General features: G+C 68.7%; 430 protein-coding genes, 2 tRNA genes, 3 rRNA genes, 2 pseudogenes and 1 riboswitch (1 of these 438 only partly in view). Of the genes and pseudogenes, 188 read left to right on the top strand and 249 right to left on the bottom strand.

What is annotated here, in order from left to right:
• The 3 genes in view from DAA40_RS16055 to DAA40_RS02160 are tightly spaced (each overlapping or abutting the next) and all read right to left on the bottom strand, a layout consistent with a single transcriptional unit that may run on beyond the window.
• Window positions 1–529 carry the 5' portion of a hypothetical protein gene (locus DAA40_RS16055; protein WP_158716179.1) on the bottom strand. It extends 65 nt beyond the left edge of the window, so only the first 529 of its 594 coding nucleotides appear in the window; it begins with the start codon at window positions 527–529; its stop codon lies beyond the left edge, outside the window.
• Window positions 526–990: a hypothetical protein gene (locus tag DAA40_RS02165; RefSeq protein ID WP_106848091.1), complete on the bottom strand. Its 465-nt coding sequence runs from the start codon at window positions 988–990 to the stop codon at window positions 526–528. The genes DAA40_RS16055 and DAA40_RS02165 overlap by 4 nt, the downstream gene beginning before the upstream one ends.
• Window positions 987–1,421, bottom strand: a complete 435-nt coding sequence (locus DAA40_RS02160) for a hypothetical protein (protein ID WP_158716178.1) — start codon at window positions 1,419–1,421, stop codon at window positions 987–989. The genes DAA40_RS02165 and DAA40_RS02160 overlap by 4 nt, the downstream gene beginning before the upstream one ends.
• Window positions 1,422–1,606: 185 nt before the next feature.
• Here DAA40_RS02160 and rpsO point away from each other — a divergent pair, with 185 nt between their 5' ends.
• From rpsO to dapB, 4 genes are all read left to right on the top strand, one after another.
• A complete protein-coding gene (gene rpsO / locus DAA40_RS02155) occupies window positions 1,607–1,876 on the top strand; it encodes a 30S ribosomal protein S15 (RefSeq protein WP_106848089.1) in 270 nt (89 codons plus the stop codon).
• Window positions 1,877–2,157: 281 nt separating this feature from the next.
• Window positions 2,158–4,392 (top strand): polyribonucleotide nucleotidyltransferase, encoded by a 2,235-nt coding sequence (locus DAA40_RS02150; protein WP_106848088.1) that lies wholly within the window; start codon window positions 2,158–2,160, stop codon window positions 4,390–4,392.
• A 10-nt stretch (window positions 4,393–4,402) separates the two neighbouring features.
• Complete coding sequence (locus DAA40_RS02145; RefSeq protein WP_106848087.1) at window positions 4,403–5,725, top strand: pitrilysin family protein; 1,323 nt, start codon at window positions 4,403–4,405, stop codon at window positions 5,723–5,725.
• A 31-nt stretch (window positions 5,726–5,756) separates the two neighbouring features.
• Window positions 5,757–6,497, top strand: a complete 741-nt coding sequence (dapB, locus tag DAA40_RS02140) for a 4-hydroxy-tetrahydrodipicolinate reductase (RefSeq protein ID WP_106848086.1) — start codon at window positions 5,757–5,759, stop codon at window positions 6,495–6,497.
• A gap of 62 nt (window positions 6,498–6,559) precedes the next feature.
• Here the strand turns inward: dapB and DAA40_RS02135 are convergent, their stop codons facing one another.
• From DAA40_RS02135 to DAA40_RS02125, 3 genes are all read right to left on the bottom strand, one after another.
• Complete coding sequence (locus DAA40_RS02135) at window positions 6,560–7,372, bottom strand: hypothetical protein (protein WP_158716177.1); 813 nt, start codon at window positions 7,370–7,372, stop codon at window positions 6,560–6,562.
• Between the two features lie 121 nt (window positions 7,373–7,493).
• Window positions 7,494–8,192, bottom strand: a complete 699-nt coding sequence (locus DAA40_RS02130; RefSeq protein ID WP_199849461.1) for a 1-acyl-sn-glycerol-3-phosphate acyltransferase — start codon at window positions 8,190–8,192, stop codon at window positions 7,494–7,496.
• A complete protein-coding gene (locus tag DAA40_RS02125; protein ID WP_106848084.1) occupies window positions 8,185–8,751 on the bottom strand; it encodes a GNAT family N-acetyltransferase in 567 nt (188 codons plus the stop codon). Before DAA40_RS02125 ends, DAA40_RS02130 begins: the two co-directional genes overlap by 8 nt.
• Before the next feature lie 72 nt (window positions 8,752–8,823).
• On the opposite strand from DAA40_RS02125, the gene DAA40_RS02120 reads away from it, so the two are divergent.
• Window positions 8,824–10,038, top strand: coding sequence for a winged helix-turn-helix domain-containing protein (locus DAA40_RS02120; protein ID WP_106848083.1), 1,215 nt, complete (start codon window positions 8,824–8,826; stop codon window positions 10,036–10,038).
• Between the two features lie 44 nt (window positions 10,039–10,082).
• On the opposite strand, the gene DAA40_RS02115 is transcribed toward DAA40_RS02120, so the two are convergent.
• Window positions 10,083–11,786: a fumarate hydratase gene (locus DAA40_RS02115; RefSeq protein WP_106848082.1), complete on the bottom strand. Its 1,704-nt coding sequence runs from the start codon at window positions 11,784–11,786 to the stop codon at window positions 10,083–10,085.
• A 116-nt stretch (window positions 11,787–11,902) separates the two neighbouring features.
• Here DAA40_RS02115 and thyX point away from each other — a divergent pair, with 116 nt between their 5' ends.
• From thyX to DAA40_RS02040, 15 genes are all read left to right on the top strand, one after another.
• Window positions 11,903–12,649: an FAD-dependent thymidylate synthase gene (gene thyX / locus DAA40_RS02110; protein ID WP_106848081.1), complete on the top strand. Its 747-nt coding sequence runs from the start codon at window positions 11,903–11,905 to the stop codon at window positions 12,647–12,649.
• A complete protein-coding gene (locus tag DAA40_RS02105; protein WP_234356202.1) occupies window positions 12,650–13,291 on the top strand; it encodes a TIGR03085 family metal-binding protein in 642 nt (213 codons plus the stop codon).
• 17 nt (window positions 13,292–13,308) lie between these two features.
• The gene (gene dapA, locus DAA40_RS02100) at window positions 13,309–14,223 is read left to right on the top strand and encodes a 4-hydroxy-tetrahydrodipicolinate synthase (RefSeq protein ID WP_106848079.1); all 915 of its coding nucleotides are present in this window, start codon (window positions 13,309–13,311) and stop codon (window positions 14,221–14,223) included.
• Window positions 14,220–15,911 carry a ribonuclease J gene (locus tag DAA40_RS02095; protein WP_106848078.1) on the top strand — a complete coding sequence of 564 codons (1,692 nt, stop codon included), beginning with the start codon at window positions 14,220–14,222 and terminating at the stop codon, window positions 15,909–15,911. The genes dapA and DAA40_RS02095 overlap by 4 nt, the downstream gene beginning before the upstream one ends.
• A 132-nt stretch (window positions 15,912–16,043) precedes the next feature.
• Window positions 16,044–17,021 (top strand): ATP-binding cassette domain-containing protein, encoded by a 978-nt coding sequence (locus tag DAA40_RS02090; RefSeq protein WP_106848077.1) that lies wholly within the window; start codon window positions 16,044–16,046, stop codon window positions 17,019–17,021.
• The gene (locus DAA40_RS02085) at window positions 17,018–17,881 is read left to right on the top strand and encodes an ABC transporter permease (RefSeq protein WP_106848076.1); all 864 of its coding nucleotides are present in this window, start codon (window positions 17,018–17,020) and stop codon (window positions 17,879–17,881) included. The genes DAA40_RS02090 and DAA40_RS02085 overlap by 4 nt, the downstream gene beginning before the upstream one ends.
• 70 nt (window positions 17,882–17,951) lie before the next feature.
• Window positions 17,952–20,687: a DNA translocase FtsK gene (locus tag DAA40_RS02080; RefSeq protein ID WP_106848075.1), complete on the top strand. Its 2,736-nt coding sequence runs from the start codon at window positions 17,952–17,954 to the stop codon at window positions 20,685–20,687.
• A 26-nt stretch (window positions 20,688–20,713) separates the two neighbouring features.
• Window positions 20,714–22,126, top strand: coding sequence for a 30S ribosomal protein S12 methylthiotransferase RimO (gene rimO, locus DAA40_RS02075; protein WP_234356201.1), 1,413 nt, complete (start codon window positions 20,714–20,716; stop codon window positions 22,124–22,126).
• The gene (gene pgsA, locus DAA40_RS02070; protein WP_106848074.1) at window positions 22,126–22,737 is read left to right on the top strand and encodes a CDP-diacylglycerol--glycerol-3-phosphate 3-phosphatidyltransferase; all 612 of its coding nucleotides are present in this window, start codon (window positions 22,126–22,128) and stop codon (window positions 22,735–22,737) included. The genes rimO and pgsA overlap by 1 nt, the downstream gene beginning before the upstream one ends.
• Complete coding sequence (locus tag DAA40_RS02065; protein WP_106848073.1) at window positions 22,730–23,227, top strand: CinA family protein; 498 nt, start codon at window positions 22,730–22,732, stop codon at window positions 23,225–23,227. Before pgsA ends, DAA40_RS02065 begins: the two co-directional genes overlap by 8 nt.
• 135 nt (window positions 23,228–23,362) lie before the next feature.
• A complete protein-coding gene (locus DAA40_RS02060; RefSeq protein ID WP_106848072.1) occupies window positions 23,363–23,680 on the top strand; it encodes a helix-turn-helix domain-containing protein in 318 nt (105 codons plus the stop codon).
• A 6-nt stretch (window positions 23,681–23,686) separates the two neighbouring features.
• Window positions 23,687–24,493: a hypothetical protein gene (locus DAA40_RS02055; protein WP_106848071.1), complete on the top strand. Its 807-nt coding sequence runs from the start codon at window positions 23,687–23,689 to the stop codon at window positions 24,491–24,493.
• A gap of 91 nt (window positions 24,494–24,584) precedes the next feature.
• Window positions 24,585–25,418 (top strand): PspA/IM30 family protein, encoded by an 834-nt coding sequence (locus DAA40_RS02050; protein WP_106848070.1) that lies wholly within the window; start codon window positions 24,585–24,587, stop codon window positions 25,416–25,418.
• 10 nt (window positions 25,419–25,428) lie between these two features.
• Window positions 25,429–26,550, top strand: coding sequence for a hypothetical protein (locus DAA40_RS02045; protein ID WP_106848069.1), 1,122 nt, complete (start codon window positions 25,429–25,431; stop codon window positions 26,548–26,550).
• 17 nt (window positions 26,551–26,567) lie between these two features.
• Window positions 26,568–28,016, top strand: coding sequence for a glycine hydroxymethyltransferase (locus tag DAA40_RS02040; protein WP_106848068.1), 1,449 nt, complete (start codon window positions 26,568–26,570; stop codon window positions 28,014–28,016).
• Here the strand turns inward: DAA40_RS02040 and DAA40_RS02035 are convergent.
• A complete protein-coding gene (locus DAA40_RS02035; protein ID WP_106848067.1) occupies window positions 28,013–32,497 on the bottom strand; it encodes an ATP-dependent helicase in 4,485 nt (1,494 codons plus the stop codon). The genes DAA40_RS02040 and DAA40_RS02035 overlap by 4 nt on opposite strands.
• An 82-nt stretch (window positions 32,498–32,579) precedes the next feature.
• Here DAA40_RS02035 and DAA40_RS02030 point away from each other — a divergent pair, with 82 nt between their 5' ends.
• The 7 genes from DAA40_RS02030 (at window position 32,580) to rny (ending at window position 40,115) form a co-directional block, all read left to right on the top strand.
• The gene (locus tag DAA40_RS02030; protein WP_106848066.1) at window positions 32,580–33,605 is read left to right on the top strand and encodes a hypothetical protein; all 1,026 of its coding nucleotides are present in this window, start codon (window positions 32,580–32,582) and stop codon (window positions 33,603–33,605) included.
• Window positions 33,602–34,747, top strand: a complete 1,146-nt coding sequence (locus DAA40_RS02025) for an acyl-CoA dehydrogenase family protein (protein WP_106848065.1) — start codon at window positions 33,602–33,604, stop codon at window positions 34,745–34,747. Before DAA40_RS02030 ends, DAA40_RS02025 begins: the two co-directional genes overlap by 4 nt.
• Window positions 34,737–35,993, top strand: a complete 1,257-nt coding sequence (locus tag DAA40_RS02020; RefSeq protein WP_106848064.1) for an MFS transporter — start codon at window positions 34,737–34,739, stop codon at window positions 35,991–35,993. The genes DAA40_RS02025 and DAA40_RS02020 overlap by 11 nt, the downstream gene beginning before the upstream one ends.
• A complete protein-coding gene (locus DAA40_RS02015) occupies window positions 35,980–36,174 on the top strand; it encodes a DUF3046 domain-containing protein (protein WP_106848063.1) in 195 nt (64 codons plus the stop codon). Before DAA40_RS02020 ends, DAA40_RS02015 begins: the two co-directional genes overlap by 14 nt.
• Before the next feature lie 225 nt (window positions 36,175–36,399).
• Window positions 36,400–37,455, top strand: coding sequence for a recombinase RecA (recA, locus tag DAA40_RS02010; protein WP_106848062.1), 1,056 nt, complete (start codon window positions 36,400–36,402; stop codon window positions 37,453–37,455).
• Window positions 37,456–37,457: 2 nt separating this feature from the next.
• Window positions 37,458–37,952 carry a regulatory protein RecX gene (locus DAA40_RS02005; RefSeq protein WP_106848061.1) on the top strand — a complete coding sequence of 165 codons (495 nt, stop codon included), beginning with the start codon at window positions 37,458–37,460 and terminating at the stop codon, window positions 37,950–37,952.
• A gap of 228 nt (window positions 37,953–38,180) precedes the next feature.
• The gene (gene rny, locus DAA40_RS02000) at window positions 38,181–40,115 is read left to right on the top strand and encodes a ribonuclease Y (RefSeq protein WP_106848060.1); all 1,935 of its coding nucleotides are present in this window, start codon (window positions 38,181–38,183) and stop codon (window positions 40,113–40,115) included.
• Between the two features lie 18 nt (window positions 40,116–40,133).
• Here rny and DAA40_RS01995 read toward each other — a convergent pair whose 3' ends face one another.
• Window positions 40,134–41,045 (bottom strand): glutamate ABC transporter substrate-binding protein, encoded by a 912-nt coding sequence (locus tag DAA40_RS01995; protein ID WP_158716176.1) that lies wholly within the window; start codon window positions 41,043–41,045, stop codon window positions 40,134–40,136.
• 69 nt (window positions 41,046–41,114) lie between these two features.
• On the opposite strand from DAA40_RS01995, the gene miaB reads away from it, so the two are divergent.
• Window positions 41,115–42,599: a tRNA (N6-isopentenyl adenosine(37)-C2)-methylthiotransferase MiaB gene (gene miaB / locus DAA40_RS01990; protein WP_106848058.1), complete on the top strand. Its 1,485-nt coding sequence runs from the start codon at window positions 41,115–41,117 to the stop codon at window positions 42,597–42,599.
• Between the two features lie 181 nt (window positions 42,600–42,780).
• On the opposite strand, the gene DAA40_RS01985 is transcribed toward miaB, so the two are convergent.
• Entirely contained in the window at window positions 42,781–44,028 is a 1,248-nt protein-coding gene (locus tag DAA40_RS01985) for a DUF349 domain-containing protein (RefSeq protein ID WP_158716175.1), read from the bottom strand.
• Window positions 44,029–44,108: 80 nt separating this feature from the next.
• On the opposite strand from DAA40_RS01985, the gene DAA40_RS16050 reads away from it, so the two are divergent.
• The 6 genes from DAA40_RS16050 to DAA40_RS01955 all read left to right on the top strand — a co-directional run bounded on the left by DAA40_RS16050 (window position 44,109) and on the right by DAA40_RS01955 (window position 49,792).
• Window positions 44,109–44,801, top strand: coding sequence for a hypothetical protein (locus tag DAA40_RS16050; RefSeq protein ID WP_158716174.1), 693 nt, complete (start codon window positions 44,109–44,111; stop codon window positions 44,799–44,801).
• Window positions 44,794–45,705, top strand: coding sequence for a tRNA (adenosine(37)-N6)-dimethylallyltransferase MiaA (gene miaA, locus DAA40_RS01975; protein WP_106848055.1), 912 nt, complete (start codon window positions 44,794–44,796; stop codon window positions 45,703–45,705). Before DAA40_RS16050 ends, miaA begins: the two co-directional genes overlap by 8 nt.
• Entirely contained in the window at window positions 45,702–46,532 is an 831-nt protein-coding gene (gene dapF / locus DAA40_RS01970) for a diaminopimelate epimerase (protein WP_199849460.1), read from the top strand. Before miaA ends, dapF begins: the two co-directional genes overlap by 4 nt.
• Window positions 46,533–46,613: 81 nt before the next feature.
• The gene (hflX, locus tag DAA40_RS01965) at window positions 46,614–48,005 is read left to right on the top strand and encodes a GTPase HflX (RefSeq protein ID WP_106848054.1); all 1,392 of its coding nucleotides are present in this window, start codon (window positions 46,614–46,616) and stop codon (window positions 48,003–48,005) included.
• A 9-nt stretch (window positions 48,006–48,014) separates the two neighbouring features.
• Window positions 48,015–48,773 (top strand): phosphatase PAP2 family protein, encoded by a 759-nt coding sequence (locus DAA40_RS01960; RefSeq protein WP_106848053.1) that lies wholly within the window; start codon window positions 48,015–48,017, stop codon window positions 48,771–48,773.
• Window positions 48,770–49,792: a hypothetical protein gene (locus tag DAA40_RS01955; RefSeq protein ID WP_106848052.1), complete on the top strand. Its 1,023-nt coding sequence runs from the start codon at window positions 48,770–48,772 to the stop codon at window positions 49,790–49,792. Before DAA40_RS01960 ends, DAA40_RS01955 begins: the two co-directional genes overlap by 4 nt.
• A 17-nt stretch (window positions 49,793–49,809) precedes the next feature.
• On the opposite strand, the gene lexA is transcribed toward DAA40_RS01955, so the two are convergent.
• A complete protein-coding gene (gene lexA, locus DAA40_RS01950) occupies window positions 49,810–50,394 on the bottom strand; it encodes a transcriptional repressor LexA (protein WP_370430639.1) in 585 nt (194 codons plus the stop codon).
• 406 nt (window positions 50,395–50,800) lie between these two features.
• Here lexA and DAA40_RS01945 point away from each other — a divergent pair, with 406 nt between their 5' ends.
• The 3 genes from DAA40_RS01945 (at window position 50,801) to DAA40_RS01935 (ending at window position 55,110) form a co-directional block, all read left to right on the top strand.
• A complete protein-coding gene (locus DAA40_RS01945; RefSeq protein ID WP_106848050.1) occupies window positions 50,801–51,439 on the top strand; it encodes a LysM peptidoglycan-binding domain-containing protein in 639 nt (212 codons plus the stop codon).
• A gap of 259 nt (window positions 51,440–51,698) precedes the next feature.
• Entirely contained in the window at window positions 51,699–52,160 is a 462-nt protein-coding gene (gene nrdR / locus DAA40_RS01940) for a transcriptional regulator NrdR (protein WP_234356200.1), read from the top strand.
• 94 nt (window positions 52,161–52,254) lie between these two features.
• Complete coding sequence (locus DAA40_RS01935) at window positions 52,255–55,110, top strand: vitamin B12-dependent ribonucleotide reductase (protein WP_106848048.1); 2,856 nt, start codon at window positions 52,255–52,257, stop codon at window positions 55,108–55,110.
• Window positions 55,111–55,274: 164 nt separating this feature from the next.
• Here the strand turns inward: DAA40_RS01935 and DAA40_RS01930 are convergent, their stop codons facing one another.
• Window positions 55,275–56,153: a spermidine synthase gene (locus DAA40_RS01930; RefSeq protein ID WP_158716173.1), complete on the bottom strand. Its 879-nt coding sequence runs from the start codon at window positions 56,151–56,153 to the stop codon at window positions 55,275–55,277.
• 158 nt (window positions 56,154–56,311) lie between these two features.
• On the opposite strand from DAA40_RS01930, the gene DAA40_RS01925 reads away from it, so the two are divergent.
• Window positions 56,312–57,409, top strand: coding sequence for a DUF4192 domain-containing protein (locus DAA40_RS01925; protein WP_106848046.1), 1,098 nt, complete (start codon window positions 56,312–56,314; stop codon window positions 57,407–57,409).
• On the opposite strand, the gene DAA40_RS01920 is transcribed toward DAA40_RS01925, so the two are convergent.
• Entirely contained in the window at window positions 57,406–58,083 is a 678-nt protein-coding gene (locus DAA40_RS01920; RefSeq protein ID WP_106849202.1) for a metal-dependent transcriptional regulator, read from the bottom strand. The genes DAA40_RS01925 and DAA40_RS01920 overlap by 4 nt on opposite strands.
• Window positions 58,084–58,150: 67 nt before the next feature.
• Between DAA40_RS01920 and DAA40_RS01915 the strand changes: the two genes are divergently transcribed.
• The 3 genes from DAA40_RS01915 to DAA40_RS01905 all read left to right on the top strand — a co-directional run bounded on the left by DAA40_RS01915 (window position 58,151) and on the right by DAA40_RS01905 (window position 62,820).
• Entirely contained in the window at window positions 58,151–59,026 is an 876-nt protein-coding gene (locus tag DAA40_RS01915; RefSeq protein WP_106848045.1) for a sulfurtransferase, read from the top strand.
• Between the two features lie 9 nt (window positions 59,027–59,035).
• Window positions 59,036–60,247, top strand: a complete 1,212-nt coding sequence (locus DAA40_RS01910; RefSeq protein WP_106848044.1) for an acetoin utilization protein AcuC — start codon at window positions 59,036–59,038, stop codon at window positions 60,245–60,247.
• A gap of 65 nt (window positions 60,248–60,312) precedes the next feature.
• Window positions 60,313–62,820, top strand: a complete 2,508-nt coding sequence (locus DAA40_RS01905) for a GNAT family N-acetyltransferase (protein WP_106848043.1) — start codon at window positions 60,313–60,315, stop codon at window positions 62,818–62,820.
• A 67-nt stretch (window positions 62,821–62,887) separates the two neighbouring features.
• Here DAA40_RS01905 and sigB read toward each other — a convergent pair whose 3' ends face one another.
• Both sigB and DAA40_RS01895 read right to left on the bottom strand, forming a co-directional pair.
• A complete protein-coding gene (gene sigB, locus DAA40_RS01900) occupies window positions 62,888–63,874 on the bottom strand; it encodes an RNA polymerase sigma factor SigB (RefSeq protein WP_199849459.1) in 987 nt (328 codons plus the stop codon).
• Between the two features lie 111 nt (window positions 63,875–63,985).
• The gene (locus DAA40_RS01895) at window positions 63,986–65,365 is read right to left on the bottom strand and encodes a methyltransferase (RefSeq protein WP_158716172.1); all 1,380 of its coding nucleotides are present in this window, start codon (window positions 65,363–65,365) and stop codon (window positions 63,986–63,988) included.
• A 39-nt stretch (window positions 65,366–65,404) separates the two neighbouring features.
• On the opposite strand from DAA40_RS01895, the gene DAA40_RS01890 reads away from it, so the two are divergent.
• The 6 genes from DAA40_RS01890 (at window position 65,405) to DAA40_RS01865 (ending at window position 69,865) form a co-directional block, all read left to right on the top strand.
• The gene (locus DAA40_RS01890) at window positions 65,405–65,785 is read left to right on the top strand and encodes a DUF3099 domain-containing protein (protein ID WP_106848040.1); all 381 of its coding nucleotides are present in this window, start codon (window positions 65,405–65,407) and stop codon (window positions 65,783–65,785) included.
• A 7-nt stretch (window positions 65,786–65,792) separates the two neighbouring features.
• On the top strand, window positions 65,793–66,032 hold the full coding sequence (locus DAA40_RS01885) for a DUF3039 domain-containing protein (protein ID WP_106848039.1): 240 nt from the start codon (window positions 65,793–65,795) through the stop codon (window positions 66,030–66,032).
• 93 nt (window positions 66,033–66,125) lie between these two features.
• On the top strand, window positions 66,126–67,973 hold the full coding sequence (locus DAA40_RS01880; RefSeq protein WP_106848038.1) for a long-chain fatty acid--CoA ligase: 1,848 nt from the start codon (window positions 66,126–66,128) through the stop codon (window positions 67,971–67,973).
• 61 nt (window positions 67,974–68,034) lie between these two features.
• Window positions 68,035–68,427 carry a VOC family protein gene (locus tag DAA40_RS01875; protein ID WP_106848037.1) on the top strand — a complete coding sequence of 131 codons (393 nt, stop codon included), beginning with the start codon at window positions 68,035–68,037 and terminating at the stop codon, window positions 68,425–68,427.
• 37 nt (window positions 68,428–68,464) lie between these two features.
• A complete protein-coding gene (locus DAA40_RS01870; RefSeq protein ID WP_106848036.1) occupies window positions 68,465–68,929 on the top strand; it encodes an SRPBCC family protein in 465 nt (154 codons plus the stop codon).
• An 84-nt stretch (window positions 68,930–69,013) separates the two neighbouring features.
• Window positions 69,014–69,865: a D-hexose-6-phosphate mutarotase gene (locus tag DAA40_RS01865; protein ID WP_158716171.1), complete on the top strand. Its 852-nt coding sequence runs from the start codon at window positions 69,014–69,016 to the stop codon at window positions 69,863–69,865.
• A gap of 20 nt (window positions 69,866–69,885) precedes the next feature.
• On the opposite strand, the gene DAA40_RS01860 is transcribed toward DAA40_RS01865, so the two are convergent.
• The 3 genes from DAA40_RS01860 to DAA40_RS01850 all read right to left on the bottom strand — a co-directional run bounded on the left by DAA40_RS01860 (window position 69,886) and on the right by DAA40_RS01850 (window position 72,246).
• Window positions 69,886–70,524, bottom strand: coding sequence for a 3-oxoacid CoA-transferase subunit B (locus tag DAA40_RS01860; RefSeq protein ID WP_106848034.1), 639 nt, complete (start codon window positions 70,522–70,524; stop codon window positions 69,886–69,888).
• Window positions 70,521–71,192 (bottom strand): 3-oxoacid CoA-transferase subunit A, encoded by a 672-nt coding sequence (locus tag DAA40_RS01855; RefSeq protein WP_106848033.1) that lies wholly within the window; start codon window positions 71,190–71,192, stop codon window positions 70,521–70,523. The genes DAA40_RS01860 and DAA40_RS01855 overlap by 4 nt, the downstream gene beginning before the upstream one ends.
• Before the next feature lie 70 nt (window positions 71,193–71,262).
• Window positions 71,263–72,246 carry a cation diffusion facilitator family transporter gene (locus tag DAA40_RS01850; protein ID WP_106848032.1) on the bottom strand — a complete coding sequence of 328 codons (984 nt, stop codon included), beginning with the start codon at window positions 72,244–72,246 and terminating at the stop codon, window positions 71,263–71,265.
• Between the two features lie 107 nt (window positions 72,247–72,353).
• On the opposite strand from DAA40_RS01850, the gene DAA40_RS01845 reads away from it, so the two are divergent.
• The 5 genes from DAA40_RS01845 (at window position 72,354) to DAA40_RS01825 (ending at window position 75,666) form a co-directional block, all read left to right on the top strand.
• Window positions 72,354–73,169: a transglutaminase family protein gene (locus DAA40_RS01845; protein WP_106848031.1), complete on the top strand. Its 816-nt coding sequence runs from the start codon at window positions 72,354–72,356 to the stop codon at window positions 73,167–73,169.
• A gap of 5 nt (window positions 73,170–73,174) precedes the next feature.
• Entirely contained in the window at window positions 73,175–73,489 is a 315-nt protein-coding gene (locus DAA40_RS01840) for a DUF1330 domain-containing protein (protein ID WP_106848030.1), read from the top strand.
• Window positions 73,490–73,524: 35 nt separating this feature from the next.
• Window positions 73,525–74,016 carry an NUDIX domain-containing protein gene (locus DAA40_RS01835; RefSeq protein ID WP_106848029.1) on the top strand — a complete coding sequence of 164 codons (492 nt, stop codon included), beginning with the start codon at window positions 73,525–73,527 and terminating at the stop codon, window positions 74,014–74,016.
• 84 nt (window positions 74,017–74,100) lie between these two features.
• Window positions 74,101–75,255, top strand: a complete 1,155-nt coding sequence (locus tag DAA40_RS01830; RefSeq protein WP_106848028.1) for a thiolase domain-containing protein — start codon at window positions 74,101–74,103, stop codon at window positions 75,253–75,255.
• Window positions 75,256–75,258: 3 nt separating this feature from the next.
• Entirely contained in the window at window positions 75,259–75,666 is a 408-nt protein-coding gene (locus tag DAA40_RS01825; RefSeq protein WP_106848027.1) for a Zn-ribbon domain-containing OB-fold protein, read from the top strand.
• A gap of 4 nt (window positions 75,667–75,670) precedes the next feature.
• On the opposite strand, the gene DAA40_RS16300 is transcribed toward DAA40_RS01825, so the two are convergent.
• Window positions 75,671–76,420 carry a VOC family protein gene (locus DAA40_RS16300; protein WP_199849458.1) on the bottom strand — a complete coding sequence of 250 codons (750 nt, stop codon included), beginning with the start codon at window positions 76,418–76,420 and terminating at the stop codon, window positions 75,671–75,673.
• Window positions 76,417–77,958, bottom strand: a complete 1,542-nt coding sequence (locus DAA40_RS01815; protein WP_106848026.1) for an Hsp70 family protein — start codon at window positions 77,956–77,958, stop codon at window positions 76,417–76,419. Before DAA40_RS01815 ends, DAA40_RS16300 begins: the two co-directional genes overlap by 4 nt.
• 104 nt (window positions 77,959–78,062) lie before the next feature.
• Between DAA40_RS01815 and DAA40_RS01810 the strand changes: the two genes are divergently transcribed.
• Window positions 78,063–79,121 (top strand): MaoC family dehydratase, encoded by a 1,059-nt coding sequence (locus DAA40_RS01810; protein WP_106848025.1) that lies wholly within the window; start codon window positions 78,063–78,065, stop codon window positions 79,119–79,121.
• Window positions 79,122–79,178: 57 nt separating this feature from the next.
• On the opposite strand, the gene DAA40_RS01805 is transcribed toward DAA40_RS01810, so the two are convergent.
• Entirely contained in the window at window positions 79,179–79,859 is a 681-nt protein-coding gene (locus DAA40_RS01805) for a VOC family protein (protein ID WP_106848024.1), read from the bottom strand.
• 40 nt (window positions 79,860–79,899) lie between these two features.
• On the opposite strand from DAA40_RS01805, the gene DAA40_RS01800 reads away from it, so the two are divergent.
• A complete protein-coding gene (locus DAA40_RS01800; protein ID WP_106848023.1) occupies window positions 79,900–80,337 on the top strand; it encodes a rhodanese-like domain-containing protein in 438 nt (145 codons plus the stop codon).
• Here the strand turns inward: DAA40_RS01800 and rlmC are convergent.
• A complete protein-coding gene (gene rlmC / locus DAA40_RS01795) occupies window positions 80,334–81,452 on the bottom strand; it encodes a 23S rRNA (uracil(747)-C(5))-methyltransferase RlmC (RefSeq protein ID WP_106848022.1) in 1,119 nt (372 codons plus the stop codon). The genes DAA40_RS01800 and rlmC overlap by 4 nt on opposite strands.
• 42 nt (window positions 81,453–81,494) lie before the next feature.
• Between rlmC and DAA40_RS01790 the strand changes: the two genes are divergently transcribed.
• Window positions 81,495–81,863, top strand: coding sequence for a pyridoxamine 5'-phosphate oxidase family protein (locus DAA40_RS01790; protein WP_106848021.1), 369 nt, complete (start codon window positions 81,495–81,497; stop codon window positions 81,861–81,863).
• Between the two features lie 704 nt (window positions 81,864–82,567).
• Here DAA40_RS01790 and DAA40_RS01785 read toward each other — a convergent pair.
• Together DAA40_RS01785 and DAA40_RS01780 are read right to left on the bottom strand one after the other, a co-directional pair.
• Entirely contained in the window at window positions 82,568–83,344 is a 777-nt protein-coding gene (locus DAA40_RS01785; RefSeq protein ID WP_106848020.1) for a DUF222 domain-containing protein, read from the bottom strand.
• Window positions 83,345–83,354: 10 nt separating this feature from the next.
• Entirely contained in the window at window positions 83,355–83,552 is a 198-nt protein-coding gene (locus DAA40_RS01780; protein ID WP_158716170.1) for a hypothetical protein, read from the bottom strand.
• Window positions 83,553–83,703: 151 nt separating this feature from the next.
• Here DAA40_RS01780 and DAA40_RS01775 point away from each other — a divergent pair, with 151 nt between their 5' ends.
• Both DAA40_RS01775 and DAA40_RS01770 read left to right on the top strand, forming a co-directional pair.
• On the top strand, window positions 83,704–84,108 hold the full coding sequence (locus tag DAA40_RS01775) for a cupin domain-containing protein (RefSeq protein ID WP_106848018.1): 405 nt from the start codon (window positions 83,704–83,706) through the stop codon (window positions 84,106–84,108).
• Between the two features lie 46 nt (window positions 84,109–84,154).
• Entirely contained in the window at window positions 84,155–84,259 is a 105-nt protein-coding gene (locus DAA40_RS01770; RefSeq protein ID WP_234356198.1) for a DUF2200 family protein, read from the top strand.
• Window positions 84,260–84,291: 32 nt separating this feature from the next.
• Here the strand turns inward: DAA40_RS01770 and DAA40_RS01765 are convergent, their stop codons facing one another.
• The gene (locus tag DAA40_RS01765; RefSeq protein WP_158716169.1) at window positions 84,292–85,809 is read right to left on the bottom strand and encodes a GMC family oxidoreductase; all 1,518 of its coding nucleotides are present in this window, start codon (window positions 85,807–85,809) and stop codon (window positions 84,292–84,294) included.
• Window positions 85,810–86,035: 226 nt separating this feature from the next.
• Here DAA40_RS01765 and DAA40_RS01760 point away from each other — a divergent pair, with 226 nt between their 5' ends.
• The 6 genes from DAA40_RS01760 (at window position 86,036) to DAA40_RS01735 (ending at window position 90,934) form a co-directional block, all read left to right on the top strand.
• Window positions 86,036–86,380 carry a 4a-hydroxytetrahydrobiopterin dehydratase gene (locus tag DAA40_RS01760; protein ID WP_106848015.1) on the top strand — a complete coding sequence of 115 codons (345 nt, stop codon included), beginning with the start codon at window positions 86,036–86,038 and terminating at the stop codon, window positions 86,378–86,380.
• On the top strand, window positions 86,373–87,161 hold the full coding sequence (locus tag DAA40_RS01755) for an alpha/beta fold hydrolase (protein ID WP_234356197.1): 789 nt from the start codon (window positions 86,373–86,375) through the stop codon (window positions 87,159–87,161). The genes DAA40_RS01760 and DAA40_RS01755 overlap by 8 nt, the downstream gene beginning before the upstream one ends.
• 81 nt (window positions 87,162–87,242) lie before the next feature.
• A riboswitch (guanidine-III (ykkC-III) riboswitch) is annotated at window positions 87,243–87,307 on the top strand.
• 14 nt (window positions 87,308–87,321) lie between these two features.
• On the top strand, window positions 87,322–87,636 hold the full coding sequence (locus DAA40_RS01750) for a multidrug efflux SMR transporter (RefSeq protein ID WP_199849457.1): 315 nt from the start codon (window positions 87,322–87,324) through the stop codon (window positions 87,634–87,636).
• Between the two features lie 54 nt (window positions 87,637–87,690).
• Window positions 87,691–88,470: a thioesterase family protein gene (locus DAA40_RS01745; RefSeq protein WP_106848013.1), complete on the top strand. Its 780-nt coding sequence runs from the start codon at window positions 87,691–87,693 to the stop codon at window positions 88,468–88,470.
• Window positions 88,471–88,476: 6 nt separating this feature from the next.
• Window positions 88,477–89,796, top strand: a complete 1,320-nt coding sequence (locus DAA40_RS01740; protein WP_106848012.1) for an acyl-CoA dehydrogenase family protein — start codon at window positions 88,477–88,479, stop codon at window positions 89,794–89,796.
• A gap of 1 nt (window position 89,797) precedes the next feature.
• Window positions 89,798–90,934: a GNAT family N-acetyltransferase gene (locus DAA40_RS01735; RefSeq protein ID WP_106848011.1), complete on the top strand. Its 1,137-nt coding sequence runs from the start codon at window positions 89,798–89,800 to the stop codon at window positions 90,932–90,934.
• Window positions 90,935–90,968: 34 nt separating this feature from the next.
• On the opposite strand, the gene DAA40_RS01730 is transcribed toward DAA40_RS01735, so the two are convergent.
• Entirely contained in the window at window positions 90,969–92,573 is a 1,605-nt protein-coding gene (locus DAA40_RS01730; protein ID WP_106848010.1) for an FMN-binding glutamate synthase family protein, read from the bottom strand.
• Between the two features lie 198 nt (window positions 92,574–92,771).
• On the opposite strand from DAA40_RS01730, the gene DAA40_RS01725 reads away from it, so the two are divergent.
• The 3 genes from DAA40_RS01725 (at window position 92,772) to DAA40_RS01715 (ending at window position 95,185) form a co-directional block, all read left to right on the top strand.
• Complete coding sequence (locus DAA40_RS01725) at window positions 92,772–93,917, top strand: alkaline phosphatase family protein (protein WP_106848009.1); 1,146 nt, start codon at window positions 92,772–92,774, stop codon at window positions 93,915–93,917.
• Window positions 93,918–94,013: 96 nt separating this feature from the next.
• On the top strand, window positions 94,014–94,817 hold the full coding sequence (locus tag DAA40_RS01720; protein WP_106848008.1) for a ParA family protein: 804 nt from the start codon (window positions 94,014–94,016) through the stop codon (window positions 94,815–94,817).
• Entirely contained in the window at window positions 94,814–95,185 is a 372-nt protein-coding gene (locus tag DAA40_RS01715) for a hypothetical protein (RefSeq protein WP_106848007.1), read from the top strand. Before DAA40_RS01720 ends, DAA40_RS01715 begins: the two co-directional genes overlap by 4 nt.
• A gap of 50 nt (window positions 95,186–95,235) precedes the next feature.
• Here the strand turns inward: DAA40_RS01715 and DAA40_RS01710 are convergent, their stop codons facing one another.
• Window positions 95,236–95,826, bottom strand: coding sequence for a S9 family peptidase (locus tag DAA40_RS01710; protein WP_158716168.1), 591 nt, complete (start codon window positions 95,824–95,826; stop codon window positions 95,236–95,238).
• 429 nt (window positions 95,827–96,255) lie between these two features.
• On the opposite strand from DAA40_RS01710, the gene DAA40_RS01705 reads away from it, so the two are divergent.
• Window positions 96,256–96,969, top strand: a complete 714-nt coding sequence (locus tag DAA40_RS01705; RefSeq protein ID WP_106848005.1) for a type 1 glutamine amidotransferase domain-containing protein — start codon at window positions 96,256–96,258, stop codon at window positions 96,967–96,969.
• A 43-nt stretch (window positions 96,970–97,012) separates the two neighbouring features.
• Here DAA40_RS01705 and DAA40_RS01700 read toward each other — a convergent pair whose 3' ends face one another.
• Window positions 97,013–97,435: a hypothetical protein gene (locus DAA40_RS01700; protein WP_106848004.1), complete on the bottom strand. Its 423-nt coding sequence runs from the start codon at window positions 97,433–97,435 to the stop codon at window positions 97,013–97,015.
• 200 nt (window positions 97,436–97,635) lie between these two features.
• Between DAA40_RS01700 and DAA40_RS01695 the strand changes: the two genes are divergently transcribed.
• Window positions 97,636–98,115, top strand: a complete 480-nt coding sequence (locus DAA40_RS01695; RefSeq protein WP_106848003.1) for a CinA family protein — start codon at window positions 97,636–97,638, stop codon at window positions 98,113–98,115.
• Between the two features lie 71 nt (window positions 98,116–98,186).
• Complete coding sequence (locus DAA40_RS01690) at window positions 98,187–98,342, top strand: hypothetical protein (protein WP_199849456.1); 156 nt, start codon at window positions 98,187–98,189, stop codon at window positions 98,340–98,342.
• A gap of 84 nt (window positions 98,343–98,426) precedes the next feature.
• Here the strand turns inward: DAA40_RS01690 and DAA40_RS01685 are convergent, their stop codons facing one another.
• Both DAA40_RS01685 and DAA40_RS01680 read right to left on the bottom strand, forming a co-directional pair.
• Entirely contained in the window at window positions 98,427–98,651 is a 225-nt protein-coding gene (locus tag DAA40_RS01685; protein ID WP_106848002.1) for a CDGSH iron-sulfur domain-containing protein, read from the bottom strand.
• A 17-nt stretch (window positions 98,652–98,668) separates the two neighbouring features.
• A complete protein-coding gene (locus DAA40_RS01680) occupies window positions 98,669–99,733 on the bottom strand; it encodes an iron-containing redox enzyme family protein (RefSeq protein WP_106848001.1) in 1,065 nt (354 codons plus the stop codon).
• A 244-nt stretch (window positions 99,734–99,977) separates the two neighbouring features.
• Here DAA40_RS01680 and DAA40_RS01675 point away from each other — a divergent pair, with 244 nt between their 5' ends.
• From DAA40_RS01675 to DAA40_RS01665, 3 genes are all read left to right on the top strand, one after another.
• Window positions 99,978–100,214: a type II toxin-antitoxin system Phd/YefM family antitoxin gene (locus DAA40_RS01675; RefSeq protein WP_199849455.1), complete on the top strand. Its 237-nt coding sequence runs from the start codon at window positions 99,978–99,980 to the stop codon at window positions 100,212–100,214.
• A complete protein-coding gene (locus DAA40_RS01670) occupies window positions 100,211–100,633 on the top strand; it encodes a type II toxin-antitoxin system VapC family toxin (RefSeq protein ID WP_234356196.1) in 423 nt (140 codons plus the stop codon). The genes DAA40_RS01675 and DAA40_RS01670 overlap by 4 nt, the downstream gene beginning before the upstream one ends.
• 236 nt (window positions 100,634–100,869) lie before the next feature.
• Entirely contained in the window at window positions 100,870–101,154 is a 285-nt protein-coding gene (locus DAA40_RS01665) for a type II toxin-antitoxin system PemK/MazF family toxin (RefSeq protein ID WP_255413441.1), read from the top strand.
• A gap of 447 nt (window positions 101,155–101,601) precedes the next feature.
• Here the strand turns inward: DAA40_RS01665 and DAA40_RS16045 are convergent, their stop codons facing one another.
• From DAA40_RS16045 to DAA40_RS01655, 3 genes are all read right to left on the bottom strand, one after another.
• Window positions 101,602–102,726, bottom strand: coding sequence for a hypothetical protein (locus DAA40_RS16045; RefSeq protein WP_158716167.1), 1,125 nt, complete (start codon window positions 102,724–102,726; stop codon window positions 101,602–101,604).
• Between the two features lie 4 nt (window positions 102,727–102,730).
• Window positions 102,731–103,210 (bottom strand): MauE/DoxX family redox-associated membrane protein, encoded by a 480-nt coding sequence (locus tag DAA40_RS16920; protein WP_370430638.1) that lies wholly within the window; start codon window positions 103,208–103,210, stop codon window positions 102,731–102,733.
• A gap of 617 nt (window positions 103,211–103,827) precedes the next feature.
• Window positions 103,828–104,097 (bottom strand): hypothetical protein, encoded by a 270-nt coding sequence (locus tag DAA40_RS01655; protein WP_106847998.1) that lies wholly within the window; start codon window positions 104,095–104,097, stop codon window positions 103,828–103,830.
• 210 nt (window positions 104,098–104,307) lie between these two features.
• Between DAA40_RS01655 and DAA40_RS01650 the strand changes: the two genes are divergently transcribed.
• Window positions 104,308–104,574: a hypothetical protein gene (locus DAA40_RS01650; RefSeq protein WP_106847997.1), complete on the top strand. Its 267-nt coding sequence runs from the start codon at window positions 104,308–104,310 to the stop codon at window positions 104,572–104,574.
• Window positions 104,575–104,588: 14 nt separating this feature from the next.
• The gene (locus tag DAA40_RS01645) at window positions 104,589–105,539 is read left to right on the top strand and encodes a zeta toxin family protein (RefSeq protein WP_106847996.1); all 951 of its coding nucleotides are present in this window, start codon (window positions 104,589–104,591) and stop codon (window positions 105,537–105,539) included.
• 867 nt (window positions 105,540–106,406) lie between these two features.
• Here the strand turns inward: DAA40_RS01645 and DAA40_RS01640 are convergent.
• Genes DAA40_RS01640 through DAA40_RS01630 form a run of 3 tightly spaced genes read right to left on the bottom strand, consistent with a single transcriptional unit; the run spans window position 106,407 to window position 109,333 of the window.
• On the bottom strand, window positions 106,407–107,909 hold the full coding sequence (locus DAA40_RS01640; protein WP_106847995.1) for a recombinase XerD: 1,503 nt from the start codon (window positions 107,907–107,909) through the stop codon (window positions 106,407–106,409).
• Window positions 107,902–108,234 carry a helix-turn-helix transcriptional regulator gene (locus DAA40_RS01635; RefSeq protein WP_106847994.1) on the bottom strand — a complete coding sequence of 111 codons (333 nt, stop codon included), beginning with the start codon at window positions 108,232–108,234 and terminating at the stop codon, window positions 107,902–107,904. The genes DAA40_RS01640 and DAA40_RS01635 overlap by 8 nt, the downstream gene beginning before the upstream one ends.
• A 1-nt stretch (window position 108,235) precedes the next feature.
• Entirely contained in the window at window positions 108,236–109,333 is a 1,098-nt protein-coding gene (locus DAA40_RS01630) for a site-specific integrase (RefSeq protein ID WP_106847993.1), read from the bottom strand.
• Between the two features lie 652 nt (window positions 109,334–109,985).
• Between DAA40_RS01630 and DAA40_RS01625 the strand changes: the two genes are divergently transcribed.
• Window positions 109,986–111,227, top strand: a complete 1,242-nt coding sequence (locus DAA40_RS01625) for a metallophosphoesterase (protein ID WP_158716166.1) — start codon at window positions 109,986–109,988, stop codon at window positions 111,225–111,227.
• Here DAA40_RS01625 and DAA40_RS01620 read toward each other — a convergent pair.
• Complete coding sequence (locus tag DAA40_RS01620; protein WP_158716165.1) at window positions 111,217–111,558, bottom strand: hypothetical protein; 342 nt, start codon at window positions 111,556–111,558, stop codon at window positions 111,217–111,219. The two genes, DAA40_RS01625 and DAA40_RS01620, sit on opposite strands and share 11 nt — an antisense overlap.
• Window positions 111,559–111,665: 107 nt before the next feature.
• On the opposite strand from DAA40_RS01620, the gene DAA40_RS01615 reads away from it, so the two are divergent.
• From DAA40_RS01615 to DAA40_RS01605, 3 genes are read left to right on the top strand one after another with little or no spacing between them, the layout of a single operon-like run.
• On the top strand, window positions 111,666–112,433 hold the full coding sequence (locus tag DAA40_RS01615) for a glycerophosphodiester phosphodiesterase (protein WP_370430629.1): 768 nt from the start codon (window positions 111,666–111,668) through the stop codon (window positions 112,431–112,433).
• The gene (locus tag DAA40_RS01610; protein WP_199849453.1) at window positions 112,430–113,266 is read left to right on the top strand and encodes a 1-acyl-sn-glycerol-3-phosphate acyltransferase; all 837 of its coding nucleotides are present in this window, start codon (window positions 112,430–112,432) and stop codon (window positions 113,264–113,266) included. The genes DAA40_RS01615 and DAA40_RS01610 overlap by 4 nt, the downstream gene beginning before the upstream one ends.
• 8 nt (window positions 113,267–113,274) lie before the next feature.
• Window positions 113,275–113,979, top strand: a complete 705-nt coding sequence (locus tag DAA40_RS01605) for a metallophosphoesterase (RefSeq protein ID WP_106847989.1) — start codon at window positions 113,275–113,277, stop codon at window positions 113,977–113,979.
• Between the two features lie 33 nt (window positions 113,980–114,012).
• Here DAA40_RS01605 and DAA40_RS01600 read toward each other — a convergent pair whose 3' ends face one another.
• Entirely contained in the window at window positions 114,013–115,311 is a 1,299-nt protein-coding gene (locus tag DAA40_RS01600; RefSeq protein WP_106847988.1) for an aspartate aminotransferase family protein, read from the bottom strand.
• Window positions 115,312–115,390: 79 nt separating this feature from the next.
• On the opposite strand from DAA40_RS01600, the gene DAA40_RS01595 reads away from it, so the two are divergent.
• Entirely contained in the window at window positions 115,391–116,092 is a 702-nt protein-coding gene (locus DAA40_RS01595; RefSeq protein ID WP_106847987.1) for a thymidine kinase, read from the top strand.
• Between the two features lie 153 nt (window positions 116,093–116,245).
• Complete coding sequence (locus tag DAA40_RS01590) at window positions 116,246–116,596, top strand: RNA polymerase-binding protein RbpA (RefSeq protein ID WP_106847986.1); 351 nt, start codon at window positions 116,246–116,248, stop codon at window positions 116,594–116,596.
• Here DAA40_RS01590 and lnt read toward each other — a convergent pair.
• Window positions 116,562–118,154, bottom strand: a complete 1,593-nt coding sequence (gene lnt, locus DAA40_RS01585) for an apolipoprotein N-acyltransferase (protein ID WP_106847985.1) — start codon at window positions 118,152–118,154, stop codon at window positions 116,562–116,564. The two genes, DAA40_RS01590 and lnt, sit on opposite strands and share 35 nt — an antisense overlap.
• Window positions 118,155–118,159: 5 nt before the next feature.
• Window positions 118,160–119,263: a Xaa-Pro peptidase family protein gene (locus DAA40_RS01580; protein ID WP_106847984.1), complete on the bottom strand. Its 1,104-nt coding sequence runs from the start codon at window positions 119,261–119,263 to the stop codon at window positions 118,160–118,162.
• 44 nt (window positions 119,264–119,307) lie between these two features.
• On the opposite strand from DAA40_RS01580, the gene DAA40_RS01575 reads away from it, so the two are divergent.
• Window positions 119,308–120,231, top strand: a complete 924-nt coding sequence (locus DAA40_RS01575) for a 5'-3' exonuclease (RefSeq protein WP_234356195.1) — start codon at window positions 119,308–119,310, stop codon at window positions 120,229–120,231.
• Between the two features lie 61 nt (window positions 120,232–120,292).
• Here DAA40_RS01575 and DAA40_RS01570 read toward each other — a convergent pair whose 3' ends face one another.
• The 7 genes from DAA40_RS01570 to DAA40_RS01540 form a co-directional block, all read right to left on the bottom strand.
• Entirely contained in the window at window positions 120,293–121,213 is a 921-nt protein-coding gene (locus DAA40_RS01570) for a DUF4333 domain-containing protein (protein ID WP_106847983.1), read from the bottom strand.
• A gap of 162 nt (window positions 121,214–121,375) precedes the next feature.
• Window positions 121,376–124,210, bottom strand: a complete 2,835-nt coding sequence (locus tag DAA40_RS01565; protein ID WP_106847982.1) for an RNA helicase — start codon at window positions 124,208–124,210, stop codon at window positions 121,376–121,378.
• A 39-nt stretch (window positions 124,211–124,249) separates the two neighbouring features.
• Window positions 124,250–125,209 (bottom strand): twin-arginine translocase subunit TatC, encoded by a 960-nt coding sequence (gene tatC, locus DAA40_RS01560; protein WP_234356194.1) that lies wholly within the window; start codon window positions 125,207–125,209, stop codon window positions 124,250–124,252.
• 24 nt (window positions 125,210–125,233) lie between these two features.
• Window positions 125,234–125,524, bottom strand: coding sequence for a Sec-independent protein translocase subunit TatA (gene tatA, locus DAA40_RS01555; protein WP_106847981.1), 291 nt, complete (start codon window positions 125,522–125,524; stop codon window positions 125,234–125,236).
• Window positions 125,525–125,591: 67 nt separating this feature from the next.
• A complete protein-coding gene (locus DAA40_RS01550; RefSeq protein WP_106847980.1) occupies window positions 125,592–125,843 on the bottom strand; it encodes a hypothetical protein in 252 nt (83 codons plus the stop codon).
• A gap of 10 nt (window positions 125,844–125,853) precedes the next feature.
• Window positions 125,854–126,783, bottom strand: coding sequence for a YafY family protein (locus DAA40_RS01545; RefSeq protein ID WP_158716164.1), 930 nt, complete (start codon window positions 126,781–126,783; stop codon window positions 125,854–125,856).
• A gap of 38 nt (window positions 126,784–126,821) precedes the next feature.
• On the bottom strand, window positions 126,822–127,799 hold the full coding sequence (locus tag DAA40_RS01540) for a YafY family protein (RefSeq protein WP_106847978.1): 978 nt from the start codon (window positions 127,797–127,799) through the stop codon (window positions 126,822–126,824).
• A 61-nt stretch (window positions 127,800–127,860) separates the two neighbouring features.
• Here DAA40_RS01540 and DAA40_RS01535 point away from each other — a divergent pair, with 61 nt between their 5' ends.
• Window positions 127,861–129,063 carry a DUF3866 family protein gene (locus DAA40_RS01535; protein ID WP_106847977.1) on the top strand — a complete coding sequence of 401 codons (1,203 nt, stop codon included), beginning with the start codon at window positions 127,861–127,863 and terminating at the stop codon, window positions 129,061–129,063.
• Here the strand turns inward: DAA40_RS01535 and pafA are convergent.
• The 6 genes from pafA to arc all read right to left on the bottom strand — a co-directional run bounded on the left by pafA (window position 128,993) and on the right by arc (window position 135,995).
• Window positions 128,993–130,384, bottom strand: coding sequence for a Pup--protein ligase (gene pafA / locus DAA40_RS01530; protein WP_234356193.1), 1,392 nt, complete (start codon window positions 130,382–130,384; stop codon window positions 128,993–128,995). The genes DAA40_RS01535 and pafA overlap by 71 nt on opposite strands.
• A 126-nt stretch (window positions 130,385–130,510) precedes the next feature.
• On the bottom strand, window positions 130,511–131,374 hold the full coding sequence (gene prcA, locus DAA40_RS01525; protein ID WP_106847976.1) for a proteasome subunit alpha: 864 nt from the start codon (window positions 131,372–131,374) through the stop codon (window positions 130,511–130,513).
• Between the two features lie 223 nt (window positions 131,375–131,597).
• The gene (prcB, locus tag DAA40_RS01520; RefSeq protein ID WP_106847975.1) at window positions 131,598–132,476 is read right to left on the bottom strand and encodes a proteasome subunit beta; all 879 of its coding nucleotides are present in this window, start codon (window positions 132,474–132,476) and stop codon (window positions 131,598–131,600) included.
• 4 nt (window positions 132,477–132,480) lie between these two features.
• Window positions 132,481–132,681 carry a ubiquitin-like protein Pup gene (locus DAA40_RS01515; RefSeq protein ID WP_106847974.1) on the bottom strand — a complete coding sequence of 67 codons (201 nt, stop codon included), beginning with the start codon at window positions 132,679–132,681 and terminating at the stop codon, window positions 132,481–132,483.
• A 30-nt stretch (window positions 132,682–132,711) separates the two neighbouring features.
• Window positions 132,712–134,217 carry a depupylase/deamidase Dop gene (gene dop / locus DAA40_RS01510; protein ID WP_106847973.1) on the bottom strand — a complete coding sequence of 502 codons (1,506 nt, stop codon included), beginning with the start codon at window positions 134,215–134,217 and terminating at the stop codon, window positions 132,712–132,714.
• A complete protein-coding gene (arc, locus tag DAA40_RS01505; protein WP_106847972.1) occupies window positions 134,217–135,995 on the bottom strand; it encodes a proteasome ATPase in 1,779 nt (592 codons plus the stop codon). The genes dop and arc overlap by 1 nt, the downstream gene beginning before the upstream one ends.
• A gap of 134 nt (window positions 135,996–136,129) precedes the next feature.
• Here arc and DAA40_RS01500 point away from each other — a divergent pair, with 134 nt between their 5' ends.
• Complete coding sequence (locus tag DAA40_RS01500; protein ID WP_106847971.1) at window positions 136,130–137,137, top strand: hypothetical protein; 1,008 nt, start codon at window positions 136,130–136,132, stop codon at window positions 137,135–137,137.
• Here DAA40_RS01500 and DAA40_RS01495 read toward each other — a convergent pair.
• Entirely contained in the window at window positions 137,117–138,088 is a 972-nt protein-coding gene (locus tag DAA40_RS01495; protein ID WP_234356192.1) for a tRNA (adenine-N1)-methyltransferase, read from the bottom strand. The genes DAA40_RS01500 and DAA40_RS01495 overlap by 21 nt on opposite strands.
• 10 nt (window positions 138,089–138,098) lie before the next feature.
• Entirely contained in the window at window positions 138,099–139,175 is a 1,077-nt protein-coding gene (locus tag DAA40_RS01490) for a site-2 protease family protein (RefSeq protein WP_234356191.1), read from the bottom strand.
• A gap of 58 nt (window positions 139,176–139,233) precedes the next feature.
• Between DAA40_RS01490 and DAA40_RS01485 the strand changes: the two genes are divergently transcribed.
• On the top strand, window positions 139,234–140,157 hold the full coding sequence (locus DAA40_RS01485; protein ID WP_234356190.1) for a RecB family exonuclease: 924 nt from the start codon (window positions 139,234–139,236) through the stop codon (window positions 140,155–140,157).
• Here DAA40_RS01485 and DAA40_RS01480 read toward each other — a convergent pair.
• Window positions 140,154–140,780 (bottom strand): HAD family phosphatase, encoded by a 627-nt coding sequence (locus tag DAA40_RS01480; RefSeq protein ID WP_158716162.1) that lies wholly within the window; start codon window positions 140,778–140,780, stop codon window positions 140,154–140,156. The two genes, DAA40_RS01485 and DAA40_RS01480, sit on opposite strands and share 4 nt — an antisense overlap.
• Window positions 140,770–144,324, bottom strand: a complete 3,555-nt coding sequence (metH, locus tag DAA40_RS01475; protein WP_106847969.1) for a methionine synthase — start codon at window positions 144,322–144,324, stop codon at window positions 140,770–140,772. Before metH ends, DAA40_RS01480 begins: the two co-directional genes overlap by 11 nt.
• Before the next feature lie 51 nt (window positions 144,325–144,375).
• Between metH and DAA40_RS01470 the strand changes: the two genes are divergently transcribed.
• On the top strand, window positions 144,376–145,230 hold the full coding sequence (locus DAA40_RS01470; protein ID WP_199849452.1) for a PAC2 family protein: 855 nt from the start codon (window positions 144,376–144,378) through the stop codon (window positions 145,228–145,230).
• 24 nt (window positions 145,231–145,254) lie between these two features.
• On the opposite strand, the gene mshC is transcribed toward DAA40_RS01470, so the two are convergent.
• The 5 genes from mshC to DAA40_RS01445 are packed head-to-tail and all read right to left on the bottom strand — an operon-like array spanning window position 145,255 to window position 149,622.
• A complete protein-coding gene (mshC, locus tag DAA40_RS01465) occupies window positions 145,255–146,487 on the bottom strand; it encodes a cysteine--1-D-myo-inosityl 2-amino-2-deoxy-alpha-D-glucopyranoside ligase (RefSeq protein ID WP_106847968.1) in 1,233 nt (410 codons plus the stop codon).
• Between the two features lie 56 nt (window positions 146,488–146,543).
• Complete coding sequence (locus DAA40_RS01460) at window positions 146,544–147,275, bottom strand: SCO1664 family protein (protein ID WP_234356189.1); 732 nt, start codon at window positions 147,273–147,275, stop codon at window positions 146,544–146,546.
• On the bottom strand, window positions 147,272–147,829 hold the full coding sequence (locus tag DAA40_RS01455) for a DUF3090 family protein (RefSeq protein WP_106847967.1): 558 nt from the start codon (window positions 147,827–147,829) through the stop codon (window positions 147,272–147,274). The genes DAA40_RS01460 and DAA40_RS01455 overlap by 4 nt, the downstream gene beginning before the upstream one ends.
• Window positions 147,830–147,877: 48 nt before the next feature.
• Window positions 147,878–148,579 carry an MSMEG_4193 family putative phosphomutase gene (locus tag DAA40_RS01450; RefSeq protein ID WP_106847966.1) on the bottom strand — a complete coding sequence of 234 codons (702 nt, stop codon included), beginning with the start codon at window positions 148,577–148,579 and terminating at the stop codon, window positions 147,878–147,880.
• Window positions 148,576–149,622: an LLM class F420-dependent oxidoreductase gene (locus tag DAA40_RS01445; protein WP_106847965.1), complete on the bottom strand. Its 1,047-nt coding sequence runs from the start codon at window positions 149,620–149,622 to the stop codon at window positions 148,576–148,578. Before DAA40_RS01445 ends, DAA40_RS01450 begins: the two co-directional genes overlap by 4 nt.
• 68 nt (window positions 149,623–149,690) lie before the next feature.
• Between DAA40_RS01445 and DAA40_RS01440 the strand changes: the two genes are divergently transcribed.
• The 3 genes from DAA40_RS01440 to DAA40_RS01430 are packed head-to-tail and all read left to right on the top strand — an operon-like array spanning window position 149,691 to window position 152,831.
• Entirely contained in the window at window positions 149,691–150,665 is a 975-nt protein-coding gene (locus DAA40_RS01440) for an aldo/keto reductase (RefSeq protein WP_106847964.1), read from the top strand.
• Window positions 150,665–152,605 carry an AAA family ATPase gene (locus tag DAA40_RS01435; protein WP_234356187.1) on the top strand — a complete coding sequence of 647 codons (1,941 nt, stop codon included), beginning with the start codon at window positions 150,665–150,667 and terminating at the stop codon, window positions 152,603–152,605. The genes DAA40_RS01440 and DAA40_RS01435 overlap by 1 nt, the downstream gene beginning before the upstream one ends.
• Window positions 152,606–152,615: 10 nt before the next feature.
• Complete coding sequence (locus tag DAA40_RS01430; protein WP_106849189.1) at window positions 152,616–152,831, top strand: DUF5703 family protein; 216 nt, start codon at window positions 152,616–152,618, stop codon at window positions 152,829–152,831.
• A 14-nt stretch (window positions 152,832–152,845) separates the two neighbouring features.
• Here the strand turns inward: DAA40_RS01430 and DAA40_RS01425 are convergent, their stop codons facing one another.
• From DAA40_RS01425 to DAA40_RS16040, 4 genes are all read right to left on the bottom strand, one after another.
• Window positions 152,846–153,841 (bottom strand): NADPH:quinone oxidoreductase family protein, encoded by a 996-nt coding sequence (locus DAA40_RS01425; RefSeq protein WP_106847963.1) that lies wholly within the window; start codon window positions 153,839–153,841, stop codon window positions 152,846–152,848.
• Between the two features lie 39 nt (window positions 153,842–153,880).
• Window positions 153,881–154,693: an SDR family oxidoreductase gene (locus tag DAA40_RS01420; protein WP_106847962.1), complete on the bottom strand. Its 813-nt coding sequence runs from the start codon at window positions 154,691–154,693 to the stop codon at window positions 153,881–153,883.
• Window positions 154,694–154,725: 32 nt separating this feature from the next.
• Window positions 154,726–156,051 (bottom strand): M20/M25/M40 family metallo-hydrolase, encoded by a 1,326-nt coding sequence (locus DAA40_RS01415; RefSeq protein WP_106847961.1) that lies wholly within the window; start codon window positions 156,049–156,051, stop codon window positions 154,726–154,728.
• A 236-nt stretch (window positions 156,052–156,287) separates the two neighbouring features.
• A complete protein-coding gene (locus tag DAA40_RS16040; RefSeq protein ID WP_158716161.1) occupies window positions 156,288–156,830 on the bottom strand; it encodes a hypothetical protein in 543 nt (180 codons plus the stop codon).
• A 198-nt stretch (window positions 156,831–157,028) separates the two neighbouring features.
• Between DAA40_RS16040 and DAA40_RS01410 the strand changes: the two genes are divergently transcribed.
• Both DAA40_RS01410 and DAA40_RS01405 read left to right on the top strand, forming a co-directional pair.
• Window positions 157,029–158,420, top strand: a complete 1,392-nt coding sequence (locus DAA40_RS01410) for a DEAD/DEAH box helicase (RefSeq protein WP_158716160.1) — start codon at window positions 157,029–157,031, stop codon at window positions 158,418–158,420.
• Between the two features lie 55 nt (window positions 158,421–158,475).
• A tRNA-Leu gene (locus DAA40_RS01405) sits at window positions 158,476–158,560 on the top strand.
• A gap of 125 nt (window positions 158,561–158,685) precedes the next feature.
• On the opposite strand, the gene DAA40_RS16035 is transcribed toward DAA40_RS01405, so the two are convergent.
• From DAA40_RS16035 to DAA40_RS01390, 3 genes are read right to left on the bottom strand one after another with little or no spacing between them, the layout of a single operon-like run.
• Window positions 158,686–159,450, bottom strand: coding sequence for a hypothetical protein (locus DAA40_RS16035; protein ID WP_158716159.1), 765 nt, complete (start codon window positions 159,448–159,450; stop codon window positions 158,686–158,688).
• Window positions 159,451–159,487: 37 nt separating this feature from the next.
• The gene (locus DAA40_RS01395) at window positions 159,488–160,147 is read right to left on the bottom strand and encodes a VOC family protein (RefSeq protein ID WP_234356289.1); all 660 of its coding nucleotides are present in this window, start codon (window positions 160,145–160,147) and stop codon (window positions 159,488–159,490) included.
• A 29-nt stretch (window positions 160,148–160,176) separates the two neighbouring features.
• A complete protein-coding gene (locus DAA40_RS01390; RefSeq protein ID WP_199849451.1) occupies window positions 160,177–161,112 on the bottom strand; it encodes an ornithine cyclodeaminase family protein in 936 nt (311 codons plus the stop codon).
• Between the two features lie 104 nt (window positions 161,113–161,216).
• On the opposite strand from DAA40_RS01390, the gene DAA40_RS01385 reads away from it, so the two are divergent.
• The 6 genes from DAA40_RS01385 to ngg all read left to right on the top strand — a co-directional run bounded on the left by DAA40_RS01385 (window position 161,217) and on the right by ngg (window position 171,265).
• Window positions 161,217–162,914 (top strand): AMP-binding protein, encoded by a 1,698-nt coding sequence (locus DAA40_RS01385; RefSeq protein WP_106847958.1) that lies wholly within the window; start codon window positions 161,217–161,219, stop codon window positions 162,912–162,914.
• A 29-nt stretch (window positions 162,915–162,943) separates the two neighbouring features.
• Window positions 162,944–163,156, top strand: coding sequence for a DUF1206 domain-containing protein (locus DAA40_RS16030; RefSeq protein WP_158716157.1), 213 nt, complete (start codon window positions 162,944–162,946; stop codon window positions 163,154–163,156).
• Window positions 163,111–163,788 carry a DUF1206 domain-containing protein gene (locus tag DAA40_RS01380; protein WP_158716156.1) on the top strand — a complete coding sequence of 226 codons (678 nt, stop codon included), beginning with the start codon at window positions 163,111–163,113 and terminating at the stop codon, window positions 163,786–163,788. Before DAA40_RS16030 ends, DAA40_RS01380 begins: the two co-directional genes overlap by 46 nt.
• Window positions 163,789–163,900: 112 nt before the next feature.
• Window positions 163,901–167,686 (top strand): ATP-dependent RNA helicase HrpA, encoded by a 3,786-nt coding sequence (hrpA, locus tag DAA40_RS01375; protein ID WP_106847956.1) that lies wholly within the window; start codon window positions 163,901–163,903, stop codon window positions 167,684–167,686.
• 91 nt (window positions 167,687–167,777) lie between these two features.
• Complete coding sequence (locus DAA40_RS01370) at window positions 167,778–169,586, top strand: N-acetylglutaminylglutamine amidotransferase (protein WP_106847955.1); 1,809 nt, start codon at window positions 167,778–167,780, stop codon at window positions 169,584–169,586.
• Window positions 169,583–171,265, top strand: a complete 1,683-nt coding sequence (ngg, locus tag DAA40_RS01365; protein ID WP_199849450.1) for an N-acetylglutaminylglutamine synthetase — start codon at window positions 169,583–169,585, stop codon at window positions 171,263–171,265. The genes DAA40_RS01370 and ngg overlap by 4 nt, the downstream gene beginning before the upstream one ends.
• On the opposite strand, the gene DAA40_RS01360 is transcribed toward ngg, so the two are convergent.
• Window positions 171,226–172,587 carry an osmoprotectant NAGGN system M42 family peptidase gene (locus tag DAA40_RS01360; RefSeq protein ID WP_199849449.1) on the bottom strand — a complete coding sequence of 454 codons (1,362 nt, stop codon included), beginning with the start codon at window positions 172,585–172,587 and terminating at the stop codon, window positions 171,226–171,228. The two genes, ngg and DAA40_RS01360, sit on opposite strands and share 40 nt — an antisense overlap.
• A 97-nt stretch (window positions 172,588–172,684) precedes the next feature.
• Window positions 172,685–173,446 (bottom strand): sulfite exporter TauE/SafE family protein, encoded by a 762-nt coding sequence (locus DAA40_RS01355; protein WP_106847953.1) that lies wholly within the window; start codon window positions 173,444–173,446, stop codon window positions 172,685–172,687.
• A gap of 113 nt (window positions 173,447–173,559) precedes the next feature.
• On the opposite strand from DAA40_RS01355, the gene DAA40_RS01350 reads away from it, so the two are divergent.
• Window positions 173,560–174,771 (top strand): MFS transporter, encoded by a 1,212-nt coding sequence (locus tag DAA40_RS01350; protein ID WP_106847952.1) that lies wholly within the window; start codon window positions 173,560–173,562, stop codon window positions 174,769–174,771.
• A 22-nt stretch (window positions 174,772–174,793) separates the two neighbouring features.
• Here DAA40_RS01350 and DAA40_RS01345 read toward each other — a convergent pair whose 3' ends face one another.
• Complete coding sequence (locus DAA40_RS01345) at window positions 174,794–176,014, bottom strand: serine hydrolase (protein WP_106847951.1); 1,221 nt, start codon at window positions 176,012–176,014, stop codon at window positions 174,794–174,796.
• 155 nt (window positions 176,015–176,169) lie between these two features.
• On the opposite strand from DAA40_RS01345, the gene gluQRS reads away from it, so the two are divergent.
• From gluQRS to tgt, 4 genes are all read left to right on the top strand, one after another.
• Window positions 176,170–177,081, top strand: coding sequence for a tRNA glutamyl-Q(34) synthetase GluQRS (gluQRS, locus tag DAA40_RS01340; RefSeq protein ID WP_106847950.1), 912 nt, complete (start codon window positions 176,170–176,172; stop codon window positions 177,079–177,081).
• A gap of 124 nt (window positions 177,082–177,205) precedes the next feature.
• Window positions 177,206–178,255, top strand: a complete 1,050-nt coding sequence (locus DAA40_RS01335; protein ID WP_106847949.1) for a hypothetical protein — start codon at window positions 177,206–177,208, stop codon at window positions 178,253–178,255.
• A 157-nt stretch (window positions 178,256–178,412) separates the two neighbouring features.
• Entirely contained in the window at window positions 178,413–179,108 is a 696-nt protein-coding gene (locus DAA40_RS01330; RefSeq protein WP_106849187.1) for a queuosine precursor transporter, read from the top strand.
• Window positions 179,105–180,340 carry a tRNA guanosine(34) transglycosylase Tgt gene (tgt, locus tag DAA40_RS01325; protein ID WP_106847948.1) on the top strand — a complete coding sequence of 412 codons (1,236 nt, stop codon included), beginning with the start codon at window positions 179,105–179,107 and terminating at the stop codon, window positions 180,338–180,340. Before DAA40_RS01330 ends, tgt begins: the two co-directional genes overlap by 4 nt.
• Here tgt and DAA40_RS01320 read toward each other — a convergent pair.
• From DAA40_RS01320 to DAA40_RS01290, 7 genes are all read right to left on the bottom strand, one after another.
• On the bottom strand, window positions 180,322–181,524 hold the full coding sequence (locus DAA40_RS01320) for an RNA polymerase sigma factor (RefSeq protein ID WP_199849448.1): 1,203 nt from the start codon (window positions 181,522–181,524) through the stop codon (window positions 180,322–180,324). The genes tgt and DAA40_RS01320 overlap by 19 nt on opposite strands.
• 7 nt (window positions 181,525–181,531) lie before the next feature.
• Complete coding sequence (locus DAA40_RS01315; protein ID WP_106847946.1) at window positions 181,532–181,903, bottom strand: YciI family protein; 372 nt, start codon at window positions 181,901–181,903, stop codon at window positions 181,532–181,534.
• A 96-nt stretch (window positions 181,904–181,999) separates the two neighbouring features.
• A complete protein-coding gene (locus DAA40_RS01310; RefSeq protein WP_106847945.1) occupies window positions 182,000–182,959 on the bottom strand; it encodes a DMT family transporter in 960 nt (319 codons plus the stop codon).
• A gap of 6 nt (window positions 182,960–182,965) precedes the next feature.
• Window positions 182,966–183,802 (bottom strand): aldo/keto reductase, encoded by an 837-nt coding sequence (locus DAA40_RS01305; RefSeq protein WP_106847944.1) that lies wholly within the window; start codon window positions 183,800–183,802, stop codon window positions 182,966–182,968.
• A 19-nt stretch (window positions 183,803–183,821) separates the two neighbouring features.
• On the bottom strand, window positions 183,822–185,066 hold the full coding sequence (locus DAA40_RS01300) for an SPFH domain-containing protein (RefSeq protein WP_106847943.1): 1,245 nt from the start codon (window positions 185,064–185,066) through the stop codon (window positions 183,822–183,824).
• 11 nt (window positions 185,067–185,077) lie between these two features.
• Complete coding sequence (locus DAA40_RS01295; protein WP_106847942.1) at window positions 185,078–185,521, bottom strand: NfeD family protein; 444 nt, start codon at window positions 185,519–185,521, stop codon at window positions 185,078–185,080.
• A gap of 51 nt (window positions 185,522–185,572) precedes the next feature.
• Complete coding sequence (locus DAA40_RS01290; RefSeq protein ID WP_106847941.1) at window positions 185,573–186,397, bottom strand: DUF3097 domain-containing protein; 825 nt, start codon at window positions 186,395–186,397, stop codon at window positions 185,573–185,575.
• Window positions 186,398–186,446: 49 nt separating this feature from the next.
• On the opposite strand from DAA40_RS01290, the gene DAA40_RS01285 reads away from it, so the two are divergent.
• Window positions 186,447–187,232: a hypothetical protein gene (locus DAA40_RS01285; RefSeq protein ID WP_158716155.1), complete on the top strand. Its 786-nt coding sequence runs from the start codon at window positions 186,447–186,449 to the stop codon at window positions 187,230–187,232.
• A 70-nt stretch (window positions 187,233–187,302) separates the two neighbouring features.
• Here the strand turns inward: DAA40_RS01285 and DAA40_RS01280 are convergent, their stop codons facing one another.
• From DAA40_RS01280 to DAA40_RS01250, 7 genes are all read right to left on the bottom strand, one after another.
• Window positions 187,303–188,349: a ferrochelatase gene (locus DAA40_RS01280; RefSeq protein ID WP_106847939.1), complete on the bottom strand. Its 1,047-nt coding sequence runs from the start codon at window positions 188,347–188,349 to the stop codon at window positions 187,303–187,305.
• Window positions 188,349–189,122 (bottom strand): enoyl-ACP reductase FabI, encoded by a 774-nt coding sequence (gene fabI, locus DAA40_RS01275; protein WP_106847938.1) that lies wholly within the window; start codon window positions 189,120–189,122, stop codon window positions 188,349–188,351. Before fabI ends, DAA40_RS01280 begins: the two co-directional genes overlap by 1 nt.
• A 45-nt stretch (window positions 189,123–189,167) precedes the next feature.
• Window positions 189,168–189,887, bottom strand: a complete 720-nt coding sequence (gene fabG / locus DAA40_RS01270; RefSeq protein ID WP_106847937.1) for a 3-oxoacyl-ACP reductase FabG — start codon at window positions 189,885–189,887, stop codon at window positions 189,168–189,170.
• A 103-nt stretch (window positions 189,888–189,990) separates the two neighbouring features.
• Window positions 189,991–190,947: a VWA domain-containing protein gene (locus tag DAA40_RS01265; protein ID WP_106847936.1), complete on the bottom strand. Its 957-nt coding sequence runs from the start codon at window positions 190,945–190,947 to the stop codon at window positions 189,991–189,993.
• A complete protein-coding gene (locus DAA40_RS01260) occupies window positions 190,944–191,876 on the bottom strand; it encodes a DUF58 domain-containing protein (protein ID WP_106847935.1) in 933 nt (310 codons plus the stop codon). The genes DAA40_RS01265 and DAA40_RS01260 overlap by 4 nt, the downstream gene beginning before the upstream one ends.
• Window positions 191,873–192,943: an AAA family ATPase gene (locus tag DAA40_RS01255; protein WP_370430637.1), complete on the bottom strand. Its 1,071-nt coding sequence runs from the start codon at window positions 192,941–192,943 to the stop codon at window positions 191,873–191,875. Before DAA40_RS01255 ends, DAA40_RS01260 begins: the two co-directional genes overlap by 4 nt.
• Window positions 192,944–193,136: 193 nt before the next feature.
• Complete coding sequence (locus DAA40_RS01250) at window positions 193,137–194,669, bottom strand: AMP-binding protein (protein ID WP_106847933.1); 1,533 nt, start codon at window positions 194,667–194,669, stop codon at window positions 193,137–193,139.
• Between the two features lie 187 nt (window positions 194,670–194,856).
• Here DAA40_RS01250 and acnA point away from each other — a divergent pair, with 187 nt between their 5' ends.
• Together acnA and DAA40_RS01240 are read left to right on the top strand one after the other, a co-directional pair.
• Complete coding sequence (acnA, locus tag DAA40_RS01245) at window positions 194,857–197,640, top strand: aconitate hydratase AcnA (RefSeq protein ID WP_106847932.1); 2,784 nt, start codon at window positions 194,857–194,859, stop codon at window positions 197,638–197,640.
• A 95-nt stretch (window positions 197,641–197,735) separates the two neighbouring features.
• On the top strand, window positions 197,736–198,455 hold the full coding sequence (locus tag DAA40_RS01240) for a sulfite exporter TauE/SafE family protein (protein WP_106847931.1): 720 nt from the start codon (window positions 197,736–197,738) through the stop codon (window positions 198,453–198,455).
• A gap of 25 nt (window positions 198,456–198,480) precedes the next feature.
• Here the strand turns inward: DAA40_RS01240 and DAA40_RS01235 are convergent, their stop codons facing one another.
• Window positions 198,481–200,358, bottom strand: a complete 1,878-nt coding sequence (locus DAA40_RS01235) for an ABC transporter ATP-binding protein (protein ID WP_234356288.1) — start codon at window positions 200,356–200,358, stop codon at window positions 198,481–198,483.
• Window positions 200,359–200,490: 132 nt separating this feature from the next.
• Here DAA40_RS01235 and DAA40_RS01230 point away from each other — a divergent pair, with 132 nt between their 5' ends.
• Window positions 200,491–201,663: a hypothetical protein gene (locus DAA40_RS01230; RefSeq protein ID WP_158716154.1), complete on the top strand. Its 1,173-nt coding sequence runs from the start codon at window positions 200,491–200,493 to the stop codon at window positions 201,661–201,663.
• 31 nt (window positions 201,664–201,694) lie between these two features.
• Here DAA40_RS01230 and DAA40_RS01225 read toward each other — a convergent pair whose 3' ends face one another.
• Entirely contained in the window at window positions 201,695–203,293 is a 1,599-nt protein-coding gene (locus DAA40_RS01225; protein WP_106847929.1) for an ABC-F family ATP-binding cassette domain-containing protein, read from the bottom strand.
• Window positions 203,294–203,431: 138 nt separating this feature from the next.
• On the opposite strand from DAA40_RS01225, the gene DAA40_RS01220 reads away from it, so the two are divergent.
• Window positions 203,432–204,388 carry a MauE/DoxX family redox-associated membrane protein gene (locus DAA40_RS01220; protein WP_106847928.1) on the top strand — a complete coding sequence of 319 codons (957 nt, stop codon included), beginning with the start codon at window positions 203,432–203,434 and terminating at the stop codon, window positions 204,386–204,388.
• A gap of 64 nt (window positions 204,389–204,452) precedes the next feature.
• Here the strand turns inward: DAA40_RS01220 and DAA40_RS01215 are convergent, their stop codons facing one another.
• From DAA40_RS01215 to DAA40_RS01175, 9 genes are all read right to left on the bottom strand, one after another.
• Window positions 204,453–205,499 carry a TrkA family potassium uptake protein gene (locus DAA40_RS01215; RefSeq protein ID WP_234356185.1) on the bottom strand — a complete coding sequence of 349 codons (1,047 nt, stop codon included), beginning with the start codon at window positions 205,497–205,499 and terminating at the stop codon, window positions 204,453–204,455.
• 7 nt (window positions 205,500–205,506) lie between these two features.
• Window positions 205,507–205,848, bottom strand: a complete 342-nt coding sequence (locus tag DAA40_RS01210; RefSeq protein ID WP_106847927.1) for a metal-sulfur cluster assembly factor — start codon at window positions 205,846–205,848, stop codon at window positions 205,507–205,509.
• A complete protein-coding gene (gene sufU, locus DAA40_RS01205) occupies window positions 205,849–206,307 on the bottom strand; it encodes a Fe-S cluster assembly sulfur transfer protein SufU (RefSeq protein ID WP_106847926.1) in 459 nt (152 codons plus the stop codon).
• A 14-nt stretch (window positions 206,308–206,321) separates the two neighbouring features.
• Complete coding sequence (locus tag DAA40_RS01200; protein WP_106847925.1) at window positions 206,322–207,587, bottom strand: aminotransferase class V-fold PLP-dependent enzyme; 1,266 nt, start codon at window positions 207,585–207,587, stop codon at window positions 206,322–206,324.
• Window positions 207,584–208,348: a Fe-S cluster assembly ATPase SufC gene (gene sufC / locus DAA40_RS01195; RefSeq protein WP_106847924.1), complete on the bottom strand. Its 765-nt coding sequence runs from the start codon at window positions 208,346–208,348 to the stop codon at window positions 207,584–207,586. The genes DAA40_RS01200 and sufC overlap by 4 nt, the downstream gene beginning before the upstream one ends.
• Window positions 208,349–208,390: 42 nt before the next feature.
• On the bottom strand, window positions 208,391–209,560 hold the full coding sequence (gene sufD / locus DAA40_RS01190) for a Fe-S cluster assembly protein SufD (RefSeq protein WP_199849447.1): 1,170 nt from the start codon (window positions 209,558–209,560) through the stop codon (window positions 208,391–208,393).
• Window positions 209,561–209,648: 88 nt separating this feature from the next.
• Complete coding sequence (gene sufB / locus DAA40_RS01185; RefSeq protein ID WP_106847923.1) at window positions 209,649–211,091, bottom strand: Fe-S cluster assembly protein SufB; 1,443 nt, start codon at window positions 211,089–211,091, stop codon at window positions 209,649–209,651.
• 68 nt (window positions 211,092–211,159) lie between these two features.
• Complete coding sequence (locus DAA40_RS01180; protein ID WP_234356184.1) at window positions 211,160–211,870, bottom strand: metalloregulator ArsR/SmtB family transcription factor; 711 nt, start codon at window positions 211,868–211,870, stop codon at window positions 211,160–211,162.
• Window positions 211,871–211,956: 86 nt separating this feature from the next.
• Entirely contained in the window at window positions 211,957–212,382 is a 426-nt protein-coding gene (locus DAA40_RS01175; protein WP_106847921.1) for a CBS domain-containing protein, read from the bottom strand.
• Window positions 212,383–212,478: 96 nt separating this feature from the next.
• On the opposite strand from DAA40_RS01175, the gene DAA40_RS01170 reads away from it, so the two are divergent.
• On the top strand, window positions 212,479–213,426 hold the full coding sequence (locus DAA40_RS01170) for a heme A synthase (protein WP_199849446.1): 948 nt from the start codon (window positions 212,479–212,481) through the stop codon (window positions 213,424–213,426).
• On the opposite strand, the gene DAA40_RS01165 is transcribed toward DAA40_RS01170, so the two are convergent.
• The 4 genes from DAA40_RS01165 to DAA40_RS01150 all read right to left on the bottom strand — a co-directional run bounded on the left by DAA40_RS01165 (window position 213,404) and on the right by DAA40_RS01150 (window position 215,728).
• A complete protein-coding gene (locus DAA40_RS01165) occupies window positions 213,404–213,946 on the bottom strand; it encodes a hypothetical protein (RefSeq protein ID WP_106847920.1) in 543 nt (180 codons plus the stop codon). The genes DAA40_RS01170 and DAA40_RS01165 overlap by 23 nt on opposite strands.
• 153 nt (window positions 213,947–214,099) lie before the next feature.
• Window positions 214,100–214,450, bottom strand: coding sequence for a hypothetical protein (locus DAA40_RS01160; RefSeq protein WP_106847919.1), 351 nt, complete (start codon window positions 214,448–214,450; stop codon window positions 214,100–214,102).
• A 45-nt stretch (window positions 214,451–214,495) separates the two neighbouring features.
• Window positions 214,496–214,699: a hypothetical protein gene (locus DAA40_RS01155; protein ID WP_106847918.1), complete on the bottom strand. Its 204-nt coding sequence runs from the start codon at window positions 214,697–214,699 to the stop codon at window positions 214,496–214,498.
• Window positions 214,700–214,810: 111 nt separating this feature from the next.
• Complete coding sequence (locus DAA40_RS01150) at window positions 214,811–215,728, bottom strand: heme o synthase (protein WP_106847917.1); 918 nt, start codon at window positions 215,726–215,728, stop codon at window positions 214,811–214,813.
• Between the two features lie 312 nt (window positions 215,729–216,040).
• On the opposite strand from DAA40_RS01150, the gene tkt reads away from it, so the two are divergent.
• From tkt to pgl, 6 genes are read left to right on the top strand one after another with little or no spacing between them, the layout of a single operon-like run.
• Entirely contained in the window at window positions 216,041–218,227 is a 2,187-nt protein-coding gene (gene tkt, locus DAA40_RS01145; RefSeq protein ID WP_234356183.1) for a transketolase, read from the top strand.
• Entirely contained in the window at window positions 218,227–219,330 is a 1,104-nt protein-coding gene (tal, locus tag DAA40_RS01140; protein WP_106847916.1) for a transaldolase, read from the top strand. Before tkt ends, tal begins: the two co-directional genes overlap by 1 nt.
• Window positions 219,331–219,385: 55 nt before the next feature.
• Window positions 219,386–220,990 carry a glucose-6-phosphate isomerase gene (locus tag DAA40_RS01135; protein WP_106847915.1) on the top strand — a complete coding sequence of 535 codons (1,605 nt, stop codon included), beginning with the start codon at window positions 219,386–219,388 and terminating at the stop codon, window positions 220,988–220,990.
• 29 nt (window positions 220,991–221,019) lie between these two features.
• Entirely contained in the window at window positions 221,020–222,756 is a 1,737-nt protein-coding gene (gene zwf / locus DAA40_RS01130; RefSeq protein WP_234356182.1) for a glucose-6-phosphate dehydrogenase, read from the top strand.
• Window positions 222,757–222,772: 16 nt separating this feature from the next.
• Window positions 222,773–223,852, top strand: a complete 1,080-nt coding sequence (locus DAA40_RS01125; RefSeq protein ID WP_106849180.1) for a glucose-6-phosphate dehydrogenase assembly protein OpcA — start codon at window positions 222,773–222,775, stop codon at window positions 223,850–223,852.
• A complete protein-coding gene (pgl, locus tag DAA40_RS01120; protein ID WP_106847914.1) occupies window positions 223,849–224,589 on the top strand; it encodes a 6-phosphogluconolactonase in 741 nt (246 codons plus the stop codon). Before DAA40_RS01125 ends, pgl begins: the two co-directional genes overlap by 4 nt.
• A gap of 5 nt (window positions 224,590–224,594) precedes the next feature.
• Here pgl and DAA40_RS01115 read toward each other — a convergent pair.
• The 12 genes and pseudogenes from DAA40_RS01115 to uvrA all read right to left on the bottom strand — a co-directional run.
• Window positions 224,595–224,949 (bottom strand): annotated as a pseudogene (locus DAA40_RS01115) (integrase core domain-containing protein); the annotation flags it as partial.
• 118 nt (window positions 224,950–225,067) lie between these two features.
• Window positions 225,068–225,697 carry a cysteine hydrolase family protein gene (locus tag DAA40_RS01110; RefSeq protein WP_199849445.1) on the bottom strand — a complete coding sequence of 210 codons (630 nt, stop codon included), beginning with the start codon at window positions 225,695–225,697 and terminating at the stop codon, window positions 225,068–225,070.
• Between the two features lie 143 nt (window positions 225,698–225,840).
• On the bottom strand, window positions 225,841–226,185 hold the full coding sequence (locus tag DAA40_RS01105; RefSeq protein WP_106847912.1) for an RNA polymerase-binding protein RbpA: 345 nt from the start codon (window positions 226,183–226,185) through the stop codon (window positions 225,841–225,843).
• A gap of 83 nt (window positions 226,186–226,268) precedes the next feature.
• Window positions 226,269–226,499 (bottom strand): preprotein translocase subunit SecG, encoded by a 231-nt coding sequence (secG, locus tag DAA40_RS01100; RefSeq protein WP_106847911.1) that lies wholly within the window; start codon window positions 226,497–226,499, stop codon window positions 226,269–226,271.
• A gap of 124 nt (window positions 226,500–226,623) precedes the next feature.
• Window positions 226,624–227,409: a triose-phosphate isomerase gene (tpiA, locus tag DAA40_RS01095; RefSeq protein WP_106847910.1), complete on the bottom strand. Its 786-nt coding sequence runs from the start codon at window positions 227,407–227,409 to the stop codon at window positions 226,624–226,626.
• Complete coding sequence (gene pgk, locus DAA40_RS01090) at window positions 227,406–228,608, bottom strand: phosphoglycerate kinase (RefSeq protein WP_106847909.1); 1,203 nt, start codon at window positions 228,606–228,608, stop codon at window positions 227,406–227,408. The genes tpiA and pgk overlap by 4 nt, the downstream gene beginning before the upstream one ends.
• Before the next feature lie 77 nt (window positions 228,609–228,685).
• Window positions 228,686–229,690, bottom strand: a complete 1,005-nt coding sequence (gene gap, locus DAA40_RS01085) for a type I glyceraldehyde-3-phosphate dehydrogenase (RefSeq protein WP_106847908.1) — start codon at window positions 229,688–229,690, stop codon at window positions 228,686–228,688.
• Between the two features lie 144 nt (window positions 229,691–229,834).
• Window positions 229,835–230,815 carry a DNA-binding protein WhiA gene (gene whiA / locus DAA40_RS01080; RefSeq protein ID WP_106847907.1) on the bottom strand — a complete coding sequence of 327 codons (981 nt, stop codon included), beginning with the start codon at window positions 230,813–230,815 and terminating at the stop codon, window positions 229,835–229,837.
• Window positions 230,816–230,921: 106 nt separating this feature from the next.
• The gene (yvcK, locus tag DAA40_RS01075) at window positions 230,922–231,902 is read right to left on the bottom strand and encodes a uridine diphosphate-N-acetylglucosamine-binding protein YvcK (protein WP_106849179.1); all 981 of its coding nucleotides are present in this window, start codon (window positions 231,900–231,902) and stop codon (window positions 230,922–230,924) included.
• Between the two features lie 5 nt (window positions 231,903–231,907).
• Window positions 231,908–232,789 carry an RNase adapter RapZ gene (rapZ, locus tag DAA40_RS01070; protein WP_234356181.1) on the bottom strand — a complete coding sequence of 294 codons (882 nt, stop codon included), beginning with the start codon at window positions 232,787–232,789 and terminating at the stop codon, window positions 231,908–231,910.
• Window positions 232,790–232,826: 37 nt separating this feature from the next.
• Complete coding sequence (gene uvrC / locus DAA40_RS01065; RefSeq protein WP_106847905.1) at window positions 232,827–234,806, bottom strand: excinuclease ABC subunit UvrC; 1,980 nt, start codon at window positions 234,804–234,806, stop codon at window positions 232,827–232,829.
• A 186-nt stretch (window positions 234,807–234,992) separates the two neighbouring features.
• Window positions 234,993–237,989, bottom strand: a complete 2,997-nt coding sequence (gene uvrA, locus DAA40_RS01060; RefSeq protein WP_106847904.1) for an excinuclease ABC subunit UvrA — start codon at window positions 237,987–237,989, stop codon at window positions 234,993–234,995.
• A 93-nt stretch (window positions 237,990–238,082) separates the two neighbouring features.
• On the opposite strand from uvrA, the gene DAA40_RS01055 reads away from it, so the two are divergent.
• Window positions 238,083–238,742, top strand: a complete 660-nt coding sequence (locus DAA40_RS01055; protein WP_199849444.1) for an MBL fold metallo-hydrolase — start codon at window positions 238,083–238,085, stop codon at window positions 238,740–238,742.
• A 314-nt stretch (window positions 238,743–239,056) separates the two neighbouring features.
• A complete protein-coding gene (locus tag DAA40_RS01050) occupies window positions 239,057–240,484 on the top strand; it encodes a trehalose-6-phosphate synthase (protein WP_106847903.1) in 1,428 nt (475 codons plus the stop codon).
• A 29-nt stretch (window positions 240,485–240,513) separates the two neighbouring features.
• Here DAA40_RS01050 and DAA40_RS01045 read toward each other — a convergent pair whose 3' ends face one another.
• The 3 genes from DAA40_RS01045 to DAA40_RS01035 all read right to left on the bottom strand — a co-directional run bounded on the left by DAA40_RS01045 (window position 240,514) and on the right by DAA40_RS01035 (window position 243,802).
• A complete protein-coding gene (locus DAA40_RS01045; RefSeq protein WP_106847902.1) occupies window positions 240,514–241,110 on the bottom strand; it encodes a DUF1707 domain-containing protein in 597 nt (198 codons plus the stop codon).
• A 116-nt stretch (window positions 241,111–241,226) separates the two neighbouring features.
• Window positions 241,227–242,291: a TerC/Alx family metal homeostasis membrane protein gene (locus DAA40_RS01040; RefSeq protein ID WP_106847901.1), complete on the bottom strand. Its 1,065-nt coding sequence runs from the start codon at window positions 242,289–242,291 to the stop codon at window positions 241,227–241,229.
• A 158-nt stretch (window positions 242,292–242,449) separates the two neighbouring features.
• The gene (locus tag DAA40_RS01035) at window positions 242,450–243,802 is read right to left on the bottom strand and encodes an amidase (RefSeq protein ID WP_106847900.1); all 1,353 of its coding nucleotides are present in this window, start codon (window positions 243,800–243,802) and stop codon (window positions 242,450–242,452) included.
• Between the two features lie 51 nt (window positions 243,803–243,853).
• On the opposite strand from DAA40_RS01035, the gene DAA40_RS01030 reads away from it, so the two are divergent.
• Window positions 243,854–244,321: a flavodoxin family protein gene (locus DAA40_RS01030; RefSeq protein WP_106847899.1), complete on the top strand. Its 468-nt coding sequence runs from the start codon at window positions 243,854–243,856 to the stop codon at window positions 244,319–244,321.
• A gap of 1 nt (window position 244,322) precedes the next feature.
• Here DAA40_RS01030 and uvrB read toward each other — a convergent pair whose 3' ends face one another.
• Window positions 244,323–246,425, bottom strand: a complete 2,103-nt coding sequence (uvrB, locus tag DAA40_RS01025) for an excinuclease ABC subunit UvrB (protein ID WP_106847898.1) — start codon at window positions 246,423–246,425, stop codon at window positions 244,323–244,325.
• A gap of 98 nt (window positions 246,426–246,523) precedes the next feature.
• On the opposite strand from uvrB, the gene glgX reads away from it, so the two are divergent.
• Window positions 246,524–248,650: a glycogen debranching protein GlgX gene (gene glgX, locus DAA40_RS01020; RefSeq protein WP_106847897.1), complete on the top strand. Its 2,127-nt coding sequence runs from the start codon at window positions 246,524–246,526 to the stop codon at window positions 248,648–248,650.
• Window positions 248,647–250,764: a 4-alpha-glucanotransferase gene (malQ, locus tag DAA40_RS01015; protein WP_106847896.1), complete on the top strand. Its 2,118-nt coding sequence runs from the start codon at window positions 248,647–248,649 to the stop codon at window positions 250,762–250,764. Before glgX ends, malQ begins: the two co-directional genes overlap by 4 nt.
• Before the next feature lie 11 nt (window positions 250,765–250,775).
• On the opposite strand, the gene DAA40_RS01010 is transcribed toward malQ, so the two are convergent.
• Entirely contained in the window at window positions 250,776–251,666 is an 891-nt protein-coding gene (locus DAA40_RS01010) for a PPK2 family polyphosphate kinase (RefSeq protein ID WP_199849443.1), read from the bottom strand.
• A gap of 62 nt (window positions 251,667–251,728) precedes the next feature.
• On the opposite strand from DAA40_RS01010, the gene DAA40_RS01005 reads away from it, so the two are divergent.
• The 9 genes from DAA40_RS01005 to DAA40_RS00965 all read left to right on the top strand — a co-directional run bounded on the left by DAA40_RS01005 (window position 251,729) and on the right by DAA40_RS00965 (window position 257,259).
• Window positions 251,729–252,400, top strand: coding sequence for an SDR family oxidoreductase (locus DAA40_RS01005; RefSeq protein WP_158716153.1), 672 nt, complete (start codon window positions 251,729–251,731; stop codon window positions 252,398–252,400).
• Between the two features lie 56 nt (window positions 252,401–252,456).
• The gene (locus tag DAA40_RS01000; protein WP_234356180.1) at window positions 252,457–252,966 is read left to right on the top strand and encodes an Asp23/Gls24 family envelope stress response protein; all 510 of its coding nucleotides are present in this window, start codon (window positions 252,457–252,459) and stop codon (window positions 252,964–252,966) included.
• Window positions 252,963–253,316, top strand: coding sequence for a hypothetical protein (locus DAA40_RS00995; protein ID WP_106847893.1), 354 nt, complete (start codon window positions 252,963–252,965; stop codon window positions 253,314–253,316). The genes DAA40_RS01000 and DAA40_RS00995 overlap by 4 nt, the downstream gene beginning before the upstream one ends.
• Entirely contained in the window at window positions 253,313–253,501 is a 189-nt protein-coding gene (locus tag DAA40_RS00990; RefSeq protein ID WP_106847892.1) for a hypothetical protein, read from the top strand. Before DAA40_RS00995 ends, DAA40_RS00990 begins: the two co-directional genes overlap by 4 nt.
• Entirely contained in the window at window positions 253,498–253,875 is a 378-nt protein-coding gene (locus tag DAA40_RS00985; protein ID WP_106847891.1) for a hypothetical protein, read from the top strand. Before DAA40_RS00990 ends, DAA40_RS00985 begins: the two co-directional genes overlap by 4 nt.
• A complete protein-coding gene (locus tag DAA40_RS00980; protein ID WP_106847890.1) occupies window positions 253,872–254,468 on the top strand; it encodes a DUF6286 domain-containing protein in 597 nt (198 codons plus the stop codon). Before DAA40_RS00985 ends, DAA40_RS00980 begins: the two co-directional genes overlap by 4 nt.
• Window positions 254,465–255,052: a hypothetical protein gene (locus tag DAA40_RS00975; protein ID WP_106847889.1), complete on the top strand. Its 588-nt coding sequence runs from the start codon at window positions 254,465–254,467 to the stop codon at window positions 255,050–255,052. The genes DAA40_RS00980 and DAA40_RS00975 overlap by 4 nt, the downstream gene beginning before the upstream one ends.
• A 1-nt stretch (window position 255,053) precedes the next feature.
• Complete coding sequence (locus tag DAA40_RS00970; RefSeq protein WP_106847888.1) at window positions 255,054–256,115, top strand: ATP-dependent DNA ligase; 1,062 nt, start codon at window positions 255,054–255,056, stop codon at window positions 256,113–256,115.
• Between the two features lie 115 nt (window positions 256,116–256,230).
• The gene (locus DAA40_RS00965; protein WP_106847887.1) at window positions 256,231–257,259 is read left to right on the top strand and encodes a phenylacetaldoxime dehydratase family protein; all 1,029 of its coding nucleotides are present in this window, start codon (window positions 256,231–256,233) and stop codon (window positions 257,257–257,259) included.
• A gap of 140 nt (window positions 257,260–257,399) precedes the next feature.
• Here DAA40_RS00965 and ligD (DAA40_RS00960) read toward each other — a convergent pair whose 3' ends face one another.
• A complete protein-coding gene (gene ligD, locus DAA40_RS00960; protein WP_106847886.1) occupies window positions 257,400–258,455 on the bottom strand; it encodes a non-homologous end-joining DNA ligase in 1,056 nt (351 codons plus the stop codon).
• A 37-nt stretch (window positions 258,456–258,492) separates the two neighbouring features.
• On the opposite strand from ligD (DAA40_RS00960), the gene msrB reads away from it, so the two are divergent.
• Window positions 258,493–258,909 (top strand): peptide-methionine (R)-S-oxide reductase MsrB, encoded by a 417-nt coding sequence (gene msrB / locus DAA40_RS00955; RefSeq protein ID WP_106847885.1) that lies wholly within the window; start codon window positions 258,493–258,495, stop codon window positions 258,907–258,909.
• Window positions 258,910–258,928: 19 nt separating this feature from the next.
• On the opposite strand, the gene hemQ is transcribed toward msrB, so the two are convergent.
• From hemQ to hemE, 3 genes are read right to left on the bottom strand one after another with little or no spacing between them, the layout of a single operon-like run.
• Window positions 258,929–259,702 carry a hydrogen peroxide-dependent heme synthase gene (gene hemQ, locus DAA40_RS00950; protein WP_106847884.1) on the bottom strand — a complete coding sequence of 258 codons (774 nt, stop codon included), beginning with the start codon at window positions 259,700–259,702 and terminating at the stop codon, window positions 258,929–258,931.
• Window positions 259,695–261,119 (bottom strand): protoporphyrinogen oxidase, encoded by a 1,425-nt coding sequence (gene hemG / locus DAA40_RS00945; protein WP_106847883.1) that lies wholly within the window; start codon window positions 261,117–261,119, stop codon window positions 259,695–259,697. The genes hemQ and hemG overlap by 8 nt, the downstream gene beginning before the upstream one ends.
• Before the next feature lie 8 nt (window positions 261,120–261,127).
• Complete coding sequence (gene hemE, locus DAA40_RS00940) at window positions 261,128–262,165, bottom strand: uroporphyrinogen decarboxylase (protein ID WP_106847882.1); 1,038 nt, start codon at window positions 262,163–262,165, stop codon at window positions 261,128–261,130.
• A gap of 104 nt (window positions 262,166–262,269) precedes the next feature.
• Between hemE and DAA40_RS00935 the strand changes: the two genes are divergently transcribed.
• The 4 genes from DAA40_RS00935 (at window position 262,270) to DAA40_RS00920 (ending at window position 267,781) form a co-directional block, all read left to right on the top strand.
• Window positions 262,270–262,866, top strand: coding sequence for a DUF3000 domain-containing protein (locus DAA40_RS00935; RefSeq protein WP_106847881.1), 597 nt, complete (start codon window positions 262,270–262,272; stop codon window positions 262,864–262,866).
• Window positions 262,863–264,116: an HRDC domain-containing protein gene (locus tag DAA40_RS00930; RefSeq protein WP_106847880.1), complete on the top strand. Its 1,254-nt coding sequence runs from the start codon at window positions 262,863–262,865 to the stop codon at window positions 264,114–264,116. Before DAA40_RS00935 ends, DAA40_RS00930 begins: the two co-directional genes overlap by 4 nt.
• Window positions 264,117–264,428: 312 nt before the next feature.
• Window positions 264,429–265,676, top strand: a complete 1,248-nt coding sequence (locus DAA40_RS00925) for a thiolase family protein (RefSeq protein WP_106847879.1) — start codon at window positions 264,429–264,431, stop codon at window positions 265,674–265,676.
• Window positions 265,673–267,781, top strand: a complete 2,109-nt coding sequence (locus DAA40_RS00920) for a 3-hydroxyacyl-CoA dehydrogenase NAD-binding domain-containing protein (protein WP_106847878.1) — start codon at window positions 265,673–265,675, stop codon at window positions 267,779–267,781. The genes DAA40_RS00925 and DAA40_RS00920 overlap by 4 nt, the downstream gene beginning before the upstream one ends.
• A gap of 76 nt (window positions 267,782–267,857) precedes the next feature.
• Here DAA40_RS00920 and DAA40_RS00915 read toward each other — a convergent pair whose 3' ends face one another.
• The 5 genes from DAA40_RS00915 to DAA40_RS00895 all read right to left on the bottom strand — a co-directional run bounded on the left by DAA40_RS00915 (window position 267,858) and on the right by DAA40_RS00895 (window position 274,989).
• Window positions 267,858–269,087 carry a HAMP domain-containing sensor histidine kinase gene (locus DAA40_RS00915; RefSeq protein ID WP_106847877.1) on the bottom strand — a complete coding sequence of 410 codons (1,230 nt, stop codon included), beginning with the start codon at window positions 269,085–269,087 and terminating at the stop codon, window positions 267,858–267,860.
• A 6-nt stretch (window positions 269,088–269,093) separates the two neighbouring features.
• The gene (locus DAA40_RS00910; protein WP_106847876.1) at window positions 269,094–269,759 is read right to left on the bottom strand and encodes a response regulator transcription factor; all 666 of its coding nucleotides are present in this window, start codon (window positions 269,757–269,759) and stop codon (window positions 269,094–269,096) included.
• A gap of 1 nt (window position 269,760) precedes the next feature.
• Window positions 269,761–271,683, bottom strand: coding sequence for a 1-deoxy-D-xylulose-5-phosphate synthase (gene dxs / locus DAA40_RS00905; protein WP_199849442.1), 1,923 nt, complete (start codon window positions 271,681–271,683; stop codon window positions 269,761–269,763).
• 95 nt (window positions 271,684–271,778) lie between these two features.
• A complete protein-coding gene (locus DAA40_RS00900) occupies window positions 271,779–272,972 on the bottom strand; it encodes a class I SAM-dependent RNA methyltransferase (protein WP_106847874.1) in 1,194 nt (397 codons plus the stop codon).
• Window positions 272,965–274,989, bottom strand: coding sequence for an APC family permease (locus DAA40_RS00895; protein WP_106849176.1), 2,025 nt, complete (start codon window positions 274,987–274,989; stop codon window positions 272,965–272,967). The genes DAA40_RS00900 and DAA40_RS00895 overlap by 8 nt, the downstream gene beginning before the upstream one ends.
• 113 nt (window positions 274,990–275,102) lie before the next feature.
• Between DAA40_RS00895 and DAA40_RS00890 the strand changes: the two genes are divergently transcribed.
• On the top strand, window positions 275,103–275,768 hold the full coding sequence (locus tag DAA40_RS00890; protein ID WP_106847873.1) for a TrkA family potassium uptake protein: 666 nt from the start codon (window positions 275,103–275,105) through the stop codon (window positions 275,766–275,768).
• Window positions 275,768–276,454, top strand: coding sequence for a TrkA family potassium uptake protein (locus tag DAA40_RS00885; protein ID WP_106847872.1), 687 nt, complete (start codon window positions 275,768–275,770; stop codon window positions 276,452–276,454). The genes DAA40_RS00890 and DAA40_RS00885 overlap by 1 nt, the downstream gene beginning before the upstream one ends.
• 9 nt (window positions 276,455–276,463) lie before the next feature.
• Here DAA40_RS00885 and DAA40_RS00880 read toward each other — a convergent pair whose 3' ends face one another.
• From DAA40_RS00880 to dut, 4 genes are read right to left on the bottom strand one after another with little or no spacing between them, the layout of a single operon-like run.
• Window positions 276,464–277,084: a DUF3159 domain-containing protein gene (locus DAA40_RS00880; RefSeq protein ID WP_158716152.1), complete on the bottom strand. Its 621-nt coding sequence runs from the start codon at window positions 277,082–277,084 to the stop codon at window positions 276,464–276,466.
• A 53-nt stretch (window positions 277,085–277,137) separates the two neighbouring features.
• Window positions 277,138–277,515, bottom strand: coding sequence for an OB-fold nucleic acid binding domain-containing protein (locus DAA40_RS00875; RefSeq protein ID WP_106847870.1), 378 nt, complete (start codon window positions 277,513–277,515; stop codon window positions 277,138–277,140).
• Window positions 277,515–278,189 (bottom strand): DUF3710 domain-containing protein, encoded by a 675-nt coding sequence (locus DAA40_RS00870; RefSeq protein ID WP_106847869.1) that lies wholly within the window; start codon window positions 278,187–278,189, stop codon window positions 277,515–277,517. Before DAA40_RS00870 ends, DAA40_RS00875 begins: the two co-directional genes overlap by 1 nt.
• 29 nt (window positions 278,190–278,218) lie before the next feature.
• Window positions 278,219–278,656 (bottom strand): dUTP diphosphatase, encoded by a 438-nt coding sequence (gene dut, locus DAA40_RS00865; RefSeq protein ID WP_234356179.1) that lies wholly within the window; start codon window positions 278,654–278,656, stop codon window positions 278,219–278,221.
• 23 nt (window positions 278,657–278,679) lie between these two features.
• Between dut and DAA40_RS00860 the strand changes: the two genes are divergently transcribed.
• Window positions 278,680–279,183, top strand: a complete 504-nt coding sequence (locus DAA40_RS00860) for a DUF3093 domain-containing protein (protein WP_106849175.1) — start codon at window positions 278,680–278,682, stop codon at window positions 279,181–279,183.
• Here the strand turns inward: DAA40_RS00860 and DAA40_RS00855 are convergent.
• Entirely contained in the window at window positions 279,180–279,479 is a 300-nt protein-coding gene (locus DAA40_RS00855; RefSeq protein ID WP_106847867.1) for a DUF4193 domain-containing protein, read from the bottom strand. The two genes, DAA40_RS00860 and DAA40_RS00855, sit on opposite strands and share 4 nt — an antisense overlap.
• A 239-nt stretch (window positions 279,480–279,718) precedes the next feature.
• Between DAA40_RS00855 and DAA40_RS00850 the strand changes: the two genes are divergently transcribed.
• Both DAA40_RS00850 and DAA40_RS00845 read left to right on the top strand, forming a co-directional pair.
• Window positions 279,719–280,291, top strand: coding sequence for a LytR C-terminal domain-containing protein (locus DAA40_RS00850; RefSeq protein ID WP_158716151.1), 573 nt, complete (start codon window positions 279,719–279,721; stop codon window positions 280,289–280,291).
• Window positions 280,292–280,300: 9 nt separating this feature from the next.
• On the top strand, window positions 280,301–280,879 hold the full coding sequence (locus DAA40_RS00845; protein ID WP_106847865.1) for a hypothetical protein: 579 nt from the start codon (window positions 280,301–280,303) through the stop codon (window positions 280,877–280,879).
• A gap of 154 nt (window positions 280,880–281,033) precedes the next feature.
• Here DAA40_RS00845 and DAA40_RS00840 read toward each other — a convergent pair whose 3' ends face one another.
• Window positions 281,034–281,855, bottom strand: coding sequence for an inositol monophosphatase family protein (locus DAA40_RS00840; protein WP_106847864.1), 822 nt, complete (start codon window positions 281,853–281,855; stop codon window positions 281,034–281,036).
• 65 nt (window positions 281,856–281,920) lie between these two features.
• On the opposite strand from DAA40_RS00840, the gene ppgK reads away from it, so the two are divergent.
• From ppgK to DAA40_RS00825, 3 genes are all read left to right on the top strand, one after another.
• Window positions 281,921–282,700, top strand: a complete 780-nt coding sequence (gene ppgK, locus DAA40_RS00835) for a polyphosphate--glucose phosphotransferase (RefSeq protein ID WP_106847863.1) — start codon at window positions 281,921–281,923, stop codon at window positions 282,698–282,700.
• Between the two features lie 139 nt (window positions 282,701–282,839).
• Entirely contained in the window at window positions 282,840–284,171 is a 1,332-nt protein-coding gene (locus DAA40_RS00830) for an RNA polymerase sigma factor (RefSeq protein WP_106847862.1), read from the top strand.
• 210 nt (window positions 284,172–284,381) lie between these two features.
• Complete coding sequence (locus tag DAA40_RS00825; RefSeq protein ID WP_106847861.1) at window positions 284,382–284,570, top strand: hypothetical protein; 189 nt, start codon at window positions 284,382–284,384, stop codon at window positions 284,568–284,570.
• An 82-nt stretch (window positions 284,571–284,652) separates the two neighbouring features.
• Here DAA40_RS00825 and DAA40_RS00820 read toward each other — a convergent pair whose 3' ends face one another.
• The 3 genes from DAA40_RS00820 to DAA40_RS00810 form a co-directional block, all read right to left on the bottom strand.
• The gene (locus tag DAA40_RS00820; RefSeq protein WP_106847860.1) at window positions 284,653–286,401 is read right to left on the bottom strand and encodes a DEAD/DEAH box helicase; all 1,749 of its coding nucleotides are present in this window, start codon (window positions 286,399–286,401) and stop codon (window positions 284,653–284,655) included.
• Window positions 286,402–286,512: 111 nt separating this feature from the next.
• A complete protein-coding gene (locus tag DAA40_RS00815) occupies window positions 286,513–287,538 on the bottom strand; it encodes an LLM class flavin-dependent oxidoreductase (RefSeq protein ID WP_199849441.1) in 1,026 nt (341 codons plus the stop codon).
• Between the two features lie 2 nt (window positions 287,539–287,540).
• On the bottom strand, window positions 287,541–288,044 hold the full coding sequence (locus DAA40_RS00810; protein ID WP_106847859.1) for an SRPBCC family protein: 504 nt from the start codon (window positions 288,042–288,044) through the stop codon (window positions 287,541–287,543).
• Between the two features lie 159 nt (window positions 288,045–288,203).
• Here DAA40_RS00810 and DAA40_RS00805 point away from each other — a divergent pair, with 159 nt between their 5' ends.
• Window positions 288,204–288,575 carry a DUF1992 domain-containing protein gene (locus DAA40_RS00805; RefSeq protein WP_106847858.1) on the top strand — a complete coding sequence of 124 codons (372 nt, stop codon included), beginning with the start codon at window positions 288,204–288,206 and terminating at the stop codon, window positions 288,573–288,575.
• On the opposite strand, the gene DAA40_RS00800 is transcribed toward DAA40_RS00805, so the two are convergent.
• A complete protein-coding gene (locus DAA40_RS00800) occupies window positions 288,572–289,309 on the bottom strand; it encodes a M50 family metallopeptidase (protein ID WP_158716150.1) in 738 nt (245 codons plus the stop codon). The genes DAA40_RS00805 and DAA40_RS00800 overlap by 4 nt on opposite strands.
• Window positions 289,310–289,517: 208 nt before the next feature.
• Here DAA40_RS00800 and cysK point away from each other — a divergent pair, with 208 nt between their 5' ends.
• Together cysK and epsC are read left to right on the top strand one after the other, a co-directional pair.
• Complete coding sequence (cysK, locus tag DAA40_RS00795; RefSeq protein WP_106847856.1) at window positions 289,518–290,447, top strand: cysteine synthase A; 930 nt, start codon at window positions 289,518–289,520, stop codon at window positions 290,445–290,447.
• Between the two features lie 4 nt (window positions 290,448–290,451).
• Window positions 290,452–291,048 (top strand): serine O-acetyltransferase EpsC, encoded by a 597-nt coding sequence (epsC, locus tag DAA40_RS00790; RefSeq protein WP_106847855.1) that lies wholly within the window; start codon window positions 290,452–290,454, stop codon window positions 291,046–291,048.
• Between the two features lie 14 nt (window positions 291,049–291,062).
• On the opposite strand, the gene DAA40_RS00785 is transcribed toward epsC, so the two are convergent.
• Window positions 291,063–292,493, bottom strand: a complete 1,431-nt coding sequence (locus tag DAA40_RS00785) for a mycothione reductase (protein ID WP_106847854.1) — start codon at window positions 292,491–292,493, stop codon at window positions 291,063–291,065.
• Between the two features lie 161 nt (window positions 292,494–292,654).
• On the opposite strand from DAA40_RS00785, the gene coaA reads away from it, so the two are divergent.
• Window positions 292,655–293,659: a type I pantothenate kinase gene (gene coaA, locus DAA40_RS00780; protein WP_106847853.1), complete on the top strand. Its 1,005-nt coding sequence runs from the start codon at window positions 292,655–292,657 to the stop codon at window positions 293,657–293,659.
• 60 nt (window positions 293,660–293,719) lie between these two features.
• Entirely contained in the window at window positions 293,720–295,018 is a 1,299-nt protein-coding gene (locus DAA40_RS00775) for an amidase family protein (protein ID WP_106847852.1), read from the top strand.
• Here DAA40_RS00775 and gcvP read toward each other — a convergent pair.
• The gene (gene gcvP, locus DAA40_RS00770) at window positions 295,015–297,885 is read right to left on the bottom strand and encodes an aminomethyl-transferring glycine dehydrogenase (RefSeq protein WP_234356177.1); all 2,871 of its coding nucleotides are present in this window, start codon (window positions 297,883–297,885) and stop codon (window positions 295,015–295,017) included. The two genes, DAA40_RS00775 and gcvP, sit on opposite strands and share 4 nt — an antisense overlap.
• 144 nt (window positions 297,886–298,029) lie before the next feature.
• Between gcvP and DAA40_RS00765 the strand changes: the two genes are divergently transcribed.
• Window positions 298,030–298,926 (top strand): IS5 family transposase, encoded by an 897-nt coding sequence (locus DAA40_RS00765; RefSeq protein WP_106847850.1) that lies wholly within the window; start codon window positions 298,030–298,032, stop codon window positions 298,924–298,926.
• Window positions 298,927–299,004: 78 nt separating this feature from the next.
• Here the strand turns inward: DAA40_RS00765 and DAA40_RS00760 are convergent, their stop codons facing one another.
• Window positions 299,005–299,736: a MerR family transcriptional regulator gene (locus tag DAA40_RS00760; RefSeq protein WP_106847849.1), complete on the bottom strand. Its 732-nt coding sequence runs from the start codon at window positions 299,734–299,736 to the stop codon at window positions 299,005–299,007.
• 105 nt (window positions 299,737–299,841) lie between these two features.
• Window positions 299,842–300,195 (bottom strand): SdpI family protein, encoded by a 354-nt coding sequence (locus DAA40_RS00755; RefSeq protein WP_106847848.1) that lies wholly within the window; start codon window positions 300,193–300,195, stop codon window positions 299,842–299,844.
• A gap of 173 nt (window positions 300,196–300,368) precedes the next feature.
• On the opposite strand from DAA40_RS00755, the gene DAA40_RS00750 reads away from it, so the two are divergent.
• Window positions 300,369–301,883 carry an NAD(P)/FAD-dependent oxidoreductase gene (locus DAA40_RS00750; RefSeq protein WP_106847847.1) on the top strand — a complete coding sequence of 505 codons (1,515 nt, stop codon included), beginning with the start codon at window positions 300,369–300,371 and terminating at the stop codon, window positions 301,881–301,883.
• Here the strand turns inward: DAA40_RS00750 and DAA40_RS00745 are convergent.
• The 10 genes from DAA40_RS00745 to DAA40_RS16290 all read right to left on the bottom strand — a co-directional run bounded on the left by DAA40_RS00745 (window position 301,880) and on the right by DAA40_RS16290 (window position 308,431).
• The gene (locus DAA40_RS00745; RefSeq protein ID WP_199849440.1) at window positions 301,880–302,440 is read right to left on the bottom strand and encodes a MerR family transcriptional regulator; all 561 of its coding nucleotides are present in this window, start codon (window positions 302,438–302,440) and stop codon (window positions 301,880–301,882) included. The two genes, DAA40_RS00750 and DAA40_RS00745, sit on opposite strands and share 4 nt — an antisense overlap.
• A gap of 199 nt (window positions 302,441–302,639) precedes the next feature.
• A complete protein-coding gene (locus tag DAA40_RS00740; RefSeq protein WP_106847845.1) occupies window positions 302,640–303,131 on the bottom strand; it encodes a bifunctional nuclease family protein in 492 nt (163 codons plus the stop codon).
• A 15-nt stretch (window positions 303,132–303,146) separates the two neighbouring features.
• On the bottom strand, window positions 303,147–303,890 hold the full coding sequence (locus tag DAA40_RS00735; protein WP_199849439.1) for a MerR family transcriptional regulator: 744 nt from the start codon (window positions 303,888–303,890) through the stop codon (window positions 303,147–303,149).
• Window positions 303,887–304,429, bottom strand: coding sequence for an FHA domain-containing protein (locus tag DAA40_RS00730; RefSeq protein WP_370430636.1), 543 nt, complete (start codon window positions 304,427–304,429; stop codon window positions 303,887–303,889). Before DAA40_RS00730 ends, DAA40_RS00735 begins: the two co-directional genes overlap by 4 nt.
• Window positions 304,430–304,555: 126 nt before the next feature.
• A complete protein-coding gene (gene gcvH / locus DAA40_RS00725; protein WP_106847843.1) occupies window positions 304,556–304,945 on the bottom strand; it encodes a glycine cleavage system protein GcvH in 390 nt (129 codons plus the stop codon).
• Window positions 304,946–305,074: 129 nt separating this feature from the next.
• Window positions 305,075–305,821 (bottom strand): DUF881 domain-containing protein, encoded by a 747-nt coding sequence (locus tag DAA40_RS00720; RefSeq protein ID WP_106847842.1) that lies wholly within the window; start codon window positions 305,819–305,821, stop codon window positions 305,075–305,077.
• Entirely contained in the window at window positions 305,818–306,150 is a 333-nt protein-coding gene (locus DAA40_RS00715) for a small basic family protein (protein ID WP_199849605.1), read from the bottom strand. Before DAA40_RS00715 ends, DAA40_RS00720 begins: the two co-directional genes overlap by 4 nt.
• A 3-nt stretch (window positions 306,151–306,153) precedes the next feature.
• Window positions 306,154–306,981, bottom strand: a complete 828-nt coding sequence (locus DAA40_RS00710; RefSeq protein ID WP_106847840.1) for a DUF881 domain-containing protein — start codon at window positions 306,979–306,981, stop codon at window positions 306,154–306,156.
• A complete protein-coding gene (locus DAA40_RS16295; protein WP_234356176.1) occupies window positions 306,978–307,568 on the bottom strand; it encodes a CDP-alcohol phosphatidyltransferase family protein in 591 nt (196 codons plus the stop codon). Before DAA40_RS16295 ends, DAA40_RS00710 begins: the two co-directional genes overlap by 4 nt.
• Window positions 307,565–308,431 (bottom strand): hypothetical protein, encoded by an 867-nt coding sequence (locus DAA40_RS16290; protein WP_199849437.1) that lies wholly within the window; start codon window positions 308,429–308,431, stop codon window positions 307,565–307,567. Before DAA40_RS16290 ends, DAA40_RS16295 begins: the two co-directional genes overlap by 4 nt.
• Window positions 308,432–308,476: 45 nt before the next feature.
• On the opposite strand from DAA40_RS16290, the gene DAA40_RS00695 reads away from it, so the two are divergent.
• Window positions 308,477–309,076, top strand: coding sequence for a mismatch-specific DNA-glycosylase (locus DAA40_RS00695; protein ID WP_106847837.1), 600 nt, complete (start codon window positions 308,477–308,479; stop codon window positions 309,074–309,076).
• 61 nt (window positions 309,077–309,137) lie between these two features.
• Here the strand turns inward: DAA40_RS00695 and DAA40_RS00690 are convergent, their stop codons facing one another.
• The 4 genes from DAA40_RS00690 to DAA40_RS00675 form a co-directional block, all read right to left on the bottom strand.
• Complete coding sequence (locus DAA40_RS00690; RefSeq protein ID WP_106847836.1) at window positions 309,138–309,359, bottom strand: hypothetical protein; 222 nt, start codon at window positions 309,357–309,359, stop codon at window positions 309,138–309,140.
• A gap of 93 nt (window positions 309,360–309,452) precedes the next feature.
• A complete protein-coding gene (locus DAA40_RS00685; protein ID WP_106847835.1) occupies window positions 309,453–310,109 on the bottom strand; it encodes a DUF4126 domain-containing protein in 657 nt (218 codons plus the stop codon).
• A gap of 137 nt (window positions 310,110–310,246) precedes the next feature.
• Window positions 310,247–311,284, bottom strand: a complete 1,038-nt coding sequence (locus DAA40_RS00680) for an LLM class F420-dependent oxidoreductase (protein ID WP_106847834.1) — start codon at window positions 311,282–311,284, stop codon at window positions 310,247–310,249.
• Entirely contained in the window at window positions 311,281–312,084 is an 804-nt protein-coding gene (locus DAA40_RS00675; RefSeq protein ID WP_106847833.1) for an acyl-CoA thioesterase II, read from the bottom strand. The genes DAA40_RS00680 and DAA40_RS00675 overlap by 4 nt, the downstream gene beginning before the upstream one ends.
• Window positions 312,085–312,197: 113 nt before the next feature.
• On the opposite strand from DAA40_RS00675, the gene DAA40_RS00670 reads away from it, so the two are divergent.
• Both DAA40_RS00670 and DAA40_RS00665 read left to right on the top strand, forming a co-directional pair.
• Window positions 312,198–312,866, top strand: a complete 669-nt coding sequence (locus tag DAA40_RS00670) for a 3-oxoacid CoA-transferase subunit A (RefSeq protein WP_106847832.1) — start codon at window positions 312,198–312,200, stop codon at window positions 312,864–312,866.
• On the top strand, window positions 312,863–313,507 hold the full coding sequence (locus tag DAA40_RS00665; RefSeq protein WP_106847831.1) for a 3-oxoacid CoA-transferase subunit B: 645 nt from the start codon (window positions 312,863–312,865) through the stop codon (window positions 313,505–313,507). The genes DAA40_RS00670 and DAA40_RS00665 overlap by 4 nt, the downstream gene beginning before the upstream one ends.
• Window positions 313,508–313,543: 36 nt before the next feature.
• Here DAA40_RS00665 and DAA40_RS00660 read toward each other — a convergent pair whose 3' ends face one another.
• Both DAA40_RS00660 and DAA40_RS00655 read right to left on the bottom strand, forming a co-directional pair.
• Window positions 313,544–314,284: a PIG-L deacetylase family protein gene (locus DAA40_RS00660; RefSeq protein WP_106847830.1), complete on the bottom strand. Its 741-nt coding sequence runs from the start codon at window positions 314,282–314,284 to the stop codon at window positions 313,544–313,546.
• Complete coding sequence (locus DAA40_RS00655) at window positions 314,281–315,468, bottom strand: glycosyltransferase (RefSeq protein WP_199849436.1); 1,188 nt, start codon at window positions 315,466–315,468, stop codon at window positions 314,281–314,283. Before DAA40_RS00655 ends, DAA40_RS00660 begins: the two co-directional genes overlap by 4 nt.
• Window positions 315,469–315,584: 116 nt before the next feature.
• Here DAA40_RS00655 and DAA40_RS00650 point away from each other — a divergent pair, with 116 nt between their 5' ends.
• Genes DAA40_RS00650 through DAA40_RS00640 form a run of 3 tightly spaced genes read left to right on the top strand, consistent with a single transcriptional unit; the run spans window position 315,585 to window position 318,254 of the window.
• Window positions 315,585–315,785 (top strand): hypothetical protein, encoded by a 201-nt coding sequence (locus DAA40_RS00650; RefSeq protein ID WP_106847829.1) that lies wholly within the window; start codon window positions 315,585–315,587, stop codon window positions 315,783–315,785.
• 2 nt (window positions 315,786–315,787) lie between these two features.
• Window positions 315,788–317,176 (top strand): amidase, encoded by a 1,389-nt coding sequence (locus tag DAA40_RS00645; RefSeq protein WP_106847828.1) that lies wholly within the window; start codon window positions 315,788–315,790, stop codon window positions 317,174–317,176.
• A 43-nt stretch (window positions 317,177–317,219) separates the two neighbouring features.
• On the top strand, window positions 317,220–318,254 hold the full coding sequence (locus tag DAA40_RS00640; RefSeq protein ID WP_106847827.1) for a phosphotransferase family protein: 1,035 nt from the start codon (window positions 317,220–317,222) through the stop codon (window positions 318,252–318,254).
• Window positions 318,255–318,258: 4 nt separating this feature from the next.
• On the opposite strand, the gene DAA40_RS00635 is transcribed toward DAA40_RS00640, so the two are convergent.
• The 9 genes from DAA40_RS00635 to DAA40_RS00595 form a co-directional block, all read right to left on the bottom strand.
• Entirely contained in the window at window positions 318,259–318,864 is a 606-nt protein-coding gene (locus DAA40_RS00635) for a response regulator transcription factor (RefSeq protein ID WP_106847826.1), read from the bottom strand.
• Between the two features lie 3 nt (window positions 318,865–318,867).
• Window positions 318,868–319,980 (bottom strand): sensor histidine kinase, encoded by a 1,113-nt coding sequence (locus DAA40_RS00630; protein WP_158716149.1) that lies wholly within the window; start codon window positions 319,978–319,980, stop codon window positions 318,868–318,870.
• A complete protein-coding gene (locus tag DAA40_RS00625; protein ID WP_106847824.1) occupies window positions 319,977–320,735 on the bottom strand; it encodes an ABC transporter permease in 759 nt (252 codons plus the stop codon). Before DAA40_RS00625 ends, DAA40_RS00630 begins: the two co-directional genes overlap by 4 nt.
• Window positions 320,732–321,667: an ABC transporter ATP-binding protein gene (locus DAA40_RS00620; RefSeq protein ID WP_106847823.1), complete on the bottom strand. Its 936-nt coding sequence runs from the start codon at window positions 321,665–321,667 to the stop codon at window positions 320,732–320,734. Before DAA40_RS00620 ends, DAA40_RS00625 begins: the two co-directional genes overlap by 4 nt.
• Before the next feature lie 410 nt (window positions 321,668–322,077).
• Window positions 322,078–323,472, bottom strand: a complete 1,395-nt coding sequence (codB, locus tag DAA40_RS00615) for a cytosine permease (protein ID WP_234356175.1) — start codon at window positions 323,470–323,472, stop codon at window positions 322,078–322,080.
• Window positions 323,427–323,900: a nucleoside deaminase gene (locus DAA40_RS00610; protein ID WP_106847822.1), complete on the bottom strand. Its 474-nt coding sequence runs from the start codon at window positions 323,898–323,900 to the stop codon at window positions 323,427–323,429. The genes codB and DAA40_RS00610 overlap by 46 nt, the downstream gene beginning before the upstream one ends.
• Before the next feature lie 19 nt (window positions 323,901–323,919).
• Entirely contained in the window at window positions 323,920–326,286 is a 2,367-nt protein-coding gene (locus DAA40_RS00605) for a xanthine dehydrogenase family protein molybdopterin-binding subunit (RefSeq protein ID WP_106847821.1), read from the bottom strand.
• Window positions 326,287–326,384: 98 nt separating this feature from the next.
• The gene (locus DAA40_RS16025) at window positions 326,385–327,173 is read right to left on the bottom strand and encodes a hypothetical protein (protein ID WP_158716148.1); all 789 of its coding nucleotides are present in this window, start codon (window positions 327,171–327,173) and stop codon (window positions 326,385–326,387) included.
• Between the two features lie 55 nt (window positions 327,174–327,228).
• Window positions 327,229–329,040: a fibronectin type III domain-containing protein gene (locus tag DAA40_RS00595; protein WP_106847820.1), complete on the bottom strand. Its 1,812-nt coding sequence runs from the start codon at window positions 329,038–329,040 to the stop codon at window positions 327,229–327,231.
• A gap of 236 nt (window positions 329,041–329,276) precedes the next feature.
• On the opposite strand from DAA40_RS00595, the gene DAA40_RS16285 reads away from it, so the two are divergent.
• On the top strand, window positions 329,277–331,520 hold the full coding sequence (locus tag DAA40_RS16285) for an alkaline phosphatase (RefSeq protein WP_199849435.1): 2,244 nt from the start codon (window positions 329,277–329,279) through the stop codon (window positions 331,518–331,520).
• 12 nt (window positions 331,521–331,532) lie between these two features.
• Here the strand turns inward: DAA40_RS16285 and DAA40_RS00585 are convergent, their stop codons facing one another.
• The gene (locus DAA40_RS00585) at window positions 331,533–332,543 is read right to left on the bottom strand and encodes a phosphotransferase family protein (RefSeq protein ID WP_106847819.1); all 1,011 of its coding nucleotides are present in this window, start codon (window positions 332,541–332,543) and stop codon (window positions 331,533–331,535) included.
• 110 nt (window positions 332,544–332,653) lie between these two features.
• Between DAA40_RS00585 and DAA40_RS00575 the strand changes: the two are divergent.
• Window positions 332,654–333,919 (top strand): annotated as a pseudogene (locus DAA40_RS00575) (ABC transporter substrate-binding protein).
• A 110-nt stretch (window positions 333,920–334,029) separates the two neighbouring features.
• Here DAA40_RS00575 and DAA40_RS00570 read toward each other — a convergent pair.
• The gene (locus DAA40_RS00570; RefSeq protein WP_106847816.1) at window positions 334,030–334,842 is read right to left on the bottom strand and encodes an SDR family NAD(P)-dependent oxidoreductase; all 813 of its coding nucleotides are present in this window, start codon (window positions 334,840–334,842) and stop codon (window positions 334,030–334,032) included.
• Between the two features lie 132 nt (window positions 334,843–334,974).
• Here DAA40_RS00570 and DAA40_RS00565 point away from each other — a divergent pair, with 132 nt between their 5' ends.
• The gene (locus DAA40_RS00565; protein WP_106847815.1) at window positions 334,975–335,730 is read left to right on the top strand and encodes an SDR family NAD(P)-dependent oxidoreductase; all 756 of its coding nucleotides are present in this window, start codon (window positions 334,975–334,977) and stop codon (window positions 335,728–335,730) included.
• A gap of 67 nt (window positions 335,731–335,797) precedes the next feature.
• Here the strand turns inward: DAA40_RS00565 and DAA40_RS00560 are convergent, their stop codons facing one another.
• Window positions 335,798–336,109 carry a putative quinol monooxygenase gene (locus tag DAA40_RS00560; RefSeq protein WP_106847814.1) on the bottom strand — a complete coding sequence of 104 codons (312 nt, stop codon included), beginning with the start codon at window positions 336,107–336,109 and terminating at the stop codon, window positions 335,798–335,800.
• A gap of 24 nt (window positions 336,110–336,133) precedes the next feature.
• Window positions 336,134–337,393, bottom strand: coding sequence for an acyl-CoA dehydrogenase family protein (locus tag DAA40_RS00555; protein WP_106847813.1), 1,260 nt, complete (start codon window positions 337,391–337,393; stop codon window positions 336,134–336,136).
• A 154-nt stretch (window positions 337,394–337,547) separates the two neighbouring features.
• Between DAA40_RS00555 and DAA40_RS00550 the strand changes: the two genes are divergently transcribed.
• From DAA40_RS00550 to DAA40_RS00535, 4 genes are read left to right on the top strand one after another with little or no spacing between them, the layout of a single operon-like run.
• Window positions 337,548–338,189, top strand: a complete 642-nt coding sequence (locus DAA40_RS00550; RefSeq protein WP_106847812.1) for a TetR/AcrR family transcriptional regulator — start codon at window positions 337,548–337,550, stop codon at window positions 338,187–338,189.
• Window positions 338,176–339,552, top strand: a complete 1,377-nt coding sequence (locus tag DAA40_RS00545) for a phosphotransferase (RefSeq protein WP_106847811.1) — start codon at window positions 338,176–338,178, stop codon at window positions 339,550–339,552. The genes DAA40_RS00550 and DAA40_RS00545 overlap by 14 nt, the downstream gene beginning before the upstream one ends.
• The gene (locus DAA40_RS00540) at window positions 339,549–340,121 is read left to right on the top strand and encodes a protein-L-isoaspartate O-methyltransferase (RefSeq protein ID WP_199849434.1); all 573 of its coding nucleotides are present in this window, start codon (window positions 339,549–339,551) and stop codon (window positions 340,119–340,121) included. Before DAA40_RS00545 ends, DAA40_RS00540 begins: the two co-directional genes overlap by 4 nt.
• Window positions 340,122–340,153: 32 nt before the next feature.
• On the top strand, window positions 340,154–341,026 hold the full coding sequence (locus tag DAA40_RS00535; protein ID WP_106847810.1) for an SDR family NAD(P)-dependent oxidoreductase: 873 nt from the start codon (window positions 340,154–340,156) through the stop codon (window positions 341,024–341,026).
• On the opposite strand, the gene DAA40_RS00530 is transcribed toward DAA40_RS00535, so the two are convergent.
• Window positions 341,023–342,558, bottom strand: coding sequence for an AMP-binding protein (locus DAA40_RS00530; protein ID WP_106847809.1), 1,536 nt, complete (start codon window positions 342,556–342,558; stop codon window positions 341,023–341,025). The two genes, DAA40_RS00535 and DAA40_RS00530, sit on opposite strands and share 4 nt — an antisense overlap.
• A 113-nt stretch (window positions 342,559–342,671) precedes the next feature.
• On the opposite strand from DAA40_RS00530, the gene DAA40_RS00525 reads away from it, so the two are divergent.
• On the top strand, window positions 342,672–342,890 hold the full coding sequence (locus tag DAA40_RS00525) for a hypothetical protein (RefSeq protein ID WP_106847808.1): 219 nt from the start codon (window positions 342,672–342,674) through the stop codon (window positions 342,888–342,890).
• Here DAA40_RS00525 and DAA40_RS00520 read toward each other — a convergent pair.
• Both DAA40_RS00520 and DAA40_RS00515 read right to left on the bottom strand, forming a co-directional pair.
• Window positions 342,887–344,005 (bottom strand): acyl-CoA dehydrogenase family protein, encoded by a 1,119-nt coding sequence (locus DAA40_RS00520; protein WP_106847807.1) that lies wholly within the window; start codon window positions 344,003–344,005, stop codon window positions 342,887–342,889. The genes DAA40_RS00525 and DAA40_RS00520 overlap by 4 nt on opposite strands.
• A 13-nt stretch (window positions 344,006–344,018) precedes the next feature.
• Window positions 344,019–345,224: an acyl-CoA dehydrogenase family protein gene (locus DAA40_RS00515; protein ID WP_106847806.1), complete on the bottom strand. Its 1,206-nt coding sequence runs from the start codon at window positions 345,222–345,224 to the stop codon at window positions 344,019–344,021.
• A gap of 54 nt (window positions 345,225–345,278) precedes the next feature.
• Between DAA40_RS00515 and DAA40_RS00510 the strand changes: the two genes are divergently transcribed.
• A complete protein-coding gene (locus DAA40_RS00510; protein ID WP_106847805.1) occupies window positions 345,279–345,500 on the top strand; it encodes an amphi-Trp domain-containing protein in 222 nt (73 codons plus the stop codon).
• 3 nt (window positions 345,501–345,503) lie between these two features.
• On the opposite strand, the gene DAA40_RS00505 is transcribed toward DAA40_RS00510, so the two are convergent.
• The 4 genes from DAA40_RS00505 to DAA40_RS00490 form a co-directional block, all read right to left on the bottom strand.
• The gene (locus tag DAA40_RS00505) at window positions 345,504–346,331 is read right to left on the bottom strand and encodes an alpha/beta hydrolase (RefSeq protein WP_106847804.1); all 828 of its coding nucleotides are present in this window, start codon (window positions 346,329–346,331) and stop codon (window positions 345,504–345,506) included.
• Window positions 346,332–346,358: 27 nt separating this feature from the next.
• The gene (locus DAA40_RS00500) at window positions 346,359–347,192 is read right to left on the bottom strand and encodes a cytochrome c biogenesis CcdA family protein (protein ID WP_106847803.1); all 834 of its coding nucleotides are present in this window, start codon (window positions 347,190–347,192) and stop codon (window positions 346,359–346,361) included.
• 3 nt (window positions 347,193–347,195) lie between these two features.
• Window positions 347,196–348,059, bottom strand: coding sequence for a thioredoxin domain-containing protein (locus DAA40_RS00495; protein ID WP_106847802.1), 864 nt, complete (start codon window positions 348,057–348,059; stop codon window positions 347,196–347,198).
• 81 nt (window positions 348,060–348,140) lie between these two features.
• The gene (locus DAA40_RS00490) at window positions 348,141–351,443 is read right to left on the bottom strand and encodes a TM0106 family RecB-like putative nuclease (protein WP_106847801.1); all 3,303 of its coding nucleotides are present in this window, start codon (window positions 351,441–351,443) and stop codon (window positions 348,141–348,143) included.
• 140 nt (window positions 351,444–351,583) lie between these two features.
• On the opposite strand from DAA40_RS00490, the gene DAA40_RS00485 reads away from it, so the two are divergent.
• Complete coding sequence (locus tag DAA40_RS00485) at window positions 351,584–352,069, top strand: SRPBCC family protein (protein WP_106847800.1); 486 nt, start codon at window positions 351,584–351,586, stop codon at window positions 352,067–352,069.
• Here the strand turns inward: DAA40_RS00485 and DAA40_RS00480 are convergent.
• The gene (locus DAA40_RS00480; protein WP_106847799.1) at window positions 352,066–352,491 is read right to left on the bottom strand and encodes a MaoC/PaaZ C-terminal domain-containing protein; all 426 of its coding nucleotides are present in this window, start codon (window positions 352,489–352,491) and stop codon (window positions 352,066–352,068) included. The genes DAA40_RS00485 and DAA40_RS00480 overlap by 4 nt on opposite strands.
• Before the next feature lie 20 nt (window positions 352,492–352,511).
• Window positions 352,512–353,006, bottom strand: a complete 495-nt coding sequence (locus DAA40_RS00475; protein ID WP_106847798.1) for a MaoC family dehydratase N-terminal domain-containing protein — start codon at window positions 353,004–353,006, stop codon at window positions 352,512–352,514.
• Window positions 353,007–353,210: 204 nt separating this feature from the next.
• On the opposite strand from DAA40_RS00475, the gene DAA40_RS00470 reads away from it, so the two are divergent.
• The gene (locus DAA40_RS00470) at window positions 353,211–355,391 is read left to right on the top strand and encodes an alpha/beta hydrolase (RefSeq protein WP_106847797.1); all 2,181 of its coding nucleotides are present in this window, start codon (window positions 353,211–353,213) and stop codon (window positions 355,389–355,391) included.
• Here the strand turns inward: DAA40_RS00470 and DAA40_RS00465 are convergent.
• The 5 genes from DAA40_RS00465 to DAA40_RS00445 all read right to left on the bottom strand — a co-directional run bounded on the left by DAA40_RS00465 (window position 355,380) and on the right by DAA40_RS00445 (window position 360,886).
• Window positions 355,380–356,015, bottom strand: a complete 636-nt coding sequence (locus tag DAA40_RS00465; RefSeq protein WP_106847796.1) for a response regulator transcription factor — start codon at window positions 356,013–356,015, stop codon at window positions 355,380–355,382. The two genes, DAA40_RS00470 and DAA40_RS00465, sit on opposite strands and share 12 nt — an antisense overlap.
• A complete protein-coding gene (locus tag DAA40_RS00460; RefSeq protein ID WP_106847795.1) occupies window positions 356,012–357,208 on the bottom strand; it encodes a sensor histidine kinase in 1,197 nt (398 codons plus the stop codon). Before DAA40_RS00460 ends, DAA40_RS00465 begins: the two co-directional genes overlap by 4 nt.
• A 6-nt stretch (window positions 357,209–357,214) precedes the next feature.
• A complete protein-coding gene (locus tag DAA40_RS00455) occupies window positions 357,215–357,853 on the bottom strand; it encodes an MBL fold metallo-hydrolase (RefSeq protein ID WP_106847794.1) in 639 nt (212 codons plus the stop codon).
• Window positions 357,854–357,972: 119 nt separating this feature from the next.
• A complete protein-coding gene (locus DAA40_RS00450) occupies window positions 357,973–359,754 on the bottom strand; it encodes a long-chain fatty acid--CoA ligase (RefSeq protein WP_106847793.1) in 1,782 nt (593 codons plus the stop codon).
• A gap of 121 nt (window positions 359,755–359,875) precedes the next feature.
• The gene (locus tag DAA40_RS00445) at window positions 359,876–360,886 is read right to left on the bottom strand and encodes an amidohydrolase (RefSeq protein WP_106849169.1); all 1,011 of its coding nucleotides are present in this window, start codon (window positions 360,884–360,886) and stop codon (window positions 359,876–359,878) included.
• Window positions 360,887–360,952: 66 nt separating this feature from the next.
• Here DAA40_RS00445 and DAA40_RS00440 point away from each other — a divergent pair, with 66 nt between their 5' ends.
• The 3 genes from DAA40_RS00440 (at window position 360,953) to DAA40_RS00430 (ending at window position 363,537) form a co-directional block, all read left to right on the top strand.
• A complete protein-coding gene (locus DAA40_RS00440; protein ID WP_106847792.1) occupies window positions 360,953–361,906 on the top strand; it encodes an arsenic resistance protein in 954 nt (317 codons plus the stop codon).
• A gap of 105 nt (window positions 361,907–362,011) precedes the next feature.
• A complete protein-coding gene (locus DAA40_RS00435; protein WP_106847791.1) occupies window positions 362,012–363,214 on the top strand; it encodes an RtcB family protein in 1,203 nt (400 codons plus the stop codon).
• Window positions 363,199–363,537 carry a hypothetical protein gene (locus DAA40_RS00430; protein WP_106847790.1) on the top strand — a complete coding sequence of 113 codons (339 nt, stop codon included), beginning with the start codon at window positions 363,199–363,201 and terminating at the stop codon, window positions 363,535–363,537. Before DAA40_RS00435 ends, DAA40_RS00430 begins: the two co-directional genes overlap by 16 nt.
• A gap of 26 nt (window positions 363,538–363,563) precedes the next feature.
• On the opposite strand, the gene DAA40_RS00425 is transcribed toward DAA40_RS00430, so the two are convergent.
• Entirely contained in the window at window positions 363,564–363,878 is a 315-nt protein-coding gene (locus DAA40_RS00425; RefSeq protein ID WP_106847789.1) for a hypothetical protein, read from the bottom strand.
• 88 nt (window positions 363,879–363,966) lie between these two features.
• Between DAA40_RS00425 and DAA40_RS00420 the strand changes: the two genes are divergently transcribed.
• Window positions 363,967–364,605 (top strand): hypothetical protein, encoded by a 639-nt coding sequence (locus DAA40_RS00420; RefSeq protein ID WP_158716145.1) that lies wholly within the window; start codon window positions 363,967–363,969, stop codon window positions 364,603–364,605.
• Here DAA40_RS00420 and DAA40_RS00415 read toward each other — a convergent pair.
• Window positions 364,602–365,552, bottom strand: coding sequence for an NADP-dependent oxidoreductase (locus tag DAA40_RS00415; RefSeq protein ID WP_106849168.1), 951 nt, complete (start codon window positions 365,550–365,552; stop codon window positions 364,602–364,604). The genes DAA40_RS00420 and DAA40_RS00415 overlap by 4 nt on opposite strands.
• A 166-nt stretch (window positions 365,553–365,718) precedes the next feature.
• Window positions 365,719–366,606, bottom strand: coding sequence for a UbiA family prenyltransferase (locus DAA40_RS00410; protein ID WP_106847787.1), 888 nt, complete (start codon window positions 366,604–366,606; stop codon window positions 365,719–365,721).
• A 158-nt stretch (window positions 366,607–366,764) separates the two neighbouring features.
• Between DAA40_RS00410 and DAA40_RS00405 the strand changes: the two genes are divergently transcribed.
• From DAA40_RS00405 to DAA40_RS00395, 3 genes are read left to right on the top strand one after another with little or no spacing between them, the layout of a single operon-like run.
• The gene (locus DAA40_RS00405) at window positions 366,765–367,886 is read left to right on the top strand and encodes a type III polyketide synthase (RefSeq protein WP_234356174.1); all 1,122 of its coding nucleotides are present in this window, start codon (window positions 366,765–366,767) and stop codon (window positions 367,884–367,886) included.
• A complete protein-coding gene (locus tag DAA40_RS00400; RefSeq protein ID WP_234356173.1) occupies window positions 367,883–368,401 on the top strand; it encodes an isoprenylcysteine carboxyl methyltransferase family protein in 519 nt (172 codons plus the stop codon). Before DAA40_RS00405 ends, DAA40_RS00400 begins: the two co-directional genes overlap by 4 nt.
• Window positions 368,398–369,441 (top strand): NAD(P)/FAD-dependent oxidoreductase, encoded by a 1,044-nt coding sequence (locus DAA40_RS00395; protein WP_106847785.1) that lies wholly within the window; start codon window positions 368,398–368,400, stop codon window positions 369,439–369,441. The genes DAA40_RS00400 and DAA40_RS00395 overlap by 4 nt, the downstream gene beginning before the upstream one ends.
• 79 nt (window positions 369,442–369,520) lie before the next feature.
• Here DAA40_RS00395 and DAA40_RS16915 read toward each other — a convergent pair whose 3' ends face one another.
• The gene (locus tag DAA40_RS16915; protein WP_370430635.1) at window positions 369,521–369,619 is read right to left on the bottom strand and encodes a hypothetical protein; all 99 of its coding nucleotides are present in this window, start codon (window positions 369,617–369,619) and stop codon (window positions 369,521–369,523) included.
• A 137-nt stretch (window positions 369,620–369,756) separates the two neighbouring features.
• Here DAA40_RS16915 and DAA40_RS00380 point away from each other — a divergent pair, with 137 nt between their 5' ends.
• Window positions 369,757–371,445: a thiamine pyrophosphate-binding protein gene (locus DAA40_RS00380; protein ID WP_106847783.1), complete on the top strand. Its 1,689-nt coding sequence runs from the start codon at window positions 369,757–369,759 to the stop codon at window positions 371,443–371,445.
• Between the two features lie 80 nt (window positions 371,446–371,525).
• Here the strand turns inward: DAA40_RS00380 and DAA40_RS00375 are convergent, their stop codons facing one another.
• On the bottom strand, window positions 371,526–372,713 hold the full coding sequence (locus DAA40_RS00375) for an NAD(P)/FAD-dependent oxidoreductase (protein ID WP_106847782.1): 1,188 nt from the start codon (window positions 372,711–372,713) through the stop codon (window positions 371,526–371,528).
• Window positions 372,714–373,082: 369 nt separating this feature from the next.
• Window positions 373,083–374,537: an NADP-dependent phosphogluconate dehydrogenase gene (gndA, locus tag DAA40_RS00370; protein ID WP_106847781.1), complete on the bottom strand. Its 1,455-nt coding sequence runs from the start codon at window positions 374,535–374,537 to the stop codon at window positions 373,083–373,085.
• A gap of 170 nt (window positions 374,538–374,707) precedes the next feature.
• Between gndA and DAA40_RS00365 the strand changes: the two genes are divergently transcribed.
• From DAA40_RS00365 to DAA40_RS00340, 5 genes are all read left to right on the top strand, one after another.
• On the top strand, window positions 374,708–375,643 hold the full coding sequence (locus tag DAA40_RS00365) for a DMT family transporter (protein ID WP_106847780.1): 936 nt from the start codon (window positions 374,708–374,710) through the stop codon (window positions 375,641–375,643).
• A gap of 248 nt (window positions 375,644–375,891) precedes the next feature.
• Window positions 375,892–376,563 (top strand): HEAT repeat domain-containing protein, encoded by a 672-nt coding sequence (locus DAA40_RS00355; RefSeq protein WP_106847779.1) that lies wholly within the window; start codon window positions 375,892–375,894, stop codon window positions 376,561–376,563.
• Between the two features lie 4 nt (window positions 376,564–376,567).
• Window positions 376,568–377,566: a HEAT repeat domain-containing protein gene (locus DAA40_RS00350; protein WP_106847778.1), complete on the top strand. Its 999-nt coding sequence runs from the start codon at window positions 376,568–376,570 to the stop codon at window positions 377,564–377,566.
• An 87-nt stretch (window positions 377,567–377,653) separates the two neighbouring features.
• Complete coding sequence (locus DAA40_RS00345; protein WP_199849433.1) at window positions 377,654–379,402, top strand: DHA2 family efflux MFS transporter permease subunit; 1,749 nt, start codon at window positions 377,654–377,656, stop codon at window positions 379,400–379,402.
• 49 nt (window positions 379,403–379,451) lie between these two features.
• Window positions 379,452–380,231 carry a hypothetical protein gene (locus DAA40_RS00340; protein ID WP_106847776.1) on the top strand — a complete coding sequence of 260 codons (780 nt, stop codon included), beginning with the start codon at window positions 379,452–379,454 and terminating at the stop codon, window positions 380,229–380,231.
• On the opposite strand, the gene DAA40_RS00335 is transcribed toward DAA40_RS00340, so the two are convergent.
• The 8 genes from DAA40_RS00335 to DAA40_RS00300 form a co-directional block, all read right to left on the bottom strand.
• Window positions 380,228–381,202 carry an IS481 family transposase gene (locus DAA40_RS00335; RefSeq protein WP_106849166.1) on the bottom strand — a complete coding sequence of 325 codons (975 nt, stop codon included), beginning with the start codon at window positions 381,200–381,202 and terminating at the stop codon, window positions 380,228–380,230. The two genes, DAA40_RS00340 and DAA40_RS00335, sit on opposite strands and share 4 nt — an antisense overlap.
• Window positions 381,203–381,341: 139 nt before the next feature.
• Window positions 381,342–382,013 carry a nitroreductase family protein gene (locus DAA40_RS00330; protein WP_106847775.1) on the bottom strand — a complete coding sequence of 224 codons (672 nt, stop codon included), beginning with the start codon at window positions 382,011–382,013 and terminating at the stop codon, window positions 381,342–381,344.
• A 153-nt stretch (window positions 382,014–382,166) separates the two neighbouring features.
• Window positions 382,167–383,252, bottom strand: coding sequence for an alpha/beta fold hydrolase (locus DAA40_RS00325; protein WP_106847774.1), 1,086 nt, complete (start codon window positions 383,250–383,252; stop codon window positions 382,167–382,169).
• A gap of 139 nt (window positions 383,253–383,391) precedes the next feature.
• Window positions 383,392–383,468 (bottom strand) — tRNA-Pro (locus tag DAA40_RS00320).
• Between the two features lie 150 nt (window positions 383,469–383,618).
• Window positions 383,619–384,218, bottom strand: coding sequence for an NAD(P)H-dependent oxidoreductase (locus tag DAA40_RS00315; RefSeq protein WP_106847773.1), 600 nt, complete (start codon window positions 384,216–384,218; stop codon window positions 383,619–383,621).
• Window positions 384,219–384,312: 94 nt separating this feature from the next.
• Window positions 384,313–385,302 carry a non-homologous end-joining DNA ligase gene (ligD, locus tag DAA40_RS00310; RefSeq protein WP_106847772.1) on the bottom strand — a complete coding sequence of 330 codons (990 nt, stop codon included), beginning with the start codon at window positions 385,300–385,302 and terminating at the stop codon, window positions 384,313–384,315.
• A 105-nt stretch (window positions 385,303–385,407) separates the two neighbouring features.
• Complete coding sequence (locus DAA40_RS00305; RefSeq protein WP_106847771.1) at window positions 385,408–386,172, bottom strand: enoyl-CoA hydratase/isomerase family protein; 765 nt, start codon at window positions 386,170–386,172, stop codon at window positions 385,408–385,410.
• Window positions 386,169–387,182, bottom strand: a complete 1,014-nt coding sequence (locus tag DAA40_RS00300) for an NADP-dependent oxidoreductase (RefSeq protein WP_106847770.1) — start codon at window positions 387,180–387,182, stop codon at window positions 386,169–386,171. Before DAA40_RS00300 ends, DAA40_RS00305 begins: the two co-directional genes overlap by 4 nt.
• 79 nt (window positions 387,183–387,261) lie before the next feature.
• Here DAA40_RS00300 and DAA40_RS00295 point away from each other — a divergent pair, with 79 nt between their 5' ends.
• On the top strand, window positions 387,262–388,248 hold the full coding sequence (locus DAA40_RS00295; protein WP_106847769.1) for an LLM class flavin-dependent oxidoreductase: 987 nt from the start codon (window positions 387,262–387,264) through the stop codon (window positions 388,246–388,248).
• On the opposite strand, the gene der is transcribed toward DAA40_RS00295, so the two are convergent.
• The 9 genes from der to ald form a co-directional block, all read right to left on the bottom strand.
• A complete protein-coding gene (der, locus tag DAA40_RS00290) occupies window positions 388,245–389,645 on the bottom strand; it encodes a ribosome biogenesis GTPase Der (RefSeq protein WP_106847768.1) in 1,401 nt (466 codons plus the stop codon). The genes DAA40_RS00295 and der overlap by 4 nt on opposite strands.
• Window positions 389,642–390,325: a (d)CMP kinase gene (gene cmk, locus DAA40_RS00285; protein WP_106847767.1), complete on the bottom strand. Its 684-nt coding sequence runs from the start codon at window positions 390,323–390,325 to the stop codon at window positions 389,642–389,644. Before cmk ends, der begins: the two co-directional genes overlap by 4 nt.
• A complete protein-coding gene (gene aroH / locus DAA40_RS00280; RefSeq protein WP_106847766.1) occupies window positions 390,322–390,684 on the bottom strand; it encodes a chorismate mutase in 363 nt (120 codons plus the stop codon). Before aroH ends, cmk begins: the two co-directional genes overlap by 4 nt.
• 84 nt (window positions 390,685–390,768) lie before the next feature.
• Window positions 390,769–391,623: a pseudouridine synthase gene (locus DAA40_RS00275; RefSeq protein ID WP_106847765.1), complete on the bottom strand. Its 855-nt coding sequence runs from the start codon at window positions 391,621–391,623 to the stop codon at window positions 390,769–390,771.
• Window positions 391,623–392,432 (bottom strand): SMC-Scp complex subunit ScpB, encoded by an 810-nt coding sequence (scpB, locus tag DAA40_RS00270; RefSeq protein ID WP_199849432.1) that lies wholly within the window; start codon window positions 392,430–392,432, stop codon window positions 391,623–391,625. Before scpB ends, DAA40_RS00275 begins: the two co-directional genes overlap by 1 nt.
• Entirely contained in the window at window positions 392,429–393,316 is an 888-nt protein-coding gene (locus DAA40_RS00265; RefSeq protein ID WP_234356172.1) for a ScpA family protein, read from the bottom strand. The genes scpB and DAA40_RS00265 overlap by 4 nt, the downstream gene beginning before the upstream one ends.
• Complete coding sequence (locus tag DAA40_RS00260; RefSeq protein WP_199849600.1) at window positions 393,313–394,296, bottom strand: ParA family protein; 984 nt, start codon at window positions 394,294–394,296, stop codon at window positions 393,313–393,315. Before DAA40_RS00260 ends, DAA40_RS00265 begins: the two co-directional genes overlap by 4 nt.
• A 235-nt stretch (window positions 394,297–394,531) precedes the next feature.
• A complete protein-coding gene (xerD, locus tag DAA40_RS00255; RefSeq protein ID WP_106847764.1) occupies window positions 394,532–395,464 on the bottom strand; it encodes a site-specific tyrosine recombinase XerD in 933 nt (310 codons plus the stop codon).
• Window positions 395,454–396,560 (bottom strand): alanine dehydrogenase, encoded by a 1,107-nt coding sequence (ald, locus tag DAA40_RS00250; protein ID WP_106847763.1) that lies wholly within the window; start codon window positions 396,558–396,560, stop codon window positions 395,454–395,456. The genes xerD and ald overlap by 11 nt, the downstream gene beginning before the upstream one ends.
• A 90-nt stretch (window positions 396,561–396,650) precedes the next feature.
• Here ald and DAA40_RS00245 point away from each other — a divergent pair, with 90 nt between their 5' ends.
• Window positions 396,651–398,504 carry a hypothetical protein gene (locus DAA40_RS00245; RefSeq protein ID WP_106847762.1) on the top strand — a complete coding sequence of 618 codons (1,854 nt, stop codon included), beginning with the start codon at window positions 396,651–396,653 and terminating at the stop codon, window positions 398,502–398,504.
• A gap of 30 nt (window positions 398,505–398,534) precedes the next feature.
• The gene (locus DAA40_RS00240) at window positions 398,535–399,374 is read left to right on the top strand and encodes a hypothetical protein (RefSeq protein ID WP_106847761.1); all 840 of its coding nucleotides are present in this window, start codon (window positions 398,535–398,537) and stop codon (window positions 399,372–399,374) included.
• On the opposite strand, the gene DAA40_RS00235 is transcribed toward DAA40_RS00240, so the two are convergent.
• The 12 genes from DAA40_RS00235 to DAA40_RS16020 form a co-directional block, all read right to left on the bottom strand.
• Window positions 399,371–399,997: an NUDIX domain-containing protein gene (locus tag DAA40_RS00235; protein WP_234356171.1), complete on the bottom strand. Its 627-nt coding sequence runs from the start codon at window positions 399,995–399,997 to the stop codon at window positions 399,371–399,373. The genes DAA40_RS00240 and DAA40_RS00235 overlap by 4 nt on opposite strands.
• Window positions 399,998–401,671 (bottom strand): CTP synthase, encoded by a 1,674-nt coding sequence (locus DAA40_RS00230; protein ID WP_106847760.1) that lies wholly within the window; start codon window positions 401,669–401,671, stop codon window positions 399,998–400,000.
• Window positions 401,672–401,780: 109 nt separating this feature from the next.
• Window positions 401,781–403,973 carry a hypothetical protein gene (locus tag DAA40_RS00225; protein WP_106847759.1) on the bottom strand — a complete coding sequence of 731 codons (2,193 nt, stop codon included), beginning with the start codon at window positions 403,971–403,973 and terminating at the stop codon, window positions 401,781–401,783.
• A 5-nt stretch (window positions 403,974–403,978) separates the two neighbouring features.
• Window positions 403,979–405,094, bottom strand: coding sequence for a glycosyltransferase family 4 protein (locus DAA40_RS00220; RefSeq protein WP_106847758.1), 1,116 nt, complete (start codon window positions 405,092–405,094; stop codon window positions 403,979–403,981).
• Window positions 405,091–406,725, bottom strand: a complete 1,635-nt coding sequence (gene murJ, locus DAA40_RS00215) for a murein biosynthesis integral membrane protein MurJ (protein ID WP_106847757.1) — start codon at window positions 406,723–406,725, stop codon at window positions 405,091–405,093. The genes DAA40_RS00220 and murJ overlap by 4 nt, the downstream gene beginning before the upstream one ends.
• Window positions 406,722–407,543 carry a hypothetical protein gene (locus DAA40_RS00210; RefSeq protein WP_106847756.1) on the bottom strand — a complete coding sequence of 274 codons (822 nt, stop codon included), beginning with the start codon at window positions 407,541–407,543 and terminating at the stop codon, window positions 406,722–406,724. The genes murJ and DAA40_RS00210 overlap by 4 nt, the downstream gene beginning before the upstream one ends.
• A 6-nt stretch (window positions 407,544–407,549) precedes the next feature.
• Window positions 407,550–408,509, bottom strand: coding sequence for a copper transporter (locus DAA40_RS00205; RefSeq protein ID WP_106847755.1), 960 nt, complete (start codon window positions 408,507–408,509; stop codon window positions 407,550–407,552).
• Complete coding sequence (steA, locus tag DAA40_RS00200; protein WP_106847754.1) at window positions 408,506–409,690, bottom strand: putative cytokinetic ring protein SteA; 1,185 nt, start codon at window positions 409,688–409,690, stop codon at window positions 408,506–408,508. The genes DAA40_RS00205 and steA overlap by 4 nt, the downstream gene beginning before the upstream one ends.
• Before the next feature lie 40 nt (window positions 409,691–409,730).
• Window positions 409,731–411,488: a DNA repair protein RecN gene (gene recN, locus DAA40_RS00195; RefSeq protein WP_106847753.1), complete on the bottom strand. Its 1,758-nt coding sequence runs from the start codon at window positions 411,486–411,488 to the stop codon at window positions 409,731–409,733.
• Between the two features lie 11 nt (window positions 411,489–411,499).
• Window positions 411,500–412,411, bottom strand: coding sequence for an NAD kinase (locus DAA40_RS00190; RefSeq protein ID WP_234356170.1), 912 nt, complete (start codon window positions 412,409–412,411; stop codon window positions 411,500–411,502).
• A 45-nt stretch (window positions 412,412–412,456) separates the two neighbouring features.
• A complete protein-coding gene (locus DAA40_RS00185; RefSeq protein ID WP_106847751.1) occupies window positions 412,457–413,269 on the bottom strand; it encodes a TlyA family RNA methyltransferase in 813 nt (270 codons plus the stop codon).
• Window positions 413,247–413,606, bottom strand: coding sequence for a hypothetical protein (locus DAA40_RS16020; RefSeq protein ID WP_158716143.1), 360 nt, complete (start codon window positions 413,604–413,606; stop codon window positions 413,247–413,249). The genes DAA40_RS00185 and DAA40_RS16020 overlap by 23 nt, the downstream gene beginning before the upstream one ends.
• Before the next feature lie 60 nt (window positions 413,607–413,666).
• On the opposite strand from DAA40_RS16020, the gene DAA40_RS16015 reads away from it, so the two are divergent.
• A complete protein-coding gene (locus DAA40_RS16015) occupies window positions 413,667–413,993 on the top strand; it encodes an SCP2 sterol-binding domain-containing protein (protein ID WP_158716142.1) in 327 nt (108 codons plus the stop codon).
• A 133-nt stretch (window positions 413,994–414,126) separates the two neighbouring features.
• Here the strand turns inward: DAA40_RS16015 and DAA40_RS00175 are convergent, their stop codons facing one another.
• From DAA40_RS00175 to DAA40_RS00080, 21 genes are all read right to left on the bottom strand, one after another.
• Complete coding sequence (locus DAA40_RS00175) at window positions 414,127–415,137, bottom strand: HAD-IIA family hydrolase (protein ID WP_106847750.1); 1,011 nt, start codon at window positions 415,135–415,137, stop codon at window positions 414,127–414,129.
• Window positions 415,106–415,474 (bottom strand): single-stranded DNA-binding protein, encoded by a 369-nt coding sequence (locus DAA40_RS00170; protein WP_106847749.1) that lies wholly within the window; start codon window positions 415,472–415,474, stop codon window positions 415,106–415,108. The genes DAA40_RS00175 and DAA40_RS00170 overlap by 32 nt, the downstream gene beginning before the upstream one ends.
• 138 nt (window positions 415,475–415,612) lie before the next feature.
• The gene (locus tag DAA40_RS00165; RefSeq protein WP_158716141.1) at window positions 415,613–416,290 is read right to left on the bottom strand and encodes a hypothetical protein; all 678 of its coding nucleotides are present in this window, start codon (window positions 416,288–416,290) and stop codon (window positions 415,613–415,615) included.
• Window positions 416,291–416,727: 437 nt separating this feature from the next.
• Window positions 416,728–416,958, bottom strand: coding sequence for a hypothetical protein (locus DAA40_RS16010; protein WP_158716140.1), 231 nt, complete (start codon window positions 416,956–416,958; stop codon window positions 416,728–416,730).
• Window positions 416,959–417,110: 152 nt separating this feature from the next.
• A 5S ribosomal RNA gene (gene rrf / locus DAA40_RS00160) occupies window positions 417,111–417,227 on the bottom strand.
• A 94-nt stretch (window positions 417,228–417,321) separates the two neighbouring features.
• Window positions 417,322–420,415 (bottom strand): 23S ribosomal RNA (locus tag DAA40_RS00155).
• Window positions 420,416–420,776: 361 nt separating this feature from the next.
• A 16S ribosomal RNA gene (locus tag DAA40_RS00150) occupies window positions 420,777–422,297 on the bottom strand.
• The 16S, 23S and 5S rRNA genes sit together here, the layout of an rRNA operon.
• A 725-nt stretch (window positions 422,298–423,022) precedes the next feature.
• Window positions 423,023–424,297 (bottom strand): tyrosine--tRNA ligase, encoded by a 1,275-nt coding sequence (gene tyrS, locus DAA40_RS00145; RefSeq protein WP_106847747.1) that lies wholly within the window; start codon window positions 424,295–424,297, stop codon window positions 423,023–423,025.
• A 63-nt stretch (window positions 424,298–424,360) separates the two neighbouring features.
• Entirely contained in the window at window positions 424,361–424,975 is a 615-nt protein-coding gene (locus DAA40_RS00140; protein WP_106847746.1) for a DNA-3-methyladenine glycosylase, read from the bottom strand.
• Window positions 424,972–426,393 (bottom strand): argininosuccinate lyase, encoded by a 1,422-nt coding sequence (argH, locus tag DAA40_RS00135; protein WP_106847745.1) that lies wholly within the window; start codon window positions 426,391–426,393, stop codon window positions 424,972–424,974. The genes DAA40_RS00140 and argH overlap by 4 nt, the downstream gene beginning before the upstream one ends.
• Window positions 426,394–426,404: 11 nt before the next feature.
• Window positions 426,405–426,884 carry an arginine repressor gene (gene argR, locus DAA40_RS00130; protein ID WP_106847744.1) on the bottom strand — a complete coding sequence of 160 codons (480 nt, stop codon included), beginning with the start codon at window positions 426,882–426,884 and terminating at the stop codon, window positions 426,405–426,407.
• Window positions 426,881–427,807 carry an ornithine carbamoyltransferase gene (argF, locus tag DAA40_RS00125; protein ID WP_106847743.1) on the bottom strand — a complete coding sequence of 309 codons (927 nt, stop codon included), beginning with the start codon at window positions 427,805–427,807 and terminating at the stop codon, window positions 426,881–426,883. Before argF ends, argR begins: the two co-directional genes overlap by 4 nt.
• A complete protein-coding gene (locus DAA40_RS00120; protein ID WP_106847742.1) occupies window positions 427,804–428,961 on the bottom strand; it encodes an acetylornithine transaminase in 1,158 nt (385 codons plus the stop codon). The genes argF and DAA40_RS00120 overlap by 4 nt, the downstream gene beginning before the upstream one ends.
• Window positions 428,958–429,881: an acetylglutamate kinase gene (argB, locus tag DAA40_RS00115; RefSeq protein ID WP_106847741.1), complete on the bottom strand. Its 924-nt coding sequence runs from the start codon at window positions 429,879–429,881 to the stop codon at window positions 428,958–428,960. Before argB ends, DAA40_RS00120 begins: the two co-directional genes overlap by 4 nt.
• The gene (argJ, locus tag DAA40_RS00110; protein ID WP_106847740.1) at window positions 429,878–431,029 is read right to left on the bottom strand and encodes a bifunctional glutamate N-acetyltransferase/amino-acid acetyltransferase ArgJ; all 1,152 of its coding nucleotides are present in this window, start codon (window positions 431,027–431,029) and stop codon (window positions 429,878–429,880) included. The genes argB and argJ overlap by 4 nt, the downstream gene beginning before the upstream one ends.
• Entirely contained in the window at window positions 431,026–432,054 is a 1,029-nt protein-coding gene (gene argC, locus DAA40_RS00105; RefSeq protein ID WP_106849160.1) for an N-acetyl-gamma-glutamyl-phosphate reductase, read from the bottom strand. The genes argJ and argC overlap by 4 nt, the downstream gene beginning before the upstream one ends.
• Window positions 432,055–432,108: 54 nt before the next feature.
• Window positions 432,109–434,610, bottom strand: coding sequence for a glycoside hydrolase family 65 protein (locus DAA40_RS00100; RefSeq protein WP_106847739.1), 2,502 nt, complete (start codon window positions 434,608–434,610; stop codon window positions 432,109–432,111).
• The gene (locus tag DAA40_RS00095; protein WP_199849431.1) at window positions 434,607–435,323 is read right to left on the bottom strand and encodes an HAD family phosphatase; all 717 of its coding nucleotides are present in this window, start codon (window positions 435,321–435,323) and stop codon (window positions 434,607–434,609) included. The genes DAA40_RS00100 and DAA40_RS00095 overlap by 4 nt, the downstream gene beginning before the upstream one ends.
• Window positions 435,324–435,408: 85 nt before the next feature.
• The gene (gene pheT, locus DAA40_RS00090) at window positions 435,409–437,886 is read right to left on the bottom strand and encodes a phenylalanine--tRNA ligase subunit beta (protein WP_106847737.1); all 2,478 of its coding nucleotides are present in this window, start codon (window positions 437,884–437,886) and stop codon (window positions 435,409–435,411) included.
• Window positions 437,887–437,888: 2 nt separating this feature from the next.
• On the bottom strand, window positions 437,889–438,956 hold the full coding sequence (gene pheS, locus DAA40_RS00085; protein WP_106847736.1) for a phenylalanine--tRNA ligase subunit alpha: 1,068 nt from the start codon (window positions 438,954–438,956) through the stop codon (window positions 437,889–437,891).
• 57 nt (window positions 438,957–439,013) lie between these two features.
• Entirely contained in the window at window positions 439,014–440,432 is a 1,419-nt protein-coding gene (locus tag DAA40_RS00080; protein ID WP_106847735.1) for a PLP-dependent aminotransferase family protein, read from the bottom strand.
• An 84-nt stretch (window positions 440,433–440,516) separates the two neighbouring features.
• On the opposite strand from DAA40_RS00080, the gene pdxS reads away from it, so the two are divergent.
• Both pdxS and pdxT read left to right on the top strand, forming a co-directional pair.
• Window positions 440,517–441,422, top strand: a complete 906-nt coding sequence (gene pdxS / locus DAA40_RS00075; protein ID WP_304529193.1) for a pyridoxal 5'-phosphate synthase lyase subunit PdxS — start codon at window positions 440,517–440,519, stop codon at window positions 441,420–441,422.
• On the top strand, window positions 441,419–441,967 hold the full coding sequence (gene pdxT / locus DAA40_RS00070) for a pyridoxal 5'-phosphate synthase glutaminase subunit PdxT (protein ID WP_199849430.1): 549 nt from the start codon (window positions 441,419–441,421) through the stop codon (window positions 441,965–441,967). Before pdxS ends, pdxT begins: the two co-directional genes overlap by 4 nt.
• 34 nt (window positions 441,968–442,001) lie before the next feature.
• On the opposite strand, the gene DAA40_RS00065 is transcribed toward pdxT, so the two are convergent.
• From DAA40_RS00065 to DAA40_RS00035, 7 genes are all read right to left on the bottom strand, one after another.
• Entirely contained in the window at window positions 442,002–443,432 is a 1,431-nt protein-coding gene (locus tag DAA40_RS00065; RefSeq protein ID WP_106847732.1) for an amidase, read from the bottom strand.
• The gene (locus tag DAA40_RS00060) at window positions 443,429–444,373 is read right to left on the bottom strand and encodes an RNA methyltransferase (RefSeq protein ID WP_106847731.1); all 945 of its coding nucleotides are present in this window, start codon (window positions 444,371–444,373) and stop codon (window positions 443,429–443,431) included. The genes DAA40_RS00065 and DAA40_RS00060 overlap by 4 nt, the downstream gene beginning before the upstream one ends.
• An 11-nt stretch (window positions 444,374–444,384) precedes the next feature.
• Window positions 444,385–444,759 (bottom strand): 50S ribosomal protein L20, encoded by a 375-nt coding sequence (gene rplT, locus DAA40_RS00055; RefSeq protein ID WP_106847730.1) that lies wholly within the window; start codon window positions 444,757–444,759, stop codon window positions 444,385–444,387.
• Between the two features lie 39 nt (window positions 444,760–444,798).
• Complete coding sequence (rpmI, locus tag DAA40_RS00050; RefSeq protein WP_106847729.1) at window positions 444,799–444,993, bottom strand: 50S ribosomal protein L35; 195 nt, start codon at window positions 444,991–444,993, stop codon at window positions 444,799–444,801.
• Window positions 444,994–445,058: 65 nt separating this feature from the next.
• Complete coding sequence (infC, locus tag DAA40_RS00045; protein WP_255413463.1) at window positions 445,059–445,631, bottom strand: translation initiation factor IF-3; 573 nt, start codon at window positions 445,629–445,631, stop codon at window positions 445,059–445,061.
• A gap of 343 nt (window positions 445,632–445,974) precedes the next feature.
• Entirely contained in the window at window positions 445,975–446,409 is a 435-nt protein-coding gene (locus DAA40_RS00040; RefSeq protein WP_158716139.1) for an SseB family protein, read from the bottom strand.
• Window positions 446,406–446,897 carry a PH domain-containing protein gene (locus tag DAA40_RS00035; RefSeq protein WP_158716138.1) on the bottom strand — a complete coding sequence of 164 codons (492 nt, stop codon included), beginning with the start codon at window positions 446,895–446,897 and terminating at the stop codon, window positions 446,406–446,408. Before DAA40_RS00035 ends, DAA40_RS00040 begins: the two co-directional genes overlap by 4 nt.
• 49 nt (window positions 446,898–446,946) lie before the next feature.
• Here DAA40_RS00035 and DAA40_RS00030 point away from each other — a divergent pair, with 49 nt between their 5' ends.
• Entirely contained in the window at window positions 446,947–447,501 is a 555-nt protein-coding gene (locus DAA40_RS00030) for a uridine kinase (protein WP_106847725.1), read from the top strand.
• Between the two features lie 19 nt (window positions 447,502–447,520).
• Here DAA40_RS00030 and DAA40_RS00025 read toward each other — a convergent pair whose 3' ends face one another.
• Entirely contained in the window at window positions 447,521–449,212 is a 1,692-nt protein-coding gene (locus DAA40_RS00025; protein WP_106847724.1) for a PucR family transcriptional regulator, read from the bottom strand.
• A 140-nt stretch (window positions 449,213–449,352) separates the two neighbouring features.
• Here DAA40_RS00025 and DAA40_RS00020 point away from each other — a divergent pair, with 140 nt between their 5' ends.
• The 4 genes from DAA40_RS00020 to DAA40_RS00005 are packed head-to-tail and all read left to right on the top strand — an operon-like array spanning window position 449,353 to window position 454,466.
• Entirely contained in the window at window positions 449,353–450,123 is a 771-nt protein-coding gene (locus tag DAA40_RS00020) for a DUF2877 domain-containing protein (RefSeq protein ID WP_158716137.1), read from the top strand.
• Entirely contained in the window at window positions 450,116–451,645 is a 1,530-nt protein-coding gene (locus DAA40_RS00015) for an FdrA family protein (RefSeq protein ID WP_106847722.1), read from the top strand. The genes DAA40_RS00020 and DAA40_RS00015 overlap by 8 nt, the downstream gene beginning before the upstream one ends.
• Complete coding sequence (locus DAA40_RS00010; RefSeq protein WP_234356169.1) at window positions 451,642–453,057, top strand: DUF1116 domain-containing protein; 1,416 nt, start codon at window positions 451,642–451,644, stop codon at window positions 453,055–453,057. Before DAA40_RS00015 ends, DAA40_RS00010 begins: the two co-directional genes overlap by 4 nt.
• Window positions 453,054–454,466 (top strand): amidase, encoded by a 1,413-nt coding sequence (locus DAA40_RS00005; RefSeq protein WP_106847721.1) that lies wholly within the window; start codon window positions 453,054–453,056, stop codon window positions 454,464–454,466. Before DAA40_RS00010 ends, DAA40_RS00005 begins: the two co-directional genes overlap by 4 nt.
• On the opposite strand, the gene DAA40_RS16005 is transcribed toward DAA40_RS00005, so the two are convergent.
• Entirely contained in the window at window positions 454,463–454,609 is a 147-nt protein-coding gene (locus DAA40_RS16005) for a hypothetical protein (protein ID WP_158716136.1), read from the bottom strand. The genes DAA40_RS00005 and DAA40_RS16005 overlap by 4 nt on opposite strands.
• Window positions 454,610–454,899: the final 290 nt, after the last annotated feature.

The following is a 454,899-nucleotide window of genomic DNA, read 5'->3' as shown; positions in this document are numbered from 1 at the left end:
TCGGGCTCAGCAGCAGCGCGCCGATCGCCGCCACCACGCCGACGGTGCCGAGAAAGCCGACGTCGCTGATTGCGATCGGGCGGAGCGCGATCAACCAAAACAGCAGGAGGCCTCCGGCCGCGACCTGGGCGAGCGGCCAGGACGCGGGAGCCGACTCGACTGCGGTCGCCCCCAGAACCACGAGCGCACAGACCACGCCGAAGATCGCCCACGCGGTGAACGCGCCCCAGCCGATGCCGACCGGACCCGGCAGCGACACGCCGAGCCCGACGCCGATCAGACCGAGGCCGGCGTACAGGACGCGGACCACCTGCTGATCGACTCGTGGCCGGGGCGCCGGGAAGGACGCCGGGACCGGGCGCGGCGCCATGCCTGTGCCCGCCGCCTGCGGGCCCATCGGGTACGCGGGACCCGGCGCGATCACCGTGTAGGTGACGCCCGAGCCAGCGGAGTGCGGTGGGCCGGGGACCGGTGGGTGTGGCCAGGGTGCCGGGGCGTGGGGAGCAGGTGGCTGCGTCGGGGTGCTCATACAGGTGTGGACCACGATGGTGGCCGCCCGGTTCCGAACGCCGGGGGTCCGGCCCGGCGTGCCCGCGTGGCCCCGATCAGGACGGCCGCCACGGCCAGCATGATCAGTGGTCCGCCGGCGAGTGAGATTCCGTCGTAGGCCGCGCCGAGGACCGCGCAGCAGGCCGCCGCGCGCAGCAGGCGGGCTGAGCCGGAGCGGAACGCCAGCAGCAGGAGCACCGCGCAGCCGACGACGAGCGCGCGGACCGGGTGCGCGTAACCGGGCACCTCGGTACCCGGGTCGAGATCGATGTAGGACATGCCCGGATCGCAGCTGAGATACGCGAAGCCGTCCGCGTCGTACTGCGTGTAGCAGTGACCCGGTTGGTAGCGCACGGTCGTGGACGCTCCGCCGAAGCCCCACGGCAGACCCAGCGCCAGCCCGAGCCCGGCCAGGGCGGCCCAGCGGGCTGCGTGTGTCATCGTCCGGTCGAGGTCGAAACGTACAGGATCGCACCGGCGGACAAGCCGCCGACCGTCAGGCAGAAGCCGGTGTTGGAGGTGACCATCGGAAGCCCGATGAAGACCCAGAACACCAGGACACCGGCCGCGCCTGCGAGCTGGAGATCGCGGGCGCGGGCCGAGCTCAGGACGGTTCCGACGAACAGCGCGAGCGCGGCCAGCACCCCGAAGGCGGCCCACGCTGGATAATCAGCCCAGCCAAGGCGGTCGTTCTCGGGAATGGACACGCCCAGCAGGGTCCCCAGGACCGCGAGCACCGCGCCAGTCAGCAGCCAGCCCGGTCGTCCGCCGGCGGGCGCAGGGGGCCCGGCGGCCCACCGCGGCACGGTGTGGGTAGGGGGCCGACCTGGTGGCGGGGGCGTTCCGAAGGCCCCGGGGTGAGGGTGGCTCATGCCTGTACTGACACCCCATGCGCTCAGGCGGTTCCTTGCGACGTGACCGAGCACTCCCTCGGGAGCAGGCCGTGGCCACCACCGGCCTGTTACGATGGACGGTGGCCTTCAACGGCCTGCGTGGTTGTCACATTTCCCCGTGAGGAAGACCGGGGAACACGCGATCTACCTGAGGAGAAAACCATATGGCGCTGTCCGGCGAGAAGAAGACCCAGATCATCAACGAGCACAAGACCAGCGAGACCGATACCGGTTCGCCCCAGGTGCAGATCGCGATGCTGACCGATCGCATCAAGACCCTGACCGAGCATCTCAAGCAGCACAAGCACGACCACCACAGCCGTCGTGGCCTGCTGTTGCTCGTCGGCCGCCGTCGTCGCCTGCTGGCCTACCTCCAGAAGACCGACCTCGACGGCTACCGCGCACTGGTCGCCAAGCTCGGCCTGCGCCGCTAGTCGCGATGGAGGGAGTGACCGCCCGGTCACTCCCTCCTTCTGCATCCGAGGCCGGACGCCGGCCTGCGGAACCACAACTGAACACCCGCCGTGCGATATCCTCACGGCGTACCCCGCGCTCGCGCCGGCGATGAGCCTGCTCGCCGACGCTGGCCCTCGGTGGTGGTCACCGGAACTGCGCATCGCAGCCGCCGGTGGCTTCGATCGAAGACCGGCTCGGCCTGATTCTTCCCAGCAGCCTCTTGATGCGCTGGCGTGCGCGCGCACACAGAAAAGAGGACATGTTGACTGTCAACAACTTCGACGAGATCGAGGCACGCGAGAGTGTCGCGACCATCGACAACGGCTCGTTCGGCACCCGCCAGATCCGATTCGAGACCGGCCGGCTGGCCCGTCAGGCCGGCGGCTCCGCCGTCGTGTACCTGGACGACGACACGATGCTGATGTCGGCCACGACCGCTCAGAAGACCCCGCGGGACTTCATCGACTTCTTCCCGCTGACCGTGGATGTCGAGGAGCGCATGTACGCGGCGGGACGCATCCCGGGCTCGTTCTTCCGCCGTGAGGGACGTCCGTCCGAGGGCGCCATCCTGACCTGCCGGCTGATCGACCGCCCGCTGCGCCCGACGTTCGTCAAGGGCCTGCGCAACGAGGTCCAGGTCGTCGTCACCGTCATGGCGCTGGATCCCAAGGACATGTACGACGTGGTCGCGATCAACGCCGCCTCGATGTCCACCCAGCTCGCCGGTCTGCCCTTCTCCGGCCCGATCGGCGGCGTCCGCGTCGCGCTGATCGACGGTCAGTGGGTGGCTTTCCCGACCGTCGAGGAGGCCGAGCGCGCGGTCTTCGACATGGTCGTCGCCGGTCGCGTAGTGCAGGGTGAGAACGGCCAGGACGTCGCGATCATGATGGTGGAGGCCGAGGCCACCGAGGCCACCGTCGAGCTGGTCGCCGGTGGCGCCACCGCGCCGACCGAGGAGGTCGTGGCTCAGGGACTAGAGGCGGCCAAGCCGCACATCGCCGAGCTGTGCCGAGCCCAGAAGGAGCTCGCCGACGTGGCCGGCAAGGAGACCGCCGAGTTCCCGGTGTTCGTGGACTTCCAGGACGACGTCTACGACGCCGTCGCCGCCAAGGCCGAAGGCGATCTGAAGCAGGCGTTGACCATCGTCGGGAAGCAGGAGCGCGAGTCGCGGCTCGACGAGATCAAGGACCAGGTCAAGGCCGATCTGGCCGAGCAGTTCGAAGGCCGCTCCAATGAGGTATCCGGCGCCGTCCGCGCGCTGACCAAGAAGCTGGTGCGCCAGCGCGTGCTCGCCGACGGTCAGCGCATCGACGGCCGCGGCCTGACCGACATCCGGTCGCTGTCCGCCGAGGTCGCCGTGGTGCCGCGGGTGCACGGCTCGGCGCTCTTCGAGCGTGGCGAGACCCAGATCCTGGGCGTGACCACCCTGGACATGCTGGCGATGGAGCAGAAGCTCGACACGCTGTCGCCGGAGACCACCAAGCGCTACATGCACAACTACAACTTCCCGCCGTACTCGACCGGTGAGACCGGCCGCGTGGGCTCGCCCAAGCGCCGCGAGATCGGCCACGGCGCGCTCGCCGAGCGTGCCCTGCTGCCGGTGCTGCCCAACCGCGAGGAGTTCCCGTACGCCATCCGCCAGGTCTCCGAGGCGCTCGGCTCCAACGGCTCGACCTCCATGGGTTCGGTCTGCGCTTCAACCATGTCGCTGCTGAACGCCGGCGTCCCGCTGAAGGCCCCGGTCGCGGGCATCGCGATGGGCCTGATCTCGGACGTCGTGGACGGTCAGGCCCGCTACGCCGCGCTCACTGACATCCTCGGTGCCGAGGACGCCTACGGCGACATGGACTTCAAGGTCGCCGGCACCCGCCAGTTCGTCACCGCGATCCAGCTGGACACCAAGCTCGACGGCATCCCGTCCGAGGTGCTCGCGGCGGCGTTGTCGCAGGCTCGTGAGGCCCGCCTGCACATTCTCGACGTGATGGGTGAGGCGATCGACGCCCCCGACGAGATGAGCAAGTACGCCCCGCGCGTCACCTCCATCAAGATCCCGGTCGACAAGATCGGCGCAGTCATCGGCCCCAAGGGTCAGATGATCAACACGATCCAGGACGAGACCGGCGCGAAGATCACCATCGAGGACGACGGGACCATCTACGTCGGTGCCGACAACGGCGAGGCCGCCCAGGAGGCGATCGACCGGATCAACGCCATCGCCAACCCGCAGCTGCCCAAGGTCGGCGAACGCTTCCTCGGCACCGTCGTCAAGACCGCGGCCTTCGGGGCGTTCGTGTCGCTGCTGCCGGGCAAGGACGGCTTGGTGCACATCTCCAAGCTGGGCGACGGCAAGCGGATCGGCAAGGTCGAGGACGTGGTGAACGTCGGCGACAAGATCCAGGTCGAGATCACCGACATCGACCAGCGCGGCAAGATCAGCCTGATCCCGGTCCGCGACGAGGACAAGGCCGAGCCGGCGCCGGCGGCCGCGGAGTAGCCACCGGACGTTGCCTCGCACCACCCGCGCCCAGACGCGCACGATCTACAGCTCGCCGGAAGGCGGTTCGGTACGCCGGACCGTCCTTCCCGGCGGGCTGCGGGTCGTCTCGGAGACCATTCCGGGGGCGCTGTCGGCGTCCGTCGGCATCTGGGTCGGCGTCGGGTCGGTCGATGAGACTCCCCGGGAGTCCGGTGCCGCCCACTACCTGGAGCACCTGCTGTTCAAGGGGACCAAGCGGCGCAGCGGCATGGAGATCTCCTCGGCCATCGACGCGGTCGGCGGCGAGCTGAATGCCTTCACCGGCAAGGAGAGCACCTGCTACTACGCCACGGTGCTGGCGACCGATCTGCCGCTGGCGGTCGATCTGCTCAGTGACGTCGTCCTCGGCGCGACCCTCAGCCACGACGACATCCAGTCCGAGCGGCTCGTGGTGCTCGAGGAGCTCGCGATGCGCGACGACGATCCCAGTGACCTGGTGCACGACGTGTTCGCGCAGAGCATGTTCGGCACCAGGCCGGTGGGCCGTCCGATCATCGGCGACGCCGCTCACCTGCGGACCATCGAGCGGGCCCAGATCGCCTCGCTGTACCGCAAGCACTACCGGCCCGAGAACATGGTCGTCGCGGTCGCCGGCAAGATCGACCACGCGCAGGTGGTGCGCCTGGTGCGCAAGGCCTTCCGAGACGTGCTGGCCGAGGCCAAGCCCCGATCGGTTCGCCGCGAGACCCGGCCCGCGGTGACGCGCCCGAGCTCAGCGGTCACGGTGATCAATCGCCGCAGCGAGCAGGCCCACCTGGTGTACGGCGTCGCGGGCATCGACCGGTTCGACTCACGACGCTTCGCGTTGAGCGTGCTGGAATCGGCGATCGGCGGCGGGATGAGCTCGCGGCTGTTCCAGGAGGTGCGGGAACGGCAGGCCCTCGCGTACGCGGTGTATTCGTTCTCGTCGATGTTCGCCGGTGATGGCATGGTCGGCGTCTACGCGGGAACCGCGCCCGCGAACGCCAAGAAGGTCGTCGGCCTCGTGCAGGAGGCGTTCGCCGCGGTCGCCGAGGATGGGCTGGCCGACGAGGAGATCGCTAGGGCGAAGGGCCAGCTGTGCGGCAGTCTGGTGCTGAGCATGCAGGACAGCAGCTCGCGGATGAGCCGGCTGGGCCGCAGCGAGCTCGGGTACGGCGATCACCGCGACCTCCCGTGGGTGCTGGAGCAGCTGCAGTCGGTGACGGCTGAGGACGTGGCGCAGCTCGCCGGCGAGCTGCTCACCCGGCCCGCCGCACTCGCCGTCGTAGGACCCTTCCGGCACGGCGCCTTTGACGACGTGATGTCCTAGAGTCCGCAGAAGATGAGCTGAGGAGTGCTGCATGCGAGTGGGAGTGGTCGGCGCGGCTGGCAAGGTGGGCGAGCAGATCTGCGTCGGTGTCGAGGACGCCGAGGATCTCGAGCTGGTCGCGAAGGTCGATCTCGGCGACGACCTGAGCGTGCTGCGTGAGACGGACGCCGAGGTCATCGTCGACTTCACCCACCCGGACGCCGTCATGACGACCCTGCAGTACTGCATCGAGAACGGCATCCACTGCGTCGTCGGAACGACTGGCTTCACCGAGGAGCGGCTCGCACAGGTGCGCCAGTGGCTCGAGCCGCGCCCCGAGGTCGGCGTGCTGATCGCACCCAACTTCGCGATCGGCGCAGTACTCATGATGCACTTCGCCAAGCTCGCGGCGAAGTACTACGAGACCGCCGAGGTCATCGAGCTGCACCACCCGACGAAGGCGGACGCGCCCTCCGGCACGGCCGGGCGGACCGCCGCGCTGATCGCCGCCGAGCGTCAGTCGGCCGGTCTGGGCCAGATGCCCGACGCGACCTCGACCGGGATCGAGGGGGCCAGGGGCGCGGACGTCGACGGCGTCCGCGTCCACTCGGTGCGGATGCGGGGGCTGATCGCTCATCAGGAGGTCATGTTCGGCACAGCCGGCGAGGTGCTGACCATCCGGCACGACTCGATGGACCGGACGTCGTTCGTACCCGGAGTCCTGCTCGGCGTCCGGGAGATAGCAGGACATCCCGGGCTGACGGTCGGCATCGAGGCGCTCATGGGGCTCTGAGCCCCGCCGCGCAGAAGGCGGACCACCCATCCCGGGTGGCCCGCCTCCGGCGCAGGTGGTTGCTAGAGAACCGGCTCGGCCTTCTCGTAGGCCTTGGTGGTGATCTCCTTCAAGGTCGCCTCGTTCGCGACCGCATCGCCGTTCAACGAGATCGACATGATGTTGTCCTCGCCGGTGACGTACGCCGACGCGGAGGTCTGCGTCAAGTTCTGGCCGCCGGCGGAGACCTCCATGGTGATGAGCGTTGCGACGCTGTCGGCATCGAGACCGAGCTCGACCGGCTGCATCGAGGCCTTGGCGCTCACACCCTGGATGGTGAGCGTCATCTCCTGGCACGCGCCAATCTGGGCCTTCATGTCGTCGGTAGAGCCGGTGACCGACTGCGGGGCGATCGACTGGCTCACCGAGGACGTGCCCTGCGTGAAGATCGCCATCGCAACCTGATCCATCTGGCCGGCCAGATCGGTCATCTGGGCCATGGTCTTCTTCATCGCCGCCTCGCACTGAACCGGCTCGACCGTCATCTGCTCGAGAGCCTCGGTCAGGCCGCCGCCCATCTGCTCCAGGGCGCTGGAGATCTGCTCCGCCGGGACCTCGGTGTAGCCGGTGCCGAGCTCGTCGGCGGTCAGCAGCAAGCCCTCCGCCTCCGCCTTGTCGAAGTCGCCCCCGCCCGAGCCACTCTCCGAGGTCTCGCTGGCGCTCTCGGAGGTCTCGCTGCCTGAGGTCTCGTCGGTGCTCTCGGAGCTCTCGCTCGCGGTCGTGGTCGCGGACGCGTCGTCCTCGTTTGAGCTACTACATCCGCTGAGCGCGAGCAGTGCGACGCTGACGCCGGCTGCCGCGCGAAGAACCGCCTGCCGCTTCGTTCCCATAGTCAAGTTCGTGGATCCTCTCCGAGTTCGTGTACGTGCGCGTCGATCTGCTGGACGACGCGTCCATCCTTCCAGGTGCCCGCCGGTGACTTGCGCTTCACACCGGCCAGAGGTTGTGATGTCGTGCTCAGCGTTCGGGTTTCACCCGCTTCGGTCCGGGGGAGAACTCGTCGACGTACTCCTGGGCGGACAGCTGCTGGATCGCCTTCATGATGTCGATCGTCAAGTTCCGACTGCGCACCGCCATCGGGCCGCCCGGGTAGCCGGAAGGGGCGAGCAACGGTCCGAAGCGGACCACGACCTTCGCCGGACGGGGCACTCGCGCGCCCGGGCGCTGGAGCCGGTCGGAGCCGATGATCCCGCACGGCAGCACCGGCGCGCCCGTCACGAGCGAGAGCCGAGCCACGCCCGTCTTGCCCCGGTAGAGCCGGCCGTCAGGCGAGCGGGTGCCCTCGGGGTGCATGGCGAACGCGCGTCCGTCCTCGAGTGCCTGCTGGGCCGCGTCGAGCGAGAGCAAGGCGGCGCGGCCCTTGCTGCGGTCGACCGGGATGGTGCCGACCCGTTCCATGAAACCGGCCGTCAACCTGCCCCTCCAGCCCGCTCCCTCGAAGTACTCCGACTTGGCCAGGAAGGTGGTGGGTCGTCCCATCGCCAGTGGCACGATGATCGCATCCATCGCCGAAAGATGGTTGGCGGCCACGATGACCGGCCCGGTCCTCGGGACGTGCTCGCGGCCCTCGACACGCAGCCGCGAGAGCGCCCGGAACGCCGGGCCGACCACCACGTGACGCAACATCCAGTCCGTGCGCAGGTGCTGGTCAGGCACTAGTGGCCCCTCTCGGGAGGTGGCTGATGTCGGTGCTCATGCGGTGCTGGGCGATCTCGCGCTCGCCGGCATCGAAGGTGCGACGCCACCCGTCGCGCTCCCAGCCCGCCGACCGCAGGAAACCCTCGGTCGCCCGGTCCCCGGCCAGCACCCAGCAGATCATCGAGCTCGCACCGTCGGCGCGAGCGCCTTCGACGGCCGCAGACAGCAGTCGTGAGCCGTGGCCGCGGCGTCCCCAGCGTGGCTCGACGAGCAGCGCGACGATCTCGACGGCATCGCTCGCCTCTTCCTCGTCCTCGGCCGGCGCGGCGATCGCCGCGAACCCGACCCGGGTGGTGTCGGTGGTGCTGGCCTCCAAGGCAACGAACACGTGGTGGGCAGCGTCCGGTGGGTGGGTGATCGCGGCGCGCCATCCTTCGGCGGCGGCCTCGGCGGTCATGGCGTCCAGCGCCTCGGCGGGGAGCTGACGCCGGTATGCCTGCTGCCAGGTGGATGACTGGATCCGGCCGATCTCGTCGGCATCGGTCGATTGCGCGTCCCGTACATGTCCCTCGGCCACGAACCAACCTTAGTTGGTCCCGGCAGCGCCGATCTCCGCGCGCGGGCATGGGTGCCATAGGTTGGAGACCCGATGAGACAGCTCACCATCGCGGCCGCCCGGCGTACGGCGCTCGCCGCCCAGGGATTCGCCGACCGGCCACCGGCCGGCGCGCCCACGGCGCGGCACCTGAAACGGGTCTACGACCGCACCGCCGTCATGCAGATCGACTCGGTGAACGTGCTGACTCGGGCGCACTATCTCCCGGCGTACTCGCGCCTGGGGCCGTACGACCGCGCCGCGTTCGACCGGCTGGAGCACCCGCGCAGGCGGGTGTTCGAGTATTGGGCCCACATGGCCTCCCTCTCGCCGGTCGAGCACCATCCACTGCTGCGGTGGCGGATGGCGGACTCACGGGAGCGGACCTGGGGGATGATCGACCGAATCGCCCACCAGAACCCGGGTTACGTCGAGGAGGTGCGTGCGCAGATCGCGGAATCCGGTCCGCTCACCGCCGCGCAGGTGGACCCGGCACGGACCGGCAAGATCCGTGGGCAGATGTGGTCCTGGCACCACGGCAAGGCGGCGGTCGAGTGGCTGTTTCGGGTCGGGGAGGTCACCTCCGTACGCCGCAACGAGCAGTTCGAGCGGGTCTACGACCTCACCGATCGAGTCATCCCGCCGCGCGTGCTCGGTACACCGACCCCCACGCCCATGCACGCGCAGCGAGAGTTGCTGGCCCTCGCCGCCCGCGCTCACGGGGTCGCGACCGCGCGGCACCTGCGCGACTATTACCGGCTCCGCGGGCGGCACACCGACCGACTGATTTGCGAGCTGGTTGAGGACGGCGTCCTCGAGGAGGTGCGCGTGCGGGGCCTCGCCGGCCGCTGGTTCCTACACCGGGACGCCCGCGTGCCCCGCCGCGTCGAGCGGTCGGCGTTGTTGTCGCCATTCGATCCGCTCGTCTGGGAACGCGACCGCACGCTGCAGCTGTGGGGTTGCCATTACCGCATCGAGATCTACACCCCGGCGCACAAACGCCTGCACGGCTACTACGTGCTGCCCTACCTGCTGGACGAGCGGATTGCGGCACGGGTCGACCTCAAGGCCGACCGGGCGGGCGGCGTCCTGCGTGTGCAGGCTGCTCATCTCGAACCCGACTCCGGCCTCGAGCCCGGATACGTCGCTGCGCGCCTCGACGGGGAGCTGCAGCGGATGGCGGGGTGGCTCGGTCTCGGCGACGTCGTGGTCATGCCGCGCGGCGACCTCGCCGGGCACCTCGGCCGCCGCACGCCGTCCATCTCATGAGCCGTACGGTCATCGACGAGCGTTGTGTGACGGCGGGCCGGTGGCTAGTTCAGGCCGGGGCGCTTCTCGATCGTGAGCGCGATCGGCTTGGTGACCGAGGCGAAGAAGTCGTTGCCTTTGTCGTCGACCACGATGAAGGCGGGGAAGTCCTCGACCTCGATCCGCCAAATCGCTTCCATGCCGAGCTCTGGGTACTCCAGCACCTCGACGGACTTGATGCAGTCCTGCGCCAGCCGGGCCGCCGGTCCGCCGATCGAGCCGAGGTAGAAGCCGCCGTGCGCGTTGCAGGCGTCGGTGACCTGCTGGCTGCGGTTGCCCTTGGCGAGCATCACCATCGAGCCGCCCGCGGCCTGGAACTGGTCGACGTAGGAGTCCATGCGTCCGGCGGTGGTGGGCCCGAACGAGCCGGACGCCATGCCCTCGGGCGTCTTCGCCGGCCCGGCGTAGTAGACGGGGTGGTCCTTCAGGTACTGCGGCATGTCCTCGCCGGCGTCCAGGCGCTGCTTGATCTTGGCGTGCGCGATGTCGCGCGCGACGACGAGCGTTCCGGTCAGCGACAGCCGGGTCTTCACCGGGTGCTTGGACAGCTCGGCGCGGATCTCGTCCATCGGCCGCGACAGGTCGATCTTCACGACCGCGCCCTTGCCGGTGCCCGATACGCCCTGGGTCTCCTCGTCGAGGTCGGCGGGGACCGTCTCGGGCAGGAACCGGGCCGGCTCGGTCTCGAGTTGCTCGATGAACACGCCCTCGGGCGTGATCTTGCCCAGGCACTGGCGGTCGGCTGAGCAGGACACCGCAATCGCGACGGGCAGCGAGGCGCCGTGCCGCGGCAGCCGGATCACCCGGACGTCGTGGCAGAAGTACTTGCCACCGAACTGCGCGCCGATTCCGGTGTTGCGGGTCAGCTCGAGCACCTTCTCCTCCAGCTCGACGTCACGGAAGCCGTGACCGGTCATCGATCCGGACGTCGGAAGGGTGTCCAGGTACTTCGCAGAGGCGTACTTAGCCGTCTTCAGCGCGAACTCTGCCGAGGTGCCGCCGATGACGATCGCCAGGTGGTACGGCGGACAGGCTGCAGTGCCCAGCGCGCGGATCTTCGCATCGAGGAAGCTCATCATCGAGTCGGGGTTCAAGATGGCCTTGGTCTCCTGGAAGAGGTACGACTTGTTCGCCGAGCCGCCGCCCTTGGCCATGAACAGGAACTTGTAGCTGTTCTCGTGCCCCGGGATAGTGTCGGCGTACAGCTCGACCTGGGCCGGGAGGTTGGATCCGGTGTTCTTCTCCTCCCACATGGTCAGGGGAGCCATCTGCGAATACCGCAGGTTGAGCTTCGTATAGGCGTCGTACACGCCCTTGCTCAACGGCCGCTCGTCGGTGCCGTCGGTGAGCACCTGCTGGCCGCGCTTGCCCATGATGATCGCCGTGCCGGTGTCCTGGCACATCGGCAGGACGCCGCCGGCCGCGATGTTGGCGTTCTTCAGCAGATCGAGCGCGACGAACTTGTCGTTGTTGCTCGCCTCGGGATCGTCGAGGATGTTGCGCAGCTGCTGCAGATGCGCCGGGCGTAGGTAGTGCGCGATGTCGTGCATCGCAGTCTCCGACAGCAGCTGCAACGCCGACGCCTCGACGGTCAGGAACGTGCGTCCGTCGGGACCCTCGACCGCGCCGACACCCTCGGTGGTCAGCAGGCGGTACGGCGTCGGGTCGTCGCCGAGCGGAAGCAGATCCTCGTAGTCGAAATCGGTCATGGTAGCTCCTGTTCACCGGTGCGGACGCCGCATTCTCGTGAGTTCGCGCCCACTGCTCATCCTCCCACCGCGAGCCGGGCCGGCTGATGGGGGTCCACGGGGTAGGTTGGCTGATCATGAGCGATCAGAACACCCTCCGTGTCGACGTCATCGCTACCACCAGATTCACCCCGCCGGACGACGTCCCATGGAGCACCGACGCCGACGGCGGGCAGGCACTGGCGGAGTTCGCCGGCCGCGCCTGCTACCGCTCGTGGGACAAGCCCAAGCCGGCCACGGCGACCAACGCCGGCTACCTGCGGCACATCCTTGAGGTCGGGCACCTGTCCGTGCTGGAGCACGCCCAGGCCACGCTCTACATCAGGGGGCTGTCCCGGTCGGTCACTCACGAGCTGATCCGTCACCGGCACCTGTCGTTCAGCCAGCTGTCGCAGCGGCACGTCATCGACGACCCGGCGTTCGTCGTCCCCGATCCGGTTGCCGACGACGCCGAGCTCAGCGAGCTGTTCGCCACGGCAGCGCGCCGGACCCGAGAGGCGTACGACGAGCTCATCGAGGGCATCCAGCGGCGACTGGCCGGCTCCGAGGGCGCCACGCGCAGCAAACGGGTGCGCCAGGCCGCGCAGGCCTTGCTGCCCGCCGCCCGCGGCACCGAGATAGTCGTGACCGGTAACCTCCGGGCCTGGCGGCAGCTGATCGCCGCGCACGGGTCGGACCACGCGGACGACGAGCTGCGCGAGCTGACCGTGACCTGCCTGGAGCGGTTGCGGGAGGTCGAGCCCAATGCCTTTGCCGACTTCGTCCTGACCGATCTACCCGACGGGCGCCGGATCGCATCCAGCGCGCTCGTCACCGAAGGATAGATGGCTATGAATATTGCGCAGATCGAGCGCCAGGCGCTCTGTGACCTGCTTCAGCGGGTCGGCCCCGAGGCCCCCACCCTCAACGAGGGGTGGGTGACCCGGGATCTCGCCGCGCACCTCGTGCTGCGCGAGACCCGGCCGGACGGCGCGCTCGGCGTCCTCATCAAGCCGCTTGCCGGCTACACCAAGAAGGTGCAGGACAGGATCGCGTCGACCCCGTGGCCCGAGCTGCTCGACCGGCTGCGGAATGGCCCTCCGAGACTCTCGCCGTTCGGCATCCCGGGCGTCGACGCCCGGGCAAACTTGGGGGAGTTCTACGTGCACCACGAGGACGTCCGCCGCGCTCAGGACGACTGGGAGCCACGCCCGGCGGACGGCGAACGCTACCGCGCGCTCGAGCGCATGCTGATGAAGATGGGTCGGCTGCTGCTGCGCAGATCACCGTTCACCGTCCGACTCGATCCCGGGACCGGCCAGCCCTTCGTCGGGCACGGCAGCGATAAGCCCGGGGGAGTGACGGTGGTCGGCAGCCCAGATGAGCTGACGCTGTGGTGCTTCGGTCGTGAGGATGTCGCGCAGGTGGAGCTGATCGGCAGCGAGACGGACGTCGCAGCGCTGCGTGCCGCGGAACGCGGCCTCTAGAACGGTAGGTTTGAGGAATGACTGAAGCCACCGACCCCCGGGCGCCGATCGGCCGGATGCTGACCGCGATAGTCACTCCGATGTCCGACGACGGGGCAGTCGACCACGCAGCGCTCGCCGCTCTGGCCACCCACCTGGTGGAGAACGGGCACGACGGGCTCGTCGTGTCGGGCACCACCGGGGAGGCTCCCACGACGAGCGACGAGGAGAAGACGCAGATCCTGCGCACCGTCGTCGACGCGGTCGGCGACCGGGCCTGCATCGTCGCGGGCGTCGGCACCTACGCGACCGAGCACACCATTCACCTTGCGAAGCAGGCCGAGCAGGCCGGCGCCGACGCGCTGCTCGTCGTCACGCCGTACTACAGCAAGCCGACCCAGGCCGGCCTGGTCGCGCATTTCACCGCCGTGGCTGATGCCACCGGACTGCCCAACGTCCTGTACGACATCCCGGGGCGCTCCGCGATCCCGATCGAGACGCCGACTCTCCAGCAGGTGGCCGAGCACGAGCGCATCGTCGCGGTCAAGGACGCCAAGGCGGACCTGTGCGCCGGCATGGAGGTCATGGCCACAACCGACCTCGCCTACTACTCCGGCGATGACGCGCTGAACTTTTCCTGGTTCAGCGCCGGCGCCGTCGGCGCGATCAGCGTCGTCGGGCACGCCTTCGGCCGCGAGTACGTCGAGATGCTGGACGCCGTGGAGCGCGGTGATCTGGTGGAGGCGCGGCAGATCCACATCGACCTGGTGCCCGCCGTCCGCGCCATCATGCGAGCCGGCTCGCAGGGCGCGATCCAGGCCAAGGCCACCAGCCAGCTGCTGGGCGTCATCCCCTCGCGGCACCTGCGACTGCCGCTGCTGCCCGCCTCGGACGACGAGGTGAGCGCGCTGCGGGAGATGCTGCTCGCCGCCGGCAAGGACGTGTCGGAGTGAACCCCGTCGAAGGAACCCTCGAGGCGCTCCCGAAGCTCCCGAAGGGCGGCCTGCGAGTCGTGCCGCTGGGCGGTCTGGGCGAGGTCGGCCGCAACATGGCGATGTTCGAGTTCGACGGGCGGCTGCTGGTCGTCGACTGCGGCGTGCTGTTTCCGGAGAACGAGCAGCCCGGCGTCGACCTGATCCTGCCCGACTGGTCGGCGTACGAGGATCGCCTCGACGACATCGAGGCGATCGTGCTCACCCACGGGCACGAGGACCACATCGGCGGCGTCCCATTCCTCCTGCGCGAGCGCAGCGACATCCCCGTGATCGGATCGCGGCTGACGAACGCGTTCGTCAGCGCCAAGCTCCGTGAGCACCGCATCAAGGCGGAGCTGCGCGAGGTCAAGGAGGGCGACCGGGTCACGGCAGGACCGTTCGAGCTGGAGTTCTTCGCGGTCAATCACTCGATCCCCGACGCGATGGCCGTCGCGATCCGCACCGACGCCGGGCTGGTGCTGCACACCGGCGACTTCAAGATGGACCAGATCCCGCTCGACGGTCGGATCACCGACCTCGCCGGGTTCGCGCGGCTGGGCTTCGAGGGCATCGACCTGCTGATGAGCGACTCGACGAATGCCGAGGTGCCCGGGTTCGTGACGCCCGAGGAGAAGCTCGGGCCGGTCATCGAGACGGTGATCCGCGAGGCCGAGCAGCGCATCATCGTGGCGTCCTTCGCCTCCCATGTGCACCGGATCCAGCAGGTCATCGACGCCGCCCACAAGAACGGCCGCAAGATCTCGTTCGTCGGCCGGTCCATGGTGCGCAACATGGGCGCGGCCAGCGACCTCGGGTATCTCGACATCCCGCCGGGGCTGACCGTCTCGATCGACCAGGCGGCTCGGATGGCGCCGTCGCAGGTCGTCATCATCTCCACCGGTTCGCAGGGCGAGCCGCTGTCGGCACTCTCGCGCATGGCCACGGGCAACCACAGGCACATCACTATCGAGGAGGGCGACACCGTTCTGCTCGCGTCGTCGCTGGTCCCCGGCAACGAGACGGCGGTCAACAAGGTGATCAACGCACTTGCGAAGCTCGGCGCGAGCGTGGTCAGCAAGGACAACGCGCTCGTCCACGTCTCCGGTCATGCGGCGGCCGGAGAGCTGCTCTATCTGCTGAACACCGCCAAGCCGAGCAACCTAATGCCTGTGCACGGCGAGTGGCGCCACCTGCGTGCTCACGCGGCGCTGGGGCGGCGCACCGGACTCGCTGACGATCGGATCGTGCTCACCACCGACGGTGACGTCGTGGATCTCGTCGACGGGCGGGTCGGCATCGTCGGGCACATCGACTGCGGGATGGTCTACGTCGACGGCGGGGCCAACAGCGCCGGCGTCGACGAGAACACCCTCAAGGATAGGTTGATCCTCGGCGAGGAGGGCTTCCTCGCCTGCACGATCGTGGTGTCGACGTCCTCGCGGATGATCGTGCGACCGGCGCACGCGCACGCGCGCGGGTTCGCCGACAACCCGGAGATCGTCGCTGCGGTGGAGCCCCTGGTCGACAAGGAGATCCAGCGCCAGCTGGAGGACGGCGTCCGCGACGCGCACAAGCTTGCCCAGGCGATGCGTCGCGTGCTCGGACGGTGGGTCAGCGACACCCACCGCCGCCGTCCGATGATCCTCCCCAGCGTCATCGACCTCTGAGCGCCTACGATCGACTCATTCGGGCGTCGTGGCGGGAGTGCGCGATGAGTGTGCTCGGGCTTCCCGGTCTGTTCATGCATGAGCGTCCTCACAACGAAAAATGTGTCGCCTAGCGCGTCTAGCCTCAATGGCATGACCCAACCCGCGATCGAAGCAGTCGATCTCGTCAAACGCTTCGGCGACTTCACGGCCGTCGACGGCGTCAGCTTCACCGTGCCCCAGGGCACCGTACTGGGCATGCTGGGGCCCAACGGCGCCGGCAAGACCACCACCGTCCGCATGATGACCACCCTCAGCGAGCCGACCTCCGGCACCGGCCGGGTGGCCGGCCACGACATCGTCCGGGAGCCGGACGCCGTCCGCGCCTCCATGGGGCTCACCGGCCAGGCCGCCTCCGTCGACGAGCTGTTGACCGGCCGGCAGAACCTCCGCTTGATCGGCGAGCTCTACGGCCTGTCGCCGAAGCAGGTGCGGGCCCGCGGCGACGAGCTGCTCGAGCAGTTCTCGCTGACGGACGCCGGCGACAAGATCGTCAAGGAGTACTCCGGCGGCATGCGCCGGCGCATCGATCTCGCTGTCAGCCTGATCGCCGCCCCGCCGGTGCTGTTCCTCGACGAGCCGACCACCGGCCTGGACCCACGCAGCCGCAACGAGCTGTGGGACGTCCTGCGCGCGCTGGTGCGCGAGGGCACCACGCTGCTGCTGACCACGCAGTACCTCGAGGAGGCCGACCAGCTGGCCGACAACATCATCGTCATCGACCACGGCAGGATCATCGCCGAGGGCAGCGCACTGCAGCTGAAGGACCAGTCCGGCCAGGCCCGACTGGTCGTGACGGTGTCGGATGCCGACCGCCTCTCCGAGGCCGCTGACATCGTCAGCGGGGTGGTGCCCGAACTACACATCAACGAGGCGACCCGCCAGATCACCGCACCGGCGAAGGGCCTGTCAGCGATCACGGCGCTCGCCAGCCGCTTCGACCAGATCGGCATGGAGCTCGACGACATCGGGCTGCAGCGCCCGAGTCTGGACGACGTCTTCCTGCACCTGACCGGCCGACCCGCCGAGGACACCGAGGCCGATCCCTCACTCACCGAGGAGCGAGCATGACCGCCGCACCGCTCACCGATCGACGACCCGTCGCCCCCACCCACCCACAACAGCCGCCGCGCGCCTCCTATCTGCGGCAGGTTCGGACCCTCGTCTGGCGCAGCCTCACCCATATCAAGCGCCAACCCGAGATGCTCTCCGACGTCACCATCCAGCCGGTGATGTTCGTGCTGCTGTTCGCCTTCGTGTTCGGCGGTTCGATCCAGACCGCCAGCCCAGCGGGCTACCGCGAGTGGCTGCTGCCGGGGATCATGGCGCAGACCATGGCGTTCGCGTCGTTCATCGTGGCGCTGGGGCTGAACAACGACCTGCAGAAGGGAATCATCGACCGGTTCCGGTCGCTGCCGATGAGCGGCAGCTCGGTCTTGCTCGCCCGCAGCCTGTCGAGCCTCGTCCACTCCTCGATCGGCATCGTCGTGATGGGCATCACCGGCCTGATCGTCGGGTGGCGAATCCGTACCGACGTCGGCCGCGCGCTGCTCGGCCTTGCCCTGCTGCTGCTGTTCGGGTTCGCGATGATCTGGATCGGCATCCTCGTCGGCTCGGCGATGCGGTCGGTGGAGGCGGTCAACGGTGTGATGTTCTCGACGATGTTCCCGATCACCTTCCTCGCCAACACCTTCGCCCCCACGGAGAACATGCCCAGCTGGCTGCGCACGATCGCCGAGTGGAACCCGATCTCCGCCCTCGTGCAGTCATTGCGTGAGCTGTGGGGCAACCTCGGGGGAGCGCCGGTACCCGACTCGGCCGCCTGGCCGCTGCAGAACTCGATCCTGGTCTCGATCGGGTGGTCGATCCTGCTCGCGGCCGTTTTCGCCCCGCTCGCGATCCGCGCCTACCGCCGCCGGACGACCGACTGACCGGGTACGCAGTGTGACGGGTGGGGTAAATGTGACAGGTTGGGCGGCTGGTGCACTAGGGTAAGGACCCATGGCAGCCCGTCAGGCCCCTGCCAGCAAGCCCACGCGCCGTTCGAACGCGCGCAGCGGATCCACCGCTGCCTCGCGGCCTCGGACCCGCAAGCCTGCTGGTGGCGGCTCTTCCCCTGACTCAGCCCGCAACGCCGACGTCGGCGGCTTCCCGAGGCTGGTGATCGGACTTTCCCGATCCCTCCTTCTTGTGTGGAGCACCGTCGCGCAGGCTGCTGCGGGTGTGTTCCGCATCGGCGAGCACCCCGCCGTCCTGCCGGACAGCTCGCTCGAGGAGTCCGCGCGCGGCAAAACCGCAGCCGAGATCGCCGACGACGCCCGCGACCGTGAGCTTTCCAAACGGCGTGCCAAGCATCGCGACTCGGTCGGCCTGCTGCTGATCGTGCTGGCAGTGCTCTCCGCGCTCGGGGTCTGGATGCAGGCCGGCGGCGCCATCGCACTGTCCATGGCGGACGCCGAGCTGTGGGCGATCGGCGGCGTCGCCGCGTTCCTGCCGATCGTGCTCGTGGTCATTGCCCTACGGCTATTCCGCTCCGCCGGTGACCCTGAGGCCTTCGGCCGACTGGCGATCGGCTGGACCTGCGTGCTGCTCGGCACGGTGGGGCTGTTCCATCTCGGGTTCGGTGCACCTACCGACCACGAGGACGTCGAGCGCGCCGGGGGCGTGCTCGGCTCGGTCGCCGGGCGGGCATTCGCGGCCACCACCAGCACCATCATTCTCGGCGTGGTCGTACTAGCAGTGGTCGTGGCATTCGGCCTGCTCGTGGTCACCGGCACGCCCCTGCGGATGGTGCCGCAGCGCTTGCGTGAGCTGCGCGCGTGGCTTCTCGGCTTGAACGCGCCCGACGCGGAGGACGAGCACCCGGCCGAAGCGGAGCCCGCTGCGCGCAAGCGGCACCCGGCCACGCCCGACGAGATGGACGACGAGGACCTGTCGTCAGTCCGGCTGCGTCGCCCGTCGCGGCGGCGGCAGTCCGCCCTGGCCGAACGCGACCAGGACGACCCGGACGACGACGGTGCCCTCCCGGTGAGTGACGACACAGCAGACGAGGTCCCGGCGCCCAAGCGCAAGTTCGGGCTGAAGAAGGCCTCCGCGGCAGACAGCGAGCAGCTGCCGATCGACGGCGTTCCCGAGCAGGAGAAGAAGGGCGCCGAGGCGGCCACCGCGGCGCAGCCGGAGTTCGTGCAGGGGCCGCCGTCCAAGGCCGCCCTCGACGCCAAGGCCGCGGCGATCGTCAAGCGCACCATCTCCGAAGACGGCCAGGAGTACGTGCTGCCCTCGCTGGGCAACCTCAACGTGGGTGGCGAGCACAAGACCCACACCAAGGCGAACGATGACGCGATCGCCGCCATCGGCGATGTCTTCGAGCAGTTCGGCGTGGACGCCGAGGTGGTTGGGTTCACCCGCGGGCCGACGGTCACCCGCTACGAGGTCGAACTCGGCCCGTCGGTGAAGGTCAGCAAGATCAAGCAGCTGCAGGACAACATCGCGTACGCCGTGGCGAACTCGGCGATCCGCATCCTGGCGCCGATCCCGGGCCGGTCCGCCGTCGGCATCGAGGTGCCGAACGCCGACCGCGAGTACGTCATTCTCGGCGACGTCCTGCGTGACCCGAAGGTCGTCGCCGACAAGCATCCGCTGCTCGTCGCGCTCGGCAAGGACGTCGAGGGCAAGTTCGTCACCGAGAACATCGCCAAGACGCCGCACCTGCTGGTCGCCGGCGCCACGGGCGGCGGAAAGTCGTCGGCCATCAACTCGATGCTCGTCTCGCTTCTGGTGCGCTCCACGCCCGAGGAGGTCCGCCTGATCCTGGTCGACCCGAAGATGGTCGAGATGACGCCGTACGAGGGCATCCCGCACCTCATCACCCCGATCATCACCGATCCCAAGAAGGCTGCGACCGCGCTCGTGTGGCTGGTCGAGGAGATGGAGCACCGCTACCAGGACATGCAGGCCTCGCGGGTCCGGCACATCGACGACTTCAACCGCAAGGTGCGCTCAGGGGAGATCACCGCGCCACCCGGCAGCGAGCGCGAGTACAAGCCCTACCCGTACATCGTGTGCGTCGTCGACGAGCTCGCCGACCTGATGATGGTGGCGCCGCGGGACGTCGAGGACGCCATCGTGCGCATCACCGCTAAGGCCCGCGCCGCCGGCATCCACCTGGTGCTGGCGACCCAGCGCCCGTCGACCGACGTCGTCACCGGCCTGATCAAGACCAACGTGCCCTCCCGCCTGGCGTTCACCACGTCGTCCGGCACCGACTCGCGGGTCATCCTCGACCAGAACGGCGCCGAGAAGCTCACCGGCAAGGGCGATGGTCTCTACCTCGGCCCGGGCGCGGGATCGACGATCCGGCTGCAGGGCGCGTACGTCGACGACTCCGAGATCGAGAAGGTCGTCGCACTGGTCAAGGAGCAGCGTGAGCCGGAGTACCGCGAGGAGGTGCTCACCGCCGGCGCTCAGGAGAAGAAGGAGCTCGACGGCGACATCGGCGGTGACCTGGACCTTGCCTGCGAGGCGGCGGAGGTGATCATCACCAGCCAGCTCGGCTCGACCCCGATGCTGCAGCGCAAGCTGCGGGTCGGCTTCGCGAAGGCCGGCCGGCTCATGGACATCCTGGAGACGCGTGGCATCGTCGGCCCGTCGGAGGGCTCCAAGGCGCGTGACGTGCTGGCCAAGCCCGAGGAGCTGCCCGAGGTGCTCGCAGCCCTGCGCAGCGAGTCCGACGACTGACCCCGGGTGCTACTAGGGTTGGTCGGGTGAGTGAGATCAGCAGCTCGCGCCGAGTGAGCGTCGTGACGATGGGTTGCGCCCGTAACGACGTCGACTCCGAGGAGCTTGCCGGTCGGCTCGCAGAGCGCGGCTGGTCCTTGACCGATGAGGACGCCGAGGTAGTCGTCGTCAACACCTGCGGCTTCATTGACGCGGCCAAGAAGGACTCCATCGACGCGCTTCTCGCCGCCGCCGACTCCGGTTCGAAGGTCGTGGCGGTCGGCTGCCTGGCGCAGCGCTACGGCAAGGAGCTCGCCGAGCAGCTGCCCGAGGCCGACGCCGTCCTCGGATTCGACGACTACACCGACATCTCCGACCGGCTCGACGACGTCCTCGCCGGCCGCCCGCTGATGCCGCACACGCCCTCGGACCGCCGTACCCTGCTGCCGATCGCCCCGGTCGAACGGCAGGGCGCGGGCGTGGTGATCCCCGGTCACGCCGACGACCACCGGGGCCGCCCGGCGTCCGGGCCACGCGTGCTGCGCAGCCGGCTGGTCGGCGGCCCGACGGCATCGCTCAAGCTGGCCAGCGGATGCGACCGGCGGTGCACCTTCTGCGCGATCCCGTCCTTCCGTGGCTCGTTCGTCTCACGGCGCCCCGAGGACGTCCTCGAGGAGGCCCAGTGGCTTGCCGACGACGGCGGCCGCGAGGGCGTGCTGGGCAGCGAGAACTCCACGTCGTACGGCAAGGACCTCGGCGACGTCCGGCTCCTGGAGGCGTTCCTGCCGCGCCTGGCGGAGGTAGAGGGGATCGAACGAGTCCGAGTGGCCTACCTGCAGCCGGCCGAGATGCGCCCCGGGCTGCTGGAGGTGCTGCTGCGCACCCCCGGCCTGACGCCCTACCTGGATCTGTCCTTCCAGCACTCGAGCGCGTCGGTGCTGCGCCGCATGAAGCGCTTCGGCTCCACCGAGGCATTCCTGGAGCTCATCGAGCAGGCGCGCGCCATCCGGGCGGACGTCGGCATCCGCACCAACGTGATCGTCGGGTTCCCCGGCGAGAGCGAGGGCGACCTCGAGGAGCTCGAGCGCTTCCTCACCGATGGCCGGCTGGATGCCGTCGGCGTCTTCGGATACTCCGACGAGGAGGGCACTGCCGCGGTCGACCTCGACGGTCACCTCGACGCCGATGAGATCGCCGATCGCGTCGAGCGGGTGAGCACGCTCGTCGACGAGCTGAGCGCCCAACGCGCCGAGGATCGCATCGGCGACCGGGTCAGCGTGCTCGTGGAGGAGGTCCACGGCGATCACGCCGAGGGACGCGCCGAGCAGCAAGGCCCCGAGGTCGACGGCACGACGCTGCTGGTGGACTTCACCGGGCTCTCCGTGGGGGACATCGTCCGCGCGCGCGTCACCGCCTCCGACGGCGTCGATCTGGTAGCCGGACCCGACACGGGTGCCTGATGCAGAACGCCGCCGCATCTGACCCGACGCGACGGGTCAGTGTCTACAACATCGCCAACGCGCTCACGGTGCTGCGCATCGCTCTGGTCCCGGTGTTCGTCTTCGCCCTGCTCAACGACGACGGCCGGTCGGCCACCTGGCGCTGGATCGCCGCCGGCGTCTTCGCGCTGGCGATCATCACCGACAAGCTCGACGGCGACTTGGCGCGCAAGCACGGGCTGGTCACCGACTTCGGCAAGATGGCCGACCCCATCGCCGACAAGGCCTTGATCGGCGCCGCGCTGATCGGCCTGTCGCTGCTGGGGCTGCTGCCTTGGTGGGTGACGGTGGTGATCCTGGCGCGCGAGCTCGGCATCACGCTGCTGCGCTTCCTGGTGATCCGCCACGGCGTCATCCCGGCCAGTCGCGGCGGCAAGGCCAAGACCTTCGTCCAGTCGCTCGCTATCTGGCTGTACGTACTCCCCGTCGCCGGCGTGCTCGGCACCGCGCGGTGGTGGCTGATGGGGCTGGCGATCCTGCTGACCGTCGCGACCGGGATCGACTACGTCGTCCGCGCTATCGCGCTGTGCCGTGGAGCGGACGCCGCACGCGCGGAGGCGGCGCATGGCTGAGCTGCTTGACGACCGGGCCCTGGAACTCGCCGCCGCGGCGGTGCGCGCGTTGCGGGACGCCGGGCAGACCGTCGGCACCGCCGAATCGCTGACCGCCGGCCTGTGCGCGGCGGCGCTGACCACGATTCCCGGTTCCAGCGCGGTCGTGCGGGGCGGGTTGATCGTGTACGCCACCGACCTCAAGGGCATCCTCGCCGGCGTCCCGCACGACGTCCTGACGCGGTGCGGACCGGTCAGCGAGCCGACCGCGGAACATCTGGCGCGGGGTGCGGCGAGCCGCACTGGCAGCGACTGGGGCATCGGGCTCACCGGCGTTGCCGGGCCGGACCCGCAGGACGGCCATCCGGTCGGGGAGGTGTGGGTCGCGGTCGGCTCCGCGGATGCTGCGGAGGCGATCCGCCTGAGCTGCGTCGGAGGTCGCGACGAGATCCGCGCGCAGGCGGTCTCGGGAGCGCTCGGGCTGCTGGTAGAGCGGCTGTCGCGCGCCTGATGGAACATCCCGCACGGTCCGTGCGTTGCACCAGGGCCGCCGCTGGTCGACATTCGCGGGGTAGGGTTCTCGGTGAGCGTCATCACCGGTCACTGAACCTCACGTGTCGACGCTTTCACTCAACAGGAGGTCCACTTGCTTCTTCGTGAAGTCCTCGGAAGCAATCTGCGTGCTCATCGCGAGCACCAGAAGCGTTCGCTGCGGGATGTCTCGGCAGCGGCGCGCGTCAGCCTGGGCTACCTGTCGGAGATCGAGCGGGGCCGCAAGGAGGCCTCATCGGAGCTGCTGGCCTGCATCTGCGATGCCCTCGACCTCGAGCTGGCCGACCTGCTCGACGATGCCTCCACGGATCTTCGTCACGCCGCATTCATCGGCGAGAGCGCCGAGCGTCCTGCCGCCGCAGACGTGCGCCTGGTCTTCGGCCAGGATGAGCGCGAGGTCGTATCGGTCTAGCCGCCGATGAGTGCCAAGAACAAGCTTCTGGACCCCCTCGCCGGCGCGCTCGGTGCCGCCGCCGGCGTCGGCTCGTTCTTCCTGATCCCCGGGCTCGCCGCGGCGATCCCCGCAGCGATCGGGATCGGTGCCATCGTGTACGGCGCGAAGGTGGCTGCGTCGTCGTTCGCCGACAAGGGCGCAACGGGCGCCCCCAAGCCGAGCGTCGGCGCCGGCTCCGAGCACAGCGCGCCTGCCCGGCTCAAGCGCGGATCACGAGCCGAGGTGTGGCACGGCCGTGGCCACAAGGCCGTACGCGGCATGCAGGACATCGTGGCCGGCACCCAGCAGGAGGTCATCAAGGGCCAGCTGGAGAACGTCGCCCTCGAGGCCCGTGACTCGCTCAGCGTTCTCGACCAGCTCGCCGGCCAGATCGCCGCCGTCGAGCGCAGTCTGGACCAGATGCCGGCTGCATCACTGCGAGATCAGCGAGACCGGCTGACGGACGCGGTCGCCACACCAGGTGCTCCCGAGACACTGACCGCGGAGCACCAGCGGGCACTGGACTCGGTGATCGAGCAGCAGCGGACCGTCTCCCGGCTGCAGGAGGTTCGCACCGGCCTGCTCGGCCGCATGGAGGCGATCGTGCTCGGCCTGGAGCGACTGCAGGCCGACATGAACGAGACCGTCGCGACCGGCATCACCTCCGGTGGCGTCGTCGACCCCGGTGGCGAGCACCAGCTGCGTGATCTCAGCGACCAGCTCGCGGGCCTGCGCGCGGGGCTCGAGGAGTCCAAGCGCTATACGGCGGAGGTCCTGGGGCCCAACGCGTGATCGACCCGCACGCTCCTGCGCACGTCCGCGATAGCATCGGCAGGAACGCACAGACCCACACCGCACCACATCGATCGGGAGGATGCGCCGCATGGCCAACCCATTCGTGAAGTTCTGGAAGTACCTCATGGCCGCATTCGGCGCGAAGGTCGATGAGGTGGCTGACCCGAAGATCCAGATCCAGCAGGCCATCGAGGACGCTCAGCGCCAGCACCAGTCGCTGTCGCAGCAGGCCGCGGCCGTCATCGGCAACCAGCGTCAGCTGGAGATGAAGCTGGACCGGCAGATGACCGACGTCGAGAAGCTCGGGGCGAACGCGCGGCAGGCACTGAGCCTGGCCGACAAGGCGCGCGCCGAGGGCGATGAGCAGAAGGCGCAGCAGTACGAGCAGACCGCGCAGTCCTTCGCCACCCAGCTGGTCGCGGCCGAGCAGCAGATGGAAGATCTCAAGCAGATGCACGACCAGTCGCTGGTCGCGGCACAAAGGGCCAAGGAAGCGGTCGAGCAGAATGCCTACCGGCTGAAGACCAAGCTCGCCGAGCGCACCAAGCTGCTCAGCCAGCTCGAGCAGGCCAAGATGCAGGAGCAGATCTCGGCGTCCCTGAACCGGATGGGCGAGCTGTCGGCACCGGGCAATGTGCCCTCCCTCGACGAGGTGCGCGACAAGATCGAGCGTCGCTACGCCAACGCGCTGGGCGCGTCCGAGCTGGCCGAGAACTCGGTCGAGGGCCGGATGATGGAGGTCGAGCGCTCGACCCTCGACATGGCCGGCCAGGCGCGCCTGGACCAGCTCCGCGCCTCCATGGGCGGCAACAAGCTGGGCGGCCAGGCGGCGCCCACCAGCCAGAGCACGCCCGCTCCGGCACAGCCCGCTCCGGCACAGCCGAACGCGCCGCGACGCGAGGCCGGCGGAGCGACCCAGTAGGCGCTGCGCCATGACCACAGGCCGCCCCGACGGAGGCAGCAAGCTGTGGCGTGACCTGGCAGCATCGGTAGTGCAGGACGTCGCCGACCGGGTTCGCGCCTCGGCCGCCGATGCCGAGGCGCATGCTCGCGCACGGATGGACCCGAGCGTTCCGCATCGCGTGTCTGCGTCGCCCCCGACTGCACCGACGGCACCGGGAAAGCCACCCGCGTTGGGTCGCGAGCTCAAGCACCTCGTTGCCCAGGGGCTACGGGCCACCAACGACTCGATCAGCGAGTACCAGTCCGAGCGCGAGCGGCGCAAGGTAGAGGCACCGATGCGGCGCGCGCAGAGCCGTGCCACCGCAGCCAAGGTCGGCGCCGCAGGCATGGGGGTTCTCGCCGTCTCACTGCTGGCCGGCGGCGCCGGAAGCATCGCCATGGAAATGCCGGAGTACGCCGTCCCGCCGCTGGTGATGACGGTGGGCGCCGGAGCCGGCACGGTGGCGCTGAGCCGACGCGGACGTCGCTATCAGGACGAGGCAGACCGGTACGCGCAGCGGCTCGGCGCCGCGTCGGCGTCCGCCATCTCCATCCACGGCGCCTCGGCGTACACCATCCCGATGCCCAGCCCGTCGTCGCTGGCCTACGACCCGACCCGCCGGCTCGTCGCCCAGAAGGCGGCCCTGGCAGAGCTGCTCACCGACGTCTCAGAGATCGCGCCCGAGCTCGGACCGCTTGCCGAGGAGTCCGAACGGACGCTGTCGGCGTACGCCGACCGGATCGTGAAGCTGGAGCGCGCCCAGCAGGCGGCGTCCGGATCGACATCCCTCGACGCGCCGCTGGCACGGGCCGTCGAGCAGTACGAGGACGGCGTCGACGCGCACAAGAAGCTCGTCGAGGCCGCCGCGACCGTGATGGCCGAGCTGAGCACGCCGCACATCCCCGACACCGCGAGCGTGTCGATCTCGGACGCCGCCGACCGGCTGCAAGGACTTGCCCAAGGGCTACGCGAGGTCCGTAGCGACATCACCATCGACGACCCGCTGCCGCCGTCGCCGAGCCGGACCACCGAACCGGTCGCCGAGCAGCCTCGCCCGGCTCGGCCGCGCCCGAGCAAGCGCGCTCACCGTGGCACGGAGCACGCCGGCTGAGGCGTTACCCTAACGGCATGACCGACTCCCAGGAACTTGCCGCATCCGCCTCACAGATCTATCGGACCGCCCTCGACATCATCGGCGGTATCGAGCCGCGGATCGCGGAGGCGACTCGCAGCGAGCTCGCCGACCAGCGGGCATCGCTGAAGTTGATCGCCAGTGAGAACTACGCCTCGCTACCGGTGCTGATGACCATGGGCACCTGGATGTCGGACAAGTACGCAGAGGGAACGGTCGGTCACCGGTTCTACGCGGGCTGCCAGAACGTCGACACCGTCGAAGCGGTCGCCGCCGAGCACGCCCGCGAGCTGTTCGGCGCGCCGTACGCCTACGTGCAGCCGCACTCCGGCATCGACGCCAACCTCGTGGCGTTCTGGGCGATCCTCGCGCACCGGGTCGAGGCGCCGGAGCTGGCGGGCCTCGGAGCCAAGAACGTCAACGAGCTCAGCGAGCAGGACTGGGAGCAGCTGCGCGGCAAGCTCGGCAACCAGCGGCTGCTGGGCATGTCGCTGGACGCCGGCGGTCATCTCACCCATGGCTTCCGCCCGAACATCTCCGGCAAGATGTTCCACCAGCGCCAGTACGGCACCGACCCGTCCACCGGCCTGCTCGACTACGACCAGGTGGCCGCCACCGCCCGCGAGTTCAAGCCGCTGATCATTGTCGCTGGCTATTCGGCCTATCCACGTCGGGTGAACTTCGCCAAGATGCGGGAGATCGCCGACGAGGTCGGCGCGACTCTCATGGTCGACATGGCGCACTTCGCCGGCCTGGTCGCCGGCAAGGTGTTCACCGGTGACGAGAACCCCGTACCGTTCGCCCAGGTCACCACCACCACCACCCACAAGTCGCTGCGCGGCCCCCGCGGCGGCATCGTCCTGGCCCAGGAGGAGTACGCGCCGGCGGTCGACCGCGGCTGCCCGATGGTGCTCGGCGGGCCGCTCTCGCACGTCATGGCCGCCAAGGCGGTCGCTCTCGCCGAGGCTCGCCAGCCGGCCTTCCAGGAGTATGCGCAGAACGTCGCCGACAATGCGCAGTCCTTCGCCGAGGGCCTGATGAAGCGGGGCGCCAAGCTCGTCACCGACGGCACCGACAACCACCTCGTGCTGCTCGACGTCTCGTCCTTCGGCCTCACCGGCCGGCAGGCCGAGTCCGCGCTGCTGGACGCCGGCGTCGTCACCAACCGCAACTCCGTCCCCGCCGACCCGAACGGCGCCTGGTACACCTCCGGGATCCGCTTCGGCACGCCCGCGCTGACCTCCCGCGGGTTCACCGGTGAGGACTTCGATCGCGTGGCCGAGCTGGTCGTCGACGTCCTCGCGCGCACCGAGCCGGGGACGACGAAGGACGGCAAGCCGTCGAAGGCGTCCTACCGGCTGGCCGACGGGGTGGCCGACCGCACGAAGGCGGCGGCCGCCGAGATGCTCGACGCGCACCCGCTCTACCCGGGCCTAGAGCTCTAGCGCAACCGGAGGCCGCGGGGGGTGAGCCGGAAGCCTGCCTCGGCGAGGGCGGTCGCGAGCGGTCCCCGCAGGTCGATTCCCTCGCCGTCCGCGCGCTGCACGTGCAGCCCGCCGACCGCCCCGCCGGCCTCGGCGAGGGAGCGCGCTGCGTCGGTCAGGACGCCGGGATCGTCGCTGAAGCTCAGCAACGACCTCCCGCCACGCTCGACGTACAGGGCGAGGACGCCGTCGCGCAGCACGACGAGCGCTCCTGCCTTGCGGGCCGGCCGGTGCTTCGAGGCCTCGCCGTCCGGCCCACGGCCCTCCGGCCAGGCCAGCGCCGCACCGTAGGGGTTGGCCGGGTCACTGGCCGCCAGGACGACGGTTGAGCCGTCTGGCTCGCTGGCCCGGAGCCGGTCGACCGCGGCTGCGGTGGCGAACTGCGCCGCGCCGAGCCCCTCGACGAAGTAGCCGCGCCGCACGCGACCGGCGTCCTCGTAGGCAGCCAGCACCGGATAGAGCGCGGCGAAACCTCCGGGGACCTCCTCCGCCTGCACCGGCCCGCGGGTCAGGACGCCGTACCGCTCGAGTAGCACGTCTGCCACCAGCTGTGCTGCCGCCGGGTCATCGTCGGCCTGGGCCACCAGCGACCAGCGCCCCGAGACGGACGGCGGGCTCGGAGCGGCACCGCGCGCCCGTACCCGGCCCGGGCGGCCCCGGCGGCTCGTCGCACGGGTGCGCGTCTGGCCGCTGAGGCGGGCTCGCAGCGGCGCGAGCGTGTCGTTGGTGAGATGCCCGGCCCAGGTCAGCCGCCACAGCGCCTCGACGATGTCGTTCTCCGGCGTGACGACGTCCTCGGTGCGGATGGCGGCGAGCAGGTCCCGGAAGAACAGCGCCGGCTGGGCCCGGGCTACATCGAGCACGCGCTGCTCGAGCGGGTCGGTGACCGGCTCGGGTTCTGGCGCCAGCCCGACCAGGTCCGCAGGCAGCAGCCGCAGGTAGCCGTCCTTGCTGGCGGAGCCGGCGCCCACCCACGTGACCTCGCCCGCAGCGGTCAGCTCATCGAGCATGGCGGGGGAGTAGTCGCGCACCCGCGACGGCAGGATCAGCGACTCCCAGGCGGCCGCGCCGGCAGCCGCGCCGGCGAGCTGCTCGATGACGCCGAGCACCCCATCGGTTCCGCGGTGAGCCCGCTTGCCGACGGACTGCCACTCAGCGAGGAAGCGGGCGTAGGCATCATGTGCCACCGGCTCGACCTCTGCTCGGGAGCGCGCCAGAGACCGGCGCCGGATGCGCCGCAGCACCTCGACGTCGCACCATTCGTCTCCCGTCGCCCCGGGAGTCATCTCGCCCCTGGTGACTCGCCCCTCGGCCACCAGCTGCTCAAGGCCGCGATGGACGACCGCCTCGCCGAGCCCCAGCCGCCGCGCGAGCCGGGCAGCGGTGAACGGCGCGTGGGTGCGGGCGTATCGGCCGAGCAGGTCGCCGAGCGGGTCGGGGGTCACCGCGGTGTAGGCCTCGGGCACGCCGACCGGCAGTGCCACGCCCAGCGCGTCCCGGTAGCGTCCGGCATCCTCGATCGCGATCAGTCGCTGCTCGCCGGCGATACGCAGATCGAGTGCGCGCCGCTGGACCAGCAGCTCGTCCGCCCACGCAGGGTCGCCGCCGCGGCCGGCGATCTCCTCGCGGGTCAGGTCGCCGAGCTCGCGCAGTACGTCGGCCAGGGTCTCGACGGACCCGATCGCGCGTTCCGGCGTCAACCGCTGCAGGGCGGCCTCGACCTCGATCAGCGCGTCGGGGTCGAGCAGCTCTCGCAGCTCGACCTGCCCGAGCAGCTCACGCAGCAACGACAGGTCGAGCGACAGCGCGCCGGAGCGCCGCTCGGCCAGCGGAACGTCCTCTTGATAGATGAAACTCGATACGTATCCGAACAGCAGGGACTGCGCGAACGGTGACGCTGACGCAGTCTCGACCTCGCTGAGCGTGACGGTGCGCCGCTCGACCTGGGTGAGCAGGTCGATCAGGCCCGGCACGTCGTAGACATCCTGCAGGCACTCGCGCAGGGTCTCCAGGACGATGGGGAAGTCGCCGTACTGCGCCGCGACCGACAGCAGCTGGGCGGATCGCTGGCGCTGCTGCCACAGCGGGGACCGGCGCGAGGGGTCGCGCCGGGGGAGCAGCAGGGCGCGAGCAGCGCACTCGCGGAACCGGGCGGCGAACAGCGCCGAGCCCATCAGCTGCTCGGTCACCAGCTGTTGCACCTCGTCCGGGTCGACCGTGATCAGGTCGACGTCCGGTGGCGCGCCGGTCGTGTCCGGCACCCGCAGCACGATGCCGTCGTCGCCGTGCATGGCCTGGGCGTCGGACCCGTACTCGCGCTCCAGGCGAGCCCCGATGATCAGCGACCAGGGCGCGTTCACCTGGTCGCCGAACGGCGAGTGGACGACGACCCGCCAGTCGCCCAGCTCGTCCCGGAACCGCTCGACGACGATCCGGCGGTCGTGCGGGACCACGCCGGTCGCGGCCCGCTGGGCGGCGACGTACTCGCGGAGGTTGCGCACCGCGCTGTCATCCAGCGCGCTGAGCGCGGCGGGAGTGCCACCGGCGTCGAGCTCGCGGAGAAAGGCACCGATGGCGCGCCCCAGCGGCAGCGGCCGGCCCTGCTGCTCGCCGGTCCAGAACGGCATCCGGCCCGGGACGCCGGGCGCGGGCACCACCAGCACCCGGTCGTGGGTGATCTCGACGATGCGCCAGGTGGAGGTGCCGAGCAGGAAGACGTCGCCGACCCGCGACTCGTAGACCATCTCCTCATCGAGCTCGCCGACTCGCCGTCCGCCGCGCTCGTCACCGGCGATGAACACGCCGAACAGTCCGCGGTCCGGGATCGTCCCGCCGGACGTGACCGCCAGCCGGGCCGCGCCGGGACGCCCGCGAACGGTATCGGTAACGCGGTCCCAGACCAGGCGCGGACGCAGCGAGGCGAACTGGTCGCTCGGGTAGCGACCGGAGAGCATATCGAGCACCGCCAGGAAGACCGGCTCGGGCAGCGACTGGTAGGGCGCCGCGCGGCGCACCAGTGCGTAGAGATCGGCGACGGAGTACTCGGCATCCGCGCAGATCGCGACGAGCTGCTGCGCCAGTACGTCGAGCGGGTTGGCCGGAATCCGCAACGGCTCCAGGTCGCCGGCGTGCATCCTCTCGACCACGACCGCGGTGCTCACCAGATCGCCGCGATGCTTGGGAAAGAACACTCCGGAGCTTCGGACGCCGACCTGATGGCCCGCCCGCCCCACTCGCTGCAGGCCCGACGCGACCGACGGCGGCGACTCGACCTGGACCACCAGGTCGACGGCGCCCATGTCGATCCCGAGCTCGAGACTGCTGGTGGCCACGACTGCGGGCAACGAGCCGCTCTTGAGGCCCTCCTCGGCGATCAGCCGCTGTTCTCGACTGACCGAGCCGTGGTGAGCCCGGGCGATGACATGCTCCTCGTCGGGGGCGTGCCCGACCCCGCTCTGCGCGAGGATCTCGGCCGGCGACGGCGCGTCACCGGCATCGACGCCCGCGTCGTGCGCGGCTCGCTCGTTGAGCCGCGCCGTGAGCCGTTCGGCCGACCGGCGCGCATTGGCGAACACGATCGTCGAGCGGTGGCTGCGAACCAGGTCGTAGACGGCGTCCTCGACGGCGGGCCAGATCGACCGCCGGGTGTTGCCGGCCGCGTCGGTCTGGTCGGACAGGTCCGCCATGTCCTCGACCGGGACGACGACCTTGAGGTCGAGCTCCTTGCTCGAGGCCGGGGCGACGACTGTGGCTGGGCGGCCGGCGCCGGTGAGGAAGCCGGCCACCGCATCGACCGGCCGCACGGTGGCCGACAGACCGATGCGCTGCGCAGGACGATCCAGCAGGTCGTCGAGGCGCTCCAGTGAGAGCGCGAGGTGCGCACCCCGCTTGGTGCCGGCCAGTGCGTGGATCTCGTCGACGATGACCGTCTCCACCCCCCGGAGGGCTTCTCGCGCTTGGCTGGTGAGCAGCAGGAACAGCGACTCCGGCGTGGTGATGAGGATGTCGCCCGGCGCGCGGGCGAACCGGCGACGTTCGGGCGCGGGCGTGTCACCGGTGCGGGTACTCACCTGCACCGGGCTGGTCTGGCAGCCCAGGCGGGCCGCGGCGTGCTCGATGCCGACGAGCGGCGCGCTGAGGGTGCGCTCGACGTCCGCGGCCAGAGCCTTCAGGGGTGAGAGATAGACCACGCGGCAGCGCCGCAGCGGCCGGTCGGGCGGCGGCGCGGTGATGACCCGGTCGATCGCGGTCAGGAAGGCCGCGAGAGTCTTGCCCGAACCGGTCGGCGCGACCACCAGCGCGTGCTCGCCGCGGGCGATTGCCTGCCAGGCCTGCTGCTGAGCGGGGGTCGGAGCCTCGAAGGCATTGGCGAACCAGGTACGGGTCGGCGGTGAGAACAGCCCGAGTGGATCGGGCGGCGCGGGATTCTCGTCGGCCGGCATCCCACCATCATGCCCGCCGGCACCGACATGATCCGGGGCCGTCCGGAGGTTAGCCTCCGATGCGGCATGGCAGGATTTCTGCATGGCCATCACTTCGTCGGGACGCCGTGCGTCACGGGTGGTGCTCGCGTTGCTGTTGGCCCTGGTTGCGGCCCTGCTCAGCGGGTGCCTGCGCTACACGCAGTCCTTGACGATCGCCGCCGACGACACCGTGTCGGGCATCATCATCATCGGCGCACGCAAGCAGGGCTCCAGCGGCGATGCGCCGATGCCGACGCCGCAGCCCGGGCAAGAGCTCCCTGCGCCGACGAGCACTACCTCGCGGATCGTGGTCGCGCCGTTCGACCACGACCAGGAGAGCGGCTACAAGATCACCTTCCGTGGAGCGACCTTCGACGAGGTGTCGCAGTTCGCCCCGCTGGGAGAGAAGGGCGGCCGGTTGGAGCTGTCCCGCGACGGCAACGACATCCTCGTCTCGATGACGATCGACCTGACGCATGCGGTGCCGGCCGACCAGATCGACTACTTCAAGCAGAACGCCAAGGCGACCGTCCAGCTGATCGTCCCGGGCACCGTCGTCTCCACCGACGGACAGGTCGACGGCCAGAAGATCTCCTGGGACCTCGAACCGCTGGAGCTGAACACGCTCCACGCGCGGGTCGAGTCGCAGCCAGGAACCCAGGCGACCGAGACCAGCAGGTCCATCGACCCGGTCCGCGCCGGGATCATCGGCGCGATCCTGCTCGGCCTGCTCCTGCTCGGCTGGTTCCTGGGCCGCGACCGGCTGCGGATGCTGCTGGCGCCGGGTGGGTCGGCCGGGCAAGCACCCAGCTGGGCAGGGCAGCGCGGCCGCATCGACGAGGGCCGCCCGGCCAAGAGCGCGGCTTCCAGTCGCCAGACCCCGCCCCTGCCGATCCCGCGGGCGGATACCGCGCCGGACCCGTTCGGCGAGACGCCGCCTGCGCCCACCACACCGGCCCCGCCGCGCACCACGCCTGCCCCGGCTGCCTCTGGAGTGCCCGAGAGAGTCGGCCGACCGCGCGCCGGTCACCCGATCCCCGGTGGCGGCTGGCCACCCCCGCGCCCCCGATGGAAGGAAGAACGATGAAGGACACGCTGTACGAGGACGAGCACGAGGCCTTCCGAGAGAGCGTCAAGGCGTTCTACGCCAAGCACGTCTACCCGCACTACGAGCAGTGGGAGAAGGACGGGCAGATCGACCGCGAGGTCTGGCGTGAGGCCGGCGAGGCGGGACTGCTGGGCACCGACGTCCCGGAGGAGTTCGGCGGGGGCGGCATGGCGGACTTCCGATTCAACGCGGTCATCGACGAAGAGAGCTGCCGCGAGTCCACGCCCGGCTTCGGCATCACCCTGCACAACGACGTCGTCGCGCCCTACCTCCTGGAGCTGACCAACGACGAGCAGAAGCAGCGGTGGCTGCCCGGGTTCACCAGTGGCGACCTCATCACCGCCATCGCGATGACCGAGCCGGGGACCGGCTCGGACCTGCAGAGCGTGCGTACGACCGCACGTGAGGACGGCGACTCGTTCGTTCTCAACGGGTCGAAGATCTTCATCACCAACGGCATCATGGCCGACCTGGTGATCGTGGTCGCGCGTACCGAGGAGGACGCGCCCGGGTCGAAGGCACTGAGCCTGCTGGTCGTCGAGCGCGGCATGGAGGGCTTCGAGCGCGGCCGCAACCTGGACAAGATCGGCATGAAGAGCCAGGACACCGCCGAGCTGTTCTTCGACAACGTGCGGGTGCCGAAGGAGAATCTCCTTGGCGAGCGCGGGCGGGGCTTCTACCATCTCATGGCGAACCTGCCCCAGGAGCGGCTGTCGATCTGCGTCGGAGCGCTCGGCGCGATCGACGGGATGCTGGCGCACACCCTCGAGTACGTGAAGGGGCGCAAGGCGTTCGGGCAGGCCATCGGCAGCTTCCAGAACTCGCGCTTCGAGCTCGCCGACATGTACACCCAGGCGCAGATCGCCCGCTCGCACCTGACGACGATGATTCACGCGCACAACGAGCGCGAGCTCAGCGCGGTGGACGCCGCAGGCGCCAAGGCGTGGTTCACCCGGCTGCAGAACCAGACCGCCGATCGCTGCCTGCAGCTGCACGGCGGCTACGGCTACATGAACGAGTACCCGATCGCGCGGTTCTTCCGCGACGGGCGCGTGCAGTCGATCTACGGCGGCACCAACGAGATCATGCGTGAGATCGTGGGTCGTTCGCTTGGTCTCTAGCTCCGTCGAGGAGGTCGCGGCGATCCAGCGGCGTACCGTCTGGACTCTCCTCGGCTCGCAGGTGCTCGGCTCGATCGCCGTGACCGCAGGCATCGCGATGGGCGGGCTGATCCTGGCAGAGGCCACCGGCTCGCCCGCCGAGGCGGGGTTCGCCCAGGCCGCATCGACCCTGGGCTCTGCGCTCATCGCCGTGCCGGCCGCGCGGCTGGCGCTCTCCCGGGGGCGCCGGGTCTCGCTCGCGAGCACCTATCTGGTCGCGGCTGTAGGCGCTGCCCTCGTGGTGCTCGGCTCCGCGCTGGCGCAGCCGTGGCTGATCGTCGTCGGCATGCTGGGTTTCGGGGCCGGGCAGGCCGCCAGCCTGCAGGCGCGCTTCGCCGGGGTCGACCTCGCGACTCCGGCGAACCGGGGCCGCACGTTGTCCACGCTGCTGTTCGCGGTGACCGTCGGGGGCATCGTGGGGCCGAACATCTCCCGGCCGGCCGGTCGCTGGGCGGAATCGCTGGGCCTGGAGCGATATGCCGGGCCGTTCCTCGTCTCGATCATCTTGCTGCTGCTGGCGACGGTCTGGGTGCAGGTGCTGCTGCGGCCCGATCCACTGCGCATCGCCATCGAGCGGGCCGGCGAGCAGCAGACCGGACTGCCCCAGCGGCTGTCCGTGCGGCAGTCGATCGCCCTGATCTGGACCAGCCCGGCCGGCCGGGTCGGCTTGCTCGCGCTGGCCGGCGCCCACGCAGCGATGGTCGCGGTCATGGTCATGACACCGGTGCACATCGACATGCACGGGCACGGACTCGAGGTGGTGGGGCTGATCATCTCCGGCCACGTGCTGGGCATGTACGCCTTCTCGCCGGTGATGGGAGTCATCTCCGACCGGTACGGCGCCCGCACCACGGTGCTGCTCGGCGCCCTGATCCTGCTGTCGGCCTGCGCAGTGAGCATTCTCGCGGGAGATCACGGAATGGTCCTGCTCGGCATCGGCCTGTTCCTGCTCGGCCTGGGCTGGTCGGCGTGCATCGTGGGCGGCTCGGTGCTGGTGACCTCGTCGACCGAGGAGACCCATCGCCCGTCCGTGCAGGGGACGGGCGATCTGGTCATGGGCCTGTCGGCGGCCGCGATCGCGATGATCTCCGGCGTGATCGTTGAAGAGCTGTCGTACGCCGCGCTGGCCATCGTCGCGGCCGCGCTCGTGGCACCGATGATCGTGGCGCTGATGACGAGTGGGAGGGATCGCGATGCGGCTCGGTGAGTTCTGGGAACGGATGACGGCGCACTTCGGGCGGGCGTACGTCGACTCAGTGGCCCGCGACCACGTCATGTCGCAGCTGGGTGGGCGCACGATCGCCGAAGCGATCGAGGACGGGATGGATCCCAAGGCCGTCTGGCGCGTCGTGTGCGAGTGCTTCGACGTGCCCGACTCGCTGACCTGAGGGACCGACCTGCCGAAGCGTTCTTCGGCGTGTCGCGATAGCACACGTGTACGTCGAACAGTTGTTCGGATAGGCTGTCGTCCACAGCCGCTCTGGTTATCCACCACCGGCGTGCCGCAGAAGAAATTGTCGGAGCCCCTCCGTAGCGTGGGCCCCGCACACCAACCAGACCACGACATCCCGGTCGCCCGAGACACTCTGGGCGAGAGAGCTGAGGCGGAGACAATGGCAGCAGGAACCAACCGCGAGCAGGCGCTCGAGAACGCCCTCGCGCAGATCGAGAAGTCATTCGGCAAGGGCTCGATCATGCGGCTCGGCGATGAGGGCCGCGCCCCGGTCGACGCGATCCCCACCGGGTCGCTGGCGCTGGACGCCGCGCTCGGCATCGGCGGCCTGCCGCGTGGGCGCGTAATCGAGATCTACGGCCCGGAGTCCTCCGGTAAGACGACCGTGGCGCTGCACGCCGTCGCGAACGCACAGAAGGCCGGCGGCATCGCGGCGTTCATCGATGCCGAGCATGCGCTGGACCCGGTGTACGCGAAGGCGCTCGGCGTCGACATCGACAACCTGCTCGTCTCGCAGCCCGACACCGGCGAGCAGGCGCTGGAAATCGCCGACGTGCTGATCCGGTCCGGCTCGATCGACGTGCTGGTCGTGGACTCGGTCGCCGCGTTGGTGCCGCGGGCCGAGATCGAGGGCGAGATGGGCGACAGCCACGTGGGCCTTCAGGCCCGGCTGATGAGCCAGGCGCTGCGCAAGATCACCGGCGCGCTCTCGCACTCGGGCACCACCGCCATCTTCATCAACCAGCTGCGCGAGAAGATCGGCGTGATGTTCGGCTCACCGGAGACCACCACCGGTGGCCGGGCCCTGAAGTTCTATGCGTCGGTGCGGATCGACGTGCGGCGCATCGAGACCCTCAAAGACGGTGGAGATGCGGTCGCCAACCGCACTCGCGCGAAGATCGTGAAGAACAAGGTCGCCGCGCCCTTCAAGCAGGCCGAGTTCGACATCGTCTACGGAGAGGGGATCAGCCGCGAGGGCTCGATCATCGACCTCGGGGTCGAGCACGGCATCATCCGCAAGGCCGGCGCCTGGTACACCTACGAAGGCGATCAGCTCGGCCAGGGCAAGGAGAACGCCCGGCGGTTCCTGCGCGACAACCCTGAGCTCACCGACGAGATCGATCTACGGCTGCGCGAGAAGCTCGGCCTGATCGCTACTGCGCAGGACGACGACGCGGCCGCCGACGCGCTCGCACCGGCGCCCATCGACTTCTAGTAGTGGCGACCGACACGGCACGCGCCGAGGAGCTCGCCTTCAGCTACTGCCTGCGGCGACTGACAGCCGCCGCGCGCAGCGAGCATGACCTGCGCACCAAGCTCCTCGAGCGCGGCTACCAGCCGGGCGTCGTCGACAGCGTGCTCGCCCGGCTGCGCCGGGCCGGCTATGTCGATGACGAGCAGTATGCCCAGACGTGGGTGCGCAGTCGCGCCCGTGCCAAGGCGCTCACCGCGCCGGTGTTGCGTCAGGAGCTCCGACAGAAAGGGATCGCTGACGAGCTGATCGAGCGCGCCCTGCAGCACACCGACCCCGCCGACGAGGACGAACGGGCCCGCACGCTGCTGCGGCGCCGACTGCCCGCGAACCTGCCGCAGGACCGGGCCGAACGCGACCGGCTCAAACGACGGCTCGGGGGAGTACTGGCCCGCAAGGGCTACCCCGGCGCGCGGGTGTGGGCGATCGTCGACGAGGTACTGGCCGAGGCCCGGTCGTGATTGTTGCTTGCGGCGGGGCGGGCGCATAGCCTCGACTGTGCACATTCTCAACCGCAAGCCACCCGGCGAGCGGGACCCTCGCACTGACTGACGCACCGGTCGAGCAGCACATAACGCACCATCCGGCCCGATGACCGTGAACGGCCGCAACAAGCCCGGGCCGTCCCGGGCGTCGTGGGCTCAGTGCCCCGTCCTGCCACCGGCCGGCCAGGCCGAAGGGACGCCCGCATGTCGACCACCATCGCCGTCATCCTGCTGGTCGCCGTGCTGGTGCTGATCGCCAGCGTCTTCTACTTCGGACAGCGGCTGCTGGCCGAGAGCGTCGGGACCCGGCGAGCCCGGCCGGAGGCGGGCGAGCCCGAGCCGGTCGAACCGGCGAACGGGCAGAGTGCCGCCCAGCAACCGGCCCCGATCAGCGACGCCGACCGCGAGGAGCTCATCGCCGAGGGACGTGCCGCCGGGCTGGCCGAGGGTCACGCGGCCGGTTACGCCCAAGGCCGGCGGGCCGGTCGCAACGAGGCGAAGGCTGCCGCGCTGGTCGAGGCCCGGATGACCGCCAAGCGGCAGCTCAGCGCCGAGTTCGACGTCGCCGCCCGCGAACGGATCAGGGAAGAGCTGCAGGACGCCGTGCGCGAGGAGGTCCGCGAGGAGCTCGAGGACGAGATCGAGGCCACCCGCCGCGCGGCGCTGGCCGACGCGAAGGCGACCCGGGTGGCCGCCCAGGGCATCCGCGCGAAGATCAACGCCGAGATCGCCGGCGCGCGGCGCGCTGCCGAGCTCGAGATCAGTGAGCTGATGCTCTCCAGCCGGCAGGACGCCGAGAAGGAGGCTGCCCGGATCGTCGAGCGCTCCCGAGAGGCGCTGGCCGACGTTCACCGCCGCGAACAGCGCCTCGTGGAGCGCGAGGATCGCCTCGACGCGGAGCTGAAGCGGATCGAGCTACGCCTCGACGAGCTGCGCGAGGCCGAGGATCGCGCGGTCGACCGCGAGAACGAGCTGGCGCTTCGCGAGGACTCCGCCCGTGGCGAGCTCGAGCGGATCGCGGGGCTCACGGCCGCCGAGGCCAAGGACGAGCTGATCGCGGCGCAGGAGTCCGCCGCCAGGCGCGAGGCCGCGGTGACCGCTCGCCGGATCGAGCAGGAGGCGAGCGAGCAGGCCACGGCGCGCGCGAAGGTGATCGTCGCCGATGCGATCGCCCGAGTCGCCAGCGAGCAAACCGCCGAGAGCGTCGTGGTGGTGATGCCGCTGCCCAACGACGACATGAAGGGCCGCATCATCGGGCGCGAGGGGCGCAACATCCGGGCCTTCGAGCAGGCGACGGGGGTCAACCTGATCATCGACGACACGCCCGAGGCGGTGCTGTTGTCCTGCTTCGATCCGGTGCGCCGCGAGATCGGACGGCTCACCCTGCACAAGCTGGTCTCCGACGGCCGCATCCATCCGCACCGCATCGAGGAGGCGTATGAACGCAGCAAGGCCGAGGTAGACGAGGTGTGCGCCAAGGCCGCCGAGGACGCGCTGCTGGAGGTCGGGATCGATGACCTGCACCCCGAGCTGAAACGGCTGCTGGGCCGGCTGCGCTTTCGCACCTCCTACGGCCAGAACGTGCTGCTGCACCTGGTCGAGAGTGCCCACATCGCCGGGGCGATCGCCGGCGAGCTCGGCGTCCCGTCCGAGCTGGTCAAGCGCGGCGCCTTCCTGCACGACATCGGCAAGGCCGTGACTCACGAGATGGAGGGCTCGCACGCCATAATCGGGGCGCGGCTCGCCGCGCGGTACGGCGAGTCGCCGGAGGTCGTGCACGCGATCGAGGCGCACCACAACGAGGTCGCTCCGCAAACGGTGGAGGCGGTGTTGACCCAGGCCGCTGACAGTTGCTCGGGCGGGCGCCCCGGGGCGAGGCGCGAGAGCGTCGAGGCGTACGTCGAGCGCCTCGAGCGGATCGAGAAGATCGCCTCGGGCCACGACGGCGTCGAGAAGGTCTTCGCGATGCAGGCCGGGCGCGAGGTACGCATCATGGTGCGCCCCTCCGAGGTGGACGACGCCGGCTCGCACCAGCTGGCCAAGGACGTCGCCGCGCAGATCGAGTCCGAGCTGACCTATCCGGGGCAGATCCGGGTCACCGTTGTACGCGAGTCGCGAGCCAGCGAGCTCGCGCGCTGACCCGCGGGCCTAGCAGGCCTAGTCCGCCGCCGGGCTCGACGGGGAGCCGGACGTCTGCGGTGTGCACGAGTCCGGCCGGGGAGCCCGGGGCGCCTCGACCACTCCCTTGCCCAGCGTGGACTCGAAGGCGGCCTTCCAGGAGCCGTCCTCGTAGGCCTTCAGCAGCGATTCGCGGAGGAAATGGCACATCTGGACATCACCGTGCCGGAAGCCGATCCCGTACCGCTGGTTGCCGAACGGGGAGCCGACGATCTGCACGTCGTCCGGGTGCTGCTCGACGAACCCGGCCAGGATCGCCCCGTCCGTCGAGACGATGTCGAGCTCGCCGTCCACCAGCGCTTCTACGCAGGCGGCGTACGACGTGTACGCCTTCGTGATCGCACCGTGCTCCACGAGCACCTCGTCCGACTCGGAGCCGGCCACCGAGCACAGGGTGCGCCCCTCCACGTCGTCCAGCCCCGTGATGTCCGAGTCGTCCTGCACCATGAGCTGCTGCCCGGTGATGTAGTACGGGCCCGCCTGACCGACGACCGCGGCGCGCTCCTCGGTCATGCTGTAGGTCGCGATGACCAGATCGACCTTCGCCGAAGTGAGGACGTACTCGCGATCGGCCGTCCCCACCGGGACCCACTGGATGCCCTCGGGGGCGACCTGCAGGTCTTCGGCGATGATCTTCGCGATCTCGATGTCGAAGCCCGTCGGTTCGGCACCGCCGGGGGAGCCGGGCGGCAGGTAGCCGATGTCGGGAATGTCGGTCTTCACACCGATGCGCACGGTTCCGGAGGTGGCAATCTGCGCCATCGTGGTTCCCTCGGGGAAGGGCGGAGCCTCGCTGGTGCTCGGGACCGCCTCGGGCGTAGTCCCGGTGCCGCACCCCGCGAGCGCCAGTGCCGCCATAGCTGCCCCCGCAGCGGCTCGTGCTCGGCGCACGTCACCTCCCCGAAGATCGTCCGGTGCCATCCTAGCGACGACCGGACTGCCGCGTACTCTGGATGCGCTATGACCATCTCACCCAACGCCGCGCGCACCTACGAGATCAAGACGTACGGCTGCCAGATGAACAACCACGACTCCGAGCGGCTTGCCGGAGTCCTCGAGAGCAATGGGTACGTCGCCGCGCCCGCGGGGGAGCAGGCCGACGTGGTCGTGTTCAACACGTGCGCGGTTCGCGAGAACGCCGACAACAAGCTCTACGGGAATCTCTCCCACCTGGCGCCCGTCAAGCGGGCCCGGCCCGACCTGCAGATCGCCGTCGGCGGATGCCTCGCGCAGAAGGACAAGCAAAGCATCGTCGACCGAGCGCCGTATGTCGACGTGGTCTTCGGCACGCACAACGTCGGGTCGTTGCCGGCGCTGCTGGAGCGCTCCCGGCACAACAAGCAGGCCGAGGTCGAGATCCTTGAGTCACTCGAGCAGTTTCCCTCATCGCTGCCGGCCAAGCGGGAGTCGGCGTACGCCGGATGGGTGTCCATCTCGGTCGGCTGCAACAACACCTGCACCTTCTGCATCGTGCCAGCGCTGCGCGGCCGTGAGCGAGACCGCCGGCCGGGAGAGATCCTCTCCGAGGTTCAAGCGCTGGTCGACGACGGCGTCCTCGAGGTGACCCTGCTGGGGCAGAACGTCAACGCGTACGGCGTGGAGTTCGGCGACCGGTCCGCGTTCGCGAACCTGCTGCGCGCCTGCGGTGAGATCGACGGGCTGGAGCGGGTCCGGTTCACCTCCCCGCATCCCCGCGACTTCACCGACGAGGTCATCGAGGCCATGGCGCAGACGCCGAATGTGTGTCACCAGCTGCACATGCCGCTGCAGTCCGGCTCGGCCGATGTGCTCAGGCGGATGCGGCGTTCCTACCGGCCCGACCGCTTCTTGGGGATCCTCGACCGCGTACGCGAGGCGATGCCGGACGCCGCCATCACCACCGACATCATCGTCGGCTTCCCGGGAGAGACCGACGAGGACTTCGAGGCGACCATGGACGTCGTCCGCCGGGCGCGCTTCGCCAGCGCGTTCACGTTCCAGTACTCGTCGCGTCCGGGCACGCCTGCGGCGACGATGGACAACCAGGTGCCCAAGCGGATAGTGCAGGAACGTTACGAGCGACTGGTCGAGCTGCAGAACCAGATCAGCTGGGACGAGAACAAACGGCTTGTCGGCCGCGAGGTCGAGTTGCTCGTCGCCGTGGGCGAGGGCCGCAAGGACGCCGACACCCACCGGATGTCCGGGCGGGCTCGCGACGGCCGGCTGGTGCACTTCACCCCGGCCGGCAGCGCGATCGACCGCAGCATCCGACCCGGCGACATCGTGACCACCACGGTCACCTACGCCGCACCACACCACCTGAACGCCGACGGCCTGGTCCGCACCCACCGGCGTACCCGCGCCGGCGACATCCACGAGGCGGCTACCTCGGGTCCCGGGACGCAGCCCAGCGTCATGCTAGGGATGCCGACGGTGCGGCGGGCGGCTTCGGCGCCGCAGCGCTAGTGCTCGCCGGACCGAGGCCACGGAAAGTGAGCCACAGCCCCAGGCCCAGCTCCCAGATGGCGATCGGCGCGGTGGCGGGGCATGACAGGCCTTTCGGTGAGCATGCGCAACCTGGCAACGCGGCTCAATGTCGTGCCGAGCGGCTGCACGTGCAGGGCTGGCGCTCGGGTCCGCCGTCGGGCTAGGAGGCCACCGACTTCTCGGCCTCGCTGAGCCACTGCTGCTTGGCCTCGAGGTTCGCCTGGGCCTCGGCGATCTTCTTCGCGTTGCCGGACGCCTGGGCCTTCTCGAGCTGCTTGCGCGCCTTCTCGACGTTCTCGCGCATGCTCAGCAGCAACGGGTTGGACCGGGCGGTCGACTTCTTCCACTCGGCGTCCTCGGCATCACGTACGCGGCGCTCCACCTGACGCATCCGCTCCTCGAGCGGGCGCATCGCCTCGCGGGGTACGTGCCCGATCTGTTCCCACTTCTCCTGCATCTCGCGCAGGCTCGCCTTGGCCGCGTCGAGGTCGGCGGCCGGGTCGATCTTGCCCGAGTATTCCTCGAGGAGCGCCTCCTTCGCCTTCTGGTTGTCGGCGTACGACGCATCGCGCTCGTTGAGCACCGCCGAGCGTGCTCCGAAGAACGTGTCCTGTGCCTCGCGGAAGGCGGCCCAGAGCTTGTCCTCGGAGTCCCGGGTCGCCCGCCCGGCGGCCTTCCACTCGCTCATCAGCGACTTCATCCGCGACGCGGTCGGGCCCCAGTCGGTCGAGTCGGCGAGCTCCTGAGCCTCGGCGACGATGCGCTCCTTGACCGCCTTGGACTCCTCGCGCTGCTTGTCCAGCGCGGCGAAGTGTGCGCCGCGAGCCTTCCCGAAGGCGTCCCGCGCCTCCTTGAAGCGCTTCCACAGGGCGTCGTCGGTCTTGCGGTCGACCCCTTTGATGGCCTTCCAGTCCTCGATGATCGAGCGCAGCCGGTCCCCGGAGGCCTTCCACTGCGTCGAGGTCGCGAGCCGCTCTGCCTCGGCGACGAGCGCTTCCTTCGCCGCGACGGCGTCCGCCCGGGCCTGTGCCTTCGCAGCCTGGGCCTGCTCGCGCTTGGCGGCGGTCTGCTCGATCACCGCATCCAGTCGCGCGCCGAGCGCGGCCAGATCGCCGATCGCGTGCGCCTCACTCAGCGAGTCCTTCAGCGTCCGTGCCGAGTTCGCGAGCGCGGTGGCGTCGGTGGACGGCGACTTCAGCCGGTTCTCGAGCAGGATGACCTCGGTCTCGAGGTCCTCGAAGCGACGCACGAAATGCGCGAGGCCCTCCTCAGGGGTACCGGCCTGCCACGAGCCGATCGGACGGTCACCGTCAGCCGAGTGCACATAGACCGCGCCGTCATCGTCGACGCGACCCCACTCGTTGCTCGCTGCCATGTCCGAGACCTCCGTGGTTGAGATGGCCTGCATACGTGATTGTGGCATTGTCACAGACTGGGCGCCTCCGGTCACCGCTCGGGTGCGGCAAAGCCAGACGATAGCCTCATGTGGTGGCAGTGCAGCAGGTGACCCGAGTGGCGATATGCCCGAGCCCGCCCGCGCTGCTCCCCGGTGCCACGGGCGCGAGCACCGTCGTCGAGATCGAAAGGCTGCGCGAGTGTGCGCTCCAGGTGGTGCGCTGGCTGAGCGAGCTGGGCGAGCCGGTGCTGGTGCTGGCATCGGGCACGCCGCGACAGGTCGATGAGGGAACGCGACTGTCCGCGCGAGCGTTTGGAATCGGCTTCGAGTCGCAGCTTGGTGCGCGCCGCGATCCCGCTCGGGCGGTCACCCCGGCCGAGCCCGGCCTGCTGGTCGCGGCCTATCTGCTCGACGGGCATCCGGCGTCCGCCCGCACCCTGCGCGATCCGGACCTGGCAACAGTGCAGCTGCCTCGCCACCCGGCCCGCGCGCTCCTTGTCATGGGTGGCGGCTCGGCCCGCAGGCGTGAGGGCGCGCCCGGTCACGTCGACGACCGGGCGATGCCCTATGACGATCAGCTCGTCGCCCGGATCGCGCGCCCGGACCTCGACGCGCTGAGCACGCCCGACCTCGCCCTCGCGGACGAGCTGCTCGCCGACCTTCCCGCGCCGCTGGCGGTCGCGGCGCGGCTGCTCGAAGGCCGCACCGTCCGATCCCGGGTCGACTCGTACGACGCGCCATACGGCGTAGCCGACATCGTGGCGCGCTGGTGGACCGATGACTGAGCTGATCGTCGTGCTTGGACCGACGGCGTCCGGCAAGACCTCCCTCGCGTTGGACCTCGCTGAACGACTCGGCGGCCCGGACCGCACCGAGATCGTCAATGCGGACTCGATGCAGGTATACCGCGGCATGGACATCGGCACGGCGAAGATCGGCCGGCACGAGCAGCGCGGCATCGCACATCATCTGTTCGACGTGTGGCCGGTCGATCACGCGGTCACCGTCGCCGAGTACCAGGCGCTGGCCCGCGAGACGATCGCGGACATAGGGCGACGCGGTAGGCGGGCGATCCTGGTCGGCGGGTCGGGGCTCTACATCACCGCGACCCTCGACGATCTGCGCTTCCCCGGCACGGACCCGGTCGTGCGCGCCCGACTGGAGGCCGAGCTGGCGGACGCCGGACCGATTCCTCTGCATCGGCGGCTGCGGGCACTCGACCCGGCGGCGGCCGAGGCGATCCTGCCCACCAACGGCCGACGGATCGTACGGGCGCTGGAGGTCATCGAGATCACCGGGGAGCCGTTCACCGCCACCCTCCCGGACCGCGCCCGCCCGGTGCTGCCCGCGGTACAGATCGGGCTCGACTGGCCCACCGAGCGGCTCTACGAGCGGATCGCGGAACGCGTCGACCTGATGTGGGCAGCGGGACTGGTCGACGAGGTGCGCAGGCTGCGACCGCAGATCGACACCGCCCGCACCGCGAGCCGGGCGCTGGGTTACGCGCAGGTCCTCGCCTTCCTGCGCGGCGAGATCACTGAACGGCAGGCTCGCGAGGACACGGTGACCGCGACCCGCCGGTTCGCGCGGCGGCAGCGCTCCTGGTTCGCGCGTGACGACCGGATCCACTGGCTCGATGCCACACGTGACGACCTCGTCGATGCCGCTGTCCGTACCATCGACCCGTGAGCAGCATCCCTTTCGCCAAAGGTCACGGCACGGAGAACGACTTCGTGCTCCTTCCCGATGTCGACGGCGTCCGCGAGCTGTCCGTCGACCAGATCGCCTTGGTGACCGACCGGCGGCGGGGGATCGGCGGTGACGGCGTCCTGCGCGTGGTGCGCTCACGGCATGTCGCGGACGCCTCGACCGATGCCGAGTGGTTCATGGACTACCGCAACGCGGACGGCTCCATCGCCGAGATGTGCGGCAACGGCGTCCGGGTGTTCGCCCGGTACCTCCGGGAGGAGGGGCTGGCCGACGGACCCGCGATCGACATCGGCACCCGCGCCGGCACGAAGCGCGCGCTGTTCGAGGACGACGGAAGCATCACCGTCGACATGGGGCCACCACAGCTGCTCGGTGAGAGCGTCACCGCCGTCAATGGGCGGAAGCTGACTGGCCTCGGGGTGTCGATGGGCAACCCGCACCTGGCGATCGACCTCGCCGGCAGCGGCCTGGAACTCGACGACCTCGACCTGAGTGACGAGCCGGCGTACGACCGCTCCTTCTACCCGGAGGGCGTAAACCAGGAGATGTACGTGGACGCCGACCCGATCGACGGCGCAGACCTGCACGTGCGGATGCGGGTGCACGAACGCGGGGTGGGGGAGACCCGTTCCTGCGGCACCGGGATCTGCGCCGTCGCCGTCGCCGCGCTCGCCCGGCAGGGCGTCGAACGCGGCTCGGTGGTGGTGGACGTCCCGGGTGGGCGCCTGTTCACCCAGGTCGGCCCTGAGCGGATCCTGCTGCGCGGCCCGGCCGTCATCGTTGCCCGCGGAGCGATCGAGCTGTGATCCGTATAGCGCTCGCGTCGGGTCGGAGGCGCGGATAACTCGCGTGCGGTGCGCGCCGCTTCGTGAAACGATGGATCGGATATGACAACAGATCTGCCGTTCGCCGACACCGGCGATTTCGATCTCGAGGACCGCCAGTCCCTGCGCCGCGTGGCGGGATTGTCCACCGAGCTTGAGGACATCACCGAGGTCGAGTACCGCCAGCTGCGCCTGGAGAAGGTGGTGCTCGTTGGCGTCCAGCTCGGCGAGCTGCGGGATGCGGAGAACTCACTGCTCGAGCTGGCCGCACTGGCCGAGACCGCTGGCTCACAGGTCATGGACGGCGTCCTGCAGCGGCGGGTCAAGCCCGACCCCGCGACCTTCATCGGGTCGGGCAAGGCACGTGAGCTGGCCTCCATCGTCGCCGCTACCGGCGCTGACACGGTGATCGCCGACAGCGAGCTGACGCCGTCCCAGCGCCGCGCGCTCGAGGACATCGTCAAGGTGAAGGTCATCGACCGGACGGCGCTGATCCTCGACATCTTCGCCCAGCACGCCAAGAGCCGCGAGGGCAAGGCGCAGGTCGAGCTGGCGCAGCTGCAGTACCTGCTCCCGCGACTGCGCGGCTGGGGGGAGTCGATGTCGCGTCAGGCCGGTGGCCGGGTCGCCGGCGGCGAGGGCATCGGCTCCCGCGGACCCGGTGAGACCAAGATCGAGCTCGACCGCCGACGCATCAACTCCCGCATCGCCCGGCTGCGCCGCGACATATCTTCGATGAAGACCGGTCGCGACACCAAGCGTTCCTCCCGGCGCCGTTCTGAGATCCCGTCGGTCGTCATCGCGGGTTACACGAATGCCGGCAAGTCCACGCTCATCAACCGGCTGACCGGCGCTGGCGTGCTGGTGGAGAACGCCCTGTTCGCCACCCTCGATCCGACCGTGCGACGCGCCGAGACCGCCGACGGCCGCGAGTACACCATCAGCGACACGGTCGGCTTCGTGCGCTCCCTGCCGCACCAGCTGGTGGAGGCATTCCGCTCCACGCTGGAGGAGGTCGAGGACGCCGACCTGGTGCTGCACGTCGTCGACGGCTCGCATCCCGACCCGGAGGGCCAGATCAGCGCCGTTCGCGAGGTGTTCGCCGACATTGGCGCCACCGAGGTCACCGAGCTTGTCGTGATCAACAAGGCGGACGCCGCCGCGCCCGAAACGCTCGACCGGTTGCTGCGGGCCATCCCGGGCGCGGTCGCCGTCTCGGCGCGGACCGGCGAAGGGATGGGCGCGCTGCGCGCGGCGATCGACACCGCACTGCCGCGTCCGGCGGTGGCCGTCGACGTCGTGATCCCCTACGACCGCGGCGACCTGGTCGCACTGCTGCACGAGAAGGCCGATGTCGAGAGCATCGACTACACGCCTGAGGGCACCGCGGTCATCGCGAAGGCCTACCCGTCCGTGGCGTCCGTGGTCGAACCGTTCGCGCGCGTGGCCCCGTAGTCTGTTTCGGTGAGCTCGTTCGCACCATCCGACCTGCCGACCTCCGCCACCACAGGCAACGTCGACGGCGCATGGGCGAGCCCATACGCGGCCTTCCGACCGCGGAGCTGGCAGGTAGCAGTCGCGGCTGCGGTGTTCGTCTGGCTGCTGGTTGACGTGCTGCTCAGCGGGCCCCTACGCGGCCTGGACCGGCAGATCGCACCAGCGCTGCTCGACCTCGGCATGCGGGAGCACTCGTCACTTCGCCACCTCGGATTCGCCCTCAGCCAGGCCGGCGGGCGTGGCACGAACCTGATCTGGATCGCGGTGCTCTGCGCCGTCGTGCTCTACCGCCATCGCACGTTCGCCCCGTTCGTCAAGGCGTTGAGCGCCACAGGCGTGATGTTCGTGGCGGTCTACCCGTTCAAGGAGTGGCTCTCGCGCAGCTACCCTGCCGACCCGCGCGGCGACTACTTCCACGCTGCCGGAGGCCTCGGGGGCGCCTTCCCCTCGGGGCATCAGGCCAATGCGACCCTGCTGGCCAGCGTGGGCGCGTGGATCGCCTTCGAGCACATCCGGGCCGTCTGGGTCCGGCGGGTCATCGGTGCCTATGCGCTGGCCGCACCGTTCGTGTCGGCGATCGCGGTTCTGCTGATGGGCTATCACTGGCTGACCGATGTCGTCGCCGGCACCTGCGCCGGCGTTGTCCTGCTGGCCTTCATCAGGTGGGTGTGGGCCACCCCGGTCGGGCTGCGGGTCGAGGCGGCGCTGAGCCTGCACCGCGGATGAGCCGGCGCCGGTGGCTGGCCGTGGCGCTGTCGGCTGCGGTGCTGGCATCGCCGCACCTGGCGTACGCCGAGGATGGGCAGGCAGCGACGGAGCAGTGCCTCGTCCTCGATCCGCGCATCGTCGAGGGCAGCGGGCTAGTCGCAACCGAGGACGGCTACCGGATCGTGAACGACGGCGGGGAGCACGTGACTGTCTTTCGGCTGGACCACTCCTGCGCCGTGACTGGGACGACGGAGGCGGCGATCGACCCGTACGACGTCGAGGACCTCGCCCTCGGACCCGACGGCTCGCTGTGGCTGGCGGACATCGGTGACAACCGGATTGCCCGGGCCAGCGTCGCGATCATCGTGGTCCCGGACGAACCCGGCGCGGTGACCGGCGCTCTGCGTCGCCTGCAGTATCCGGACGGTCCACGCGACGCCGAGTCGATGATCGTCGACGACGAGGGCAGGGCAATCGTGCTCACGAAAACCTTTAGCGGCGTCGTGGGCGTCTACCGGAGCCAGCCGATCGACCTCTCGCCGGACGGGAGCACTGCCCCGCAGCCGCTGGAGAAGCTCGGTGAGTTCCAGCTCCCCGAGACCGGAACAGCCGGCGGCCCGCTCGGACCTCCGCTGGACAACCTGATGGCCACGGGGGCGGCGCGGTGCGCCGACATGGTGGCGCTGCGCACCTACACGGACGTGCATGTCTTGCGGGGCGCGGACCCGGCCACCGCGATCTTCACCGAGCCGGTCGCGACGGCTGCACTGCCGGTGCAGCAGCAGGGCGAGTCGGTGTCGTTCACGCGACCGAGCTGTGATGCCGTGGTGGTGCACGGCGAGGGCAGCGGCGTCCCGATCCACCGGGTCGCCCTGCCGCACCACGACGACGATGACTCCGTGCTGCGCGCACCCACAGCGGCCGAGTCGCCCGCGGCGACCAGCCGGACCGAGGTGGTGATCGTCCTCGCCGGGGCGCTCGCCGCTGCTGGCCTGCTGCTGACGTGGTTGCTGCGTCGCAGGCGGCCGGGTCGGTAGCCGGGCTGCGCTGCGGACTACACCCGTCGCAGCACCGAGACCACACGCCCAAGGACGGTCGCCTCGTCGCCGTTGATCGGCTCGTATGCCGGGTTGTGGGGGATCAGCCAGACGTGGCCGTCACGCATGCGGTAGGTCTTCACGGTCGCCTCGCCGTCGATCATGGCGGCGACGATGTCGCCCTGCTCCGCGACCGGCTGCTGGCGCACGACCACCCAGTCGCCGTCGCAGATCGCAGCATCGACCATCGAGTCGCCGGTCACCTTCAGCAGGAACAGGGTGCCCTCGCCCACCAGCTCGCGCGGCAGTGGGAAGACATCCTCAACAGCCTCTTCGGCAAGGATCGGCCCGCCTGCGGCGATCCGGCCGACGATCGGTACGAAGGTCGGCTCCGGGAGGCTCTGCTGCTCGCCCTGCGGCTCTGCCGGTCGGACGTCGACCGCCCGGGGACGGTTCGGGTCGCGACGCAGAAAGCCCTTGGCCTGCAGCTGGCGCAGCTGGTGCGCCACCGATGACGGGGAGGCCAGACCGACTGCCTCACCGATCTCGCGCACGCTCGGGGGATAGCCCTGTCGCTCGATGGACGAGCGGATGACCTCCATGATGCGCCGCTGGCGGACGGTCAGGCCCGCTTCGTCCGGACGCTCCGGGAACTGATGCACCTGCTCGCGATCCGAGCGGTTCGCGGAGCCGTTCTGCTGGGCCATGCTGTGCCTCCATCACTGCGCGGGCCTGATAGGCCGCGTCCATCGAGCATTGGTGTCATTGTGCCGCCGCGGAGATCACAGTTCAAACACCTGTACGACCGACACGCCGAAAAGTGTTGACACGAGGCGTCCGTCTGCCGCGTAATAGTACGGACGTTCGATTCGAACACTCGTTCGGACCGAGAGGTCGTCTCACGATAACCCCTCGGCTTCCCCGACGTCTCGACCAGACAGGTTGGCGCCCCGGCGAGCAGATCGCCGCGACGAAAACTTGTCGGGGGCAAGGAGTAGATCTCAGGTCATGGCAACCACACCACGCAGCACGCTCGACCGGCCGGCCGCTCACGGGTCGCTGACGGTCTCGTCCTTCGATCGGGTCCGCACCCCGCGAACCGCGGCGGCGCGTCGCCTGTCCCGGCGCCCGGGCGCTTCCCCGGTGCTTGACCCGCGGCGCGACCTGCAGATGTTCGCGCTGGAGCCTGCGCCCAGAGCGGCGCAGGGAGCCAGCGTCGACGAGCTCGCACCGCTGCTGCCGCCGGTCATCTCCGAGCCGCCGCGCTCTCGTCGTCCGGTCGCCGCGCGGCCGGCTCCGGCGCACCGATCCGAGCGGGCGCAGCGCGCCCGCGAACGACATCACGCAGCCGCGTCGCGGCGCACGCGGGTCCGGCTGACGCTGCGCGGCTATTCGGTGCTGCTCGGACTCGTCGTGGCGTGCATTGCAGCGACCTCGGCCTTGACGAACGCCTCGGTCACGACGGCGGTGTCGGTGCCCGCCGCAGAGGTTGTCGTCCAGCCGGGGGAGAGCCTGCACGACGTCGCGGCGCGCGCAGCGGACGGCCGGTCGGTCGATGAGGTGCTCACCGGGATTCGCCAGGCCAACGGTCTGCCCAGCGGAGCGCAGCCCGAGGCCGGGGAGATCCTCCTCGTGCCCGGCTCCTAGCCGCCAGCTGCGACGCGCAAAAAATGTCGGCGCGTTCGACTTGCCGACCGTAGTGGCCGGGGTTAGGGTAGAACACAACATCTTGTGGTTACACGAATGTAGTTCGTCCACAGGTTGTGCACCGGGAGAGGCGTTTCATCCACCGCCTGTCCACAGTGAAAGCCCGGTTGTGCGCAGCGTCATCCACAGCCAGGACCAACGGCACGAGAGGAGTGGCGCGATGCGATGCCCGTACTGCCGCTGCTCCGACTCGCGTGTCGTGGACTCCCGCGAGGTCGACGAGGGTCAGTCGATCCGTCGCCGCCGGTCCTGCCAGGAGTGTGGCCGGCGGTTCACGACGGTCGAGGAGGCCGTCCTCGCGGTCATCAAGCGCAGCGGCGTGAGTGAGCCCTTCAGCCGCGAGAAGGTCATCCGGGGGGTACGTCGCGCGTGCCAGGGACGCCCGGTCGACGAGGACGCGCTGGCGATACTCGCCCAGCGCGTCGAGGAGACCGTGCGCGCCAGCGGCGCGGCGGAGGTTCCCAGCCACGACGTGGGGCTGGCGATCCTCGGACCACTGCGCGAGCTGGACCCGGTGGCCTACCTGCGGTTCGCGAGCGTGTACCGATCGTTCGAGTCGGTGGCCGATTTCGAGCGCGAGATCGCGTTGCTCCGCGACGGCTGCGACCCGGCGCCGCCGGGCGGGACCGGTCAGGCACCGGCGGCCGCATCCGGCCGATAGCCCTCGACAGCCCACATCCAGTCTTCCCAGCACCACCCTCTTCCCACCCCACTTCCGCACAAGGCCAACGCCACTAGCCCGAGAGGATCGGCCCATGACCGAGATCGCCCAGCAGAGGGAGCATCCAGTCCCGAGCGAGCCGCGCTACCCGACCAACGGCCTGAAGGTCGAGCGCGTGTACACCACCCACGGCGTGCACCCCTACGACGAGGTGAGCTGGCAGCGTCGGGACGTCGTGATGACGAACTGGCGCGATGGTTCGGTGAACTTCGAGCAGCGTGGCGTGGAGTTCCCGGAGTTCTGGAGCCTGAACGCCACGAACATCGTGACCACCAAGTACTTCCGCGGCGCCGTGGGCACCGACGCTCGCGAGACCAGCCTGCGACAGCTGATCGACCGGGTGGTCGACAAGTACCGCGAGGCCGGTGAGCTCTACGGCTACTTCGCCAGCCCGGAGGATGCGCGCGTGTTCGGCGAGGAGTTGACCTGGATGCTGCTGCACCAGGTGTTCTCCTTCAACTCCCCGGTGTGGTTCAACGTGGGAACGGCTGCGCCGCAGCAGGTCTCGGCCTGCTTCATCCTCTCGGTCGACGACACTATGGACTCGATCCTGAACTGGTATCGCGAAGAGGGTCTGATATTCAAGGGCGGCTCGGGCGCCGGTCTGAACCTGTCGCGGATCCGTTCGAGCAAGGAGCTGCTGTCCTCCGGCGGCGAGGCATCAGGACCGGTGTCGTTCATGCGCGGCGCCGATGCCAGTGCCGGCACCATCAAGTCCGGCGGTGCGACCCGCCGCGCGGCGAAGATGGTCGTGCTCGATGTCGATCACCCGGATATCGAGGAGTTCATCGAGACCAAGATGCGCGAGGAGGACAAGATCCGCGCGCTGCGCGACGCCGGGTTCGACATGGACCTCGGCGGCAAGGACATCGTTTCGGTCCAGTACCAGAACGCCAACAACTCGGTCCGGGTGAACGATGACTTCATGAAGGCCTACGAGAGCGGCAGCGAGTTCGGGCTGACTGCCCGGCAGACCGGCGAGGTCATCGACACCGTCGATGCGAAGTCGCTGTTCCGCAAGATGGCCGAGGCCGCCTGGTCCTGCGCCGACCCGGGGATCCAGTACGACACGACGATCAACGACTGGCACACCAACCCCGAGTCCGGTCGCATCACGGCCTCCAACCCGTGCTCGGAGTACATGTCGCTGGACAACTCCTCGTGCAACCTGGCCTCGCTGAACCTGATGAAGTTCCGTCAGGACGGCGGCGCGTTCGACGCCGAGAAGTTCGTTAAGGCCGTCGAGCTGATCATCACTGCGATGGACATCTCCATCTGCTTCGCCGACTTCCCGACCGAGCCGATCGGCACCACCACTCGCGCCTACCGCCAGCTCGGCATTGGCTACGCGAACCTCGGCGCGCTGCTGATGGCCGGTGGCCTGGGCTACGACAGCGACGGCGGCCGCGCGCTCGCCGCCGCGATCACCTCCCTGATGACCGGCACCGCCTACCGGCGTTCGGCCGAGCTGGCGGGGATCGTCGGCGCGTACGACGGCTTCGCGCGCAATGCCGATGCGCACGCCCGCGTGATGCGCAAGCACGCGGCGGCCACCGACGCGGCGCGTCCGATGCACGCCAACGACGCGGCCGTGCTTCGCGAGGCGGAGCGGCAGTGGCAGCAGTGCCTGGAGATCGGCAAGGCCAACGGCTGGCGCAATGCGCAGGCCTCGGTCATCGCGCCGACCGGCACGATCGGCTTCATGATGGACTGCGATACCACCGGGATCGAGCCGGACTTCTCGCTGCTGAAGTTCAAGAAGCTCGTCGGCGGCGGCTCGATGCAGATCGTCAACCAGACCGTGCCGATGGCGCTGCGCACCCTGGGCTACCAGGAGGAGCAGATCGAGGCGATCGTCGAGTACATCTCCGAGCACGGGCACGTCGTCGACGCCCCGGGTCTGAAGACCGAGCACTACGAGGTCTTCGACTGCGCCGTCGGCGAGCGGGCGATCTCCCCGATAGGCCATGTGCGGATGATGGCGGCTACCCAGCCGTTCATCTCCGGCGCGATCTCCAAGACGGTCAATATGCCGGAGTCGGCGTCCGTCGAGGAGATCGAGGACATCTACTACCAGGGCTGGAAGCTGGGCCTGAAGGCGCTGGCCATCTACCGCGACAACTGCAAGGTCGGCCAGCCGCTGTCGACCAAGAAGTCCGGTGAGGCGAAGGCCGAGGACGAGCCACCGGCCGTGGTCGAGCATCGCCCCGTGCGCCGCCGCATGCCGAAGCAGCGCCCGTCCACCACGACCTCGTTCAGCGTGGCCGGGGCGGAGGGTTACCTGACTGCGGGGTCCTACCCGAACGACGGACTCGGCGAGGTCTTCCTCAACCTCGGCAAGCAGGGCTCGACGCTGTCGGGCATCATGGACGCCTTCTCGGTGTCGGTGTCGATCGCGCTGCAGTACGGCGTCCCGCTGGAGACGTTCGTGCGCAAGTTCACCAACATGCGCTTCGAGCCGGCCGGCATGACCGACGACCCGGACATCCGGATCGCGTCCTCGGTGGTCGACTACGTCTTCCGCCGTCTGGCGCTGGATCACCTGCCGGCCGAGAAGCGTGAGGAGCTCGGCATCTTCTCCGCGGCCGAGCGGGCCGCGCAGGTCGAGGCGAGCTACTCCTCGCCGGTGGTGCAGACCGCGACCGACGACGAAGCCTCGCAGATCGAGTCGATGTCCAGCACGATCGCCGTCGAGGAGACACCGGCGCAGGGGACCGCCGCCATGCACCAGGCCCCGGAGGCCGTCCACTCGTCCGCCGAGCTGATGGACGTCATCCTGCAAGGCAAGGGCGCCGACGCGCCGCTGTGCATGTCCTGCGGCACGAAGATGCGTCCGGCCGGCTCCTGCTACGTGTGCGAGGGCTGCGGCAGCACCTCAGGCTGCAGCTAGCTGCAGCCTGCGCCGCCGGCGCCCACGACCGAAGAGGGTTTCGCCGCTGCGAGAGGGGATTTTTCCCCTCCCGCGGCGGTGAAGCCCTCTTGCCGGTATCCGGCCTTCGGTGGTTGCGATCGTTGGTGCCACGCGGTCATTATCGCCGCGCGGGCCCGCGGTGCTCAGAGATAGGGCCAGAGCCGCTCGCCGTGCGTGACCCGAGCAGGAAAGGCAGCCTGCCGCGAGGCCTCGAACCAGCCGTCCAGCGGCAGCGGTGCCCGGCTGAAGGCCGCGACGACGTTGCCCAGGCGTCGTCCGCGCAGCACTGACGGATCGCAGATGAAGGCCATCTGCCCGTCATGGTCTCCGTTCGCCGACAAACCGAGTGCCAGGCGGTTGTGCCGCATGAGCTCGCGGGTGAGCGCCATCCCGGGCCGGTCTCCGACATTGGCCAGATAGATGCCGGAGGGCCGCAGCACGCGCGCCACCTCAGCGGCCAGCCGCGCGTCCCGTAGGTGCTCCGGGGTGAGATCCGCGCTGAAGACATCTCGGACGATCACGTCCATGCAGGCGTCCGGCAGCTCGCGGATGGCGGCGAGCGCATCGGCCGGTCGGACGGCGAACCGCCGGGACGACCGAATGCCGAACTGCTCGCGCATCAGCTCCAGCAACGCGGCATCAAAGTCGACGATCACCTGCCGCGAACCGGGCCGGGTGCTCTCGACGTACACCGGCAGGGAGCAGGCCGCCCCACCGAGATGCAGCGCGTCGATCGGGCCGGGCGGCAACCGGTCGACGAGGTCGGCGATCCACCGGGTGTACTCGAACTCCAGATGCGTGGGATCGTCCAGCGCGACGTACGAGGCGAGGACGCCATCGAGCAGCACCATCCAGCCGTAGTCGCGGTCTGCGTCCATGGCGATCTGCACATGCGCGTGGTCGGTGATGAACTCGCCCGGCGCGGGACGGGCACGCACGAAGCGCAAGGCGCGGGCGCGGTCTGGAGCGAGCCAGGTGCGCTGCTGCTCGCCACGTCGCCCGGCGGCGATCCCGCGGCTCACGCGTGACGGCTTCACCCCGCGACTGCTCCGACCCGACACAGAAACCTCTACCGACAACACCGGCCGCGCGCCACCTCATTGTCCACAGCCGCGGCAGTTTTCCACGCCCTCGTCAAGGGCTCTGTCCTGACCAGCGTACGCGCGGCACCGTGGGCGCCATGACAGCCTCAGAACAGTTCGAATTCACCGGCTCGGAGCGACAGCTCAGTGAGCTCACGTCCGGCAGCGCGCCGATCTCCATCCGGGAGGTCGGCGAGCTTCGCGCCTCGATCCCTTATCTGCTCGGCTTCTACCCGGAGCGTTCGCTCGTGGTGATCGGCCTGGCGGCCGACAGCTCGATCTGCGTGACGATCCGGGTCGATGCTCCCGAGTCTCCGGATGCGGCTCGTGCCTGCATCGAGCAGCTGCAGCCGGTCCTGCAGCGCAGCGATCCGCATCGGCTGGTGGTCGCCTACTGCGACGACTACGAGCTCGGTGAGTGCAACGAGACCGAACGCGAGCAGATCACCCTGTCGGCGCTACGCGCGTTCGAGACGGTCAGCGATCTCGCACCGGTCATCTCTGGCGCCCTCGCGGAGCACGGCTACGAGTGCTCGTTCGTCTGGCCAGCGCGACCCGGCATGCCACGCGGGCCGCTCGGACCCGTCCCGCAGATCGCCGTGGCGCACGTGCTGGCCGGTCGCACCCTGCTGCGCAGCCGGGACGAGCTCAAGGCCATGCTCGCGCCGACCCGAGGAAGGGCGCGTCGCGAGGTGCGCGAGCAGCTGGCCGCGCTCGAAGCGGTATCACTCGCGCGGATCGATCTCATCGCGTTGGTCACCGACCTGCTGGAGCAGCACGCGGGCGCCAGCGAGCTCGGCAACCAGCCGCCGGTCCTCGATCCGCATGACATCGCGCTCTGCGTGCTGGCCCTGAGCAGCATTCCCGCCCGCGACATCCTGATCACCCTGATCGCGCAGGAGCGCGCCTGGTGGCGGGTCGAGCCGTGGTGCCGGGCCGTGCAGCTCGCGCCGACCTCCTACGTGCCCGCCGCTGCGACGATGACGGCCATCGTCGCCTACCTGGGCGGTGACGGGGCGCTGGCGCAGATTGCCCTGGACAGGGCGCTGGCGCACGATCCGAACTACTCACTGGCCCAGATGATCGATGCGGGCCTGCGCTCCGGGCTGCACCCGCGCGAGCTGCAACGGGTGCTCGCCTCGACCTTCGATGACGACCCGCGTACGACGATGGCCCACACGGACGGCGCGGGCTAGAGGGAGTCAGCGGCGACGAACAGCAGCTCCGCCAGCTTCGCGGGGAACTCGGTGCCGTTGAGCACCAATGCGTCGTCCGCCTGCTTCACGCGCGCGGTCGTCCCCGGCCGGACGCCGGCCTCGGAGAGCTGGTCGAGCAGCGGCCCGTCGGCCTGCACTCCCTCGGTGATCCGCTCGATCGGTACGGAGATCTCGTCGTCACCCAGCACCCGGCTGAGGGGAACCACGGCCGCCGTGTCAGGGGAGCTCGCGCCGGCCTCGAGCTCCTCGAGACCCGGAATCGGATTTCCATAAGGGGAGTAGCCGGGATCGCCGACCAGCTCGACGATCCGCTTCTCTACGTCGGTGGAGATCACATGCTCCCAGCGGCAGGCCTCGTCGTGGACCTTCTCCCACTCCAGACCGAGCACCTCGACCAGCAGCAGCTCCGCCAGCCGATGCTTGCGCATAACCGCCGTCGCTTGCCGTCGTCCTTCCGGAGTCAGTTCGAGCTGACGGTCGTCCAGGACGTTCACGAGCCCATCACGCTGCATGCGGGCCACGGTCTGGCTTACGGTCGGCCCGCTCTGATGAAGCCGATCGACGATGCGGGCGCGCATCGGAATGGCACCTTCCTCTTCGAGCTCGAAGATGGTGCGAAGGTACATCTCGGTGGTGTCGATCAGCTCGTTCAACGCCGGCTCCTTCTCGTTGGCGCCATGGTATCCGGTCGGCGCCGCGATTGCGTCGTACGCTGATGGCATGACGAGCCAGAGCAGTGCTGGTCGCGCCGTCCTCATCACCGTCGATGAGCTCGCCGCAGCCGCCGGGTCCGATCAGCCGCCCGCAGTTCTTGACACCCAGTGGGCCCTGCAGAACCCCGAGTTCGGCCCGACCTCCTTCCGTCGTGAGCACATCCCCGGCGCGCAGTACTGCGACCTCGACACGATGCTCGCCGGACCGGTCTGCGGTCCGGGTGGTCGCCACCCCTTGCCCGACGCCGACCAGCTGCAGGACGACCTGCGTTCCCGCGGCGTCTGCGACGATCAGCCCGTCGTCGTGTACGACGCCGGGCAGGGGTACAGCGCCGCGCGGGCCTGGTGGCTGCTGAGGTGGGCTGGGCTCAGGGACGTCCGGATCCTCGACGGAGGGCTGCCCTCCTGGGTGTCGGCCGGCCGGCGCACCGAAAGCGGCCCCGTCGCCACCCCGGCCGCGGGTGATGTCACGGTGCGGCCCGGCAGCCTCCCATCGCTTGACGCCGACGAGGTCAGCGCGCACGTCGCGGCCGGTGGACTGCTGCTGGATGCCCGGGCCCCGGAGCGCTATCGCGGTGAGGTCGAGCCAATCGATCCGGTCGCGGGGCACATCCCGGGCGCGCTGAACCTCCCGACCGCGGCGCTGGTCGACTGCGACGACCGATATCTGCCGGCTGCCGAGATCCGGGCTCGGTTCGAGGACGTCGCAGGGCCCGTGCAACTCGATCGCGACCCGGTCGTCTACTGCGGATCCGGGGTCACCGCCGCCCACGTCATCGCGGGCCTGCAGATCGCGGGGATCGAGTCGGTGCTTTACCCCGGCTCGTGGAGCGACTGGATCACCGATCCGAGCCGCCACACGACCACCGGGCCCGGGAGGTAGGTTCGAAGCATGAGCGATTCGGTGGCGGTCATCTGGACTGACGAGTACCTGAAGTACGACCACGGAGGGGATCACCCGATGCACCCCGTTCGCGTCGAACTGACCATGAAGCTCGCCGAGTCGCTCGGGGTGCTGAAGGCGCCCAACATCAGCATTCACGAGCCCACCGCCGCCACCGAGGAACAGCTGCTACGCGTGCACTCCGCGCGCTACCTCAGCGCCGTCCGCGAGGCGCCGATCCAGCCATGGGGAATCGGGCACGGCCTTGGCACCGACGACAACCCGATCTTCTGGGGAATGTACGAGTCGGCCGCCATGATCGCCGGGGGCACCACGCTCGCCGCCCAGCTCGTGTGGGAAGGCACCACGCAGCACGCGGTCAACATCGGCGGGGGGATGCATCACGCGATGCCAGGTAGCGCCGCCGGGTTCTGCATCTTCAACGACCTGTCGGTTGCGATCGCGTGGCTGCTCGACCACGGCGCCCAGCGGGTGGCGTACGTCGACGTCGACGTCCATCACGGTGACGGCGTCCAGGCCTCGTTCTACGACGACCCACGCGTCATGACCGTGAGCATCCACCAGTCCCCGCTGTCGCTATGGCCGCACACCGGCTTCGCCAGCGAGGTCGGGCGGGACGATGGCACCGGCACGTCGGTGAACCTGGCGCTGCCTCCCGGCTCGAGCAACCGCGAATGGCTGACGGCCTTCGAGGCGACGATCCCGAACATCCTGCGCCAGTTCCGTCCGGAGATCATCATCACGCAGTGCGGTTGCGACACCCACCACGAGGATCCGCTCGCCGACCTGTCGCTGACCATCGACGGGCAGGCGGCGATCTACGGGCGACTGCATGAGCTCGCGCACGAGCTGTGCGGTGGGAAGTGGGTCGCGACCGGCGGCGGTGGCTACGGCCTCGTGCGTGCCGTTCCGCGCTCGTGGACGCACCTGATCGCCGAGGCATCGGGTAACCCGATACCCACGACCACGCCGATCCCGCAGGAATGGCGCGACGAGCTCGCCGAGACGCGGCTGCCGGACTTCATGGACCCGCGCAGCGGGTTCGCCACCGCTCCGTTGCTCATGGGGGAGGGCGCGTCGGTCGACTTCGACCAGTGGGCCGGTGGCGACGACGACACCCCGCTCGACCGAGCCATCTTCGCCACCCGCCACGCCTGCTACCCACTGCTCGGCCTGGATCCCAAGGACCCGCGGGACTAGACCGGCACCCCAGCCACGCCCTATCGCCTGCCGACACCCAGCACATCCCGACCTACGAGGCGCCCATGACCACCGAGACCAGCCGGCCCGATCCTCGCGAACCGCGCGGCCTGTACGACCCCCACCTCGCCGACGAGTACGGCTACCCGCGCACCTGGGAAGCTGACGTCATCGCCTCCGACGGCGGCACCGTCCACGTCCGCCCGATCACTCCGGCGGACGCCGACGCCCTCGTCGCGATGCATGCCCGCACCTCCGAGCGCACTCGCTATCTGCGCTTCTTCGGGCCCTACCCGCGAATCCCGGACCGTGATCTCAAGCGGTTCACCACCGTCGACCACCGGGACCGGGTCGCGCTGATCGTCACCGTCGGACCCGACCTGATCGCGGTGGGCCGCTACGACCGATACCCGGACACCGACACCGCCGAGGTCGCCTTCCTCGTCGAGGACGCCCACCAGGGCCGCGGCCTCGGACCGATGCTCCTCGAGCACCTGGCGGCCGCCGCGCGGGAGAACGGCATCAAGAAGTTCGCCGCCGAGGTCCTGGCCGAGAACGGCCGCATGGTGCGCACGTTCATCGACGCCGGCTATTCGCCGTCGCGCTCCTACGAGGAGGGCGTCGTGCGGCTCGAGTTCCCGATCGAGCAGACCGAGCAGACCCAGGCGGTGTCGTACTCACGCGAGCAGCGCTCGGAGGCCCGGTCCCTGGAGCGGCTGCTCACCGCGAAGTCCGTCGCGGTCATCGGCGCCAGCAACGACCGGTCCAAGCTCGGCTACAGCGTGATGCGCAACGTCCTCGACTACGGACTCGACGGGCCCATCTACCCGGTCAATCCCGCCGCGGCGCACGTCGTCGGGGTGCCGGCGTACAAGTCGGTGCTCGATATCCCGAATGACATCGACCTCGCGCTGCTCGCCGTCCCCGCCGATCAGGTCGGGGGCGTCGTGGAAGAGTGCGGTCAGAAGAAGGTCCGCGGCCTCGTCGTCATCTCCGGCGGCTTCAGCGAGCGGGGCGAGCACGGCCGTACCAAGCAGCAGGAGCTGGTCGAGACGGCCCGCACCTACGGCATGCGCGTCGTGGGGCCGAACTGTCTCGGCGTGGTGAACACCCGTGAGGACGTCCACCTGAACGCCACCATCTCACCGCACGTCCCGCCACCGGGGCGGGTCGGGTTCTTCTGCCAGTCCGGCGCGCTCGGCGTGGCGATCCTGGCGGACGCCGCACGCCGCGGGCTGGGCATGTCGACCTTCGTGTCGGCGGGCAACCGCGCCGACGTCTCCGGCAACGACCTGCTCCAGTACTGGGCCACCGACGATCGCACCGAGGTCATCCTGCTGCACCTGGAGACCTTCGGAAATCCGCGCAAGTTCGCCCGGCTGACCCGCGAGATCGGCCGCAAGAAGCCGATCATCGCGGTGAAGTCCGGCCGGCACTCCGGCGTCAAGGCGGGCCTACCAGGCGTCGGCATCTCCGACGACGTCGTGCAGGCGCTGTTCGAGGCGTCCGGCGTCATCCGCGTCGACACGCTCGGTCAGAGCTTCGACCTGGCGATGCTGCTCGCGCACCAGCCGATCCCCAAGGGCAACCGGGTGGCCGTGGTCGGAAACTCGTCTGCGCTGGGCGTCCTGGTGAAGGACGCCTGCCTCTCGAACGGGCTGCAGGTCGCCGAGGGATACCCCGTCGACATCGGCCCCGAGGGCGCCGTCGAGGTGTTCGAGGAGCAGCTGCGGGTGGCGGCGAGCGACGACGGCGTCGACTCGGTCGTCGCGGTGTTCGTGCCCCCGGTCGTGACCGACGCCCGGCCGTACGCCGAGGCTCTCGCGCGGGTCAGCGGCGACAGCAGCAAGCCGATCGTCACCACCTTCCAGGGCATGAGCGGCATCCCCAAGGGGCTGCAGAGCGTGGGGGAGACGGGGGAGGTCGAGCGTGGCTCAGTGCCCTCGTTCGAGACGCCGGAGCGGGGGGTGCTGGCACTGGCGCGGGCGACCGCGTACCACGAGTGGCGGCAGCGTCCGACGGGTCAGTTCGTCGACCCCGAGGACGTCGACCACAATGCCGCCGCAGCCGTCATCTACCGGGTCCTCGAGAAGGAGCACGCCGGTCGGCAGCTGACCAATGAAGAGGCCGAGCAACTGCTGGCTGCCTACGGAATCACCATGGAACAGCCGGACTCCGACGTGGGCGGCGTCCCCGTCACGATCGGCCTGGCCGACGACCCGTCCTTCGGCGCGCTCGTGAGCTTCGGTCTCTCCGGCCCGGCAATCCAGCTGTTCGGAGACGTCGCCTACCGGGCGATGCCGTTGTCGGACACGGAGATCGACGAGCTGATCCGCGCACCGCGCGCCTTCCCGATGCTCAGTGGCTATCGCGGCAGCGAATCGGTCGACCTCGCGGCACTGCACGACCTGATCGGCCGGCTCGCGTCGATGTCGGAGCACAACCCCGAGATCCGCACCCTCACCCTCGAGCCGGTGCTCGCTACCCCGGCCGGCGCGATCGTCACCCGTGCCGCCATCAAGATCGGCCCACCGGTGAACCTCGGGCCCCGGCGGTTGGCGCCGGCGATCTGACCGCGGACGCCGAACGGCCCCTAGGCATCGTGCCTAGGGGCCGCTGGCAGGTGCTGCGGGACGGAGCCTAGCTGAGGTACTCCCGCAGGCCCGCGGAGCGCTCGGGCGCGCGCAGCTTGGCCATCGTCTGGCGCTCGATCTGGCGCACCCGCTCGCGGGACATACCGAACTCCTTGCCGATCTGCTCCAGGGTGTACGGCTTCTGGCCGTCGAGACCGAACCGGCGCGCGACCAAGGCCTGCTCCCGCTCGTCGAGACCGGCCACGACCTTGCGCACGTCTTGACGCATCATGTCGAAGCTCACGACGTCCTCGGCGTCGGGGGAGTCGGTGTCTTCGATGAAATCGCCAAGCGCGGCGTCCTCGTCGGTGCCGACGGTCTGGTCGAGGCTCATGACGTCGCGGCTGTGCTCCAACAGCTGGGTGACCTTCTCGGGGGTCAGGTCCAGCTCTGCGGCAAGTGCCTCGATCGTCGGCTCCTGGCCGAGCTCCTGATGCATGCGGCGGCGCGTACGGATCACCCGGTTGACCTGCTCGGCCAGGTGCACCGGCAGGCGGATCGAGCGGCCGGAGTCGGCCATCGCGCGCGAGATCGCCTGCCGGATCCACCACGTCGCGTAGGTGGAGAATTTGAAGCCCTTCGCGTAGTCGAACTTCTCGACCGCGCGAACCAGGCCCAGGTTGCCTTCCTGGATCAGGTCCAGGAACGACAGGCCGTGGCCGGTGTAGCGCTTTGCCACGGACACAACCAGCCGCAGGTTGGCCTCCAGCAGGTGGGCCTTGGCGGCCTGGCCGTCGACAGCTACCGCGCGCAGGTCGCGGCGCTTCTTCTCGCCGTACCGGCGCCGCGGGTCGGCCAGCAGGTGCTCGGCGTAGAGACCGGCCTCGATCCTGCGGGCCAGATCGACCTCCTGCTCGGCAGTGAGCAGCTTCACCTTGCCGATGGAGGTGAGGTAGACGCGCACGAGGTCGGTCGACGCAAGAGTCTCATGAGACTGGTCGAGGTCCTTCTCCTCAGCCTCGACGTTGGTGTTATCGGTCGTCGTCGCAGTCAAAATCAGTACCTTCCCGTTCCACGACTGTCCCGCGTGAGTCGTCCCCCCGCGCGACAGTGGTACCTAGTGCAACGTTCCGCTACCCGATTTGTTCCATCCTCAACCAAGGCATCACGCCAGCCTCACAAGCCCGGCGCGCAGCAGTGTGCGGAGCAGATCGGCAGCGGTCCGAGGCGACGGCCCGAGCGCCGGGACCGCAGCGAGGACGTCGCTGAGCCGCCCGGGGGAGCGCAGGGCCTCCAGCGTCGCGACGGCGGTGGAGCGCACCTGCGCCGCCGGCCCGGTGACCGACAGCGCCAGCCCGCCGGTGGCCCGTACTGACGCCTGGTCGTCGAGCTCCTCGACGACGTACGGTGCCGCGACGAGCCGATCCTCCGAGGTGAGGGCACGGGCGGCCTGCTGGGCGGCCAACCATCCGGTCACGAGCCCGGCCAACCCGTCCAGGGACAGGTCGTATGCCGTGCTCGTCGAGACGTGAGTCGCTTCATCGTCCTCGTCGTCCGGCAGCCGCCGTACCAGTACGGCACCGGTGCCGACGTGCGTGGTCCGATGAGCCAAGAGCGCCTGCTCCCACTCACCGGCCAGCGCGTCGTCGTCGGTCCAGACCCGCACGTAGTCGTGCGCGGTGACGACGGCGCGCTCCAGCACCAGCACGTCGCAGGCGGGAAGCGCCGCAAGATCCTCGGCCAGGTCGGTGAGGGGGTGGGGTAGCGCCGGTCCGTAGCGCCAGTTGGTCAGGTAGATGCCGATGCCGTCCTCGTCGAGGAGAGGGACCAGGTCGTGCGCTAGTCCCGCGTACCCCCGAGGGTCCTCGGAGTCGCGGAACATCGTTCGATCCGCAGGCCGGTCCAGGACGAACGGCGGGTTGCAGACGATCAGATCGTGCCGGCCGGTGACGGCGTCCGTCAGGTCCCCGACCTGAGCCTCCAGGGCGAGCCCGTTGAGTGCCGCCGTCAGCTCGCTCAGTGCGGCCGCTCGGGGGTTGAGGTCGGCCGCTACCAGATCGGCGCCCGTGGCGCATGCGATCGCCACGCCGAGCGCGCCCGACCCGCTTGCGAGATCGACCAGTGTCCTCGGCGAGCGGGTCGGCAGCAGGCCGCGTAGCGTCTGGGTCGCCGCGCCCGGTCCGTGGACCGCGTCGGGATCGTCTTCGAACCAGGGGAAGTCGCTGGCCACCCAGATCATCTCGCCCGCGATCGCCACCGGGACGATGCACACCGCCGCGCGCACCCAGGTGCCCGGCAGCTCCCCGTCGACGTCCACCTCGACCAGCACCCCGGTGCCGAACGCGTCGTGCACTAGTTCGGTCGACATGGCGGTCGCGAGCTCGGCGCGGCGTACCGGCTCACCGACCGAGAACGTCCGCCATAACGGCAGCATTCGTGCTGGGTCGGTCGTGGCCGCACGCAGCCGGTTTCCAAGGGCGGCCCCCAGCCGACGCCGTGCGCGGCGGTCATCTTCGGTCCGCTCGAGAAGCTGCAGGCGCTGCATGTGCCCTAGAGTAGTGAGGTGGCCCATCACAGGAGACGCATGATGAAGCGCGAGCGGCCACACCTGGTGACGGAGGCCGCCGTCAGCCCGGTGGAGGAGCACAAGCGCCGCCAGCACAGGTACCTGCTGACCATGATCGTCCGAATGGTGTTGCTGGTGGTAGCGGTGCTCGTCGCCCGCGCCAACGTGCCGCTGGGCATCGTCGTCGGTGTCCTCAGCGCAGTGCTGCCCGGTTTCGCGGTCGTGATGGCCAACGACGGCCCGCCGAAGTCGTCGAAGTACTACCGTCGGGTGGTGCCCACCGGTGCGGGGGAGCGGGCGCTGCCGGCTCCGGACGGCGGGGCGATGGGCCCGCGCGTCATCACCGCCGACGCGGTGATCATCGACGAGAATGGCGCCACACTGCGCGCGAAGGAATGAGGAGAGCATGACCAGCCCAGACCTGCTCGAGCGTCCGGACCTCAAGGACGCCGACACCTCGAAGGACGACGAGGTCTTCCACTACGTCCGCAAGAACCAGATCGCCGAGAGCGCAGTCATGGGCAACATGGTGGTCGCGTTGTGCGGCGAGACCTTCCCGGTGACCAAGTCGCCCAAGCCCGGCTCGCCGGTGTGCAAGGACTGCAAGGAGATCTACAACAGCCTTCCCAAGGGAGGCAAGGACTAGAGTCCGGGGTCCGCTCGGGGTGATCTGGTTCACCAAATCGGTTACTCGTGAGTATAGGATCGTCCAAACCTCCCCGACCCCTGAGGAGCAGCAGTGACGCTCACGACCTCCACCACCACTCCCGAGTCCGCCCCGCACCTCGACTGGACCGCGCTCGAAAACCGCGTGCCGTCTGTCGGCCACCTGTTCCGCGACCGTGTCAAGGACTCGCCGCAGCGCGAGGCCTACCGCTACGAGCGGGACGGCGAGTGGAAGAGTCTCACCTGGTCCGAGACGAAGGACCTGGCCTACTCCTGGGCCGCGGGCCTGATCGCCCTCGGCGTCGGGCCGCAGGACCGGGTCGCGATCGCGAGCTCGACCCGATTCGAGTGGGCCATCGCCGACCTGGCGGTGATGTGCGCGGGCGGGGCGACCACCACCGTCTACCCGACGACGATCGCCGGCGACGTCGCCTACATCCTGGGCGACTCCGAGAGCAAGGTGGTCATCGCCGAGGACGACGAGCAGATCGCCAAGTTGCGTGAGAAGCGCGACGAGCTGGCAGGCGTCGTCAAGGTCGTCACCTTCGACGGGACCGCCGACGGGGACTGGGTCATCACGATCGAGGATCTCGCCGCATTGGGACGCCAGCAGCTGGAGAAGGACGCCGGCGTCGTCGATTCGCGCATCGATGCGCTCCGGCCCGAGGATCTCGCGACGATCATCTACACCTCTGGAACGACCGGCCGCCCGAAAGGCGTGCGGCTGCCGCACTCGGCGTGGACCTACGCCGGCTCGGTCACTCTGGCCTCCGGCCTGGTGAACGAGGACGACCTGCAGTATCTTTGGTTGCCACTCGCGCACGTGTTCGGCAAGGTGCTGCTGACCCTGCCGCTAGCCTCCGGGACGCCGACCGCGATCGACGGACGGATCGACAAGATCATCGACAACCTCGCTGTCGTGAAGCCGACTTTCATGGGTGCGGCACCGCGCATCTTCGAGAAGGCCTACGCGCGCATCAATCAGGTGTTCGAGGCCGAGTCGGGGCTCAAGCGCAAGATCATCGACTGGGGCACCCAGGTGGCGCACGAGGCCGACGCGCAGCGACAGGCAGGCAAGCAGCCCGGCGGCCTGAAGTATTCGCTTGCCGACAAGCTGGTGCTGAGCAAGGTGCGCGAGCGGTTCGGCGGACGGCTGCGGTTCATGATCTCCGGCTCTGCCCCGTTGAACGTCGAGATCAACAAGTGGTTCGGCGCGATGGGCCTGCAGATCCTTGAGGGCTACGGGCTCACCGAGACCAGCGCGATCGCCACCCTGAACCTGCCGGGCGAACTGGTCTACGGAAGCGTCGGCAAGCCCACGGCCGGAACCGCGATCAAGATCGCCGAGGACGGCGAGATCCTGATCAAGGGCGACCAGGTGATGATGGGCTACCACAACAAGCCCGACGCCACCTCGGACGCGCTGGCCGACGATGGATGGTTCCACACCGGCGACATCGGCCACCTGAGCTCGACCGGTCACCTGTTCATCACCGACCGCAAGAAGGAGCTGTTCAAGACCTCCGGCGGGAAGTTCATCGCCCCGGCTCAGATCGAGTCGCGATTCAAGGGGATCTGCCCGCTGGTCAGCCAGTTCATGGTCGCGGGCGACGCCAAGAACTTCGCCACCGCACTGGTCACCCTCGATCCGGACGCGATCGCCGAGTGGGCCAAGCGCAACGACATGGAAGGCAAGTCGTACGCCGAGATCGCCACCAGCGAGAAGATGCGCGAGACCATCCAGAAGTACGTCGATGAGCTCAATTCCGGGCTGAACCGCTGGGAGACGATCAAGAAGTTCGTCATCCTCGACCGGGACCTGACGGTGGAGGACGGCGATCTGACCCCGAGCCTGAAGCTCAAGCGTCGGGTGGTGGCCAAGAAGTACCAGGCCGAGATCGACGCCCTATACAAGGACTAGACCCACACGCGGCCCCTCCTCCTCGGTAGGGTTGGCAGCAACCGGAACCGAGGAGGGGCGCGTGCCGAGGATCAGCTTCAGCAGCCTGTACGTCAACGACCAGGTGCGGGCCCGCAACTTCTATACCGACATCCTCGGGTTCGACCTGAAGGTCGACAAGCCCGCCGGCGCCGGCAGGTGGGTATCGGTCGTGAGCGACGACGACCCGGACGGCGTACAGCTGCTGCTTGAGCCGACCTACGCGGCGGGCCGCGAGTACTACGGCGCGCTCTACCGTCAGGGCACGCCCTCGACGTCGTTCGAGGTGGACGATGTCGACTACGAGTACGAGCGGCTCACGGCCGAGGGCGTCACCTTCCAGAGCCCTCCGACCGACTCCGGGAACACTCGCAGCTGCGTCCTCGACGACACCTGCGGAAACTGGATCCAGCTGGTCCAGCGCCTCGAGGACTAGTACCGCCCGTCCTGCACACCGATGAAAGGAAAACGGCATGACTGACGACCAGAAGCTAGTGGTGGAGCGGGTCATCGACCAGCCCGCCGGAGTCCTGTTCGAGATCCTGTCCAATCCCGAGCGGCACAAGGAACTCGACGAGACCGGCACCGTCGTGTCCGACCACAAGAGCGATCGCATCCAAGAGGTCGGGCAGGTGTTCACGATGAACATGCACGCCGACGCGATGGGCGGGGACTACCAGACCGACAACCACGTGACCGGCTACGAGGAGAACAAGCGGCTGGCCTGGCAGACCGTTCCGGCCGGCACCGAGCCCGCCGGCTGGCAGTGGATGTGGGAGCTGGAGCCGCAGGGATCGGACTCGACCCTGGTCCGCCTGACATACGACTGGTCGAAGGTCACCGACAAGAAGGTGCTGGAGCGGGTCAAGTTCCCGTTGTTCCCGGAGTCGATGCTCGAGCAGAGCCTGTCCCGGCTCGCCACAGCGGCTGGCAGCTGACCAGAGCATGACCAGCAACGAATGGGTGCGGACCACGGCCGGTCCGCGCCCATTCGTCGTGACCAGATCTCGCCAGGAGCGCTGATGAGCGACGTACGACCGCGGGAGACGACCGTCGGCCCGCATAGCTACGCGGTGGCTGACTACGGCGCGCACGTGACACGCTGGGCGCCCGGGAATTTCGGGGAGCTGCTCTACCTCTCGAGCACCGCGCGTTTCACCGAAGGTCAGGCGATCCGCGGCGGCGTGCCGATCTGCTTTCCGTGGTTTGCAGACGGCCCCGCCGCAGACCGCGCGCCCGCCCACGGGTTCGCCCGCCGCACGCGCTGGCGATGCCGTTCATACGCCGTGCAGGAGACGACGGGCCTCCTGCAGGCCGAGTACGAGCTGCGTCAGGACGATCTGGACGACGCCGGGCGAGAGAGCTTCCCGTTCGCGTTCACCGCGCTCTACGACGTCGTCCTCGCGCCGGCGCACGCCCGGTTCACCCTGCGGGTGACCAACCACGACGACCGACCCTTCGCCGTCGAGGCTGCGCTACACACCTATCTGCGGGTCGGCGACATCGCCGCGGTGCGTATCGATGGACTGGACGGTGCCGACTACGTGGACAAGACCGCGGGGCAGGTGACTCGGACCCAGAGCGGGCCGGTCCTGCTGGGGGAGGAGGTGGATCGGATCTACGAGTCGACCGCCGACGTCATCGTGCGTGATGAGGATCGGGGACATGTCGTTCGGGTGCGGGGGCTCGGTGCGCCGCACACCGTGGTGTGGAATCCCGGCCAGCAGAAGGCTGAGGCCACAGCGGACCTGGGGCCGGGTGAGTGGCGGCAGTTCGTGTGCGTCGAGAGCGCGGTGACCGGAGATGGTGCCGTCACGCTGTCGCCGGGGGCGCGGCACGAGCTGGAGCAGCAGATCTTCGTCACGGGCGCCTGAGACCCGCCAGCGCGCAGGACCTAGACGTGCAGCGTGGCCTCGGTGGCGGCCTGCACGTCCTCGACGGATATGCCTGGGGCGGTCTCTACGAGGTGCAGCCCGTCGTCCCCGACGGCGAGGACGGCGAGGTTCGTGTAGATCCGGTTCACGCATCGGGTGGCAGTGAGGGGGTAAGCGCACTCGCGCACGAGCTTCGATCGCCCGTCCTTTGTCGTGTGGGTCATCATCACGAACACGCTCTTGGCGCCGACCGCGAGGTCCATCGCGCCGCCGACGGCAGGGGCCAGCGACCGGTCTCCGGTCGACCAGTTGGCCAGGTCGCCGTGCTCGGAGACCTCGAATCCGCCGAGCACGCAGATGTCCAGGTGTCCACCGCGCATCATCATGAACGAGTCGGTGTGGTGGAAGATCGCGCCGCCGGTCAGCAGGGTGACTGGGGCCTTGCCGGCGTTGATCAGCTCGGGGTCGAACTGCTCGGGGGTCGGCGTAGGCCCCATGCCGAGGATCCCGTTCTCCGAGTGCAGCACGATCTCCTTGTCGTCCGGGAGGGCGTCGCCGACGAGAGTGGGCATGCCGATTCCGAGGTTCACGTACGACCCGTCGGGGATGTCCTGCCCGATCCGCGCGGCGATCTGCTCCTTGGTGAATCCGTTGCTCATGACGGGTTGGCCACCTCCACGACTCGGTCGACGAAGATTCCGGGGGTGATGATGTGCTCGGGATGGAGCTGGCCGAGCTCGACGATCTCGCGCACCTGCACGATGGTGGTGGTCGCCGCCGTGGCCATGGTGGGCCCGAAGTTGCGGGCGGCGAGGTGGTAGACGAGGTTGCCCCACCGGTCGGCCTGCTCTGCCTTGATCAGTGCGATGTCAGCCGGCAGCGGCTTCTCGAGCACGTGCAGCCGGCCGTCGATCATCCGGGTCTCCTTGCCGACGGCGAGCTCGGTATCCGCGCCTGTGGGGGTGAAGAAGCCGCCCAGCCCGGCACCGGCGGCCCGCATGCGCTCGCTCAGGGTGCCCTGGGGGGTCAGTTCGAGCTCGAGGGTCCCTTCATTCCAGCGCTGCTGGAACCAGTGCGAACCCGCGGAGCGGGGATAGGAGCAGATGAGGCGGGCGACTCGGTTCTCCCGGATCAACGCCGCGATGTCCGTCTCGCCGGCTCCGCCGTTATTGGTGATGATCGTGAGGTCCTTGGCGCCCATGTCGAGGACGGCGTGCACCAACTCGACGGGGATGCCGGCATCCCCGAAGCCGCTGATCATGATGCTCATTCCGTCGCGGATGCCGCTGACCGCTTCCTCGAGCGATCCCACGCGCTTGTCGATCACAGCCCGCTCCCGTCAGATAGATCGTTACCCATGCTAACGAAGGCGGTGGCGAGCGTGCACCACGGGCTGTTCATGCCTCCGGAATCGCCGGCGGCTCGGAATGCCGATAACGGGTGCGCGGACCGGCGTCCTGCAGCTGGATCTCGGCTGGGTAGTCGCCGTAGGCGCGAGGATCCTCGATCGGCTCGAGGTGGCACATGACCTCGACGTCCTCGAATCTGGCCTGGACCGTCTGCTCGATCTCTTCGATCAGGTCGTGGCCCTTCCAGACCGACCACTCACCGGGTACCAGGACGTGCATCTCCACATAGCGGTGATGTCCGGCCAAGCGGGTGCGAAGCGCGTGTATGTCGACCTCGTGGCTGCGAAACGCCCGCACGATGCCGGCCAGCTCGCGGTTATCCTCCTTCGACCACGAGCTGTCCATCAGCCCGTCGGTCGACTCGGAAACCAGTTTGTAGCCGGCGACGAGGATGTTCACGCCTACGGCGAGCGCGATGACGGGGTCCAGCCACGGCCATCCGGTGAGCGCGACGAGCAGGACGCCGACGACGACGCCCGCGGAGGTCCATACGTCGGTCATCAGGTGCTGGCCGTCGGCCTTCAGCGTCTGCGAGCGGAATCGGCGTCCGGCACGGAGCAGGACGACAGCGACGACGCCGTTGACCACCGCGGCGACGATCGAGATGACCAGGCCAATGCCGACGTTGTCGATCTCCCGCGGGTTGAGCAACCGGCCGATCGCCGTGTAGACGATGAAGCCGGCGGCGATGACGATCATCATGCCCTCGACCCACGCGGAGAAGTACTCTGCCTTGCTGTGCCCAAAGTTGTGGTTCTTGTCGGCCGGCTTGGCCGCGATGTGCAGGGCGTAGAGCGCTACGACGGCCGCGACCAGGTTCACCACCGATTCCGCGGCGTCCGACAGCAGGCCGACGGAGTCGGTGAGCAGGTACGCACTGAGCTTCAGTCCGATCGTGACCAGGGCAGCGGCGATCGACAGCCAGGCGTAGCGGGTCAGATTCCTGGGCCGGGTTTGATGTGGGTTGGTCATGGGCACGACAACCATTATCGCCCGGGCGGGCGCTTCCGTCTGTTTTCGGCTGGGAGTGCGGTAGGTGCTGCCCGGCAAGCGGTCCAGGAGGAATAGGGTCTACGACCATGCAGATCAAAGTCGGCTTTGATATTCGGCTCGGTGTGTGGGCGCCCACTCGGGTGATCCACCTGTTGCGCGTGCACCCCTCGCGTCGCCAGGACATCGTCGGTGCGGAGAGGATCACGGTGACCGGCGGCAAGGAGCCGGTGCAGTACGTCGACTCGTTCGGCAACCTCTGCGCGCACGTCGACGTGATGGAGCCGGTCGAGTCGCTGGTGTTCACCGGTGAGGCGGTAGTCGAGTGCTCGGACGAGCCCGATCCAGTGGTGCTCGATGCCGAGCAGCACGCGGTGACCGACCTGCCGACCGAGGCGCACCAGTTCCTGCTGCCCAGCCGGTACTGCGACTTCGACAGCGAGCTCATGCAGGCCGCGTGGGACACCTTCTCCAATGAGCCCGAGGGCTGGCGGCGGGTGCAGGCGATCAGTGACTTCGTTCATGAGCGCATCACCTTCGACTACATGAAGGCCCGGGCCAACCGCACCGCCCTCGATGGCTACCGGGAGCAGGTCGGGGTGTGCCGGGACTTCGCCCATCTATTCGTCGCCCTGTGCCGTGCCATGAACATCCCGGCGCGGTATGTCACCGGCTACCTCGGGGAGCACGGAGTCGAGCCGAGCGGGGAGCCGACGGACTTCTCGGCGTGGTCCGAGGTCTTCCTCGGAGGCAAGTGGCATACCTTCGACGCCCGGCACAACGCTCGCCGGATCGGCCGGGTGGTGATGGCGCGCGGCCGCGACGCCGCTGACGTGCCGATCACGATGTGCTTCGGGCCGAACCGGCTACACAAGTTCGAGGTCATCTCCGAGCAGATGGGATAGCAGTCATGGCCAAGGGTTATTGGATCGCTCGTGTCGAGGTCACCGATCCCGACCAGTACCAGCAGTACGTGGCGGCGAACGGCGCCGCGTTCGCGAAGTACGGCGCCCGGTTCCTGGTGCGCAGCGGCAAGTTCGAGACCGTCGAGGGACAGTCGCGCGCCCGGAACGTCGTGATCGAGTTCCCCTCGTACGAGGTCGCGCTGGAGTGCTGGCGCTCTGAGGAGTACCAGTACGCGAAGTCGCTGCGCGAGGGAGCGGGCCTTGCGGACATCATCGTGATCGAGGGGTACGACGGTCCGCAGCCGGAGCCGTCGGCCTAGTAGCCCAGGCGCTGCGGGCGGAGAGCGAGCTCAGGTTGCCGATTCCCGAGTTCATCGTCGAGCTGCGCAAGCACGTCGGGCAGGCACCGCTGTGGTTGACCGGCGTGACCGCCGTCGTCCTGCGGGAGACGAACGCCGGGCAGGAGGTACTGATGATCCGGCGGTCGGACACCGATGAGTGGGCGCCGGTCACCGGGATCGTCGAGCCCGGGCAGGAGGTGGCGGACGCCGCCGTCCGGGAGGTGCTCGAAGAGGCCTCGGTGCACGCAGTGGTCGAACGGTTGGTCTGGGTCTCGACCAGTGCACTCGTGACGCACGTCAACGGGGACCAGGCCCAGTACGTCGATCACACCTTCCGCATGCGGTGCCTGTCGGGCGAGCCGGCCCCGGGCGACGACGAGAGCACCGACGCCCGATGGTGGTCGGTCGCCACGCTGCCCGCGATGCGACCGGTGTTCGCCGAGCGCATCGCGGTGGTGCTGGCGGACGAGCCCGAATGCCGGCTCGGCCCGCTCGCGCAGGCCTGATCAAGACATCGCGCATCGATCGTTAGCAATGCTAACGTTGCCCGAACCTGTCAGACGAGCATTTGCCCACTCGAAAGGTCGGCCATGGTCGATAGCCACGCACGCATCGCGGGTGCCTATGAGCATCCGGGACGCCACCTTCCCGATACCTCTCACGCCCAGATCCATGCTGAGGCCGCCATCGGCGCCTGCGCGGACGCCGGCATCAGCCTGGGCGACGTCGACGGCTTCTTCTGCTCCGGCGACGCGCCCGGCTTCGGGGCACTCTCGTTGGCCGACTACATGGGCCTGCGACTGTCCTACATAGACGTCACCGAGATGGGTGGCAGCTCGCCGGTCGCGCAGGTCGGGCACGCGGCAGCTGCCATCGCCGCAGGGAAGTGCCAGATCGCGCTGATCACCCTCGGCGGCAAGCCGCGAACAGGTGGGGCGGTCGCCGGTGCGGCTCGACCGAACGCTCCCGAGCACTCGTTCGAGGCGGTCTACGGTCTGACGACCCCCGGCGGGTACGCACTGGCCGCCCGGCGCCACATGCACGAGTACGGCACCACTTCCGAGCAGCTCGCCGCGGTCAAGGTGGCGGCGTCGAAGCACGCGAAGCACAACCCCAACGCCTTCCTGCCGAAGGAGGTGACCATCGAGGAGGTGCTCGCCTCGCCGATGGTCAGCGATCCGCTGCACCGGCTCGACTGCTGCGTGGTGACCGATGGCGGCGGAGCCCTCATTGTCGTGAGCCCGGAGGTCGCCGCACGGCTCGATCGCCAGTCGGTCGCCGTCCTCGGGCACGGTGAGTCACCGAAGACTGCCGACAACGGACGCATCGACCTCACCTACACGGGGGCGCGCTGGTCAGGTCCGCGCGCCTTCGAGGAGGCGAAAGTGACCCACGCCGACATCGACTACGCCAGCATCTACGACTCGTTCACCATCACGGTGGTCGAGACCATCGAAGATCTGGGATTCTGCGAGAAGGGCCAGGGCGGGGCGTATGTCGCCGACGGGGCGTTGGAAGCGCCTGATGGTGCCCTGCCGTTCAACACCGACGGCGGCGGCCTGTGCAACAACCACCCGACCAACCGCGGCGGAATCACGAAGGTCATCGAGGCCGTTCGCCAGCTCCGCGGCGAGGCCCATCCCGCCGTCCAGGTGGCCGACTGCGAGATCGCCCTCGCACACGGCACCGGCGGCAACCTCGGCAACCGCATGGGATCGGCGACGCTGATCCTCGGAAGGGAGTAGACGATGAGCCAGCAGCTTCCCGTCCCGGAGGTCGTGATCAATCCGGACGCCGCGGCCTACTGGGAGGGCACCACCCGAGGCGTCGTCGTCCTGCAGCGCTGCGATGGGTGCCAGGCGGTGATCTGGCACCCGCGGGCGATCTGCCCGGTGTGCTGGACCCAGGAGCTCAGCACCTTCGAGGCGTCCGGGCGGGGCACCGTCTACAGCTGGACGCGCACCCAGAAGGGACTCGCCGAGTACCGCGACGCCGGGCCGTATGTGCTCGCGTACGTCGAGCTCGAGGAAGGGCCGCGGGTGATGACCAACCTGCTCGGCTTCGACGACGACCCGCAGGTCGGCGACGCAGTCACCGCGGTATTCGACCGGGTGAATGACGACGCGGCCCTGCTGCGCTTCCGCAAGTCCGGCTGAGCGCTCAGGAGTCGAGGCCCATCGATTTGCGTAGCTGGGCGAGCCGGTCCTGGCCCGCCTGCTTGAGCCTGCTGAACTGATCTGTCGCATCGCGTCCACGCTGCGACTCGTCATCGAGCACCTCGTTGCCCTCAGCGGTGGCTGCTCGCTGGTGGATGCGCTCCGCGACGGCGTCGAAGGTCGGTGTGCCGTCCTCGGTGTAGTAGCCGGCAGGGAGCGGAGACTGGGGCAGTGGCAGGTCGTCATCGGACGGCTCGGTTGCCGGGAGTCCGTCCGTCGCGGGCTCTTCCTGGCTCGCGGGTACGGCAGGTGCACTCGGTGTGGGAGCCGTCGCGGGTGCCGTCGGGGGCTTGGGTGAGGTGGCGGCGGCCGGCTGGATCAGCTGGACCGGGTTGCCGTCCGGGTCGGCCAGCCAGGCCGTGCGGAGGCCGCCATGCCAGTCACGGGGTAGCGCGAGCGAGGCGATGCCGACCTTGGTCAGGCGGTCATGGGCCGCGACGACGTCGTCGCACCACACCGTCAGGGCCGCGCCGTGACCGCTGAGATCGGCAGACAGTCCGAACTCGGAGACCGTCGAGTCCCGATCCGACAGCCGGAGCGTCAGGCCGTCGAGCGTGAGCTCGATCTGCTGCGCTGCGCCGTCGGCGGGATAGCGCAGCTGCTGAGTGAAGCCGAGGCGTGCGTAGAACTCCCGGAGGCGTTCGATGTCGGTGCTGAACAGCGTCAGCTGCGGTGAATGGAAGGGCGCGGTCATCGGGTCTCCCGTTGGTTGGTGGGCGTCGGCCAGCTCGCGCCGGTGAGCATGATCTCGATGCGGTGACCCGTGCTCAGGTCCAGGATGGTGGCCGAGACGAGACCTTGCTCATCGACGCGGTAGGTCTCGCGAATCCGCGGACCGCCTTCGCGACGAGCGACGGTCAGGCTGGCGAGCTCGGCGGTCTGCTGGAGGGCCGGATCGAAGGGAAAGATCACCTCGCCGTACGGGGTGAGCTCGCCGCGCGGCTGCCCGTCGGCGTCCATCCGCGAGTACTCCACGAACCGGTACCAGCCGACGTTGTGTGCCGCGTCGTACTCGCGCTCGACGACGGCACCTGGTCCGAGGGCGGTGGTGCGATCGAAGATCGGGTCGAAGTCGACCTGCTCGCCCTCGGCGGACTCGCGGAATACGCCGAAGCCACGGGAGAGCCGGTCGCTCAGCGAGAACCCGGAGGACTCATCGGCGGCGATCGCCAGGCCGATCGCGGTGGACGCCGCGGGGTAGGGGGATCGGTGCACGCGACGTCCGAAACGCTCCCGGAGCACCCGCGGGACCAGTGGCAGCGAGCTCGCACCGCCGACGAGATAGATCCCGGCCACCTCGGCGAGCGCATCGTCGGCGTCGTCGAGCCCGCCGACCAGAGGGGCCATCGCATCGATCGCCCGCTCGACCAACGGCGTCGCGCGGTCGTAGAAGTCGGCGACCTGGACGGTGACGGGTGTGCCTGCGACCTCGAGCGCGATTCGCTTCGACTGCGGGGTAAGCCGCTCCTTGGCATCGCGGCACTCGTCCAGCAGCGCCGCGCGATCCTGCGCCGACAGCTCGGCCAGGTCGACCTGGGCCGCATCCGCGGCGCATTCGGCCAGCGCGAGGTCGAAGTCGTCGCCGCCGAGGTCGTTCAGGCCGAGCGAGTCGAGCACCTCGTGTCGCTTGTCGTCGACCGCGACCAGCGAGGCATCGAAGGTGCCGCCACCGAGGTCGAAGACGATGACGCGGGTACGCCGAGAGCTCAGCGTGCGGGCCTGGCGGTGCGTGTATTCGAAGCCTGCGGCTGACGGCTCGTTCAGGACGCCGAGGACGACGAACCCGGACCGGCGAAAGGCGTCGAGGGTCAGGAACCGTTGAGCGCCGTGCGCGTGCGCGGGGACGGCAACGACGGCCTGCGGCTCGATCTGGCTGGCGAGGTCGCCGCTGATGCTGGAGTCGGTGCGCAATGCCTCCAGGAGCGCCTGCAGGAATCCGGTGAGCACGAATCCCAGTGCAAGCGCCCTGTCCCCGAAGTGGATCGGCGTGTGGGCATTCACGTCCGGTGCTGCGAGCATCCGCTTGAAGGACCGGACGACGGGCGCGCCGGACTCGGCGGCGGCCAGAGCCGCAAAGCCGAAGACGAGCTCTCCATCGCGTAAGGCGGCGACCGAGGGGAAGTGGTCATGCGTGTCACCCAGAGCGTCGGTGAAGCTCACGACCGGGTAGTTGCCCCGGTCGACGTACGACACGATCGTGCGTGTGGTTCCGAAGTCCACGCCGAGCTGCATGGCTCCAGCCTAGGTGAGGCTCGTCCGGGTCGGTGCGGCGTCCGGCACTGACTCAGCCGTTTGCGAGAATGGCGCGAGCAACCGGCTACGAAAGGCATTCAGGCGTGTCGACCAAGACTGTGCAGGGCAACTACTTCGAGGACTTCCGGGTGGGTCAGGAGCTGGTGCACGCCACTCCGCGCACGGTCACCGAGGGTGACATCGCGCTCTACACCGCGCTATACGGCTCGCGCTTCGCGGCGACGTCCGCCTCGACGTTCGCGGGGTCGATGGGCTTCGAGCGGATGCCGGTCGACAGCCTGCTGGCCTTCCACATCGTCTTCGGGAAGTCCGTTCCCGACGTCTCGCTCAACGCGGTCGCCAACCTTGGGTACGCCGCGGGCGTCTACGGCGCGGCCGTCTACCCCGGCGACACGCTGACCACGACCTCGACCGTCATCGGGCTCAAGCCCAACAGCAACGGCAAGTCCGGCAACGTCTACGTGCGATCGGTCGGCAAGAACCAGCGCGGCGAGACCGTGCTCGAGTACGTCCGCTGGGTCATGGTGCGCAGGCGTGACGAGTCGATGCAGGTCGCGGATGCCGAGATCCCCGACCTGCCGAAGGCTGTGGAAGCCTCCGCGCTCCAGGTCCCGTTCGAGGTCGACACGAAGGCGTATGACACCGCCTTGGCCGGCAGCGAGTTCCTGTGGGACGACTACGAGGTCGGCGAGCGAATCGACCACGTGGACGGCATGACGATCGAGGAGTCCGATCACATGCTCGCCACCCGCCTCTACCAGAACACCGCCAAGGTGCACTTCAACCAGCACGCGCAGGGACAGGAGAAGATCGGCCGCCGGCTGATCTACGGCGGTCACATCATCAGCCTGGCCCGCGCGCTGTCCTTCAACGGGCTGGCGAACGCGCAGTTCATCGTCGCGATCAACGGCGGCACCCACTCGAACCCCACCTTCGCCGGAGACACCGTCTACGCGTGGTCGGAGGTGCTGGAGAAGATCGAGCTGCCTGGCCGGTCGGACGTCGGCGCCCTGCGGGTGCGCACCGTCGCCACCAAGGACCAGCCGTGCGCGGAGTTCCCGTACAAGGGTGAGGACGGTAAGTACCTGCCGAACGTCGTCCTCGACTTCGACTACACCGTCGTGATGCCCCGCAAAGCATGAGGTCACCCACGTCTGCAGGGTGCTGGTTCACGTCACCACCCGGCTAGCTCGGGCAGGTCAAAGCGTGCCGCCGGTGAGGCTGGCACGCTGGCTGATCTCGATGTGATTGCCGTCCGGGTCGATCACGAAAGCCATCCGCACCGTCGTCCCGAGCACTGTGGGGGCGGTGGTCCCGACGCCCCCGCGAGCGATGATCCCGTCGTACTCGGCTTGGCAGTCGAAGACCTGGACGGTCGTGTATCGATAGCCCGGCCCGCGCCACTGGTCACCGCGATGGAAGACCTCACCCTCGTCCACGATGCGGATGAGGCTGTCGCCGCACCGGTATGCGCCGTCCCCGGCGCGCTCGAACTGCATGACGTCGGTCCAGAAGCGGTCGTGCGCCATCGGGTCGCTGACTCGCAGCAGGACGGCGATTCCCTCGACCGCGTCCGTGCCCGGCGGCACGATCTCCACGGAATTGCCGTCGGGATCGAGCAGGTGCAGTGGCTCGTCGAGGTCCTTCCTGGCGATCTGCAGGCCGACGATGCCGGACGGCGCCACGTCCGGCAGAGGGTCGCGGGCGTGGTTCATCTTCAAGATGGAGCCGTTCATGTGGTGACGATGCTGCTGCACCCCACCGCCGAGCTTGCCCACGTGGTCGTACTCCAGGCCGACCGTGCGCTGCCAGAAGTCGAGCTGCTCATCGCGTAGGTTCGAGAACAAGCCGACATCGAGATGCTGCTTGGCGAGATCCATGCGCGCAGTCTAGGACGCGCCATCGTAGAGAGGAACGGTCATGACTGAGAGCCACGAGATCAAGCCCGTGTGGGGCCAGGTCGAGAAGATCAAGGAGTCGTTGGAGAACCTCTCCGTCGACGAGACGGCGGCCGAGATCGACGCCGGTGACGACAGGCTGCTCGTCGTTGATATCCGCGAGATCCAGGAGCGGGTGGATTCCGGCGCGATTCCGGGCTCGAAGCACGTGCCCCGCGGGATGCTCGAGTTCTGGGCCGACCCGGCATCGGAGTACTACCGGGACTACTTCACGCCCGACAAGCGGATCGTGCTCTACTGCGCAGGTGGCGGGCGATCGGCCCTTGCTGCCCAGGCGCTGAAGGATATGGGCTTTCCGGATGTCGCCCATGTCGAGGAGGGGTTCACCGGTTGGGCCAAGGCCGGCCGGCCGGTCGAGGACGTCGCTTCGTCGAGCCGGTGGGTCCGTCGCGATCGCTAGCGACGCTGGAGCAGCACGAGTACCTCGTGGTGGTTCGTTTGCGGGAACATGTCGAACATGCGCGCTCGGGTAACCCGCATGGAGGGCATCCGGCTCAGATCGACCGCCAGGGACTGCGCATTGCAGGAGGAGTAGAGAACCGTCGCGACGCTGCTGGCCTCGATCCAGCCGGTCAGGTCGCCGATGCCGCGCCGTGGTGGGTTGACGACGACGAGGTCGGGAGCCTTCCGGGCGCGCGCAAACGCGACGGCATCCTGCGCAAAGAACTCAAGTCGGCCGGGTCGGTCCACCGCGCTGAGGCGTGCGCTCGCGACCGCTTCCGGCGAGGTCTCGATGCCCGTGACGCGGCGGTCAGTTGCTGCCAGGTGTAAGCCGAACCCGCCGACACCACAGTAGAGATCCCAGATATACGTACCATCTACCTCAGCGCACCACTGTTGCGCTTGCGCGTAGAGCCCTTCCGCGACCGCTGTGTTGGTCTGGAAGAACGATTGCGGGCGCAGATGGAGGGTGACTTCATCGAGGCGCATCGGTAGCGACTCGTCGTCCGTCAAGGGGATCTCGAGGTCGCCCTCCAGGACCGCCTTGTGCTCGGGCAGTATGTTCGCCGACGCGACGCGCAGCTGCGGTAGGCCACGGCGCAGATCCGGTAGGTGTTTGCGGATCCGTGAGACGGCCTCCTGGGATCGTAAGACGAATCGGACCATCAATTCACCGTCAGGGGAGTGGGTGACGAGAAGGTTCTTGAGCTCGCCGCGCCGGGTACCGAGGTGGTACGGCGCAATCGCAGCCTGTGTAACGAACTCGCCGAGCCTGGGCAGGACGGCACCCAGGCCGGCCTCGTAGAGCCCGCAGCCACGGAGATCGATGCCGGTGCCCTGACGATCCATGATTCCTAGAGTCGGCTGGCTGATCGTCCCGCCCACAGCCAGCTTGGCCTTGTTGCGGAACCCAGCCTCGCGGCTGGCGAAGGGCGGCGACCAGGCATCGTGATCTGCGACGTCGGCGAGAGCCCGCCGGACGGCGTCGTCCTTCCTCCTGAGCTGCTCGTCGTACGGCACTCCCATGAGCGTGCACGACCGGCACCGGGCGGAATCGAAGTAGTCGCACTGCATAGCCCAACCAGGGTACGGCCGTGCGAGACGTAGGCTTCGAGCATGAGCATTCCAGTGAAGATCGAGGACCTGGCCAAGGCGCTCGAAGACTTCGATACGGCATACCTGCTGTCGGTAGGCGATGGGCGCGTCAAGGTCGTGTGCGTCGTTGCCGAAGTGGACGGCGGGTCGTTGCGGATACCGACTGGCAGCAAGGGGACAGCGCGCAATCTCGAGCAGAATCCTGCAGTGACGCTGATGTGCCCGCCTCGTGAGACCAAGGGCATGACGCTGATTGTTGACGGCACGGCAGAGCCGGATGGCGAGGGCTTCCGGCTGAACCCGACGAGCGCGATACTGCACCGTCCGGCATCTCATGCCGACGGCCCGGTGGGAAGCGACAGCTGCGGCAACGATTGCCAGCACGTCTGACTTCTCGCAACAGTGGGCCGCTCAGCACGGGCTATGCGCCTCGGTGCCGGTGTCGGAAAGCGTCGATCGCGCCTGCGAGTTGCCGTTCGATGCCGGGTGGTGCCATCCTCGGGCCGGTCTGGAGCGGTGGTCACCCGGCGTCGCGATCTGCGTCGACGGTGCGGCGGTGTCGGGTCGGGCCCCAGGTGGGGCGTGGGTATTGCGGGCGGTGCGGTCAGTGCGGATCACCGTGTGCTCCCTCGACCCAACGCGCCGGTTTCCACCCGCGGGTCTTGGTTGGTTACACCGCCGGCACATTACCCGTTCAGCCGACGTGGCACCGCCTGCGGCATGGGATTGGTGGTCATCCGGATCGGCGCGCCGAACGGCAGGCCTGATCGCGACCGGGTCATGCCAGGCTCGGGAAGACGGCGGCCTGTCGACTGGCGACCTGCCCGGAAGCGGGTCGGTGAACACGCGGTGGATCCACCGCAGGCCTCTCGTCGGCGATCAACGCGATCTGGCGGGCCAGGGCGCAGGATGGCGTCACCATCGCCCTCGCAGCTCCGCACCACCCACCGGCTCCGGTGCTGCGGTTCAGCGACCGCAGGCTGGCCGGACTGGAGCTGGGGCCAGCCATCCGCCAGGGGCAGGGCAGGGAGCGGGCCGACAAGTGTCGGCGGCATCAAGCTGGATCCGACCGGGACGGTCATCATGGATCCCGGTCAGCAGAACAGCCCTACGGCTGATGCCCCACGACTGGGGATCGCCACCGCCGGCGGCACGGCGTGCGCGACCAGGGAGGCGTAGGCCGCCACGCCTTCCTTCACCGGCAACAGGCCGGTCAGGTAGACCATGGCGTCGGGTGCGGGGCGGGTGGTCACGGTGCGGTCCTTGTGCGCCATCGCGATCCGCCGCGTCACCGACTCGCCATCCACCCGCGCCGCCTCCGCCCGGGCCAGCGACGCGGCACGGCGAGCACTCGTACCCGCCGCCAGCCGCGGCGCGAGGCGCTCGTCCACGATCGCGCGGTCCTCCGGCATCAGGCACACCGTCTCCTTCGCCACCGCCAGGGCCGCATCCTCACTGACCGCGCCGCACGCTAACCGGCCCAGGGTCTGCGGCAGCTCTGTCACCAGGCCCTTGGCCACAGCCAGGTCGTTCGCGGCGCGATGCGCACTCACCCCACGGGCCAGCGCGATCTGATCGGCGATCCCCTTCCCGCGCTCGGCCCTCGGCACCCCACGCTGCTCCGCCGCGGCACGCTGGGAAGCATCGAACGCGACCTGGACGCGTGCCTCACCGGCAGCGAGCACCGCCCGCAGTTGCCGGTAGGCCTGGAGCAGGTCAATCAACCCGGCATCACTCACCCGAGCGAGCAGCCCATCGGCGTCCGCGCCGGCCAACGACCCCAGACCCTTCAGGGCAGCCCGCAGCGACTCGATCGGGCGCGTGCCGCCCGGGAGCGTGACCGCTGCTTCGCCGCCCTGCCTGAGATCCATGACACACACGCTACGGACCAGCACCGACACTTCCGCCGACACGAAAACCGATCCGGGCACATCTGTGGACAACCAGGGGTCTGTGGACAGCGGCCGCGGCGGCGTAGTCCTTGACCGTCGTGCCGCCGGTGATCTCGAAGTAGTTGCGCACGACCTGCTTCATCTCCTCGGACGAGACCTCGAGCATGTAGCCCGTAAGCTCGCGCATCTCGGTACCGATGAGCCTCACCAGAGCTCGAGTGCCCGCGCCAGGTCGGGTGCCGAGACCCGGTGTGCGCGACGTGGTGGATCGCCTCAGGCGTTCAGGCTCACCGAAGCCGCACAAGGTTTCCGGCTCAGTCTTCTGACAGAATCTGCGCATGACGACCCAGGAGTACTCGCACGATCCCGCACGGCCCTGTTCACTGTTCGCAGGCGACGATCTGACGGACGCCGATCCGACACCTGGCATGCACCGCAAGCTCGCGGCCCACTCCGAAGGAATGTGGACCGGCACGGTCGACACCGAGCCGAAGGCGGTGACCGGCTGGCATCACCATGGTGACCACGAGACGACGATCTACGTCGTGTCCGGGGAGTTCCGGCTAGAGTCCGGGCCGAACGGGGAGGACGTAGTCGAGGCCAAGGCGGGAGACTTCATCCGGGTGCCCGCGGGCGCCATTCACCGCGAATCCAACCCCGGCGACACGACCTCGCATGCCGTGATCGTGCGCTGCGGAAGCGGAGTGCCGACCGTGAACGTCGACGGTCCGGCGGCAAGCTAAGCGGGACCTGCCGGGCGCCGCTGAGAAGAAGGGCCGCGCCGGCGTCGTGTGCGGCGTACGCGGCGAGAACGTCGAAGACCCGCTCATGCAGAAGATCCGGTACCTGGACAAGCTCGTCGACGAGCTCGCCACGGGCAAGGCCGTGGAGTAGGTACTTCGCAGCTGACGCCGCGCGGGCGAGACTCAGTCGCTCGCGAGGAGTCGGTCGGCGGCGAGCCAGCCGATCGCCATGGCGGGCGCGGCCGTGCTTCCGCTGGTGTGGAAGGGGAGTATCGACAGGTCGGCCACGTAGAGTCCTGTCGTGCCACGCACCCGCAGCTGCGGATCTGCAGGGCACTGGTCGTGGGGTCCCAGGGCCACCGAGCCGACCGCGTGGTAGATCGACGAACCGTGGCCCGCGCGGTGGATGACGCCGGAGCTACGGGTGGCATCTGTGACATCGACGAGTGCCGGCGCTCGCGCGATCGTCCGCAGTGACGCGCTGAGGGCGCGCTGGGCTGCGACGTCCTCGGGCGTCTCCTCGTAGCGCGCCGCGATCCTCGGTGGTCCGGTCGGGTCATCGGCGTTGATATGGATGCTGCTCGCCGTAGTCGGCCGGATCGGATAACCCACGAGCAGTACACCGGGGGCACGATCGGGCCGCAGCGCCCCGCCACGGTCGAGCGCGAAGGGCACCGCCATGACCTGCAGCTCCACCGGCCCGCCGTGCCCGCCGCTAGGCAACAGTCCGGTGACGTCGTACGCCGGCCTGGCCAGCGCACCCGTGCGCGCGACGGCATAGCGCACCGTCTCCCGCACGATCCCGGTTGGAGTGGACAACTCCCGCGACCCCGCGACACCGTGACGGAGGTAGAGCTGCAAGGACTGTCCCCGTTGCTCGCGAACCCCTTCGCCGACCCGAGGGCTCTCGACGCGTACGTCGATCCCGGCGCGCCGGAGCAGATCTGGTTGTCCAATGCCGGAGCGCTCAAGCAGCAAGGGGGTCTCGATCGTGCCCGCGCTCAGCACGACACGTCCGGCGAGGATGTCGCCCGTGGACTGACCGCGCCGGGCGCGTACGCCGACCACCTGCTTTCCTTGCCATAGCAGGGATTGCGCCTCCACGCCCGTGAGTACATGCAGATTCGGCCGATTGGCCACCGGAGCAACGAAAGCCTGCTCGGCGCTCCGGCGTACACCACTGAGTATGGTCCCGGGGGTGGCTCCGGCCCTTGCTCCGACCGCGCCATTGAGGTCTGGCACGCGGAGCGCCCCACGAGCGGACATGGCGTCGACTATCCGCTCGCTCAACGGATTCAGCGGTGCGGTTGTCGGGTGCAGGTACCGGCGCTCGAGATCGTCGAATGCGGACCGGAATGCTGTCCAGCCCCACCCGTCCTCGGTTGTGGCCTCCAGCTCGTCGTACGCCGACGGCTCGCCGCGCAGGTACATCATCCCGTTGATGACGGTCGACCCGCCGAGCCCGATTCCACGCACCCAGTACTCGGGCTGTCCGGTGCCGACAATGGGAAGTGTCGGGTAGCTGGTCATTCTCGGCGAGCGCAGCGCGAGTGGAAAGGCCCGTGGCACGAGGGTGGCCGGAGACGAGCTGCGGGGGCCGCGCTCGAGCAGCAGCACGCGCACCGAGGGGTCTTCACTCAGCCTGTTGGCGAGTGCGCATCCGGACGCGCCGGCGCCGACGACCAGGAAGTCGGGTTGCACGGCACTCTCCTCTCCCCACCGGACGCGGTCAGCACTGCGCGCATGAGCCGCTCGCGCGCTGCACAGGTAGACGACGTCCACCGGTTCGCCTCGGCCATGCCGCACGTTACTAGGCGAGCGGTCCGACGACGTGCGCGCGCCTGGCTCGACGGCCGCGCGATCCGGTAAGGAGCTTCGTGATCGGGCTCGCCGTGCGGGAGCTCCCGGGTGCTGCGACGATGGGCGTATGGGAAAGCTGACCTCCGATCAGATCAAGGACGCCGCGCTCGAAGGCTGGAGCGGCGGCCCCGCGGGTATCTACGCCGGCTACGCGACCGGCGACTTCAACGCGGGTGCCCGCTTTGTCAGCGCGATCGCCGAAGCTGCAGACCAGGCTGACCATCACCCCGACGTCCTGCTGACCTATCCGTCGGTTCAGATCCGGCTCGTGAGCCACGATGTCGGCGCAGTGACCGAGCGCGACGTCCGACTCGCGAGCACGATTCATCAGATCGCCACCACGCAAGGGATTGACCCAGCCGCAGACACTGACGACGTCAAGCGCCTTTACGGTACGGGCTCGGATGACTGACCCGTCCTCCGTCGCCACCACGGTGATCGACGGCGACGGAGAGCCCGTCCTGTTTCTGCACGGGCTGTTCGGCCAGGGCAAGAACTTCACGTCGATCGCCAAGGCGCTCGCTCCACGCCACCGGTCCGTCCTCGTCGACCTGCCCAATCACGGCGCCTCGCAGTGGACCGAGCACGTGGATTACGGGCAGATGGCCGAGGCGGTGGCCGGCGTCATTCGTGAGCAGGCCGATGGGCGCGCTGCGGTCGTCGGACACTCGATGGGCGGGAAGGTGGCAATGGTGCTCGCGCTGCGCCATCCCGACCTGGTCGAACGGCTCGCAGTCGTGGACATCTCCCCGGTGGTCTCGGCCGAGAGCTCGGAGTTCGAGCATCTGCTCGACAGCCTCCTTGCTCTTGACCTCAGCACGCTGGCGTCGCGCAGTCAGGCCGACAATCAACTCACCGACCGCATCCGGTCGCGCACAGTCCGCGGATTCCTGCTGCAGAACCTCACCCACCGCGAGGGTCGGTGGGAATGGAAGGCCAACCTCGACCTGCTCCGTGCGGAGCTCGGCAGCATCGGCAGCTTCCCCGACGGGCTCGATAAGCACCCGTACGACGGTCCCGTGCTCTGGGTGGCCGGTGCGAACTCCGACTACGTCCGCGACGAGTACGCCGATACGATGCGCGAGCTGTTTCCGTTGGTACGCAAGGTGGTCGTGAAGGACGCCGGCCACTGGGTCCACTCGGAGCAGGCGCAGGTCTTCACCGAGATCATCCGCCGCTTCCTCGACAGCTGAGCAGGATCAGCGTCGTGAGCAGCGCTGGTGGTGTTGCTCACCGGAGACCACCGTGGCCTGGCCCGGTGTGAGAGCCTGGTAGACGAACTCCACCCGAGTTCCCGGACGAGGGGTGCCGTACCCGGCGAGCGACAAGACGGCCCGGGGGAGTGACCCACTCATGGCATGGACCATTCTCATTCTGTCCGGCGTGCTCGAGGCCGTATGGGCGACGGCGCTGGGAAAATCGGAGAACTTCAGCCGGCTGGGCCCGACGGTCGTCTTCTTCGTGGCCGTCATCATCAGCATGGCTGGCCTGGCCTACGCGATGCGCGACCTGCCCACCGGCACGGCCTACGCCGTATGGGTCGCCATCGGGGCCGTCGGTACCGTCGCCTACGCCATGGCGACCGGCACCGAGCCGATATCCCTGGTGAAGGTCCTGCTGCTCGTCGGCATCATCGGCTGCGTCGTCGGGCTCAAGCTCGCCCACTGAGGCCAATCCCCGCTGCCGATCGTTAGGATCGGCAAAGAAAGGGAGGTGGGCGGGATGCCGCAGGCGTACTTCACCTCCGTGGGCGCGGGCCGCTACCGCGCGTCCGAGCACACGAGCGGTGCCTGGGATCCACGTGAGCAGCACATCAGCCCCGCGCTCGGCCTGATGATTCATGAGGTAGAGCGGGACCGGGACCGCCGCAGGGACGATCAACTGATGATCAGCCGGCTGTCGTACGACATCCTCGGCACTGTCCCGGTAGGCGAGGTGACAATCGAGGTGCGGGTGATCCGTGCCGGGCGCACCATCGAGCTCGTCGAGGCGGTCCTGAGCCACGAAGGGCGTTCCGCTGTCCTGCTGCGCGCGTGGCTGCTGCAGCGACAGGACACCGCCCGGGTCGAGGGCACCCCGCTGCCGCGGATTCCCGACCGCCATCAGCTTCAACCCTGGAGCCCGACCGAGGTCTGGCCCGGCGGGTTCATCGCCTCTGCCGACGCCCACCGACAGCAGCATGAGCCCGGACAGGCCGCCTTCTGGGTGCGCCCCAGAGTTGAGCTGATCGAGGGGGAGCAGGTCAGCGGGATCGCGCGGGCGGCCGGCCTGATCGACATCGCCAACGGCATGACGGTCCGGCAGAGCCCACAGGACGTTGCCTTCCCGAACGTCGACCTGACGGCGCATTTCTTCGCCGAGCCACGTGGCGACTGGCTCGGTTTCGACACCGCCGTCAGCTTCGGCGCGGACGGCGTCGGCCTCACCCACAGCATCCTGCACGACGAGACCGGCCCGATCGGGTCGATGTCCCAGATCCTGACCGTTCGACCGAAGGGATAGCGCACCATGAGCACGACCTCACGCACGGAGGACCTGGCCGAGCGCCTGAAGGCGTTCATGACCGAGCACATCTACCCGAACGAGCGTCGCTACTACCAGGAGGCCGAGAAGCTGGGACCGTGGTCGACCTATCCGGTGATGGAGGAGCTCAAGCCGCTGGCCCGCGAAGCCGGCCTGTGGAATCTCTGGCTGCCCGCGGCGGAGTCCGACGAGGGCCTCACCAACGCGGAATACGCGCCGCTGTGCGAGATCATGGGACGCAGCGCGATGGCGCCCGAGGTCTTCAACTGCTCCGCGCCCGACACCGGCAACATGGAGACGATCCTGCGCTACGGCTCCCAGGAGCAGAAGCAGCAGTGGCTCGAGCCACTGCTGGCCGGCGAGATCCGCTCGTCCTTCGCGATGACCGAGCCCGAGGAGGCGTCGTCCGACGCGACCGCGATCGGTAGCTCCATCGTGCGGGACGGCGACGAGTACGTGATCAACGGCCGCAAGTGGTACACGACCGGGGCGACCGATCCCCGCTGCAAGATCATCATCTTCATGGGCAAGAGCGATCCGGAGAACGAGAGCCCCTACAAACGGCAGTCGATGATCCTCGTGCCCAAGGACACCCCCGGTGTCGAGGTGATCCGGTCACTCCCGGTGCTCGGCTTCTACGGCGTTCCGGATCGCGCCTCCGAGGTGCTGTTCGAGAACGTTCGCGTGCCTGCTTCGAACATGCTGCTGGGCGAGGGCCGCGGATTCGAGATCGCCCAGGGCCGCCTGGGCCCGGGTCGAATCCACCACTGCATGCGGTTGATCGGCCTGTGCGAGAGGGTGCTGGAACGGATGTGCCGCCGCGCCGAGCTTCGGGCCCCGTTCGGCCGCCCGCTTTCGGAGCAGACCGTAACGCTCGAACGGATCGCGGAGGCGCGCATCATGATCGAGCAGAACCGGTTGCTGACCATGAAGGCCGCCGAGATGATGGACACCGTCGGCAACAAGGTCGCAAGGCAGGAGATCGCGATGATCAAGGTCGCGGCTCCGAACATGGCGCAGCAGATCGTGGACTGGGCCATCCAGGTCTTCGGTGGCGGCGGGTCCGCGAATGACCACCTGCTGGCCGCCGCGCTGGGCACGGCACGGTTGCTGCGGCTGGCCGACGGGCCGGACGAGGTGCACCGTAACCAGATCGGCCGGCTGGAGCTGAAGAAGTACCGCGACGTCGATCCGGCTACGACGGGTGGATGGGCCGACGTACTGAGCCTGGACGAGGCGCGAGCGATGGCGAGCGCGGGTCTGTGGCCCAAGCCGGATGGGTGGGACGCGGACTCTGGTGCCTGACATGGACCGTGCGCGGCTGGCGGAAAAGCGGGATCTGCCTGCTCTACAAGCGATCGAGGCCGCAGCCGATCGGATGTTCGATGACGTCCTCGACACGAGCGAGTGGCCGGCTCCCCCAACCGGGGAGGAGCGAGCGGCCGCCGGCGGATTCATCCTCGTGACCGGTGAGACGCCGACCGGCTTCGCGCACGTGATCCAGATCGACGGCGAGTACCACCTGGAGCAGATGTCTGTGCATCCCGACCACGCTCGCCAGGGGCTCGGGACGGAGCTGGCTTACGCCGCTGCTGACCTCGTGGCCAGCCGAGGTGGCAACAGCATGTCGCTGATGACGTTCGCGGACATTCCTTGGAATGCGCCGTTCTACGAGAATCTCGGATTCCATGTGGTCGAGCCGCCGGAGCGCCTCCGACCGGTCGTGGAGCACGAGCGGAAGCTCGGGCTTCATCGATCGGGCCGGCGCGTGGCGATGCTTCGCGAGATCACCCCCGGCGTCGTCGCTCGCCCGGCTGTGAGCGTGATCCCCTTACGTGACGGCGATCGAGGTCTTGAGGCGTTCGTCCAGCATCGTGTTCACACGATGGACTTCGCGCCGGGCGTCGTGGTGTTTCCAGGCGGTCGCATCGATCCGGTCGACGTCGAGAACGCTCCCGAGCTGAGCGCATCGGCGCTGGACGAGCTCGCCGAAGTGTGGGCCGACTCGACGTACGTCCGCGACTCGGAGGACGATCGACTGGCCGTGCGGGTGCTGCTGGCGACCGCACTCCGCGAGATGGCCGAGGAGACCGGCGTCCGGCTCGACCCGGGCGAGCTGCTCCCGTGGGATGACTGGACGACACCCCCGGGCTTCCCGAAGCGATTCCAGGTGCACTTCATGGTCACCCACCTGCCGGCGTCCGACCCCAGATCGCCGGTCAACACCACGACGGAAGCGCTTGCCTCCGAGTGGCTGCCGGTTGGGGAGATCCTGGAACGCGGTGCCGGGGGAGACCTTCAGCTGATGACGCCGACCAGAGTGATCCTGCAAGAGTTGAACGACCTCGCACACGTCGATGCCGTGCTCAATGCCCACCCGCAGGTAACCCCGGTCCATCTGGACCGCTCGGTCGTCCGGCCCCGGCCGTCGCGCTACGCGTGACTCCTGCCGCGACCGAAGGTCGGGGCCCCGGGGACTACTCTCCGGTCTCGGTCTGCGCGGAGTCGGCGGTCGGCAGCGGCGGCGTTTCCTCGACCCGGTCCACCGGCCCGGTGTTCTGGGTGGCCATGATCTCGCTGATCTCAGCGGCGATCTCGGGCGTCGGCAGCCCCCAGCCTGGCTCGTAGCCGTAGACCTCGCGAATGGTTGTCTGCTTCCGATCGCCGTCGAGCATCGCCACGTCGTCCGTCGTGATGAGCACCGGATGTGCGACGCCGGCCGCTTCGGACACCTTCAGCAGATCGCGCCTGAGCGTGGAGACGTAGTTTGCCAGGCGGTGCGCCTTGTTCTGCGGATCCAGACCGCGCGCGAGCCACGCGTTCTGGGTCGCGACGCCGGTCGGGCAGTGGTCGGTGTGGCACTTCTGCGCCTGGATGCACCCGACCGCGAGCATCGCCTCGCGCGCGACGTTCACCATGTCGGCGCCCAGCGCGAACGCGATCACTGCCGTGTCGGGAAAGCCGAGCTTGCCCGAGCCGATCCAGGTCACCCGATCGGTGATCCCCGCCGCCGCGAAAGACTTGTAGACCTCGGCAAAGCCGACGCGGAACGGGAAGGACACGTTGTCGGCGAACACCATCGGCGCCGCGCCCGTGCCGCCCTCGCCTCCGTCGATCGTGATGAAGTCGACCCCTCGCTGGCCGTCGGTCATCAGGTCGGCGAGCTCCTCCCAGAAGCCGAGGTGGCCGACGGCCGACTTCACGCCGACTGGGATCCCAGTGGCGTCGGCGATCCGCTCGACGAAGTCGAGCATCTCATCGGTGTTGCGGAAGGCGGAATGCCGGGACGGGCTGATGACGTCCTTCCCTTCCTCGACGCCGCGGATCCGCGCGATCTCCGCGTTGACCTTCGCGCCGGGCAGATGGCCTCCGAGGCCGGGCTTGGCGCCCTGGCTGAGCTTGATCTCGATCGCCTTCACCGGCGCGGACTCGACGACCTTCATCAACCGGTCGAGATCGAAACGGCCGTCGGCGTCCCGGCAGCCGAAGTAGCCGGTTCCGATCTGGAGGATGAGATCGCCGCCCTGCCGGTGGTGATCGGACAGTCCGCCCTCACCGGTGTTGTGCAGGAATCCACCTAGCTTCGCGCCCTTGTTGAGGGCCTGGATCGCCTGTGGGCTCAGTGACCCGAAGGACATCGCCGAGACGTTGACGACCGAACGCGGACGGAAGGCCGCGCGCCGGCCACGTGGCCCACCGAGGACCTTGGCGCTCGGCAGCAGGATGTCGTCGGCGCCGTGCAGGGGCGAGCTCGGTGCGACGTCGGAGAAGGTGCGCTGCTTGATGATCGGATAGTTCGACCGCTCGGTGTCGTTGTCGGTACCGAAGCCGAAGTAGTTGTTCTCCTTCTTCGCCGACGTGTACACCCAGCGGCGCTGGTCGCGGGTGAACGGCCGCTCCTCGTCGTTGCCCGTGACAATGTACTGGCGCAGCTCCGGGCCGATGGACTCGAGCATGTAGCGCGCCCGGGCAAGAACGGGGTAGTTGCGGCGAAGCGTCTGCTCCTTCTGCAGCAAATCCTGGATCGCCAGGCCGGCGACACCAACGACAGGGGCGAGGGCGGCGAACGTGCGCTTCTTCATGCCTCCAGCCTGCCAGCATGTCGGCGATCAAGGTGGGTGGGTCGGCGAAATCCCCGCGAAATCTGCGGGGTGCACAGGTGGCCGATGCGCGATAGGTCATCGTGAACTGCTGACGGATTCCATGGGCCTGACCACCGCTAACGACTCGATGCGCTCCGGCCCGGCCTGCCCACGCCCTCGTCATGACAGGCTGGGGGCATGACGATCGTGACCCCGGCGTACGGCGAACGCTCTCTCGCCGACGTCCTCCCTGCGGTTCTGCGCTCCCTCGGTTGTCCTGGTGAGCGGCCGACGAGCCTGCGGCTGCCCGAGGCGCGGGCGGCCGCCGTCCTGCTGGTCGATGGACTCGGTGCCGAGCTGCTTCGCGCTCACGCGGCAGACGCCCCGTTCCTCGCCTCGCTCGAGGAAGCCGGGCCGCTGACCGTGGGGTTCCCGTCGAGCACCTCGATCAGTCTGGCCTCACTGGGAACGGGACTTCCACCGGGCGTCCATGGGATCCTCGGCATCTCGTTCCGGATGCCCGGCGGGGCCGTGCTCGACAGCCTGCAGTGGCGGGCGCACGGCAGCGGGCCGCACGTCGATCTGCGAGAGTCGCTGCCGCCTGAGGAGGTGCAGCCTGCGCCGACCGCGCTCGAGCGCGCCGCGGCCGCCGGGATCCACACCACGACCATCTCGAAGCAGGAGTTCGCGGGGTCCGGCCTGACCCGGGCCGTACTGCGCGGCGGCAACTTCAGGGGAACCTGGGCCATGGGCGACCTCACGGCCCAGATGGTCGACAGTGTCGGCGGGCCGGGCCGATCGCTCTGCTACGGCTACCACGCCGACCTCGACCTGCTGGGCCACATCTACGGGCCGGGCTCAGAGCCGTGGCGGATGCAGCTGCGTCAGGTCGACCGGCTCGCGGCATCCGTCGCGGATGACCTTCCCCGAGACGGCATGCTGCTGGTGACCGGCGATCACGGCATGGTGACCAGAGGTGAGACGTTCGATGCGGACGCCGACGCCGGCCTGCAGGAGGGCGTGACGGCGCTGGCCGGGGACCCCCGGTCCAGGCATGTCTACTGCGAGCCCGGCGCGCAGACCGACGTACTGGCGACCTGGCGGGAGCGCCTGGGTGAGGCGGCCTGGGTGCTGTCGCGGGATCAGGCGATCTCGGAGGGCTGGTTCGGGCCGGTCGCGCCCGGTGTCGAACAGCGAATCGGGGATGTCGTCGTGGCGATGCGAGGCGAGGCCGTCGTGGTGCGGAGCTCGGCAGAACCGTTGCTGTCGCAGCTGATCGGTCAGCACGGGTCGTTGACCAGCGCGGAGCAGCACGTCCCGCTGCTGGTCGCGCGAGCGGAGTAGCTGCGACGCGCGGTCGCACGACGGCGGGGCGCCGCCGCGTTGCGCGGTATGCCTGAGACGATGGAGGCACGGTCTCGACATCCCACGAGGAGGACCATGGCCGCGGACCAGCCCACCTGCATCGCCATCGCCAACCAGAAGGGCGGTGTGGCCAAGACGACGACCACCATCTCGTTCGGTGTAGGCCTGCATGACCTCGGATATCGGGTGCTGATGGTGGATCTCGATGCCCAGGCCTGCATGACCTTCTCCCTGGGAGTCGACCCCGATTCGTTGGAGCGCTCGGTGCACGATGTGCTCACCGCGGGCGCGGATGCCCGTGAGGTGATCCTGCAGACCGAGGACGGCCCCGATCTGCTGCCGGCGAGCATCGATCTCGCGGCCGCCGAGGCGATGCTGCTGACCAGGACCGGCCGCGAGTACGCGCTACGGACGGCGCTCGAGGATCTCACCGAGGCGGGGGAGAGCTACGACTTCATCCTGCTGGACTGCCCGCCGTCTCTCGGTGTCCTCACCGTCAACGCGCTCACCGCGGCCGGCGAGGTCGTCGTACCACTGCAGTGCGAGACCCTCTCTCACCGCGGAGTGGGCCAGCTGCTGGAGACCATCGAGGACGTCCGGAAGATGACCAACCGCAAGCTCAAGGTCCGCGGCATACTGCCGACCATGTATGACGGACGGACGACGCACGCAAAGGACGTGCTGGCGGACGTCGCGATGCGCTACGAGGTGGAGGTGCTCGATCCGCCCATCGCTCGGTCGATCCGGTTCGCCGAGGCGCCTGCCGCGGGTCGGTCGATTCTGCGCACCGCCAGTCGCACCCGCGGCGCTGATGCCTATCGCGTCCACGCGCGGGCACTGGCCGCGGACCGCGCGCCGATGCAGGAGGTCGGTACATGACCAGGCACACCGACTTCACCCGACTCGGCGGAACGTCGCAGCCTGCGCAGCGGCGACGTCGCGACGCTCGCGCGGCACTGTTCTCCGAGACCGCCGCCAGTGAGCCGGACGGTCCCCCTGCTGGCGTTCTGCAGGTCGATGACGCGAATGGAGTTGCAGCGCCGTCCGGCCCGAGAACCGGCGACGACGGATGGTTCTTACTGAGCTGCTCGTCGTGCCGTACGCAGACCAGGATGGGGTTGCTCGGGATCATGTGCGCCGCTGTCCCGAGCCTGCACCTGCCGTTGCTGAAGTGGCGTTACCCCTCGCTGATGCGCTGCCCGGACTGCCGGCGTCATCGTTGGGTATCGGTGTCGCTCGCGCTGTGAGCACGGGGCCGCCGGTGAGATCGCCGCTGGTGGGGGCGCGTCGGAGAGCCTCAGTCGTCGACGAGGTGACGAGTCATGAAGTCCGCCACCCGGGAATGCCAGTACGCGGCCTGGGCGAGGAGGAAGTGGTTGTCGCCCGAAACCGACTCATAGTCGACGTCCGCTCCACCGTGCCGTAGCCGCGCCGCGAGCTCGGCTGTGAGTCGGGGGCTGGTGACGAAGTCCAGGCTGCCATGCATGAGCAGGAGGGGAGTACCGCGCCGCGGCTTGATGCGGTCGGACGGTAGCAGCCACGGCGCGAGCGCCGCGACAGCGTGGATGCGTGCGTCCGCGCTGAGCCGAAGGGCAACTCTGCCTCCGTTGGAGTGCCCGACCAGCCCGATTCGTGCGCGGGGCGCGATCTGTTGAATGTGTGCCAGGGCCGCGGCAGTGTCCCGTAGCGCACCACGGAACTGTGACCGGAGGTCCCGGTCGGGGTACCTGAGCCGCAGCACGGCGATCCGTGAGCCGGATCGACGGTCGATGCCTGCGGCGAACAGCTGCATACGCAACGGGGCTGGCGCCATCCAGGCCGGCAGTGAGGTGAAGCCGAGAGTGGACCCGTGCATCAGCACCGCGACCGCGGGCGTGCTTGGTTCCACATCTCCCGTGAGAGACGCACCGGAGGGAAGAGTCACCATCGGTGCCTCAGCCGAGACCGGGGGTCTTGCCACGCTGGACGGTGCTTGAGTACTCGCCGGCTCAATGATGGTTCCTCTCCGTACGACGCTGATCGTCCGCGTAGGTGGCATAGTGCCACGGAAGAGGCGAGGGGAGGCGCTAGTAGCCAAGCGCTGCGCCATCACCGCGTGGCTCCCAGTAGACGGCGAACAGGATCATCACGATCACCTCAGTGACGCAGCCATTGGCCCGGCACCCCAGGCACGAGCAGGATCGCGCCCGTCGCGGTAGTGGCGATAATGACCGCAGGACCTGGTGTGGAAACCCGCCGATTGGGTACGGACTCTTCCAGGACGCTCAGCCAAGCATCGACCGGCGTTCTCAATCACCGCCTAGGTTACGGAGTTCCGATGGCCAACAAAACCAGTCCCAAGCGCGTTCTCGCCGTGGTCACCAGCACGTCGGAGTACGAGACGGTGGGTTATCGGACGGGCTTGTGGCTTGGTGAGCTCACGCACTTCTACGACCTGGTGACCGCGGCGGGGCACGAGGTAGTCATCGCGAGCATCGCCGGCGGTCAGGTGCCGATCGACCCGGAGAGCCTCGGCCCGCTGGTGCTGAAGCAGGGCAAGACCGACGAGCGCTATGAGGACCGGGAGTTCATGGACCTGCTCGACGACACCCCTTCGGTGGAGTCGCTCGAGGGCCAGCATTTCGACGCGGTCTATCTCACCGGCGGGCACGGCACCATGTTCGACTTCCCGACCTCGGCGGCGCTCGCGGAGCGGATCTCGACGACCGATCGGGACGGCGGCATCGTGGCCGCGGTCTGCCACGGACCCGCCGGTCTGTTGGCGGCGATTGACGCTGAGGGGCGCCCTTTCCTAGGGGGTCGCAAGGTGACCGGCTTCAGCTGGGCGGAGGAGAAGCTGGCCGGCCGCGACAAGGCGGTGCCCTTCCGCCTCGATGAGCAATTAAAGGAGCAGGGAGCGAAGTACACCAAGGCGCTGCGGCCGATGGCCTCGAAGGTCGTGGTGGATGACCGGCTCGTCACCGGCCAGAACCCCACGAGCGCCGCGGACGTGGGCAAGGCGGTCATCAAGCTGCTCGCCAAGCAGCCATAAGCACCAGCGGCTCAGGCGGAATCCCGAGGACGTACGGCGGGGCTCAGAGGTCCGGGTGCTGGTCACGCAGCCGCCGCGGCGCGCAGGTGCGCCACGCGTCGGTGATGACCTCGGCGAGCTCGTCGCGGGTGATCTCTGCGATCCGGGACAGCTGCACCAGGACGGCGCTGTTGCGGGCGAAGTGCTCGATGTCGAAGTACGGCCCCTGGGCGACCAAGGCCGCCTTGTCGGCCATCGACGGCGTCCGGATCACCAGCAGATCGTCGTACGGCGTACCGCTCACCGGGTCGATCGCAGTCTTGTGCGGTTTGCGGTAGAGCACGAATCCGCGGCCTTTCGTATCGCCGTCCTTCTGACGGACTAGCCAGGTGGGGACGTCGCCCCACGACGTCCCGAACCAGGTCTGCGGAAGCGAAGCGCAGATCTCATCGACGTCCGCGGGACGGGCCTTACGTGATCGGCTCATGGGACCAGTGTGGTACCCGGGTCGCGTTCGCTCCCGAAGGGACTCTGTGCGATGCGCGTAATAGAGATCATCGCCGATCTGCCGGTCGGTGATCTGGCCTCATCGAGGGAGCTCTACGCCTACTATCTGGGTCTGGATGTGACGACCACGGATGATCCTCGGTCGAGCAGGCGAGCGACCGGTATGGGTGAGGAGAACGCATGGACGGCTTGATGACGATCGCGAAGAGCGTCGCAGAACGACTGCGTGAGCGCCGCGAGACGGTAGCCGTCGCAGAGTCGTCGTCCGGCGGCCTCATCGCTGCGGCGCTGCTGGCCCAGCCGGGCGCATCGGCCTACTTCCTAGGTGGGGCAGTGGTCTACACGAAGGTGGCAGGAGCCGAGCTGCTGGGCTTCACGTCGTCCGACCTGACCGGCGTCCGGTCCTCGAGCGAGCCCTATGCGTTCATTCTCGCCGATCGCATGCGGGAGCGGCTGGGCGCGACGTGGGGCCTCTCGGAGACCGGCGCTGCCGGGCCGGGCGGCAATCGGTACGGCGACGCCTCGGGCCACACCTGCGTGAGCCTCGTCGGACCTGCGGAGCTGTCGCGCACCATCGAGACGGGTTCAGATGACCGGGAGGCCAACATGCGCGCGTTCGCGCTGGCGGCACTCACACTGCTCGACGAAGCGCTCAGCTGACTCCGCTCGAACCGTAGGCAGACGAGCCAGCTCTTTAGCGCTGGACGCGGGATTCCGCGAGAATGGCCGGCATGGTTACCTCTGTGCGGTTGATCCGTGCCTCGACGCTCTCTGATGCCGCCGAGTACGCGTATGCGGCGACGGCGCCCAAGGATGCCCGGCTGATCTTCCTGGCCGGTGCGTGCCCGTTGAACGAGGACGGATCGACCGCCGCCGTCGTCGATTGAGGTTAGGGGCGCGGGGACGTCGCCGCCCTCGTCAGTCTTCGAGGAGCGCTTCAGTCTTGCCAGGTCGTCGCTCCGACGAAGGGCTCAGGTTACCTGGCGCCTCCGCTTGGCAGCAGCGTTCGAGTGGATGCGCTTGTGGGTCCCGTCACAGAAGGGTTTGATCCCCGATGCTCCGCACCGGCACAGCGCCACGGTCTGTCGTCGCGTCTCGATCCGGTCGCCGTTCTCGTCCACGAGGTCCACTTCACCCCGGACCAGGAGCGGGCCGTCCGGGCAGACCATGATCTGTGCGGGGTTGGCGTCGCTCATGTGTGATTCCCCAGTATCTAGGCGGAGTGGCGGGACGGCGACGCGTCTTCGAGCGCGGGGAGTGGACGACGTAGCGAGCTGCTTCCGCTGTTCCAGGCCGCCAGCTGCCACTGATCGAGCAGGCCGCCCACGAAGAGCGCGCTTGCTGCACCGAAGACGACGTCCGGCATGAGGGAGGGATCCTGCTCGACCAGCCCGCCCGCAAGATCGCGCCCGGCGATCTGCTCGTGGACGGCGTCGGCTTCCACGTGCTCGTCGAAGTAGCTGGCTGCGGGAGCATCGAAGCCGAGGCGCCGGAGGCCGCGCGCGTACTTGCGGCTCGGCAGCGAGGAGCCCATCTCGTAGATGGCGAGGTGTCCGACGATCGCTCCGCGGAGCCGGCGGTGTAGGCCGAACAGTGACATCAGGTTCACGGTCGCCAGAGACAGCGCCGGTACCCAGTCGACGTACGCGCCGAAGTCGTTATCGAGGCCGAGTTCCGACATGGTCGTGGCGAACATCGCGGAGTGCATCTGATCGAGTTGACCCCCGCCGTACTCGTCTGCCTGGATCTCCACGAGCGCGGCCTTGGGCCGGTGGGTGAGCCGTGGAATCGCCCAGGTGTGGGGATCGGCCTCCTTGAGCTGATAGACCGACTTGTGAACAACGAGCTCGCGCAGCTGCCCGGTATCGGCCTTGCGCGCAATGAAATCCGCAACGGAGGGGGAGTCATCGCCGGCCGCCATCGCGAACAGCACCTCAGCAACCTCGTGGGCAGTCGATGGGGCAGCGGCCCTCCGGCTGAGCTCGGCCGAACCCACTCTGAGGCGGGACTCGAAGGCAACCTCTATCTCGTGGCGCAACTCCAATAGGGGTGGGCTCCACTCCCAGTCGTCATCGACCCCGGCAAGACCCGAGTAGTGGAGCTCGTAGAGACAGAAGAGTGCCAGCTGCAGATCCTCGTCGTACAGGATGTCCGCGGTATCGGCGAGTGCCCGTGTGGTGAGTGCGCGAGCGTCGTCCAACTCCGCTGCGCGTGAGTGGGTCTGAAGCTGCGCGAGCAGACATTCGGTCAGCGGTCCACGAGCCTGAGGAAGCTGCACTGTCAGCCCCTTCCTACGAGTAAGAACGGCGATCGGGATGCGGCACTCCGCCGTGATGAACGAGCCCCCGCGCCACGAACGGGCATACCCGTCCCAGATCACGATCAATCAGCGACGTTCAGACGCGCATCGCTTCTATGAGCGACTGGGCTATCAAGCAACGCACAAGGGGTTCAAGCGCGAGTTGTGACCCAGCGATGACGCACGACGGCGATCAATGTATCACGCGTGATACATTGATCGCATGAAGTCGGTAAACATCCGAACCTTGCGCAACAATGGCGCGCAGGTGCTCGCTCGCGTCGAGCGAGGGGAGAGCCTCGTGGTGACTCGCGACGGTACCGAGGTGGCCGAACTGCGGCCGCGAACCCGCCCGTCGCCTTCGCCCGCAGACTTGATCGAGCGGCGACGGCACCTGCCCAGGGTCGATCCTGAGGGCTTTCGGCGGGACGTCGACGAGGTGCTGGACCCCTCGCTGTGACCGAGTCCGCAGGGCGGGGAATGCTCGACACGTCGACCGTCATTCTGCTCGGCCGGATCGCCGACCCCGACTCGCTGCCAGCCGATGCGGTGATAAGCGCCATCACCCTGGCTGAGCTCTCAGTTGGGCCGCTCGTCGCGGACAGCCCAGCCGAACGCGCGGCCCGCCAGGGTCATCTTCAACAGGCGGAGTACGACTTCGACGCGATACCGTTCAGTCCCGAGGCCGCTCGCGCATTCGGCCGGGTGACGGCATCGCTACGTGCGACGGGTCGGAACGCAGCAGCGCGTGCCTACGACGTCTTGATAGCCGCCGCAGCCATGGCCGAAGACATCCCGATCTACACCTGCAATCCGGCGGAGTTCGACGGCATTGATGGTCTGGTCGTGCGAGCGGTGCCGCATCCTGATCGCCCATGATGTCGATGTAGTTGGCGTGCACGGCATCGCCGATATTGCGGTCGCTGCGAGCCTCTTCTCCTTGGCGAGCTCGGTCCTCGCAGAGGGTGTCCGCTCTGTCCCGTCTGCGGGCTCCGGGCTGGCAGGCTGGATCACCGACGCGCTCGATCGTCGCTGAGGGCCCCGCCGGCGTACGCGATGCCGACGGCGAGCTGAAACCAGCGCGTGGGACGTGGCCGTCGCCGACGGGCTCGACGATGCCTGAGCTTGTCTGTGGCCAGGTCGTGTGGGTGAACTTGAACCCCGTGGTGGGCTCTGAGCAAGCCGGTCACCGACCCGCGGTCGTCGTCTCCTCGGACGAGTACCTTGCCGCGATCCCGAACGTGGTGATCGTTCTGCCGATCACCACCCGCGACCGCGGACTGCCCAACCATGTGCGGTTGCACGGCAGCACCGGGCTGGACGAAGCCTGCTTCGCGATGACCGAACAACCGCGCACCATCGACCGGCGGCGGATCACCGACACCGCGGGGGGAGGTTGATCGCGGTTCGCTGCGCGAACTGCGGCTATGTCTCGCCCGATTCCTAGGATTTGACCACGACTGACATCGGCTTCGCTGTCGCCGTGTTGTTCTCGATGAACGGTGCCCGTCCTGGTCGCGGGCGGATCCCGTCGCCGGCGCTCAGTTCGCCGAAACCGCGGTGGCGCGGGGAGAGGCATTCACCGGCGCGCTCAGCACGATCGTTCAACGCAGAATCTTCAACTCAGAATCACAGCTGCCGGCATCGACGCGTCAAGCTGCAGTGCACACTCGCTCCGTGCTGGGTTCATCGCTTACGCGTCCGTGAACGGCGCCTCCGACAACGCCATCGCCCACCAATCGCGTCACCGTTCCCTCGCCAGCGTCGGCATCTACCGACGCATCGAGTTAGCGGCGGCTTCTCGCTGTGGGGACCGTTGGAACCGGCAGATCTAGCGCATTACACAACTAGCCGCGATCAACGGCTGGCAGGGTGATCCTCAACAGGACCTCGCCGCCGATTTGTGCCGAAATCTCCCAGCATCCAGGTTCTGGCAGGTCAGGGGTCGACGGGTAGTTCCCGGCCCCTTCGACTTGCATCGTGACCTCGGATCCCGTATCGCGATTTCTAGCCAGAAGCGTCAACGGACCAGAGGGACTATCGGCTACAAGCCACAGGATCTTGGAGTTCATGCCAGGGCCCTGGACTCCATGGGTACCGATTTCGATGTTCGCCGGGTCTGCTTCGGTGTAGAAGAGTACGGCAACTGCCCCTGAATCGCCCATCCAGAGCCCAGGCCCTTTCACGTACTGTTGAAACGGCGCGGGAAGCTCCGATGTCTGGTAGGGACTGACCTCGCATCCCGCCACGGTCGTGGTCGTTGCGGCCCCAGAGCTCGAAGGAACCCGTGAAGGACCCGGAGCCTCCGCCTGTGGGGAGCACCCGAGCAACAGTGCGGTGACTACGAACGGCGCAGGGCCCTGACCGATGGTCCTTCGGAAAGGCGATGACGTGGGTTCGGGTGATCGAACCACGTAAGCGTTGAGCCTTGTCCGCTTACGCATTCTGTCGTGGGTCAGGACTGCTATATCGGCGAAACTCGCAGCGCTGCTAAGGACCCCCTCGTGAAACACCGCGATCGACGGTGCGATGCGAATGCCTAGCTCGCTCCCGACCCATTCGCCACCAGGGTCCACGTAGAGCGGAATCCCGGACGTCTCTAGGCCCGTCTGGACAATGAACCGTTGCGCGGCATCGCTGTCGATAGCAGAAATCACTGCGACTGCCGGGTCGGCCTGATCGATCCCTTCCGTGCTCAGTTGGCTTGCGATCTCCGTACATGAAGCACAAATACTGCTGAAGATGATCAAGCGGCCGCTCGTAGCTTTCTGAACCGCAGACAGCGCGCTAGGCCATGTCGATGGCGTATAGCCAATTCGTGCTTCATCGATCGGTGCGATACGTTCTTCTTGACTGCCCGGATGGTTTCCAACGGAAGCATTGAGTTCCCCCATCATGGCGAAGAGCCCGATGAGGCCCACGACCACGAGCAGCAGAGCGATCGAAAAGACAAGCATCCAAATGCTCGACATTGTCTCAGCCTCCGGGTTTTCGAGTGAGCGCAGACACGAGCGCGTGTCTGTTTAGACCGATAGCGACCAACATCGCAATGCCGGCCAACGCCGCAACAAGGACGGCAGAGCGCTGGTAGGCGGCATCGATATCCAGCGGTGAGGCGTCCATCGAGAGACCCCAGAGTGCGCCGCCGAGAAGCGCAGCACCAAAGACCAGGCTGATCGGGGCGGGTGGGGACTCTGCCGCCCCTCCGAAGCAGCCGCATGGCTCCGAGGCGCCACGCCAGCGTGCCAGGAGTGTGTAAGCGAGAATCCCGACACCCGCTGCCGCGGTCATCACGAAACCAATTGGGCGGAGTGGAGTTATGAGAAGGAGGTCGACCGCCGTCACTTCGTACAAGCCAATTGATTGCGCCAGTCCCCTGAAGGTGGGGAGGCCAAGCACCTCGTGGAGGCTCCTTGTCAGACCAGCAGGGGTCGCGAGCTTTGATGCCCCCGCGATCAGAAGTGGAAGTGATGACTACCCCCGCGATTCGTCGCGGCCCCACTAGCCATGACCTCGACAGTCCACCTAGAACGAGCCGACCTCCAGCATCCGGAACGATCGTCGCCACAGCAGTGGCCGTTAGGTATGCGATCCCGGAAGTGGCCAGGACGAGAAGTACGGCGGTTGGGCTCATTAGCGCTGCTCCGAGAACGGCTGCCCAAATCAATGAGGTCGATTTTTGCGTGGAGACCAAAGTGCCCAGGTCGAGCCCCCATATCAGTCCGCGCATTCCTGGCCTCAGCGACGATGCACTGTGAGGGAAACTAGGTCGGGCGACAGAAGTACGCGGATTGGGCGTAGCCGGTTGTCTCGCAGCACACACAAGTGAGGCACCCACTGCCGCATGAGCGGCAACTCCACGTATAGGCGGCGTGCGAAGAGCAATAGCTGTAGGACGTGTTCGGCGGGCAGTGCGCGAGGTTGCAGCATGCACAGTTGGCGGCCGCATAGGCGGGGGTCTTCCCAAAGGCGGTCGTCGCTGCAGCCAGACCTGCCGCACCGACACCGCCGAGCAGCGTGCGTCGCCGCACTGGGCTCAAGGTGGCACTAGACATCAGCGGTTGCCTTTCTGATTAATCGTCCTGCAGCGAGATCGGACTCGTGATCTTGACTGACTGCCCGTCGTTCGACGAAACCGCTAGCGGCCCTTTTGAGTAGCGTGCGCCACTGCTGTTTACGGCGAACGCCCCCTGAGCCTGGCTGTCGTCGATGGAGTTTGCGGACACGGCGTGGTACTTCGCGAATGCATTGGCCACGTCGGGCGTGGTGGAAATCTCGACCGCCATCATTCCGGTGCCTGTGGGAGTAATGAAGACGTACCCCTGATCCGTTGGAAAGGCCATTGCTCTCCTCCTCGGAGCGATATGACGCAGATCACTCCACTAGACCTGGCCTGCCCCTGCTTGTCAAGCGCGGGATGGCCGACGAGTGCCCTCAGTTCGAAGGCAGTGGACCGCTAGACGAGAGCTGGAGCCGACGAGGAACCGGACTCGTCGATACAGCTCAACTGTCGCTCTCTCGTGAAAGACTCACACGGAGGATTGGAGCCCGCCATGGCTGAAGTGTCTCGTTACGAGCACCTGCGCGATCGTCACCCTTCGGTCGTGTATGAGCTGGTGCACCAAGCTGAGCTCTCGTTCCGCGGCACCGCGGTACCGCCGGCGGGGCCGGAACGGGATCGCTACCTCGAGCAGGTCAACCGCCGCGAGGATGAGGCGGCTGCCGCACTGGATCTTGGGGTCGGTGCCATGATCGCGCTGCTGGAGAAGTGGGATCGTGAGCGCGGTACAGATACAGAAGCCATGATCGCGCTGGCCTAACCGACGAGCCTTTCATGACCGTTCCGCATGGGGAGCAACTCGACCTCGACCGGATTGAGGCGCTGTACCGCGCCCATGTGAGTCCGATGGTCTTTCGTCGGGCGCGCGCTGTCGGGCGGCCTACCGCGATCTTTGTTGGCGCTCAGCCCGGTGCCGGCAAGAGCAGCATTCTTACCCGCCTGCGTGGGCGCTTCAGAGGTAACGTCGCGCTCATCAGCGGTGACGACTTCCGACAGTTCCATCCGGCGTACACGCGCCTGCGCGATACCGATCCGGTGGCGATGCCGAACGTCACGCAGGCCTTCAGTGGGCCGGCGGTCGAACGTGCGATAAGAGAGGCGGCCGAGCGTCGCGTCAACATCATCGTTGAGGGCACCTATCGAGATCCGGCTACCACTTTCCGGACGATGCAGCTGTACGCCGATGCCGGCTATCGCACCGAGCTGGTGACAGTCTCGACGTCGATCTATGCCTCACAGATCGCCGCTCAGCAGCGTTATCTCGACGCACTCCGTGAGGGGTATGACGCGCGCTGGACTCCCCGCTCGGCGCTGCGGCGGGGCTACGAGGAATCGGCGAGCATTCTGACCGCGGCCCTGGGGGTGGCAGCATGCCACCGAATCTCAGTCGTTGACCGAGATTCCGTCGAGCTGGTCCGCGTCACCCGTGACGCGGATGGTCAGTGGCCGAAGGGTGCTGATCCTGAGGAGGTGTGCCGAGAGCATCGTGAGCTCAGCCGGCCCGATGCCGACCAGTACGCCGAGCAGATTGAGGGGATTGCCGCCGGCGCGGCCGCGGTCGGCGTGGATGGGCCTGAGTTTCAGGCCGTGTTGGACGAGCTGGCGAAGGTCGTCGACATGCTCCGAGACGACCTCGTAGAAGAGTCGTTCGAGGGCCGGCTCGAGAGCGTCGTTGCGGAGGTCCGCGGCACGGTTGTGCACGAGCGGGACTATGACGCTGACTAGTACTGGCACCGCTGCGTATCAAGAGTTGGCGTATTCGGTCGCACGTCTCGGCCGTCATCGTCGAGACGAACGACTGTCCGATTATCGTGTATGCGCTCGAGGGTGAAGGACGTGGAACAAAACCTGCGCGGAGGCGGACCAGTCTCCGCGACCACTGAATCTGCAGCGTCGCGGTGATAGGGCGATGGGACCGACGGATCGGCGGGGACGCATGTAGTCCTGGACCTCCGTGCCGAGGTCGGAGTGGACAGCGGGTGCCGCTCAGCTGGCGCACGGATCGTACGGTTCGCCTGGCGCCGGACTGCCTTTCAGGCCGGCGGTGCATCTGTGGCTAGTGACGGCCGGGCGCTTGGCGTCTGAATCGGGTTATTCCCGGCAGTCCTAGCGTGTGCCCGTGCTCGAGCCACGCGTCTATATAACCGGTCCGCTCGAACTCCGAGACAGCAAGGATCGTTACGTTTCTGGGCCGCTCTTGCTGGGTGGAGTATGTGGCGGTGAGTGAATCCATCTGGCCGAAGACGACGTACTGATGCTTCCGGTCGAATGCCGTGATGGCGTGGAGAGGTATCTCGTGTCGACGGATTGGGTTCTGGACGGTGAGTAGTTGATCGGTGAGCTTGACAGATGTTCGAGCTAGCCCGATCGTCCAGCACATCCAGGCGAGTAAACCGATCAGGGCGATCGCAGAACCATATGAAGGAACGAACCAGAGGGCCGTCACTGCCGTTGCGAGTAGGGTCAAGGCCGAGCCGGCGACGAGCAGCGCAGCGAACGTGAGGGGGCGAAGGTGCGTCCCGCGATTTGGTCGAACCTTCCTCGTCATTCTTCGGCGCCTTGTCTCCCGGTAAGGCGTCATCTGCGATCTCCTCATGGTGTCGTCATTCTGGTGCCGGCGTATCGTGCCCAGTTGGCACCGGCTGCGGTGGCGTGTTTGTGGGCGACGGCTTGGCTGTAGCCGAGGGCCTCGGCGGCGATCGGTGCGGGCAGTTCGCTGACCAGGTCGGCCATGGCGCGGTTGCGGGCGCCGCGCAGGTCGATCCCTAGTTCACGAAGGCGCACCATGATTGTGTTCGGGTGCAGGTGTTGTCCGGCGCGGGTGCTCGGGAACAGCCACGGATTGTCTTGCCCTCCGCCGGTTCGCTGATGGGGCCGATTGCCTAGGTGCTGGTGAAGCAGGGCATCGAATGGTGCCGGGACCGGTATCGGTCGAGCGCCGAGCCGGATCGTCGTCTCATTGTCGTGGATGAGGACGTCGTCGAGGCGTAGGTTCGCGATCCGCGTGATGGGTTGGGCGTAGAGCAGCAGCAGTCCTCCGGCGGTGCGGTAGGGGATGGTTTCGCTGGTGCCGTGCAGCAGCTCGTTGATCCAGCCGAGGCGTTGCTGCTGGGTGAGGGTAGGCGAGGATTTCGGTGTCCGGTGCGGCACGCGGATCGTGGTGTTGATGCGGGCCTTGCGGGCGAACACGAAGAACGTCCGGATGCCGTATCGGGTGCTTGGGCCCGGAGCCAGCCACGCGTCCACGTCGAGCTGGGTGCAGGTGGCGGCGGTGCGCTGATGTTCCTGGTTCAACCAGGTCAAGAACTTCAGGGTCTCGGTGATCTCCTGCTTGGCCGCGTGCACGGGACCGCGGGCCGGTGACCCGTCGGCGCATTTCGCGCGGATGCGTTTGAGGTGGTGCCAGGTGGCGAACTGGCGGACGGGCTGCTCGACGTCGGCGGCCAGGCCGTCGAGCTTGGTGTCGATCCATCGCTCGAACCGGGCCAGGTCGGGGTCTTTGGGCGGTAACGCGCCGATGTCGATGAGCAAGGAGCGTAGGTGCTCGACGTCGGGCCCGGCGCCGGCGCTGTCCAGGCCGGCGTGGGTGAGGGGAGTGGTGCCAGCGGCCAGCTGGTGCAGCAGCTGCGTGACGATGCTCGAGCGTTTCCAGGTCAGGATGCTCTCGGGGCGCTCGGAGGCGCAGAGCCGCTCGAGGAGGTCGTGAAGTGGTGGCGGCGCGGCTTCGGGAAAGAGCTCGGTCAGGTCGTGGCGCAGCGCGCACCGCGCGCACGTGCGCACCCGGTAGGGCTCGGCCTCGAGCCCGCAGCGCTGGCAGTGGAAGTCCACGCCGATCCCGGCGCAGTCACTGCACAGGTCCTGGCCGGTGGCGGGGTCCTTGCCGGGGAGGAGCCGTTCCTGCCCGCAGCCGGGGCAGGTGCCGTGGGTGCGGGTGGCGTGGTGGTAGCAGATCCCGCAGAGGTCGCCTTCGGGCCAGCGCACGCGGTGGCGGCGCATGGGACGCCGGCACCGGTCGCAGGTCGAGGGCCCGTCGGTGTTGCGGGGCCGGCCGCGCTGGGTTGCTCGGGCCGATACGGCGAGGGGTTCGTCAGTCATCGATGACTCGTGCTCGTCGTGGCCGGGCGACGCGGTTGAGGTCCACCACGTTCTTCTGCGGCGCGGAGGCGGTCTTGCGGCGACGGGCGTCGGTAGCGGTCACCGTCACCAGGCCTTCGGGTCCGCACTCGAAGATGTCGCAGATCGCCGCGACGACCTGCAGGTTGATCCGTTCGGGGCGCTGGTTGACCAGGCGATAGACCTGCGGGCGGGAGAGCGCGATGCCGCGTTCGGCCAGCAGCGGGATCAGCTCGGTGGTGTTGTGCAGTCCCCGCGCGGCCATCAGCTCTGCCAGCCGCCAGGTGTAGTCGACTTCGCGGCGCATATCAAGCCTCCGGGCGTTGTTCGTCTGCATCCTTGATCGTGCGATCCAGGGCCGCGCGCAACGCGGCGTTCCGGAAATCATCGCTGACGAACTGGTAGATCCCGGTGGTGGACGCGTGCTCGTGGCCCATCTGTCGCTGCACGAACACCGGGTCCCAGCCGTCTTCGAGCAGGTGCGTGGCATACGAGCGGCGCAGCGAGTGCAGATCCAGCCCGTCGGGGAAGCCCAACTCGTCGCAGTACCGGCGTAGGCGGCGCAGCAGCGTGGACTCCACGACCAGCCCGCCGCGTTCGCTGGGGAACAGATCCAGCCCGTCCCGGGGGCCGCGGCCGTTCGCGATCCAGTCCTGTAGCACTTCCGGTGTCCAGGTGAACGCGGTCAGCACGCTGCGTGGCTTGTGCGGGGAGCCGGACCGGGACTTGCCGTAGCGAACCTTGCAGACCCCGAACGCGCCGAACACGGGGGCGTGCGGGTTCCTGGCGAAATCGACCGTCTGCAGATGGCGCAACTCGTTGAAGCGCAGGCCATACGAGTAGGCGATCTTCAGCATCGCCGCGTCGCGGTAGGCCGGGAACCAGCCCTTGCGACCGGCCGCCACGATCCGGGCGACCTCGTTGTCGGCATGGTCGAACAGCTGCTGCAGCTCGCGCTTGGTGTACGGGCGTTTGGCCGGTCGGCCTTCGAACTCCTGCACATGCACGGCCGTGTTCCACTCGAAGAAGACCTGCGCCGGGTGCGTCCCGAACAGGCCCTCGCAGACCCGGTCCCAGCCATAGTCCGGGTTACTGATGTAGGAGGTGAAATCCCGCAGCGCGCTCTGATGCGCCCGCAGCGATGCGTGGCTCAACCGCCGGATCGACCGCAGATCGCCGAAGTACTCCTCGACCATCCGAGGCGTCCACTCCCACGGCATCACGTTCAGGTGCTCGATGAACCGCTGCACGTACCGGACGCGCGGGTTGATCGTGGCGAACTGAAGGTTGCGGCTCAACTGCCGGTTTCGCCAGCCCTGCAGCATGTCGGCCACTACCTGCTGCTCCGGATGCAGCAGCGGGACCGACTGCAGAAGATGCACCCGCCCGACCTCGTCAACCTCCACGAGCAGCCCCCAAAGCGATTCGGCAACTGAATCAATGATGCACTCAATGAAACCTCACGGTGAACCCGCAGGTCAACGGATCACCGCCGTTGCTCCATCAATCTCCGGTGACGGCTCGCGTGGCCCACGCCGGCTGCACACCCAACTCATAGCCGCAGGTCACGGCCCTAAACCCAGCACCACAGGGGCGTCGGCCGGCGCGGCCCAACTGATTCATCCAGTCGAATACGCAGACTACAGTCTGACATAATGTCGATTATCGGCGCATGTGGCACTTGAACGCCTCGACGGCCTCTGCGGTCGGCGGTTGCTGGCTCAACGACGACGTGGACGCCGCACGGCCGGTCTGCGTCCAGCGAAGTCCGTCAGCTCGCGCTAAATGTGTGGATGACGGACGCGTGGGCCTTGCCGTCGTCCGGCCGGGCCGGTGAATGGCAGCGCCTGATGCCGCGTGAGCTGACCCGTAGCACTACGCTCCCGCCGCTCCGTTGAGGCGCGTCGAAACGTCACTGTGACGCTTTCGTGTGGGCCTAACCCGAGTGCGCAGTCCGCGTCTCTGGTGCGCGACCTGGTGTCGGCTCGCGTCATGATCCGCGGACGCTCCGGTGATCGTCCGCGGACGCTCCGGTGATTGCTGGTGTACACAGGTGTCGTGACCTCAGCCCCAACACCCACGCCCGAGGCGTACGTCGACGCGACCGCAGACCCACCGTCCTCAGGTGCGCCGTCCCGCTTGTCGCGTCGTGCTCGAGTGCTGCGCGGGCTCGCCGGGCTAGTTGTCATAACTATCGTGGCCCTGATCCTGCATATTTACCCCAGCATTCGTCTGCTGCACTGCTCAGGTGCCCTGGGCCTCGGCGGCGCGATCGCTGCGGGACTGATCGGTGCCGTCGGCCTCGTGGTGTGTCTTATCGCCGGCCATGTGGCAAAGCGCGACGCTCTGGGCGCCGCCGGCGATACCTGGCTGGGGGTCATCTTTCAGCTGTTCGTGTGGACGGGCATCGGCGAGCTGCTTCGACTTGCGCTGACGATCGCCCACGTCCGAGAGCGAGGCGCGATCACTGCTCTCATTGTGGTGGGCGTCGTTGTGATGCTGCTGTCATGGGGAGCTTGGCGCGCGCTGGGCCCGGTGGCCATCACACGACCTCACATCGTCCTCCCCCGTCTGCATCCAGACCTCGACGGGCTCACGATCGCCCAGATCACCGACACTCACCTCTCCCGATTTCTCGGCCCGCGGTGGGCCAGCCGCATTGCCAAGCAAGCGGCGGAGCTCAACGCCGACATCTACTGCCACACCGGCGATCTAGCGGACGGCGGTACGCGGCTGCGTGATCCGGCCGTGGACCGGCTGGGCGCGATCGATGCAGAGCACCGCTACTACATCACCGGCAACCACGAGTACCTCAGCGATGCAGAGCACTGGGCCAGCCGCATGCGGGAGCTGGGTTGGGAGTTCTTGCACAACCGGCACGTGGTCTACCACCGCGGGGCTGGCAGCCTCGTGATCGCCGGCATCGATGACCCGACCGGAACTCACTCCGGGATCGCCGGTCACGGACCCGACATTTCCGCCGCCCTGGACGGAGCGCCAGCAGACGTGCCGGTGCTGCTGCTCGCACACCAGCCGAAGCAGGCCAAGGACGCTGCCGCGAGCGGCGTAGACCTCCAGCTTGCCGGACACACCCACGGCGGCCAGATGTGGCCCTTCCATTACCTCGTGCGCGCGGACCAGAAGTACGTCGCCGGGCTCCACGACGTGAACGACCGGACTCAGATCTACGTCAGCCGCGGCACCGGTTTCTGGGGCCCGCCATTCCGGATCGGTGCGCGACCGGAGATCGCCCTGATAACGCTCCGGCCGGCAGAACCTCGTGTCGGGGTCAGGGAGTGATCCAGAGACGATCCAGGTCTCCCGTCGCCGCGATGACCTCACGCGCCACGGTGGTGAGCTCGTCAGCAGCCGCGCCGGCCGCAACTGCGTCGGCCAGCACCTCGACCGCGCTGCGGAGCACGTACAACCGATCCTGAATGCTCTCCAGCTCACCACGGTTCATCACCACCGCATCGGCTCCGACCGTCATCGTGCCACCGCCGGCCAGCTGCCGGCGCTTCTCGTACGCCCGCTGGCGGCAGGACTGGGTGCAGTACCGCTTCCGCCGTCCGATCCGCTGGTCGTCCACGATCCGTCGGCTGCACCACTCGCACCTGGCCTGCTCTGCCACGCGGTCAGCCTAACGAGGCGCCCGCTTGCCGGCGGGACGCCGCGCCCGCGTCATCGTTGCGGGTCCGCTAACGTTCAGCAGACGAGGACCGGACGAGGAGGATGAGCGTGAGCAGTTACTTCGACGTTCCCTCCCCCGTCGCCATCGCGCACCGGGGCGGCGCCTGGGAAGGCATCGAGAACTCGCTCGAAGCGGTGCGTCGCTGCGTCGACCTCGGATACCGCTACATCGAGACCGACGTCCATCTCAGCAAGGACGGCGAGGTGGTTGCGGTTCACGATCCAACGCTCGACCGGACCACTGACGCTCGCGGTCGCATTCGCGACCTGAGCTGGGACGAGATCTCGAAGGCGCGCATCGGCGGCACAGCGACGATCCCGCGACTGCACGACCTGCTCGACGAATTCCCCGAGCTGCGCTTCAACATCGATGCGAAGGTGCCGGACGTCGTCGTCCCGCTGGTGCAGCTCATCCAGTCCCGAGGCGTCGAGGCCGCCGACCGGATCTGCCTCGCGTCGTTCTCGGACGCTCGGCTGCGCAGGATGCGCATCCTGACCCACGGACGGATCGCGACCTCCATGGGCCAGCGCGAGGTGGCCCTACTACGGGCGGTATCGATGATGCGAACCTCCGCGCGGATCGCTCGGTTCCGTGCCCAAGCCGCCCAGGTGCCGGTCGGGATGGGTCGGGTGCGCGTCGTCGACCGCCGATTCGTCGAGACGGCCCACTCGCTGGGGATCAAGGTGCACGTGTGGACCATCGACGACCCCTCGGAGATGGAACGGCTGCTCGATCTCGGTGTCGACGGGATCATGACCGACGAGCCCCAGGTGCTCAAGGACGTCCTCGACGGCAGGGGCCAGTGGAGCGAATGAGGGGGCAGCAGGCTCGCGCGGCCGCCGACTGGTTCGAGCGGCAGCGCGTCTCGGCGACCCAGCCCACCTGGTGGTTCTGGCGCTGGATCATCAAACGAGGTCGATACGTATTGGCTCCCTTCGGACATCTCGAGGTCACCGGGTCCGTGCGCGCGGATCTGCGCAGCGGGCCCCTGCTGATCGCGCCGAACCATATCGGCAACTTCGACACCTTCGTGATCGCCGCTGCGATGGGCACGGTGGGACTCGACGCGCGTTTTCTGGTCACCGGCGGGATCATGACCGCGCCGGTCGTCGGACCGCTGCTGGAACGCTCCGGCAGCCTCAGGGTCGAGCGCGGCAAGACCGACGCGGCGCGGTCGATGGAGCTGGTGGATCTCGCGCTGCACCACGGTGCGCACCTGTGCATCTATCAGGAGGGCCGGGTCACGCTCGATCCGGGAATGTGGCCCGAGCGCGGGAAGACCGGTCTGGCGCGGATCGCGCTCAAGCACCAGATCCCGGTCATTCCGGTAGCCCAGTGGGGAGCCCACGAGGTCACCAAGTACGACCAGCCGAAGGCGATGCTCACCTCTACCCTCTCGGCCACGTGGCGACGTCCGACCCTTCGCGTTCATTTCGGCGAGCCCGTCGATCTGTCGGGACTGCGCGCGGACCGCCGCGGCGACGCCATGCGCGCCCGCAACCGGATCGCCGCCGCCCAGACGCGCCTGCTGGCCCCGCTCCGTGCGGGCGAGCCGCACGCGCCCCAATTCGTCGACGAGACTCGTCCAGTACCGGACCGGCCCACGGCCGCCTTTCCCGACGGCCAGGTTCCCGACGAGCTTCCGTGAGGAGCCCCATGCGCCTGCAGCTGCTGCACATCAGCGATACCCACTTCGGCTATTCCGGGACGTTCCGCAACAGCTCGGTCCCACGCGCGACCCCCGAAGAGTCGCTGGAGCGCACGCTCGCATCGGTGGCCGGATCCGTCGATGCGATCGTGCACACCGGTGATATCGCCGAGGTCGAGGCGGTCGGCGCCGCAGAGCGAGTCCGTGACCGTCTCACCGAGTACGACGTTCCGGTGCTGGCGGTGCCGGGTAACCACGACGATCCGGCGGCCACCCGCCAGGCGTTCGGTACGCAGCCGATCGAGATCGGCGGATGGCGGATCGTCGGGGTCGACACCGTGATCCCCGGCGAGATCCATGGCACTGCCGAGCGGGTACTGGAGCAGATCGATGCCCACGACGAACGCCCTACAGTGCTGGCGATACACCACCCGATTCGCTCACGAAGCACCCACTCCTGGTTCCAGCTCGATGATGCGACCGGCCTGCTGGGCGCGCTGCGCGAACGCCCGCACGTCCGCGCCGTCCTCAGCGGTCACACTCACCAGCGGTATGAGCATGCCGAGCCTTGGGGGCTACGACACCTCGGCGGTCTCTCGACGTACTACGGGATGCAGCACGATGGCGACGAGTTCAGCTACCGCATGTCCGACGTCGGCGCGCAGCTGATCGAGCTGGACCACGAGAAGGTCACCGCGAGCATCCGAATCTGACGTCCACCCCGTCACACCGTCGAGGTGGAGACGTCAGGTCGCGCAGGAGTCCGCGAGCGACTCGGCGAGGATGCCGAGCCCCTCCTCGACCTCGTCCTCGGACAGCGTCATCGGAGGCGCCATCCGGATCACGTTCCCGTGCAGACCGCCCTTGCCGACCAGGAGGCCGCGCCGCTTGGTCTGCTCCATCACCTTCGACGCCATGCCGGCATCGGGGTCCAGAGTCTGGGGTGCGCCCAGCTCGAACGCCAGCATCAGGCCTTTCCCTCGGACGTCGATGACCTGCGGGATCTCCTCGGCGATTCGCCGCAGACCGTCCATGAGCATGGCGCCGGTCTTGTGCGCGTGTGCCTGCAGATCATTGTCGATGACGTAGTCCAAGGTGGCCTTCGCCGCCGCGGTCGACAGCGGATTCCCTCCGAAGGTGGTGATCGACTGCGCGGTCACGCTATCCATGAGGTCGGCGCCTGCGACCACTCCACCGATCGCCAGACCGTTGCCCAGCCCCTTGGCGAAGGTCATTGCGTCCGGCACGACGCCATGCGCCTCGATCCCCCAGAAATGCTCGCCCGTGCGGCCCCAACCGGTCTGCACCTCGTCGGAGACGAACAGGATCCCGTACTCGTCCAGGACCTCCTTCATCGCGCGGAAGAACCCGTCGGGCGGCGTGGCGAACCCGCCGACGCCCTGGATCGGCTCGGCGATCATCGCCGCGACGTCCCCGCTGGTCTGGGTCTGGATCACGTCTCGCAGGTCGGCGACGCAGGCGGCGATGAACTCGTCGTCCGGCAGGTCCTTGAACGGACTGCGCAGCCGATAGCCCGCGTGCACGTACCGGGTGGTGACCGGGGTGAGCGAGGACGCCGACCAGCCTCGGTTGCCCGTGACCGACATCGCTCCGAACGACCTGCCGTGATAGGAGTTGCGCAGCGCCAGCAGCTGGTTGCTGCGCCGCTTCTGGGTGGTCAGCAGCATGGCGGCCTCGTTGGCCTCGGTACCCGAGTTGACGAAGAACACCTTCGCGTCCGGGATCCCCGACAGGTCGGCGATCTGCTCGGCCAGTTCGATCTGCTTACGGATCAGGTAGAGGGTCGAGGTGTGGACGACGCCGCTGTCGATCTGGTGCTTGATCGCCTCGTTGACCTCGGGGATCTGGTAACCGAGCATGTTGGTCAGGATGCCGGCGAAGAAGTCCAGATAGCGGTTTCCCTCCGCGTCGACGACGTGCCGGCCGTCGCCTGAGACGATCTCAATCGGCTCGTCGTAGTACAGCCCGACCCAGCTCGGCAGCACGGCCTTGTGCCTGGTCAGCAGTTCCGCGTGCTCGCCCATCCGGACGCTCCTCTCGATCGCGCGCTGATGCTCGATCAACCTACAACGGCCGGCATGGTTGCCCTACCCTGAATAGATCATGACTGCCGCTTCATCCGCGCTCTCCAGCATTCCTGCTGCCGGCGCCCGTCGGTCGATTCCGGTCTCGGCCGAGCTGAAGTTCTTTTACGGACCGATGGATTGCGGCAAGTCGACGCTGGCGCTGCAGATCAACCACAACCATGCCCGCCAGGGCCGCAAGGGCCTGCTGCTGACCCAGAAGGACCGTTCCGGTGAGCCGGTCATCAGCAGCCGCATGGGGATGGCCGGCGGCGCCATCGACGTCAGCGACGTTCCAGACCTGCGCCGTGTCGTCCGCGACCGGTGGACGGCCGGACAACGTGTCGACTACCTCATCGTCGACGAGGCTCAGTTCCTGTCGGTGGAGCAGGTCGACCAGCTTGCCGAGCTCGTAGACGAGGCCGACGTGGATGTGTATGCCTTCGGGCTGGCTACCGACTTCCGTAGCCTGATGTTCCCTGGCTCCAAGCGGTTGTTCGAGCTCGCCGACGTGGTCACCCCGCTGCAGGTCGAGGTGCTCTGCTGGTGTGGTCGGGAGGGCCGTTACAACGGACGCGTGGTGGACGGCGTACTGGTCAAGCAGGGCGAACAGGTGCTGGTCGCCGACACCGCGGCCGGCGAGTCGGCCCAGGTTCGTTACCAGGTGCTGTGCCGGCGCCACTGGCGATCGGGAGACCTGGGCAGCAACGAGGACGTCCAGCCCTCGCTCCCCCTTGAATAGCCGCGTGTGGCGCGCCTTGCAGGTGATCGCGACCGGCGTCATGGCAGCCCGCGAAGCGCGTCACACCGATGGCGCAATGCATCGATCCGGGAACATCTGGGAGGCGCAGCGCGTTAGACGGGATGACCATGATAGTAGACACGGGAGGAACGCATGGCAGAGCGTACGCTACGCGGAAGCCGGCTCGGAAGCATCAGCTACGAGACCGACCGCAACTTCGAGCCCGTGGCCCGCGTCATGGCTCGCTACGAGTGCCCGCAGGGGCACGTGACCTCGGTGCCGTTCGCTGACGACGCCGAGACGCCCCTGGTGTGGGAATGCCGGTACGACGGCTCGGAGGCGCGCCTGATCGGTGGCCAGGAGCCCGAGGCCAAGAAGGTCAAGCCGCCGCGCACCCACTGGGACATGCTCCTGGAGCGGCGGACGATCGCCGACCTGGAAGAGGTACTGGCCGAACGCCTCGACGTACTCAGCGAGCGCCGCGGCGAGAAGAAGGCTCGCTAACCCGGACCCGTCCCGCGATGCCCCACCCGGCGGCGAGCAGCGCGGCCAGGGAGACGACGAGCTCGGGCCAGTACCGCACGGCGCTGGCCACCGTCGAGCCAGATCTCAACGGCACGTCCGCCACGAGAATCCCCGGCTGGAACATCCCGGTGCGGTCGACGATCTCGCCGTCCGGCATGATGATCGCGCTGATACCGGTGGTGGACGCCGACAGTACGGTGCGGCCGTGCTCCACCGCGCGGATCCGTCCCATCGCCAGTTGCTGCGGGGCCTCGTTGGTGAAGCCGAAGGTCGCGTTGTTCGTCTGCACGGCGATGATGTCCGCGCCGGCGTCGACGACGTCGGCGACGAGGTGGTCATAGGCGACCTCGAAGCAGATGACGTCGCCGATCACCAGGGGCTCTCCCCCGGGCACATCGAACGTGCCGACCTGGTCCCCCGCGCTGAACTCCGTCTGTAGCAGGTCGACCAGACTGGTGAACATCCTCAGGAAGTCCCGCATCGGCATGTACTCGGCGAACGGGACCGGGTGGCGCTTGACGTAGGTCTGGTCCGGACCGGACTGCGGGAGCCACAGAATCGCGGTGTTGCTGACGTACTCCCCCGGCCCTTGCACGACGGCCCCGACGAGGATCGGCGCGCTGATCGCGTCGGCGGCCTGCTGGATCACCGCCGCGGCATCCTCGTTCCGGTAGGGGTCGATGTCGCTGGAGTTCTCCGGCCACAGCACGAAGTCCGGCTGTGCAAGCTCTCCGCGGGCGACGGCGTCCGCCAGCTCGAGGGTCTGGTTCACGTGGTTGTCGAGGACGGCGCGGCGCTGGGCGTTGAAGTCCAGGCCCATCCGAGGCACATTGCCCTGGATCACCGCGACCGTCGACTGCGGAACGCCCTCGCCCTCCCCGCTGGGCACCGTCAGCCAGCCGACGATGCCGATCAGTGGGACGAGCGCTGTACAGGCGAGCGTGAGCACCCAGCCGCGCGCCGCGCCAGCCGACAGCGCGCCAGTCGGCTGTGCGCCAGTCGGCTGTGCGCCTGCCGGCCGCGTGAGCCACGCGGCCGCGAGCAGGAAACCGGTCAGCGCTACGGCGAAGGACAGCAGCGGCACCCCGCCGTACGCAGCGTACGGCGTGAAGGGCCCCGCGTCCTGGCTGAAGCCGAGCCGGGCCCAGGGGAATCCGCCGAACGGCCATCTCGACTGCACCGCCTCGATAGCCACCCAGGACGCCGCGGCCCAGATCGGCCACAGCGGCAGCCGTCGGACGAGGACGATCGCTGGCCCGAGCAGCAGGTAGTAGGAGGCCTGCCAGACCGACAGCGCGATCCACGGCAGGGGGCCGAGGTACTCGCCGGACCACTTCACATGGAACAGCAGGAACACCAGCTGTCCGACGAAGGTCACGAGGGCCGCGGAGCGCACCCGTCGCCCCTCCACGGCGAGCGCATAGGCGGCCGGCGCCAGCACCGCCAACGCCCGCGTCAGCTCGCCGGGCGGGAACGACAGCGCCAGCAGCGCTCCCGCCCCCGCCGCGACCAGCAGGGACATCCATAGCCTGCGCATCTGGACTAGCCCACCACCCGCAGCTCGCGCGGTGCCTCGGTGAGCACGTCGGGGCCGGCCGACCGGGCCGCGACGATGTCCTCGATCCGTACGCCGAGCTCTCCGGGCAGATAGATGCCCGGTTCCACGCTGAAGACCGCGCCGTCGGCGAGCGGGGAGGCGTTCCCCTCGACGATGTAGGGCTCCTCGTGGGTGTCCAGTCCGATGCCGTGCCCGGTGCGGTGCACGAACTCGGCACCGAAGCCCCCGTCGCGGATAACGCGCCGCGCGGCCGCGTCCACATCGGTGGCAGGCACCCCCGGGCAGCTCGCGCGTCGTCCGGCCTCGGCTGCTTCCGCAACCAGCTCATGCACCCGCCGTCCGCGCTCACTGGGTTCGCGGCCAGCGGCGTACGTGCGGGTGCTGTCCGAGCAGTAGCCGTCGGGCATCGTTCCGCCGATGTCCACCACCACGAGGTCGCCCGGCTCGATCATCCGGTCGCTCGCGAGGTGGTGGGGGTGAGCGCCGTTCGGCCCCGACGCCACGATGACGAAGTCGACGCGCGCGTGCCCGACAGCGCGGATCGCCGCGTCCAGGTCCACGGCCACCTCGTTCTCGGTGCGGCCCGGGCGCAGCCACTGGTCGATCTCGCCATGGACGGCGTCGATCGCGTGCGCCGCCCTGCGGAGGGCGTCGACCTCCTCAGCGGATTTCACGGCTCGGAGGGTGCTCATGATCCCCTGGCCGTCTCGCGGCTGCAGGCCGCAGTCCTGCAGGCCGAAGACATGTCCGGCCCACATCCGCGAGCTCACGGCGATCTGGGTGCCGCGGACGCTCGCGGCGACGAGACGGTAGGGGTCCTGGGTGTCCGACCACCCAATGATCTCGGCGTCCAGGCCGCCGGCCAGTGACTCAGCTGCAGCGCCCCGCTCGAGCTCGGGCACGATCAGGGTCGGGCCCGCATCGGCCGGCACGACGAGCGCGGTGAGCCGCTCGTCGAGGTGTGCGTCCAGCCCGCACAGATAGCGCAGATCCGCCCCCGGGCTCACGACCAGCCCGTCCACCCGGCGACGGCGAAGCTCACCCCGGGTGCGCTCAAGCCGTCGTCGCAGCTCCCCGGTGGTGGTCATGCGCTCCAGAATCCCACAGTTCGCGATATGACACGCTAGGCGGTATGACGACCATGCTGCTGGACTCGGCGAGCCTCTACTATCGCGCCTTCTACGGCGTGCCAGCGACGCTCGCCGCGCCGGACGGCACCCCCAACAACGCGTTGCGCGGTTTCCTGGACATGATCGCCCGGTTGCTGCACACGCATCGCCCGTCCGGCTTGATCGCCTGCCTCGACAACGACTGGCGACCGCAGTTCCGGGTGGACGCCATCGCCAGTTACAAGGCGCACCGGGTCCTCGACGAGGCCACCGGCGTGGAAGACACTCCCGACGACCTGGCCCCGCAGGTACCGGCGATCCTCGCTGCTCTGCAGGCGCTCGGAATCTGCTCGGTGGGCGTCGACGGCACCGAGGCCGATGACGTCATCGGCACCATCGCCGCCACGGGCGGGCCGTACGACGTGGTCACCGGCGACCGCGATCTGTTCCAGGTAATCGACGATGACCGCGGGGTCCGTGTGCTGTACACCGCGAGAGGGGTCTCCAACCTCGAGGTGATCGACGACGCGGCGCTCATGGCCAAGTACGGCGTCCGGGCCGGTCAATACGCCGACTTCGCCACGCTCCGCGGCGACAGCTCCGACGGGCTGCCCGGCGTCCGGGGAATCGGCGAGAAGTCCGCTGCAGCGCTGCTCGCCCACTACGGGGATATCGATGCACTGCGCGAAGCCGCCGTCTCCGGCGAGCCGGGGCCGATGAAGCCCGCGCAGCGGGCGAATCTCATCGCGGCTGCCGACTACCTCGACGCCGCCCGCGACGTCGTCGCGGTGCGCCGCGACCTCGCCATCGACGCGGATCCGGCACTGCCCTCCGCCCCGGCCGACCCGGTGGCTCTCGAGCAGCTTGCGCAGAGGTGGGGCATCGACTCATCGATCGCGCGGGTCACCGATGCGATCACGACGGTGGGTTCTGCCGGCGGCCGCTGAAAGCACGTGAGGGGCGACGGAATCCGTCGCCCCTCACGGCGTTCTGCGCCTGATGTGCCGGTTACTCGCGCGACCAGGTATAGGCGCCGTCCTCGTTGGTGATCTCGATCTTGATCGAGACGTCCTCGCCGTCCTCCTTGGCCGAGCAGGTGTAGCTCTTGCCCTCCTCCACCACGAGGTCGTCATTGCAGCTGACATCGCTCAACGGAGCGTCGTACTCCTGCTCGTACTGGGCGGCGACGTCGCTGGCCAGCTTGTCCTTGTCCAGGACCTTGGTGGACATCGGGCCCAGCGCGAGCCAGGTGCCGAGGCCGCCGAGCAGCAGCACCGCGGCGGCTGCGATGCCGGCGATCAGGCCCTTGTTGGACTTCTTCTGAGTGGGCGCGGAACCCCACTGCTGAGCCCCGGTCTGGCCGTACGCCGGCGCTCCGTACTGCGCCGCCTGCACGTCGAACCCGCCCTGCTGGCCGTACTGCTGGCCGTAGGCGGCGTCCTGGCTGTAGCCCTGCTGGCCGTAGCCTGCGTCCTGGCCATAGGCCTGCTGGCCGTACTGCTGGTCGTATCCGGGCTGGCCGTAGACCTGGGTGCTCTGGCTGTCCGGGGTCTGGATGCCGCCGGTGACCGGCGTCTGCTGCGCGCCGGTCGAGGGATACTGCTGGCCGTAGCCGGCGTCCTGCCCGTAGCCCTGCTGGCCGTAGCCGGCATCCGGCTGGCCGTACGACGGCTGCGCACCGGCGTCCTGACCGTAGCCCTGCTGGGTCGAGTCGCCCCAGCCACCGCCCTGAGCCGGCTGGCCGTACTGCTGATCGCCGTACGAGGGCTGCTGGGGTTGACCGTACTGCTGCTGGTCGTAACCGCCGCCCTGCTGCCCCCACTGCTGTGGCTGCTGGCCGTACGGGTCCTGCGATGGGGTGCCGCCGGTCGGTGGGTTCTGGGACGGGTTGTTGCCCTGGCTTCCGTCGCCAGTCGGCGGATAGGTCATCGTCTCCCCTTGCTCGTATCGGTTGTCACCAGCGGCGCGGGCCGCACTGCCGCAAGAGTACCCGTCCGGGCCAACCCCGCGCGTGCGGCGCGGCCAAAAGCGGCGTGGCCGAAAGATTAGGTGGTGGTGCGGCATAGCCCCCTAGAACCGCACCACCAGGCGTTAGGACGCAGGCGCTCCCGACCCGGTTTCGTCGTCGGCCATGAAATCCGGCAGCTCCGCCTCGTCGGCGTCGAGCTCATCCATAACCTCCAGATCGATGTCGGTGCCGGGTGGGCGGGTCGGATCGGCAAGCACTCCCCGGCGCATGGCGGCCACGGCGCGCGCCGCTGTCGACGGGACGGCGCCGGCCTGGCCCGGATCGAGCCGGGCCAGCTGCTCGAGGACGTCGATGACCTGCCGGCACCACCGCACGAAGTCGCCCGGTGCGGTCTCCACACCCGCGCGGGCGAGGTTGGACAGCACGACCGCGAGCGAGTCACCGCTGGTCCATCGATAGGCAGCAAGGGCGAAGCCGGGGTCCGGGCGCCGCACCGGCTGAGCGTCGATGCGGGAGGTGAGGTCCTCGATCATCGCCCACTCCGAATGCAGCCGCGCCAGCGCCGCGCGGACCCGCTTGGAGCCGACCGGGACGGTCGCGGTGTCGAAGTAGTCGCCCGATCGCGGCTCGTAGAGGGTCGCGGAGACGACGGCAGCCAGGTCGGCCGCGGTGAGCTCGTCCCAGGCGCCGGTCCGTAGACACTGCGCGATGAGCAGGTCGGACTCGCTCCACAACCGTGACAGCAACCGCCCTGCCTCGGTCATCGTGTCGTCGTCCGCGAGATAGCCCAGGTCGGTCAGCAGCTGGCAGATGCGGTCGAAGGTTCGGCCGAGAGAGGCCGTACGGCGATCGAGCTTGCTCGCCAGCCGGTCACTGGCCCGCCACGCGGCGCGCGCGTCCTCCAGGTCCCGTACGTGCTGCTCGCGGTCCGGGCAGGAGTGCACGGGGTGGGCGCGCAGCTGGGTCCGCAGCGTCGCAAGAGCCTCGTGATCGACGAGCGGTGGGCGCACCCGTGCGGGTCGCGGCAGGTCCTGGGCGAGCCGGGTCAGGTTGCTGCCCAGGTCACGACGGGCCTGCGCCGAGCGGTGGTTGAAGGACTTGTTGACCTTCATGCGGCCGATCGGCTCGATCTGCCCGTGGAAGGACGCCGCCTCGACGCGGCCCGACCAGCGGTCCCCGGTGAGCACCGTCAGGTGCGGCGCGGGCTGGTCGTGGGACTCGAGGACGACGGCCACTCCCCGGTGCTTGCCACTGGGGATCTCGATGATGTCGCCGCGGCGCAACCGCTTCATGGATGAGGCGACCTGGTCGCGGCGAGCCGCGTTGCGTGCCTTGGTGCTGCTGCGCTCGATGTCGCTGATCTGGCGTCGCAGATCGGCGTACTCGGTCACGTCGCCGCGCTCGCAGGTGACCTCGGCCTGCTTGCTGCGGGCCTCCTGCTGGGCCTGCTCACGGCGCGTGGCCAGGCCCACCGCCGCGCGGTCGGCCTGATACTGCGCGAACGAGCGCTCCAGCAGCTGCTTGCTGGCCGCGCGGCCCAGCTGGCCGACCAGGTTCACCGCCATGTTGTACGACGGCTTGAACGAGCTCTTCAGGGGGAAGGTGCGGGTAGTGGCGAGGTTCGCCACCTCGGCCGGGCTGATGTCGGGGCTCCAGAGGGTCACGGCGTGCCCCTCGATGTCGATGCCGCGGCGTCCGGCGCGGCCGGTGAGCTGGGTGTACTCGCCCGGCGTGAGTCGCACGTGGTTCTCGCCGTTGAACTTCACCAGCCGCTCGAGGACGACGCTGCGTGCCGGCATGTTGATGCCGAGGGCGAGCGTCTCGGTGGCGAACACGACCTTGCACAGACCCCGGACGAACAGGTCTTCGACGGTCTCCTTGAACGCTGGGATCATCCCGGCGTGGTGGGCGGCGTACCCGTGCTCCAGGGCATCGAGCCACTCCCAGAAGCCCAGCACCTCGAGGTCGGCCTCGCTGAGCTCGCTGGTGCGGCGCATCGCGGTACGCCGCACCTCCTCGCGCTCGAGGTCATCGAGCAGCCGGACGCCGGAGGCGCGGCACTGCTCCAACGCCGCGTCACACCCGACCCGGCTGAAGATGAAGTAGATCGCCGGGAGCAGACCCTGCCGGTCGAGCTTCTCGATCACGTCGGTGCGGCGCTGGGGGCGCCAGGAGCCGCGCCGTCCGCGGGGCCCGCCGCGGCCGGGAGACCAGTTCCCGACCCGCTGGGCCTGCTGCCGGCTGGCCCGCTCCAGCTCGGGATTCACCAGCCGCTTGCGGCCCTTCTCCGCCAGGAGGTCATACAGGCGGTTCCCGAGCATCATGTGCTGCCAGAGCGGCACGGGCCGGTGCTCGGTGACCACTACGTCGGTGTTGCCGCGGACCTCGTGCAGCCAGGCCCCGAACTCCTCGGCGTTGCTGACCGTGGCTGACAGCGACGCGAGCTGGACCTGCTCGGGAAGGTGGATGATCACCTCTTCCCAGACGGCGCCGCGGAAACGGTCGGCGAGATAGTGCACCTCGTCCATCACGACAAATCCCAGCCGGTCCACGGTGTCGCTGCCGACGTACAGCATGTTGCGCAGCACCTCGGTTGTCATCACGAGGATCGGAGCGTGCGGGTTGATGGAGTTATCTCCGGTCAGCAGGCCCACGTTGTGGCTGCCGTGGCGGCGGACCAGGTCGGCGTACTTCTGGTTCGACAGGGCCTTGATGGGCGCGGTGTAGGCGCAGCCCTGTCCGCGGGCCAGCGCGAGGTGGACGGCGAACTCGCCGACGACGGTCTTGCCGGCGCCGGTCGGGGCGCACACGAGGACGCCGTGCCCGTCCTCGAGCGACTGGCAGGCCGTGATCTGGAACTCGTCGAGCTCGAACGACAGCATGGCGGCGAACTCGTTCAGATGGGGATACCGGCTGCGGCGGGCGGCGCGCGCGAAGGCCGCGGCGGGGCTGTCCATGGCCCGAGCGTACCCATCTCGGGCGCCGAGGCGGCGCGCTTAGCGAGTCCTCGCGTCGTCCGGGTGGATCGGCGTGTGCGCCGCGGCCGGGCGGTCATCTGGCGCGGTCTCGTCGATCGGCGACGGCGTGGTGTCCAGCACGGACGGGCGCGCATCAAGTGGTGACGGCTCGTCGTCGTCGACGGCTGCGATGCCGTCCTCCGCCGCGCGCTTGGCGGCCCGTTTGTCGTGGACGCGGGCGAACTGAATCGCGCCCTCGAACAGCAGCACCATCGGCACCGCCATCATCAGCATCGAGAAGGGGTCCTGGGTCGGCGTGATCAGGGCCGCGAAGACGAAGGTGAGGAAGATCAGCCAGCGACGGGACCTCTTCAAGGTCTCGTAGCCCAGCACCCCGACGAGGTTCAGCATCACGATGAGCAGCGGGATCTCGAAGCTCACGCCGAACACGAACGCGATCATGATGACGAAGTTGAGATACTCGGGCGCAGTGAGCGCCGACGTGACCCCGTCGCCGGCAAGCCCCAGGAGGATCTGCAAGCCGGCCTGGATCGTCAGCCATGCGCACACCGTGCCGAGGGCGAACAGCGTCGTGGACGCCGCGACGAACGTGATGCTCCACCGGCGTTCGTTCTTGTGCAGGCCCGGGGTGACGAATGCCCACAGCTGATAGAGCCAGAACGGCGCGGAGATGATCACGCCGACGAGGAAGGACACCTTCAGGCGCAGCAGCAGACCGCCCGCAGGGTCGAGGAAGATCAGCTGGCAGCCCTCGTTGGGGAAGCGCATCTCCTCGGGGATGGCGCAATAGGGCTGCTTGAGGAAGTCCAGTAGACCGTGGTCATACCAGATGAACCCGACGACGGCGCCGAGCGCGATGAACAGCAGCGACTTGAAGATGCGCGAGCGGAGCTCGCTGAGGTGCTCGACGAGCGTCATCGAGCCGTCGGGGGTCTTCGGCGGCTTGCTGGCCTTGGACCGACGTGAAGGGAGGCTCACCGCCACGATGCGCTGGGCGGTGGGCTAGGTCGCCGAGGTGGGCGGGACCTGAGTGGGCTTGACGGTGGGCTGATCATGTGCGGGCGTCGTCCGGGGAGCCTGCTGCGGCTGCGCGCCGGTGCTCTCGATGGGGGCCCGGACGGTCTGCGCCTCGGCTCTAGTGGCGAGGTCGTCGTCCTTCATGCCCTTCATCTCGCCCTTGAAGATGCGCAGCGAGCGGCCGACTGCACGGGTGGCATCGGGCAGCTTCTTGTATCCGAACAGAGCGAAGATGACGATCGCGATGATCGCGATCTCCAGCGGGCCGAGGTTCATGACGTTCCTTCGTCTCGGGGTCGTCTGCCAGTGTATGTCGCGCGGTCGCGATCCGTGCTACCACGCGCTACCTAGGACGGTCGGCCTCCGAGGCGCCGCCCACGGCGCCGACGACGCGCATCTCGGGTTTGGCGAGTGCGAGGGACGGCCGCGGAATCGCGGTGATCAGCCGCACGGCGTTGATTCCGGGCTCGGTGCGCTGCTGGGCGAGCGTGATCGCCTTCTGCAGCCGGGTCGTCTTCGCGCGCAGCTCGAGGAGCATCGCGCCCAGCGCAACGAGTGCGACCACGACGACGGCGAGACAGATCCACCAGACCATGCGTGCCAGTCTATGGTCCGCCGCGGCGGTAGCGCTCCAGGGCCTCGCGGCTGCGCTGCGCGACCCTCTCGGCCGCGGCAGAGACGGCCGGGTCGGCGTAGGAAGCGATGCCCTCGGGTCCCAATTGGGTCAGCAGCCGGTCCAGGCTGTCGGGGCTGAGCCGCAGCCGTACTCGCGCTCCCCCGTCGTCGGTGTCGCTGACCTGCTGGGTGTCGTAGTACTCGGTGACCCAATGACCAGCCCGGGTGAGATCCAAGGTCACGTCGAGGTCGTGCTCGCTCGGCGTGTAGACACCGGCGCTGAGATCCCGCTCGAGCCCGGCGTGCTGCTCACGCGGCTCGTCGAGGACGTCGAGCGCGCCGATGCGATCCAGCCGGAAGGTGCGCACCGCCTCGGCGCGCCGGCACCACGCCTCCAGGTAGTCCAACCCATCGACCCGGAACAGCCGGATGGGGTCGACCGTGCGGGTGGTGACCTCGTCGCGGGATGCCGTCCAGTAGTCGATCCGCACGGCATGGTCGCGTTCGAGCGCGGCGCGCAGCTCGTCCGTGGCGTCGGACGTCGGGGCCGGCTCGACCGCGACCGGTGACTGCACCCGCGACCCAGCGACGCTCTCCAGCTTCGCCAGCGCTCCGAGGATGGCGTCGTGGCTGACCGTGCCGGGGCTCTGGGCGAGCGAGCGCAGCGCGATGACAAGCGAGCTGGCTTCGGCGGCCGTCAGCTGCAGCGGCCGCTCGATTCCGGCGTTCTCGGTGATCGAGACGCGGTCGCCGTCGTACACGACCTCGATCAGATCGCCCATGCCCTGACCGGGCAGGCCGCAGAACGACAGCGTCGTGAGGTCCTTGCGGATCTGAGCCGGGCTGGTCTCGAACTCGCGGGCCAGATCCGCCACCGACGTGCCAGGGTGGGTCAGCAGGAACGGGACCAGCAGGCTCATCCGTCGCAGCTGTGCTCGCTGACTGCCGATGCCGCCCATCAGGACTGCCCTCCGGTCATCGCCGCGAGCTGCTCGAGCCGCCGGACGACGGCCTCGCGCGCCTCCGGGGGCTCGATCACCTCGATCTGGCCGGCGTACGGCGCGACGATCCCGGCGAGCATGCCGCCGTCGCGGACGGCGATCGCGATGAGGTCGTCGTCCGAGGGCTGCTCGACACCATTCGTCATCCGCCGCAGCCCTGGGGCCTGAGCCCCGTGCAGACGCAGCACCACCCGGATCGGCTGGCTGAAGCCCGGTCCCCCGACGGCGGCGCGCAGGTCGAGGTCGGCCGGCCGCTCGAAGGACGCCGGGCCGCTCGCGAGCTCCACCTCGCTCACGATGCGCGAGAGACGGAACACCCGTTGCTCGCCGCGGTCGAGGTCATGACCGACGAGGTACCAGCGGGCCTTCCAGGAGACGAGCCCCCACGGCTGGACGTGCCGGCGGGAGATCGGCGGCTCGCTGGAGCGCGAGCGGTAGTCGAAGCGGACCTCACGCTGCTCGGTCGCTGCCTGCAGCAGGACGTCGAAGGCGGCGTCCGAGCCCCGCAGCTGCGGCTGCCACTGCTCGGCCTGCTCGGCGTCGATCGCGATTCCCGCGGCCTTGAGCTTCTGGACCGCGCCCTGGGTCGCGGAGGCGAACTGCGCGCTGCGCCACCAGTCGGAGGCGAGGGCGACGACGGTGGCCTCGGCCGGCGTCAGCGAGATGTCCGGCAGATTGTTCTCACGCCCCTTGATCCGGTAGCCGGGCACGGTGTCGGTGAAGGAGTTGGTGCCCGTCTCGATGATCACCCCCAGCTCGCGCAAGTCCTCCTTGTCGCGCTCGAACTTGCGCTCGAAGGCCTGCTGCCCCTTGGGTGAGTAGTCGCGGCCGTACGCCACGACGGCGTCCCGGATCCGGTCAGCGGTGAGGAACTGGCGGGTCGACATCAGGCAGATGAGGAGGGTCAGCAGCCTCTCGTTCTTCGCGCTCGACACGTTGCCCACCCTAGCCGCCGGAGGCCCGTTGCAGCCGGTGCCGAGCCGATAGTGTGGCGGGATGCAGAACGCGCGGGAGCATGGGTCGCTTATCCGGTGGCGGCAGGCTCGGGTCGACTCGCTCGGCAAAGGCTGGCGCGGCGCGCAGGAGCTGCGGCTGACGGTTCAGGGCCGGGGTGATGAGCCCGACTTCGAGGCAAAGGGGATCGCCTATCCCGCACTCGTGGGTCTACCCGCGGTAGGTGATCGAGTGCTGGTGAACACGACTGCGCTGGCGATGGGCCTGGGCACCGGCGGGTACGCCGTGGTGATCGCGAACCTCGATCGGCTGCCGGAGGACCGAGAGGGCGCCGGACACCTGGTGAAGATGCGTTATAGCCCGTTGCAGGCGACCGTCCTGGGGGTGGACGAGCAGGACTCGCCGCACCACGCCGCTATCGCGGCGCGCGAGAGCGTCGACGGGATGCCCGTGGTTGCCGCCGATCTGCACTCGGCGTTGCCGGCGATCGTCGCGGGGGTTCGGGCGGATCGGCCCGCGGCCCGGATCGCGTACGTCTGGACCGACGGTGGCGCGCTGCCCGCCTGGTTCTCGCGGACGGTCGCGGAGCTGGGCTCGCTGCTGTGCGGGACGATCACCGTCGGCCAGGCGGTCGGCGGTGACCTGGAGGCGGTCACGGTGCACAGCGGCCTGATCGCCGCACGCGAGGTACTGCGTGCGGACCTGGCGATCGTGACCCAGGGGCCCGGCAACCTGGGCACGGGCACGCCATGGGGCTTCTCAGGGGTGGCCGCAGGCGAGGCGCTCAATGCGGCGTACGCCGTGGGTGGCCGGCCGGTGGGAGCATTGCGCATCTCGGACGCGGACCCACGTGGTCGCCATGTCGGCGTCTCGCATCACTCCACGACGGCCTTCTTCAAGGTCGGGCTGGTGCCGGTCGACATCCCGCTGCCGGCTGGACTGGCCGGGCCGGACGGCGATCTGCCCACGTCGCGGCCCGGCCTGGGCGCGGCGATCACCCGGGATCTGGCCGCCCTTCCCGATCGCGCGACGATCCACGAGGTGCACACCGAGGGGCTCGACGACGCGCTGCGGGCGGTCCCGGTGCGGCTCTCCACGATGGGACGGGGGCTCGATGAGGACTACGCCTACTTCCTCGTCAACGCGGCGGCCGGCCGGTTCGCTGCGGGTCTGCTCAGCGAGGCCGCGGTGCCGCCTGCCGCATGCCCTCGATCATCCGCTCGACCCGTTCGTCGACGTTCTTGAACGGGTCGCGGCACAGGATCGTCCGGGCGGACTGGTCGTTGAGCTTCAGGTGTACCCAGTCGACGGTGACGTCGCGGCGGAGTTCCTGCGCCGTGCGGACGAAGTCCCCACGCAGCTTGGCCCTGGTCGTCTGGGGTGGTGTCGTCTCCGCAGACGACACCTGCTCGTCCGTGCTGAGCCGGTCGACCGCGCCCTTGGCCTCGAGCACCGGGAACAGTCCTCTCCCCCGCTTGATGTCGTGATAGGCGAGGTCGAGCTGTAGCACGCGAGGATCGTCGAGGTCGAGCCCGTTCCGTTCGCGGTAACGGTCGATGAGGTTTTTCTTGATGGCCCAGTCAATGCTTCGGTTGATCGCCGAGTAGTTCCCGGACTCGATCGCATCGAGGGTGTGCTCCCATAGCGTCACTGCCTGCCGGTGCTCGGGGTCGACATCGTTCTGCGCACAGAACTCGATGGCCCGCTGGAGATAGACCCGCTGGATCTCGACCGCGGTCATCGTGCTCCCGTTGGCCATCCTGATCGCCGCCAGGTCATCGATGTTCTTCGATATCTCGCGGATCGCGCGGATCGGGTTCTCGATCGTGAGGTCGGGGAAGCTGACGCCGCTCTCGACCATGCGCAGCACGAGATCGCAGGAGGCGACCTTCAGCAGCGTGGTGCTCTCGCTGCAGTTGGAGTCGCCGACGATCACGTGCAGGCGACGGTACTTCTCGGCGTCGGCGTGCGGCTCGTCGCGGGTGTTGATGATGGGGCGCGAGCGCGTGGTCGCGCTGGAGACCCCCTCCCACACGTGCTCGGCTCGCTGACTGAAGGCGTAGACGGTTCCTTTGGCGGTCTGCAGGACCTTCCCGGCGCCGCAGATGATCTGTCGGGTGAGCAGGAAAGGGACCAGCACCTCGGTCGTCTTGCTGAGCTCGCGGTTGCGGGTGATCAGGTAGTTCTCGTGGCAGCCGTAGGAGTTGCCGGCGGAGTCGGTGTTGTTCTTGAAAAGGTAGATCTGCCCGTCGATTCCTTCGGCGGCGAGCCGTTCCTCGGCTTCGTGCATGAGTCCTTCGAGGATCCGCTCCCCTGCGCGGTCGTGGACGACGAGGTCGTGCAGCGAGTCGCACTCGGCGGTGGCGTACTCGGGGTGCGAGCCGACATCGAGGTAGAGGCGGGATCCGTTGGCGAGGAACACGTTGGAGGAGCGTCCCCAGGAGACGACGCGGCGGAAGAGGTAGCGGGCGACTTCGTCGGGTGAGAGGCGGCGCTGGCCTTGGAATGTACAGGTGACGCCGTATTCAGTCTCGATGCCGAAGATGCGGCGCGGCAGCACGCTCATGATGCATCCTGGTGGCGTGGCAGGACAGTCTCGATGCCGAAGATGCGGCGCGGCAGCACGCTCATGATGCGTCCTGGTGGCGTGGCAGGACAGTCTCGATGCCGAAGATGCGGCGCGGCAGCGCGCTCATGAGGAGGGCTGGTTCTCGCCGGGTTCGTCGCGGGGCGGCTCGGATTCGCCGCCGGTGCTCATGGCCTGGTCGTCCTGGGTGTCGTGTGACTCCGGAGCGGGTGTGGTGGCGGAGTCCGCCTGGCCGGGCTTGGCGGATTGCGGCTCGTCAGGGCTGGAGGCCGGTTCGCCGTTGCCGAGGATTTCCTCGATTCGGGCGGTGGAAAGCCGCCGGAAGGCGCGGCCTTCGCGGCCGCGTTCGAGCACCGCTACCTCGAGGTTGGTGGAGGGAATCTCCCGGTCCGGACCGTTGCCGCCGCTCGAGAGTGCCTGGACGACGATCGTGATGGCCTGCTGGATGTCGATGGTGTCGTCGTAGCTGCTCTTGAGGCTGGTGGTGATGGCGTCGGATTGGCCTCCCATGGCGACGAAACCTGGTTCGTCGACGACCGATCCGTCGAAGGTGAGCCGGTAGAGCTGGTCGTCGGCCTGGGTGGGTCCGACCTCGGCGACGCAGATCTCGACCTCGAAGGGCTTGAGCTGCTCGCTGAAGATGGTGCCGAGGGTCTGGGCGTAGGCGTTGGCGAGGCCGCGTCCGGTGACGTCGCGGCGGTCGTAGGCGAAGCCGCGGGTGTCGGCGTATCGGATTCCGGCCTGGCGGAGGTTCTCGAACTCGTTGTACCGGCCGACGGCGGCGAACCCGATGCGGTCGTAGATCTCGGCGACCTTGTGCAGGGTCGAGGAGGGGTTCTCGGCGATGAGGACGACGCCGTCGGTTGCGGACAGGACGACGACGGAGCGACCACGGGCGATGCCTTTGCGGGCGTAGTCGGTCTTGTCCCGCATGATCTGCTCGGCCGAGGCATACATGGGCATAGTCATGCGGTGGCGCGCTCCTCACTGATGGCGTTCGGCTGCCGCGGAGAGCATCGGTACATGGGCATACTCATACGGCTGCGCGCTCCTTGATCTGGTCGTTCGGCTGCGGCGGAGAGCATCGATACATGGGCATACTCATACGGCTGCGCGCTCCTTGATCTGGTCGTTCGGCTGCGGCGGAGAGCATCGATACATGGGCATGGTCATGCGTTGGCGCGCTCCTTGGTCATCGGCCGGAGCCTTGGGGGGTGTGCTCGCTGGAGACGGAGCGGTCGCGGCGCAGGCGCTGCGTGCGTCCGGAGAGGACGTCGTCGCAGATCTGCTCGATCTCGGCGTCGGTGACCCGCCGGACGCCGTCGCGGGTGATGACCATGCAGATCGGGAACAGTCCGCGGGTGAGGTCCGGCCCGCCCGTGGCGGTATCGTCGTCCGCGGCGTCGTAGAGCGCCTCGATGAGGGCGTGAACGACGCCGTTCTCGTCCAGATCGCGGTTCCAGAGCTTCTTGAGCGAGCTCTTGGCGAACATCGAGCCCGATCCGATGGCGTGGAAGAACTGCTCCTCGTAGCATCCGCCGGTGACGTCGTAGCTGAAGATCCGGCCGGCGCGCTCTGGGGCTTGGTCCTCGTCATACCCGACGTACAGCGGCAGTACGGCGAGCCCTTGGAGGGCGATCGAGAGGTTGCCCTTCAGCATGGCGGAGAGCCGGTTGGCCTTGCCGTCGAGGGAGAGCGTGGCGCCCTCGATCTTCTCGTAGTGCTCGAGCTCGATCTGGAAGAGCCGGACCATGTCGAGGGCGATGCCGGCGGCTCCGGCGATGCCGATCGCGCTGTGCGCGTCGGCCGCGTACACCTTCTCGATGTCGCGTTGGGCGATCAGGTTGCCCATGGTGGCGCGCCGGTCCCCGCCAATCACCACGCCGCCGGCGAAGGTGGCGCTGACGATGGTGGTGCCGTGCGGCGCGTCGGCCCCGATGGTGCCGGGCGGCAGTGGGCGGCGCCCGGGCAGCAGGTCGGGCTGGGCGCGGCCAAGGAAGTCGGTGAACGACGAGCCGCCCTCGCTCAGATAGGGGGCCGGCAGTCCGCCGAACGGAGTGTCGTGTGGCACGGGGTTACTGGCCGCCCTTCTGCACGAACTGCTTGACGAACTCCTCGGCGTTGGACTCGAGGACGCCGTCGATCTCGTCGAGAATCGAGTCGAGGTCGTCGGACATCTGCTGGTGGGCCTGGGCGGCGCCGGCTGCGGGAGCGGCGGTGTCGTCAGGCTCGGCGTCGCCGGTGGGTCGCTGGCGTTCGACGTTCTCCTGTGACATGTCGACTCCTTCGTGTCGTGGTGGCGGTGGTCAGGGGGTGGTGGCGAGCCGGTCGACCAGGTCGGCGGCGTCCCGTGCGGTGCTCAGGAGCTCCTCGACGTGGGCTCTGGTGCCGCGCTGGGGTTCCATCATCGGCACTCGAACATATCCTGGCCGCCCGACGTCGAGCACGACGCTGTCCCAGGACGCCGCGGCGACGTCGAGGCCGAAGCGGCGGATGCACTCGCCGCGGAAGTATGCCCGCGTGTCCTGAGGCGGGGTGGTCATGGCCTGCTGCACCTCGTCCTCGTCGACGAGGGTGCGCATGGCGCCGCGGTGCACGAGCCGGTTGTACAGGCCCTTGTCGAGGCGTACGTCGGAGTACTGCAGGTCGACCAGGGCCACGCGGGGGCTGGCCCACCCGAGGCTGTCGCGTCCTCGGTAGGCCTCCAGCAGCCGCAGCTTGGCCACCCAGTCGAGACGGTCGGCCAGGCTCATCGGGTCGCTCTCGAGGGCGTCGAGGACTGCGCGCCAGGTGGTCAGCAGCTCGGCGGTCGCGGGGTCGAGGTCGGGGGCCATGAAACGTTCGGCCGCCTCGAGATACTCGCGTTGGATCTGCAGGGCGGTGAGCCGCCGCCCGTCGTGCAGCGCCAGGGTCCTGGTGAACTGCCAGTCGTGGGACACCGCGTGGATCGCTGGGACGGGGTCCGCCAGGCGCAGGCCCTTCGGGGCGGCGCCGTACTCGATCATCGCGAGGACGACTGCTGCGGTCCCGACCTTGAGGTAGGTGGACGTCTCGGCCAGGTTGGCGTCACCGACGATCACGTGCAGTCGCCGGTACTTGGCGGCCGTGGCGTGCGGCTCGTCGCGGGTGTTGATGATCGGTCGTCTCAGGGTGGTCTCGAGACCCACCTCGGCCTCGAAGAAGTCCGCTCGCTGAGAGAGCTGGAACCCGGGGGTGGAGCCGTCCTGGCCGATGCCGACGCGTCCGGCACCGCAGTAGATCTGCCGGGTCACGAAGAACGGCGTCAGATGCTCGACCAGATCATCGAACGGTGTCGATCTACGAACGAGGTAGTTCTCGTGGGTGCCGTAGGAGGCGCCCTTGTTGTCGGTGTTGTTCTTGTACAGCGAGATCTGCGGGTTGCCCGGCACGGACGCCAGTCGACGCGCGGCTTCCTCGACCACCCGCTCCCCCGCCTTGTCCCAGAGCACCGCGTCACGTGGATTGGTGACCTCGGGCGCGGAGTATTCGGGGTGGGCGTGGTCGACGTAGAACCGGGCGCCGTTGGTGAGCACCACATTGGCGAGGTACGGATCGTCGTCGGCGTCCCTGCCGGTGTGGTCGAGCGCCTCGTCGGCCGGGACCTGAAAGCCCCGGGCATCGGCCAGCGGATCCTCTCCCACCCAGTCCCACGCCGGCTTGCGGCGCGGCGTGTCGGTGGCCGCGTATGCATCGACCAACTGGGCCGACAGCAGCATCGGATTGGCCATCGGGTCGCCGGGGACGCTAATGCCGTACTCGACCTCGGTGCCGATGATGCGGCGGACGCTCATCAGAGGTACTGCCCCGTTCCGTGCATCGTCTCGATCGCCTGCCCGGGGTTCTTGGACTTGTTGGAGATGAGGGTGCGGATGTAGACGATCCGCTCGCCCTTCTTGCCCGAGATCCGCGCCCAGTCATCGGGGTTGGTCGTGTTGGGCAGGTCCTCGTTCTCGGTGAACTCGTCGATCACGCCGGTCATCAGGTGCCCGACCCGCAGCCCGCGCGCCCCGGTGAGCAGATAGTCCTTGATGGCGAGCTTCTTGGCTCGGTCCACGATGTTCTGGATCATCGCCCCGGAGTTGAAGTCCTTGAAGTACATGGTCTGCTTCTCGCCGTTGGCGTAGGTGACCTCGAGGAACTCGTTGTCGGGGGTTTCGGCGTACATCCGCTCTACGACGGCCTGGATCATGGCCTCGATCGTGGCCGCCCGGTCGCCGTCGTGCTCGGCGAGGTCCTCGGAGTTGATCGGCAGCTCTGGCGTGAGGTACTTCGAGAAGATGTCGGCCGCGGCCTCGGCGTCCGGCCGCTCGATCTTGATCTTCACGTCGAGGCGACCTGGGCGCAGGATCGCGGGATCGATCATGTCCTCGCGGTTGGACGCGCCGATGACGATGACGTTCTCCAGGCTTTCGACGCCGTCGATCTCGGCCAGCAGCTGCGGCACGATCGTCGTCTCGACGTCCGAGCTCACGCCGGTGCCGCGGGTGCGGAAGATGGACTCCATCTCGTCGAAGAACACGATGACCGGCGTCCCCTCGCTGGCCTTCTCGCGAGCCCGACCGAAGATGGTCCGGATGTGGCGCTCGGTCTCACCGACGAACTTGTTGAGCAGCTCGGGCCCCTTGATGTTCAGGAAGTAGGAGCGCGCCAGCTTGCCGTTGTCCGGCTCGTCGCCGGCGGCTACCCGGGCCGCATGGATCTGCTTGGCCAGCGAGTTGGCGACCGCCTTGGCGATGAGGGTCTTGCCGCAGCCCGGCGGCCCGTACAGCAGCACCCCCTTCGGCGGACGCAGGAGGTGCTCGGCGTACAGGTCGGCGTGCAGGAACGGCATCTCGACGGCGTCCTTGATCAGCTCGATCTGGCCCTGCAGTCCGCCGATGTCGTCGTAGGAGATGTCGGGGACCTCCTCCAGCACGAGATCCTCGACGTCGCTCTTGGGGATGCGTTCGTAGATATAGGCAGACTTGCTCTCCATGAGCACGCTGTCGCCGATTCGCAGCGTGCCGTCCCTCAGCGTGTCGGCGAGATAGCACACCCGCTCCTCGTCGGTGTGGGTCGCGACGAGGGCGCGCTCGGGGACATCGTGGACGTCGGTGAGGATCTCCTTGACCGCGACGACCTCGCCGGCTCGGTCGTACCCGACGACGTCGACGACGTTCAGCGCCTCGTTGAGGATCACCTCGCAGCCGCGCTGCAGTCGGTCGGCGGCGATCTCCGGGGAGATGCCGACCCGCATCTTGCGGCCGGCGCTGAGGATGTCGACGGTGCTCTCGTCGTGCGATCGCAGATAGACGGCGAATCCGTTGGGTGGGGCCGCGAGCCGGTCGATCTCCTCGCGCAGATGAGCCAGCTGGTCCTTGGCATCGCGCAGGGTAGCGACCAGCTTCTCATTCCGGTCGGCCATCGCCTGGGCCCGCTGCTGTGACTCGACCAGCCGCTCGGACACCAGTCGCGAGGCCGCGGGACCGTTGGCAATCTTCGCGCGCAGCCGCTCGATCTCCTGCTGGAGCAGGCGCACCTGGGTCGCGGACTGACCGTCAGCGGGGGCGGGGGTGTTCTGCTCGCTCATCTCTTCACTCTATAGCGGTGTGCGGCGGCTGACGCGACGCTCGCGCGCGTGGGGCCCGTGGGACGGATGAATACTCGTGGGACGCGCGGAGCGCCTCCCGCCCGACCGTCGAGTTGCCCTCTACCGTGGCTGTCATGTACAGAGCACGCTCTCTCGCCTCCGCCCTCGTGGCGGCTCTCGTCTCTGCAGCCGCCCTTGCGGGCGTCGTGTGGACGGGCGCCGAGCTGGCCGCGCGTGGCACGAGCCAGGCGATTCTTCCCACTCTGCTCACGACCGGCAGCTTCGCCGGTCTCGAATGGCCCTTCCGCGTCGATCAGCCCCCGACCAGCGTGCACGTGACCTTCTACGTGTCGGTCGTGCTGGTCGCCCTGGTTGCCGGCCTGGTCACGCTGCTGGCCGCGCGCAAGGCCTCTCCGCGCAATGGCGCGGCCGCCCTGTTCGGCACCTGGTTCGGTGTCGTGCTGGGCTGCGTGCTGGCCGCGCTCGTGGTCTACTTCATCCGCATCGACGCGCTGGCAGCCAGCGCCGGCGCCCGCAATGAGGTGCTGGCGTCGCTGCTGAGCCGGTTCGCCTTCGGCGGGCTGCTGGTGGGTCTGCTCCCCGCCCTGCTGTCGTGGGTGGCGTTCAAGGTCGCCAACCGGTCCCGCGCCGCCGATTATGTCGAGGCGATGGACCTCGCCGACGGCAAGAACGTCAACGAGAACCCGTTCGACCTCGCCCCCGGCTCGGTCGGGGACTCGCGTCCGGTCGAGCCCGGCTTCACCTACCCGGCGGGTGAGCATTACACGGACGGGTCGTACCGGGACGCCGATCTGCCGCCGTCCGAGCGGCGCACCGGCACGATGACCTTCAGCGATGTCACCGACGCCACCGGCGAGGACTTCACGGACGGCCCGCGCGCATCGGAGCCGGCGAACGACGCACCGCGCCCGGTTGCGGACTTCATCCCATCCGACGGGACGGGGTCCGGCTCGCCGACGCCGGGAGCCACCTCCGACGAGACGGCGCCCGGCGGCGCTGCGTCCGGCGCCACCGCGACCTCGCGTGAGCCGGAGTCCGACGACGTTCGGTCGCGGGCCGGTGACTACGGCTACCACGGCGATCGCTGGGTCGAGAACGCGCTACGGAAGACGGGGTCGTAACCGCTTCTTCGGCTGATCGTGGTCGGCCCCGACTGGTTCGGGGTCGACCGCGTTCGCGTGTGCGAAGGGGTTCTGCTCGACCTCGTCGACCTGCTCGCCAGCCTGCGCCGCTCGGGCTGTCGTGGGCTTTCGATGCCGGGCGGGCGGGCGGACGCCGTCCGCGAGTCGGCGCGCGGTGACCAGGAACGCGGTATGCGCGATCATCCGGTGATCCGGTCGCACCGCGAGCCCGACGACGTGCCACGGCCGGATCAGGCACTCCCACGACGACGGCTCGGTGAACGAGCCGTGCGCGCGCAGGGCCTCGACCAGCCGCGACAGCTGCGGCACGGTCGCCACGTAGCCGATGAGCACGCCGCCGGGCCGCAATCGTGCCGCGACCGCGTCCAGCGGCTCCCAGGGCGAGAGCATGTCGAGGATGACGCGGTCGAAGGTCTCCTCGCCCGCCCCTACCTGCGCGAGGTCGGCGACCCGCAGCTCCCAGTTGTCGGGCCGCCCGCCGAAGAAGGTCTCCACGTTCTGCACCGCGACGACGGCGTGATCGTCGCGGATCTCGTACGACGTCACCGATCCGCCGGGACCGACTGCGCGCAGCAGCGAACAGGTGAGCGCGCCGGAGCCGGCGCCCGCTTCCAGCACCCGGGCGCCTGGATAGATGTCGCCCATCGCGACGATCTGGGCGGCGTCCTTCGGATAGATCACCTGCGCACCGCGTGGCATCGACAGCACGTAGTCGGCCAGCAAGGGTCGCAACGCGAGGTACTGGGTGCTGTCGGTCGACGTCACGACCACACCCTCGGAGCCGCCGATCAGGTCGTCGTGGGCGATCGCCCCGCGGTGGGTATGGAACTGCTTACCAGCCTCGAGGGTGATCGTGTGCATCCGTCCCTTGGGATCGGTCAGCTGCACGCGCTCACCCGGGCGCAGGGGGTTCTGGGAGTCGGCAGTCACTCGGTCAAGGCTACCGGTCGCTCAGGGCGCTGGCGCCGACGATGCCGAGGGGCGTGCCGTCTGCGGCTGCGACGACGTACCAAGGCGCGGCACCGTCCTGCAGTGCCTCGAGGAGGTCCAGGCGACTGGCGGCCTCTCCGAGCACGCGGTTCGGTGGCAGTGGTGTGCTCAGCTGGGCCAGCGACCCCGTGCCCGGTGGCGCACCGCGATCGGCGTAGCCCAGGCCATCCTTTAGCCGCACCAGCACGAGTGGTGTCATCGCACCCGACAACGCGCTCGCCGGTAGCCGCCCGTCGAGGACGTCGATCGGCACCAGATGGTCGGTGAGCGGGCTCGAGGCGAGCTCATGCTCTCGATGGGCGCGCTGCCGACTGCGCCGCGCCATCGACCAGAGGCTCGCCGACATGATCGCCAGGGCGATCACCCACGGGATCTCCCGGCTCGGGTCGAAGGCGCGCCCCACCCGCCACAGCGCGTAGCCAACGAGTGCGATCGCGATCGCCTCCCCGATGTACGAGGCGATCACGACCGCGCGCAACCGGTTACCGGTGGCCCGCCAGATCAGCGCCATCGCGACGCGTCCGCCGTCCAGCGGCAGGCCCGGGAGCAAGTTGAACGCGGCGATGGCAAGGTTGGCGATGGTGATCGCGGAGACGAACATTCCCGGAATTCCGGGCAGCCCGAGGTTCGAGCCGTTGCCGGCGAGCAGGCTGATGCCACCGGGGAGCCCCAGTCCGAGCGAGACCAGTGGTCCGGTGGCCGCGATAATCAGCTCGCGGCCGGCGGAGTCGTCGTCTCCTCGTACCGTCGTGGCCCCGCCGAGGAACCCGATCTCGACGCGGTCGACCTCGCATCCGGTGGCCTTGGCGGCGACCACGTGGCCGAGCTCGTGCAGCAGCACGGAGACGCCCCACATGAGCGCCAGCCCGATGCTCACGCCGATCGCCGTACCGCTGGGCAGCCAGTCGTCCAGGCGCCGCGTGTACAGCGGCACGATCACGGCCACGAACAGCAGCCAGGACCAGGTGATGTGGATCGGAGCGCCCAGGAACCGCGCGATCAGCATCGGTCGACTCGCGGATGGCACGCCCGCCATCGTACGGCGCAGCCGGATTCTGTCGGCCGCCTCACCTACCCTGGGGAACGTGACGCACCTGGAGCAGACCCACCTGGATCAGACCTACGAAGACCAGATCCCCACCGAGCAGATCGACCTCGGTGTGGTGACCGGGTCGCTCTCTCCGTCGCGGGCGGCCGACTTCAAGACCTGCCCGCTGCTCTACCGCTTCCGCAGCGTCGACCGGCTGCCCGAGCGACCGTCGGCTCCCGCGGTGCGCGGCACCGTCGTCCACGCCGTGCTCGAGAAGATGTTCGACCTGCCCCGCGACCAGCGAACCCCGTCGGCGGCGCGCGCGATGGTCCAGCCCGCGTGGGAGCAGGTGCTCGCTGATGACCCGGAGATGGCGACCCTCTTCGCCGACGACGAGGACGGCGTGGCGGTGGCGAAGTGGCTGGAGTCAGCGCAGCAGCTGCTGACCACCTACTTCGAGCTGGAGGACCCTCGCCGGTTCGACCCCACGGGCCGCGAGCTGCTCGTGGAGACGGTTCTGGACGACGGGCTGCTGCTGCGCGGCTATGTCGACCGCGTCGACACGGCGCCCGACGGGCGGGTCCGGGTGGTCGACTACAAGACCGGCGCGTCTCCGCGGGAGGCCTTCGAGGCCAAGGCGCTGTTCCAGATGAAGTTCTATGCCCTGGTCATCTGGCGCACCACGGGCACCATCCCTGCCCAGCTGAAGCTCATGTATCTGGCCGACCGGGACGAGCTGATGTACTCGCCGGACGAGTCCGAACTGGTGAAGCTCGAGCAGCAGCTCACGGCATTGTGGAGCGCGATCCGCCGCTCGATCGACGCGAAGGAGTTCCGCCCGCGCCCGAGCCGGCTGTGCGACTGGTGCGACCACAAGGCGCTGTGCCCGGCGTACGGCGGCACTCCCCCGCCCTTTCCGGAGGAGCACGCGCTCAGCTTCACGATCAACCGCCGTACTGAGCGGCCCACCGCTGACTAGTGCAGCGCGGGAGCGCCGTCGATGGTGCCCGCGAGCGGCCCCACGCTGCGGACGACGCAGCCGGCCGCGATGGCCGAGGCGATTCCTGGCCGGGAGTCCTCGATCGCCAGGCAGCGTGCCGGGTCGACCCCGAGCGCGGCGGCCGCCTGCAGGTACGGGTCGGGGTCCGGCTTGCCGCGCTCTACGTCCTCGGCCGCGAGCGTGACGTCGAACGATCCGGCCGGCAGCGCCGCGAGCACGGCGTCGGCCAAGGCGCGCGGGGACATCGTGACCATTGCCGTCGGGAGACCCGCGGCGCGGGCCCGAGCAAGCAGGTCGACGATGGCGACGTGCAGCGGGATGTCGGTGGCTATGCCGTCCTGCACGAAACCCGACAACCGGGCGATGATCTGGTCCGCCGGAAGGTCGACGCCGCGCTGCTGCATGAACTGCGCGACCGCGGGCATGTTCCACCCAGTCAGGGTCAGCGCCTCCTCGACGCTCCAGGAAAGATCGTGCTCGGCGAACAGCGCGATCTCAGCCTGGTGCCACAGCGGCTCGGTGTCGACCAGCGTGCCGTCCATGTCGAACAGCACGGCATCGAAGGCGCTCAGGTCCACGCCGTCCTCAACATCAGGTGGCAAAGTACTTCGCCTCGGGGTGGTGGCACACCAGTGCCGAGGTCGACTGCTCGGGATGCAGCTGGAAGCCCTCCGAGAGCTCGACGCCGATTCGCGAGGGCTCCAGCAGATCGATCAGCTTGGTCTGCTGCTCCAGGTCCGGGCAGGCGGGGTAACCGAAGGCGAACCGTGCGCCGCGGTACCCCAGCTTGAAGAAGTCATCGAGGTTCGCCGGGTCCTCGGCCGAGGCACGCCGACCGTCGTCGAAGACCAGCTCAGAGCGGATCCGCTGATGCCAGTACTCCGCCAGGGCCTCGGTGAGCTGCACCGATAGGCCGTGCAGCTCCATGTACTCGCGGTAGGAGTCCGCCGCGAACAGCCGGGCGGTCTCGGCGGACACCGCACTGCCCATCGTGACGATGTCGAAGGCGATGACGTCGGGCCGGCCCTCGGCGTCCGCCTGCTCACGGCTGCGGAAGAAGTCGGCCAGGCACAGGTGCCGGTCGCGGCGCTGCCGCGGGAAGGTGAAGCGCACCCGGTCGGATCCGTCCTCGTTCAGCACGACGACGTCGTCGCCCTCGGAGACGCACGGGAAGTAGCCGTAGACGACGGCTGCCTCCGAGAGTGAGTCGGTGTGCACCCGGTCCAGCCACTGCCGCAGCCGCGGGCGGCCCTCGGTCTCGACCAGCTCGTCGTACGACGCGCCCTCGCGTGAGCCGCGCAGGCCCCATTGGCCCATGAAGGTGGCGCGTTCGTCGAGCATGCTCGCGTAGTCCGCGAGCGGCACGCCCTTGATGACCCGCGATCCCCAGAACGGCGGCGTCGGTACCGGGTTGTCGGTGGCGACGTCCGAGCGTGCCGGGATGACGACCGACTCGTCAGCGGCCCGGCGCTGCTCGGCGATCCGCAGCGACCGCTCGCGGCGGGCCTTGCGCTCGGCCTTCTTGCGGGCCGCCTCCTCTGACTCCTCCGCCGAGACCTGGCCGCGACGCAGTGCCATCACGGTGTCCATGACGCGTAGACCCTCGAAGGCGTCCCGGGCGTAGTAGACGTCGGACTGGTAGACCTCGTCGAGGTCGTCCTCGACGTACGCGCGGGTCAGTGCAGCCCCGCCGAGCACCACCGGGAAGCGGTCGGCCAGACCGCGTGCATTGAGCTCCTCGAGATTCTCCTTCATGACCACGGTCGACTTCACCAGCAGCCCGGACATGCCCACGGCATCCGCGTTGTGCTCGATCGCCGCGTCGATGATCGCGTTGACCGGCTGCTTGATCCCCAGGTTGACCACGGTGTAGCCGTTGTTGCTCAAGATGATGTCCACGAGGTTCTTGCCGATGTCGTGGACGTCACCCTTGACCGTCGCGAGCACGATCGTGCCCTTGCCGGCGTCGTCGGTCTTCTCCATGTGCGGCTCGAGGTGGGCCACGGCCGACTTCATCACCTCGGCCGACTGCAGCACGAACGGCAACTGCATCTGCCCAGAGCCGAACAGCTCCCCGACGGTCTTCATGCCATCGAGCAGCAGCTCGTTGATGATCTGCAGCGGCGGGATGGTCTGCATGGCCTCGTCCAGGTCGGCCTCCAGTTCGGCCCGCTCACCGTCGATGATCCGCCGCTTGAGCCGCTCGTCCAGCGGCAGCGCGGCGAGCTCTTCCGCGCGGGACTGGGCGCTGCCGGCGAGCTTGACGCCCTCGAAGATCTCCAGGAAGCGGGTGAGCGGGTCGTACGCCGGTTCGTCGCCGGACGCCGGGCGGCGACGGTCGTAGACCAGGTCGAGGGCGACCTCGCGCTGCTCGTCAGGGATCTTCGACATCGGGAGGATCTTGCTCGCGTGCAGGATCGCGCTGTCCAGCCCGGCCTCCTGGCACTCGTGCAGGAAGACCGAGTTGAGCACCTGCCGGGCGGCGGGGTTCAGACCGAACGACACGTTCGACAGCCCGAGGGTGGTGCTGACCTCTGGGTAGGCGGCCTTGAGCTGGCGGATGCCCTCGATGGTCTCGACGGCGTCGCGACGGCTCTCCTCCTGGCCGGTGGCGACGGTGAACGTGAGCGTGTCGACCATGATGTCCTGGTGGGCGATGCCCCAGTTGTCGTGCAGGTCGTCGATCATCCGAGAGGCGATGCGCACCTTGTCGGCAGCGGTTCGCGCCTGACCCTCCTCGTCGATCGTGAGCGCGACGACCGCGGCGCCGTGCTCGACGATGATCGGCAGCAGCCGGGCCCACCGAGAGCCCTCACCGTCGCCGTCCTCGAGGTTGACCGAGTTGATGATGCACCGGCCGCCCAGGCGCTCCAGGCCCGCCTCGATCACGGGCACCTCGGTCGAGTCGAGCATGATCGGCAGCGTCGTTGCGGTCGCGAACCGCTCGGCGAGCAGCCCCATGTCGGCCGCCCCGTCGCGGCCGACATAGTCCACGCACAGGTCGATGACGTGCGAGCCGTCGCGGGCCAGGCCCTTGGCGACCTCGACGCAGTCGTCGATCCGCCCCTCGATCAGCGCCTCGCGGAAGGCCTTGCTCCCGTTGGTGTTCGTGCGCTCCCCGATGAGCAGGACGCCGGCGTCCTGACGGTAGGGCACGTTCTGGTAGAGGGAGGAGATGCCCGGTTCGAGCACCGGTTCGCGCGTCGCGGGGGCGAGCCCGTCGACCGCTGCCCGCAGCGCGCTGATGTGATCCGGGGTCGTGCCGCAGCAGCCGCCGACGAGGCTCACGCCGTAGTCGGTCACGAACCGGCGGACCGCCGCGCTGAAGTCGTCGGCGCCCAGTGGATACACCGCGCCGTCTGGCCCCAGCTCGGGCAGCCCGGCGTTCGGCATGACCGAGATGCGCACCGGCGAGTGGGTGGAGAGATAGCGCAGATGCTCGCTCATCTCGTCGGGGCCGGTGGCGCAGTTGAGTCCGATCATGTCGATGCCGAGGGCCGCCAGGGCGTTGAGTGCCGCCCCGATCTCCGAGCCGAGCAGCATGGTCCCGGTCGTTTCGACCGTCACGTGCACGATGATCGGCACCCGGCGTCCGATGACCGCCATCGCCCGCTTCGCGCCGATGACGGCGGCCTTGGCCTGCAGCAGGTCCTGGCAGGTCTCCATCAGGACGGCGTCGATCCCGCCGGCGAGCATCCCTTCGGTCTGCTGCTGGTAGGCGTCCCGCAGGGTGGCGAACGGCGCATGGCCCAGGGTCGGCAGCTTCGTGCCCGGTCCGACCGACCCGAGGACGAACCGCGGGTCGCCCTCGCCCGAGGCAGCGTCTGCCGCCTCCCGCGCGATGCGGGCGCCCGCCTCGGCCAGCTCGTAGATTCGCTCCGGGATGTCGTACTCGAGCAGGTTGGCGTAGTTGGCCCCGAAGGTGTTCGTCTCGATCGCCTGGGCTCCGGCTGCCAGGTACGCCTCATGCACCTGGCGGACGACGTCCGGTCGGGTGATGTTGAGGATCTCGTTGCAGCCCTCGAGATCGTCGAAGTCCTCGAGTGTCAGATCGAAGCTCTGCAGCATCGTCCCCATCGCGCCGTCGGCAACGAGAGTGCCGGAATCGAGGGCTTCGAGGAATCGGGAGTCATACTTCTGCTGCACTACACGATTCTATGTGCTCCCCGTGGCGGCGGCTGGCCGTACGCTGGGGTGATGATCCCCTCACACGACGACTTCCTCCCGGACCTGATCGAGCCAGTGATGATCTGCGCTTTTTCGGGCTGGAACGACGCCGGGGAGGCGGCCACGTCGGCCGTGGAGCACCTGGCGCTGCTGTGGGACTCCACGGACTATGGGGTGATCGACGGTGAGGACTTCTACGACTACCAGGTGAACCGGCCGACGGTGTCGCTTCGGTCGGGGGTCTCGCGCGAGCTCGCCTGGCCACAGGTGCACGTGAATCTCGCTCGGCAGCCGGTCAGCGGCCGTGACGTGGTCCTGGTGACCGGCCCGGAGCCGAACATGCGCTGGAAGACGTTCTGCGAGGAGATCCTCGACGTGGCGCGTGATCTGAGCGTCGAGCGGATCGTGCTGCTGGGTGGGATGGGCGCCGACACCCACTACGCACAGCCGGTGCCGGTCACCGGCTCGGCCTGGGACCGCACCTCCAGCGAGCGTTACGGCCTGCAGTTGTCGGGGTACAGCGGCCCGACCGGCATCACCGGCGTTCTGCACCACTTCGCCGTCAGCACAGGGATCCCGGCCGTCTCGCTGTGGGCAAGCTCGCCCTACTACGTGTCGGCACCGTCCTGGGCACCGGCGACCATCGCGCTGCTACGCCGTCTGGAAGAGGTGATCGGCGAGCCGATCCCGTTGGAAAACCTCGAGGACGAGGCGCAGCACGCCATCAAGACGGTGCAACGGCTCGTGGACTCCGACCCGTCGATGCGCGAGCAGATTGAGGCACTGGCCGAGGAGCCGAAGGAGCAGGTCTCGGACGACGCCGGCGAGCAACTTGCCGAGGACTTCGAGCGTTACCTGCGCCGGCAGGACGGTGGCCCCGACTGACGCGGTGGTCCTTGATCCCCAGGGTCAGAGCTTGATTCCGAGGAGGGCATCGACGGCGTCCTCCATCGCCTGCACCGCCAGGCCCGAGTCGTTGTGCGCCGGTCGCTGGTTAGCCCACCGGGTGACCGCCTCGACCGCACCGTCGGTGTCGAGGTCGTTCGCCAGGCAGGCGCGCATCGTTGCGATGGTCGCCTCGGCAGCCGGCGCGATCGGGCGGCGCACCGCCTCTCGCCACAGCGACAGGGTCCGCTCGGAGGCATCCAGATAGTCGTCGGTCCACTCCCGGTAGTCCCGGTAGTGACCGCGCAGCAGGGCGAGCCGGATCACCATCGGCTCGACGCCGTCCCTGGTGAGTCCAGAGACCTTCACGAGGTTGCCGAGCGACTTCGACATCTTCTCCCCGTCATAGCCGATCATCCCGGCGTGCGTGTAGTGACCCGCGAACGGCACGAGGCCGGTGATCGCCTCGGCGTGCGCGGCGGAGCACTCATGATGCGGGAAGCGCAGGTCCTCACCCCCGCCCTGGATGTCGATCTGTTCGCCGAGATGCTCCAACGCGATCGCGGCGCACTCGATGTGCCAGCCCGGCCGCCCCGCACCCAGTGACGATGGCCAGCTCGGGTCGCCGTCGCGCTTTCCCTTCCACAGCAGGGGATCGAGGCGGTTGCGCTTGCCCGCACGGTCCGGGTCTCCCCCACGCTCGGCGGAGAGTTCGAGCATCGTCTGCGCGTCGTATCGCGAGACATAGCCGAAGCGGTCGTCGGTCGCGACGTCGAAGTAGACGTCGCCAGTGCCGTCCTCCAGCCGGTAGGCCTGCCCGCTGTCCAACAGCCTCTCGACGGCGGTGACGACGAGGTCCATGGTCTCCACGGCGCCCAGGTACTCGTCCGGCGGGCTGATCCGCAGGGCCTCCATGTCGAAGCGGAACAGGTCGGTCTCGCGCTCGGCGAGATCCTGCCACCGGATGCCATCGCGTTGGGCGCGCTCGATCAGCGGGTCGTCGACGTCGGTCACGTTCTGCACATACCGGACGTCGAGCCCCTGGTCGCGCAGCACACGCTGCACCATGTCGAAGGTGAGGTAGGTGGCCGCGTGGCCGAGATGGGTCGCGTCGTACGGCGTGATCCCGCAGACATACAGCGTGGCCGTGCCCTGCGCGGTGATCGGTCGTACCTGGTCGCTGGCGCTGTCGTGCAGACGAAGGCCGGGTCCGGACCCGGGGACGACGGGGATGGTGACCTCTGGCCATGAACGCATGTGACGAGGCTACCTGCGGCCCGGACACGGTTGCCGGGCGGTCGGTGAAAACTCAACTAGAAGGGCGGGTAGGGCACCGAGGGCCAGTCGTCGGAGGGCAGCGGATGGCGTCCGCTACGCAGCAACCGCTCAACCCGCGTCGCGGTCTGGCGGACCTCGGCGACCGTCAGATGCTCGTGCAGCTGGTCCCCCAGCTCGCCGTCCAGCTGCTCCCGCAGCCGCTCCAGGACGCCGATGGCATCGGCGGTCAGTGGCTGTCCGGCCCACTGCCACAACAGGGTGCGCAGCTTGTCCTCGACGCTGAAGGTGACCCCGTGGTCGACGCCCCACACCTCGCGCTCGCGCAGCGGGGTTCCGGCCGGCGCGGGATGCGGAATGAGGTGCCCGCCCTTGCGGTCGGAGTTGTTGATGACGGCATCGAGCACCGCCATGCGGCGCAAGGCCGCCGGACGGGAGTTGATCAGATCGACCAGGTCGACCTCCTCGTCGCGCTCCATCCACAGCTGGACCATGCCTGGGCCGAAGGGGCCGTCGCGCAGGACCGTCGGCGGGATGATGCCCCAGCCGGTGGCCTCCGAGACGGCGTACGACGCGAGTTCGCGGCCGGCCAGCGTGCCGTCGGGATAGTCCCACAGCGGCCGCTCCCCCAGCACCGGCTTGTAGACGCAGCGCTCGGAGCGCTCATCGTTGCCGGTGATCGAGCACAGGAGCGTGCTGTTGCTGGCGTCGAGGATGCGGCCGACGACCTCGATCTCGCCGGTGCGCAGCAGCTCGAGGTCCGCGCTCACGTCAGCGTGGCGCGGTGGTAGCCGTTCTGGCGCGGGCAGATGTGCCCGCTGGGATCGAGCGGGATTCCGCACAGCGGGCAGGGCGTGCGGCCGGCGTGGACGACGGCGTTGGCGCGCACCGCGAACGCGCGCGCCGCAGCGGCGTCGAGGGTCACCCTCAGCACATCGGGGGCGTTGTCGTCGTCGGAGAAGATCTGGTTCTCGTCGAGCGCGCCGTCCTCACCCGACACGGCCTCGATGACGACGGCCTTCTGGTCCTCGTCCCAGGCCAGGCCCAGGGCGCTGACGCGGAACTCCTCGTCGATGGGCATCTCCAGCGGCTCGAGATCCTCCGACGGGGACTCGATCGGCGCGACCGTGCCCCGCCGTACGACCTCGTCGATGATGTCGTCGAGCCGGTCGGCCAGCACCTGCACATGCTCCTTCTCCAGGGCCACCGACACGGTGCGGGACTCGTCGCTCGCCTGCAGGTAGAAGGTGCGCTCGCCCGGCTGGCCGACGGTGCCGGCGACGAAGCGGCGCGGGTGGCTGAAGTCGTGAACCTTGCGTGGCATCTCGCGGGGACCTGGAGTCCTTTCTAGCGGCGCGTCGAGAGAATCAATCTATCGCGGACGACGTTGGCCTGCAGCGGCGGTGTGTCCGGCCCCGCCGCCCACTGCAGCGTCGCTGTCAGCGGCCGTGACGACGTACTGCGACAGCGGGCCGCTCGAGGAGTTCGCGACCACGACGAACGGCCGGTCCTTGGTGTAGCGGATCACCGTGATCGATGCCGGATCGATGACGATCCGTTGGAACTGGTCCAGGTGCAGCCCGAGCGCGTCGGCCACGATGGCCTTGATGACGTCGCCGTGGCTGCAGGCCAGCCAGACGCCGTCCGGCCCGACCTTGGCGTTGTGCCGGCGGACGGCGCTCACGGCACGCGCCGCCATGTCGACCATCGCCTCCCCGCCGCGCCCCGGGAAGGTCACCGCCGACGGGTGGTTCTGCACCTGGGCCCACAACGGCTCCTTCGACAGCGCAGTGAGCTTCTTGCCCGACCAGCTGCCGTAGTCGGCCTCGATGAGCCCCTCGTCGATCTGCAGCTTCCGGCGGCGTCCGGCCATGACCGGTTCGATGGTCTCCAGGCAGCGCTCGAGCGGGCTGGAGACCAGCCGGTCGAAGCGAACGTCGCGCAGCCGGTCAGCGGCGGCCTGCGCCTGCTGCCGCCCGGTCTGGTCCAGGTGGACACCGGGACGGCGTCCGGCCAGCACGCCCTTGTCGTTAGCGCTGGATCGGCCGTGGCGCAGCAGCATGAGGGTCGTCACGCGATACCAGCTCTCTCGGCGGCCTGGGCGAGCAGGCGCAGCTGGTCGGTCTTCTCGGCCAGGTCGGCGCCGGAGGGTGAGACGTTGACGGTGGTGGCGCCGTTCTCGCGCAGCGCCTGCAGCCGGTCAGCGACGCGCTCGACCGGTCCGAGCAGCGAGGTGCGGTCCACCAGCTCGAGCGGGACGGCAGCCGCGGCCTCCTCGTAGTGCCGCCCGAGGTAGAGATCCTGGATCTTCTGCGCAGCGTCGCCGTAGCCCAGCCGGACGGCGTTGTTGTTGTAGAAGTTCTGTTCCCGGCTGCCCATGCCGCCGATGTACAGCGCCTGGTGCGGTCGGATCCGGTCAGCCATCTGCTCGATGTCGTCGCCGATCGCGACACCGGCGCTCACGCCGACGTCGATGTCGCTGAGCGACCGGCCGGCCTTCTCGGCGCCCGCCGCGATCCGGTCCAGAACGGGCTGCAGGTCGTCGTACGCCGTGAACACGCCCAGCCACCCATCGGCGATCTCACCGGTGAGCTCGAGGTTCTTCGGACCCACCGCGGCCAGGTAGATCGGGACGTCGGCGCGCAGCGGCGGCGTAACCAGCATCAGCGCCTTGCCAGGCCCGTCGGGCAGCGGCAGCTGGAAGTGCGTGCCGTCGTAGCGCAGTCGTTTGCGCTGCAGCGCCATCCGCACGATCTCGATGTACTCACGGGTGCGGCCCAGCGGCTTGTCGTAGCGGACACCGTGCCAGCCTTCCGAGACCTGGGGGCCCGAGACGCCGAGCCCGCACCGGAACCGGCCACCCGAGAGGGCGTCGAGCCCGGCGGCAGTCATCGCGGTCATCGCGGGAGTGCGTCCTGGTATCTGCATCACCGCCGACCCGATGTCGATCCGTTCGGTGCGAGCCGCGACGAACGCGAGGGTCGAGACGACGTCGTTGCCGTACGCCTCCGCGGCCCAGACGACGTCGAAGCCAAGTCGGTCTGCCTCCACGGCGATGTCGATGTTGGACTGGTCGGTGCCCGCACCCCAGTAACCGAGATTCACCCCGAGCTTCATTCCGCGTCCTTCCTTGGCCCCCGCGAGCCTCAGGACCACCGTGGCACAGAACAGGTAGTTTCGTCAGAGTGGAGCAGCGTGTTGCGGGAAGAAGTGGGCTAGTCGTCTCTCGCCTCGGGCTTGGCACCATGACCTGGGGACGCGACACCGACCGTGACGAGGCGACCGCCTGCCTCCTGGCCTACGTCGAGGCCGGCGGCAACCTGATCGACACCGCCGACGTGTACGTCGACGGCGAGAGCGAGAAGGTGGTCGGGCGGCTGCTGCGCACCGTCGTCCCTCGCGAGCGGATGGTGATCGCCACCAAGGCGGTCGGTCGGACCGGCCCGGGTCCGATGAGCCGGGGCGCCTCGCGCGGACACCTCCTCGCCGCGCTGGATGCGTCGCTGAAGCGCCTGGGCACCGATTACATCGATCTGTGGCAGCTGCACGCCTGGGATCCGCTGGTACCGCTGGAGGAGACTCTCGCGGCCCTGGACACAGCGGTTTCGAGCGGGCGCGTGCGCTACGTCGGCGTTTCGAACTACTCCGGCTGGCAGCTGACCCGCGCCGCCACGATCCAGCAGCTGCAGCGCTCGTGCGCCCCGATCGTCACCACGCAGATGGAGTACTCGCTTCTGGAGCGCGGGGTCGAGCGCGAGGTCGTCCCGGCCGCCCGCTCGCTCGGCGTCGGCGTCATCGCCTGGTCGCCGTTGGGCCGCGGCGTGCTGACTGGGAAGTATCGGCACGGGACGCCGTCCGACTCGCGGGCCGCCTCGCCGCACCTCGGTGAGTTCGTACGCCGGTACCTGGGCGGTGACTCCACGCGGATCGTCGAGGCGGTGGCCACGGCCGCCGACGGGCTCGGAGTCTCGCCGCTCGCGATCGCGCTGGCATGGGTGCGGGACCGCCCGGGCGTGACCTCGGCGATCCTCGGCGCCCGCACCGCCGGTCAGCTGCAGGCATCGCTGTCGATCGAGAACCTCGCGCTACCGGCGGAGATCTACGACGCTCTCGACGAGGTCGCCGAGCCCAGCTTCGGGTACCCGGAGCGCCGCCGCTAGTGGCCGAGATTCGGCGGGCGCAGTGGCCGGTGGACGCCGACCGCGTCTTCGCGGCCTTCTGCGACGCGGGCCTGTGGCCGCATCTCGGGATCTCCAGCGCCGCCGACCTGCCCAAGGCCGGGATCGTGCGCGCCGACCTGGTGAGCCGCGATTCGTTGCTGCGGCTGCCGAAGACCGGTGCGAAACGCGCCGAGCGGCTGCTGTCGGGCTGGCTGGGCGTCCAACCGCTCTATGACGTCGTACGGATGCTCGTACCCGCGGGCATCCCGGCCCGTGCGGCGCAGGCGCTGATCGACGAGGTGGGCGACGACTGCGTCCGGCTGATCGAGAACGACCCGTGGCGGATCGTCGGCATCCGCGGCATCGACGTCGCGGACGCCGACGGAGTCGCCCGTTCGGTCCTCGGCTCGCTGGACCGGCAAGACCCGCGGCGCGCTCGCGCGGTCGTCGCCGACGCGGTGCGGCAAGAGGCGGCCAGCGGCCACACGGAGGTGGCGATCGAGGAGGTTCTCGGCGCGGTCGCCGCGGCCGGCATCCACGACCCCGAGCACGCGGTCGCGGTGGCCGTCGACGAGGACCTCGTCGTCCGTCGTACCGACGATCTCATCGCGCTCAAGGAGTACGCCGACGCCGAGCACTCCATCGCTGTCGACATCTCCCGGATCGCCGCCAGCGCCCAGAAGTGGGGCAAGAAGAGCTCACTAGCGAACGCCGTCGAGGGGCTGGATGAGAAGCAGGCCGAGGCGGTCGAGCTGGTGATGACATCGGGCGTGAGCGTCCTGACGGGAGGGCCCGGCACCGGCAAGTCGCGCACCGTACGCTCCGTCGTCGAGCTGGCCCGAATGCACGACAAGGAGGTCGCGCTGGCCGCGCCGACCGGCCGCGCCGCCAAGCGTCTGGGCGAGCTCGCCGGCGGCGAGGGGATGACGGTGCACCGCATGCTCGGGGCGCAGGGCCGCGACGGTGGATTCCTTCGTGGGTGGGAAGATCCCATCCCGGCCGACATCGTGGTCGTCGACGAGTCCTCGATGCTCGACGTCCTGCTGGCGGCGGCGCTGTTCGACGCCGTGCAGGACGGCGCTCACGTGCTGATCGTCGGGGACGTGGCGCAGCTGCCGTCGATCGGGCCTGGGCGAGTCCTGGGCGACCTGATCGAGTCCGGGGTCGTGCCGGTCACAGAGCTCACGCGGCTCTACCGCCAGGCCGAGGGCGGTCAGATCGCGGCGCTGGCGGCCGAGGTGCGCCAAGGCGTGCTGCCGCCCGTGGACGACCCGACTCGTGAGGTGGTCGTCGTCGGTGCGCGGGGATCCGCCGAGGCGGCCCACCGCACCCGCCAGCTCGTCACCGACTCGATCCCACGCGTGTTCGGGTTCGATGCCTCCGACATCCAGGTCGTCACGCCGGTGCACCGCGGACCGGCGGGCACCAAGGAGCTCAACCTGGCCCTGAAGAAACAGCTCAACCCCGGGCCGGGCGCCGTGTCGGGGTTCGACGTCGGGGACCGGGTGGTCGCCACCGCCAACCACCTCGACGCGTCGCCGTTCGGTTACGCGAACGGTGAGGTCGGTACCGTCGTCGGCACCGGGGAGAAGTCCCTCACCGTCGAGTTCTCGTCTGGGATCGCCGAGATATCAGGAAAGGCGCTCGGCGACCTGCTGCACGGCTGGGCAATCACCGTCCATCGCGCACAGGGGTCGGAGTGGCCCGCAGTGGTCGCCGTGGTGCCGCCGGAGTCGGGCCGGCTGCTGGTGCGCCCGTTGGTCTACACGGCCTTCACGCGTGCCCAGAAGCACCTGTCGATCGTGCACGGCTCGGGCCCCGCCCTGGCGTACGCCGTCCGGCAGAAGGCCGCCCGGCCCAGGCTGACCTCGCTGACGGCTCGGCTGCGTGAGCGTGTCGCCTCGACCAGCCGCGGACCTCGGCACGGGCGTGGTGCATAGAATGCCGCCCATGAATCAGCCGATCTCGTACGAGGACCAGTGGGAGTACGCGCCGGTGCGCATCCCCAGGGGCACGGGCATCAAGAGCGCCGCCCAGATGCTGTCGGCGCAAGCCGGCGTCGGCGGCTGGGAGCTGGCCCGGCTACTGAAGTACTCCGACGGAACGCGCAAGGTGATCATGCGCCGTCGCCGCCGCCACGAGCATCTCCCCCGCCCCATCCTGTAGGGCCGATCCGGCTGCTAGTCGGGGACGACGACGACCTTGCCGGTGGTCTTGCGGCCGCCCAGCGCCTCGAGTGCCTCGGGCAGCTCGCTGAACCTGTAGACCTTGGAGATGTAGGGCTTGATCTTCCCGGCCGCGTGCAGCTCACTGAGCGCGGCGTCCGCCTCGGGGATGACCTCGGGACGCATCTGCTTGTAGTAGCCCCAGTGCACGCCGACGACGCTGTAGTTCTTCACCAGGACATGGTTGGTGGCCGCCTGTGCGAACCGGCCGCCGGTGAACCCGATGATCAGGATGCGGCCCTCGAAGGCGATGCACTTGGTGGACTTGTCGTAGACGTCCCCGCCGACCGGGTCGTAGACGATGTCCGCGCCGCGGCCGCCGGTAGCGTCCTTGACGATCTGCACGAAATCCTCGGACTGGTAGTCGATCGCGACGTCCGCACCCAGCTCGGTGAGCACCTGCTTCTTCTGCGGACCGCCGGCCGTCGCGATGACCGTGGCGCCCGCGGCCTTGGCCAGCTGGATCGCCGCCGAGCCGACCCCGCCCGCGCCGGCGTGCACCAGCACGACGTCACCGGCCTTGATCTGGCCGCGGGTGTGCAGCGCGACCCACGACGTCTGGTAGGTCAGCAGGTAGCCGGCCGCCTCCTCCGCGGGCATGCCGTCCGGGACGCGGAAGATGCTATCGGCGTCCATCGCGGCGTACTCGGCGTACCCGCCGCCCGCGCCGGCGTCGCTGTGCGGACCGCCGAAGACAAGGTCACCCACCTGCCACGTGGTGACGCCCTCGCCGAGCTCGACGATCTCGCCGGCGATCTCGACCCCCGGGGTGAACGGGAGAGTCGGAGTCACCTGGTACTTGCCCTGGCACAGCAGGATGTCGGGGAAGTTCAGCGCCGCAGCGAGCACCTTCACCTTGACCATCCCGGGATGGACGACGGGCTCCGGCGCGTCCTTCCACTCGAGGACGTCCTTGGGATCGCCGTTGCGCTCGACCAGCCAAGCCTTCATGACGCAGCCTCCTAGGCGTTCGGTACCCAGCGTTCGGTACTAGGCGTTCGGGTTCTTCGCGTCCGGGTCCATGTCCTTCGGTACGCCGTACGGCGTACCGTCCGGCCTGCGGGCGGCCGGCACGCCGCGGAACTTGAACGGGGCCGGCTCGATGCCCGCCTGGATCAGCCAGCACACGCCGCTCTCGTCGGAGGTCGCGGCCTGCAGGAAGGTCTCAGCGACCGTGCGGGCCGGGATGACCGGGAACTCGTCCGTCTCCAGCTTGTGACGGAAGGAGTCGATGATCGGGGTATCGGCGAACCCCGGGCACAGCCCGTTCATCTTGATGTTCTCGCGCGCCAGCTCGGGCCCGGCACCACGGACCAGCCCGACCACCGCCGTCTTGGTCATCGTGTAGTAGGGGTCGCCCGGCATCGAGACCAGGCCCGCCATCGATGCGGTGGCGACGATGTGGCCGCCGCCGCGGCGCCGCATCGCGGGAATCGCGGCCTGCATGCCGAAGGCCACACCGTCGTAGTTCACCGCCGCGATCAGGCGGTACTTATCGATGTCGAACGCCAGCGCACCCATGTTCAGCCCGATGCCGGCATTCAGGAACGAGATGTCGAGGCCGCCGAAGTGCTCCTCGACCTGCTGCACGACCTGCTGGTTGGCCTCCCAGCTGGTCACGTCGAGCACGAATGGGACGGCGCCGAGCTCCTTGGCGGTCTCGCGGGTGCGCTCCTCTTCGACGTCCGTCAGGGCGACCTGGGCGCCTTGCTCCAGGAGGATCTCGGTGACCGCGCGTCCGAAGCCTCCGGCTCCTCCGGTGACGAGGGCGACCTTGCCGTCGAGATTGGGCGTGTCGGTCATGCAGGCTCCTTGGGTGTGCGGTCGGGGTCGTCTTACAGGCTGAGCAGGAAGCGGTTGAGCACGCGGGCGCCGAAGGTGAGCGCGTCGACCGGCACCCGTTCGTCGATGCCATGGAACAGCGCGGCGAAGTCGAGGTCCGGTGGGAGCTTCAGCGGTGAGAAGCCGTAGCAGCTCATTCCAAGATCAACGAAGGCCTTCGCGTCAGTACCACCGGACATGAGGAACGGGAGGGTCTGGCTGGCGTCGTCCTCGAACTTCAGCGCTGCGGTCATCGCCTCCACGAGCGGGGTGTCGAACGAGATCTCCAGCGCCTTGTCGTGGACGATCCACTCGCGGGTGATGTCCGGGCCGAGGAGCTCGTCGATCTGCCGCTCGAACTCCTCCTCCTGCCCCGGGATGATCCGGCAGTCCAGGGTGGCGGTCGCCGTCGACGGGATGACGTTGACCTTGTAGCCGGCCTGCAGGCCGGTCGGATTGGCGGTGTTGCGCAGGGTGGCGCCGATGATCCGTCCGAGCGCGCCCAGCTTGTCGATGATCACCTCGGGCTCGACGCTCGCCAGATCCGTGCCCATCGCCTTGCCGATCCCCGCGACGAACTGGCGCAGCGTGTCGGTCCAGACAATCGGGAACTGGTGGGCCGCGACGCGCGACACGGCGTCGGCAAGCTTGGCGACCGCGTTGTCCTGGTGCACCATCGACCCGTGCCCGGGGGTGCCGGTGGCGGTGATCTTCATCCACGCGATCCCCTTCTCGCCGGTCATGATCGGGTACACGCGGGTGCCCTCGTCGACGGTGTGGGAGAAGCCGCCAACCTCACCGACCGCCTCGGTGCATCCTTCGAACAGCTCGGGGTGGTTCTTGACCAGCCAGTGGGCGCCGTACACCCCGCCGTGCTCCTCGTCGGCGGTGAAGCAGAAGACGATGGTGCGGTCGGGACGGACGCCGTCGGTCTTCCAGCGCCGCAGGATCGCGATCATCATCGCGACCATGTCCTTCATGTCGATCGCGCCACGACCCCACACGAAGCCGTCCTTGATGACGCCCGCGAAGGGGTCGACCGACCACTCCTCCGCCACCGCCGGGACGACGTCAAGATGCCCATGCAGCAGGAGCGCTGGCTTGTCGGGGCTGGCGCCGTCCACCCGGACGATCACGTTCTGGCGACTCTCGTCCCAGCCGAGCATGGTCGGCTCGTACCCGACCTCCTCGAGCCGGGCAACGACCCACTCGGCCGCCTCACGCTCACCGGCCGATGTCGCTGGATCGCCGGTGTTGCTGGAATCGATCGCGATCAGCTGGGAGCACAGCTCGACGACCTCGTGGAAGTCGGGGCTCTGATCGGACGCGTTCGAAGTCATGCACTCATTCTTACCGCACGGTCATCTTGCTCACACGCGCGGAGACCCCGGTCACCAGTACCGGCGCTGATCGGGCTCGAACGCGTAACCTGGAGCCATACGGCATGTGCGCAGTAGTGAGCATGCGGGCCTGACTCTCCCGCATCGGTAGGTGTGAGCGCTCAGCCTGGCATCGCAAGCAACCGCTTGCTGGTGTACGCGAGCGCAGGACGCACTGCGAAGACCTTTCCCACCGATCATCTCGGTGCTCCCGGGCGCTGAGCGCCCTCCGTGCGTCCCTTGCGTGACTCCGATAGGGAGAACTGCCCATGGCAGCCAATCGAGGCCAGCGTGCCTCCGGCGCGAAGACGCCGAAGACACCGACGAGCCACAAGGCCCGCAAGCCGAAGAAGCAGCGCACCGGCACACCGGTCGCGCCCGCTGCACCGAAGAAGCCGCACCGCAAGGGGCAGAGCTTGCAGCCGGACGCCGGCCGCAAGCCACGGCACGGCCAGCTCAACCGCGCCGCGCGCCGGGCCGCCCAGTTCGGCGACGACGCTGAGCACCCTGACACTCGATCCGCGCGTCGCTCCGACGAGCGCCCGCGCGGCCGATTCGATCGCGACGATGATCGTCCGCGCCGAGCCGGCCGCGTCGATCGCGATGACCGCCCTCACCGCTTCGATCGTGATGACCGCCCTCACCGCTTCGATCGTGATGACCGCCCTCACCGCTTCGATCGCGATGACCGCCCTCACCGCTTCGATCGCGATGATCGGCCCCACCGGGGTAGTGGTCATCAGCGGCCGCGCTGGGATCGCGACGATCGCCCGAGGCGTCAGTGGGACGATGGCCGCCGTCCCACTCGGCACAAGCACGTCGCAGGTCACTCGGACTTCCGTCGTCAGGATCGCGAGGACCGGCGTCCGGCTCAGGAGTTCCTGAGCCGCGCCGACGAGCAGGCCGCCCGCGAGGGCAGCTTCGACGAGCTGGCACCGGTGGCCGGTCGGGAGGCGGTCGATGTCGGCGACGAGAACGCCTTCGCGCGCATGGGGCTGCCCACTGAACTGGTGACGGCGCTCGCGGCGGACGGCATCAACGCCCCGTTCGCTATTCAGGGCGAGGCGATCCCCACCGCACTGAGCGGCGCCGACGTTCTTGCTCGCGCCGCCACCGGGTCGGGCAAGACCCTCGCGTTCGGACTGCCGACCCTGACACGGCTTCGCGGTGGCGAGCGGACGCCGAACAAGCCGCGGGCGATCGTGCTGACCCCCACCCGCGAACTGGCAATGCAGGTCCGCGAGGCCATCACTCCCCTGGCCCGCGCCATCGGACTGCGGACTCTTCTCGTCGCGGGCGGGATGCCCTACAAGAAGCAGCTCGACATGCTCGCCGACGGCGTCGACCTCGTGGTCGCAACTCCCGGGCGGCTGATCGACCTGATGGAGCGTGGAGCCGCAGACCTTTCAGAGGTCGAGATCAGCGTGCTCGACGAAGCCGACCAGATGTGCGACATGGGCTTCGCGCCCGAGGTGACCCGGATCCTCGAGCAGACGCCAGCGGACGGTCAGCGGCTGCTGTTCTCGGCCACTCTCGACGGGGACGTCGATGTACTGGTGCGCCGGTTCCTCAGTGCTCCGGTGGAGCACTCCACGGCGGACGTCGGGGCCTCCGTCGAGTCCATGGAGCACCACCTGTTCGTCGTCCACCCCGCACGCAAGGCCGCGGTCGTCGCCGAGCTCGCATCGAAGCCAGGACGCTCGATCGTGTTCGTGCGTACCAAGATGGGCGCCGACCGGGTGGCGGAGAAGATGCGCGAGGCCGGCGTGAACGCGCTGGCGATCCACGGCGGTCTCACCCAGGGGCAGCGCACGCGGGCGCTGAACGCCTTCCGCGGCAACGACGTCCCGGGTCTCGTGGCCACCGACGTCGCGGCCCGCGGCATCCACATCGACGACGTCGAGCTGGTGATCCAGGCAGACCCGCCGCAGGAACACAAGACCTACCTGCATCGCGCGGGCCGCACCGCTCGTGCCGGTGATGAAGGGACCGTCGTCACGCTCGCGATGCCGCGTGAGCGTCGCGGCGCCGAGCGGCTCATCGGACACGCCGGTGTGCCGTTGCGTGGCGTCTACGTCGAGCCCGGGGACCAGCCGATCGAGGAGATCACCGGAGGTGCGAAGCCCTCGGGCGAGCCGGTCGAGGAGTTCCGCCCGCCGGTGCGGACGCCGCAGCGGCGAGGACCTCGTCGTGATGCGCGCTCCGGCGGCCCGCGTCGTCCGCGCGGCAGCAGCGGCTACGACAGGGGTGCCCGGCGTCGCACTGACGATGGTGGTCGCGAGCGGCGTGAGCACCGCGGCCCGCGCCGCCCCAATCGCGCGACACAGTAGGGAGGGGGTGCCCTGCGGGGCACCTTCGCGTGGGGTACTATTTCCTGCGCACCTTGTCCAGGTGGCGGAATGGCAGACGCGCTAGCTTGAGGTGCTAGTGTCCTTTATCGGACGTGGGGGTTCAAGTCCCCCTCTGGACACCCTGACGCCCGCTGACCCAACCCGGATCAGCGGGCGTTCTTCGGCATCTGAGGAGGCGCGGACCGCTCCGTACTCCAGCTGCGCCCACTGCCGCACCGGCGAGGGTTTCAAGCGTCTGAGAGGTTCACCAGCAGATGGTGAGCCCATGCGGCGAGGACAGCGGCAGATAGTAGATCGCACCCTCCACGTTGTACTTGTTCATTAGCTGCCCGTTGTGCTGAGCAAGACCCATCCAGTACCACTTGCGGCACGTGGCTCCGGCGCCGGGCGGGGTCTGGGTGGTGGGCGCGGGGGCTGGTGCAGGCGCCTTCGTCGTCGTCGGCGGCGGAGCCGGGGCAGGCGCGGGAGCTGGAGTGGGTGCGGGCGCCTTCGTCGCCGGCGCGGGAGCCGGGGCAGGTGCGGGAGTCGGGACGGGCGCCTGGTCGGGCGAGCCGGAACCGGACTGGCCGCCCGAGCCGGTCTGTCCACCCTGCCCACCGGACGCCGTCGGTGCGGGTGCGGTATCGGGCTGCTCCGCGGCAGCCTGGGCACCCGGCGGATCACTGGCCGGTGCCGGCGAGTCCGCTGGCGACGGCGTCTCGCTGCTCGCGGACGGCGATTCGGATGGCGATGCGCTGGCGGCCCTCTCCGAGGTCGAGTCCGCCGAATCCTGCGTCGGTGATGCAGAGGCGACAGCCCGGTCCTGCGGATAGGCCGTGCTGGGGCTGGAGCCGAGCGCGAGCTGGCAGATGGTCAGCGCACCGAGCGCGAGAAACGCGGCAGCGAGGATCGCCAGCCAGCTGCGGCGTCCGCGCTGGCGGGTGTCGTGAGGCTCGTCGTGCTGCGACGCGGCGAGGTCCGCGAGTAGGTCGGCTTCAGTAAGGCCTGGCTGATCATGGTGCTCGGGCATGTCTCTACCTCAGTCGGGAGCCGTTGCCCGAGTGACCTTACCGGTCAGTAACCAGATTTGTCCCCTGCTCGATCAGCAACGTCGGGACGCCGAACCGATCGTCGCGCACCGTCGCCACCCGAGACCCCGGCTTGCGACCATCCCGTGGCTCGCTCACATCGACCCCCGCCCGGGTCAGCCGCTGCACCGCGGAGTCGAGCTCCGGCACCCGCCACGCCACGCCCCAGACGGCGTCCGGGCCCTCGTGCCGCTCGTCCCCGGTCGGCTCGACGACCTCCAGCAGCGAGCGCCCGCACCGCAGGAACAGCATGTGGGAGTCCCACTGCGGGGCATTCCGCTCGAGCCGGAGATCAAGGCCGAGCCGTCCTGCGTAGTTCGCCACCGCACGCTCTGCGCTGCTGGTCCGGATGACGACGTGGTCGATGATCACGGGGCTGTCGCGGACGTCGTCGGCGCGGCTGACCTGCTCGAGCCCGAGCTCGAGTCCCCCGATTCTCAGGCCGCCTTCGGTCAACTCGACCGCTCGACGCGCGAGGCGCCGCCGGGTGTCAGGCAGATCGAGACAGCCCAGGACCAGACGCGTCGTGCCCGCTCGCTCCACCTGGACGTCGCCGGCCCGCAGCGCGGGTCCGAGTAGGTGCGTATAGGTGGTCTCATCCGCACCCGCGAGCTCCAGTCCTGCTATGCCACGGATCATCGCTGCCACGCTCCCCTCATCCATCGAGGCTACTCGCGCGGGGACGAAGCCGAGCTCAGCTCGAACGCTCGCGCGGCGAGCACGAGGTCCTCCCAGGCCTCTCCCACGCTCTTGAAGACCGCGCGGCCGGCCGGCGCCGTCGCCCGCCGCACCAGCTCCGCGAGCGTCGCGTCGATCAACGCGGCAGGATCGTCTCCGGCCATGACGATGTCGCCCGCCTCGCGCAGCGCGCTGTCACGGGACTCGACGACCACGAACGAATCACGCACCAGCGCTGCGTCCAGCTCGCGGCGGTCGGGATGGTGAGAGCCGATCGCGACGACTACGGCGTTCGAGGGCAGCGCGGCCGAGTCGAACAGCGGTGTCGCGGCGGCTGTGCAGCACGCGACGATGTCGGCGGTAGCCAGGTCCTCGCGCCCGCCCGCGCGTACCGGCAGGCCGGCATCGGCCAGCTCGGCCAGCATGCTCTCGACCGCCTCCGGACGGCGTCCGACGATGACGGTCTCGGTGATCTCGCGCATCGCCGCGATCGCCTGAGCGTGTCCCGCCGCCTGGGGCCCGGTCCCGAACACGACCAGACGAGCGGACTCGCGCGGCGCCACCAGATCGACGGCCAGCGCGGAGACGGCCGAGGTGCGGATCTTCGTCAGCGCGACCGCGTCGAGCTGAGCGACCGGCGCCAGCGTCCGAGCGTCGAAGAGCGTGTAGATCCCCTGCGCGCGAGGCACACCGGCCGGGGCGTCGTGGTTCAACGAGATCGCCTTCACCCCGACGTACTCGGTGGTCTCCGCGGGCATCAGCAACAGCTCGCCGCTGCGACACGGGAAGGCCGTCCGCGGGAAGGTCTCCGCCTCGCCTTCGAGACGCAGGTGTGCGCGCAGCGCGTCGACGGCCGTGTGCCAGTCGAGGAGCTCCTCGATCTGATCGCCACCGATCATGGGCAGGTGGATTCCGGGTCCGGGCATGCGGCAAGGGTATCGGCGGCGGACGGTGCCGGTTCGATGGGAGCGCGATCACCGGAGGTGATACACAAGTCAGCACAGCCACAACCCCATGCGAAGGGAATGCTATGAACGTCGAGGAGTACCTGGCCGAGGCCGACCGGCTCCGGGAGGCCAAGCGCCCCGATGTGCCGCGCGAGGTGGTCTACCCCCGGGGCGAGGTATCGATCGGCGAGTACGTCCGAGGCTGGGCGAAGGACACCCCGGACGCCGTGGCAGTCGCGTTCTACGGCCGCGATATCACCTGGCGGGAGCTCGACGAGCTCAGCGACCGGGCCGCGGGCTGGCTGGAGTCCAAGGGCGTACAGACCGGTGACCGGGTCGGCGTCCTGCTGCCCAACTCACCGCAGTTCCTCATCGCCTTCATCGGCATCATGAAACTCGGCGCCGTCCACGTCCCGATCAACGTGATGTTCCGGGAGCACGAGCTGCACCATGAGCTCACCGACGCCGATGTCAAGGTGCTCTTCTGCGCCGACTTCATGGTGGAGGTGCTCGGCAACGTCATCGACGAGACGGACGTCGAGAGCGTGCTGGTCACGTCTTCGATGGAACTGGCCGGCGATGACCCGTCGATCCCGGCGCCGCCCGCTCCCGAGGCGACCACCAGCCCGCGCGTGACCGATCACGACACCTGGGCCGACCTGGAGTCCGCTGAGCCCGCCACGCCCCGCGAGGTCGACCTCGATGCCCTGGCGGCACTGAACTACACCGGCGGAACCACCGGCCTACCCAAGGGCTGTGAGCACACCCAGCGGCACATGATCTACACCGTCGCCGCGTGGCTGACCCAGAGCGGAATCAGCGGCAAGCCGGTGTTCCTGTGCCACGTGCCGATCTTCTGGATCGCGGGCGAGGACATGGGGATCCTGTCACCCATCGTTACCGGGGGCACCTGCGTGCTGCTCGCCCGCTGGGACGCCGCCGCCGTCATGCGCTCCATCGAGCGCTACCACGTCAACCTCTGGATCGCGACCGTCGACAACTACATCGAGATCATGGAGCACCCGGACGTCGACAGCACCGACTTCTCGAGTCTCACGACGCCGCTGGCGATGTCGTTCGTGGCTCGAGTCGATCCCGAGGTGCGCACACGGTGGCGGGAGAAGTCCCGCACCGACGGGATCCTCCGCGAGGCTGCGTTCGGGATGACCGAGACGCACACCATGGACACCAGCACCTACGGTCTGCAGGACGAGGACTGGGACGTCCTCGGTGAGCCGGGCCAGTGCGGCATGCCGGTGCCCGGCACGGACGTCATGGTCGTCGACCCGGCCACCGCAGAGCTGCTGCCGTTCGGCGAGCGCGGCGAGATCGTCGTCCGCAGCCCCGCGATCATGAACGGCTACTGGCGCCGCCCGGACGCCACCGCGGAGACGATCCGCGACGGCTGGCTGCACACCGGCGACACCGGGTTCATCGACGAGGCCGGCTGCCTGCACTACCTGGTGCGCAACAAGGACATGATCAAGGTCAATGGCATGAGCGTCTTCCCCGCCGAGGTCGAGTCCTACCTGTGCCGCCACGAGGACGTCGAGGTCGCCGCCGTCGTACCGCGCCCGGACCCCGACAAGGGACAGATCCCGGTCGCGTTCGTCAAGCCGGCCGAGGGCCGCCAGATCGACGCTGACGAGCTGCGGGCCTGGGCGAAGACCCAGATGGCGACCTACAAGGTGCCCGAGATGCGGATCGTCGACGAGTACCCGATGACGACCACGGGCAAGATCAAGAAGGCGGAGCTGGCAACGTCCCTCCGGGAGGGCTAGCCACCGGCGGGGAGGCAGGCGGGGAGCCGATGTCGATCGAGGAGAAGAAGGCGCAGGCCAAGGGACAGGCACAGAAGGCCGAGGGGCACGCGAAGGACGTCGCGCATTCCGATGTCTTCCGGTGGCTGGTGACTGCCGGCCTCGTCACGGTCGGCGTGGTGCACATCCTGATCGGCGTCCTTGCGCTCCAGCTCGCGTGGTCCGGCGGCAGTGGTCAGGAGACCGACCAGAGGGCGCCCTAGGCACGATCGCCGAGAACCCGATCGGCCGCGGCGTCATGTGGGTCGTCGCCGTCGCCCTGTTCGGGCTGTTCGTATGGAAGCTGACCCAGGCGTGGTGGGGCTACACCTGGAAGGACGGCTTCAGCCGCACCCGCAAACGCCTCGGCGCGCTCGGCGGCGGCCTGATGTACCTGTTCCTCGGCATTACCGCGACGCGGCTCGCCCTCGGCTCCGGGGCAGGCAACACCGATCAGGATCAGCAGACGCGGGTCGGTGAGCTGCTCTCGAAACCCTTCGGGCAGGTCCTCGCCGGCGTAGTCGCGGCCGCGATCATCGGGTACGCCGGAATCCTCGTCAAGCGCGGGGTGACCTCCTCATTCACCCAGGAGTACGAGGGCGAGCCCTCCCCCGCCGTCCAGCGCCTCGGCCAGGTCGGCTACATCGCCAAGGGCATCGCGATCGGTCTCGTCGGCGTGCTGTTCGGCTGGGCCGCCTTCACCTACGACCCGGAGAAGGCCGGCGGTCTGGACGATGCGCTACGCACCGTCAAGGAGCAAGGGGCCGGCGGCCCCGTCCTGCTCACGATCATCGCCCTCGGCCTTATGGCGTACGGCGTGTACTGCTTCAGCTGGTCGCGCAACGCTCGTCGCTGAGCGCGACGCTCAACGCTGCTGAGCGCCACGGTCGGTAGCCGACGGCGGCGGCGTCGGCTACCGACCGCGAGTGTTGGCCTCGCGGCCGTGCGTCGAAGTACCCTGGATCGTCATGCCTCGCCGCCGCCCTCGCCGTACCCCGCCGCGGCTCACCCCCGATCAGGTCGAGCAGCGGCGCGCCGCCGTACCACCGATCCGGTATCCCGACCAGCTCCCGGTCAGCGCCCGCAAGGACGAGATCGCCGAGGCGATCCGTGAGCATCAGGTTGTCGTCATCGCGGGTGAGACCGGGTCGGGCAAGACCACCCAGATCCCCAAGATCTGCCTCGAGGTGGGCCGGGGTGTGCACGGACAGATCGGGCACACCCAGCCGCGGCGGCTCGCCGCTCGCACAGTGGCCGAACGCATCGCCGAGGAGCTGGAGGTCGACCTCGGTGCCGAGGTCGGCTACGCGGTCCGGTTCACCGACAAGGTCAGCCGCGACGGTTATGTCAAGGTGATGACCGACGGCATCCTGCTGGCGGAGATCCAGCGGGACCGGATGCTGCGTCGCTACGACACGATCATCATCGACGAGGCCCACGAGCGCAGCCTGAACATCGACTTCCTGCTCGGCTCCCTCAAGACGCTGCTGCCCAAGCGTCCCGACCTGAAGCTGATCATCACCTCCGCCACCATCGATCCCGAGGCGTTCAGCCGCCACTTCGACGACGCGCCGATCATCGAGGTATCCGGGCGCACCTATCCGGTCGAGATCCGCTACCGGCCCCTCGTCGACCCCGACCATCCGGAGCAGCCCGAACGGGACCTCGTGCAGGGAGTGCTGGACGCCTGCGCCGAGCTCTCCCGCGAGGCCCCCGGCGATGTGCTGGTGTTCCTCTCCGGGGAGCGCGAGATCCGGGACGTCGCCGACGCGCTCCGCGACCTCGATCTGCCACGAACCGAGATACTTCCCTTGTATGCCAGGCTTTCCGCGGCAGATCAGCATCGCGTATTCAGCGGTCACCGCGGCCGACGGATCGTGCTGGCTACCAACGTCGCCGAGACGTCGCTGACCGTCCCAGGCATCAAGTACGTCGTGGACGCCGGAACCGCCCGCATCTCCCGGTACTCCCACGCGACCAAGGTCCAGCGACTCCCGATCGAGCGGGTCTCGCAGGCCTCGGCCCAGCAGCGCAGCGGCCGATGCGGCCGGACGTCGGACGGCATCGCGATCCGCCTCTACAGCGAGGAGGACTTCGACTCGCGACCCGAGTTCACCGACCCCGAGATCACCCGCACCAACCTCGGATCAGTGATCCTGCAGATGGTGGCGGCCCGGCTCGGCGACATCGAGACCTTCCCCTTCGTCCAGCCACCGGACAAGCGCAGCATCTCCGACGGAATGGCGCTGCTGCAGGAGATCGGCGCGATCGAGCGCAACGGTACGGGCATCGCCCTGACCCGGCTCGGACGCCAGGTGGCGGTGCTCCCGATCGATCCGCGGCTGGCCCGCATGATCGTCGAGGCAGGACGGCGCGACGCCGCCCTCGCCGTCATGATCATCGCCGCCGCGCTGTCGATCCAAGATCCACGCGAGCGACCCACTGATCAGGAAGCCCAGGCCGATCAGCTGCACGCCCGTTTCGTCGACAAGACCTCGGACTTCCTCGGCATCCTCAACCTCTGGCGGCACCTACGAGAGCAGCAGAAGACGCTGTCGTCGTCCGCCTTCCGTCGCTTGTGCAAGCGCGAGTACATCAACTACGTCAGAGTCCGTGAGTGGCAGGACCTCGTCGCGCAGCTACGCGAGATGGCCTCCACAGCGGGAATCCACACCTCCTCGGCGCGCCCGAGCGATGATGACGTGCACAAGTCGGTGCTCACCGGACTGCTGTCTCAGGTTGGCCTCCAGGACCCGCGCAACAAGCGCGAGTACATCGGAGCGCGCGGCACCCGGTTCGCGATCTTCCCGGGCTCTGCGCTGTTCAAGAAGAGCCCGGCGTACGTGATGGCCGGGGAGCTGGTGGAGACATCGCGCCTGTGGGCCAGGGACGTCGCGCGGCTCGACCCGGCCTGGGTGGAGGAGGTCGCCGGCGACGTGCTCAAGCGCAGCTACGCCGAGCCGCACTGGGAGCGCAAGCGCGCGGCCGTGGTCGCCACCGAGCGCGCGACGCTGTACGGCGTGCCGATCGTGGCCGACCGCAAGGTCAACTACGGACGCATCGATCCGACGCTCTCGCGGGAGATCTTCATCCGGCAGGCGCTCGTCGAGGGTGACTGGGAGACCCGACACCACTTCTTCGCCCGCAACCGCGAGCTGCTCGCTGAGGTAGGCGAGCTGGAGGACAAGGCCCGTCGTCGCGACATCCTCGCGGACGACGAGTCCCTGTTCGCTTTCTACGACGCGCGGATCCCCGCCAACGTCGTCTCCGGGCGGCACTTCGACAAGTGGTGGAAGCACGAGCGGCACACGAACCCGACGCTGCTCGACTTCACCGCGGACGACGTCATCCGCGAGGGCGTCGAACGGCCCGACGAGGACTCCTTCCCCGACGTGTGGCGAGATGGCGCGCGTCCGCTAGAACTCACGTATACCTTCGATCCAGCAGCGCTAGATGCGTCGTCTTCGGAGCAGACCGACGGGATCAGCGTCGACATCCCGCTGGTCACGCTGGCGCAGACCTCGCCGGAGGACTTCGAGTGGCTCGTCCCAGGGCGCCGCGAGGAGCTGGTCACGGCGCTGATCAAGTCGCTGCCCAAGGCGATCCGGCGCAACGTCGTCCCGGCCCCCGACCGCGCTCGCGCCGCACTGCAGACCATCGCTCCGGAGAAGGGTGCGCTGCTCCCCCAGCTCGCACTCGAGCTACGGCGGCTCACCGGGGCGGCGGTCGACGAGCGGGACTTCGACTGGAGCAAGGTCCCTGACCACCTGCGGATGACCTTCCGGATCGTCGACGAACGATCCGAGGTCGTAGCAGTGGGCAAGGATCTCGACGAGCTCCGCGAACGGCTCGCCGGTGCCCAGCGGGCTCAGGTGGCCACCGTCGCACGGGCGAATGAACGCAGCGGATTGACCTCCTGGGACGTCGGCACCATCGACCGCGTGGTCGCCCTGCAGACCAAGCACGGCCTGGTGGACGGGTACCCCGCCCTGGTCGCTGAGGCCGGATCGGTTGCCTTGCGCGTACTACACTCCCCCGGCGCCGCCGAGGCCGCGATGCGCGGGGCCGTCGCCTGGCTACTCGTGCACGAGCTGCCGTCGGTGAGCAATCAGGTGATGCGGGCGCTCACCCCGCAGCAGAAGGTCGCGCTCACCCAGGCCCCGCACGCCAGCCCCGCCGCCCTGTGGGACGACGTGCAGACCGCAACGGCGCTGAGGGCCGTGGACCGCGGCCCACTCCCGTGGGACCTCGCCTCCTACGAAACGCTGCGGGACGCCGCACGGGCCGCGCAGGTGGCGGACACCCTCGAGATGCTTCAGCGCACCGCTGCGGTGCTCGAGGCGAAGATGGCCGCGGAGCGAGCACTCGACGACGTCCGGCATGAGACCTTCGCCGTCGCGCGAGCAGACGTCGTGAGCCAGCTGAAGCACCTGGTACCGCCCGGTTTCATCGCGCGGCATGGCGCCGCCCGCCTTCCCGACATCGAACGCTACCTAAGGGGCATCGCCGTCCGGCTCGAGCGACTGCGGGAGAACCGCCATCGGGACCGCCTGGCGATGCTCGAGGTGCACGACCTCGTCGCCGAGTACGACGAGCTGGCCGCGGCATTCCCCACCGGCGAGTCGCTTCCGCGCGAGCTGGGCGAGATCCGGTGGATGATCGAGGAGCTTCGCCTCTCACTGTTCGCGCAGGTCGTCAAGCCGCGCTACAGCATCTCCGCATCGCGCATCCGCAAGGCCATGGACCGGATCTGACCCTCCCACGCCGAGGCGAGCCGACCACCTCATGCCCGGACCTCGATAAGGTGGACGAGTTCTGACCTCGACCTGAAGGCGGATCCTCTACATGTGCGGCCTCGCCGGAGAGATAGCGTTCGACCGTCCAGCTGACATAGACGCCGTTACCGCGATGGTGCGTCGTCTCGAGCCCCGCGGACCTGACGGCCAGGGAGTCTGGTCGCACAACGCGATCGCTCTGGGGCATAGACGACTGTCGATCATCGACCTATCGGAGTCCGGCACCCAACCGATCCACGACGCCCAGCTCGGGCTGACGATCGTCTTCAACGGCTGCATCTACAACTACCAACAGCTGCGCGAGGAGCTCGTCGGGCGCGGCCACCAGTTCGCCTCCCACAGCGACACCGAGGTCGTCCTCAAGGGCTACCGCGAGTGGGGGCCGGCAGTCGTCGAGCGGCTGCACGGCATGTTCGCCTTCGCGATCGCCGAGCGGGATACCGGGCGGGTGGTGCTCGGGCGTGACCGGCTCGGGATCAAGCCGCTCTACTGGGGCGAGGTCGGCGGCGCGATCCGGTTCGCCAGCACCCTCCCCGCGCTGCTGGCCACCCGCGGCATCGACACCACGATCGATCGCGAGGCGTTGCACCACTACATGAGCTTCCACTCGGTGGTTCCCGCACCGAGGACCATCCTGCGCGGCGTGCATCGGCTCCCGCCTGCGACCCTGATGACCATCGAGCGGGATGGCTCTCGTCGCGAGACCACCTACTGGCAGCCGGTCTTCGAACGGACGGCCGACCGAGCCGACTGGTCCGAGGTCGAGTGGCAGGACGCGATCCTCGACGCGCTCCGGACGGCGGTGAAGCGCCGACTGGTCGCCGACGTCCCGGTCGGCTGCCTGCTCTCCGGCGGGCTGGACTCGAGCCTGATCGTCGGACTGCTCGCCGAGGCCGGGCAGCACGGCCTGAAGACCTTCTCGATCGGTTTCGAGGCAGCCGGCGGCGAGGAAGGCGACGAGTTCAAGTACAGCGACATCATCGCCAGGCACTTCGACACCGACCACCGGCAGATCCGCATCGACACCGCGCGCATGCTCCCGGCGCTCGACGGCGCGATCGAGGCCATGAGCGAGCCGATGGTCAGCCACGATGCCGTCGCCTTCTATCTGCTCAGCGAGGAGGTCGCCAAGCACGTCAAGGTCGTACAGTCCGGGCAGGGGGCCGACGAGATCTTCGCCGGTTATCACTGGTACCCGCCGATGGCGAAGGCGCCGGACGACGACCCGGAGCAGGCGCTGTCCCGGTATCGTGCCGCGTTCTTCGATCGCACCCACCGCGAGATGGCCACGATCCTCAACCCACGTTGGATGGCGCCGCAGGACGTCTCGGAGGACTACGTCCGCCGCCACTTCTCCGCGTCCGGTGCCGACACCGCCACCGACCGGGCGCTGCGACTCGACACCACCGTGATGCTCGTCGACGACCCGGTCAAGCGCGTGGACAACATGACCATGTCGTGGGGCCTGGAGGGCCGCGTGCCCTTCCTCGACCACGAGCTCGTAGAGCTGGCCGCGACCTGCCCGCCGGAGCTGAAGACGGCGTCCGAGGGCAAGGGGGTGCTCAAGGAAGCGGCGCGCGCGGTCATCCCCTCGGACGTGATCGACCGACCGAAGGGCTACTTCCCCGTGCCGGCGCTCAAGCACCTGCACGGCCCGTACCTCGACATGGTCGCGGACGCCCTGCACAGCGAGTCGGCGCGAGAGCGCGGGCTGTTCCGCCCCGAGGCGGTGCGTGAGCTGCTCGCCGCACCGAACGACCGGCTGACGCCGTTGCGCGGCAACCAGCTGTGGCAGATCGGGCTGCTCGAGCTGTGGCTGCAGCGACATGTCGACGGCGCCGTCCGGAGCGGCCGGTGACAGACGTGACGAGCAGCCAGCACACCGGGGTCGTCCAGGAGCTCGGCTGGGGCCGCCTGGTCTTCGGGAACACCTTTCCCGACCAGGCGCAGCTCGGCGACCTGCTACGCGAGGAGGCGACCGGCCGACGCGACTGCTGCATCTACCTCCCCGATGCGCACGTCTTCGTCGCGGAGCATCCGCAGGAACTCTTCATCGACCCGAGCCTGATGTACCGGCTCGATCTCACCGGTGAGCTGCCACCCGAGCCGACGAGCTCGCTGATCGAGATCCGCCCCGCGCGCGATCGTAGGGATCTCGAGGCGATGAACGACACCTACCACCGATGCCACATGGTCGAGGCGGACGTCGACGTGCTCGCCGACAACCTCGATCACTCCGATGCCGTCATCTACCTGATCGCGGTCGACGTCCACACCGGCGACATCGTCGGGACGGTGACCGGTGTCGACCACGTCGCGCTGTACGACGAGCCGGCCCGCGGCAGCAGCCTGTGGAGCCTGGCCGTCGATCCGAACGCGACCGCTCCGGGAATTGGCGGAGCCCTCGTGCACCGTCTGCTGCGGGAGCTGCGCGAGCGTGGCATCCATCATCTCGACCTATCGGTCATGCACGACAACCGCCCTGCCATTCGCCTGTATCAGGGCATGGGCTTCGTCAAGACCAGCGAGCTGGTCGTCAAACGCAAGAACGCGATCAACGAGAAGCAGTTCGCCAGCCGGCCGCCCGAGGACCTCGAGAAGCTCAACCCCTACGCGCGCATCATCGCCGACGAGGCGATGCGCCGCGGCGCGCGCGTCACCGTCCTCGACCCGGCCTCGGGATACCTGGAGCTGGAGTTCGGGGGCCGGACGGTGATCACCCGCGAATCCCTGTCTCAGTACACGTCGGCGGTCGCGATGAGCCGCTGCGACGATAAGCGGGTATCGCGCCGGATCGCCGCGGAGGCGGGGATCCGCGTGCCCCGGGCGCGGGTCGCGACCTTCGACGAGGGCGATCACGACTTCCTCGCCGAGGTCGGCACGGTCGTCGTGAAACCGGTGCGCGGTGAGCAGGGCGCCGGCATCACCGTGCGCATCACGACCGGAACCGAGCTCGACCAGGCGCTGGCTCGCGCCGGAGGCGAGGGTACCGAGATCCTGATCGAGGAGCACGTAGAAGGCGAGGACCTGCGGCTGGTGGTCATCGACGGCAAGGTCGTCGCGGCGGCGATCCGTCGTCCGGCCGAGGTGGTCGGAACCGGCGAGCACACGGTCCGCCAGCTCATCGAGGCACAGAGCCGGCGCCGGGCCGCCGCCACCGGCGGCGAGTCACGCATCCCGCTCGACGACCTCACAATCGCCACGGTGCGCGAGGGCGGCTGGAGCCTGGACGACGTCCCCCCTGCCGGCGTCCGTCTGCTGGTGCGGCGCACCGCCAACCTGCACACCGGCGGCACCATCCACGACGTCACCGACAAGGTGTCCGAGACGTTGAAGGAAGCCGGGATCACCGCGGCCGCGGCGCTCGGCATCCCCGTCGTCGGGATCGACCTGCTGGTTCCGGACGTCACCGGTGACGAGTATGTCTTCATCGAGGCCAACGAGCGTCCCGGGCTGGCCAACCACGAGCCGCAGCCGGTGGTGCAGGCCTTCGTCGACTACCTGCTACCCGCCACCTCGAAACGACGTCGCCGCTGACACCAGCCACCCGCTCGCCCGACGCGGGCCGACAGGATGACAAGGTCCGCCACCACCGCCGGGGGCCACAGGAGGGTCAGTCGGCTTTCTGCGGCGGCCACGTCGAACCCTGCTCGCCGCTGCCCGGGTCGGTGAACTCGCCTCGGTTGAGGGGTACCCACTGCTCCGACGCGGCCGGCTGGTCCTCGGCCGGGAAGTCCTCCACGGAGCCGGTCGGCCGGGCGTCCCAGTCCGCGAAGGTCGGCGGCGTGGTGACCCCCCGCGACACCAGATCGTAGGCCGCCCCCAGCGACGCGACCTCGGTGCGCCCCCAGCCATGGCTGCCGCCGCCCCCGACCCCGCCCAGGGCGGCCGGGGTTTCCGCACCCGCCTCGATCGCGGCGGCGATGTCGGAGCGGTAGTACCGGAAGATGTCCCGCACGTACGTGATGCCGTGCTCCTCGGCGAGCGCACACAGCTTGCGTGAGGTGGAAGTCGAACGGGCCGTGCATGTCGGCCATGGGGATGGTCACGCCGTGCTCGATCGAGTGCTGGCCGGGGGCGCACACCGCGTTGTCGATCGAGATCATCTCGGCGACGTCCGGCGGCAGTCCGTTGCTCGCTCCGTGCCCGACCTCCTCGGTGATCGTCACCATGAGGCTCGTGCGGTGCGGCAGCACGACCTGATGATCGGTGATGGACTTCGCCAGCGCCAAGGCGATCGCCACACCCGCCTTGCCGTCGAGATGACGTGAGACCACGAAGCCGGAGTCGGACAGCTCGGGGCTGGCCACCAACGCGACCATGTCGCCGATCTGGATCCCGAGCTCGCGCAACCCGTCGGCGTCGTGCACTCGCTGATCGACGCGCACCTCGACGTGATCCCAGTCGGTGGGCTGATCGTCGACCCCGTCGCCGAAGGCGTGCCCACTCGCCTTCAGGGGCAGGATGGTGCCGGTCAGATGCCGCTGCGAGCCGTCGATGAAGATCCGGACACGAGCGCCCGCTGCGAACCGGGGTGAGAAGGTCCCAACCGGGATGACCGCCAGCCGGCCATTGGGCTTGAGCTCGCGAACCATGCATCCGATCGTGTCGGCATGCACCACGACCGCGCGGTCGACCGTGGCCGACTCACCCGGAAGATTCGCGATCAACGCGCCTCGCCGGGTGATTGTGAACGGCACTCCAAACCCATCGATGATCTCGCCGATCATCTTCATCACGGTGTCGGTGCGGCCCGAAGGGCTCGGGGTCTGCAGCAGCTGCAGCAGCACGTCGACCAGCCAGTCGCGGTCGAGCGGGAGCGGGCTGGGCGTGGGCTGCGGGGTGGTGTCGTTGTGCATGCGGAGGCCAGGAGGATCGGGAATGGGACCCGACCACGCTACCTCGCCGTCATCGATCAAGGGCGGATGGCGCGGTGCCCTGTGAGTAGCGTCTACCTCACGCCAACGATTCCAGGAACAGCGTGATCGCCAGCCCGATTCCGAGCAGCCCGATCACCAGTCGCATCGGCCGCTCGGGCGCCCGGCGCAACAGCTTCGGCCCGACGTACGAGCCGACGATCCCGCCGACCGCGATGCAGGCCGCGGCTGCCCAGTGAATGTCGCTGATGAAGACGAACCCGAGGGTCGCGGCGAAGTTCGACGCTCCCAGCAGGACGTTCTTCTCGGCGGCACTGTAGGCCAGGGAGTCCTCATTGGTGAGCATGAGCCAGGCCAGCAGGATGACGCCGGCGGCAGCGCCGAAGTACCCCCCGTAGGTCGCAATGCCGGCCAGCATGATCCAGAACGCCGGCCCGGCCGAGTGCAGCTGCCTGCCTCGGCGCATGGCCCAGTTCTGCACCTGCTCCCGGAAGATCAGCAGCACCGAGGCGCCCGCGATGAGCCAGGGGACGACCGCCTCGAAGCTGCCCGGTGGGCTCGCGACGAGCAGCCACGCTCCGGCCACGCCGAAGGCCATGAACACCCCTACCCGGGGCCAGAGCCGGTGCCAGGTGCCGCGCAGCTCCGGGCGGGTGGAGGCCAGCGAGCCGATGGTGAAGGCAGTGATCCCGGTGGTGTTGGTGACATTGGCGATCACGGGCGGCAGGCCGAAGCCCAGCAGCGCCGGGTAGCTGACGAGCGAGGCCAGCCCCGCGGTCGATCCGATCAGGCCGGCACCGAACCCCGCGAGGACGAGTCCGATCACCGCGATCGTCGACATCGACCTCTCGCTTCCTCTCAGGGCCAGGGCAACCGGGTCACTGTACGCCCCGCCGTCTGTGGGAAGACATCGGATAAGTTTGCACGGTTAACGATCGCCGATGGGGAGCCACCATGACACAGCCGATCGTGGCGCGCCCGGCGCGCACCCAGCCGGCCCGGGGGTTCTGGACCTACGCGCTGGTGTTTGGCGTCGTGATGGTCGTGGCGAGCACGCCCAGCCCGCTCTACCCGCTCTACCGCGATCGGTTCGGGTTCAGCGCCGCCGTCCTGACGATCGTGTTCGCGATCTACGTCGTCGCCATGCTGGTCACGATGCTCACCGCCGGGTCCCTGTCTGATCACGTCGGACGGCGGCCGGTGATGCTCACCGGACTCGCGCTGGTCGCGGTGGCCACCGTCGTCTTCGCCTTCGCCGCGTCCACCGCCTGGCTGCTGGTGGCGCGCGCGGTCCAAGGCGTGGGTACCGGCCTGGTCAGCGTCGTCGCCAGCGCAGGGGCGCTGGACACCAACCCACCGGACAAGCCCGGCGCAGCGGCGATCGCGAGCAATGTGGTGCCGTCCGCCGGACTCGCCGCCTGCGGTCTGGTCTCCGGGGTGTTCGTCGAAGGACTTCCCTGTCCGCTGCAGCTGGTCTGGTGGGTGCTGTTCGGTGCCCTTCTGGTCGCCTGTCTCGCCGTCCTGCGCCTCCCTGAGACCTCGCCGATGCGGCCTGGCGCACTCGCCTCGCTCATCCCGCGCGTCGGCATCCCGGAGCACCTGCGGTCGCGATTCCGCGTTGCGATTCCCTGCTGGGCCGCCTGCTGGGGCACCGGCGGCATCTACCTCTCGCTCGGCACGTCGATGGTCAAGCAGGTGCTAGGAATCGACAACGCGCTGGTCGGCGGGTTGGCGATCGCCGCGCTGTGGGTGCCGGGCATCACCGCGCCGTTTATCGCCCGCTCCTGGACCTACCTGCGGATGATGACGCTCGGCGCGCTGCTGCTCGGTCTGGGCACCGTCGGGATGGTGCTCTCCTTCCGTGCCTCGGCGCCGGTGCCGTTCTTCATCTGCACGGCGGCGATGGGCTTCGGGTTCGGCATTCTGCAGACCTCGTCGTACGGCACGGTCGCGGCGCACATCCGGGACGACGAGCGCAGCACGGTCGTATCCACCTTCTTCACCGTCAACTACATCGCCTTCAGCGCGCCGTCGGTGGTCGCCGGGTTCCTGACCGCCCGGCTCGGCCTGCAGCACGCCAGCGAGATCGCCGCGGGCTGGGTGGTGCTGCTGTGCGCCACCTCGCTGCTCGGCATCTACTACCGGCGGCCGCTGATCACCCGCTGACTGATCGGCCGCTGGCTGCCGGTCAGTCGACGAGGGCCTGGTACAGCAGCCCCTTGAGCTCGGTGCGGATCGGGTAGGTGCTCGACGGCAGCAACTGGGTCATGAAGATCAGCGTGAGGTCCTCCAGCGGGTCTACCCAGAACGCGGTGCTGGCGGCACCGCCCCAGCCGAACTCCCCTGGCGAGCTCACCGTGCCGTACTTGACCGGGTCCATGACGACCGAGAACCCGAGGCCGAAGCCGACGCCGTCGAATCGCGTCTCGGCGAACAGCGGGATGCCGACCTCCTCGAGGTCCCTATCGCCCGGCAGGGAGTTCTGGGTCATGTAGTCCAGCGTCCGGTTGCCCAGCACGCGCTCCCCGTCGAGCTCACCCCCGCGCCGCAGCATCTCGGTGAAGCGGGAGTAGTCGTGCGTGGTAGACGCCAGCCCGCCGCCGCCCTGCAGGCAGGTCGGTTCCTTCGTGATCGACTCCCCGAAGGCATCCAGGCGGGAGGCGGTGCCGTCCCTGCCCGGCGTGTACAGCGCGGCGAGCCGCTGCAGGTCGTCGCCGGTGACCTGAAAGCCGGTGTCCTTCATGCCCAGTGGATCGAAGATCCGCTCCTTCATGAAGGCATCCAGGGTCTGCCCCGAGGCGACCTCGACCACCCGGCCCAGCACGTCGGTGGAGACGCCGTAGTTCCACTGCGTGCCCGGGTCGAAGCGCAGCGGCAGCGATGCCCAGAGATCGCACGCCGCGGCCAGGTCCTGGCCCGGAGGCGGTCCCCATTCGTGACCGGCGTTGCGGTAGATCTCGTCCTGCACGTGGATCCGGTGGAATCCGTAGGTCAGGCCCGACGTGTGGTTCATCAGGTGCCGGATCTCCATCTTGGTGGAGGCCGGCCGCAGTTGTGGCTTGAGGGCGTTGCCGCCGGTGTACACCGTCATGTCGTTGAACGCCGGGATCAGCTCTCCGACGGGGGTGGTGAGCTCGTAGGCGCCCTCTTCGTAGAGCATCATCGCCGCGACGGTCGTGATCGACTTGGTCATCGAGTAGATGCGGAAGATCGTGTCGTCCTCGACCGGCTTGTCTGCTTCGATGTCGCGCTTGCCGTACGACGAGAAGTGCGCGACCTCGCCGTGCCGGGCGACCTGGATCTGCCACCCGGGAAGACGCCCGTCGTCGACGTACTTCTTCAGGTGGTCGTCGATGCGGGTGAGCCGCTTGGCGTCGAAACCGAGCTCGGCCGGGTCGGCAGTCTGCATGTGGGTCCTCCGCGGAAGTTCGTAGTGCTCAGCAGTTTCCTCGATCGTGCCAGGCGGCGTACGGTGTGGCAATGACGCGCCGCGACGGGTCGCTGGCCGCCCGATGACGATCGCGTCGTACGCCACGGACGGCGCGGGCGTGCCAGACTAGCCAGATGCCCGGCACCGGACGGTTCGCGCCCAGCCCCTCAGGAGAGCTGCACGTCGGCAACCTCCGCACCGCAGCACTCGCCTGGCTCACCGCGCGCTCCACCAGCCGCGCCTTCCTGCTGCGGATCGAGGATCTCGACGAGCAGCGGTCACGCCCGGAGCACACAGAGCGGCAGATCGCCGACCTGCGGGCGATCGGGCTCGATTGGGACCACGAACCGGTCTGGCAGTCGACCCGCCTGAGCGAGTACCGCGCGGCGCTTGAGAAGCTCGCGGCAGCCGGGCACACGTACGAGTGCTACTGCACGCGCAAGGAGATCCGCGAGGCGCAGTCCGCTCCGCACGGGAATGTCGGGCGCTATCCGGGTACCTGCCGCGATCTCACCGCTGCCCAACGCGCCGAGCGACGGGACCGCGGGCGCCCCCCGGCGATCCGGTTGCGCGGTCAGGACGCCGAACGCAGCTGGGAGGACCTCGTGATGGGTCGCCGAACGGGAGTCGTGGACGACGTCGTCCTGTGCCGGTGGGACGGCGCGCTCGCCTACAACCTCGCTGTGGTCGTGGACGACGTGTGGCAGAAGGTGGATCAGGTCGTGCGCGGCGACGATCTCGCGGACCAGACCGCCACCCAGATCATGCTCACCGAGCTGCTCAGCGGTGGCGCGCCGTCGTACGGCCACGTGCCGCTGGTGGTCAACGCAGCTGGTCAGCGCTTGGCGAAGCGAGACGGCGCGGTGACCCTCGCGGATCTGGCGGCGACCGGCGTCACCCCGGCGGACGTCGTGATGATGCTGCTCGGCTCCTTCGGCGACGCGGTCGACCCGGCAGCGCGGACGCTGCGGGACGCGCTGCCCGGTTTCGACCTGCAGAAGCTGCCCGGCGGGTCTTTCCCGTTCGAGCCGCCCGGGGTGCGCTGACTCATCGCCGTCCGCAGGTGGTCTGCGACTTGCGCGAGATGGGTCAGGCTGATGAGATCAACTATGACCTACCCGGCAGCCCCGGAGGAGTCGACACCGACCGTTCTGCTGCCTGGAGGCCCTCATGTCCGTACCTGGCCCCCGTCTTACCACGCCGGTCGCATTGTGGGACATGCTCGGACCCGCGCTACCGCGCGGCGTCCTCGGGCTCAGCGATCCCGATGTTCATCTCGTGAACCGCCAGTGGACGATGTTCGTCGGCGGCTTCTCGACGACATTCCGCAACAGGTTGTACCGCGCGACCCTGCCCAACGGCGCACCTTTGACGCTCACGGGATGGCGCCTCGACACGGGTCCGCAGCGGCGCGCGCGGCCACTCGTGGAGGACCCGCACCGCGCCGCGTGGGACGCCGGCGGCATGCACACCCCTAGCTATGTGCCGCCGGCTCATGGGTTTCCCGCGCGTATCTACTATGCAGGCCGCGGCACGCGTCGCCGGTACGGGCCAGGCAGCAACTACTCGATCGGCGTGCTCACTCAACGTGAGGAAGGCACCTGGGCGCGCCACCCCCGTCCGGTCTTGAGCGGCACCGCGGCGCGTCCAAGCGTCCTGGAGCCTCGCGTGATCGCGGCCGAGTCCGGATTCCGGATGTGGTTCCTGTCCACGCCGCACGAGGTCGGGCCTGGGGAACAGCCCGACTTCGAGCTCTGGGTCAGTGAGAGTGCCGACGGTCTGACGTGGCGAGGTTCGCGGCGCTTCTCCACCGGCGAGGAGGGCTTCTTCGACAACACGGTGGTCCCCACGGAGCACGGATGGGAGATGTTCTTGGCACGCGGTACCAACCTCCATGGCACCGACCCGTTTCCTGCACAGGGCCTGTGGTGGATGCGCGCGGAGCAGCCGTCCGCCCACCGTTCGGACTGGTCGACGCCGCAGCGGATCCTGGACACGGATGCCTCCTCGACCGCGCGGTGGCTGGCCCAGGGCGTGTGCGGTCCGTCGGTAGCTGTTGAGGGTTCATTGCGGCTGGCGTTCCTCGCCGGCACCTACCGGAGCCGACCGTGGTTGCTCGAGCTCGTCTCCAGGCTGCTGTCTCATCGTCGGCCTGCCGTCCCCGCGCCCTATTACCTCGCCAGCGGCGGCGCACGGCTGAACCCGTCGACCGCGAACTGAGGCGGCGCCGCTCGTCCGGCAGGAGAACACGCCATCCTGGGAGCAGCCGCCTGGCGCGAGGCAGCCCCGATCGGTGGAGATTGCTAGAATGTTCGACGGTCCGCCGCGTTGGGGCAGCAACGCGATCCCTCTACTTCACACGAAGGACGCCACATTCATGACCGCCCCGACCGCGGAAGCCAACGGCCGCGCCGAGTTTGCCGCCACAGGCCGCACCACCTTCTACCCCGTCATCATGACGGTCTTCTGTGCGTTGCTGCTGATCTCGAATGTCACCGCGACCAAGCCGATCGAGCTCTTCGGGCTGCCACTTGACGGCGGCGCGGTCCTCTTCCCGCTCAGCTACGTGCTCGGCGACGTCCTCGCCGAGGTGTACGGGTTCGCCCGCGCCAAGCGCGCGATCTGGGTGGGCTTCGCGCTCGGAGCGCTGGCCTCGCTGGTGTTCTGGGCAGTTGACTCGCTGCCGTCCCAGGACTGGGCACAGCCCAACGCCGAGGCATTCCACCTGGTGCTCGGCTTCGTGCCGGCGATCGTGCTTGCGTCGCTGTGCGGCTATCTTGCCGGCCAGTTCCTGAACTCCTGGGTGCTGGTGAAGATGAAGGAGCGCACGGGTGAACGAAGCCTCTGGTCGCGGCTGATCGGCTCAACCGTCGTCGGCGAGCTGGCCGACACCTTCATCTTCTGCCTGATCGCGACCGCCATCGGCCCGTTCATCTGGGCGGAGTTCTGGAAGTACTTCCTCGTCGGCTACGTGTTCAAGTGCCTCGTCGAAGTCGTCATGCTACCGGTCACCTACCGCGTCATCGCCGCCATGAAGCGGCACGAGCCCGAATACCGGGTGAGCGCTACATGAGCCAGACCGTGTCCGACCGGTCCCGATTCGGGTTCTCGGTCGGCGCCGCTCTGGACGACGGGCGCCTGGGGCGTACCGGCACCATCCGCACCCCGCACGGCGACATCCAGACACCGGCGTTCATCGCCGTCGGCACCAAGGCAACGGTCAAGACCGTCACCCCTGAGCAGGTCGGTGAGCTCGGCGCCCAAGCGGTGCTCGGGAACGCCTATCACCTCTACCTGCAGCCCGGTCCGGATGTCGTCGACGAGGCGGGAGGGCTTGGTGCATTCATGGGCTGGCCGGGCCCGACCTTCACCGACTCAGGCGGCTTTCAGGTCATGTCGCTGGGCGTCGGATTCAAGAAGGTGCTCGCGATGGACGCGAAGGGCGTCGCAAACGACGACGTCATCGCCAAGGGCAAGGACCGGCTGGCGCACGTCGACGACGACGGCGTGACGTTCAAGTCGCACCTCGACGGCACGCTGCACCGTTTCACCCCGGAGGTGTCGATGCAGATCCAGCATCAGCTCGGTGCCGACATCATCTTCGCCTTCGACGAGTGCACCACTTTGATGAATACGCGCGGTTACCAGGAGCGCTCGCTGCAGCGGACCTACGACTGGGCGGTGCGCTGCATCGCCGAGCACCAACGTCTGACGGCCCAGCGATCGCGCCGGCCCTACCAGGCGCTGTTCGGCGTCCTGCAGGGCGCGCAGTACGAGGATCTGCGTCGCAAGGCCGCCCGCGATCTGCGCGAGCTCGACCTCGACGGCTTCGGAATCGGCGGTGCGCTGGAGAAGGAGAACCTCGGCACCATCGTCCGGTGGGTCTGCGAGGAGCTGCCCGTCGACAAGCCGCGGCATCTGCTCGGCATCAGCGAACCGGACGACCTGTTCGCCGCCATCGAGAACGGCGCGGACACCTTCGACTGCGTCTCACCGTCCCGCGTCGCCCGCAATGCCGCCGTCTACTCGAGACACGGTCGGTTCAACATCAACACCAGCAAGCACAAACGGGCATTCGCTCCTATCGACGAGCACTGCGACTGTTACACGTGCCAGAACTACACGCGCGCCTACATCCATCACCTCTTCAAGGCGAAGGAGATGCTGGCGTTCACGCTGTGCACGATCCACAACGAGCGGTTCATCTGCCGGCTGGTCGATGACGTCCGGGCCAGCATCGAGTCCGGCACGTACGGCGAGCTGAAAGCCGAGACGCTGGGCAGCTACTACGGCTCGCGCGCCTGAACGGCCAGTTGCTGCAGGTACTGTCGCTCGCGGTCATCCGTGCTCAGCTCGGCGGCCCGGTCGAGACTCCCTGCGGCGTCCGCCCGCTCCCCCGCGCTGAGCTGCAGATGACCCCGCGCGGCCCAGGCCGCCTGCATCCCATCGACCGCCGTGCCGATCGCGTCCAGCGCGGCGAGGCCCGCACGCGGCCCGTCGAGCCGGCCCATGACCACCGCTCGCGCGATCCGCGCCCCCAGGGTCGGCGCGAGCACCAGCAGCGCGTCGTACAGGCCGAGCAGCGTCCGCCAGTCGGGCTCGGCGCCGGGTTCTCGCGTGCTGTGGGTGAGCGCGATCGTGGCCTCGATCTGGAACCGCCCGACCACCCCCGCCGCGTGCGCTGCCGACAGGTGGTCCTTGGCCAATGCGACCAGCGGCTGGTCCCAGGTCGTCGGGTCCTGCCGGTCGAGCGGCACGAACTGCTCGACCGAACGAGCGGGTGCACGCGCCGCGAGAAGTGCGGCCAGCGCGGCCAGGCCACGCGCCTCGGGGTCCGTCGGCATGAGGTGGGCGACGGTCTCGGCCAGGGCACGCGGGCCGAGCGGCCCAGCAGTCCGCCAGTCGATCGACAGCGCACCGTAGACGGCCTCGAGGACGGCGTCCAGCCGGTCGGGCAGCGCGTCGCGGCCGGGGATCCGGAACGGGATCCGGTTCGCCTTGATTCGCCTCTTGGCCCGGACCAGCCGAGTGGCCATCGTGCGCGACGGCACCGCGTACGCGGCGCCTACCTGCGCGGCCGTGTACCCCAGGACCGTGCTCATCATCAGCGGGGTGCGGTCCGCGGAGCCGATCGCGGGGTGCGCGCACACCAGCATCAGCTCCAGGCGGCGGTCGGGGATCGCGTCCGGGTCGACGTCGTCCTCGACGGGGGGCGCGTCCCATTCGGCATCCAGCGGCGTGGCGCGGCGCACCTCGGCCGAGCGCCAATGGTCTCGCAGCCGGTTCCGGGCTGCGGTCAGCAACCACGCGTCGGGGTTCGCCGGCGTCCGCTCGGGCCACGAGCGCAACGCTCGCTCGAAGGCGTCCGAGAGGGCGTCCTCAGCGAGCTGGACGTCGCCGGTCCACGACACCAGCAACGCGAGGATCCGCCCGTAGCTGGTGCGCGCGGCCTGCTCCGCGCGCACCAGCGCCTCGTGGCTGCTTATCACGCGCGGCTCAGCGGCGCCACGCGCCGTCGATGAACGAGCTCGCAGCGGCGCGGACCTCGACGGCGGCATACGACGCCCCCGGGCAGCGCTTCGCCCAGTCGAGCGCGGCATCCAGATCCGGGACGTCGATGAGGAACAGCGTCGCCAGCGCCTCCTTGGTGTCGGCGTACGGCCCGTCCTGGACCTGCGCATCCCCGTCGACGCCGCGGACCGTCGTCGCGGTGTCGGCCGGGTGTAGCGCCTCGGCGGCGACGAGCACACCGGCGTTCGCCAGCGCCTTCGTGTAGACGTCATAGGCCTGCATCGTCTGCTGGATCTGTTCGTGGCTCACCTTGGCGGGGTCCGGCGCTCCGCTGATGACCTGCACGAGATAACGCATGAGAATCACTCCCTCTGATGTGGACCCGCACGGTGCGGCATCCTCACCATCATGACGATCGAGCGAGCAGCGAATCGTCACCTCGGCCCAGACTCCTCAGCGAAGCGTCTCGCCCAGCGCGATGCCGGTCTCGTGCCGGGCCTGCCGAGTGCGGGTGTACCGGGCCACGAGCACGAGGCCCAGCCCGGTCAGCGCCAACCCGACCCAGGTGTACCAGTAGATCGGCTGGTCCAGCAGCAGCCAGGCGGCGATCGCCGTGACGCCGGGCATCAGGTAGAACAGGCTCGAGGCCTCACCCGCGGACTGGTTCTGCAGGAAGTACAGCAGGAGCGTGATCGCGCCAAGGGTATTCGCCGTGGCCAGCCAGCTCAGGCTGAAGACGACCGGGCTGGTCATCGGGAGCGAGATCCCCTCGTTGAGCAGCGCGATCGGGAGCATGCCCGCCGCGGCGACGAACAGCTGGACGGCGCTACCGGTGCGCAGGTCCATCTGCATGCCGGTCTTGCGCTGATATAGCGTCCCTGCCGCGATGCCGAGGGTGCCGAACGTCGTCCATAAGATCGAGCTCCAGCCGTCCCCGCCGCCGAAGCCGAAGACGGTCGCGAAGATCAGCCCCGCGAAGCCGATGAACGTGCCGAGGGTCTGCATCCGGGTCAGCGGCTCGTTGAGCAGCTTCCACGAGCCGAGCGCGACCAGCAACGGCATCATGCCCATGATCATCGCCGACAAGCTGGCCGAGATGCCGTACTTGAAGGCGAGGTAAGTGCCGGCATACTGCATGGTCTGCAGCAGCGAACCGGTGATGGCGAGATCTCGCCACTCCTTACCGGTTCGCGGCCATGGCGCCCGCATCACGAGGGCGATGAGGGTGAGCAGAGATCCGGCAAGGAGGAAGCGCCAGAACAGGATCGCGAAAGGCGAGGCGGCGTCGGTGGCGATCCGCCCCACGATGAACCCGCTACTGAACAGCAGTACGAAGGTGATCTGCAGCAGCAGGACGAACGCGGGAGCCGGGACCCTGGTGGGGGCACCGACGCCGGCGCGCGGAGTGCTCATTCGTGGTTACTCGGCGTGAAAGACGTCGGGGTCCGGCCCGACTCGCTCTCCGGTCGCGAGGGCATCGATGGAGTGCAGATCGGCGGCATCCAGCGCGAAGTCGAAGATCGAGATGTTCTCTGCTGCCCGCTTGGCCTTGACCGTGCGAGGCAGCACGATGTTCCCGGCCTGGATGTGCCAGCGCAGGATCACCTGGGCCACGGACTTTCCGTGCTTATCGGCCAGGCCCTTCAGGATGGCGTTGTTGAGGTAGTCGCCACCGCGCGCGATGGGGCTCCATGCCTGCGTGGCGATGCCGTGGGCCGAGTGGTAGTCGCGCAGCTCGCGCTGCGGAAGCCAAGGGTGCAGCTCGATCTGGTTGACGGCGGGCACGACGTCGGACGTCGAGCGCAGCCGTTCCAGGTGGGCGATCTGGAAGTTGGACACGCCGATGGAGCGCACGCGGCCCTCGGCCGCCAACTGCTCGAACGCCCGCCAGGTGCCGACGTACTGGTCCTTGTCCGGGCACGGCCAGTGGATGAGGTACAGGTCGAGGTGGTCGAGCCCGAGCTCGGCGAGGCTGCGGTCGAAGGCGCGCATCGCGTTGTCGTAGCCCTGATCGGCGTTCCAGCACTTGGTCGTCACGAACACCTCGTCTCGAGCCAGTCCGAAGTCGCGGATCGCCTCGCCGACGGCCTTCTCGTTGCCGTAGATCCTCGCCGTGTCGACGTGCCGGTAGCCGGCCCGTAGTGCGTTGGTGACCGCCTCGTGGGTGTCTTCCGACGGGACCTGGAACACGCCGAACCCCACCTGGGGAATGGACACGCCGTCGTTCAGGGTGATCTCGGGACTCGCGCTGGGCACTGTTCTCCTTTAAAGGGGGCTATCGACCGCCGTGCTCACCCCGTGGCGGAGCGGACGGCGGTTGCCCACCGTACTCCCCTTGAGTCGCTGGCGGGGTGATCTCGTCGCGCTGCTCGGTCACGTCCCGGAACGCTGGGTTGTCGGAGAGGTCGACCTTGGGAACGACGGGCGCCACCTTGTCCACGGGCTCGAGCTTGATGTCGGCGGCCTCGGTTGCGCTGGCCACCTGCTCCTTGAGCTGTGACTCGAACCAGTCACCGGTGTCGATCCTGGACTCGGTACGCACTCCCTCGCTGTTCGGCAGGTTGGCGAAGGACGACAGCTCCGCGTCGTCCATTCCGGTCATCTTGCCCAGGCCCTTGAGTGCGTTGGAGAACTCGCTGGGCACGATCCAGACCTTGTTCGAGTCGCCCTGCGCGATCTGCGGCAGGGTCTGGAGATACTGGTAGGCAAGCAGTCGGGGATCGGGATTTCCGTCGTGGATGGCTTGGAAGACGGTCTCGATCGCCTTCGCCTGGCCCTGCGCCTGCAGAAAACGAGCCGCGCGCTCACCCTCGGCGCGCAGGATCCGCGACTGCCGCTCGGCCTCGGCGGACAGGATCGCCGCCTGCTTCTGCCCTTCCGCCGACAGGATCGCCGCCTGCTTCTGACCCTCGGCGGTGCGGATCTGCGACTCGCGGTTGGCCTCGGCGTTCAGAATCATCGCGCGCTTGTCGCGGTCGGCGCGCATCTGCTTCTCCATCGAGTCCTGAATGGACGCCGGCGGGTCGATCGCCTTGATCTCGACCCGGGCGACCCGCACACCCCAGTTGCCGGTCGTACCGTCGAGCACGGAGCGCAGCTGGGTGTTGATCGAGTCGCGCGAGACGAGGGCTTCCTCGAGGCTCATCGTGCCGACGAGGTTCCGGAGGGTCGTGACGGTCAGCTGTTCGAGAGCGCCGCCGAGATCAGCGATGCCGTAGGTGGCCGTGCGGGGATCGGTGATCTGGTAGTAGATGACGGTGTCGATGCCTACCATCAGGTTGTCCTTGGTGATCACCGGCTGCGGCGGGAAGGGGACGACCTGCTCTCGCAGGTCGATGGTCGAGCGGGCTCGGTCGATGAACGGCACCAGGAAGTGCAGGCCTGGAGTGAGTGTGCGGTGATACCGCCCGAGTCGCTCGATCACCGCGGCACGCGCTTGGGGAATGATCTTGATGGCCCGCGCGATCGTGAGCGCTATCAGCGCCGCGATCACGATCAAGACGATGACTCCGGCTTCCATCTGCTTCTCTCCTAGATGTCTGTTGCGTCGGCGGCTACGACCGCGTGTGCGCCGCGCACCTCGACGATGATTACGTTGGCGCCGACCTCGTAGATGTCGTAAGGCAGCTGGGCGATTGCCGACCACTCCTCGGAGCCGACTCTGATCCGGCCGCCGTGGTTGTCGACGGTCTGGGTGACGATACCCCCGGTTCCGATCACCCCGTCGATGCCGTCTGCGATCTCGACCTGTCCGCGGGTCAGCATCCGCTTGGCCCACGGTCGGACGCCGAGCACGAGCAGGATCGCTACGACGCCGAACACGACCAGCTGCAGCCACAGCGCCGCCCCGAGTGCGGCGGCGATGGCTGCAGCCGCTGCGCCACCGCCGAGCATCAGGAGGAAGAAGTCGCCGCTGAGCACCTCGAGGCCGGCGCTGAGGCCGGCGATGATCAACCAGATTGCCCAGCTCGCCATACCTTCATCCTGCCTCGTCGAGCTCGTTCTCGCACGGACGCCGCCGCCCGGTTACCGCTGGAGGTGCGCGTCTCCGGTCTCGAAGATGAAGTCGATGAGCTGTTCGACGGAGGAGATCAGCGGCGTCTCGACGTCCTTGTAGCTCGCCACGTTCCCTAGGATCCGCTTCCACAGCAGATACTCCTCGGGGACCCCCAGTGCCCGGCATACGCCTTGCTTCCACGGCGTGCCCTTGGGGATCACTGGCCACTTCTTGATGCCGACCACGCGCGGTTTGACCGTCTGCCAGATGTCGACGTACGGGTGGCCCAGGATCATCACGTTGGGGTCATTGACCCCTGCGACGATCCGTGACTCCTTGCTGCCAGGCACGAGATGATCGACCAGGACCCCGAGCCTGCGGTGCGGAGTCGGACGGAACTCGGCGATCACCTCGGCCAGGTCGTCGACACCGTGCAGCGGCTCGACGACGATGCCTTCTGCCCGTAGGTCCGCACCCCAGATCTTCTCGATGAGCGCCGCGTCGTGGACTCCCTCGACGTAGATGCGCCCAGCCTGCGCCACCTTGGCCCGCTCCTGCTCGGACGAGCGAGAGCCGGACGCCGTCCGCGCCGGCGCGGGAGCGCTCGGATGCTGCGGGCGGCGCAGCATGACGGACTCCCCTTCGAGGAGGAACCCGTTGTGCTTGAGGGGAAACAGCCGGCGCTTGCCGTTACGGTCCTCGAGCGTCACGGTCTCCTTGCCGAACTCGACGACGGCCCCGCAGAACTCGCTGACGCGGTCTTCGAGCACCAGGTCGATCTCGACCGGCACCGAGAGCGGGGCCTTGATAGCCCGTTTGACGGTGATGTCGCGGGAGTAGCTATGGGAACGCACGGAGCGAGGCTACGGGCTGTCTTGACTGCGCTGGGCTAGGCTCGCCGTCGTGTCAGGGTCGACAGCTGGGTTGCTCGCTGCCTGGGCGAGCGCATATTTGCAGGAACAGGTCTCGCTCGACGACGTCCTGGACCGGGTCCTCGGGCACAAGCGATCGGTCGTGCTGCAGGCCGGTGCACCGGCCGACCGGGCGCCCTGGGAGGAGCCGGGGCAGACCGTCGAGCTGGTCCCGGCCGGCCAGGTCGCCACCCTCGGCGAGCTGCTTCTCGGATTGCGACGCCTCGAGGTCGATCGGCTCCACGCGTGCTTTCCGATCGCCGGCGACGCGGGCGGCATCGGCCCGGGACCCGCGTTGGCGCCGGCGTACGACGCGGGCAACGCAGCCATCGTCCCCGATATCGGTCTGGTGATCGTGCCGACCGGCGAGGATGACGCGCAGATCGAGCTGACCGTCTATCCGAGCCGGGCCACCGCCCAGTATGTCTCCGTAGGTGAGGCGGCGATGGAGCTCACCGAAGCCCTTCACCGTTCGACATCGATATTGACAGACCTCGATGTCGCGTCGTGGAACCCGCGGCTCGGACGGGTGTCGCGCAAGGCGCTCGACGAGGTGGCCGCTCATGAGCTGCCGGCCGAGTGTCCGCCCCGCGCAACGCACCTCCTCGTGCGGGCGCATCAGATCGAGACGCTGTTGGCTACTGCGGCGATCGACCCCGGTGGAGGTTCGGTGAACAGCTACGAGGCACGCGCCCGGGACGCCGCGCTCGCGCCGTTGCGCCGACACGTCGCGCGCGCCCTGACCGCCGCCTACAACAGCCTCCCCTACGCCACCTGACACTGCCACCGCTCGTCGATGACCGCCGGTCGATTCACACGTTCGTCGATGAGCGTCGCAGGAGAGGTCACTACGCTTCGCAGCACCCGGGGGCGCAGGGGGCGCCGTCGACGCCGATGCCGGTGGCGCCCTGCAGCGGCTCGCAGAAGACCGGCGGTTGCGGGCCGCTTCCGCTGACCCTGGCCTGGATCAGGTCGGCATACAGCGTGATGAACCGCGGGTCGTCACTCGCCGATTTGGCCCTGGCCATCGCCAGCCCCAGTCCGTCGGCAACCCGCTTTGCCTCGGTATCGAGGTCCCAGATGACCTCCATGTGGTCACTCACGAAACCGATCGGCGACACGACCACCGCATCCACCCCTTGGTCCGGCAGGGTGGCGAGATGGTCGCAGATGTCAGGCTCCAACCACGGAACATGCGGCGCGCCCGACCGGCTCTGCCAGGCGACGTCGTACCGGTCCGCGCCGACGCGTCGGGCGACCTCGGCAGCCACGGTCTCGACCTGCTCCCGATAGAGACCGCCGCGCGGACCGCTGTCCGCATTGGCCTTCGTGGGGACCGAGTGGGCGGTCAATACCAACCGGGTGCGCTCGTCGAAGCCGTCCCGGCCCAGCTCCTCGAGCGCGCGACGTACGGCGTCGGCGTTCATCTGCGCGAAGGCCTCGGTGTGGTAGGTCTGCGGCAGTTTCTCGAGCTGGATCCGGCCACCGGCAGCCGCGACGGCGGTGGCGATATCAGCGTGGTACTGGCGGCACGCCGACGCACCGCCATAGGCGCTGGTCGCGAGCACCAGGCCGCGGCGTACGCCGGCCTCAGCCATCTCCTGGGCGGTGTCGCCAAGGAACGGCGCCGCGTTGCGGTTGCCCCAGTACACCGGCAGACCCAGACCACGCGCATCGAGCTCGGCTTGCAACCGGGCGCGGATGCCACGGTTGATCTCGTTGATCGGCGAGACGCCGCCGAAGTGGAAGTAGTGCTCCCCCACCACCTTCAACCGTTCATCGGGGATGTCCCTGCCCGCCGTGACTCGGCGCAGGAAGGGCACCACCTCGTCGGGTCCCTCAGGCCCCCCGAAGGAGGCGACGACAACCGCGTCGATCTCTCGCTCAGCGCTCATCAGGCACCCACGGCGTGATAGCCGCCGTCCACGTGGATCAGCTCGCCTGTCGTCGCCGGGAACCAGTCCGACAACAGCGCCACGCAGGCGCGTCCCGAGGGCTCGGTGTCGGTGACGCTCCATCCCAGCGGAGCGCGCTTCTCCCAGGCATCCTCGAAGGCGACCGAGCCCGGGATCGACTTCATCGCCATGCTGCGCAGCGGTCCTGCGGCCACCAGGTTCACCCGCACCCCACGGGATCCGAGCTCACGTGCCAGGTAGCGCGACGTGCTCTCCAAGCCGGCCTTGGCCACGCCCATCCAGCCGTATACCGGCCAGGCCGTCGTGGAGTTGTCGAAGTCGAGCCCAACGACGCTGGCCCTCTCCCCGAACAGCGGCAGACAGGCGTGGGTGAGTGCTGCGAACGACCACGTCGAGACGTGAAAGGCGGTCTGCACGTGCTCCCACGACGTCTGCGCGAAGTCGTCGCCCAGCGCCTCTTGCGGTGCAAACCCGATCGCGTGCAGGACGCCGTCCAGCTGGTCGACGTGCTCGCCGACCCGTCTGGCCAGGGTGGCGAGCTGCTCGTCGTCCGTGACGTCGAGCTCGACGACCGGCGGCTCCTGCGGCAGCCGCTTGGCGATCCGCCGGGTCAGCGACAGTCCGCGACCGAAGTTCGACAGAACGATCTCAGCGCCTTCCTCCTGCGCGATCCGGGCGGCCGCGAAGGCGATCGACGCCTCCGTCAGGACGCCGGTGATGAGCAGGCGCTTGCCTTCGAGGATTCCGGGCATGTTCTCTCCTAAGCGTCCGAGGGCGTCGTTCGCCGGCTATCGAGCCTAGTGGCCCATCCCGAGCCCACCGTCGACCGGTATCACTGCACCGGTGATGTATCCGGCGGCGTCGCTGCCGAGAAAGACGGCGACGTCGGCGATCTCCTTCACGTCGGCGTACCGGCCCAGCGGCACCTGGCCGAGGATCTCCTTCTGCCGGTCCTCGCTCAGCTCGGCGGTCATGTCGGTGCTCACGAAGCCGGGCGCGACGACGTTCGCGGTGATGCCGCGCGAGCCGAGTTCTCGGGCGATCGACCGGGCGAGCCCGACCAGCCCGGCCTTGCTGGCCGCGTAGTTCGCCTGCCCCGGGCTGCCCATGAGCCCGACGACCGACCCGATGAAGATCAGTCTCCCGAAGCGCGCGCGCAGCATCTTCGAGCTGGCGCGCTTGGCGACCCGGTAGGCGCCAGTGAGGTTCGCGTCGAGGACGCCGGTGAACTGGTCCTCTTTCATCCGCAGCAGCAGCGTGTCGTCGGTGATGCCGGCGTTGCTGACCAGGATCTCGACCGGGCCGTGCGCCTGCTCGACCTCCTTGAAGGCGGCGTCGATGGAGGCGTCGTCGGTGACATCGCACTGCACGCCGAGCAGCCCGTCCGGGGCTCCGGATCCTCGGTGGGTCACGGCCACCTTGTGACCGGCGGCGGCGTACGCCTGGGCGATGGCCAGACCGATGCCGCGGTTGCCTCCGGTGACCAGAACGGAGCGGGCGACGAATTCAGCGGACACAGCGGAACACCTCGGTAGTCTCGGGGTCTAGGGCTGTGCCCCAACCTATTCGCTACCGGGCGGTAGTCCATCCACCGGCCCACGCATGTCGCGCTCAGTCGGCCTACAGGAGCCGGTTGCTCCACAGCAGGCTCACCACTGCACTCGCGAAGGCGAGGATGAGCCCGTAGCCGACGAATCGGGTCGGCACCTCCCGGAACTCCGTCGTGTAGCCGATCTGCTCGCCGATGTCCTCCCAGACCTTCTCGATCTCGGTGGCCGATTCGGCGTTGAAGTAGGTACCACCGGTCTCCTTGGCGATCAGCTGCATCGTCTCGACGTCGACCGGGACGGGGATGGACTCCCCCTCGTTCTCGATGGTCCCACCACTGCTGCCGAAGGCGATCGTCGAAACCGGGATCTTCGCGTCCTTGGCGGACTCGACCGCACTGTCCACGTCGCGGCCAACGGTACGGTAGCCGTCCGAGAGCAGGATGATGCGCGCCGCCGGGACCTTGCCCTCGTCGTCCGCGATGCCCTCCTGGAAGGTCTTGATCGCCTGGAGGCAGGCGAAGATCGCCTCCCCGGTCGCGGTCGCCTGGTCGAGCTCGAGCCCCTCGATCGCCACCTTCACTGCGTTCCGGTCGATGGTCGGCGCCTGCACGATCGACGCGGCGCCGGCGAAGGCGACCACGCCGACGTTGATGCCCTGGGGCAGCTTGTCGACGAAGTCGGTCGCCGAGTCCTTCATCGCGGTGAACCGGTCGGGCTTGATGTCAGTGGCCTCCATCGACAGCGAGACGTCGAGCGCCATGCACACGGTTGCCTCATTGCGGGGCACCTGGACCTCAGTGGCAGGCTTGGCCATCGCGGTCGTGAACATGACGAGGGCGGCAGCCATCAGCGCGAAAGCGAGGTGGCGGCGCCAGCCGGGACGGCGCGGCGCGACCTTCTCGAGCAGCGAGACGTTCGTGAACTTGGCGGCGTAACGCTTGCGGCGCAGCTGCAGCACCAGGTAGAGCGCGATCAGCGCGAGGACGCCGATCAGCACCAGCAGCCAGGTGGGCTCCATGAACTTCATCGCACTCCTCCTCCGACGGTCCCTCGTCGCCGCTGGGCGACAAACCGCATGATGTCGTGCAGCCAGTCGCGGTCGGTGCGCAGTCGCAGATGAGCGGCACCGGAGCGCCGCAATCCCGCGGCGATGCTCTCTCGCTGCGCGGCGGCCTCCTGCGCGTACTGCTGCCGGGTCTGCCTGCTGGCGGTCTGCACCTCGATCTGCCGGCCGGTCTCCGGATCGGTGAGCATCACCAGCCCGACGTCGGGCAGCTCCAGCTCCCGCGGATCGAGGACCTCCACCCCGATGATGTCGTGGCGGGCCTGCAGACCCGTCATCGGACGAACCCAGGTTGGCTCGCCGAGGAAGTCACTGATTGCGACGATGAGACCACGCTTGCGCTCGGGCCGACGCAGCTCCTCCAGGGCGATCCCAAGGTCACCCCGGGTGCCCTCCCCCGCCCGCGGGGTGGCGATGATCCGGCGAATGATCCAGTCGCCATGCGCCTTCCCCGGCAGCGCGGGGATCCGGACGGTCTGCGCTCCGGTGGTGATGATCGCACCGATCCGGTTGCCGCCGTGCTGCGTCAGGTAGACGAACGCGGCGGCAGCCGCCACCGCCAGGTCCCGTTTCTCGCAGAGCGCGGTGCCGAAGTCCAAGGACGGCGACAGGTCGATGACCAGCCAGGTCTCCAGCTCGCGGTCGGCGACCGTCTCGCGGACGTGCGGGGTGGTGGTGCGGGCGGTGACGAACCAGTCCATGCGGCGGACGTCGTCCCCCGGGTGGTAGAGCCGCGACTCCCCCGGCTCGCTGCCCGGGCCGGGCACGAGACCGAGGTGGTTGCCGAACAGCAGGCCGTCGAGCCTGCGCTTGACGGTCAGCTCAAGCTTGCGAAGCACGACCTCGGCCTTGTCGTCCTTCAGGCTCGGTGGTGCCTGGTCTCGACGGCTCATGCCGGGGGCTGAAGCGGGGCCGGTGCAGACTGCTGACCGGACGGCACTCCAGGCCGCCCGGCGGGGCCAGGCTGCGCAGGTTGGCCGTTCATCTGCGGCATGCCGGCCGGGCGGGGACCCTGCCCGCGGCTGGGACGGGCACTCACCTGCGGCACCGGCACCGTCGACAGGATCCGCTTGACCACGTGGTCCGCCGGGACGGCGTCCGCCAGGGCGTCGTAGGACAGCACGAGGCGGTGCCGCAGGACGTCGCCTGCGATGTCCAGGACGTCCTGCGGGAGCAGGTAGTCGCGGCCGCGCACGAGCGCCAGTCCGCGGCCGGCCGCGATGATGCCCAGGCTGGCGCGCGGGCTGGCGCCGTAGGTGATCCAGCTCGCGACGTCCTCGAGGCCGAGATCCTTCGGAGACCGCGTGGCGAACACGATGCGGACGACGTAGTCGACCAGGGCGTGGTGCACGAACACCTTGCTGGCCTGCTTCTGCAGCGCGGCGAGCTCCTCGATGCTCAGGACGGACTCGGCGACCGGCGGCTCGCTGCCCATCCGGTAGATGATCTCGCGCTCTTCCTCGACGGTCGGGTAGTCCACGTTCACCTTCATCAGGAAGCGGTCGCGCTGCGCCTCGGGCAACGGGTAGACACCCTCGGACTCGATCGGGTTCTGAGTCGCCATGACCAGGAACGGCTGCGGAACCTCGTGGGTGACGCCGCCGATCGAGACCTGCTTCTCGGCCATCACCTCCAGCAGCGCCGACTGCACCTTGGCCGGTGCGCGGTTGATCTCGTCGGTGAGCACGAAGTTGGCGAAGATCGGGCCTAGCTCCGTCTGGAACTCCTCCGTGCCGGGGCGGTAGATGCGGGTGCCGACGATGTCAGCCGGCACCAGGTCGGGGGTGAACTGCAGCCGCGCGAAGGTTCCTCCGACGGACCGTGCAAGCGACTCCACCGCCAACGTCTTCGCGACACCGGGCACACCTTCCAGGAGCAAATGCCCCTTGGCCAGGAGGGCGACGAGCATCCGCTCGATGAGCCGGTCCTGCCCGACGATCACCTTCTTCACCTCAAGCAGCGCGCGCTCGAGGGCGTTGGTCGTGGGCTCGGGCTGCGGGCTCGGGTTGGTCACCCATCCTCCTCGGGGCTGGCCGGCAGGTCGCACGGCGGGATATCGGCGGTCGGCGTCCGGTTGTCATTATCGCCCGTGCGCATGACCTGGCGGCGGACGCCTCAGATCGACGTACCGCGCGGGAGGGAGGTTCCGGGGGCTAGTTGACCTGGCGCTCGCGATTCTCCCAGTAGGGCTGGCGAAGCTTGAACTTCTGGATCTTGCCGGTCGCCGTACGCGGGATCTCGTCGCGGAACTCCACGCTGGTGGGCGCCTTGTACCCGGCGAGCCGTTGCTTGCAGACCGCGATGATGTCCTCGGCGGTGCACTCCGCGCCAGGCTTGATGACGACGAGCGCCTTGATCGTCTCGCCCCACTTCTCGTCCGGGACGCCGATGCCCGCGCCCTCCTCGACGGCCGGGTGGGTAAAGATCGTGTCCTCGACCTCGATCGAGGAGACGTTCTCCCCGCCGGTGATGATGACGTCCTTCTTACGGTCTGAGATCGTGACGTAGCCGTGGTCGTCGATCGAGCCACCATCGCCGGTGTGGAACCAGCCACCCTCGAGCGCCTCGTCGGTCGCGTCCGGATTATTCCAGTACCGATCGAGTACGACGTTGGAGCGCGCCAGCACCTCGCCTGACTCGTTGACCCGCATCTCGACGCCGAGCGCCGGGGCGCCGGCCTTCGACAGCAGCTGCGCCTTCTCCTCGGAGGACTTCTCAAGATCCTCCTTGCGCACCCGGTTGATGGTCAGCAGCGGCGAAGTCTCGGTCAGGCCGTAGATCTGGTTGAACTCCCAGCCGAGGTCGTCCATGATCCGCTGGATGGTGCGGGTCGGCGGCGCGGCGCCAGCCACCACGAGCCGCATCTGATCCTTGCCGGGAACCTCGCCGTCCCACTCGGCGGCGGCGTCGAGCACCATGTTCCATACGGCGGGCGCACCGCAGGCGAGGGTCAGCCCGTGCTGCTGGACCCGGTTGAGGATCTCCTTGCCGTCGATCTTGCGGATCATCACCTGCGGGACGCCGAACGCGGTGGTGGAGAACCCCATGCCCCATCCGTTGCAGTGGAACAGCGGGAGGGTGTGCAGGTAGACGTCGCGATCGGTGACGCCCATGTGCATCGCGAACGTGGTCGCGTTCACCCACAGCGACCGGTGGGTCTGCACGACGCCCTTCGGGTTGCTGGTCGTGCCGGAGGTGTAGTTGATGACTGCAGGGGCGTCCTCGTCCGCCTCCCACGGGCGGTGCTCCTTGTCGAAGCGCAGCAGAGCCTCGTCAGACTCCTTGCCGATCACGATCTTGTGCTTGGCGTAGACGCTGCGCAGGGACGGCGCGAGCTCCTCGTCCATCAGCAGCACCTTGCAGCCCGAGTGCTCGACGATGAACTGGACCTCGTCGGGGCGCAGCCGGAAGTTGATCGGCACGTAGATCCGCCCTGAGGTGGGTACCGAGTAGAACAGCTCGAACATCCGGCCGGCGTTGTGGCTGACGATGCCCACCCGCTCGCCCGGCGCGATGCCCAGCTCGTCGAGACCGGCCTTGATCGCTCGGGCGCGCCTGGCCATCTCCCCGTAGGTGATGTCGAGCGGGTCGGCGGGCTGGTCCGGCTCGTCGATGATCGCCGGCCGGTCGTGGAAGACCGTCTCGGCACGATCGATGAAGTGCTGCAAGGTCAGAGGGACTCGCATGATTCCTCCCGGGTCTCGTACACCGAAGCCTACCGCCGGGTCCAGACGGCTCGTGCGCAGCGCGCTTACGCTGCTGAGCCCACTCCGCCCGAGCCCCCTCAACCCGGAGTTCATGTTCTGCTGGGACACTGGAAGGATATCGGTGGATGCATGCGCGCCCATCAGGCGCAGACGTGAGGAGAACGGTGTGAGGAATCCGAGCAAGAACAGCTTCGACGCCAGGACGACCTTGAGCGTCGGCGGTACCGACTACGAGATCTTCGACATCACGAAGGTCGATGGCTCGGCGAAGCTGCCCTTCAGCCTGAAAGTTCTGCTCGAGAACCTGCTGCGCACCGAGGACGGTGCGAACGTCACCGCCGCGCAGATCGAGGCGCTGGGCAAGTGGGAGGCCAAGGCCGAGCCGGCAACCGAGATCCAGTTCACCCCCTCGCGCGTGATCATGCAGGACTTCACCGGCGTTCCTTGCATCGTCGACCTCGCCACGATGCGCGAGGCGATGACCCAGCTCGGCGGCGACGCGGCCAAGATCAACCCGCTCGCCCCGGCTGAGCTGGTCATCGATCACTCGGTCATCGCAGACGTGTTCGGACGCGCCGACGCCTTCGAGCGCAATGTCGACATCGAGTACGAGCGCAACAAGGAGCGCTATCAGTTCCTGCGCTGGGGCCAGACCGCCTTCGACGAGTTCAAGGTCGTTCCCCCGGGCACCGGCATCGTCCACCAGGTCAACATCGAGCACCTCGCACGGGTGGTGTTCGCCCGCGGCGGCCAGGCCTACCCCGACACCGTCGTCGGCACCGACTCGCACACCACGATGGTCAACGGCCTGGGCGTGCTCGGCTGGGGCGTCGGCGGCATCGAGGCGGAAGCGGCCATGCTGGGCCAGCCGGTATCGATGCTGATCCCCCGCGTCGTCGGCTTCAAGCTCTCCGGGGAGCTACCGGACGGCGCCACCGCCACCGACCTCGTGCTGACCATCACCGAGATGCTCCGCGAGCACGGCGTCGTCGGCAAGTTCGTCGAGTTCTACGGCGACGGCGTAGGCGCCGTCCCGCTGGCCAACCGCGCCACCATCGGCAACATGAGCCCGGAGTTCGGCTCGACCGCCGCGATCTTCCCGATCGACGAGGAGACCACCCGCTACCTGGCGTTCACCGGCCGCTCCGACGAGCACGTCGCGCTGGTCGAGGCCTACGCCAAGGCGCAGGGCCTGTGGCACGACCCGAGCAACGAGCCGGAGTTCTCCGAGTACCTCGAGCTCGACCTCGGCAGCGTCGTCCCGTCGATCGCCGGCCCGAAGCGTCCGCAGGACCGCATCGCGCTCTCCGACGCCAAGACCGCCTTCCGCGAGGCGCTGCCGGCGTACGTCGAGAACCGGGAGAACCCGACCAAGCAGGCCGACGGTAACGGCAGCTTCCCGGCCTCCGACCCCCCGTCGACCGAACGCGAGCCGGTGGCACCGCCGGTCGAGGACGGCGACCCGAACCACCGGCCGAGCAAGAAGGTCCCCGTCACCCTCGAGGACGGCACCTCCTTCGAGCTCGACCACGGCGCCGTCGCGATCGCCTCGATCACCTCGTGCACCAACACCTCCAACCCGTCGGTGATGATCGGCGCGGCGCTGCTGGCCAAGAACGCCGTCGACCGCGGACTGAACCGCAAGCCGTGGGTCAAGACCACCCTCGCCCCCGGGTCGCAGGTCGTCATGGACTACTACGACCGCGCCGGGCTGACCCCCTACCTCGAGAAGGCCGGCTTCTACCTGGTGGGCTACGGCTGCACCACCTGCATCGGCAACTCCGGACCGCTGCCGGACAAGATCTCGGCCGCGGTCAACGAGGAGGACCTCTCGGTCGTCTCGGTGCTGTCGGGCAACCGCAACTTCGAGGGCCGCATCAACCCCGATGTGAAGATGAACTACCTGGCTTCACCGCCGCTGGTCATCGCCTACGCGCTCGCGGGCACCATGGACATCGACCTGCAGAACGATCCCCTGGGCGAAGACACCGACGGCAACCCCGTCTACCTGCGTGACATCTGGCCGGCACCGGCCGAGGTTCAGAAGGTCATCGACGAGGCGGTCTCCTCGGAGATGTTCACCAAGGGTTACGCGGACGTGTTCGCCGGCGACGAGCGCTGGAAGTCGTTGGAGACCCCGAGCGGTGACCTGTTCGAGTGGGACGAGGACTCGACCTACGTGCGTCGCCCGCCCTACTTCGAGGACATGCCGGCCGAGCCGGCACCGGTGGAGGACATCTCCGGCGCCCGGGTGCTGGCCAAGCTCGGTGACTCGGTGACGACCGACCACATCTCGCCGGCCGGCGCGATCAAGGCCGACTCCCCAGCGGGCAAGTACCTGCAGGAGCACGGCGTGAAGCGGCTGGACTTCAACAGCTACGGTTCGCGCCGCGGCAACCACGAGGTCATGATCCGCGGCACGTTCGCCAACATCCGGTTGCGCAACCTGCTGCTGGACGGCGTCCAGGGCGGCTTCACCCGCAACTGGCTGGCCGACGGCGAGCAGACGACGATCTATGACGCCTCGGTCGCCTACCAGGACGCCGGCATTCCGCTGGTGGTGCTGGCGGGCAAGGAGTACGGCTCGGGCTCGTCGCGCGACTGGGCTGCCAAGGGCACCGCGCTGCTGGGCGTCAAGGCCGTCATCGCCGAGTCGTACGAGCGGATCCACCGCTCCAACCTGATCGGTATGGGCGTCATCCCACTCCAGTTCTCGGACGGCGAGAACGCCGACTCCCTGGGGCTGACCGGTGAGGAGACCCTGGACATCGTCGGGCTGGAGAAGCTCAACGACGGTCAGACGCCGCGCACCGTGACCGTCAAGGTCTCCGGCGTCGGCGAGCCCCGCGAGTTCGAGGCGATCGTCCGCATCGACACCCCGGGTGAGGCCGACTACTACCGCAACGGCGGCATCATGCAGTACGTCCTGCGCTCGCTGCTGCGCAAGTAGCCGCTGCTGCTCCAAGGCTCGGCTCGGGCCCTCTCACCCTGCGTGAGAGGGCCCGGGTCATTCCTGGCCGCCCACCGACCGGAAGGACCACCCGCATGAGCACCTGGGCGCTCGTGGTGTCCTGCGGGCTGCTCGTCGGCATCGGCGCCGTGGTGCAGGGCGTGATCGGTCTGGGGATGGCGCTGATCGCCTCGCCGGTCATCGCGCTGCTAGACCAGAGCCTGGTCCCGGGGATGCTGATCATCACCTCGATCGCGCTGCCGGTGCTGACGCTGATCCGCGAGCATGACGACATCGACTGGAAGGGCCTGGCGTGGGCCTTCCCGTGGCGCTTCGCGGGGACGGCGCTGGGCACCTGGCTGGTCGTCGTCGCGACCCCCGACGTGCTCGGGCTCATGGTGGGCGTGTTCGTGATCAGCGCGGTCGTGCTCAGCGTCATCCGATGGAAGCCGCGACCCAGTCCGGCTGCGCTCAGCATCGGGGCGCTGGTGTCAGGCGTGGGCGGTACCGCGACGTCGATCGGCGGCCCGCCGATGGCGCTGGTCTACCAGAACCAGCGGCCCTCGATGCTGCGCTGCACGATGGCCGTCTACTTCCTGATCGGCAGCATCGTCTCGCTCAGCGCGTTGGCCTTCGCCGGTGAGCTGTCCGGTCATCAGGTCCGGATCGGGCTCGCCGTGCTGCCGTTCGTGACGGTGGGCTTCATCGGCTCGCTCTGGGTGCGCAACCGGGTCGATCCGGAGCGGATCAGAACCGGCGTGCTGGCGGTCTCGGCATTGGCATCGATCGTCCTCATCCTGCGTGCCCTGCTCTAGCAGCGTCCGCGACAGCCCTCATCGGTCAGCTCAGCGCGAACTGGGTCCGGTACAGCTCGGCGTACAGCCCACCCTGGGCGAGCAGCTCGTCGTGGGTGCCGCGCTGCACGACCCTGCCCCGCTCGAGGACGACGATCTGATCGGCCTGCCGGATGGTCGACAGCCGGTGGGCGATCACGATCGACGTCCGACCGACCAGCGCCGCCGCGAGGGCGCGCTGCACCGCCGCCTCGGACTCGCTGTCCAGGTGAGCGGTGGCCTCGTCGAGCACCACGATCGCCGGCGCCTTCAGCAGCACCCGGGCGATCGCCAGGCGCTGCTTCTCACCGCCGGACAACCGGTAGCCGCGGTCGCCGACCACGGTGTCCAGGCCCTCGGGAAGCGAGGAGACCAGCGGCCAGATCTGCGCCGCGGTCAGCGCGTCCACCATCTGCCGCTCGGTCGCGTCGGGTCTCGCGTATGCGAGGTTCGCGCGAATGGAGTCGTGGAACAGGTGCGCGTCCTGCGACACGACACCGATCTGGTCACGCAGTGACTGCAGCCGCAGGTCCCGGACGTCGGTCCCGCCGACGCGGACGGCACCCGCAGTGACGTCGTAGATCCGCGGCACCAGCTGGGTGATCGTCGTCTTGCCCGCACCAGAGGGTCCGACGAGCGCGACCATCTGCCCCGGCTCGGCGGTGAAGCTCACGCCGTGCAGCACCGGCTGGCTCGCAGACTTCTCGGGGAGCGCGACGTCCTCCAAGGAGGCCAGCGAGACATCTTGCGCGGCTGGGTAGCTGAACCGGACGTCGTCCAGCTCGACCCGTGCCGCGCCCGGGGGGAGCTGCTTCGCGTCGGTCTTGTCGGTGATGGCCGGCTCGAGATCGAGCACCTCGAAGACCCGCTCGAACGAGACGAGGGCGCTCATCACGTCAACCCGCACGTTGGACAGCGCGGTGAGCGGTCCGTACAGCCGGGTGAGCAGCAGCGCGAGCGAGACCACTGCGCCGGCGTCAAGGTGACCGTCGACGGCGAGCACGCCGCCGACGCCGTACGTCAGCGCCTGCGCGAGGGCCGCCACCAGCGTCAGCGCAACGAGGAAGGCGCGACTGTACATCGCGGTGGTGACGCCGATGTCGCGGACTCGGCCGGCCCGGGCCTGGAAGTAGGTCTGCTCGTCAGCAGGCCGACCGAACAGATTCACCAGCAGCGCGCCGGCGACGTTGAACCGTTCGGTCATCGTCGTGTTCATGCTGGCGTTGAGCGCGAAGCTCTCCCGAGTCATCTCGGCCAGCCGGTTGCCGACCTTGCGGGCCGGGATGATGAACACCGGGAGCAGCACCAGCGACAGCAGCGTCACCTGCCAGGACAGCGTGAGCATCACGCCGACGGTCAGCACCAGCCCGATCACGTTCGACACCACGCCGGCGAGCGTCGACGTGAACGCCTGCTGCGCGCCATTGATGTCGTTGTTGAGGCGGGTGACGAGCGCACCGGTCTGCGCGCGGGTGAAGAACGCGATCGACATCCGCTGGACGTGCGCGAACACCAGCGACCGCATGTGGTAGATCAGCCCTTCGCCGATCCGGGCGGAATAGTACCGGCTGCTCAGCGACAGGACGGCGTCCAGGATCGCTAGGCCCGCGATGATCACCGCGAGCCAGATGATCGTCGTCCGCCGCTCGTCCCCCGTGCCGGTGATCTCGTTGACGACGTCACCGGCCAGCAGCGGGGTCACGACCGCGATGACGGCCGCGAAGATCGTCAGCAGTAGGAACCAGATCAGCTCGGCGCGGAACGGGCGAGCGAAGCCGGCGATCCGGCGTAGCGTGCCCGGGGTGAGCCTGCTGCGCGCCGCCGCCTGGTCGCGGCCACGAAAGGAGCGCATGGTGGACCATGCGCCGCCGCCCATCGGGTACATCACCACTCCTCGTCCGTGCCCCGCTGATCCCCGAGAAGTGGGGCGGCTGCTCGTACCATGACTGGGTGGCGAGCCGCGTCGCGGTCACGGTGATCCATTGTGCGGCATGACGACGAGGCGGAGGTGCTCAGAGTGCGGAGGCCGGTGCGCGCCGATCTCGTTGTCTGGCTGGCGCTCCTGCTGACTGCGGTGCTGATCGTGACCTCGCTGCAGCCGGTGGAGCTGTCGATCCAGGCACTGGGCCTGCACGGCGCGGTGCGCCCCGATCTCACGCCCGCGTTACCGGCCGCGATGACGGCGATGCTCGTGCTGGGCCTGGCGTCGCGCCTGGTGGAGCTTCCGTGGCCGGTCTTTCAGCTCGTCAGCTTTCTCGGCGCGGCGAGCTGGGGGGCGTGCCTGGCGGCGATCCGCCAGCCGGTGTACGACGGAGGCGAGGTCGGGACCTTCCTGGGCAATGCCCTTAGCCGATGGCTGGCGTACCTGGCGGAACAGGCCGCGTGGGCACCCAGCATCCTGGTCGGCGTGGGCGCCGGGGCCGCCGTCATCCTGCTCAACGCCGCCGTCCAGTCGCTTTCCGGCGGCGTCCAGGCCCGCCGGCTGGCCCCCGCGCTGATCCTCAGTCCCGGCGCCGCGGTGCTGGCGGACGGCGTCCAGGTCGGCACGCTCGTGGCGATGTGCGGCGTCCTCGCGGTCAGCGCGATGTCCAGCGAGCGGGGCCGAGGACTGCTGTGGTCGACCGGATTCGCGCTGCTCAGCGGCATCCTGCTGTTCGGCGGCGCGCTCACCGGGTTCGCATGCACGGCCGCGGGGGTCGGCATGCTGTCCATCTACTTCCTGCGCCGCCGCTCGCTCATGATCGTGGTCGCCGCCGCCGGTCTGCTCGCGAGCCTGCTGGCCGCCGCGGCACTGGGCTGGTCGTGGCCGGAGCACTTCGGTGAGGCCTCCGCGCTCACGCTCGCGGATCCGGCCGGCCTCGCCGCCAGCGTCGTCGTCGCGGCCGTGCTGGTGGCCGCGACCGGCGGCCCCACGCACCGCGAGTCCTGGCGCAAGCTGCGGGGCACCCCGGCCTGGCCCGTCATGCTCAGCGGCCTGGTCGCCGCATTCATCGCGGTGCTGACCCGGCCGGCCACGCTCGGCGTCGTCCCGGCCGCCGCGGTGTGGCTCCCCCTGCTCACCGTCGCCGCCTCTGCTCCGCCACGAGCGGCCGGGACGCCGGAGGGCCCGGCACTGCTGGGGGTGTCCGTCTCGGCGGGCTGCGGTCTGGCGATGGCCTCGCTCGGCATCCTGTGGAGCGAGCTCGGCTGAGTCCGACGCCACCCCCCCCCGAGACGGCGAGTCAGGCCAGGGAGATGAGGTCGGCGAGCTCCTCGGACCAGTTGTCCTCGACGCCGTCCGGCAGCAGGATCACCTTCTCGGGGTCCAGCGCGCGGACGGCGCCCTCGTCGTGCGAGACCAGCACCACGGCGCCGGTATAGCTGCGCAGCGCATCCAGGACCTGCTCGCGAGAGGCGGGATCGAGGTTGTTCGTCGGCTCGTCCAGCAGCAGCACGTTCGCTCCGCTGGAGACGAGGCTGGCCAGCGCCAGGCGAGTCTTCTCGCCACCGGAGAGCGTCCCAGCGGGCTGGTCCACCGAGTCGCCCGAGAACAGGAAGGCACCGAGGATCTTACGCAGGTCGGTCGACGCCGCCTCAGGCGCCGCGCGGGTGATGTTCTCCAGGACCGTCGCCTCGCCGTCGATCGTGTCGTGCTCCTGAGCGAAGTAGCCCAGGCGCAGTCCGTGGCCGGCGACGACCTCACCGGTGTCGGGCGCCTCGACACCGAACAGGATCTTCAGCAGCGTGGTCTTCCCCGCACCGTTCAGGCCGATCACCACCACGCGGGCACCCCGGTCGACGGCGAGGTCGACGTCGGTGAAGATCTCCAGCGAGCCGTAGGACTTCGACAGCTCTTTCGCCGTCAACGGCGTGCGGCCGGCGGGTGCTGGCTCCGGGAAGCGCACTCGGGCGACCCGATCGTGCTGCGTCTGCTCCTCGAGGCCGGCCAGCATGGCCTCGGCCCGGCGGATCATGTTCTGGGCCGCCACTGCCTTGGTCGCCTTCGCGCGCATCTTGTCCGCCTGCGCCAGCAGCGCTCCGGCCTTCTTCTCGGCGTTGGCCCGCTCGCGCTTGCGGCGCTTCTCGTCGACCTCGCGCTGCTTGAGGTAGTCCTTCCAGCCCACGTTGTAGACATCCAGCGCGCCCCGGTTCGCATCGAGCAGCCACACCTTGTTGACGACCGCCGCCAGCAGGTCGACGTCGTGGCTGATGACGATGAGCCCGCCGTCGTGACGCTTCAGGAAGTCGCGCAGCCAGCCGATCGAGTCTGCGTCGAGGTGGTTGGTCGGCTCGTCGAGCAGCAAGGTGTCGGCTCCGGAGAACAGGATCCGGGCCAGCTCGACCCGTCGTCGCTGACCCCCGGACAGGGTCGACAGGGGCTGGGCGAGAACCCGGTCGGGCAGGCCGAGGTTGGCGCAGATCTGGGCTGCCTCGCTCTCGGCCGCGTACCCGCCGTTCGCGGCGAACTGATCCTCCAGCCGGGAGTAGCGACCGATCAGCCGGTCGCGCTCGGCGCCCTCGGCCTCCGCCATCTTCTCGGCCAGGCTCGCCAAGCTGGCCATCAGCTCGTCGAGCCCGCGCGCCGACAGCACGCGATCGCGTGCGGTGACGCTGAGATCGCCGCTCTTGGGATCCTGCGGGAGATAGCCGACGGTGCCCCTGCGGTCGACCCGCCCGTCGGCGGGCTGAGTCTCGCCGGCAAGCATCCGCAGCGAGGTGGTCTTGCCGGCGCCGTTGCGGCCGACCAGCCCGATCCGGTCACCGGGCTGCACCCGCATCGTCGCGTCCGAGATCAGCACGCGGGCACCCGCCCGCAGCTCGATCTTCTCGGCATTGATCACGGCACTCGGTTCCGTTCCAGATGGGTCGGGGCAAACCTCTCGAGTGTATGCGGCGGCAGACTGGGATCGGCCCGGCGCGAGACGTGATCTGCGCCGAGTCGGCCACTCCATCGGACGCCGCCCGGTGATAATCGAGCAATGCTGGTCCCGCTCGCCGCCGTTGCGCTGGTGCTGTCTGCCGCCGTCCTCATGGTCAGCGGCATCGCCAAGCTCCGCGAGCCGGTCGCGACTCGCGATGCGTTCAGCTCGCTCCGCCTGCCGCGGTTGCTGACCCGCGGCCCGTGGCCGGACGTCCTTCCGTGGGCCGAGATCGGCCTTGGTGCCGCGCTGCTGATCGTGCCCGCTCGTGCGGTCGTCGTGCCGGCTGCGCTGGCGGCTGGGCTGCTCGTCGCGTACTGGGTGATCATCGCCCGTGCCCTCGGCTTCGACGAGCCGGTCCGGTGCAGCTGCTTCGGCAGGATCGGCGATCACGAGGTGAGCCGGCGAACGCTGCTGCGCAACACCGTGCTCGTGGTGACGGGTGCGGTTGGCCTGGTGGGCGCCCTCCGGGGAGCCGACGTGTGGTGGCTCCTGAGCGAACGGAGGTGGGGGTGGCTGGCCGTCGTCGTGCTCACCGCTGCCGTGACCCTACTGGCGTTCGACGGCTCGCCCTCCGTGGGGGACGCAGCCGCCGTCGAGGACGATGACCATGTCCGCAGCCGCATCCCGGACGCCGTGCTGATCGCCCCGGACCGCGAGCCCACCACCCTCCGCGAGCTGGCGGCCTTCCGGCCGGTGCTGCTGATCGGGGTCGACTGCACGTGCGGCTCCACCGTCCAGGCGATCAACCGGCTGAGTGCCTGGGCCGAGCGGATCCCCGAGGTGGATCTGCGGATGCTCACGACCTTCCAACAGCCGACGCTGCCCGGCCTCGAGGATGCCGTGTACGACCACGAGGCCATTGCGTGGCGCGCGCTGGGCATGACGGCCAGCCCCTGCGCGGTGCTGCTCGGCGCGGACGGGATGCTGGCCGGGGGTCCAGTCAGCGGGGTCGAGGAGATCGGCGACATGGTCGAGGACATCGGCCGCCGAGCTGGCCCCGTACCGCACCGCTGACGGCTCGCTCAGCCTCCCCTGACCTTGCCTCGCTGCCGTCTCCCCCGGGGTCGATTCCCGGCGGCTAGTACGAGTTCTTCTCCCGCTCGGGAGCGTTCTTGCTGTCTCGCACCACGACCAGCGTGTCGCCGTCCTCCAGGGCGGTCACCTCGTTGTCGAAGTAGCGGTAGCTCTTGCCCCCTCGCACGACCGCGACCACCTGGTCGGAGCACCACTTCGGGGAGCGGCCGATCTCGTCCGGGTGGATGTCGCGCTCGGCAACCTCCAGCCCCACGCCCGGGCTGAGCATGTCGTCGAGCACATCGGCCAAGGACGGGTTCACCGACGCGATCGCGAGCATCCGCCCGACGGACTCCGACGAGGTCACCACGTTGTTCGCACCGCTCTGCCGCAACAGGTGCACATTGCCTTGCTCCCGCACCGAGGCGATGATGTGCGCCTCGGCGTTGAGCTGGCGAGCGGTGAGCACCACCAGGACGGCGGTGTCGTCGCGGTTCGCGGTGACGATGATCTTCTTCGCCTCGTCGACGTGCGCCCGCTCGAGCACGTCGCGTCGCGACGCGTCCCCGACGATCGAGGCGAGTCCGTCCGCCTGCGCCTCTCGCGAGGCGGACTCCGAGGGATCGATGACCAGGATCCGGTCCTGGTCGACCCCGGCACCCACCAGCGTGGTGACCGCCGAGCGGCCCTTGGTTCCGTAGCCGACCACGACGACGTGGTTGCGCATGTTCTTCCTCCAGCGAGCCAGCCGCATCCGCTCCCGGCCCTCGGTAGCCAGCACCTCCAGAGTGGTGCCGACCAACAGGATCAGGAACATGATCCGCAGCGGCGTGATCAGCAGCACGTTCACCAGGCGGGCCGATTCGGACACCGGCGTGATGTCACCGTAGCCGGTGGTCGTCATGGTGACCGTCGTGTAGTAGACCGCATCGAGTAGTGAGATCGCGTCGCCGTCGGCATCCCGGTAGCCATCCCGGTCTACGTACACCGCGAGGACGACGATCGCTACCAGCAGGAACGCGACGCCGATGCGCACGCCCAGCGAGCGGACCGGCGACAGCGCCCGCTCGGGCAGGCGCAGGACCGCACGGTCCAGCGGGATCGGGTTCACCGCAGGGCTAGATGTTGAAGCCGAGCGCGCGCAGCTGCTCGCGGCCGTCGTCGGTGATCTTGTCCATCGACCACGGCGGCATCCAGACCCAGTTGATCCGCACGTCGTTGCACAGGCCCGGCCCCGGGCCGCCGGTGACGGCCTGGCGGGTCTGCTCCTCGATGACGTCGGTCAGCGGGCAGGCCGCCGAGGTCAGGGTCATGTCGATGGTCGCCACGTTGGCCTCATCGACATCGAGGCCATAGACCAGCCCGAGGTCGACGACGTTGATCCCCAGCTCGGGATCCACGACATCGCGCATGGCTTCTTCGAGGTCGTCCAGCGAGGCGACCTTGGTGTCCTCGGTCATCTACTTTCCTTCCGGTACGTCGACGCCCGCGCGTGCGGCGGCGTCCTTGAAAGCCATCCAGCCCAGCAGGGCACATTTGATGCGCGCGGGGAACTTCGCGACGCCGACGAACGCGACGCCGTCCTCGAGCACATCCTCGTCGGGGTCGGCTCCGCCCTTGCTCTGCATGAGCTCGGTGAACGCGTCGAGCTTCTCGAAGGCCTCATCGACCGGCTTTCCGTTGACCAGCTCGTACAGCACGGACTCCGAGGCCTGGCTGATCGAGCACCCGATTCCGTCGTACGACAGGTCCTCGATCGTCGAGCCGTCACCGGAGACCTTCACCCGCACGGTGACCTCGTCACCGCAGGTCGGGTTCACGTGGTGCGCCTCCCCGTCGAACGGCTCGCGCAGGCCCTTGCCCTGCGGGTTCTTGTAATGGTCCAGGATGATCTCCTGGTACATCGACTCCAGCTGCACGCCGGTTCTCCTGCCTAGTAGTCGACCCGGAAGAAGGTCTTGACCTTCTCCAGGCCCTCGACGAAGGCGTCGATCTCCGCTTCGGTCGAGTAGAGGTAGGGCGAGACGCGGGTGGAGGCGCCGACACCGAACCGCTCGTGGGCCGGGCGGGCGCAGTGGTGCCCGCCCCGCACGGCGATGCCGTAGGAGTCGAGAACCTGGCCGACGTCGTGCGGGTGCACCTCGGCCAGCTCGAAGCTGATCGCTCCCCCGCGCTGCTCGACGGTCTTCGGTCCGAGGATGCGCACGCCGCTGACCGACTGCAGCCCCTCGAGGGCATACGCGGCGATCTGGCGCTCGTGCTCGGCGATCGCCTCCATGCCGATCCCCTCGAGGTAGTCGACCGCGGTGCCCAGCCCGATGATCTGCACGATCGGCGGCGTGCCGGCCTCGAAGCGAGCCGGCGGCGGCGCGTACGTCGAGCGGGTCATCTTGACGATCTCGATCATCTCGCCGCCTCCGAGGAACGGCGGCAGCTGTTCCAGCAGCTCGTATCGAGCCCACAGGACGCCGACCCCGGTCGGGCCGAGCATCTTGTGACCGGTGAAGGCCACGGCGTCCGCGCCCAGGGTGCTGACGTCGTACGGCATCTGCGGCACCGCCTGCGAAGCGTCGACGAACATGAATGCTCCGACGGCGTGCGCCTTCTCGGCGATCTGGCTGATCGGGTTGATAGTGCCCAGCATGTTCGACACGTGCGTGAGCGAGACGATCTTGGTCTTGTCGTTGATCAGCTCATCGATCCCGGCGAGGTCCAGGCGACCCTCGTCGGTGATCCCGAACCAGCGCAGCACGGCGCCCGTGCGCTCGCACAACAGCTGCCAGGGCACGATGTTGGAGTGGTGCTCCATCTGGGAGATCACCACCTCGTCGCCCTCGCGCAGGCCGAGGTCTCCGGTGGCATCGCCCATCGTGCGGGCCAGCAGGTTCAACGCCTCGGAGGCGTTCTTGGTGAACACGACCTCCTCCGGCCGCGACGCACCGATGAAGCGGGCTACCTTCGCCCGCGCGTCCTCCATGGCCTCGGTGGACTCCGCGCCCAGCCGGTGCATCGCCCGCGCCACGTTGGCGTTGTGCAGCGCGAAGTGCTCGCTCATCGCGTCGATGACCGACTGCGGCTTCTGCGAGGTGTTCGCCGAGTCCAGGTACACGACAGGTACGCCGTCGTCGAAGCTGCGGGACAGGATCGGGAAATCCGCCCGCACCTTCTCGACGTCGTACGGCGCTCGCTGGCCGCTCACGCCTGCGCGCCTGCGCTCATGAATCGCTCGTAGCCCTTCTCCTCGAGCTCCTCGGCGAGCTCGGGGCCCCCGGACTCGGCGATCCGGCCGCCTGCGAACACGTGGACGTGGTCAGGCTTCACGTACCGGAGGATGCGGGTGTAGTGGGTGATCAGCACCGTCGCGTTGTCGGTCTTCTCGTGCACCCGGTTGATGCCCTCCGACACGACGCGCAGCGCGTCGATGTCAAGGCCCGAGTCGGTCTCGTCGAGGATTGCGACCTTCGGGGCCAGCAACTCCATCTGCAGGATCTCGTGGCGCTTCTTCTCGCCGCCGGAGAAGCCCTCGTTGATGGACCGTTCAGAGAAGGCCGGGTCCATCCGCAGGCCCTCCATCGCCTCCTTGACCTCCTTGACCCAGTGCCGCAGCTTCGGGGCCTCGCCGCGGACGGCGGTCGCGGCGGTGCGCAGGAAGTTCGCCACCGACACGCCCGGCACCTCGACCGGGTACTGCATCGCCAGGAACAGGCCGGCGCGGGCCCGCTCGTCGACGGTCATGGCGAGGACGTCCTCGCCATCCAGCAGGATCTGACCCGATGTCACTGCGTACTTGGGGTGCCCGGCGACGGCGTACGCCAGGGTCGACTTGCCCGAACCGTTCGGGCCCATGATGGCGTGGATCTCGCCCTGATTGAGGGTGAGGTCGACGCCCCGGAGGATCTGCTTGTCCTCGGTGCCGGTGTTGACGCTGACGTGCAGGTCACGAATCTCTAGGGTGGCCACTGTTGGTGTCTCCTGAATGCTGTGTAGTGCGGGACGGCTGGGTCAGGCGTTCGATCGGGCGAGCTCGGCCTCGACGGCGTCGATGAGCTTCTCCTCGATCGACGGGACGCCGATTTTGCGGATGATGTCGGCGAAGAAGCCGCGGACGACGAGACGCCGGGCCTCCTCCGCAGGGATGCCGCGCGACTGCAGGTAGAACAGCTGCTCGTCGTCGAAGCGCCCGGTGGTCGAGGCGTGCCCAGCGCCCTCGATCTCCCCGGTCTCGATCTCCAGGTTCGGCACCGAGTCGGCGCGGCAGCCCTCGGTGAGGACCAGGTTGCGGTTGGACTCGTAGGTCTCGATGCCCTCGGCGACCTTGCGGATCAGCACATCGCCGATCCAGACGGTGTGCGCGTCCTTGCCCTGCAGGGCGCCCTTGTAATCGACATTGCTCTTGGTCTTCGGAGCGTCGTGATCGACGAACAGCCGATGCTCGATGTGCTGACCGGCATCGGCGAAGTAGATCCCCAGCAGCTCGGCCTCTCCACCGGGTCCGGCGTAGCTGACCGAGGTGTTGGTGCGCACGAGGTCGCCGCCGAAGGTGACGGCGATGTGCTTGAAGTGCGCATCCCGGCCGATGCGGGCGTGCTGCGAGGAGTGGTGCAGCGCGTCGTCCGCCCAGTCGTCGAGGGTGACGACGGTCAGCTGCGCGCCGTCCTCGACCACGAACTCGATCGTGTCGGCGAGCGTCGCGGTGCCCTCGAAGTCGAGGACGACGGTGGCCTTGCTGAACTTCCCGGCGACGACGACTAGGTGGCCGGCCCGCGCACTCTCTCCGCTGGAGCCGGTGTGCCGCACGATAGCCGGCTCGTCGAGCACGACGTCCTGCGCGATCTGCACGGTGTCGACTCGCTCAGCGGCCTCCCATGCGCGTGCGGTGATCCGGTCGGTGGGCAGATAGCCGCTGCTGCCGCGCACCGCGTCGTCCGCGGCGGCCCGCCCGACGGTGACGCCGTCGGGCGCCTCGATGTCGAGCTCGAGCGCACCCACGAAGGGGGCGTCCTGGTGCAGGCCGCGCAGCCGGCGCATCGGGGTGAAACGCCAGATCTCCTCGCGTCCAGCCGGGACCGGGTGGTCGGCGACATCGCGCGAGCCCTCGGGATGCAGGTGCGAGAGGACCTGGTCGGTCGTCTCGATCGCCCGCGCCACCGCGGGAGTGTCGGTAACAGTCACTTACTTCGCTTTCTGGTTCGGTGAGGTGTGGTAGCTCGTCGTCTGTCCGCGACAGCCGGCCGACCGGCTCGGGTGCCGTGCCTAGGCGTTAGCCCACCGCACCTTCCATCTGCAGTTCGATCAGGCGGTTGAGCTCCAACGCGTACTCCATCGGCAGCTCCTTGGCGATCGGCTCGACGAAGCCGCGCACGATCATCGCCATCGCCTCGTCCTCCTCCATGCCGCGCGACATGAGGTAGAACAGCTGATCCTCGCTGACCTTGGTCACGGTGGCCTCGTGGCCCATCGAGACGTCGTCGTTGCGGATGTCGACGTACGGGTAGGTGTCGGAGCGGCTGATCTGGTCGACCAGCAGCGCGTCGCACTTGACCACGGACGACGAGCCGTGGGCACGGGGGTTCACCCGCACCAGGCCGCGGTAGGAGGCGCGCCCGCCGCCGCGGGCGACGGACTTGGAGATGATCGAGGACGACGTGTGCGGCGCCAGGTGCACCATCTTCGAGCCGGCGTCCTGGTGCTGGCCCTCGCCCGCGAACGCGACCGAGAGCACCTCGCCGCGCGCATGCTCCCCGAGCATGAAGACCGCCGGGTACTTCATCGTGACCTTCGAGCCGATGTTGCCGTCGATCCACTCCATGGTCGCGCCCTCGTGCGCGTTCGCGCGCTTGGTGACCAGGTTGTAGACGTTGTTCGACCAGTTCTGGATGGTCGTGTACCGGCAGCGCGCGCCCTTCTTGACGATGATCTCGACGACCGCGGAGTGCAGCGAGTCGGACGAGTAGATCGGTGCGGTGCAGCCCTCGACGTAGTGAACGTAGGCGTCCTCATCGACGATGATCAGCGTGCGCTCGAACTGACCCATGTTCTCGGTGTTGATCCGGAAGTAGGCCTGCAGCGGGATCTCGACGTGCACGCCCTTCGGCACGTAGATGAACGAGCCGCCGGACCACACGGCGGTGTTCAGCGCCGAGAACTTGTTGTCGCCGGCGGGGATCACCGAGCCGAAGTACTCCTGGAACAGCTCCGGGTAGTCGCGCAGCCCGGTGTCGGTGTCGACGAAGATGACGCCCTGCTCCTCCAGGTCCTCGCGGATCTGGTGGTAGACCACTTCCGACTCGTACTGCGCGGCGACGCCCGCGACCAGCCGCTGCTTCTCCGCCTCGGGGATGCCGAGCTTGTCGTAGGTGTTCTTGATGTCCTCGGGCAGGTCCTCCCACGAGGTCGCCTGCTTCTCGGTGGAGCGCACGAAGTACTTGATGTTGTCGAAGTTGATGCCCGACAGGTCGGCGCCCCACTGCGGCATCGGCTTCTTCTCGAACAGCGACAGCGCCTTCAGCCGCGTGTCGAGCATCCACTCCGGCTCGTCCTTCAGCGCCGAGATCTCGCGGACGACCTGCTCGGACAGGCCCCGCTTGGCGATCGCGCCGGCCTCGTCGCTGTCGTGCCAGCCGTAGTTGTAGCGGCTCAGGGCCTCGATGTGCTCGTCCTGGGTCACCTCGACCGGAGTCTGCACGCCTTCAGTGGTGGTCATATCCAAAAACCTCTGATCTTCGGTATCGGGTAGCTGGTCGGACTGGTGGTTCTGGTAAACGGGGCGGGCTAGCAGACCCGCTGTCGGCCCGCGCCGCCGGTCACGAGGACGCCGCTGGGCACGTGCGTCGTACACACCCCGTCTCCTCTGGCGATGGTCGCCAGGCGTTGGACGTGGGTGCCGACCAGCCGGGCGATGACCTCGGTCTCGGCTTGGCACAGCTCGGGGAACTCCGCCGCGACGTGCGCGACCGGGCAGTGCCGTTGGCAGAGCTGCCCGCCGCTGGCGAGCGATTCCGCCGAGGCAGCATAGCCCTCGGCCGACAGCGCGGAGGCAAGGGCGTCCGCCCGGGCCACCGGGTCGTCGCCGGCGCCATCCATGGCGGCCAGGCACCGTGCTTCCAGACCGCTGACCTGCTGGTCGGCGAAGGCCCGGACCGCCTCGCGACCGCCGATCGCGCTCAGGTGGCGAAGCGCCGCGACCGCGAGGTCGTCGTAGGTGTGCGGGAGGGTGTCGCGCGCGGCCTCGGTCAGGCCGAACCGCCGAGCCGGACGGCCGCGGCGCCCGGCGGCCGCAGGCGCCTCCTCGACGATCCCGTCGGCCTGCATCGCATCGAGGTGCCGTCGTACGCCATTGGGCGTCATCGCCAGCGGCCGGGCCAGCTCGGCAGCGCTCTGCGGCCCGTGGTTGAGCAGCAGCGTGCTGATGCGCTCGCGCGTACGTCCATCACCGGTCGCGCCGTGCGCGCCGGTGGTGGAGACCGTCTGACCGAATTTCACAACAGACATGTTACCTAATTCGGCGCAGGGCTGGTGGTCAGGCGGCGCGGTGATCTATGAAACAGTCGGGCCCCGGCCCGCCGCGGTCACTGGTTGACGTAGCTGTGCAGCTGGTCCCGCTCGAACTGCAGCTCGTCGATCGCCGACTTCACGACGTCGCCGATGCTGATGATGCCGACCAGCTTGCCGTCGTCGAGCACCGGAAGATGCCGCACCCGCTGCTCGGTCATCTGCACCCGCAGCGACCCGACCTCGCTGCCGGGAGCGCAGGTGTTCGCCGCCTCGGTCATGATCGCGCTCACGGGCTTCTCGCTCAGCGGCTCGAGAGTCTGCAGGTTGCGGACGACGTCGCGCTCGGACACGATGCCGTCGAGCCGAGCCCCGTCGCTGCTCACGATGACCGCTCCAATGTTGTGCTCGGCGAGCAGCGCCACGAGCTCTCGGACCGTCGCATCGGGCGAGATCATCACGATCTCGCTGCCCTTGTGCTGTAGGACGTCGCGAACCTTCATGAGTGCGCTCCTCTACGCTCGGCGGTGGCGCTCATCGTAGGGTGGCCCGGCGAGGCCGCACAAGAACTGCGCCGCACGGCGACGTACCCTGGAGCCGTGCCTCTCCCACTGCCCGCTCCGACGCCGACCAACGTGCGGCGACTGTCCGTGGCCAACCTCCTGGCCAACATCGGCATCGTCGTGACCGGCGGCGCGGTGCGGCTCACCGGGTCCGGGCTCGGCTGCGCGCAGTGGCCGACCTGCAACGACGGCAACATCGTGCCGACGGCCGAGGACCCGATCCACACCTACATCGAGTTCCTCAACCGCACCCTGACGTTCGTGCTGGTGATCATCGCCCTGGGCACCTGGCTGGTCGTGCGGCGTCTCGATCCCCCGCGCAAGGACATGTCGCGCCTGGCATTCATGATCGGTCTGGGCATCCCGGCCCAGGCGGTCATCGGCGGTATCACCGTGCTGACTGGCCTGAACCCGTACACCGTCATGGCGCACCTGATGCTCAGCATGGTGCTGATCTACTGGTGCGCGGTGCTCTACCACCGGGCGCGACACCTGGACCGGGTCGTGCCCGACTACGCGGGCAAGGGCACCCACTGGCTGGCGCGGCTGCTGATGACCGCGACCTACCTCACGATGGGGCTGGGCACCTTCGTCACCGCCGCGGGGCCGCACGCGGGCGATCCGGAGGCCGGGCGCACCGGGTTCGACCCGGCGCTGCTGTCGCAGCTGCACGCGGATGCGGTGTTCCTGCTGGTCGGTGTCAGCCTGACGCTGCTGGTCCTGAGCGTCGTGCTGCACGACCGGTCGCTGCGGGCGGCCGCGCTGTGGCTGGTCGCCGTCGAGGTGGCTCAGGGCGTGGTTGGCTATACGCAGTACTTCACCGGCCTGCCGGAGCTGCTCGTCGGGATGCACCTCGTGCTCGCCGGTGCGATCATGGCTGCGGCGTCGTTCACGGCGGAGGAGCTGCGCTACGTGCGCCCCGGCAAGGTGCGCCCTCCGGCCGGCCCGGCGGCCGAGACGCTCAGTGTCGCGTCAGCGGAATGACGCTGTCGGACGCGTGGTCAGCGCCGGAGCCGATCGGCCGCAGCCGCGCGGCCGCCGCACCGACCGCGCCGTCCAGCGGATACCAGACCTCGCGCGCCGCGCGCGCCGTGTAGCGCCGATCGACTAGCCCGGTCGCGATGCTGGAATGCACCGGCGCTCGCGCGGCCTCGTACTCGTTCCAGATCGATGTCATCCGCGCCTGGGCGATGGTGATCTCCGCCGCGATGTCCTCAAGCACCTCGGCGTTGCGGCGGGCCGAGGCGCCGACCACGTCGAAGGCGTCCATGACCTGCTGCAGGTGCTGGCGCGCGCCGGCGCGAGCGGGCTCGTCGACCCCGGACTCCAGATGGTCGTCGTAGTCGCTCACCAGCTCGTCCAGTAGGTCCGCGACCTGGCGCCATTGCTCCCCCAGGGCCGCCGTGGTGGCGGCCTCGGCGGACAGCACGATCTCCCGCTGTTTCGCGATCGGCGGCGGCTCATCTCGGTGCAGCTGGGCCGGGTGGTCACTCATCGTGCTCACGGGCTCACCTCGAAACGCTGGTCCATTCATGCCGGCCGATAGGTACGTTCCGAGCGTAAGTCGGCACGGCAGCGCTGTGGTTCGCGCCACACGAGAGTTCACCGGGAGTGTGCGCAGTGTTCTCCTCTGCGAGTCAACTGGTTCTCGTTCGGATCAGCTGCCGCCGGGGCGCCCCTTGCCCATCAGCCCCCACTCGAACGCGGTGGTGCGCACGGCGCCGACGGCCTCGCGGCCCCACTCGCCCTCCGCGACCTCGAAACCGGCTCGCGCACAGGCGTCCATCGCGGCCTCGTGCGAGTCAACGACCTGGTCGCCGTACCGTCCGTCGTCGGCGACGACGACAATCCGGCTGCGGTTGGCCGAGACGTGCTCGACGTACACGTGCTTGGCGCCCCCGTGCGCGGAGGCAAACTTGCCCAGTCGCTTGGCTGCGGTCGCGGCCTGCTCGGCATGCTCGCTGTCGGACTGGGCGGTGGGGCGGACGTCGTCGGCGGCTTCGCTCATACGCACCACAATAGCCCCCTGGCCGCGGGCCGATCGACGCGCGACTCAGCGCGGGGTGGACCGGCCCCGCGCCAGGGCGGCAAGCAGCTCGGTGGTGTGCGCGCGCAGGCTCTGCACCGCCCGGTCGTGGGCATCGACGAGGTGGGCCGTGTGCGGGACGACGGGCAGGCTCAGCGGCTGGGCCAGCAGGTCGGTGACGGCCGCTCCGATCGCGAGCATCCGTTGGTCGGTCATCCCCCGGTCGCTCACGCCTACCTCCGTATGGCTCGGTGCTGAAGATGATCGCGTGAGCACTGAGGCTGGTGGTGAAATCGGGGTGGCCGCGAGGTGACCACGGGCGCAAGAGTAAGCCCACTTGCGCTACAGGACGGCGTCCACCGCGATCAGCAGGAAGACCAAGGTCAGGTACACATTAGACATGTGGAACACGCGCATGGGCGCGATTGGGGCGCCGCGGACGGTCCGCACGTGCAGCCGGCCGGTCTCTGCCAGGAACCACAGTCCGAGCAGCAGCACGGTCACGCCGTAGACCGGGCCGGTGGCGACCGGCCACAGCCAGACCGAGCAGCCGACCATCGCCACCGCGTGGGCCAGCATCTGGGCGGTGACCGCCTTCGGCTCGGCGACCACCGGGAGCATCGGGACGTTCGCGGCCGCGTAGTCGTCGCGGTACTTGATCGCCAGCGCCCAGAAGTGCGGCGGCGTCCAGAAGAAGATGATCAGGAACATGATCACGGGGGCCAGTGCCAGGGACCCGGAGACCGCCGCCCAGCCGATGAGCACCGGCATGCAGCCCGCTGCACCACCCCACACGATGTTCTGCGAAGTGCGGCGCTTGAGGATCATCGTGTAGAGGACGACGTACAGCAGAATGGCCAGGATGTTCAGGCCAGTGGCGAGCGGCGTCGTGAAGTACCAGAACACGGCGGTCGACGCCGCGCCGAGCACCACGCCGAACACGAATGCGCTGCGGGGTGCGACGACGTGCCGCACCAAGGGTCGCCGCCGGGTCCGGTGCATCACCGAGTCGATGTCGCGGTCCACGTAGCAGTTCAGCGCGTTGGCCGACCCGGCCGAGAGCATCCCGCCGATCAGGGTCTGCACGATCAGCCACACGGAGCCGACTCCCCCGGCGGCCAGCATCATTGCCGGGACAGTAGTGATCAACAGCTGCTCGATGATCCGCGGCTTCGTCAGCGCGACGTACGCCTTGAGCACGTCGAGGGCGGTGGCCCGCTGCTGAGGCGGCGTGGAGGCATCCAGGGTGTGCGCGCTCATCGCCCACCTCGCCGGCGCGCCGGGGCGGGCCGTTCGGACGAGGGGGCGAGCAGGTGCACAGGAGCCGCGATTCTGTCGAGGACGAGATGTACGGAGGGTCGCGCGGACGGCGCACGACGACACCTCATTCTAGCCGGTGGCGCAACCGTCGGGCAGGACCGGCCGGCGTGGGAACCCTCACCACCTGTACACCGGTGAAATCGGCATTCCCCTGTCGCCTCCCGGTGTGGCAGACGTCGGGCTGGGACTACGCTGGCGGCGACGGGATCCTCCCCGGTTCCCACCTGTGCGTAGACCTAAGGAGCCTCACCAGTGACCGACCGCAGCGTGCCGCTCACCGTCCTCCCCGAGGGCTGGTCACAGACCGACCAGCTGGCCATCGACACCGCCCGGGCGCTGGCGATGGACGCCGTCCAGAAGGTCGGGAACGGCCACCCCGGCACCGCGATGAGCCTGGCGCCTGCGGCGTACTACCTGTTCCAGCAGGCGATGCGGCATGACCCCAGCGACCCGGACTGGGCCGGGCGCGACCGGTTCGTGCTCTCGTGCGGCCACTCCAGCCTGACGCTGTACATCCAGCTGTTCTACAGCGGCTACGGCCTGGAGCTGGGCGACCTCGAGGCGCTGCGCACCTGGGGATCGTTGACACCGGGGCACCCCGAGCACGGCCACACCCGCGGTGTCGAGATCACCACCGGCCCGCTCGGCTCCGGCCTCGCCTCTGCCGTGGGCATGGCAATGGCGGCCCGCCGCGAACGGGGGCTGCTCGACCCGGACGCCCCCGCGGGTGAGAGCCTCTTCGACCACCATATCTTCGTGATTGCCTCGGACGGCGATCTGCAGGAGGGCGTCAGCCACGAGGCGTGCTCGCTCGCGGGCACCCAGCAGCTCGGCAACCTGGTCGTGCTCTACGACGACAACAAGATCTCCATCGAGGACGACACGAAGATCGCCTTCACCGAGGATGTCTCGGCTCGCTACGAGGCGCTCGGCTGGCAGGTCATCGACGTCGACTGGGTCTCGGAGTCCGGCTACGAGGAGAACCTCGTCGCGCTCGCGGACGCCGTCCAGAGCGCCAAAGCAGAAACCGCGCGCCCCACCTTGATCAACCTGCGCACCATCATCGCCTGGCCGGCTCCAGGCAAGCAGGGCACCGGCAAGGCACACGGGTCCGCGCTCGGCGAGGACGAGGTAGCGGCCACGAAGGAGATCCTGGGACTGGACCCGGTGAAGAGCTTCGACGTCCCCGATGACCTGCTGGCCCACACCCGCAAGGTCATCGAGCGCGGCCGGGCGGCCCGTCGTGAGTGGGATGAGCGCTTCGCCGCCTGGCGCGACGCCAACCCCGAACGGGCGGATCTGTACTACCGCATGCGCGAGCGCCGGCTGCCCGGCGGTTGGGAGGAGGCGCTGCCCACCTTCGACGCCGATCCGAAGGGCATCGCGACCCGCGCGGCGTCCGGCAAGGTGCTCGCCGCCCTCGCCGCTCCCCTGCCCGAGCTGTGGGGCGGCTCGGCCGACCTCGCCGAGTCGAACAACACCACGATGGAAGGCGAGCCGTCGTTCATCCCGGCCGAGAACCAGACCAAGACGTGGTCCGGCGACCGCTACGGCCGCACGCTGCACTTCGGCGTCCGGGAGCACGCGATGGGCTCGATCCTCAACGGCATCGCCCTGCACGGCGGAACCCGCGTCTACGGCGGCACCTTCCTGGTGTTCTCCGACTACATGCGCGGCGCGGTACGGCTCGCCGCACTGATGCAGCTCCCGGTCACCTACGTCTGGACTCACGACTCGATCGGGCTCGGGGAGGACGGCCCCACGCACCAGCCGATCGAGCATCTCGCGGCGCTGCGCGCGATCCCCGGCCTGGACGTCGTCCGCCCCGGCGATGCCAACGAGACCGCCGCCGCCTGGCAGGCGATCCTCGGGCACACCGACCGCCCGGCGGCGCTCGCGCTGTCGCGCCAGGCCATGCCTACCCTCGACCGGACCGTCCATGCCTCGGCCGAGGGCGTGGCTCGCGGCGGGTACGTCCTCAAGGACACCGACGGCACGCCCGACGTGATCCTCATCGGCACCGGATCCGAGCTGCACCTCGCCGTCGAGGCGGCCGAGTGGCTCGAGGAGACCGGCACGAAGGCCCGCGTGGTGTCGATGCCGTGCCTTGAGTGGTTCGAGGAGCAGGACCAGTCCTACCGCGACGAGGTACTTCCGCCGTCGGTCCGGGCCCGGGTCAGCGTCGAGGCCGGAGTGGCCATGCCGTGGTACCGGCTGATCGGTGATGCGGGCCGCGCGATCGCCATCGAGCACTTCGGTGCCTCGGCGTCCGCCGGCGTGCTGTTCGAGAAGTTCGGCTTCACCGCCGAGAAGGTCGTCGAGGCGGCGCAGGCGTCGATCGCGGCGGCTGGGGACGGACCGGCGAACATTCATCGGGTCGTGAACGAGCCCGAGCAGGAAGCCAGCTCCTACCAGACCGCGGAGGGTGAGAAGGCCTGATGAACACCAACGAGAACCTCGCCGAGCTGTCCCGACAGGGAGTGGCCGTCTGGCTGGACGACCTCTCCCGCGAGCGGATCGTCTCCGACGACTTGCAACGGCTGATCGACGAGCGCTCCGTCGTGGGCGTGACGACCAACCCGTCGATCTTCCAGGCCGCGATCGGAGGATCGGACCAGTACGACGACCAGATCCGTGATAGCGCCATCCTCGGCATGTCCGTGGACGAGGCGGTGCGCTCCATCACCACCCGCGACGTCCGCGCCGCGTGCGACGTGCTGCGCCCGATCTACGAGGCGTCGGGCGGCCGCGACGGCCGGGTATCGATCGAGGTCGATCCACGGTCGGCGCACGACGAGGAGAAGACCACCGCCGAGGCCGCGTTGCTGTGGTGGATGGTGGACCGCCCCAACCTGTTCATCAAGATCCCGGCGACCGACCAGGGCATCCCGGCGATCGCCGATGCGATCGCGGCCGGGATCAGCGTCAACGTCACCCTGATCTTCAGCCTCGCGCGCTACCAGCAGGTCATGGACGCCTACATCAGCGGCATCGAGCGCCGGCTCGCCGACGGTGGGTCGGTGCAGAACCTCGAGTCGGTGGCGTCCTTCTTCGTGAGCCGCGTCGACACCGAGATCGACGACCGGCTCGAGAAGATCGGCGGCGACGCCGCCGCATTGAAGGGCAAGGCGGGCGTGGCCAACGCCCAGTTGGCCTACGAGGCGTACGAGCAGACCTTCGGCAGCGACCGCTGGGCCCGGCTGGAGGCGCAGGGCGCACGGCGGCAGCGTCCGCTGTGGGCCTCGACCGGAGTGAAGAACCCCGACTACCCCGACACGCTTTATGTCTCCGAGCTGATCGCCGAGGGCACGGTCAACACGATGCCCGAGAAGACCCTCGAGGCGTACGCCGACCACGGTAGCTCCGGCACCCCGATCACCCGTTCCTACGCGCAGGCCCACAAGGTGATGGACTCCGTGTCGGCCGCGGGCGTGGATCTCACCGACGTGTTCGCCGTCCTCGAGCGCGAGGGCGTGGCGAAGTTCGAGACGGCGTGGGCCGAGCTCTACGAGACGGTCTCCACCGCGCTGAGCGAGAGCTAGCAGCGCGACCTTCCATCAGCGAGCGTTCATCCACCAGCGAGCGACTAGGAGAGCCATGCACCTCGACTACCGAGCCCCCGACGACCTCGCCAGGGCCGTCGAACGTCTCGTCGACGACCAGATCGCCTCGAAGATCGCCGCTCAGAATCCCACGCTGTGGGGCAAGGAGGCCGAGGAGGAGTCCGCCAAGCGGCTCGGCTGGGTGAGGCTGCCGCAGACCTCGCGGCCGTTGCTGGCCGAGATCGAGGCGCTGCAGGCCGAGCTGCGTGAGGAGGGCGTCACCCGCGTAGTCCTCGCCGGCATGGGCGGCAGCTCCCTTGCGCCAGAGGTCATCTGCGCCAGCGACGGCGTCGAGCTGGTCACGCTCGACACCACCGACCCGGGGCAGGTCGCGGCGGCGTTCGCCACCGACCTCGAACGCACCGTCGTGGTGGTGTCCTCGAAGTCGGGCGGAACCGTCGAGACCGACTCTCACCGGCGGACCGCCGAGCAGCTGCTCTCCGACGCGGGCATCGACCCGGCGTCGCGCATCGTGGTCGTCACTGACCCAGGATCGCCACTGCAGAAGGCGTCCGAGGAAGCCGGGTACCGCAAGGTGTTCCTCGCCGACCCGAGCGTCGGCGGCCGCTACAGCGCCCTCACCGCGTTCGGCCTGGTGCCCTCGGGCCTGGCCGGGGCCGACATCTCCGCCCTGCTGGACGACGCCGCCGATGTCGCCGGAGATCTCGCAGCCGACTCCATCGACAACCCGGCACTCGTGCTCGGTGCCCTGATGGCGGCCGCGGAGCGCTCCGGCTCCGAGAAGCTGGTGTTCGCCCCGGCCGGGACCGCCAACGAGGGCTTCGCGGACTGGGTCGAGCAGCTGATCGCCGAGTCGACCGGCAAGCAGGGCAAGGGCATCCTGCCGGTCGCGGTGGCCGGTCGCGACTCCCCCGGCTTCGCCGACGCGGGCGGCGACGCGGTGAAGGTCGCCTTGGGCACCGGTCCGGTACCCAACGGCGGCGCGGCGTACGCCGTCGCCAACGACGGCCCCCTCGGTGCCCAGTTCCTGCTGTGGGAGACCGCGACCGCCGTCGCCGGTCACCTGATCGGGATCAACCCATTCGACCAGCCGAACGTCGAGGAGGCCAAGGCGATGGCCCGCGAGCTGCTCGACGCGCCGTCCGGCGCCGCGGCGGAGGAGCCGCTCCTGCAGGACGACGTGCTAGCCGTCTACGCCTTCGGCGATGAGCTCACCGGCTGCGACTCGCTCGAGGACGCGATCGGCCGGCTCATCGCGGCCGTGCCGGACGCCGGATATCTCGCCGTCATGGCCTACCTCGACCGGATGCGGGACACCGCGATCGAGCCGATCCGCGACGAGCTGGCTCGCCGCGCCGGCACCCAGGTGACCTTCGGGTGGGGTCCGCGTTTCCTGCACTCCACCGGCCAGTACCACAAGGGCGGGCACCAGAATGGCGCCTTCCTGCAGATCACCGCCGACTGCGAGAGCGACCTGGCAGTGCCTGGGCGAGGCTACTCCTTCCACACCCTGCAGCTGGCGCAGGCAGCGGGTGACGGCGCCGTCCTCGCCGACAAGAACCGTCCCGTGCTGCGAGTGCACTTGAAGGATCGTGCGGCCGGCATTCGCGCCGTCCTCGCGGCAGTGCGCGTCAGCTGAGCCGTCCCGAGCGCGTGAGGGAGGTCCGCGTGAGCAGTTCCACTGGCGGAACCCAGAAGTCGACGGGTCGCACGGCGCCCACCAAGAAGAGGCAGAACAAGAAGCGGTGGGACAACGATCAGACCCCACCTCCGTCGAGCCAGGTGATGAGCGGAACCAGCGAGGTAGCGCCGGTCAAGGCCGCAGCTGCGTCGGTGATCACGCCCGCGACCGGCGAGGGGTACGTCGCCGCGTCGTCGGTGAACCGCTCCGCCAACCCGCTGCGCGATCCCCAGGACCGGCGGCTGCCGCGGGTGCCCGAGCCCTGCGCGCTCGTGGTGTTCGGCATCACCGGCGATCTGGCCCGCAAGAAGCTGCTTCCGGCGATCTACGATCTGGCCCACCGCGGCCTGCTTCCGGCGAACTTCGTGCTGCTGGGGTTCGCCCGCCGCGATTGGGGGGACGGTGACTTCGCGCAGCTGGCGCACGACTCGGCGCGGCAGCACGCGCGCACGGCCTGGGACGAAGGCGTCTGGGCGCGGCTGGCCGACAACATCAAGTTCGTCCCCGGAGACTTCGCGGACGACGCCGCGTTCGACGCGCTCGCCCGCACCCTGGACGGGCTCAGCATCTCGCACGGGGTGCAGGGGAACGCCGCCTTCTACCTGTCCATCCCGCCGGCCTTCTTCGAGGACGTGCTGCGGCAGCTGGAACGCACCGGGATGGCCGACAACGACCAGGCCGGGGGCTGGCGGCGAGTCGTCGTGGAGAAGCCGTTCGGGCATGATCTTGCCTCGGGAAAGCGACTGAACCACGTCGTCGATTCGGTGTTCGGCTGGCGCGACGTGTATCGGATCGACCACTACCTCGGCAAAGAGACGGTGCAGAACCTGTTCGCCTTCCGGTTCGCGAACATGATGTTCGAGCCGATCTGGAACTCCAACTACGTCGACTCCGTGCAGATCACGATGGCTGAGGCGGTCGGGATAGCCGGCCGGGCTGGCTTCTATGACGCGGCTGGCGCCGCCCGCGACGTTCTGCAGAACCATCTGCTGCAGCTGCTCGCGCTCACGGCGATGGAGGAGCCGGTCCGGTTCATCCCCTCGGCCATCCGCACCGAGAAGCTCAAGGTGCTCCGGGCGATCAGCCTGCCGCAGAACCTCGAGGGGCATGCGGTCCGCGGCCAGTACCAGCAGGGCTGGCTCGCCGGGGAGCGGGCAGTCGGCTACACCTCCGAGGAAGGAATCCCGAAGGACTCGACGACCGAGACGTATGCCGCAGTCAAGCTGCACGTGGAGACCAGGCGGTGGGCCGGCGTCCCGTTCTACCTCCGCACGGGCAAGCGGCTGCCCAGGCGGGTCACTGAGATCGCGCTGAACTTCAAGAAGGCACCGCACCTGCCCTTCGCCCCGACGGACACGGAGGAGCTGGGACACAACCAGCTCGTGGTCCGGGTCCAGCCCGACGAGGGCGTCACCTTGCGGTTCGGCTCGAAGGTGCCCGGAACCGTGATGGAGGTACGCGACGTCGCGATGGACTTCCTCTACGGCGAGACCTTCACCGAGTCCAGCCCGGAGGCGTACGAGCGCCTGCTGCTCGACGTCCTGCTGGGCGATGCCACCCTGTTCCCGCTCAATGAGGAGGTGGAGGCTTCGTGGGCGGTCATCGATCCGCTGGAGGAGTTCTGGGCCGGCCAGGAGCCGGCGCCCTACCGCGCGGGCGAGTGGGGACCGAAGGAGGCCGACGAGATGCTCGCGCGTGACGGCCGCGCGTGGCGTCGACCATGACGAGGAGGGGAAGGCGATGACCACCCTGTGGGACACCACCGGCACGGCCGTCGTGAAGGCGCTGGCCGCCGAGCGACGCACCGGCGGCGCGGTCACCTCGGGCAACGCGCTCACGCTCGTCGTCGTAGTCGACGAGAAGTACATCGCGGACGCCGAGCGGGCGGCGGCGAAGGCCGCGGCGATGAATCCCTGCCGGCTGCTGATCGTCGTACGCCGGGAGCTCGACGCGCCCAAGCCTCGCCTTGACGCCGAGATCCTGGTCGGGGGCCGATTGGGGCCGGGCGAGGCGATCGTCATGCGCATGTACGGCCGGCTGGCGCTGCACGCTGAGTCGGTCACCCTTCCGCTGCTCGCCCCCGACGCGCCCGTGGTGACCTGGTGGCACGGCCCACCACCGGAGCTGATCGCGACGGACGCCGTCGGCGTCCACAGCGATCGCCGGATCACCGACTGCGGCTGGCTCGACGCAGGCGGCCAGGGGCTGCTGCAACGGGCCCGCGACTACGCTCCCGGTGACACCGACCTGGGCTGGACCCGCACGACCCAATGGCGCTCCGCACTCGCGTCGTCCTTCGACTCGGTCACCGACACCCCGCGGTCGGCGAAGGTGCTCGGCTCGCCCGAGGCGCCCGCGTCGCTGCTGCTGGCCGGCTGGCTCAGCAGCCGGCTGCGCATCGACTGCCCGGTCAAGCCGACCAAGCGCGGCACCGGCCAGACCGGCATCGGCGGCGTCGAGATCTCCTTCGGTGCCAAGGCGAAGCTCAAGGTCCTGCGGGACGGCGGTGACCTGGTCATCAGCCGCACCGGGCAGCGTGACCAGCGTCTGTCCATCATCGAGCGCGACCTCGGAGACCTGCTCACCGAGGAGCTGCGACGGCAGGGCGCCGACGACACCTACGCGGAGGCGCTCTCTGCCGCGACCGGCGTCCCCGACCTGTCCGCGCGGCACTACCTGCGGACGCACATCTGGGTGGACCCGGAGCGCCCAGCGACGAAGAACGGCAGCAAGGCGCTGCACAAGCAGGCCGCCGCGCAGATCGACGACGGACCCCGCACCGCTCGGGCGCGGGGCAGAGTGGAGGAAGCCTCATCATGACCGTGGACCTGGAGGTGCTGCCGGACGCAGGCTCGGTCGCCCGCCGCGCGGCGATGCTGTTCGTCGAGACCGTGCGCGCCGCGCACGCCGATGGCCGAGACGCGCACGTCGTCGTGACCGGGGGCGGCACGGGCATCTCCGTGCTCGCCGAGATCGCTCAGCACGCAGACGAGCTCGACTGGGCGCGGGTGCACGTGTGGTGGGGTGACGAGCGGTTCGTGCCGCACGACTCGAACGACCGCAACGACGTGCAGGCCGACGAGGCGCTGCTGGCCCAGGTGGTCATCCCGACCGAGCAGGTGCACCGTGTCCCGGCCTCGGACGGCCCCTACGGTGACGACCCCGACGCCGCGGCCGCCGCGTACGCCGAGGAGTTGGCCCGTCACGCCCCCGCCGGCGCGCCGGGCCCGCTGTTCGACGTACTCATGCTCGGGATGGGAGAGGAGGGGCACACCGCCTCGATCTTCCCGCACTCCCCCGCGGCAGCCGATGCGCGCCCAGTGTGCGCCGTCCGGGACTGCCCCAAGCCTCCGCCCACGCGGGTCACGATGACGTGGGAGCTGCTCTCGCACGCCACCGAGGTGTGGATGATGACCACCGGCGCAGGCAAGGCCGCCGCAGTCGAGGCGGCGCTGAGCGGAGCCGACCGGATGGCGGTCCCCGCAGCGGGTCCGCAGGGCCGCGAACGGACCCGGTGGCTGCTCGACCAGTCGGCGGCCGGCAGGCTGCCCAGCTAGGACTGCTAGATGTACTGATCGGGGACGTTGGTCAATCGTGAGAGGGGCGGCTGGTTGCCGCAGGCCGTGTGGGGCCGGTGGTGGTTGTAGTAGTGCAGCCAGCCGGCGAGTTCCCCCCCGGCGTTCGGTCTCGGAGGTGTAGCAGCGGGCGTAGGCCCAGCCGTCGGCCAGGGTGCGGTGGAAGCGCTCGATCTTGCCGTTGGTCTGCGGCCGATAGGGCCGGGTGCGCTTGTGCCTGACTCCGAGCTCGGTACAGGTGTCGCGCCACAGATGTGAGCGGTAGGCGCCGCCGTTGTCGGACAGCACCCGCTCGACGGTGACGCAGCGATGGTTGAACCACTCGACGGCCCTGACCAGGACGAAGGGAGACTACTCGCTCCGGAACTTGTCCCCTGGGTGAGACCACGGGCGTTGCGGCAGCCCCTGCCGGACTGGTGAACGCGTGCTGTGGCTCCGTACTACCGCGCGGCGCTGGTTCCTACCGGAGGTGTTCGCTGACGTCGTGCGTGCCGACGTGCTGCACGCCGATGAGGGTGAGGTCAGCGAGCCGATCGGGGGTGGCCTGGGAGACGGCGTCGGTGGCGACGGCGGCGCGCAGGTCGCGTTCGGTGGCGTCGAACAGGGTGCCTCGGGGGCAATTGGGCAGGTTGCAGCCAGCGACGAGGACCGAGGTGACACCGCGATTGGTGAGCCAGTCGAGTAGCTGGGTGCGGTAGAAGGCGCTCCAGCGGGGCTTGTACATGATGACCTCGTCGGCCGTGAGCTGCTGGAGGTCACCGCGCAGGAGCGCGGCCGCGTCCAGGGGCACCTCACGTCCCTGGGTCAGTTGGACCGGGATCTGGGCTCCGTGGCTGTTGGGGGCGACAACCTGGAGGCCGCCCTCGATGTCGGCGCGCCGGATCGGGTCGGCGTCGCTGCTGCCCGGTTCGTAGATCCGGATGGCGTGGACGATGGGCCGCCCCGCTGTGCGGAAGATGTCGAGCAGCTCGGTGATGGTGGGCAGGATCTCGGTGGTGCCGGCGACGGGCATGGCTCCATCGATGAAGTCGTTCTGCGCGTCGATGACGATCAGGGCGACGTTGTTCCAGTCGATCGAGGTGTAGTCCATGAGACGAGTCTGACGCACCGCTGTTCGGTCAGGTTCACGGTTCGGCATCCTGGACTCGGCATCCTCGGCGCTAAACGGGACGTCCGCTCATCGATATGACCGCGCTGTTACGACCGCTCGATCAACGTCTCCGGTCAGTACAGCTAGATCTCGCCTCGGCGCGCCCGCAACTTCTGCAGCGCCTCGTCGAGCAGCGCGGCGCCGTCGGCGTCCGTACGCCGCTCCCGGACGTAGGCGATGTGAGTCTTGTAGGGCTCGGCGCTGCGTGCGGCGGGCGGGTTCTCGGCATCCTTGCCGGCGGGCATGCCGCACTTGGGGCAGTCCCACTCGTCGGGAATGTCGGCGTCCACGGCGAAGGTCGGCTTGGAGGTGTGGCCGTTGGCGCAGTGGAACTCCACGCGAGTCCGCGGCGCGGCCTGCCCGCGTTCGTTCTCGCCGCTCGGTCCAGCGCCGACACGGGTGCCGCGGATGACGTTTCCGTTGGCCATGCTTCTCCTCGATGGTCGAATCCCAGTGGTGTGGAATCACCGAAAGAGGCCCGGCCGGTCGGCCGGGCCTCGGACTTGTTCGATTAAGGCTTGTAGAGCAGTCCCAGCACCACGATGCACGCCAGCCAGACGATCGTGCAGAAGACCGTCAAATAGTTCAGATTCTTCTCGACGACCGAGGAGCCGGACAGCTGGGAGGACATCGACCCACCGAACATCGACGACAGACCACCGCCGCGTCCCCTGTGGAACAGGACGAGGACGATGAGCACGATGCTCGAGAGAATCAGGCCGATCTCGAAGAGCAGCTTCACTGGTGGGGCTCCTGGTGTGTCGGGGCGCTCAAGGGCGCCCACAGGGATACCCCGCCACGGGCGCAGGTCGCGCACCACACCTCGTCGAGCGCCCGGTCGCGTGCCGGGCGCTCGACGAGGGCGGTCAGGAGGCGGGTACCGACTGCGCGCAGATCGTCGCGAACTGGTCGCCGTCCAGGCTTGCTCCGCCCACCAGGGCGCCGTCGACGTCCGGCTGGGCGGCCAGCGCGGCGGCCGAGTCGGGCTTGACCGAGCCGCCGTACAGGATCCGGACCCGGTCGGCCAGGTCACCGCTGTAGAGATCGGCAAGGCGGTCGCGGATCGCCGAGCACACCTCCTGGGCATCCTCGGGGGTCGCCGTCTTGCCGGTGCCGATCGCCCAGACGGGCTCGTACGCGATGACGACGTCCTGCGCCTGCTCGGCGGCGATCCCGGCCAACGAACCGTCGATCTGGGCGACGACGTGCGCGACGTGCTCGCCCGCCTCGCGCACGTCGAGTCCCTCGCCGACGCACACGATCGGCACGATGCCGTTCTGGAACGCGGCTGTGGCCTTCGCCGCGACCACGGCGTCGTCCTCGTGGTGGTACTGGCGACGCTCGGAGTGCCCGACCACGACGTACCGGCAGCCGAGCTTGGCCAGCATCTGACCGCTGACCTCGCCCGTGTAGGCGCCCGAATCGTGCTGGGAGATGTCCTGAGCGCCGTAGCCGATCTGCAGCTTGTCCCCGTCGATCAACGTCTGCACGCCGCGGATCGACACGAACGGCGGGAGGACGACGACCTCGACGTCGTCGTACACCTTGTCGTTCAGGCTGAAGGCGATCTTCTGCACCAGCGCGATCGCCTCAAGGTGGGTCAGGTTCATCTTCCAGTTGCCGGCGACCAGCGGCTTGCGTACCGTGCTCATCCCTGCTCCTCCAGTACCGCGATGCCCGGGAGCTGCTTGCCCTCGAGGAACTCAAGAGATGCGCCACCGCCGGTCGAGATGTGCGAGAAGCGGTCCTCGCCCACGCCCAGCTGCCGGACGGCCGCCGCGGAGTCGCCACCGCCGACCACCGAGAAGGCATCGCCCGCGGCGATGGCCTCGGCGACACCGCGCGTGCCCTCGGCGAACGGCGCCATCTCGAACACGCCCATCGGTCCGTTCCAGAAGACTGTCTTCGCGCCGTCCAGCGCCGCGGCGAACTGCTTCACCGACTCGGGACCGATATCCAAGCCCATCAGGTCGGCCGGGATCTGATCGGCGGCGTGCACCGAGGCCGGCGACTCGGCCTTGAACTCGGCCGCGCATACCACGTCCACCGGCAGCACGAGCTTGTCACCGTTGTCGGCCAGCAGCTGCTTGCAGGTGTCGATCTGGTCCTGCTCCAGCAGCGACGTGCCGACCGAGTGGCCCTGCGCCGCAAGGAAGGTGAAGCACATCCCGCCGCCGACCAGCAATCGGTCGACCTTCGGCAGCAGCGACTCGATGACGGCGAGCTTGTCGCTGACCTTGCTGCCGCCGAGGACGACGACGTACGGGCGCTCGGGGTTCTCGGTGAGCCTGCGCAGCACCGTGACCTCGGCCTCGACCAACCCCCCGGCGTACGCCGGGAGCCGCTTGGCGATGTCGTACACGGACGTCTGCGCGCGGTGGACCACGCCGAAGCCGTCGGAGACGTAGGCGGCGTCCTCGCCGACGAGGTCCACGAGGTCCTGGGCGAGCGTGGCCCGCTCACTCTCGTCCTTGCTGGTCTCGCGGGGATCGAAGCGGACGTTCTCGAGCAGGACGACGTCGCTGTCCGACATGCTCGCGACCTCGTCCTTGGCGCTGTCACCGACCAGATCGGTGGCCAGGGCGACGTCGCGGCCGAGCAGCTCGCCGAGCTTGTCGGCGACCGGGGCCAGCGAGTACTTCGGGTCCGGCTCGCCCTTCGGGCGGCCGAGGTGGGCCAGGACGATGACGCGCGCGTTGGCCTCGATGAGCGCGGTCAGGGTGGGGACGGTGGCCTCGATACGGCCGGCGTCGGTGATCTGCTCACCGTCGAGCGGGACGTTCAGGTCGGCGCGCACGAGCACGTTGCGGCCGACCGGGCCCTCGGCGAGAAGGTCCTGGAGGTCCTTCATGTGGTTCTCCTTGGCAGATGGTGGGTGACCAGAAATGCCTCACTCCCGGGCGTGGGAGTGAGGCATTCGCGGTGACGCTAGAGGGACTTGCCGACGAGGTCGACGAGGTCGACTATGCGGTTGGAGTAGCCCCACTCGTTGTCGTACCAGCCGACGACCTTGACCTGGTTGCCGATCACCTTCGTCAGGCCCGAGTCGAAGATGCAGGACGCCGGGTCGGTCTCGATGTCCTTGGAGACGATCGGGTCCTCGGTGTAGACCAGCTTGCCCTTCATGGCGCCCTCGGCGGCCTTCTTGATGATCTCGTTGACCTCCTCGACCGACGTCTCACGGCTGGCCTCGAAGGTGAGGTCGGTGGCCGAGCCGGTCGGGGTCGGCACGCGCAGCGCGTAGCCGTCGAGCTTGCCCTTCAGCTCGGGCAGCACGAGGGCCACGGCCTTCGCGGCGCCGGTCGAGGTGGGGACGATGTTCAGGGCGGCGGCGCGGGCACGGCGCAGGTCCTTGTGCGGGCCGTCCTGCAGGTTCTGGTCCTGGGTATAGGCGTGGATGGTGGTCATCAGGCCCTTGACGATGCCGAGGCCGTCGTTGAGCGCCTTGGCCATGGGGGCCAGGCAGTTGGTGGTGCACGAGGCGTTGGAGATGATGGTGTGCTTCGCGCCGTCGTACAGGTCGTCGTTGACGCCCATGACGATGGTGATGTCCTCGTTCTTGGCCGGGGCGGAGATGATGACCTTCTTGGCGCCGGCGTCGATGTGCGCCTTGGCCTTCTCGGCGTCGGTGAAGATGCCGGTGGACTCGACGACGATGTCGGCGCCGAGGTCGCCCCACGGCAGCGCGGAGGGATCCTTCTCGGCGAAGGCCTTGAAGGTATGGCCGCCAGCGGTGATGTCGGTGTCGGTCGAGGTGACCTCGCCCTCGAAGCGGCCGAGGATGGAGTCGTACTTCAGGAGGTGCGCGAGGGTGGCGTTGTCGGTCAGGTCGTTCACGCCGACGATCTCGATGTCAGCGCCGCTGTCGACCACAGCGCGGTAGAAGTTGCGTCCGATGCGGCCAAAACCGTTGATTCCTACTTTGACGGTCACGTGCTGATTCTCCTCAGACTCTGGCGCCCGGCATCGGCGAAGGGCCGCGACGCGGGATCACTTTGACGCCTCCACCCTATCGCTGGGCGCGCCAGAAACGACCCGGGGCGTTTGTGATGTGCTACCTCACCCACCGCAGGTGGGCTACTGGGCGAGCATGTCGTCGGTGACTGCCGACTCGGTGTCGGGGATGCCGCGCTCGTGGGCGCTCTTGTCTGCCAGGGCCAGCAGCCGCCGGATTCGGCCGGCGACGGCGTCCTTTGTCATCGGGGGGTCGGCGAGCTGACCGAGCTCCTCGAGGGAGGCCTGGCGGTGCTCGAGGCGTAGCCGGCCGGCGAACAGCAGGTGGTCGGGGACGTCGTCACCGAGGATCTCCAGCGCCCGCTCCACCCGCGCGCTCGCGGCCACCGCCGCTCGAGCCGAGCGCCGCAGGTTGGCGTCGTCGAAGTTGGCCAGCCGGTTGGCGCTGGAGCGGATCTCACGACGCATCCGGCGCTCCTCCCACGCCAGGACGCTCTGGTGGGCGCCGATGCGGGTGAGCATCGCGGCGATCGCGTCGCCGTCCCGCAGCACGACGCGGTCGGCCCCGCGCACCTCCCGGGCCTTCGCGGTGATGCCCAGCCGGCGGGCGGCGCCGACCAGAGCGAGCGCGGCCTCGTGACCGGGGCAGGTGATCTCCAGCGCGGCCGATCGGCCGGGCTCGGTCAGAGAGCCGTGCGCGAGGAAGGCCCCGCGCCAGGCGGACTCGCACTCGGAGGTACCGCCTGCGACGACGGCCGGCGGCAGCCCGCGTACCGGGCGGCCGCGCAGGTCGATCAGTCCGGTCTGGCGGGCCAGCGCGTCCCCGTCGTGTGCCACGCGCACCACGAACCGGCTGCCCTTGCGCAGGTTGCCCCCGCTGACCATCTGGACCTCGGCGGTGATGCCGTAGAGCTCGCCGATGTCGCGATGCAGCCGCCGCGCCACCGCGCCGGTGTCGAGCTCGGCCTCGATCACGATCTTGCCGCCGACGAGATGCAAACCGCCAGCAAGTCGCAGGATGGTGGCGACCTCCGCCTTGCGGCAGCTGGTCTTGGTGACCTCGACCCGGCACAGCTCGGCTTTTACGTCGGCGGTCATCGCCATGGGTCGACCTCTCAAGCTCAGTGGGCGGTACCGGACGGGCGCAGCGTCGTCCGCGATCCCCCATTGTGCACGGCCGTCCTGCCGGGCCGCCACGGGAACGAGCGGCCTACTTCGTGGTGAGCGCCGCACGCAGCGCGGCCGCGTACTTATCTGGATCGTGCGCGTTCACCGATCGTTCGGAGCCCAGATCGGCGACGATCAGCTCGGCGCCAATCTCCGCGCAGGCCTCTTCGAGACCCGCAGTGCCCTCGACCGCCGTCTCGTCGGCGATGACGCCGTCGAGCCGCAGATTCGGGGCGTGCGCGGTGAAGGTCGTGAGCAGCTCGGTGAGCGTGAAGTTGTCGGTCTCGCCAGCCTCCGGAGCGAGGTTCAGCGACACGAACCGCTTGGCCTTCGTCGTCTCCATGGACCGCCTGAGGTCGGGCACCAACAGGTGTGGCAGCACCGAAGAGAACCATGAGCCGGGGCCCAGGATGACGGCGTCCGCGTCGGCGATGGCGGCGCACGCCTGCGGACAGCCCGGCGGATCGTCGGGCAACAGCTCGATGGACTCGACCCGCCCGGGCGTGGTTGCGACCGCGACCTGGCCACGGATCCGTCGCCTGTCGCTCGGGTGGTCCGGGTCGATGCCGGAGACTGCAGCGGCGATCTCCAGCGGCACCAGCGACATCGGCAGCACTCGCCCGACGGCGCCGACGACTCGACCGACGGCATCGAGCGCCGCGACCGGGTCCCCGTGCAGGACTTCCGTGACACCGGTCAGCAACAGGTTGCCGACGCTGTGACCGGCCAGGGCACCCACCCCGCCGAAGCGGTGCTGCAGGACCTCCGCGACGAGCTGGTGCCACTCGTCAGCCGACGCGAGCGCGGCTAACGCCATCCGCAGGTCCCCCGGCGGCAGCACCGGAAGCTCCCGCCTGATCCGGCCGCTGGACCCGCCGTCGTCCCCGACGGTCACCACGGCGGTGATCCGACCCGCGACGCGCCGTAGCGCGGTGAGGGTCGCCGTCAATCCGTGACCGCCGCCGAGGGCGACCACCTTTCCGATGACCGGATCGGGGATCGGGTTCGTGGGGATCACGCTCATGCCGATCACTCCCTGCCTAGGTCTCGGTGGACGACGCGGACATCGATGTCGGGGCCGGCCAGGCGAGAGCCGAGCTCGCGGGCCATCGCGACCGATCGGTGCTTGCCGCCGGTGCAGCCGACCGCGATCGTCAGGTAGCGCTTGCCCTCTCTGCGGTAGCCGGGGATCACCGTGTCGACGAGCGCGTCGAGGTGGTCGAGCGCCTCGGACGCGCCATCCTGGGCGAGCACGTAGTCACTGACCTTGGCATCAGTTCCGTTGTACGGCCGCAGGTCGGGGTCCCAGTGCGGGTTGGGCAAATATCGTGCGTCGAACACCATGTCGGCGTCCCGGGGAAGCCCGTACTTGAAGCCGAAGGACTGGACGGTGATGCGCACCTGGCGCCCGACCGGGGTGTCGAAGACCTCCTCGAGCCGGCGCCGCAGGTCGTGTACGGACAGGTCGCTGGTGTCGACCAGCAGGTCGGCCAGTCCCCGGAGCGGCTCGATCATCTCGCGCTCCGCGGCGATGCCGTCGAGGATGGTGCCGTCACCCTGGAGGGGGTGAGCGCGCCGCACGTTCTCGAACCGTCGGACGAGGATGTCCTCCGATGCCGACAGGAACACGATGGTGGGTCGGACCCCGCGCTCGGCGAGCATGTTGATCAGGGTCACCGTCCCGCCGGGAAAGACCCGGCTGCGCACATCGGTGACGATCGCGACGCGTTCGATCGTCGATCCTTCGGCGGCCAGGCGCACCACCTCCGGGATCATCGTCGGCGGCAGGTTGTCGACAACGTAGTAGCCGAGATCCTCCATGACCCGAGCGGCCGTGCTGCGTCCGGCGCCGGAGGACCCGGTCAGCAGGACGACCTCGATATCACGCGGCTGGGCGGCGGTGGTCTCCACGGGAAGCCTTCCTGTCGTGCGGTCAGCTAGCACCAACCTATTGCGTGTCGAGCACCTCGCCGGTCGTGGGGTCCACGGCGACCGGCTGCTCGGTGCCGTCGTCCAAGGCATCAAGGATCGACCGGGCGGTGGCCGGGCCGATGCCGGGAACCGCGGTGAGCGCCTCCACGCTTGCCTGCCGCAAGGATCGTACGCTGCCGAAGCTCGCGAGCAGCGCCTTGCGCTTGGCCTCCCCGAGTCCGGGAATGCCGTCGAGCGTCGAGGTGAGCATCGCCTTGCCGCGCTTCTGCCGGTGGAAGGCGATCGCGAACCGGTGAGCCTCGTCGCGGATCCGCTGGACCAGATACATCGCCTCTGAGGTCCGCGGGAGGATGTAGGGTTCGCTCTCCCCCGGCACCCAGATCTCCTCCAGCCGTTTGGCGATGCCGATGACCGCGATGTCGGTGATGCCCAGCTCGGTGAGTGCGTCCGAGGCTGCCGCGACTTGTGGGGAGCCTCCGTCGACGATGAAGAGGTTGGGCGGGTAGGCGAAGCGGCGCGGGCGTCCGGTCTGCTCGTCGGTGCCGCCGACGGGATCAACGAGGTGGCGCTTGAACCGGCGGGTGACGACCTCGGCGATCGCAGCAGTGTCGTCCACGCCCTCCCCGGCACGTGCCTGGTGGACGTCGATCGACTCACCGCCACGCATCGCTCCGCGTATTGAGAAGCGTCGATAATCGGACTTCTTCGGCAGACCGTCCTCGAACACGACGAGGCTGGCCACGACGTTCGTGCCCTGCACGTGCGAGACGTCGACACACTCGATCCGCAGTGGCGCGTCGTTCAGCGCGAGCGCCTCCTGCAGCTCCCCCAGCGCCTGGGACCGCGCGGTCAGGTCGCTGGCCCGCTTGAGCCGGTGCTGGGTGAAGGCTTCCTGCGCGTTGCGCTGCACGGTCTGCAGCAGGTCCTTCTTGGCACCGCGCCGCGGGACGGCGATGCTGACCTGCGAGCCGCGCAGCTCCGATAGCCGCTTTGCGACCGCATCGGCGTCCGGCGGGAGCTCGGGCACCAGGATGGTGCGCGGGATCGTGGTGGCCGGCTCGTCGGAGTCGTAGACCTGCAGCAGGTACTGCTCGACCAGCTGCGCGGTGGTGACCTCCTCGACCTTGTCGACGACCCAGCCGCGGCGTCCGCGCACCCGTCCACCGCGGACGTAGAACACCTGGACGGCGGCCTCGAGATCGTCCTGGGCGAACGCGACGACGTCGCAGTCGGTGCCGTCGGGAAGGACGACGGCGTTCTTCTCGGTCACCTTGGTCAAGGCCGCAAGGTCGTCGCGGATCCGCGCGGCGCGCTCGAACTCGAGATTCTTCGACGCCTCCTGCATCTGCCGGCGCAGCCGGGCCTCGATGCGGTCGGTCTTGCCGGCCATGAACTCACAGAAGTCGTCGACGATCGCGCGATGCTCCTCGGCAGTCACTCGCCCGATGCATGGTGCGGAGCACTTGTCCAGGTAGCCGAGCAGGCACGGACGGCCCATCTGCCCGTGCCGTCTGAACACGCCGTTGCTGCAGGTGCGGGCAGGGAACACGCGGGTCAGCAGGTCGAGCGTCTCGCGGATAGCCCACGCGTGGGCATACGGACCGAAGTACCGCACGCCCTTCTTCTTCGGTCCGCGCATGACCTGCAGCCGGGGAAACTCCTCGTTGAGCGTCACCGCGAGGCTCGGGTAGGACTTGTCGTCGCGATAGCGCACGTTGAACCGCGGGTCGAACTCCTTGATCCAGGAGTACTCCAGCTGCAGCGCCTCGACCTCGGTGGTGACCACCGTCCAGTCGACGCGAGCACCGGTCATCACCATCTGCCGGGTGCGGGTGTGCAGCGCGGTGATGTCCTGGAAGTACGACGACAGCCGGCTGCGCAGGCTCTTGGCCTTGCCGACGTAGATGACCCGGCCGGCCTTGTCGTAGAACCGGTAGACCCCCGGCTGGTCGGGGATCGTCCCCGCTGCCGGGCGGTAGCTGGCCGGATCCGCCACCGTCGCCTCCTCGTTCGCCGCGCGTCTCGCGGCCCACCACTGTAGTGCGCCCGGCCGACATCGCCGCCGGGTGAGACGGCGGGCTTCAGGTGTGCAAGAGGGCTTCCCCTCCGCAAGCGGGGAAAAATCCCCTCCCGCAGCCGGGGACCCCTCTCGCAGCCGGCAAGCCCGCCCGGCCGCGTCCGCTCAGGCGCTCTTGGCGGCCGGCTTGCGGGGCGACTTCGGGGCGCGCTTGGGCGCCGAACGCTTCGCGGGGTCCTGGCCGGCTGCCTTGGCCGCCGCGAGCATTGCGCGAGTCAGCGTCTTCGGCTCGGTGATCGGGACCTGATCCGGCTCGGGTTTGCCGTCGAGCAATTCGGCGAGAAACCGTCCGGTGTGGCTTTCCGGCAGCTTGGCGATCTGCTCCGGCGTCCCGGCCCCGACCACCGTGCCACCGCCCGCGCCGCCTTCTGGGCCCATGTCGATGATCCAGTCGGCGGTCTTGATGACGTCGAGGTTGTGCTCGATGGTGATGACCGTGTTGCCCTTGTCGACCAGCCCCTGAATGACCATCAGCAGCTTGCGGATGTCCTCGAAGTGCAGTCCGGTGGTCGGCTCGTCGAGGACATACACGGTGCGGCCGGTGGAGCGCTTCTGCAACTCGGAGGCGAGCTTCACGCGCTGCGCCTCTCCGCCGGAGAGCGTCGTCGCCGGCTGACCCAGTCGCACGTAGCCGAGCCCGACCTCGACGAGGGTATTGAGGTGCCGCGCGATCGCGGGAATCGCGGCGAAGAACTTCGCAGCCTCCTCGATCGGCATGTCGAGCACCTCGGCGATGGTCTTGCCCTTGTAGTGCACCTCGAGCGTCTCGCGGTTGTACCGCGCCCCCTTGCATACCTCGCACGGCACATAGACGTCGGGCAGGAAGTTCATCTCGATCTTGATGGTGCCGTCGCCCTGGCAGTTCTCGCAGCGTCCGCCCTTGACGTTGAAGGAGAAGCGGCCCTGCTGGTAGCCGCGCACCTTGGCCTCGCTGGTGGAGGCGAACAGCTTGCGCACGTGGTCGAACACGCCCGTGTAGGTGGCGGGGTTCGACCGCGGCGTCCGGCCGATCGGGGACTGGTCGACGCCGACGACCTTGTCGATCTCCTCGAGTCCGGTCACGCGGGTATGGCGGCCGGCCACGTGCCGCGCCTTGTTCGCGTAGTTAGCCATCGTCGTGTAGAGGATGTCGTTGACGAGCGTGGACTTGCCCGAGCCGGAGACGCCGGTGACGGCGACCAGGCAGCCGAGCGGGAATGAGACGTCGACATTCTTCAGGTTGTTCTCGCGGGCGCCCTTGACGGTCAGTTGACGGTTCGGGTTCGGCGTGCGGCGCTTCGTCGGGACCTCGAGCTCCTTACGGCCCGACAGGTAGGCGCCGGTGAGCGAGCGCTTGCTGCGCAAGAGCTCCTTGACCGTCCCGGACACCACGACCTCGCCACCGTGCTCGCCGGCGCCGGGCCCGATGTCGACGACCCAGTCGCTGGCCCGGATCGTGTCCTCGTCGTGCTCGACGACGATCAGCGTGTTGCCGAGATCGCGCAGTCGGATCAACGTGTCGATCAGTCGCCGGTTGTCTCGCTGATGCAGGCCGATCGAGGGCTCGTCGAGCACATATAGGACGCCGACCAGCCCGGAGCCGATCTGGGTGGCCAGCCGGATGCGCTGGGCCTCACCGCCGGCGAGGGTCGCGGCGGCACGCGCCAACGACAGGTAGTCCAGGCCGACGTCCACGAGGAAGCCCAGTCGCGCATGCACCTCCTTGAGCACCCGCTCGGCGATGAACTTCTGGCGCTCGTCGAGCTCGAGGGCGCCGAGGAACTCGTTGCACTCCCCGATCGAGAGCTCGGTGACCTCGGCGATCGACTTGCCACCGAGGCGCACAGCGAGGATCTCGGGCTTGAGCCGGGTGCCGTTGCAGACCGGGCACGGGACCTCGCGCATGAAGCCCTCGTATCGTTCCTTGGCCCAGTCGCTGTCGGTCTCGGCATGCCGCCGGGCGAGGAAGGGCAGCACGCCTTCGAAGTTTGCCCAGTAGGAGCGCTGTCGCCCGTACCGGCTCTTGAACTTCACGTGGACCTGGTCCTTGGAGCCGTTCATGATCGTCTGCTGAATCTTCTTCGGCAGGTCCTGCCACGGCGTGTCGAGGCTGAAGCCGAGCTGGCTGGCCAAGGATTGCAGCAGGTGCTGGAAGTAGTCGGCGCTGGTGCCGGCCATCGACCAGGGTGCGATGGCGCCATCGGAGATGGACCGCTCCGGATCCGGGATGATCAGCTCGGGGTCGGCCTCCTTGCGCGACCCGAGGCCCGTGCATTCGGGACAGGCGCCGTACGGCGCATTGAACGAGAACGAACGGGGCTCGAGCTCCTCGATGCCCAGGGGGTGGCCGTTGGGGCACGCCAGCCGCTCGCTGAACCGCCGCTCGCGGTCGGGGTCGGTCTCGTCGAGATCGACCTGCTCGATGATCACCAGACCGCCCGCCACCCGCAGTGCCGTCTCGATCGAGTCTGTCATTCGCCGCTTGGCGGATTCCTTGACAGCCAACCGGTCGACGACGACCTCGATATCGTGCTTCTCCTGTTTCTTCAGGGTCGGCGGCTCGGTCAGCGGGTACACGACGCCGTCGACGCGGGCCCGGCTGAAGCCCTGCGACTGGAGGGAGGAGAACAGGTCGAGGTACTCGCCCTTGCGACCGCGGACCACGGGGGCCAGCACCTGGAAGCGGCTGCCTTCGGGCAGCTCCATCACCTGGTCGACGATCTGTTGCGGCGTCTGCCTGGCGATCACCGCGTCGCAGACCGGGCAGTGGGCGACGCCGGCGCGAGCGAACAGCAGGCGGAGGTAGTCGTAGACCTCGGTGATGGTGCCGACCGTCGAGCGCGGGTTGCGGTTGGTGGACTTCTGGTCGATCGACACCGCCGGGGACAGACCCTCGATGAAGTCGACGTCTGGCTTGTCCATCTGCCCGAGGAACTGGCGGGCATACGCCGACAGCGACTCGACGTACCGTCGCTGACCTTCGGCGAAGACGGTGTCGAACGCCAGCGAGGACTTGCCCGACCCGGAGAGGCCGGTGAAGCAGATCATCGAGTCACGCGGGAGGTCGAGACTGACGTTCTTGAGGTTGTGCTCGCGAGCACCGCGTATGACGAGACGATCCATGCCGACCAGCGTAGTGAGCCGGGCTGACAAGTTACCGGGCTGCGACGGCGCATATGGTGAAGGGCACACCCGCTCCCCCGCTTGGAGGCCACAGTGTCGTACGCCGGACATGTCGATCCCGGAACCACCTCGGAGCCGATCCAGACCAGCGCTCTGGAGATCACCAAGGCCAGCGTCGGCCCGATGGACAACAACTGCTACATCCTGCGCTGCAAGAGCACCGGCAATGGGCTGCTCATCGACGCGGCCGACGAGCCCGAGCGGCTGGTCGACCTGGTCCGTGACCGGCTGGGGGACGGCATCCTCGAGACCGTCGTGACCACCCACCAGCACAAGGACCACTGGCAGGGCCTGGAGATGGTCATGGGCGTCGTCGGCGCGGTCGCCCTCGCGCATCCGGAGGACGCCCCCGGGCTGCCGATCCCGACCGACCCGATCAACCACGGAGACAAGATCACGTGCGGCGACATCGAGCTCGAGGTCATCCATCTGCGCGGCCACACCCCCGGTTCGGTGGCGCTGTACTGGCGCGATCCGGAGGGTGAGGGGCACCTGTTTACCGGCGACTCGCTCTTCCCAGGGGGCGTGGGAAAGACGTGGCAGGAGGGCGACTTCGAGAAGCTGCTCGACGACGTCGAGCAGCGGCTGTTCAGCCTGCCCGACGACACGCACGTCTACCCGGGCCACGGCGACGACACGACCATCGGTGCCGAGCGTCCGAACCTGCCGGAGTGGCGCGAGCGCGGCTGGTAGCCGCAGTCTCGTTCTGCCCGCGGGACGTGTGAGGCAGACAAGAAGGCACGAAGCCCGGGGTGGGTCGTGGTCCTTCGACCGATGCGGGGACGCTCACGAGGTCCTAACCCGCCTACGGACAACCACCGAGGGCTTCGTGCCTGTAAGGGCTTGGCCGCTGACCGGCCGCTTCCTCACATCTCCGACTCTACGCCGAAAGGGCGCAGAATCCAGTCTTGTTCTTTGGCCGTTCGAGGCGCATTCTGAGGTTTTGGGCCTACGTGCGGGAACCTGGAACTCGCTTACCGTCGTCCGGCCGCGGGTAAGGTCGAGGCGTGGCTGCCAAGAGTGATTTCGTCGTCGTCGCCAACCGCCTGCCGGTCGACCGGGTGCGGGACGAGGATGGCCAGGAATCGTGGCGCCGCTCCCCAGGCGGGCTGGTCACCGCGGTCGAGCCGCTCATGCGGCAGCGGGAGGGCAATGGCGCCTGGATCGGCTGGGCGGGCGACGCATCCGACTCAATCGAGGAGAACGTCGAGCCGTTCCGCAACGACGGCCTCATCCTCTACCCGGTCCCGCTGACCGCCGACGAGGTCGAGAAGTACTACGAAGGCTTCTCGAACACCTCGCTGTGGCCGCTCTATCACGACGGCGTCGTCCCTGCCGAGTACCACCGAGCGTGGTGGAATGCCTATGTAGCAGTGAATCGGCGATTCGCCGACGCCGCTGCCGAGGTCGCGGACGACGGCGCTTTCGTCTGGGTCCACGACTATCAGCTGCAGCTGGTTCCGGCCCTGCTGCGCGAGAAGCGCCCCGACCTCCGGATCGGGTTCTTCCTCCACATCCCCTTCCCACCCACCGAGCTGTTCAGCCAGCTGCCCTGGCGCCGACAGATCATCGAGGGCCTGCTCGGCGCCGACCTGGTCGGCTTCCAGACTCCGGGCGCAGCCGCCAACTTCCTACGGCTCACCCGCGATCGCTTGGGGCTCAAGCCATCCGGCTCGACCGTCCAGGTCGACGGCCGGTCGGTGCGGGCCCGGGCCTTCCCGATCTCTATCGACGTCGCCAGCTTCGCCGACCTCGCCGCGGATCCGGCCGTGCAGGCGCGGGCCGCGCAGCTACGCACCGACCTCGGCGACCCCGCCACCGTGCTCCTCGGCGTGGACCGGCTCGACTACACGAAAGGCATCGGGATCCGCCTGGAGGTCTTCGAGGAGCTTCTCGAGGAGAGCAAGGTGGACCCCGCGGAGACCGTCATGGTGCAGGTGGCGACGCCTAGCCGTGAGCGGGTCGAGCAGTATCGCTTGCTGCGGGAGAACGTCGAGCGCACCGTCGGCCGGATCAACGGCGCGTACGGCGCGGTCGGCAATCCGGCCGTCACCTACATCCACCGGTCGATGCCCCGGGAGGAGCTGGTCGCCCTCTACCTGGCCGCTGACATCATGGTCGTCACGCCGTTCCGAGACGGCATGAACCTGGTCGCCAAGGAGTACGTCGCGTGTCGGCTCGACGGCACCGGGGCGCTGGTCCTCTCCGAGTTCGCCGGCGCCGCGCGCGAGCTGAAGCAGGCCTACCTGGTCAACCCCTATGACATCGAGGGTCTGAAGAGCGCGTATCTGGAGGCAATCAACGCGGACGTCGGTGAACGGCGCAAGCGGATGCGCGCGATGCAGCGTCAGGTCAAGGGGCACGACGTCGCCGCGTGGGCCAAGTCCTTCGTCGAGGAGATCGACCAGCTGCGCCAGAGCAGCGAGATGCTGTAACGAAAGCGGCCCGGCGTCGCGCGCGGGACCTATGCGTCCCACCAGCCGCGCCGCGGCCCCATCAACTTCAACGTCGTCCACGTCATCGTCCCGTCGATGAGGAACATCGGCTGGCTGGGATCGTGCGCCATGACACGTCGCTTGTCCTTCAGCCCGGAGTTCCCGGAGAGACTGCCTGAGAGCTGCAGGCCGCAGCCATCGGGTAGGTAGAAGCGGGCCGAGCTACCCTTCAGGTCGACCGTGACCCGATACTGCCGGAGTGTCAGGTCGGCCGCCGCGAAGTCCAGAATCGCCGTCCCGCCCCATGCCTTGACGATCATGTGGGGCGGTGGGCTCCATCCCTCGCCGTGCTTGACGGTGTCGAGCGAGTGTTCGAGCACCACCGGCTCGCTGGCTGCACTCGTGGGCGCGGTAGCCGCGACGTCGTAGTTGGGGTCGAAGCGCAGCCTGGGCGGCAGATCCGTGGTGAGGTCAGCGAGCTCGCCACGGGTGCGCGACGACAGCATCTGTGAGGTGCGCTCGTCGAACTCGTCGAGAGTCAGGAAGCCCTCCGACATCGCGGTCTGCAGCTTCTCTGCTGCCGACATGCGTTCGGCGTCCGAGGTGCGAAGGTCGCGCTGGTCCATCGTCTCCCTGCTCTCGCGGTGCAATCCGGCACCGATGGGTGGCTCTACGCGGCCGAGCCTACCGAGACTCGGCGGGTTTGCCTCGGCGGCAGTACCGCTGAGCTGCCCGATCGGGACTAGGCATCGCCCGGAGGGTCGTGCCTCGCCATGTAGCGCGCCTCGTCGACGATGCTGGTCTGCTGGTCGGCTCGGCTCTTGCGCAGGCTGAGCACAGTCGTGACGATCAGGACGAGGACGATGAAGCCCAGCGAGATGATCGTGAGCAGCTTGGTGTCGATGTGCGGGAGCCAGCCGACCGCGGCGCTCGCCTCGTAGATGAGCTTCAGGCCGATGAATCCCAGGATGATCGACAGGCCCTTCGACAGGTAGACGAGCTTGTCGAGCAGGCCACCGATCAGGAAGTAGAGCTGTCGCAGGCCCATCAGCGCGAAGGCGTTCGCGGTGAAGACGATGTATGGCTCCTTTGTCACGCCGAAGATGGCCGGGATCGAGTCCAGCGCGAACAGCAGGTCTGTCGAGCCGATCGCGAGCATCACGATGAACATCGGGGTGAGCCAGCGCTTGCCGTCGATCTTCACGGTGGTCTTCGTCCCGTGATAGTCATCGGTGACCGGGTAGATCTTGCGAACCAGCCGGATCAGCTTGCTCTCCTCGTACTCCTCCTCATCGTCATCGGACTCGGTTGCCAGCTTCCATGCCGTGAACAGCAGGAAGGCACCGAACAGGAAGAAGACGGCCTGAAAGCGGGAGATGACGGCCGCGCCCAGGACGATGAAGATGGTCCGCAGGATCAGCGCGATGAGGATGCCGATCAGCAGCACCCGGTGCTGGTGGATCTTCGGGACGGTGAAGGAGCTCATGATGAGCACGAACACGAACAGGTTGTCGACGCTCAACGAGTACTCGAGGATGTACCCGGAGAAGAACTCCAGGGAATGGGCACCGTCCACCAGCACCCACATCCCGAGCCCGAACAGCACCGCGAGCGCCACGTAGAAGGACACCCAGCGCGCCGCTTCCTTGGTGCCGACCTCGTGCGGCTTGCTGTCGACGACGAACAAGTCGATCGCGATCAGCGTCAGCACGCCGACGATCGTGACTGCCCATACCCAGCCGGGGAAGAAGGGCTGGCCGGTGTCTGGGTTGGTCTCCGCGAGCACCGCGGTGGCGTGCGTCAGCAAGAAAGGCTGCCTTCCGGTTCATTGCGCCACCACGACGTGGCGGGCCGTTTGATCCGGAGGTCTCTTCCGCCGCCAGTCAGCGACCACCGGCCCGGGCCGCTCCAGCGGCCGTGATGACGAGCGCGATGCTAGGGAGTACTCCCCTCCTACCAACTCACCTAGTATGCCCCACCGGCCCCCGACGCGCCCCGCACGTGACGTGTGACCTCGTCGACCGCGCCGCGCAAGGCGCTCTCAGAGCCGGGCTTGGCGATGATCTGCATCCCGAAGGGCAGGCCGTCGATCTCGCCGGCCGGTACCGACACCGCGGGGAATCCCACGAGGTTCCAGCGGACGGTCAGGTTGGTGAGGATGCGGGTGCTGATCCCGTCCTCTGCGCCGACGGTCATCTCGCGGACGCCGATCTCGGGCGCGAGGATGCCCGCCGTCGGGCAGACCAGCACCTGGTCGTGGTCCAGGAACGCGGCCATGGTGTCTCGCCACAGCCGTTGGGTGCGCCGTGCATCGGCGTACTGCTCGTCGCCGATGTGCCGGCCGGAGTCGATCCGCTCCCAGGTGGACTCTGCGTAGTCCGCCTTGCGTACGTCAAGCTGGTGCGCGTGGGTGTCCCATGCCTCGCGGCTCATGATCGTGCCGGCCACGCCGCGCATCTCGGGCCAGTTGCCCAGCGCTACCTCCAGGGTGCTGTGTCCGGAGACCTCGTCGAACATCCCCCGCACCGCGGTTGCGATGCGCGGGTCGACCAGCGGAACCCGATCGATGTCCAGCCAGGACCACTGCGGTGCAGCCGGCTCGGGCTCGCGACGGCCGCTCAGCACGGACATCGCCAGCCAGGCGAGGTCGGAGTCGTGCGCGAGGACGCCGACATGGTCCAGGCTCGGCGCGAGCGCCTGCACTCCGTCGATCGACACCTCGCCGTGGCCGGGTTTGACGCCGAACACCCCGCACAGTGCCGCAGGCACTCGAATCGAGCCGCCGGTGTCGCTGCCGAGAGCGAGCGGGACCAGCCCGGCGGCCGCGGCCGCTCCGCTGCCCGCGGACGACGCACCGGTCATGTGCGTCAGCCGGTGCGGGTTGTGCGCTGCGCCGTGGCTGCTGACGTCACCGGTCGTACCGTAGGCGAACTCGTGGGTGAGCGTCATGCCCACGACGAGGGCCCCCGCCGCGCGTAGCCGGGTGATCACCGCGGCGTCCCGGCCGGGGGTGTTTCCGCTCATCACTCGCGAACCGGCGGTCATCGGCCAGCCGGCGACGTCGATCAGGTCCTTGACCCCGATCGGGATTCCGTGTAGCGGCCCTCGCTCAGTCGCGGGCAGCTGGTCCAGCGCACGGGCCTCGGCCAGCACACGGTCGCGGTCGAGATGCACGAATGCGTTCAGCCGCGGGTTGATCCGATCGATCGCCTCGAGGGTGCGCTCGGCCAGGCCGCAGACGCCGTTCTCGGCGACCAGCGCTCTGATCTGCGGCAGACTCAGCCGGTAGAACGGCCCGCGAAGCGACTCATCGATCATGCCTGCAGCGTAACCGTGGCATCGTGGCTACAGGACCCGAAAGGAGCAGCAATGGCAGAGTCCACGAAGGTTCTCGTCGTCCACCACACGGTGTCGATCTCGACCGCGGCCGTGCACGAGGCGGCGCTGCAGGGCCTCGGCATCGAGGAGCTCGCCGAGGTGGAGGCGGTCTCGTTGCCCGCGCTGACCGCCGGAGCCCACGACACGCTCACCGCCCACGGCATCGTCCTGCTGTCACCGGTGAACATCGGCTACCTCTCGGGTGCGCTGAAGCACTACTTCGACCAGGTCTACTACCCCTGTCTCGAGGCGACCAAGCGGCTGCCGTTCGCGGCCGTGCTGCATTCGGGCAGCGACGCCTCCGGGGCGCTGCGCGCGCTCGAGGCCATTACCACCGGCATGGAGTGGACGCCGGTGGCCGACCCGCTCGTCGTCGAGGGCGAGCCGGACGCCGGCGTCCGGGAGCAGATCAGCGAGCTCGCGTCCACCGTAGGCGCTCACGCCGCCGGGATGATGTAGCTCAGACGCCCGCGCGGTCCATGCCGCGCAGTTCCCGCTTGAGGTCGGAGATCTCGTCGCGTAGCCGGGCAGCTAGCTCGAACTGCAGCTCGCGAGCCGCGGCCAGCATCTGCTCCTCGAGCTTGGCGATCAGGTCCGCCAACTCAGCCCGAGGCAGCGACTGCGGGTTATCGGGGATGACACCGGCCGACACCTCCCCGCCGCCGGGGACGCTCTTCTTGCCGCGCGACTGCGATCGTCCGCTGCCACCGACCGGGATGGCGTCGTCGGCCTCGTCGTAGATGCCGTCCAGGATGTCGACGATCTTCTTGCGCAGCGGCTGCGGGTCGATGCCGTGCTCCTCGTTGTACGCCCGCTGCCGCTCTCGCCGCCGGTTGGTCTCGTCGATGGCCTGCGCCATCGACGGGGTGATCGTGTCGGCGTACATGTGCACCTGCCCGGAGACATTGCGCGCCGCGCGGCCGATGGTCTGGATCAGCGAGGTGCCCGAGCGCAGGAAGCCTTCCTTGTCGGCGTCGAGGATCGCCACCAGCGACACCTCGGGCAGATCGAGGCCCTCACGCAACAGGTTGATGCCGACCAGCACGTCGAACTCGCCCTTGCGCAGCTCCTTGAGCAGCTCGACGCGCCGGAGCGTGTCGACCTCGGAGTGCAGATAGCGCACCCGGATGCCGAGCTCGAGCAGGTAGTCGGTGAGATCCTCTGCCATCTTCTTGGTCAGGGTGGTCACGAGTACCCGCTCGTTCTTCTCGGTGCGGGTGCGGATCTCGTGGATCAGATCGTCGATCTGGCCCTTCGTCGGCTTCACGACCACCTCGGGATCGATCAGGCCGGTCGGGCGGATCACCTGCTCCACGAACTCGCCGCCCGCGAGGTCGAGCTCGTACTTCGCGGGCGTCGCCGACAGGTAGACGGTCTGGCCGATGCGGTCGGTGAACTCCTCGAACTTCAGCGGCCGGTTGTCCATGGCGCTGGGGAGCCGGAAGCCGTGCTCGACCAGCGTGCGCTTGCGCGACATGTCCCCCTCGTACATCGCGCCGATCTGCGGCACCGTCTGGTGCGACTCGTCGATCACCAGCAGGAAGTCCTCGGGGAAGTAGTCGAGCAGACAGGACGGGGCCGATCCCGCTGCACGACCGTCCAGGTGCCGCGAGTAGTTCTCGATGCCCGAGCAGAAGCCGACCTGGCGGATCATCTCGACGTCGTACTGCGTCCGCATCCGCAGCCGCTGCGCCTCGAGCAGCTTGCCCTGCTTCTCCAGCTCGGCGAGCCGCTGCTCCAGCTCGAGCTCGATACCGCGTACCGCCCGCTCGATCGCCTCCGGCCCGGCCGCGTAGTGCGTCGCGGGGAATATGAAGATCTCCTCGGCCTCCCCCACGACCTCGCCGGTCAGCGGGTTGAGGTGGTAGAGCCGCTCGACCTCGTCGCCGAACATCTCGATCCGCAGCGCCAGCTCCTCGTACGCCGGGATGATCTCGACGGTGTCGCCACGCACCCGGAACGTCCCGCGGTTGAAGGCGAGATCGTTGCGCACGTACTGCATGTCGACGAGCTTGCGCAGCAGCCGGTCGCGGTCGTAGTCCTCGCCGACCTTCAGCCGGACCGACGCGTCGACATACTCCTTCGGGGTCCCCAGGCCGTAGATGCACGAGACGGTCGCGACCACGACGACGTCCCGCCGGGTCAGCAGCGACATCGTCGCCTTGTGCCGCAGCCGCTCGACCTCCTCGTTGATCGAGGAGTCCTTCTCGATGTAGGTATCGGTCTGCGGGACGTAGGCCTCGGGCTGGTAGTAGTCGTAGTACGAGACGAAGTACTCGACGGCGTTGTTCGGCAGCAGCTCGCGAAACTCGTTCGCCAGCTGCGCCGCCAGGGTCTTGTTGTGGGCCATCACGAGGGTGGGCCGGTTGAGCCGCTCGATCAGCCAGGCCGTGGTCGCCGACTTTCCGGTGCCGGTGGCGCCCAGCAGGACGACGTCCTTCTCTCCTGCCTGAATACGCCGCTCCAGGTCGGCGATCGCGGTCGGCTGGTCACCGGACGGCGCGAAGTCGCTGACCACCTCGAAGGTGCCCTGCGTGGGTACTAGTTCGCTCTTGGCTCGCACGGCCCTAGGGTACGACTACCCACCGACAGGTGGGATCTCGCAGACCTGGGAGAATCGGTCACCGTGCCGGTGCGGTGCCGGCTGTTGGAGAGGAACACATGGAGATCTGGCCCGGAAAGGCCTACCCCCTCGGTTCGACCTACGACGGAACGGGCACGAACTTCGCGCTGTTCAGCGAGGTCGCCACAGAGGTCGAGCTCGTGCTGTTCAACGACGATGGCGAGCAGACCGACGTCGTCTCGCTGCCGGAGGTCGACGGCTTCGTGTGGCACTGCTATCTGCCTGGCGTCGAACCCGGTCAGAAGTATGGCTATCGGGTGCACGGTGCGACCGACTTCTCGATGGGAGCCCGCTGTAACCCGGCCAAGCTGCTGCTGGACCCGTACGCCAAGGCGATCTCCGGCGAGGTGGAGTGGAACCCGGCGGTGTTCGGCTACGAGATGGGCGATGAGAACACCCCCGACGAGAACGACTCGGCGCCGTACACCATGCGCTCGGTCGTCATCAACCCCTTCTTCGACTGGGGCAACGACTACCCGCCGGCGACGCCGTACCACAACACGGTGATCTACGAGGCGCACGTCAAGGGGCTCACTGAAACGCACCCCGACATCCCCGAGGAGCTGCGCGGCACGTATGCCGCGATCGCGCACCCGGTGATCATCGAGCACCTGAAGAACCTCGGGGTCACGGCGATCGAGCTCATGCCGGTGCATCAGTTCGTGCAGGACGACCGTCTGCTGCGCGAAGGGCTGCGCAACTACTGGGGCTACAACACCATCGGGTTCTTCGCCCCCCACAACGCGTACTCCTCCGGCGGGGACGCCGGCCAGCAGGTGCAGGAGTTCAAGGCGATGGTCAAGGCACTGCACCGCGCGGACATCGAGGTCATCCTCGACGTCGTGTACAACCACACCGCCGAGGGCAACCACCTCGGCCCGACCTTGTCCTTCCGGGGCATCGATAACGCTGCGTACTACCGGCTCAGCGACTCCGACCCCAGCAAGTACGTCGACTACACCGGCACCGGCAACTCCTTCAACGCGCGAATGCCGCACGCCCTGCAGCTGATCATGGACTCGCTGCGGTACTGGGTCACCGAGATGCACGTCGACGGCTTCCGCTTCGATCTCGCCTCCACCCTGGCCCGCGAGCTGCACGACGTGGACCGGCTGTCGGCCTTCTTCGACCTGGTCCAGCAGGACCCGGTCGTGAGCCAGGTCAAGCTGATCGCCGAGCCGTGGGACATCGGCGCCGGCGGCTACCAGGTGGGCAACTTCCCGCCGCTGTGGACCGAGTGGAACGGCAAGTACCGCGACACCGTGCGGGATTTCTGGCGCGGCGAGCCGGCGACCCTGGGCGAGTTCGCCTCCCGCCTGACGGGCTCCTCCGACCTGTACGCGCACAACGGTCGCCGTCCGGCGGCCTCGATCAACTTCGTGACCGCGCACGACGGGTTCACGCTGCGCGACCTGGTGTCGTACAACGAGAAGCACAACGACGCGAACGGCGAGGGCAACCGGGACGGCGAGAGCCACAACCGGTCGTGGAACTCGGGCATCGAGGGGCCGACGGACGACGCCGCGATCATCGACCTGCGCCGCCGGCGGGCACGCAGCTTCATCACCACGCTGCTGGTCTCGCAGGGCGTTCCGATGATCCTGTACGGCGACGAGCTCGGCCGTACCCAGAATGGCAACAACAACGCGTACTGCCAGGACAACGAGCTGACCTGGATCGACTGGGAGAACGTCGATGCGGAGCTGCTGGAGTTCACCGCAGCGGTGACCCGGCTGCGTACCGAGCACCCGATCTTCCGCCGCCGCAGGTTCTTCGACGGGCACCCGCAGCCCGGCGCCAAGGGCAACGTAGAGCGCGACATCGCGTGGCTCACGCCGTCCGGGGCGGAGATGACCGAGAAGGACTGGGGAGCCGGGTTCGGCAAGTCGATCATGGTGTTCCTGAACGGGCAGGGCATCAAAGGCACCAACTACCGCGGTGAGCGGATCGTCGACTCGTCGTTCCTGCTGCTGTTCAACGCGCATGAGGGCGACCTGGAGTTCACCATCCCGGACAGCGACTACGGCCAGCAGTGGCGCCTGGTGGTCGACGCCGCCACCGGCCAGCACGAGCCGAGCGAGGACACCCTGCCGGCGGGCACGAGCATCACGGTGCCGGCCCGCGCGGTGCTGATCCTCGAGGAAGCGCCCGCCGACGAGTCGTGAGCGACCTGCATGCGCTCGCGGCGGCCTACCGCATAGCGACCGAGAACTGGGCGGCCGAGGGCCGCTCTTCCGTCCCCGACGAGACACTGATCGCGGTGCTGGCTGCGCTGGGCGTGGACGCCTCGACCCCGGAGCGCGCCCGCGCCGCACTCGAAGCGCGGCGCGACGAGGCCTGGCGGCGCCCCCTTCCGCCCTGCGTGGTCCACCGCACCGGGCACGAGGGGGACGTCGTGGTGCACGTGCCGGCCGGGACACCGGCAGCAGTGCAGGTCGTGCTCGAGAACGGCGAGAGTCTCCCCCTGTTCCAGGTCGACAACTGGGAGCCTGACCGCGAGGTCGACGGAGCCCCGGTCGGCGAGGCCTCCTTCCGCCTGCCCGCCCACCTCCCACTCGGCTATCACACGCTCCAGCTCGTGAACGGCGAGCATCGGCACGAGTCGCGGCTGATCGTGTGCCCGCGGTATCTCGGCATCCCCGAACGCGTCGGTGGCGGGCAGATCTGGGGGTACGCCGTCCAGCTCTACAGCGTGAGCTCGGCGGCCAGCTGGGGCATCGGGGACCTGCAGGACCTCGCGGACCTGGCAGTCTGGTCCGCAGCCCAGCAGGGCGCCGACTACCTGCTGACCAATCCCTTGCACGCCGCCGAGCCATCGGTACCGATCGGGTCATCCCCGTACTCACCTACGAGCCGTAGATTCATCAACCCGATCTACGTGCGACCAGAGGCGATTGACGAGTACGCGCTGCTCGACGAACACACCCGAGCCGGGGTGGCTCGCCTGCGTGGCGATCTGCTGGCCATGGTGGCCGACGGCGACGCGATTGATCGCGATGCCGTGTGGACCGCCAAGATCGCCGCTCTACAAGCGATCCACGATCACGGGCTCACCGATCTGCGACAGGTGTCGTACGACGGATTCCGCGCGCGGCACGGCCGCCACCTCGTCGACTACGCCGCCTGGTGCGCGCTCACCGAGGAGCACGGGCACGACTGGCGGACCTGGCCGAACGAGCTCCGCGACCCGCGTTCGGACGAGGTCAGCGCATACGCCGACCGGCACCGCGCGCGGGTCGAGTTCCACTGCTGGCTGCAGTGGATCGCCGGCGAGCAGATGGTCGCGGCGCAGGCACGCGCGGTCGATGCCGGGATGCGGATCGGCATCATGAACGACATCGCCGTGGGCGTCGGCCCGGCAAGCAGTGAGGCGTGGGCGCGGCACGACACGTTCGCCACCGGCGTGAGCGTGGGTGCCCCGCCCGATGCCTACAACCGCCTCGGGCAGGACTGGAGCCAGGCGCCCTGGCGACCCGACCGGATGGCCGAGCTGGGGTATCAGCCGTTCCGGGACATGCTCCGATCGATGCTCGCGCACTCCGGCGGCATTCGCGTGGATCACATCATCGGGCTGTTCCGGCTGTGGTGGATACCCGAGGGGCACCGTCCTACCGAGGGCACCTACGTACGCTACGACCACGACGCCCTGGTCGGCATCCTGATGCTCGAGGCGCACCGCGCGGGGGCCCTGGTCGTCGGCGAGGATCTCGGCACCGTCGAGGGATGGGTCCGTGACTACCTCGCGGAGCGTGGCGTGCTGGGCACCTCGGTGCTGTGGTTCGAGCGCGGCTGGGACGGCGCACCGCAGGCGGCGGACCGGTTCCGGGAGATGTCGATGGCGTCGGTGACCACCCACGACCTCGCCCCCACCGCCGGTTACCTCGAGCACGCGCATCTCGCCGTCCGCGACCGGCTCGGCCTGCTCGGGCGGCCGTTGGCTGCCGAACGGGCCGACCAGGAGGCGGACCTGGAGCGCTGGCGTTCGATCCTGACTCGGCGCGGCATGCTCCGCCCCGGCACGGGCAGCGACCAGACCGAGGACGAGATCCTCGCCCTGCACCGGCACCTGCGGTCGACCAGCGCCCGCGTGCTCAACGCCGCGTTGACCGACGCCGTCGGCGACCGCCGGATGCAGAACCAGCCCGGCACGCTCGACGAGTACCCGAACTGGCGGGTGCCGCTGACCGACTACGACGGCAACCGGGTCACCCTCGAGAGTCTGGTGCGCAGCGAACGCGCGGCACGCCTCGGCGCCGTCATGAACGGCACCGAGCCCTAGTTCTGCGGTCGTCAGTCTGCGGTGAGCAGGCGCTGACGCTGCTCCTCGACGTCGAAGTCCATCCGCGGGTACTGCGGGTCCAGCTCGCGGAGGGTCTCCACTAGCAGCTGACCGATGGCCCAGTTGCGGTACCACTTGCGATCCGAGGGCACGGCGTACCAGGGCGCATGCTCGGTGGAGCACCGGGTCAGGGCCAGGAAGTAGGCATCCTGGTAGTCATCCCAGAGGGCCCGCTCGTCCACGTCGCCCGGGTTGAACTTCCAGTGCTTCGTCGGATCGTCCAGTCGCGCCAACAGGCGCTCCTTCTGCTCGTTCTTGGAGATGTTCAGAAAGCACTTCAGCAGCGTGTAGCCGTCATCGACGAGCTCCTTCTCGAACTCGTTGATCTGCGCGTACCGCTGCTCGATCGTGTCGGCGTCCACTAGCTGGCGCACCTTCGCGATCAGCACGTCCTCGTAGTGCGAGCGGTCGAAGATGCCGATCTGGCCCTGACCCGGCAACGCCCGGCGCACCCGCCAGAGGAAGTCATGCTGCCTCTCCTCCTCGGTCGGCGTCTTGAAGGAGTGAATGCGGACGCCGCCGGGGTTGATCAGCCCGATGACGTGCTCGATGACCCCACCCTTGCCGGAGGTGTCCATGCCTTGCAGCACGATTAGGATCCGGCGGTCCACGCCCCCGCGGGCAGCCGCGTAGAACCGCTCCTGCAGGTCGTAGAGCTCATCGCCGTACTTCTGCAGCGCGTCCTTGCCGTCATCCTTGGAGGAGGGCCCGGCCGGTATCGAGTCCGGCGTGATCTCGGCGAGCCGCGCCCGGGCGGCGTCGGGATCTGCGGGAACCCGCAGCAGCGCGCGGAGACCCGGCGTACGGTCCGGTCGGTCGCTCGTCGTGCCGTTCGTTGCCATTCGACTCCCCGTCATCACTACCGTGGTCCAGGATGTCGACTCTAACGGCTGCAGGAGGCGTGATGTCGCAGGAATGGCAGCGGGTGCTCGTGCTGGGTGCGACCGGCATGGTCGGCAGTGCGCTCACCCGCGCCTTCGCCGCGGACGGCGCGCAGGTGCACGCGGTCGGGCGCGACGATGAACGACTGCGCCGGCTCGCGGGGATCGACGGCGTCCGCACGCACCAGGTCGACCTCACCGACGCGGACGCCGCGGAACGTCTCGCGGGCGGACTGGCCGGCGCGGGAGTCGAGCTCGCGGTCGCCGCCGTCGGCGGCTGGAAGGTGGGCGAGCCCGGGCTCGAGCTGCCGATTCACGCCTGGCGACAGACGATCGACAGCCACCTCACCGCGCACTTCGTCGCGGCCCGGTCGTTCGCCCCGGTACTCGCCGGACGGCGACCGGTCTACCTGGCGCTCAACGGCATCGCCAGCCATTACCCGTGCCAGGGCTCGATCGCGATCAGCGTGACGGGATCCGGCCAGCGGATGATGCTCGACGTGCTAGCCGCCGAGGGCGCCGACCGCCTACCTCGGTACGCCGAGCTGGTCGTGGACACCCCGATCCTGCTGCCGGGGCAGGTGCACGACGTAGACGAGCCCACCCACACGGCACAGCAGGTCTACCGCGCCGTCCGCGATCTCGCAGCGAGCAGCGGGCCGGCGGGCACCGTGCTGCGGCGGCACCTCGGCTGACCGACACGCTCGCCGAAGCGGTCGACACGTCACCGGCGATTAGGAAAGATGGCACCGTGGCCACCTCGGACGATCATCAGAGCGAGCAGTCCTCCCCCATCGTGCGTCCTCCGGTGGACGGGCCGCAGCCGACCGCCGCACCGCCGGCTGGGCCGGTCCACGAGCCGGCCACCGAGGGGCTACCGATCGACAACGGGCGCACCACAGTCTCGGAGATCGTGGTCGCCAAGATCGCCGCACTCGCCGCGCGTGAGGTCGCGGGGGTGCACAACCTCGGCCTGGGGGCGGCCCGCTCGGTGACCTCGGTGCGCGACCGGATCCCGGGCAACGCCCCGGCGCCGACGTCCGGCGTGTCGGTGGAGGTCGGACAGACCCAGGCTGCGGTCGACCTCGACATCGTTGTCGAGTACGGCACGCCCATCACCCAGATTGCCCGCGACGTACGCCGACACGTGATCGCGGCGGTCGAGCGGCTGACCGGTCTGCAGGTGGTCGAGGTCAACATCACCGTCGACGACGTCAACCTGCCACCGATCGGCGATCTACGGGACAAGCGGCTGCAGTGAGCGCTCCCGAGACGATCCGCGACGCTGCCCTGGCGACCGACGGCGTGCTGGCGATGCACGCCGGTCCGCACGGGACGGCGTCCACCTATTCGCCGAGCGGCCGGATCTGGGGCGTGCGTACCGGAACCGGCCGCGTCGACGTGCACATCGTGGCCGATCAGTCCTATGACCTGGTTCGTCTCGGCCGCGCGGTGCAGCGCGCGGTCCGCGATGTTGCCGGCGACTACGCTGGCGAGGTGATGGTGCACGTCGAGGACATCGCCGCGCCGACCGGTGACGCTGACAGCGCGTCGTCGGGCAGCGGCGCGACCAGCGTCGACGGCCAAGGACGACCACGGAGGAGCATATGAGCTCAGCACAGATCGGACTCATCGCCGGTATGGCGCTGGGGCTCGCCGCGATCGTGGGCGGGTTCGCCGGTTTCTTGCTGGTCGCGGCGCTCGGCGCGATCGGCCTCGTCCTCGGCCGCGTCGTCGACGGAGAGCTCGACCTCGGATCCGTCACGCGCGGCAGCAAGGGCCGCGACCGGGTATGAGCTCGCCCACGGGTGGGTGGCCCGGCGGGGGCGCCGACGACGCATCCGCCCGCGGCATCACCCGCGTATCGCCTCACGTCGTCGAGCGGATCGCGGCGTTCGCCTGCCACCGCGCCGACCGGGCGGTCACCCCACGCACGCACGAGCACGCACCGTCCTCGGTCATCCCCCGCGCACGCGCGGACATCAACGGCCGGCACGCCCGGCTCGCAGTCTCGGTGGGCGCGCTGTACCCCATATCGATGACCACCTTCGCCAGGTCCGTGCGCCAGGTGGTGACCGACGACGTCGAGCGGCTGTGCGGGCTGCAGGTGGTCGCCGTCGACGTGGAGGCCCAGCCGGTCAACCTCGAGCGCCAGGCTCGGGTGCGATGAGCACCGGCCAGCGGGTCCTGCTCCGGACCATCAGCGCGCTCGTGGGGCTGGTGCTGCTCGGGCTGGCCGGGCTCGGCATCGGTGAGATCGTCTCGTGGCTCACCGGCGGCGGCGAGTTCCTGCTGCCGACCGCCTCGTGGTACGCGGCCCTGCGCAGCACGCCGTGGAAGGCGATGGAGGTCGTCTACGCCGGGATCGCGCTGCTGATCGTCGGACTGCTGCTCCTGCTGGTCGCGGGGCTCAGCCGTCCGCGGCTGTTCGCCTTGACCAAGCCGACCGAGGAGATCGACGTCGTCATTCCACCGCGGGCAGTCGCCCAGATGCTGCGTCGCCAGGCAGAGGCCGTCTCCGGGGTCGCCTCCGCGAGCGTCGAGGTCACCAAGGACGTCGCCCGGGTGAACGCGACTGCTCCGCTGGCCAGCCCGGATCGGGTGCAACGCGATCTCGAGGAGGCCATCACCCACGCCCTGAAGCAGATCCCCTGGAGCCGAATGCCGCGGATCGATCTCGAGATCGTCGGCAACGGTCCCGCTGCCGCCGAGGTGAGCAGGCCGGCGAGCGTCACCGCCGACCAGGGCGGCGACGCGGCATGAACGACGAGCGGACCGACCGGACCGACCGCCTCATCCTGCGGCTGCTCGGCGGCGTCCTCGGGTTGCTCGGCGTCGCGGTGCTGCTGCACTCGACCGGCGCCCTGGGTTCGCGGCGCGCCGCCAGCCCGGTCCTGTCGTCGCCGACCGTTGCCTGGTACGAGGACAACGGCCGCTGGCTGTGGCCGGCTCTCATCGCCGTCCTGATCGCGCTCGTCGCCGGAAGCGTCTGGTGGGTGTCGAACCAGGTTCGGCTGCAGGGCAGCTCACGGATCGAGCTCGCGCACGATCCGGGCGGGACCCTCGACGTGTCCGGCAGTCATCTGGCCGAGTGCATCGAGCGTGATGCGCTGAACCAGCAAGGCATCGAGCGGGCCCGCGCCCGAGTCAGAACCACGCCCCAAGCCGTCCTGGTGTGGCTGACGATCTGGATCGGCCCGCCGTATGACGTCGGCCGCAGCGTTGCCAGGGTCGCCAACACCGTACTGCCGAACCTGCGCACCACCCTGGACGGCAACGGGCAGCGCCCCATCCGCACCCACATCACCGTCGAGACGGCCGAGGCCGTGATCTCGAAGCTGGACTGACGTGCTCGATCGACCCCTCTCCCCCGCGCTCGCCAAGCCCGCCAAGAAGCTGCCAGTGGGCGGGCAGTGGGTCTTCGAGCCGAAGTGGGACGGGTTCCGGGCCATCGTCCGCAAGCAGGACGGCGGAGTGATCATCGACAGCCGCAGCGGCAACGACCTGACCCGCTACTTCCCGGAGCTGGTCAGGTCGCTGCGGGACGCCCTTCCCGACGGGTGCGCCGTCGACGGCGAGATCGTGATCGAGGTCGACGGGCGGCTGAGCTTCGACTCGCTGCAGGCCCGGTTGCACCCCGCGCAGTCCCGCATCGAGCGGCTGGCCGGTGAGCTGCCCGCGGCGATGGTGATCTTCGATCTGCTCGCTCACGACGGCAGGTCGCTCCTGGATGAGCCCTTGCGTGCGCGCAGAGCTCTGCTCGACGACGTCCTCGGCGCGATCGAGCCGCCCCTGTGGTTGACGCCGTTCACAATGGACGCCGAGGCTGCCCAGTCGTGGTTCACCCAGCTCGAGGGCGCCGGGTTGGACGGGCTGATCGCCAAGGACCTCGACGCGCCGTACGAGCCCGGCGTCCGCAGCTTCCTCAAGCTCAAGCATCGGCGTGACCTGGACACCGTCGTGTGCGGCTTCCGGTGGCACAAGTCCGGCGACGTGGTCGGCTCGCTGATGCTCGGGCTGTACGACGACGACGGGGCGCTCCACTACATCGGAGCCTGCTCGTCGTTCACCGCCAAGAAGCGGTCCGAGCTGGTCGGCCTGCTGGAGCCCTACCGGTGCGCGCCCGCCGACCACCCCTGGGGTGCGTGGGCCGAGCAGTCCGGCGGCGGCGAGCGGATGCCGGGTGGTCAGAGCCGGTGGAGCGCGGGCAAGGACCTCTCCTGGGTTCCGGTCCGGCCGGAGCTGGTGGCCGAGATCGCCTACGACCAGTTCCAGGGTCCGCGGCTGCGGCATCTGGGCACCTTCGTGAGGTGGCGACCGGACCGCGAGCCGCGCTCCTGCACGTTCGGGCAGGTGCCCGAGATCGATCCCTATCCTCTCGACGCAGTACTTCGGGAGCAGCCTGGCTGATCTCTCGTCCTGTGGACAAGTGATCGGGCTCGGCTACCGGCGAATCCCGGAGTGAGCCCGGGTGACGTGCATACCGGCTAGCCTGGGCTGATCGGCGCACACCAGGAGGCCACCGATGGAGTCAGCCATTCCCCAGCATCTGCGTGCTGAGCGCAGCCAGCCGACACGTATGCGCGAGGACTGGAATCCCCCCTCGCCGGCGTTCTCGGCTCGGTTTCCCGAGACGATCGAGTCCGTGGTGATGGCCTACTACGGGCTGCAGTACCAGGGCGAGCGACCGGCGTCCGCGCGGGACGCCGCCAACGAGCTGCGCCGCCAGATCGGGGAGGTCGACGGACCGGTGCACCACGACGTGGCGGTCGCTATCGACCCCGCCGGGTTCACGAACGAGATCACCGCGCTCTACTGGACAGATGCCGAGTCCTACCGTCGGTGGAGCGAACAGACCCTCGCGTGGACCGACCCGCAGCATGAGCACGGCAGTGTGGGCCGGTTCGTGGAGATCGCGACCCCCGGCGTGCGCGACTTCGAGACGATCTTCGGTGGACGCCGCATGGAAGGGGTCTCGGTTGCCTCGGACGGCATCGGCGGTGAGATTGCCGAGCACGGTTACTGGGGCAGCATGCGCGACCGGCTCCCGTCGGCCCAGACCGCTGACCTCGAACCCGACGGTCGGCTGCGATTCGAGCAGGACGGTGACCTCGTCGTCGTCCACCCACACGACGGCATGACGTTGATCCGCTCGGGCCAGGACTGGCGAGGCACCGAAGGAGAGGCCCGAGACTGGTGGGCATCCGACATTCGACCGGTGCTGCAGGAGGGCATGGAATTCCTGACCGCGCAAGGAAACCAGATCGGCTGCTACTCCAACCGGCTGATGCAGATCATCGATGACGGTGGCGCTCTCGTCGAGAAGACCTACGGCCACGGCTGGTGGCACTCCCTGCGCGAGCTCGAGGACTGGTCGCGCTCACACAAGACGCACCTGAAGATCTTCGGCGCATTCGGGCAGTTCGTGAAGCACTTCCGCAGTGCCGCCGGGCTTCGCCTCTACCACGAGGTGTCGGTACTCGATGCGGACCAGCTCCGCTTCGAATACCTGGGCTGTCACGAGCGAACCGGCTTGCTCGCCGCCCGTAGCTGAACCCGCGAGCTCTGAAAGGAGGATCGCCGCCGCCGGTATTCCCATCCTGCGTCGTCTCTGCGCGCCTGCGGCCACCATCGACGAACGTAAAGATCGGCGCTTATCGACGAGCGGGTGAATCGGCGCGCCCTGGCGGGCGTTCACCAGTTCGCTGGGTTCTTTCTGCTGGGCTGCACCCGCGGCGGCTCGCCGGGCATTTTCGGGTAGTCCGGCGGATAGGGCAGATCTCCCAGCCCGAGGTCGGACTCCTGCTTGGCGGACAGCTCAAGCAGGCTCGCCAGATCGCCGGGCTGTGCCGAGGCGACTCGGGCGTGCAGGTCACCGACCTCCGCGAACCGTGCCGGCATGGTGCGCACGGTGAAGTCGTCGGGAGCGGCGTCCGCCAGCTCATCCCAGGTCAGTGGCGCAGAGACGGTCGCGCGGTCGTTGGCGCGGACCGAGTACGCCGAGGCGATCGTGCGGTCACGTGCCATTTGGTTGTAGTCGATGAAGATCCGCTCTCCACGCTCTTCCTTCCACCAGGAGAGAGTGACGAGCTCGGGTGTACGACGCTCCATCTCACGACCGATCGCGATCAGCGCGCGGCGAGTCTCAACGAAGCTCCACTGCGGGCGGATTGGCACATATACATGCAGACCGCGGCCACCACTAGTCTTCGGGAAGCCGTGCAGATCGTGCTCGGCCAGCACCTCACGAAGAACGTCACCGGCCCGCACGGCGTCGGTGAAGTCCGTTCCCGGCTGGGGATCCAGATCAATACGTAGCTGGTCGGGCTGATCGACCGCTGCGCGGGTCACCGGCCAGGGATGGAAGGTGATCGTGTTCATGTGTGCCGCCCACACCACGGTCGCCAGATTGCTCGGGCAGATCTCGGTGCCCGACCGACCGCTGGGGAAGGTGATGTCGACCGTCTCGGCGTACGCCGGGAGTCCCTTGGGAACGTGCTTCTGGTAGAAGAAGTCACCGTTCGCGGGGCCGGCCGGCTCCGCGGGATCGAGCGGGATCACACCCTTCGGCCAGCGCTCGAGGGTCGTCGGGCGGTCGCGCACGGCACCCAGGATCCCCTTCCCCACGGCGAGGTAGTACTCGACAATCTGCAGCTTGGTGATCCCCACCTTGGGGAAGCACACCCGTTCGGGGCTGGAGACCTTGACCTTGTGACCGTCGACGTCCAGGGTCACGCTCGCGCTCGGCATGACATCACGCTATCCGCATAAGACGTACCCTGGAGAAATGACCCAGACCCACGAACCGCGAGTCACCAAGACGGACGAGGAGTGGCGGGCGCAGCTCTCCCCCGCCGAGTACGCCGTCCTGCGCCAGGCCGGCACCGAGCGCCCGTTCACCGGCGAGTACACCGACACCGAGACCGAGGGCGTCTACAGCTGCCGCGCCTGCGGAGCCGAGCTCTTCCGGTCCGACACCAAGTTCCACAGCCACTGCGGCTGGCCGAGCTTCTTCGCGCCGTCCGACAGCGACGCGGTGATCCTGAAGGAGGACGACTCCCTCGGGATGCGCCGCGTCGAAGTCATCTGCGCCGCCTGCCACTCGCACCTCGGCCACGTCTTCCACGGCGAGGGCTACCCCACGCCGACCGACGACCGGTACTGCATCAACTCGATCAGCCTGAGGCTCGCGCCCCAGCAGTAGCCCTTCACCAGGGCTCAGTTCAGGGGAGGCGGTCGACCAGTTCGGCCATCTCCAGGCGGCGTCCGGTGTAGAAGGGCGTCTCCTCGCGCACGTGCCGCCGGGCGCCCGACGCACGCAGGTCGCGCATCAGGTCGACGATCTGGTGCAGCTCGTCGCACTCGAAGGCCAGCATCCACTCATAGTCGCCGAGCGCGAACGACGAGACGGTGTTCGCGCGGACGTCGCCATACGGGCGGGCCATCTGCCCGTGCTCGCGCAGCAGGTCGCGGCGCTCCTCGTCGGGCAGCAGGTACCACTCGTAGGAGCGCACGAAGGGGTACACGCAGATGTAGTCGCGCGAGACCTCATCGGCCAGGAAGGCCGGCATGTGGCTCTTGTTGAACTCGGCGGGGCGATGCAGCGCGACCTGCGACCACACGGGCTGCAGATGCGCACCGAGATCGCTCTGCCGGATCTTCTGGTAGAGGTCCTGCAACGCGTCTGTGCTCGGTGCGTGCGACCAGATCATCAGCTCGGCGTCAGCCCGGAAGCCCGACACGTCGTAGATCCCGCGCACCGTGACGTCGGACTTCTTGCCGGCTGCGTCGATGAGCTTGTCGACCTGCTTCGCCGCCCGCGCGCGCGAGGTCTTCATCTCGCGCAGTGACGGCGAGACCTTGAACACCGACCACATCGCGTATCGAATCGTCGAGTTCAGCTCGTTGATCCGCTGGGCCTTCAGGTTTCCAGCGTGCTCCGGCTTTCCGTCCGCACCGATCCGTGCCGTGGTCTTGTCCTCTGCCAACTCACTCATCTCCTTCAAGGTGCTGCAGCACCTTCGCGGCTGCAGCGTCTGCGCTGTTGATGCATCCGGGAATGCCGACGCCGTCATACGTCGCTCCCGCCACCGCGAGTCCCGGCACATCGTCGATCGCGGCGCGAATCCGGTCGACGCGGGCGAGATGTCCGACGTCGTACTGCGGCAGGCTGCCCGCCCATCGTTGCACGATATGGCCGATGGGCTCGCCAGAGATGCCCGCCAGGATCGCCAGATCGCGACGCGCAAGAGTCACGAGGTCGGCGTCCGTCCGCTGCAGGAGCGCCTCCTCGCCGAGACGACCAATCGATGCCCGCACGATGAAGAGGTCGTCGTCGGCGACGTGCGGCCACTTGTTCGTCACATAGGTCGCGGCCTTCACGGCCGTCCCCTCACTGACCGGAACCAGAATGCCGCTGTACCCGGGCGGAGTGTTGACCAGATCGCCCTTACGGTAGGCGATCGCTACCACGGCCATGCTCGAGACGGCTACATCGGCCAGCTCCCCCGATGCGGCGGGGCTGATGCCGGCCAGCAGCTTCGTCGCCTTCTGTGGCTGGGTAGCCACGACCACGGCGCGGGTGCTCACCCGTGCGGGCGCCGGCGCGGCACCGCACTCGACGACAAAACGGTCGCCACTGAGTGAGATCGACCGGGCCGGGCACCCGAGGGTCACCGACAGGCCCTCGCGCGCGATCAGCTGATCGGGAAGCGAGCCGATGCCGCCTTGCAGGGTGGCGAACACGGGGCGATCGCTGCGCGGCGCGGCGGCACGGGCCCGCCTGGCGATGGTCATCACGTCCTGGCCGGTTCCCAACGCGTTGCGAAATGCCGGGATCGTGGCGGGTAGCGACAACCGGTCCGCGCGTCCGGCGTACACCCCGGCCAGCAGCGGCTCCACGAGCTGATCGACGACCTCCTCGCCCAGCTGACCGCCGACGGCGTCCGACACGGAGATGTCCTCAGTGAGCCCAGAGGGTCGGGCCGCTCGCAGCCGGTCCACACCGTCGTCCGTGAGTAGACCCGTGCGCACCACCGACTCGACGTCGGTCGGAACGCCCATCAGCGTGTCCTGCGGGACGGCTACTTCCCTGCCGCCGCTGGTGATCCGGGCATCGGCGACACCGGGGTACCGTAGGCGGTCCTCCAGGCCGAGCTCGTCGATCAGCCGAAGACCTTCCGGACGGCGCGCGATGACGGCTTCGGCACCGACGTCGATCGTCGTCCCGGCCAGCTGCGCCGTCCGCAGCTTTCCGCCGGCGTACGGCGCGATGTCGATCACCTCGACCTGCAGCTCCGGATCGGCTCGCTGCACCCTCATGGCCGCGACAAGGCCGCTGATGCCCGCGCCGATGACGAGGACATCGCACTCGCTCGGTGGGGTGGGAACGCGCCGGTCAGGCGTAGCGGTCATGGCGCAGATCAGCCGGCACTGACCTCGTGCACGAGCTCGACCACCCGGGTGATCACGTCGGGGTCGGTCGCCGGGAGCACGCCGTGGCCCAGGTTGAAGATGTGGCCGGGCGCCGCCCTCCCTTCGGCCAGGATCCGGCGGACCTCACGCTCGATGACCGGCCAGTCAGCAAACAGCACGGCGGGGTCGAGGTTGCCCTGGACGGCGTACTCGGGCCCGAGCAGGGCGGTAGCCTCGTCAAGCGGTGTGCGCCAGTCGATGCCGACGACGTCGGCGCCTGCGGCACCCATCGACTCGAGCAGCAGCGAGGTGCCCACGCCGAAGTGGATCTTCGGGACGACGTCGCCGATCGCGTTGAAGATACGTGCCGAGTGCGCGAGGACGTGCCGCTCGTAGGTTGCCTTGGTCAAGGATCCCGCCCAGGAGTCGAACAGCTGGACGGCGCTCGCGCCGGCCTCGATCTGGGTCCGCAGGAACACGGTGGAGATCTGAGCCAGCCGCGACAGCAGCGCATCCCACACCTCCGGCTGCGAGAGCATGAGTGCCTTCGTCTTCTCGTGGTTGCGCGACGGTCCGCCCTCGATCAGGTACGAGGCAAGGGTGAACGGGGCGCCGGCAAAACCGATCAGCGGGGTCTCCCCGAGCTCGGCGATGATCAGCCCAATCGCCTCGGCGATGAACCCGATCGCGTCCGGGGTCATTTCCGGGATCGCCTCGACGTCCGTCAGTGACGCGATGGGATTGGCGATCACCGGTCCCACGCCCGCCACGATGTCGAGGTCCATCCCGATCGCCTTCAGGGGCAGCACGATGTCGGAGAACAAGATCGCCGCGTCGACGCCGTGCCGACGTACCGGCTGCATGGTGATCTCGGCGACGAGGTCGGGCCGCATGCACGAGTCGAGCATGGCAATTCCCTCCCGCACCGTCCGGTACTCGGGCAGTGAGCGCCCGGCCTGACGCATGAACCACACCGGAGTGTGGGGCGGGGATTCGCGGCGGGCCGCGGCGACGAGGGGGCTGGAGCTGGCGGCGTTGTCAGTCATATCCGGTACATCGTCCCACGCTCCCGCCCACTTGCGGCGAGGGCCAGGCGCTGCTACGGCGCGGCTCACGAAAAACGGCAGGCAACCCCCTTAGCCTTACTGACGTGACTAGCCCGCAGCCGAAGTCGTCCGACGCCGCCGTCCCGGAGGAGTTCCGGGAGGCCGTCGCCAGCCTGAGCTCGGTGACCGCACGCCCCGAGGTCACTCTCGAGCCGATCCGCGCACCACAGCGCCTCGCGCCGTACTCCTATGCGCTCGGAGCCGAGGTGTTCATCGACCCGGATTCCGACGTCGCCGAGGCCACCGGCCGGCTCGTCCTGCTGCATGACCCCGACGGCCACGAGGCCTGGGACGGCACCCTCCGGCTGGTCTCCTATCTGTCCGCCAGCATCGAGCCCGAGATGGCCACCGACCCGGCCCTCAGCGACGCCGCCTGGAGCTGGCTGACCGAGGCGCTCGAACAGGCCGGCGCGCATTACGCCGCGCTAGGTGGCACCGTCACCAAAACCTCGTCGCAGCGCTACGGGGACCTTTCCGGCCCCGCTGCCACCAACGATCTCGAGATGCGCGCCTCGTGGACGGCGCAGACCACTGACCTCAGCGGGCATCTGGCCGCCTGGGTCGACCTGCTGGCCTCGGCGGCCGGCGCGCCCCCGCCGGGAGTGAGCCTGATCGCCCGTCGCGACCAGCCGACGGCGTGAGCGAACGGTCCGAGACGCCCGGGGAGCAGGATGCTCCTCAGCCCGAGCCGACCCCGCTGCTCGCGCCGCGCGGCGGCGTCCCGGAGGTGACCGCCACTGCTGCGGGCGTGGCCAAGCTCGCTGAACGCCTGGCCGCGGGCAACGGGCCGGTGGCGGTGGATGCTGAGCGCGCGTCGGGGTTCCGCTACAGCGCCCGGGCCCAGCTCGTGCAGCTCAACCGCCGGGGGGCGGGGATCGCGCTCGTCGACCCGGTCGCCGCAGGAGACCTCAGCCTGCTGGGCGACGTGCTGCAGGACGCCGAATGGGTCTTTCATGCTGCGATCGCCGACCTTCCGTGTCTCGCCGAGATCGGGATGCGCCCAGATCGGATCTTCGACACCGAGCTGGGCGGCCGGATTGCTGGCTTCGAGCGGGTCTCGCTCGGTGCGATGACCGAGAGCCTGCTCGGGCTTCGGCTTGCGAAGGGGCACTCGGCAGCGGACTGGAGCCGGCGGCCGTTGCCGGCCGACTTCCTGACCTACGCCGCGCTCGACGTGGACATCCTGCTCGACCTCCGCGACGAGGTCGAGCGGGCGCTGCGTGAGCAGGGCAAGCTCGACTGGGCGCACGAGGAGTTCGAGGCGGTACGTACTGCGCGACCGAGCGAACCGCGAGCCGACCCCTGGCGGCGTACAAGCGGGCTGCAGCAGGTCAAGACGCGGCGTGGGATGGCCGTGGTCAAGGCACTGTGGGAATCCCGCGATGAGCTTGCCCAGCAGACCGACACATCTCCAGGCCGCCTGCTGCCCGATCGCGCGATCTCCGCTGCCGCCGCGCAGCTGCCGACCACGATGCAGCAGCTATTGGCGATAGATGGGTTTTCCCGACGAGGTGCGCTCAAGCATCGCCGCCGCTGGTACGCCGCGCTCCAAGACGCGCTGCAGGAACCGGAGAGCCGGCTGCCGCGCCGGACTCCCCCCATCGACCCGAATGCACCGCCGTCGCGGTCGATGGGCAAGGAGAACGACGTCGCGGATCGCTATGCCCTCGCCCGCGAAGCCGTTCTCCAACTGTCCGAGCGATTGTCGATCCCGGCCGAGAACCTCGTGCCGCCGGCGGCGGTCCGATCGCTGGCGTGGACGCCGCCGTCCCCGATCACTGCCGAGTCGGTGTCGGCTCAGCTGCGTGAGCACGGTGCCCGCGACTGGCAGATCGGACAAGTCGCCGCCCAGGTCGCTGCGGCACTCGCCAGGCACACTCCGAGAGATTGACACACTTCTGCCGCACGACGTGGAACGAAGCGATGTCGGCTAGGTGAGGCAGCGTGAAAAATCCCGCGCCCGAGGGCGGCCAGGGACTTGCCCGCGCTGCGGCTCGATCTGCTGGCGACCGAGGACGGCCGGATGCTCCTCGCCCGTCCGGCGCGTACGGCCTCCGTGTCACACGGATCGAGGCGGCATTCTGGATGCCGACACTAAGTTACCGCTGAGTAGGTTACGCTGGTTTCGTCACCGGTACGGTCTCAACCGAACCCATCCAGCCGCATTCGCGGCCGGGATCACACACCGACAGGAGTAGCCACTGTGACTACCGCTGCGCCGGCCCACCGGCCGAGGGACGCCCGTCCCGCGCACGGCCGCGAGGTCGTGTTCGTCGACGGCGTCCGGACGCCGTTCGGAAAGGGCTCGCCCAAGGGTCAGTACGCCGAGACCCGCGCGGATGATCTGGTCATCCGGGTCATCCGCGAGCTGATGAAGCGCCACCCCGAGCTGCCGCCCGAGCGAGTCGAGGAGGTCGCGATCGCCGCCACTACGCAGATCGGCGATCAGGGGCTGACGATTGGCCGCACGACCGCGATCCTCGCCGGCCTGCCCAACACGACCCCGGGATACGCCATCGACCGCATGTGCGCCGGCGCGATGACTGCGGTCACGACGACCGCCTCGGGGATCGCCTTCGGGGCGTACGACGTCGCGATCGCCGGCGGTGTCGAGCACATGGGCCGCCATCCGATGGGTGAGCAGGCCGACCCCAACCCGCGGTTCATCGCCGACAAGCTGATCGACGAGTCCGCGATCGTCATGGGCGCGACTGCCGAGAACCTGCACGACCGGTTTCCGCACCTGACCAAGGAGCGCTGCGACGCCTTCGCCAAGGCTTCGCAGGACAAGTACCAGGCCGCCGTGGACGCCGGCAAGATCGGTCCCGAGCTGGTGAGCGTCGCCATCCGCTCCGGCGAGCATGGCTGGGGTCTGGCCACCGCCGACGAGCCGCCGCGGCCGGGCACGACGATGGACGATCTGGCCGCGCTCAAGACGCCATTCCGGCCGCACGGCCGCGTCACCGCCGGAAACGCGGCCGGCATCAACGACGGCGCCACCGGCTGCATCCTCGCCTCCGCCGACGCCGCCGAGGAGCTCGGCCTGCCGGTCGGGATGAAGCTCGTCTCCTACGCCTTCGTCGGTGTCGAGCCCGAGGTGATGGGCATCGGACCGGTCCCGGCCACCGAGAAGGCGCTGCGCCTCGCGGGCCTGGAGATCGAAGACATCGGCCTGTTCGAGCTCAACGAGGCCTTCGCCGTCCAGGTGCTGGCCTTCCTCGACCACTTCGACATCGCGGACGACGACCCCCGGGTCAACCCGTGGGGCGGCGCTATCGCGATGGGGCATCCGCTCGCGTCCTCCGGCGTCCGCCTGATGACGCAGCTGTCTCGGCAGTTCGCCGAACATCCCGAGGTCCGCTACGGCCTGACCAGCATGTGCATCGGTCTGGGCATGGGCGGCTCGGTCATCTGGGAGAACCCGCACTGGACCGGAGGCAACGAGGCATGAGCACCCAGACCATCAACCCGGCCGACGTCTTCGCCGACGAGATCGTGACCAAGGCCGTCGTCCGCGAGGTCACCGTTCCCGGACTCGACGGCAAGGTCGCGTTGATCACGATCGACAACGGCTTCGACCACACCAAGCCCTCGACCTTCGGTCCGGCCGGCCTGCAGTCCCTCGCCGAGGCGATCGACCAGGCGATCGCGAGCAAGCCGGCCGCGATCGCCGTCACCGGCAAGCCGTTCATCTTCGCCGTAGGTGCGGATCTCTCCGGAGTACCCGCGGTCACCTCGCGCGATCTCGCCCTGGAGATCGCAAAGGCCGGCCACGACACCTTCGGCAAGCTGATCGAGACCGACATCCCGACCTTCGCGTTCGTCAACGGCGCGGTGCTGGGCGGCGGCCTCGAGCTGGCGCTGGCCTGCGACTACCGCACGCTGTCCACCAGTACGCCGATGGTCGGCTTCCCCGAGGTGTTCCTCGGCCTGGTGCCCGGCTGGGGCGGCACCCAGCTGCTGCCGCGGCTGATCGGCGCCGACAAGGCCGTCACGGTGATCATCGAGAACGCGATGAATCAGAACAAGACACTCAAGGCCCCACAGGCCAAGGAGCTGGGCATCGTCGACGAGATCTTCGACTCCGCCGACTTCCTCGAGTCGTCGCTCGCATGGCTGGCGGACGTCGTCAACGGCAAGGCGAAGGTCAACCGCCCGCAGGTCGACACCGGCGAGGCGTGGGACGACGCCATCGCCCGCGGAAAACAGATCGCCGACTCCCGCTCGCACGGTGCCGCCACCGGCGCGTACCGAGCGCTCGAGCTCATCGACCTGGCCCGTACGGCGTCGATCGGCGAAGGCTTCGCCGCCGAGAACGAGGCGCTGGCCGACCTGCTGATGAGCGACCCGCTGCGTGCCTCGCTGTACGCCTTCGACCTGGTCAACAAGCGCGCCAAGCGCCCCGTCGGCGCCCCCGACAAGTCACTTGCCCGCAAGGTGACCAAGGTCGGCATCGTCGGCGCGGGCCTGATGGCCTCTCAGCTGGCGTTGCTGTTCGTGCGCAAGCTCGAGGTGCCGGTCGTGATGACCGACCTCGACCAGGATCGCGCCGACAAGGGAGTGGCGTACGTTATCGCCGAGCTCGACAAGCTGCTGCAGAAGAAGCGGATCAGCCCCGACAAGCACAACCGGCTCAAGGGCCTGATCTCCGGCCAGGTCGGCTACGAGGCATTCTCCGACGCCGACTTCGTCATCGAGGCGGTGTTTGAAGAGCTGTCGCTGAAGAAGCAGATCTTCGGTGCGATCGAGGAGCAGGTCAGCGAGGAGTGCGTCTTCGCGACGAACACCTCCTCGCTGTCGATCACCGAGATGGCCGCTGACCTGAAGCATCCCGAGCGCCTCGTGGGCTTCCACTTCTTCAACCCCGTCGCGGTCCTGCCCCTGCTGGAGATCATCAAGGGCGAGATGACCGACGACGCGACGCTCGCTACGGCGTTCGGCACCGGCAAGAAGCTCGGCAAGTCGTCGGTGCTGGTCAAGGACTCCCCCGGGTTCGTCGTCAACCGGCTGCTCACCCGCTTCCTCGGGACCGTGATCGGCGCCGTCGACGAGGGTGCGGACTTCGTCGTGGCCGACACGTCGCTGGACTCGCTCGGCCTGCCGATGAGCCCGATGGTGCTGCTGCAGCTGGTCGGCCCCGCCGTCGCGTTGCACACCGCCGAGACGATGCACGAGGCCTTCCCCGAGCGCTTCGGCGTATCGAAGAACATGACCGCGTTCGTCGAGGCCGGCAAGCAGGCGGTCTACCAGTGGGACGAGCAGGGCCAGCAGACGATCGATCCCGAGGTGCAGGCGCTCTGGGAGCAGGGGTCGGCCCAGCTGTCCGGTGACGAGGTCAAGCAGCGCGCGCTCGAGGCGCTCGCCGAGGAGATCGCGATGATGCTCGACGAGGGTGTGGTCGCCGGTCCGCAGGACATCGACCTGTGCATGATCCTCGGTGCCGGCTGGCCGTTCTGGAATGGCGGGATCACGCCGTACCTCGACCGCGAGGGCATCAGCGAGAAGATCAACGGGAAGCGCTTCCTGCCCCAAGGGGCCGCCTCCGTGCCTGCCTGATCCAGCACGAGAAGACCGGTGGCCCGTGGAAGCGCTCCGCGGGCCACCGGCCTTTCCCGGGCCCTCCGCGCGTCGTCTACGACGAGCGGTCGCGCAGGATGCGGAACTGCCCGGTCCAGCCGGACTTCGTGGAGGGAGCCTCCTCCGAGCTCAGCGACGACGGCAGCGAGACGCGGACCTCCAGGCCGCCGCCCTCGCGCGCAACCAGCCGGACCGTGCCCTGGTGCGCCAGCACGATGGCTCGCACGATCGACAGTCCCAGGCCGGTGCCCTTGCCCGTCGTCCGGTCGGCGGCCCGCTTGAACGGCGTGAACAGCTCCTCGACCGTGGTCTGGTCGAGCCGCTGTCCGGAGTTCGACACCACCAGCTCGCATCTGCCGGGCGTCGTGCTCGTGCGCACCCACACCTCGCCGCCGTGCACATTGTGCCGGACGGCGTTGGTCAACAGGTTGGCGACCAGCTGCTCCAGCAGGTGCACGTCGCCGACGACCGGCGCGGGCTCGGCCTCCTGATGGATCGATACCCCCAGCTCGGCGGCCTCCTCCCGCACCGACATCACCGCCAGCGGGACGGCGTCCGCGAGGTCGAAGCGGTCCACCTGGCTCAGGCCGTTCTCGACCTGGGCGTCGATCTTGGCCAGGGCCAGCAGCGACTCGACGAGCGCGCCGGCACGGCTGGTCGCGTCGAGAACGACCTGCCCCATCTCCCGCAGCTCCTCCCTGCTCGCGTCGGGATCGGAGAGCGTCACGTCGACCTCGGTGCGGATCACCGCCAGCGGGGTCCGCAGCTCGTGGCTGGCGTTGGAGACGAACCGGCGCTGCGCGGCGAACGAGCGGTCTAGACGATCGAGCATCGCATCGAAGGTGTCCGACAGGTCGCGCAGCTCGTCGTGGGCGCCACCGAGGTCGATCCGCTCGCCCATCTGCCCCTCGGAGATCCGGCGTGCTGTCGCGGTGACCTCAGCGATCGGGCCGAGCGCCCGAGCGGCGATGATGTAGCCGGCCGCACCGCCCAGCACGCCCGCGAACAGTGCGATGAGCAGACCTCGGCCGAGCAGGGTGTCGTTGGCGTTGCTGCGGATCGCATCGACCACCACCCAGCCCTCCAGCTGCGTGGGCTGCTGGCCGGGCAGGGTCACCGAGATCAGGCTGCCCTCCTGAAAGCGCAGCGCGCCTAGGATCGCGTTGTCGACGACGATCAGCGAGATCAGCAGCCCGATGATCGACACCGCGGCCGACAAGAAGGCGCACGCCAGCGCGAGCCGCAGGCGCAGCCCGAGACGCACCCCCTTGGGCCAGGCAGCCACCGCGGCCTAGCTGTCGGACTTGATGCGGTAGCCCGAGCCGACGACGGTCTCGATCAGCGGCGGATCGCCGAGCTTACGGCGCAGCGTCATCATCGTGACCCGCACCGTGGTGGTGAACGGGTCGGCGTTCTCGTCCCATACGCGGTCCAGCAGACCCTCGCTGGAGACGACGGCGCCGTCGGCCTGCAACAGCACCTCCAGGACGCCGAACTCCTTGCGGGTCAGGTCGATCTCCTTGCCCGAGCGCTTGACGACCCGGCGGGCCGAGTCCAGCTCGAGGTCGCCCGCCTTCAGCACCGGCGGGGCGGCCGGGTTGGAGCGGCGGCCGAGCGCGCGCACCCGCGCGATGAGCTCGGCGAACGCGAACGGCTTGGCCATGTAGTCGTCCGCGCCGAGCGACAGGCCCTCGACCCGGTCGGCGACCGCACCGCTGGCGGTCAGCATGATCACCCGAGCGTTCGACTCCGCACCGGCGAGCTCCTTCATGATCGCATCGCCGCTCATTCCGGGCAGGTCGCGATCGAGGATGATCACGTCGTACGGCGTGACCATGGCCTTCTCGTGCCCGTCCGTGCCGTCGTACGCCACGTCGACGGCCATTCCCTCGCGACGCAGGCCACGCGCAACCGCGTCCGCGAGCTGCCGCTCGTCTTCGACTACCAGGACCCGCACGTCATTCTCCTTCTGATGCTGCTCGGTCTAGTCGTACTGGGGCGGCATCCCTGGGTCCGCGTACCGCGGCGAACCACTGGGCGATCTGCTGCGAGATCCCGTCCGCATCCAGACCGTACTCGGTGAGCACCTGGCCGCGTGAGGCATGCTGCGGAAACACGCAGGGCAGGCCGATCTCGCGGCTCGGGACGTCGATCCCGCGGTCGCGTAGCGCCTGGGCCACCGCGGAGCCGATTCCGCCCTGACGGATGCCGTCCTCGACAGTGACAACAAGCCGGTAGCCGCGGAGTTCCTCGACGAGCTCATCGGCGACCGGGACGACCCAGCGCGGATCGAGCACGGTCACGCCGATGCCCTGGCGCGCGAGCGTCTCGGCAGCCGCCACGACCTCGTGCCCGAGCCCGCCGACCGACACGATCGCGGCGTCCTTGCGCTCGCCGCGAGCGAGGACGTCGTAGCCGGCGACCCGGTGCACATGCGGCAGGTCCGCCGGGAGCGCGCCCTTGTTCCACCGCAGCACGGTCGGCCCGTCGTCAACGGCGACCGCCTCGCCCAGCAGCTCGCGTAGCCGCTCGCCGTCGCGTGGCGCGGCGATCCGGACGCCGGGGATGTTGTTCACCAGCGCCATGTCCCACACGCCGTTGTGGCTGGGGCCGTCGTTGCCGGTGACGCCCGCACGGTCCAGACAGATCGTGACCGGCTGCCGGTGCAGCGCGATGTCCATCACCAGCTGGTCGAAGGCGCGGTTGAGGAAGGTCGAGTACAGCGCGACGACCGGGTGCAGTCCACCCATCGCCAGGCCGGCCGCCGAGGTGAGCGCGTGCTGCTCGGCGATACCGACGTCGAACACCCGGTCGGGGAACTGATCGCGGAAGGCCGCCAGCCCCGTCGGGTAGAGCATCGCGGCGGTGATGGCCACGACCCGGGGATGCTGCTCGCCGAGCCGCACCATCTCCTCGGAAAACACATCGGTCCACGTCAGGCCGGCCGCTGCCAGCAGCTTGCCGGTCCTGCTGTCGAATGCGCCGGGGCCGTGCAGCCGGTCCTCCTCGTCGTTCTCGGCGGGGGCGTAGCCGGCGCCCTTGCGGGTCACGCAGTGCACGATCACCGGGGCGCCGTACTCCTTGGCCAGCTGGAGCGCCCGCTCCACGGCAGCCTCGTCGTGGCCGTCCACGGGCCCGACGTACTTGATCTCGAGGTCGGAGAACATGCCCTGCGGGGCAACCATGTCTTTGATGCCGGCCTTCATGCCGTGCAGCGCGTCGTACACGACCGGGCCGACGACCGGCGTCGAGCTGATCTTGTACTTCATCCGGCTGAGGGTGCGCTCGTACCTCGGGGTGAGCCGCAGCGCCGCGAGTCGGCTGGCCAGCCCCCCGATCGTCGGCGAGTACGACCAGCCATTGTCGTTGACGACGATGACCACGGGGCGGTCGCCCTCGGCGATGTTGTTCAGCGCCTCCCAGGCCATTCCGCCCGTGAGCGCGCCGTCCCCGATGACCCCGACGACGGGCCGCGGGTCGCCCTGCAGCTGGTAGGCCTTGGCGAGCCCGTCGACGTACGACAGCGACGCCGAGGCGTGTGAGCTCTCCGACCAGTCGTGCTCGGACTCCCCCCGGCACGGATAACCCGAGAGCCCGCCGCGCTGCTTGAGTGCGTCGAAGCCGGACTGCCGCCCGGTGATCATCTTGTGCACGTACGCCTGGTGGCCGGTGTCCCAGACGATCGGTTCGCGGGGTGAATCGAAGACGCGGTGTAGGGCGAGGGTCAGCTCGACGACACCGAGGTTGGGACCGAGATGCCCGCCGTACACGGCAACCTTCTCGACCAGGAAGTCGCGAATCTCCTGCGCGAGCTCGGGAAGCCGTTCAGCCGGTACTGCCCGGAGGTCCGCAGGAGAGCTAATCGTCGACAGCAAGCTCACGAGGACCTTTCCTCTCATCCGGGCGACCTGGGCAGATCTCTTAGTCTAAGCGAGTCACGGCCGAGGACGCAGGGCGTCAACCGGTCGTGTCGGCCCTACCCAGGGAGCAGCAGCGCTACGCACTCGACGTGGTGCGTCATCGGGAACAGGTCGAACGCGCGTAACTGCTCGAGCCGCCAACCTCGCGCGGCAAAGCTAGCGACATCGCGCGCTAGCGCCGCCGGATCACACGCGACATAGACGACGGCGCGCGGGCTCAGGTCGCAGATCGCCTCCACCACCGCCTTCTTGGCGCCGGTCCGGGGCGGGTCGAGCACGACCACGTCGGCCAGCCCATCGATGCCCTGCACGGTGCGAGCGTCGATAGCTGCGCGGGTGATCCGGCACTGTGGCAGGTCGGCGACATTGCGGACGCCGTCCCGCACCGCGCTGGCGGCGCCCTCGTATCCGCGCACCCGGCCGCCCGCGCCGACCTGCTCACCGAGGAAGGCCGTGAACAGCCCCACGCCGCAGAACAGGTCGACGATGCTCTCCCCCGGCCTCGCGCCGGCCATCGCGAGAACGGTGTCGGCGAGCACGTCCGCGGCGCGCTCGTGCACCTGCCAGAAGCCGCCGCTGCTGACCTCGAAGGACCGGTTGCGCACCCGATGGCGCTGGGGCCCGCCGGAGACCACTTGTCGGCGGCCGCGGCCGTCGACCACGCTCACCGTGGGACCGCCTGCGTCCCCGCTCTCCAGCTCGATGGAGCGGGCCGCCGACCGAAGCGCGGGCCGTGCGACCGAGACGTCCGCGTCCGGTACGGCAATCAGGCAGCCATCGATGTCGATCACCTCGTGGCTGCGGTGAGCGCGCAGTCCTACGACGCCGTCCCGGACGGCGTACTGCATGCGGGTGCGCCAGTGCAGCGGCGCCGGTTCGACGGCCTCGACGACGACATCGACGTCGAGCCGGGCAAGCCGCTGGAGCTGCTCGCGGACGACGAACGCCTTCAGCTCGCGTTGGGCGGCGGGGGCTGCGTGCGGCCAGCCGCACCCGCCGCACCGGCCGGGTCCGGCGTACCGGCAGGGCGGGGAGACTCGCGCCTTGCTTGGCGTGAGCACCTCGACGGCGTCGGCCCGCGCGAACGACCCACCACGGTCCTCGGTCACCACGACGCGCACGCGCTCACCGGGCAGAGCGTGCCGCACGAACAGCACCCTGCCCTCGTGGCGCGCGACGCAGTGACCGCCGTGCGCTACCTGCCCGATCTCGACCGTGAGGCTGCGGCCCGCCCATGACCGATCAGTCACGACGCGGCTGCGGTAGTGGTCGTCCGGCGGCGTCGATCCCCTGGCGCAGGCTGCCCGGCCGCTGCCACGGCGGCTCTTCGGGAGAGAGGCCCTTCGCGGACTGCAGCTGCCACGGGACACTCGTGGTCATCACGCCCGGCATGAACAGCAGCCGACTCTTCAGCCGGAACGCGCTGCGGTTGTGCAACAGCTTCTCCCACCAGCGACCCACGACGTACTCGGGGACGAACACCATCACCAGGTCGCGTGGTCCTTCGCGGCGGATCCGCTTGATGTAGTCGATGACGGGCTTGGTGATGTCGCGGTACGGCGACTCGACGATCACCAGCGGCAGGGGGATGTCGTAGCGGTCCCACTGCTCCTGGAGCTTGCGGGTCGCGTTGTCGTCGACGTTCACAGTGAGCGCGACGAGGCTGTCTGGGCGGGTGGCGCGTGCGAACGCGAGCGCCCGCATGACCGGCTTGTGCAGGTTCGAGACGAGCACGATGCTGTGCACTCGGCTGGGCAACGTCCTGGTCTCGTCGGGCTGCACCCGCAGCTCGTCGGCGACGTGGTCGTAGTGCCGGCGGATGCCCTTCATCACCAGGAAGATCAGCGCCATCGCGATGGCGGCCAGGTAGGCACCGCGGACGAACTTGGTCAGGACCACGACGATCAGGACGGTCCCGGTCATCGCCAGCCCGATCGAGTTGATGACCCGTGAGCGGCGCATCCGGGCCCGCCCGGCAGGGTCGCGCTCGGTCCGCAGGTGACGGGTCCAGTGCCGGACCATCCCGAACTGGCTGATGGTGAACGAGACGAACACGCCGATGATGTAGAGCTGGATCAGCTTGCTGACGCTCGCGTTGAAGGCGATGACCAGCACCAGAGCCGCGCCGGCGAGTAGCAGGATCCCGTTGCTGAAGGCGAGGCGGTCGCCGCGCGCGTACATCTGCCGGGGCAGGTACCGATCCTTCGCCAGGATCGAGGCGAGCACCGGGAAGCCGTTGAACGCCGTGTTCGCCGCGAGCACGAGAATGATCGTCGTCATGAAGGTGACGACGTAGAACGGCGCGCTGCGGCCGAAGACGGACTCGGCGACCTGCGCGACCACCGTGTCCTGGCCGGTCACTATCGTGCCGTCCGGCGCGGTGAGGAAGCCCTCTTCGGGATCGACGACCCGGACCTGCGTGTGCATCGCTAGCGTGGTGATCGTCGCGAACATCGCCACCGCGAGCCCGCCCATGATGGCCAGCGTCGTGGCAGCGTTCTGGCTCTTGGGCTTCTTGAACGCCGGGACGCCGTTCGCGATCGCCTCGGTGCCGGTCAGCGCCGTACAGCCGGAGGCGAAGGCCCGCAGCACCAGGAAGACCAGCAGGACCCCACTCGGCGCCGCAGTCGCGCTGTGCACCTCGTAATCCGCAGTTGGCGCGCGCAGCTCGTCGCCGCTGAGCGTGCGAACGAGCCCCCATACGCCCATGCCGAGGATCGCGACGACGAATCCGTAGACGGGGATGGCGAAGGCCCGGCCGGACTCCCGCACTCCGCGCAGGTTGACCAGCGCGATCAGCAGGATCATGCCGACGACGATCTCGAGCTTGTACGGGCGCAGCGAGTTGAACGCCGAGGTCAGCTGGTCGACGCCGGAGGAGATCGACACGGCGACGGTCAGCACGTAGTCGACCGCTAGCGCGCTGGCCACCGTCAGGCCGGCGTTGTGGCCGATGTTGACGGTGGCGACCTCGTAGTCGCCACCGCCGCTGGGGTAGGCCCGTACGTTCTGCCGGTAGGAGGCCACGACGACCACCATCACGGCGATGACGCCCAGTGCCGCCCACCCGGTCAGGTGGTACAGCGCCACCCCGCCGATGGCCAGAACCAGCATGATCTCCTGGGTCGCATAGCCGACTGACGACATTGCGTCGCTGGCGAAGATCGGCAGCGCGAGCTTCTTGGACAGCAGCGTCTCGCCCAGTGAGTCGCTGCGGAACGGGCGCCCGACCAGCACCCGCTTGAGGACCGAACCTGCGCTTGCCACGGAGGACACACTACTCGGGCCGTCCGCGTCCGCACGGAGCTCTGCTGCGGCTGCTCGGGCACGCGCTACCGTTGAGCGCGCAAGGCTATTCGTGCGGGCGAAAGAGGGGTGCAGTGCACATCGTCATCATGGGCTGCGGGCGGGTCGGCACCGCGCTGGCCCGGCGCATCGACGAGCTCGGCCACACCGTCTCGGTGATCGACCAGAACCCGGAGTCCTTCCGCCGCCTCGGCCCCCGCTTCCGCGGCGCCCAGATCAAGGGCAACGGCTTCGACCGGGCGACCTTGATCGACGCCGGCATCGAGAAAGCGGACGCGTTCGCCGCTGTCTCCTCGGGCGACAACTCGAACATCATCTCCGCGCGCGTCGCCCGGGAGATCTTCGGCGTGCGGCATGTCGTCGCCCGCATCTACGACCCCAAGCGAGCCCAGGTCTACGAGCGGCTCGGCATCCCGACGGTCGCGACGGTGCCCTGGACCGCCGACCGGCTCTTCAGCGAGCTCATGGCGCAGTCGAGCGAGCAGGTATGGCGCGACCCGACTGGCTCGGTCTCGTTGTCGCGGGTGGTCTTCGACGACCGGTGGGTCGGACGCCGACTGACCGACTTCGAGGAGCAGACCAGCATCCGGGCGGCGTTTCTCACCCGCTTCGGGGAGGCGATCGTGCCCACCGACTCGACGGTGCTGCAGCACGGGGACACGCTGTACGGGCTGATCGCCCACCAGAACCATGCGGCGGCCCTGCAGGCTGCGCTCGAGCCGCCGGAGGCGAACGAATAGTGCGGGTAGCCATCGCCGGAGCCGGCGCGGTCGGGCGCTCCATCGCCCTCGAGCTGGTCGAGTACGGCCACGACGTCCTGTTGATCGACAAGGACGCGAACCGCCTCGAGCCCAGCTATGTGCCCGAGGCCGAATGGGTGCACGCGGATGCGTGCGAGCTGTCGGTGCTCGAGGAGGTGGCGCTTCAGCGCTGCCCGGTCGTCATCGCGGCGACCGGTGACGACAAGGTCAACCTGGTGGTGTCCCTGCTGGCGAAGACCGAGTTCGGCGTGGGCCGCGTCGTCGCACGCATCAACGACCCGCGCAACGAGTGGCTGTTCAACGAGGCGTGGGGGGTCGACGTGGCAGTGTCCACGCCGCGCGTGCTGGCTGCCCTCGTCGAGGAGGCGGTCACGGTCGGCGACCTCGTGCGGCTGATGCGCTTCCGGACCGGCGAGGCCAACCTCGTCGAGATCACCCTGGGCGCCGACCACCCGATGGTCGGCAGCTCGGTGGACGACGTGGAACTGCCACGTGACACTGCGCTGGTCACCATCCTGCGCGGCGAGCGCGTCATCGTGCCGACGCCCGACGAACCGTTGGAGGCGGACGACGAGCTGCTGTTCGTCGCGAACGACGAGGCGGAAGAGGAGCTGCGCGCGCTGATGTCGCCGCAACGGCAGCACCGCGGACGCGCCGCGCGGTAGGGAGGCCCGCTACCGGCCGATGCGACCGGGCAATCGCAGCCGTCGCTGCTGGCCGGTCGCCTTGCTCGCCACGAGATAGGACAGCAGCAGCAAGCCGAAGGTCAACGGGTAGCCCAGAGCGATGCGAATCGCCCCGAGCCCGGCGGTGCTTTCGGCCAGGTACAGGCCGCCCTCGGCGAGGAACCGCAGCAGGAAGCCGCCCGCCCACGCCGCGGTCAGCCATCCGAACACCCGCACGAGCCGGGGGTCGTTGCGCCATCCGCCCTCGACCGGGCTGAAGAAGTTCCACACGTAGCCGACCAGCGGCCGGCGGAAGATGACCGTCAGCAGCAGCACGAGCGCCACGACGCCCGAGCGGATGATTCCGAACACGAAGAAGTCCTTCGCCTCACCGGTCTGGCGGGCGATGAAGATGCACAGCCCGAGCCCGATCAGTCCGGAGAAGGCCTGCTGCAGGTTCTCCCGGCGCACCAGCCGGACGAGGAAGACGAGCGCTCCGGCGATGCCACCGGCCCAGATCGCCGGGGTCAGCCCGCCGATCGCGTTGGCGATGACGAACGCGAGCGCCGGCAGCCCCGCGTCGATGAAGCCGCGCCACCCGCCGAGCGACTCGAGGACGAGGTCACGCATGGCGGGTGCGTCCGAGGGAGTCGTCGCACGTTTGGGCTGTGCCGAGGGCTCGCTCATCCGTGCCGCAGCTCGTACCACGGATTGAAGATCGTGCACTGGCCGCCGCGCTCGGCGACGCGGCCGCGGACGGTCAGCTGCCGGCCGGGTTCGATGCCGGGGATGCGGCGCTGGCCCAACCAGACCAGCTGCACTGCCCCACTGCCGTCGAACAGCTCGGCGGTCAGCGCGGGCGATCTCTCGCTGGGCGTGTAGACAACCGAGCGCAGTCGCCCCGCGACCGTCACGATCTCGCCGGGCTCGGCCCGTGAGCACGGGCGCGCGCCTTGCTTCTCGGTCGTCTTGGCCAGGTCCTGGGCGTCGAGGTCGTCGGCTTCGGTAGTGATCCGCTGCATCAGCCGCGCCCAGACGCCGCCGTCCGCAGTGCGGGTCATCACTGACCGCCTTGCTGCCTGACGGCCTGCTCGCGGGCTGCCTGAGCCGCCTGCTCGACCTGGTCGACCAGCGCCTGCGGCAGCCGGAGAGTGATCGGCTCGCGGACCGGCTTGGGCTCGGCACCACGCTCGACGACGATCTTGGCCAGCACGTCGTAGAACGGCTCGACCTGGGCATCGTCGTGCGCGACCGGGCCTGCGATCAGCGCGCGAAGGAACCACCTCGGTCCGTCGACGCCGACGAAGCGCGCCGGCTGGTCGCCGGCGGGGTTCTTGAGCGTGGCGATGATCTCCGGGCCGAAGCGGCCCGCCTCCTCCGAGACCGACCCGCCGGTCTTCTTGATCTCGCCGAGGATGTCTTCGCGGATCGACTCCCACGCGCCGCCCGAGCGCGGCGCGGCGAATACGCCCAGCTGCATGATGCTGCCCGAGCGCAGCAGCGAGATCCCGTTGAGCTCGCCGCCCTGCGACATCTCCAGGCGGACCTCGAAGTCGGAGGTGATGTGCACCTTCAGCGCGCCGAAGTCCAGGTAGCCCTCGAGGCTGTCCGGGGCGTCCCGGATGTCGAACGGGCCCGTGGTCGCCTCGTCCGCTGTGTCGACGGTCTGCTCCACCTCGGGTGGTACGCCGCGTTCCCGCAGGGTGCGGTCGATCTTGTTGCGTCGCCCGAACATGATCGGAACTCTGCTCCTCTACGTCGTGGTCAGCGGCCGGTCGAGCCGTGGCCGCGGTCCCGGCGCTCGCTGGTCTCGAGCTCCTCGACTACGGCGAAGGTCGCGATCTCGACCCGCTGCACGAGCAGCTGGGCCACGCGCTCGCCCGGCTCCAAGGTTACGGCGTGTCTGCGGTCGAGGTTGATCAGGTTGAGCATGATCTCGCCGCGATATCCCGAGTCGATGACGCCGGGTGCGTTGACGATCGACAGCCCGTGCCGGTGAGCGAGCCCGGACCGCGGGTGCACGAGACCGACGTAGCCGGGCGGGATGGCGGCGGCGACCCCGGTGCCGACCAGTGCACGCTCGCCCGGAGCGAGCGTGACCGGCTCGCGAATCCGCAGATCCGCGCCCGCGTCGCCGTCATGCGCGTACTCAGGAGGCTGCGCCTGCGGGCACAGCCGGATCGGGATGCTCAGGTCGCTCACGCCAGGCAGGCTACCCTCAGGGCATGTCCCCCGCACCATCGACGCCTGGTCCACCCACGTACTCAGAACGGCTGTACGTGCCGATCGGCTGGTGGGCGGGAGTTACCGCGATGATGCTGATCCTCGGGCTGGAGGTCGCGCCGCTGTTCCCGTGGCCGATCCCGCTCACGGCGAGCATCCCCATCGTGCTCGGGATCATCTTCCTCGGGCTGCTGAGCCTGTCCAAGGTCGCCGTGGCCGACGGGTCAGTGCGCACCGGCGGATGGTCGCTCTCGTGCTCGCGGATCGCGAGCGTGGAGGAACTCGATCAGCGCAACACCCGCAAGTACGCCGGGCCGGCAGGCGATCCGGCCGCGCTGACCTTCCTCCGTCCATGGGTGCGCACCTCCGTCCGGATCGTGTGCGTCACCGACGACCCGCCCTTCGCGCTGGTCAGCACTCGGCACCCGGAACGACTCTCGGCCGCCCTCATCGCGTGTGCGACGGCGACGGCCGAGGATGACGAGCTCAGCGGGCTGGAGGACTAGGAGGCGCAGTCCCGGCAGATCAGCTGGCCCTTCTTCTGGCTGGCCAGACGAGAGCGGTGCTGCACGAGGAAGCAGCTGCTGCAGGTGAACTCGTCGGACTGCTTGGGGACCACGGTGACGGTGAGCTCCTCGGCGGACAGGTCCGCTCCGGGCAGCTCGACCGGCTCGAGATCGGCGTCGTCGACGTCGATGGAGGACGACTGGGTCTCGGCACGCCGGGCCTTCAGCGCCTCCAGCGAGTCCTCCCCCATCTCGTCTGCTTCGTTGCGGCGGGGAGCGTCGTAATCGGTGGCCATTCAGTACTCTCCTGGGTCTTCGGGACGCAAGACCCGTGGGACTCCGGGATCTCGCACAAGGACGTGTGGCTAGGGGCGCCGAGAGCGCGGACTCGGCCCCGACCGCGCGAGGGTACACCAGGGACGCGGCCTGCGCCAGCGTCCAGGTCACAGGCGTGTCATCCAAGATCCGCAGACGCCGAGGAGGCACAATTGACACTCGTCGAGCACGTCCGCAACGCCAGCAGTCAGGAGCACCAGTGAGCCAGTCCAAGGCCCCTCGACGTCCCGGTGGCCGCAGGCCGGTGCCGCCGTTGATCTTCCTGCTGATCCTGGCGATCCTGGCGCTGGCCGTGTGGTGGAACGTCATCCGGCGCGACGAGGACCGGCAGGCTACCGACAGCGCACCGTGCACGCTGACCGCCAGCGAGCAGCAGATCGCCGATCTTTCCAACATGGGCAACATCCAGGTTTATGTGCTCAACGGCTCGCAGCAGGCCGGCCTCGCCGCGTCGATCCAGGCGGAGATGGCTGCCCGCGGCTTCACGGTGCTCGACATCGGAAACTACGGCGGAGACGACGGGGTCGGTGGAGCTGGTCGCATCGAGTACGGCACCGGCAGTGAGTTCAAGGCTCAGGTGCTGCAGAAGCACTTCCCCGACTTCGAGGTCGACCGCTCCAACCAGATCACTGACGGCACGCTGACCGTGATCGCCGGACAGGCCTACGCCGGCCTGGCCGACGTGAACGCGGCCACGACCGCCGTACAGGAGCTGGTGCAGGAAGAGGCCTCGTACGTCGCCGGCTGCCCACGCCCCGGCGACGACGGCTGAGTCGGCCGCGTGGTCTTGTCCGAGCGCTTCCGGCCCAGCCAGAACGCCTGCCAGGTCTCGAATCTGAGCACCGTCGGGCTGCCGATCCGGGTCGGCCGCGTGCCGGTCGCCCGGGTAACCGGAGGCCTCTGCGGCGGGATGGTGCTTGACTCCCTGCGCAGGTGGCGGCAGGGCGCGCCCCCCGCAGGCGGCTCGGATCTCAGCCGGGTCTTCGCCGCACAGCTGCGCAGCTTCCAGGTTCCGACCGCCCCGGTGCAGTACCTGCGACTGCAGCGGCCCGGGGCCGATCGGGCCCGCGCGTCGGTGAGCGAGCGCGCCCGCGGCCAGATCTCCCGTGCCCTCGCGGACGGCGAGCCCGTGCCGGTCGCGCTGGTGAGCACGCTCAGCCGCAGTCCCCTCGGGCTCACCGCGCACCACGTCGTGCTCGCCTACGACCTGATCGAGGACGGCGAGGACCGCTCGATCTTCGCCGTCTACGACCCGAACTACCCCCAGGACGACGACCTCATGCTGATGCTCTCGCCGCAGGGGAACCGACACTCTCGGGGCCGGCCGGTGCATGCCGCCTTCGTGCTGCGCGCCCGCTAGTGGCGTGTCCCAGAGATAGCTGCCCATCTGTGGGGCCAGGTTCTGGTACGAAAGCGCCCCAGCGATTCCCTCACTCATCGAAGAACGTCGATTTCCACCCCCGTCGATGAGCGCCGCACGCGCGTAAAGACCACGCAGCACGGGAATATCGCGCTCAGGCAGGTACGCCCCACTCGGGCGAGATCAGCCCGTCCAGGATCTCGTGGAGCTCGCCTGCGACCGTGGGCGCTGCCGCTACCACCAACCCTTCGTCGTCTGCGGGGAGCCGGACGCAGGCCCCTGCCTCCCGGCAGATCACGACGCCGGCGGCCCAGTCCCAGATGTGGGTTCCCCACTCGTAGTAGGCGTCCACCTTGCCGGCTGCGACATTGCACAGATCGAGCGCGGCCGACCCGAGCCGGCGGATGTCCCGCACCTGCGGCAGCAGGGCGGCGACCACCTGGCCCTGCTGGGCCCGCCGCTCGGTGAGATAGCCGAATCCGGTGGCCACCAGCGCGAGCCCGACGCGCGGTGGCTGGGCGGGGTGCAGTGGTAGGTCATCGACGAACGCGCCACCGCCGCGGCGTGCATGGAACTGCTCGCCGGCGGGCGTGGTGACGACGCCGACGACCAGCTCGCCGTCCACCTCGACGGCGATCGACACGCAGCAGTGGTTCAGGCCGTACAGATAGTTGACGGTTCCGTCGATCGGGTCGATGATCCAGCGCACCCCGGAGGTGCCGGGAAGCTCGTCGTGCTCTTCACCGTGCACCCCGTCATCGGGCCGGGCCGCCGAGATCCGCTCGCGCAACAACCGTTCACACGCACGGTCCATGGCCGTGACCACGTCAGTGGGGTCGGACTTCGTATCGACGTCGCGGAGGGCCGCCTCGCGACCGGAGCGAATCAGCCGGGCGGCCTCGGTCCCGAGCTCTCGGGCCAGTGTGTAGAGGTGGTCCAGATCGACGGTGGCGACGGCACGCTGGGAGGTCGTCATGATCCCTATCCTAGGGTGGACGAGCCGGGCCGATCGTCCGGTCCACGAGTGACGGAGGAGCCGTGATGGCCGCGCGCAAGCCCACTGTTGAGGGATTCGGGATCGACATCGGAGGCAGCGGGATCAAGGGCGCGCTGGTCGATCTGCAGTCCGGCGAGCTGCTCAGCGACCGGTTCCGGATCGACACCCCGAAGCCGTCGACACCCGAGCGGGTCCTCGACGTCGTCGCCCAGGTAGTCGCGCAGGCCGGGCACAAGGGTGAGGTCGGGATCACGTTCCCGGCAGTGATCCAACACGGCATCGCACGCACGGCCGCGAACATCGACCAGGCGTGGATCGGGGTCGACATCGCCGCCGTCATGCGCGAGCGCCTCGGAGTCCCAGTCACGGTGCTGAACGACGCCGACGCAGCGGGGGTCGCCGAGGTGCGGTACGGCGCCGGCTTCGGCGTCCCGGGAACCGTGCTGATGCTCACCTTCGGCACCGGCATCGGCTCAGCGCTCCTGGTGGACGGCGTGCTGGTACCGAACACCGAGCTCGGGCATATCGAGGTCGACGGCAAGGACGGCGAGAAGCGCGCCTCCGGCTCGGCCCGGGAGACCAAGGGCCTGAGCTTCGAGGAGTGGGCCGGCCGCGTCAGCCGTTACCTGCAGGTGCTCGAGCAAGGCCTCTGGCCCGACCTGATCATCGTCGGCGGCGGTGTCAGCAAGAAGGCCGACCGGTGGGTGCCGCTGCTGCAGAACCGGACGCCGATCAAGGTCGCCCGGCTGCTGAACAACGCCGGAATCGCCGGCGCCGCGCTCGCCGCGCACGAGGCCGCCGGGGGCTCGGCAACGCACCCTTGAGCCGCCCCTGCGACGTGGGCGCGGTTACAATGGCACACACGCCGTTCACGCAGACGGCCCGTACCAAGTCCAGGCGTTTTCCCACTCGCGTCACGACGCGCGCGAAGTCGCCTGGTGCTCACTCTGCGAAAGGAATCGCGTGCATCCAACCTCAGCAGGCTCCGAGGACGCCAGCGCAGCAACCGCCGGTCCTCGCCCTCAGGTGGTAGCGGCAGCGACCAAAAAGGCAACCGCATCGGCGACCGCCACGGTCGCGAAGAAGGCCCCGGCGAAGAAGACCGCGAAGAAGGCGGCTGTCGCCGAGCCGGCCAAGAAGGCGCCCGCCAAGAAGGCCCCCGCGAAGAAGGCAGCCAAGCGCGCAGCGGCCAAGGCCGAGCCCGCGGCCGCAGCAGCCGAGCCCACTGAGGACGAGCCAGCGGAGCCCGCTGAGCCCGAAGAGGTCGAGGTCACCGAGATCGAGGCCGAGGACGCCGAGGAAGAGGACGACGACGACGAGGAAGTCGAGGAGTCCGAGGCCCTCAAGCAGGCCCGCAAGGACGCCGAGCTCACCGCGTCCGCCGACTCCGTCCGCGCGTATCTGAAGCAGATCGGCAAGGTCGCGCTGCTGAACGCCGAGGAGGAGGTAGACCTCGCCAAGCGGATCGAGGCCGGTCTCTACGCCGTCGAGCGCATGCGGATCATCGAGGACGAGAAGGAGAAGATCTCCACGCAGATGCGTCGCGATCTGAACTGGATCGTGCGGGACGGCGAGCGCGCCAAGAACCATCTCCTGGAGGCCAACCTCCGGCTCGTCGTCTCGCTTGCCAAGCGGTACACCGGCCGTGGAATGGCGTTCCTCGATCTCATTCAGGAAGGCAATCTGGGCCTGATCCGTGCGGTCGAGAAGTTCGACTACACCAAGGGCTACAAGTTCTCGACGTACGCCACCTGGTGGATTCGTCAGGCGATCACCCGCGCGATGGCCGACCAGGCCCGCACCATCCGCATCCCGGTTCACATGGTCGAGGTCATCAACAAGCTCGGCCGCATCCAGCGCGAGCTACTGCAGGATCTCGGCCGCGAGCCCACTCCGGAGGAGCTCGCGAAGGAAATGGACATCACGCCCGAGAAGGTGCTGGAGATCCAGCAGTACGCGCGTGAGCCGATCTCCCTCGACCAGACGATCGGCGACGAGGGTGACAGCCAGCTCGGTGACTTCATCGAGGACTCCGAAGCCGTCGTCGCGGTGGACGCGGTTTCCTTCACGCTGCTGCAGGACCAGCTGCAGTCCGTGCTACAGACGCTGTCCGAGCGGGAGGCGGGCGTCGTCCGACTGCGCTTCGGGCTCACCGACGGCCAGCCGCGCACCCTCGATGAGATCGGCCAGGTCTACGGGGTGACCCGCGAGCGGATCCGCCAGATCGAGTCGAAGACCATGAGCAAGTTGCGCCACCCCTCGCGCTCCCAAGTGCTGCGCGACTATCTCGACTAACGTTCCCCGGTCTGCCGGCCTCGCCGGTTCGCTGTGAGCGGACGCGGCGGCACCGCGGGAATCGATTCTGCGTCCGAGCGGTTGTTCCCTACAGGCGAAATAACGATCGCCTAGAGATCCCACCCAACGCGAGAGACAACGCATAGAGTGGGCGCCAACGCGCTGGAGCCACCATGGTCCCGGCGCGCCGACGTAGAAAGCGAGCAACCGATGAACGCCACATATACCGACGTTGCCGACAGCCGTACCGAGTTGAAGGCCACGGACCGCTGCGACCGCTGCGGCGCTCGCGCTACCAACCGCGCCACCCTCGCCAACGGCCTCGAGCTGCTGTTCTGCGGCCACCACGCGAGAGAGTACGGCGACGCGCTCAAGGAGAAGGACATCGTCCTGAGCTAGCCGAGAGGGCTTCTTAAATCCCTTCTTAAATAGGAGCACCAGTGGGGCGGGCACGCGCAGGCGTGCCCGCCCCACCGCGTTCTCAGTCGCGGTTGTTACGCAGGTAGTCGATTCGTGCCTGGAGCTGATCAGCGGTCGCCAGCGGCGTAGGCGGACCGCCGCACACCCGGCGCAGCTCGGCGTGAATCATCGCGTGCTTCTTGCCGGTGCGAGCGAAGCGCAACGACACCAACGAGGTCAGTTCCTTGCGCAGCCCGGCGATCACGTCGTGGTGCGAGCGCTCTTGTGGAGGGATGCCCGGCCGATCGCCAGCAGGCTGCTTGGCGACCTGGCGGGCAACCTGCTGCTCCTGGCGCTGCCGCAGCAGCATCGAGACCTGGTCCGGTTCGAGCAGACCCGGGATGCCCAGGAACTCCTGCTCGTCCTCGAGCTCGGTCTGCGAGCCCCAGGCGTTGCCGTCGAAGATGACGTCCTCGAAGTCCGCAGAGGCGCCGAGACGCTCGTACGACGCCTCGCGGTCCTGCTCGTCGTCCACCGCACCGCCCGCCGCCGGCTCGATCTCGGCGTACTCGTCCCACTCGTCGGCGTGCTTCGGGGCGCCCAGCACGTGATCGCGGGTCGTCTCCATCTCGTGCGCGAGCGCGCGTAGCCTCGGGACCGACGGCAGGAAAACCGTTGCCGACTCGCCGGACGCGCGTGCCCGGATCACGCGTCCGACGGCCTGCGCGAAGAACATCGGGGTGCTGGTGTTGGTCGCGTACACGAGCACGCCGAGGCGCGGGATGTCCACTCCTTCGCTCACCATCCGGACCGCCACGATCCATTCATCGCTCGATCGGGTGAAGCGGGCGATCTCCGCGGAGGACCCACGGTCGTCGGACAGCACGAGTGAGGGCTTCACCCCCGTGAGGTGCTCGAGCAGCTCGGCGTACGCGCGGGCGTCCTGCTGGTCGCTGGCGATGACCAGTCCACCGGCGTCGTGCACGCCGCCAGCGCGCAGTTGCTCCAGGCGACCGTGCGCGGCCTTCAGCACGGCGGGGACCCAGTCACCCTCCGGATCCAGGGCGGTTCGCCAGGCGCGCTGAGTGTGCTCCTTCAGTGCGACCTCGCCCAGGCGCATCGTGACCTCGTCACCCGCACGGGTCCGCCAGCGCGCCTCCCCTGAGTACGACATGAACAGCACCGGGCGGACGACGCGGTCGGCGAGCGCATCGCCGTAGCCGTAGGAGAAGTCAGCGACCGACCGTCGCATTCCGCCGGCGATGACCTCGTACTCGACGAACGGGATCGGGTTGTCGTCGGAGCGGAACGGGGTGCCGGTGAGCGCAAGCCGGCGGGTGGCCGGCGCGAATGCCTTCCGTACTGCCTCGCCCCAGGACTTCGCGTCGCCCGCGTGGTGGATCTCGTCGAGGATCACCAAGGTCTCGCGAGACTTCACCCTGGTCGCGAAGGACCCCGCAGCGCCCGCCACGCCGGCGTACGTCACTGCGACACCGTCGTAGTCGCTCGACGTCCGGCCCGCGGTGCCGCTGAAGCGCGGGTCGATCCGGATGCCGACGCGATCGGCCGCCTGCGCCCACTGGGTCTTCAGGTGATCGGTGGGCGCCACGATGACCACCTGCCGCACGGTGCCCGCGTCGAGCAGCTCACGCGCGACCCGCAGCGCGAAGGTGGTCTTCCCGGCGCCGGGCGTGGCGACGACCATGAAGTCGTCGGGCTGGCTCATCAGGTACCGATTCAGTGCTTTGCGCTGCCACGGTCGAAGCGGCGCGGCTGCGGACGGCGGACGGTAGGGCGCTGCGACTGTCGAACCGGTGTGGCCTTGCCGCATGAGTGTCCTTCCCCGCCGTCCCAGACTCGCGACTGTCCATCTTGCGACAGGTTGCAGGCGGCGGCCACCTCCCCGCGGCGTGTCGCGGACCGAGGCTCGTGTGAAGAATCTCTAGCCGGCCATCTCCAGCAGCCGGCCGAGGTCGCGTACCTGCTGTGCGGGCTGATCGCCCACGAGGTTCACCCGTAGCGTGCTTACCCCAGCCTCCTGGAAGGAGGCCAGCTGGTCGGCGATCATCGATGGGGTTCCGATGAGATTGGTACCGATCCCGATCTCCGCCGGAACCGCGGCCGCGGCGCCCTCCCTGTCGCCGGAGGTCCACAAGCGGTGCACCTCCTCGATCTGCGGACCGAACCCCTGCCGTGCGAAGGCCGAGCTGTAGAAGTTCGTGCTCGAGCTGCCCATGGCACCGAAGGTGAAGGCATACCCGCCGGCGTGCTTGCGCGCGACCTCGGGGACCTCCGACTCGGCACAGAACTCTAGGGACACGGCGATCGAGAGCTCGATGTCGCCCATGGTCCGCCCGGCGTCGTGCGCTCCGTCAGCGATCGGCGCCACGAGCACGTCGCCGGCGGTGCCTGGCATGAAGGAGTTGCCGATCCACCCGTCGGCGAGCTCGCCGGTGAGCCGAAGGTTGGCCGGCCCGAGCGCAGCGAGCCAGATCGGCACATGCACAGGAGTGCGCTCCATCGATCGGATGCTCTTGCCCTCGCCACCGGGTAGCGGAAGCTGGTAGCTCTTGCCGTCGTACGCCGCCCGCTCGCCGCGGAGGATCATCCGCACGATCTCGATCGTCTCGCGGGTGCGCTGCACGGGCTTGGCGAACGGTACGCCGTGCCACCCCTCGACCACCTGTGGCCCGCTCACGCCGAGCCCGAGCACGAACCGGCCGCCGCTGAGCTGCTGCAGGGACATCGCCGACATGGCCAGCATCGCCGGCGTCCGGGCGCCGATCTGGGCGATGCCGCTGATCAGCCGGGCGTTCGTCGTCCGCGCCGCGAGGAAGGCCAGCGGCGTCATGCAGTCGTATCCCCACGCCTCCGGCGCCCATAGCGAGTCGACCCCCATCGCGTCGGCCTCCAGCGCGACGTACAGGCCTTCGGCCGTGTGCGGCTGGGCGCTGATCCCGATCCGCACCCCTAGCGCTCCCCGCCCTCGGCGACCTGCTTGATCTTCTCCAGGTTGGCCCGAATGCTCTGCTGGTGCTCCTCGAGTCGCCGAGCGACGATGCGGTCCTCCTTCTCCGGCATCCGGTCGATCGCGAGGCTCAGGCCGCTGCGGCCGGGGCCGATCTGCGCGATCTGCTTGAGCACCACGGTGTCGTGGTCGGTCGGGGTGATGACATAGCGCCATACCGCGGCCGGCTCGTCGGCATCAGTGACGGCATACGCGAGCTCGCGGGGCTCGTCGACCTTGATCACGTGTGAGGTGGTCTCCCAGTTGCCGATGGCCGGGTGCGAGTTGCGGCCAACGAACCGGGCGCCGACGGCCGGGGCAGTGGCGCCGTCGAGCCACTCGGCTCCCTTGAACTCGGGGCTCGTGAGGGACGGCGTCTGCAGATCGGCGACGATCTCCCAGACGAAGGCGGCGGAGGCCGCGATCTCGATCTCGGCCTCGGTGGTCGGCGCATCAGACAGCTTCATGCGAGCTCCTTCGCGGTCGGTAGAGAAACACTATCCCGCCCGCTCGACCATCGCCTCCAACGTGGCCTGCACCGATGGCCTGGCGGCCGTGCTGCGCTGGCGCAGGGCGTGCGATTCGTCCGAGGCGATCGCCGCTGCCCACGGCCTAGGATCGCGGGCATGACGGGCTACCAGAGCTGGATCGACAAGCAGATCGCCCAGGCCCAGGCCGAGGGCAAGTTCGACAACCTCGCAGGGTCCGGCAAGCCGCTGGATCTTTCCGACGACAGCGAGTACTGGTGGGTCCGCAAGCTGATGAAGCGCGAGGGCCTGTCCTACCTGCCGCCCACCCTGCAGCTGCGCAAGGACGCCGAGCTCACCCTCGCCGCGATCAAGGAGATGACCGACGAGGACGACGTCCGGCAGGCGCTGCGCGAGCTGAACGACCGCATCGCGGACGCGATCCGCACGCCCCAGTCCGGGCCGCCGCTGGGCTTGTCGCCGGTCAATGCCGATGCGGTCGTGCAGCGCTGGCGGGCCACGAGAGGCTAGCTCAAGGTGGCGGACTGTGCGTAGAGCATCAGTCCGGTGACGCCGACCAGCAGCAGCGAGAGGGCGAGGAAGGCGTAGGCCCAGAAGGCCGCGCCGAGGCGCGTCTGGCGCCCGAGGATCGCAGCGTCCGAGGTCTTGCTGCCTCGCCTGCGCTGGGTGCCGACGAGGTCCAGACACGCGCGCAACCCGCCGAGCGCCAGCACCGACCCCGCGAGGGTGAGCACCGCCGCCAGCACGCGCGGTTCGTTCCAGACCCAGACCCCGCCGAACGCGGCGATCTGAGCCAGGATGATGACGGCGCCGAACACATTGCGGACGAGCAGTAGCGCCACGAGGAGCAGGACCAGCAGTACCGCCATCGCCCAACCGGCCCTGCGGTAGATCACCGCCCACAGGATGAAGAAGCCCGCGACCGCCGGCGCCGGGTATCCGGCGACATAGAGAAAGAAGATCCCCGGCCCGGTGGCTCGCCCGCTCGTGACGGTCAACCCACTGGTGTCGTGGTGCAGACGGACGGACTGCACCCTGCGGCCCACGAACCATCCGACGACGACGTGCCCAAGCTCGTGCACCGTGGTGACCAGATACCGCAGGTGCCGCCAGACCGGGTCTGCGCCGACCGCGAACGCCGCCGCCGCTACCGTGACTGCGAGCGCGAGCCGGGTCAGATCTCCCGCGGCGAAGAAGCGCTCGTCGACAAAGCCGGTGAGCTGGTCGAGGGCGATGCTGCGCAACGCTCTGCCCTCCCGTCCCGCGTGCGGCGATGGCCCGGTTGCGCATCGCGTCGCGGCACATAGCGTAGTGAGCGGCCGCAGCCGCGCGGAGGATCTTTGCCACCGCACTGTGAGCGCCGCGGCAGAAGGACTAAGATAATTGCCGTGGTTGAAAGTTGAACGTCACGACCACCTTCCTCGACTCCTACAGAACGGACACTCCGCACTCATGAATGTCTACGAGAACGTCTCCGACCTGGTCGGGCGCACCCCTCTGGTCAAGATCAACCGGCTCATCGATCCGGGCCAGGCCGAGGTGTACGCCAAGCTCGAGTTCTACAACCCGGCAGCCTCGGTCAAGGACCGCATCGGTGCCGCCATCATCGACGCAGCCGAGAAGGACGGCTCGCTGAAGCCCGGCGGCACGATCGTCGAGGGCACCTCGGGCAACACCGGCATCGCCCTGGCAATGGTGGGCGCCGCCCGCGGCTACAAGGTGGTCCTGACCATGCCCGAGTCGATGTCGAAGGAGCGCCGCGCCCTGCTGCGCGCGTACGGCGCCGAGCTGGTGCTGACCGACCCGAAGGCGGGCATGAAGGGCGCGGTCGAGAAGGCCGCGGAGATCGCCAAGGAGCGCGGCGCCGTCGAGGCCCGGCAGTTCGCCAACCCGGCCAACCCCAAGATTCATCGCGACACCACCGGCCCGGAGATCTGGAAGGACACCGACGGCCAGGTCGACATCCTGGTCAGCGGTATCGGGACCGGCGGCACGATCACCGGCGCCGGTGGCTACCTCAAGGAGCAGAAGCCCGAGCTGAAGATCGTCGCGGTCGAGCCGGCGGAGTCGCCGATCCTCAACGGCGGGCAGCCCGGCCCGCACCGCATCCAGGGCCTCGGCGCGAACTTCGTCCCCGAGATCCTCAACCGTGAGGTGTACGACGAGGTCATCGACGTCAACGCCGACACCGCGATCGAGTGGGCTCGCCGGGCCGCCAAGGAAGAGGGCCTGCTGGTGGGCATCTCCTCCGGTGCTGCGCTGAAGGCTGCCTCGGAGATCGCCTCGCGCGAGGAGAACAAGGGCAAGAAGATCGTCGTCGTCATCCCGTCGTACGGCGAGCGCTATCTGACCACGGACCTGTACAAGGACCTGCTGGACTAGTCGCATGTGCACCGAGCCGGAGGCAGGTTCCTACTCCCCTGAGCGGGTTGGCCTGGTCGCGCGGTTCCGCGAGGACATCGCCACCGCCAAACGCATGGACCCCGCCTCCGGCTCGACGCTCATCATGGCCCTGACCTACCCCGGTCTGCACGCCGTCTGGATGCACCGGCTCATCCACCACCTGTGGCACCGGGGGCGGACGCGCCTGGTGCCCCGCGTGCTCGCCTACCTCACCCGGGCCGTCACCGGCATCGAGATCCACCCGGGCGCGCGCATCGGACGCCGGTTCTTCATCGACCACGGCATGGGGGTCGTCATCGGCGAGACCTCGGAGATCGGCGATGACGTAATGCTCTATAACGGCGTCAATCTGGGCGGCAAGACACTCGATCGCATCAAGCGACACCCCACCCTCGAGGACGGCGTGATCGTCGGCACCGGGGCGAAGATCCTCGGTCCGGTCGTGGTGGGAGCACGCAGCCAGGTCGGCGCCAACGCGGTCGTGGTGAAGGACGTGCCTGCCGACTGCGTCGCGACCGGGATACCGGCGAAGGCCAGTAGCCCTGAGCTGGCCGACCACGCCCTCATGTGGCACATCTGAGGCACCCGCGAACGCTACTGAGCGAGTTCCTCGGTGTGAGGCTCATGCTCGACCTCATCAGGGGCATGCAGCCCGAGGAGCGCGTTCTCGACGACCTCGCTGATCGCCGGATGGATCCAGTACTGGCCGCGGGCGACGTCGTCCGGCCGCTGCCCGAACGACGCAGCCTGGATCAGCGGCTGGATCACCGCTGCGGCCTGGTAGCCCATCACGTGCGCGCCGAGGATCTGCCCGGTGCCGGCATCGGCCAGCACCTTGCAGATACCGGTGTCGTCCTCCATCGCCCAGCCGTAGGCGATGTCGGCGTACCGCTGCACCTTGACGAGGTAGTCGACGTTCGCATCGCGCAGCTGGTGCTCGGTCTGTCCGAAGGAGGCGATCTGCGGCGAGCCGAAGACGGCGTGCGGTACATAGCGGTGGTCGAATGCCTGCAGCTCGTCAGGGTGCGTGAGGTTGTGCGCGACGATCCGGGCCTCGTGGTTCGCGACGTGCTTGAGCTGGTACTCGCTGGCGATGTCGCCGAGCGCCCACACACCCGGAACGCTGGTGCGTCCGTACTCATCGACGACGATCCGCCCGTCATCGTGCATCTGCAGCCCGCCAGCGGCGGCGTCGAGCAGGTCCGTGTTGGGCGTGCGGCCGATCGCCACCAGGACGGCCTCGACCTCCACCTCGCTCTCGCCGGCCGGGCCCTCGGTGGTGAGCGTCCACACGCCGCCGTCATACGAGGCCGCGGTCACCTTCGTCTGCAGCTGCAGCACCCCACGATCGGCCCACAGCTTGGTGAAGGCATGGGCGATGCTCGCGTCCTCGCTGCGCAACGCCACCTCGCTGCGCTGCAGCCACCGCACGTCGACGCCGAACGACGAGAACACGTGCGCGAACTCGGCCGCGATGAAGCCCGCGCCGATGATCGCCATCCGGGGCGGCAGGGAGTCGAGGCGCATCACCGTGTCGCTGGTGTGCACACCGCGTTCCGGATCCGGCGCGTCGAGGCCCTCGACGGGCATCATGGCCGGCCGGCCGCCGGCCGCGACCACGATCTGCTCGCCGGTGATCGTCTCGCCGGTGCCGGTGTCGATCGCCCGCTCACCGACGAACCGCGCCGTCCCCTTGTAGACCGTCACGTGCGGCAGCGACTCCCGGTAGGCCTCGCCGGCCGGCGGGATCTGGTCGATGCGCCCGAAAATCCGGTCACGGATCGCGGGCCAGTCGACCTTCGCCTCGCCGAGGTCGACACCGAGCCCGTGCGCGTGGCGCGCGGACGCGACCACGTCGGCCGGATAGACGAACATCTTCGTCGGGATGCAGCCGACGTTCAGGCAGGTCCCACCGAACACGCCCTTCTCGATGATCGCGATCTCGAGATCGTCGTGCTCCGGGCCGATGATGGAGTTGCCCGAGCCGGTCCCGATGATGATCAGGTCGAAGTGGCGCTCGCTCATTCGGTCTCCTCTGCGGGGGATCTGCCCGGCCGGGCTCCCAGGATTCTAGGCGGCCGGATCGGAACGCGTCGCGCACCGTCACGAGCGGTGCGGTGTACGGGGCGTGTGAAAAGGGCCGCAACGGGCAGACAAGGCAGCGGCACACATCAGAAGATGGACCGATGTGCGAACCTCAGCCGGCTCCCGCGCAGCCCCGGCCCCCGGTGAAGAAGCGTCCGCGGAGGCTGGACAACGTCCCGCACCTGTTCCTGGAGTTCGACCGTCAGGAGTGGGAGGAGCTCGCCGAGAGCACCCCGCTTCCGCTGAGCGCCGAGGAGCTCGAGAAGATCGCCGGGCTCGGTGAGCGGATCGACCTGCAGGAGGTCGAGTCGGTCTACCTCCCCCTGTCGAGGTTGCTGAACCTCTACGCGATGGGTACGCAGAGAGTCTGGGACGCGCAGCGCGAGTTCCTTCGCTCGACCGAGAAGAAGGTGCCGTTCGTCATCGCGGTGTCCGGATCAGTGGCCGTCGGGAAGTCCACCACGGCCCGCCTCCTGCAGACCCTTCTTTCCCGGTGGCCCGAGACGCCACGGGTCGACCTCGTGACCACCGACGGCTTCCTGTACCCGAACGCCGTCCTGGAGGAGCGTGGCCTGCTGGACCGCAAGGGCTTCCCCGAGTCCTATGACCGTCGCTCACTGCTGCAGTTCGTCGGCGAGGTGAAGGCCGGCCGTCATGAGGTCGCCGCGCCCCTGTACTCGCACCTGGTCTACGACGTGATCCCGGACCAGAAGCAGATCGTCTCCAACCCGGACATCCTCATCATCGAGGGTTTGAACGTCCTGCAGCACGGCGTGGCGCGCAACGGCAAGGTCCCGCCGGTCTTCCTGTCCGACTTCTTCGACTTCTCGGTGTACGTCGACGCCGCCGAGCGGGTGATCAAGAAGTGGTACATCGACCGCTTCATGGCGCTGCGTCAGACCGCGTTCACCGATCCCAACTCGTTCTTCAAGCACTTCACCAGGCTCACCGAGGACGAGGCGATCCAGACCGCCTCCGGGATCTGGGAGTCGATCAACGGGCCGAACCTGACCCAGAACATCCTGCCGACCCGCGCCCGGGCCCGGCTGATCCTCACCAAGGGTGAGAACCACGCCGTCGAGCGAATCCGGCTGCGCCGCATCTAGCCGCCCTCGGCGTGACCATGCCGGTAGCCCGCGCTAAGGTCGGCGGCGAGGTGATGGGACGTGGGAGAGATCACAGCCCTGGCGCAGCGGATCGCCGCAGGCGAGCTGAGCGCCGTAGGCGCGGCCGAGGAGGCGATCGCGCGGATCGAGCAGCGCGACGACGAGATCAACGCGGTCGTCGTCCGCGACTTCGACCGGGCCCTGGAGTCGGCGCGCGAGGCCGACCGCCGGCGGGCCGCCGGAGACCGCGGCCCGATGCTCGGGGTGCCCATGACGGTCAAGGAGAGCTATGACGTCGCCGGCCTGCCCACGACCTGGGGACTGACCGAGCACCGCGAGTTCATCGCCCAGCGCGATGCGCGCGCCGTACGGCGCCTCAAGGACGCCGGAGCGGTGATTCTCGGCAAGACCAACGTGCCGCCGTCGCTGGCGGACTTCCTGTCGGTCAACCCGATCTACGGGGCCACCCACAATCCACACCTGCACGGCCGCTCGTCCGGCGGCTCCTCCGGTGGCTCCGCCGCCTCGCTCGCGGCCGGCTACGTCACCGCCGAGATCGGCTCAGACATCGGCGGGTCGATCCGGCTGCCCGCGGGATTCTGCGGCGTCTGGGGGCTGAAGCCGACCTTTGGTCTGGTCTCCCGCGAGGGCCACTGGCTCCCCGGTACGGACGGCGGCGAGCTGCCGCTGAGCGTCGCCGGCCCGCTGGCCCGCACCCCCGAGGACATCTCGCTGCTGCTGGGCATCATCGCCGACCACCCGCTGCCCGAGCCGCGCCGCACCGATCTCGCCGGTGCCCGGATCGCAGTGATCGACCGCCATCCGGTCGGTCGGATCGACAGCGAGGTGGCACGGGTGATCGACGAGCGCTGCGCGGCCGCCGAGGCTCGCGGCGCGCACATCGACCGCTCCCCCACGCTCCCGGACCTCGGCGCACTGCACCGTGACTACATCAAGCTGCTGCTGACCGTGCTCTCGCGCGGCGCCGCCCCGGCGGGCATCGATCCCGTGACCCTGCCCGCGTGGTTCAACCTGCTCGATCAGCAACAACGCACCGTCCGCGCCTGGGAGCGGACCCTGAGCGATCAGTACGACGCCGTCCTGGCGCCCGTGTTCGGCACCACGGCCTTCCCCCTGGACGAGCTCACCATGGAGCGCCGCACCATCCTGATCGACGGCGAGGAGACACCCTGCGGAGAGCAACTGGCCTGGGCCGGCCTGGCGACCTACCCGAACCTGCCGTCGGTCTCGTTCCCGGCCGGCACAGGAGGCGACGGGTTGCCCATCGGCCTGCAGCTGATCGGACGGCGGTTCGCCGAGCCCGAGATCATCGCCATGGCCGCCCAGCTGGCGACCTAGGCCGGCCCTTCCTCGAAGGCCTCGGGGCTGGGGCACGAGCAGACCAGGTTGCGGTCGCCGTACGCGCCGTCGATCCGGCGTACCGGCGACCAGTACTTGGCGTGCCTAGAGTGCGCGGTGGGGTAGGCCGCCTCCTCCCGAGTGTAGGGATGCGGCCATTCGCCGGCGAGCTGCAGCGCCGTGTGCGGGGCGTTGCGCAGCGGATTGTCGGTCTTGTCCCATTCCCCCGACTCGACCTTCGCGGCCTCCTCGCGGATGGCGATCATCGCCTCGCAGAAGCGATCCAGCTCGTCCAGGTTCTCCGACTCGGTCGGCTCGACCATCAGTGTGCCTGCCACCGGGAAGCTCATCGTGGGCGCGTGGAACCCGTAGTCGATCAGCCGCTTGGCGATGTCGTCGACGCTCACGCCGCTGCTCTTCGTCAGCGGGCGGACGTCGATGATGCACTCGTGCGCGACGAGCCCGTTCGCCCCGGCGTAGAGCACCGGATAGTGCTCGCGCAGCCGGGCCGCGATGTAGTTGGCGGCAAGTACCGCGGCCTGCGTGGCCCGGATGAGCCCGTCCGGTCCCATCATCCGGATGTAGGCCCAGGTGATCGGCAGGATGCTGGCCGAGCCCCACGGAGCGGCCGATACCGGCCCGGGCCCGGTCGACGGTCCCGCATCGGCCACGAGCGGGTGGTTGGGCAGGTACGGCGCGAGGTGCTCGCGGACACCGATAGGCCCGACCCCCGGGCCGCCGCCGCCGTGCGGGATGCAGAAGGTCTTGTGCAGGTTCAGGTGGGAGACGTCGGAGCCGAACCGCCCCGGGCGAGCCAGCCCGACCAGCGCGTTGAGGTTCGCGCCGTCGACGTACACCTGGCCGCCGGCGTCGTGCACGAGCGCGCAGATCTCGCTGATCTGCTGCTCGTAGACGCCGTGCGTGGAGGGATAGGTCGCCATCATCGCGGCGATCTCGTCGCCGTGCTGCTCAATCTTCGCCTTCAGGTCGCCGACATCAACATTCCCCTCGTCGTCGCATTTGACGACCACGACCTTCATGCCGGCCATCACGGCGGAGGCGGCGTTCGTACCGTGTGCGGACGACGGGATCAGGCACACCCGACGCTGCAGCTGCCCGTTCGCCTCGTGGTACTTCGCGATCGCCAGGAGGCCGGCGAACTCGCCCTGCGAGCCGGCGTTGGGCTGCAGGGACACCGCGTGGTAGCCGGTGATCTCGGCCAGCCATCCCTCGAGGTCGGCGAACAGCTGGGCATACCCCTGTGCCTGGTCGACCGGCGCGAACGGATGCAGCTCACCGAACTCGGGCCAGGTGATCGGCTCCATCTCGGTCGAGGCGTTGAGCTTCATCGTGCAGGAGCCGAGCGGAATCATGCCGCGGTCGAGGGCGTAGTCCTTGTCCGAGAGGCGGCGCAGATACCGCAGCATCGCGGTCTCGGAGTGGTGCGAATGGAAGACCGGGTGGGTGAGGAACTCCGACTCGCGGCGCAGCGCCAGCGCATCATCGGCCTCGTCCACGAGCGAGCCGACGCCGCACGCCGCGACGACCGCGATCAGGTCCGCCTCAGTCGTCGTCTCGTCGCACGACAGCTGGACCGTGTCGGCATCGACCTGCCAGAGGTTGACGCCGTTCTCGAGCGCCCTCGCGACCACCTGGGCGGCCTCGCCGGGGACCCGGAGCGTCAGGGTGTCGAAGTACGACGCGGTGGCCACCTCGATGCCGGCCTGGACCAGTGCGGCGGCGAGCCGGGCGGTCATGCGATGCACCTGCTGCGCGATCTTCCGCAGCCCGGCGGGACCGTGGTAGACGGCGTACATCGAGGCCATGACGGCCAGCAGCACCTGCGCCGTGCAGATGTTGGAGGTCGCTTTCTCGCGGCGGATGTGCTGCTCGCGGGTCTGGAGCGCAAGCCGGTAGGCGGGATCTCCGGCGGCGTCCACGGACACCCCGACCAGTCGGCCGGGCATCGTCCGCTGCAGCCCGTCGCGGACGGCCATGAAGCCCGCATGCGGGCCGCCGTACCCCATTGGTACGCCGAAGCGCTGCGCCGATCCCACGGCGACGTCGGCGCCGAGCTCGCCGGGCGAGCGCAGCAGGGTGAGCGCGAGGAGGTCGGTGGCCAGCACCGTGAGCGCGCCAGCGCCCTGCGCGGTCCGGATCACCGCGCTCGGGTCACGGATCTCACCGGAGCTCGCCGGGTACTGAAGGAGCACCCCGAACACATCGCCCAGGTCGGCCTCGGCGTGGAACAGCGCCTCCTCCAGACCCGAGCTCAGGTCGAGGGTCAGCACCCGCAGCCGCAGCGCCTGCGCGCGGGTACGTACCACGGCGAGGGTCTGCGGGAAGACGTCGGAGTCCACGACGAAGGTCGGTTGCTCGGACTTGCCCTTCCACGCCCGCAGGCACAGCGTCATCGCCTCGGCAGCCGCCGTGCCTTCATCGAGCAGCGACGACCCGGCGATGCTCAGCCCGGTCAGGTCGGTGATCACCGTCTGGAAGTTCAGCAGCGCCTCGAGCCGGCCCTGGGAGATCTCCGGCTGGTACGGGGTATACGCGGTGTACCAGGCCGGAGACTCAAGCACGTTCCGCTTGATGACGGCGGGCACGTGGGTGCCGTAGTAACCCAGGCCGATCATCGATCGCGTGAGCTTGTTCTGGGCGGCCAGCGACCGCAGGGCGAGGATCGCCTCGGGCTCGGTGAGGGCCTCCGGCAGCGAGAGCCGCTCCGCGATCCGGATGCCGCTCGGGACGGCGGCGTCCACGAGCGCATCGAGCGAGTCGATCCCGACCGTCTGCAGCATGCGCTCGACGTCGGCGGCATCCGGACCGATATGACGGCGCTCGAAGGCGAAATAGTCGGAGCTCACGGCGGCCAGGCTACCGCACCGCGGCGAACGGGGCCGCTCACCGCGAGACCTCCCGACACCTCGACAGCCGCTCGCGCCCGGCGCTCTCGGGCACTAGGGCGTGTCTCCCAAATGCCTGCGTGGTCGCGGGTACAGGGTGGGGGGATGTCGCGGACGCGGGTGCTGTCGGATGCGGAGTGGGCGTTGATCGTGCCGTTGATGCCCTCCAGCGATGGGCGGCGGGGGCGGCGTTTCCGGGATCACCGTCTGGTGGTCGAGGGGATCATCTACCGGTACCGGACGGGGATCGCTTGGCGCGACCTGCCGTCAGAGTTCGGGCCATGGCAGACCGTGTGGAAGAGGCACCGTCTGTTCGCTGGTGACGGGACGTGGGACAAGGCCCTGACCGCCCTGCTGACCAGGGCGGACGCCGCCGGTGAGATCGATTGGGATGTCGCGGTGGACTCCACCATCGCTCGTGCGCACCAGCACGCGACGAACACGACCCGTCGCGCGGGGGACCCAGCGAATTACATGAAGCAGTTTCCCGAGCCGGGTGATCACGCGATCGGTCGCTCCCGCGGAGGGCTGTCGACCAAGGTTCATCAGGTGTGTGACGGCAAGGGCCGTCCGATGGTCATCGCCGTTGCCCCGGGGCAGGGCAGCGACTCAAGGATGTTCACGCACTTGCTCGCAGCCGTGCGAGTCCCCCGCGAAGGAGCGGGGCGTCCACGTACCACCCCTGATGCTGTGATGGCCGACAAGGCCTACTCCTCACGGGCGCACCGGGCCCTGCTGCGCGGTCGGGGAATCACTGCCGTGATCGCCGAGCCGGCTGACCAGCAGGCGCACCGGAAGCGTCGCGGATCTCGTGGCGGACGGCCGCCGCACACCGACCCGACGAAGTACGCCAAGCGCCACCTCATCGAGAACAGCTTCCAACGGTTCAAGCAGTGGCGTGGCCTGGCCACCCGGTACGACAAGCTGGCCTCGACGTACCGCGCCGCGGTGCTCCTACGTGCGATCCTGCTCTGGCTCCCTGCCCTGGCCCAGGTGTCGTAGACGCGGCACCGGGGGGTGCGCGTGGCAGCTCGCTCATGTCGAGAGTCGAGCGTCCTGGGAGTAGGGCGCAGGGAGGCTTTATCCCTGGTAGAGCCAGACCCAGTTGCCATCGAGATCAGTGACTGCGCTGGCGCGGGGCATCCCTTCGGCGTCAGTGATCGGTACTGTTTCGGTCGCCCCGGCTGCGAGAGCTTGGTGGTGGATGGTGTCGAGGTCGGGTACGAGCAGGCCGAGGGTGCTGCGTCCGGGGCAGTCGAAGTCGGTGTCGTCGACCAGGAGTAGCAGGAAGAAGCCTGGCTGGCCGTAGTCGCCGAACAGGTAGCCGTCGTAGTCGGCGTCCTCGGTGCGGCGGATCACCTGTGCTGCTAGGCCGAAGGCGTCCTCGTAGAAGCGCCGTGCTCTGTCCTTGTCGGCGACGCGGATCTTCAGCTGGACCGGGACAACGGTGTTGGCGATAGTGGGCATAGGTACTCCTTCTGAGGCGTAGGCGCTGCACTGGGCGATCTGCTGATCGAGATGGTTGCGGGTGCGAACAAGGCGGTCGGCATGTGACTCGAGTAAAGCCCGCGCCCGGTCTGAGGAGTGTGCCGCGACGATCTCGCGAACGTCGTGGAGGGGGACGTCGAGCCAGCGCAGATCGGCGATGAGCCTTGCCGTCGTGAGCAGGCTGGTGGAATAGCGGCGGTAGCCGGTGTTCGGGTCGACTTCGGTGGGCTTGAGCAGGCCCAATTCGTCGTAGTGGCGCAGCGCATGCACGCTGAGCCCTGCGCGCTTCGCGAACGGCCCGACGTTGAGGAGATCGTCACTCATAACTCAAGAGTCGGGCTTCGGGTTACCCGAGAGTCAACCCCTGTCCCGGGTGGTCTTTAGGATACTTGACACTGAAGCGGGCACCATGGACGCAGATTGCTCCTACTACACGCTGATGCTCTTGGCTGCTCGATCGGCGACTGCGTTCGCTCGCAGGAGACAACCGATGAGCAGGGCAAGCCAGATCCAGATGACTGCACCCGCGACAGACATCAACTCATCGCTCCGGGCCATCCCCACTGTCAGAAGGACTTCGGACCAGCAGATCGCAGTTGCAGCTGCCGTCCAGCCAGACGCGGCCTCGTGGCCTTTGCGCCAAGCTGCATCCGACCGCGTCGTCGCTTTCGTGCAGAACCCCAGGAACCCGTTTCGCGGCAGCGAACGCCGGAAGAGCCACACGTACCCATAGACGACCCCTGCCAGCGCGAACCCCGCCGCCGCTGCCAGCGCTGTCTCCATCTCTCGTCACCCCCTCGCCCCCGCCTGTGGACAAACCTGGGCGCAGACGCGTCACGCCCCGCTTACCCGTCGGCCTCTCACCGGACCTGTCCTCGCCTCCCAGCGCACGATTTGGGAGACACGCCATAGGGTGACCAGTGTCATTGCCTAGCAGTGCGAACGAAAGGCTGATCGTGCCACCCACTGACACCCAGACGCAGCTGGAGCCGACGTCCGAGACGACCGAGACCGTGCACGTCGATGTGCTGATCGTCGGCGCGGGGATCTCCGGGATCGGCGCGGCGTACCATCTGCGCACCCACCTGCCCGAGACGAGCTTCCTCATCGTCGATGCGCTGGACGGCGCCGGCGGGACATGGTGGACGCACCGATTCCCCGGCATCCGATCCGACAGCGACCTGTTCACCTTCGGCTACGGCTTCAAGCCGTGGCGCGGCCCGTCGATCGCAAGCGCCGGCGAGATCCTCTCGTACCTGAACGAGGTGATCGAGGAGAACGACCTCGCCGGCTCGATCCGCTATCGGCACAAGGTCACCCACGCGTCCTGGTGCTCCGAGAAGCAGCTGTGGACCGTCGAGGTCTCTCGCGGCGAGGACGACGGTGCGCCGCTGCGGATCACCACCCCCTTCCTGTGGATGTGTCAGGGGTACTACGGTCACGAGAAGGGCTACACCCCGACCTGGCCCGGCATGGATGAGTTCCGGGGCGAGATCGTGCACCCCCAGCAATGGCCCGAGGACCTCGACTACACCGGCAAGAGGATCGTCGTCATCGGGTCCGGGGCTACCGCCGCGACGTTGATTCCCGCGCTGGCCGAGAAGGCCGAGCATGTCACGATGCTGCAGCGCACACCGACCTTCTTCCTACCGCGACCGAAGACCCTCGAGCTGGCAGAGACGCTGCGCAAGCTCGACACTCCGGAGGAATGGACGCACGAGATCGTGCGGCGAGCCTACTTCGCGCAGGGCGAGGAGATCATCACCACCGCGCGCCAGGCACCCGACGCGCTGCGCGAGTGGCTGCTGGACCAGATGCGCCCGCACCTGCCGGAGGGATTCGAGGTCGAGAAGCACTTCAACCCGCCGTACCGCCCGTGGCAGCAGCGGATCGCCGTCGTGCCGGAGGGCGACATGTTCCGCGCGATCCGCGACGGGAAGGCCTCGGTGGTGACCGACACCATCGACTCGTTCACCGAGGACGGGATCCGGACCGGCTCAGGCGAGCAGCTGGCGGCGGACGTCATCGTCACCGCAACCGGATTCGACCTGGCGCTCTTCGGTGGCATCGAGTTCGAGGTGGACGGCGAGCCGGTCGACTTCACTCGCGAGCTCACCCATCGCGGCATCATGATCAGCAACGTGCCGAACATGGCGTACGTCTTTGGCTACTTCCGCTCCAGCTGGACGCTGCGCGCGGATCTGGTGAGCGCCTACGTCGTGCGGCTGCTGCAATACATGAAGGACCGGGACGCCTCGGTCGTGGTGCCGCGATTGCGACCGCAGGACGCCGACATGCCGCGGCTGCCGTTCGTGGACGAGGACAACGTCAGTGCCGGCTATATGATGCGCACGCGGGACAAGATGTTCCGGCAGGGCGACCGCGAGCCGTGGGTGCACTTCAAGGAGTTCCACGAGGAGCGCGAGAGCCTGCCTGTCGCCGATCTCGACGACGGCCTGGAGTACGGCTAGGCCGAAGCGGCCTTCTTGGCCATCCGGCGGCGGGCCAGCTCATCGCCCGCAGCACTGGTCTGCTCGATGTCGGTGCGCACCGACGGCAGATGCTCCAGCGAGCCGGTGAGCTCCTTGAGCGCGCCGGACACGGCGATGCCGAACACTCCCTGGCCACCAGCCAGCAGGTCGACGATCTCCTCGGCCGAGGTGCACTCATAGACCGTGGTGCCATCCGACAGCAGGGTGATGTTGGCCAGGTCGTTGACTCCGCGCTCGCGCAGGTGATCCACAGCGGTGCGCACGTTCTGCAGCGATACCCCGGTGTCGAGCAGCCGCTTGACGACCTTGAGCACCAGGATGTCCTTGAAGGAGTACAAACGCTGGCTGCCCGAGCCGCTGGCGGTGCGGATGGTGGGCGCGACCAGGCCCGTGCGAGCCCAGTAGTCCAGCTGCCGGTAGGTGATGCCTGCGGCGCTGCACGCCACCGGCCCGCGGTAGCCGATCAGGTCGGCCTGCTCCTCTGCCACCTCACGGGCATCCGGAAACAGCGCGTCCTGGATGTGGCGCTCACTCACGTGTTCCTCCCAGTAGCCGTCGGCGGCCGTTGCAGCAGAAGCACACCGAGGTAATTCCACGGTACGCAGCCACCGTCGGTGGCGTCAATGACACCGTACGGCGGGTTCGAACCCTGAACCTTCACCTGAGGGTTAAGCCACGCGGGGCGTGATCCAATCGTGACCCGCCCTCGCGCGCTCAAGCCGGCGCCGAATGCGCTCAGGAGCCTGCGAAGTCCTCGGGCGAGACATTGTCCAGGAACTCGCGGAACTTCTCGACCTCGTCGTCGGACTCCTCGGCGTCGCCACTGGCGGTCGCCTCGTCGATCGTGATGCCTGCTTGGTCGACCAGATCGTCGTCGGCGAGGATCGGTGCGCCGGTCCGCAGCGCCAGCGCGATGCCGTCCGAGGGCCGCACGGTGACCGGCTCGGCGCCCTGCAGGTCCAGCTCGGCGAAGTACAGCCCGTCCTTCATCCCGGTGATGCGTACCCGCTCCAGCTTCGAGCCCAGGGCCGCGATCACGTTCACCAGCAGATCGTGGGTCAACGGCCGCGGCGGCTTGATCCCCTGCTGCTCGTAGGCGATCGCGCTCGCCTCGGCACTGCCGATCCAGATCGGCAAGAACTTCTCACCCTCGACCTCGGTCAGCAGCACGATCGGCTGGTTGGCCGGCAGCTCGAGTCGTACGCCGACGACGCTCATCTCGCGCATCCGCTCGGCTCCTTCCTAGGAGTTGACCTGTCGACGCAGCCCGGAGCGGACCAGCGTCGCGTGCAGGCGTACCGACAGCGCCGCCAGCTCGCGGATCGTCTCCTCCGCCTTGCCACGCGACTCGGGGGTGCGATGGCGCATCAGCGGGGTGACGACCTGCGCGAACAGACCGATCTCGCGGTCGGCCTGCGTCCGGAACGAACGCAGATGCCGTGCTTCAAAACCGTACTCCGCCAGCGCGGCGACCGTCTGAGCGATCTCGAAGGCGTCGGTGTCGAACTGCCCGTTGCGCTCCGGCGTGATCACGCCGTACTGCTCGAGGCTGGCGAGCATCTCCTCGCTCAGCCCGGACTGCTCGATCAACTCGCTGCGTGAGATCCGGACCTGGGACGCCGGCCGGGCGAACTCCTCGGCGCTGGGCAGCCCGTCGGCATCCCGCGCCATGGCCAGAGTCGGCACGCGCGGCTTGGCGGGATCGCTGGTGACATCCAGCCCACGATCCATCGCATCGAGGTTGGCCTTGATTACCTTCAGCGGCAGGTAGTGCTCGGTCTGCATCCGCAGCACGTAGCGAACCCGCGCAAGGTCGTCGTGGGAGAACTTCCGGTACTGCGACTTGGTGCGCGCCGGACGCAGGAGGCCGATCTCCTCGAGATAGCGGATCTTGGAGATCGTGATCTCCGGGAAGTCCGGAAGCAGCGCCGCGCGGAGCTCGCCGATGCTGATCGTCTCGTCGTGGGCCGCGCTGTCCTGGCTCACTGGTCGCGGCCGCCCGCAGCATCACCGGCCGGCTTGTGACCGAGCAGGAACACCAGGCGGAACTTGCCGATCTGGACCTCGTCGCCGCTGGCGAGCGTGGCCGAGTCGACCAGCTCGCGGTTCAGGTAGGTGCCATTCAGTGAGCCGACGTCCTGGACCGTGAACTCCTGGCCCGCACGGCGAAACTCGACGTGGCGACGTGAGACGGTGACGTCGTCGAGAAAGATGTCGCTGTTGGGGTGACGGCCAGCGGTCGTCACCTGCTGATCGAGCAGGAAACGGCTGCCGGCGTTCGGGCCACGCTTGACCACCAGCAACGCGGTATCCGCCGGCAGACCCTCGATCGACATCGTCTCCGGCTCGACGGCGTCGTGCTCCCCGCTGTCCGAGGAGTCCTCCGAGCCCACCGGGCGGAACTGGCGGGTCGTCTCACCGGACGGGAGGGTCGAGTAGTCGACCCCGCCCCCGGCGGGCGCTCCGCACTGGGCGCAGAAACGAGCATCCGGTGTGAGCTCGGCACCACAGTTCTTGCAGGTCAATGAAGACACCCTTTCCGACAGCAACGGCCGCGCGAAGGGCGGCCTCATGCAAGATTACGCGGTTGAAAAAACAAGGGTCAACCTGAGGTCGACAGTGAGCCTTCACCCTCAGGTTTAGGTTGAGAGTTAGCCTCCGACGGCCTCGCCGTAGGCCGCGGCGTCCAGCAGGGACCCCAGCTGGGACGGGTCGCTCAAGCGCACCTCGAACATCCATCCCGCGCCGTACGGATCGGCGTTGATCGCCTCCGGAGAGCCGTCGAGCTCCTCGTTGCGGTTGATCACCTCGCCGCTGACCGGCGCGTAGAGCTCCGAGACGCTCTTCGTGGACTCGACCTCGCCGCAGGTCTCTCCCGCAGTGATGGTGTCACCGACTGCCGGCAGCTCGACGAAGACGATGTCACCCAGCGCGTCCTGGGCATGGTCGGTGATGCCCACTCGAACCACGCCGTCCTCGAGGTCGCCGCCGGAGCGAACCCACTCGTGCTCAGCGGTGTACTGGAGTTCGGTGGGGATCATCGTCGGCTCCTGAGGGGTCGTCGCGGCCTTGGTGCCGCCATCGCAAGCAGCGGCAGGCCAAGCCTAGTCAGCGCGCTTCAGCTCGTGCAACGCGCTCAGCCGGCGCCGCACACGCCCCGGGCGAGAAGCTCAGCTGGGCTCCGCCGGCTCGGCGTGCTCGGGTTCGTCAGGACTGCGCACAGCCGTGATCTGGATCTGGTCCGACTGCGTGAGCACCGCCTCCGCGTCGGCGTACGTCAGGCTCGCGACGGCCCCTCCGGGAATGCCCATCGCGGTCGCGAGGGTTGCGGGATCGCCGATGGCCAGGACCGTCAGTGGGAAGCTCAGCTGCTGGCCGTCGATGGCCACGGTGTCACCCTTCGTGGTGACGGCGGAGCTCACGCCGATCCGCACCTGACCGACCTGGATCGCCTCCGCCCCCGCCGCCCGCAGCTCCTGAATGACGGTGATCAGTGCGTCGGCAGTCACCGGTTCACTGCCGGGGATGATCTCCATCTCGATGCCGGGCCCGGTGGCCGCGACCGTTCCGTTCAGGATCTCCAGCTGATCCAGCCGGGTCTGGGCCTCCTGCTGCGCGGCCTCGGCCTGGTCGTCGCCCGTGGCGAGCTGGTCCTTCGTGTCGGAGAGCTCGGCGACCTCCTGGCCCAGCCGGTCGTGCTGGCCGTCCAGGTCGTCCAGGATGTGGACGAGGTCCTCCTGACGCGCGCCGCGGAGGTCCCGGTCGACGTCGGAGGTCAACCGCGCCTGTACTGCCAGACCGGCACCCAGCAAGGCGCAGACGAGCGCGATCGCAGCCTTGGCCCGCCACGAGAGGACCCGTCCGCCCGTGGTGTCGTCGTCCGGATCGGCGGATAACTCCTGCGGCTGCTCGCTCATGCCTTGAACACATGCCTTCGGATCGCGGCGGCGTTTCCGAAGATCCGGATGCCGAGCACCACGACCACCGCGGTCGACAGCTGTGCGCCGACACCGAGCTTGTCGCCCAGGAATACGATCAGCGCCGCGATCACGACGTTGGAGATGAACGACACGACGAAAACCTTCGCATCGAAGATTCCATCGAGGCGGGCCCGCACGCCGCCGAACAGCGCGTCGAGCGCCGCTACGACGGCGATCGGCAGATAGGGCTGCAGCCAGATGGGGACGGTGGGATCGAGCCAGAGCCCGAGGGCGACGCCGCCGAGCAGCGCGATGACCGCAGGTATCACCTAGTCTCCTTCCGTCGTGGAGCCGGCGGTGATCGGTTCGCGGGCAGCCGGCAGCTCGAGGTCCTCTGCGGTCTGCACCTCGTACTCCGCGCCGTACGCCGACCGGTAGGTATTGAACCTGCGGGCCGGCTCAGTGCTCGCGAACCGCGCCGGCAGGCTCGCCGGATCGCCGATCACCTCGATGACATACGGGCTGGCGACCGGCTGGAAGTCGATCAGGACCGTGCCGCCCGCCTGCCGGATGGCGGTGAGCGGACCGATTCGCTCCCCGTTGACGGCGATCGCCTCCGCCCCGCTGCCCCACAACGCGTTGACCGCGCGCTGCAGATCGGCGTCGGTGATCGTGACCGGCGGCTCCGTCGTCTCGTCGGCGCCGACCGGATCGCTGCCGGCCGGGGCAGGCGGGTTGCCGACCGTAATCCGCACGCCCGGTCCGACGACCGGGCTCAACCCGGCCGCGGCCTCCTGGTGCTGGATCTGGTCGATCAGCGCCTGGCCCTGCTCGGTCGAGCCGAGCGCATCGGCACGCAGGGTGGCCACCTCGGCGCGCAGCTCGCTCAGGCTGTCGGCCAGCACCGCGACCTCCGCGCTCCGCACGGTGATCTGCTCGATCAGCGCGGTGCGCGCCGCCTGCCGATCGGTGGCCTGGTGCTGCTGGTGCCGGTATGCCGCGCCGAGCGTGACGCCCGCGAGCAGCAGGACGACGACCACGAGCACCTGCGCCCGGCGAGACTGCGGGCGGCCTGCCGCCGCGGCGTACGCCGGGTCGAGGGTCTGGCTCATCAAGGTCCGCAGGCCCCACCGGTCGGCCCACGTCGGTGCGCTCATGCCGCCGTCGCGGGAGCGGAGCGCACGATCTGCGCGATCTGCCGGACATAGTGTGCACCGGCGATCAGGTACAGCGCGGCCCCCCAGATGATGAACGCGTAGGCCAGCGGCAGGCTCACGGCGGCCGTCGACTCGGCGGCCTTGGCCAGCAGCAGCAGCGGGAATCCGTAGAGCAGGCAGAAGGTGGCCGCCTTGCCCAGATAGTTCACCTGTAGGGCCTCATAACCATGCCGACGCAGGACCAGCAGCGCGATGCCTACGGCGAGGTCGCGGATGAGCAGCAGGGCAACGAACCACCAGGGGACGATGTCGCGCAGCACGAAGGCCAGCAGGGTGCTGAGGATGTACAGCCGGTCGGCTGCCGGGTCGAGCAGCTGGCCGAGCCGGCTGGTCTGGCCATACCGGCGGGCGATCTTCCCATCCGCCCAGTCGGTGAACGCCGAGACGGCGAGGACGACGGCCGCCCACAGGTCGGCCTGGGGACCGAGCAGGAGCCAGAGGAACAGTGGCACGCCGGCCAGCCGGAGCAGGCTGAGGATGTTGGGGATGGTCCAGACTCGCTCACTGAGCACGGCCGGCTCGTTCACCGCGCCCGCCGGTATCGCGCGGTGGCACTGACGTGCACGCGGTCGCCCTCGGAGCGGACCTCCAGCTGCGCGTACTCGCCGTCGGGACGGCCGAGGGCAGTGACGGCGTCCCCGACGAAGACCGGCTGCTGTACGCGGTAGTCGAAGCCGACCAGCTGCAGAACAGGCTCGTGGCGCCGTGCCAGCGTGGCCAGGTGCTGGGCGAGCAGCGGGCCGTGCACTACCAGATCCGGGTAGCCCTCGACCTCGGTGGCGTAGGGACGGTCGTAGTGGATGCGGTGCGAGTTGCCGGTCAGCGCGCTGAGCCGGAACAGCCGGATCGGGTCGGTGACGATCTCGTGCCGCCATGCGGCGTCGCTGGCGACCGGGGTGGTGGGCCTGGCCGGCCACGGCCGCGCAGCTGCCTTGGTAACCCCCGACCGGTACACGTGATTCTGCACCTCCCGGTAACACAGCTCGCCGCCCTGCAGGTACTGGTACTCGACAGCGACCAGGATCATCTCGCCCGACCGGCCGGACTTCGGCTCGGCGTTGAGCAGCCGCCCGCGGCGCTCTACCTCGGCGCCGAGTCGCAACGGCCGCTCGACGACGAGCGAACCACCGGCCCACATGCGCTGACGCTCGGGAACCGGGGGCTGGAAGGACCCTTCGGCCGGGTGGCCGTCGGCGTTCAGGGAGGCGGACGGCGGCCACTCGGTGAAGAAACCCCACTGCCAGGTCGGCGGAAGCTCGGCGCCGAGGAGCAGGTCACCGGCATCGAGGATGTCGCCGAGCCAGCCGGCCCGGTCGGCGTCGAGCACGTCGGTCACCGTGGTCGGATCCGGGCGCCACCCTTCGACGTACTGCCCCAGCCCGCTGCCCATCCGACGCCTCCTCGCTGTCGCTCACCGACTCTATAGGCTCCGGTCATGAGCCCCCGCAATCCGGCGCGGCGCGCCGAGCGCCCGAAGGTCCGGGACCTGCAGCAGTACGCCGGCCACCACGTTCCCGACCTGCGCGGACCGGGCGCCCGGCTGCTGTTCGTCGGCATCAACCCGGGGCTGTGGAGTGCCGCGACCGAGGCCCACTTCGCACGTCCCGGAAACCGCTTCTATCCGGCGCTGGCGGCGGCCGGGATCACGCCGTACCTGGTCGATGCACGCGCCGGTTTCCGGCCCGAGGATCGCCGGATGCTGGTGCAGCGCGGGATCGCGATCACCAACATCGTCAGCAAGGCCACCGCGCGTGCGGACGAGCTGTCCACCGCGGAGCTTCGCGAGGGTGCGCGGCTGCTCCCCGACCGCGTGACGGCGATCGCGCCGCGGGTGGTCGCGTTCCTGGGCCTGACGAGCTACCGAACGGCCTTCGGTCGACGGGATGCGCTCGCCGGCCGCCAGCAGATCCAGATCGCGGGCCGACCGGTATGGGTGCTGCCGAATCCGAGCGGCCTGAACGCGCACGAGACGGTGGCCTCGCTGGCGGCGGCGTACGCCGAGCCGGCACGCGAGGCAGGCGTGCTGGAGGGCTGAGCGCACGCGAAAGGCGACGCTTCCCGTACGGGAGGCGTCGCCTGGGGTTCGAGTGCGGCAGCTACGCGGCGAGCGCGTCCACTGCGGCCGTGACGATCGAGTCGTTGCCGATCTCTCGTCGGGCCCACGCGAGGTGTTCGCTGCTACCGACGACGAAGCCCTGCTGGTTGACCAGCCGGCTCATCGTGGTGGCGGCGATACGTGCTTCATGTGGCTGGTAGCCCAGCTGCATAATCGCGTTGCACATGCGGTCCATCTCATCGATGCCGATGCGTCGGTTCACGTCGTGACCCTCCTTTCTTGGTGTTGCTTGCCGAAGATTCAAGTCGTCGGCTATGACGACGCAGCAAACTGCGGCTGCGTTTCAGGTGAAGACTTATCTCGGTTCGCGCCGGGCGGCCGTCTCCGGCTCGTCATCGAGCACGATCCGCTGGCGGAGCACCTCGCCGAGGCTGAGCCTGCGCTGTCGCCGGCGTTCGCGGTAGCTGCGCACCCGGCTGATTACGTACCAGATCACCGCTGCCCCGGCGATCAGCAGCACGATGCAGATTGCAGCAGCGACCCACGGCTGCGATACAGCAAGCGCCAGGATGCCGAGGACCGTGACGTCCTCTGCGGTGCTCATCGTGATGTTGCTGACCGGTTCGGGCGAGGTGTTGATTGCCGCCCGACTTGTCGACTTTACACCATGACTGGCCAACGCGACCGCGCCGCCACCCAGGGTGGCCGCCACGGCCTCGTACCCGCCGACGTCCTTGGCCAGCAGATATCCGAGTCCGGCGCCCACGACCGGCCGGATGAAGGTGTGGACGCCGTCCCAGATCGAGTCGACGTACGGGACCTTGTCGGCGACCATCTCGACCAGGAAGAGCACGCCCGCGATCGTGAGCACCCAGGTGCTGCCGAGCCCGGCAGGTATCGCGGTGGCGTCGCCGAAGCGGCTCATCAGCCCGAGGACCAGGACGGCGGCGTACGCGTTGACTCCGCTGGCCCATCCCGAGGTGAGCACCGATGGCAGCAGCTCGACTCCCATGCGCCCTCCCGTGATGTGGTGCCCGGCAGGGCAAACCTAGGGCACAACGGTGGGCGGGCCTACGCTATTCCGCGCCCGCCGCGGGTTGTCGCCGCATCGTTACCGGACCGCAAGCACGACACCACCGATCGACGCGGCTACTCGCGGATGGCGTCGAGGATCCGAGCGCCGTTGGGGCCCTTCGGGATGCCGTGCAGGATGAGCGTCGTGAGGCAGGTGTCGCGCCACCGGCGCTGGTAGTCCTCGACGATCTTCTCGGCCGGCCCGATCAACGCGACGTCCTCGACCATAGCGGTCGGGATCACTTGCGCGGCGTCCTTGGACCGGCCGGCGAGGTAGAGCTCCTGCACCTCCTCGACCACCTCGCCCCAGCCCATGCGAGCGAAGACGTCCTTGTGGAAGTTGACCTGCTTGGCACCCATGCCGCCCGCGTACAGCGCGACGGCCGGCTTGAGGAACGAGGCGGCGACGTCGACGTCCTCGTGCTCGATGATCCACGCCATGCTCGCGACATCGAAACTGCCCGCGTCGTGCCGTGCACCGTCGCGCGCGAAGCCCTCAGCGAGGGCTGCGCGGTAAAACGCGTCGGACTTCGGCGAGAACCACAACGGGATCCAGCCGTCGGCGATCTCGGCGGCGAGGGCCACGTTCTTGGGACCTTCGGCGCCGAGGAACACCGGGATGTCGGTACGCAGCGGGTGCACGGTCGACTTCAGCGGCTTGCCGAGCCCCGCTCCCCCGGCGTACGGCAGCTGGTAGTGCTTGCCGTGGTGGCTGACCGGCTCGTCGCGCCGCCACACCGCGCGCATGATCTCGACGTACTCGCGGGTGCGCTCCAGCGGCCTCGGGTAGGGCTGGCCGTACCACCCCTCGACCACCTGAGGGCCGGAGGCTCCGATGCCGACGATCACCCGTCCGCCGCTGAGGTGGTCCATGGTGAGCGCGGCCATCGCCAGCGCCGTAGGGGTGCGGGCGGACATCTGGCACACCGAGGTGCCCAGCCGCAGCCGGGAGGTGCGGGCACCCCACCAGGCAAGCGGCGTCAGGGCGTCGGAGCCGTAGGCCTCGGCGGTCCACAGGCTGTCGAAACCGAGCTGCTCGGCCTGCGCGACGGCCTGCTCCACTCCCTCGGGCGGGCCCGAGGACCAGTAGCCCGTGCCGAGTCCGAGTCTCATGCGTCCGCCTTCGGCCGCTGGTAGCGGAACAGGCATTCCTGCGCGACGGTGGCGATCAGCTGCCCGTCGCCGTCGAACACCGATCCGGTGTACAGCCCGCGGCCGCCGCCGGTACGCCGAGGGCGGTAGTTGAACAGCGCCCACTTCGTGATGTCGGGAATGCGGTGCAGCCAGACCGTGTGATCGATCGTCGAGAGGAACCCGACGTCCTGGGTCCTGATCTCCGCCAGGCCGCTGCCGGCGTCGGTGAGGTACATGAGCCCGGCGGCATGCATCATCGGGTCGTCGCCGAGGTCGGCGGTGACGCGCGCGAGGAAGTCCTTCGGCCAGAAGTTGTTGGGGTTGTCGCGCTCAGGCTCCTTCATCTGGATCGAGTGCAGCCGCTTGGCATCCCAGTCGCGCAGCGCGTCGGGGTCGCCAATCGGCTGCGGCTGGACCGCCTGGAGATCCGGGCCCTCGTTGTGCCGGTGGAAGCTGACCGTGCAGTTGAAGATGACCTCGCCGTCCTGCACGGCGATCACCCGCCGGGAGGAGAACGAACCGCCGTCGAAGTCGTTGGCCACGTGGAAGACCACCGGCTTCGCGGGGTTTCCGCCGCGGAGAAAGTAGCAGTGCATGGAGTGCGGCTGCCGGTCGTCGCTGACCGTGCGCCCCGCCGCCAGGATCGCCTGCGCCGCGACCTGCCCGCCGTAGAGCGGGAACTTTTCCTCGAAGTGATAGGTGGTGCGGTAGAGGCCGAGATCGATGGTCTCGAGCTTGAGGATCTCCGCGAGGCTGTCGTTGCGGTCGGGGTGGCTCATGCCGACAACTTACCCAGCGCCGCCACAACCGTCGGAGCGGGATGACACGCGGCTGTTCGCCTGCAGGCCGGCAGGTCGTTAGAGTCGGCAACCAACAGTCGGAGGGAATCGCCGTGATCGACAAACAGGTGGCGTCCTGCGCCGAGGCCTTGGCCGGCGTCGAGGACGGCCAGACCGTCCTCATCGGAGGCTTCGGGGCCTCGGGTATGCCGGCGCACCTCATCGGCGCGCTCATGGATACCGGGGCACGCGAGCTGACCATCGTCACGAACAATGCCGGAGGCGATGGCTCTCCCATCGCGACCCTGGTCTGGGAGCGGCGGGTCAGCCGCCTCGTCTGCTCGTACCCACGGTCGGTGGACGGCGCGAACTGGGTCCTTGATCGCTGGCAGGAGGGCACCTTCGAGCTCGAGCTCGTCCCGCAGGGCACGCTCAGCGAGCGGATGCGCGCCGCCGGTGCGGGGCTCGGCGGCTTCTTCACCCCCACCGGCGCGGGCACGGTGCTGGGCGAGGGCAAGGAGACCCGCGAGATCAACGGGCGACTGCACGTGCTCGAGAACCCCCTGCCCGGCGACGTGGCGCTGATCAAGGCGCGCCAGGCCGACCGGTGGGGCAATCTCACCTACCGGAAGGCGGCGCGCAACTTCGGGCCCACCATGGCCACCGCCGCCCGGACCACCGTCGTCGAGGTGACCGAGATCGTGGAGTTGGGCACACTCGACCCCGAGCACATCATCACCCCGGGAATCTTCGTCGACCGAGTCGTGGAGGTCAGCTCGTGAGCACGCAGACCGGCTGGAGCCGCGATCAGATCGCGCGACGGATCGCAGCGGACATCCCGGACGGCGCCTACGTGAATCTCGGCATCGGGATGCCGACCAAGGTCGCCGACGTCCTGCCACCCGAGCGCGAGGTCGTGCTGCATTCTGAGAACGGGATCCTGGGGATGGGCGCGGCGCCTCCGGTCGATCAGCAGGACCCGGACCTGATCAACGCCGGCAAGGAGTTCGTCACCTTGTTGCCGGGTGGTTCGTACTTCCATCACACCGACTCGTTCATGATCATGCGAGGTGGACATCTCGACGTGTCGGTCTTGGGTGCGTTCGAGGTCGCGATGAACGGCGACCTGGCGAACTGGTCGACCGGTGACATGTCGCGACTGCCTGGCGTGGGCGGTGCGATGGACCTCGCCGTCGGCGCCAAGAAGGTGCTCGTGGCGATGACCCACACCGATCCCAAGGGCCGCAGCAAGCTGGTGGCCAGATGCCAGTACCCGCTGACTGCGATGAGCGTCGTCGACCGCGTCTACACCGATCTCGGCGTGTTCGCGGTCGCCGGGGAGGGCTTCGACGTGGTGGAGCTGGCGCCCGGGGTCGACCTGACGTACGCGAGCGAGCGGACGGCCGCACCGCTGCACGGCTGATCGCCCGGCATCACGCGCCGCCGATCGCCCCGCATCTCACCCGCGACGCAGCAGCACCCGGGTCAGGATCGGCTCGCGCTGCCCGCCGCTGTGCACGACGTCCTCGCCGACCACGGTCAACTGCGTGCGGTGGCTGCGCAATGCGCGCTTGACGATGTCGAGGTGCTGGGCGCCCTCGACCGCGACATGGTGCTCGGCGGGGTCGGACGTCGTGAACCACAGCGCGACGTCCAGCTCCTGGCAGGCCCGCACGGTGGCGTGGTGGCAGAGCACGTGGTCGGGGTGGCCGTATCCGCCGTCGACGTCGTAGGTCACGACCGCGTCGGGCCGGTAGGCCGAGATCGCGGCAGCGATGTCCCCGGTCACCTCCTCCAGCGGAGCCCGGGTGAGCGCGTCCGGTCCGACGTCCCCCGCCGGACCGGCCAGACCGGGCCGGATCCATCGCATGCCTGAGTCCGCGTATGCGCGATCAGCCAGCCCGGCGGCGCGGGCGGGCCGGGTGCCCAGGTAGGCGTGCCATCGCACGCCGAGCGAGTCCAGGGCTTCGCGCAGCTCGTCCTCACGCACCCTGCTCAGCTGCTCGCCGGACACCGGCCGGGCGAGCGCTCCGTCGACGATCTCCCCCTGCTCGCCGCGGGTGGCCGTGACCACGCCGGCGGCTGCTCCGCGCGCGGTCAGGTCCGCGATGAGCACTCCGGTGGCGAGTGTCTCGTCGTCCGGGTGGGCGTGGATCAGCAGCACTCGCCCGTAAGGGAAGCGGCCGGGGCTGGTGGTCATCGGCCCGTCACCAGCGCGGTGAGGACCGACTCGACGCCCGCGGCCGAGTCATCCCAGTCGAAGCGGGTGGCGTGCCGCACCGCCCCGGACACGAGCTCGTCGTAGCGCTCGGGATCGGTCAGCAGTGCCTCGATCTGCGTCCCCCACGCACGCGGGTCGCGGTCACGCATGAGCACCCCGGATTCGCCGTCGGAGACCGACTCCATGAGGCCGCCGGTTGCCGTGGCGATCACCGGCGTACCGCACGCCGCGGACTCGAGTGCGACCAGGCCGAAGGTCTCTGAGAAGGAGGGGACCACCGTGAGGGTTGCTTCCTGGAAGAAGCGGGCCAGGCCGGGCCGGTCGAAGGAGCCGACGAACCGGACCAGGTCAGCCAGCCCGAGCTCCCGGACCAGCTCGTCGAGCTCGGCACGGTAGGCGGTGAAGTCACGGGAGGTGTCACCCGCGATCCACAGTTCCGGGCGTACGGCGGGCGTCACCTCGGCGAGCGCTCGGATGGCGAGGTCGGGCGCCTTGAGTGGCTGCAGGCGAGCCGCATAGGCTATATATCTGGGATCGCGACGATTCCTGGTCGGAGTGAAGACCGTGCGGTCCACTCCTGGCGGGACGACGTGCACCTTGGTGGGGTCTGCGTGGAGCCGGTCGATCACGGTCGCGGCCTCCGCCCCGCTGATCGCGACAATCGCCTCCGATTCGGCCGCAAGCCGTCGCTCTCCGGCCTCGCGTCCGGCCGATTCCGGCGGCTCTCCCTCTTCGAGGGCTGCACCGACCGACGCCGCGATCGAGTGATAGCTCTGCACGTGCGGGACCGACCAGGTGCGCGCGACCGGGAGCGCCGCCATGCCGGACATCCAGTGCTGGGAGACGATCACGTCGTACGGTTCGAGGCCGGCCAGCTCGCGACCGAAGTCGTCGATCACGGCTTCCTGCGCGCTCTTGGCCATCGGCTCGGCCGGGCCGGCATCCAGCAGCCGCAGCGTGACCCCGGGGCCGATCTGCGAAAACGCCGGGAGCGCGGCATCGGCCCGGCGAGTGATCAGGTCGACCGAATGACCCCGGCGCCCGAGGGCGAGCGCCTGGTTGAGCTCGACGACGTTCATGCCGCCGGCGTCGCCGCTGCCCGGCAGATCGGTCGGCGAGGTATGCAGCGACACGTAGCCGATGCGCAGCGGTGCGGAAGTCACCTTGGAACTGTATATCTGATTGCACTTTCAACAACGATTGTCTGGGCTGAACCTGTCTGCAATGGTGCTCACAGTGTGGCCGGTGGCCGACCGGTCGTGAGCAGGAGGTATCCGTCGTGGAGTTCCCCACCCGCAGACCGTCGACCGGAGCGCCGCTGGAGCATCTCAGCGCGCATGCACGCCTCACGCTGACGCCGGACCGCGCCGAGGTCGTGGCCCCGGTGCTGGACAGCATCGTCGGGCTGATCGACCAGCTCGACGCCATCGACATCGGCGAGACGCCGGTGGCCACGGCATTCGACGCGAGGTGGGAGTAGCCATGGCCCCGTACGAACTGTCGGTCGTCGACGCGGCCGCGCTCATCGAGTCAAAGCAGCTGTCACCGGTCGAGCTGGTCGAGTCGGTGCTCGCCCGCATCGACCAGCTCGAGGACAAGGTCGGCGCGTTCGCCACGGTGACCGCCGAGGATGCGATGGACGCCGCTCGCCGCGCCGAGCAGGAGATCGCCTCCGGCAACTACCGCGGGCCATTGCACGGAATCACCGTCGGCGTGAAGGATCTGGTCGAGACCGCTGGCGTCCCGACCACCTCCAGCTCGCGCACCCGGCTGGACTACATACCGGACGAGGACGCCGCGATCGTCCGCCGGCTGGCCGAGGCCGGGGCCATCATGGTCGGCAAGACCCACACGCACGAGTTCGCCTTCGGCGTCATCACGCCGACGACACGCAACCCCTGGAACCTCGACCACATCCCGGGGGGCTCCAGCGGCGGCTCGGGGGCCGCGCTCGCCGCCGGGATGTGCCACATCGCGATCGGCACCGACACCGGGGGCTCGATCCGCATCCCCTCGTCGGTCAATGGGGTCGTCGGGCTGAAGGCCACCTATGGACGCGTGTCGCGTACCGGAATCGCATCCCTGAGCTGGGCGCTGGACCACGTGGGCCCGATGGCCCGCACCGTCGCGGACACGGCTGCGATGCTGCAGGCGGTCGCCGGCTACGACCGGACCGACCCGGCGACGGTCGACGTACCGGTCGCGGACTATGACGACGCGCTGGGCCGCGGCGTCCAAGGCCTGACCATCGGCGTGCCGACGAACTACTTCACCGACGGGGTCGACCCGGATGTCGATGCAGCCGTGCGGGCGGGTGTGGAGCGGCTGGCCGGTCTCGGTGCCCAGATCCGCGAGGTGGAGATCCCGCACGCAGCGGCGTACATGCCGTGCGAGTACGCCATCTTCTGCTCCGAGGCCAGCGCCTATCACCAGGAGCGACTGCGCGAGAAGGGCGGTGACATCGAGCCCGACGTGCGGGTGCTGCTCGAGGCCGGTGAGCTCATCTACGCCACCGACTACATCAAGGCCCTGCGCGTGAGAAGCCTGCTGCAGCAGGGCTGGCGGGACATGTTCGCCGAGGGGATCGACCTCGTGGCGGCGCCGACCCTCCCCCAGCCGCCGGCGAAGGTCGGCCAGGAGGCCTTCGAGAGCACCGGCGAGCCGGTCATCAACGCCTATGTGCGGACCAGCGCGCCCGGAAATCTCACCGGGCTGCCCGCACTGTCGGTCCCGTGCGGGTTCACCGGCAGCGGGCTGCCGGTCGGGATGCAGCTGATCGGGCGGCCCTTCGACGAGCCCACGGTCCTGGCAGCCGGAGCCGCCCACGAGGCAGCGTACGAGCGCGCTGGGGAGATGCCCCGGATCGGATGACCATGATCTACCGAGCAAGCGTTCGGTCGGTTACCCTCTAGCCATGACGTCTGACTCCCGACCGATCGCCGGAATCGAACCGGACGCCGTGACCCGCTGGATCAGCGACAACGTCCAGGGATTCGCCGGCCCGGCCCAGTTCACCCTCATTGCCGGAGGCCGCTCGAACCTCACCTACCTGGTCACCGACACCCAGGGCCGGAAGGTCGCGCTGCGCCGGCCGCCGACCGGCAGCGTGCTCGAGTCCGCCCACGACATGGGCCGCGAGTGGAAGTTCATCACCGCGCTGCAGGGCACCGGCGTACCCGTTGCCGCGCCCCTGGCGTTCTGCGACGACCATGCGGTGACGGGCGCGGACTTCTACGTCATGGACTTCGTGGACGGCGTGGTCATGGGCGACAGCGACGACGCGCAACAGCTGTCCGAGCCGGCCCGCTATCACGCCAGCGAGCAGATCGCCGACGTCCTCGCCCGCCTGCACTCGCTCGACGTGAACGAGCTGGATGTACCCGGCTCGCGCAAGACCACCGGATACATCCAGCGGCAGGTCGAGCGGTGGACCGCGCAAGTGCAGGCCGTCATGCCGCCGGAGACCGAGCAGGTCGTGCGGATCGCCCAGCTGCTGATCGAGGACGTGCCGCCGCAGGTGACCGGCATCGCGCACGGTGACTACCGCGTGGGGAACCTCAGCTTCGACCCGGAGGGCAACATCCTGGCGATCTTTGACTGGGAGCTGGCCACCGTCGGTGACAGCATGGCCGATCTGGGCTGGCTGTTGAGCACCTGGTCACAGCCCGGCGAGACCGCGTTCGCAGCGACCACGCATACGCCGACTCAGGCCGGCGGCTTCATGACCCGCGACGAGGTGACCCAGCGGTACGCGGAGAAGTCCGGAAACGACGTCTCCCGCATCGACTTCTACGTCGCGTTCCAGCGCTGGCGCGGCGCGTGCATCCAGCTCGGCGTCCGCCATCGGTACGAGGTCGGCGCCATGGGCGACGACGGCTACGACCACCGGGTGCTCGACAAGACCATCGCCGGCGCGCTCGACGCCGCCGAGGCGGATCTGCGCAGATAGCGCCTCAGAGCCACCCGTTCTCCTGAGCGACTCGCGCCGCCTCGGCGCGGGTCGACGCGCTCGTCTTCCCGATCGCGGACGACAGATGATTCCGAACCGTCCCCTGGGAGAGGTGGACCTCAGCGGCGATCTGGGCGACGGTGCCACCGCGCAGCGCTACCCCAAGCACCTCCCGCTCGCGTTCGGTCAGCGGGGACCGGCCCTCGGCGAGGGTCTCCGTCGCGAGGGTCGGGTCGACGACCCGCAGCCCAGCGTGCACCCGGCGTACGGCCTCGGCCAGCTCGGCGGCCGGGGTGTCCTTCACGACGAAGCCCGACGCACCGGCGGCGAGCGCGCGAGACACATATCCAGGTCGACCGAAGGTCGTGACGATCAGCGACCGGCACCCGGGAAGACTGTCGCGTAGGGCCGCGGCCGCGTGAATTCCATCCAGTCCTGGCATCTCGATGTCGAGCAGGCAGACCTCGGCCTCGTGCTCGCGGGCGGCGTCGACGACGAGGTCGCCGCGGCCGACCTCAGCGACGACCTCGATGTCCGTCTCGAGGCTCAGCAGGGCGGCCATGGCGCCGCGGACCAGAGCCTGGTCGTCGGCCAGCAGTACCCGGACCATCGGCTACATCACCACCTTCATCAGCGTGCCACCGGACTCCACGTCGGTGCGGATGTCGAGTCGACCGGACGCCGCCTCGACCCGCTCTCGAATGCCCCTGAGCCCGTTGCCGGCGGGGCGCTCACCGAGCCCGATGCCGTTGTCGACGACAGTCATCCCCCGTTCCGACAATGAGACCACGCATTCGGTGGCTCCGGAGTGCCGGATGACGTTCGTGATCGCCTCGCGCAATGCCCACGCGAAGATGATCCGGTAGCGAGGATCCACGACGTCCGGATCGTCCGGGACCGTGCCCCTGACCCCCGCCGACGCCAGCGCGTCTCGGGACAAGTCGAGCTCGTCGCCCAGGCGAGCCACCCGCAGCCCGCCGACCGTGGCCCGGACCTCGGCAAGTGCCTGCCTCGTGAGGGACTGGATCTGATGCATCTCGCTGCGCGCCCGGTCGGGATCGACGTCGATCAGCCGCTGCGCGAGCTCGGCCTTCACCGTCACGACGGTTAAGGAGTGGCCGAGGACATCGTGGACGTCCCGCGCCACGCGCTCGCGCTCGGCGACCACTGCCAGCTGCTCCTTGACGATCTCGGTCTGGGTCTCGCGCTCCTCCATGATCCGCACGAACAGGGTGGTGAACCCGGTGAGCATCACGATGATCGCCATGAACCACCAGTCGCCGATCAACCTGGCGATGGCAGGCAGCACGATCGTCATGGTGAGCGCCAGCACGAACACGGCGTAGGCGAACCGGCGGGGCAGCGCAAGCATCGAGTACGACACCAGGTAGGGAACGAAACCGAGGGCGCCGAGACCGAGGTAGGGAATCGTGACGATCGCGAGCAGCATGAGACAGAGGAAGACGAAGAAGCGCCGGTCCGCCTCCGGCGCCTCAATCCGGTCGAGAGCCGCAAGAGCAGCGACGTACACCACACCGAAGGCCACCGTGACGGCGACACCGGCGGCCTTCCAGGCCGCCGGTGTGTCCGAGTGCAGGATGCCGAGCGCGGGATAGACGAGGAAGATCACCCAGATGCCGCCGAGCAGCCACCCGAACCGGTCCGCGAACCCCTGCTCGGCGGCCGATCCCGGAGAGGCACCGTCACGGTGCTCGGCCTGGTTCACTGCCGGTTGCGCCCCTTGCGGACCAGCACGATCGCCAGCACCGCGAATATCAACGTCCATCCGCCTACATTAAGCAGGATCTCCCAGAGCTCGTCACGATCGCTGGCCCCGTCGCCGGAGGCGAGATAGCCCTCGGTGACCGGATAGCGCGCGAGTGCGGCAACTCCGTAGAGGGGTGTGAACTTGGCGATCGCGAGCATCGTGCCCGACAGCGGGATGAACACATTGCCGAGGAAACCGAGGATCACGATGGAGCCGCCGGCTGCGCTCACCGCCGCCTCGGAACGGAAAGCCGCCCCGATCGCCAGGCCGAACAGCGCGAATATCGCCGAGCCGAGCACGCACAGCACGGCCGTGAGCACCCAGGCGCTCGCGGTGGCGTCGGCGCCCGTGGACGCGCCGATCGCATAGATGAGCGCGATCGGGATCAACGCGATGATGATGGCGACCATAGCCTTGCTGGACACATAGCCCGAGTCCCGCATCGGGGTCAGCCCGAGCTGGCGACCCCAGCCCTGCATGCGTTCCACAGCCGCCGAGCCGCCGATGCTCGTGGTCGCGGTGACCGCGCCGTACACCGCCATCGACACCATGATGAACATCGCGACGTTGCCGTTGCCCACCCGCTGGTCCTTGTAGTCCTGAGTCGCGCCGAACACGATGTACATGAAGGCCGGGAGCACTGCCGTGAAGAACAGCGCCGGGACATTCCGGAAGATCCGCTTGAGCTCGATCCAGACGAATGTGGGGTTCACTCGTTATCCCCCTCATGGGCAGACTCGGTCAACGTCATGAAGGCGTGGTCCAGGTTCGCTGTCGCAATCTCGAGCGCGCTGCCATCGAGCTCGGTGAGGATCTGGCGAGCGAGGTCGTCCGAGCGCTGCGTCCGCGCGTAGATCCGGCATCCGCGGGCCTCGGTCGACTCCACACCCGGGAAGGACGCGATGACGCGCATCGCGTTCTCGAAGCCCTCGACGCTGAAGTCCGCGGAGACGACGCGGCCTCCCGCGCGGGAGCGAATCTGCTCGGTGCTGCCGTCCGCCACCACGGCGCCACGCGCCATCATCACGATGCGGTCGGCGAAGGCGTCGGCCTCCTCGAGATAGTGGGTGGCGAAGATGACCGTGCGGCCCGAGCCGGCGTCGGCACGCATCGTGTCCCAGAACTCGTGCCGCGCGCTGACGTCCATCCCGGCCGTCGGCTCGTCAAGGATCAACAGGTCGGGGTCGGGCAGCAGCGCGAGCGCGAACCGCAGCCGCTGCTGCTCGCCGCCGGAGCACTTCGACACCCGGCGCGCGGCCAGGTGCTCGATTCCGGCTCGGCGCATCGCCTCGTTCACGCCAATGTGCTCGCGGTAGGTCGACGCGATCAGCTCGACGGTCTCCCGGACGCTGATGTCGGCCAGCAGTCCCCCGGTCTGAAGGACCGCCGAGACTCGGCCCGAGTCGACGGCTCTACGGGGCGTCATGCCCAGCACGTCGACTCGGCCGTCGCTGGGATCGGACAGCCCGAGGACGACGTCCAGGGTGGTGGTCTTTCCCGCGCCGTTCGGCCCGAGGAGGGCCACGATCTCACCGGAGCTGATCGTCAGGTCCACGCCGCGCACTGCCTGGACCACCTTGGCCCCGCGAGTTCCGAAGGTCTTGGTCAGCCCGTTGATGCGGACCGCCGGTGGTGGTGTGCTCATGACCTCATCCTGGCGCGCCGGCGGACGCGCCGCCTCACCCTGTCGTCACGACCTGAGCATGACAGTTGTCATGCGTTCACAGCGATGGCTCTGCCTTCGAGTACGCCTTCTGTGCCGTCTGCTCCAGCACGGTCTCCAGCGCCGCGGGGTCTTCGCCCGGTCCGGTGATCGATAACGCCACTACTGCCCCGGAGCCCTAGGTACTCCGAGGGCAGGTTGGCGAGGTGGCCGGGCCATAGGGGTCGTCGTACTGAGTGCTGGTGGTCGACATCACGCTTGCGGACTGCTGCTGCGGCTCGGACCGCGTCGGCGAGCTCGGCGAGCACGACGTCGGCCCTGGCTGGTGGACGGGGCGACCTTCGTCACTATGGTCCGCAGCACCACAGCTTGCGCCCTCGCGTCGCGGGAGATCAGACGTGCTGCCCAGCCGCTGGGCGGACGCCCGGATCGCCCACTCGCGCGAGGGCGAAGGCGAGCAGTGCGGCGACGATGATGCCGTTGACGGGGGCGATCCCCCACTGCAGCTCGTTGGTGGCATAGGCGATCGCGCTCGCGACGGCGTACGGCAGCAGGCCCTGCCACCGCAACGCCTGGGTGATGGCCGTGATCGGTGGACGTCCCCGGCGCCACCGCGCGAACCAGTCACCGAGCAGGACGCCGCCCAGCGGTGGGATGAACACGCCCAGCAGGACCAGGTACTCGATGATGTGGTTCTGTACTCCGGTGAGCGCGAGGATCGTGCCGATCACGGCGCCGCCGACGATGAACGGCGACTTGGACGGCTTGTTGAACAGCTCTGCCCCCGCGACCCCGAACGCGTACGCGGTGTCGGCATTGGACTTCCAGAGGTTGCCGAACAGGAAGAACAGGCCCCACCCGATCAGGCCCATGGTGTACAGGAGCTGGGTGAAGTCACCCTCGCCGTACGTCAGGGCGCCGATGGCGCCGAAGAAGATCATCAGCCCGTTGCCGATGAAGAACCCGATGGCCGCCGCGCCGACGGCGTGGCTCGGCCGGTGCGCGAACCGGGTCCAGTTCGCCACCTGGGTGCCGGCCGATACGAAGGTGCCGACGATCGCGGTGATCGCGGCCGCCCAGGTCATGGTGGTGGACGGCTCGATGTCGAACAGCGCGCCCCACCCGCCGTGATCGAGCGCCCGGAACATGATCCAGAACGCCAGGATCAGGATGAGCGGGGTCGAGATCAGCGAGACCCAGTACATGCCGCGGTACCCGTAGTAGGCGGTGGCAGCCATCAGGATGCTGACCACGACCATCGTGGCGGCCCGCGGGGCATAACCGGTCCACCCGAACGCCTGCGCGGTCATGTCGCCGATCGTGCCGATGACGACGCCGTACCACCCGATCTGGGTGCCGCCGAGCAGGATCGAGGCAAGCTGGAAACCGCCGTATCCGAGCGTGTAGCGACTCATCACGACCGTGGTGAGGCCGCTGCGTTGACCCAGCAGGCCGATCGCGCACACGTACGCTCCGAGGATCAGCGATCCAGCGAGCAGGACTAGCAGGAAGTCGCCGAAGCGGAAGGCGACGCCGATCCCGGCGCCGGCGATCATCGTCGGGGTGAAGATCGTGAACCCGAGCAGCACGACCATGATCGAGAAGAAGCTCTTGCGGGCGTCCCGCGGAACCGGGGTCAGCGGATAGTCGGCATCCACGGCGGCGGCCTCGTCGGCGGTACGCGGGATCTCAGAGCCCTCCGCCGGCGACTCGCGCGCCGTCGTCGATCCTTCGGCCCATCTCAGCTCGTCAGCTCGGACTCGTCGACGCCGATGTCCTCGCTCCACAGCTGGGGCTTCTCCGCGATCATCCGGTTCATCAGCTCGAGGCACTCCTGGTCGTCGACGACGTCGATCTTCACACCGTAGCTGCGAAGCAACTCCTCGGACTGCTCGAAGGTCCGGTTCTCGCCGATCACGACGCGGGGAATCTCGTACATGAGGATGGTCCCAGCGCACATCAGACACGGCGACAGGGTCGTATAGACGGTCGAGTCGCGATATACCTTCGCCGGAAGCCTCCCGGCGTTCTCGATGGCGTCGGTCTCACCGTGCAGGATCGCGCTGCCCTTCTGCACGCGGCGGTTGCGGCCCACCGCCAGCACCTCGTCGCCGCGCACCAGGGCAGCGCCGATCGGTATGCCGCCCTCGTCCCAGCCGATCCGGGCCTGCTCGATCGCCAGGTTCAGGAACGTGCGGTCTGCATCGTTGGTCATGAGACGTCCTCCGGTAGCCCTACGCCTGAACGCCTTCGTCGCCGCCTGGGTCGGTGGCCTTCTGCTCGGGGAGGCTGGCGAAGAAGGACGGCGGATCGCTCCAGATGTCCGCATGCGTGCCCTGCTCGGCGTCCCTCACCGCGCGCCACACCTTCTCGGGCGTGCACGGCATGTCGATGTGCCGGATGCCGAGATGCGCGACCGCGTCGATGACCGCGGAGTGCACCGCCGGCGTGGCGCCGATGGTCCCGGACTCGCCGATGCCCTTGGCGCCGATCGGGTTGCCCGGTGCGGGAGTCTCGGTGTTCAGCGCCGTGAACGTACACAGGTCGGCAGCGGAGGGGACGCCGTAGTCGGCCAGCGCCATGGTGATCGGGTTGCCGTCCTCGTCGTACAGCACCTCCTCGAACAGCGACTGGGCCAGGCCTTGCGCGATGCCTCCGTGCTGCTGTCCGCGCACCAGCATCGGGTTGAGGATGCGGCCACAGTCGTCGACGGCGTAGTGCTCGCGCGGCGTCACGCGGCCGGTATCTAGGTCGACCTCGACCACCGAGACGTGAGCACCGAACGGGAAGGACGGACCGGGGCCGTCCCAGACCCCGGCGTACTGCAGCGGCTCGCCGCCATCGGCCTTGGCGAGCGCTGCCAGCTCGGCCCACGCGACCGTCTTGCCGGGCACACCGGCCACGCCGAGTCCGCCGTCGTCCATCACCACGATGTCGTCGGCGCTCGCCTCCAACTGGTCCGCGGCGAGCGACTTCGCCCGCGCGAGGACCTCTACGGCGGCGTTGCGGACCGCGTTTCCGGCGACCTGCAGCGATCGTGATCCGCCGGTGCCCCAGCCGCTCTCGACCTCGTTGGTGTCGTTGTCGATCAGCGTGATCCTCTCGATCGGGATGCCGAGCTGGTCGGACACCAGCGTCGCGAAGGCGGTGCGGTGCCCCTGGCCGTGCGCGCTGCTGCCGACGCGCATCGTGGCGCTGCCGTCGTCCTCGATGGTGACGCTGCCCCACTCCGACGGGCCGAGACCGGCGGTCACCTCGACGTACGCACTGACGCCGATGCCGAGCTGGACCCGGTCACCGCGGTCGCGTCGCTCCTTCTGCTCCTGGCGCAGCCGGTCGTAGCCCGACTCCTTCAGGGCGACGTCGAGCGGAAGCGCGTAGTTGCCCGAGTCGTACGGCGCGCCCACGATCGTCATCAGCGGCTGGTCGAAGGGCTCCATGAAGTTCTTGCGCCGGATCTCGGCGGCATCGATCCCGAGCTCCGCTGCGCCCATGTCCATCAGCCGCTCGAGCAGCGCGGTCGCCTCGGGTCGGCCGGCTCCGCGGTAGGCGCCGGTCTGCGTGGTGTTCGTGAGCACGAAGGCAGCCGAGAAGGCGATCTTCGGGATGTTGTAGACGCCTTGCGACATCATCTTGGTCGAGCCGAACAGCCCCCCGCCGAATCCGCCGTATGCCCCACCGTCGCCAAGCACGTGGCAGCGCAGGCCGGTCACCGAACCGTCCTTCTTGAAGCCCATCTCGACCCACTGCACCTGGGCCCGGCCGTGCGGCATCCCAGTGAAGTTCTCCGAGCGGGTCTCGATCCACTGCACCGGACGGTCCAGGTCCATCGCCGCCTTGATCGCCACCGCACCCTCGTGCGGCAGGCTGAACTTGGCCCCGAACGCGCCACCGACTAATGGGCCGACCACCCGCACCTGGTCGTCCTCGAGCCCGAAGGCGCCCTTGATCATGCTCTTGATGTAGTGGACGCCCTGGGAGCTGGCGTAGACGGTCAACGGCTCACCGTCGCGCGGCGGCACGGCGAGCGTGCCCTGCGCCTCCATCGGCGCAGCTGCGACGCGCTGGTTGGACAGCCTCGCCTTGACGACGACGTCTGCGTCGTCGAGCGGATCGGTCGGGTCATGGAAGCCGGTCACGACGTTCTTGCCGAGCGCCTCGAGGATCACGGGCGCGTCCTCTGACGTGGCCGCCTCGATGCCCGTGACGGCCGGCACCGGCTCGATATCGGCGAAGTTTGTCTCGGCGGCGCCCCCCGCCTCCCCCGGCGTCTGCGCGACAACCGCCGCGACCGGCTCGCCGACGAACTTCACTCGCCCGTCGGCGAGCGGCGGGCGAGCCAGCGCGTCGTCGACCGGGAAGATCAGCTGAAAGGGCTTCACCCCGAGATTCTCGGCCGTGTAGACCTTCAAGACACCGGGCATGCCTTCGGCCTCGGTGGTGTCGATTGAGGTGATCGTTCCGTGGGGAACGGTCGAGCGGGTGAATGCGACGTACGCCATTCCCTCGGGCGTGATGTCACCTACGTAGATGCCTTTGCCGAGGAGGATCTCCGGATCCTCGAGCCGACGGACCTCATTGCCAAGAATCGAACCAGCCATGAGTAGAGCCTATTGTGACCCTCGTCTCCGGTCCAGGCCACCCCCGACGTGTCGCCGAGAGCCCACGGCGGTGCGTCATTGGCGCGGCGCGGGACCGATCACCCGAGGTGCTGCCGGACCTGCCGTGGCTCGTAGATTGCGACGTGCTGGATATGGGCGGCGGCGGCCTCGTCGGCGAAGACGGCGACGTCGAGCTCGACGAAGCGGTGGCCGGACTTCTCGTACTGGTCCGTCACCGAGCCGCGGCAGCTCACCTGCTGCCCGCGGCGGATCGGGGCGAAGTTCGTGACGGTGCTGCCCACATGTATCCACGGGCCGAGGACGACATTCGTCATCAGCAGCTGGTTCGCCAGCCCCAGAACCCATCCCGGGTGCGCCACCTCGAGCTCGCGGTAGATCGCCAGCTCCTCCCGGACGTCGTCCAGATAGCGCTCGGCCTTCTCGTCCGGGAACACGAGGTCCGCGCTGCCCAGATGGTGCCCGGTCGACAACGAATGCGGCGATGCCGGCGGCGGATCCGCGGGCACCGGCAGGTGGGGGTAGTCGGAGATCGCCGGCGCGACCTTGGACAGGCCAGGCAGCGCGGCTGTGGCGATCGCGTCTACCTGCTCTCCGTCTCCGACGGTCGCCTCCCCCGTGCGCTCGTCGAAGGTGACCGTCACCTGGCTGCCGTCGTAGGTCGGGCGGCTGTACCGGGAGGTCATCGTGCCGCGCGTGAGCCACTGCTCGCCCCAGGTGCGCACCGGGCCCCAGGAGAGATAGCCGTGCACCTCCACGCCGGGCACGAGGCCGCCGGTGAATCCGAATCGTCGCGCGGTCTCGTCGTCGTGGATCTTGTTCGTCGACTCGGTGGCGGTGTTGAAGGCGGTGAGCTGTCGGCTGATCATTCCTGGATCCTAGTTGCCGGGCGACCGGCCCGGGACGCCGTCCGCCGGTGCCGCCTCAGGATCTGCGGTTGCGCAGCACCAGCACCGAGCCGCCGGCGATCGCCGCCAGGGCGAAGATGCCGAGCGCGCTGAGGGGGGATCCGGTGACGGCGAGGGGTTCCTTCGATCGCGGATCCCCCTTGCCAGCCGCCGTCACCGAGGTCGCCGCCTGCGGCGCCCAGGTCCCGGGTGCTGGTGCGGCCGACGACCCGGGCGTGGGGCCAGGTGCCTCTGACGAAGGCGAGTCCGTCGGGCTGGCCGGTGCCGACGGCTGCGGCGAGGTGGTTTCCTGCGCCAGCACGGTGACGAGTCGCTCGGCGTTCACCGCGTTGCCCGATCGGTCGGTGGCCGTGTAGGTCAGCAAGTACTGCCCGGGCGTCGCGGTGTCCACGACTCCGTCCACCGCGACGGTCGCCGGCCCGCAGTCGTCGGCCGCCGAGACGCCCGCCATCGGGTCGAGCTGGTCGCCCTCGGTGATCGTGACTGGGTCGGTGCCGGACAGCTCGGGAGAGATAGTGTCACCGCTGAGCTCCACCTCGTCGACCAGCGTGCGGTCGTTGCTGCGATAGGTCGACACGGTCAAGGCGCACTGCGTCACCCGGACGCGTGAGAAGTTTGCTACCTTCTCCTGGTTCTCGACCTCGCTCCAAGGCGCCGGCATCGGCAGGTCGTCGTTGCGGCCGTAGTACTTCGAGCCGCTGGCCGAGTTGCCCGTGATGTACAGGACGTCGCCGGCCTTCGGCGCCAGGAAGTCTGGGCCGCTGGTCACGTCCTCGTCCGGGCCGTTCACCGGCACCCCGCGGTTCATCAGCGGCGTGCGCGTGTAGTAGTGGTCGTGCCCCTGCAGGACGAGGTCGACACCGAGCTCGCTCATGCCCTTCGACAGCACATCCCGTCGTCCCTCGATCGTGCCGAAGCCCTCGGCGTCCGGGTCGGTCGCATGCGGCGCGACGGAGTAGATCGAGTGGTGGAAGGTCACGACGGCCCACTGCGCCGGGTGTTCGGCCATCGTCTGTGCCGTGTAGTCGACGAGCGTCTGATGCCGGAGGTCGTTGGCGTTCAGGTGGACGAACAGCACGTCGTTGTAGGTGTAGTGGTAGTGGCCACCGAGGAAACCGGACGAGCCGTCGTGGCCCGGAAGGTAGAAGTGGTCGCCGTACGCCAGCTGGATGACGTCGTGGTTGCCGAGCGTCGTGGCGAGTGGGTACTGGGTAAGTTGCTCCGGTGCCTTGAAAGCCGTGTACTCATCGTCGGAGGCGAACACCACGCGGTCGACCTGATCGCCTGCTGACAGCAGCAGCTGCGCATCGGGGTACATCGCCCAGGCGCTGTCGAGGGTGGTCTGCCATTGCGCCGTCTCGGTCACCAGGTCCCCCGAGGTCCCCATCTGCGGGTCGCCTACGAAGATGAAGTCGAAGTCCCCGGATCCGGCGCCGGTCCGGAAGGTGTAGTTCTGCGACCACCCCTGCTCGTTGCCCAGCTGGTAGGTGTACTCGGTGTCCGGCGCCAGAGCGTCGATCGTCGCGTGGTGATAGAAGTAGCCGAGCTTGGAGACCACCGGGCCGCTCTCCACCTCCTGGATGACCCGCGCGTCAGCGGGGAACTCATCGCCCTCCATCTGCGACGTGGGCGCGAGCATCACGACCTCCGGCGCGGGCGAGTCGGAGAACCAGGCAAGGTTGCGCTGGGTCTCGTCCTCGCCGACGTGCAGCGAGACGGCCTGGATGTCTCCGGTCGCCGGTGCTGCTGCGGACGCCGGAATCGCTGCACTCAGCGCGATGAGGGCCCCGGCGGCTGCCGTGGCAATGGCTTTGCTGTACCGAGACATGGTGGGACCTTCCGGGGCGGTGGGATCGCGGTTACGTTATGGGCCCACGGCGAGCACGGTGTGACCTCGGAGTGAAGTTCGAGCGAACCTACCGGCGGCCCGCGGCTGGCCCCGCCCGGGTGGGCAAGTGTTCAGCGGCAGGCCACCTATCGGTCACCACAGGCTGCCCCTCCCCGGCTAGCGTCGGCGCCTAGCCCTGTGCAGGACGACCGCGCGAGATGCGTTGGGAGCATTGGATGACGACTGGCATCAATCGTCAGGGATTCAGCAGGCGACGGCTGCTGCAGGCCGGGGCGATCGGCGCTCTCGGCAGCGCGATCCCCTGGGCATGGTCGGTGGACCGCGAGGCGGCGGCCGCGCCGGCCGCTGACGGCTCCTTCGGCTACGGCGTCGCCTCGGGCGATCCGACCGCAACCTCGGTGATCATCTGGACCCGCTTCACGCCGGTGGTCGACGGCGCTCCGGCGATCCCGGGATCGGGCCTCGGCGACCCGGCCGTGATTCGCTGGGTCGTCGCGGCCGACCCCACCTGCGCGACGCCCATCGCCAGCGGCGAGGTCACGACGTCCGCCGCCCAGGACCACACCGTGAAGGTAGACGTGACCGGGCTGAGCCCGTACACGAGGTACTACTACTCCTTCTCCACGACGGACGGCGAGACCAGCGAGGTCGGACAGACCCGTACGGCACCGGACGAGGCGGGCCAGACCCATGCGCTGCGCCTGGCCCAGGTGTCCTGCTCGAACTATCCGCACGGCTACTTCGGCACCTACCGGGCGATCGCCGAGCGGGACGACCTCGACTTCGTTCTACACCTCGGCGACTACTTCTACGAGTACGGCGTCGACGACTACAGCGGGCCGTCCGAGCTGGCCGACGTCCGCGCTCACGAGCCGGCGCACGAGACGGTGAGTCTCGCGGACTACCGACTGCGTCTTGCCCAGTACCACGCGGATCCCGATGCTCGCGAGGCGCACCGGCGGCACCCGTTCATCACCATCTTCGACGACCATGAGGTCACCAACAACGCGTGGGCGGACGGCGCCGAGAACCACGACGCGAGCGAGGGCGACTACCAGACGCGCAAGGCCGCGGCCTTCCAGGCATATGTCGAGTGGCTGCCGATCCGGATCTCCAACGGCACCCCGCACCAAGGAGTCAAGTTCTTCCGGCGGTTCACCTACGGTGACCTCGCAGACCTCTCGGTCATCGAGACCCGACAGAACCGATCCGAGCAGCTCGGCGAGTTCGTCATCATCGGGGATCCCAGCACCAACGAGGCGCTCTACGATCCCGACCGGCAGATCATGGAGCCCGAGCAGATGACGTGGCTGCAGGACGGACTGGACCAGCCGCGTCGCTGGCACCTGATCGGCAACCAGGTGATGGTGGCGCCCATCGCGTGGCCCGGCCAGTACGCGGGAGGCATCCAGGGCTCGATCGCGGTGAACGCGGATGCCTGGGACGGCTACCGGGCGGATCAGATGAGCCTGCTCACGCACATGGCGACCCGCCCGGCCACCGCCGGAGACACCGTCGTGCTCACGGGTGACATCCACTCGAGTTGGGTCGAGGACCTCATCGCCAATGTGCCCGAGGAGACCACTCGCGTCGTGCGCGACTATCCCGCCGCTGCCGAGGATGCGGCGCTCAGCACCCCGACGCCCCGCGCACCGCAGAAGCAGCCGGCGCCGGCCGCGAGCAGCGCTCCGGTCCCGCCGATGATCGCCAATCCGGTCCCCGTGCCGCAGCTGCCGCCACCACTGCCCGGACAGGACCACGCGGGCGTGGAGTTCGTCTGTCCGTCGGTGACGAGCAACGGCTTCTACGAGGTCATCCGCAGCGTTCTGCAGTCGCCCGAGCTGTCGGTCGCGACGACGGAGCTCGCGTCGGTAGTCCTGCAGGCGCTCAACCCGCATCTGCGGTGGCACAACGGGATCGGCCACGGGTACGTGCTGATCGACGTGACGGCAGACCGGGTACAGGCCGACTACTACCTTACCGCGAACCCGACGATCGCCGTCCCCGACCCGCGGGTCGTCCCGGACCACCGGCCGGAGTACCGGATCTCCTGGCAGACCGTGGCCGGATCGAGGATGGTCTCGGCTGCCAGCGGCCCGGTCGGTCCCCGCAGCGACCAGCCGCGTCAGGCAGTCTGTCCGACCCCGCCGCCGACGTCGTCGGAACCGACGTCGGCTGCGCCGTCCACGTCGGCCTCGGCGTCTCCGTCGTCCCCGTCGTCATCGGCCGCGCCGGCCCCCAGCGGCGGACCTTCGGCACCCGCCCTCGCCCCCGCGCCTCCCTCGGCGGTCGCGGCCGATCCAGGAAAGTCGACCGGACCGCGGGACGGGCTCGCAGCAACCGGCTCGCCGATGATCGCCGCGGCGGGGACCGGTGCAGCGGCGATCGCCGCCGGAACGGCATTGAGCCTCGCGGCTCGCTCCCGCCGTCCGAGCCACGCGGCGCCGGACGACGAGTAACCAGACCGCGCGTCAGAAGTCCTCGGGGTGCTCGATGAGATGCAGGCCCCGACGGAGGAGCGCGGCGCACGAGCCCCCGATGTCCTCCCAGTGGGGGTCGTCGCGCTTGCCCGTTCGGTGCAGCCGGAGGTTGAACCCGGTGATCACCCCGAAGCGGTAGCACGACAAGGCCTTGAACCACGGCGCGTCGTCGACCGCGCGTCCGCTCGCCTCTCGATAGCGTGCGAGGATCCACGACGCATCGATGTCGCCCTGAAGTCCCTGGCCGTCCGGGAGGTCCCAGCAACGCGCGTCGAGCATCATCGACAGCCAGGCGATGTCGAGCAGCTGCGCTCCGATGCCGCAGATCTCCCAGTCGACCACCGCGCTGACGGTCGCATCATCGACGAACAGCACGTTGGTGGGATGGAAGTCGCCGTGGAAGACCCCGACGTCCGGGTCGGCAGGCAGCGTCGCGATGAGCCGGTCGGCCAGATCCTCGGCGATCGCCTGCGTGTGCTCCTCTTCCATCTTCGGCACCAGTCGCCGCCAGTGCGCGATCTCCTCCTCGAGGCCCTTGGGTTGCTCCCAGTCCCCGAGCCTCGTCTGCCAGTCGACCGCATGGATGGCTGCCAGCGCTCGGATCTGGTTCGTCAGAAAAGGCAGCGGATCCCCGTCGCCGAGCTGCCACGAGCCATCGACACGGGTGAGCGGACGTCCCGGCATGAAGCGCTGCACGTACGCGTCGGTACCGAACCACTGCTGATCGTCGGATGACCACAGGACGGGCGCAACCGGGACACCGGCCGCGTCCATCGCGGCCAGCACCGGAACCTGGCGGAGCACGTCGGTGTTCCCGCTCTTGCGCACGCCCGGTGGCGCCAGGCGTATCACCAACCGGTGCGTCGAGGCATCGTCGGTCACGGTGAATCCGAAGCTCAACCCGGCGTGTCCGGGCATCGGGTTCACACCGCCGACGGTGGCCTCGTCGCCGTAGTGCGCGCTGGTCCAGCGCGCGAGCCGCTCGGTGATCTCGTGCTGCACGATCGCTCCTGCCTATCGGTCCAGGTGAGCCCGATGAAATTGGATCAAGTCAGCCGACGGACGGATGCATATGATCGGCGTCATATTTCACGCCTCACGTTGGAGAGCCCATGCGCATGAGACTACTTGCCACCACCAGCATCGCCAGTGTCCTGACGGTGCTGGTCGCCGGTTGCTCGACGAAGGGCGAGGACGACTCGGGCAGCGGTGACGGCGGGTCGCTGAAGACCGATGTCGGCGTCACGGACGATGCGATCAAGCTCGGGGTGCTGACCGACACCAGCGGGCCGTTCAAGTCCGCCGGGCTCTCGGCGCTCTACGGGCACCAGATCTGGGCCGAGGAGGTCAACGAAGCTGGCGGTATCTGCGATCGATAGATCGAGCTCGACATCAAGGACCACGGCTACAAGGCCGACAACGCCGTGCCGCTCTACGAGCAGATGCGCACGGAGGACCTCGGCCTGATCCAGCTGCTCGGCTCGCCGATGCTCGCGGCGGTCAAGACCAAGCTCAGCAGCGACAAGATGCTGGCCGCGGTTCCGTCGATGGCATCGAACAATCTCGATACTAGGACGATCATCTCGACGACCGCAACCTACGACATTGAGGTGATCAACGGGCTAGCGTGGCTGCAGCAGGAAGGCAAGATCAAGGATGGCGACAAGATCGGCGCGATCTATCTGCAGAACGAGGCCGGCGAGAACGCGATGGCGGGCTTGAAGTTCTACGCGGAGAAGCACGGCATGTCGGTGGTCGAGTCGCCGATCGGCGCCACGGACACCGACATGACCTCCACGGTCACCAAGATGAAGTCCGAGGACGTGGCCGTGATCGTCGCGATGAACTCCCCCGCGCAGGCATCGTCCATCGGCGTGCAGATGAAGGCCCAGGACATGCCGATCCCGCTGCTGGGCTGGGGACCGACGTACGCCCCGACCCTCGTGTCCAACCCCGAGATCGTCGCGGCGATGAAGGACAACTTCTACATCGCTACGTCGGCGGCCGCCTGGACGTCGGAGTCGGAGACCGCCACGAAGGTGCGCGAGGAGTTCGAGGCGCTCGGCGTCAGTGATCCGGCGTCGAGCACGATCTTCGTGGGCTATCTGTCCGGCATGGCGTGGGGCGCGATCCTGCAGCAGGCGTGCGACGACGGCGACCTGACCCGCCAGGGAGTCATGGATGCGCGCACCAAGGTCGACAACCTCGAGACCGACGGGCTGACCGGGACGCTGGACTTCTCCGACCCGGGCGCGCCGACGACGCGCGAGACGCACATCGCGCAGCTGGACGCCGAGCTACCCGGTGGCACGACGGATGCCGCCCCGCTGGCGACGTCCGAGGAGGCGAAGGAGTACAAGGCGCCGTTCCAGAAGTAGCGGGAATGCGTAACCGGTCGCCAGGACTGGCATCGCGATGCCGGCCGCCACCGCGACCAGCCCAAGCACGCGAGCGGCTCACGCCAGGACGATCGGCGCCCGTCGCGGCATCAGGTGTGGCGAACGGTCATTCCGCCGTCGACCGGGATGATCGCGCCCGTCACGAAGCTGGCGGACGGAAGGCACAGGTTCAGCGTCATGTGCGCGACCTCCTCCGCCGCACCATAGCGCCGCAGCGGCACGCGCGCCTTCGCATAGGCAGCTTTCTTCTCCGGGTCGTACTTCTCGGTCATCGCAGTATTGATTGGTCCGGGACAGATGCAGTTCACGGTGACGCCGTGATAGCCGAGCTCGACCGCGAGCGACTTCGTCAGGCCGACCACGCCGGACTTCGACGCGGCGTACGCCAGCAGCCCACGCTGGGCCACGATCGACTCCGTGGAGGCGATGTTGACGATGCGCGGCGAATCCGACTGCAGCAGGTGGGGCAGGGCGAGCCGCGCCAGCCGCACCTGGGCAGTCAGGTTGACCGCGAGGGTGTGCGCCCAGGCCGCCTCGAACTCGTCGTCGTCCTGAACCGTGGTGTTGGGCCGCGAGATGCCGGCGTTGTTGACGACGATGTCCAGCTGCCCGGCCCAGTCGACCGCCCGCGCCACAAGGTGCTTGAGGTCGCCGGGCTTGGAGACGTCGCAGACCACACCGAGCGCGCGGTCCTCGGCGAACTCGCGGTGGATCGCGTGCACAACCGCGTCCACGCGGTCCTCACCGAGGTCGGCGACCACGACGCGCGCGCCCTCCTTGGCGAGCAGCAGGGCGGTCGCGCGCCCCATGCCGCTGGCCGATCCGGTGACGATCGCGCACCTGCCGGCGACCGATCTGCTCAGGTGCGGAAGCTCGACTGGTGGGCTCTGGTTGCCATTCATCGGGATCCTCTCATCAGGTAGTGCTGACCCTATGCGGCGCGGGCGGCCTAGCCAATAACTTCGTAGTGCGTAATTTCAAGGTGCACGGTAGGTTCGTCTGCAACCCGACCGCCCACACATCAAGGAGCCGCGATGAACCACCAGACTCCCGATCTGACAGGCAAAGTAGCGATCGTGACCGGCGGCAGCCGCGGCCTGGGCCGCGCCATGAGCCTGGCGTTCGCGGACGCGGGTGCCGACGTCGTCGTCGCCAGCCGCAAGCTCGACTCGTGCGAGGAGGTCGCCGAGCAAGTGCGCCAACGGGGCCGGCGAGCACTCGCCGTCAGTGCGCACATGGGCCGTTGGGATGAGGCCCAGTCCTTGGCGGACCGCGCCTACGACGAGTTCGGCAGGGTCGACGTGCTGGTCAACAACGCGGGAAAGTCACCGCTGTACGAGACGCTCTCGGACATCGACGAGGGCTACATGGATGCCGTGCTCGGCCTGAACTTCAAGGTGCCCTTCCGGCTGTCCGTGGTGGTGGGCGAGCGAATGAAGGCGGACGGCGGCGGCAGCATCATCAACATCTCGAGCGTGAACTCCTACCGTCCGGAGTCCTACTCGCTGCCGTATTCGGCAGCCAAGGCCGCACTGAACGTGATGTCCCAAGGCTTGGCCGAGGCGCTGGGGCCCGAGGTGCGGGTTAATGTCATCGCCCCCGGGGGCTTTGAGACCGACATCGCGACGAACTGGGCAGACGGGATCCGTGAGCGCCTGCGGGCCTCGACGTCCCTGCGGCGAACCGCACAACCGGAAGAGATCGTCGGTCCCGCGCTGTTCCTCGCCAGCGACATGTCCAGCTATGTCACCGGCGCCGTATTGCGCTCGGACGGCGGCATCATCGCCTGACCGTCGGCGCTGCGGAGGGCTGGTCAGCGTCATAAATGGCGTCCGCCGGCCCACCGCAGCAGCGCGACTAGACCAGCTGGCCCTTGGCCGGATCGCCGGACGGCGCAGGACGCAAGAAGGTGAGCTTGGCCGGCTCTGCGAGCAGGTCTGCGGTGGCTTCCCTGAGCGCCTTGAGCGGTTCGCCCTCACCGTGTGCTGCGAGTTCCTCCTTGGTGGCCCAGGACTCGATCAGGTAGACCTTGTCCTTGGTCGTATGGAAGGCGTACTTCTCGCACCCCGCCTCGGCGTGAACGGAGGCAGCGCCGTTCTGTAGTGCGGCGAGCAGTTCGTCCTTCTTCCCTTCCTTGGGTGTGTACTCGACGAAGATGACAGTCGACATGGCTACTGGTTTCCTTTCGTGGCGCTACTTGCGTTTGTTGGGTCCGGCGAATCCGAACAGATATCCGGCCACCTTGCGCATCTGGATCTCCTCGGCGCCTTCAGTGATCCGATAGCGACGGTGGTGACGGTAGATGTGCTCGAACGGCATATGGCGGCTGTAGCCGACACCCCCGTGCACCTGCATCGCGCGATCTGCCGCGTCGCAGCAGAATCGGTTCGCACGATAGTTACACATGGAGACCTTGTCGCTCACCTCGAAGTGGTGACGCTGATCGAGCTCGCTGGCGGTGGTCCGGATCAACGCCCGCAACATCTCGGCCTCGGTAGCCAGCTCGACCAGTGGCCACTGCACGGCCTGGCGGCGGGCAAGCGGCTCGCCGAAGGTGACCCGCCTGCGGGCGTAGTCGACGGCGAGGTCGATGCAGTGCTCTCCGGCGCCCAGGCTCGACGCGGCCTGCCGAATGCGGTTCTCGTGCACGAAACCCTGCGCGACATCCAATCCGCGCCCCTCCTCACCAACGATCGCCGATCCCGGTACGCGTACGTCCCGCAGCGACACATCGGCATGGTCGGAGGGCATGTTGAAGGTCCAGCGGAAGAAGTCGACGCTGAGTCCTTCAGTGCTGGTGGGTACGAGGAATGCGGTGATTCCGCGTGCATCGCCGTCCTCACCTGACGTGCGGGCGAAGATGACGTCGTGCGACGCGACGTGCATGCCGGTGTTCCATCGCTTGGCACCGTTGATCACCCAGTCCGATCCGTCGCGAACGGCGGTGGTCTCCATCCAGGTGGCGTCCGACCCGTGGTCGGGCTCGGTCAGGCCGAACCCGATTCCAGCCTTGCCGGTCAAGCATGCCTCGACGAGCTCGTCCTTCTGCTCCTGGGAGCCGAACTTCGTCAGCATGTGCACGCCGGAGTGGTTGCCGACGATCGACGACTCGTCCTGCAGGTCGTTGTGCAGACCGAGCCCCTTGCGCGCCAGGTGCTCACGAATGATCGCCATCTCGAGGTTGGTGGAGTCGTTGCCCCCCACTTCCTTGGGTAGATCGTGACGGTAGAAGCCGGCCGCGTCCGCGCGACGCTTCATCTCCCCGAGGAGCTCCTCCCACTCTTTCCTGGGCACGCCGCCGTTCTCCCAGTCGGTGCGCTCATACTCCCTGCGGTGGTCGAAGAATCGCTCGTTGTCGTCCTGCTCCTGAAGCGGCTTGATCTCCCGCTCGATGAACTCATCCATGCGCTGCAGCAGGTCTCGCGTGCTTTCGGCCACCTCGTTGGTCGACATCGGTACTCCCTCGCTCGATTCAAATGGTGAACGACTGTTCAGCCCATCCTAGACGGCAGGCGACCGGGAGCCAACCCGTCCGCGTCCCCAGACGAGCGTTTGCTACCCCGTTCGATCGTGGCATAGTTGATCACATGTTCAACGGGAGCTGGTCATGAGTGCGACCCGCAGGTCGACGACCGCGCTCATCCGCCAGAGCGACGACCCCACGTTCGCTGCGATTCTGGATGCCGCGGTCCGCGTCATCGGCGCGCGCGGGTACCACGGCACCTCGGTACGCGACATCGCTGACGAAGCGGGAGTCAGCGCCGGTTCGCTGTACAACCACTTCGGTTCGAAGCACGAGCTGCTGGTCGTCATCCTCGATCGGGGCCTCGATGATCTGATCAACGCGACCGAGCAGGCGCTCTACGACTCCACTCCCGATCCGGCGAGTCGGCTGATGGCCCTCGTCGCAGCGCATGTCAGCAACCATGCGCAGGGGCGCCTGGAGAGCTACATCGGCAATTCGGAGCTCCGGAGCCTGAGCGCTGAAGCCCGTGCGCTGATCGTGTCGAAACGGGACACCCAGCAACGGATGTTCGACCGCGTCGTGCGTGACGGCGTTCGGCAGCAGGTCTTCCACGCATCGGACCCACAGATGGCATCCCGGTTCGTAGTCACCGCCTGCACCGCAGTCGCGACCTGGTACAGACCCGGCGGGCGCTTCTCCGTACCGGAGCTAATCGACCAGTACCAGCAGCTGGCGTTGCGGACCGTTGGCTATCGGGAGGAGGAAAGCGATGCAGCAGTCTGAGACAGCTCTTCAACGAGCGCTGGAGGCGAGACTCGCGTCGGTGCTCGGAGGACGGGTTGCGGTCAGTGACGTGGAACCGGTCTCGATGGGCGCCAGCAAGTCGATCTGGCGCTTCCGCGCCACACCGTCGTCGGGCGCGCCACTGGATCTGGTGCTGCGCGCGGACCCGGTCGAGAACCAGAAGCCTGCCTCGATGGCCATCGAGGCTGCGGTGCTGCGCGCCGCCTATGATCAGCAGGTACCCGTTCCTGAGGTGCTCGACGCGGGCGACGGCTCCGAGGGCCTGGGCACGCCCTACGTGATCATGGCCGCGGTGGTCGGTGAGACGCTGCCCCAGCGGATCCTGCGAGATCCCGAGACGACGAAGCGAGCTGCCGATCTGGCCCACGAGCTCGGTGCGGCGATCGGCGGAATACACCGCATCTCGCCCGGCATTCCCGGTCTGGAGCGCATCGATGACGTCGCGGACTTCGAGAAGCAGTACCGAGCCGGCCCGCCGTCGCCGGCGATGGAACTGGCATGGCGATGGCTGCACGCCAACCGTCCGACTGCTCACCCATCGACCGTCGTACACGGCGACTTCCGGCACGGCAACATCATCGTGGCCGATGGTCGCCTCGCCGCCGTCCTCGACTGGGAGCTGTGCCATGTCGGTGATCCCCTGGAAGACCTTGGCTGGGTCACGACGAAGGCGTGGCGGTTCGGAGCACCCCGCCCGGTGGGTGGGTTCGGCGAGGTGGACGACCTCCTCGACGGCTATGCATCCGTTGCTGGATGGCGACCTGCTATCAAGGACGTGCTCTGGTGGTCGATCTACGGCTCGGTGCGATGGGGCATCATGTGCCGCCGACAGGCCGCCCGCCACCTGGACGGCGACGAGCAGTCACTCGAGCTGGCGCTCATCGGGCGCCGCTTCGCCGAGAACGAGCACGACGTGCTCGTCGGACTCGGGCTGAGCGACCCACTCCCCGCCGCAGCGGGCGCTGGCTCGCCCGAACCGAAGCCTACGATGTTCGGGGCGCCCACTGTCGACGATCTGCTCGACGCGGCGATTCACCAGCTCAGCGTCAGTCGGGAGTATCGCGACCGGCTGCTCATCAGCGCCCTGAACGTGGTGCGCCGCGAGCAGCAGTTGACCGATCGGCTGCACGACCGGCTCGATGAGTCGCTCGCCAAGGCAGGCGTTGGGTCGGAGACCGAGCTGGCGGCCGCGATCCGCTCCGGGGTGCAGATCACCGGCGCAGTCGTCGAGGCCGTGCGAACCGGCGTGCAGAGCCGGCTTGCGGTATGGAATCCCAAGTACCTGGGGTATCCCGCGCCCGACGACGGTTTCCGGGTGGGGCGAGAGGAGGCATTCTCATGAGCGATCGCGCAATGACCGTCCGGGAGGCGATGGGCCTCGAGGATCGTCGCGGTTTTCTGCCGCCGGAGTATCAAGCACACGCCGCCGAGGATCGGCCCTTGCCGATCGGCTCCGGTGGCACCAACTCTCAGCCGACGACTGTGCTGCGGATGCTGGAGCTGCTCGACGTCCACCCCGGCCACCGCGTCCTCGACATCGGGTCAGGGTCGGGCTGGACCACGGCGGTGCTCTCGCGGCTCGTCGGCGAGAGTGGCACGGTCATTGGGGTAGAGCTCGAGCCCGCATTGGTGAGCATGGGACGGGAGAATCTGGGCATCCGCGCCAACGCAAGGATCGAGGAGGCGCACGACGGGGTCTTCGGATGGCCACAGGCAGCGCCGTACGACCGGATCCTGGTCTCGGCAATGGCCGAGGAGCTCCCGGCCGACCTCATCGACCAGCTCGCGGACGGTGGGCTGGTAGTCGTGCCGATCGACGGGGTGATGACGTTGGTCCGCAAGGATCGCGGCGGCGTCACGACGAGTGAGCATGGCTTGTACCGCTTCGTGCCGCTGCGCCGGCATACGTAGGCTTCGCTGCTCATTGTTGAGAAGGAGAATTCATGCAGACCCACCACGATGAGGTCGCGCTCATTACGGGGGCGGGTAGCGGAATCGGCAGAGCGACGGCCGTCCGGTTCGCCTCCGACGGCTACCGCGTCGTCATCGCCGACCTGAACGAGTCGAACGCGCGCGAGACAGCGGCAACCATCAATGAGCTGTCCCCCGGCAGGGCCACGACAGTACGCGCTGACGTGCGCCTTGAAGAGGATGTCGAGCGCATGGTCCGATCCTCGATCGACACGTACGGCGGCCTTGACGTACTTGTGAACAACGCCGGCCTGGGCGGTGCCTTCGGCTCAGTCACTGAGACGAGCGTCGAGGACTGGGACTTCACCTTCGAGGTACTCGTGCGTGGCGTCTTTCTCGGCGTGAAGCACGCCGCACGGGCGATGCGCGACGGCGGCCGGATCGTCAACATAGCGTCGATCGCGGCGTACAGTGGAAGCTCAGGCCCGTTGGCCTATACAGCTGCGAAGCATGCCGTCGTCGGACTCACTCGAGCCGCGGCCGTCGAGTTGGGCCCGCGCGGCATCCGCGTCAATGCGGTGTCACCGGGCGTCATCCGGACCCCGCTGATGGAGACAGGCGCCGACACGGCCCATCTCGACTCTGTACTTCCTCTCTCCCAGCTCACCCCGCGATGGGGACAATCGGAGGACATTGCCGGCGCCATCGCATTCCTCGCGGGCAAGGACTCCCGCTTCATGAACGGCGAGTCGATTCTGGTCGATGGCGGCGTCGTAGCCGCCGGCCCCGGCCCGGCCATGTTCGAGCATCTCGGGACCGATCCCAAATCGAAAGGGTTGGTCGGAGTGAATCGTGGAACGACGGGCGAACGCAGCATGGTCCGCAAGCGGATCTCTTCGAACTAACCGCTGATGCGGTCTGTGCCCTCCCAGTACTGTGCTTTGAGGCGGCGCTTGAAGAGCTTGCCGGTGTCCTCCCGCGGCAAGCGTTCCTCGAAGACGATCACCTTCGGTACCTTGTACGCGGCCAGACTGTCGCGCACGTGGCGGCGGACGTCGTCCTCGGTCAGCGCCACGCCGGCCCGGGGCTGGATGTGCGCAGCCAATGCCTCGCCCATGTCCGGGTCGGGGATGCCGAACACAGCGACGTCTTCGACTCCCTCGAGGTTGTGCAGGCTGGCCTCGATCTCGGCGGGATAGATGTTCACCCCGCCGGAGATGACCATGTCGTTGGCGCGATCGCTGAGGTACAGGAAGCCCTCAGCATCCACGTGCCCGATGTCGCCGACGGTGAAGAACTTGCCCCGCGCGATGTCGCGACGCTTCTCATCGTTCGCTATGTAGGTGAAATCTGGCCAGAACCCACCCGGCTTTCCATAGACGATGCCGGTCTCCCCCGTCGGCACCTCCTCATCGGTGGCCGGATCCAGGATCTTGATCTCGCAGTCGCGCCAGGCCTTGCCGACCGTACCCGGGCGCGCGAGAGAGTCCTCGCTCGTGGCGTAGGTCCACGCGCCTCCCTCGGAGCCGCCGTAGTACTCGAAGATGATCGGGCCGAGCCAGTCGATCATGGCCGCCTTCAGGTCCGCGGGGCACGGTGTGGCGGCGTGGACGATCGCCTTCAGCGACGACAGGTCGTACTGTGAACGCTCCTCCTCCGGCACGGCCAGCAGCCGACGGAACATCACCGGAACCATCTGGGTCGAGGCGATCTTGTACTGATCGACCATTCGCAGGAACTCCGTCGGGATAAACCGCGGCATGATGTGCGTCGTGACGCCCAGCGAGACCGCCCAGATGAAGTGCACGTTGGGTGATGAGTGGTACATCGGTGCCGGCACCAGCGTGGGCTCGCCCGGCCGGAACTTCAGCAGGTCCATGATCGCCGTCGCGAGCTCGGGCACCCAGGCGGGGTCCATGGGATCGCGGATGATTCCCTTGGCCAGACCGGTCGTTCCCGAGGTGTAGATGACGCTGTTCGGCGGCACCGTGTTGGGGTCGGTCACCGGATCGTTCTCCACGGCGAGCTGCTCAAGCGAAGGGTGATCGCCCGTGAGCCGGACCGAACCAAGCCCGTACGCGTCGACGATCTCCGGAGCAGTCTCGGCCTCGACGATCTGCACGTGATCGGGCTTGTGCTTGCGGACGGCCGGCAGGAGATCCGTGTGCACCACCGCTACCTTGACCCCGCTGTTGGAGAGCAGGTGCTTCAGGTCCTCTCCCGTCCAGTGCCAGTTGACCGGAACCGGCACGGCGCCGATCAGGCCGCCAGCCAGCGTTGCCTCCACGAAGCCCACCCCGTTGCGCATGATGATCGCGTAGCGGTCGTTCTGCTCCAGCCCGAGCGCCCGCAGCCCGCTCGCGATCCTGGCGGCGCGGTCCTTCACTTCTGCAATCGGTCGCGGACGGTCTCCCGTGTACACCATCGGCTCACTCATCGGATCCCCTTCGAGTCGATCGTCAGCTCGCGTTGCCTCACCTAACCAGCGGCGAGGTGAATTGTGAACCCCTTCACACAGCCGTCGCCCGGGCCTGGGCTGGCGTGCGAGCAGTGCCGAAGTCGACTGGAGCGAGGAGCCTGGGCTACGGACCCGAGCAGCTGGCCGAGATCTTCGCGAGCCGGGCCCGGGACGAGCGGGCAGACCACTTCGCGGGCACCGGCGCCTGCGTCACGCCGGTGCTCGACTTCACCGAGGCGGCGCGTGCTCCCGGGCCCTCGGGCGCCGACACGGACGACGTCATCCGCGACTGGGATGTACCGGGCGACTAGATCCCCGCGGTAGCGCCGATCAAACGCAGGTGGAACTCGGTGTCGCCCAGCATCGACTCGATCGCCAGAACCCGCTTCAGGTAGTGGCCGACCGACAGCTCATCGGTGGTCCCGATCCCGCCATGGATCTGCACGGCATGCTCACCCACCACGCGGCCGCACCGACCGACCTGCGCCTTCAGCACCGAGACGTTGGTCCCGGTTGCCTGGCCCGCCTCCGCGAGGGCGGTGGTGTAGAGCAACGTCGCTCTCGCCTTCGAGTACGCCATCTTCATGTCTGCCAGGCGATGCGCGATCACCTGAAAAGAGGCGATCGGAACGCCGAACTGCTGGCGGGTGGTCGCGTACTCCGCGGTGGTCCGAAGCAGTGCGCCCATCGCGCCGACCGACTCCGCTGCGAGCGCGATGGTCGCCTGCGCGAGGACGTCGTCCAGCACGGTTGTGACGTCGGCGATCTGCAGCGGCTCGGCAGGCGCCTGCTCGAACCGCACGGACGCCGCCGCCCGTCCGTCGATGGTCCGGTACGGCCGAATCGACACGCCGTCAGCGTCAGGGTCGACGGCCACCACGACAAGCCCGGTGCGCTCCCCCGCTGCACCGGAGGTGCGCGCCGTCACCAGGAGCCTCTCGGCCTGCTCGGCCGCCAGGACCAGCTCCTTCTGCCCCGCGAGGCGGTAGCCGGCGCCGTCCCGCATGGCCGTCGTGGAGACGTGCGAGACGGACGGCGTACCGCGCTTCTCCTCATGTGCGAAGGCGATCTGCGCCTGCCCGCTCATCATTCTCTCCAGGAGCGCGCCGGTCCAGCCGTCGCCCGCGGCTGCCAGGGTTCGGCCCGCCAGCATGACGTTGGAGAGATACGGCTCGATCGTCAGATGCGACCCGAAGAGCTCGCTGACCGCGACGACGTCGGTGATGGTGCCGTCGGTGCCGCCGTCCGCCTCGCCGAAGGGAAGAGCGAGCAGGCCCAGCTCCGCGAACTGGGTCCAGGCAGCCTCCGACCACGGTGCGCCTTCGCGAAGCAGGCCCTGGCGCCGATCGAACGCGTACGCCTTGTCGAGATAGCGTCGGAGCGTCTCACGTAGAGTCTCCTGCTCGCCGGTATAGGTGAAGTCCATCGTCGTCCTCGGATCAGCGGCGGGTCAGGGTACGAGCGATCAGGTCGCGCTGCACCTCGTTGGTGCCGGCATAGATGCTCGTCGCGCGGCTGTTGAGATACCACGGCATCGACGTCAAATCGAACTCCGAGCCGAGCGGGTCCACTCCCGAGCCGACCTCGAGGGCATCAAGCTGCTGGGGCAACGCGGCCACGCCCGAGACCCGGGTCATCAGCACCGTGATGCGCTGGGTCAGCTCGCTCGAGGTCGTCTTGCCCATCGACGGCGCCGCGATGTCCTTGGCCATCGGATGTCCGCTGAGGCTGAGCTTCTCCATGTGCTCCAAGGACGCGACGTCCGCCGCAAGCTCCCCCAGGTCACGCTGAAACACCGGATCGTCGGCGAGCGCTCCCCCGTACGGCGACAAGGCCCTCGCGGCGGCGGCACGGATGTGCTCGATCTGGCGGCGCATCCCCGGAGACTGCACCGAGCTGCCGCGCTCGTAGGTCAGCAGGTGCTTGGAGATCGCCCAGCCGTCGTTCTCCTCACCAACCCGTCCGGACTGGGGCACCCGGACGTCGTTGAAGAACACCTCGCACTGCTCCTGCTCGCCGGTCAGGTTCACGATCGGCCTGATCTCGATGCCCTCGTAGTCGAGCCGGTCCAGCAGCAGAAAGGTGATGCCGCCCTGCTTCGGACCCGACGTGCTAGTCCGCACGAGCATGAACATGCGGTTCGCGCGATGCGCGAGCGTGGTCCAGATCTTCGAGCCGTTGATGATGTAGTCATCGCCGTCGGGCACTGCGGAGCAGCGCAAGGACGCGAGGTCTGAGCCCGACCCAGGCTCGGAGTAGCCCTGCGCCCAGTAGTCCGCCCCCGAGAGGATGCCGGGCAGATATCGCTCGCGCTGCTCCTCACTGCCCTTGTCGATCAGTAGCGGACCGATCATCTTCAACCCGTTGGGCAGCAGCGGAGGAAGGTCCCGCCGCGCGTACTCCTCGCTGAAGACGTACCGCTGCTGCAGGCTCCACCCGGTACCCCCGTGCTCCTGCGGCCAGCCCGGTGCCGCCCAGCCCTTCTCGTTGAGGATCCGTTGCCACTCGATGGTCTCGTCGAAGGGTGGGAAGACGCTCGTGGTGCGGCGTCCGGCCTCGCGGATGGCCTCGGTCGGGGCGGTATCCAGAAACTCGGCAACCTCGGAACGGAAGGCCTCGAGGTGCGGGTCGGTGCTGATGTCCATGAATACGGGCCCTTCAGTTGACGACGCAGTCATCTTTGCACTTGAGTAGGGCCCATGGGTGACGAGCTTTTCGAACATGAGACCGAGACCGAGCTGACCCGTGAGGAAGCGGCCCAGAAGCTGCGGGAGCTCGCGGACGCGATCGCGCGACACAACGAGGTCTCGTTCGTGCAGAACAACAAGACAGTGCGGGTCGACATCCCCGAGCGCGTGAAGATGAAGGTCGAGATCGAGCGGGGCGAGGAGTCCGAGCTGGAGATCGAGCTCTCCTGGTGATGGCTACGGGGCGACCTTCTCGGCCAGCCGGACGACGGCGTCGGCTACCTCGGCCCCGAACATGACGGCGTCGTTGTGGTTGCCGGCGACCTCGAGCTTCTCGACCAGATTCGGCGCCGACGCGGCCACCTCCTCGCTCAAGGCGGCTGGGACGATCGTGTCGTCGTCGCCGTAGATCACGGTGACCGGGACGTCGGTCCTGGAGAGGTCCTCGACGACCGGGTACCGGTCCTTCAGCAGCCACCCCACCGGAAGCCCGAAGACCTGACGTGACGCGACCGCAGCCAGATCGGTGAACGGCGAGCGCAGCACTACGCCGGCGGGCTCCGCGACGGTCTGCAGCCGTGCGGCGACCCCAGTCCCGATCGACTCTCCGAAGTAGATCACCTGGTGTAGTGGGAAACCCGCCTCATCGAGCGCCTGGATCGCGGCGAGGGCGTCCAGGCCGGTGCCTTCTTCCGATGGGCTTCCTGGGTTGCCGCCGTAGCCGCGGTAATCCACCATCAGCACGGTAAATCCACGCTCGGACAGCAGTTGTGCGATACCCGCGCGGCCCTCTCGATTACCACCGTTGCCGGGCAGATAGAGGACCGCCATGTCGCGGTCTGCTCCGGCGGACGGCGGCACGAGCCACGCGTCGAGGTCGAGGCCGTCCTCGGTGTGCAGCGTGATGTCCTCAGCCCCAGCGATCACGTCGCCGGCCGGCCGTGGGGTGGAGGTGTCCGGCAGATAGATCAACGAGCGCTGGAAGGTCGAGAGCAGGCCCACGACGACTACTCCTACTGCGGCGATCGCGAGGGCGGAGACGACGATTCTCCGCCTCGGTGACATGGGCGTGAGGCTACCAAATCCGGCTGGTCAGTCGGGGTCTGCAGACCGGTCCGGGCGTCGTCGCCCGGCAAGGACGAACGCGATCGCGGTCGCGATCAGGACCAGCAGCGCGGCACCGACGTAGGACGGGATGGACGACGCCCATCGCGACAGCCGCGCCTCGAGTGCGAACTGGGTCTCGATCGGCAGGACGCCGCCGAGGCTTCCGGTGCCGTCGGTGAGCAGCAGTAGGACGCCGATGCCGATGAACAGCAGGCCGGAGATGATTCCCGTGCGGGTCGTGCTGATCGGGCCGATCTGCACCGGCCGGGGCCGCAGCCAGGCTCGCCGTTGCAGCTGGAAGCGGTCCCACAGCAGCGCCAGCACGAACACGGGTACAGCCATCCCGAGGGCATAGATCGCCAGGATGATCCCTCCGTAGACCGCATTACTGCCGAGCGCGGCGACGGCGAGCACCGAGCCGAGGATGGGACCCGAGCACACCCCGGCAACGCCGTACACGGCACCCAGGATCAGCACCGAGACCGTCGACCGGGCGTCGCGCCGGTGCGAGACGGTGCGCCCGGGCAGCGGGATGTTGATGCCGAGCAGCTGGATCGCGCCGAGGACGATGACCAGTGCGGCCATGACCGCGACCAAGGCGGCGCGGTGCTCGGTGACCAGCGAGCCGAGAGCGGACGCCGCGACGCCCATGGGAACGAGCGTGATGAGCAGGCCGAGGTAGAACACGAGGGTCCGGCCGAGCAAGGCCGAGGTGGTGCTGAACGCGTACGCGAAGAAGCCGGGCAGCAGGACCGCGGAGCATGGGCTCAGCAGTGTGAGGATGCCGCCGAGGAAGGCTCCGATCAGGCCGATGTCCACGGGCTACTCGTCGTCCGCGTACTGCTCGATCTTCTCGGTGAACACTTCGGCTGGTTGCGCACCGACGATCGGCTCTCCGTTGACGAGGAACAACGGAGTGCTGGAGGCGCCGAGCTCGATGGCCTTCTGGGCCTCGTCCATGACCGCCTGCTGGAGCGCGGGGTCGTTCATGTCGGCCTCGAACTGCGCCATGTCCGGGATGCCGATCTCGTCGGCGTACTGCAGCAGCACGTCCTTGGGCAGCGAGGGGTGGCCCTGGGTAGGCGCGTCCGCATGCAGCGCGTCGTAGAACTCCCAGAACATGCCCTGGTTCCCGGCTGCCCGACCCGCGATCGCGGCCAGCACGGACTCCTGACCGAAGATCGGCAGGTCGTGGTGCTCGATCCTGAGGGTTCCGTCCTCGACGTACGTCATCAGCTCGGGCTTGACGTCGCGAGCCCACAGCGCACAGTAGGGACACCGATAGTCGCTGTACTCCACGAGCACGACCGGAGCGTCGTCCTCGCCGAGCGCGAGGGGATCACCCGGCTGGTTCCGGGCCAGATCGATCGCGGGTTGCGCCTGGATGTCGTCGGTGGAGACTGCGGCGCCACTACCGGCAGCAGCCTTCTCTAGCCGCCCCTCGTAGTTGGCGATGATCGCGGCGATGGCGATCCCGGCGAGCGCGAGCGTTCCCCCTACCGCGATCAGCAGCTGTGTCAGCGTGAACATCCTGCGCTTGTTGCCGGGCGCCTTGGACCGCTGACGGCGCCGCTGCGCGGATCGCTCGTCGGCGTTCTTGCCCACGATTGCGGTGGACTCGTCCACTCCACCGTGCTCCTCGGGATCGCCGGTCGGCAACGGCTCTCGGTCGTCAGTCGCGGGCACGTCGTCGTCTCCAGAACGGTCGGGTGCGGTCTCGGTATCGGGACCTTCCCGACCATACGTCGGGGCAGCCGGTGATCGGCCTCACCCGTCGTGGGGGATCCGGTGAGCATCCTCGACGTAGCGGCACAAGGCGTTGACCGCCCGCAGCTGCTCGGGCGTGCGCACCTCCGCGTCGAGCAATAGCGGGCTCCCGACCACGACGACGGCGGCCTTCGCCCGTGAGACCGCCACGTTGAGCCGGTGGACGTCGTAGAGGAAGTCGACTCCCCGGGGCGCATCGCCCGCCGACGACGCGGTCAAGGAGTAGATGACCACGGCACCTTCCTGTCCCTGGAACTTGTCGACGGTGCCCACCTTCACGCCGCTGGGCAGGGTCTTGCGCAGCTCGGCGACCTGCGCGTTGAACGGTGCGACGACCAGTATGTCGCTCTCGGTAATGGCGCGCGGCTCGGCGCCATCGTGCCACCGACCGGTCAGCAGGGCGGCGATCAGCCGATCTATCTCCCCGGCTTCCTCGGGCGAACGGGCTGACCGCAGCGCGTGCTCCACCGGCATCCAGTACAACCCTGGGCCGCCGAGGCCGGGCGCGTCGATCGAGACCGCAGCGCGGTCTGGGTGGGCTCGCAGGCGTCCGTCGTAAGAGAGCTCCGACACGAAACCGGCCACAGCAGGGTGCATCCTCCACGTGGTCGCGAGGAACACCCCGGCGTCCGGCTGGATGGTGTCGTGCTCACCGATCAGATGCTCGAGCGCTGACACGCCCGCGCCGTGCGGATGTTGCGCCTTCGTCGGCTGGCGCAGCTGCTGCGGATCCCCGAGCAGCACCATCGAACGCGCCGCGGGTGCGACGGCAGCGGCGTTGGCGAGCGAGAACTGCCCGGCCTCGTCGACGACGAGCACGTCGACGAGGCCAGCCATCTCCGGCCGAGACCACAGCCAGGCAGTCCCGCCGGCGAGTCTCACGGACCCGTCGCCAAGCCCCGCGGCAACCTGGCCGTTGTCGGTGACGACCGTGACGTTGTCGGCCGCAGTCGCCCGGTCTTCGCCGCCGATCTTGTGCATCGCTGGAATCCCAGTCTTGATGAGCAGGTTCCGGATCACCTCGTGCGAGCCGGCGACGACCCCGACTCGTCGGCCGGCAGCCACGAGCTGTCGGATCAGCTCGGCTCCGCAGTAGGTCTTGCCCGTGCCAGGAGGGCCCTGGACGGCCAGCACCTCGCCGTCCAGCGCCAGTCCGATCCGGGCCAGCCGGGCGGCGTCGTCCTCGCCGTCACGCCCCGCTAGCACCGTTGCCGGCGGCACCCGCCGGTCCAGCAATCGCAACGCGAGGTCGTCTCCACCGTCGAGTGCGCGCCGACCGGTCCGTTGCAGTGACTCACGCAGCTCCTTGGTGTTGATCGGCGCGGGGGCACCGAAACCGCGCGCACTACCTGGCTGCTTCTTCGCACCCAGCTTGACGACGAGATCACCCGCCTCGGCGTCGATCGCCAGCACGGTCCCGATCGACTCGTTGGTGTCGACGTCCCGTACCCCGTCGCCGATGTTGAACGCGCACTCCTGCGGCGGGAACCGGTAGCGCCACGATCTCGACGTCCGCCGTCCGGTCTTGGACAGGACGTCCCCGACGAGCTCAGGTCCCACGGGTGCTCCGATGGCTGCGCGATCGTCGATCAGCTCGTCGGTTTGGAGGTCCGCCAGACGGAAGAAGTCCCACCACTCTGGCCGTTCCTCGCGCCGGTGCCACCCGACCATCCCGGCGAGCACGGGGTGTCCCGCGGCAAGCAGCTCGTCGGCCAGCCGCTGCTCGGCTAGCTCGTCGTCCTTGGGCGGGGCCGGCTGCTCCGGCTGCGGTCGCGTCAGCTCGGCGCCCCCAGCCAGGAGCTCGTCGCGTCGGTCCTCGAGCCAGGCGTGCAGGTCGTGCGTGGAGCGGACGTCGTCGCGGTTGTACGCGGCGATCGCATCCAGGATCGCCTGGTCCCCGGTGTCCAGCCAGCGCTCGTACTCCAGGATCGAGGAGCCGGCGTCGGCGACCTCCGCGCCGCTGGCGCTGCGCGAGTCACGCCAGTAGAAGTCCTCCAGCTTCTTGATCGAGTACGACGGCTTGCTGATCCGGACACCCCCTCGCACAACGGCATACAGGTCCACGAAGGCCTCGCCGCGCAGCAGCTGGTCCAGCTCGATCTCACGCGTGGCGTGCCGTCCGGTCAGCCGCTTGAGCGCGGCGACCTCGTACGGCGCGTAGTGGTAGACGTGCATGTCGGGGTTGGCGCGGCGGCGCGCCCTCAGGTCGTCGAGCAGCTCCTCCGTGAGCCGCTTCTCCTGGTCGGTGTCGTGTGCCCAGTAGGCGGTGAAGTGGCCCGACCGGTCCCACAGCCCGGCGAGGTACTCGCGGCCCTCCCCGCCGTCGGCCCACGGGTCCCCCTCGAAGTCGAGGTAGACGTCGCCGGGATGTGGCGCGGGCAGCGAACCGAGCCCGCGGCCGCGTTCGGGCGCCAGCAGCTCGAACGTCGCCTCGCCGGTCTCCCGCTCGGCGGCCTGTAGCCGTGCCTGCTGCCGCAGCCGCTGCTCGGTGGCCTGGCTCAGGGCGCCGGCGACGTCGCCCTCCCTCGCCTCGGCGAGCTGCTGGAGGGTCGTGACGCCGTGGTCGATCAATGCTTGACGCTGATCACGCCGGAGCCCGGCGACCTGCGACAGGTCGTCGTTCGCGAGCCACTCGGCCTCGCAGTGCTGCCGCCACCTGCATTGCGGGCAGTAGGCGTTGGGCACCGGCTCTGTGCGCGGCTGCCGCTCGACCGCCAGCTCGAGTGATCGGCGCAGTCGCCGGGCATACGCGGCGACGTCGAGCATCCGCCATGGATGCGCGGCTGCATCCCCGGTGATGACGACGAGCTGCTGGGGCGGAACACCCTGCAGCTCGGTCAGCCGCTCCGCGTAACCGGCCATCTGGATGAGTGCGGGCACCGTGAGCGTGCGCGCGAGCTTGGTGTCTGCCACGTCGTAGGACCACGGCCCCCACCTGCTCGGGGTCTCGTTCCGCAGCAGGAAGTCGGCGCGACCGGACCACCGGCCACCGGCGAACGCCGCCTGATAGACGACCTCGACGCCGTCCTGCATCGCCGATACGGTGGCCGCCTCCGCGCGCTGGTCGCTCAGCCGTCTCGGAATGCTGATCGAGGTGCGACCGGCCGCCAGGGTGTGGAATGCGGCGGTCTCGTGCTCCGCACCCTTCGCGGCGATGAGCGCGACGTCTGGGTCGTCTCCCGCCGGCACGAGTGCCGCGCGGCCGCGCAGGTAGGACAGCTCAAGGGTGGTGGCGTGCGTGCACGCCGTGTGCCGGGTCAGGTCGGTCGCGCTGAGGATGACCTCGCCGTCGACCTCGCGCATCTGCTGATCCCTCCTCTTGCTTCGCTCAGACGGCAACAGCGTAGGCCAGCGTCCCGACATCGGTTCATCCCTCGGTGAACACCGCCACCCATCCGCGATACCGCTTGACGGGCGGCCCGGGCACCGGTGAGGTTAGAGGCATGACTCAAGACTCGGACGTCTCGTCGCAGGACAAGGTGGTCTCCGCCAGCCGCGAGGTCGACGCATCGGCTGCGGAGATCTTCGAGCTGATCGCCGACCCGGCACGACAGCCGGAGTGGGACGGCAACGACAACCTGCTGTCGGCGCCCGAGGGGCAGCGGGTGCGCGCCGTCGGAGACGTCTTCCGCACGAAGCTGACCCGCGAGGGGATGATCCGAGTCAACCAGGTCGTGGAGTTCGACGAGGGCCACCGGATCGCGTGGCGCCCGGCCGAGCAGGGCGCCGCGCCTCCCGGACATCTGTGGCGATGGGAGCTCGATCCGATCGGGGAAGGCCGCACCAAGGTCACCCACACCTACGACTGGAGCCGGCTCACGGACCCGAGCCGTCTCGAGCGTGCGCGTTCGACCACCCCGGCGATGCTGCGGGCCTCGATGGACCGGCTCGCTCGACTCGTGGAGTCCGAAACGGCCGAGCGCGACTAGCGCGTCAGCACCACCGCTGCCTCGCCGTTGGTCGTCTGAGCGCCGTCCGCGCCCTCGGTCCAGATCTTGACCGTCACGACGGTGGCTGGCTCGCCGCTCTGGCTGGGCTCCTCGGAGACCGTGACGACCTCTCCCTGGCAGGTGAAGGTCGCGCCGACCATGTCCATCCCCTTGTACTGCGCGCTGATGGAGCGGATCCAGCCTCGGTGCGCCAACCAGTTCGAGACACACTCCCCCATGGCCGCGTACTTCAACCGGCCATGGACGATGTTGTTGCCGATCTGCTTGACCTGCGGGAAGTCGGCGTCGAAATGCAGCGGGTTGAAGTCACCACCTCCGGCGGCATACTTGACCAGCGTCTCTCGGTCCGGGGTCTTGCGCAGCGACGGCAGACGGTCGCCCACCTTGACCTCCATCGTCATGATGTGTCGGGTCCTTTCGATCAGTAGAAGATGACCTGCGACCTCTGGGTCGCCACCAGCTCGCCCGTTTCGTCGTGCAGCTCGGATGTCGTCGAGACGATCAGGATGCCGCCACCGAGAGCCTTGCTCTGCTTCGGTGTGAGATCGCTGATCTGGTGCGTCGCGGTGAGGACGTCGCCGGCCACCACCGGTCGGACGTAGGTGGTCTCCGTGCCGCCGTCCAGCACGTTCTGCAGCCCGAACATCGCCGCCGAGGGGCTGACGATCGCCGGAACGGAGAAGGTCTCGTCGACCTCCCCCGGAATGTAGACCGGGGTTCCCAGGTAGCACGGCGGTGCCGGCAGGGACGAGTATCCAGCCTCGGCTGCCGAGGCCTGATCGAAGTACACGCGATCCTGGTAGCCGACCCCGCGGGCGAAGCCGCGCACGCCGGTGGTCGTCACCTCATAGGTCCACTTCTGCGGCCTGCCGATGGCCGCCCTCATCTCGTCCGTCAGCTCGATCTGCTCCGGCATAGTCGTCCCTCCAGTCCCCTAGGGCTCTGCGCCCGGCCGTGTCACCGCACGTGGCACCAGTATGCCCACCGGTGTGACGCACACCACGTCGGGGTAGTGACCTTCGGCTGTCTCCGTGCGACTTTCGTCAGTACCGCACCGCCGCCGATCCACCTAGCGTTCCTTCCACCTGCGAGCGCGAGAGAAGGTCGGTGAGGGCCCGGGATGGATCACGAGGCGGCGGAGAATTCATCGGACGGCCAGCGCCTCGGCGCGTCCGGTCGGCGTCCGCGACGTGCGCGGCGTGGCCCGTGGGTCGGTGCCGCGATCGCGATGGCGATCGCCGCGGCGGCCCTGTGGTGCTGGAGCATGACGGACCAGTGGATGGAGTCGGCACCCGGCGCCTCCCTGCGGATCACCGCGGTCAACCTGGCCATCCCGGTGACGATCGGAGTCATCGTCTGGGCGGCCTGTCGCTTCCTGGTTCGCCGTCGGTGGCCTCGGGTGCCTTCGCTGTACATCGCCGTCCTCGCCGCGTCCCTGGTACTGCTGCTCACCCTCCCCGCGGGCGTCAGCCGGACTGCGTGGCTGGTCGCCGTCGTCGTGATCGTCTGCGTGGCCAGCCTCGTGGGCGGCGCCACCTGGGCATTGGTGTGCGGCACTCGCTCACGCGGACGCACCGTGACGGCTCTGGTGGTCGCGTCGCTCGTGGCGATCGCGGTAGTGGTGTGGCTGACCGTGCCCACCGGGACTCCGCCGGCCCCGCTCGACGCGGGCTCCTCGGACATCCCGCCCGTGCCCGACCTGTCGACGCCCGGTCAGGCCGACGTGCAGACGCTGACCTACGGCTCAGGCGATGACAAGCTCCGTGAGGAGTACCGCGACGTGGCCTTCACGACGCCCACCGTCGACCTCAGCGATGTCGTGACGCGCTGGTCCGACGGGGCCGGCGCGGATCGTACGGCCCTGTGGGGCTTCGACGCCACCGCCCTGCCGCTGAATGCCCGGGTCTGGTATCCATCCGGAGAGGGCCCCTTCCCGGTCGTGCTGATGGTGCACGGCAACACTGGCAGCGTGGAGTTCTCCGAGGGTGGGCTGGCATATCTCGGCGAGCAGCTCGCCAGCAGGGGCACGATCGCGATCTCGATCGACGAGGGCTTCCTCGCCACGACCTTGCTCGATTCCGGCGGCGGCATCGGCGGCGCCGAGGTGGCGAGGGCGGTCCTCGCGCTGGAGCATCTCGTCATGCTGCGCGACCAGCCGACGGATCTCGGGCCGTTGAGCGGGAAGGTCGACCTCTCCCGCGTCGCGCTGCTGGGGCATTCCCGAGGAGGTGAGGCGGTCGCGGTGGCCTCCGCCATCAACGACCTGGGCGCCTTACCGGACCATCCGTCGCACGCTGTCGACTACGGGTTCGCCATCGAGGCGGTCGTCGCTCTCGCGCCGTCCGACGGCCAGTACCAGCCGGACGGCGAGAAGGTCTACCTCTCCGACGTCAGCTATCTGGTGATCCAGGGCAGCCACGACGCCGACGTTGCCAGCTTCGGCGGAAGCAGCCAGTACGCGCGTACGACGCCTGGCGGCGGCCAGCTCAAGGCGTTGCTCTACGTCGGAGGAGCCAACCACACCCAGTTCAACACCCTCTGGGGGCGCCGCGACATCGGGTACGGGCTGCCGAAGATGTTCATCGACACCGGCGCACTGATCGAGCCCGAGGAGCAGCGCACGGTCGCGTTGGGATATGTGACCGCCTTCGTCGAGACGACCCTGCTCGACAACGACCAGAGCGCGCTGCTGGAGGACTACCGCGCCGGCTCGCAGTGGCTGCCGGAGACGCGCTACATCTCGCAGTACGCGGCAGGCGGATCGATCGAGCTGCTCACCGGGCAGGAGGACGACGTCGAGGAGACTGCCACGCTCGACGGCGCCTCCGTCGTGACCAGCGGCGGAGGGTCGTGGGATGAAGGGCCAGTGGAGCTTCGGTGGGGAGCGGGTGACAATCGCGTCGTTTCCGTGACGTGCAAGGGATCTGACACGGTCGAGGTCGCTGTCGAGCTGCCCGCGCCGCTCACCCTTCCCGCCGCAGGAACAGTGAGCGTCGACGCGGCAGTCGACTCGGGCGAGGAGCTGGTTCCGGTGCAGCTCGTCGTGACGGACGCCGCGGGTAACGAGGCCACCGCAGACTTGCCCGGCGGGGCTCCCCCGCCGATCGCCGGCGACACTCTCAAGGCAGGCTGGATGCAACCGGGCGCCCTAGTAGAACCGGTGCTGCAGACGAGCACCGCGCCGCTGGCCAGTCTGGCCGGCATCGATCTGGCTCAGGTCACCCGTATCGCCGTACGGGCCGCCTGCAGCGGACAGACCGTGCTGATCGACAACCTCACCGTCGACCCCTCAGCGTCGTAGGTACGCATGGGCGATCAGCCCGGCCTGGGTGCGGTTCTGGCAACCGAGCTTGTCGAGCACCCGCGACACGTAGCCCTTGACCGTGCCCTCGGACAACCCGAGCCGCGCCGCGATCGCGCTGTTCGAGCTGCCCTCGCCGATGAGGACGAGCACCTCCCGCTCCCTGCGAGTCAAGGTGCCCAGAGCCTGCCGCATCCCGGGATCAGCACCGGCCCGCCCCGCCGTCAGGCGCCGCGTCGCCTCAGGCGCGAGCACCGAATGGCCCGAGGACGCAGCGCGTACCAGGGCGATCAGGTCGGACGGCGCCGTCGACTTGAGCAGAAACCCCGTGGCGCCGGCGTCCATCGCGCCGAGCACGGCGTCATCACTCTCGAACGAGGTGAGCGCCACGACCTTGCTGGGCAGATTCAGTCCGCTGATCCGTCGGGTGGCTACCACGCCGTTCACTCCCGGCATCCGAATGTCCATGAGGATGACGTCGGGCCGGAATCGGACTGCGTCGTCGACGGCTGCGGCGCCGTCGTGGGACACGCCGATGACCTCGATGTCCTCGGCATCCTCGAGGATGGTCGACAGGTACCCGCACACCATCGGATCGTCGTCCACGATCAGCAACCGGATCACGCGTCGTCCCCTCGTCTGGCATGAACGCCGATGCGGCCCCGTGGGCTCGGCGGGCCTGAGATCGTGTGGTGCGGCACCGATGCAGAGAGCAGGTAGCCGCCGTCCGGCTCCGCCCCCGATTCCAGGGTCCCGCCGAGCAGCCGCACTCGCTCGCGGAGCCCGGTCAAGCCGGCCCCCGCGCCGGTCGAGCCGAGCCCTCGATCGTCACCGGCTGCGGCCGGTTCGTTCCGCACGCGCACGAGGCTCTGATCCTCGTCGTGACTGACGATGATCTCGACCGCGGCGCCCGGCGAGTGCTTCGCGGCGTTCGTGAGGCCCTCCTGCACGATGCGATCCACGGCGCGAGCAGACGGGTCGCTCATCGCTCGCGGCGCTCCGTTCACCTCCAGGTCCACGTCCAGGCCTGCCCGGCGGGCGGCCGCCACGATGTCGATGACGGTGGTCTGGGCATGAGCAGTGGCCGACCCCGGCTCCTCCTCACCCGGCTCCCGCAGCGCGCTCACCAGGCCGCGAAGCTCATCGAGCGTGCGGATCCCCGTCTGTCGGAGCTGGTCGGATGCGCTGCGTACCGCCGGATCCGGCGCGCTGACACCGATTGCACCGGCCTGGAGCACCATCATGCTCACCCGGTTCGCGATCAGGTCATGCATCTCCCGGGCGATCCTTGTCCGCTCGTCCGCGACGGCGCGCGCCGCCAGCAACGCCTGCTCACGCTCGGCTCTTTCCGCCCGATCAGCGAGCGCGTCCACCAGAGCACGACGAGCGGTCACGTACAACCCGATCACGAACAGCGCCACGAGCACGACCGGTCCGGTGAACATGTCCTCGAGCTTCCATAGCTGGGCCCCCAGCATCCAGGATGCGAGCACAGCGACGAAGGCAAGTACCGACCGCCATCCCAGACCGAGATGCGCGCCTAGTGAGTAGGCGGCGATCGGCGAGGCCTGGGTCGGTGAGACGAGGTTCAGCACCACGTTCACGAACGCAACGCGAGCGGGGTGGCTTCGGCGCCACCACAAGGTCATGGCGCCGGCCAGCTGGACGAGGACGCAGATCCAGAGGGCCGGCTGCAGCAGGCGTCGTTCGGTGCCCGGGAACAGCAGTTCTCGTCCGACACCCATCACCGCAGCGAGCAGAACGAGCACGAGGTCGAGCCCTCGCGCCTCGCGATCGGTCAGGGTGCGGCGCCGCATGCGCGCTCAGACCTCGTGAGCCTGACCGTCACGCCAGTCGAGCACCTCGGTGTCCGACATGTCAGCAGTCCGCGATGTGTACAGCCCCCAGCCGCGCTCGTTGAGCAGGCCGTCATGGATCGGGAAGGCGCGCGGCGCACCGACGGCACGCACGAAGTCGATGTGCTCCTTCAGCGCCGCCCAGGGGCCCATGACCGGCAACGCGAGCAGGTCGACGCCCTCCGGGCAGACCGCGAGCGAGTCGCCGGGGTGGAACAACGTCGGCTCACCCTCCGCACGAATGAGCACGCCGACATTGCCGATCATTGGGATGTCCCGGTGGATGATGGCGTGCTCGCCACCGACCGCCGCGATCTCCACCGCCCCGACGGTGGCCCGCTCGCCGCTGGGCAGCGCCGTGGCGCCGGCCAGGTCGACTGCCTGGGGTACCGACGGCTCGCAGTACACGCGTGCGCTCGGGTTTGCCTCGAGCAGGCCGGGCACGTGCTCGGCATCGACGTGGTCGGGGTGCTGGTGGGTGATGACGACGGCGTCCAGCTCGGTGAGCCCATGCCATTGGTCGCTGAAGCTGCCGGGGTCGATGAGGATTCGGGCCCCGGCGGTCTCGACGAGGACGGCGGCGTGTCCAAGGTGGGTGATCTTCATGAGCCAAAACTAACCGAACGACGGAGTATCTGCTCGGCGCTCGTCCGCCGTCCGGCCGGAGCGTTGGCGCCTATGCCACCGATATCAGTGGCGTAGGCGCCAACGCCTCGTGGATCTGCTCAGCCGTCGGCGTACATCGCCTCGATCTGGTCGTGGTACTTCTGGGTGATCGGACGACGGCGCAGCTTCATCGTGGGCGTCAACTCGTCTCCGGCGGGAAGCCACTCGTGCGGCAGCACCGTGTACTTCTTGATCTGCTCGACGCGCGCCAGCTTCGAGTTCGCCTCCTGGACGGCCTCATCGATCGCGGCCAGCAGCCGTTCGTCCTTCGCGAGCTCTTCGGGAGTCGAGCCCTCGATCCCTTGCGCAGCAGCCCATACCGGCAGCGACTCGGGGTCAAGCACGATCAGCGCCGTGTTGTACGGGCGGTTGTCCCCAATGGCCACGGCCTGACCGATCAGCGGCGAAGCCGTCTTCAATCGCGACTCGATCATCGCAGGGGACATGTTCTTGCCCATCGAGTTGATGATGAGCTCCTTCTTGCGATCGACGATGGTCACGTAGCCGTCCTCGTCGATCGTCGCGATGTCCCCGGTGTGCAGCCAACCATCCACGACGGTGTCGCGGTTCTGCTCGGGAAGGTTGCGGTAGCCGACCATGACGACATCACTCTTGAGCAGCAGCTCGCCGTCGTCCCCGATCTTCAGCTCCACGTTGTCCGGCGCCGTGCCGACGGTGCCGATACGGATGTCCTCGGGCGGGTTGGAGGCGCCCAGCCCGGCGGTCTCGCTCATGCCCCAGATCTCCGACACCGGCACGCCGATCGCGTGGAAGAACTCCAGTACCTCCGGCGGGGTCGGTGAGGCGCCCACGTTCGCGGTCGAGACCTCGTCCAGCCCCAGCCGCTGCCGCAGCCCCGCGAAGAGGGCGGCGTCCGCCTTCTCGACGATCGCGGCCAGCTCCGCCGGCACCGGTTGCTTGGACTGCTCCAGCTTGACCTTCTTGATAGCCGCCTGCAGGGCCCCGCGAGCCTGCTCGCCCTGCTCGCCCGGGATGGCGGCCAGGCCCGCCTCCACCGCGGACTTCATCTTCTCCCAGACCCGTGGGACGGCGAAGAACCACGTGGGTCGGACCTGCGGCAGGTACTCGCCGACCAGCCGTGGGTCGGGACAGGTGGTGACCTCCGTGCCGTACTTGAGCGGCAGGTAGTGATGCGCCATCCGCTCGGCGATGTGCGCGGCCGGCAACCAGCTGATGACGCGCGACGGATCGGGGAAGACCGCGCGCCCTTCGGCGCCTTTGAATGCGGCCAGCACATTGGCGTGGGAGAGCTGAACACCCTTCGGATTGCCGGTCGTGCCGGAGGTGTAGATGAGCGTGATGATCGTCTCGGGGGTGAGCGCCTGCACCGAGGCGTCGATGTCGAACTCGCTCCCTCGGCCCATCTCGATCACCTGATCCATGGTGCGGACGTCGTCCGAGCCCTGGCCGTCGACGACGATGACGTGCTTGATCGACGGCACGTTCGCGCGCACCTTCTCGATCACCGGCAGGAACAGTTGCTCGGTGAAGACCACGCTGACCTCGGCGTCGTTGAGGAGGTACTCGATCTGCTCGGGGGCGAGGGTCACGTACACCGACGTGGTGGCCGCGCCGAGCATTACGCCGGCCAGGTCGGCGACGTGGAACTCGGGCCGGTTGAGCAGCATCAGGGCGATCTGCTGGTCGCCGTCCACCCCCAGCTCGTGCAGCCCCTTGGCGAGGTCGTCGACCGTCTGGCGTAGCTCGCTCCAGGTGTACTGCACGGCAGGTACTCCGTCGCGCTCGAGAGAACGGAACGCGATCTGGTCGGGCCGCTCGGCGGCGGTGGCGCGGAAGACATCGGCGACGGTGGTGCTCATGCGGGGCTGGCTCCTCGGCTCGGCGGAAGGTGATCCTAAGTTACTTGAATCACACCGGCCCGTCACGCGCGGGCGACCAGCCCGTACCGGGTGCTCGACCGACCGCAGACAGCGTGGAGGATCAGGTCGTGTCGACCCGGTAGACGCGTTGGGCGGTGTCGTGCAGTAGCGCGCGCTGCTCGGCCTCGGAATACTGCGAGGCGATCTTCTTGAATGCGTTCCAGAGCACGACATAGCTGGTCGACTCGCGGTCGACCGGGAAGTTCGACTCGAACATGCAGCGCTCCGGCCCGAAGCGCTCGATCGCGTACCGGATCGGCTCGCCCCACGCGGCGACGAGATCGTCGCTGCTCGGTGCGACGGGATTGTTCTGGAAGCCCATGCCGAAGACCTTCATCCCGATGCCGCCGAGCTTGATCACGACGTTCTCGCATCGCGCGATCTCATCGATCCGCGGCCGCCACTCGGCGAGGACCTCCTCCCGCTGACCCTGCCGCTTGCCCACGGCGAGCGGGCCGCCGAGGTGATCGAGGACCATCGTGCAGTCGGGGACGGCGTCCGCGAGCTCGGTGAGCTCGGGGATCTGCGGCTGGTACAGCCACGCATCGAATGTCATGCCGCGCTTGGCCAGCTCCCGCACGCCGTCGTGAAACTGCTGCTCGCGCATCATGCCGGGCGCCGGCTTGGTGTGCGAGCGGTGGACCGCGGGGTCGTCGGCGTACGCCGTCGCGTGCCGGATTCCCCGGAACAGCCCTGCCCCCGCCTCAGCATGTGCGTCGAGAACCCGGCCTGCCTCGGCGCCGAGCATCATGTCGGCGTGCGACACGATTCCGCCGATGACGGCTCCACCCGATTCGCGGGTCTCCCGGGCCGCGCGCAGGGCTCGCTCGGTCTCGCCGAGGGCCCGAAGCTCACGCGGGCCGTCGGTCCGGTAGTCCCAGACGCAGTCGATGAACACGGTCGCGACGATGTCGTGGCCCGCACCGGTGTCCTCGTGCAGCTGCGGGACCAGGTAAGGCTGCAATCCCGGCGCATCCCAGAGGTGGTGGTGCGGGTCGATAATCGGCAACCGCGGGCCGATCGCCTCCTCGGTGTGGCTGGCCAGATATTCGGGATCCCACGTATAAGCCATGTCGGTACCGTAGGCCATCGGTGTGGCAGTGGCCATCGAGGAACGGGCGGACAGGAAGCGGTTCAGGTGAGCAAGCAAGGGCTGGAGCGAAACCAGTTCTGGTGCTATCTCGCTGGTCTGGCTGCGGGTCTGCTCGTGGGCCTGACTACCCCGGGCGCCGCCAACGTGCTGGAGCTTGCGGTCTGGCCACTGCTGGCGGCGCTGCTGTACGCCACCTTCCTGCAGATCTCGCTGCGCTCGATCCCCGCCGCCTTCCGGGATCGGCGCTTCATCCGCACAGCCCTGATCGGCAACTTCGGCATCATGCCGTTGATCGTCTGGCTGATCACCCGGGTCGTGCCGGACGACGACGCGTTGCGTCTCGGTCTCCTGCTCGTGCTTCTCGTGCCGTGCACGGACTGGTTCATCACCTTCACGCACCTCGCGGGTGGTGACGCTGCGCGGGCGACGGCGCTGACTCCGGTGAGTCTCGTCGTCCAGCTGGCACTACTTCCCATATATCTGTGGCTGATGGCGGACGCCGAGCTGTCTGGGGTGCTGTCTGCTGCGCAGATCTGGCCGGCCGTGCTGGTGGTGCTCTGCCCTCTCGCGCTCGCTGCGTTGACGGAGGTCTGGACCGCACGCGCAGCGCGCCGCGCCCGGCTGGCCAGAGCTGCGGCGTGGTGGCCTGTCCCCCTGCTGGCGCTGGTGATCTTCGCGGTCGCTGCCGGTCATGCCGACGAGGTTGTTGCGGCCGCCGCGGTGCTTCCCGTGGTGGTGGCCGCCGCTGGCGGCTATCTCGTGATGAGTCTGATCGTGAGCTGCCTGCTGTCACGCGCCGTGCGACTCCCGAGCCCGCAGGCCCGCACGCTGGCGTTCGCCCTCGGTACCCGCAACTCGTTCGTCGTCCTGCCTGTCGCGTTGTCGCTTCCGGCCGGCTGGGAGCTGACAGCGGTCGTCATCGTGATGCAGTCGCTCGTCGAGCTGCTCGGCATGATCGGGTGGCTGCGGTTGGTGCCGCGCGTACTGCGGCCTCGATAAACCAGTCGACGCCAACCGCCCGGGGAATTATCGTCATCAGGTCTGGTTTGCCTATAGAAGAGGAAATCCCGGCCCAACCGAACCGGGCCGTCGGAGAACAGGGTGATGACGATCAACGCAGCATTCCCGGCCCACCTCGATGGCGCCGCGGCGGACACGCTGATGTGGCTGTCCGAGGCCGACCTCGAGCCTGCCGCAGCGGAGCAGATTCGGAACGTCTCACGGCTGCCGTGGGTGCACGGCGTCCGGGTCATGCCCGATGCCCACCTGGGCAAGGGCGCCACGATCGGCACGGTCCTAGCGATGCGCGACGCCGTCTCGCCGTCCACCGTCGGTGTCGACATCGGCTGTGGCATGGAGGCGGCGCGTACGTCGCTGACCGTGGACGATCTTCCCGACAGCCTGCGGGCGCTGCGCCGCGCGCTCGAGTCGGCCATCCCGGTCGGGTTCAAGGCGCACCGCGACCTGGTCGATCTGCGCCGCCTGGGACAAGACCGCGGCTTTGACGAGTTCTGGCAGCGGTTCGCCGACCTACACCCCTCGGTGCAGAGCCGCGAGTCGAAGGCACTCGCCCAGCTCGGCACGCTCGGCGGCGGTAACCACTTCGTGGAGCTCTGCGCCGACGAGTCCGGCCGCATCTGGCTGACCCTGCACTCCGGCTCACGCAACATCGGCAAGGAGCTCGCGGAGCGGCACATCGAGATCGCCAAGGGCCTGGCGCACAACGAGGCGCTCCCTGATCGCGACCTCGCGGTGTTCCTGGATGGCACGCCGCAGATGGCGGCCTACCTGCGCGATCTGCACTGGGCTCAGGAGTACGCCGCCCGTTCGCGCGGCGTGATGCTTGCGCTGTTCAAGCAGGTGCTCGTTCAGCAGTTCGCCGGGCACCGGGTGCACTTCGATCAGGAGATCAGCTGTCACCACAACTATGTGGCGCACGAGCGGTACGACGACGTGGACCTGATCGTGACTCGCAAGGGTGCGATTCGCGCGGGCAAGGGTGATCTCGGGCTGATTCCGGGTTCCATGGGAACCGGGTCGTACGTCGTCCGCGGGCTGGGTAACCCCGCGTCCTACACGTCTGCATCGCACGGCGCGGGTCGTCGGATGAGCCGTAATGTCGCGAAGCGGCGGTTCGACACCAGCGATCTGGCTACCCAGACCGCGGGCGTGGAGTGCCGCAAGGACGCCGGCGTGCTGGATGAGATCCCGGCGGCGTACAAGGACATCGATGAGGTGATCGCCGCACAGACCGATCTCATCGAGCCGGTCGAGCGGCTGACGACCTTGGTGTGCGTGAAGGGCTGAGCGGCCTTGCCGTGCGTGAAGGGCTGAGTGGCCTGCGGCCGACAGCCTTGTGCCTACCCGCGCGCGAGTATCTGGCGGACGACGCCGCGGACTGGAAGGGCAACCTGCTCAACAGCAGCGCCCCGCGGCCGATCACCCAGCCGCCGGCGATCGTGCGCACCGGCTACGACGGGATCCCGGACAACGACCTCGTGCGGATCTCCGAGCTCAGGTACGCCTCCGGCTGTCACCTGAGCGAGACTGAGCTGCGGGACAGCGCGGAGAACTGGGTGTGCGACGCGATCGCCGGGGGCATGTCGAGTCATCGTTGGCGAGCCTGGTGAGCCGGCCGCTCAGACCGCCGGTCGGCTCAGCACGACCACGGTGTCGAGTGCCGGCCGGTCCCGGCCCTCGACGTGCCGCTCAACGATCTCGGCTCGCTCGACTCTCGCGTCACGCTCAGCCCAATCGATGACCTGCTCCGGGTCGAGTAGTCCAGCGCCGTCATCCGCCAGCCGCGCTCGACCATCCACAAGGCGTTCCGGCCTTCACCGGCCGCGATGTCGATCGCCGAGCCAGGGGCGAGCGGCTCGACGACCTGGCGCACCCAGACGTTGGGCTCGATCGACCACACGAGGTCCGATTCCAAGTAGCGCTCGTCCCAGCTGGCAGCGTCGTTCACCATGGCCTCACCTAAGTCAGCGGTACCGATGGGAACGGGGTGGGGCGACAACGTGTCCTAGCCTCCACTGCACGCACTGGGGAGGTTTCACGTGAGAGTCGCTGCCGGTGTCGTGAGCCTGCTCGGAGCGGTGCTCATCGGAATCGCGTGCACGGTGATCGACTGGGGCGGGGGCACCAACTTCGTTGAGTACTCGACAAGTGTCTTTCGCGACGACGAGGGAGCTTCGCTTCCTCCGCTGTTGGACTGGTTCGTCGTGATGGGCTGGATGGTCCTGATTCCCGTGGCGATCTTGGGAGCGGTCTTCGCGGCGTGCTCGGGATCGCAAGGCCGCCGGGTGGCGGCGGTCGTGATGGGCGGACTCGGTGTCACGGTCCTGGTGCAGGCCTACCGTGCATGGCGTTTCGAGTGGCCCCTGGGTGGGCAGTCCGGCGAGCAGGTGGCGGTCTACAGCATTGCTGGGTGGTGTGTGCTGCTGGCCGTGCTCGGTGCCCTTGGCCTCGGCTGGCTCGGTGGGTTTGTGGCGTTGGCTGCCGCGCTGGTCTCGCTCGGCTTCTTCGTCTGGCTGCTCGTGACCACATCGACGATGCCGGCCGGCGCGCTCGCCGCGGCTGGGCTCGGCGTCCTCGCCGCCGGCTCGCTGCTGTCGATCGCCGCAGCGGGGCGCGACCGGTTGACCTCACAGGGACCAGCTGCCGCCTCCCGCGCAACCGTCGAGCCAATGCGTTAGAACTCGAGGATGATGCGGCCTCGGACGCCTCCGCGGCCGAGCAGTTGCTGCGCCTCGGTGGCCTGCGCGGCAGGGAAGGTCTGGGCTACTCGAAGGCTGAGCACGCCGTCCTCGGCTTGCTGACGGAGCGTGTCGAGTGCTGCGTGGTTCTCCGCATAGTCGCGCACCAGCACGGGAAAGAACTCCAGCTCGCGTTCGCCGTTCCCTTTCCAGAAGCGTACGGTGACGACCTTCCCGTCGTCCTTCAGTGCCGGCAGCACCTTCTCGTGCAACAGGGCGCCGTCCGCGAGGCCGTCGATACCCTCGGGGAAATGCTCTCGGAAGCGCTCCGCGACGTCGTCCCCGCGACGGACGACGATGTCGGCGCCCAGCTCGCGTACCAGTTGCTCATCGGCCTCGGATGCATCGGCGATCACGGTCAGCCCGTCGGCCTTGGCCAGCTGGACGACGTAGCCGCCGAAGGCTCCTGCCGCGCCCGTCACAGCGAGCACGTCTCCGGCGCCGAGCGACATCAGGTCGAGGGCTCGGCGGGCGGTCAGGCCGTTCATCGGCAGGGACGCCGCCTCGGGGTGGCTCGAACCCCGCGGTGCGTGCGTGACCGAGGCGGCCGGCAGCACGATGCTCTGTCGATAACCGCCATGATCGTGGTCCGGGACGACGATGCCCATCACGCGGTCACCGACCTGGACGCCGGTATCGACGCCATCGCCGACCTCGTCGATGACACCCGCGACGTCCATGCCCGGTACGTACGGGAAGCGCGGCTGTTCGCTGGGGCGCACCCGAGTGCCGGTCGGGATGAACGTGTCCGTCGGGTTCACGGCGGCCGCGTGTACCCGTACCCGCACCTGACCGGGGCCAGCGTGCCCGACCGGGACCTCCACGACCTGGAGCTTCTCCGGACCTCCGAACTCCATCACGCCGACGGCGCGCGTCATCTCAGTCATCTGGCATCCCTTTCGCTCATCCGCCCACCCTATGAAGTCTTCGTCGACCTCTACGAGGCCACCGTCGACGACATCACCTTCGACTTCCCAGAGGGGCATCCAGCCGCCGCCCTGGCGCCCACCCAGCCGCTCGACGTTCCCTCGATCCTGTACGGGGATGTGACCTTCACCTAGTCGATGGGCCCCGTCGTTCGCGATTACCTGGCCGACGGTTGGACCTCGTAGCCCCCGATCCAGCCGCGCCGCTCCGGGCAGCAGCGATCAGCGTGAGCGCGTCCACGAGCGCCGCAGCGGCTGCGGCGTAGAAGGGGGCGGTCCCCCGCCCGACGGCGACCACCGAGCCCAGCCCGCCCGTGATTGCGCCGAGTGCTGCCCGTCCGGACCGTCCGAGCGCAACCTCCCGCTGCGCCGCGGCGCCGGCGGCCGCGAGGCAGGCCGCCGCCGCGGAACGGATCTGGCGGTCGCTGAGCCGGTGGGGCAGGCCGTGCACGCCCGTACGGCGATCGTCGGCGAGGTCCGGCAGCACGTTGAGCAGGTGCGCGGAGATCCCGAGCAGGGCGCCCGCGACCGACCTGGTGGCCGGCGCCGTCCGCGGCGGTACGTCGCACAGCGTCGGGACCTGAGGCAGCGCACCGAAGGCCACGGCGTACGGCACGAACGATGCGGGGGTCTGCTTGAGCCCCAGGTTGTAAGCCCATCCCGATCCGACGAGGACGCCGTGGAGCGCCCCGGCGCGGCGTCCACACAGCGATGAGAGCACCACGCAGGTCGATGCCGCCACCCCAATGGCGAAGCGGACAACCCGCGGGGACAGGACACCGGTCGCCAGCGGCTTGTCCCGGCGTCCGGAGAGTGTGTCCCGTCCATGATCGATGAGGTCGTTGGACCACCCGATGGTGAGCTGACCGCTCAGGACGGCACCGGTGAGGGTCAACAGGCGTCGCGCGGGAAGCCGGGCGGAGGCGCCCAGCACCGCGGCGAGCGAGGTGACGACTGCGGTCGGGCCGGGATGAGCGGCGGCGACCAGGTGGCCGACAGTCGATCTGGCGGGCATCCCACCAGGCTAGACGGCGAGCAGCGGCAGCCTCCGTGCGGCGGCTGCCGCGTCCGTGGGTGGTCGCATCGGGAGGTGCTGATCGACGGGTAACGTGAGCGCATGGGTCCGCTTGAGCCGAAGGTCGCACACCCAGCCAGACTCGACGACGAGGACTCATGAACCCTTCCACCGCACCACCCACCCCACCTCTTCCGATGCTGGACGGTGAGCAACCCGGGGTCCTCGCGTGCCGCGGCGTCGTCGCGGACCACCGCTACGCGCAGGGCGAGCTCACCGCCGCGGTCGCAGACCTCATCGGCGCCGACGGCCGAACCCGGCGCACCCTGGAGCGGCTGCACGACAACGCCGGCGTCAGGCACCGCAGCACTGTCCTGCCGATCGAGGCGTACGGCGTCCTCGACGGGTTCGACGCGGCGAACGACGCCTTCATCGACCGAGCGGTCGAGCTCGGTGCGCGCGCCGTCACCGACGTGCTGGACGCCGCAGGGTTGAGTCCATCGGACGTCGACCTGTTGGTGAGCGCGACCGTCACCGGCCTTGCCGTTCCCTCTTTGGATGCCCGGATCGCCGCTGTGCTGGAAATGCGGTCTGACATCAAGCGCGTACCGATCGTCGGGCTCGGGTGCGTCGCAGGGGCAGCCGGGATAGCGCGGGTGAACGACCATCTACGGGGCCGACCGGATGAGATTGGCGTGCTGCTCGCGGTCGAGCTCTGCAGCCTGACCGTGCAGCCCGGGGACCGGTCGGTGGCCAACATGGTCGCGAGCGGATTGTTCGGCGACGGAGCCGCCGCCGTGGTGCTATCTGGCGCCCGCACTCCGCACCCGAATCGACTTGCGATCCTCGAGACCCGCAGCCGGCTCTATCCCGACACCGAACGGGCGATGGGATGGGACATCGGCTCGTCTGGGCTGAAGATCGTTCTGGGCGTGGAGGTTCCCGAGCTCGTACGCACCCACCTACGGGCGGACGTCGACGACTTCCTCGGTTCGCTCTCCCTGACGCGAGCGGATATCGACTGGTGGGTCGCTCATCCGGGCGGCCCGAAGGTGCTCGAGGCCATGCAGGAGGCGCTGGAGGTCCCCCGCGACGCGCTAGGCGTCACCTGGGAATCGTTGGCCGAGATCGGAAACCTCTCGTCGGCCTCCGTGCTGCACGTGCTGGCCGACACCCTTCGCGATCGCCCTCCGGCGCCCGGGTCACTCGGCATGATGCTGGCGATGGGTCCTGGGTTCTGCCTGGAGATGGTGCTGCTGAAGTCGGTCGACGCCACGTGAGCGCATGGCTGTTCACCGGCCTGATCGTCCTGGTCGGTCTGGAACGACTGGCCGAGCTCATGGTCAGCAAGCGCAACGCAGCGTGGTCGTTCGCGCGCGGCGGGTACGAGGTCGGCCGCGGACACTACCCGTTCATGGTGGTGCTGCACACCGGATTCCTCGTGGCGGCGGTCCTCGAAGTGTGGCTGCTCGATCGCTCCTTTCACTGGTGGGGCTGGATAGCGCTGCTGATCGTCGTCCTGTCCCAGGCGCTGCGATGGTGGTGCATCGCCACCCTCGGGCACCAGTGGAACACCCGCGTGATCATCGTGCCGGGTGCTCGCCGCGTCGTCGGCGGGCCCTATCGTTGGATGCCGCATCCCAACTATGTCGCCGTTGTCGCCGAGGGCATCGCACTACCGATGGTGCACAACGCGTGGCTGACCGCACTCGGCTTCACCGTGCTCAACGCGGCACTGCTCACGGTTCGCATCCGCACGGAGAACCAGGCGCTTAGCGCGCTGTCGACCACATGACCGCCGACCTGGTGATCGTCGGCGGCGGCCCGGTGGGGTTGGTGACCGCGCTCTACGCACGCCGCGCCGGCATGTCACCGGTTGTGATCGAACCGCGCCACGCGCCGATCGACAAGGCGTGCGGCGAGGGCATCATGCCCGCCGGTCTGCAGCTTCTTCGCGATCTCGGCGTCGATCCACCCGGCGTGGACATTCTGGGCATCCGCTACGTACGCGAGACCGCGCACGCCGACGCCACGTTCTCGGGCGAGCCCGGCCGCGGGGTCCGGCGGACGACGCTCCACACGCACCTTGACGATGCCGTCGCGGCCGCGGGGATCGAGGTCCGCCGCGTGAAGGCACTGGGCGTGACCGAGCGGCAAACCTCGGTAGCTATGGCGCTGAGTGACGGGACATCGCTCAGCACCGGTCTGGTCGTCGGCGCCGACGGGCTGCACTCGACAGCGCGACGTTGGGCGGGCCTGGCGACGGAATCGCCGCGGCGGCGCCGACGCCGCGGGCTGCGAACGCACTTCGCCGTCCGGCCGTGGACCGACATGGTCGAGGTCTACTGGGGTGCCAGGTCCGAGGCGTATGTGACCCCGGTGGCCGACCGGCTCGTGGGCATCGCGATCCTGACCCGGGACGTCGGTGGCTTCGACGAGCACCTGGCGGAGTTCCCGCTGCTGCGCGACCGGCTCGCGGGCGCCGGTGCGGGATCCGAGGTCCGCGGTGCCGGGCCGTTGCGGCAACGGGCCCGCCGTCGGGTGGCCGGCCGGGTCGCACTGGTCGGGGATGCCGCCGGGTATGTCGACGCGATCACCGGCGAGGGACTGACGGTCGGGTGGCGTCAGGCGCGCGAGCTGGTGGGATGCATCGAGCGCGGGGATCTCGCGGCCTACGAGGGCCGGTGGCGTCGCGTCGTACGTCGCAGCACCCTGCTGACCGGCGGCTTGGTGGTGGCGACGTCGATCGCACCGGTCCGCTCGCTCATCGTGCCTGCGGCCCAGCGCGTACCTCGGGTGTACGGCGCGCTCGTCGATCTGGCGGCCCGGGGCTGAGGGCGGCGCTAGCTCTTGCCCTTCTGGGTGAACGACGCGATCCGCTCCTGCATGTCGGGGCCACGCCCCTGGGTCTCCATCACCTCGTACTGCAGTCCGGCGTCAAGTGCAGCACCACACACCGTATCGACTCGTCGTGCTTGACCTCCTCGATGATCTTCCGAAGACGCCGGAACATCTCGACCGCCAGGGCGTTCAGCTTCTCCGGCCGGTTGAGGGTGAATCTAGACCACCGCGCGACGGCGCCCTGCGGTTTGACCACGGGTAGGACCCTGATGTCCGTTGCCAGTCCGCCCCGATGAGGAGTGAGCGCAGATGGCCGAGCAGCATGCATCGACCGAAGCGAGCGACATCCCGGCCTCCCAGCTGAAGACCGATCCCGGAACCGGTGGCGACGTGCTCGTGTCGTTGATGCGCGACGCGGGCGTCAACGTGGCGTTCGGGGTCATCAGCATCCACAACATCCCATTGGTGGAGGCGATCGACCGCGACCTCCGGTTCGTGCCGGTTCGTCATGAGGCCGCCGCGATCAACGCCGCAGACGGCTTTTCCCGCGCGACCGGACGCATTGGCGTCGCCATCACCTCGACGGGCACCGGCGCCGGCAATGCCGCCGGGGCAATGCTCGAGGCGTTGACCGCACAAAGCCGCGTCCTGCACGTAACCGGCAACATCGCCTCCGAGCATCTCGGCGAGGGCCGCGGCGTCTACCACGAGGTACCCCGTCAGCTGGACATGCTGGAATCGGTATCGGCGCACGCGCTCCGGATCGACAAGCCCAAGCTCGCCAGGCGCGTACTCACCGAAGCCATCCATTTGCTCGGGTCCGCTCCGCACGGCCCTGTCAGCGTGGACTGGCCGATAGACCTGCAGTACACCGCCGATCCCGCCAAGCAACACAAGCCCCGCAGCACGGAACCGGAGATCGAGGAGCCGTCCCGCCGCGACATCGCGAAGGCAGTCCGCGTCATGCGGCGCGCGAAGCGTCCTCTGGTCTGGGTCGGCGGCGGCGCTCGCGAAGTCGGTCCCGCGATCACCGAGCTCGTCGAACAGTGGGGCGCCGGCGTACTCAGCAGCGCCAACGGACGGGGATCGGTCCCGGAGGAGCATCCACTGCTGATCGGTAACTTCGCCTCGGACGAGGCGATCGAGCAGCTGATCGAGGACGCCGACTGCCTCCTCACCGTGGGCAGCCACCTGCGCGCCAACGAGACCAAGAACTTCGAGCTCCCACTGCCCAAGCGGCACGTCCAGATCGACCTGAACGCCGACGCACTGGCACGCAACTTCCCAGTCACCATTGGTATCCAAGCCGATGCACGCAGCGCCGTTCCAGCGTTGCTCGAGGCGCTGGAGAAGCCTTCCACGGACGCCGAGTGGGCCGGTCGGGTGCGCGCCGCCGCGCAGGCCGCGCGAGACGACCACCGCGGCGAGATCGGCGCCTACGCGCAGATCTGCGACTCGATGCGTGCGCGGCTGCCGCGTCCCTCGCCGATCGTCCGCGACGTGACGATTCCCGGGAGCTCCTGGGGCAACCGGCTGCTGCCGATCTACTCCCCGACGACCAACATCTTCGCTGCGGGTGGCGGCATCGGCCAAGGCCTGGCGATGGCGATCGGGTCGGCGATCGGCGTACCCGACGCACCCACGCTCGCACTGATCGGCGACGGCGGGTTGGCGGTCCACCTCGGCGAGCTGTGCACACTCGCCGATCAGCAGGCCCCGGTCATCGTGGCGCTCTTCAACGACGGCGGGTACGGCGTACTGCGCAACATGCAGACCGCCAAGGACTCGCCACCCCGGGCGGTGGACCTGCGCACACCCGACTTCGCTCAGCTGGCGGGCTCGCTCGGACTCGCGCACCGACGGGTCACGGACGCTACTGCCTTCGATCAAGCACTGGCCGACGCCGTGCACCGCGCGGGTCCGTCGATCATTGAGATCGACGGCGCTGCACTCGATCCGCAGCCGGAGCCGTTCGTGCCACCCACCGAGGCCCCCTAGGCCGGAACGCAGGTCTCCGTCGACGTCCGCGCCCCCGCACAACCGGCGAATCCCCACCCGTTGGAACCAGGCGCGGTCGATCAGCCGTCCTCCGGCGGCGGGGCTGGCTGCTCGCCGTTGGCCGCCCCAGTGACCGTGGAGCCCTGCTCGATGAGCTTGATGCCCCGCTGGTAGTCGTCCTCGGCGTTGTAGGTGAGCACTCCGGCCAGCTCGCCGTCCAGCCCGTACCAGACGGTGAACCCACCTGGCCGCTCGACGACCTCAAGCTCGTCGTAACCATCACCCCAGGCGGCGTACTGCAGGGTGTGCTCGCCCAGCTCGCTCCAGAACCCCGGGACGGCGTCCCACTCGCGCTGCTGACCCGCGGCGTTGGCACCCGCGAGCTCGCCCATCGTCTCCGCGTCACCCCAGTGCTCGACGTTCAGCGCGCGCCGCGCACGTGAATTCATCGCGCGGGCGGCGTCCCCCGCCACGTACACGCCGTCGATCCCCGCATTCAGCTGCTCGTCGACGACCACCCGGCCCTCATGCAGCTGAAGTGCCGTGTCCTCCACGAAGCTCGTCGACGGCTCGACCCCGATGGAGACGAGGATCAGGTCCGGCTCGAGCGTCGTGCCGTCCGAGAGGTGCATCGTCCGTGGAGCACGGATCTTGTCGACCCTCGTGTCGGCCCGCAGCTCGATGCCGTAACCACGCAGGATGTCGGCGATCGCCCCCGCCGCGTGCCCGCCGAGGCGCTCGACCTGCGGTGCCTTCTCGGGGCTGATCATCGTCACGTCGATGCCGCGCATCGCCAGCGAGACGGCGGCCTCGCACCCGATAAAGCCCGAGCCGATGACGGCAGCCGAGCGCGCGTGCGTGGCGGCCAGGTGCAGATCCGTAGCCTCGGCGAAGGACCGCAGCACATGCACATCGGCGTCCTCGTCGGTGTCTGGCAGCGGGCGCGGCCGCATGCCCGGCGCCAGTACGAGCCGCTCGAACCCGATGGTCTCCTCCCCCACCTGGAGCGTGCTCCCCTCGACGTCCAGCCCGGTCACACTCGCCCCGAGGCGCACCTCGACGCGATCGGTGTCGAGATCGTTCGGCGAGCGCTCCGGAGCCTGATCGCCACGCAGACTCTCCTTGCTCAACGGTGGCCGCTCGTACGGCGCGGTCGTATCGGAGCTCACGAGCAGCACCGGGCGTTCGCCGCCGGCGTCCAGGTACGACTGAGCCGCCCTGACCCCAGCCGGCCCACTCCCCACCACGACAAGCTTGTAGGTATCCATCGCCCCATCGTGCCCCTGATCGCCCGGCCGTGGTCAAGATGCCGGACGTCGAACCACCGGGCCGCTAGGTCGGCGCATGGAGGGCGTGCGCGGACGCCGAAGCGGCCTCGGGTTCGTCGGCGCCTTTCTCGCGGCGATCGTCCTCTACTCCGCGACCAACACGTCGGCGGCGATCTACCCGTGTCCGAACAGATCTACGGCATCTCGCCGCTCACCATCACGGCCGCAGTCCTGATCGGGATCCTGGCGGTCTTCTGGATCGTAGCCAGCCGGCGTCAACGACCGGTCTGAGACCGCGGTCGCCTCGGACGGCGAAAGCAAAGGCGCCTTCGCCACCGTGTTCGGTGGGATCGGCGCCTATGCCCGCAATCAGCCGTGGCCGTCGCCGGCCGAGATCTCGCTGCGGTCTGCCGACCACAGCGTGTGGAAGGAGCCTTCGCGGTCCACGCGCCGGTAGGTGTGCGCACCGAAGAAGTCGCGCTGTCCCTGGATGAGTGAAGCGGGGAGTCGTTCTGCTCGTAGTCCGTCGTAGTAGGCGAGCGACGAGGAGAACGCCGGCGTCGGGATCCCGGCGGTGGCAGCGCCGATCACGACGCGTCGCCAGGAGTCCTGCGCCTCGGCCAGCGCGTCCCGGAAGAAGGGCGCGGTCAGCAGCGCCTCGAGGTCGGGTTGCTCGGCGTACGCCTCGGTGATCCGGTTCAGGAACTGGGCGCGGATGATGCAGCCTCCGCGCCAGATCGCGGCGATATCGCCCTTCTGGATGTCCCAGCTGTACTCCTTCGCACCCGCGACGATGAGGTCGAAGCCCTGGGAGTAGGCGATGATCTTCGACGCGTACAGTGCACGTCGGACGTCGTCCACGAAGGCGTCCGGGTCGTCGGCGGGCCTCGAGTGCGGGCCGGGGAGGTCTCGGGTGGTGGTGCGTTGCGAGGCACGGGACGACAGGGATCGGGCGAACACCGCCTCGGCAATCCCGGAGACCGGGACGCCGAGGTCGAGTGCCGTCTGCACCGTCCAGGCGCCGGTGCCCTTGGCGCCGGCTTGATCGGCGATGACGTCGACAAGTGGCTGCCCGGTGCTCGCGTCTACCTGTCGCAGCACCTCAGCGGTAATCTCGATCAGGTAGCTGCTGAGCTCGCCCTCGTTCCAGTCGGCGAAGATGTCGGCGATCTGCGCCGGCTGGGCCCCGGTGCCCTGCCGGATAAGGTCGTAGGCCTCGGCGATCAGCTGCATGTCGGCGTACTCGATGCCGTTGTGCACCATCTTCACAAAGTGACCGGCGCCGTCCGTGCCGACATGGGTCACGCAGGGCTCACCCTCGGCGACTGCCGCGATGGAGGAGAGGATCGGACCGAGCGTCTCGTACGCCTCCGCCGACCCGCCGGGCATGAGCGAGGGGCCCTTCAGAGCGCCCTCCTCTCCGCCGGAGATCCCACAGCCCACGAAGTTGATCCCGGTGGCGCGAACCGCCTTCTCCCGCCGGATGGTGTCCGTGAACAGCGAGTTGCCGCCGTCCACGATGATGTCGCCTGGCTCGAAGGCCTCGACGAGCTCGTCGATGACCGCATCGGTCGGCGCTCCCGCCTTGACCATGATGATCGCGGTACGCGGACGCTGGAGGGTCGCGGCAAGCTCGGTGATCGAGCCAGCGGCCACCAGTCCGGCGTCCGGATGCTCCTCGAGCAGCTGGTCGGTCCTGCTCCTGGTGCGGTTGTAGACCGCGACCGTGTTACCCTCCCGGCTGGCGAGGTTGCGGGCGAGGTTCGAGCCCATCACCGCAAGCCCGACGACTGCGATGTTGGCGATACGCGTGGCATCAGTCATGAGCCGAATCCTGCTAGATCGCGGATGCCCAGACAAGTCACCTGAGGCCGGGTGGTTTCCCGCCGCGCGGCTGGCGCGGCTGAACCGGCGTCCGCCCTGCGTGTCGTAGTCTTCGGGGACGGCGGGCAGGCACCGTGAACACGTACTCGACGAACAAGGACGCAGACTGAATGACCGCCCCAACCGCGACGAGCGCGCGACCGTCGCTTCGCGACTACCTGCAGTTCGCCGTACTCCCGTTGATCTGGGGCTCGTCATTCCTTTTCATCAAGATCGGGCTCGAGGGTCTGAGCCCCATCCAGGTGGCGTGGGGCCGCGCTGTGCTCGGCGGCGTGACCCTGGTGCTGATCACACTGATCGCACGACACGCCTGGCCGCGCGAGCGGAGTGTCTGGGTGGAGATGATTCCCGTCTCCCTGCTGCTGACGGTCTTTCCGTTCTTCCTGATCAGCTGGGGTGGGCAGTTCATCAGCTCCGGGCTCATGAGCATCTACAACGCCACGACCCCGCTATGGACCCTGCTGCTCGCGATCGCTGCGCTCCCCCAGGAGAGACCGACCGGGCAGAAGTACATCGCCCTGGCGCTGGGTTTCATCGGCGTCGTCGTGCTGCTGAATCCGTGGTCGATCGAGGGCTCGAGCGGTCTACTCGGTCAGTTGGCGAGCCTCGGCGCGGCCGCGTGCTACGGCGGCGGTTATGTCACTCTCCGCAGGGTGATCGCCAAGCACCAGATCTCCCCGATCACCCTGGCTGCGATGCAGGTCGGCATCGGCGCGAGCCTCTTCCTGGTGGCCACACCCTGGGTTGTCGCCACGCGCACTCCCGATCTGACCGGTCGCGTGGTGCTGTGCATGCTCCTGCTCGGCTGCGTGGGAACCGGAATCGCCTACATCTTCAACAACAACGTGGTGCGCTCGATGGGCGCGACGACCGCGTCCATGGTCACCTACGTCAACCCCGTCGTGGGCGTCACGCTCGGGGTCATCGTGCTGTCGGAGTCGGTGCACTGGAACGAGCCGGTTGGCGCCCTGCTCGTGATCGGCGGCATCCTGCTCGGCCAGGAGCGCGGTCAGCCCCGGCAGCGAGGCCTACGCCAGAGACCGTGAGAGCGCCGAACACGAAGACCCGACGCGAGTGATGGAAGAGCAGATCGCTCTCCTGGTCGCAATGTGCTCGGTGATGTCGCGGGTCAGAGCCGTATCGGGCAGGGTCACTCCGGCGATGGTCTCGCTCATGGTCGCTCCGCGCTTTCTGTCAAGCAGAGGGCCCTCGGCCGGCTTCTGAGGCGGCGGCCTCGTCGGGCTTGACCTTCACACGATGACAAGGTTTCTACTGGGTCGCGGAGGTATGAAGGATGACTCAGCACACAACGCCACCGGCGAGTGACCGCCTTGCTGCCGCGCTCGCGGCGTCCGACTCGTCGGCCCGGCTACAGGTGGCGCTCGCCGCAGGAATGCAGCCGCACCACACCTTCATCGACGTCCTGGTCGATCGTTGCGCGGCCGAACCTGATTTCTACGTGCGCGACATGCTGACGTGGGCACTGACGCGGCACGACAAGTCGGCCGTGACCAGACGGCTGCTTCGCGAGCTCGACTCGCAGACGGCTCAAGCGCGCAGCCAGGCGCTGCACACGCTCTCGAAGATCGGAGATCGGCACGTGTGGCCCGCGATCACGACCGCACTGCTGCAGGATGCGGACGACGAGGTTGCTCGCACGGCATGGCGGACCGCGGCCGGTCTCGTCCCGGCCGAAGCAGCGACCGGACTCGCGACCACTCTCGCCACCCAGCTCGGCCGAGGCGGACGCGACCTGCAACTCAGCCTCAGCCGCGCCTTCGTCACAATCGGCTCGACCGCATCTGCCGTACTCGAGCGAGCCGCGACCGACCGCGACCCCCGCGTTCGCATCCACGCGGTTGCCACCACGCGGCTGATCGCGGACCCGGAGACGGGATTCGATGCCGCGATCGACGAGGCTAGGCGCACAATCGCACTGCTCAACGCGCCCGTCGTGAAACAGTGAACCGATGCTCATCGGCGAGGTCTCCGAGCGGTCCGGCATCACCACCCGGATGTTGCGCCATTACGACTCCATAGGGCTCGTGTCGCCGAGCGGACGCTCGCCGTCCGGCTATCGTCAGTACTCCGACGACGACCTTCGACGGCTGTTTTACGTCGAGGGTCTCCGATCGCTCGGACTCGGTCTACGGGAGGTCGCCGAAGCACTCACGGACCTCTCCTTCCACCCCAAGCGCATGGTCGAACAGCTGATCGCCGGTACGCGAGAACGGCTGCGGCGAGATCAGGAGCTGCTCGAGCGGCTCAACCGGGTTCGAGCTAGCGACCCCGCGGCGTGGTCCGACGTGCTGCACACCATCGGGCTCATGCGAGGGCTCGATCTCGCTGATGCCTCTGCCCGCCAGCGATTCGCGCTCTCGCTCACCGAGGAGGAAGGCAATGCCGCGCTCCTGGCCGAGGCGGTGCTGAGCGAGTCCGAGCCCAACACGGCCGGGGCTCTACTGTGGGCGCTCGCGCGAACCGGCGACGCCGCAGTCGTCGTGCTCGCCCGGGCGCTGGACTCCGAGGACGCCGGACGCCGGCATCGGGCCGTCGCGGCGCTGACGAAGATCGGCTCGCCGGCTGCCTCAGCCGCCCTGGCGGAGGCGTTCGCGCACGCCGATCCATTCGTGAGCGCCAGGGCGACGCTGGCGCGCGGGCTCCTGGGCGATTCGGGCGTCATTGACGCCCTCGTGGCACTGATCGTCGACGGGCGCGATGACATCGAGGCAGCGGACGTGCTCGGTGAACTCGCCTCCGACCACGGTCATGCAGATGAGGCCACCAACGCGATCGCGAATGCCCTGTCCACTGCGGAGCCGGCGAGCAGGCTCCGCCTGACGACGGCCCTCGCAGACATCCCCGGTCCCGAGGCGACTGCGACGCTGAGAAGCCTCGTCGAGGACGACGACCGGAAGGTGGCGCTCACCGCGTCTGCGGTGTTGCATCACCGCGGCGGCGAGGCCTGAGGTCCCCCTACCTCTAGTCTCCGGACGCGTAGTCCAGATCACGCGGCACCGGCGCTAATCCGGTTGATCGGGTGCCCTAACATCTTCTTGGCTCATTTCCTCGAGTCGCCGACGATGCCGATCCGTGCCGCCGGCAAGCTGGGCGGCCCTTCGTCGACCGCCCCACTTCCGATCATCGGAGTACCAGTGACCGCTCATTCCGCGGATTCCCACACCCCTGGTGTCGACGGCTACCCGGACAAGATCGACGGGGCCGTCCTGAAGGTGGCTGGCGTCGTCGTCCTGGGCGCCATCATGGCGATCCTCGACATCACCGTCGTGAACGTCGCGCTTCCGGACCTGCAGGTGACCTTCACCGGTGCCGACGATCCGCTGCCCTACTCGACCGTCGCCTGGACCGTCACGGCCTACACGCTCGCGTTGGCAACCGTGATCCCACTGACCGGCTGGGCTGCCGACCGGTTCGGCACGAAGCGTCTGTACATGCTGGCCATCGCGTTCTTCACGCTCGGGTCGGTGCTGTGTGCGCTGGCCTCCACGATCGGGCAGCTCATCACGTTCCGGGCCATCCAGGGGCTCGGCGGCGGCATGCTCATGCCGCTGGGCATGACGATCATGACCCGCGCCGCCGGACCCAAGCGCATGGGCCGCCTGATGGCGATCCTCGGCGTCCCGATGCTGCTCGGCCCGATCCTGGGCCCCATCCTCGGCGGCTGGCTGATCGAGCACTACAGCTGGCACTGGATCTTCCTGATCAACCTGCCGCTCGGGATCGCCGCGCTCGCCTACGCCGCGTGGGCGCTGCCCAAGGACGCACCGCAGCCCTCCGAATCCTTCGACGTCATTGGCATGCTGCTGATGAGCCCGGGCCTCGCGATGCTGCTGTACGGCGTGTCGTCGATCCCGGAGGAGGGGACCTTCTTCGCCGCCAAGCCGATCGTCTTCGGATCGATCGGCCTGGTGCTGCTGATCGCCTTCGTGATCTACAGCTTCCGTCCCGAGCATCCGCTGCTGGACTTCCGGCTGTTCAAGAACCGCAACCTGACCGTCTCGACCATCACGATGTTCATCTTCGCCGCGGCCTTCTTCGGCGGTCTGCTGCTGGTTCCCACCTACTTCCAGCAGGTGCGGCTCGAGAGCCCCCTGCATGCGGGGCTCCTGGTCGCACCGCAGGGCATCGGCGCCATGCTCACGATGCCGATCGCAGGCGCGCTCGCCGACAAGCTCCCCGTAGGACGCATCGTGCCGGTCGGCCTGCTGCTGATCATCGGAGGCATGTTCGCGCTTACCCGGGTCGACGGCGACACGTCGTACTGGGGCTACCTGATCCCGGTGTTGTTCGTCATGGGGCTCGGCATGGGCGCGACGATGATGCCGGTCATGACCGCTGCCATCCGGACGCTCACGTCGCACCAGGTGGCGCGCGGCTCGACCCTGCTGAACATCACCCAGCAGATCGCGAGCTCGATCGGGGTGGCGATCATGTCGGTGGTCCTCACGAACGGGCTTCGGGACGACGAGCTGATCGGGCAGGCCCAGGCATTCGGTGAGGAAGCTAAGAACGCGGACCCGACTGCTCTGGGTGCGCTTCTGCAGAAGTTCCCTCGAGTGGCCGAGGTGTTGCAGGGCGCCGGCCCCGACCCGGTTGCCGCCCAGGAGGCCCTCGGGGATGCCGTGCGCAACGCGATGGGCGAGGTCTTCGGCAACACCTTCCTGGTCGCCGCGATCCTGGCGACCCTGACGCTGATCCCGGCGCTGTTCCTCCCGCGCAAGCACGAGGAGAGCCACCTGATGGACGACGTCGACCCCTCCGCGCCGCCGGTGGTGTTGCACTAGTCACAGACGGACGGCGGCACCCGGTTGGAGGTGTGCTCGTCACACGAGCATGCGCCGTCTGATCATCGCCGTCCTTCTGCTGCTGACTACCGCATGCGGCACGATCGCGGGTAAGCCGACCGCGGCCCCTGAAGCGCTGCCGGATGACCTGCTGGTGTTCCGCGTCAGCTATGGACCGGGGCTCGCGATGGAGGTGGAGTACCTCACGGCGGGGCCGGCACTGTCGATCTACGGCGACGGGCGGGTGATGGTCACGCTGAAGGAGTACCCCACGATCCCGCAGCTGGAGGTGGGCCAGATCAGCCCCGTGAGGGTCGCGAAGTTCGTCGCGCAGGTGAGCGACACGGGGCTGGTCGATGACTCGGTGGACTACGGCGACCCCATGGTGACCGATGCCGGGAGCACGGGTGTGCTGCTGAACGACGGCGTGCAGGAGCAGCAGATCTCGGTCTATGCCCTGAGCACCGATTCGGGCCTATCGCAGGCGCAGAGCTCCCGTCGATCAGAGCTGCAGGACCTGATCGACGAGGCGTGGGACCTCACCACGACGGCGCAGGCGACTCCGGAACGAATCCAGGTCATGTCGACATCCGCCGCTTCGTACGACCGGGCGGGCGCAACGTGGCCCGGGCCGGCGCCGAGCACGTTCATGACCGACTCTGACCACTACTTCGCCGACCAGTGCGGCGTGCTGAAGGGTGAGAGCGCAGCGATGGTCTACGACGCGGCAGTCGCGAACGACGGCCAGCTGTGGTCGGTGGACGGCGAGACGATCATGCTCGCGGTGCGGCCACTGCTGCCCGACGAGACCGGGTGCGCGGCCGACTAGCTGTTCTGCCCACTGAGGTTGGGTACGCGGCTGGCGGGTGGGGCGCCTTTGAGTGCGGTGTGGCCGCGGTGGTGATTGTAGTGGTGCATGAAGCCGGGGAAGGCGGCGGCTCGTTCGCTCTCGCTGGTGTAGGGGCGGGCGTAGGCCCATTCCTCCAGGGTGGTGCGGTTGAAGCGTTCGACCTTGCCGTTGGTCTGTGGCCGGTACGGGCGAGTGCGCTTGTGCGTGATGTCCTCACCGAGGGCGTCGGCGAACATGCGTGATCGGTAGGCCGAGCCGTTATCGGTCAGCACCCGCTTCACGGTGATCCCGGCCTCGGCGAAGAAGGCCTGGGCACGTGCCCAGAACGCGCTGGCGGTCTGTTTGCGCTCGTCTTCCAGCAGCTCGCTGTAGGCCAGGCGGGAGTAGTCATCGACGGCGTTGTGGATGAACCAGTACCCGGTTCCGGTGCGCTGGTTCCGGCAGCCGGCCGCGCGCCCCAGTACCTTGTGCCCACCGCCGTGGGGGATTCTGCCCAGCTTCTTGATATCGACGTGGACCAGGTCTCCTGGGGCACTGTGCTCGTACCGGACGATCGCGCGTTGCTGCCTGCGGATCGGGGCACCGGTGGCCGGGTCGGTCCACGACAGCCGTAGGCACCCGTACCGGGTGAGGATCTTGTGGACGGTGGAGGGGTGCATGCCCAGGTGGTAGGCGATCCGTGCCGGTCCCCATCGGCGAGAGACGCGCAGCCCGACCACGCGCCGCTCCCGTCGGCGGGAGGTCTGGTGCGGGCAGGTCGAGGGCCTGCTGGAGCGATCAGACATCCCGGCCGCTCCCTGGGCACGGTACCGGTCGGCCCACCGCTTGGCCGTGGTCACCGAGACGTTGAACCGTTCGGCCGCGCGCCGCAACGGCCACCGGTCATCGACCACGCACCGGGCAAGACGCAGACGACCGGTCTCCGACAGCGGGGCATTACGGTGGGACATGAAGACCTCCGGGATCTTGATGGCGTGGTTTGCGTTGACAGCTCCACACCTCACCCGGAGGTCTTCCTCATGTCACGCCGACACCCCGATCCCGTACCCAACCTCCGTGGTCAGTACAACTAGCGTCAGCGGCCCACGTCTACTCGCGCGGATGGCCTTCGGCGTACGACCGGCCGAACTGCTCGCGATAGGCCATCGTGGTGACCGGTTGCCGGGTGATCGGCCCGTGACCACGTCCGACGGGGTACCCGATCGGCACGAGGGCGGAGGTCCCCCATCCGTCGGGTATCCCGAGCAGCTGCTTCACCTCGTCCTCCCGGAAGCAGTGCAAGGTAGTGAGGGTGCACCCAAGACCCTCCTGCACACAGGCGAGCATCAGGTTCTGCACCGCCGGGTACAGCGACGCTCCCCCGGCAACGCTGTGCCGGTCGAGCCCTGAGTCGGTGAAGGCCATCTTGCTGGGATCGAAGCAGAACAGCAGAAGCACAGGCGCCTCATGCAGGTGCTCGGCCAGGTAGTCGCCGGCGCGCACCATCTTGTCAGTGCGGGCCCGCTGCTGCTCAGGCAGCGATTTCGTTCGCGTGCCCCAGAATCCCTCTACATAGCGCTTCCACTCGGGCCGGTAGACATCGGCGAGGCCCTGCTTTGTGACCGGGTCGGTGACGACGATGATCCGCCACGCCTGCGCGTTGCCGCCGGACGGCGCCCAGGTCGCGGCCTGCAGGATTCGTCCGAGAACGTCCTCCGGTATCGGGTCGGTGCGCAGCCGGCGTACGGCACGCTGCGTGCTCATCGCGTCGAACAGTTCCATCAGGACCGCCCTTTCAGTACGGCTGATCGCAGATCGGGTGGCCCCGAGCCTAGTCGGCGGACGGGCCCGCCTCGAGCGGCGAGAACGACCTCCGGCTGCAGTCTGTTACGGATCGGCCGTGGTCGCGGTTGCGGCTCCCGGTGCTTCAGACGGTCATGTCTCGACGTCCGCCGCGAGGAGCTCGCTGAGGTGCTGATCGACCTCGGCCAGATAGGACTCCTCGAAGCCGAAGAGCGCGAAGTGACCAGCGATGCTGTGCAGCACCCGCAGCTCGCTGCCCGGTGTCAGCTGCTGCTCGGCTTGGCTGTCGCGTGGCGGGAAGAACATGTCGCTGTCGATCGGCATGACGAAGGTCTTGGCGGTCACGCGGCCCAGCGCCTCCTTCAGATCGCCGCCGGCGTTGCGCGCGACGTCGCCGCGTTGCCATTTCCATCCCATCGCCAGCAGCGCGTTGGGGTCCATCATGCGAAACAGCGCGCGCAGGAACTGCTCCTGGAACTCCTCGAAGGTGTCCCAGCTCTGGCCTTCCGTGACCGGTGGGACGCCGCGCCAGAACTCCGTCTTCCAGAAGTCGGTGCTCAGGCCCATCACGGCCCAGATGTCGGCGTGCCGGCCGAGTCCCTCGGCAACGTCCGCGGGCGAGGAATACTCGCCGGCGTTGAAACCCGGATCGCTGGTGATCGCATCCAGCAGCGTCTTGGCGAACAGGAAGTCGTGGGGTGTGTTCTGGGCGGTGCCAGCGATCGGCGCCGCGCGCAGCACCTTCTCGGGAAAGCGCACCGCCCACTCCCAGGTCTGCTGCGCACCCATGGAGCCGCCCACGACCAGGGCCAGCCGCTCGATGCCGAACCTCTCGCGCAGCAGCTGCTCCTGGGCGCGGACGTCGTCCCCGATGCGGACCTTGGGGAACTTGGACATCGCGATCGACTCGTCGTCGGTGTTGTGCGGGGACGTCGAGAGACCGTTGCCGATCTGGTTGACGACGATGATGAAGTACTTCTCCGGGTCAAGAGCGCGACCGGGCCCGATGTAGACCTGCTCCCAGGTCTGGTGCGTGCCAGAGAACCAGGTGGGGATCAGGATCGCGTTGCTCTTGTCCTCGTTCAGCTCGCCGTAAGTCGCTACCGCCAGCTGCAGGTCGGGGATGACACCGCCGTCCTCGAGCTCGAACCGTCCGATCGAATGAAGCTCGTACGGTCCCTGTGCTTCCGGGCTGTAGAAGGGATTGTCGATGGCCATGGGAACCTCCGTGGTCGGCGAGACGATCCACTTGAGCCTAGCCCCATGTGACCGTAGTCACGAGGCTCGTCTGCGACACCTCGCTCGGAGGCCCATAACACGAGATCCCCAGGTCAGAATGCTGACCTGGGGATCTATCTGGTCGAGCTGACAGGATTTGAACCTGCGACCCCTTGACCCCCAGTCAAGTGCGCTACCAAACTGCGCCACAGCTCGTTGGTCCCACCTGAGCAGGACCGACACGAAAGTGTACCCCACCGGCGCCGAGCAATCGGGCACCGGCGGGCCGACCTGTTAGACATCACGATGGGCAATGACAAAGCGCCACCACGTCAGTCGCGTGGCGGCGCTTCTACTAGAGGGTCGTCAACTGTTCAGCTTGGTCGCGATGTCGACGACACGCTTGGTCATGTGCTCCAGGGCGTTCTTGGTGGCATCCGACAGCTCGTCGGTATTGTTCGCACCGGTGACATGGCCGACGCCGTACGGATTCCCGTCGACGAACTTCAGGCCGTCGGTGTAACCCGGCGCGGCGATGATCCCACCGAAGTGCATGACCTGCTGGTACATCTGCTGCAGCGTGGTCTCCTGACCACCGTGGAGGGTCTGACTCGAGGTCCAGGCCGCGTACACCTTGTTCGCAAGCTTGCCCTCGGCCCAGAGACCGCCCAGGCCGTTGATGAAGGTCTGGTACGGCGCCGCAGGGGTGGAGTAACGGGTCGGCGCACCGAGGATGACGGCGTCCGCCCAGACGATGTCATCGCCCGTCGCGGCCGGCAGATCCTTGGTCGCCTCGTAGTTCGCGGTCCAGGCCGGGTTCTCGGCGAAGGTCGACGGGTCGGCGGTCTCGGCGACGTGCCGCACCCGCACCTCTGCGCCAGCCGCCTGGCCCGCCGCGGCGGCGACCTTCGCCATCTCGGTGCCATGACCGGTGGCCGAGTAGTAAATGATCGCGAGCTTCGTCATGTCTGCTCCTGTTCGGTACTTCTCGAAATTTAGTTGACGGATCAACCATACGCGTAATGGGGTTTGGTTTCCGTTTCAACTACCTAGGCGTGCGTCACAGTCGGTCGTCGGGCGCGGGCTGGCCTTCGGCTTCGTCCCGGTCGGCCCACTCGAGCAGCGGGGCGATGTCAAACACCGCATCGTCGATGCCCTTGTGCAGATCCCCCACCCGGGCGAAGCGCTCCGGGACCGTGCGCACCGTCAGCTCGCGTGGATCGACGTCCGCCACCTCGTCCCAGGTGATCGGGGTGGATACGGTCGCCTGCGGGTTGCCGCGCACCGAGTACGCCGAAGCGATCGTATGGTCGCGCGCGTTCTGGTTGAAGTCTATGAACACCGCCTCGGGATCACGATCCTTGCGCCACCAGGTCGTCGTCACCTCACCGGGCAGCCGACGCTCGACCTCTCGGGCGAAGGCGAGCGCGGCCCGGCGTACGTCGCCGAAGTCATGCTCCGGCTTGATCCGCACGTAGACGTGCAGGCCGTTCCCGCCGGAGGTCTTCGGCCATCCCGTGGCGCCGATCTCGTCGAGCACCTCGTGGGTCACCTCGGCAGACCGGCGGACTCGACTGAACGGCGCCTTCGGCATCGGGTCGAGGTCGATGCGCCACTCGTCAGGCTTCTCGGTGTCCGCGCGACGGCTGTTCCACGGGTGGAACTCGACGGTCGACATCTGGACCGCCCAGACGACGCTGGCGAGCTCGGTGACGCAGAGCTCGTCGGCGGTCAGGTCGTACCGCGGGAAGTGCAGCCGGACGGTCTGCACCCAGTCGGGCGCTCCCCGGGGCAGCCGCTTCTGGTGCACCTTCTGCTGCATGTCCCCGCTGGCGTCGGTCACCCCGTCGGGGAACCGGTGCAGCATGCATGGTCGCTCCCGCAGTGCCCGCACGATCCCGTCACCGACAGACAGGTAGTACTCGGCGATGTCGATCTTCGTCAGACCGAGCGTGGGGAAGTAAGGGCGCTGCGGGTTCGATATCCGGACGGACCGGTCGCCCACGTGCAGGTGAACCGGCTCACCGAACTCCCCCTTCTTCGATGCCATGAATCGCAGCGTAGTGGGCATTGGGGCTGCCGGCAGGTCGCCCACGGGCGCGAACCGGTTACGCACGGCATCACCGGAATACTGAGCCCTCGAGCTGTCGATGGACTACGGTCTACGAGCGGCGGCGAACCGGGCCTTCGCCTCGTGGAAGTCGCTCGACGCCGAGCACACGACCTGCGAGCGCAGCTCCACCTCGAGGTGCTCGAAGAAGCCCTGGCCGTAGACGCTGGCGTTGAGCAGCTCCTTGGAGTGCTGGATGCCGAACGGCGGCTTGCTGGCAATGACCTTGGCGATCTCCAGCGCGCGGCCGCGTGGATCCTCGACCACCTCGTCCGCAAGCCCGAGCTCGCGCGCCTCATCCGCCCGGATCGGCTCCCCGGTGTAGAACGCCTTGGCAGCACGCCCGGGGCCGATCATCCGCGGCAGGAGCCAGGTCATCCCCAGGTCGCCCGCCGACATGCCCAGCTCCGCGAAGGGCGCGACAAAGCGCGCGTCGCGGCCTGCGATGCGCATGTCGCACGCGAGCGCCATAGCGAACCCACCACCGATCGCGTTCCCGTTCACAGCGGCGATGATCGGCTGGCGCATGCGGCGCATCAGCATCACGGTCGCCGTGCTGGCCCGCATCCGCTGGTAGGTCTCGGCGACGTCCCCACCGAACGGGGATTCCAGGTCAAGGCCGACGTTGAACGCGCGCCCCTCCCCGGTCAGCACCACTGCGTTGACGTCGTCCCGCTCGGCTACCTCGGTCAGCGCGGCCTTCAGCGCCGGCTCCGAGCCGACGCCCATCGCATTCAGCTTCTCCGGGCGGTTGAACGAGATCGTGGCCACGCTGTCCGCCACGCTCAGCAGAACTAGTTCAGAGCTCATTGGGCGACCTCGATGACGACCTTGCCGAAGTTCTCGCCGCGGAGCATGCCGATGAAGGTGTCGACGGTCCGATCCAGTCCCTGAGTGATGTCCTCGCGGTACTTCACCTTCCCGTCGGTGATCCACTGGCTCATCTCGCGACGGAACTGTGGCATCTGGTCGGCGAACTCGCGCTGGATGAACCCGCGCAGCGTGAGGCTCTTGGTGAGGACGGCTCCCATGAGGGCGGGCACGCGGTTCGGGCCCTCGGGCAGCGAGGTGGAGTTGTAGCCCGACACCAGGCCGCACACCGGAACTCGTCCGAACTCGTTCATCAGCGGCAGGACGGCGTCCCACACCTTGCCGCCGACGTTCTCGAAGTACACGTCGATCCCGTCCGGTACGGCCGCCTTGAGCTGCTCGGCGAAGTCATCCGCGCGATGGTCGATGGCGGCGTCGAAGCCGAGCTCGCGAAGGTACGCGGCCTTCTCCGGGCCGCCGGCGATCCCGACGGCCCGGGCGCCCTTGATCTTCGCGATCTGGCCCACCGCCGACCCGACCGGTCCGGTAGCGGCCGCGACAGCGACGGTCTCCCCCGGCTTGGGCTGGCCGATGGTGAGCAGTCCCGAGTAGGCGGTGAAGCCGGGCATCCCCAGGACGCCGAGAGCGGTGGACAGCGGCGCCTGCTCGGGGTCGAGCTTCACGAGGTGCTTGGCTCTCTCGACCGAGTGCGTCTGCCATCCTGCGTACCCGAGCACGACGTCCCCCGCGCGAAGCCCCTCGGCATTCGACTGCAGCACCCGCGACACCGTCCCGCCGACCATCGGGTCCCCCAGCTCGACCTTGGCCGCGTACGACTTGGTGTCGTTCATCCGGCCGCGCATGTAGGGGTCGAGCGAGAGGTACAGCGTCTGCAGCAGCACCTCCCCGTCCTGCGGCTCGGCCAGTGAGACGGTCTCGGTGCGGAAGTCGTCGTGCGTCGGCTCGCCGTCGGGACGGCGGGCCAGCACGATGCGAGTGGTGTCGGTCATCGGGTCTCCTTCGTTTCGCACACCCTACTGGCGCTCCGTCGCCCACATACTGGCACACGGCGGACATAGAGTCGGGGGTATGGGTTCTTTTCCGGTGCCACTGTCCATCCTCGATCTGGCCACGGTCGGGAAAGGCGAGACCGTCGCCGAGAGCTTCGCGGCCAGCGTCGATCTAGCCCAACGAGCCGAGAAGTGGGGCTTCACGCGGATCTGGTACGCCGAGCACCACAACATGCCGACGATCGCCTCGTCGGCCACCAGCGTGCTCATCGCGCACATCGCCTCCCAGACGACATCGATCCGGCTCGGCTCCGGAGGCATCATGCTTCCGAACCATTCGCCGCTGGTCATCGCCGAGCAGTTCGGCACACTGGCCACCCTGCACCCGGGACGCATCGACCTCGGGCTGGGACGCGCGCCCGGTACCGATCAGGTCACCGTGCAGGCCCTCCGCCGTACGCCTGGGGCCGCGGAGTCCTTCCCGAACGACGTCCTCGAGCTCCAGGGCTTCCTCGGGGACCATTCACGGGTGCGCGGCGTCGCGGCGACGCCCGGTCGAGGAACGCACGTGCCGCTGTACATCCTCGGCTCCTCGTTGTACGGCGCGCAGCTCGCCGCCGCCCTCGGCCTCCCCTACTCGTTCGCCTCCCACTTCGCCCCCGACGCGTTGCACCAGGCGATCAGCGTCTACCGCGAGCGGTTCGAGCCGTCGGACCAGCTCGCCGAGCCCTACGTGATCGTCGGCGCCGGCACGCTCGCCGCTGACTCCGAGGACGAGGCAGAACGGCAACGCCAGAACACCCGCCGTGCCCGCTTCCGGATGCTGTTCGGCCGCGGCCAGAACATGACGGATGCCGAGGTCGATCAGCATCTCGACGGCGCCGGCGGCATGCAGGTCGACCACATGATGACCTACACCGGCGTCGGCACCGGACCGCAGGTACGACAGTTCCTGCTGCGGCTGCAGGAGGACACGAAGGCCGATGAGCTGATCCTCACCTCGAACGCCGTCGAGCGCCCGGCGCTGCTGCGCTCCTTCGAGCTCGTCGCCGAGGAGTGTCTCTAGCGCTCGCGACGCTTCCGTTCCTTCACGCTGATCCGGATCGGCGATCCGGTGAACCCGAAGTCCTCACGCATCCGCCGCTCGATGAACCGGAGATACTGCGCCTCCAGGAACCCGGTCGTGAAGATGATGAACCGCGGTGGGCGGGACGACGCCTGCGTGGCGAAGAGGATCCGCGGCTGCTTGCCGCCACGAACCGGGTGTGGATGGGCCGAGACGATCTCCGACAACCAGGCGTTGAGCTTCGCGGTGGGGACCCGGGCGTCCCACGACTCCAGAGCGGTTCGCATCGCCGGGGCGAGCTTGTCGACGGCGCGGCCGGTCTTCGCCGAGATGTTGACCCGCTGCGCCCACGGGACCCGGACCAGCTCGCGCTCGATCTCGCGGTCCAGCATGATCCGGCGGTCCTCGTCCATGAGGTCCCACTTGTTCATCGCGAGCACGAGGGCGCGGCCGGACTCGATGACCTGGGTGATGATCCGCTGGTCCTGCTCGTTGATCGGCTCTGAGGCATCGAGCAGGACGACGCACACCTCGGCCTGCTCGATCGCGGACGCCGTCCGCAGCGAGGCGTAGTACTCGGCTCCGGCGGCGTTCTTCACGCGCTTGCGCAGGCCTGCGGTGTCGACGAAGTGCCACTCCTCGCCGCCGACCTCGACGACCGAGTCCACCGGGTCCACCGTCGTCCCGGCGACGTCGTCGACGACCGAGCGGGTCTCCTTCGCCAGCTTGTTGAGCAGCGACGACTTGCCGACGTTCGGCCGGCCCACCAACGCGACTCGTCGCGGGCCGCCGTAGCGCGCATAGCTCTCGCGCGGGGCGTCGGGCAGATGCTCCAGCACGACGTCCAGCAGGTCGCCCGAGCCACGGCCGTGCAACGCCGAGACGGGATAGGGCTCACCCAGCCCGAGGTTCCACAGCGTCAGCGCGTCGATCTCGCCGCGCTCGTCGTCGACCTTGTTAGCGACCAGCAGCACGGGCACCTTTGCCTGGCGTAGCAGGCGAACCGCGGCCTCATCAGTGGTCGTGGCACCTACCGTCGCGTCCACGACGAACAGGACGACGTCGGCCGTGCGGATCGCGTGCTCGGCCTGCAGAGCGACCGCGCCCTGCAGTCCTGCGGCGTCCGGTTCCCACCCGCCGGTGTCCATGAGGGTGAAGCGGCGGCCGCTCCAGTTCGCGTCGTACTTGACCCGGTCGCGGGTCACGCCCGGCACATCCTGGACGACCGCGGCGCGGCGGCCGAGGATCCGGTTGACCAGCGTCGACTTCCCGACGTTCGGCCGGCCCACCACGGCAACGACCGGCGCGGGCGCCAGCTCCTCGACGTCGTCCGCTCCCTCCGATCCCAGATCGGCGAGCTCGGAGGCGACCCAGTCGGGAATCTCGTTGTCGGTCACGGTGCCAGCTCCTTCTCGGAGTCGGCGATGATCCGCAGCACCGCCGCGACCGACCCCGCTAGATCAAGGTGCGAGGTATCGAGGGTGATGACACCGTCGGCGGCGGTCTGGAAGTTCACGACAGTGGCGTCCTTGGCGTCGCGGTCGATGATCTCAGTCATCGTCTGCGACATGGTGCGGCCGGAGACCTCGTCGTGCAGCTCGGCGGTCCGGCGCGCCACTCGTGCCTCGGGGTCGGCGGTGATCAGGATGCGCACCTGGGCATCGGGTGCGACGACCGTGGTCGTGTCGCGTCCCTCGAGGACGATGCTGCCGGCCGCGACGATCTCCTGCTGCCGGCGAACCAGCTCGCGACGCACCGCGAGATTGGTCGCGACGGCCGAGACGATCAGGGAGACGGCCGACGTCCGGATGGTGGCGGTGACGTCCTGCCCGTTCACGATGATGGTCTGCTCGTCGGGATCGGTCGGCATCGGGAGGTCCATCTCGCGTGCGTACTGCGCGACCCGCTCGGCGTCCTCGACGTCGATGCCCGCCAGCACCGCGCCCTGCGCGACGGCGCGGTACATGGCTCCGGTGTCGAGATAGCGAAGTCCGAGCTGGCGGGCGACCGATCTCGAGACGCTCGACTTCCCGGAGCCGGACGGCCCGTCGATCGCGATGACCCTGTGTAGCGTCACTGCGCGATGTCCCGGCGTAGAGCGGCCGCGCCACGCAGGTAGACATGCTGGATGTCCTGACGGGGCTTGTCAGTCTCGACGTGCGCCATCAGACGGATGACGCGCGGCAGCGCACCGGCCACCGGGATCTCGGTCGAGCACATCAGTGGGACATCGGTGAAGCCCATCAGGCGTGCGGCGTGCGCCGGGAAGTCGCTGGTGAGATCGGGGGTGACGGTGAAGATCACGCTGATCATGTCGTCGATCGTGAATCCGTTGCGCTCCATCACCTCGGTCACGAGCTCGGCGGTCGCCTGATGCAGCTCCTCGACGTCATCACGGTCGATCTGCACCGCTCCGCGTACCGCGCGCACTCCCACGCCGTCCTCCTCGTCCCTCGCCTGTTCAGGCCGGTGGTCAAGTCTACCGGCGTGCGCCTGCTCCCCGGCCCGAAACCGCGGGCGCTACTTCTCCACGGCCGCGTGCAGCTCGGCGATCTCCTTGCTGTTCAGCGGCCGAATGATGCCAGATCGCTGTGCCCCAAGATGGATCGGGCCGAACTTGGTGCGGGCCAGGCTCTGGACGGGATGCCCGACCGCCTCAAGCAGCCGGCGGACGATGTGCTTGCGTCCTTCATGCAGCACGACCTCGACCATGACGCGGTTGCCGAACTGCTCGATGAGCCGGAACGAGTCGACCTTCGCAGGCCCGTCCTCGAGCTCGATTCCGGCCCGCAGTCGCTTGCCGACGTCGCGCGCCACCGGGCCGATGATCTCGGCGATGTAGGTCTTCTCGACGCCGAAGCTCGGATGCGCCAGCTTGTGCGCCAGCGCGCCGTCGTTGGTCAGCAGGATCAGGCCTTCAGTGTCGGAGTCCAGCCGCCCGACGTGAAACAGCCGGATGCCGCGCTCGACATAGCTCTCGATGTAGTCCGAAAGCGTGTAGCGGCCGCGGTCGTCGCTCATCGCCGACAACACGCCGGCCGGCTTGTTGAAGGCCAGATAGATCATGTCGTCGCGGGTCTCGATGCGGGCGCCGTCCACCTGCACGATGTCGCGCTGCGGGTCGATCCGCATCCCCAGGGTGGCCCGCTTGCCGTTGACGCTCACCTGACCCCGCGCGATGAGGTCCTCGCAGACCCGCCGGCTGCCGACCCCGGCGCGCGCCAGCACCTTCTGCAGCCGCTCACCGCCGGGGCTGTGCTGGTCGGTGAGCGGTCTTCGAGCGGGCAGGTCGAACTCGGCGTCCGCCAGCTCGAACTCCTCGTCGTCCTCGTCGTAGTACTCCCCACCCAGGTCGAGGTCGTAGGTATTGCTCATCAGTCCATCTCCAGGTCGGCGAGCGCGGCGAGGCCGGACTCGAGCCGCTCATCCATCTCGGGGTCGACATCGGGCAGCAGAGGGGCGATCGGCGGCAGCTCCTCCAGCGAGCGCAGCCCGAGCTTCTCGACGAACAGATCGGTCGTGGTGAGCAGTCCGCCGCCGCTGCCCTCCTCATGCCCGGCCTCCTCGATGAGCTCGCGCATCAGCAGTGTGCGGACGACGCCGTCGACGTTGACTCCGCGAATGGCCGACACCCGGGCTCGGGTGATCGGCTGTCGGTAGGCGATCACCGCGAGGGTCTCGAGGGCCGCCTGGGTGAGCCGGGTCTTCTGGCCGTCCAGGACGAATCGCTCGACCGCGGGCGCGTACTGCTCGCGGGTGTACAGCCGCCAGCCGCCGGCTGCCTCGCGCAGCTGGAAGCCGCGGCCCTGCTCGTCGTACTCAGCCTGCAGCGCGCGCAGGTGCTCGATGACGACGTCCTCTCCGATGCCGATGGCGCGGGCGATGTCCATCGCGGACGTCGGGGTGTCCACGACCAGCAGCACCGACTCGATGGCCGGGGAGATGTCGGACTCCAGGATCGTCATCAGCTGGTCGGGCTCGCCCGCCTCCTCGCCCTCGTCGGGGCGCGGCGGAAGCTGCAGCTCGAACGGCTTGGGCTCCTGCGGCCGGTCAGTCTCGTCCGGGCTGTAGTCACCGGCATCGTCGTCCTGCGGCGTCTCCACCCGGCTAGGCCATTGGTCGACGACCGCGGGGGTGTCGGCGCTCGTGGGGGTCGTTGGGGTGTCGGGCGTGGCGTCGCTCATGCGTAGTCCTCGTCGGGATCGTGCGCGGCGGGATCATCGGCGCCGCCCGGGTCGGCGTGCGCGTCGGCGCTCCAGCGGACGTTGAGCTCGCCTAGCGGCGCTACCTGTTCGAAGATCACCGACTTCTCGCGATAGAGCTCCAGCAACCCGAGGAAGCGGGCAACGACCTCGAGCGTGTGGGCGCAGTCCTCGGTCAGCTCGCGAAAGGTGAGCTGTCGTCTGCGCGCCAGCCGTTCGCGCATGATCGTCATCTGCTCGCCCACCGAGACCTGCGCGGCGTGCAGGTGGTCGATCCGCACCGTCTCCGGCGTCTTGGGCGTCATCACCCGTTCGGCGATCCGCGCGAACCGCTCGGGACCGACGCCGATCAGCAGCTCGGGCAGGGCCTGCGCGTACTGCGGCTCGAGCGACACGGCTCGCGGATAACGGCGGCCGGCGGTGCGAATCATCTCGGCGATGGCGGCCGCTACCTGTTTGTAGGCGCGGTACTGCAGGAGTCGTGCGAACAGCAGGTCACGTGCCTCGAGCAGCGCGAGGTCCTCGTCGTCGTCCACCTCCGCTTTGGGCAGCAGCCGGGCGGCCTTGAGATCGAGCAGGGTCGCGGCAACCAGCAGAAACTCCGTCGCCTGGCCGAGGTCCCAGGTATCGCCGTCGCGTCGGATGTGTGCGATGAAGTCGTCGGTGACCTTGGAGAGCGCGACCTCGGTAACGTCGAGCTTGTGCTTGCTGATCAACTGCAGCAGGAGGTCGAAGGGGCCCTCGAAGTTCGTCAACCGGACGGTGAAACGGGGGCGTGTCGATCCCTCGTCGTGGAACTCCGAACCGGCCGGAGCGATCTGGTGAGGATGCTCGGCGGTCGCGGTCACCGGCGACTGCTCGGTCACGACTCGGCGTCGCGCAGCAGGATCTCGCGCGCGAGATTGCGGTAGGCCTCAGCAGCCGGGGACGTCGGCGCCCAGGACGTGATCGGCTCACCCGCGACCGTGGTCTCCGGGAAGCGAACGGTTCGGTTGATGGTGGTCTGGAAGACCTTCTCCCCGAACGCCTCGACGATGCGGGTGAAGACCTCACGGGCATGGATCGTGCGCGGGTCGTACATCGTGGCGAGGATGCCCTCGAGGCCCAGATCCGGATTGAGCCGGTCGCGTACCTTCTCGACGGTGTCGATCAGCAGGGCGACACCGCGTAGCGAGAAGTACTCGCACTCGAGCGGGATCAGCACACCGCGCGCCGCGGTGAGCGCATTGACAGTGAGCAGGCCGAGCGAGGGCTGGCAGTCGATCAGGATGTAGTCGTACTGCGGGAGCAGCGGCCGAAGCACCCGTTCGAGGGTCTGCTCCCGGGCCACCTCGTTGACCAACTGGATCTCCGCGGCGGACAGGTCGATGTTGGCCGGCAAGAGGTCCAGGCCCTTGACCGAGGTGCGCAGGACGACGTCCTGCGGGTTGGTGCCGCGCTCGACCAGCAGGTTGTAGACCGTGGTGTCCAGGTCGTGCGGCGCGATGCCCAGGCCGACCGACAACGCGCCCTGGGGGTCGAAGTCGACCAGCAGAACGCGCCGCCCGAACTCCGCGAGGGAGCTGCCCAGGTTGATGGTGGTCGTCGTCTTGCCGACCCCGCCCTTCTGGTTGCACACGGCGATGACGACGGCCGAGCCGCTCTCGCCGACCGGTGGCGGGTCGGGAAGCGGGCGCTGGCGGGCCTTGGCGGGGTCCTCGCCCATGCCACCGCGACGCTTCCTTGGCGTCTCGTCCTGCTCGTCGCTCGTTGCCGCCACGGCCTCGCCGACCGTGCTCGTCTCAGTCTCAGGCTGAGGCTGAGGCTGAGACATTCCCGACGACACACCCTGCACGGGCAGCGTCATCGGGGCAAGCCGTTCGGTCGCAGGCGCCCCTGGGTCGGTTGCGTCCGCATGCTCGTCGGCGACGTACACGCGCTGCTCACCATCGCCGTGCACCGCGAAAAGGTCCTGCTCAGGGGCGTTATCTGGCGGATAGGTCATGGCTCGGTATCAAGACCTCTCGGTCGGATCTCGGTTGCTTTCGCACCGAGTCTATCGGCCTGGCGGGCAGGCTCCGGGGCGTCGCGGCGGCGTGGTCTCAGCGGGCCCGCGGGTGGCTGGTCGCGTAGACCTCGCGCAGCTTGTCGACGGTGACCAGCGTGTAGACCTGCGTGGTCGTCACCGACGCGTGCCCCAGCAGCTCCTGCACCACGCGGACGTCGGCGCCACCGTCCAGCAGGTGGGTGGCGAACGAGTGCCGCAGGCTGTGCGGTGAGACATCGGCCTGGATCTTCGCCCGCTCGGCGCAGGTGCGCAGGATCGCCCACGCGCTCTGCCTCGACAGCGGACCACCCCGGGAGTTGAGGAACAACCGGGGAGTCGAGCGGCCGGCGGCGGCCAGCCCGGGACGTGCCCTGACCCGGTAGGCGTCTACCGCAGCGAGGGCGAACGAGCCGACCGGGACGATGCGTTCCTTGCCGCCCTTGCCCCGGATTCGCACCGCCCGAGCCTGAGCGTCGATGTCGTCGACGTCCAGGCCGAGTGCCTCCGAGATGCGCGCGCCCGTCCCGTAGAGGAACTCCAGCAGCGCCCGGTCGCGTAGCGCGAGCGGCGAGTCGTCCCGGGCGGCCGCGTCGAGGAGCTTCTCGACGTCCGCGATGTCCAGCGCCTTGGGCAGCCGCTTGCCCGGGGCCGGCGGGCGGACGTCGTGGGCCACGTCGGTGGGCACCAGACCCTCGCGGGCGGCGAACTTGTGCATGCCCCGCACCGCGACGACGACCCGCGCGGCCGACGTGGTCGACAGCGGCGGGTGGTCGCTGTCCCCTTCGCGGATGTGTGCGGCGAAGTCCGCAACGTCGCCGGAGAGCACATCCGTCAGGCGGGAACGCCCGCGCCCGGCCAGCCACGCGGTGTATCGCTCGAGGTCGCGCCGGTAGGCGGCCAGGGTGTTGCTGGCCAGGCCACGCTCGACGGCGAGGTGGTCCAGATAGGTGCGGACGACCTGCTGGAGGGAGTTCTGGTCAGTCGGCAAGCGGGCGCCACTCCAGATCGTGGGCCTCGGCCACCGCCTGCGCGACGAGCTGCCCGTGAGCGATGTTCACCGCACCCGCCAGCGCGCTGCTCGTGCTGACTGCCGCGTCGAATCCGCGCTCGGCCAGCAGTACGGCGTACGGGAGGGTGGCGTTGGTCAGCGCGGCGGTCGAGGTGACGGGGACGGCGCCCGGGATGTTCGAGACCGCGTAGAACACCGAGTCGTGGACGACGTAGGTGGGCTCGTCGTGACTGGTCGGACGGGTGTCCTCGAAGCAGCCGCCCTGATCGACGGCGATGTCGATCAGCACCGATCCCGGCTTCATGGCCGCCACCATCTCGTTGGTCACGACCCGTGGCGCCTTGGCACCGGGAACGAGCACCGCCCCAATGACGACGTCAGCGGTAGCCACCGCCCGCTCGACGGCGTCCGTGGTGGAGTAGACGGTCTGCACAGCACCGCGGAAGAACCGGTCAGCGGCGTGCAATGCATCGATGCTGTTGTCGAGCAGGACGACGCGCGCCTGCATGCCGGCCGCGATCTGCGCAGCGCGCATGCCGCTCACGCCGGCGCCGATGATGACCACCTCGGCGCCGTGCACACCGGTGACGCCGCCGAAGAGGATCCCGCGCCCACCGTGGGACTTGATGAGGGTGTGCGAGGCGATCTGCGGCGCGAGGGCGCCGGCGACCTCGCTCATCGGTGCGAGCAGCGGCAACCGGCCGTCGGCTGACTGGACCATCTCGTAGGCGACGGCGTTGACGCCCGCGTCGGTGAGTGCCGTCGTGGTCTCGCGCGAGGCTGCCAAGTGCAGGTAGGTGAACAGCGTGAGGTCGGAATGCAGGTGCTGATACTCCTCGGAGGTAGGCTCTTTCACCTTCAGCATCAGCTCGGCCTCGCCCCACACCTCAGCCGCGTCGGGAACGATCCGGGCGCCGCCGGTCACGTACTCATCGTCAGTGAACGACGAGCCGGCGCCCGCGTTGGTCTCGACCAGCACCTCGTGCCCACGCAGGTGCAACTCACGCACGCCGGCCGGCGTCAGCGCCACCCGGTACTCGTGGTTCTTGGTCTCGCGCGGGATCCCGATTCGCATCTAGTCGCATCGCCTCTCTGCCGGTGCCGGGCGACACCCGGCGCATCCAGAAACCATATCTGCCCTGCCACATGCCGTAGCCTGGTGCGAGTGGAAACGACGCAGCAGATCACGGCCTCCAGCCAGCCGCGCGACGTCCCCACCGCACTTCGCAACGCGGCCACCCGCACCGCGATCGACGGCGTCACGACGTTGTTCTCACCCATCGGCGGACGCACGCGGGCCACGCTGTCGTTCCGGGTGGGCACTGCCGACGAGCCACTCCACCAGCGCGGCATCAGCCATCTCGTAGGCCATCTGGCCAGCGCGGCAGCCGACCAGGACGCCGCCGTCTGCCCGGTCACCGTCAGCGCCTCGACGCTCAGCCTCCACTTCGTCGGGAACGCGCTCGCCGTCGCCAACGAGATCGGCGCGGTCTGCCACTGGATCACATCCACCTCCTCTGGCGGGCGGATCGATGAGCGGGCGCTGACCAGGGCGCGAGAGCTCGCGGACGCCGACCAGCGGCTGCACGCGCCCGAGCACGCCTACGTGCTGCGGCATCGCTTCGGCCCGCGCGGCTGGGCGGCCGGCTCATACCCTGAGCATGCGCTCGGCCAGCTCGACGCGGACGACGTCGTGGCATGGGTGCGTGAGTACCTGACGACCCAGAATGCGGTACTGGCGATCAGTGGAACGAAGGCCACGACGCTGCGCGTCCCGCTGCCTGCTGGCGAGTACCGACCCGCCCCCGAGGTGCCACCCAGCGTGCTGACCACGCCGGCGCTGGTCACGACCCCGGCACCTCAGCTGAGCCTCAGCGGAATCATCTCGACCGACCCGAACCGCCTCGACCGGGATCGCGCCGCCGCCGGGCTCACCACGGAGATCGCGCGGTCGCGCGTCGCGTATGCACTCGGCCGCCGCTACGGGCGAGACGTCACGGTTCGCGGGGGTCCGATGGCGCTCGGGCGCGACGCCGTGCACGGTGTCGTATGGGCACCGGTGGACGCCGTCCGTGAGGCGAAGATCGCCGACATCGCGGCCGAAGCGCTGCAGGTGCTGGCCGAGGGCCGGCTGGTCGAGGGAGAGCTGGCCGCGCATGTCAAGCGACGCCTCGCGATGTACGAGAAGGCGGCGGCCCGCCACGCCGGCGCACACGAGCTGCTGCACCGCCAGGCGTTGGGCGCGCTGAACGAGACCCCTTGGTCATTGGCGCTCGAGCGCCGGATGCTCACCGCCGTCGATGCCGAGCTCGTCTCCGGCCAGATCGATGACCTGGTCGCGAGCACAGTACTCGCGATGCGCGAGACCGACCCGCCGGTGCGCCGCTGGAGCCGGTCGCCGCAGCAGCCCGCATTCGAGCCCGGTGGGGCTGCCTTCCGTTCCCGGCCCGCCTACGGCCTTAGCTCTCGCACCAGTCGCCCACACCGGCTGCTCGTCGACGAGCAGGGCCTCACCCTTCGCTCGACCGATCGGCCCGACCAGCAGCAGCGGTGGGATGCGCTCGCCCTGGTGCAGTCCTGGAACGACGGGCGAGTGCTGTTGACCGGGAACGACGGGACCACCTTCGACGTGCGGCCTGAGCAGTGGCTGGCCCCCGATCTGGTCGAGACGGCGGTCCGCGAGCGGCTTCCGGAGGAGCTGTCAGTTGTCGAGATGGGTGATCGCCACACGCCTCCGGCCGCGCCGCTCCGCGTGACCGACACAGTCGCCCCCGCCTGGTGGTGGGCCATGGCAGGTGCGGGTGTGCTGCTCGCGATTACCGCTCTCACGCCGATCTGGCCCGTATCACTGCCGTGGCTGAGATGGCTGGTGCTGGCCGTCGGCACGCTCCTCGTCGTCGTCGGCGGCGCGTGGGCCGCCGACACCTGGCTTTCCGAACGCAGGCTCGGGCGGCCCGGGGTCACCGTCTCGAACGAGCCAGCCTCCGAACCGGAACAACTCACCTCCAGCGCACGTTGACCTGAGCAACGGCTAGACAAGGACGCACTCATGGAGCTAATCCTCATCATCGGGCTCATCCTGCTCGCGGTCATGCTGTTCAGCAGCAACCGCCAGCCGGCGATGGCCGGCGCACGCGGACGATCCATGGGCTCGCGCCGCGGCGGGCTGTCCCTGGAGGACGAGAAGGCTGAGGCACGCCGCTGGATCGATCGGCTCGGTGGGCAGGTGCTGAACCTGCAGGGCACCGACACGGCCTCGAAGCAGGCCATGAGCGATGCCTCGGAGCGCTTCAACGCCGCCGGGTCACAGATCGAGCAGGCCACCACACCGCACCAGGCCAAGCTGGCCAAGGAGACCGCGATGGAGGGGCTGTACTACGTGCGAGCCGCCCGCACCGCGATGGGTCTGGACCCTGGCCCCGAGCTGCCCAAGGACCGAGAGCGTGAGCGGGCGGGCGAGGTCACCGAGGACCGCCAGGTCAGCCTGGAGGGGCGCGAGTACGAGCTCTCCCCGGATGCCTCCGACCGTACCCCCTACTACTACCCCGGTGGTCGCGTTGCCGGCCGCCCGGTTCCGCGCGGCTGGTACAGCGAGCCGTGGTGGGCTCCGGCCATGGCCACCGGCGTGTGGGCGCTCGGCTCGATGATGATGTTCAACGCGATGTTCATGGGCATGGCCGGAATCGCCAGCGCTTCGGCGTGGGAGCAGGGCTACGACGCGGGTCAGGAGGCCGGTGACGGAGGAGCCGACGGCGGTGATGCCGGTGACGGCGGAGCCGACGGCGGTGATGCCGGTGGCGACTTCGGCGACGGCGGCGACTTCGGCGGCGGGGACTTCGGCGGCGGCGACTTCGGGTTCGGTGGCGACTTCGGCGGCTTCGACTTCTAACCGGCGTCCGGGCGCGGCCACGGCTCGTCGGCCGGTCGCAACAGCGACTCATCCCGCAGCGCCCGATCCGCAGCCAGCAGACCGCAGACCGCTATCGAGTTGACGATGCTGCCGTCGTGCACTGCGGCCAGGCAACGCTGCAGCGGCACGCGACGGACGATGAGATCGGCCTCCTCATGCTCGACGGTGAAGTCCGCGGGACGGTCGACCGCGCGCAGCTCGCGCGCCAGGAACACCCGCACCCGCTCGGCTGCGAACCCCGGAGCGCTCACGATGTCGATCAGGGTGTCCCACCTGTCCGCGGCGAGCCCGACCTCCTCGGCGAGCTCGCGCTGCGCGGCCGCGACCGAGTCCTCCCCATCGACGTCGAGGATTCCGGCCGGCAGCTCCCACAGATAGTCGGCCACCGCGTGCCGGTACTGCTGCAGAAGCACCACCTCGTGCCGCTCGTCGATCGCCAGGACGCCGACCGCTCCCCCGTGCGTGACGATGTCACGGGTCGCGGTGCTGCCGTCGGGGAATGCGACCTCGTCCTTGCGGACTCCGAAGATCGCGCCGTCGTACGCCTGTTGCGAGCGCACCACGCGGTAGCCGTCTGGTGCGCGGTGCGGCAGCGCGTCCACCTACTTGACCGGCAGCTTGGCCGCGTCCATGTACTGGAGCGCGGCGCCGATGAACCCGGCGAACAGCGGGTGGGGGTTGGTCGGTCGCGACTTCAGCTCGGGGTGCGCCTGGGTGCCGACGAAGAAGGGATGGACCTCTTCCGGCAGCTCACAGAACTCCACCAGCCGGCCATCGGGAGAGGTTCCAGTGAACTGCAGCCCCGCGCTCTCGAGCTGCTCGCGGAACTCGTTGTTGACCTCGTAGCGGTGGCGGTGCCGCTCGTTCGCGACGGTGGCTCCGTAGGTCTTGGCGACGACCGATCCCTTGCGCAGCACTGCTTCGTACGACCCGAGACGCATCGTGCCACCCATGTCGCGTTCACCGGCGAGCACGTCCTGCTGGTCGGCCATCGTGGCAATCACGTGGTACGGCGCGTCCTCGTCGAACTCCGCCGAGTTGGCGCCGTCCAGACCGGCCAGGTTCCGCGCCGACTCGATGACCATGCACTGCAGTCCGAGGCAGATGCCCAGGGTCGGGATGCCGTTGACGCGCGCGTAGCGAATCGCACCCAGCTTGCCTTCGATGCCGCGGACGCCGAACCCGCCCGGCACCAGCACGCCATCGACGTTGGCCAGCGATCGGGCGGCCCCCTGCTCGCTCTGGCAGTCGTCGGAGGGAACCCACTGGATCTTGACCTTGGCGCGGTGCGCGAACCCGCCGGCGCGCAGCGCCTCGCTGATGGACAAGTAGGCGTCGGGCAGGTCGACATACTTGCCGACCAGCGCGATGGTGACCGTCTCGCTGGGGTTGTGCACGCGGTCGAGCAGGTCGCCCCACACCGTCCAGTCGACGTCCCGGAAGGGCAGGCCGAGGCGGCGCACGACGTACGCGTCGAGGCCTTCGGAGTGCAGCACCTTGGGGATGTCGTAGATGCTGGGCGCGTCGACTGCTGCAACGACCGCGTCGGTCTCGACATCGCACATCAGCGCGATCTTGGCCTTCAGCGACTCGGGCACCTCGCGGTCGGCGCGGACGACGATCGCGTCGGGTTGAATGCCGATGCTGCGCAGCTGCGCGACCGAGTGCTGGGTGGGCTTGGTCTTCAGCTCGCCGGACGGCGCGATGTACGGGATCAGCGAGACGTGCAGGAAGAAGCAGTTGTCCCTGCCGACCTCGTGCCGGACCTGGCGCGCCGCTTCCAGGAACGGCAGGGACTCGATGTCGCCGACGGTGCCGCCGATCTCGGTGATGACGACGTCGATGAACTCTCCGGCAGGGTCGCTGTCGGCCATGCCGAGCATGCGGTCCTTGATCTCGTTGGTGATGTGCGGGATGACCTGCACGGTGTCGCCGAGGTACTCGCCGCGGCGTTCCTTGGCGATGACGTTGGAGTAGACCTGCCCGGTCGTGACATTGGCGAACCCGCTGAGGTTGACGTCGAGGAAGCGCTCGTAGTGACCGACGTCCAGGTCGGTCTCGGCGCCGTCCTCGGTCACGAACACCTCACCGTGCTGGAAGGGGTTCATGGTGCCCGGGTCGACGTTGATGTACGGATCGAGCTTTTGCATGGTCACCCGCAGCCCACGCGCTTTCAGCAGCGCTCCGAGGCTGCTGGCGGTCAGGCCCTTGCCGAGCGACGAGACCACGCCACCGGTGACGAACAGATGCTTGGTCTTGCGGGTGGCCTCGGGCATGGCGGACGCTCCTCACGCGTAAAAGCACCGGCGCTACGGCACATCTCCGCGTGGGAAGCAGCGCGAATAAGAAAGCCCGCAGGCAACCGACCTACGGGGTTTCACCCTATCAGGTGCCCGCGTCTCCTCGAACGGAGCCTGCAACGGTCGGCTCGGGTGCGTCGTCGCGGGTGCTGTCCGCGAGCATGCCCAGCGCGGCCGGAACGACGACCACCAGGGCGGCCGCGATGACCGCGACACCCGAGTCGTTCACCGCGAACCCGACGAACGCCATCACGAGCACCGCTACGACCGCTGCCTGGGCGTACGGGTGGTGCGTGCGCACGAACCGCCAACCCGGGGAGGAGCGGTCCAGGAATTGCCAGACCACGACGGCCAACAACACGGCGGCCAGCAGCGTCAGCACGCTGCCGGTGAGCACCCTGATGTTGGCCTGGAGCTTGCGCTCGATGACCGTGATGGCGGTGCCGTCGAGGATCTGGTCGACGAACCGCCCCAGGTGCGTGCGGTCGGCGGCGGGGCGCAGATAGTCGGCGACGGCGATCGCCATGACCGCGGCGGCGCCCGAGAGCATGACGATCAGCAACCGGACACGCGACAGCCGAGTGCCGGTGGCGATCATCCACAGCAGCAGCAAGGCGGGGGCCAGCGCGATCACGCCCCCGAAGTCGGCGCCCGCTCCGGGCGCGCCGTCCATCGCGATCAACGCCAGCCCGGTGACCCCCACCAGGATCGTCATCCGGCGGCGGGTCCCGGCGACTCGGCAGGCTGCTGCCAGCAGCACCAGCCCGGCGGCGGCGTACATCGCGAACGTGATGTTGCCGAAACCGGTGAACCGACCGGCGACGATGCCGTTGTAGCCGAGCGGGCTGTTCAGCTGCAGGTGCGAGCCGGTCAGGACGTCGAGCGCCAGCGTGCCGAAGGTGACCGTGCACGCGGCGAGCAGCGGTCCGCTGCGGTGCCGCCGCCACGGCCCGAGCAGGCACAGTGCCGAAAGCAGCACCCAGCAGGACGCGATGCAGACGATGATCGCGACGGAGGGCCGGCCCGCCCGTTCCCATGGGTAGAGATTGGCCAGCAGGCTGGAGACCGGCAGCGACGCGACGACGGTGCCCGCGGCGCGCATCCAGGCGGCGATGCCGCGACCGCGCCAGAGCAGGCCCGCGAGCGCGACCACGACCAGCGCGCTCAGCCAGGTCATGAAGGTGAAGAACCTGCCGGACATCCACACATGCGTGGAGGCCGCAACCGACTCGGCATGGAACGTGGCCACCTGCTCCTCGAGCGGCAGGTCACGATCCTCGCCGCGCATCACCTGCCCGACCATGCTCGACGGGGTGTCCTCACCGAGGACCGCCAGCGCGGTCGGCGCGATGTCGATCAGCTGCGAGAAGGGTGCTCGGGACGTGCTGGGTGCACTGAGCACCTGTTGCTCGATCCCGGGGCCGCTCGCGATCAGCGCGTGCAGCTTGGCCCGCTTGTACTCAGGCTGCGCAATGCCCGCGATGATGACCGTTGCACCCTGCTCTCTGGCGCCGGCGACGATCTCCGCGATCGCAGCGTCGAGGGCGAGCAGCTCCTCCGGCGTCCGGTTCAGCGCATGGCTGGTCGCCACGAGCGTGAGCGGGCAGTCCGCGACCCGCGCCGACCAATCCGCCGCGGTATGGCCCCGGTCGGCGACGCGGACGTCGGCGTCCTCCGCACCAACAGCCAGGATCGGCGAGCCACCGACGACGGTGCTGCACTGCACCGCCGTGCCGAGCGCGCCCGGGACCGCCCCGAAGCGCAGCTGCTCGTTCTCGACGATCGCCGGCGCGAGCTGGCTTCCTTCGACGGTCGGGACGGCGCCACGCTGACCGAGACAGCCCTCGGTCGCCTGCTCGGCGCGTTCCTCCTCCGGGCTCTGAGGCTCGGGCTCCTCCGGCGGGACCTGCACCGGCTCACCCGGCAACGGGTCGTCCGGCTCGGGGGGCAGTTCGTCCTCCGGGATCGTGGCCGGATAGCGTGCCCGGTTGCCGGCGCCGAGGGTGACCCATCCGTCCCAGGGGCAGGTCGTGGACCTGGCCGCGCGCGCCGTGATCAGGCCCGCGCCGCCCTCGTCGGCCAGTTGCCAGAGGGTCGGCATGGTCTCGGGCGAGATGACCTCCCAGTCCAGGGAGGGCACCCCCACGACGACGACGTGGTCATTGGGCTCAAGCGAGTGATAGCTCGGACCGGAGACAGTGCGAACCGCAGCCACCAGCACGGCGAGGGCGCCCAACGCCAGGAAGGCGGCGTACCACCGGTCGCGGGCCCGAGTCATCGCGCTCAGCGCCCACCGTCGAGCAGGTCGCGATAGATCGCGATGAGCGCGGCGGCGGTGTCGGCCTGGGTCACGAACTCGGCGGCGCGACGGCGTCCCGCCTCCGCGAGCTCGGCGCGACGGCCAGGATCGTCGATCAGCTCACGGACGGCGGTGGCCAGCGCGTCCGGATCGCCCACGGGAATGCGATAGGCCGCATCTGCGACCAGCTCCCCCATCCCGCCGGTTGTGGTGCTGACCAGTGCGACGCCCGCCCGCATCGCCTCCTGCGCGACAAGGGAGCGCGCCTCCCACACCGATGGCAGCAGAACCAGGTCGGCGGCTCCGAGCAGATCAGCGACGTCAGTACGACGACCCAGCAGCCGCACTCGCAGACTGCGAGCGTTGATCTCGCGGCGCAGCTCCCCCTCGAGCGGACCGTCGCCTGCGATCACCACCTCGGGCTTGGCAGGATGATCCTGCCACTGGGCCGCGGCCTGCAGCAGGGTGTCGTAGCCCTTCTGGGGATGCAGCCGGCCCACGCACAGCAGAAGTGGTGCGCCGGCCGGGATGCGCAGCTCGGCGCGCACCTCGCCGCGGTCGCGGGAGGGCGCCTCGAGCGGTGGGGCCGCGACCTCACGAAAGATTGCATGGCGCGCGCCGCAGGCCTCAGCGCGGGCGGTGAGGTCCGGTGATGCTCCGATCACCACGTCGGCGCTGCGGGCGACGAATCGTTCGATGGCCGCGTAAGCCTTGCGCAGCAGGGGCGAGTCGGTGTCGACCGCATTGTGCAGGGTGACGACGAGCGGGGTACGCCGGCCGAGGTTCGCGGTGGCGGCGACGGTCGCGGCCCGCAGTCCGTGGGCGTGGACCAGGTGGGCGCTGCGGGCGGCCGCCCGCAGCAGCCGCGCGGCCGTGGCATCCTCGATGGGCTTGGGCCCGCTGGCGATCTCGAGCGCGGCGAACCGCGCTCCGGCGTCCGTGAAGCCGAAGAGGTCCTGGGTCGCCTGGGGCCCGACCACGCGAAGATCCGCACCGGCCTGCACCAGATAGTCGCTGATGCCGCGCACGTGCGTGCCGACGCCGCCGGTCGAGGTGGCGAGCACCTGGGTGATGGTGCGGCCTTGCAACGGCTTGGTCACGAGCTCTCCTCTGGCTTCGGTGTTCGGCGGCGCACTGTACGCAGCGCACGGCGAAGGTCGGTGCCGGGGAGCACGAGCAGCACTGCGGCGGTGAGCGCCGCCGCCACTGCGCCACGCAGCAGGCCGACGCCCAGGGCTGTCATTATCGCGCTGTCCGCGTCGACCTGCAGTGAACCGGGCAGTGGCACGTGTCGCAGGCCATAGCCGACGGCTGCGCCGACGGTCGTCACGAGCATGAGGGACGCCGCCTGCCGCCACGCCGATAAGCCCGCCGCTCGGGCACTCATCACCGTCAGGACGACGCCGAGCACGAGGACGCCACCGGCGTTCGCCCAGCTCATCGCGGCCACCCGGTCGGCCGGTGCCCACGCGGTCGACAGCGCGAACGCCGCGGCAATCGCCACGCCCCAGCCGATCGCCGCGGCGATCGCGTTCTGGCGGGCTCGACCCATCGCGAAGAGCGCCCGGGAGTGCAGCGCGAACGCGCTGTATCCGGCCAGCCCCATGCTAAAGCCGATCAGGCCGTGGGTCAGCGCGTCCACCGACGGCTCTCCGGGTGACCGGCTGACGAAGACCACCGAGATCTCGCTCGCGGCGGCGACCAGGGCAGCGATTGCGATTCCGCTCAGCGCGGCGATCGCGACGTGTGCCCCCGACAGCAACCGCTGCAGGTCCCCTCGCCGCTGCTCGGTCACCGCCTCGGCCAGCCGCGGAAACACCGATGTCGCGATCGGTACCGCGAGCACGGCCCATGGAAGCAGGTAGATGGTCTGCGCGTACATGAAGACGTTGATCGCGCCCGGCGGGACGGCTGTCTGGTTCGCCAGCACGAGAGTGACCCCGATGAACAGCTGCTGCGCGACGAGACCGGCGATCCCCGCCGCCACCATCGCCCGCGCCCGCCTGGCCTGGCCGGGTGGGAAGTGAAAGGTCGGCCGCAGCCGGATGGGGGTGCCGCGTAGCGGCACGAGCAGGCTCAGGGTGAGCGCGACGACGCCCAGCGTGGTCCCGACGGACAGGATCGCCTGGTCCGCGGCGCTGACCGCACCGAGCTCCGCGCCGCGGCCCGCGACGGCGGCGAACAGCAGGTACGCCGCGATGACGACGAGGGAGGACAGCAGCGGGGCGATCGCCGGGCCGCCGAAGCGCTTGTATGCCTGCAGCACGCCGGTAAGCACGATGCCGACCCCGTACAGCACGACCTGCGGCGCGAAGATCCGCAGCATCGCCGTCCCGGCGTCGACGGCCTCGGAGCAGGGCGCCTCACCCAGGATGGCGATGCTCAGCGGACGGGCAAGCAACCCGATCAGCAACGAGACCGGCACGAGCACGGCGATCGTCCAGCTCATCAGCGCCGAGGCGGTCTGGGCGGCACTGCGGTGGTCGTCCTTGGCGACGAACGAGGAGATCAGCGGCACGACCACGCTGGCAAGCGCGCCACCGGCGACGATCTCGAAGACGATGTTGGGGATCGTGTTGGTCGTCTGGTAGGTCTGCCCGAGGCAGGTCTGGCCGACCGCGTTGGAGAAGACGATGTTCCGCGCGAACCCGACGACGCGGGCGAGCACCGTCAGGACGGCGATCAGCGCCGCGGCCCGGGCGACCGTCTGCGCGGCGCGGCGCGGGCTCATGCGCGTCGCCCGAGCGCATCCACCTCTCGCAGCAGCGGCGTCGACTCGATGATCCTGGTGAAGCTCACCTTCTCGCTGGCGAGGGTCAGGCCCGCCAGGACGCCGAGCAGCCCAGCGCGCCACGCCGGCCCGCCGGCAGCGGCCAGCCGCAGCCCGAGAACGGCGCCGATGGCGTTCGCGCCGCCGTCCCCCAGCATGGTGCGCTCAGCGAGATCATCGGGCAGCAGGCCCGCGCAGGCCCCTACCGGGCCCGCGACGAGGGCACCGTTGCGGCCACCGATCGTGCACCCCCCGACCAGCAGCGCGGCCTTGAGCGCGCGTCCCGGACGCAGGTCGAGAAGATTGAGCAGGTTGGCCGTGCCGGCGATGACGCCGCCGGCGACCAACCGGTCGAGCGGACGCCGGGTGACGACGCCCGCCGCGAGGACGCCGGCAAGCCCGACTCCCCCGATCTTGACCAGTCCCGACGTGACTCGTCCTTCTCGAAGGGCACCGAGATGGCCCCGAAAGCCCTTGTCGGCCTTCTGGTCCGGACGCTGCCCGACGATGTCGTCGTACACCCCGACCGCGCCGCTGGCCAGAGTCGCTCCTGCGGCCGCCGCGGCGAGTCCGGTCGGAGCTCCGGCCGCCGCGGTGCCGGCCGCGGCCAGGGCGAGCGCCGGGCCGGACAGCAGGCTGACGGTCTCGCCGCGGTGGTTGGTGCGCTTCCACAGCGTCGCGCCCCCGGGCTGCCAGCGGTGCAGCACCCGATAGATCGCCGGAGCGGTCGCCGCTCCCGCCGCGGCGAGCGCAGCGCGGCGCAGGACCTCGGTCACCATCGCGGCCTAGTTGGCCGGCGCCGGCTCGGGCAGCGGCGAGGGGGACGGCGCGATCGGGTCGGCCTCCTCTGCCGAGCCGTACGCCCCGGAGCTGCCGGTGGCCTCGGCGCGCAGCGCCCAGACGACGTTGACTCGCCCGCTCGCCCGGTCGGCGTTGTCGACGGTCGAGATGCTCGTGGCGACTGCGGCGTCCTCGCGAGCGGCGGCGACGACGCCTTCACCGGTCGCCGAGGCGGTGTCGCCGGCGATGACGACATTCGCGCCCGCCTTGTCCAGCGCAGTCGCCAACGACAGCACCATGTGATTGCGCTCGTCGGCCTGGTCCGCCGGCTGCCCGGAGACCACGATGACGACGTTCGGGGCGGGGGTGATGTCGGTCGAGTCCACCTTGAGCACGCCGAGGCTGCCCAGGCCCGAGAGCACAGTCGTGATCGCGGTACTCGGCTGACCGGTGCCGCCCGCCGGCGCGACCAGCATCGAGGCCAGCAGCGCACCCACGACGGCGCCCTCGTCGTTGGACTCCGGGAGGGTCACCCCGGCCGGGAGATCGCTGGAGGCGTAGTTCAGCATCTCGTCGGCGTGAGCCGGGTCGGTGTAGGAGTTGGTCAGCGAGATCGCGCCGGTGTTGGTGCCGCCGGCATCCTGCAACATCGTGATGATCGGGTCCCGCAGCTCGGCCGTGACGTTGTCACCGGCGGTGACGACGATGAAGTCCTGGCCGTTGAGCGCCCCCTTGACCAGCGTCGGCGCGACCTCGGCGTCGAACTCGCTGTTGTTCTCGATGGCCTGGTTCAGCGCCGTCACCCGGTTCTCCAGGTCGCGCTTGTCGTCGGTGAGGCTGGAGACGTTCGAGCGCAGGTTGGTGACGATGCCGCCGTTGAGCGCGGTGGTACCGATGATGATGCCGAGCGCGATCGCCAGGAACACCGAGATCAGCGAGACGACGTGGTACTTGAAATCGATCACGAGAAGAGGTCCTTAACCCAGAAGACGAAGCTCTGCCATCGGTCGGAGAGGATCTGTAGATAGGTCTGGCCGGCATCGGAGATGGCGACGGCGACGGCGATCGCGACGAAGGCGGCCAGCACGATCGCCACGAGCGAGCCGGTCGAGATCCGGCTCCGGTACAGACGGCTGACGCCCTTGGCGTCCACGAGCTTGCCGCCAACCCGCAGCCGGGTGAGGAAGGTCGAGGCCATGCCGCCGCGGCCCTTGTCGAGGAACTCCACGAGCGTGGCGTGGGTGCCGACGGCCACGATCAGCTCGGCGCCCTTCTCGTCGGCCAGCAGCATGGCGATGTCCTCGCTGGTGGCGGCGGCGGGGAAGGTGACCGCCTGGACACCGAGGTCTTGGACCCGCTTGAGTCCCGGTGCTCGCCCGTCGGGGTAGGCGTGCACGACGACCTCGGCACCGCACTTGAGCACGTGGTCGGAGACCGAGTCCATGTCCCCGATGATCATGTCGGGCTGCAGCTTCATCTCCAGTAGCGCGTCGGCTCCGCCGTCCACCCCGACGAGCAATGGCTTGTACTCGCGGATGTACGGTCGCAGGTGCTTGAGGTCCTCCTTGTAGTCATAGCCGCGCACCACGATCAGCACGTGCCGGCCCTGGAACTCGGTTCGCACCTCGGGCACGCCGATGCCGTCCAGCAGCAGCGAGCGTTCGCGCTTCATGTACTCCATCGTGTTGGCCGCGAACGCCTCGAGCTGGGTCGACAGCCCCGCGCGGGCCTCGGCCATCGCGCTGGTGATCGCCTCGTCGTCGTAGCGGAAGCCCGAGGCGATCTCCTTGTCGCCGGTCAGCAACCGGTCGCCCTCGATACGGACCTGGGTGCCTTCCTTGAGGTCGGTGAACACCTGTTTGCCGACGTTGTCCAGCAAGATGATCCCGGCGTCCACCAGGATGCCGGGGCCGAGGTTCGGGTAGCGCCCTGAGATGCTCGGCGAGGCGTTGACCACCGCGGAGACGCCGCACGCGACTAGCGCGTCGGCGCTGACCCGATCGATGTCGACGTGGTCGATGATCGCCACCTCACCGGGCCTGAGCCGTTTGGTCAGGTTCTTGGTGCGGCGATCGAGCCGAGCCACCCCTTCAGCGTCGGACCCGGCCGGCTGCGGCCGATCCTTCCGGATGGTGGCAATTTTCATGTCGTCCAGTCTCCCACCAGGACTGGAACAACCCCGGGATTTAGCGGGCCTTTCGCCGCTTCTTGTCGTGATCTGCGGCGCTCAGCAGCTCCCGGGCGTGCGCTCGGCCGGAGTCGCTGTCCGACAGCCCCGCGAGCATTCGGGTGAGCTCGTCCAGCCGCTGCTCGGGATCCAGCGGCGTGATGCCGCTGGCGATGACTCCACCCTTGGCCCGCTTGGCGATCTTCACGTGCTGGTCCGCATACGCGGCCACCTGCGGCAGATGGGTGACCACCACCACCTGGTGGCTGCGCGAGAGGCCGGCGAGGCGCCGTCCGATCTCGATCGCGGCCGCACCGCCGACGCCCGCGTCCACCTCATCGAAGACCATCGTGGCGACGGGGTCCGTGCCGGCGAGCACCACCTCGATCGCGAGCATGATTCGGGACAGCTCACCGCCCGAGGCGCTCTTGTCGATCGGCCGTCCCTCGTCGTCGGCGCCGTGGCCCAGCAGGATCCTGACCCGATCGCACCCGGTCTCGGTCGCACCGCGCGCGGACCGGTCACGGCCGAGCACCGGCCGCCCCGGCTCCGCGGGACGATCGGTGACCTCCACCAGTACGCGACTGCCGCCCAGCGCCAACGAGCCCAGCGCGGCGCTGACCTGCTTCTGCAGCCGGGCGGCGAGAGCGCGGCGCGATCTGGTCACCGCGGCGGCCGCACGCTCGGCCCGTTCTGCGGCGGCGTCCCGATCGGCCTCGAGCTGCTCGAGGCGCCCGGCGGAGTCGTCCAGGCTCGCGATCTGGCCGCGCGCCTGCTGCGCCCACGCCAGCACTCCGGCGATGTCGCCGGTACTCGAGTAGCTGCGGACGAGCTCCTTGAGCTCTGCCCGGCGGGTCATCAGCGCCGCCAGCCGGTCCGGGTCGTCGCTGATGCCACCGGCGAACGCCGAGAGCTCCCCAGCGATGTCACGCAGCTGGATGCCGACCTCGCTGAGCCGTTCGCCCAGGACGCGCAGCTGCGCATCACCGGATTCGGCTAGGGTGCGCGCGGCCTGGCCAAGCAGGGCATCGGCACCGGTCGCGTCGTACTCTCCGGGGGCGCCGTCGATGGCGGCGGCAGCGTGGGCGACCGCCTGACGTAGGGCTTCGGCGTTGGCCAGCCGATGCGTCTCGGCGTCGATCTCGTCGTCCTCTGCGGGCTGTGGATCGGCACGGTAGATCTGGTCGAGTCCGAACCGCAGCAGGGCCAGCTCGCGTTGCCGCCCCGCATCGTCGCGCCGCAGCTCATCGAGCGTGCGGACCGCCCGCTGCCAGGCGGTGAAGGCCTCGGCGTAGTCCGCGAGGAGGGACTGGTGTGCCGCGCCGCCGAACCGGTCGAGCACCTCGCGTTGCGCACCGGGCCGGGACAGCCGCAGCTGGGTGGACTGTCCGTGCACGGTCAGCTCGCTGTCGCCGATATCGGACAGCACGCCCACCGGGACCGAACGTCCGCCGGCGCTGGCGCGGGAGCGACCTTCGGTACTGACCGTGCGGCTGAGGATGAGCCGGTCGTCGTCGAGGGTCCCGCCGGCGTCCCGGCAGCGGGCTGCAGCCGGGCCGTCCGGGTCGACGATCAGCGTGCCTTCGACGTCCGCCGCTTCAGCGCCGCGACTCACCTGGCCGGAGTCCGACCGCGCGCCGAACAGCAGGCTGAGTCCGGCGACCACCATGGTCTTGCCCGCGCCGGTCTCGCCGGTGACGACCGTGAGCCCCGGGCCGAGGGGCAGGGTGGCGTCGGCGATGACACCGAGCCCGCGGATGCGCACCTCTTCGAGCATCGCCGGCCAGGTCAGGAGTTCCGGAAGCCGGAGACGGGCAGCTGGAACTTCGCCACCAGCCGGTCGGCGAAGTCCCGGCTGGCCAGCCGCGCGACCAGGATCGGCTTGGAGCCGGCGCGGACGACGGCGCGATGACCCGCGGGCACATCGATCAGCCGGCGCCCGTCGGCCGCGATGAGCGCGTCGTGGGCACGGTCGGCGACATCGATGCTCACCACGGACGACGGCGAGACGACCAGTGGCCGCGCGAACAGCGCGTGCGCCGCGTTCGGGACGATGAGCATCGCCTCCACCTCGGGCCACACGACCGGTCCGCCGGCGCTGAAGGCGTACGCCGTGCTGCCGGTGGGTGTCGAGCACAGTACGCCGTCGCAGCCGAAGCTGGTCAGCGGGTGGTCGTCGACGCCGATGGCGACCTCGAGGATCCGCTCGCGCTGGCTGCGCTCGAGCGAGGCCTCGTTGAGCGCCCAGGTGTGCTGGATCCGCTCAGGCGCCCGTGGATCGAAGACGTCGATGTCGAGCGTCATGCGTCGCTGCACCGTGTACGAGCGGGCCAGCACGTGCTCGATGACCTCGTCGATGCGGTCCGGCTCGCACTCGGCGAGGAATCCGACGTGCCCGAGGTTGACTCCGATCATGGGCGCGCCGTAGGGCCGGGCGTACTCCGCGGCGCGGAGGAAGGTGCCGTCGCCGCCGAGCACGACGACCAGTTCGGGCATGGGCTCGGGCGGGGTGACCGTGGGGTCCGGGCTCGGGGGCGACAGCGGACGGACCGACCCGGCCGGGAAGAGCAGTTCCTCGGACTCCGGGACGCTCACCGAGATGCCGGCCGAGCGCAACCGGGCGACGATGCCGCGTGCGAGGTCCACACTGTCGGCTCGTCCGGTGTGCGTGACCAGGACGATCTCCCGTCGGATTTCCACCAGGCTCCTTGCTCCGTCGCGCTCGTTGGCCGAACTCCTAGTGTTTCACGGCCGGGGTTCGCGCGCCGCCCAGAGGTCATCGAAGGACGCCGTGGACTCGCTCCGCCGCAGGTGCACGAAGAACTCCACATTGCCCGCCGGTCCCGGCAGCGGGCTGGTGACGATCCGCTGCGGGTACAGCGCCTGCTGACCGGCGGCCGCGACGACCTGCGCGACTGCCTCCCGGTGCAGGACGGGGTCACTGACCACCCCACCCTTCCCCAGGTGCGACCGGCCGACCTCGAACTGCGGCTTGACCATCGGCACGAGGTCGCCGTCCGGGGTGAGCAGCAGGGCGAGCTGTGGCATGACGTGGCACAGCGAGATGAACGACAGGTCGGCCACGACCAGGGGCGCGGCAGGGATCTCACTCAAATCGTCGCGCCCGACGTGGGTGCCTTCCATGGAGGTGACCCTGGGATGCTCGCGGAGGGAATGGACCAGCTGATCAGTGCCGACGTCGATCGCCGTGACGTGTGCGGCGGCGCGCTCCAGCAGGACCTGGGTGAAGCCGCCGGTGGACGCGCCGACGTCGATGCAGCGCCGACCCTCGACGTGGATTCCCATCGCATCGAGGGCACCGGCGAGCTTGTGGGCGGCCCGAGAGACGAAGTGCTCGCCGTCGGCCGGGGCGAGCTCGAGCCGGTCCGAGAGCGTCACCTTCGCCGCTGGCTTGGTGACCACGCTCCCGTTGACGCGCACCCGGCCCCCGCGTACCGCCTCGCCTGCGGTCTGTCGCGAGCGGGACATGCCGCGGGTGACCAGCGCGGCATCCAGCCGGGCGGCACTGCCCGGGTCAGCGGGACTGGTCGACGTCATCGAGAGACTGGCGCAGGTCCTGGTGGACCGCGTCGTACGCCGCAGCGTGCTCCGCGACCGGCCGGCCGGCAACGTCGTCCAGGCGGGCGATCGTCTGCCGGAAGCGCTCGGGAACCTCGGGATCCTGCGAGATCGCCGGCCGGGCGTCGTCGGGAGCCGGATCCGCGTCGTCTTCGCGCGCAAGGACGGGCTTGCCGGCCCCACGTTCGCGCTCCTGCTCCATCTGCTCGGCGGTGGGCCAGCAGCTCGTCGGCTGGTTCTTCCACGCATCGGCGCCGGTCGCGGGCGGCTTCGGCTCCGGCGTCGGAGGGGTAGGCGTGGGCTCATGGGGACGCATGCCTCGATTATGCTCGGTAGCGCCCGATTTCCGCGACGCGCAGAGGATGCGACCCCACTGATGGCAACGCTAGAGGAGTGCCGCGAGGCACTGACCGAGCTCACCAACGACATTGCCGAGTCCGGTGAGCAGATCGACTTCGATCGCTCGTTGAGCGCGAGGATCACGGATCTGGACACCGTGCTCAAGGGCCGGTTCGTCGGCGCCGCGTTCACCGACATCGAGCAGGCCGAGGATCCGGACGCCGACATCAAGCTCACCCTGACCTCCGACGACCTGGTGGCCATGTGCCGCGGCGACCTCAACGTCATGAAGGCGATGGCGACCGGCAGGCTCAAGCTGCAGGCGAGCATGGGCGACATGATGAGGCTCCGCAAGCTGCTCTAGAACTCAGGAGCTGCTGGCGATGCACTTGCTGAAGGAGACGACGGAGGCTATCGCCCGGCTCGAGCGCGAGATGCTGGCCACCACCCGCCTCGCGATCTTCCGGCGACGCCGCCTGAGGCCGGCACCGGCGCGTTCAGCCGTCGAGGCCGAGCTCTGCGGCAAGGCGCCGGGCGGCGTCGTCGCCCGGCCGGGCACGCTCGCCCCGCCAGGTCAGCGCGCAGGCGAGCGCCAGATAGTCGGCCCGGTCGTCCACTCCCGGAGCCTCATCACCGGCGACGATCTCACCCTCTCGCGCAGTCCATCTGCCCGATGCGGCTCGGGCGGCGGCCTCGGCGACGCTGATGCCGGGATGCAGCAGCCCCCGCAGATCGCTGGCGACATAGGTGGGCCGCTGTTGGGGAACGGCAGCGACCACCTCGGCCGGAGTGCTCACCCCGGTCATCACGTAGAGGCTGTCGCAGTTAGAGGACGTGGCGCCCTCGATGTCCGTATCGAGACGGTCGCCGATCACCAGCGGCAGGCGCGCGGCGGTGCGCTGCACCGCGGCGTGGTGCATCGTCCGCTCGGGTTTGCCCGCCACGACGTCCGGTTCTCGGCCGAGCACCTCGCCGACCACGCGCACGAAAGCGCCGTTGCCGGCCAGGACGCCCCTGTCGGTGGGAATCGTCGAGTCGGCGTTGGTGGCGACCCACAACGCACCGGAGCGCACCGCAATCGTCGCCTCGGCCAACTGGATCCACCCGGTACGCGGGCTGTGCCCCTGTACCACCGCGCTCGGGCGGTCCTCAGCACTGCTTACCGGGCGCAGCCCGACGCCGCTGACCGCCTCGGTCAGTCCGCGGTCCCCCACGACCAGGACGGCTGAGCCAGGCTCCAGTCGCTCGGCCAGGACCCCGGCGGCCACCTGGGCCGAGGTGATGATGTCCTCGATCTCGGCCGGCACTCCCGCCTCCGCCAGCTTGGCGGCCACGTCGGCGGGCGTGCGGGAGGCATTGTTGGTGACGAACGCCGCCCGCATGCCCGACCGGCGGGCGGCGCCAATGCTCTCGGCGGCGTACCGGATGCGCGCCGAGCCGGCGTACACCACGCCATCGAGATCGAACAGCCCGACGTCATGGTGCTCGCTCAGCGGTATTGGCCTCATCAGCGTCCTTCGCGGCTCGGGCCCGCCGGACGGCGCGCACGTCGACTACATATCGGCTCCGGGCACCCGCCGGGCTTTGCCAGAACCGCCGCCGCAGCGCGCCCTCGACCTCGAGAACGACCCCGGCGGGCCACCGCGCCGCGAGCCGGCGCACCTGGCGGGTATATCCCTCGCAGTCGATCGTATCGACCGCCGCCCGGCTCCCATCGTCGCGTGGCACCACCAGTCGCCACACCGCGACCTCATCGCCGCTGGGCAGCTGCCGGATATCTGCCTGGGCCGACAGCCGGCCACACAGGTAGACGTGGTTGCGCGTCGATCCCACTCGTGCGCTCATCGCTACACCTCCCACTCGTCCTGAGGGAAGTGTGGGTCGCGACCGGCTCGGGCGGCAGCCATGACGGCCGGCTGTGGACAGCCGCCCGCCGTTGTTGACATCTGGGGCCACCGGGGGCGTTGCTGTCCGCGCTATCGGCTACGGCGCAGTGTCCTCGGCAGCACCATCGGGACCGCCGAGCTGGTCCAGTCGCGTCTCGGCGTCCGTCTCACCATCGACATCGGCCTCGGCGGCCGCCGCGAACCAGTCGCGCGCCTCGGCGTCTCGGCCCGCATCGAGCAACGCATCGGCGTAGGCATACCACAGGCGCGCGCTCCATGGCCGGGGCTGGTCACGGCCCAGCCCGAAACGCTCCAGCACCAGTAGCGCGCCCTCCACCTCGTCGAGATCCCGGCGAGCACCGGAATGGACGATCGCGAGCTCGGCCTGTACCGAACGTGCCAGGCCCTTGCCCTCCGGCGCGGTCGCGAGCACGATCGCCCGGTCGGGACGCCCGAGCGCACGCTCGCAGTCCGCGACCAAAGGAAGGTGACTGGAGTCGCCGGTCATTCGGCGGCAGGCGCGCAGATCCCGAGCGGCCTCGGCCCACTGTCCCGCCTGATAAGCGACGATGCCAGCAGCCTCCCGAACCGCGGCGATTCTCGGTGCCTGATCGCGGGCATAACGCACGTGCGCCAGGGCGCGATCCGGATCGGCGTCGACGAGACTGCCCGCTGCGACCAGGTGCAGGGCGATGGTGTCGGCCTTGGGACCGAGCGTGTTCAGATCACGCAGCACCGACCGGTCGAGCATAGATGCCTCGAGGCCCTCTGGCACCGGAGGCGCCTTGGGGCGATCGGCGCGTTCGGGCCGACTCTCGAACCGCTGACCTGCCGCCCGCTCGGAGCGCCGCTCCCACACGTCGCGCTGACGCCCCGTGGCACGATCGCCACCATACCGGTTGCCTCGCGGACCACGGTCGCGGTCGCGGTCCCGGTCCTCACGCCGAGGTCTGCCCGGACCGCTGCGTCCGTCCTGGCGGGACCATTCGCGGTTGCCGGGGGAATCCTCCCGGCCACCCTCACGGGCCCCGCTGCGCCGTGGCCGCGGGCCCCAGTCGTCATCCCGGCGCTCCCATCCGCCTGAGCGCGTCGGGCGACGATCGTCGTGGCGCGGTCCATCGCGGTAGGGACGACCCCCACGATCATCAGAAGAGCGGCGCCCCTCGTAGCCGCGATCGCGCTCACCATAGGCCCGACGGTCCCGATCGCCCCCTAGGCGGCCGTGGCCCGGGCCGCGGCCGCGCTGCGGGCCCTGCTCGCGCGATCCGCGTCGCTCGCGGTTGCCCTCGCGACGATCGACGTCACGTCCCCGCTGCGATCCGCGCTCGTACCCGCTGCGCTCGTACCCGCTGCGCTCGTACCCGCTGCGCTCGTACCCGCCTCGACCAGCTCGGCCCGCGCCTCCGTGCCGATCGCCGTCGTGCTGGCGTCGACCTCCAACACGGCCGTGACTGTCGCGCCGCGCATTGCCGCGCGCCGCGCGGCGCTCGTCCTGCTCATCATCGCGTGCCACGAAATGCTCCACTCCTGCATCACCCAGATGCCCCAAAACAACGATAGGGGGCCACGCAAGTGGCCCCCTATCGGGAAAAATTGTCCGGCGACGTCCTACTCTCCCACACCATCCCTAGTGCAGTACCATCGGCGCTGAGAGGCTTAGCTTCCGGGTTCGGAATGGAGCCGGGCGTTTCCCTCTCGCTATGGTCGCCGAAACGCTATGGAGATGTCGGTCAGGAAAACTGACCGCACCTCGGGAGCTACACAGTGGACGCGGGCATTTAGCAATGCCATAAAAGATCATTCTTTGAGGTCAAGCCCTCGGACTATTAGTACCGGTCAGCTCCATGTGTTACCACACTTCCACTTCCGGCCTATCAACCCAGTCGTCTACTGGGGTCCTTACCCGGTTAACCCGGTGAGAGTCCTCATCTTGAAGCCGGCTTCCCGCTTAGATGCTTTCAGCGGTTATCCGTACCGAACGTAGCCAACCAGCCGTGCTCCTGGCGGAACAACTGGCACACCAGAGGTTCGTCCGTCCCGGTCCTCTCGTACTAGGGACAGCCCTTCTCAAGACTCTTACGCGCACGGCGGATAGGGACCGAACTGTCTCACGACGTTCTAAACCCAGCTCGCGTACCGCTTTAATGGGCGAACAGCCCAACCCTTGGGAGCGACTCCACCCCCAGGATGCGACGAGCCGACATCGAGGTGCCAAACCATCCCGTCGATATGGACTCTTGGGGAAGATCAGCCTGTTATCCCCGGGGTACCTTTTATCCGTTGAGCGACACCGCTTCCACTAGCCGGTGCCGGGTCACTAGTCCCAGCTTTCGCTCCTGTTCGACATGTCTGTCTCACAGTCAAGCTCCCTTGTGCACTTGCACTCAACACCTGATTGCCAACCAGGCTGAGGGAACCTTTGGGCGCCTCCGTTACATTTTGGGAGGCAACCGCCCCAGTTAAACTACCCATCTGACACTGTCCCTGATCCGGATCACGGACCGAGGTTAGACATCCAGTTTGAACAGAGTGGTATTTCAACGTTGACTCCACAAACACTGGCGTGCCTGCTTCACAGTCTCCCACCTATCCTACACAATCCAAACCGAACACCAATATCAAACTATAGTAAAGGTCCCGGGGTCTTTCCGTCCTGCCGCGCGTAACGAGCATCTTTACTCGTAGTGCAATTTCGCCGAGTCCATAGTTGAGACAGTCGAGAAGTCGTTACGCCATTCGTGCAGGTCGGAACTTACCCGACAAGGAATTTCGCTACCTTAGGATGGTTATAGTTACCACCGCCGTTTACTGGGGCTTAAATTCTGAGCTTCGCCTTACGGCTAACCCGTCCTCTTAACCTTCCAGCACCGGGCAGGCGTCAGTCCGTATACATCGTTTTACAACTTCGCACGGACCTGTGTTTTTAGTAAACAGTCGCTTCTCGCTGGTCTCTGCGGCCACAACACGCTCAGACAGCTAGTGTCATCACATGCCGTGGCCCCCCTTCTCCCGAAGTTACGGGGGCATTTTGCCGAGTTCCTTAACTATGGTTATCTCGATCGCCTTAGTATTCTCTACCTGACCACCTGAGTTGGTTTGGGGTACGGGCCGCTAAGAACTCGCTAGAGGCTTTTCTCGACAGCATAGGATCATCCAATTCGCCTCAATCGGCTATGCATCGGTTCTCACGCTTGACGGTGCGGATTTGCCTACACCAGCGCTTCGCCTTACTCCGGTACTACCACTAACCGGTAGGACTACCTTCCTGTGTCACCCCATCGCTTGCCTACTAAAGGTTCGGGTCGCGCGCTCCCCCGCACTTGGTCCCGAAGGACCGCGGCAGGTTCGGGCGCTTAGCATCGCCTTGTTCAGCATGGGCGTTCTTTCGCGGGTACGGGAATATCAACCCGTTGTCCATCGACTACGCCTGTCGGCCTCGCCTTAGGTCCCGACTTACCCTGGGCGGATTAGCCTAGCCCAGGAACCCTTGGTCATCCGGCGGCAGAGTTTCTCACTCTGCTTTCGCTACTCATGCCTGCATTCTCACTCGTGTGGCGTCCACGACTGGGTTGCCCCGCCGCTTCTCTCGCCACACGACGCTCCCCTACCCATCCACGCTCCTGGCCGTAAACGACAGGATGTTGCGTGAATGCCTTAGCTTCGGTGGTGTACTTGAGCCCCGCTACATTGTCGGCGCAAAATCACTTGACCAGTGAGCTATTACGCACTCTTTAAAGGGTGGCTGCTTCTAAGCCAACCTCCTGGTTGTCTGTGCAACTTCACATCCTTTTCCACTTAGTACACGCTTAGGGACCTTAGCTGAAGATCTGGGCTGTTTCCCTCTCGACTACGAAGCTTATCCCCCGCAGTCTCACTGCCACGCTCTCACTTACCGGCATTCGGAGTTTGGTTGACTTCGGTAAGCTGTTGGGCCCCCTAGGCCATCCAGTGCTCTACCTCCGGCAAGAAACGCGTGACGCTGCACCTAAATGCATTTCGGGGAGAACCAGCTATTACCGAGTTTGATTGGCCTTTCACCCCTAACCACAGGTCATCCCCTCAGTTTTCAACCTAAGTGGGTTCGGTCCTCCACGACGTCTTACCGTCGCTTCAACCTGCCCATGGCTAGATCACTCGGCTTCGGGTCTAGCGCATGCGACTCTATCGCTCTATTCGAACTCGGTTTCCCTACGGCTGCCCCTCACGGGTTAACCTTGCCACATACGACTAACTCGCAGGCTCATTCTTCAAAAGGCACGCTGTCACCCCTCAAGGCTCCAACGGCTTGTAGGCACACGGTTTCAGGTACTATTTCACTCCCCTCCCGGGGTACTTTTCACCATTCCCTCACGGTACTTGTCCGCTATCGGTCATCAGGGAGTATTTAGGCTTATCGGGTGGTCCCGACGGATTCACAGCGAATTTCACGGGCTCGCTGCTACTTGGGATACTGCTACAGAGATCTCGAGTTTTCAAATACGGGGGTCTCACCCTCTATGCCAGCGCGCTCCACACGCTTTCTTCTAACTACGAGATTTTCTTACTCTGTGCTGTCTCGGCAGAAACAGCTAAGCAGTCCCACGACCCCTACTGCGCAACGCCTGCCGGCTATCACGCGCAATAGGTTTAGCCTCTTCCGGTTTCGCTCGCCACTACTAACGGAATCGCGGTTGCTTTCTCTTCCTGTGGGTACTGAGATGTTTCACTTCCCCACGTTCCCTCCTCACGCCCTATGTGTTCAGGCGTGGGTAACAGGACATGACTCCTGCTGGGTTTCCCCATTCGGAAATCCTCGGATCACAGCTTGGTTGGCAGCTCCCCGAGGCTTATCGCAGCCTCCTACGTCCTTCATCGGCTCCTGATGCCAAGGCATCCACCGTGTGCCCTTATCAACTTGGCCACAAAGATGCTCGCGTCCACTGTGTAGTTCTCAAGGTACGGGCGGTCCCGTGCTCTGTGCTCGCTGCTTGCGCCATGACGGCGCAGTTCAGTGCAGAGCCGGTCCTGACCCGAAAGAGGCACCGAAGCGCCTCGATCAGTCCGAGGGTGACTTTCGTCCGAGCCCTCAGGACCCAACAGCGTACTTTACGAATCGCGATCGCCATGCCCGTTCCACTCCGGCGAACCGGTTGTACTGAATGCGTGACGTTACGTGATCCGAACTAGTCAGTGTTCCACCCATGAGCTCCACCGGAGCATGAACATCTCCGAGTGGGCCTGGAGGCCGCGATCCGTGGATCGTGACCCCAGATGCTCCTTAGAAAGGAGGTGATCCAGCCGCACCTTCCGGTACGGCTACCTTGTTACGACTTAGTCCCAATCGCCAGTCCCACCTTCGACGGCTCCCTCCAAAAGGTTGGGCCACCGGCTTCGGGTGTTACCGACTTTCGTGACTTGACGGGCGGTGTGTACAAGGCCCGGGAACGTATTCACCGCAGCGTTGCTGATCTGCGATTACTAGCGACTCCGACTTCATGGGGTCGAGTTGCAGACCCCAATCCGAACTGAGACCGGCTTTTTGGGATTCGCTCCACCTCGCGGTATCGCAGCCCTTTGTACCGGCCATTGTAGTATGTTTGCAGCCCAAGACATAAGGGGCATGATGATTTGACGTCATCCCCACCTTCCTCCGAGTTGACCCCGGCAGTCTCCTATGAGTCCCCACCATTACGTGCTGGCAACATAGAACGAGGGTTGCGCTCGTTGCGGGACTTAACCCAACATCTCACGACACGAGCTGACGACAACCATGCACCACCTGTATACCGCCCAAAAGGACCCCATATCTCTATGAGTTTTCGGTATATGTCAAGCCTTGGTAAGGTTCTTCGCGTTGCATCGAATTAAGCAACATACTCCGCCGCTTGTGCGGGCCCCCGTCAATTCCTTTGAGTTTTAGCCTTGCGGCCGTACTCCCCAGGCGGGGCGCTTAATGCGTTAGCTGCGGCACGGAAACCGTGGAATGGTCCCCACACCTAGCGCCCACCGTTTACGGCGTGGACTACCAGGGTATCTAATCCTGTTCGCTACCCACGCTTTCGCTCCTCAGCGTCAGTTAAAGCCCAGAGACCCGCCTTCGCCACCGGTGTTCCTCCTGATATCTGCGCATTTCACCGCTACACCAGGAATTCCAGTCTCCCCTGCTTCACTCTAGTCAACCCGTATCGACTGCAGGCCCGAGGTTAAGCCTCGGGATTTCACAGCCGACGTGATAAACCGCCTACGAGCTCTTTACGCCCAATAATTCCGGACAACGCTTGGACCCTACGTATTACCGCGGCTGCTGGCACGTAGTTGGCCGGTCCTTCTTCTGCAGGTACCGTCACTTTCGCTTCGTCCCTGCTGAAAGAGGTTTACAACCCGAAGGCCGTCATCCCTCACGCGGCGTCGCTGCATCAGGCTTTCGCCCATTGTGCAATATTCCCCACTGCTGCCTCCCGTAGGAGTCTGGGCCGTGTCTCAGTCCCAGTGTGACCGGTCGCCCTCTCAGGCCGGTTACCCGTCGAAGCCTTGGTAGGCCATTACCCCACCAACAAGCTGATAGGCCGCGGGCCCATCCTTAGCCGAAACTCTTTCCACACGGAGATGATGCCGTCCCGTGTCGTATCCGGTATTAGACGACGTTTCCATCGCTTATCCCAGAGCTAAGGGCAGGTTGCCCACGTGTTACTCACCCGTTCGCCGCTAAGTCATTCTTCCCGAAGGAAGAAGCTTCGCTCGACTTGCATGTGTTAAGCACGCCGCCAGCGTTCGTCCTGAGCCAGGATCAAACTCTCCGTGAATGTTTATTACTAACGCCGGCACGAGGCCTGACGGTTAGTTACATACGAAGACACCATCGCGCCGAAGGATCGGCGTGTCGGTGCTGTTGATACTGGCAAGTGTGTGATGCTGGCACCACACAATTACCAAAGGAATCTCCACACTGATGCACACTGGCCGGCGGCCAGCTGCGTCTCAGTGCCGGAGGTTAAATAATTTGGCACTGACTTTCAAGTACGCTGTTGAGTTCTCAAGGTTCGGACGCTCATCGTCGAGTGACTGTTCGTCACTCTCGGAGGCAACCCGTAAAACTTTACTTGGGCTTCGCTGCGCTGTCAACTACTTTCGCTGCGTCCTGCGCCACTTACCTGTTCAGTTTCGGTCCTGCTCACTCTCTTGGAGTGCGTCGTCCAGACTAGCAAGTCCGGCTCGCCGCTCTCAAGGGGGTGGCTCCTAGAACATTGTGCGGCCGCTTGGATCCTCGTCCCCCTGCCGCGGCGCCTGATGAGGCAAGTGCGGTGGTCTGACGAATCAGCTTGGTGCCGGTACCTCGCGAAACCTCTCACTGCCGTTCTCGGTCGTGCTAGCTGGGCCAGTTCGACCGGTGCGTTTCCGCTCGGTGTTTCGCGTTGTTCTCGAAGCAAGAGATACTTTACGAGCGCCGGCGCCCAGTGTCAAACCGCTTCGCTGTGACCTGCGGCACCCGGTGCCACAAGTCTTGTCGCCGGTCTGGAACCAATACGACCTAGCCGATCCGCGCGCCCTTGACCTGACGCTTCCCGCGCCGGACGACGACGAGCCGGTCGGCCAGCAGCTGGGCCTCCTCCAGCGTGGCCTCCGGGTCGCCGACCCGCTCGTTGTTGATGTACGCGCCGCCTTCCTTGATCGCGCGGCGCGCGTCTCCCAGCCCGTTGGCCAAGCCGGTATCGCGCAGCACCTGGGCGATCGTGGGAAGGCCCCCGGTCTCGGACGTGACGTCGGCGATCCCGGCCTCAGCGACCGCTGCGACCAGCACCTTCGGCTCGAGATCGGACAGCTCGGCGCGTCCGAAGAGGGCGCGCCCGGCAAGATCGGCTGCCTGAAGGTCCGCGGGGCTGTGCACGAGCGCCGTGAGCTCGTCCGCAAGGGCGCGCTGGGGAATGCGCAGGTGCGGCTTGTCTCGGCCCTCGGCCAGCAGCCCCTCGATCTCCGCTCGGGGCTTGAGGCTGAAGGCCTTCATCCAGCTCTCGATGTCGCGGTCGTCCGCGGCCAGCCAGAACTGATGGAAGGCGTACGGCGAGAACATCTCGGGGTCCAGCCAGACCGCGCCCCCGGCGGTCTTGCCGAACTTCGTGCCGTCGGCCTTGGTGATGAGCCGGGTCGCGAGCGCATGCACCGACGCGCCTTCGACGCGGCGGATCAGATCGACCCCACCGGTGAGGTTGCCCCACTGGTCCGAGCCGCCGGTCTGCAGCGTGCAGCCGTACCGGCGGTACAGCTCGAGGTAGTCCATCGCCTGTAGGATCTGGTAGCTGAACTCGGTGTAGCTGATGCCGGCCTCGGAGTTGAGCCGGGCGCTGACGGCCTCCTTGGCGAGCATCTTCCCGACCCGGAAGTGCTTGCCGACCTCGCGGAGGAAGTCGATCGCGGTGAGCGGCTCGGTCCAGTCCAGGTTGTTGACCATGATGGCCGCATTGTCACCGTCGAAGTCCAGAAACCGGGCGACCTGCCGCTCCAGCCGCTCGACCCACGAGGCGACGACCTCCTTGGAGTTGAGCTGTCGCTCGGCCGTGCGACCGCCCGGGTCACCGATGAGGCCGGTCGATCCGCCGACGAGGCCGAGGGGCCGGTGGCCGGCCAGCTGAAAGCGCTTGAGCGTGATCAGCTGCAGCAGGTTGCCGTGGTGCAGGCTCGGCGCGGTGGGGTCGAACCCGACGTACACCGTGATCGGGCCCTCGTCCATCGACGCGCGCAGCGCGCCGATATCGGTCGTGTCGGCGATGAGGTCGCGCCAGGCCAGGTCGTCCAGCAGGTGGGTCACGGGATGTCACTATCCGTTCTCGAATGGTGCGGATGCCTCGCCAAGTCTAGGAGGTGGCCTGCCTCAGCGAGCGTCGGGCGCGGCGCGGGGACTGCGCTTGTAGACCGAGACCGAGCGCTCACCCGCAGCCCAGAACCGCCACGGCGTGTCGGGGGCCAGCCGGACGCCCACCCGCGGACCGGTGCGTACCTCTGGCCGGGCTCCGTCATCGAGCAGCGTGATCGCGCCCGACGGACTGCACAGGTCGGCGCCGCCGTCCTGCAGGGTGATGCCCAGCGCCTGCGCCAGGCAGCCCGGGCCCCGGGCCAGCAGGTGCTCGTCGCGCGGATTGCCCCGGCGGGTGCGCGCGATCTCGGCGCCCTCGACGACGGCGCCGGCTCGAAGCAGCACTCCCCCGCTTCGCCCGTCGGCGTGGCTGACTGCGTTGGCACAGTGGTGGATGCCGTAGGAGAAGTAGACGTACAGGTGGCCCGGCTCGCCGAACATGACCGCGTTGCGGGCGGTCATGCCGCGGTAGGTGTGCGAGGCCGGGTCGTCGTCGCTGTACGCCTCGGTCTCGGTGAGCCGGACGACGACCCGCTCTGCGCCGTGCCCCGCGACCAGGAGCTTGCCGATCAGCTCCGGGGCGACCTGGTGCGGATCGCGCGCGAAGAACTCGCGCGGCAGCGGGGTGCTCACTCCGCCGGCTCGAGCCAGCCCCGCTGTGCGGCGATCGATGCCTTGATGTCGTCGATCTGCTTGATCACCGCCGTCGGCGCCGTCCCGCCATGCGTCGAGCGCGCGGCGAGCGCGCCGTCGACGGTGAGCACGTCGAGCACCTCAGCGGTGAGCCGCGGGTCGACGGCGGCGAGGTCCTGCGCCGTGAGGTCGTAGAGCTCGCACCCGCGCTCGTCGCACTCGCGCACCGCCGCGCCACTGATCTCGTGTGCCTCGCGGAACGGGACGCCTTGACGAACGAGCCATTCGGCGACGTCAGTGGCCAGCGCGTGTCCTGAGCCTGCTCCCCTCGACACGGCGTCCGAGTTGACCGTCATCGTGGCGATCATGCCGGTGACCGCGGGCACCAGGAGCTGTAGCTGCTCGACAGAGTCGAAGGTGCATTCCTTGTCCTCCTGCAGGTCCCGGTCGTAGGCCAGCGGCAGCGCCTTGAGAATGGTCAGCAGCGCCATCAGGTTGCCGATGAACCGGCCCGACTTGCCCCGGGCAAGCTCGCCGATATCGGGGTTCTTCTTCTGCGGCATGATCGAGGACCCGGTCGCCCACGAGTCGTGCAGGGTCACCCATCCGAACTCGGTGGTGGTCCACAGCACGACCTCCTCGCCGATCCGGGACAAGTGGACGCCGATCAGTGCCGTCGCGAACAGGAACTCCGCGACGTAGTCGCGGTCCGACACGGCGTCGATCGAGTTGTCGGCGGGGCGCTCGAACCCGAGGTCCTTGGCTACGGCGACGGGATCCAGCGCGAGCGAGGATCCGGCGAGGGCACCGGCCCCCAGCGGGCTGACCGCGGCCCTCTTGTCCCAGTCCCGCAGACGATCGACGTCGCGCGCAAACGCATGCACGTGCGCCAGCAGCTGATGGGAGAACAGGATCGGCTGAGCATGCTGCAGGTGGGTCATGCCTGGCGCGACGACGTCCCGGTACTCCTCGGCCTTGCCCAGCAGCGCCTGCTGCAGGTCGATGAGGTCCGCGACGATCCGGCGGACGTTGTCACGCAGGTACAGGCGCAGGTCGGTGGCGACCTGGTCGTTGCGGCTACGACCCGCGCGAAGCTTGCCGCCGAGGGTGCCCAGCCGCTCGATGAGACCGCGTTCCAACGCGGTATGGACGTCTTCGTCCTCCGCGGTGCCGACGAAGGAGCCGTTCTCGACGTCCTTCTCCAGCTCGTCCAGCGCAGCGAGCATCTTGTCTAGCTCGTCATCGTCGAGCAGCTGTGCTGCGTGCAGCACGCGCGCGTGTGCACGCGAGCCCTGCAGGTCGTACTTGGCCAATCTCCAGTCGAAGTGGACCGACAGCGACAACGCCGTCATCTCCGGTGACGGTCCGGACGAGAAGCGACCGCCCCACAGCCGGGTGGTCTCCTCGTTCTGCTCCATGGGTACTCCTGTCATGTCAGCGTCCGTAGCTGGTCGGCGAACGGCCCGGCGCGGTCGGCCGAGCGCACGATGACCAGTATGGTGTCGTCCCCCGCGATCGTGCCGACCACCTCGGTCATGGCGGCGCGGTCGATCGCCGAGGCGAGGAACGACGCCGCACCGGGGGGCGTGCGCAGGACGACGAGGTTCTCGGCCACGTCGATCCCGGTGAGCAGCTCCGCGACCAACCGGGCCAGCCGAGCGGACGGCTTCTCGCTCGCCACCACCCGCGGCATCCCGTCCTGCGGCACCACGTACCGCGCGTGACCGCCCTCCACGCGCGCCTTGTGCGCGCCGATCTCCTCCAGATCGCGGCTCAGCGTGGCCTGCGTGACGACGACCCCCTCGGCCGCGAGCAGGTCGGTGAGCTTGGCCTGGGAGTCGACCACGTGCTCGGCGATGAGCTCGGCGATGCGCGCCTGGCGACCGGTCTTCGTCGCCGGGGCGCTCATCGTCGGCCCAGCAGCCAGACCAGCAGCGCCTTCTGCGCGTGCAGCCGGTTCTCGGCCTCGTCCCACACGGCCGAGCGCGAGCCTTCGAGCACCTCGGCCGTGATCTCGTTGCCGCGGTAGGCCGGCAGGCAGTGCAGCACGATCGCGTCGTCCGCGGCGTGCGCGAGCAGCTCGTCGTTGATCTGGTAGCCGTCGAAGGCTGCGGCGCGCTCGCTCTGCTCGGATTCCTGCCCCATGGACACCCACGTGTCGGTGGCGACGACGTGCGCGTCGCGGACGGCCTGCACCGCGTCGTCGGTGACGATCACCGACCCGCCGGTCCGGGCCGCGATCGCCTCGGCGTCCGCGACGACCTGCGGGTCGGGCGAGTACGGTGCCGGCCCGGCGATCCGGACGTGCATGCCGGCCGTCGCTCCGCCCAGCAGGTACGAGTGCGCCATGTTGTTGCCGGCGTCGCCCAGGTAGACGAGGGTGCGTCCAGCAGCCTCGCCGAAGCGCTCGTTCACTGTCTGCAGGTCGGCGAGGATCTGGCACGGGTGGAACTCGTCGGTAAGCGCGTTGATCACCGGGACGGCCGATACCTCGGCCATCTCCTCGATCCGGGACTGACCGCTCGTCCGCCACACGATCGCGGCACACTGGCGATCCAGCACCCGCGTGGTGTCGGCGATCGGCTCGCCCCGGCCCATCTGGCTGGACTGCGCGTCGATGACGAGCGGGTATCCGCCGAGCTCGGCGATACCGACCGAGAACGAGACGCGGGTGCGGGTCGAGGACTTGTCGAAGATGACCGCCACCGCCTTCGGGCCGGTCAGCGGCTGTTCGGCGAAGCGTTCTGACTTGAGCCGGGCGGCCAGCGCGAGCACTTCCGCCTGTTCTGCCGGAGAGAGGTCGTCGTCGCGCAGGAAGTGCCTGACGTTCATGCGTTCTCCTTGAGGTCCGCGGACAGCGTCTCGACGAAGTCGTCGAGCTGCGCGTCGGTGATGATTAGGGGCGGGGCGAGCCTGATGCTCGTAGGTGAGACGTTGTTGACGAGGAATCCCTTTCCGCGCAGGCGATCGGCGACATCCTTCGAGGTCGCGGCGGGAAGGTCGAACGCGCGCAGCAGACCCCTGCCGCGCAGCTCGGGAACGATCCCGTCGAGCCGTGCCGCGAGATGCTCCCCGCGCGCCTTGGCCGCACCGTTGAGGTCGTCCTGCGCGGCGACGTCGAGCACGGCGAGCGCGGCCGCCGCACAGACCGGGTTGCCGCCGAAGGTGGTGCCGTGGCTACCGGGACCGAGCAGGTCGGCGGTGCTGCCGAACGCCAGCACCGCACCGATCGGCATTCCGGCGCCGAGGCCCTTGGCGAGGGTGACGGCGTCGGGCTCGAGACCCTCGTGCTGGAAGGCGAACCACGCCCCGGTCCGGCAGATGCCGGTCTGTACCTCGTCGAGGACGAACAACGCCCCGTTGTCTCGGGCCAGCTGCTGGACGGCGCTCAGGTAGCCGTCGGGCGGAACGACGACGCCGCCCTCACCGATGATCGGCTCCAGCATGATCATGGCCGTCTGCTGGTCGACTGCGCTGCGCATGGCATCGATGTCGCCGTACGGCACGTGCACGACATCGCCCGGTAGCGGCCGGAAGGGGTCCTGCTTGGCGGGCTGGCCGGTCAGCGCCAACGAGCCCATGGTGCGGCCGTGGAAGGCGCCTTCGGCGGCGATGATCTTGGTGCGGCCGGTGAGCCGGGAGATCTTGAAGGCGGCTTCGTTGGCCTCGGCGCCGGAGTTGCAGAACAGCGCCTTGCCCGGACGGCCGGCCAGGCTGATCAGCCGCTCGGCGAGCTCGATGGTGAGCGGGTGCGCGTAGAGGTTGCTGACGTGCCCCAGGGTGGCGATCTGCTTCGAGACGGCATCAACGACCTTCGGATGCGCGTGGCCGAGGATGTTGACCGCGATCCCCGCCAGCAGATCGAGATAACGGTTGCCGGCATCGTCGAAGACGTAGGGGCCCTCACCGCGCACGAGGGTGAGCGGTGGGGTGCCGTAGTTGTTCATCAGGCTGGTCGACCAGCGGTCGGTGTAGCTCTGGGTCATGCCGTTGACTCCTCGTTCGCCGCCCGGCCGGTGGACTGGGCGTTGTCGGGACGGACCATGGTTCCGTTGCCCTCGTTGGTGAAGATCTCCAGGAGCACCGAGTGCGCGTCGCGTCCGTCGATGATCGACGCTCGCGTGACTCCACCCTTAACCGCTCGCAGGCAGGCCTCCATCTTCGGGATCATGCCGGACTCCAGCGCGGGAAGCAGGCCTTCGAGCTCGCTGACCGAGATCTCGCTACGCAGCGAGCTCTTGTCCGGCCAGGCCATGTAGAGGCCCTCCACGTCGGTGAGCACGATCAGCTTCCTCGCCCCGAGCGCCTCGGCGAGCGCGCCCGCAGCGGTGTCCGCGTTGAGGTTGTGAATAACCCCGTCGGCGTCCGGAGCCACGGTAGAGACGACGGGAATGCGTCCGGCGCGGATCAAGTCGAGGATCGCGTCGGGGTTCACCTTGGCCACGTCCCCGACCTGTCCGACGTCGACCTGCTCGCCGTCCACCGTGGCACTGCGCCGCACGGCGGTGAACAGGTGGGCGTCCTCGCCGGACATGCCCACGGCGTGCGGGCCGTGCTCGTTGATCAGGTTCACCAGCTCACGCTGCACCTGCCCGACCAGCACCATGCGGACGACGTCCATCGACTCGGCGGTCGTCACCCGCAGGCCGCCCCGGAACTTCGACTCGATCCCGAACCTGTCGAGCATCGCGCTGATCTGCGGACCGCCCCCATGGACCACCACCGGACGGATGCCGACCGTGCGGAGGAACACCATGTCCTCGGCGAATGCGCGCTTGAGCTCGTCATTGGTCATCGCATTGCCGCCATACTTCACGACGACGATCTGGTCGCGGAACTTCGTCAACCACGGCAAAGCCTCGACCAGCACTGCTGCTTTGTCTGCCGCTGAAGGAAACGAGCTCATGTGGAGTACGCCGAGTTCTCGTGCACGTAGTCCGTCGTCAGGTCATTGGTCCACAGGGTGGCCTCGTGCTCGCCCGCCTTCAGGTCGATGGTGATAGTGACATCGCGGGCGCTCATGTCGACCTGGTCGCGGCTCTCGCCCGGCTCCCCTCCCCGGCAGATCCACACGTCGTTGATTGCGACGTCGATCTGCTGCGGGTCGAACTCGGCACCCGTCGTGCCGACCGCGGCGAGAATACGGCCCCAGTTCGGGTCGTTGCCGAAGATCGCGCACTTGAGCAGGTTGCTGCGCGCGACCGCACGGCAGACCTCGAGCGCGTCCTGCTCACTTGCGGCGCCGGTCGTCGTGATGGCGATGTCGTGAGAGGCCCCCTCGGCATCCCGAATCAGCTGCAGCGCCAGCTCGAGACAGAGGTCGGTGAGCGCCGAGGTGAACGCATCGACGTCGGGCCGCACTCCGCTGGCACCGCTGGAAAGCAGCGCCACCTGATCATTGGTCGACATGCAGCCGTCCGAGTCGATCCGATCGAAGCTGCGGGCGCAAGCGACCCGCAGGGCACTCTCGAGCTCGGACGCGTCGAGGTCGGCGTCCGTGGTGACGAAGACCAGCATGGTCGCGAGGGACGGCGCGAGCATGCCCGCCCCCTTGGCGATCCCGCCGATCGACCAGCCGTCTCCGGCGTACGACGCCGTCTTCGGCACCGTGTCGGTCGTCATGATGGCCCGGGCCGCGGCGTCTCCACCGGTGTCGCTCAGCTCCGCAGCGGCGGCGTCCACCCCGGCGAACAGCGTGGGCTCGTCCAGCAGCTCGCCGATCAGGCCGGTGGAGGCGACCAGCACGTCGCCCGGTGAGACGTCGAGCAGCGCGCCCACGCGTTCGGCGGTGGCGTGCGTGGTCTGGAAACCACGGCTGCCGGTGTAGCAGTTGGCGCCGCCGGAGTTGACGACGACCGCGCGGACCTCACCGTCGGCGATCGCCTGCTCGCTCCAGAGAACCGGGTTGGCTTTGCAGCGGTTGCTGGTGAACACGCTCGCTGCGGCGTACGACGGGCCGAGGTTCTGGATGAGAGCGACGTCGGGCGTGCCGCTCTGCTTGAGACCGGCGGCGACGCCGCTTGCCTTGAATCCCTTGGGGATGGTGACGCTCACGGGGCGACTCCTGTGGTGGGCAGGCCGGCGGTCTCGTCGAGACCGAGGGCGAGATTCATGCTCTGGACGGCGCCGCCTGCGGTGCCTTTGGTGAGATTGTCGACGGAGCCGATCGCGATCATCCGCCCGGCATCTGGGTCGACGGTGACCTGGATGGCGACGTTGTTCGATCCCGCGACGCCGCCGGTCGTCGGCCACTGCCCCTCGGGGAGCAGGTGCACGAACGGCTCCTGGTCGTAGGCGCCTTGGTAGGCCTCGCGCACCTGCGCGCCGGTGACGCCGTCCCGGACGGGCGCACTGCAGGTCGCCAGGATGCCGCGGGGCATCGGGGCCAGCAGCGGGGTGAAGGAGACGGTGACGGATTGATTGGCGACCGCGGAGAGGTTCTGGATGACCTCCGGGGTGTGGCGATGTCCGCCCCCCACGCCATAGGCGGTCATCGAGCCCATCACCTCGCTACCGAGCAGGTTCGGCTTGAGCGACTTGCCCGCCCCGGACGTCCCGGACGCCGCAACGATGACCACCTCCGGCTCGATCAGCCCGGCCGCGACCGCCGGCAGCAACGTCAGCGTGGAGACGGTGGGGTAGCAGCCGGGGACGGCGATCCGCCGCGCCGCCTGCAACCGGGTCCGTTGTCCCGGCATCTCGGGCAGGCCGTACGGCCAGGTCCCGGCGTGCTCACCCCCGTACCAGCGCCTCCAGGCGGCCTCGTCCGCCAGCCGGTGGTCGGCGCCGCAGTCCACGATCAGGACGTCTTCCGGGAGCGCGGCGGCGATCTCGGCCGACTTGCCGTGCGGCAGCGCCAGGAAGACCACGTCGTGGCCGGAGAGGTTCTCCGCGGTCGTCTCGACGATCTCCCGGTTCGCCAGCGGCAGCAGGTGCGTCTGGTGCTCGCCCAGCCTGGAGCCGGCACTGCCGCCGGCGGTGAGCGCTCCGATCTCGACATGGGGGTGGGTCAGCAGCAGCCGCAGGATCTCTCCCCCGGCGTAGCCACTGGCCCCGGCAACGGCAACCTTCACAGTCATGCGCATGATTATGCATCACTGTGCAACTTTATTCAGCAGGTGGGTCGGTCATCCCTATGAGGGCGTGACGGGAACCGGCTCCGACGGTGGCTCTGGAACTCCCGCAGTGATGACCGTGCCGTCGGACCGTCGCCCGCCGATCAGCGGCGAGGTGCCCAGGATCCCGTCGATACGGTCTCCCTGTCCGTCGAGCTGGACCCGCACCGGCTCGTGCGGGCGGATGTAGTGACGCTGGCCGCGGACGCCGACCTCGACGTCGCCGCCGTCCACCCGGAACTCGATCGACCCCTGCCGCAGGGTCACCTCCAGGCGTGCGCCCTTCAGAGTGATCCGGAAGCGCAAGGACTCCCAGCCGGTCGGCAGCCGCGGGTCGAAGGTGACGTGACCGTCGTAGTCGCGCATGCCCCCGAATCCGTAGGCCAGCGCACTCCACACTCCCCCGGTCGACGCGACGTGCACGCCGTCGCTGGTGTTGCCGTGCAGATCGGCCAGGTCGACGTACAGCCCCTTCATGAAGTAGTCCAAGGCCATGTCGTGGTAGCCAACCTCGGCGGCGATGATGGACTGCACGACGGCCGAGAGTGTCGAGTCGCCGGTGGTGATCGGGTCGTAGTACTCGAAGTTCGCGCGCTTCTGCTCGAGGGTGAACTGATCGCCCTGCAGGAACATCGCGAGCACGACGTCCGCCTGCTTGAGAACCTGGAATCGGTAGATGACCAGCGGGTGGAAGTGCAGCAGCAGCGGCTTGTTCTCTTCGGGAGTCGCCGACAGGTCCCACATCTCGCGATCGAGGAAGTGCTCGTCCTGCGGGTGGATCTCCAGCGCCTCGTCGTACGGGATCGTCATGCGCCGCGCGGCGTCGTGCCACTCCGCGGGCTCGTCCTCCCCCAGGCGCAGCCGCTTGACCAGCTTCACGTACGAAGCGGGGTCGGTCGCCTTGATCGACTCGACCTGCAGCGCGGCCTGCTCGAGGTTGAAGCGGGCCATCACGTTGGTGAACAGGTTGTTGTTGACCACGGCGGTGTACTCGTCCGGCCCCGTGACGCCGTGGATGTGGAAGCTGCGCTCTCCGTTGTTACGCCAGAACCCCAGATCGGCGAACATCCGCGCGGTCTCGACGAGGATGTCCACGCCTTGCCGCACCAGGAAGTCCGCATCACCAGTGGCCCAGCCGTACTTCACCAGCGCGTAGGCGATGTCCGCGTCGATGTGGTACTGGGCGGTGCCGGCCGCGTAGTACGCCGAGGCCTCCTCGCCGTTGATGGTCCGCCACGGGAACAACGCACCACGCTGCGACAGCTCGTCGGCGCGTTCGCGGGCGGCGGGCAGCATGTTCCAGCGGAAACGCAGCAGGTTGCGCGCCAGGTACGGCGAGGTGTACGTGAGGAAGGGCATCACGTACACCTCACTGTCCCAGAAGTAGTGCCCCTCGTACCCGGTGCCCGACACGCCCTTGGCCGCGACGCCGAGCTGGTCCGAGCGAGCGCTGGCCTGAGCGAGCTGGAAGAGGTTCCAGCGGACCGCCTGCTGGGTGGCGGGCTGACCCTCGATCTCGACATCGGAGGCCGCCCAGAAGTCGGCCAGCCAGTCCCGCTGCTCCTGCTCGTAGTGCTCCACCCCGTGGTCGCGCACCCGGTCCAGCGTGCGGCGCACGCGGTCGACCAGCTCGCGCACCGGGACTCCGCGCGAGCTGTGGTACGAGGCGACCTTGGTGATTGTTATCGGCCGGCCCTCGTGCGCGTGCACCCGGTAGACCTTCTTGGCGTAGTCGTCGTCGCTGGAGTTCAGCTGCTCGTACTCGTTGTCGGTCGAGATCGCGTGATCGGCGCCGACGGCCAGCGTCATCCCGGAGTTCGTGGCCCGGTAGCCCAGGATCATCCGGCGATCGGAATACCAGTTGAGCTTGGGCTCGAGCACCCGCCCCTCGAAGTTCGAGGCCTTGCGGGGATCGAAGTGCTTGCCCATCGCATGCTCGGGGATGTTGTACTCGTCGCGTCCGTCCTGCCGGTTGAGGATCTGCGAGGAGATCACCACCGGAGCGTCGCCCTCCAGCATCGTGACCTGGATCTGCATGATCGCCAGGTGCCGCTGCGTGAAGGAGACCATCCGCTTCGATGAGATTCGCACCCGCTTGCCGGACGGCGTCCGCCACACCACCTCGCGGCGCAGCACGCCCTCCTTGAAGTCGAGCACCCGCTCGTACTCCTCGAGGTCGGCGGTCGCCAGCAGCAGTGGCTCATCGTCCACATACAGCTTCATGACCTTGGCATCCGGCGCGTTCACGATGGTCTGTCCGGTGCGCGCGAACCCGTAGGCCTCCTCGGCGTGCCGAATCGCCCAGGTCTCGTGGAAGCCGTTGACGAAGGTGCCGTGCGTGTGCGCGTCGCGTCCCTCCTCGGGGTTGCCGCGCATGCCCAGATAGCCGTTACCCACGGTGAACAACGTCTCGGTCGTGCCCAGGTCGGACTTGCTGTAGCTGACCTCGCGAAGCGCCCACGGGTCCACCGGGAAGCGGCTGCGGTCGAGCGGATCGGTCATCGGCTCGTCGAGGTTCATGGCACGAGCTCCTGGAGGTCGGTCACGACGATGTCGGCGCCGGCGGCGGTCAGGACGTCGGCACCAGCGCCGCGATCGACGCCGATCACCAGTCCGAACTCACCGGCCCGGCCGGCCTGTACGCCGGAGACCGCGTCCTCGATGACGACCGAGCGTGCGTCGTCCGCACCGGCCTGCCGCGCCGCGTACTGGAAGGTGTCGGGGTTGGGCTTGCCGGGGAGCGCGTGCTCGGCCGCAACGTTGCCGTCGACGACGAAGGCAAAGCGCTCGAGCAGGCCTGCCGCGGCGAGCACTCCTCGGGCGTTGCGTGAGGACGAGACGATCGCCAGGACGATGTCGCGGCCGGCGAGATGGTCCAGCAGCGCGACCGAGCCCGCGAACGGCTGCACACCGTCGCGTTGCAGGATCTCGTTGAACAGCGCGTCCTTGCTGTTGCCCAGACCGCTGACGGTCTCCCGGGAGAGGTCCGCAGCGCCGCTGCCCTCAGGCAGCTCAATGCCGCGCGAGGACAGGAACGATCGAACACCGTCGTAGCGCGGTTTGCCGTCGACGAACTGAAAGTAGTCGTCGGCGGTGTACGGCGCGTGCTGCCCCGGCTGCGCAGCGAGGAACTCGTTGAACATCGCCTCCCAGGCCCGCATGTGCACCTCTGCGGTAGGGGTGATGACACCGTCGAGATCGAACAGGGCTGCATCGAACTGGTCCCAATTCACCCGCCCGATGGTAGTGGAGAGCAACCATCGGATGGAGGTGAGAGCGGCGCACATCTCACCGCCGTACGCCGTACGGGTGAGCGGTCTACCGAAGGACGCCGCCGTGCCGCTCCCGCACGGCCGAGATGACCGCCTCGCGGACCCCGGTGATCTCCTCACCGCCGAGGGTTCGATCATCAGCGCGCATGGTCAGCGCGAAGGCCAGCGACCGCTTGCCGTCTCCGACCTGCGCGCCGCTGTAGACATCAAACATGTGGACGTCCTCCAGCAGGTCGCCGCCCGCGTCGCGGATCGTCGCCTCCACGTCCGCGACCGGGAGATCGGCATCCAGTACGAACGCGAGGTCCTGCGTGGCTCGCGGGAACGGGGAGACCTGGGGCGCGGTCGCCTCAGCGTCGCGGGCGTCGATGAGCGCCTCCAGGTCGATCTCGGCGACGCTGGTGCGCCGCGGCAGATCGAGCTCCTCGCACACCTGCGGATGCAGCTCGCCAGCGTAGCCGATGACCTCGCCCGTGCTCAGCGCGATCGACGCGCAACGGCCGGGGTGCCAGGGCGCCATTTCGGCGCGCGTGATCGTGATCGCGGTCCCGACGGCGTCGGCAAGCCGGCGTATCGCCTCGATCGGTTCGCGCCAGGTGGCCCGCGCGCTCGCGGCGAACCAGCTCGCGGGGCGGGTCCCGGCGGTGGCCACGGCCGCGTGAAGGCGCTCCACCGGACGGGCGGCCTCGAGCGCGGCGAGCTGTTCGCTCGTCGGCTGGATACCGCGGTCGATGATCGGTGCGGCCGACCGGGGCCGTGCCGGCTCGAAGAACACCACTCCCGTCTCGAAGGTCGCCACGTGCTCGGCGCCCCTGCTGACGTTGCGCCGCACCGAGGCCAGCAGGCCGGGGAGCAGCGTCGTCCGGAGGGTTGCCTGGTCGGCCGCGATCGGGTTGGCCAGCCGGACGCTCTGCCGGCGCCGGTCGTCGGCCGCGACCCCGAGCCGGTCGAGGTCGGCGTCGTCCTGGAAGGACATCGACGGGGTCTCGACGTACCCGGCGGCGGCCAGTGCCCGACCGGCCGAGCGGCGTGCCCGCTGGACGGCGTTGAGGCCACGGCCGGCCATCGCCTTGGGCAGCACGGAGGGGATCTTGTCGTAGCCGTCGATCCGGGCGACCTCCTCGGCCACCCGGCTCGGCTCTACGAAGTCAGGCCGCCAGGGCGGTGGGGTGACGATGAGCTGGTCGCCGTCCGGGTCTACCTGGCAGCCCAGCCGCTGCAGCACCTCGGTGATCCGGTCGACGGAGTAGTCCACCCCGACCAGGTCGCGCACTCGCTGCGGTTCGACGGTGATCGGGCGGGGCAGTGCCGGCTCGCCGACCCGCAACATGGTCGGCTCGGCCGGGCCCCCGCCGTGCTCGACGAGCAGCGCAGTGGCCAGCGCGCTCGCCCGCGGGGCGAGTGTCGGGTCGACGGTTCGCTCGAAGCGTCGGCCGGCCTCGGACAGCAGCCCGTGCTTGCGGGCGGTCCTGCTGATCGAGGTGGGGTCGAAGTGCGCGGCCTCCAGCATGATGCTGGTGGTGGAGTCGGAGATCTCGGCGTGCTCGGCGCCCATCACTCCGGCAATGCCCTGGATGCCGGCCTCATCGGTGATCAGCAGGTCATCGGCGGAGAGCGTGCGCTCGACGTCGTCCAGGGTGGTGATCCGCTCGCCCTCGAGCGCCTTGCGCACGATGATCCGGCCCTGGAGCTTGTCGAGGTCATAGGCGTGCAGCGGCTGTCCCAGCAGCAGCATGACGTAGTTCGTGACGTCGACGGCGAGGCTGATGGGACGCATGCCCGACGCGGTCAGTCGTCGCGCCATCCACGCGGGCGTGGGCGCGGCCGGGTCGAAGCCGCGGATGATCCGGGTGGTGAAGACATCACAGGCGGGATCGGCCAGCTCGACCGGGAAACCGTCGCCCTCCGGCGCTGCAGGAACCTGGTCGGCGGGGTCGGTGAACGGTACGCCCAGGACCGCTGCGAGGTCGCGGGCGATCCCGCGCAGCGCCAGCTGGTAGCCCCGGTCGGGGGTGGGCTCGGTGACCAGGACGACGTCGTGCAGCCCGAGGTACTCGACCGCATCGGCACCGATGGGGGCGTCGTCCGGCAGCACCAAGATGCCGTCGTGGTCCTCCCCCAGGCCCATCTCGCGTTCGGAGCAGATCATTCCGTCGGAGACGCGGCCGTAGGTCTTGCGCGCCGAGATGTGGAAGTCTCCGGGCAGGACGGCGCCCGGCAGCGCCGCGACGATCTTGTCGCCAACGGCGAAGTTGGTTGCGCCGCAGACAATCCCGCGCGTCTGCTCGGGATCGCTGCCGTCGTCGAAGCGCACCTGGCAGTAGCGGATCGGCTTCTTGAACTCGGTGAGCTCCTCGATCTGGGCAACCTCGCCGACGTACAGCCCGGCAACGTCGTCCGGGCCCAGGCCGCCGATCTCGTCGACCTCAATGCCGGCGCCACTGAGCAGGTCGCCGATCTCCTGGGGGCTCTTTCCGTCGAGCTGGGGTACCAGCTCGGTCAGCCACGCGAGCTGAACGCGCATGCCTACTGCTCCATTCCGAAGTGGCGGGTGAACCGGACGTCGCCGTCCACGAACTGCCGCAGATCGGCGATCCCGTTGCGGAACATCACGGTGCGGTCGATGCCCATGCCGAAGGCGAATCCCGAGTAGACCTCGGGGTCCACACCGCAGGCGCGCAGCACATTGGGGTCGACCATGCCGCAGCCGCCCCACTCGATCCACTGCGGGCCGCCCTTGGCGTGCGGGAACCAGAGGTCGACCTCGGCCGACGGCTCGGTGAAGGGAAAGAAGTGCGGCCGCAGGCGGGTGTGCGCCCCGGCGCCGAACATCGCCCGCGCGAAGCGGTCGAGGGGGCCGCGCAGGGGCGCCATCGACAGCCCCTTGTCGACCGCCAACCCCTCGACCTGGTTGAACACCGGCAGATGGGGCGCATCCATAGGATCGTCTCTATATACACGTCCTGGTACGACGACGTACACCGGGAGCTCTCGCGTCAGCAACGACCGGATCTGGCCCGAGCTCGTGTGGGTGCGCAGCACCACGCCGTTCTCGGGCGGGTCCAGGAAGATGGTGTCCTGCAGGCTGCGCGCGGGATGGTCGCGCGGCGTGTTGAGGGCATCGAAGACATGCCACTCGGTGTCGGCCTCCGGCCCCTCTGCCACCTCGTATCCCATGCCGATGAACACGTCGGCGATACGCTCGGCCACGGTGGTCACCGGGTGCCGGGCGCCGGTCGGTCCCGACCCGGTCGGCATGGTGACGTCGACGGCCTCCTCACGCAGGACCTGCTCGTTGCGACGGCGGGCGAGCTCCGCGAGCCGGGCGTCGTACGCCGTCTGCACCGCCTGGCGCGCTTGGTTCACCCGCTTGCCCGCGTCGGCCTTCGCCTGCGGCGGAAGCGCACCGATCTCGCGCCGGGCCAGGGAGATCGGTGCTCGATCGCCGATGTGCTGCGCCTTCAGCGGGTGCAGCGCGTCGAGATCCGCGGCGGCCGCGAACGCGGCGCCGGCATCGTCGACGGCCCGCTGCAGGCTCTCGGGCGAGAGTGCAGCGACCTGCTTCGGGTCGTAGTTGTCATTCGGTGCCGACATACCGGTCCGTTCGCGTTTGGGAGCCTCGGGTCTGCGCGATGGCGCAACTCCTCGATTCTAGTCGGCGACCGGCAACCGGTTTCCTGGGCGCTGGTTCGCCAGCACCCCGCGGATGACCTCCAAGGCCTGCCGCAGGTCGGGCTCGGGCACGCCCCCGTAACCGAGCACCAGGCCCGGCCGGGCTCGGTCCGGTCCGGAGGCCCAGTAGTCGGCGAGGCTCGCCACCGCGATGCCGTGCTCGGCGAGCGCGGCGATCACCGACTGCTCGTCGTGGCTGAGCCAGAGCACCGCGTGCAGCCCGCCGTCCATCGGGTTGACCCGGACGCCGTGGACATCCGCCAGGGCAGCCGTCACGAGGTCGCGTCGACGCCGGTAGACCCGCCGCATCCGTTGCGTGTGCCGCGCCAGCGCTCCCGAGGCGAGGTAGCGGGCGAGCGCACGCTGGGCAACCAGTCCCACCGGTTGGCCGAGGTCGCGTCGCACGGACGCGGCGTCGTCCACGAGGTCGGCGGGCAGGACGAGGAACCCGGTGGCGAGCGCGGGCGTGAGCGTCTTGCTGAACGTGCCCAGCAGCGCGACCTGCGCGGCGGCCAGGGAGGCGAGCGCCGGCAGCGGCTCGGAGGTGTAGCGCAGCTCGGAGTCGTAGTCGTCCTCGATGACCCGGACGCCGTGCCGGCCGGCCCACTCGAGCAGGGCGGCCCGGCGGTCGATCGGGAGGGTACCGCCGAGGGGATACTGGTGCGACGGCGTCACGATGACGGCATCGGGGGCCGCGGTGGTCGGCAGCGCCGCGGTGACCAGGCCGCGGGTGTCGGTCGGCAGCGAGACCATATCGATCCCGTGCCGGCTCAGCACGCGGCGCAGCCCGGGAAATCCCGGGTCCTCGACCCCGACCGAGCGGATCCTGGCCGCATGCAGCAGCAGCGCCAGCCCCTCGCGCCCGCCCGAGGTGACGGCGATGCGTGCCGGATCCACCAGCACGCCCCGCATCCGGCGAAGGTGCTCGGCGACCGCCGCCTGCAGCGCGGGCAGGCCCAGCGATGGCGCCGGGACGTCGACCGGCTCGGCCGCCGCCTGCCGCCAGGCGGCCCGCCACTCCGCGCTGGGCAGATCGTCCTGCAGCGGGCGCCCCGGGCGCAGGTTGACCCGGGGCGCGGGCGGGTTCGACGAGACCACCCGCGGTACGCCCGCGGCCGGCGTACCGAGCTGCGGCAGCAGCGGGTTGATCCGGGTGGCCCCGCCCGGGACGGTCGTGAGCCACCCTTCGGCGAGCAACTGGTCGAAGGCCGAGACCACGGTGCCGCGGGAGACGGAGAGGTGCCGCGCCAGCGCGCGGGAGGACGGCACGATCTCACCCGGGCGCAGCACCTCCTGGCGGGCGAGCCGGCGGATCGCCTCGGCCAGCTGAGCCGGCAAGGCGATGCCGGAGTCCCGCTGGAGCGCTAGGGGGAAGCCGGGCTCAGTGGACTGACGCACGCACCCCTCCAGGCAACTGGTCTACCGAATCTCGGTCGATTCTGGCTCTAGCAGAGGTCCAGTATGCCGGACAGACTGGACCGCGTGACTGAACAGAACTCCACCAAGGGCACCGCGCTGCTGCAGCGCGGGCTGGCCGAGATGCTCAAGGGCGGCGTGATCATGGACGTCGTCACCCCCGACCAGGCGCGGATCGCCGAGGACGCCGGCGCGGTCGCCGTGATGGCGCTCGAACGGGTGCCGGCCGACATCCGCGCCCAGGGCGGCGTGGCGCGGATGAGCGACCCGGACCTGGTCGCCGGAATCATCGACGCGGTCTCTATCCCGGTGATGGCGAAGGCCCGCATCGGCCACTTCGTCGAGGCGCAGGTCCTGCAGCACCTCGAGGTCGACTACATCGACGAGTCCGAGGTGCTCAGCCCGGCGGACTACCTCAACCACATCGACAAGCGCCAGTTCACGGTGCCGTTCGTGTGCGGCGCGACGAACCTCGGCGAAGCCCTTCGCCGCATCACCGAGGGCGCCGCGATGATCCGCTCGAAGGGCGAAGCCGGCACCGGCGACGTCTCCGAGGCGACCAAGCACATCCGCACAATCCGCCGGCAGATCGCCGAGCTGTCCGCGCTTGCCAAGGCCGAGCCCGATGCACTGTTCGTCGCCGCGAAGGAGCTGCAGGCGCCGTACGAGCTGGTGCGCGACGTCGCCGAGCGCGGCGCGTTGCCGGTGGTGCTGTTCGTCGCGGGCGGCGTGGCCACCCCCGCGGACGCCGCGATGATGATGCAGCTGGGCGCGGACGGCGTGTTCGTCGGCTCTGGGATCTTCAAGTCCGGCGATCCCGCCCGCCGAGCCGCGGCGATCGTGAAGGCGACCGCCCAGTACGACGACCCCGCCGTCATCGCCGAGGTCTCCCGCGGGCTGGGCGAGGCGATGGTCGGCATCAACGTCGGTGACCTCCCGGCCCCGCATCGCCTCGCCGAGCGGGGCTGGTGAGCGCTGCCCCACCCGCGGCGACCGTCGGCGTACTGGCGCTGCAGGGCGGCGTCCGCGAGCAGGCGCACCTGCTGTCCGCGCTCGATGCCCGGGTCAGCCTGGTACGCCGCCCGGCCGACCTGATCGGCCCCGACGGGCCGCGGGTCGATGCGCTCGTGCTCCCCGGCGGCGAGTCATCGACGATCGACCGGCTGCTGCGCACGTTCGAGCTGTTCGAGCCGCTGCAGCAGCTGGTCGCTGCGGGACTACCCACCCTCGGCACCTGCGCAGGCCTGGTGCTGCTGGCGGCCCGGGTCCTCGACGCCGCCCCGGGGCAGCGCTCGCTGGGCGCGCTGGACGTCGACGTGCGCCGCAACGCGTTCGGCGCCCAGGCGCACTCCAGCGAGCAGCACCTGGACACTGCCCTCGGCCCGGCGCACGCGGCGTTCATCCGCGCCCCGCTGGTGGTGCGCACCGGAGACGATGTCGAGGTGCTCGCGCGTACGTCAGGCGGGATCGTCGCGGTGCGGCAGAACCGGGCGATCGGCATCTCGTTCCACCCCTAGCTCACCGGCGACCTGACCTTCCACCGGGCCCTGCTCAGCTGAGCGGCTCCCCGTCGAGCACGGGCGGCCGGCGCTGGGCGTGTCCCGTCGCTTGCTCGAACGTCCTGGCGATCGACAGCAGCAGGGCATCGGCGCGGGGAGCGGCGACCATCTGGACGCCGACCGGCAGCCCGGCATCGGTGAACCCGCCCGGCACGCTGATCGCGGGCGTTCCGGTGGCCGTGATGTCGCTGCAGGCGCGCATCCACTCCAGGTAGGTGTGCATCGGCCGGCCGTTGATCTCGGCCGGGTACTCGATGCCGATGTCGAAGGGGACCACCTGGGCGGCCGGCACCAGCAGGACGTCGTACTGCTCGAAGAACTGCACCACTCGCTGGTAGAGCTGCTCGCCCCACACGAGCGCCCGCGTGAGGTCGTCGACGCTCAGCGCGCGGCCCTTCTCGACGTTCCACCGGATCGCCTCCTTGACCTGATCGGGGTGCAGATTCACCACCGGTCCGAGGTTCGCCGCGAACTGCCAGGCCCGCCGGATGCCGAACACCTCGTCGGCGTGCGTGAGGTCCGGCATCGCGCGCTCGACACTCGCGCCCAGCGCCTCGAAGGTCTCCCCCGCCCGCGTCACGATGTCGACGACCTCGGGCTCGATGGGCATCATGCCGCCGAAGTCGGCAGCGACCGCGACTCGCAGCCGGGCCGGGTCGATCTCGCGCACCGGCGCGAAGCCGGTGCCCGGCGTGTCGAGGCTGGCCGGCGCCCGCAGGTCCGGCCCGGCCATTACCGACAGCAGCAGCGCGAGGTCGTCGACACTGCGCGCCATCGGGCCGCTCGTCGAGAGGGTCAGCTGGCCGAAGGCGTCCGGCGCGTTGGGCACACGGCCCGGCGACGGCCGCAGCCCGACCACATTGCAGAAGGACGCCGGGTTGCGCAGTGAGCCGCCCATGTCGCTGCCGTCCGCCAGCGCGATCATGCCGGTCGCGAGCGCGGCGGCCGCGCCTCCGGAGCTGCCGCCGGCCGACCGGGCGAGGTCGTACGGGTTGTGGGTGGGGCCGAAGACCGGGTTGAAGGTGTGCGAGCCGGCCGCGAACTCCGGGGTGTTCGTCTTCCCCAGGCTGATGACACCGGCGTGTCGGAGTCGTGAGATCACGAGGTCGTCGGACGTCGGAACGTTGTCGGCCAGCAGCGGCGATCCGCTGGTGGTGCGGATGCCGGCCGTGGCATGAGTGTCCTTGTGCAACATGGGCATGCCGTGCAGCGGTGGAAGATCGTCATTGCTCACGGCGTACTCGTCGGCCGCCCGCGCGGCTTCCAGCGCCTGCTCGGCCACGAGCGTGACGACCGCGTTGACCCGCGGGTTGACGCGCTCGATCCGCGCGATGAACGCCTCGGTGGCCTCGCGGCTGGAGATCTGCCCGCTACGGAGCGCCTTTGCGAGCGTGGTGGCGGGCATGCACGGGATGTCGGTCATCGGTGGCCTCCCAGGGTCATGCCCGGAGGCCACCGGTGGGCGCGGGCCGATGCGAACAGGCAGATCGCGGCTGCGGTCGAGAGGTTGAGCGACTCTGCCAGGCCCCGGATGGGGATGCGTATCCGCAGATCGGCCAGCCCGGCGATCTCGTCGGGAAGGCCGTGGGCCTCGTTGCCGAACAGCCAGGCCGTCGGCCGCTCCAGGCGGCCGGTATCGATCGCGTCGTCGAGATCGAGCGACGCCTCTCCCTCGGTGGCGATCACCTGCAGGCCGCCCGCCTGCATCGACCGGATCGCCGCGACGGTGTCGCCCTGGACCGCGATCGGCGAGTGGAACAGCGAGCCTGCCGTCGAACGCACGGTCTTGGGGTTGTACACATCGACGCTGTCGCCGAGCACCGCGATGCCGTCCGAGCCCGAGGCGTCGGCGCAGCGGATGATCGTGCCGAGATTGCCGGGGTCGCGGACGTCGACCGGGACGGCGAGCAGGCGGGGACGGTGGATGCGGGCATTGTCGTCCTGCGAGGTCTCTAGCGGACGTCGGCCGTTGTCGACGAGCGTGTGGAGCGGTACGTCGAGGGTGGCGCACCGGGCGAGGATGCCCTGCGGGGTGACGGCGTCCGAGAGGGAGGCGATGGCCTTTGCATCGCAGTGCACGGCCGGCACCGACCGCTGGGCGGCGAGCGCCAGCAGCTCGGCGTGGCGCTCGGTGAGCGCGGCGTCGACATACACCTCTTCGACGTGGACGCACAGGCCGTTCGGATGAGCGGCGCCGCCTGCGGATCCGTGGAAGCGCAACGCCTCGCGGACGGCTTGCGGTCCATCGGCGAGGAAGGCCTGCTGCTCGCGGCGAACGGCCCGACGCAACAGCTTGCGAGAAGCAGCAACCCGGGCCGATCGCGCGGTGGCGACCTGCCCGGGCTGCGGTGCCGGGGGGTTCAACGAGCTAGGTCTCAGGCGGCAGGCTTCTGCGCCGGGACGTTGGCCTTGGCCACGTCGACGAGCGCAGCGAAGGCGGCCTCGTCGGTGGCAGCCAGGTCGGCGAGGATCTTGCGGTCGACCTCGACACCGGCGGCCTTCAGGCCCTGGATGAACCGGTTGTAGGTCATGCCGTTGGCGCGGGCACCGGCGTTGATGCGCTGGATCCACAGCTGCCGGAAGTCGCCCTTGCGCGCCTTGCGGTCGCGGTAGTTGTAGGTCGCCGAGTGCAGCACCTGCTCCTTGGCCTTGCGGTACAGGCGCGAGCGCTGCCCGCGGTAGCCGCTGGCCTGCTCGAGGATCGAGCGGCGCTTCTTGTGGGCGTTGACGGCCCTCTTCACACGTGCCATGAGTAGTTCAGTCCTTCAGGTCTTCGTCGGTTGCGAGGGCTACTTGCCGAGCATCTTCTTGATGCGCTTGGCGTCAGCGGGGCTGAGCACCTCGATACCGTCGAGGCGACGCTTGCGGGTCGAGGTCTTGTACTCGAACTTGTGCTGGCGGTTGGAGCGCTCGCGCACGAGCTTGCCCGAACCGGTCACGCGCACGCGCTTGGCGGTGCCCTTGTGGGTCTTCTGCTTTGGCATCTCTAGGTCGGTCCTTCGGTGGGTGCGTGCCGAGCCGTGGTCGGACGGCCGGCGTACGCCGATCGCTACGCGGTTGCGTTGCCGGCGTCGGTCTGGTCGTTCCGCTGGGGCTGGTTGGCCTTCTGCGGGTTCTTGCGGGTGGCGTTGGAGCGGTGCGGAGCGACCACCATGATCATGTTGCGTCCGTCGAGCTTGGGCGCCGACTCGACGAACCCCAGCTCCTCGATGTCGCTGGCCAGCTTCTGCAGCAGGCGGAAGCCCAGCTCAGGTCGCGACTGTTCGCGGCCGCGGAACATGATGGTGATCTTGACCTTGTCGCCGGCCTTCAGGAACCGGACGACGTGGCCCTTCTTCGTGTCGTAGTCGTGCTGATCGATCTTCGGGCGGAGCTTCATCTCCTTGATGACCGTCAGCGACTGGTTACGACGTGCCTCGCGCGCCTTCTGCGCAGCCTCGTACTTGAACTTTCCGTAGTCCATGAGCTTGCAGACGGGCGGGCGACTGTCCGGGGCGACCTCGACGAGATCGAGATCGGCCTCCTGGGCTAGGCGGAGCGCGTCCTCGACCTTGACGATGCCGACCTGCTCGCCCTCGGGCCCGACAAGTCGTACCTCAGGTACGCGGATGCGCTCGTTGATACGCGGCTCGACGCTGATGAGTCCTCCTCAGTAGCAATGGATGCTGGTGCAACATGCATTGAGAAGACACTTCCGAGACGTCCCGTGAGCGGACGTGCCGACACCAAGTGCCGGTCGTTGGCGCGCGGCGAGCCGATCGCCGTACGCCGACCTCATGACCCAAGTCGTGACTGTGGAAGCTGTCGAACGCTCAGGTGGGAGTGATCTCCACTTTGCAACGCGACGCCCAGACGTCGCGCGGTCGCAGTAGATCAGAGTACCAGGGCAGGGCGGCTCGCCCAACAGATACGCAGGGCGTACCCGGTCACACATGCCTGATCAGGGCGGTGGGCGCCCGAGGCGCTCAGTCCCCGAGGAGCGCGGCGACCGGGAGGGTCGCGGTGATCGGGCCATCGAGGTCCACCACGCACATGGTGTGGCCGTCGTCGGCAGCCATCGACGCGAGGATGGAACCCACATGGGGCAAGGGACGAGCATCGGGGCGCCAGGCCACCAGCCGCTCGATCCCCGTGAACACCGCCAGCGCGGTCATGCCGTCCTCGCGACGCAGCGCGATCATCCCGAGCCGGCCGGATTCCGGGGCGACTGCAGGAACGTAGACGCGGGCCTTGCGGAAGGCCTCGATCACCGCCCGCTGCTGCCCGGTCGTGTCGCCGGTCCCGGTCGCCCAGGCATACAGGGCGCGTTCGAGATCGGCGTCGGGCAGGCCGTCGTCGGCATCCTTGGCCAGGCTGTGCGGCAGCGGCCGCTCGCCCGGCGCCCCCAGGGGCCCGATCACGTCTCGTCCGGGCGCGCGCCGACCGCCGACCGGTGCAGCTCGCGCAGGCGCTTCATCGCATCGACCGCGCGCTGACCGTCGGCGACCTGCAGACCGAGCATCGAGAGCCGGTCGTCGTCCTGCAGGTCGAGGATCCCCCATGATGCGCCCTGCGACACACCGACGTCGCGGACGACGCCCCACGGCACCACCTTCGTGGTGAAGACATTGCGGACCTTCACCCGTCGGCTGTTCGCCCACACCCGGGGCCGGGTGAACATGAGCGCTCCTGCGGCGAGGATCAGCCCGATGCCGCCGATGGCGATCTGATCGGACACCGTGAAGATCGTGCCCGCCTCGCTCTGTTTGAGCATGATCCCGGCGACGATGCCGGTGACCGTCATGACGACCGCGGTGACGATGGACCAGATGATCAGCTTGCGCGGCTTGCTGATCAGCTCCATCGGCTCGTCCGCCGGCTGAGGACGCGTTTGATCAGGGGTGCTCACCCCTCCAGTGTCCCAGATCCGCCGGGAAGCGGGGCTACGATGCTGGCCGATGCCCGTCTACGACCTCAACTCGATCAGTGAGCAGATCCGGCAACGCCGACCGCAGGCGGGTGCTCTGGTGGTCGCCGTCGACGGACGGTCGGGATCGGGCAAGAGCAGGCTGGCGAGGCGACTCGGGCGGGCCCTCGGCAAGTTCACGATGCTGCGAATGGACCACGTCGTCCCCGGCTGGGACGGCCTCGAGGAGTCGGTGCGGCTGATCCGCCCCGCGCTGGAGGCGCTGCGTAGCGGCGAACCCGCCCGATACCGCACCTGGGACTGGCTCCGCGGGGACTGGGGGCAACCGCTGCACCGCCCGGCCGCGCCGACGGTCGTGATCGAGGGCTGCGGGAGCGGTGCGCGATCGCTGGCCGACCTCGTCGACTACCTCGTATGGGTCGACGTCCCAGCCGAGATCCGGTACGAGCGAGCCATGGCCCGGGACGGCGCGAGCTACGCCGGGCACTGGGAGCAGTGGGCGCGCCAGGAGGAGGCACACTATGCGGTGAACGCCACCGTCTCGCGCGCCGACCTGGTGATCGACGGACGCCTGCCGGTGCGCTGACGTGGCGCGCCAGGTGCGCTCAGCGGTGGGCTACCCGCATCTGCCACACGTAGATCGACACCAGCAGGTCTGCCCGCAGCCGCGCGTTCGTGGTGAACGGGCCGAGCATCTTCTCGAGCTTGTTCACCCGGTACCGCAGCGTGTTGTAGTGGAAGTGCATCTGGCGGGCGGTCTCGGCGACGTTCAGGTTGGTGTCGAGCAGCACCATCAGGGTGCGGCGCAGCTCATCGATCTCGGGGTCGCCCTGCGGCTGCGCCAGCTCGCCGAGCGTGTCGGCGAGAAACGAGCGCAGCTCGGTCGAGTCCGGCACCCACGACAGCAACCGGTAGAGCCCGAGGTCGTCGAATCGCGACACCGTGCCGGCGTCGTCCACCATCCGGCCGACCCGGACCGCCTCCCAGGCCTGGGCGTACGCCGCGGGCAACCCGTCCAACCCGTTCTCCACCACCCGGGAGACCCCCACGACGCCGTCGTACGAGCGGCCCGGGGCGCCCAGTACCGATACCAGGTCGGTGACGGCCTTGGTGGACGGAGCGACGCCGTCCGGGCAGCCGAGCACGGCGACGGACTCGGAGGCGAAGGTCGCCGTCGCCGCCGTGGCATCCACCGACCGTACCCGGCTGGACCACGCCTTCGCGCGCTGCTCGGAGCGTCGATCCGCCGACCCCTCGGACGACGGGTCGTCGGCAGCCAGGATCACGACCTTCGGACCGCTGAATCGCCAACCGAATCCGCTCGCGCGCGACTCGGCGGACTCGGCCGAGACCCGGCCGGCGAGCACCTCGCGCAAGAGATCGCCGCGGTACTTGTGCTCCACCGCAGAGACGGCCATCTCGCGGGTCAGCACCAGGGCGGCCACGGTCGCCCCGCGCTCCAGCGTGATCACCTCGGACTGGGTCCATGGCCGGTCGGCACGCAGCGCGATCAGATGACCGCGGCTGCCCTCGGCCTTCACCGATCCGACCGCCAACGACAGCTCGCCGAGGTCGTGGATGCCGTGCCCGAAGACGTTCGCCCGGAATGCGCCGTCCTCGTCGAGGAGGTGAGCGGCCGCCGCGGGCAGCTCGCCGCCGGCCATCTCGCTGAGCTCGCCGGTGCGGTCTGCAAGCGCCACCACCACGCGCGCGCCTTCTGTCGACAGCTGCGCGTGCAATGCAGCGACGACCTCCGGCATGCCCTTTCCGTGCAGGACGAGCTGGGTGAGGTCCTGGTGCTCCCGCTCGGCGCGGGCGACCGCGTTGGCCGAGAGCCCCAGCACCTCCAGCAGCACCTGGTTGAGCATCTCGGAGAAGGGGATCTCGTCGGCGACCTGCACGATGGGGAATCCCAGGGCATCGGCGCGCTCGAGCATGTCCTTCGGCAGCTCGTGGATGTAGCGCCCCAGCTTTATCGCCAGACCGGCGACGCCGCGCTCGTCGAGCTCGGTGACGAAGTCGACGAGGGCGAGCGGGTTGTTGCGCATCGGGTAGCCGGTCGTCAGCAGCAGCTCGTCGGCACGCACCCACGGCAGGACGTCGGGCACCTCCATGGTGTTGATGCTGTGCACCATGCGGCCCAGTCCGTCGCGGCCCGCAAGCAGCCGCGCACCGGAGAACGACGGCAGCGTGAGGATCTGACGCAGCGGGGAGGCGGCGACCGCGACGGTCCGGCCCTTGCCGGCTGCGCTCTCGCCGGCGTAGCGGTCCTGCTCGAGGTCGGGAAGCTCACTCATGATGACCCAAGATCATGCCACGGGCCGTTGGCGGTCTTTGTCCGGGAGGGGTCAATCGGTCGTCAATAGTTGTCATACTCGCTGCCGCGGCGCGCCCACTACTGTCGGCTGATACGTGGAGGCGATCACAGGAGGTAGGCATGCCGCAGCCACCGTCCGTCGTCGGTCTGCCGGTCCGCGCGGCGAGCGCCGCCCGCGCCGCCCTCGCGCTGTGCCCGCCCGGCGAGGTGCTGGTCCATCGGCAGAGCTTCGCCCACACCCATCTCTACGCCGGCTCGTCGGGGCTCGTCGCGCTCACCGACCGCACGGCCAGCCACTCGGTCTGCGGCGTCCGGGTCGATCCGCAGACCTTCGCCGAGCTTGCCGACGTCCGCTATCTGCTGGCCGGCGACCGGGTGCTGGCCGCGGATCGCTTCACCATCGAGCTGCGCCGGATCTGGCGCACCCGGGTGCCGCGGCTGCGCCTGCCGTCGCGGGCGACCCTGGAGGATCTTCGCGATCGCCTCGCCGACGCCGCGCTCGGCCTCCCGCTCGGCACCGAGCTGCGGCCGGCCGCACTGGTCGGCCTGGGCGGCGGCCTGACCCCATCGGGGGACGACATCCTCTGCGGGGCGCTCGGCGCGGCCCATGCGTGGTCAACCCAGGCCCGCATCGACGAGCTCTGGAGCGAGGCGATCGGCCGGATCGCCACGACCACCGACCTGTCCGGGCAGTTCCTGCACGCCGCGTGGCGGGGTCAGGTGGCCGGTGAGCTGCGGGCGCTGCTGATGGCGCTGCCCACCCACCGCTGGCACCCGGCGTACGACGAGCTGTTGCGCGTCGGCCACACCTCCGGCGCTGACCTGGCCCATGGAGTGTTTCTGATGCTGTCCACCCTTCACGATGAAGAGGAGAACCGGATCGATGACTGAGCACATCGACGTGCGCAAAGGCGTCTACTACGACTCCGTCACGCTGCTGCGGATCACCCAGGCCGCGCGCATCGCGGACGGCGTGACGGATGCCCAGGTCGCGATGGCGACCGAGCTGAACATCGATCTTGCCCGCGCGATGGGCTTCGAGGTCCCGGAGGGCACCACTGCCAACGACCTGCTCATCACCTTGCGTGGCGCCGATCAAGAGGCGATCGATCGCGGCATCGCCGCCTTCGAGGCCGCGCTCGCCGAGGCTGCTGCTGCCGGTCGCGCCGCCGGCGGACTGGGCAGCGGCCCCGCACCCCAGACCGTGCGGTCTGCGGTGAACGCACGGCCGGATGCATCGTTGGTGCTGCTGTCCGTGCCGGGCGACAACGTGCTCGCAGAGGCGATGGACGCGATCGCGGCGGGACGTCACGTGATGGTCTTCAGCGATAACGTGCCGGTCGATCACGAGATCGCCATGAAGGACGCCGCAGCCAAGGCAGGCGTGCTGGTCATGGGGCCGGACTGCGGCACAGCCATCGTGGGGGGCGTCGGGCTGGGGTTCGCCAACGTGCTCGGGGAGCACGACGGCGACAGCGTCGGCGTGATCGCTGCCTCCGGTACCGGTGCGCAGCACCTGACGTGCCTGCTCGACGACGCGGGCGTGGACATCTCGCACGTGCTCGGGCTGGGTGGGCGCGACCTGTCACAGGATGTCGCCGGCCGCAGCGCCCTCCAGGCCCTGCAGATGCTCGGCGAGGACCCCGAGACAGCGCGGATCGTCATCGTGTCGAAGCCGCCGCATCCCGAGGTCGCCGCCAAGGTCACCGCGGCTGCGGAGGCGCTGGACAAGCCGGTCACGATGATCCTGCTGGGCCAGGGTCAGCCCAACATCACCGAGGGCGTGACCACCGTGCTCGGCGAGCTCGGCCGGCCGGTCCCGACGTGGCAGACCTGGAATGCCGACACGATCACCGGGCAGGCCGGCGCGCTGCGTGGGCTGTTCTCCGGCGGCACGCTCGCGGACGAGGCGATGCTGGTCGCGGGGGCGACGCTCGGGGACATCCGCTCGAACATCCCGCTGCGCGACGACCTCGCGCTGCCGGGTGAGGCCACCGGGTCCGCCGTACCGCAGCTGTCTGGTCTGGGTCACGTGGTGGTCGACCTCGGGGACGACGAGTTCACCCGCGGCAGGCCGCACCCGATGATTGATCCGAGCGTGAAGCTGGACCTCATCGCTGCACAGGCCGCTGACCCAGAGGTGTCGGTGATCCTGCTGGATGTCGTGCTCGGGCACTGTGCCGAGCCGGATCCGTCGGCCGCACTGGCGCCTGTCATCAAGGACGCGATCGCCTCGGCCGACCGGTCGCTGACCGTGGTCGTGTCGCTGTGCGGCACCGCCGGAGACCCCCAGGATCGCGACCGGCAGGCCCAGGCGCTGGCCGACGCCGGCGCAGCCGTGTTCGCCTCGAACGCCCAGGCCGCCGCGACGGCGGCCGCCATCGCCGCCGGAACCGAAGGAGCAGCCCAGTGAGCCAGCCCGTCAACCTCCTGCAGACCCCTCCTGCGGTCATCACCGCCGGCATCGACCTCATGGCGCAGGCGCTGGCCGACCAGGCCGTCGAGGTCGTGCCCGTCGACTTCACCCCCGCCGCCTACGACGACCCGGAGGTGTTGCCGGCGCTGACGAAGGTGCTCGCAGACCCGCGACTGGCCGGCGCCAACGCGCAGGCGGTGCAGAAGATGATCGACGTGCGCGCGATGATCGTCGACGTCGTCCCGGCCGGTGCGGAGCTAGGCATGAAGCCCGGTGACTTCTTCCATGCCGGCCCGCCCATCACCTGGGAGCGCGCATCCGGTCCGATGCGTGGCGCGCTGATCGGCGCGATGATGTTCGAGGGGCTCGCCGTCGACCCCGAGGAGGCCGAGCGCAAGCTCGAATCCGGCGAGGGCATCACGCTCTCGCCCTGTCACGACCACGACGCCGTCGGGCCGATGGCCGGGGTCGTCTCGCCACGCATGTACCTGTTCAAGCTGCGCGACGAGTCGACCGGCAATGTCGCGTACTGCTCGCTCAACGAAGGTCTGGGCAAGGTGCTGCGATACGGCGCCTACAACGATGAGGTCATCACGCGGCTGAACTGGATGGCCGACGTGCTGGGTCCGGTGCTGCAGGCCGCCGTCCGGGCTACCGGGCCGATCGACGCGACCGCCATCGTCGGGCAGATGGTGCAGATGGGCGACGAAGGGCACAACCGCAACCGCGCCGGCACGCTGATGCTCCTGCGCGAGATCCTGCCGGCGCTCGTATCGAGCGACTTCGATGCCACCGACATCGCCGAGGTGTGCCGCTTCGTCGGCGCGAACGATCACTTCTTCCTCAATGTCGTGATGCCGGTCGGCAAGCTGATGGGCATGGCGGCGTCCGGGATCCCCGGATCGTCGGTGGTGACGGTGATGTGCCGTAACGGCACCGACTTCGGCGTGAAGGTCTCCGGCACCGGGGACGAGTGGTTCACCGGACCGGCCCAGACGCCGGACGGGCTGTTCCTGGCCGGGTTCGACGAGGACGACGCCAATCCCGACATCGGCGACTCGGCGATCACCGAGACGATGGGCATCGGCGGCATGGTGATGGCGACGGCGCCGGCGATCGTGCGACTCGTCGGGGGCGCCGTCCCCGACGCGCTCGAGACGACGGCGCGGATGTACGAGATCACCGAGGGCGAGAACCCGAACTTCGCGGTGCCGATCCTGGAGTTCCGCGGATCGCCCACCGGCATCGACGTGGCCAGGGTGTTGCGCACTGGAATCCTCCCGCAGATCAACACCGGCATGGCTGGGCGGGTCGCGGGCACGGGCCAGGTGGGCGCCGGTTTGGTCAATCCGCCACTGGAGTGCTTTACGCAGGCGATCATCTCGCTGGCGGCCAAGGCATCCGCATGACCGACGACATCGTCTACGACTCTGCGTGCAGCCTCGTCGCCCGGATGGCGTCGAAGGAGATCTCCGCACGCGAGGTGCTCGATGCGCACCTGGCCCGCATCGACGCAGTCAACGGCGATGTCAATGCGATCGTCACCCTGGTTCCCGAGATCGCTTATGAGACGGCGAAGCAGGCCGATGCCGCGATCGCACGCGGTTCGCTACTCGGCCCGCTGCACGGTCTTCCGATCGCACACAAGGACAATCACGTGACCGCCGGCATCCGTACCACCTTCGGATCGAGGTCCCGGGCCGATTTCATCCCCGACATCACGGACCTGACCGTTGCGCGCCTGCAGGAGGCCGGATGCGTGACGATCGGGAAGACGAACATCCCGGAGTTCGTCGCGGGTGGAAACACATTCAACGAGGTCTTCGGCATCACTCGGAATCCATACGACCTCTCGCTCACGGCGGGCGGATCCTCCGGCGGTGCCGCCGCGGCCCTGGCCGCGGGCATGCAGCCGCTCGCCGACGGTAACGACTTCGGCGGGTCGCTCCGGCTGCCGGCCGGCTACTGCAACGTCGTGGGCTTTCGGACGTCGTCCGGCCGCGTACCTGTCTGGCCGGCCGCCGACGGTCTCGTCGGGCTGTCCGTGCACGGACCAATGGCGCGGACGGTGGACGACGTGGCGCTGATGCTATCGGTGATCGCGGGCCCGTCGCGGCTGGCACCCAACTCGCTCGAGCTCCCGGGCTCGGCGTTCGCCGAGATCCCAGGCGACGGGCTGAGCGGAAAGAAAGTCGCGTACTCCCCCGACCTGGGTGGCGCGATCCCGGTCGAGCCCGAGATCGCCGCTCTCGTGGAGAAGGCTGCGCAATCCTGCCGCGAGGCCGGCGCGGAGGTCGTGCACGCAAGCCCGGACTTCACCGGCGCGGCCGAGGCCTTCCGAGTGCTTCGTGCGTGGGCGTTCGAGGCCGGCATGGGTGTGCATCTCGATGCCCACCGTGAGCTCGTGCGCGAGTCGCTCTACGACAACATGGCGCGCGGACGCGAGCTTTCCGGCCCGCAGGTCGGCGCCGCCTCGATCGCCCGGACCGCGATGTTCCACCGGATGCGGGAGTTCCTCGACGAGTACGACTGCCTGCTGCTACCGGTGGCGCCGCTGCCGGCCTTCGACTGCGAGCAGGAGTACCCGTCGTCCGTCGCCGGCGTCGAGATGCCCGACTACCTGGGTTGGATGGAATCCTGCTTCGACGTCACGATCACCGGCCACCCCGCGATCTCAGTGCCAGCCGGCTTCACTCGGCCGGGTTCGCCCGCCGGAGTGCAACTGGTCGGGCGGCACCGCGACGAACTAAGCCTGCTCGCGATGGCGAAGGCGTTCGAGTCGGTCACTGGTTACGCGCAGACCCGACCCGTTCTCTAGACACGGCCACCAGTAGCCGACCGGAGCATGATCCAGGTCTGCGGACCGTCCTGGCCCAGGTGGAGCTCGTCGACGATCTCGAAGCCGTGGGCGCGGTAGAGGGTCACATTGCGTTCGGTCATCGTCTCCAGGCGGATCGGCATCGACAGCTTCATCCAGATTCGCGCAGTTGATGCCGAAGTGATCGATCATGAGCCCAGCCTGACATCTAGGCCCGACAACTATCCCGTCTCATCCGCCGGGTGATCTCCCGGCTATGGCCCGGCCCGTTTGAGTGCGTCGATCGCGCCTGCGAGTCGACGTTCGATGCCGGGTGGTGCTGGTCCTCGGGGTCGGTTCAGGGCGCCGTGGCCGGCCCCGGCGTCGCGATCTGCGTCGACGGTCGCGGCAGGTGTCGGGTCGGGTGCTGCCAGCAGGGGTGGGGGTGGGTGGC

This window comes from Blastococcus sp. Marseille-P5729, from assembly GCF_900292035.1.
Taxonomy (GTDB): Bacteria; Actinomycetota; Actinomycetes; order Mycobacteriales; family Antricoccaceae; genus Cumulibacter.
This window is presented reverse-complemented; position numbering and strand designations above follow the sequence as displayed.

What these genes read in the sequence shown, in the direction of transcription:
- lnt (WP_106847985.1), bottom strand. Translation starts at nt 118,154, where the DNA reads ATGCGCAGGCTATGGATGTCCCTGCTGGTCGCGGCGGGGGCGGGAGCG.
- DAA40_RS01850 (WP_106848032.1), bottom strand. Translation starts at nt 72,246, where the DNA reads ATGACCAACCCACATCAAACCCGGCCCAGGAATCTGACCCGCTACGCC.
- DAA40_RS01010 (WP_199849443.1), bottom strand. Translation starts at nt 251,666, where the DNA reads ATGGCAACGAACGGCACGACGAGCGACCGACCGGACCGTACGCCGGGT.
- DAA40_RS00485 (WP_106847800.1), top strand. Translation starts at nt 351,584, where the DNA reads ATGACTCAAGACTCGGACGTCTCGTCGCAGGACAAGGTGGTCTCCGCC.
- DAA40_RS01845 (WP_106848031.1), top strand. Translation starts at nt 72,354, where the DNA reads ATGCAGATCAAAGTCGGCTTTGATATTCGGCTCGGTGTGTGGGCGCCC.
- DAA40_RS00450 (WP_106847793.1), bottom strand. Translation starts at nt 359,754, where the DNA reads ATGAGCACCACCGTCGCCGATGTCTTCCGCGCCACCGCCGCCGAGCGG.
- DAA40_RS00260 (WP_199849600.1), bottom strand. Translation starts at nt 394,296, where the DNA reads ATGACGCTGCCCGTGCAGGGTGTGTCGTCGGGAATGTCTCAGCCTCAG.
- DAA40_RS01605 (WP_106847989.1), top strand. Translation starts at nt 113,275, where the DNA reads ATGCGCCTGCAGCTGCTGCACATCAGCGATACCCACTTCGGCTATTCC.
- DAA40_RS01565 (WP_106847982.1), bottom strand. Translation starts at nt 124,210, where the DNA reads ATGGACAGCCCCGCCGCGGCCTTCGCGCGCGCCGCCCGCCGCAGCCGG.
- DAA40_RS01265 (WP_106847936.1), bottom strand. Translation starts at nt 190,947, where the DNA reads ATGAAGTTCATGGAGCCCACCTGGCTGCTGGTGCTGATCGGCGTCCTC.
- tal (WP_106847916.1), top strand. Translation starts at nt 218,227, where the DNA reads ATGAACACCAACGAGAACCTCGCCGAGCTGTCCCGACAGGGAGTGGCC.
- DAA40_RS00315 (WP_106847773.1), bottom strand. Translation starts at nt 384,218, where the DNA reads ATGACGAAGCTCGCGATCATTTACTACTCGGCCACCGGTCATGGCACC.
- DAA40_RS01110 (WP_199849445.1), bottom strand. Translation starts at nt 225,697, where the DNA reads ATGGACTACACCTCGATCGACTGGAACAACGTCGCCCTGATCGTCATC.
- DAA40_RS01870 (WP_106848036.1), top strand. Translation starts at nt 68,465, where the DNA reads ATGACTGACGACCAGAAGCTAGTGGTGGAGCGGGTCATCGACCAGCCC.
- hemE (WP_106847882.1), bottom strand. Translation starts at nt 262,165, where the DNA reads ATGACTGACAACGCCGCCAGCTCCAGCCCCCTCGTCGCCGCGGCCCGC.
- DAA40_RS01825 (WP_106848027.1), top strand. Translation starts at nt 75,259, where the DNA reads ATGAGCCAGCAGCTTCCCGTCCCGGAGGTCGTGATCAATCCGGACGCC.
- DAA40_RS00005 (WP_106847721.1), top strand. Translation starts at nt 453,054, where the DNA reads ATGACCGACGACATCGTCTACGACTCTGCGTGCAGCCTCGTCGCCCGG.
- msrB (WP_106847885.1), top strand. Translation starts at nt 258,493, where the DNA reads ATGACCCAGACCCACGAACCGCGAGTCACCAAGACGGACGAGGAGTGG.
- DAA40_RS02160 (WP_158716178.1), bottom strand. Translation starts at nt 1,421, where the DNA reads ATGAGCCACCCTCACCCCGGGGCCTTCGGAACGCCCCCGCCACCAGGT.
- arc (WP_106847972.1), bottom strand. Translation starts at nt 135,995, where the DNA reads ATGAGCGAGCAGAACACCCCCGCCCCCGCTGACGGTCAGTCCGCGACC.
- DAA40_RS00505 (WP_106847804.1), bottom strand. Translation starts at nt 346,331, where the DNA reads ATGTCACCGAGGCGGAGAATCGTCGTCTCCGCCCTCGCGATCGCCGCA.
- argB (WP_106847741.1), bottom strand. Translation starts at nt 429,881, where the DNA reads ATGAGCTCGTTTCCTTCAGCGGCAGACAAAGCAGCAGTGCTGGTCGAG.
- DAA40_RS00015 (WP_106847722.1), top strand. Translation starts at nt 450,116, where the DNA reads ATGACTGAGCACATCGACGTGCGCAAAGGCGTCTACTACGACTCCGTC.
- DAA40_RS00755 (WP_106847848.1), bottom strand. Translation starts at nt 300,195, where the DNA reads ATGGAGACAGCGCTGGCAGCGGCGGCGGGGTTCGCGCTGGCAGGGGTC.
- DAA40_RS01005 (WP_158716153.1), top strand. Translation starts at nt 251,729, where the DNA reads ATGTCGCAGGAATGGCAGCGGGTGCTCGTGCTGGGTGCGACCGGCATG.
- DAA40_RS00675 (WP_106847833.1), bottom strand. Translation starts at nt 312,084, where the DNA reads ATGAGCCACCCCGACCGCAACGACAGCCTCGCGGAGATCCTCAAGCTC.
- DAA40_RS00325 (WP_106847774.1), bottom strand. Translation starts at nt 383,252, where the DNA reads ATGGCCATCGACAATCCCTTCTACAGCCCGGAAGCACAGGGACCGTAC.
- whiA (WP_106847907.1), bottom strand. Translation starts at nt 230,815, where the DNA reads ATGGCGATGACCGCCGACGTAAAAGCCGAGCTGTGCCGGGTCGAGGTC.
- DAA40_RS00540 (WP_199849434.1), top strand. Translation starts at nt 339,549, where the DNA reads ATGAGCGATCGCGCAATGACCGTCCGGGAGGCGATGGGCCTCGAGGAT.
- DAA40_RS01310 (WP_106847945.1), bottom strand. Translation starts at nt 182,959, where the DNA reads ATGAGCACTCCGCGCGCCGGCGTCGGTGCCCCCACCAGGGTCCCGGCT.
- DAA40_RS01240 (WP_106847931.1), top strand. Translation starts at nt 197,736, where the DNA reads ATGAGCACCTGGGCGCTCGTGGTGTCCTGCGGGCTGCTCGTCGGCATC.
- DAA40_RS00535 (WP_106847810.1), top strand. Translation starts at nt 340,154, where the DNA reads ATGCAGACCCACCACGATGAGGTCGCGCTCATTACGGGGGCGGGTAGC.
- DAA40_RS00020 (WP_158716137.1), top strand. Translation starts at nt 449,353, where the DNA reads ATGCCGCAGCCACCGTCCGTCGTCGGTCTGCCGGTCCGCGCGGCGAGC.
- tpiA (WP_106847910.1), bottom strand. Translation starts at nt 227,409, where the DNA reads ATGAGCACGGTACGCAAGCCGCTGGTCGCCGGCAACTGGAAGATGAAC.
- DAA40_RS01655 (WP_106847998.1), bottom strand. Translation starts at nt 104,097, where the DNA reads ATGGCCTTTCCAACGGATCAGGGGTACGTCTTCATTACTCCCACAGGC.
- DAA40_RS01295 (WP_106847942.1), bottom strand. Translation starts at nt 185,521, where the DNA reads ATGGCGAGCTGGGCAATCTGGTTGATCATCGCCGGCCTCAGCGCCGGC.
- DAA40_RS01895 (WP_158716172.1), bottom strand. Translation starts at nt 65,365, where the DNA reads ATGCAGCGCCTGCAGCTTCTCGAGCGGACCGAAGATGACCGCCGCGCA.
- DAA40_RS01280 (WP_106847939.1), bottom strand. Translation starts at nt 188,349, where the DNA reads ATGAGCGCTGAGCGAGAGATCGACGCGGTTGTCGTCGCCTCCTTCGGG.
- DAA40_RS01595 (WP_106847987.1), top strand. Translation starts at nt 115,391, where the DNA reads ATGACTGCCGCTTCATCCGCGCTCTCCAGCATTCCTGCTGCCGGCGCC.
- DAA40_RS01590 (WP_106847986.1), top strand. Translation starts at nt 116,246, where the DNA reads ATGGCAGAGCGTACGCTACGCGGAAGCCGGCTCGGAAGCATCAGCTAC.
- DAA40_RS01610 (WP_199849453.1), top strand. Translation starts at nt 112,430, where the DNA reads ATGAGGGGGCAGCAGGCTCGCGCGGCCGCCGACTGGTTCGAGCGGCAG.
- DAA40_RS01175 (WP_106847921.1), bottom strand. Translation starts at nt 212,382, where the DNA reads ATGAAGGTTCGCGACGTCCTACAGCACAAGGGCAGCGAGATCGTGATG.
- DAA40_RS02150 (WP_106848088.1), top strand. Translation starts at nt 2,158, where the DNA reads ATGTTGACTGTCAACAACTTCGACGAGATCGAGGCACGCGAGAGTGTC.
- DAA40_RS00230 (WP_106847760.1), bottom strand. Translation starts at nt 401,671, where the DNA reads ATGCCCGAGGCCACCCGCAAGACCAAGCATCTGTTCGTCACCGGTGGC.
- ald (WP_106847763.1), bottom strand. Translation starts at nt 396,560, where the DNA reads ATGCGAATCGGGATCCCGCGCGAGACCAAGAACCACGAGTACCGGGTG.
- DAA40_RS01665 (WP_255413441.1), top strand. Translation starts at nt 100,870, where the DNA reads ATGCCTGAGCTTGTCTGTGGCCAGGTCGTGTGGGTGAACTTGAACCCC.
- DAA40_RS01905 (WP_106848043.1), top strand. Translation starts at nt 60,313, where the DNA reads ATGACCACCGAGACCAGCCGGCCCGATCCTCGCGAACCGCGCGGCCTG.
- DAA40_RS01720 (WP_106848008.1), top strand. Translation starts at nt 94,014, where the DNA reads ATGGCCGCGGACCAGCCCACCTGCATCGCCATCGCCAACCAGAAGGGC.
- mshC (WP_106847968.1), bottom strand. Translation starts at nt 146,487, where the DNA reads ATGCGTTCATGGCCAGAGGTCACCATCCCCGTCGTCCCCGGGTCCGGA.
- miaA (WP_106848055.1), top strand. Translation starts at nt 44,794, where the DNA reads ATGACTGAGCTGATCGTCGTGCTTGGACCGACGGCGTCCGGCAAGACC.
- dapA (WP_106848079.1), top strand. Translation starts at nt 13,309, where the DNA reads ATGACTGAAGCCACCGACCCCCGGGCGCCGATCGGCCGGATGCTGACC.
- DAA40_RS00395 (WP_106847785.1), top strand. Translation starts at nt 368,398, where the DNA reads ATGACCGCCGACCTGGTGATCGTCGGCGGCGGCCCGGTGGGGTTGGTG.
- DAA40_RS00410 (WP_106847787.1), bottom strand. Translation starts at nt 366,606, where the DNA reads ATGCCCGCCAGATCGACTGTCGGCCACCTGGTCGCCGCCGCTCATCCC.
- DAA40_RS00720 (WP_106847842.1), bottom strand. Translation starts at nt 305,821, where the DNA reads ATGAGCGAGCAGCCGCAGGAGTTATCCGCCGATCCGGACGACGACACC.
- yvcK (WP_106849179.1), bottom strand. Translation starts at nt 231,902, where the DNA reads ATGAGCGTGATCCCCACGAACCCGATCCCCGATCCGGTCATCGGAAAG.
- DAA40_RS00380 (WP_106847783.1), top strand. Translation starts at nt 369,757, where the DNA reads ATGGCCGAGCAGCATGCATCGACCGAAGCGAGCGACATCCCGGCCTCC.
- DAA40_RS01635 (WP_106847994.1), bottom strand. Translation starts at nt 108,234, where the DNA reads ATGCGCCGCGAAGTCGACTACACCTGGCGGCTGGCAGAGCTGATGGCC.
- DAA40_RS00860 (WP_106849175.1), top strand. Translation starts at nt 278,680, where the DNA reads ATGTCCCCCGCACCATCGACGCCTGGTCCACCCACGTACTCAGAACGG.
- DAA40_RS00685 (WP_106847835.1), bottom strand. Translation starts at nt 310,109, where the DNA reads ATGGGAGTCGAGCTGCTGCCATCGGTGCTCACCTCGGGATGGGCCAGC.
- epsC (WP_106847855.1), top strand. Translation starts at nt 290,452, where the DNA reads ATGTGCACCGAGCCGGAGGCAGGTTCCTACTCCCCTGAGCGGGTTGGC.
- DAA40_RS01645 (WP_106847996.1), top strand. Translation starts at nt 104,589, where the DNA reads ATGACCGTTCCGCATGGGGAGCAACTCGACCTCGACCGGATTGAGGCG.
- DAA40_RS01860 (WP_106848034.1), bottom strand. Translation starts at nt 70,524, where the DNA reads ATGAGCAACGGATTCACCAAGGAGCAGATCGCCGCGCGGATCGGGCAG.
- DAA40_RS00530 (WP_106847809.1), bottom strand. Translation starts at nt 342,558, where the DNA reads ATGAGTGAGCCGATGGTGTACACGGGAGACCGTCCGCGACCGATTGCA.
- DAA40_RS00550 (WP_106847812.1), top strand. Translation starts at nt 337,548, where the DNA reads ATGAGTGCGACCCGCAGGTCGACGACCGCGCTCATCCGCCAGAGCGAC.
- DAA40_RS00920 (WP_106847878.1), top strand. Translation starts at nt 265,673, where the DNA reads ATGAGCACCCAGACCATCAACCCGGCCGACGTCTTCGCCGACGAGATC.
- DAA40_RS01330 (WP_106849187.1), top strand. Translation starts at nt 178,413, where the DNA reads ATGACCGCCCCGACCGCGGAAGCCAACGGCCGCGCCGAGTTTGCCGCC.
- miaB (WP_106848058.1), top strand. Translation starts at nt 41,115, where the DNA reads ATGACCATCTCACCCAACGCCGCGCGCACCTACGAGATCAAGACGTAC.
- DAA40_RS00840 (WP_106847864.1), bottom strand. Translation starts at nt 281,855, where the DNA reads ATGACGACCTCCCAGCGTGCCGTCGCCACCGTCGATCTGGACCACCTC.
- DAA40_RS16035 (WP_158716159.1), bottom strand. Translation starts at nt 159,450, where the DNA reads ATGCCCGAGCACCATGATCAGCCAGGCCTTACTGAAGCCGACCTACTC.
- DAA40_RS16030 (WP_158716157.1), top strand. Translation starts at nt 162,944, where the DNA reads ATGTCGATCGAGGAGAAGAAGGCGCAGGCCAAGGGACAGGCACAGAAG.
- DAA40_RS00555 (WP_106847813.1), bottom strand. Translation starts at nt 337,393, where the DNA reads ATGTCGACCAACGAGGTGGCCGAAAGCACGCGAGACCTGCTGCAGCGC.
- fabI (WP_106847938.1), bottom strand. Translation starts at nt 189,122, where the DNA reads ATGCCCGGAATCCTCGAAGGCAAGCGCCTGCTCATCACCGGCGTCCTG.
- DAA40_RS01985 (WP_158716175.1), bottom strand. Translation starts at nt 44,028, where the DNA reads ATGCAGGCCATCTCAACCACGGAGGTCTCGGACATGGCAGCGAGCAAC.
- DAA40_RS01030 (WP_106847899.1), top strand. Translation starts at nt 243,854, where the DNA reads ATGGCAGAGTCCACGAAGGTTCTCGTCGTCCACCACACGGTGTCGATC.
- DAA40_RS00300 (WP_106847770.1), bottom strand. Translation starts at nt 387,182, where the DNA reads ATGACCGACACCACTCGCATCGTGCTGGCCCGCCGTCCCGACGGCGAG.
- ppgK (WP_106847863.1), top strand. Translation starts at nt 281,921, where the DNA reads ATGGCCGCGCGCAAGCCCACTGTTGAGGGATTCGGGATCGACATCGGA.
- rlmC (WP_106848022.1), bottom strand. Translation starts at nt 81,452, where the DNA reads ATGCAGTGCGACTACTTCGATTCCGCCCGGTGCCGGTCGTGCACGCTC.
- DAA40_RS01345 (WP_106847951.1), bottom strand. Translation starts at nt 176,014, where the DNA reads ATGCAGACTGCCGACCCGGCCGAGCTCGGTTTCGACGCCAAGCGGCTC.
- DAA40_RS00870 (WP_106847869.1), bottom strand. Translation starts at nt 278,189, where the DNA reads ATGTTCGGGCGACGCAACAAGATCGACCGCACCCTGCGGGAACGCGGC.
- DAA40_RS00455 (WP_106847794.1), bottom strand. Translation starts at nt 357,853, where the DNA reads ATGAAGATCACCCACCTTGGACACGCCGCCGTCCTCGTCGAGACCGCC.
- DAA40_RS00880 (WP_158716152.1), bottom strand. Translation starts at nt 277,084, where the DNA reads ATGCGTGACCTCGTCCTCGAGTCGCTCGGCGGGTGGCGCGGCTTCATC.
- DAA40_RS01045 (WP_106847902.1), bottom strand. Translation starts at nt 241,110, where the DNA reads ATGGACCAGCGCGACCTTCGCACCTCGGACGCCGAACGCATGTCGGCA.
- DAA40_RS00100 (WP_106847739.1), bottom strand. Translation starts at nt 434,610, where the DNA reads ATGAACCTCGACGAGCCGATGACCGATCCGCTCGACCGCAGCCGCTTC.
- DAA40_RS01865 (WP_158716171.1), top strand. Translation starts at nt 69,014, where the DNA reads ATGAGCGACGTACGACCGCGGGAGACGACCGTCGGCCCGCATAGCTAC.
- DAA40_RS01580 (WP_106847984.1), bottom strand. Translation starts at nt 119,263, where the DNA reads ATGACCACCACCGGGGAGCTGCGACGACGGCTTGAGCGCACCCGGGGT.
- DAA40_RS01925 (WP_106848046.1), top strand. Translation starts at nt 56,312, where the DNA reads ATGACAGCCTCAGAACAGTTCGAATTCACCGGCTCGGAGCGACAGCTC.
- rny (WP_106848060.1), top strand. Translation starts at nt 38,181, where the DNA reads ATGTCGACCACCATCGCCGTCATCCTGCTGGTCGCCGTGCTGGTGCTG.
- DAA40_RS01740 (WP_106848012.1), top strand. Translation starts at nt 88,477, where the DNA reads ATGAGCACGACCTCACGCACGGAGGACCTGGCCGAGCGCCTGAAGGCG.
- DAA40_RS00605 (WP_106847821.1), bottom strand. Translation starts at nt 326,286, where the DNA reads ATGGCTGGTTCGATTCTTGGCAATGAGGTCCGTCGGCTCGAGGATCCG.
- DAA40_RS01675 (WP_199849455.1), top strand. Translation starts at nt 99,978, where the DNA reads ATGAAGTCGGTAAACATCCGAACCTTGCGCAACAATGGCGCGCAGGTG.
- DAA40_RS00445 (WP_106849169.1), bottom strand. Translation starts at nt 360,886, where the DNA reads ATGGCTTATACGTGGGATCCCGAATATCTGGCCAGCCACACCGAGGAG.
- DAA40_RS00355 (WP_106847779.1), top strand. Translation starts at nt 375,892, where the DNA reads ATGACTCAGCACACAACGCCACCGGCGAGTGACCGCCTTGCTGCCGCG.
- DAA40_RS01210 (WP_106847927.1), bottom strand. Translation starts at nt 205,848, where the DNA reads ATGACCGAGGACACCAAGGTCGCCTCGCTGGACGACCTCGAAGAAGCC.
- DAA40_RS01335 (WP_106847949.1), top strand. Translation starts at nt 177,206, where the DNA reads ATGTCCGTACCTGGCCCCCGTCTTACCACGCCGGTCGCATTGTGGGAC.
- rpmI (WP_106847729.1), bottom strand. Translation starts at nt 444,993, where the DNA reads ATGCCAAAGCAGAAGACCCACAAGGGCACCGCCAAGCGCGTGCGCGTG.
- DAA40_RS02085 (WP_106848076.1), top strand. Translation starts at nt 17,018, where the DNA reads ATGACCGCCGCACCGCTCACCGATCGACGACCCGTCGCCCCCACCCAC.
- DAA40_RS01315 (WP_106847946.1), bottom strand. Translation starts at nt 181,903, where the DNA reads ATGCGTTATCTCGTGCAGGTCATCAGCGGAGCGCCGGACCCCGCCAAG.
- DAA40_RS01640 (WP_106847995.1), bottom strand. Translation starts at nt 107,909, where the DNA reads ATGACTGACGAACCCCTCGCCGTATCGGCCCGAGCAACCCAGCGCGGC.
- DAA40_RS16040 (WP_158716161.1), bottom strand. Translation starts at nt 156,830, where the DNA reads ATGACCACTACCCCGGTGGGGCCGATCATCGCGATCGAAGCGGTGAGG.
- DAA40_RS00545 (WP_106847811.1), top strand. Translation starts at nt 338,176, where the DNA reads ATGCAGCAGTCTGAGACAGCTCTTCAACGAGCGCTGGAGGCGAGACTC.
- ligD (WP_106847772.1), bottom strand. Translation starts at nt 385,302, where the DNA reads ATGGCATCGAAGAAGGGGGAGTTCGGTGAGCCGGTTCACCTGCACGTG.
- DAA40_RS01935 (WP_106848048.1), top strand. Translation starts at nt 52,255, where the DNA reads ATGACCGAGATCGCCCAGCAGAGGGAGCATCCAGTCCCGAGCGAGCCG.
- DAA40_RS01160 (WP_106847919.1), bottom strand. Translation starts at nt 214,450, where the DNA reads ATGAGCGAAGCCGCCGACGACGTCCGCCCCACCGCCCAGTCCGACAGC.
- pafA (WP_234356193.1), bottom strand. Translation starts at nt 130,384, where the DNA reads ATGAGCGTGCTGCCGCGCCGCATCTTCGGCATCGAGACTGAATACGGC.
- DAA40_RS00490 (WP_106847801.1), bottom strand. Translation starts at nt 351,443, where the DNA reads ATGCGCGAGGTCGACGGCGAGGTCATCCTCAGCGCGACCGACCTGACC.
- DAA40_RS02050 (WP_106848070.1), top strand. Translation starts at nt 24,585, where the DNA reads ATGGCCAACCCATTCGTGAAGTTCTGGAAGTACCTCATGGCCGCATTC.
- coaA (WP_106847853.1), top strand. Translation starts at nt 292,655, where the DNA reads ATGTGCGAACCTCAGCCGGCTCCCGCGCAGCCCCGGCCCCCGGTGAAG.
- DAA40_RS00405 (WP_234356174.1), top strand. Translation starts at nt 366,765, where the DNA reads ATGAACCCTTCCACCGCACCACCCACCCCACCTCTTCCGATGCTGGAC.
- DAA40_RS01430 (WP_106849189.1), top strand. Translation starts at nt 152,616, where the DNA reads ATGAATCAGCCGATCTCGTACGAGGACCAGTGGGAGTACGCGCCGGTG.
- thyX (WP_106848081.1), top strand. Translation starts at nt 11,903, where the DNA reads ATGAGCGATCAGAACACCCTCCGTGTCGACGTCATCGCTACCACCAGA.
- pgsA (WP_106848074.1), top strand. Translation starts at nt 22,126, where the DNA reads ATGCAGAACGCCGCCGCATCTGACCCGACGCGACGGGTCAGTGTCTAC.
- dop (WP_106847973.1), bottom strand. Translation starts at nt 134,217, where the DNA reads ATGAGCGTCCGCCGCATCATCGGCACCGAGGTCGAGTACGGCATTAGC.
- DAA40_RS01550 (WP_106847980.1), bottom strand. Translation starts at nt 125,843, where the DNA reads ATGGTCTGGTGGATCTGTCTCGCCGTCGTCGTGGTCGCACTCGTTGCG.
- DAA40_RS02040 (WP_106848068.1), top strand. Translation starts at nt 26,568, where the DNA reads ATGACCGACTCCCAGGAACTTGCCGCATCCGCCTCACAGATCTATCGG.
- DAA40_RS00210 (WP_106847756.1), bottom strand. Translation starts at nt 407,543, where the DNA reads ATGGTGACCGAGGTCCTGCGCCGCGCTGCGCTCGCCGCGGCGGGAGCG.
- DAA40_RS01220 (WP_106847928.1), top strand. Translation starts at nt 203,432, where the DNA reads ATGCTGGTCCCGCTCGCCGCCGTTGCGCTGGTGCTGTCTGCCGCCGTC.
- DAA40_RS01800 (WP_106848023.1), top strand. Translation starts at nt 79,900, where the DNA reads ATGACTGAGAGCCACGAGATCAAGCCCGTGTGGGGCCAGGTCGAGAAG.
- rplT (WP_106847730.1), bottom strand. Translation starts at nt 444,759, where the DNA reads ATGGCACGTGTGAAGAGGGCCGTCAACGCCCACAAGAAGCGCCGCTCG.
- DAA40_RS00805 (WP_106847858.1), top strand. Translation starts at nt 288,204, where the DNA reads ATGACGGGCTACCAGAGCTGGATCGACAAGCAGATCGCCCAGGCCCAG.
- DAA40_RS01455 (WP_106847967.1), bottom strand. Translation starts at nt 147,829, where the DNA reads ATGCCACGCAAGGTTCACGACTTCAGCCACCCGCGCCGCTTCGTCGCC.
- uvrA (WP_106847904.1), bottom strand. Translation starts at nt 237,989, where the DNA reads ATGGATCGTCTCGTCATACGCGGTGCTCGCGAGCACAACCTCAAGAAC.
- lexA (WP_370430639.1), bottom strand. Translation starts at nt 50,394, where the DNA reads ATGGAGGTCATCCGCTCGTCCATCGAGCGACAGGGCTATCCCCCGAGC.
- DAA40_RS00695 (WP_106847837.1), top strand. Translation starts at nt 308,477, where the DNA reads ATGAGCCCCCGCAATCCGGCGCGGCGCGCCGAGCGCCCGAAGGTCCGG.
- DAA40_RS00620 (WP_106847823.1), bottom strand. Translation starts at nt 321,667, where the DNA reads ATGAGCACACCACCACCGGCGGTCCGCATCAACGGGCTGACCAAGACC.
- DAA40_RS16290 (WP_199849437.1), bottom strand. Translation starts at nt 308,431, where the DNA reads ATGGGCAGCGGGCTGGGGCAGTACGTCGAAGGGTGGCGCCCGGATCCG.
- DAA40_RS01350 (WP_106847952.1), top strand. Translation starts at nt 173,560, where the DNA reads ATGACACAGCCGATCGTGGCGCGCCCGGCGCGCACCCAGCCGGCCCGG.
- tatA (WP_106847981.1), bottom strand. Translation starts at nt 125,524, where the DNA reads ATGAACCTCGGCCCGCTGGAGATCGCGATCATCGCGATCGTCATCTTC.
- argR (WP_106847744.1), bottom strand. Translation starts at nt 426,884, where the DNA reads ATGAGCGCCCCGGCGACGAAGACCGGTCGCCAGGCGCGCATCGCCGAG.
- DAA40_RS00335 (WP_106849166.1), bottom strand. Translation starts at nt 381,202, where the DNA reads ATGTCCCACCGTAATGCCCCGCTGTCGGAGACCGGTCGTCTGCGTCTT.
- DAA40_RS01135 (WP_106847915.1), top strand. Translation starts at nt 219,386, where the DNA reads ATGCACCTCGACTACCGAGCCCCCGACGACCTCGCCAGGGCCGTCGAA.
- recN (WP_106847753.1), bottom strand. Translation starts at nt 411,488, where the DNA reads ATGCTCGAAGAGGTGCGCATCCGCGGGCTCGGTGTCATCGCCGACGCC.
- DAA40_RS01955 (WP_106848052.1), top strand. Translation starts at nt 48,770, where the DNA reads ATGAGCCGGCGCCGGTGGCTGGCCGTGGCGCTGTCGGCTGCGGTGCTG.
- DAA40_RS00425 (WP_106847789.1), bottom strand. Translation starts at nt 363,878, where the DNA reads ATGGTGAACGACGCTGCCAGCTGGGACGAGCGCTACTTGGAATCGGAC.
- DAA40_RS00785 (WP_106847854.1), bottom strand. Translation starts at nt 292,493, where the DNA reads ATGAGCGAGCGCCACTTCGACCTGATCATCATCGGGACCGGCTCGGGC.
- pheT (WP_106847737.1), bottom strand. Translation starts at nt 437,886, where the DNA reads ATGCGCGTTCAGCTCGCGTGGCTGACCGAGCTGGTACCCCAGCTCGAC.
- DAA40_RS00225 (WP_106847759.1), bottom strand. Translation starts at nt 403,973, where the DNA reads ATGACTCGGGCCCGCGACCGGTGGTACGCCGCCTTCCTGGCGTTGGGC.
- DAA40_RS00855 (WP_106847867.1), bottom strand. Translation starts at nt 279,479, where the DNA reads ATGGCCACCGATTACGACGCTCCCCGCCGCAACGAAGCAGACGAGATG.
- DAA40_RS01915 (WP_106848045.1), top strand. Translation starts at nt 58,151, where the DNA reads ATGACGAGCCAGAGCAGTGCTGGTCGCGCCGTCCTCATCACCGTCGAT.
- DAA40_RS01105 (WP_106847912.1), bottom strand. Translation starts at nt 226,185, where the DNA reads ATGGCCAACGGAAACGTCATCCGCGGCACCCGTGTCGGCGCTGGACCG.
- cysK (WP_106847856.1), top strand. Translation starts at nt 289,518, where the DNA reads ATGAATGTCTACGAGAACGTCTCCGACCTGGTCGGGCGCACCCCTCTG.
- DAA40_RS00990 (WP_106847892.1), top strand. Translation starts at nt 253,313, where the DNA reads ATGAGCTCAGCACAGATCGGACTCATCGCCGGTATGGCGCTGGGGCTC.
- DAA40_RS02025 (WP_106848065.1), top strand. Translation starts at nt 33,602, where the DNA reads ATGAAGGACACGCTGTACGAGGACGAGCACGAGGCCTTCCGAGAGAGC.
- DAA40_RS01715 (WP_106848007.1), top strand. Translation starts at nt 94,814, where the DNA reads ATGACCAGGCACACCGACTTCACCCGACTCGGCGGAACGTCGCAGCCT.
- DAA40_RS00475 (WP_106847798.1), bottom strand. Translation starts at nt 353,006, where the DNA reads ATGCCGGAGCAGATCGAGCTGACGGACGAGATGAGGGCGGCCATCGGC.
- DAA40_RS01685 (WP_106848002.1), bottom strand. Translation starts at nt 98,651, where the DNA reads ATGAGCGACGCCAACCCCGCACAGATCATGGTCTGCCCGGACGGCCCG.
- DAA40_RS01750 (WP_199849457.1), top strand. Translation starts at nt 87,322, where the DNA reads ATGGCATGGACCATTCTCATTCTGTCCGGCGTGCTCGAGGCCGTATGG.
- DAA40_RS00810 (WP_106847859.1), bottom strand. Translation starts at nt 288,044, where the DNA reads ATGAAGCTGTCTGATGCGCCGACCACCGAGGCCGAGATCGAGATCGCG.
- DAA40_RS00415 (WP_106849168.1), bottom strand. Translation starts at nt 365,552, where the DNA reads ATGACTGAGATGACGCGCGCCGTCGGCGTGATGGAGTTCGGAGGTCCG.
- DAA40_RS01545 (WP_158716164.1), bottom strand. Translation starts at nt 126,783, where the DNA reads ATGAGCCTGCTGGTCCCGTTCCTGCTGACCCACCCTGGCACGTCGGTG.
- rpsO (WP_106848089.1), top strand. Translation starts at nt 1,607, where the DNA reads ATGGCGCTGTCCGGCGAGAAGAAGACCCAGATCATCAACGAGCACAAG.
- DAA40_RS00295 (WP_106847769.1), top strand. Translation starts at nt 387,262, where the DNA reads ATGGGTTCTTTTCCGGTGCCACTGTCCATCCTCGATCTGGCCACGGTC.
- argH (WP_106847745.1), bottom strand. Translation starts at nt 426,393, where the DNA reads ATGGAGCAGAACGAGGAGACCACCCGGCTGTGGGGCGGTCGCTTCTCG.
- DAA40_RS01420 (WP_106847962.1), bottom strand. Translation starts at nt 154,693, where the DNA reads ATGACCGACACGCCCAATCTCGACGGCAAGGTCGCCCTCGTCACCGGA.
- DAA40_RS01945 (WP_106848050.1), top strand. Translation starts at nt 50,801, where the DNA reads ATGGCAACCACACCACGCAGCACGCTCGACCGGCCGGCCGCTCACGGG.
- DAA40_RS01725 (WP_106848009.1), top strand. Translation starts at nt 92,772, where the DNA reads ATGACGATCGTGACCCCGGCGTACGGCGAACGCTCTCTCGCCGACGTC.
- DAA40_RS01390 (WP_199849451.1), bottom strand. Translation starts at nt 161,112, where the DNA reads ATGCCCGGACCCGGAATCCACCTGCCCATGATCGGTGGCGATCAGATC.
- DAA40_RS00565 (WP_106847815.1), top strand. Translation starts at nt 334,975, where the DNA reads ATGAACCACCAGACTCCCGATCTGACAGGCAAAGTAGCGATCGTGACC.
- DAA40_RS00740 (WP_106847845.1), bottom strand. Translation starts at nt 303,131, where the DNA reads ATGCGCGAGATGAGCGTCGTCGGCGTACGACTCGAGCTGCCGGCCAAC.
- DAA40_RS01125 (WP_106849180.1), top strand. Translation starts at nt 222,773, where the DNA reads ATGACCACCCTGTGGGACACCACCGGCACGGCCGTCGTGAAGGCGCTG.
- DAA40_RS01755 (WP_234356197.1), top strand. Translation starts at nt 86,373, where the DNA reads ATGACTGACCCGTCCTCCGTCGCCACCACGGTGATCGACGGCGACGGA.
- DAA40_RS00610 (WP_106847822.1), bottom strand. Translation starts at nt 323,900, where the DNA reads ATGACCAACGATGCAGACCGCACGTTCCTGAACCTGGCGATCGAGCAG.
- DAA40_RS00965 (WP_106847887.1), top strand. Translation starts at nt 256,231, where the DNA reads ATGGAGTCAGCCATTCCCCAGCATCTGCGTGCTGAGCGCAGCCAGCCG.
- DAA40_RS00980 (WP_106847890.1), top strand. Translation starts at nt 253,872, where the DNA reads ATGAGCACCGGCCAGCGGGTCCTGCTCCGGACCATCAGCGCGCTCGTG.
- DAA40_RS01695 (WP_106848003.1), top strand. Translation starts at nt 97,636, where the DNA reads ATGGACGGCTTGATGACGATCGCGAAGAGCGTCGCAGAACGACTGCGT.
- DAA40_RS00350 (WP_106847778.1), top strand. Translation starts at nt 376,568, where the DNA reads ATGCTCATCGGCGAGGTCTCCGAGCGGTCCGGCATCACCACCCGGATG.
- hemQ (WP_106847884.1), bottom strand. Translation starts at nt 259,702, where the DNA reads ATGAGTGAGTTGGCAGAGGACAAGACCACGGCACGGATCGGTGCGGAC.
- pheS (WP_106847736.1), bottom strand. Translation starts at nt 438,956, where the DNA reads ATGTCGGCACCGAATGACAACTACGACCCGAAGCAGGTCGCTGCACTC.
- DAA40_RS01355 (WP_106847953.1), bottom strand. Translation starts at nt 173,446, where the DNA reads ATGTCGACGATCGCGGTGATCGGACTCGTCCTCGCGGGGTTCGGTGCC.
- DAA40_RS00065 (WP_106847732.1), bottom strand. Translation starts at nt 443,432, where the DNA reads ATGACCGACATCCCGTGCATGCCCGCCACCACGCTCGCAAAGGCGCTC.
- DAA40_RS00480 (WP_106847799.1), bottom strand. Translation starts at nt 352,491, where the DNA reads ATGACGATGGAGGTCAAGGTGGGCGACCGTCTGCCGTCGCTGCGCAAG.
- DAA40_RS01885 (WP_106848039.1), top strand. Translation starts at nt 65,793, where the DNA reads ATGACCAGCCCAGACCTGCTCGAGCGTCCGGACCTCAAGGACGCCGAC.
- DAA40_RS16045 (WP_158716167.1), bottom strand. Translation starts at nt 102,726, where the DNA reads ATGTCGAGCATTTGGATGCTTGTCTTTTCGATCGCTCTGCTGCTCGTG.
- DAA40_RS00365 (WP_106847780.1), top strand. Translation starts at nt 374,708, where the DNA reads ATGACCGCCCCAACCGCGACGAGCGCGCGACCGTCGCTTCGCGACTAC.
- DAA40_RS02105 (WP_234356202.1), top strand. Translation starts at nt 12,650, where the DNA reads ATGGCTATGAATATTGCGCAGATCGAGCGCCAGGCGCTCTGTGACCTG.
- DAA40_RS01300 (WP_106847943.1), bottom strand. Translation starts at nt 185,066, where the DNA reads ATGGAAGCCGGAGTCATCGTCTTGATCGTGATCGCGGCGCTGATAGCG.
- DAA40_RS00175 (WP_106847750.1), bottom strand. Translation starts at nt 415,137, where the DNA reads ATGAGGCCAATACCGCTGAGCGAGCACCATGACGTCGGGCTGTTCGAT.
- DAA40_RS01600 (WP_106847988.1), bottom strand. Translation starts at nt 115,311, where the DNA reads ATGGGCGAGCACGCGGAACTGCTGACCAGGCACAAGGCCGTGCTGCCG.
- DAA40_RS01575 (WP_234356195.1), top strand. Translation starts at nt 119,308, where the DNA reads ATGACGACCATGCTGCTGGACTCGGCGAGCCTCTACTATCGCGCCTTC.
- DAA40_RS01730 (WP_106848010.1), bottom strand. Translation starts at nt 92,573, where the DNA reads ATGAAGAAGCGCACGTTCGCCGCCCTCGCCCCTGTCGTTGGTGTCGCC.
- DAA40_RS00680 (WP_106847834.1), bottom strand. Translation starts at nt 311,284, where the DNA reads ATGAGACTCGGACTCGGCACGGGCTACTGGTCCTCGGGCCCGCCCGAG.
- DAA40_RS00640 (WP_106847827.1), top strand. Translation starts at nt 317,220, where the DNA reads ATGACGTCTGACTCCCGACCGATCGCCGGAATCGAACCGGACGCCGTG.
- DAA40_RS16020 (WP_158716143.1), bottom strand. Translation starts at nt 413,606, where the DNA reads ATGCGTCCCCATGAGCCCACGCCTACCCCTCCGACGCCGGAGCCGAAG.
- DAA40_RS02055 (WP_106848071.1), top strand. Translation starts at nt 23,687, where the DNA reads ATGAGTGCCAAGAACAAGCTTCTGGACCCCCTCGCCGGCGCGCTCGGT.
- hflX (WP_106848054.1), top strand. Translation starts at nt 46,614, where the DNA reads ATGACAACAGATCTGCCGTTCGCCGACACCGGCGATTTCGATCTCGAG.
- DAA40_RS00030 (WP_106847725.1), top strand. Translation starts at nt 446,947, where the DNA reads ATGCCCGTCTACGACCTCAACTCGATCAGTGAGCAGATCCGGCAACGC.
- DAA40_RS00340 (WP_106847776.1), top strand. Translation starts at nt 379,452, where the DNA reads ATGCGCCGTCTGATCATCGCCGTCCTTCTGCTGCTGACTACCGCATGC.
- DAA40_RS01385 (WP_106847958.1), top strand. Translation starts at nt 161,217, where the DNA reads ATGAACGTCGAGGAGTACCTGGCCGAGGCCGACCGGCTCCGGGAGGCC.
- DAA40_RS01235 (WP_234356288.1), bottom strand. Translation starts at nt 200,358, where the DNA reads ATGTACCCGATGGGCGGCGGCGCATGGTCCACCATGCGCTCCTTTCGT.
- DAA40_RS01890 (WP_106848040.1), top strand. Translation starts at nt 65,405, where the DNA reads ATGATGAAGCGCGAGCGGCCACACCTGGTGACGGAGGCCGCCGTCAGC.
- DAA40_RS00635 (WP_106847826.1), bottom strand. Translation starts at nt 318,864, where the DNA reads ATGGTCCGGGTACTGCTGGCCGACGACCAGGCTCTGGTCCGCGGCGCC.
- DAA40_RS01445 (WP_106847965.1), bottom strand. Translation starts at nt 149,622, where the DNA reads ATGAAGCTCGGGGTGAATCTCGGTTACTGGGGTGCGGGCACCGACCAG.
- DAA40_RS02165 (WP_106848091.1), bottom strand. Translation starts at nt 990, where the DNA reads ATGACACACGCAGCCCGCTGGGCCGCCCTGGCCGGGCTCGGGCTGGCG.
- hrpA (WP_106847956.1), top strand. Translation starts at nt 163,901, where the DNA reads ATGCCTCGCCGCCGCCCTCGCCGTACCCCGCCGCGGCTCACCCCCGAT.
- DAA40_RS00275 (WP_106847765.1), bottom strand. Translation starts at nt 391,623, where the DNA reads ATGAGCAATACCTACGACCTCGACCTGGGTGGGGAGTACTACGACGAG.
- glgX (WP_106847897.1), top strand. Translation starts at nt 246,524, where the DNA reads ATGGAGATCTGGCCCGGAAAGGCCTACCCCCTCGGTTCGACCTACGAC.
- DAA40_RS02045 (WP_106848069.1), top strand. Translation starts at nt 25,429, where the DNA reads ATGACCACAGGCCGCCCCGACGGAGGCAGCAAGCTGTGGCGTGACCTG.
- DAA40_RS01780 (WP_158716170.1), bottom strand. Translation starts at nt 83,552, where the DNA reads ATGCGCGAGCTTACGGGCTACATGCTCGAGGTCTCGTCCGAGGAGATG.
- DAA40_RS00330 (WP_106847775.1), bottom strand. Translation starts at nt 382,013, where the DNA reads ATGGAACTGTTCGACGCGATGAGCACGCAGCGTGCCGTACGCCGGCTG.
- DAA40_RS01790 (WP_106848021.1), top strand. Translation starts at nt 81,495, where the DNA reads ATGAGCATTCCAGTGAAGATCGAGGACCTGGCCAAGGCGCTCGAAGAC.
- DAA40_RS01515 (WP_106847974.1), bottom strand. Translation starts at nt 132,681, where the DNA reads ATGTCACAGGAGAACGTCGAACGCCAGCGACCCACCGGCGACGCCGAG.
- DAA40_RS01705 (WP_106848005.1), top strand. Translation starts at nt 96,256, where the DNA reads ATGGCCAACAAAACCAGTCCCAAGCGCGTTCTCGCCGTGGTCACCAGC.
- pgk (WP_106847909.1), bottom strand. Translation starts at nt 228,608, where the DNA reads ATGAAGGACCTCCAGGACCTTCTCGCCGAGGGCCCGGTCGGCCGCAAC.
- DAA40_RS16015 (WP_158716142.1), top strand. Translation starts at nt 413,667, where the DNA reads ATGGCAACGCTAGAGGAGTGCCGCGAGGCACTGACCGAGCTCACCAAC.
- DAA40_RS01425 (WP_106847963.1), bottom strand. Translation starts at nt 153,841, where the DNA reads ATGAAGGCTTGGCTGGTCGAGCGCAACGGCGATCCCAAGGACGTCCTC.
- DAA40_RS01840 (WP_106848030.1), top strand. Translation starts at nt 73,175, where the DNA reads ATGGCCAAGGGTTATTGGATCGCTCGTGTCGAGGTCACCGATCCCGAC.
- DAA40_RS00435 (WP_106847791.1), top strand. Translation starts at nt 362,012, where the DNA reads ATGACGATCAACGCAGCATTCCCGGCCCACCTCGATGGCGCCGCGGCG.
- DAA40_RS01760 (WP_106848015.1), top strand. Translation starts at nt 86,036, where the DNA reads ATGGGAAAGCTGACCTCCGATCAGATCAAGGACGCCGCGCTCGAAGGC.
- DAA40_RS01250 (WP_106847933.1), bottom strand. Translation starts at nt 194,669, where the DNA reads ATGCGAGTCCCTCTGACCTTGCAGCACTTCATCGATCGTGCCGAGACG.
- DAA40_RS01535 (WP_106847977.1), top strand. Translation starts at nt 127,861, where the DNA reads ATGCAGAACGCGCGGGAGCATGGGTCGCTTATCCGGTGGCGGCAGGCT.
- DAA40_RS00570 (WP_106847816.1), bottom strand. Translation starts at nt 334,842, where the DNA reads ATGAATGGCAACCAGAGCCCACCAGTCGAGCTTCCGCACCTGAGCAGA.
- dapB (WP_106848086.1), top strand. Translation starts at nt 5,757, where the DNA reads ATGCGAGTGGGAGTGGTCGGCGCGGCTGGCAAGGTGGGCGAGCAGATC.
- argF (WP_106847743.1), bottom strand. Translation starts at nt 427,807, where the DNA reads ATGAACGTCAGGCACTTCCTGCGCGACGACGACCTCTCTCCGGCAGAA.
- DAA40_RS16915 (WP_370430635.1), bottom strand. Translation starts at nt 369,619, where the DNA reads ATGTTCCGGCGTCTTCGGAAGATCATCGAGGAGGTCAAGCACGACGAG.
- DAA40_RS16285 (WP_199849435.1), top strand. Translation starts at nt 329,277, where the DNA reads ATGACGACTGGCATCAATCGTCAGGGATTCAGCAGGCGACGGCTGCTG.
- DAA40_RS00170 (WP_106847749.1), bottom strand. Translation starts at nt 415,474, where the DNA reads ATGAGCGCACGAGTGGGATCGACGCGCAACCACGTCTACCTGTGTGGC.
- DAA40_RS00765 (WP_106847850.1), top strand. Translation starts at nt 298,030, where the DNA reads ATGTCGCGGACGCGGGTGCTGTCGGATGCGGAGTGGGCGTTGATCGTG.
- DAA40_RS02120 (WP_106848083.1), top strand. Translation starts at nt 8,824, where the DNA reads ATGAGACAGCTCACCATCGCGGCCGCCCGGCGTACGGCGCTCGCCGCC.
- DAA40_RS16005 (WP_158716136.1), bottom strand. Translation starts at nt 454,609, where the DNA reads ATGCCGATCCGCCTGGAGACGATGACCGAACGCAATGTGACCCTCTAC.
- DAA40_RS01570 (WP_106847983.1), bottom strand. Translation starts at nt 121,213, where the DNA reads ATGACCTATCCGCCGACTGGCGACGGAAGCCAGGGCAACAACCCGTCC.
- DAA40_RS02080 (WP_106848075.1), top strand. Translation starts at nt 17,952, where the DNA reads ATGGCAGCCCGTCAGGCCCCTGCCAGCAAGCCCACGCGCCGTTCGAAC.
- DAA40_RS00515 (WP_106847806.1), bottom strand. Translation starts at nt 345,224, where the DNA reads ATGGACATCAGCACCGACCCGCACCTCGAGGCCTTCCGTTCCGAGGTT.
- DAA40_RS01830 (WP_106848028.1), top strand. Translation starts at nt 74,101, where the DNA reads ATGGTCGATAGCCACGCACGCATCGCGGGTGCCTATGAGCATCCGGGA.
- recA (WP_106848062.1), top strand. Translation starts at nt 36,400, where the DNA reads ATGGCAGCAGGAACCAACCGCGAGCAGGCGCTCGAGAACGCCCTCGCG.
- gndA (WP_106847781.1), bottom strand. Translation starts at nt 374,537, where the DNA reads ATGACTGATGCCACGCGTATCGCCAACATCGCAGTCGTCGGGCTTGCG.
- DAA40_RS00520 (WP_106847807.1), bottom strand. Translation starts at nt 344,005, where the DNA reads ATGGACTTCACCTATACCGGCGAGCAGGAGACTCTACGTGAGACGCTC.
- DAA40_RS01500 (WP_106847971.1), top strand. Translation starts at nt 136,130, where the DNA reads ATGTACAGAGCACGCTCTCTCGCCTCCGCCCTCGTGGCGGCTCTCGTC.
- DAA40_RS00820 (WP_106847860.1), bottom strand. Translation starts at nt 286,401, where the DNA reads ATGCGGCAAGGCCACACCGGTTCGACAGTCGCAGCGCCCTACCGTCCG.
- steA (WP_106847754.1), bottom strand. Translation starts at nt 409,690, where the DNA reads ATGAAAATTGCCACCATCCGGAAGGATCGGCCGCAGCCGGCCGGGTCC.
- DAA40_RS00375 (WP_106847782.1), bottom strand. Translation starts at nt 372,713, where the DNA reads ATGGATACCTACAAGCTTGTCGTGGTGGGGAGTGGGCCGGCTGGGGTC.
- DAA40_RS00645 (WP_106847828.1), top strand. Translation starts at nt 315,788, where the DNA reads ATGGCCCCGTACGAACTGTCGGTCGTCGACGCGGCCGCGCTCATCGAG.
- DAA40_RS00560 (WP_106847814.1), bottom strand. Translation starts at nt 336,109, where the DNA reads ATGTCGACTGTCATCTTCGTCGAGTACACACCCAAGGAAGGGAAGAAG.
- DAA40_RS01415 (WP_106847961.1), bottom strand. Translation starts at nt 156,051, where the DNA reads ATGACTTCGAACGCGTCCGATCAGAGCCCCGACTTCCACGAGGTCGTC.
- DAA40_RS01745 (WP_106848013.1), top strand. Translation starts at nt 87,691, where the DNA reads ATGCCGCAGGCGTACTTCACCTCCGTGGGCGCGGGCCGCTACCGCGCG.
- DAA40_RS02035 (WP_106848067.1), bottom strand. Translation starts at nt 32,497, where the DNA reads ATGCCGGCCGACGAGAATCCCGCGCCGCCCGATCCACTCGGGCTGTTC.
- DAA40_RS01815 (WP_106848026.1), bottom strand. Translation starts at nt 77,958, where the DNA reads ATGCAGCTCGGCGTGGACTTCGGAACCACACGCACGATCGTGTCGTAC.
- DAA40_RS01910 (WP_106848044.1), top strand. Translation starts at nt 59,036, where the DNA reads ATGAGCGATTCGGTGGCGGTCATCTGGACTGACGAGTACCTGAAGTAC.
- DAA40_RS01785 (WP_106848020.1), bottom strand. Translation starts at nt 83,344, where the DNA reads ATGGATCTCAGGCAGGGCGGCGAAGCAGCGGTCACGCTCCCGGGCGGC.
- DAA40_RS01805 (WP_106848024.1), bottom strand. Translation starts at nt 79,859, where the DNA reads ATGGATCTCGCCAAGCAGCATCTCGATGTCGGCTTGTTCTCGAACCTA.
- DAA40_RS00470 (WP_106847797.1), top strand. Translation starts at nt 353,211, where the DNA reads ATGGATCACGAGGCGGCGGAGAATTCATCGGACGGCCAGCGCCTCGGC.
- DAA40_RS00595 (WP_106847820.1), bottom strand. Translation starts at nt 329,040, where the DNA reads ATGTCTCGGTACAGCAAAGCCATTGCCACGGCAGCCGCCGGGGCCCTC.
- DAA40_RS01395 (WP_234356289.1), bottom strand. Translation starts at nt 160,147, where the DNA reads ATGATCCGTGGCATAGCAGGACTGGAGCTCGCGGGTGCGGATGAGACC.
- prcA (WP_106847976.1), bottom strand. Translation starts at nt 131,374, where the DNA reads ATGACTATGCCCATGTATGCCTCGGCCGAGCAGATCATGCGGGACAAG.
- hemG (WP_106847883.1), bottom strand. Translation starts at nt 261,119, where the DNA reads ATGACCGCTACGCCTGACCGGCGCGTTCCCACCCCACCGAGCGAGTGC.
- DAA40_RS01150 (WP_106847917.1), bottom strand. Translation starts at nt 215,728, where the DNA reads ATGAGCGCGCACACCCTGGATGCCTCCACGCCGCCTCAGCAGCGGGCC.
- DAA40_RS00120 (WP_106847742.1), bottom strand. Translation starts at nt 428,961, where the DNA reads ATGACCCAGAGCTACACCGACCGCTGGTCGACCAGCCTGATGAACAAC.
- pgl (WP_106847914.1), top strand. Translation starts at nt 223,849, where the DNA reads ATGACCGTGGACCTGGAGGTGCTGCCGGACGCAGGCTCGGTCGCCCGC.
- DAA40_RS01775 (WP_106848018.1), top strand. Translation starts at nt 83,704, where the DNA reads ATGACGACCCAGGAGTACTCGCACGATCCCGCACGGCCCTGTTCACTG.
- argC (WP_106849160.1), bottom strand. Translation starts at nt 432,054, where the DNA reads ATGACTGTGAAGGTTGCCGTTGCCGGGGCCAGTGGCTACGCCGGGGGA.
- DAA40_RS02030 (WP_106848066.1), top strand. Translation starts at nt 32,580, where the DNA reads ATGGCCATCACTTCGTCGGGACGCCGTGCGTCACGGGTGGTGCTCGCG.
- DAA40_RS01470 (WP_199849452.1), top strand. Translation starts at nt 144,376, where the DNA reads ATGATCCCCTCACACGACGACTTCCTCCCGGACCTGATCGAGCCAGTG.
- DAA40_RS01370 (WP_106847955.1), top strand. Translation starts at nt 167,778, where the DNA reads ATGTGCGGCCTCGCCGGAGAGATAGCGTTCGACCGTCCAGCTGACATA.
- DAA40_RS00025 (WP_106847724.1), bottom strand. Translation starts at nt 449,212, where the DNA reads ATGAGTGAGCTTCCCGACCTCGAGCAGGACCGCTACGCCGGCGAGAGC.
- DAA40_RS00760 (WP_106847849.1), bottom strand. Translation starts at nt 299,736, where the DNA reads ATGAGTGACGATCTCCTCAACGTCGGGCCGTTCGCGAAGCGCGCAGGG.
- sufB (WP_106847923.1), bottom strand. Translation starts at nt 211,091, where the DNA reads ATGACCACCACTGAAGGCGTGCAGACTCCGGTCGAGGTGACCCAGGAC.
- DAA40_RS01260 (WP_106847935.1), bottom strand. Translation starts at nt 191,876, where the DNA reads ATGAGCCGTCGAGACCAGGCACCACCGAGCCTGAAGGACGACAAGGCC.
- tgt (WP_106847948.1), top strand. Translation starts at nt 179,105, where the DNA reads ATGAGCCAGACCGTGTCCGACCGGTCCCGATTCGGGTTCTCGGTCGGC.
- DAA40_RS00460 (WP_106847795.1), bottom strand. Translation starts at nt 357,208, where the DNA reads ATGCGGCGCCGCACCCTGACCGATCGCGAGGCGCGAGGGCTCGACCTC.
- gluQRS (WP_106847950.1), top strand. Translation starts at nt 176,170, where the DNA reads ATGCCCGGCACCGGACGGTTCGCGCCCAGCCCCTCAGGAGAGCTGCAC.
- gcvH (WP_106847843.1), bottom strand. Translation starts at nt 304,945, where the DNA reads ATGATCCCCACCGAACTCCAGTACACCGCTGAGCACGAGTGGGTTCGC.
- DAA40_RS00185 (WP_106847751.1), bottom strand. Translation starts at nt 413,269, where the DNA reads ATGACGTCGACCAGTCCCGCTGACCCGGGCAGTGCCGCCCGGCTGGAT.
- scpB (WP_199849432.1), bottom strand. Translation starts at nt 392,432, where the DNA reads ATGAGCGACGCCACGCCCGACACCCCAACGACCCCCACGAGCGCCGAC.
- DAA40_RS16025 (WP_158716148.1), bottom strand. Translation starts at nt 327,173, where the DNA reads ATGATCAGCCGACAGCTCACCGCCTTCAACACCGCCACCGAGTCGACG.
- DAA40_RS01650 (WP_106847997.1), top strand. Translation starts at nt 104,308, where the DNA reads ATGGCTGAAGTGTCTCGTTACGAGCACCTGCGCGATCGTCACCCTTCG.
- DAA40_RS00510 (WP_106847805.1), top strand. Translation starts at nt 345,279, where the DNA reads ATGGGTGACGAGCTTTTCGAACATGAGACCGAGACCGAGCTGACCCGT.
- DAA40_RS01360 (WP_199849449.1), bottom strand. Translation starts at nt 172,587, where the DNA reads ATGCACAACGACACCACCCCGCAGCCCACGCCCAGCCCGCTCCCGCTC.
- DAA40_RS01735 (WP_106848011.1), top strand. Translation starts at nt 89,798, where the DNA reads ATGGACCGTGCGCGGCTGGCGGAAAAGCGGGATCTGCCTGCTCTACAA.
- DAA40_RS00660 (WP_106847830.1), bottom strand. Translation starts at nt 314,284, where the DNA reads ATGACCACCAGCCCCGGCCGCTTCCCTTACGGGCGAGTGCTGCTGATC.
- DAA40_RS01700 (WP_106848004.1), bottom strand. Translation starts at nt 97,435, where the DNA reads ATGAGCCGATCACGTAAGGCCCGTCCCGCGGACGTCGATGAGATCTGC.
- ligD (WP_106847886.1), bottom strand. Translation starts at nt 258,455, where the DNA reads ATGCCGAGCGCGAGCGTGACCCTGGACGTCGACGGTCACAAGGTCAAG.
- DAA40_RS02015 (WP_106848063.1), top strand. Translation starts at nt 35,980, where the DNA reads ATGCGGCTCGGTGAGTTCTGGGAACGGATGACGGCGCACTTCGGGCGG.
- DAA40_RS00985 (WP_106847891.1), top strand. Translation starts at nt 253,498, where the DNA reads ATGAGCTCGCCCACGGGTGGGTGGCCCGGCGGGGGCGCCGACGACGCA.
- DAA40_RS01690 (WP_199849456.1), top strand. Translation starts at nt 98,187, where the DNA reads ATGGTTACCTCTGTGCGGTTGATCCGTGCCTCGACGCTCTCTGATGCC.
- DAA40_RS00975 (WP_106847889.1), top strand. Translation starts at nt 254,465, where the DNA reads ATGAACGACGAGCGGACCGACCGGACCGACCGCCTCATCCTGCGGCTG.
- DAA40_RS02115 (WP_106848082.1), bottom strand. Translation starts at nt 11,786, where the DNA reads ATGACCGATTTCGACTACGAGGATCTGCTTCCGCTCGGCGACGACCCG.
- DAA40_RS16300 (WP_199849458.1), bottom strand. Translation starts at nt 76,420, where the DNA reads ATGACCGCGCCCTTCCATTCACCGCAGCTGACGCTGTTCAGCACCGAC.
- DAA40_RS00825 (WP_106847861.1), top strand. Translation starts at nt 284,382, where the DNA reads ATGAACGCCACATATACCGACGTTGCCGACAGCCGTACCGAGTTGAAG.
- murJ (WP_106847757.1), bottom strand. Translation starts at nt 406,725, where the DNA reads ATGAGCCCGCGCCGCGCCGCGCAGACGGTCGCCCGGGCCGCGGCGCTG.
- DAA40_RS01035 (WP_106847900.1), bottom strand. Translation starts at nt 243,802, where the DNA reads ATGATCGATGAGTCGCTTCGCGGGCCGTTCTACCGGCTGAGTCTGCCG.
- DAA40_RS00240 (WP_106847761.1), top strand. Translation starts at nt 398,535, where the DNA reads ATGGAGCTAATCCTCATCATCGGGCTCATCCTGCTCGCGGTCATGCTG.
- DAA40_RS00305 (WP_106847771.1), bottom strand. Translation starts at nt 386,172, where the DNA reads ATGAGCTCTGAACTAGTTCTGCTGAGCGTGGCGGACAGCGTGGCCACG.
- DAA40_RS00710 (WP_106847840.1), bottom strand. Translation starts at nt 306,981, where the DNA reads ATGAGCGCACCGACGTGGGCCGACCGGTGGGGCCTGCGGACCTTGATG.
- DAA40_RS02065 (WP_106848073.1), top strand. Translation starts at nt 22,730, where the DNA reads ATGGCTGAGCTGCTTGACGACCGGGCCCTGGAACTCGCCGCCGCGGCG.
- DAA40_RS02090 (WP_106848077.1), top strand. Translation starts at nt 16,044, where the DNA reads ATGACCCAACCCGCGATCGAAGCAGTCGATCTCGTCAAACGCTTCGGC.
- DAA40_RS00875 (WP_106847870.1), bottom strand. Translation starts at nt 277,515, where the DNA reads ATGACCCGCACTGCGGACGGCGGCGTCTGGGCGCGGCTGATGCAGCGG.